The 451,505-nt window shown below is 62.1% G+C and carries 409 protein-coding genes, 2 tRNA genes, 1 other RNA gene and 21 pseudogenes (2 of these 433 cut by a window edge); 280 read left to right on the top strand and 153 right to left on the bottom strand.

The window, feature by feature from the left end:
• The 6 genes from ACVIGB_RS27325 to ACVIGB_RS27300 all read left to right on the top strand — a co-directional run.
• Window positions 1-216, top strand: the 3' portion of a protein-coding gene (locus tag ACVIGB_RS27325) for a hypothetical protein (protein ID WP_092118943.1). Its footprint begins 6 nt before the window's first position; the window shows 216 of its 222 coding nt (coding positions 7-222); the start codon falls outside the window, past its left edge; it ends in the stop codon at window positions 214-216.
• Window positions 217-286: 70 nt separating this feature from the next.
• Entirely contained in the window at window positions 287-967 is a 681-nt protein-coding gene (locus ACVIGB_RS27320; protein WP_456720291.1) for a transglutaminase-like domain-containing protein, read from the top strand.
• A 77-nt stretch (window positions 968-1,044) separates the two neighbouring features.
• Window positions 1,045-1,971, top strand: a complete 927-nt coding sequence (locus ACVIGB_RS27315) for a DMT family transporter (protein ID WP_456720292.1) — start codon at window positions 1,045-1,047, stop codon at window positions 1,969-1,971.
• Window positions 1,972-2,053: 82 nt separating this feature from the next.
• The gene (locus ACVIGB_RS27310; RefSeq protein ID WP_092118934.1) at window positions 2,054-2,233 is read left to right on the top strand and encodes a hypothetical protein; all 180 of its coding nucleotides are present in this window, start codon (window positions 2,054-2,056) and stop codon (window positions 2,231-2,233) included.
• 115 nt (window positions 2,234-2,348) lie between these two features.
• Window positions 2,349-2,522 (top strand): hypothetical protein, encoded by a 174-nt coding sequence (locus ACVIGB_RS27305; protein ID WP_176528905.1) that lies wholly within the window; start codon window positions 2,349-2,351, stop codon window positions 2,520-2,522.
• Between the two features lie 342 nt (window positions 2,523-2,864).
• Window positions 2,865-3,257: a hypothetical protein gene (locus ACVIGB_RS27300; protein WP_456720293.1), complete on the top strand. Its 393-nt coding sequence runs from the start codon at window positions 2,865-2,867 to the stop codon at window positions 3,255-3,257.
• Window positions 3,258-3,396: 139 nt separating this feature from the next.
• Here ACVIGB_RS27300 and ACVIGB_RS27295 read toward each other — a convergent pair whose 3' ends face one another.
• From ACVIGB_RS27295 to ACVIGB_RS27285, 3 genes are all read right to left on the bottom strand, one after another.
• On the bottom strand, window positions 3,397-3,849 hold the full coding sequence (locus ACVIGB_RS27295) for a hypothetical protein (protein WP_456725067.1): 453 nt from the start codon (window positions 3,847-3,849) through the stop codon (window positions 3,397-3,399).
• 141 nt (window positions 3,850-3,990) lie between these two features.
• Window positions 3,991-4,362 (bottom strand): DUF883 family protein, encoded by a 372-nt coding sequence (locus tag ACVIGB_RS27290; protein WP_456720294.1) that lies wholly within the window; start codon window positions 4,360-4,362, stop codon window positions 3,991-3,993.
• 77 nt (window positions 4,363-4,439) lie between these two features.
• On the bottom strand, window positions 4,440-5,552 hold the full coding sequence (locus tag ACVIGB_RS27285) for an AI-2E family transporter (protein ID WP_456720295.1): 1,113 nt from the start codon (window positions 5,550-5,552) through the stop codon (window positions 4,440-4,442).
• Window positions 5,553-5,761: 209 nt separating this feature from the next.
• Between ACVIGB_RS27285 and ACVIGB_RS27280 the strand changes: the two genes are divergently transcribed.
• The 3 genes from ACVIGB_RS27280 (at window position 5,762) to ACVIGB_RS27270 (ending at window position 7,606) form a co-directional block, all read left to right on the top strand.
• A complete protein-coding gene (locus ACVIGB_RS27280) occupies window positions 5,762-6,583 on the top strand; it encodes a L,D-transpeptidase (RefSeq protein WP_456720296.1) in 822 nt (273 codons plus the stop codon).
• A gap of 124 nt (window positions 6,584-6,707) precedes the next feature.
• Complete coding sequence (locus ACVIGB_RS27275; RefSeq protein ID WP_173643746.1) at window positions 6,708-7,337, top strand: DUF2865 domain-containing protein; 630 nt, start codon at window positions 6,708-6,710, stop codon at window positions 7,335-7,337.
• A gap of 113 nt (window positions 7,338-7,450) precedes the next feature.
• A complete protein-coding gene (locus ACVIGB_RS27270; protein WP_061880958.1) occupies window positions 7,451-7,606 on the top strand; it encodes a Thivi_2564 family membrane protein in 156 nt (51 codons plus the stop codon).
• A gap of 504 nt (window positions 7,607-8,110) precedes the next feature.
• On the opposite strand, the gene ACVIGB_RS27265 is transcribed toward ACVIGB_RS27270, so the two are convergent.
• Together ACVIGB_RS27265 and ACVIGB_RS27260 are read right to left on the bottom strand one after the other, a co-directional pair.
• On the bottom strand, window positions 8,111-10,273 hold the full coding sequence (locus ACVIGB_RS27265; RefSeq protein WP_456720297.1) for a malate synthase G: 2,163 nt from the start codon (window positions 10,271-10,273) through the stop codon (window positions 8,111-8,113).
• A gap of 193 nt (window positions 10,274-10,466) precedes the next feature.
• Window positions 10,467-11,702: an MFS transporter gene (locus ACVIGB_RS27260; protein ID WP_456720298.1), complete on the bottom strand. Its 1,236-nt coding sequence runs from the start codon at window positions 11,700-11,702 to the stop codon at window positions 10,467-10,469.
• Between the two features lie 92 nt (window positions 11,703-11,794).
• Here ACVIGB_RS27260 and ACVIGB_RS27255 point away from each other — a divergent pair, with 92 nt between their 5' ends.
• Window positions 11,795-12,799, top strand: a complete 1,005-nt coding sequence (locus ACVIGB_RS27255; RefSeq protein WP_456720299.1) for an AraC family transcriptional regulator — start codon at window positions 11,795-11,797, stop codon at window positions 12,797-12,799.
• Between the two features lie 148 nt (window positions 12,800-12,947).
• Here the strand turns inward: ACVIGB_RS27255 and cysC are convergent, their stop codons facing one another.
• Entirely contained in the window at window positions 12,948-14,867 is a 1,920-nt protein-coding gene (gene cysC / locus ACVIGB_RS27250; RefSeq protein WP_456720300.1) for an adenylyl-sulfate kinase, read from the bottom strand.
• Window positions 14,868-14,891: 24 nt separating this feature from the next.
• Entirely contained in the window at window positions 14,892-15,686 is a 795-nt protein-coding gene (cysD, locus tag ACVIGB_RS27245; protein WP_456720301.1) for a sulfate adenylyltransferase subunit CysD, read from the bottom strand.
• 247 nt (window positions 15,687-15,933) lie between these two features.
• Here cysD and cysG point away from each other — a divergent pair, with 247 nt between their 5' ends.
• The 12 genes from cysG to ACVIGB_RS27185 all read left to right on the top strand — a co-directional run bounded on the left by cysG (window position 15,934) and on the right by ACVIGB_RS27185 (window position 27,512).
• A complete protein-coding gene (gene cysG, locus ACVIGB_RS27240) occupies window positions 15,934-17,385 on the top strand; it encodes a siroheme synthase CysG (protein WP_456720302.1) in 1,452 nt (483 codons plus the stop codon).
• The gene (locus ACVIGB_RS27235; protein WP_176528914.1) at window positions 17,382-17,699 is read left to right on the top strand and encodes a DUF2849 domain-containing protein; all 318 of its coding nucleotides are present in this window, start codon (window positions 17,382-17,384) and stop codon (window positions 17,697-17,699) included. The genes cysG and ACVIGB_RS27235 overlap by 4 nt, the downstream gene beginning before the upstream one ends.
• Window positions 17,700-17,726: 27 nt before the next feature.
• Window positions 17,727-19,382, top strand: coding sequence for a nitrite/sulfite reductase (locus ACVIGB_RS27230; RefSeq protein WP_456720303.1), 1,656 nt, complete (start codon window positions 17,727-17,729; stop codon window positions 19,380-19,382).
• Window positions 19,369-19,884, top strand: coding sequence for a DUF934 domain-containing protein (locus tag ACVIGB_RS27225; protein WP_229172086.1), 516 nt, complete (start codon window positions 19,369-19,371; stop codon window positions 19,882-19,884). The genes ACVIGB_RS27230 and ACVIGB_RS27225 overlap by 14 nt, the downstream gene beginning before the upstream one ends.
• Window positions 19,881-20,609, top strand: a complete 729-nt coding sequence (locus tag ACVIGB_RS27220; protein ID WP_456720304.1) for a phosphoadenylyl-sulfate reductase — start codon at window positions 19,881-19,883, stop codon at window positions 20,607-20,609. The genes ACVIGB_RS27225 and ACVIGB_RS27220 overlap by 4 nt, the downstream gene beginning before the upstream one ends.
• 195 nt (window positions 20,610-20,804) lie before the next feature.
• Window positions 20,805-21,794 (top strand): sulfate ABC transporter substrate-binding protein, encoded by a 990-nt coding sequence (locus ACVIGB_RS27215; RefSeq protein WP_171947846.1) that lies wholly within the window; start codon window positions 20,805-20,807, stop codon window positions 21,792-21,794.
• 50 nt (window positions 21,795-21,844) lie between these two features.
• Window positions 21,845-22,651 carry a sulfate ABC transporter permease subunit CysT gene (gene cysT, locus ACVIGB_RS27210; protein WP_456725068.1) on the top strand — a complete coding sequence of 269 codons (807 nt, stop codon included), beginning with the start codon at window positions 21,845-21,847 and terminating at the stop codon, window positions 22,649-22,651.
• 8 nt (window positions 22,652-22,659) lie between these two features.
• On the top strand, window positions 22,660-23,622 hold the full coding sequence (gene cysW / locus ACVIGB_RS27205) for a sulfate ABC transporter permease subunit CysW (protein WP_092118884.1): 963 nt from the start codon (window positions 22,660-22,662) through the stop codon (window positions 23,620-23,622).
• Window positions 23,612-24,661 carry a sulfate/molybdate ABC transporter ATP-binding protein gene (locus ACVIGB_RS27200; RefSeq protein ID WP_456720305.1) on the top strand — a complete coding sequence of 350 codons (1,050 nt, stop codon included), beginning with the start codon at window positions 23,612-23,614 and terminating at the stop codon, window positions 24,659-24,661. Before cysW ends, ACVIGB_RS27200 begins: the two co-directional genes overlap by 11 nt.
• Window positions 24,662-24,921: 260 nt before the next feature.
• Window positions 24,922-25,419: a CAP domain-containing protein gene (locus ACVIGB_RS27195; protein WP_244066267.1), complete on the top strand. Its 498-nt coding sequence runs from the start codon at window positions 24,922-24,924 to the stop codon at window positions 25,417-25,419.
• A gap of 107 nt (window positions 25,420-25,526) precedes the next feature.
• Window positions 25,527-26,711, top strand: coding sequence for a DUF3734 domain-containing protein (locus ACVIGB_RS27190; protein ID WP_092118878.1), 1,185 nt, complete (start codon window positions 25,527-25,529; stop codon window positions 26,709-26,711).
• 12 nt (window positions 26,712-26,723) lie between these two features.
• Window positions 26,724-27,512: a 3-hydroxybutyrate dehydrogenase gene (locus tag ACVIGB_RS27185; RefSeq protein ID WP_092118875.1), complete on the top strand. Its 789-nt coding sequence runs from the start codon at window positions 26,724-26,726 to the stop codon at window positions 27,510-27,512.
• A 108-nt stretch (window positions 27,513-27,620) separates the two neighbouring features.
• On the opposite strand, the gene ACVIGB_RS27180 is transcribed toward ACVIGB_RS27185, so the two are convergent.
• Both ACVIGB_RS27180 and ACVIGB_RS27175 read right to left on the bottom strand, forming a co-directional pair.
• Window positions 27,621-29,012 (bottom strand): oligosaccharide flippase family protein, encoded by a 1,392-nt coding sequence (locus ACVIGB_RS27180; RefSeq protein ID WP_456720306.1) that lies wholly within the window; start codon window positions 29,010-29,012, stop codon window positions 27,621-27,623.
• Window positions 29,013-29,242: 230 nt separating this feature from the next.
• The gene (locus ACVIGB_RS27175; RefSeq protein ID WP_456720307.1) at window positions 29,243-30,079 is read right to left on the bottom strand and encodes a protein-disulfide reductase DsbD domain-containing protein; all 837 of its coding nucleotides are present in this window, start codon (window positions 30,077-30,079) and stop codon (window positions 29,243-29,245) included.
• Between the two features lie 136 nt (window positions 30,080-30,215).
• On the opposite strand from ACVIGB_RS27175, the gene ACVIGB_RS27170 reads away from it, so the two are divergent.
• Window positions 30,216-30,875, top strand: a complete 660-nt coding sequence (locus tag ACVIGB_RS27170) for a YqgE/AlgH family protein (protein ID WP_456720308.1) — start codon at window positions 30,216-30,218, stop codon at window positions 30,873-30,875.
• A gap of 374 nt (window positions 30,876-31,249) precedes the next feature.
• Here the strand turns inward: ACVIGB_RS27170 and ACVIGB_RS27165 are convergent, their stop codons facing one another.
• Together ACVIGB_RS27165 and ACVIGB_RS27160 are read right to left on the bottom strand one after the other, a co-directional pair.
• Window positions 31,250-32,137 carry a TauD/TfdA dioxygenase family protein gene (locus tag ACVIGB_RS27165; protein WP_456720309.1) on the bottom strand — a complete coding sequence of 296 codons (888 nt, stop codon included), beginning with the start codon at window positions 32,135-32,137 and terminating at the stop codon, window positions 31,250-31,252.
• Window positions 32,138-32,238: 101 nt separating this feature from the next.
• Window positions 32,239-33,018, bottom strand: coding sequence for an SDR family NAD(P)-dependent oxidoreductase (locus ACVIGB_RS27160; RefSeq protein WP_456720310.1), 780 nt, complete (start codon window positions 33,016-33,018; stop codon window positions 32,239-32,241).
• A gap of 194 nt (window positions 33,019-33,212) precedes the next feature.
• On the opposite strand from ACVIGB_RS27160, the gene ACVIGB_RS27155 reads away from it, so the two are divergent.
• Both ACVIGB_RS27155 and ACVIGB_RS27150 read left to right on the top strand, forming a co-directional pair.
• On the top strand, window positions 33,213-33,947 hold the full coding sequence (locus tag ACVIGB_RS27155; protein WP_456720311.1) for an SDR family NAD(P)-dependent oxidoreductase: 735 nt from the start codon (window positions 33,213-33,215) through the stop codon (window positions 33,945-33,947).
• 60 nt (window positions 33,948-34,007) lie between these two features.
• Window positions 34,008-34,376 (top strand): CsbD family protein, encoded by a 369-nt coding sequence (locus ACVIGB_RS27150; RefSeq protein WP_456720312.1) that lies wholly within the window; start codon window positions 34,008-34,010, stop codon window positions 34,374-34,376.
• A 183-nt stretch (window positions 34,377-34,559) separates the two neighbouring features.
• On the opposite strand, the gene ACVIGB_RS27145 is transcribed toward ACVIGB_RS27150, so the two are convergent.
• From ACVIGB_RS27145 to ACVIGB_RS27135, 3 genes are all read right to left on the bottom strand, one after another.
• Complete coding sequence (locus tag ACVIGB_RS27145; protein ID WP_456725069.1) at window positions 34,560-36,299, bottom strand: SGNH/GDSL hydrolase family protein; 1,740 nt, start codon at window positions 36,297-36,299, stop codon at window positions 34,560-34,562.
• Between the two features lie 328 nt (window positions 36,300-36,627).
• Window positions 36,628-38,007: a lytic murein transglycosylase gene (locus tag ACVIGB_RS27140; RefSeq protein ID WP_456720313.1), complete on the bottom strand. Its 1,380-nt coding sequence runs from the start codon at window positions 38,005-38,007 to the stop codon at window positions 36,628-36,630.
• 134 nt (window positions 38,008-38,141) lie between these two features.
• The gene (locus ACVIGB_RS27135) at window positions 38,142-38,561 is read right to left on the bottom strand and encodes a MerR family transcriptional regulator (protein WP_456720314.1); all 420 of its coding nucleotides are present in this window, start codon (window positions 38,559-38,561) and stop codon (window positions 38,142-38,144) included.
• Between the two features lie 92 nt (window positions 38,562-38,653).
• On the opposite strand from ACVIGB_RS27135, the gene ACVIGB_RS27130 reads away from it, so the two are divergent.
• Together ACVIGB_RS27130 and galU are read left to right on the top strand one after the other, a co-directional pair.
• A complete protein-coding gene (locus ACVIGB_RS27130) occupies window positions 38,654-39,955 on the top strand; it encodes an NADH:flavin oxidoreductase/NADH oxidase family protein (protein ID WP_456720315.1) in 1,302 nt (433 codons plus the stop codon).
• A 135-nt stretch (window positions 39,956-40,090) separates the two neighbouring features.
• Window positions 40,091-40,966 (top strand): UTP--glucose-1-phosphate uridylyltransferase GalU, encoded by an 876-nt coding sequence (gene galU, locus ACVIGB_RS27125; RefSeq protein WP_092118845.1) that lies wholly within the window; start codon window positions 40,091-40,093, stop codon window positions 40,964-40,966.
• A gap of 261 nt (window positions 40,967-41,227) precedes the next feature.
• On the opposite strand, the gene ACVIGB_RS27120 is transcribed toward galU, so the two are convergent.
• The gene (locus tag ACVIGB_RS27120) at window positions 41,228-42,184 is read right to left on the bottom strand and encodes a hydrogen peroxide-inducible genes activator (protein ID WP_212314152.1); all 957 of its coding nucleotides are present in this window, start codon (window positions 42,182-42,184) and stop codon (window positions 41,228-41,230) included.
• 118 nt (window positions 42,185-42,302) lie between these two features.
• Here ACVIGB_RS27120 and katG point away from each other — a divergent pair, with 118 nt between their 5' ends.
• Window positions 42,303-44,468 (top strand): catalase/peroxidase HPI, encoded by a 2,166-nt coding sequence (gene katG, locus ACVIGB_RS27115; protein ID WP_456720316.1) that lies wholly within the window; start codon window positions 42,303-42,305, stop codon window positions 44,466-44,468.
• 113 nt (window positions 44,469-44,581) lie between these two features.
• Here katG and ACVIGB_RS27110 read toward each other — a convergent pair whose 3' ends face one another.
• The 3 genes from ACVIGB_RS27110 to ACVIGB_RS27100 form a co-directional block, all read right to left on the bottom strand.
• Window positions 44,582-44,782: a hypothetical protein gene (locus ACVIGB_RS27110; RefSeq protein WP_173643771.1), complete on the bottom strand. Its 201-nt coding sequence runs from the start codon at window positions 44,780-44,782 to the stop codon at window positions 44,582-44,584.
• Window positions 44,783-44,901: 119 nt separating this feature from the next.
• Complete coding sequence (locus tag ACVIGB_RS27105; RefSeq protein ID WP_456720317.1) at window positions 44,902-45,912, bottom strand: aldo/keto reductase; 1,011 nt, start codon at window positions 45,910-45,912, stop codon at window positions 44,902-44,904.
• Window positions 45,913-46,035: 123 nt separating this feature from the next.
• Entirely contained in the window at window positions 46,036-46,461 is a 426-nt protein-coding gene (locus tag ACVIGB_RS27100; RefSeq protein ID WP_456720318.1) for a PaaI family thioesterase, read from the bottom strand.
• A gap of 92 nt (window positions 46,462-46,553) precedes the next feature.
• Between ACVIGB_RS27100 and ACVIGB_RS27095 the strand changes: the two genes are divergently transcribed.
• The gene (locus ACVIGB_RS27095; protein WP_456720319.1) at window positions 46,554-47,183 is read left to right on the top strand and encodes an NUDIX hydrolase; all 630 of its coding nucleotides are present in this window, start codon (window positions 46,554-46,556) and stop codon (window positions 47,181-47,183) included.
• 15 nt (window positions 47,184-47,198) lie between these two features.
• Here ACVIGB_RS27095 and ACVIGB_RS27090 read toward each other — a convergent pair whose 3' ends face one another.
• The gene (locus ACVIGB_RS27090) at window positions 47,199-47,414 is read right to left on the bottom strand and encodes a hypothetical protein (RefSeq protein ID WP_456720320.1); all 216 of its coding nucleotides are present in this window, start codon (window positions 47,412-47,414) and stop codon (window positions 47,199-47,201) included.
• A 133-nt stretch (window positions 47,415-47,547) separates the two neighbouring features.
• Here ACVIGB_RS27090 and ACVIGB_RS27085 point away from each other — a divergent pair, with 133 nt between their 5' ends.
• Entirely contained in the window at window positions 47,548-48,744 is a 1,197-nt protein-coding gene (locus tag ACVIGB_RS27085) for a hypothetical protein (RefSeq protein ID WP_456720321.1), read from the top strand.
• Window positions 48,745-48,862: 118 nt separating this feature from the next.
• Here the strand turns inward: ACVIGB_RS27085 and ACVIGB_RS27080 are convergent, their stop codons facing one another.
• Complete coding sequence (locus tag ACVIGB_RS27080; RefSeq protein WP_456720322.1) at window positions 48,863-49,162, bottom strand: hypothetical protein; 300 nt, start codon at window positions 49,160-49,162, stop codon at window positions 48,863-48,865.
• 206 nt (window positions 49,163-49,368) lie between these two features.
• On the opposite strand from ACVIGB_RS27080, the gene ACVIGB_RS27075 reads away from it, so the two are divergent.
• Both ACVIGB_RS27075 and ACVIGB_RS27070 read left to right on the top strand, forming a co-directional pair.
• A complete protein-coding gene (locus ACVIGB_RS27075; protein WP_456720323.1) occupies window positions 49,369-49,848 on the top strand; it encodes a hypothetical protein in 480 nt (159 codons plus the stop codon).
• A 19-nt stretch (window positions 49,849-49,867) separates the two neighbouring features.
• Window positions 49,868-50,770, top strand: coding sequence for an HpcH/HpaI aldolase/citrate lyase family protein (locus ACVIGB_RS27070; RefSeq protein ID WP_456720324.1), 903 nt, complete (start codon window positions 49,868-49,870; stop codon window positions 50,768-50,770).
• Between the two features lie 14 nt (window positions 50,771-50,784).
• Here the strand turns inward: ACVIGB_RS27070 and ACVIGB_RS27065 are convergent, their stop codons facing one another.
• Window positions 50,785-51,999 (bottom strand): EAL domain-containing response regulator, encoded by a 1,215-nt coding sequence (locus ACVIGB_RS27065; RefSeq protein ID WP_212314141.1) that lies wholly within the window; start codon window positions 51,997-51,999, stop codon window positions 50,785-50,787.
• A 350-nt stretch (window positions 52,000-52,349) separates the two neighbouring features.
• Window positions 52,350-53,636 carry an MFS transporter gene (locus ACVIGB_RS27060; RefSeq protein ID WP_456720325.1) on the bottom strand — a complete coding sequence of 429 codons (1,287 nt, stop codon included), beginning with the start codon at window positions 53,634-53,636 and terminating at the stop codon, window positions 52,350-52,352.
• Window positions 53,637-53,784: 148 nt separating this feature from the next.
• On the opposite strand from ACVIGB_RS27060, the gene ACVIGB_RS27055 reads away from it, so the two are divergent.
• The 4 genes from ACVIGB_RS27055 (at window position 53,785) to ACVIGB_RS27040 (ending at window position 58,274) form a co-directional block, all read left to right on the top strand.
• Complete coding sequence (locus ACVIGB_RS27055; RefSeq protein ID WP_456720326.1) at window positions 53,785-54,732, top strand: TAXI family TRAP transporter solute-binding subunit; 948 nt, start codon at window positions 53,785-53,787, stop codon at window positions 54,730-54,732.
• Window positions 54,733-54,887: 155 nt separating this feature from the next.
• Complete coding sequence (locus tag ACVIGB_RS27050) at window positions 54,888-56,996, top strand: TRAP transporter permease (RefSeq protein ID WP_456720327.1); 2,109 nt, start codon at window positions 54,888-54,890, stop codon at window positions 56,994-56,996.
• Window positions 56,957-57,370 (top strand): DUF1850 domain-containing protein, encoded by a 414-nt coding sequence (locus ACVIGB_RS27045; protein WP_456720328.1) that lies wholly within the window; start codon window positions 56,957-56,959, stop codon window positions 57,368-57,370. The genes ACVIGB_RS27050 and ACVIGB_RS27045 overlap by 40 nt, the downstream gene beginning before the upstream one ends.
• A 97-nt stretch (window positions 57,371-57,467) precedes the next feature.
• Window positions 57,468-58,274 (top strand): SDR family NAD(P)-dependent oxidoreductase, encoded by an 807-nt coding sequence (locus ACVIGB_RS27040; protein ID WP_456720329.1) that lies wholly within the window; start codon window positions 57,468-57,470, stop codon window positions 58,272-58,274.
• 13 nt (window positions 58,275-58,287) lie between these two features.
• On the opposite strand, the gene ACVIGB_RS27035 is transcribed toward ACVIGB_RS27040, so the two are convergent.
• Window positions 58,288-59,832 (bottom strand): cation:proton antiporter, encoded by a 1,545-nt coding sequence (locus ACVIGB_RS27035; RefSeq protein WP_456720330.1) that lies wholly within the window; start codon window positions 59,830-59,832, stop codon window positions 58,288-58,290.
• A gap of 151 nt (window positions 59,833-59,983) precedes the next feature.
• On the opposite strand from ACVIGB_RS27035, the gene ACVIGB_RS27030 reads away from it, so the two are divergent.
• The 4 genes from ACVIGB_RS27030 to ACVIGB_RS27015 all read left to right on the top strand — a co-directional run bounded on the left by ACVIGB_RS27030 (window position 59,984) and on the right by ACVIGB_RS27015 (window position 64,701).
• Window positions 59,984-60,766, top strand: a complete 783-nt coding sequence (locus ACVIGB_RS27030; protein WP_456720331.1) for a hypothetical protein — start codon at window positions 59,984-59,986, stop codon at window positions 60,764-60,766.
• Between the two features lie 111 nt (window positions 60,767-60,877).
• Complete coding sequence (locus tag ACVIGB_RS27025) at window positions 60,878-62,785, top strand: propionyl-CoA synthetase (RefSeq protein WP_456720332.1); 1,908 nt, start codon at window positions 60,878-60,880, stop codon at window positions 62,783-62,785.
• A 325-nt stretch (window positions 62,786-63,110) separates the two neighbouring features.
• Window positions 63,111-63,383, top strand: a complete 273-nt coding sequence (locus ACVIGB_RS27020) for a hypothetical protein (RefSeq protein ID WP_194458312.1) — start codon at window positions 63,111-63,113, stop codon at window positions 63,381-63,383.
• Window positions 63,384-63,585: 202 nt separating this feature from the next.
• Window positions 63,586-64,701: an acyltransferase family protein gene (locus ACVIGB_RS27015; protein WP_456720333.1), complete on the top strand. Its 1,116-nt coding sequence runs from the start codon at window positions 63,586-63,588 to the stop codon at window positions 64,699-64,701.
• Window positions 64,702-64,820: 119 nt separating this feature from the next.
• Here the strand turns inward: ACVIGB_RS27015 and ACVIGB_RS27010 are convergent, their stop codons facing one another.
• Window positions 64,821-65,516, bottom strand: a complete 696-nt coding sequence (locus ACVIGB_RS27010) for a DUF1013 domain-containing protein (RefSeq protein WP_050405544.1) — start codon at window positions 65,514-65,516, stop codon at window positions 64,821-64,823.
• Window positions 65,517-65,745: 229 nt separating this feature from the next.
• Between ACVIGB_RS27010 and ispH the strand changes: the two genes are divergently transcribed.
• Genes ispH through rnhA form a run of 3 tightly spaced genes read left to right on the top strand, consistent with a single transcriptional unit; the run spans window position 65,746 to window position 68,212 of the window.
• On the top strand, window positions 65,746-66,777 hold the full coding sequence (ispH, locus tag ACVIGB_RS27005) for a 4-hydroxy-3-methylbut-2-enyl diphosphate reductase (RefSeq protein ID WP_456749240.1): 1,032 nt from the start codon (window positions 65,746-65,748) through the stop codon (window positions 66,775-66,777).
• Between the two features lie 5 nt (window positions 66,778-66,782).
• On the top strand, window positions 66,783-67,763 hold the full coding sequence (locus ACVIGB_RS27000) for a homoserine kinase (RefSeq protein ID WP_456720335.1): 981 nt from the start codon (window positions 66,783-66,785) through the stop codon (window positions 67,761-67,763).
• Window positions 67,751-68,212: a ribonuclease HI gene (gene rnhA, locus ACVIGB_RS26995; protein ID WP_171947839.1), complete on the top strand. Its 462-nt coding sequence runs from the start codon at window positions 67,751-67,753 to the stop codon at window positions 68,210-68,212. Before ACVIGB_RS27000 ends, rnhA begins: the two co-directional genes overlap by 13 nt.
• 341 nt (window positions 68,213-68,553) lie before the next feature.
• Here rnhA and ACVIGB_RS26990 read toward each other — a convergent pair.
• From ACVIGB_RS26990 to ACVIGB_RS26965, 6 genes and pseudogenes are all read right to left on the bottom strand, one after another.
• Window positions 68,554-69,040: pseudogene (locus tag ACVIGB_RS26990) on the bottom strand (redoxin family protein).
• A 108-nt stretch (window positions 69,041-69,148) separates the two neighbouring features.
• On the bottom strand, window positions 69,149-69,712 hold the full coding sequence (locus tag ACVIGB_RS26985) for a DUF924 family protein (RefSeq protein ID WP_456720337.1): 564 nt from the start codon (window positions 69,710-69,712) through the stop codon (window positions 69,149-69,151).
• A gap of 19 nt (window positions 69,713-69,731) precedes the next feature.
• Window positions 69,732-71,414 (bottom strand): long-chain-fatty-acid--CoA ligase, encoded by a 1,683-nt coding sequence (locus ACVIGB_RS26980; protein ID WP_456720338.1) that lies wholly within the window; start codon window positions 71,412-71,414, stop codon window positions 69,732-69,734.
• 175 nt (window positions 71,415-71,589) lie between these two features.
• Window positions 71,590-73,035: a D-alanyl-D-alanine carboxypeptidase family protein gene (locus ACVIGB_RS26975; protein WP_456720339.1), complete on the bottom strand. Its 1,446-nt coding sequence runs from the start codon at window positions 73,033-73,035 to the stop codon at window positions 71,590-71,592.
• A gap of 197 nt (window positions 73,036-73,232) precedes the next feature.
• On the bottom strand, window positions 73,233-75,011 hold the full coding sequence (locus tag ACVIGB_RS26970) for a glucan ABC transporter ATP-binding protein/ permease (RefSeq protein ID WP_456720340.1): 1,779 nt from the start codon (window positions 75,009-75,011) through the stop codon (window positions 73,233-73,235).
• Window positions 75,012-75,150: 139 nt separating this feature from the next.
• Entirely contained in the window at window positions 75,151-76,206 is a 1,056-nt protein-coding gene (locus ACVIGB_RS26965) for an ABC transporter substrate-binding protein (RefSeq protein ID WP_456720341.1), read from the bottom strand.
• Window positions 76,207-76,467: 261 nt separating this feature from the next.
• On the opposite strand from ACVIGB_RS26965, the gene ACVIGB_RS26960 reads away from it, so the two are divergent.
• From ACVIGB_RS26960 to ACVIGB_RS26930, 7 genes are all read left to right on the top strand, one after another.
• Window positions 76,468-76,908, top strand: coding sequence for a hypothetical protein (locus ACVIGB_RS26960; protein ID WP_092118764.1), 441 nt, complete (start codon window positions 76,468-76,470; stop codon window positions 76,906-76,908).
• A gap of 123 nt (window positions 76,909-77,031) precedes the next feature.
• The gene (hisE, locus tag ACVIGB_RS26955; RefSeq protein ID WP_092118761.1) at window positions 77,032-77,445 is read left to right on the top strand and encodes a phosphoribosyl-ATP diphosphatase; all 414 of its coding nucleotides are present in this window, start codon (window positions 77,032-77,034) and stop codon (window positions 77,443-77,445) included.
• Between the two features lie 63 nt (window positions 77,446-77,508).
• Window positions 77,509-78,090 (top strand): YqaA family protein, encoded by a 582-nt coding sequence (locus ACVIGB_RS26950; protein ID WP_092118758.1) that lies wholly within the window; start codon window positions 77,509-77,511, stop codon window positions 78,088-78,090.
• Window positions 78,091-78,214: 124 nt separating this feature from the next.
• Window positions 78,215-78,715, top strand: coding sequence for a hypothetical protein (locus ACVIGB_RS26945; protein ID WP_456725070.1), 501 nt, complete (start codon window positions 78,215-78,217; stop codon window positions 78,713-78,715).
• Between the two features lie 170 nt (window positions 78,716-78,885).
• Window positions 78,886-79,857 (top strand): NAD(P)H-dependent flavin oxidoreductase, encoded by a 972-nt coding sequence (locus tag ACVIGB_RS26940; RefSeq protein ID WP_456720342.1) that lies wholly within the window; start codon window positions 78,886-78,888, stop codon window positions 79,855-79,857.
• 119 nt (window positions 79,858-79,976) lie between these two features.
• Window positions 79,977-80,750 carry a thioesterase family protein gene (locus ACVIGB_RS26935; protein WP_456720343.1) on the top strand — a complete coding sequence of 258 codons (774 nt, stop codon included), beginning with the start codon at window positions 79,977-79,979 and terminating at the stop codon, window positions 80,748-80,750.
• 237 nt (window positions 80,751-80,987) lie between these two features.
• On the top strand, window positions 80,988-83,144 hold the full coding sequence (locus tag ACVIGB_RS26930) for an ATP-binding protein (protein ID WP_456720344.1): 2,157 nt from the start codon (window positions 80,988-80,990) through the stop codon (window positions 83,142-83,144).
• Window positions 83,145-83,294: 150 nt separating this feature from the next.
• Here ACVIGB_RS26930 and ACVIGB_RS26925 read toward each other — a convergent pair whose 3' ends face one another.
• Window positions 83,295-84,857: an AMP-binding protein gene (locus ACVIGB_RS26925; protein ID WP_092118743.1), complete on the bottom strand. Its 1,563-nt coding sequence runs from the start codon at window positions 84,855-84,857 to the stop codon at window positions 83,295-83,297.
• Window positions 84,858-84,921: 64 nt separating this feature from the next.
• Here ACVIGB_RS26925 and ACVIGB_RS26920 point away from each other — a divergent pair, with 64 nt between their 5' ends.
• The 3 genes from ACVIGB_RS26920 (at window position 84,922) to ACVIGB_RS26910 (ending at window position 87,139) form a co-directional block, all read left to right on the top strand.
• Window positions 84,922-85,920, top strand: coding sequence for an NAD(P)H-dependent flavin oxidoreductase (locus ACVIGB_RS26920; RefSeq protein WP_456720346.1), 999 nt, complete (start codon window positions 84,922-84,924; stop codon window positions 85,918-85,920).
• 115 nt (window positions 85,921-86,035) lie between these two features.
• Window positions 86,036-86,293, top strand: coding sequence for a hypothetical protein (locus ACVIGB_RS26915; protein WP_212314100.1), 258 nt, complete (start codon window positions 86,036-86,038; stop codon window positions 86,291-86,293).
• A gap of 108 nt (window positions 86,294-86,401) precedes the next feature.
• Window positions 86,402-87,139, top strand: coding sequence for a hypothetical protein (locus ACVIGB_RS26910; RefSeq protein ID WP_456720347.1), 738 nt, complete (start codon window positions 86,402-86,404; stop codon window positions 87,137-87,139).
• 40 nt (window positions 87,140-87,179) lie between these two features.
• Here ACVIGB_RS26910 and ACVIGB_RS26905 read toward each other — a convergent pair whose 3' ends face one another.
• A complete protein-coding gene (locus tag ACVIGB_RS26905; RefSeq protein WP_092118734.1) occupies window positions 87,180-88,604 on the bottom strand; it encodes a toll/interleukin-1 receptor domain-containing protein in 1,425 nt (474 codons plus the stop codon).
• A 399-nt stretch (window positions 88,605-89,003) separates the two neighbouring features.
• On the opposite strand from ACVIGB_RS26905, the gene ACVIGB_RS26900 reads away from it, so the two are divergent.
• From ACVIGB_RS26900 to ACVIGB_RS26890, 3 genes are all read left to right on the top strand, one after another.
• Window positions 89,004-90,143: a patatin-like phospholipase family protein gene (locus ACVIGB_RS26900; RefSeq protein WP_456720348.1), complete on the top strand. Its 1,140-nt coding sequence runs from the start codon at window positions 89,004-89,006 to the stop codon at window positions 90,141-90,143.
• 112 nt (window positions 90,144-90,255) lie between these two features.
• A complete protein-coding gene (locus ACVIGB_RS26895) occupies window positions 90,256-90,840 on the top strand; it encodes a hypothetical protein (protein WP_456720349.1) in 585 nt (194 codons plus the stop codon).
• Between the two features lie 12 nt (window positions 90,841-90,852).
• A complete protein-coding gene (locus ACVIGB_RS26890; RefSeq protein WP_143046767.1) occupies window positions 90,853-92,193 on the top strand; it encodes a TRAFs-binding domain-containing protein in 1,341 nt (446 codons plus the stop codon).
• Between the two features lie 23 nt (window positions 92,194-92,216).
• Here the strand turns inward: ACVIGB_RS26890 and ACVIGB_RS26885 are convergent, their stop codons facing one another.
• The gene (locus ACVIGB_RS26885; protein WP_456720350.1) at window positions 92,217-92,882 is read right to left on the bottom strand and encodes an O-methyltransferase; all 666 of its coding nucleotides are present in this window, start codon (window positions 92,880-92,882) and stop codon (window positions 92,217-92,219) included.
• 94 nt (window positions 92,883-92,976) lie between these two features.
• Here ACVIGB_RS26885 and ACVIGB_RS26880 point away from each other — a divergent pair, with 94 nt between their 5' ends.
• The gene (locus ACVIGB_RS26880) at window positions 92,977-93,609 is read left to right on the top strand and encodes a TetR family transcriptional regulator (RefSeq protein ID WP_456720351.1); all 633 of its coding nucleotides are present in this window, start codon (window positions 92,977-92,979) and stop codon (window positions 93,607-93,609) included.
• A 310-nt stretch (window positions 93,610-93,919) separates the two neighbouring features.
• Here the strand turns inward: ACVIGB_RS26880 and ACVIGB_RS26875 are convergent, their stop codons facing one another.
• Window positions 93,920-94,171: a hypothetical protein gene (locus ACVIGB_RS26875; protein WP_456720352.1), complete on the bottom strand. Its 252-nt coding sequence runs from the start codon at window positions 94,169-94,171 to the stop codon at window positions 93,920-93,922.
• A 538-nt stretch (window positions 94,172-94,709) separates the two neighbouring features.
• On the opposite strand from ACVIGB_RS26875, the gene ACVIGB_RS26870 reads away from it, so the two are divergent.
• The 15 genes from ACVIGB_RS26870 to dhaK all read left to right on the top strand — a co-directional run bounded on the left by ACVIGB_RS26870 (window position 94,710) and on the right by dhaK (window position 108,453).
• A complete protein-coding gene (locus tag ACVIGB_RS26870; protein ID WP_456720353.1) occupies window positions 94,710-95,174 on the top strand; it encodes a RidA family protein in 465 nt (154 codons plus the stop codon).
• Between the two features lie 167 nt (window positions 95,175-95,341).
• Window positions 95,342-97,309 (top strand): thiamine pyrophosphate-binding protein, encoded by a 1,968-nt coding sequence (locus tag ACVIGB_RS26865; protein WP_456720354.1) that lies wholly within the window; start codon window positions 95,342-95,344, stop codon window positions 97,307-97,309.
• Window positions 97,310-97,322: 13 nt separating this feature from the next.
• On the top strand, window positions 97,323-97,709 hold the full coding sequence (locus tag ACVIGB_RS26860; protein WP_456720355.1) for a c-type cytochrome: 387 nt from the start codon (window positions 97,323-97,325) through the stop codon (window positions 97,707-97,709).
• 624 nt (window positions 97,710-98,333) lie between these two features.
• Window positions 98,334-99,692 (top strand): ABC transporter substrate-binding protein, encoded by a 1,359-nt coding sequence (locus tag ACVIGB_RS26855; RefSeq protein WP_456720356.1) that lies wholly within the window; start codon window positions 98,334-98,336, stop codon window positions 99,690-99,692.
• 75 nt (window positions 99,693-99,767) lie between these two features.
• A complete protein-coding gene (locus ACVIGB_RS26850; protein ID WP_456720357.1) occupies window positions 99,768-100,742 on the top strand; it encodes a carbohydrate ABC transporter permease in 975 nt (324 codons plus the stop codon).
• Entirely contained in the window at window positions 100,739-101,716 is a 978-nt protein-coding gene (locus tag ACVIGB_RS26845; protein ID WP_456720358.1) for a carbohydrate ABC transporter permease, read from the top strand. Before ACVIGB_RS26850 ends, ACVIGB_RS26845 begins: the two co-directional genes overlap by 4 nt.
• Window positions 101,713-101,913: a hypothetical protein gene (locus ACVIGB_RS26840; protein ID WP_456720359.1), complete on the top strand. Its 201-nt coding sequence runs from the start codon at window positions 101,713-101,715 to the stop codon at window positions 101,911-101,913. Before ACVIGB_RS26845 ends, ACVIGB_RS26840 begins: the two co-directional genes overlap by 4 nt.
• A gap of 4 nt (window positions 101,914-101,917) precedes the next feature.
• Entirely contained in the window at window positions 101,918-103,015 is a 1,098-nt protein-coding gene (locus ACVIGB_RS26835; protein ID WP_456720360.1) for an ABC transporter ATP-binding protein, read from the top strand.
• Window positions 103,008-104,033 carry an ABC transporter ATP-binding protein gene (locus ACVIGB_RS26830; protein WP_456720361.1) on the top strand — a complete coding sequence of 342 codons (1,026 nt, stop codon included), beginning with the start codon at window positions 103,008-103,010 and terminating at the stop codon, window positions 104,031-104,033. The genes ACVIGB_RS26835 and ACVIGB_RS26830 overlap by 8 nt, the downstream gene beginning before the upstream one ends.
• 21 nt (window positions 104,034-104,054) lie before the next feature.
• A complete protein-coding gene (gene dhaL, locus ACVIGB_RS26825; protein ID WP_092118690.1) occupies window positions 104,055-104,678 on the top strand; it encodes a dihydroxyacetone kinase subunit DhaL in 624 nt (207 codons plus the stop codon).
• Window positions 104,675-105,067 carry a dihydroxyacetone kinase phosphoryl donor subunit DhaM gene (dhaM, locus tag ACVIGB_RS26820; protein ID WP_092118687.1) on the top strand — a complete coding sequence of 131 codons (393 nt, stop codon included), beginning with the start codon at window positions 104,675-104,677 and terminating at the stop codon, window positions 105,065-105,067. Before dhaL ends, dhaM begins: the two co-directional genes overlap by 4 nt.
• 31 nt (window positions 105,068-105,098) lie before the next feature.
• Window positions 105,099-105,401 carry an HPr family phosphocarrier protein gene (locus ACVIGB_RS26815; RefSeq protein ID WP_371821719.1) on the top strand — a complete coding sequence of 101 codons (303 nt, stop codon included), beginning with the start codon at window positions 105,099-105,101 and terminating at the stop codon, window positions 105,399-105,401.
• 1 nt (window position 105,402) lies between these two features.
• Window positions 105,403-107,022 carry a phosphoenolpyruvate--protein phosphotransferase gene (gene ptsP / locus ACVIGB_RS26810; RefSeq protein WP_456720362.1) on the top strand — a complete coding sequence of 540 codons (1,620 nt, stop codon included), beginning with the start codon at window positions 105,403-105,405 and terminating at the stop codon, window positions 107,020-107,022.
• Window positions 107,015-107,437: a hypothetical protein gene (locus ACVIGB_RS26805; protein ID WP_092118681.1), complete on the top strand. Its 423-nt coding sequence runs from the start codon at window positions 107,015-107,017 to the stop codon at window positions 107,435-107,437. Before ptsP ends, ACVIGB_RS26805 begins: the two co-directional genes overlap by 8 nt.
• A 32-nt stretch (window positions 107,438-107,469) precedes the next feature.
• Complete coding sequence (gene dhaK / locus ACVIGB_RS26800; RefSeq protein ID WP_456720364.1) at window positions 107,470-108,453, top strand: dihydroxyacetone kinase subunit DhaK; 984 nt, start codon at window positions 107,470-107,472, stop codon at window positions 108,451-108,453.
• A gap of 891 nt (window positions 108,454-109,344) precedes the next feature.
• Here the strand turns inward: dhaK and ACVIGB_RS26795 are convergent.
• The 3 genes from ACVIGB_RS26795 to ACVIGB_RS26785 form a co-directional block, all read right to left on the bottom strand.
• Window positions 109,345-109,593, bottom strand: coding sequence for a hypothetical protein (locus ACVIGB_RS26795; protein ID WP_456720365.1), 249 nt, complete (start codon window positions 109,591-109,593; stop codon window positions 109,345-109,347).
• 453 nt (window positions 109,594-110,046) lie between these two features.
• Window positions 110,047-113,859 (bottom strand): hypothetical protein, encoded by a 3,813-nt coding sequence (locus ACVIGB_RS26790; RefSeq protein WP_456720366.1) that lies wholly within the window; start codon window positions 113,857-113,859, stop codon window positions 110,047-110,049.
• A gap of 197 nt (window positions 113,860-114,056) precedes the next feature.
• Entirely contained in the window at window positions 114,057-114,185 is a 129-nt protein-coding gene (locus tag ACVIGB_RS26785; RefSeq protein WP_456720367.1) for a hypothetical protein, read from the bottom strand.
• A gap of 348 nt (window positions 114,186-114,533) precedes the next feature.
• Here ACVIGB_RS26785 and ACVIGB_RS26780 point away from each other — a divergent pair, with 348 nt between their 5' ends.
• Complete coding sequence (locus ACVIGB_RS26780) at window positions 114,534-115,208, top strand: hypothetical protein (RefSeq protein WP_456720368.1); 675 nt, start codon at window positions 114,534-114,536, stop codon at window positions 115,206-115,208.
• Window positions 115,209-115,238: 30 nt separating this feature from the next.
• Here ACVIGB_RS26780 and ACVIGB_RS26775 read toward each other — a convergent pair whose 3' ends face one another.
• Window positions 115,239-116,756: a hypothetical protein gene (locus ACVIGB_RS26775; RefSeq protein WP_456720369.1), complete on the bottom strand. Its 1,518-nt coding sequence runs from the start codon at window positions 116,754-116,756 to the stop codon at window positions 115,239-115,241.
• Window positions 116,757-116,773: 17 nt separating this feature from the next.
• Window positions 116,774-117,514 (bottom strand): DUF3223 domain-containing protein, encoded by a 741-nt coding sequence (locus ACVIGB_RS26770; RefSeq protein WP_456720370.1) that lies wholly within the window; start codon window positions 117,512-117,514, stop codon window positions 116,774-116,776.
• A 232-nt stretch (window positions 117,515-117,746) separates the two neighbouring features.
• On the opposite strand from ACVIGB_RS26770, the gene ACVIGB_RS26765 reads away from it, so the two are divergent.
• Window positions 117,747-118,601 (top strand): hypothetical protein, encoded by an 855-nt coding sequence (locus ACVIGB_RS26765; protein WP_456720371.1) that lies wholly within the window; start codon window positions 117,747-117,749, stop codon window positions 118,599-118,601.
• A 317-nt stretch (window positions 118,602-118,918) separates the two neighbouring features.
• Window positions 118,919-119,101: pseudogene (rpmD, locus tag ACVIGB_RS26760) on the top strand (50S ribosomal protein L30); the annotation flags it as partial.
• A 742-nt stretch (window positions 119,102-119,843) separates the two neighbouring features.
• Here the strand turns inward: rpmD and ACVIGB_RS26755 are convergent.
• Together ACVIGB_RS26755 and ACVIGB_RS26750 are read right to left on the bottom strand one after the other, a co-directional pair.
• Window positions 119,844-121,025 (bottom strand): ImmA/IrrE family metallo-endopeptidase, encoded by a 1,182-nt coding sequence (locus ACVIGB_RS26755; protein WP_456720372.1) that lies wholly within the window; start codon window positions 121,023-121,025, stop codon window positions 119,844-119,846.
• Window positions 121,022-121,327 carry a hypothetical protein gene (locus ACVIGB_RS26750; RefSeq protein ID WP_456720373.1) on the bottom strand — a complete coding sequence of 102 codons (306 nt, stop codon included), beginning with the start codon at window positions 121,325-121,327 and terminating at the stop codon, window positions 121,022-121,024. Before ACVIGB_RS26750 ends, ACVIGB_RS26755 begins: the two co-directional genes overlap by 4 nt.
• Window positions 121,328-121,452: 125 nt before the next feature.
• Between ACVIGB_RS26750 and ACVIGB_RS26745 the strand changes: the two genes are divergently transcribed.
• The 3 genes from ACVIGB_RS26745 to ACVIGB_RS26735 are packed head-to-tail and all read left to right on the top strand — an operon-like array spanning window position 121,453 to window position 124,222.
• Window positions 121,453-121,905, top strand: a complete 453-nt coding sequence (locus ACVIGB_RS26745; protein WP_456720374.1) for a hypothetical protein — start codon at window positions 121,453-121,455, stop codon at window positions 121,903-121,905.
• Window positions 121,902-122,552 carry an Nmad2 family putative nucleotide modification protein gene (locus ACVIGB_RS26740; RefSeq protein ID WP_456720375.1) on the top strand — a complete coding sequence of 217 codons (651 nt, stop codon included), beginning with the start codon at window positions 121,902-121,904 and terminating at the stop codon, window positions 122,550-122,552. Before ACVIGB_RS26745 ends, ACVIGB_RS26740 begins: the two co-directional genes overlap by 4 nt.
• Window positions 122,549-124,222 (top strand): hypothetical protein, encoded by a 1,674-nt coding sequence (locus tag ACVIGB_RS26735; protein ID WP_456720376.1) that lies wholly within the window; start codon window positions 122,549-122,551, stop codon window positions 124,220-124,222. Before ACVIGB_RS26740 ends, ACVIGB_RS26735 begins: the two co-directional genes overlap by 4 nt.
• Before the next feature lie 9 nt (window positions 124,223-124,231).
• On the opposite strand, the gene ACVIGB_RS26730 is transcribed toward ACVIGB_RS26735, so the two are convergent.
• From ACVIGB_RS26730 to ACVIGB_RS26710, 5 genes are all read right to left on the bottom strand, one after another.
• Window positions 124,232-125,341 carry a nucleotide kinase domain-containing protein gene (locus ACVIGB_RS26730; protein ID WP_456720377.1) on the bottom strand — a complete coding sequence of 370 codons (1,110 nt, stop codon included), beginning with the start codon at window positions 125,339-125,341 and terminating at the stop codon, window positions 124,232-124,234.
• 108 nt (window positions 125,342-125,449) lie between these two features.
• Window positions 125,450-125,986 carry a hypothetical protein gene (locus tag ACVIGB_RS26725; protein WP_456749239.1) on the bottom strand — a complete coding sequence of 179 codons (537 nt, stop codon included), beginning with the start codon at window positions 125,984-125,986 and terminating at the stop codon, window positions 125,450-125,452.
• 38 nt (window positions 125,987-126,024) lie between these two features.
• The gene (locus ACVIGB_RS26720) at window positions 126,025-127,311 is read right to left on the bottom strand and encodes a hypothetical protein (protein WP_456720379.1); all 1,287 of its coding nucleotides are present in this window, start codon (window positions 127,309-127,311) and stop codon (window positions 126,025-126,027) included.
• A 27-nt stretch (window positions 127,312-127,338) separates the two neighbouring features.
• A complete protein-coding gene (locus ACVIGB_RS26715) occupies window positions 127,339-128,757 on the bottom strand; it encodes an ATP-binding protein (RefSeq protein ID WP_456720380.1) in 1,419 nt (472 codons plus the stop codon).
• Between the two features lie 317 nt (window positions 128,758-129,074).
• On the bottom strand, window positions 129,075-130,388 hold the full coding sequence (locus ACVIGB_RS26710) for a DUF2130 domain-containing protein (RefSeq protein WP_456725071.1): 1,314 nt from the start codon (window positions 130,386-130,388) through the stop codon (window positions 129,075-129,077).
• Window positions 130,389-131,184: 796 nt separating this feature from the next.
• Here ACVIGB_RS26710 and ACVIGB_RS26705 point away from each other — a divergent pair.
• The 6 genes from ACVIGB_RS26705 (at window position 131,185) to ACVIGB_RS26680 (ending at window position 139,290) form a co-directional block, all read left to right on the top strand.
• A complete protein-coding gene (locus ACVIGB_RS26705) occupies window positions 131,185-133,137 on the top strand; it encodes a hypothetical protein (RefSeq protein ID WP_456720381.1) in 1,953 nt (650 codons plus the stop codon).
• A gap of 40 nt (window positions 133,138-133,177) precedes the next feature.
• A complete protein-coding gene (locus ACVIGB_RS26700) occupies window positions 133,178-133,834 on the top strand; it encodes a hypothetical protein (protein WP_456720382.1) in 657 nt (218 codons plus the stop codon).
• A 77-nt stretch (window positions 133,835-133,911) separates the two neighbouring features.
• Entirely contained in the window at window positions 133,912-134,235 is a 324-nt protein-coding gene (locus ACVIGB_RS26695) for a DNA cytosine methyltransferase (RefSeq protein WP_456720383.1), read from the top strand.
• Between the two features lie 175 nt (window positions 134,236-134,410).
• The gene (locus tag ACVIGB_RS26690; protein WP_456720384.1) at window positions 134,411-134,992 is read left to right on the top strand and encodes a hypothetical protein; all 582 of its coding nucleotides are present in this window, start codon (window positions 134,411-134,413) and stop codon (window positions 134,990-134,992) included.
• A gap of 262 nt (window positions 134,993-135,254) precedes the next feature.
• The gene (locus ACVIGB_RS26685) at window positions 135,255-136,046 is read left to right on the top strand and encodes a hypothetical protein (RefSeq protein WP_456720385.1); all 792 of its coding nucleotides are present in this window, start codon (window positions 135,255-135,257) and stop codon (window positions 136,044-136,046) included.
• Window positions 136,039-139,290, top strand: a complete 3,252-nt coding sequence (locus ACVIGB_RS26680) for a DEAD/DEAH box helicase (protein WP_456720386.1) — start codon at window positions 136,039-136,041, stop codon at window positions 139,288-139,290. The genes ACVIGB_RS26685 and ACVIGB_RS26680 overlap by 8 nt, the downstream gene beginning before the upstream one ends.
• Window positions 139,291-139,431: 141 nt before the next feature.
• Here the strand turns inward: ACVIGB_RS26680 and dinB are convergent, their stop codons facing one another.
• The 4 genes and pseudogenes from dinB to ACVIGB_RS26660 all read right to left on the bottom strand — a co-directional run bounded on the left by dinB (window position 139,432) and on the right by ACVIGB_RS26660 (window position 142,147).
• Window positions 139,432-140,571 carry a DNA polymerase IV gene (gene dinB, locus ACVIGB_RS26675; protein ID WP_456720387.1) on the bottom strand — a complete coding sequence of 380 codons (1,140 nt, stop codon included), beginning with the start codon at window positions 140,569-140,571 and terminating at the stop codon, window positions 139,432-139,434.
• The gene (locus tag ACVIGB_RS26670; RefSeq protein ID WP_456720388.1) at window positions 140,568-141,293 is read right to left on the bottom strand and encodes an SOS response-associated peptidase; all 726 of its coding nucleotides are present in this window, start codon (window positions 141,291-141,293) and stop codon (window positions 140,568-140,570) included. The genes dinB and ACVIGB_RS26670 overlap by 4 nt, the downstream gene beginning before the upstream one ends.
• Window positions 141,294-141,296: 3 nt before the next feature.
• Window positions 141,297-141,740, bottom strand: a pseudogene (locus ACVIGB_RS26665) (hypothetical protein).
• A 46-nt stretch (window positions 141,741-141,786) separates the two neighbouring features.
• Window positions 141,787-142,147: pseudogene (locus tag ACVIGB_RS26660) on the bottom strand (hypothetical protein).
• Between the two features lie 144 nt (window positions 142,148-142,291).
• Here ACVIGB_RS26660 and ku point away from each other — a divergent pair.
• From ku to ACVIGB_RS26645, 3 genes are read left to right on the top strand one after another with little or no spacing between them, the layout of a single operon-like run.
• The gene (gene ku, locus ACVIGB_RS26655; protein ID WP_456720389.1) at window positions 142,292-143,221 is read left to right on the top strand and encodes a non-homologous end joining protein Ku; all 930 of its coding nucleotides are present in this window, start codon (window positions 142,292-142,294) and stop codon (window positions 143,219-143,221) included.
• Between the two features lie 58 nt (window positions 143,222-143,279).
• The gene (locus ACVIGB_RS26650; RefSeq protein ID WP_456720390.1) at window positions 143,280-143,783 is read left to right on the top strand and encodes an NUDIX domain-containing protein; all 504 of its coding nucleotides are present in this window, start codon (window positions 143,280-143,282) and stop codon (window positions 143,781-143,783) included.
• A complete protein-coding gene (locus ACVIGB_RS26645; protein ID WP_456720391.1) occupies window positions 143,780-144,244 on the top strand; it encodes a metallophosphoesterase family protein in 465 nt (154 codons plus the stop codon). Before ACVIGB_RS26650 ends, ACVIGB_RS26645 begins: the two co-directional genes overlap by 4 nt.
• Window positions 144,245-144,324: 80 nt before the next feature.
• Here ACVIGB_RS26645 and ACVIGB_RS26640 read toward each other — a convergent pair.
• Window positions 144,325-144,819 (bottom strand): annotated as a pseudogene (locus ACVIGB_RS26640) (ATP dependent DNA ligase); the annotation flags it as partial.
• A gap of 669 nt (window positions 144,820-145,488) precedes the next feature.
• Entirely contained in the window at window positions 145,489-145,737 is a 249-nt protein-coding gene (locus ACVIGB_RS26635) for a hypothetical protein (protein ID WP_456720392.1), read from the bottom strand.
• A 667-nt stretch (window positions 145,738-146,404) separates the two neighbouring features.
• On the opposite strand from ACVIGB_RS26635, the gene ACVIGB_RS26630 reads away from it, so the two are divergent.
• The 6 genes from ACVIGB_RS26630 (at window position 146,405) to ACVIGB_RS26605 (ending at window position 157,369) form a co-directional block, all read left to right on the top strand.
• Complete coding sequence (locus tag ACVIGB_RS26630; protein WP_456720393.1) at window positions 146,405-147,601, top strand: DUF932 domain-containing protein; 1,197 nt, start codon at window positions 146,405-146,407, stop codon at window positions 147,599-147,601.
• A 171-nt stretch (window positions 147,602-147,772) separates the two neighbouring features.
• Window positions 147,773-149,920, top strand: a complete 2,148-nt coding sequence (locus ACVIGB_RS26625) for a ParB/RepB/Spo0J family partition protein (protein WP_456720394.1) — start codon at window positions 147,773-147,775, stop codon at window positions 149,918-149,920.
• A gap of 102 nt (window positions 149,921-150,022) precedes the next feature.
• Window positions 150,023-150,436 carry a hypothetical protein gene (locus ACVIGB_RS26620; protein ID WP_456720395.1) on the top strand — a complete coding sequence of 138 codons (414 nt, stop codon included), beginning with the start codon at window positions 150,023-150,025 and terminating at the stop codon, window positions 150,434-150,436.
• A 278-nt stretch (window positions 150,437-150,714) separates the two neighbouring features.
• Entirely contained in the window at window positions 150,715-155,046 is a 4,332-nt protein-coding gene (locus ACVIGB_RS26615) for a strawberry notch-like NTP hydrolase domain-containing protein (RefSeq protein WP_456720396.1), read from the top strand.
• Window positions 155,046-156,107, top strand: a complete 1,062-nt coding sequence (locus ACVIGB_RS26610) for a DUF7146 domain-containing protein (protein ID WP_456720397.1) — start codon at window positions 155,046-155,048, stop codon at window positions 156,105-156,107. Before ACVIGB_RS26615 ends, ACVIGB_RS26610 begins: the two co-directional genes overlap by 1 nt.
• A 326-nt stretch (window positions 156,108-156,433) precedes the next feature.
• Window positions 156,434-157,369 carry a DUF2493 domain-containing protein gene (locus ACVIGB_RS26605; RefSeq protein ID WP_456720398.1) on the top strand — a complete coding sequence of 312 codons (936 nt, stop codon included), beginning with the start codon at window positions 156,434-156,436 and terminating at the stop codon, window positions 157,367-157,369.
• Between the two features lie 45 nt (window positions 157,370-157,414).
• On the opposite strand, the gene ACVIGB_RS26600 is transcribed toward ACVIGB_RS26605, so the two are convergent.
• Window positions 157,415-158,119, bottom strand: a complete 705-nt coding sequence (locus ACVIGB_RS26600) for a hypothetical protein (RefSeq protein ID WP_456720399.1) — start codon at window positions 158,117-158,119, stop codon at window positions 157,415-157,417.
• Between the two features lie 567 nt (window positions 158,120-158,686).
• On the opposite strand from ACVIGB_RS26600, the gene ACVIGB_RS26595 reads away from it, so the two are divergent.
• Together ACVIGB_RS26595 and ACVIGB_RS26590 are read left to right on the top strand one after the other, a co-directional pair.
• Window positions 158,687-159,031, top strand: coding sequence for an integration host factor subunit beta (locus ACVIGB_RS26595; protein WP_456720400.1), 345 nt, complete (start codon window positions 158,687-158,689; stop codon window positions 159,029-159,031).
• 209 nt (window positions 159,032-159,240) lie between these two features.
• Window positions 159,241-159,381, top strand: coding sequence for a hypothetical protein (locus ACVIGB_RS26590; protein ID WP_456720401.1), 141 nt, complete (start codon window positions 159,241-159,243; stop codon window positions 159,379-159,381).
• Between the two features lie 216 nt (window positions 159,382-159,597).
• Here ACVIGB_RS26590 and ACVIGB_RS26585 read toward each other — a convergent pair whose 3' ends face one another.
• Window positions 159,598-160,017 (bottom strand): hypothetical protein, encoded by a 420-nt coding sequence (locus tag ACVIGB_RS26585; protein ID WP_456720402.1) that lies wholly within the window; start codon window positions 160,015-160,017, stop codon window positions 159,598-159,600.
• Between the two features lie 416 nt (window positions 160,018-160,433).
• Here ACVIGB_RS26585 and ACVIGB_RS26580 point away from each other — a divergent pair, with 416 nt between their 5' ends.
• Together ACVIGB_RS26580 and ACVIGB_RS26575 are read left to right on the top strand one after the other, a co-directional pair.
• On the top strand, window positions 160,434-160,856 hold the full coding sequence (locus tag ACVIGB_RS26580) for a hypothetical protein (RefSeq protein WP_456720403.1): 423 nt from the start codon (window positions 160,434-160,436) through the stop codon (window positions 160,854-160,856).
• 610 nt (window positions 160,857-161,466) lie between these two features.
• Complete coding sequence (locus ACVIGB_RS26575; RefSeq protein WP_456720404.1) at window positions 161,467-161,793, top strand: DUF736 domain-containing protein; 327 nt, start codon at window positions 161,467-161,469, stop codon at window positions 161,791-161,793.
• 95 nt (window positions 161,794-161,888) lie between these two features.
• Here ACVIGB_RS26575 and ACVIGB_RS26570 read toward each other — a convergent pair whose 3' ends face one another.
• Both ACVIGB_RS26570 and ACVIGB_RS26565 read right to left on the bottom strand, forming a co-directional pair.
• A complete protein-coding gene (locus ACVIGB_RS26570; RefSeq protein ID WP_456720405.1) occupies window positions 161,889-162,305 on the bottom strand; it encodes a hypothetical protein in 417 nt (138 codons plus the stop codon).
• Window positions 162,306-162,470: 165 nt separating this feature from the next.
• The gene (locus ACVIGB_RS26565) at window positions 162,471-162,704 is read right to left on the bottom strand and encodes a helix-turn-helix domain-containing protein (RefSeq protein WP_456720406.1); all 234 of its coding nucleotides are present in this window, start codon (window positions 162,702-162,704) and stop codon (window positions 162,471-162,473) included.
• A gap of 227 nt (window positions 162,705-162,931) precedes the next feature.
• Here ACVIGB_RS26565 and ACVIGB_RS26560 point away from each other — a divergent pair, with 227 nt between their 5' ends.
• The 14 genes from ACVIGB_RS26560 (at window position 162,932) to ACVIGB_RS26495 (ending at window position 173,450) form a co-directional block, all read left to right on the top strand.
• Complete coding sequence (locus ACVIGB_RS26560; protein WP_456720407.1) at window positions 162,932-163,195, top strand: DNA -binding domain-containing protein; 264 nt, start codon at window positions 162,932-162,934, stop codon at window positions 163,193-163,195.
• Between the two features lie 130 nt (window positions 163,196-163,325).
• Window positions 163,326-163,535 (top strand): transcriptional regulator domain-containing protein, encoded by a 210-nt coding sequence (locus ACVIGB_RS26555; protein WP_456720408.1) that lies wholly within the window; start codon window positions 163,326-163,328, stop codon window positions 163,533-163,535.
• Between the two features lie 7 nt (window positions 163,536-163,542).
• The gene (locus tag ACVIGB_RS26550) at window positions 163,543-164,142 is read left to right on the top strand and encodes a DUF2285 domain-containing protein (protein WP_456749238.1); all 600 of its coding nucleotides are present in this window, start codon (window positions 163,543-163,545) and stop codon (window positions 164,140-164,142) included.
• Between the two features lie 172 nt (window positions 164,143-164,314).
• Window positions 164,315-164,566, top strand: coding sequence for a helix-turn-helix transcriptional regulator (locus ACVIGB_RS26545; protein WP_456720410.1), 252 nt, complete (start codon window positions 164,315-164,317; stop codon window positions 164,564-164,566).
• Window positions 164,567-164,580: 14 nt separating this feature from the next.
• A complete protein-coding gene (locus ACVIGB_RS26540) occupies window positions 164,581-165,660 on the top strand; it encodes a replication initiator protein A (RefSeq protein WP_456720411.1) in 1,080 nt (359 codons plus the stop codon).
• The gene (gene parA / locus ACVIGB_RS26535) at window positions 165,657-166,295 is read left to right on the top strand and encodes a ParA family partition ATPase (RefSeq protein ID WP_456720412.1); all 639 of its coding nucleotides are present in this window, start codon (window positions 165,657-165,659) and stop codon (window positions 166,293-166,295) included. Before ACVIGB_RS26540 ends, parA begins: the two co-directional genes overlap by 4 nt.
• Window positions 166,292-166,546, top strand: coding sequence for a hypothetical protein (locus ACVIGB_RS26530; RefSeq protein WP_456720413.1), 255 nt, complete (start codon window positions 166,292-166,294; stop codon window positions 166,544-166,546). The genes parA and ACVIGB_RS26530 overlap by 4 nt, the downstream gene beginning before the upstream one ends.
• Window positions 166,543-167,061, top strand: coding sequence for a DUF2840 domain-containing protein (locus ACVIGB_RS26525; protein ID WP_456720414.1), 519 nt, complete (start codon window positions 166,543-166,545; stop codon window positions 167,059-167,061). The genes ACVIGB_RS26530 and ACVIGB_RS26525 overlap by 4 nt, the downstream gene beginning before the upstream one ends.
• Window positions 167,058-167,603 carry a S26 family signal peptidase gene (locus ACVIGB_RS26520; protein WP_456720415.1) on the top strand — a complete coding sequence of 182 codons (546 nt, stop codon included), beginning with the start codon at window positions 167,058-167,060 and terminating at the stop codon, window positions 167,601-167,603. The genes ACVIGB_RS26525 and ACVIGB_RS26520 overlap by 4 nt, the downstream gene beginning before the upstream one ends.
• A gap of 35 nt (window positions 167,604-167,638) precedes the next feature.
• Window positions 167,639-167,974 (top strand): DUF736 domain-containing protein, encoded by a 336-nt coding sequence (locus ACVIGB_RS26515; protein WP_456720416.1) that lies wholly within the window; start codon window positions 167,639-167,641, stop codon window positions 167,972-167,974.
• Window positions 167,975-168,134: 160 nt separating this feature from the next.
• Window positions 168,135-168,887 (top strand): lytic transglycosylase domain-containing protein, encoded by a 753-nt coding sequence (locus ACVIGB_RS26510; RefSeq protein ID WP_456725072.1) that lies wholly within the window; start codon window positions 168,135-168,137, stop codon window positions 168,885-168,887.
• Between the two features lie 354 nt (window positions 168,888-169,241).
• A complete protein-coding gene (locus ACVIGB_RS26505) occupies window positions 169,242-170,981 on the top strand; it encodes a relaxase/mobilization nuclease domain-containing protein (RefSeq protein ID WP_456720417.1) in 1,740 nt (579 codons plus the stop codon).
• A gap of 41 nt (window positions 170,982-171,022) precedes the next feature.
• Window positions 171,023-173,005 (top strand): conjugal transfer protein TraG, encoded by a 1,983-nt coding sequence (locus ACVIGB_RS26500; protein WP_456720418.1) that lies wholly within the window; start codon window positions 171,023-171,025, stop codon window positions 173,003-173,005.
• A gap of 7 nt (window positions 173,006-173,012) precedes the next feature.
• Window positions 173,013-173,450: a CopG family transcriptional regulator gene (locus ACVIGB_RS26495; protein WP_456720419.1), complete on the top strand. Its 438-nt coding sequence runs from the start codon at window positions 173,013-173,015 to the stop codon at window positions 173,448-173,450.
• 245 nt (window positions 173,451-173,695) lie between these two features.
• Here ACVIGB_RS26495 and ACVIGB_RS26490 read toward each other — a convergent pair whose 3' ends face one another.
• Both ACVIGB_RS26490 and ACVIGB_RS26485 read right to left on the bottom strand, forming a co-directional pair.
• Window positions 173,696-174,220, bottom strand: coding sequence for an SGNH/GDSL hydrolase family protein (locus ACVIGB_RS26490; protein WP_456720420.1), 525 nt, complete (start codon window positions 174,218-174,220; stop codon window positions 173,696-173,698).
• A 30-nt stretch (window positions 174,221-174,250) separates the two neighbouring features.
• The gene (locus ACVIGB_RS26485; protein WP_456720421.1) at window positions 174,251-175,159 is read right to left on the bottom strand and encodes a S1/P1 nuclease; all 909 of its coding nucleotides are present in this window, start codon (window positions 175,157-175,159) and stop codon (window positions 174,251-174,253) included.
• 127 nt (window positions 175,160-175,286) lie between these two features.
• On the opposite strand from ACVIGB_RS26485, the gene ACVIGB_RS26480 reads away from it, so the two are divergent.
• The 4 genes from ACVIGB_RS26480 to ACVIGB_RS26465 all read left to right on the top strand — a co-directional run bounded on the left by ACVIGB_RS26480 (window position 175,287) and on the right by ACVIGB_RS26465 (window position 178,160).
• On the top strand, window positions 175,287-175,460 hold the full coding sequence (locus ACVIGB_RS26480) for a hypothetical protein (protein ID WP_456720422.1): 174 nt from the start codon (window positions 175,287-175,289) through the stop codon (window positions 175,458-175,460).
• A 103-nt stretch (window positions 175,461-175,563) separates the two neighbouring features.
• Window positions 175,564-175,866 (top strand): CU044_2847 family protein, encoded by a 303-nt coding sequence (locus ACVIGB_RS26475; protein WP_456720423.1) that lies wholly within the window; start codon window positions 175,564-175,566, stop codon window positions 175,864-175,866.
• Between the two features lie 42 nt (window positions 175,867-175,908).
• Window positions 175,909-177,711: a S1 family peptidase gene (locus ACVIGB_RS26470; protein WP_456720424.1), complete on the top strand. Its 1,803-nt coding sequence runs from the start codon at window positions 175,909-175,911 to the stop codon at window positions 177,709-177,711.
• A gap of 95 nt (window positions 177,712-177,806) precedes the next feature.
• Window positions 177,807-178,160, top strand: coding sequence for a hypothetical protein (locus ACVIGB_RS26465; protein WP_456720425.1), 354 nt, complete (start codon window positions 177,807-177,809; stop codon window positions 178,158-178,160).
• Here the strand turns inward: ACVIGB_RS26465 and ACVIGB_RS26460 are convergent.
• Complete coding sequence (locus ACVIGB_RS26460; protein WP_456720426.1) at window positions 178,157-178,306, bottom strand: hypothetical protein; 150 nt, start codon at window positions 178,304-178,306, stop codon at window positions 178,157-178,159. The two genes, ACVIGB_RS26465 and ACVIGB_RS26460, sit on opposite strands and share 4 nt — an antisense overlap.
• A gap of 72 nt (window positions 178,307-178,378) precedes the next feature.
• Between ACVIGB_RS26460 and ACVIGB_RS26455 the strand changes: the two genes are divergently transcribed.
• From ACVIGB_RS26455 to ACVIGB_RS26400, 12 genes are all read left to right on the top strand, one after another.
• Window positions 178,379-178,567, top strand: a complete 189-nt coding sequence (locus ACVIGB_RS26455) for a hypothetical protein (protein ID WP_456720427.1) — start codon at window positions 178,379-178,381, stop codon at window positions 178,565-178,567.
• A 90-nt stretch (window positions 178,568-178,657) separates the two neighbouring features.
• On the top strand, window positions 178,658-179,656 hold the full coding sequence (trbB, locus tag ACVIGB_RS26450) for a P-type conjugative transfer ATPase TrbB (protein WP_456720428.1): 999 nt from the start codon (window positions 178,658-178,660) through the stop codon (window positions 179,654-179,656).
• Window positions 179,653-179,994, top strand: a complete 342-nt coding sequence (locus ACVIGB_RS26445; RefSeq protein ID WP_456720429.1) for a TrbC/VirB2 family protein — start codon at window positions 179,653-179,655, stop codon at window positions 179,992-179,994. The genes trbB and ACVIGB_RS26445 overlap by 4 nt, the downstream gene beginning before the upstream one ends.
• Window positions 179,994-180,269, top strand: coding sequence for a VirB3 family type IV secretion system protein (locus ACVIGB_RS26440; RefSeq protein ID WP_456720430.1), 276 nt, complete (start codon window positions 179,994-179,996; stop codon window positions 180,267-180,269). Before ACVIGB_RS26445 ends, ACVIGB_RS26440 begins: the two co-directional genes overlap by 1 nt.
• Before the next feature lie 7 nt (window positions 180,270-180,276).
• The gene (gene trbE, locus ACVIGB_RS26435) at window positions 180,277-182,709 is read left to right on the top strand and encodes a conjugal transfer protein TrbE (RefSeq protein ID WP_456720431.1); all 2,433 of its coding nucleotides are present in this window, start codon (window positions 180,277-180,279) and stop codon (window positions 182,707-182,709) included.
• 2 nt (window positions 182,710-182,711) lie between these two features.
• Window positions 182,712-183,470 carry a P-type conjugative transfer protein TrbJ gene (gene trbJ / locus ACVIGB_RS26430; protein ID WP_456720432.1) on the top strand — a complete coding sequence of 253 codons (759 nt, stop codon included), beginning with the start codon at window positions 182,712-182,714 and terminating at the stop codon, window positions 183,468-183,470.
• A gap of 12 nt (window positions 183,471-183,482) precedes the next feature.
• The gene (gene trbK-alt, locus ACVIGB_RS26425; RefSeq protein WP_456720433.1) at window positions 183,483-183,803 is read left to right on the top strand and encodes a putative entry exclusion protein TrbK-alt; all 321 of its coding nucleotides are present in this window, start codon (window positions 183,483-183,485) and stop codon (window positions 183,801-183,803) included.
• Window positions 183,800-185,161, top strand: a complete 1,362-nt coding sequence (gene trbL, locus ACVIGB_RS26420) for a P-type conjugative transfer protein TrbL (RefSeq protein WP_456720434.1) — start codon at window positions 183,800-183,802, stop codon at window positions 185,159-185,161. The genes trbK-alt and trbL overlap by 4 nt, the downstream gene beginning before the upstream one ends.
• Window positions 185,162-185,164: 3 nt before the next feature.
• Window positions 185,165-185,854, top strand: coding sequence for a conjugal transfer protein TrbF (trbF, locus tag ACVIGB_RS26415; RefSeq protein WP_456720435.1), 690 nt, complete (start codon window positions 185,165-185,167; stop codon window positions 185,852-185,854).
• Window positions 185,851-186,930 (top strand): P-type conjugative transfer protein TrbG, encoded by a 1,080-nt coding sequence (gene trbG / locus ACVIGB_RS26410; RefSeq protein WP_456720436.1) that lies wholly within the window; start codon window positions 185,851-185,853, stop codon window positions 186,928-186,930. Before trbF ends, trbG begins: the two co-directional genes overlap by 4 nt.
• Window positions 186,921-188,129, top strand: coding sequence for a TrbI/VirB10 family protein (locus ACVIGB_RS26405; RefSeq protein ID WP_456720437.1), 1,209 nt, complete (start codon window positions 186,921-186,923; stop codon window positions 188,127-188,129). Before trbG ends, ACVIGB_RS26405 begins: the two co-directional genes overlap by 10 nt.
• Window positions 188,126-188,380 carry a DUF2274 domain-containing protein gene (locus ACVIGB_RS26400; RefSeq protein WP_456720438.1) on the top strand — a complete coding sequence of 85 codons (255 nt, stop codon included), beginning with the start codon at window positions 188,126-188,128 and terminating at the stop codon, window positions 188,378-188,380. Before ACVIGB_RS26405 ends, ACVIGB_RS26400 begins: the two co-directional genes overlap by 4 nt.
• Before the next feature lie 493 nt (window positions 188,381-188,873).
• On the opposite strand, the gene ACVIGB_RS26395 is transcribed toward ACVIGB_RS26400, so the two are convergent.
• Window positions 188,874-189,239, bottom strand: coding sequence for a LysR family transcriptional regulator (locus ACVIGB_RS26395; protein WP_456720439.1), 366 nt, complete (start codon window positions 189,237-189,239; stop codon window positions 188,874-188,876).
• Between the two features lie 193 nt (window positions 189,240-189,432).
• Between ACVIGB_RS26395 and ACVIGB_RS26390 the strand changes: the two genes are divergently transcribed.
• The 5 genes from ACVIGB_RS26390 (at window position 189,433) to putA (ending at window position 197,958) form a co-directional block, all read left to right on the top strand.
• Window positions 189,433-190,203 (top strand): enoyl-CoA hydratase/isomerase family protein, encoded by a 771-nt coding sequence (locus ACVIGB_RS26390; RefSeq protein WP_456720440.1) that lies wholly within the window; start codon window positions 189,433-189,435, stop codon window positions 190,201-190,203.
• A 6-nt stretch (window positions 190,204-190,209) separates the two neighbouring features.
• Complete coding sequence (locus ACVIGB_RS26385; protein WP_456720441.1) at window positions 190,210-191,757, top strand: AMP-binding protein; 1,548 nt, start codon at window positions 190,210-190,212, stop codon at window positions 191,755-191,757.
• A 27-nt stretch (window positions 191,758-191,784) separates the two neighbouring features.
• Entirely contained in the window at window positions 191,785-192,618 is an 834-nt protein-coding gene (gene proC, locus ACVIGB_RS26380) for a pyrroline-5-carboxylate reductase (RefSeq protein ID WP_456720442.1), read from the top strand.
• A 181-nt stretch (window positions 192,619-192,799) separates the two neighbouring features.
• A complete protein-coding gene (locus ACVIGB_RS26375; protein ID WP_456720443.1) occupies window positions 192,800-194,239 on the top strand; it encodes a Glu/Leu/Phe/Val family dehydrogenase in 1,440 nt (479 codons plus the stop codon).
• Window positions 194,240-194,259: 20 nt separating this feature from the next.
• Window positions 194,260-197,958, top strand: coding sequence for a trifunctional transcriptional regulator/proline dehydrogenase/L-glutamate gamma-semialdehyde dehydrogenase (putA, locus tag ACVIGB_RS26370; protein WP_456720444.1), 3,699 nt, complete (start codon window positions 194,260-194,262; stop codon window positions 197,956-197,958).
• Between the two features lie 320 nt (window positions 197,959-198,278).
• On the opposite strand, the gene ACVIGB_RS26365 is transcribed toward putA, so the two are convergent.
• Entirely contained in the window at window positions 198,279-199,154 is an 876-nt protein-coding gene (locus tag ACVIGB_RS26365; RefSeq protein ID WP_456720445.1) for an IclR family transcriptional regulator, read from the bottom strand.
• Window positions 199,155-199,708: 554 nt separating this feature from the next.
• Here ACVIGB_RS26365 and ACVIGB_RS26360 point away from each other — a divergent pair.
• The 7 genes from ACVIGB_RS26360 (at window position 199,709) to ACVIGB_RS26330 (ending at window position 206,811) form a co-directional block, all read left to right on the top strand.
• Window positions 199,709-200,533 (top strand): ABC transporter permease, encoded by an 825-nt coding sequence (locus ACVIGB_RS26360; protein ID WP_456749237.1) that lies wholly within the window; start codon window positions 199,709-199,711, stop codon window positions 200,531-200,533.
• 9 nt (window positions 200,534-200,542) lie between these two features.
• Window positions 200,543-201,358, top strand: coding sequence for an ABC transporter permease (locus ACVIGB_RS26355; protein WP_456720446.1), 816 nt, complete (start codon window positions 200,543-200,545; stop codon window positions 201,356-201,358).
• A gap of 86 nt (window positions 201,359-201,444) precedes the next feature.
• The gene (locus tag ACVIGB_RS26350) at window positions 201,445-202,536 is read left to right on the top strand and encodes an ABC transporter ATP-binding protein (RefSeq protein ID WP_456720447.1); all 1,092 of its coding nucleotides are present in this window, start codon (window positions 201,445-201,447) and stop codon (window positions 202,534-202,536) included.
• Window positions 202,537-202,617: 81 nt separating this feature from the next.
• Window positions 202,618-203,670, top strand: a complete 1,053-nt coding sequence (locus ACVIGB_RS26345; protein WP_456720448.1) for an ABC transporter substrate-binding protein — start codon at window positions 202,618-202,620, stop codon at window positions 203,668-203,670.
• Between the two features lie 109 nt (window positions 203,671-203,779).
• Window positions 203,780-205,102 (top strand): MmgE/PrpD family protein, encoded by a 1,323-nt coding sequence (locus ACVIGB_RS26340; protein WP_456720449.1) that lies wholly within the window; start codon window positions 203,780-203,782, stop codon window positions 205,100-205,102.
• A 41-nt stretch (window positions 205,103-205,143) separates the two neighbouring features.
• Window positions 205,144-206,010, top strand: coding sequence for an SDR family NAD(P)-dependent oxidoreductase (locus tag ACVIGB_RS26335; RefSeq protein WP_456720450.1), 867 nt, complete (start codon window positions 205,144-205,146; stop codon window positions 206,008-206,010).
• 3 nt (window positions 206,011-206,013) lie between these two features.
• Entirely contained in the window at window positions 206,014-206,811 is a 798-nt protein-coding gene (locus ACVIGB_RS26330; protein ID WP_456720451.1) for an SDR family NAD(P)-dependent oxidoreductase, read from the top strand.
• A 237-nt stretch (window positions 206,812-207,048) separates the two neighbouring features.
• Here the strand turns inward: ACVIGB_RS26330 and ACVIGB_RS26325 are convergent, their stop codons facing one another.
• The gene (locus ACVIGB_RS26325; RefSeq protein WP_456720452.1) at window positions 207,049-207,390 is read right to left on the bottom strand and encodes a hypothetical protein; all 342 of its coding nucleotides are present in this window, start codon (window positions 207,388-207,390) and stop codon (window positions 207,049-207,051) included.
• 673 nt (window positions 207,391-208,063) lie between these two features.
• On the opposite strand from ACVIGB_RS26325, the gene tnpA reads away from it, so the two are divergent.
• From tnpA to tnpC, 3 genes and pseudogenes are all read left to right on the top strand, one after another.
• Window positions 208,064-208,459, top strand: a complete 396-nt coding sequence (gene tnpA, locus ACVIGB_RS26320) for an IS66-like element accessory protein TnpA (RefSeq protein WP_456720453.1) — start codon at window positions 208,064-208,066, stop codon at window positions 208,457-208,459.
• A complete protein-coding gene (gene tnpB / locus ACVIGB_RS26315) occupies window positions 208,456-208,803 on the top strand; it encodes an IS66 family insertion sequence element accessory protein TnpB (protein ID WP_050382259.1) in 348 nt (115 codons plus the stop codon). Before tnpA ends, tnpB begins: the two co-directional genes overlap by 4 nt.
• Before the next feature lie 43 nt (window positions 208,804-208,846).
• Window positions 208,847-210,212, top strand: a pseudogene (gene tnpC / locus ACVIGB_RS26310) (IS66 family transposase); the annotation flags it as partial.
• A 27-nt stretch (window positions 210,213-210,239) separates the two neighbouring features.
• Here the strand turns inward: tnpC and ACVIGB_RS26305 are convergent.
• Window positions 210,240-212,309: a recombinase family protein gene (locus ACVIGB_RS26305; protein ID WP_456749236.1), complete on the bottom strand. Its 2,070-nt coding sequence runs from the start codon at window positions 212,307-212,309 to the stop codon at window positions 210,240-210,242.
• On the bottom strand, window positions 212,296-212,475 hold the full coding sequence (locus tag ACVIGB_RS26300; RefSeq protein WP_176540802.1) for a hypothetical protein: 180 nt from the start codon (window positions 212,473-212,475) through the stop codon (window positions 212,296-212,298). The genes ACVIGB_RS26305 and ACVIGB_RS26300 overlap by 14 nt, the downstream gene beginning before the upstream one ends.
• A gap of 312 nt (window positions 212,476-212,787) precedes the next feature.
• Between ACVIGB_RS26300 and ACVIGB_RS26295 the strand changes: the two are divergent.
• A pseudogene (locus ACVIGB_RS26295) lies at window positions 212,788-213,012 on the top strand (transposase domain-containing protein); the annotation flags it as partial.
• Between the two features lie 608 nt (window positions 213,013-213,620).
• Here ACVIGB_RS26295 and ACVIGB_RS26290 read toward each other — a convergent pair.
• Together ACVIGB_RS26290 and ACVIGB_RS26285 are read right to left on the bottom strand one after the other, a co-directional pair.
• Window positions 213,621-214,532: a transketolase family protein gene (locus ACVIGB_RS26290; protein ID WP_456720455.1), complete on the bottom strand. Its 912-nt coding sequence runs from the start codon at window positions 214,530-214,532 to the stop codon at window positions 213,621-213,623.
• 19 nt (window positions 214,533-214,551) lie between these two features.
• Window positions 214,552-215,382 (bottom strand): transketolase, encoded by an 831-nt coding sequence (locus ACVIGB_RS26285; RefSeq protein ID WP_456720456.1) that lies wholly within the window; start codon window positions 215,380-215,382, stop codon window positions 214,552-214,554.
• A 209-nt stretch (window positions 215,383-215,591) separates the two neighbouring features.
• Between ACVIGB_RS26285 and ACVIGB_RS26280 the strand changes: the two are divergent.
• Window positions 215,592-216,677, top strand: a pseudogene (locus ACVIGB_RS26280) (IS630 family transposase).
• Window positions 216,678-217,234: 557 nt separating this feature from the next.
• Here the strand turns inward: ACVIGB_RS26280 and ACVIGB_RS26275 are convergent.
• Entirely contained in the window at window positions 217,235-218,047 is an 813-nt protein-coding gene (locus ACVIGB_RS26275) for an aldo/keto reductase (RefSeq protein WP_456720457.1), read from the bottom strand.
• A gap of 691 nt (window positions 218,048-218,738) precedes the next feature.
• Between ACVIGB_RS26275 and ACVIGB_RS26270 the strand changes: the two genes are divergently transcribed.
• The 3 genes and pseudogenes from ACVIGB_RS26270 to ACVIGB_RS26260 all read left to right on the top strand — a co-directional run bounded on the left by ACVIGB_RS26270 (window position 218,739) and on the right by ACVIGB_RS26260 (window position 220,499).
• Window positions 218,739-219,557: an IclR family transcriptional regulator gene (locus tag ACVIGB_RS26270; RefSeq protein WP_456720458.1), complete on the top strand. Its 819-nt coding sequence runs from the start codon at window positions 218,739-218,741 to the stop codon at window positions 219,555-219,557.
• A 93-nt stretch (window positions 219,558-219,650) separates the two neighbouring features.
• A pseudogene (locus ACVIGB_RS26265) lies at window positions 219,651-220,123 on the top strand (IS5/IS1182 family transposase); the annotation flags it as partial.
• Window positions 220,124-220,259: 136 nt separating this feature from the next.
• Complete coding sequence (locus ACVIGB_RS26260) at window positions 220,260-220,499, top strand: hypothetical protein (RefSeq protein ID WP_456725074.1); 240 nt, start codon at window positions 220,260-220,262, stop codon at window positions 220,497-220,499.
• Between the two features lie 201 nt (window positions 220,500-220,700).
• Here ACVIGB_RS26260 and ACVIGB_RS26255 read toward each other — a convergent pair.
• Window positions 220,701-221,484 (bottom strand): annotated as a pseudogene (locus tag ACVIGB_RS26255) (transposase); the annotation flags it as partial.
• Between the two features lie 560 nt (window positions 221,485-222,044).
• On the opposite strand from ACVIGB_RS26255, the gene ACVIGB_RS26250 reads away from it, so the two are divergent.
• Together ACVIGB_RS26250 and ACVIGB_RS26245 are read left to right on the top strand one after the other, a co-directional pair.
• Complete coding sequence (locus ACVIGB_RS26250) at window positions 222,045-223,178, top strand: KamA family radical SAM protein (protein WP_456720459.1); 1,134 nt, start codon at window positions 222,045-222,047, stop codon at window positions 223,176-223,178.
• A gap of 599 nt (window positions 223,179-223,777) precedes the next feature.
• Entirely contained in the window at window positions 223,778-225,004 is a 1,227-nt protein-coding gene (locus ACVIGB_RS26245) for a D-amino acid dehydrogenase (protein ID WP_456720460.1), read from the top strand.
• A 581-nt stretch (window positions 225,005-225,585) separates the two neighbouring features.
• On the opposite strand, the gene ACVIGB_RS26240 is transcribed toward ACVIGB_RS26245, so the two are convergent.
• Together ACVIGB_RS26240 and ACVIGB_RS26235 are read right to left on the bottom strand one after the other, a co-directional pair.
• On the bottom strand, window positions 225,586-226,497 hold the full coding sequence (locus tag ACVIGB_RS26240; RefSeq protein WP_456720461.1) for a LysR family transcriptional regulator: 912 nt from the start codon (window positions 226,495-226,497) through the stop codon (window positions 225,586-225,588).
• 291 nt (window positions 226,498-226,788) lie between these two features.
• Window positions 226,789-227,055, bottom strand: a complete 267-nt coding sequence (locus tag ACVIGB_RS26235; RefSeq protein WP_456720462.1) for a methyl-accepting chemotaxis protein — start codon at window positions 227,053-227,055, stop codon at window positions 226,789-226,791.
• Window positions 227,056-228,177: 1,122 nt separating this feature from the next.
• Here ACVIGB_RS26235 and ACVIGB_RS26230 point away from each other — a divergent pair.
• Window positions 228,178-228,473 (top strand): annotated as a pseudogene (locus ACVIGB_RS26230) (helix-turn-helix domain-containing protein).
• Between the two features lie 433 nt (window positions 228,474-228,906).
• Here ACVIGB_RS26230 and ACVIGB_RS26225 read toward each other — a convergent pair.
• From ACVIGB_RS26225 to ACVIGB_RS26210, 4 genes are all read right to left on the bottom strand, one after another.
• Complete coding sequence (locus ACVIGB_RS26225) at window positions 228,907-232,536, bottom strand: LodA/GoxA family CTQ-dependent oxidase (RefSeq protein WP_456720463.1); 3,630 nt, start codon at window positions 232,534-232,536, stop codon at window positions 228,907-228,909.
• Between the two features lie 21 nt (window positions 232,537-232,557).
• The gene (locus tag ACVIGB_RS26220; protein WP_456720464.1) at window positions 232,558-234,210 is read right to left on the bottom strand and encodes a thiamine pyrophosphate-binding protein; all 1,653 of its coding nucleotides are present in this window, start codon (window positions 234,208-234,210) and stop codon (window positions 232,558-232,560) included.
• Entirely contained in the window at window positions 234,207-235,448 is a 1,242-nt protein-coding gene (locus ACVIGB_RS26215) for an aldehyde dehydrogenase family protein (protein WP_456720465.1), read from the bottom strand. The genes ACVIGB_RS26220 and ACVIGB_RS26215 overlap by 4 nt, the downstream gene beginning before the upstream one ends.
• Window positions 235,449-236,118: 670 nt before the next feature.
• Entirely contained in the window at window positions 236,119-237,609 is a 1,491-nt protein-coding gene (locus tag ACVIGB_RS26210; RefSeq protein ID WP_456720466.1) for an MFS transporter, read from the bottom strand.
• A 277-nt stretch (window positions 237,610-237,886) separates the two neighbouring features.
• On the opposite strand from ACVIGB_RS26210, the gene ACVIGB_RS26205 reads away from it, so the two are divergent.
• A complete protein-coding gene (locus tag ACVIGB_RS26205) occupies window positions 237,887-238,858 on the top strand; it encodes a helix-turn-helix domain-containing protein (protein WP_456720467.1) in 972 nt (323 codons plus the stop codon).
• 167 nt (window positions 238,859-239,025) lie between these two features.
• Window positions 239,026-239,595: a TetR/AcrR family transcriptional regulator gene (locus ACVIGB_RS26200; RefSeq protein ID WP_456720468.1), complete on the top strand. Its 570-nt coding sequence runs from the start codon at window positions 239,026-239,028 to the stop codon at window positions 239,593-239,595.
• Between the two features lie 75 nt (window positions 239,596-239,670).
• Here ACVIGB_RS26200 and ACVIGB_RS26195 read toward each other — a convergent pair whose 3' ends face one another.
• On the bottom strand, window positions 239,671-240,570 hold the full coding sequence (locus ACVIGB_RS26195) for an MBL fold metallo-hydrolase (RefSeq protein ID WP_456720469.1): 900 nt from the start codon (window positions 240,568-240,570) through the stop codon (window positions 239,671-239,673).
• Window positions 240,571-240,911: 341 nt separating this feature from the next.
• Between ACVIGB_RS26195 and ACVIGB_RS26190 the strand changes: the two genes are divergently transcribed.
• The 11 genes from ACVIGB_RS26190 to ACVIGB_RS26140 all read left to right on the top strand — a co-directional run bounded on the left by ACVIGB_RS26190 (window position 240,912) and on the right by ACVIGB_RS26140 (window position 253,587).
• Complete coding sequence (locus ACVIGB_RS26190) at window positions 240,912-242,132, top strand: ABC transporter ATP-binding protein (RefSeq protein WP_456720470.1); 1,221 nt, start codon at window positions 240,912-240,914, stop codon at window positions 242,130-242,132.
• Complete coding sequence (locus ACVIGB_RS26185) at window positions 242,129-243,019, top strand: ABC transporter permease (protein ID WP_456720471.1); 891 nt, start codon at window positions 242,129-242,131, stop codon at window positions 243,017-243,019. Before ACVIGB_RS26190 ends, ACVIGB_RS26185 begins: the two co-directional genes overlap by 4 nt.
• Window positions 243,016-243,846 carry an ABC transporter permease gene (locus ACVIGB_RS26180; protein ID WP_456720472.1) on the top strand — a complete coding sequence of 277 codons (831 nt, stop codon included), beginning with the start codon at window positions 243,016-243,018 and terminating at the stop codon, window positions 243,844-243,846. Before ACVIGB_RS26185 ends, ACVIGB_RS26180 begins: the two co-directional genes overlap by 4 nt.
• Before the next feature lie 11 nt (window positions 243,847-243,857).
• Window positions 243,858-244,985: an ABC transporter substrate-binding protein gene (locus tag ACVIGB_RS26175; RefSeq protein ID WP_456749235.1), complete on the top strand. Its 1,128-nt coding sequence runs from the start codon at window positions 243,858-243,860 to the stop codon at window positions 244,983-244,985.
• Window positions 244,925-245,920, top strand: coding sequence for an arginase family protein (locus ACVIGB_RS26170; protein ID WP_456749234.1), 996 nt, complete (start codon window positions 244,925-244,927; stop codon window positions 245,918-245,920). Before ACVIGB_RS26175 ends, ACVIGB_RS26170 begins: the two co-directional genes overlap by 61 nt.
• A gap of 8 nt (window positions 245,921-245,928) precedes the next feature.
• Window positions 245,929-247,158 carry an SfnB family sulfur acquisition oxidoreductase gene (locus ACVIGB_RS26165; protein WP_456720474.1) on the top strand — a complete coding sequence of 410 codons (1,230 nt, stop codon included), beginning with the start codon at window positions 245,929-245,931 and terminating at the stop codon, window positions 247,156-247,158.
• A 345-nt stretch (window positions 247,159-247,503) separates the two neighbouring features.
• Entirely contained in the window at window positions 247,504-248,658 is a 1,155-nt protein-coding gene (locus ACVIGB_RS26160) for a M24 family metallopeptidase (protein ID WP_456720475.1), read from the top strand.
• Window positions 248,659-248,667: 9 nt separating this feature from the next.
• Window positions 248,668-249,753, top strand: a complete 1,086-nt coding sequence (locus ACVIGB_RS26155; RefSeq protein ID WP_456720476.1) for an ABC transporter ATP-binding protein — start codon at window positions 248,668-248,670, stop codon at window positions 249,751-249,753.
• Window positions 249,743-250,852 (top strand): polyamine ABC transporter substrate-binding protein, encoded by a 1,110-nt coding sequence (locus ACVIGB_RS26150; RefSeq protein ID WP_456720477.1) that lies wholly within the window; start codon window positions 249,743-249,745, stop codon window positions 250,850-250,852. The genes ACVIGB_RS26155 and ACVIGB_RS26150 overlap by 11 nt, the downstream gene beginning before the upstream one ends.
• The gene (locus ACVIGB_RS26145) at window positions 250,839-252,599 is read left to right on the top strand and encodes an ABC transporter permease subunit (RefSeq protein ID WP_456720478.1); all 1,761 of its coding nucleotides are present in this window, start codon (window positions 250,839-250,841) and stop codon (window positions 252,597-252,599) included. Before ACVIGB_RS26150 ends, ACVIGB_RS26145 begins: the two co-directional genes overlap by 14 nt.
• Before the next feature lie 328 nt (window positions 252,600-252,927).
• Window positions 252,928-253,587, top strand: a complete 660-nt coding sequence (locus ACVIGB_RS26140) for a nitroreductase (RefSeq protein ID WP_456720479.1) — start codon at window positions 252,928-252,930, stop codon at window positions 253,585-253,587.
• A gap of 1,296 nt (window positions 253,588-254,883) precedes the next feature.
• Here the strand turns inward: ACVIGB_RS26140 and ACVIGB_RS26135 are convergent.
• From ACVIGB_RS26135 to ACVIGB_RS26125, 3 genes and pseudogenes are all read right to left on the bottom strand, one after another.
• Window positions 254,884-255,390: an avidin/streptavidin family protein gene (locus tag ACVIGB_RS26135; protein WP_456720480.1), complete on the bottom strand. Its 507-nt coding sequence runs from the start codon at window positions 255,388-255,390 to the stop codon at window positions 254,884-254,886.
• Window positions 255,391-255,613: 223 nt separating this feature from the next.
• Window positions 255,614-255,700, bottom strand: a pseudogene (locus ACVIGB_RS26130) (MarR family transcriptional regulator); the annotation flags it as partial.
• 951 nt (window positions 255,701-256,651) lie between these two features.
• Complete coding sequence (locus ACVIGB_RS26125) at window positions 256,652-257,140, bottom strand: hypothetical protein (protein WP_456720481.1); 489 nt, start codon at window positions 257,138-257,140, stop codon at window positions 256,652-256,654.
• 363 nt (window positions 257,141-257,503) lie between these two features.
• Between ACVIGB_RS26125 and ACVIGB_RS26120 the strand changes: the two genes are divergently transcribed.
• From ACVIGB_RS26120 to ACVIGB_RS26100, 5 genes are all read left to right on the top strand, one after another.
• Entirely contained in the window at window positions 257,504-257,899 is a 396-nt protein-coding gene (locus ACVIGB_RS26120; RefSeq protein ID WP_094194089.1) for a helix-turn-helix domain-containing protein, read from the top strand.
• A gap of 701 nt (window positions 257,900-258,600) precedes the next feature.
• Window positions 258,601-259,386, top strand: coding sequence for a 4'-phosphopantetheinyl transferase family protein (locus tag ACVIGB_RS26115; RefSeq protein ID WP_456725076.1), 786 nt, complete (start codon window positions 258,601-258,603; stop codon window positions 259,384-259,386).
• Between the two features lie 789 nt (window positions 259,387-260,175).
• A complete protein-coding gene (locus tag ACVIGB_RS26110; RefSeq protein WP_456749233.1) occupies window positions 260,176-261,138 on the top strand; it encodes a LysR substrate-binding domain-containing protein in 963 nt (320 codons plus the stop codon).
• A 442-nt stretch (window positions 261,139-261,580) separates the two neighbouring features.
• Window positions 261,581-262,546: a DMT family transporter gene (locus tag ACVIGB_RS26105; RefSeq protein ID WP_456720483.1), complete on the top strand. Its 966-nt coding sequence runs from the start codon at window positions 261,581-261,583 to the stop codon at window positions 262,544-262,546.
• Window positions 262,547-262,644: 98 nt separating this feature from the next.
• Complete coding sequence (locus ACVIGB_RS26100; RefSeq protein WP_456720484.1) at window positions 262,645-263,892, top strand: aspartate aminotransferase family protein; 1,248 nt, start codon at window positions 262,645-262,647, stop codon at window positions 263,890-263,892.
• 25 nt (window positions 263,893-263,917) lie between these two features.
• Here ACVIGB_RS26100 and ACVIGB_RS26095 read toward each other — a convergent pair whose 3' ends face one another.
• Window positions 263,918-263,980 (bottom strand): hypothetical protein, encoded by a 63-nt coding sequence (locus ACVIGB_RS26095; RefSeq protein ID WP_456749386.1) that lies wholly within the window; start codon window positions 263,978-263,980, stop codon window positions 263,918-263,920.
• Between ACVIGB_RS26095 and ACVIGB_RS26090 the strand changes: the two are divergent.
• The 8 genes and pseudogenes from ACVIGB_RS26090 to ACVIGB_RS26055 form a co-directional block, all read left to right on the top strand.
• A pseudogene (locus ACVIGB_RS26090) lies at window positions 263,960-264,958 on the top strand (AMP-binding protein); the annotation flags it as partial. The gene ACVIGB_RS26095 and the pseudogene ACVIGB_RS26090 overlap by 21 nt on opposite strands.
• Before the next feature lie 66 nt (window positions 264,959-265,024).
• A complete protein-coding gene (locus ACVIGB_RS26085; protein WP_456749385.1) occupies window positions 265,025-266,857 on the top strand; it encodes a condensation domain-containing protein in 1,833 nt (610 codons plus the stop codon).
• Between the two features lie 86 nt (window positions 266,858-266,943).
• Complete coding sequence (locus tag ACVIGB_RS26080; protein ID WP_456720485.1) at window positions 266,944-267,438, top strand: GNAT family N-acetyltransferase; 495 nt, start codon at window positions 266,944-266,946, stop codon at window positions 267,436-267,438.
• Entirely contained in the window at window positions 267,429-268,649 is a 1,221-nt protein-coding gene (locus tag ACVIGB_RS26075; RefSeq protein ID WP_456720486.1) for a Coenzyme F420 hydrogenase/dehydrogenase, beta subunit C-terminal domain, read from the top strand. The genes ACVIGB_RS26080 and ACVIGB_RS26075 overlap by 10 nt, the downstream gene beginning before the upstream one ends.
• Complete coding sequence (locus tag ACVIGB_RS26070; RefSeq protein ID WP_456720487.1) at window positions 268,646-269,992, top strand: 3-phosphoshikimate 1-carboxyvinyltransferase; 1,347 nt, start codon at window positions 268,646-268,648, stop codon at window positions 269,990-269,992. The genes ACVIGB_RS26075 and ACVIGB_RS26070 overlap by 4 nt, the downstream gene beginning before the upstream one ends.
• Window positions 269,989-271,002 carry a hypothetical protein gene (locus ACVIGB_RS26065; RefSeq protein ID WP_456720488.1) on the top strand — a complete coding sequence of 338 codons (1,014 nt, stop codon included), beginning with the start codon at window positions 269,989-269,991 and terminating at the stop codon, window positions 271,000-271,002. Before ACVIGB_RS26070 ends, ACVIGB_RS26065 begins: the two co-directional genes overlap by 4 nt.
• A gap of 205 nt (window positions 271,003-271,207) precedes the next feature.
• Window positions 271,208-271,750: a hypothetical protein gene (locus ACVIGB_RS26060; protein ID WP_456720489.1), complete on the top strand. Its 543-nt coding sequence runs from the start codon at window positions 271,208-271,210 to the stop codon at window positions 271,748-271,750.
• 138 nt (window positions 271,751-271,888) lie between these two features.
• Entirely contained in the window at window positions 271,889-272,512 is a 624-nt protein-coding gene (locus ACVIGB_RS26055) for a hypothetical protein (protein ID WP_456720490.1), read from the top strand.
• A 195-nt stretch (window positions 272,513-272,707) separates the two neighbouring features.
• Here ACVIGB_RS26055 and ACVIGB_RS26050 read toward each other — a convergent pair.
• The 3 genes and pseudogenes from ACVIGB_RS26050 to ACVIGB_RS26040 all read right to left on the bottom strand — a co-directional run bounded on the left by ACVIGB_RS26050 (window position 272,708) and on the right by ACVIGB_RS26040 (window position 274,427).
• Window positions 272,708-273,540, bottom strand: a pseudogene (locus ACVIGB_RS26050) (glycine betaine ABC transporter substrate-binding protein).
• Window positions 273,537-274,034: a GNAT family N-acetyltransferase gene (locus ACVIGB_RS26045; protein ID WP_456720491.1), complete on the bottom strand. Its 498-nt coding sequence runs from the start codon at window positions 274,032-274,034 to the stop codon at window positions 273,537-273,539. Before ACVIGB_RS26045 ends, ACVIGB_RS26050 begins: the two are co-directional and overlap by 4 nt.
• A gap of 3 nt (window positions 274,035-274,037) precedes the next feature.
• Entirely contained in the window at window positions 274,038-274,427 is a 390-nt protein-coding gene (locus ACVIGB_RS26040) for a hypothetical protein (RefSeq protein WP_456720492.1), read from the bottom strand.
• Between the two features lie 372 nt (window positions 274,428-274,799).
• On the opposite strand from ACVIGB_RS26040, the gene ACVIGB_RS26035 reads away from it, so the two are divergent.
• A complete protein-coding gene (locus ACVIGB_RS26035) occupies window positions 274,800-275,096 on the top strand; it encodes a bestrophin-like domain (protein WP_456720493.1) in 297 nt (98 codons plus the stop codon).
• Window positions 275,097-275,680: 584 nt separating this feature from the next.
• Here ACVIGB_RS26035 and ACVIGB_RS26030 read toward each other — a convergent pair.
• On the bottom strand, window positions 275,681-276,022 hold the full coding sequence (locus tag ACVIGB_RS26030; protein WP_456720494.1) for an integration host factor subunit beta: 342 nt from the start codon (window positions 276,020-276,022) through the stop codon (window positions 275,681-275,683).
• 263 nt (window positions 276,023-276,285) lie between these two features.
• Between ACVIGB_RS26030 and ACVIGB_RS26025 the strand changes: the two genes are divergently transcribed.
• From ACVIGB_RS26025 to ACVIGB_RS26015, 3 genes are all read left to right on the top strand, one after another.
• Entirely contained in the window at window positions 276,286-276,606 is a 321-nt protein-coding gene (locus ACVIGB_RS26025) for a hypothetical protein (protein WP_456720495.1), read from the top strand.
• A 53-nt stretch (window positions 276,607-276,659) separates the two neighbouring features.
• Window positions 276,660-276,902, top strand: a complete 243-nt coding sequence (locus ACVIGB_RS26020) for a hypothetical protein (RefSeq protein ID WP_456720496.1) — start codon at window positions 276,660-276,662, stop codon at window positions 276,900-276,902.
• 154 nt (window positions 276,903-277,056) lie between these two features.
• Window positions 277,057-277,329, top strand: a complete 273-nt coding sequence (locus ACVIGB_RS26015; protein WP_456720497.1) for a hypothetical protein — start codon at window positions 277,057-277,059, stop codon at window positions 277,327-277,329.
• On the opposite strand, the gene ACVIGB_RS26010 is transcribed toward ACVIGB_RS26015, so the two are convergent.
• From ACVIGB_RS26010 to ACVIGB_RS25995, 4 genes are all read right to left on the bottom strand, one after another.
• Window positions 277,277-277,429 carry a MerR family DNA-binding transcriptional regulator gene (locus tag ACVIGB_RS26010; protein WP_456749384.1) on the bottom strand — a complete coding sequence of 51 codons (153 nt, stop codon included), beginning with the start codon at window positions 277,427-277,429 and terminating at the stop codon, window positions 277,277-277,279. The genes ACVIGB_RS26015 and ACVIGB_RS26010 overlap by 53 nt on opposite strands.
• Before the next feature lie 152 nt (window positions 277,430-277,581).
• Entirely contained in the window at window positions 277,582-278,931 is a 1,350-nt protein-coding gene (locus ACVIGB_RS26005) for an FAD/NAD(P)-binding protein (protein WP_456720499.1), read from the bottom strand.
• A 354-nt stretch (window positions 278,932-279,285) separates the two neighbouring features.
• Window positions 279,286-280,653, bottom strand: a complete 1,368-nt coding sequence (locus tag ACVIGB_RS26000; protein WP_456720500.1) for a styrene monooxygenase/indole monooxygenase family protein — start codon at window positions 280,651-280,653, stop codon at window positions 279,286-279,288.
• A 264-nt stretch (window positions 280,654-280,917) separates the two neighbouring features.
• Entirely contained in the window at window positions 280,918-281,976 is a 1,059-nt protein-coding gene (locus ACVIGB_RS25995; RefSeq protein ID WP_456720501.1) for an acyl-CoA dehydrogenase family protein, read from the bottom strand.
• Window positions 281,977-282,512: 536 nt separating this feature from the next.
• Here ACVIGB_RS25995 and ACVIGB_RS25990 point away from each other — a divergent pair.
• The 7 genes from ACVIGB_RS25990 to sfnG all read left to right on the top strand — a co-directional run bounded on the left by ACVIGB_RS25990 (window position 282,513) and on the right by sfnG (window position 290,012).
• Window positions 282,513-283,934, top strand: a complete 1,422-nt coding sequence (locus ACVIGB_RS25990) for an LLM class flavin-dependent oxidoreductase (RefSeq protein WP_456720502.1) — start codon at window positions 282,513-282,515, stop codon at window positions 283,932-283,934.
• 6 nt (window positions 283,935-283,940) lie between these two features.
• The gene (locus ACVIGB_RS25985) at window positions 283,941-284,711 is read left to right on the top strand and encodes an ABC transporter ATP-binding protein (protein ID WP_456720503.1); all 771 of its coding nucleotides are present in this window, start codon (window positions 283,941-283,943) and stop codon (window positions 284,709-284,711) included.
• A 7-nt stretch (window positions 284,712-284,718) separates the two neighbouring features.
• A complete protein-coding gene (locus ACVIGB_RS25980; RefSeq protein ID WP_456720504.1) occupies window positions 284,719-285,600 on the top strand; it encodes a branched-chain amino acid ABC transporter permease in 882 nt (293 codons plus the stop codon).
• A gap of 3 nt (window positions 285,601-285,603) precedes the next feature.
• A complete protein-coding gene (locus ACVIGB_RS25975; protein ID WP_456720505.1) occupies window positions 285,604-286,671 on the top strand; it encodes a branched-chain amino acid ABC transporter permease in 1,068 nt (355 codons plus the stop codon).
• Between the two features lie 109 nt (window positions 286,672-286,780).
• On the top strand, window positions 286,781-288,097 hold the full coding sequence (locus tag ACVIGB_RS25970) for an ABC transporter substrate-binding protein (protein ID WP_456720506.1): 1,317 nt from the start codon (window positions 286,781-286,783) through the stop codon (window positions 288,095-288,097).
• Between the two features lie 21 nt (window positions 288,098-288,118).
• Window positions 288,119-288,910, top strand: a complete 792-nt coding sequence (locus ACVIGB_RS25965; protein WP_456720507.1) for an ABC transporter ATP-binding protein — start codon at window positions 288,119-288,121, stop codon at window positions 288,908-288,910.
• A 16-nt stretch (window positions 288,911-288,926) separates the two neighbouring features.
• Window positions 288,927-290,012: a dimethylsulfone monooxygenase SfnG gene (gene sfnG / locus ACVIGB_RS25960; protein WP_456720508.1), complete on the top strand. Its 1,086-nt coding sequence runs from the start codon at window positions 288,927-288,929 to the stop codon at window positions 290,010-290,012.
• Window positions 290,013-290,016: 4 nt separating this feature from the next.
• Here the strand turns inward: sfnG and ACVIGB_RS25955 are convergent.
• Window positions 290,017-290,190 (bottom strand): annotated as a pseudogene (locus ACVIGB_RS25955) (IS5/IS1182 family transposase); the annotation flags it as partial.
• Window positions 290,191-290,947: 757 nt separating this feature from the next.
• Here ACVIGB_RS25955 and ACVIGB_RS25950 point away from each other — a divergent pair.
• From ACVIGB_RS25950 to ACVIGB_RS25935, 4 genes are all read left to right on the top strand, one after another.
• A complete protein-coding gene (locus ACVIGB_RS25950; protein ID WP_456720509.1) occupies window positions 290,948-291,139 on the top strand; it encodes a hypothetical protein in 192 nt (63 codons plus the stop codon).
• 83 nt (window positions 291,140-291,222) lie between these two features.
• Window positions 291,223-292,215 (top strand): amino acid ABC transporter substrate-binding protein, encoded by a 993-nt coding sequence (locus tag ACVIGB_RS25945; RefSeq protein WP_456725079.1) that lies wholly within the window; start codon window positions 291,223-291,225, stop codon window positions 292,213-292,215.
• A gap of 97 nt (window positions 292,216-292,312) precedes the next feature.
• Window positions 292,313-293,422 carry an amino acid ABC transporter permease gene (locus ACVIGB_RS25940; RefSeq protein ID WP_456720510.1) on the top strand — a complete coding sequence of 370 codons (1,110 nt, stop codon included), beginning with the start codon at window positions 292,313-292,315 and terminating at the stop codon, window positions 293,420-293,422.
• A complete protein-coding gene (locus ACVIGB_RS25935) occupies window positions 293,419-294,501 on the top strand; it encodes an amino acid ABC transporter permease (RefSeq protein WP_456720511.1) in 1,083 nt (360 codons plus the stop codon). Before ACVIGB_RS25940 ends, ACVIGB_RS25935 begins: the two co-directional genes overlap by 4 nt.
• Before the next feature lie 489 nt (window positions 294,502-294,990).
• Here ACVIGB_RS25935 and ACVIGB_RS25930 read toward each other — a convergent pair.
• Window positions 294,991-295,185: pseudogene (locus ACVIGB_RS25930) on the bottom strand (IS630 family transposase); the annotation flags it as partial.
• A 485-nt stretch (window positions 295,186-295,670) separates the two neighbouring features.
• Here ACVIGB_RS25930 and ACVIGB_RS25925 point away from each other — a divergent pair.
• Window positions 295,671-295,943 carry a hypothetical protein gene (locus ACVIGB_RS25925; protein ID WP_456720512.1) on the top strand — a complete coding sequence of 91 codons (273 nt, stop codon included), beginning with the start codon at window positions 295,671-295,673 and terminating at the stop codon, window positions 295,941-295,943.
• A 219-nt stretch (window positions 295,944-296,162) separates the two neighbouring features.
• Here the strand turns inward: ACVIGB_RS25925 and ACVIGB_RS25920 are convergent, their stop codons facing one another.
• From ACVIGB_RS25920 to ACVIGB_RS25905, 4 genes are all read right to left on the bottom strand, one after another.
• Window positions 296,163-296,546: a hypothetical protein gene (locus tag ACVIGB_RS25920; RefSeq protein WP_456749232.1), complete on the bottom strand. Its 384-nt coding sequence runs from the start codon at window positions 296,544-296,546 to the stop codon at window positions 296,163-296,165.
• Window positions 296,547-296,750: 204 nt separating this feature from the next.
• Window positions 296,751-297,479, bottom strand: a complete 729-nt coding sequence (locus ACVIGB_RS25915) for a hypothetical protein (protein ID WP_456720514.1) — start codon at window positions 297,477-297,479, stop codon at window positions 296,751-296,753.
• A 27-nt stretch (window positions 297,480-297,506) separates the two neighbouring features.
• Window positions 297,507-298,238 carry a DUF3800 domain-containing protein gene (locus tag ACVIGB_RS25910; protein WP_456720515.1) on the bottom strand — a complete coding sequence of 244 codons (732 nt, stop codon included), beginning with the start codon at window positions 298,236-298,238 and terminating at the stop codon, window positions 297,507-297,509.
• A gap of 57 nt (window positions 298,239-298,295) precedes the next feature.
• Window positions 298,296-299,105 (bottom strand): DUF3800 domain-containing protein, encoded by an 810-nt coding sequence (locus ACVIGB_RS25905; RefSeq protein ID WP_456725315.1) that lies wholly within the window; start codon window positions 299,103-299,105, stop codon window positions 298,296-298,298.
• A 20-nt stretch (window positions 299,106-299,125) separates the two neighbouring features.
• On the opposite strand from ACVIGB_RS25905, the pseudogene ACVIGB_RS25900 reads away from it, so the two are divergent.
• The 5 genes and pseudogenes from ACVIGB_RS25900 to ACVIGB_RS25880 all read left to right on the top strand — a co-directional run.
• Window positions 299,126-299,332, top strand: a pseudogene (locus ACVIGB_RS25900) (IS256 family transposase); the annotation flags it as partial.
• Between the two features lie 1,275 nt (window positions 299,333-300,607).
• Window positions 300,608-302,734, top strand: a complete 2,127-nt coding sequence (locus ACVIGB_RS25895) for a type I secretion system permease/ATPase (protein ID WP_456720516.1) — start codon at window positions 300,608-300,610, stop codon at window positions 302,732-302,734.
• Window positions 302,721-304,172 (top strand): HlyD family type I secretion periplasmic adaptor subunit, encoded by a 1,452-nt coding sequence (locus ACVIGB_RS25890; protein ID WP_456720517.1) that lies wholly within the window; start codon window positions 302,721-302,723, stop codon window positions 304,170-304,172. The genes ACVIGB_RS25895 and ACVIGB_RS25890 overlap by 14 nt, the downstream gene beginning before the upstream one ends.
• 186 nt (window positions 304,173-304,358) lie before the next feature.
• Complete coding sequence (locus ACVIGB_RS25885) at window positions 304,359-305,345, top strand: UDP-glucuronic acid decarboxylase family protein (protein WP_456720518.1); 987 nt, start codon at window positions 304,359-304,361, stop codon at window positions 305,343-305,345.
• A gap of 140 nt (window positions 305,346-305,485) precedes the next feature.
• Window positions 305,486-307,000: a hypothetical protein gene (locus ACVIGB_RS25880; RefSeq protein ID WP_456720519.1), complete on the top strand. Its 1,515-nt coding sequence runs from the start codon at window positions 305,486-305,488 to the stop codon at window positions 306,998-307,000.
• Between the two features lie 65 nt (window positions 307,001-307,065).
• Here ACVIGB_RS25880 and ACVIGB_RS25875 read toward each other — a convergent pair whose 3' ends face one another.
• From ACVIGB_RS25875 to ACVIGB_RS25865, 3 genes are all read right to left on the bottom strand, one after another.
• Window positions 307,066-308,481 (bottom strand): tetratricopeptide repeat protein, encoded by a 1,416-nt coding sequence (locus tag ACVIGB_RS25875; RefSeq protein WP_456720520.1) that lies wholly within the window; start codon window positions 308,479-308,481, stop codon window positions 307,066-307,068.
• 1 nt (window position 308,482) lies between these two features.
• Window positions 308,483-309,412: a hypothetical protein gene (locus ACVIGB_RS25870; RefSeq protein ID WP_456720521.1), complete on the bottom strand. Its 930-nt coding sequence runs from the start codon at window positions 309,410-309,412 to the stop codon at window positions 308,483-308,485.
• A gap of 108 nt (window positions 309,413-309,520) precedes the next feature.
• Window positions 309,521-310,132 (bottom strand): hypothetical protein, encoded by a 612-nt coding sequence (locus ACVIGB_RS25865; protein WP_456720522.1) that lies wholly within the window; start codon window positions 310,130-310,132, stop codon window positions 309,521-309,523.
• 412 nt (window positions 310,133-310,544) lie between these two features.
• Between ACVIGB_RS25865 and ACVIGB_RS25860 the strand changes: the two genes are divergently transcribed.
• From ACVIGB_RS25860 to ACVIGB_RS25850, 3 genes are all read left to right on the top strand, one after another.
• The gene (locus ACVIGB_RS25860; protein ID WP_456749231.1) at window positions 310,545-320,798 is read left to right on the top strand and encodes a hypothetical protein; all 10,254 of its coding nucleotides are present in this window, start codon (window positions 310,545-310,547) and stop codon (window positions 320,796-320,798) included.
• A 1,000-nt stretch (window positions 320,799-321,798) separates the two neighbouring features.
• Entirely contained in the window at window positions 321,799-326,397 is a 4,599-nt protein-coding gene (locus tag ACVIGB_RS25855; RefSeq protein ID WP_456749383.1) for a beta strand repeat-containing protein, read from the top strand.
• 36 nt (window positions 326,398-326,433) lie between these two features.
• Window positions 326,434-327,816, top strand: coding sequence for a tetratricopeptide repeat protein (locus ACVIGB_RS25850; RefSeq protein WP_456720524.1), 1,383 nt, complete (start codon window positions 326,434-326,436; stop codon window positions 327,814-327,816).
• Window positions 327,817-328,129: 313 nt separating this feature from the next.
• Here the strand turns inward: ACVIGB_RS25850 and ACVIGB_RS25845 are convergent.
• The 4 genes and pseudogenes from ACVIGB_RS25845 to ACVIGB_RS25830 all read right to left on the bottom strand — a co-directional run bounded on the left by ACVIGB_RS25845 (window position 328,130) and on the right by ACVIGB_RS25830 (window position 335,861).
• Window positions 328,130-329,478, bottom strand: a pseudogene (locus ACVIGB_RS25845) (IS5 family transposase).
• A 250-nt stretch (window positions 329,479-329,728) separates the two neighbouring features.
• A complete protein-coding gene (locus ACVIGB_RS25840; RefSeq protein ID WP_456720525.1) occupies window positions 329,729-332,842 on the bottom strand; it encodes a helicase in 3,114 nt (1,037 codons plus the stop codon).
• A complete protein-coding gene (locus tag ACVIGB_RS25835) occupies window positions 332,842-334,674 on the bottom strand; it encodes a hypothetical protein (RefSeq protein ID WP_456720526.1) in 1,833 nt (610 codons plus the stop codon). Before ACVIGB_RS25835 ends, ACVIGB_RS25840 begins: the two co-directional genes overlap by 1 nt.
• On the bottom strand, window positions 334,671-335,861 hold the full coding sequence (locus tag ACVIGB_RS25830; RefSeq protein WP_456720527.1) for a DUF6361 family protein: 1,191 nt from the start codon (window positions 335,859-335,861) through the stop codon (window positions 334,671-334,673). Before ACVIGB_RS25830 ends, ACVIGB_RS25835 begins: the two co-directional genes overlap by 4 nt.
• A gap of 458 nt (window positions 335,862-336,319) precedes the next feature.
• On the opposite strand from ACVIGB_RS25830, the pseudogene ACVIGB_RS25825 reads away from it, so the two are divergent.
• The 12 genes and pseudogenes from ACVIGB_RS25825 to ACVIGB_RS25770 all read left to right on the top strand — a co-directional run.
• Window positions 336,320-336,508: pseudogene (locus ACVIGB_RS25825) on the top strand (DUF6538 domain-containing protein); the annotation flags it as partial.
• Between the two features lie 385 nt (window positions 336,509-336,893).
• Window positions 336,894-337,634 (top strand): hypothetical protein, encoded by a 741-nt coding sequence (locus ACVIGB_RS25820; protein WP_456725316.1) that lies wholly within the window; start codon window positions 336,894-336,896, stop codon window positions 337,632-337,634.
• Between the two features lie 11 nt (window positions 337,635-337,645).
• Window positions 337,646-338,071 carry a hypothetical protein gene (locus ACVIGB_RS25815; RefSeq protein WP_456725317.1) on the top strand — a complete coding sequence of 142 codons (426 nt, stop codon included), beginning with the start codon at window positions 337,646-337,648 and terminating at the stop codon, window positions 338,069-338,071.
• Between the two features lie 12 nt (window positions 338,072-338,083).
• Window positions 338,084-338,431, top strand: a complete 348-nt coding sequence (locus ACVIGB_RS25810; protein WP_456720528.1) for a hypothetical protein — start codon at window positions 338,084-338,086, stop codon at window positions 338,429-338,431.
• Window positions 338,432-338,511: 80 nt separating this feature from the next.
• Window positions 338,512-338,841, top strand: coding sequence for a hypothetical protein (locus tag ACVIGB_RS25805; RefSeq protein WP_456720529.1), 330 nt, complete (start codon window positions 338,512-338,514; stop codon window positions 338,839-338,841).
• A gap of 12 nt (window positions 338,842-338,853) precedes the next feature.
• Window positions 338,854-339,621 (top strand): hypothetical protein, encoded by a 768-nt coding sequence (locus ACVIGB_RS25800; protein ID WP_456720530.1) that lies wholly within the window; start codon window positions 338,854-338,856, stop codon window positions 339,619-339,621.
• A 249-nt stretch (window positions 339,622-339,870) separates the two neighbouring features.
• Window positions 339,871-340,359, top strand: coding sequence for a hypothetical protein (locus tag ACVIGB_RS25795; RefSeq protein ID WP_456720531.1), 489 nt, complete (start codon window positions 339,871-339,873; stop codon window positions 340,357-340,359).
• Window positions 340,316-340,471 (top strand): hypothetical protein, encoded by a 156-nt coding sequence (locus ACVIGB_RS25790; protein WP_456720532.1) that lies wholly within the window; start codon window positions 340,316-340,318, stop codon window positions 340,469-340,471. The genes ACVIGB_RS25795 and ACVIGB_RS25790 overlap by 44 nt, the downstream gene beginning before the upstream one ends.
• Window positions 340,472-340,484: 13 nt before the next feature.
• Window positions 340,485-341,246: a hypothetical protein gene (locus ACVIGB_RS25785; RefSeq protein ID WP_456720533.1), complete on the top strand. Its 762-nt coding sequence runs from the start codon at window positions 340,485-340,487 to the stop codon at window positions 341,244-341,246.
• Window positions 341,243-341,623: a hypothetical protein gene (locus ACVIGB_RS25780; protein ID WP_456749230.1), complete on the top strand. Its 381-nt coding sequence runs from the start codon at window positions 341,243-341,245 to the stop codon at window positions 341,621-341,623. Before ACVIGB_RS25785 ends, ACVIGB_RS25780 begins: the two co-directional genes overlap by 4 nt.
• 46 nt (window positions 341,624-341,669) lie before the next feature.
• A complete protein-coding gene (locus tag ACVIGB_RS25775; protein WP_456749229.1) occupies window positions 341,670-342,026 on the top strand; it encodes a hypothetical protein in 357 nt (118 codons plus the stop codon).
• A complete protein-coding gene (locus tag ACVIGB_RS25770) occupies window positions 342,023-342,163 on the top strand; it encodes a hypothetical protein (protein ID WP_456720535.1) in 141 nt (46 codons plus the stop codon). Before ACVIGB_RS25775 ends, ACVIGB_RS25770 begins: the two co-directional genes overlap by 4 nt.
• A 242-nt stretch (window positions 342,164-342,405) precedes the next feature.
• Here ACVIGB_RS25770 and ACVIGB_RS25765 read toward each other — a convergent pair whose 3' ends face one another.
• Window positions 342,406-343,830, bottom strand: a complete 1,425-nt coding sequence (locus tag ACVIGB_RS25765) for a deoxyribonuclease II family protein (RefSeq protein WP_456720536.1) — start codon at window positions 343,828-343,830, stop codon at window positions 342,406-342,408.
• Between the two features lie 213 nt (window positions 343,831-344,043).
• Here ACVIGB_RS25765 and ACVIGB_RS25760 point away from each other — a divergent pair.
• Window positions 344,044-344,118, top strand: a tRNA-Asn gene (locus ACVIGB_RS25760).
• Here ACVIGB_RS25760 and ACVIGB_RS25755 read toward each other — a convergent pair.
• The 6 genes from ACVIGB_RS25755 to ACVIGB_RS25730 form a co-directional block, all read right to left on the bottom strand.
• Window positions 344,097-346,007, bottom strand: a complete 1,911-nt coding sequence (locus ACVIGB_RS25755) for an SIR2 family protein (protein WP_456720537.1) — start codon at window positions 346,005-346,007, stop codon at window positions 344,097-344,099. The two genes, ACVIGB_RS25760 and ACVIGB_RS25755, sit on opposite strands and share 22 nt — an antisense overlap.
• A gap of 277 nt (window positions 346,008-346,284) precedes the next feature.
• Complete coding sequence (locus ACVIGB_RS25750) at window positions 346,285-346,851, bottom strand: hypothetical protein (RefSeq protein WP_456720538.1); 567 nt, start codon at window positions 346,849-346,851, stop codon at window positions 346,285-346,287.
• 52 nt (window positions 346,852-346,903) lie between these two features.
• The gene (locus ACVIGB_RS25745) at window positions 346,904-347,683 is read right to left on the bottom strand and encodes a glycoside hydrolase domain-containing protein (protein WP_456720539.1); all 780 of its coding nucleotides are present in this window, start codon (window positions 347,681-347,683) and stop codon (window positions 346,904-346,906) included.
• A 219-nt stretch (window positions 347,684-347,902) separates the two neighbouring features.
• Window positions 347,903-348,763, bottom strand: coding sequence for a hypothetical protein (locus ACVIGB_RS25740; protein WP_456720540.1), 861 nt, complete (start codon window positions 348,761-348,763; stop codon window positions 347,903-347,905).
• A gap of 6 nt (window positions 348,764-348,769) precedes the next feature.
• On the bottom strand, window positions 348,770-350,434 hold the full coding sequence (locus tag ACVIGB_RS25735; RefSeq protein WP_456720541.1) for a M23 family metallopeptidase: 1,665 nt from the start codon (window positions 350,432-350,434) through the stop codon (window positions 348,770-348,772).
• Window positions 350,435-350,574: 140 nt separating this feature from the next.
• Entirely contained in the window at window positions 350,575-351,657 is a 1,083-nt protein-coding gene (locus ACVIGB_RS25730; protein ID WP_456749228.1) for a DUF3616 domain-containing protein, read from the bottom strand.
• 272 nt (window positions 351,658-351,929) lie between these two features.
• On the opposite strand from ACVIGB_RS25730, the gene ACVIGB_RS25725 reads away from it, so the two are divergent.
• Window positions 351,930-352,307, top strand: a complete 378-nt coding sequence (locus tag ACVIGB_RS25725) for a hypothetical protein (protein ID WP_456720543.1) — start codon at window positions 351,930-351,932, stop codon at window positions 352,305-352,307.
• 84 nt (window positions 352,308-352,391) lie between these two features.
• Here the strand turns inward: ACVIGB_RS25725 and ACVIGB_RS25720 are convergent, their stop codons facing one another.
• The 4 genes from ACVIGB_RS25720 to ACVIGB_RS25705 all read right to left on the bottom strand — a co-directional run bounded on the left by ACVIGB_RS25720 (window position 352,392) and on the right by ACVIGB_RS25705 (window position 358,073).
• Complete coding sequence (locus ACVIGB_RS25720) at window positions 352,392-353,354, bottom strand: hypothetical protein (RefSeq protein ID WP_456720544.1); 963 nt, start codon at window positions 353,352-353,354, stop codon at window positions 352,392-352,394.
• 86 nt (window positions 353,355-353,440) lie between these two features.
• Window positions 353,441-355,558 (bottom strand): helix-turn-helix domain-containing protein, encoded by a 2,118-nt coding sequence (locus ACVIGB_RS25715; protein ID WP_456720545.1) that lies wholly within the window; start codon window positions 355,556-355,558, stop codon window positions 353,441-353,443.
• 828 nt (window positions 355,559-356,386) lie between these two features.
• Window positions 356,387-357,811, bottom strand: coding sequence for a tyrosine-type recombinase/integrase (locus ACVIGB_RS25710; RefSeq protein ID WP_456720546.1), 1,425 nt, complete (start codon window positions 357,809-357,811; stop codon window positions 356,387-356,389).
• 177 nt (window positions 357,812-357,988) lie between these two features.
• Window positions 357,989-358,073, bottom strand: a tRNA-Leu gene (locus ACVIGB_RS25705).
• Window positions 358,074-358,233: 160 nt separating this feature from the next.
• On the opposite strand from ACVIGB_RS25705, the gene ACVIGB_RS25700 reads away from it, so the two are divergent.
• The gene (locus ACVIGB_RS25700) at window positions 358,234-358,806 is read left to right on the top strand and encodes a disulfide bond formation protein B (RefSeq protein ID WP_456720547.1); all 573 of its coding nucleotides are present in this window, start codon (window positions 358,234-358,236) and stop codon (window positions 358,804-358,806) included.
• 37 nt (window positions 358,807-358,843) lie between these two features.
• On the opposite strand, the gene ACVIGB_RS25695 is transcribed toward ACVIGB_RS25700, so the two are convergent.
• Window positions 358,844-358,972: a hypothetical protein gene (locus tag ACVIGB_RS25695; RefSeq protein WP_276327649.1), complete on the bottom strand. Its 129-nt coding sequence runs from the start codon at window positions 358,970-358,972 to the stop codon at window positions 358,844-358,846.
• A gap of 332 nt (window positions 358,973-359,304) precedes the next feature.
• Between ACVIGB_RS25695 and ACVIGB_RS25690 the strand changes: the two genes are divergently transcribed.
• The 4 genes from ACVIGB_RS25690 to ACVIGB_RS25675 all read left to right on the top strand — a co-directional run bounded on the left by ACVIGB_RS25690 (window position 359,305) and on the right by ACVIGB_RS25675 (window position 360,679).
• Window positions 359,305-359,589, top strand: coding sequence for a hypothetical protein (locus tag ACVIGB_RS25690; RefSeq protein ID WP_456720548.1), 285 nt, complete (start codon window positions 359,305-359,307; stop codon window positions 359,587-359,589).
• Entirely contained in the window at window positions 359,582-359,878 is a 297-nt protein-coding gene (locus tag ACVIGB_RS25685) for a hypothetical protein (RefSeq protein WP_092123562.1), read from the top strand. The genes ACVIGB_RS25690 and ACVIGB_RS25685 overlap by 8 nt, the downstream gene beginning before the upstream one ends.
• 37 nt (window positions 359,879-359,915) lie before the next feature.
• Window positions 359,916-360,200 (top strand): DUF1488 family protein, encoded by a 285-nt coding sequence (locus tag ACVIGB_RS25680; RefSeq protein WP_342724603.1) that lies wholly within the window; start codon window positions 359,916-359,918, stop codon window positions 360,198-360,200.
• Window positions 360,201-360,298: 98 nt separating this feature from the next.
• Window positions 360,299-360,679: a hypothetical protein gene (locus ACVIGB_RS25675; RefSeq protein ID WP_456720549.1), complete on the top strand. Its 381-nt coding sequence runs from the start codon at window positions 360,299-360,301 to the stop codon at window positions 360,677-360,679.
• Between the two features lie 21 nt (window positions 360,680-360,700).
• On the opposite strand, the gene ACVIGB_RS25670 is transcribed toward ACVIGB_RS25675, so the two are convergent.
• Window positions 360,701-361,786: an AbrB family transcriptional regulator gene (locus ACVIGB_RS25670; protein ID WP_092123569.1), complete on the bottom strand. Its 1,086-nt coding sequence runs from the start codon at window positions 361,784-361,786 to the stop codon at window positions 360,701-360,703.
• 134 nt (window positions 361,787-361,920) lie between these two features.
• Window positions 361,921-362,193, bottom strand: coding sequence for a PsiF family protein (locus ACVIGB_RS25665; RefSeq protein WP_456720550.1), 273 nt, complete (start codon window positions 362,191-362,193; stop codon window positions 361,921-361,923).
• Between the two features lie 207 nt (window positions 362,194-362,400).
• Between ACVIGB_RS25665 and ACVIGB_RS25660 the strand changes: the two genes are divergently transcribed.
• Entirely contained in the window at window positions 362,401-362,892 is a 492-nt protein-coding gene (locus ACVIGB_RS25660) for a hypothetical protein (protein ID WP_456720551.1), read from the top strand.
• A gap of 64 nt (window positions 362,893-362,956) precedes the next feature.
• On the opposite strand, the gene ACVIGB_RS25655 is transcribed toward ACVIGB_RS25660, so the two are convergent.
• The gene (locus ACVIGB_RS25655; RefSeq protein ID WP_456720552.1) at window positions 362,957-363,514 is read right to left on the bottom strand and encodes a TetR/AcrR family transcriptional regulator; all 558 of its coding nucleotides are present in this window, start codon (window positions 363,512-363,514) and stop codon (window positions 362,957-362,959) included.
• Window positions 363,515-363,607: 93 nt separating this feature from the next.
• Between ACVIGB_RS25655 and ACVIGB_RS25650 the strand changes: the two genes are divergently transcribed.
• The 6 genes from ACVIGB_RS25650 to ACVIGB_RS25625 all read left to right on the top strand — a co-directional run bounded on the left by ACVIGB_RS25650 (window position 363,608) and on the right by ACVIGB_RS25625 (window position 367,431).
• A complete protein-coding gene (locus ACVIGB_RS25650) occupies window positions 363,608-364,042 on the top strand; it encodes an acyl-CoA thioesterase (protein WP_092123577.1) in 435 nt (144 codons plus the stop codon).
• A 5-nt stretch (window positions 364,043-364,047) separates the two neighbouring features.
• The gene (locus tag ACVIGB_RS25645) at window positions 364,048-364,494 is read left to right on the top strand and encodes a PaaI family thioesterase (protein WP_092126669.1); all 447 of its coding nucleotides are present in this window, start codon (window positions 364,048-364,050) and stop codon (window positions 364,492-364,494) included.
• A 244-nt stretch (window positions 364,495-364,738) separates the two neighbouring features.
• Window positions 364,739-365,125 (top strand): CidA/LrgA family protein, encoded by a 387-nt coding sequence (locus ACVIGB_RS25640; protein ID WP_456720553.1) that lies wholly within the window; start codon window positions 364,739-364,741, stop codon window positions 365,123-365,125.
• Entirely contained in the window at window positions 365,122-365,844 is a 723-nt protein-coding gene (locus ACVIGB_RS25635; RefSeq protein ID WP_173638805.1) for an LrgB family protein, read from the top strand. The genes ACVIGB_RS25640 and ACVIGB_RS25635 overlap by 4 nt, the downstream gene beginning before the upstream one ends.
• 135 nt (window positions 365,845-365,979) lie before the next feature.
• Window positions 365,980-366,717: a sulfite exporter TauE/SafE family protein gene (locus ACVIGB_RS25630; protein ID WP_456725080.1), complete on the top strand. Its 738-nt coding sequence runs from the start codon at window positions 365,980-365,982 to the stop codon at window positions 366,715-366,717.
• 36 nt (window positions 366,718-366,753) lie between these two features.
• Entirely contained in the window at window positions 366,754-367,431 is a 678-nt protein-coding gene (locus tag ACVIGB_RS25625) for a DsbA family protein (RefSeq protein ID WP_456720554.1), read from the top strand.
• Here the strand turns inward: ACVIGB_RS25625 and ACVIGB_RS25620 are convergent.
• Window positions 367,428-367,652, bottom strand: a pseudogene (locus ACVIGB_RS25620) (IS5/IS1182 family transposase); the annotation flags it as partial. The gene ACVIGB_RS25625 and the pseudogene ACVIGB_RS25620 sit on opposite strands and share 4 nt — an antisense overlap.
• Before the next feature lie 213 nt (window positions 367,653-367,865).
• Between ACVIGB_RS25620 and ACVIGB_RS25615 the strand changes: the two are divergent.
• The 3 genes from ACVIGB_RS25615 to ACVIGB_RS25605 are packed head-to-tail and all read left to right on the top strand — an operon-like array spanning window position 367,866 to window position 371,253.
• Window positions 367,866-368,843, top strand: a complete 978-nt coding sequence (locus ACVIGB_RS25615) for a Bug family tripartite tricarboxylate transporter substrate binding protein (protein WP_456720555.1) — start codon at window positions 367,866-367,868, stop codon at window positions 368,841-368,843.
• 35 nt (window positions 368,844-368,878) lie between these two features.
• Entirely contained in the window at window positions 368,879-370,099 is a 1,221-nt protein-coding gene (locus ACVIGB_RS25610) for an FAD binding domain-containing protein (RefSeq protein ID WP_456720556.1), read from the top strand.
• Window positions 370,081-371,253: an alpha/beta fold hydrolase gene (locus ACVIGB_RS25605; RefSeq protein WP_456720557.1), complete on the top strand. Its 1,173-nt coding sequence runs from the start codon at window positions 370,081-370,083 to the stop codon at window positions 371,251-371,253. Before ACVIGB_RS25610 ends, ACVIGB_RS25605 begins: the two co-directional genes overlap by 19 nt.
• Before the next feature lie 191 nt (window positions 371,254-371,444).
• Here the strand turns inward: ACVIGB_RS25605 and ACVIGB_RS25600 are convergent, their stop codons facing one another.
• Complete coding sequence (locus tag ACVIGB_RS25600; protein WP_456720558.1) at window positions 371,445-372,047, bottom strand: CGNR zinc finger domain-containing protein; 603 nt, start codon at window positions 372,045-372,047, stop codon at window positions 371,445-371,447.
• A 74-nt stretch (window positions 372,048-372,121) separates the two neighbouring features.
• Between ACVIGB_RS25600 and ACVIGB_RS25595 the strand changes: the two genes are divergently transcribed.
• Window positions 372,122-372,799 (top strand): AzlC family ABC transporter permease, encoded by a 678-nt coding sequence (locus ACVIGB_RS25595; RefSeq protein WP_456720559.1) that lies wholly within the window; start codon window positions 372,122-372,124, stop codon window positions 372,797-372,799.
• The gene (locus ACVIGB_RS25590) at window positions 372,792-373,106 is read left to right on the top strand and encodes an AzlD domain-containing protein (protein ID WP_456720560.1); all 315 of its coding nucleotides are present in this window, start codon (window positions 372,792-372,794) and stop codon (window positions 373,104-373,106) included. Before ACVIGB_RS25595 ends, ACVIGB_RS25590 begins: the two co-directional genes overlap by 8 nt.
• A gap of 9 nt (window positions 373,107-373,115) precedes the next feature.
• On the opposite strand, the gene ACVIGB_RS25585 is transcribed toward ACVIGB_RS25590, so the two are convergent.
• Both ACVIGB_RS25585 and ACVIGB_RS25580 read right to left on the bottom strand, forming a co-directional pair.
• Window positions 373,116-373,322, bottom strand: coding sequence for a hypothetical protein (locus tag ACVIGB_RS25585; RefSeq protein WP_092123594.1), 207 nt, complete (start codon window positions 373,320-373,322; stop codon window positions 373,116-373,118).
• 63 nt (window positions 373,323-373,385) lie between these two features.
• Complete coding sequence (locus ACVIGB_RS25580; protein ID WP_456720561.1) at window positions 373,386-374,273, bottom strand: LysR family transcriptional regulator; 888 nt, start codon at window positions 374,271-374,273, stop codon at window positions 373,386-373,388.
• 119 nt (window positions 374,274-374,392) lie between these two features.
• On the opposite strand from ACVIGB_RS25580, the gene ACVIGB_RS25575 reads away from it, so the two are divergent.
• Window positions 374,393-375,133, top strand: coding sequence for an SDR family oxidoreductase (locus tag ACVIGB_RS25575; protein ID WP_456720562.1), 741 nt, complete (start codon window positions 374,393-374,395; stop codon window positions 375,131-375,133).
• 57 nt (window positions 375,134-375,190) lie between these two features.
• Window positions 375,191-376,090, top strand: coding sequence for an SDR family oxidoreductase (locus ACVIGB_RS25570; protein WP_456720563.1), 900 nt, complete (start codon window positions 375,191-375,193; stop codon window positions 376,088-376,090).
• A gap of 211 nt (window positions 376,091-376,301) precedes the next feature.
• Here the strand turns inward: ACVIGB_RS25570 and ACVIGB_RS25565 are convergent, their stop codons facing one another.
• From ACVIGB_RS25565 to ACVIGB_RS25555, 3 genes are all read right to left on the bottom strand, one after another.
• The gene (locus tag ACVIGB_RS25565; RefSeq protein ID WP_456720564.1) at window positions 376,302-377,384 is read right to left on the bottom strand and encodes a carboxylesterase family protein; all 1,083 of its coding nucleotides are present in this window, start codon (window positions 377,382-377,384) and stop codon (window positions 376,302-376,304) included.
• A gap of 23 nt (window positions 377,385-377,407) precedes the next feature.
• Window positions 377,408-378,379, bottom strand: a complete 972-nt coding sequence (locus ACVIGB_RS25560) for a S1C family serine protease (RefSeq protein ID WP_092123604.1) — start codon at window positions 378,377-378,379, stop codon at window positions 377,408-377,410.
• 144 nt (window positions 378,380-378,523) lie between these two features.
• Window positions 378,524-380,041, bottom strand: a complete 1,518-nt coding sequence (locus ACVIGB_RS25555; protein ID WP_456720565.1) for an AMP-binding protein — start codon at window positions 380,039-380,041, stop codon at window positions 378,524-378,526.
• A gap of 324 nt (window positions 380,042-380,365) precedes the next feature.
• On the opposite strand from ACVIGB_RS25555, the gene ACVIGB_RS25550 reads away from it, so the two are divergent.
• Window positions 380,366-380,686, top strand: a complete 321-nt coding sequence (locus ACVIGB_RS25550) for a PilZ domain-containing protein (protein ID WP_456720566.1) — start codon at window positions 380,366-380,368, stop codon at window positions 380,684-380,686.
• Between the two features lie 9 nt (window positions 380,687-380,695).
• Here the strand turns inward: ACVIGB_RS25550 and ACVIGB_RS25545 are convergent, their stop codons facing one another.
• Both ACVIGB_RS25545 and ACVIGB_RS25540 read right to left on the bottom strand, forming a co-directional pair.
• Window positions 380,696-380,965, bottom strand: a complete 270-nt coding sequence (locus ACVIGB_RS25545) for a hypothetical protein (protein WP_143046821.1) — start codon at window positions 380,963-380,965, stop codon at window positions 380,696-380,698.
• A gap of 241 nt (window positions 380,966-381,206) precedes the next feature.
• Complete coding sequence (locus tag ACVIGB_RS25540; RefSeq protein ID WP_456720567.1) at window positions 381,207-382,100, bottom strand: LysR family transcriptional regulator; 894 nt, start codon at window positions 382,098-382,100, stop codon at window positions 381,207-381,209.
• Between the two features lie 109 nt (window positions 382,101-382,209).
• Between ACVIGB_RS25540 and ACVIGB_RS25535 the strand changes: the two genes are divergently transcribed.
• Entirely contained in the window at window positions 382,210-383,202 is a 993-nt protein-coding gene (locus ACVIGB_RS25535) for an aldo/keto reductase (RefSeq protein WP_456720568.1), read from the top strand.
• A gap of 682 nt (window positions 383,203-383,884) precedes the next feature.
• On the opposite strand, the gene ACVIGB_RS25530 is transcribed toward ACVIGB_RS25535, so the two are convergent.
• The 3 genes from ACVIGB_RS25530 to ACVIGB_RS25520 are packed head-to-tail and all read right to left on the bottom strand — an operon-like array spanning window position 383,885 to window position 386,323.
• Window positions 383,885-384,913, bottom strand: a complete 1,029-nt coding sequence (locus tag ACVIGB_RS25530; RefSeq protein ID WP_212314026.1) for a peptidoglycan -binding protein — start codon at window positions 384,911-384,913, stop codon at window positions 383,885-383,887.
• Between the two features lie 24 nt (window positions 384,914-384,937).
• Window positions 384,938-385,309 (bottom strand): VOC family protein, encoded by a 372-nt coding sequence (locus ACVIGB_RS25525; protein WP_092123618.1) that lies wholly within the window; start codon window positions 385,307-385,309, stop codon window positions 384,938-384,940.
• Window positions 385,310-385,324: 15 nt separating this feature from the next.
• The gene (locus tag ACVIGB_RS25520) at window positions 385,325-386,323 is read right to left on the bottom strand and encodes a flagellar motor protein MotA (protein WP_092123620.1); all 999 of its coding nucleotides are present in this window, start codon (window positions 386,321-386,323) and stop codon (window positions 385,325-385,327) included.
• Between the two features lie 544 nt (window positions 386,324-386,867).
• On the opposite strand from ACVIGB_RS25520, the gene ACVIGB_RS25515 reads away from it, so the two are divergent.
• From ACVIGB_RS25515 to ACVIGB_RS25505, 3 genes are all read left to right on the top strand, one after another.
• Entirely contained in the window at window positions 386,868-388,070 is a 1,203-nt protein-coding gene (locus tag ACVIGB_RS25515; protein WP_092123622.1) for an efflux RND transporter periplasmic adaptor subunit, read from the top strand.
• Window positions 388,071-388,076: 6 nt separating this feature from the next.
• Window positions 388,077-391,235, top strand: a complete 3,159-nt coding sequence (locus ACVIGB_RS25510) for a multidrug efflux RND transporter permease subunit (RefSeq protein ID WP_456720569.1) — start codon at window positions 388,077-388,079, stop codon at window positions 391,233-391,235.
• A 116-nt stretch (window positions 391,236-391,351) separates the two neighbouring features.
• Complete coding sequence (locus ACVIGB_RS25505) at window positions 391,352-392,491, top strand: AAA family ATPase (RefSeq protein ID WP_456720570.1); 1,140 nt, start codon at window positions 391,352-391,354, stop codon at window positions 392,489-392,491.
• A 14-nt stretch (window positions 392,492-392,505) separates the two neighbouring features.
• Here the strand turns inward: ACVIGB_RS25505 and ACVIGB_RS25500 are convergent, their stop codons facing one another.
• The 8 genes from ACVIGB_RS25500 to tkt all read right to left on the bottom strand — a co-directional run bounded on the left by ACVIGB_RS25500 (window position 392,506) and on the right by tkt (window position 402,205).
• A complete protein-coding gene (locus ACVIGB_RS25500; RefSeq protein ID WP_092123628.1) occupies window positions 392,506-393,300 on the bottom strand; it encodes an inositol monophosphatase family protein in 795 nt (264 codons plus the stop codon).
• Window positions 393,301-393,519: 219 nt separating this feature from the next.
• A complete protein-coding gene (locus ACVIGB_RS25495) occupies window positions 393,520-394,593 on the bottom strand; it encodes a tetratricopeptide repeat protein (RefSeq protein ID WP_456720571.1) in 1,074 nt (357 codons plus the stop codon).
• Window positions 394,594-394,600: 7 nt separating this feature from the next.
• Window positions 394,601-395,278 (bottom strand): thiamine phosphate synthase, encoded by a 678-nt coding sequence (locus ACVIGB_RS25490; protein WP_456720572.1) that lies wholly within the window; start codon window positions 395,276-395,278, stop codon window positions 394,601-394,603.
• Entirely contained in the window at window positions 395,279-396,304 is a 1,026-nt protein-coding gene (locus ACVIGB_RS25485) for a class I fructose-bisphosphate aldolase (RefSeq protein WP_456720573.1), read from the bottom strand.
• Window positions 396,305-396,506: 202 nt separating this feature from the next.
• Window positions 396,507-397,574, bottom strand: a complete 1,068-nt coding sequence (fba, locus tag ACVIGB_RS25480) for a class II fructose-bisphosphate aldolase (RefSeq protein ID WP_456720574.1) — start codon at window positions 397,572-397,574, stop codon at window positions 396,507-396,509.
• 138 nt (window positions 397,575-397,712) lie between these two features.
• Complete coding sequence (locus ACVIGB_RS25475) at window positions 397,713-398,909, bottom strand: phosphoglycerate kinase (RefSeq protein ID WP_456720575.1); 1,197 nt, start codon at window positions 398,907-398,909, stop codon at window positions 397,713-397,715.
• A 142-nt stretch (window positions 398,910-399,051) separates the two neighbouring features.
• Window positions 399,052-400,059, bottom strand: a complete 1,008-nt coding sequence (gene gap, locus ACVIGB_RS25470; protein ID WP_456720576.1) for a type I glyceraldehyde-3-phosphate dehydrogenase — start codon at window positions 400,057-400,059, stop codon at window positions 399,052-399,054.
• A 163-nt stretch (window positions 400,060-400,222) separates the two neighbouring features.
• A complete protein-coding gene (tkt, locus tag ACVIGB_RS25465; RefSeq protein ID WP_207833087.1) occupies window positions 400,223-402,205 on the bottom strand; it encodes a transketolase in 1,983 nt (660 codons plus the stop codon).
• A gap of 337 nt (window positions 402,206-402,542) precedes the next feature.
• Between tkt and ACVIGB_RS25460 the strand changes: the two genes are divergently transcribed.
• Window positions 402,543-402,863, top strand: coding sequence for a DUF4164 domain-containing protein (locus ACVIGB_RS25460; protein ID WP_092123643.1), 321 nt, complete (start codon window positions 402,543-402,545; stop codon window positions 402,861-402,863).
• Window positions 402,860-403,243: a cell division protein ZapA gene (locus tag ACVIGB_RS25455; RefSeq protein ID WP_092123645.1), complete on the top strand. Its 384-nt coding sequence runs from the start codon at window positions 402,860-402,862 to the stop codon at window positions 403,241-403,243. The genes ACVIGB_RS25460 and ACVIGB_RS25455 overlap by 4 nt, the downstream gene beginning before the upstream one ends.
• Window positions 403,244-403,473: 230 nt before the next feature.
• Here ACVIGB_RS25455 and ACVIGB_RS25450 read toward each other — a convergent pair whose 3' ends face one another.
• The gene (locus tag ACVIGB_RS25450) at window positions 403,474-403,950 is read right to left on the bottom strand and encodes a PaaI family thioesterase (protein ID WP_456720577.1); all 477 of its coding nucleotides are present in this window, start codon (window positions 403,948-403,950) and stop codon (window positions 403,474-403,476) included.
• Between the two features lie 135 nt (window positions 403,951-404,085).
• On the opposite strand from ACVIGB_RS25450, the gene ACVIGB_RS25445 reads away from it, so the two are divergent.
• From ACVIGB_RS25445 to ACVIGB_RS25425, 5 genes are all read left to right on the top strand, one after another.
• Window positions 404,086-404,715: a TetR/AcrR family transcriptional regulator gene (locus tag ACVIGB_RS25445; RefSeq protein ID WP_456720578.1), complete on the top strand. Its 630-nt coding sequence runs from the start codon at window positions 404,086-404,088 to the stop codon at window positions 404,713-404,715.
• Window positions 404,716-404,924: 209 nt separating this feature from the next.
• Window positions 404,925-405,085, top strand: a non-coding RNA gene (gene ssrS / locus ACVIGB_RS25440) — 6S RNA.
• Between the two features lie 203 nt (window positions 405,086-405,288).
• Entirely contained in the window at window positions 405,289-405,867 is a 579-nt protein-coding gene (locus tag ACVIGB_RS25435) for a 5-formyltetrahydrofolate cyclo-ligase (RefSeq protein WP_456720579.1), read from the top strand.
• A gap of 2 nt (window positions 405,868-405,869) precedes the next feature.
• On the top strand, window positions 405,870-406,694 hold the full coding sequence (locus ACVIGB_RS25430; RefSeq protein ID WP_092123653.1) for a TIGR00282 family metallophosphoesterase: 825 nt from the start codon (window positions 405,870-405,872) through the stop codon (window positions 406,692-406,694).
• Window positions 406,695-406,876: 182 nt separating this feature from the next.
• On the top strand, window positions 406,877-407,242 hold the full coding sequence (locus tag ACVIGB_RS25425) for a hypothetical protein (RefSeq protein ID WP_456720580.1): 366 nt from the start codon (window positions 406,877-406,879) through the stop codon (window positions 407,240-407,242).
• Window positions 407,243-407,658: 416 nt separating this feature from the next.
• Here the strand turns inward: ACVIGB_RS25425 and ACVIGB_RS25420 are convergent.
• Window positions 407,659-409,085, bottom strand: a pseudogene (locus ACVIGB_RS25420) (methyl-accepting chemotaxis protein).
• A gap of 198 nt (window positions 409,086-409,283) precedes the next feature.
• Window positions 409,284-411,038 carry a methyl-accepting chemotaxis protein gene (locus ACVIGB_RS25415; protein WP_456720582.1) on the bottom strand — a complete coding sequence of 585 codons (1,755 nt, stop codon included), beginning with the start codon at window positions 411,036-411,038 and terminating at the stop codon, window positions 409,284-409,286.
• 224 nt (window positions 411,039-411,262) lie between these two features.
• Here ACVIGB_RS25415 and ACVIGB_RS25410 point away from each other — a divergent pair, with 224 nt between their 5' ends.
• The 6 genes from ACVIGB_RS25410 to ybgC all read left to right on the top strand — a co-directional run bounded on the left by ACVIGB_RS25410 (window position 411,263) and on the right by ybgC (window position 416,097).
• A complete protein-coding gene (locus ACVIGB_RS25410) occupies window positions 411,263-412,009 on the top strand; it encodes a YebC/PmpR family DNA-binding transcriptional regulator (protein WP_456720583.1) in 747 nt (248 codons plus the stop codon).
• A gap of 291 nt (window positions 412,010-412,300) precedes the next feature.
• A complete protein-coding gene (gene ruvC / locus ACVIGB_RS25405) occupies window positions 412,301-412,828 on the top strand; it encodes a crossover junction endodeoxyribonuclease RuvC (protein WP_456720584.1) in 528 nt (175 codons plus the stop codon).
• Window positions 412,825-413,442 (top strand): Holliday junction branch migration protein RuvA, encoded by a 618-nt coding sequence (gene ruvA / locus ACVIGB_RS25400; protein WP_229170503.1) that lies wholly within the window; start codon window positions 412,825-412,827, stop codon window positions 413,440-413,442. The genes ruvC and ruvA overlap by 4 nt, the downstream gene beginning before the upstream one ends.
• Complete coding sequence (gene ruvB / locus ACVIGB_RS25395) at window positions 413,439-414,488, top strand: Holliday junction branch migration DNA helicase RuvB (RefSeq protein ID WP_092123667.1); 1,050 nt, start codon at window positions 413,439-413,441, stop codon at window positions 414,486-414,488. The genes ruvA and ruvB overlap by 4 nt, the downstream gene beginning before the upstream one ends.
• A 173-nt stretch (window positions 414,489-414,661) precedes the next feature.
• Complete coding sequence (locus tag ACVIGB_RS25390; protein ID WP_456720585.1) at window positions 414,662-415,579, top strand: metallophosphoesterase; 918 nt, start codon at window positions 414,662-414,664, stop codon at window positions 415,577-415,579.
• A 68-nt stretch (window positions 415,580-415,647) separates the two neighbouring features.
• Window positions 415,648-416,097 carry a tol-pal system-associated acyl-CoA thioesterase gene (ybgC, locus tag ACVIGB_RS25385; RefSeq protein ID WP_092126673.1) on the top strand — a complete coding sequence of 150 codons (450 nt, stop codon included), beginning with the start codon at window positions 415,648-415,650 and terminating at the stop codon, window positions 416,095-416,097.
• Between the two features lie 209 nt (window positions 416,098-416,306).
• On the opposite strand, the gene ACVIGB_RS25380 is transcribed toward ybgC, so the two are convergent.
• Both ACVIGB_RS25380 and ACVIGB_RS25375 read right to left on the bottom strand, forming a co-directional pair.
• Window positions 416,307-416,831, bottom strand: coding sequence for an MAE_28990/MAE_18760 family HEPN-like nuclease (locus ACVIGB_RS25380; protein ID WP_456720586.1), 525 nt, complete (start codon window positions 416,829-416,831; stop codon window positions 416,307-416,309).
• Window positions 416,813-417,010: a hypothetical protein gene (locus tag ACVIGB_RS25375; RefSeq protein WP_456720587.1), complete on the bottom strand. Its 198-nt coding sequence runs from the start codon at window positions 417,008-417,010 to the stop codon at window positions 416,813-416,815. Before ACVIGB_RS25375 ends, ACVIGB_RS25380 begins: the two co-directional genes overlap by 19 nt.
• A gap of 418 nt (window positions 417,011-417,428) precedes the next feature.
• On the opposite strand from ACVIGB_RS25375, the gene ACVIGB_RS25370 reads away from it, so the two are divergent.
• Window positions 417,429-417,896: a nuclear transport factor 2 family protein gene (locus tag ACVIGB_RS25370; RefSeq protein WP_456720588.1), complete on the top strand. Its 468-nt coding sequence runs from the start codon at window positions 417,429-417,431 to the stop codon at window positions 417,894-417,896.
• A gap of 160 nt (window positions 417,897-418,056) precedes the next feature.
• Here the strand turns inward: ACVIGB_RS25370 and ACVIGB_RS25365 are convergent, their stop codons facing one another.
• Window positions 418,057-418,701, bottom strand: a complete 645-nt coding sequence (locus ACVIGB_RS25365; protein WP_456720589.1) for a glutathione binding-like protein — start codon at window positions 418,699-418,701, stop codon at window positions 418,057-418,059.
• Window positions 418,702-418,800: 99 nt separating this feature from the next.
• Between ACVIGB_RS25365 and ACVIGB_RS25360 the strand changes: the two genes are divergently transcribed.
• The 4 genes from ACVIGB_RS25360 to ACVIGB_RS25345 all read left to right on the top strand — a co-directional run bounded on the left by ACVIGB_RS25360 (window position 418,801) and on the right by ACVIGB_RS25345 (window position 421,172).
• Window positions 418,801-419,460 carry a TetR/AcrR family transcriptional regulator gene (locus ACVIGB_RS25360; protein WP_456720590.1) on the top strand — a complete coding sequence of 220 codons (660 nt, stop codon included), beginning with the start codon at window positions 418,801-418,803 and terminating at the stop codon, window positions 419,458-419,460.
• A gap of 91 nt (window positions 419,461-419,551) precedes the next feature.
• The gene (locus ACVIGB_RS25355; RefSeq protein ID WP_456720591.1) at window positions 419,552-420,199 is read left to right on the top strand and encodes a dihydrofolate reductase family protein; all 648 of its coding nucleotides are present in this window, start codon (window positions 419,552-419,554) and stop codon (window positions 420,197-420,199) included.
• Window positions 420,200-420,298: 99 nt separating this feature from the next.
• Window positions 420,299-420,700 carry an ArsR/SmtB family transcription factor gene (locus ACVIGB_RS25350; RefSeq protein WP_456720592.1) on the top strand — a complete coding sequence of 134 codons (402 nt, stop codon included), beginning with the start codon at window positions 420,299-420,301 and terminating at the stop codon, window positions 420,698-420,700.
• Window positions 420,681-421,172, top strand: coding sequence for an SRPBCC family protein (locus ACVIGB_RS25345; protein WP_456720593.1), 492 nt, complete (start codon window positions 420,681-420,683; stop codon window positions 421,170-421,172). The genes ACVIGB_RS25350 and ACVIGB_RS25345 overlap by 20 nt, the downstream gene beginning before the upstream one ends.
• Window positions 421,173-421,360: 188 nt before the next feature.
• Here ACVIGB_RS25345 and ACVIGB_RS25340 read toward each other — a convergent pair whose 3' ends face one another.
• Window positions 421,361-422,326 (bottom strand): 2-hydroxyacid dehydrogenase, encoded by a 966-nt coding sequence (locus ACVIGB_RS25340; RefSeq protein ID WP_456720594.1) that lies wholly within the window; start codon window positions 422,324-422,326, stop codon window positions 421,361-421,363.
• 89 nt (window positions 422,327-422,415) lie between these two features.
• On the opposite strand from ACVIGB_RS25340, the gene ACVIGB_RS25335 reads away from it, so the two are divergent.
• From ACVIGB_RS25335 to ACVIGB_RS25310, 6 genes are all read left to right on the top strand, one after another.
• The gene (locus ACVIGB_RS25335) at window positions 422,416-422,703 is read left to right on the top strand and encodes a hypothetical protein (RefSeq protein ID WP_092123683.1); all 288 of its coding nucleotides are present in this window, start codon (window positions 422,416-422,418) and stop codon (window positions 422,701-422,703) included.
• Between the two features lie 186 nt (window positions 422,704-422,889).
• Entirely contained in the window at window positions 422,890-423,258 is a 369-nt protein-coding gene (locus ACVIGB_RS25330; protein ID WP_092126677.1) for a YciI family protein, read from the top strand.
• Window positions 423,255-424,532, top strand: coding sequence for an RNA polymerase sigma factor (locus tag ACVIGB_RS25325; RefSeq protein WP_456720595.1), 1,278 nt, complete (start codon window positions 423,255-423,257; stop codon window positions 424,530-424,532). The genes ACVIGB_RS25330 and ACVIGB_RS25325 overlap by 4 nt, the downstream gene beginning before the upstream one ends.
• A 291-nt stretch (window positions 424,533-424,823) precedes the next feature.
• Window positions 424,824-425,234, top strand: a complete 411-nt coding sequence (locus tag ACVIGB_RS25320) for a DoxX family protein (RefSeq protein WP_176533584.1) — start codon at window positions 424,824-424,826, stop codon at window positions 425,232-425,234.
• A 34-nt stretch (window positions 425,235-425,268) separates the two neighbouring features.
• Window positions 425,269-425,805 carry an SRPBCC family protein gene (locus ACVIGB_RS25315; RefSeq protein WP_456720596.1) on the top strand — a complete coding sequence of 179 codons (537 nt, stop codon included), beginning with the start codon at window positions 425,269-425,271 and terminating at the stop codon, window positions 425,803-425,805.
• 117 nt (window positions 425,806-425,922) lie between these two features.
• On the top strand, window positions 425,923-426,333 hold the full coding sequence (locus ACVIGB_RS25310; RefSeq protein WP_456720597.1) for a VOC family protein: 411 nt from the start codon (window positions 425,923-425,925) through the stop codon (window positions 426,331-426,333).
• A 229-nt stretch (window positions 426,334-426,562) separates the two neighbouring features.
• Here the strand turns inward: ACVIGB_RS25310 and ACVIGB_RS25305 are convergent, their stop codons facing one another.
• The 3 genes from ACVIGB_RS25305 to cobT form a co-directional block, all read right to left on the bottom strand.
• Complete coding sequence (locus ACVIGB_RS25305; RefSeq protein WP_456720598.1) at window positions 426,563-426,985, bottom strand: hypothetical protein; 423 nt, start codon at window positions 426,983-426,985, stop codon at window positions 426,563-426,565.
• 114 nt (window positions 426,986-427,099) lie between these two features.
• Window positions 427,100-427,390: a hypothetical protein gene (locus tag ACVIGB_RS25300; RefSeq protein WP_097676695.1), complete on the bottom strand. Its 291-nt coding sequence runs from the start codon at window positions 427,388-427,390 to the stop codon at window positions 427,100-427,102.
• Between the two features lie 173 nt (window positions 427,391-427,563).
• Complete coding sequence (cobT, locus tag ACVIGB_RS25295; protein ID WP_456720599.1) at window positions 427,564-428,577, bottom strand: nicotinate-nucleotide--dimethylbenzimidazole phosphoribosyltransferase; 1,014 nt, start codon at window positions 428,575-428,577, stop codon at window positions 427,564-427,566.
• 53 nt (window positions 428,578-428,630) lie between these two features.
• Between cobT and cobS the strand changes: the two genes are divergently transcribed.
• Window positions 428,631-429,383 (top strand): adenosylcobinamide-GDP ribazoletransferase, encoded by a 753-nt coding sequence (cobS, locus tag ACVIGB_RS25290; protein WP_456720600.1) that lies wholly within the window; start codon window positions 428,631-428,633, stop codon window positions 429,381-429,383.
• 152 nt (window positions 429,384-429,535) lie between these two features.
• On the opposite strand, the gene ACVIGB_RS25285 is transcribed toward cobS, so the two are convergent.
• Window positions 429,536-430,387 (bottom strand): hypothetical protein, encoded by an 852-nt coding sequence (locus tag ACVIGB_RS25285; protein WP_456720601.1) that lies wholly within the window; start codon window positions 430,385-430,387, stop codon window positions 429,536-429,538.
• 252 nt (window positions 430,388-430,639) lie between these two features.
• On the opposite strand from ACVIGB_RS25285, the gene ACVIGB_RS25280 reads away from it, so the two are divergent.
• Window positions 430,640-431,209 carry a histidine phosphatase family protein gene (locus ACVIGB_RS25280; RefSeq protein WP_456720602.1) on the top strand — a complete coding sequence of 190 codons (570 nt, stop codon included), beginning with the start codon at window positions 430,640-430,642 and terminating at the stop codon, window positions 431,207-431,209.
• Window positions 431,210-431,388: 179 nt separating this feature from the next.
• Here ACVIGB_RS25280 and ACVIGB_RS25275 read toward each other — a convergent pair whose 3' ends face one another.
• Window positions 431,389-432,177 carry an SDR family NAD(P)-dependent oxidoreductase gene (locus ACVIGB_RS25275; protein ID WP_092126679.1) on the bottom strand — a complete coding sequence of 263 codons (789 nt, stop codon included), beginning with the start codon at window positions 432,175-432,177 and terminating at the stop codon, window positions 431,389-431,391.
• Between the two features lie 279 nt (window positions 432,178-432,456).
• Window positions 432,457-434,127 (bottom strand): methyl-accepting chemotaxis protein, encoded by a 1,671-nt coding sequence (locus tag ACVIGB_RS25270; protein WP_456720603.1) that lies wholly within the window; start codon window positions 434,125-434,127, stop codon window positions 432,457-432,459.
• 486 nt (window positions 434,128-434,613) lie between these two features.
• Here ACVIGB_RS25270 and ACVIGB_RS25265 point away from each other — a divergent pair, with 486 nt between their 5' ends.
• The 10 genes from ACVIGB_RS25265 to ACVIGB_RS25220 all read left to right on the top strand — a co-directional run bounded on the left by ACVIGB_RS25265 (window position 434,614) and on the right by ACVIGB_RS25220 (window position 441,783).
• Window positions 434,614-435,267, top strand: coding sequence for a glutathione S-transferase family protein (locus ACVIGB_RS25265; RefSeq protein ID WP_456720604.1), 654 nt, complete (start codon window positions 434,614-434,616; stop codon window positions 435,265-435,267).
• A gap of 162 nt (window positions 435,268-435,429) precedes the next feature.
• On the top strand, window positions 435,430-435,801 hold the full coding sequence (locus ACVIGB_RS25260; protein ID WP_456720605.1) for a nuclear transport factor 2 family protein: 372 nt from the start codon (window positions 435,430-435,432) through the stop codon (window positions 435,799-435,801).
• Window positions 435,802-435,871: 70 nt separating this feature from the next.
• Complete coding sequence (locus ACVIGB_RS25255) at window positions 435,872-437,077, top strand: serine hydrolase domain-containing protein (protein WP_456720606.1); 1,206 nt, start codon at window positions 435,872-435,874, stop codon at window positions 437,075-437,077.
• 123 nt (window positions 437,078-437,200) lie between these two features.
• A complete protein-coding gene (locus tag ACVIGB_RS25250) occupies window positions 437,201-437,617 on the top strand; it encodes a YciI family protein (protein WP_456720607.1) in 417 nt (138 codons plus the stop codon).
• 158 nt (window positions 437,618-437,775) lie between these two features.
• Window positions 437,776-438,201: a YciI family protein gene (locus tag ACVIGB_RS25245; protein WP_207833036.1), complete on the top strand. Its 426-nt coding sequence runs from the start codon at window positions 437,776-437,778 to the stop codon at window positions 438,199-438,201.
• 81 nt (window positions 438,202-438,282) lie between these two features.
• A complete protein-coding gene (locus tag ACVIGB_RS25240) occupies window positions 438,283-438,648 on the top strand; it encodes a YciI family protein (RefSeq protein ID WP_092123713.1) in 366 nt (121 codons plus the stop codon).
• 223 nt (window positions 438,649-438,871) lie between these two features.
• Window positions 438,872-439,399, top strand: a complete 528-nt coding sequence (locus ACVIGB_RS25235; RefSeq protein ID WP_456720608.1) for a dihydrofolate reductase family protein — start codon at window positions 438,872-438,874, stop codon at window positions 439,397-439,399.
• 131 nt (window positions 439,400-439,530) lie between these two features.
• On the top strand, window positions 439,531-440,244 hold the full coding sequence (locus tag ACVIGB_RS25230; RefSeq protein ID WP_092123717.1) for a TetR/AcrR family transcriptional regulator: 714 nt from the start codon (window positions 439,531-439,533) through the stop codon (window positions 440,242-440,244).
• Between the two features lie 131 nt (window positions 440,245-440,375).
• A complete protein-coding gene (locus tag ACVIGB_RS25225) occupies window positions 440,376-440,867 on the top strand; it encodes a DUF2852 domain-containing protein (protein ID WP_092126683.1) in 492 nt (163 codons plus the stop codon).
• A gap of 148 nt (window positions 440,868-441,015) precedes the next feature.
• Window positions 441,016-441,783, top strand: a complete 768-nt coding sequence (locus ACVIGB_RS25220) for a serine O-acetyltransferase (protein WP_456720609.1) — start codon at window positions 441,016-441,018, stop codon at window positions 441,781-441,783.
• A 24-nt stretch (window positions 441,784-441,807) separates the two neighbouring features.
• Here ACVIGB_RS25220 and ACVIGB_RS25215 read toward each other — a convergent pair whose 3' ends face one another.
• From ACVIGB_RS25215 to ACVIGB_RS25205, 3 genes are all read right to left on the bottom strand, one after another.
• Entirely contained in the window at window positions 441,808-442,566 is a 759-nt protein-coding gene (locus tag ACVIGB_RS25215) for a haloacid dehalogenase type II (RefSeq protein ID WP_456720610.1), read from the bottom strand.
• A gap of 348 nt (window positions 442,567-442,914) precedes the next feature.
• The gene (locus ACVIGB_RS25210) at window positions 442,915-443,988 is read right to left on the bottom strand and encodes a tartrate dehydrogenase (protein WP_456720611.1); all 1,074 of its coding nucleotides are present in this window, start codon (window positions 443,986-443,988) and stop codon (window positions 442,915-442,917) included.
• Between the two features lie 20 nt (window positions 443,989-444,008).
• Window positions 444,009-445,322: an MFS transporter gene (locus ACVIGB_RS25205; protein WP_456720612.1), complete on the bottom strand. Its 1,314-nt coding sequence runs from the start codon at window positions 445,320-445,322 to the stop codon at window positions 444,009-444,011.
• A gap of 280 nt (window positions 445,323-445,602) precedes the next feature.
• On the opposite strand from ACVIGB_RS25205, the gene ACVIGB_RS25200 reads away from it, so the two are divergent.
• The gene (locus ACVIGB_RS25200) at window positions 445,603-446,520 is read left to right on the top strand and encodes a LysR family transcriptional regulator (RefSeq protein ID WP_456720613.1); all 918 of its coding nucleotides are present in this window, start codon (window positions 445,603-445,605) and stop codon (window positions 446,518-446,520) included.
• 129 nt (window positions 446,521-446,649) lie between these two features.
• Here ACVIGB_RS25200 and ACVIGB_RS25195 read toward each other — a convergent pair whose 3' ends face one another.
• Entirely contained in the window at window positions 446,650-448,053 is a 1,404-nt protein-coding gene (locus ACVIGB_RS25195; RefSeq protein WP_456720614.1) for an MFS transporter, read from the bottom strand.
• Between the two features lie 238 nt (window positions 448,054-448,291).
• Between ACVIGB_RS25195 and ACVIGB_RS25190 the strand changes: the two genes are divergently transcribed.
• Window positions 448,292-448,600, top strand: a complete 309-nt coding sequence (locus ACVIGB_RS25190; protein ID WP_456657794.1) for a hypothetical protein — start codon at window positions 448,292-448,294, stop codon at window positions 448,598-448,600.
• Between the two features lie 196 nt (window positions 448,601-448,796).
• On the opposite strand, the gene ACVIGB_RS25185 is transcribed toward ACVIGB_RS25190, so the two are convergent.
• Window positions 448,797-449,099 carry a hypothetical protein gene (locus ACVIGB_RS25185; RefSeq protein WP_456720615.1) on the bottom strand — a complete coding sequence of 101 codons (303 nt, stop codon included), beginning with the start codon at window positions 449,097-449,099 and terminating at the stop codon, window positions 448,797-448,799.
• A 50-nt stretch (window positions 449,100-449,149) separates the two neighbouring features.
• Here ACVIGB_RS25185 and ACVIGB_RS25180 point away from each other — a divergent pair, with 50 nt between their 5' ends.
• The 4 genes in view from ACVIGB_RS25180 to ACVIGB_RS25165 are tightly spaced (at most 5 nt apart) and all read left to right on the top strand, a layout consistent with a single transcriptional unit that may run on beyond the window.
• Complete coding sequence (locus ACVIGB_RS25180) at window positions 449,150-449,344, top strand: hypothetical protein (protein WP_092123727.1); 195 nt, start codon at window positions 449,150-449,152, stop codon at window positions 449,342-449,344.
• A gap of 2 nt (window positions 449,345-449,346) precedes the next feature.
• A complete protein-coding gene (locus ACVIGB_RS25175; protein ID WP_456720616.1) occupies window positions 449,347-450,102 on the top strand; it encodes a metal ABC transporter ATP-binding protein in 756 nt (251 codons plus the stop codon).
• Between the two features lie 5 nt (window positions 450,103-450,107).
• Window positions 450,108-450,977, top strand: coding sequence for a metal ABC transporter permease (locus ACVIGB_RS25170; RefSeq protein ID WP_092123731.1), 870 nt, complete (start codon window positions 450,108-450,110; stop codon window positions 450,975-450,977).
• A 5-nt stretch (window positions 450,978-450,982) separates the two neighbouring features.
• Window positions 450,983-451,505 carry the 5' portion of a metal ABC transporter substrate-binding protein gene (locus ACVIGB_RS25165; protein WP_456720617.1) on the top strand. The gene runs 350 nt beyond the window's last position, so the window shows 523 of its 873 coding nt (coding positions 1-523); it begins with the start codon at window positions 450,983-450,985; its stop codon lies beyond the right edge, outside the window.

The raw sequence follows: 451,505 nt of genomic DNA, 5'->3' as shown, positions 1-451,505 counted from the left end.
CATGTCGACGTCGCGGTGATTGCTGCCACGCTGTGGCTGCTGGCGTCGATGGTGCTGGACATCCTGACGCCGAAGTCGATCACCGCGCTGATGATCGCCGCCGCGCTCGCGCCGCCGTTCCTGATCGGGATCGGCATCCATTTCGCACGCGAATATTTCAAGGCAAAGCGGCGCAGCTACCGGCCGCCGCAGTGGGACGAACGCTTCAGGAACTAAGCGGGGCAGGGCTGCAAGAAGGCTGCATCGGTTGCATTGAACTGCGCACATGGCTTGCTAAGCTTGCGCCATGACCGAGCACCTCCCCGATACGATCAGCCGCCTCTACACCGACCCAGGCGAATATGTCGACAGCGACCATCCCGCCGTCGAGGCGTTCGCCCGCGCCGCCGTGGCGACCGACGCCGGCGCGCGCGACAAGGCCAGCCGGCTCTACACCGCGGTGCGCGACGGCATCCGCTACAACCCCTATGTCAGCATGCGCTCGCCCGAGAGCTACCGGGCCTCCAGCGTGCTCGCCGCCGGCAATGGCTACTGCGTCGGCAAGGCGGCGCTCTATGCCGCCGCCTGCCGGGTCCACGGCATCCCGGCGCGGGTCGGCTTCGCCGACGTCCGCAACCATCTCACCACCGAGAAGCTGCGCCAGAGCATGGGCTCGGACCTGTTCACCTGGCACGGCTTCACCGAAGTGTTCGTCGACGGCGCCTGGCGCAAGGCGACCCCGACCTTCAACGACACGCTGTGCGCCAAGCTCGGCGTCAAGCCGCTCGATTTCGACGGCCATTCGGATGCGCTGCTGCATCCGTTCGACGGCGCGGGGCGCGCCTACATGCAATATGTCAACGACCACGGCACCTATCACGACGTCCCCGCCAAATTCCTGATGCGCGAGATGGCGCGCGAATACGCCAACATGCAGGGCGAGGATATGTCTGGCCGCGACATGGAGCGCGAGGCGGCGGAGCAATAGCGCAGGCGTGCCGCGGCAAGCGGTGCGCTGACGGAAGCCGTCCTGGGTGAACGTGCGCCGGCTGAGGGGGCGGTGTCATGGATGCGGAGCTGCCGAAAGGTCAGGTCGACCGCCCGGCCACGGGCTGGGAGGACGCGGTCGCGCTGACCGGGTTCATCCTGGTCGCGGTCGGGCAGGCCTCCAACCAGGTGCTGGCGCGCGGCTTGGCCGGCTCGGTGCCGCCGTTCTCGCTGGCCTTCTTCCGCTGGAGCATCATCGCCATCGGCCTTGCGCCGTTTGCGATCGCGGCCGTGAGGGATGGCAAGATCCCGCTGGCGCAGAATTTCTGGCCGATCCTCGCCGCGGGCTTCCTCGGCATGTTCCTGTGCGGCGGCCCGGTCTACATCGCCGGCATCACCACGACCGCGATCCATATCGCACTGATCTTCGCGCTGTCGCCGATCATGGTGCTGTTGATTTCAGCCGCGCTCGGCATCGAGCATATCGGTCCGCTGCAATGGCTGGGCACGGCGCTGGCGCTCGCCGGTGCGCTTTTGATCGTCTCGGGCGGCCATCTGGAAACGCTGACGCAATCGAGCGCGGCCTGGGGCGATCTCCTGGTGGTGTGCGCGATGCTCGGCTGGTCCGGCTATACGCTGGTGCAATCGCGCGTCGCGCCGCGCGCCTCGCTGCTGGCGCGGGTCAGCCTGTTCTCGGCGGCCGGCGCGCTGTGCTCGCTGCCGCCGGCGCTCCAGGAAATGTGGGCCACGCCGGCTGCGGTTTTCAACGTCCGGGCGCTCGAGGCCTATGTCTTCGCCGGCCTCGTGCCGGGCCTGATCGCCTATGCCGGCTTCGCCTGGCTCGGCGCAAGGTTCGGCTCGGTGCGGACGTCGCTCGTGCTCTATGTCGCGCCGATCGCAAGTGCGCTGCTGTCCTGGGTCATCCTCGGCGAGCCGCCGAAGCTGATCCACCTGATTGGCGGCTTGCTGATCCTCGGCGGCGTCTGGGCGAGCCTGCGCAAATAGGTCCAACTCCTTCCCGGGTGCAACCTTTTCCGGCCTCGTGCGTTGAATCCAGCGTTGATTCAAGAACTTAGTTGGAGGTCGTATGAATCTTACTCCCCAGCAGCGCAAGGTTCGTAACGAGCAGCGTCAGCAAGACGCATCGCAGGCGATGAAGGAGCACCTCGCCCACGAGAAGGCGTTCTACAACAACTTCCACCGCCTCAAGGCCGAGCGGCAGGCGCGTGAAGCCGCGGAATCACGGAAGCCATCCGCTGCAAAATAAGCGCCGGGAGCCACATCCATCGTCCGGATTGCACGGATCTGACAGACCGAGAAGGAGCGCAAGCGAGTTCGCCCGAATGACGCGATGAAATCTCCAGGCTTATGGAGGACCTCAGATGTATTTTGCCGATAAGAAAACGGTCACTTGCAAATGCGGCGAGCCCTTGAGCGAACTGATGCTCGTCGACGACCAGACGACTGGAATCAAGTTTCATGTCGGTCGTTGCCTGTCCTGCCGTGAAGTGACGGTCGTTCGATCCCAGGACATGCCATCAAACGATAATGCCTGAAGGAGACAGTCCTCTCGCTCGGCGGAAGGACCGTTCCTTCAGCGCCGGGCTTCAATTGCGACGGCTGAGTGACAGGCCGGCTGACGCATCGTTTGCGGCACGGCCGAAAAAAGAGCAGGGCGCGACCGGCATCACCACGGTCGCGCCCTACGTCGCCGGTCAATGGGGCAGGGGGAATAACCGGCTCCTCCAATGACTCGCAGACCCCCAGACTCGTTCCGCGCGAATCAAAATATTTTCGTACACGGTTAAGTGATGGCTGGACGCGAGAACCCCACAGGTTTCCCTCGCGTTGTGTCCGTGATCGCCAACGGGAATTTCCATGGGGCGAGGGACATCACCATGTCAAAGATTCAAAAGGGAATTTTCGCTGCGTTGGCGGCTGGACTGACGCTTGGCGCGGTCCAGCTGGCGTCCGGCCACGATCTCATTGGCGGGCAGCAGGTCACCACCCAATTGGCACCGGAGAGCGCGGTCAATCGCGCCGCCAAGACCGACCGTGCCGAGGTTCCGATGGCCGCCCTGCCGAGCCGGACCGTCGCGCTGAAGGTTGATCGGCTTCCCGATACGTCGGTCCTGGTTCGTGTTCCCGTGGCGCGGGAAGAGGCCCGCAATCACCCCGCAGCGCCCGCCCGGGCGCGGCCCGGCGACACCCGCAAGGTCGCTTGCGAGCCCGTGGTCAGCGTCCTGACCGAAGTGGCCAAGCTGCTGCAACCCGGCCGCTGCGTGACCTGAGCCCCCCTTGAACAGTGTCATCGCCCGGCTTGTCCGGGCGATCCAGTATTCCAGAGACAGTCATTGTTGAGCCGATGGGCCGCGGCGTACTGGATCGCCCGGTCGAAGCCGGGCCGATGACAGCAGTGCTTGTTGGTGGCTATTCCTCTTCTTCCGGCTCGCTGTTGCTGCCGGCGGCGCTGCGGCTTGCCATCAGGCCGAGCGCGAGGCCGCCGACCGCCAGGATCGGGATCAGCCGCTTCACGCCGATGGCCCGGACGATCTGCAGGCCGGTAGCGATCAACGCGGGGTCGGCGAACATTGTTGCCGCGGCAGATTTCGCGGCCTTCGCCGCCTTCTCGGCGCGCCGGCGCGCTTCTCGCTTGCGCGCCACGTAGACGGCAACGGCGATCAACGCGACGACAAGAAACACCGCGGCGCCAGAGAGGCACGCTTCCACCGGCCCGTAATGCTGCAGGACGTAGACGAACGCGGCCGCGCACAGGAAGGCGATGGTGATGAACAGCGCGATCGCAGCGGCAGCGGCCAGCGACGTCAGCCGCAGCGCGCTGCCGGTGGATTCCTTGACGTCATCGATCAGCCGCTGAAGCATTGCCAAACCTTGTCCTGAGTCTTGCCTTGAAGAGCGCATCGACAAACGAGGTGGCGGCGCGCCAGCGCTGCCATCTCGTCCAGAACGGTGGTTTGCGCATGACCGTCATCGCGGGCCGCCTCCGCCGGAGCTGGACGGCACCTAGCGTCGCCAGGTGACGCCGATCAAAAAGCCGAGGCCGAGCGCCAGGCCGACGGTCGCCAGCGGCCGCTGCGTGATCACCTCTTCGAGCGATTCCTCGATCGAGGATGCCGCCTCCTGCGCCGCGCCCATCATCGCGCTGCCGCGCTCCGACATGTCATCGAGGGTCGATTCCGCGTTGGCACGCGCGTCCTTGTAGTGGCGGCGCGCCTGCTTGCCTGCGTTGTTGGCAAACGTGTTGAGCGCCTCGGTGATCTGCTCGGTGAGGGCTGCGATATCGTTTTTCACGGCGGTGACATCCTTTTCGAGGCGTTCGTAGGTCGCTTTGTCCGTCATGTTCTTGATCCCAAACGTGCTGTCCGTGTTCGACATCGAAAGCTCCCGGAGAACGTGCGTGTCCGGAGAAAAACGCTTCGCACCAAGCAAAGGTTCCAGATGCGAAACCGAGGTTAGTCCTCCGGCAGCTGCGGCGAATTGACCGGCATCAAATGCTCCTTGACGATCAACGCCACAATCAGCAGCGGCGACGACAGGAAGGCGCCCATCGGGCCCCACAGCCAGGTCCAGAATGCGAGCGCGAGAAAGACTGCGAGCGCATTCAGCGACAGCCGGCGGCCGACGATCGTCGGCGTCACGAAATGCCCTTCCATGAAAGTGACAGCCGCAAAACATGCCGGCGCGAGCAGCCCGGCGCCGATGGTCGGCGCGGAGATGATGCCGACCACGACCAGCACCACGAACATCGCGACCGGCCCGATGATCGGAATGAAGTTCAGCGTCGCGGCGAGCGCGCCGAGCCCCGCCGGGTTCGGCATCCCCGTCGCCGCGCAGATCGCGCCGGTGACGATACCGATGCCGACATTGATCATCGTCACCGTCAGCAGATAATTGCCGAGATGGGTCTCGACCTCGTTGAGGATACGCAGCGTGCGCAATCGTGCCGCGCGGTCACTGAAGGTCATCACCAGCCCGCGGCGCAGATCCTTCCAGCTCGCGATGAACAGGATCAGGGTTGCGATGAACAGCAGGAATTCGGCGAAGGTCGGCGACACGAATTCCAGCGTTGGCTGCACCCATTCGAATTTCGGCAGCTGGAGGCTGGCGAGCGTGTCGGGCCCGCCGACCATGCTCTGCAACTCCTGCCACAGCATAAGCAGCCGGTCGAACACGTGCAGCTTCTCCTTCAGGATCGCCCCGAGTTCGGGCAGCCGCGAGCTCCATTCCATCACAGGCGAGGCGATCAGCCCGACCATGAAGCTGACGGCGGCGCCGACCGCGACCACGATCAGCACCGCGCCTAGCGCGCGCGGAATCCGGTAGCGCTCGAGCAGGCTCGCCGCCGGCGACAGCATGGTGCCGACGATGAAGGCCATGGTGATCGGAAGGAAGAAGGCCCGTGCCAGATAGAGCACCCCGACGATGACGATCACCAGCAGTGCGACCAGCGCGAAGGCGACGGCCTCGGCGCGGCTGATCATCGGCGGTGTTTCGGCTGTGCTGTCGGGGAGGGGCGTGCCTTCGGGCGCGTTGCCAAGCATACGTTCACCCGGAAAGGCGCGCACCAGACTCCTCCCGAATGGGACAAATGAATTTCGCGTCAAATTACGCCTGACAACGGCGTTGCCCCGGCAAAGGTTCCATCGCGCGCTCGTGAGACCGGACGGGTTGACAATCGCGGCTTCGCGACGATTCGCAGCGGAACTGTCTCACGGTTACGCGCGTTGGTTGGGCATCGCATCACCATGATGCGCATCCCGTCCAGGGGCAGCACATGACACAGCAGTCTCTCTCCAGCCGCCGGCTTGCGTCGCGCGCCGCGCGCACCCTCGTCCGCACCTTTGCCTTTGCCAGCGTCCTGCTCGCGACGCCATTCATTGTCGCCAATTCGGCGAGCGCTCAAGTCCGCTCCTCCGCGCTCGGCTATGCGTCGACGCAGCCCGGCGGATTCCTCTCCGACGAGGTGATGAACGATCCCTCGACCGAGGACGGCGCGCTGCCGGAGCGGCTGCGTCGCACCACCGTCGCGCTCAACACATCAGAGGCGCCCGGCACCGTCATCATCGATACCGGCAACACCGCGCTCTATTACGTACTCGGCGGTGGCCGGGCGATCCGCTACGGCGTCGGCGTGGGCCGCGAGGGGTTCACCTGGGCGGGCACCCAGACGATCAGCCGCAAGGCCGAGTGGCCGGACTGGCATCCGCCGGCCGAGATGATCAAGCGCCAGCCCTATCTGCCGCGGTTCATGGCCGGCGGCCCGGGCAATCCGCTCGGTGCCCGTGCGATGTATCTCGGCTCCAGCGAGTACCGCATCCACGGCACCAACGATCCGTCGACGATCGGCAAGTTCGTGTCGTCGGGCTGTATCCGCCTGACCAACGAAGACGTCTCCGACCTGTTCAGCCGGGTCGATGTCGGGACCAAGGTCGTGGTGTTGCCGAAGAACGCACAGCATCTTGCCGCGCGCGAGCTCGGCCCGACCACGACGCAGATCTCGGTCCGGCCGGCGACGATGCAGCCGCGCCCCGCGGTGATGACGCTGCCTTCCGGCCGGCAAGCATTGAACATCCCGGCGACTTCGTCGTTGTACTAGAGCGTTTCGGGCGAAGTGGATACCGGTTCGCGTGAAGAGAACGCGTCAGAGCAAGAATCCAGAGCCGCGTTCCGATTCAATCGGAACGGGGCTCTCGGGATCGGCGTTGGACTGAGGGTCGGTGATGGCAAGGCGGCACGTTAGGCGGTGGGCGTTCGGGACGGCGGCATTGCTCGGCCTGTCCCTTGCGCCCGCGGCGCAAGCCCAGGATTTCTTCTCGCAACTGTTCGGCGGCTTCATGCAGGGCCGTCCGCCGGTGATCCGGATGCCGTTCGATGACGGCCCGGCGCCTGTGCCGCGGGCCGAGCGGCGCGCGCGCTATGATGTCGGCCAGGCCTATTGCGTGCGCACCTGCGACGGCCGCTATTTCCCGCTGGCTGCGACCGGCAATCAGAGCAAGGCGGAGAGCTGCAACAGCTTCTGCCCGGCGAGCGCGACCGAAGTGGTCTATGGCGGCAACATCGACAACGCCGCGACCGACGACGGCAAGCCGTATTCCGAGCTGCCGAACGCATTCCGCTATCGCGACGAGATCGTCTCGGGCTGCACCTGCAACGGCAAGGACCCCGTCGGGCTCGCCGCGGTGAAGATCGAGGACGATCCGACCCTGCGCAAGGGCGACATCGTCGCCGGCAAGGATGGGCTGATGTCGGTCGGCCGCCCAGACCGGCGCGGGGCATCTCTCAACTTCACGCCGGCGCCGGATCGCATCCGCGCCAAGTATGAGCGCGCGCCGGTGCTGGCGCGCGAGTAGCGCCGATCAAGCGAGACCGGCCACTTTCGGTTCCGTTGTCCGGAACCGGCTTCCCTCTCGTACGTTAGCAACGGGCGAACAGCACATTCACCGATGCCATCAGGGGGCTCCGCATGCTCGTCGGCGTACTCGTCACTTTCCTTGTCGTTATTCTGGTTCTCTATCTCATCAACATGCTGCCGCTCGACGGCCGCGCCAAGCAGATCGCGCGCGTCGTCGTCATCATCATCGGCATCGTCTCGCTGCTGAAATATCTGGCGGTGTTCTAGCTTCGTCATTGCGAGTGAAGCGAAGCAATCCATCTCACCGCGCGAGTGGAGCAATGGATTGCTTCGTCGCTTCACTCCTCGCAACGACGTCGATGCAGCACCATGAGGGTCTACAGTTCAGCCGCGAAACAAGGCGCATATCCTCGTCCACCGCTGTCATCGCCCGGCTCGATCGGGCGATCCAGTACGCTGCGGCTCCTCGATTCAAGTACAGACGTCTCTGGAATACTGGATCACCCGCATGCGCGGGTGATGACGCTGCGAGGGGCGTCCGCAGGATTTCTGAATAATAGAAGAATATCACTGATTTGCCCGACGAGTCAAGTTGTCGTATCCGCCAGCCGCCGCCGGCTACTTTGCATGGGGTTGTTTTCGATATTTTGGCAGTGCGCCCCCGCGACGGCAGGCTATCGCATCCGGCTCCTCTAGCGCCGCCTGCGGCGCCAACAAAAAAGCCCCGGCTCATTGCCGGGACTTTTGCTCGTCGTTGCGATCGCTCGCGGATCAGCCCGCGGCCTTGGCCTCGCGGCGGCGCGCGGTGAGGATGTATTCGGTGTAGCCGTTCGGCTGCGTACGTCCCTCGAAGATGAGGTCGCAGGCCGCCTTGAAGGCGACGCCATCGAACGAAGGCGCCATCGGCTTGTACAGGGCATCGCCGGCGTTCTGCTTGTCGACGACGACGGCCATGCGCTTCAGCGACTCCATCACCTGATCCCTGGTGATGACGCCCTGATGCAGCCAATTCGCCAGATGCTGGCTCGAGATGCGCAGCGTCGCGCGGTCTTCCATCAGGCCGACATCGTGGATGTCGGGCACCTTGGAGCAGCCGACGCCCTGGTCGATCCAGCGCACGACGTAACCCAGGATGCCCTGGCAGTTGTTGTCGATCTCCTGCTTCACGTCATCGGGCGCCCAGTTCGACTGCGACACCGGAATGGTGAGGATGTCGGAGAGTTTTGCACGCGGCCCGCCCTTGGCGAGCTCCTGCTGGCGGGCGATCACGTTGACCTGGTGATAGTGCAGGGCGTGCAGCGTAGCCGCGGTCGGCGACGGCACCCAGGCGGTGGTGGCGCCGGCCTGCGGATGGCCGATCTTCTGTGTCAGCATGTCGGCCATCTTGTCGGGCGCGGCCCACATGCCCTTGCCGATCTGGGCATGGCCGGGCAGGCCGTCGATCAGGCCGTTGTCGACGTTCCAGTCCTCATACGCCTTGATCCACGGCTGCGCCTTCATGTCGTTCTTGCGGATCATCGGACCCGCTTCCATCGAGGTGTGGATCTCGTCGCCGGTGCGGTCGAGGAAGCCGGTGTTGATGAACATGATGCGCTTGGAGGCGCGCTGGATGCAGGCCTTGAGGTTGACCGTGGTGCGGCGCTCCTCGTCCATGATGCCGACCTTCAGCGTGTTCTCGGGCAGGCCGAGCATCTTCTCGACCTCGGCGAACAGGTCGCAGGTCAGCGTCACCTCGTCGGGGCCGTGCATCTTCGGCTTGACGATATAGGCCGAGCCGGTGCGGCTGTTCTTGACCTTCGAATTGCCCTTGAGGTCGTGGATCGCAAGCAGGCCGGCGACCGCGGCGTCGAGCAGGCCTTCGGGAATCTCCTCGCCCTTGGCGTCGAGCACCGCGTCGGTGAACATGTGGTGGCCGACATTGCGCATCAAGAGCAGGCTGCGGCCGTGCAGCTTCAACTCGCTGCCGTCGGGCTTCTTGTAGACGCGGTCGGCATTGAGCGAACGGGTCAGCGTCTTGCCGCCCTTGTCGAAATCGGCCGACAGCGTGCCGTTCATCAGGCCGAGCGTGTTGCGATAGACCAGCACCTTGTCCTCGGCGTCGACGGCGGCGACCGAGTCTTCCATGTCGAGAATGGTCGAGACCGCCGACTCCAGGATCATGTCGGCGACGCCGGCCGGATCGTCCTTGCCGATGACGTTGCTGCGGTCGATCTTGACCTCGACATGCATGCCGTTGTTGACGAGCAGGATCGCGGTGGGCTGGGCGGCGTCGCCCAGATAGCCGGCGAACTGGGCGGCGTTCTTCAGCGCGGTCGAATTGCCGCTCTTCAGCTTGACCGAGAGCTGGCCCGCGATCACGCTGTAGGAGGTCACGTCGGTGTGGCTTCCGGTCGCGAGCGGCACGGCGGCGTCGAGGAACGCCTTCGCCTTCGCGATCACCTTGTCGCCGCGGGCCTTGTTGTAACCCTTGCCACTCTCGCTCGGATCATGCGGGATCGCATCGGTGCCGTAGAAGGCGTCGTACAGCGAGCCCCAGCGCGCGTTGGCGGCGTTCAGCGCGTAGCGGGCGTTGGTCAGCGGCACCACGAGCTGCGGGCCGCAGATCTTGCCGATTTCCTCGTCGACATTTGATGTCTCGACCTTGTGGGTCGCGGGCTCGGGCAGCAGATAGCCGATGTCCTTGAGGAACGCGGTGTAGGCGTTGATGTCGAACGCCTTGCCCTTGTTGGCGCGATGCCAGTCGTCGATCTTGGTCTGCAGCGCGTCGCGGACCGCGAGCAGCTCGCGGTTCTTCGGGCCGAGCTTCTGGATGATGGCGGCGAGTCCTGCCCAGAACGCGTCAGGCGCGATCCCGGTTTTCGGCGTCGCCTCCTTGGCGATGAAATCGAACAGGACAGGGGCGATCTTCAATCCATGGGCATCGACACGAGTCATGATGGGCTTTCTCAAAGAAATGGGGCGTTTAGGGGCTGTTTTCGAAAGAAATCAGCAAAAAACGCGCCAAAGGCGGCGTTCACGCCCTTTTTGCCCTAAAGCCACGGCTCTGAGAAGGCCCCCTTTCCCCGAGGCGCTGCACCGGCAGCCGCCGTGAATTTCTAAAGCCTGATCCAGTCTCGTAAGGACGCCGTTACGGCGCCCTGGTCCGTACCTTGGTGGCGATCAGCAATGCGGCGAGCAACAAGGGAATTGCGCCCGCCACGAACACGGCTGCCGCGCCCATCAAATCGAGCACCAGCCCGCCGCCCGCCGCGCCCATGGTGATGCCGAGGAAGATCGAGGCCACCGTCAGTCCGGTGCCGCTTTCGGTCTCATCGGGCACCATGCGGGTGATCCAGGTCGTCGTCGCCACCGGCACGCCGCTGAAGGCAAATCCCCAGAGTGCGATCAGCACCAGCGCGGGAATGACGTCCTTGCCGTAGAGCGAGAGCAACAGACCGAGCACGCTGATCGCCAGCGGCATCGCGATCAGCGTGAGCTTGAGATTGCGCTCGGCCATCAGCCCGCTCGCGAAGGAGCCGAGGTAGTTGGCGACGCCGAAAGCAAGCAACGTCGCCGCGACGCCGGCAGCGCCAAGCCCGGTCACGCTTTCAAGGAAGGGACGGATATAGCCGAAATAGCCGAAGTGTCCGGTGAAGACCAACGTTGCCGCGAAGATGCCGGCACCGATCCCCGGCCGCGTCAGGATGTCGACGAGGGTGCCGAGCCCGGCTTCTCCCCTCGGCGCCAAACGCGGCAAGGCCAGCGCCTGGACGACGAACACCGCCGCGCCCAATGCCGTCGCGAGCAGGAACACGGAGCGCCAGCTCGCCACCTCGCCGAGATAGCTGCCAAGCGGAACGGCGATGATCATCGCGGCGGGAATGCCGCTCATCACGATCGACAAGGCCCGTGCAACCAGCGACGACGGCACCAGCCTGATCGTCGTGGCTGCCGCCATCGCCCAAAAGCCGCCAATGGCGAGGCCAAGCACGATGCGCGCCGCCAAGAGGAACGTGATGCTCGGCGCCAGCGCCACCAGCAGGTTGGAGATGACCAGCAGAATCGAGAAGCTGAGCAGCACCGGCTTTCGATTGAAGCTGCGCGTCAGTCTCGGCGTGAACAACGCCCCGACCAGGCCGGCCAGCGAGGTCGCCGTCACCGCCTGACCGGCAAGGCCCGGGCTCACACCGAGGTCCTTCGCCATCGGCGTCAACAGGCCGGACGGCAGGAACTCCGCTGTCAGAAGTGCGGTGACACCCAGCATCATGGCGACGACGGCGCCCCAGGCGGGCTTTTCCGATGCGGCGGGCTTGTCACCAACCTTGAGTGCGACTTCGCCCGGCATCAGCGCAACGGCATCGGCCTGCGCCAAATCGGGGTTCACTTCTTGATCCATTGACCGAAACTTCCATCTTATGCTGCGCTGCCGCAGACATAGATTGGACGGTCTGGACAATCTATGCCATAAACACCCGAATGTTTGATCGCTCGTCCAGATCGTTTACCGCCGATACGACCGATGTCGCCGTCGATCTGGTGAGCGAATTGTTGCTCGGCATGCGGCTTGAGGGCGTTCACTACCGTCGGGTCGAGACGCGGGCGCCGTTCGGCTTTCGCTTCGAGACGCCGTATGGACGCGCGCAATTCCACTTCGTCGCGCATGGCGCGGCGCTGCTGCGCTACGCCGATGCGGCGCTGCTTCCCCTCGGGTGCGGTGACGCAATCTTCCTGCCGCGCGGCGGCGCGCATGACCTCGTCTCGGCCCCGGACGAGCCGAGTTGCGACGTCGAGCGTTTCGAGACCGAGACGCTGTGCGGCAATGTCGATGTGACATCGGCCTGCCCTGACGGATGCCCGCAGGACGAGTCGGTCCTGGTCTTCAGCGCCTGCATGAATTTCGATCTCGGCGGCATGCGCCCGCTCATCGCCCTGATGCCGGAAGTGATGCGGGCCGACACGTTGCTTGTGCGCCAGCCGGAAATCGAACCGATGCTGAAGGCGATGGAGCGGGAGACCTGCACGCCGCGGGCCGGTTCCGTCGGCGTGATGGCACGGCTCGCCGATGTTCTCGCCGCGTCAATCGTGCGCGGCTGGGTCGAATGCGGCGGCGCCAACGCCATGGGCTGGTTCGAGGCCTTGCGCGATCCGCGTCTCGGCCGCGCGATCGGCGCGCTGCATCGCGCTCCCGGCCGCAACTGGACCGTTGCTGAACTGGCGGCGGAGGCGGGTTGCTCGCGGTCGCTGTTCGCCGAGCGCTTCCAGTCAATGACCGGGCAATCGCCGCTGCGCTACCTTGCCGAGCTGCGCATGCGCCTCGCGACACAGTGGATCGAGCATGAGCGCCAGCCGATCGATTTGATCGCCCAACGGCTGGGCTATGCGTCGCAGGCAGCCTTCAGCCGCGCGTTCAAACGTATCACGGGGCAATCGCCGGGGATGGTGCGGCAACCGGCTGGAAGCCGCCGCGCGGCCGCCGAATAGGCCTCAACCGAACCGGTTTTTGACACCGCCGTCATGCCCCGCTTCAAGCGGGGCATCCAGTGTGCCGCAGCCTCTCCGCTTAAGCACCGACGTCTCTGGAATACCGGGTCGTCCGGTCGAGCCGGACGACGACAGATCGAGTTTAGCTTCAGATGTTCGCCGCGAGGTCGGTCAGTTCGTCGAACAGGATGCCGGTCGTGGCCAGCATCCGCTCGATCGCGTCGGTGGCATCGCTGACCGAGCGGTTCGAGGTGTCGATGGTCAGTTCGTTGCCGGTCGGCGGCTGGTAGTCATTGGTGATGCCGGTAAAGGACGGCAATCCACCCGAGCGCGCCTTGGCGTAGTGGCCTTTGGGATCGCGGGTCTCGCAGACCTCGGCAGGTGTGGCGACATAGACCTCGCGGAATGCGCTGTCGGCGATGCGGCGGGCTGCCGCGCGGTCGGCGGTCGACGGCGAGACCGCGGCGACGATTGCGATATGGCCGTTGCGCGCCAGATGGGTCGCGACCTCGGCGAGGCGGCGAATGTTCTCAGTGCGATCCTGCGGCGAGAAGCCGAGGTCGCTGTTCAGCCCGGCGCGGAAGGTGTCGCCGTCGAGCAGGATCGGCGAGCCGCCATTGCTGAACAGCCGCCGCTCCAGCGCGCGCGCCAGCGTTGACTTGCCGGAGCCGGGCAGGCCGGTCAGCCAGATCACCGCGCCATTGTGATGGTAGCGCGCAGAGCGCTCGTCCGGCCGCAGCGCGGATTCCACCGGCACGATGTCGATCGGCACCGCGGGCCGGCCGGCATCGACCGACAGCACGAGGCCGCCGCCGGCGATGCGCCCGTTGACCTCGATCACGAGGCGGCCGGTGCGCGGATTGTCGGTGTAGGGATCGGTCGCAACCGGCTGCGCCAGCGAGATGTCGATCTCGCCGACATGGTTGCGCGCGATCGCGGTGTTCTCTTCGTTGGACAGCGCGCCGGGATCGATCGCCTTTTCGATGGCGACCACGGTGGCGCGGCTTTCCTTGGTGCCGAGCCGGATCAGGATCTGCTCGCCTGTGGTCAGCGGCTTGTCGTGCAGCCAGAATATCCGCGCGCGGATGCGGCGGGTGTCGCGCGGGCTCTGCCCGCTATGTCCGATGATGTCGCCGCGCTCGAGGAACAGCTCGCGGTCGAGCGTGATGCCGACCGAGCGCCCGGCGCCCTGCAGACCGTTGACCGGCGTCACCGGCCAGCTCTCGACCGTCTTGATCTTCGCGATCTTGCCCGTGGGCATGATGACGATCTCGTCGCCGGACTTCAGGCTGCCGGACTCGATGCGGCCCGCCACGATGCGGCGGTCGTCGAACTTGTAGATCGCCTGCACCGGCAGCCGCAGCGGCAGCTCCGCCAGCGGCGGTGCCGGCTCGAGCGCATCGAGCGCCGCGACCACGGTCGGTCCCTTGTACCATCCGATCCGCGGCGTGTGTTCGGCAACGCCGTCGCCGTCGCGCGCGGAGATCGGGACCACAGCGGTCGGCGTCACGCCGAGACCGATCAGATGCGCGGAAATCTCGTCGCTGATCTCCTTGAAGCGATCGGCACTGAAATCGACCCGGTCCATCTTGTTGACGACGACCGCGACCTGCTTCACGCCGAGCAGATGGAGGAGATAGCCGTGCCGCCGCGTCTGCGAGCGGACGCCTTCGAGCGCGTCGATGATCAGCACCGCGCCGTCGGCCTGCGAGGCGCCGGTGATCATGTTGCGGAGAAATTCGGCGTGGCCGGGCGCGTCGATCAGCACGACATCGCGCGAGCGGGTGCGGAAGCGGATCTGGGTGGTGTCGATGGTGATGCCCTGGTCGCGCTCGGTCTGCAGCGCGTCGAGCAGGAACGACCATTCGAACGGCATGCCGCGCCGCGCGCTGACCGCCTTCAGCATCTCCAGCTTGCCGTCCGGCAGGCTGCCGGTCTCATGCAGCAGGCGGCCCACCAGGGTGGACTTGCCGTGGTCGACATGGCCGACGATGACGATGCGCACCTGGGGACGTGTGGTGCCGTTGGGGGTCGCCGAGATCGAGGCGGTGGGAAGAATCATGTTCATCAGAGCACTCACGCCAAACTGGGATCAGAGATAGCCGGCGACACGCAGTCGCTCGAACGCATCCTCGGTTTCGTGATCGAGTGCGCGGCCGGCGCGCTCCGGGATCTTGGTGTTCTCGAGTTCATCCAGGATTTCATCGATGCTGGATGCGGTCGAAGCCACCGGGTTGGTGATGTCCTGATCCCCCAGCGAGCGATAGCGCTTGCCGTCCTTGGCGAGATAGAGCGGGATGATCGGAATGCCTTCGCGCTTGGTGTAGGCCCAGATGTCGGCTTCGGTCCAATGCAGGATCGGATGGATGCGCAAATGCGCGCCTTGCGGCGGCGAGGCGTTGAAGTGATCCCAGAACTCCGGCGGCTGGTCGCGCACGTCCCATTCGCCTTCGACGCCGCGCGGCGAGAACACGCGCTCCTTGGCGCGCGTCGCCTCTTCGTCGCGGCGGATGCCGGCGATCAATCCGTCAAAGCCGAATTTATTGAGCGCGAGCTTCAGGCCCTCGGTCTTGCGTGCGGCGGAGCGCGCGGCCGGCGGCAGGGTCGGGTCGACGCTGTCGATCGGCGGGCAGGGCTCGACGCGCAGATCGAGATCCCATTCCTTGCCGAAGCGGTCGCGGAACGCATACATCTCCGGAAACTTCTTGCCGGTGTCGACATGCAGCGCCGGGAACGGGACCCGGCCGAAGAACGCCTTGCGCGCCAGCCAGATCATCACATTGGAGTCTTTGCCGAGCGACCACAGCAGCGCGAGCTTTTTCAGCCGGGCGAACGCCTCGCGCAAAATATAGATGCTCTGGGCTTCCAGCTCATCGAGATGATCCATGGACGGCGGGGGCTGATTGGCAGGAATCCCCGGCACGGAAGATGCACTGCGAAGGGCTGCGGACCGCGTTCCGGCAGCGGCGGATTCGTTGTCGAGAAGATGCATCTCTTGGCCTTGGCCTGTGGAGTTGAAAATTCTAAAGTTGCGCTGCAATAGAGAAGAAATAATTTTCTCTTTGCTGGGCTTGATCGAGAGATAAATAGAAAATAATTTCAGTCAACCCCCAAATTGGGGAAGCGAGTGTCTGATGCGATATCTGCCGGTGTTTCTGGATCTGCAAAGCGGCAAGGTGCTGCTCGTTGGAGCGGGCGAGCTCGTGCGCGCCAAGTTGCGGCTGCTCGCAGCTGCCGGCGCCGCAGTTCGCTGGTACGCGACCGATGGCGATCATGAGCTCGCCGGCATCGCGGCGGAGGACGCCGCCCGCATCGAGCGCGCCGAGGGCGATGCGCTCGCGGCCGATCTCTCCGACGTCATCGCCATTCTCTGTGCCGGTGCAGGCGAGGTCGGTGTTGCGATGTCGGTGCGCGCCAAGGCGATTGGCCTGCCGGTCAACGTGATGGACGACCTCGTGCACTCCACCTTCATCATGCCTGCGATCGTCGATCGCGGCGACGTCGTGGTCGCGGTCGGAACCGGCGGCACGTCGCCGGTCGTGGCGCGTCGCATCCGCGAGAAGATCGAGGCGGTGCTGCCGGCGCGGATCGGCGATCTCGCCGGTTTCATCGGCCGCTTCCGCAAACCGATGCATGCGCGGATTGAAGAATTTCCGCTGCGCCGCCGCTTCTGGGAGCGCATCGTCGACGGCCCGATCGGCGCGCTGGTGCTGGCCGGCCGCAACGACGAAGCCGAGCACGCGCTGAACGCGATCGGCGATCCCGCCGCGTTCGCCGGCGCTGATACGGAAGGCAAGGCTGTTGGTCATGTGACACTGGTCGGCGCGGGTCCGGGCGATCCGGATCTGCTCACCGTGAAGGCGCTGCGCGCACTGCAGGACGCCGACGTCGTGTTCTATGACGAATTGGTGTCACCTGAAATTCTCGACCGCATCCGGCGCGATGCCACGCGGATTCCGGTCGGCCGCCGCATCGGCAAGCCCGGCATCGGCCAGGACGCCATCAACCGCCTGATGATCGAGGCCGCGCAGTCCGGCCAGCGCGCGGTGCGGCTGAAGGGCGGCGATCCCTTTGTGTTCGGCCGCGGCGGCGAGGAAATCGAGGCGCTGCGCGACGCCGGCGTCGCCTACTCCATTATTCCTGGCATCTCCGCCGGTCTTGGCGCGGCCGCGCAATTCGAGGTGCCGCTGACCTTCCGGCACGAGGCGCTGCGCATCACCTTCCTCACCGCGCACAAGGCGCGCGATGCCGAAGTCGTCGACTGGTCGGTGCTGACCGACACCAGGATGACCGTCGTCATCTACATGGGCATGACCGCGGCGCCCGCGATCCGCGAAGGTATGCTAGCCGCGGGCCGCTCGCCGGAGACACCGGTCGGCGTGTTCGCGCGGGTGACGCGGCCGGACGCCAAGGCCGCGGTCGGCACGCTGGCGCGGCTGCCCGAGCTGGTCAAACAGGTCGATGGCGGTCCGGCCATTCTCATCATCGGCGACGTGGTCGCGCATTCCGCACCGTGGAGCCGATCCAACGTCACCCAATTGTTCTCCAACCAAATGTTCTCCGAACTGCTGAAAGCTGCCGAATGACCTCTCCGCTCGAACAGAAGAAAATCAGGATCACCGGCCCCTCGGTGGTGACCGCCAACCGCACCTGGGATGGCGCCGTCGTGTACCGAACCGCCAAACAGGGCTGGTCCACCGAACTTTCCGATTCCGCCGTCGTCAGCACCTCCGACGATGCCCGCGCGCTGCTGGCCGAAGCCACCGCCGACGATGTCGGTGCGGTCGGGCCTTATATCGCGCCGGTCGAGCTCAAGGACGGCGGCAAGGTCAAGCCGGGCAATCTCCGCGAACATATCCGCGCCAAGGGCGTCACCATCGATCTCCAGGTCCCCGCGTAAGGCGCCCCGGCGTAAGGCTCATCGAACATGTATGCTTATGACGAACTCGACCGCACGCTGATCAACGAGCGTGTTTCGGAATTCCGCGATCAGGTGAAGCGCCGCCTCTCCGGCGAGCTCACCGAGGACGAATTCAAGATCCTGCGTCTGCAGAACGGCGTGTACCTGCAGCTGCACGCCTACATGTTCCGCGTCGCGATCCCCTACGGCACGCTGTCGTCGAAGCAGCTGCGCCGGCTCGCCCATGTCGCGCGCCGCTACGACCGCGGCTATGGCCACTTCACCACGCGGCAGAACATCCAGTTCAACTGGATCAAGCTCGCAGAGCTGCCCGACGCGCTGGCCGATCTCGCCGAGGTCGGCATCCATGCGATGCAGACCTCCGGCAACAACATGCGTAACGTCACCTCGGACCAATGGGCCGGTGTTGCGCCCGGTGAGATCGAGGATCCGCGCATCTGGTCGGAGCTGATCCGCCAGCACACCACGCTGCATCCGGAATTCTCGTTCCTGCCGCGCAAGTTCAAGATCGCGATCACTGCCGCCGAGCACGATCGCGCCGCGATCAAGATCCACGACATCGGGCTGCGCCTGCACAAGAACGCCGACGGCGAGACCGGCTTCGAGGTGCTGGTCGGCGGCGGCCTCGGCCGCACCCCGTTCATCGCCAAGACCATCAAGCCGTTCGTCCCCGGCCGCGATATCCTCAGCTACATCGAGGCGATCCTGCGCGTCTACAACCAGTACGGCCGTCGCGACAACATCTACAAGGCGCGTATCAAGATCCTGGTGCACGAGCTCGGCATCGAGAAGTTCGCCAAGGAAGTCGACGAGGAGTGGAAGGCGATGGGCGATGTCGGGCTGACGCTCGATCACACCGCCATCGAGGAGGTACGCTCGCGCTTCTCCTATCCGGCCTACGAAAAGCTGCCGCACATGCCGGACGAGCTGAAGCAGGCCGCGCATGACAAGCTGTTCGAGCGCTGGCGCAAGAACTCGGTGTCGGCACACAAGGTGCAGGGCTATTCGATCGTGACGCTGTCGCTGAAGCCGGTCGGTGGCCCGCCCGGCGATGCCACCGCCGAGCAGATGGACGCGGTCGCCGACCTCGCCGACAAATATTCGTTCGGCGAAATCCGCGTCGGCCACGAGCAGAACCTGGCGCTGCCGCATGTCGCCAAGCGCGACCTTCCGGCGCTGTTCAAGGCGCTCGATCGGCTCGGCCTCGCGACGCCGAACGTCAATTTGGTGACCGACATCATCGCCTGCCCGGGGCTGGATTACTGCTCGCTGGCCAATGCGCGCTCGATCCCGATCGCGCAGGAGCTGACGCGGCGTTTCGCCAACCACGACACCGCCGACCTGATCGGCCGGCTGCACATCAACATCTCTGGCTGCATCAATGCCTGCGGCCATCACCATGTCGGCCACATCGGCATTCTCGGCGTCGAGAAGAACGGTGAGGAGTTCTACCAGATCACGATCGGCGGCCGCGCCGACGAGAACGCGCAGATGGGCACCCTGATCGGCCCGGCCGTTCCCTATGCGGAAGTCGCCGACGTGATCGAAGACATTGTCGAAGCCTATCTCGCGCTGCGCGACCGTCCCGAGGAATTGTTCGTCGATACGGTGAAGCGTCTGGGCGTCGAGCCTTTCAGGGAGCGCGTCTATGCCACTCGTTAAGCAGGGAAGACTGACCACCGATCTGTTCGTGCATGTCGCCGACGGCGCCGAGCTGCCGGGCGACGGCGCGGTGCTGGTGACAGCCGAGCGCTTTCTCGCCGATCCGGAGGCGCTGCTGCGCCGCCCCGGCAAGCTGGGGGTGATCTGGCCGAACAACCGCAACCTCGACGAACTCGTGCCGCATCTCGATCGGCTGGCCTCGGTCGCGCTGGTGTTCCCGACGTTCCGTGACGGCCGTGCCTACAGCCAGGCCCGCCTGCTGCGCGAGCGCTACGGCTATGACGGCGAGCTGCGCGCCACCGGGCAGATCCTGCGCGACCAGTTCGTGTTCATGACGCGCGCTGGCTTCGACGCCTTCGAGGTGAAGAAGGATGCCGACGCCGACGCGTTCGCCCAGACCATGAAGCGCTATTCGGTGTTCTACCAGCCGACCGGCGACGGCCGCGTCACCGCACTCAACCGCCGCATGCAGCTGCGTCACTCGGAGAGCGCCGGCCAGTGAGCACGCTTGCACCAGAGCTTGCAGTGGCATCAGTCGCATTGCCCGCGGCCGATACGCTCGATCGCGCGCTGCGCAAAGCGTCGCCCGCCGAGGTGATCGCGGCCGCATTGCAGACGGTCGGCCGCGAGAGGCTGGCGCTGGTGTCGTCGTTCGGCACCGAGTCCGCCGCGCTGCTCAAGGTGATGGCTGACGTCGATCCGTCGATCCCGGTGGTCTTCCTCGACACCGGCTGGCTGTTCGAGGAGACGCTGGCCTATCGTGATACGCTGATCAAGACGCTCGGCCTCACCGATGTGCGCTCGATCAAGCCCGATGAGCAGGCGCTGTCGCGCCAGGACCCGGACCGCGAATTGTGGTTTACCGATCCCGACGCCTGCTGCCGCATCCGCAAGGTGGAGCCTTTGGCGCGCGCACTGAAGCCGTTCGCCGGCTGGATCAACGGCCGCAAGCGTTTCCAGGGCGGTGCCCGCGCCGACATCCCGGTCGTCGAGGACGACGGCGTCAGGCTGAAATTCAATCCGTTCGCCAACGTCTCGCGCGAGGAGATCGAGGCGATCTACACGCTCGGCAAGCTGCCGCCGCATCCACTTGTCGCATCGGGATATCAGTCGGTCGGGTGTATGCCTTGCTCGAGCCGGGCTGCAGCCGGCGAGGATGCACGCGACGGCCGCTGGCGTGGCCGGGCGAAGACGGAATGCGGCATCCACACAACGAAGATGTCGTAGGGCACTACGCTAGTCGCGATGACGCTCCATCGCGATTGGCGACGTGACAAAGCCTTCGCAGTGCGGCGGGTTCGTAGCACAAGCGCGCTGCGCCGCTGGAAACAAAGAAAACCGGTTTCGTTGACTCAGGGCCACTTCACCGTGAGTTATGTCTTGCGTGTTCCCTGACATTCTCAGGTTGAATGGAGACCAGAAATGATCCGTCGTATGCTGCCGCTGGTCGCGGGATTGTTGTGGGCGAGCTCGGCCTTCGCGGCCGACTATTCGCTGCTCAACGTGTCCTACGATCCGACCCGCGAGCTCTATGTGGATTTCAACAAGGCGTTCGCCGCGGCCTATCAAAAGGAGACCGGCAAGAGCGTCGAGATCAAGCAGTCGCATGGTGGCTCCGGCTCGCAGGCGCGCTCGGTGATCGACGGATTGCAGGCCGATATCGTCACCCTGGCGCTGGCCTATGACATCGATGCGATCGCGGGCAAGGGCCTCCTCGCAGCGGACTGGCAGAAGCGGCTGCCGCTCAACGCCTCGCCCTACACCTCGACCATCGTGTTCCTGGTCCGCAAGGGCAATCCCAAGGGCATCAAGGATTGGGACGATTTGATCAAGCCCGGTGTCGCCGTGATCACGCCGAACCCGAAGACCTCGGGCGGCGCGCGCTGGAACTACCTCGCCGCCTGGGGCTATGCCCAGAAGAAGTTCGGCTCGGCCGACAAGGCGAAGAAATTCGTCGCCGATCTCTATCAGAACGTGCCGGTGCTCGACACCGGTGCGCGCGGTTCGACCGTGACCTTCGTCGAGCGCGGTGTCGGCGACGTGCTGCTGGCGTGGGAGAACGAGGCGTTTCTGGCGCTGCGTGAATTCGGGCCGGACAAGTTCGAGATCGTGGCCCCGGCGCAATCGATTCTGGCCGAGCCGCCGGTCGCCGTCGTCGATGCCGTCGCCGACAAGAAGGGCACCCGCGCCGTCGCCGAAGCCTATCTGAAATACTGGTATACCAAGGAAGGCCAGGAGATCGCCGCGCGCAACTCCTACCGGCCGCGCGATCCCGAGATCGCCAAGGAGTACGAAAAATCCTTCGCCAAGGTTGAACTTTTCACCATCGACGACGTTTTCGGTGGTTGGACCAAGGCGCAGAAGGAGCACTTCGCCGAGGGTGGCATCTTCGATCAGATCTACAAGAACTGATCGAGATATCAGGGGGATATGTGAGCACAGCGGTTGCAAGGCGCAGTAGCCTGCCGGGGTTCGGTCTCACCATGGGACTGACCCTGACATGGCTCTCCGTTATCATCCTGATTCCGCTGGCGGCGCTGTTCCTCAAGACGTTCGAGCTCAGCCTCGATCAGTTCTGGGGCATCGTCACCAGCCGCCGCACCCTGAACGCCCTGAAGATTTCGTTCGGGCTTTCGTTTGCGGCCGCCTGCGTCAATCTGGTGATGGGCACCATCATCGTCTGGGCGCTGGTGCGCTACCGCTTTCCGGGCCGGCGGCTGTTCGACGCCATCGTCGATATTCCGTTTGCCTTGCCGACCGCGGTCGCGGGTGTGGCGCTGACGCAGCTGTTCGCCCAGAAGGGCTGGCTCGGCGCGCCGCTCGCCGAGCTCGGCATCAAGGTCGCGTTCACGCCGATCGGCATCTTCATCGCGATGATTTTCATCGGCATTCCTTTCGTGGTCCGCACGGTGCAGCCGGTGCTGATCGATCTCGATCCCGAGATCGAGGAGGCGGCCGCGAGCCTCGGTGCCAATCGCTGGCACACCGTGTTTCGCGTCATCCTGCCGAGTTTGATTCCGGCGCTGCTCACCGGCTTTGCGCTCGCCTTTGCCCGCGCCATCGGTGAATACGGCTCGGTGATCTTCATCGCCGGCAATCTGCCCAACGTCTCCGAGATCGCGCCGCTGTTGATCGTGATCCGGCTGTCCGAATACCGCTATGCCGATGCCACCGCGATCGCGGTCGTGATGCTGGTGGCCTCGTTCCTGATCATCTTCCTGATCAACCGGCTGCAGCGCTGGGCGCAAGCCCGCATTCCCGTGCATTGAGGTTCGAGATGTCGATGCAGACGGGATTGGCGACCTCGACCACGCAGCTGCGGACCTACGCGCCCGCGACCGATGTCAGCGTTGCGGCCCCAGCGCCGCGGCTCGAGATCACGCGGGCGGAGCCGGTCGCGGCGCGGCGCAACCCGCGCACCGAGCCGGGTCCGATCCGTCTCATCATCATCGCGCTGGCGATCGCCTTCCTCAGCATCTTCGTCGTGCTGCCGCTGGTCGTCGTGTTCGCGTCGGCCTTCTCGAAAGGCATCGTCGCCTATTTCGCGGCGCTGGCCGAGCCTGAGGCGCTCGCCGCGATCAAGCTGACGCTGCTGATCGCGGCGATCTCGGTCACGCTCAACCTCGTGTTCGGCGTGGTCGCGGCCTGGGCGATCTCGAAATTCGAATTCACCGGCAAGACCTTCCTGATCACGCTGATCGACCTGCCGTTCTCGGTCTCGCCCGTGATCTCAGGCCTTGTCTTCGTGCTGCTGTTCGGGGCGCAGGGCTATTTCGGAACATGGCTGCAGGCCCACAACGTCCACATCCTGTTCGCGGTGCCCGGCATCGCGCTGGCGACGATCTTCGTCACCTTTCCTTTCGTGGCGCGCGCGCTGATCCCGTTGATGCAGGAGCAGGGCACCCAGGAAGAGGAGGCGGCGGTCTCGCTCGGTGCCTCCGGCCTGCAGACCTTCTTCCGCGTCACGCTGCCCAACATCAAATGGGGCCTGCTCTACGGCGTCCTGCTCTGCAACGCGCGCGCGATGGGCGAGTTCGGCGCGGTGTCCGTCGTCTCCGGCCACATCAGGGGCGAGACCAACACGATGCCGCTCCTGGTCGAAATTCTCTACAACGAATATCAGTTCGTCGCGTCGTTCGCGATCGCATCGCTGCTGGCGATGCTGGCGTTGATCACGCTGGTGGCGAAAACCGTTCTCGAGCGGCGGCTCGACGAGGCTGAGGTGCCCGATGGCGATTGAAGTCAAGAATATCGTAAAGAAGTTCGGCAGCTTTGCCGCGCTCGACAATGTCGATCTCAAGGTCGCCGACGGCGAGCTCTTGGCGTTGCTCGGCCCGTCCGGCTCCGGCAAGACCACGCTGCTGCGGATCATCGCAGGGCTCGATTGGCCTGACTCGGGCGAGGTCGCGATCGACGGCGAGAACGCGCTCTCGCGCGGCGCCAGCGAGCGTCAGGTCGGCTTCGTGTTCCAGCACTACGCGCTGTTCCGCCACATGACGGTGTTCGAGAACGTCGCGTTCGGCCTGCGCGTGCAGCCGCGCGCGATCCGCAAGGACGAGGCGACGATCCGCGCCCGCGTTAAGAACCTGCTCGATCTGGTGCAGCTCGACTGGCTCGCCAATCGCTATCCGAGCCAGTTGTCCGGCGGTCAGCGTCAGCGCATTGCGCTGGCGCGTGCGCTTGCGATCGAGCCGCGGATCCTGCTGCTCGACGAGCCGTTCGGCGCGCTCGATGCCAAGGTGCGCAAGGAGCTCAGGCAATGGCTGCGCTCGCTGCACAACGAGATCCACGTCACCTCGATCTTCGTCACCCACGACCAGGAGGAGGCGCTCGAAGTCGCCAACCGCGTGGTGGTGATGGACAAGGGCAAGATCGAGCAGATCGGGTCGCCCGGCGAGGTCTATGACAATCCGGCGACTGCCTTCGTGCACGGCTTCATCGGTGAATCCATCGTGCTGCCGGTCGATGTGGCGGGCGATGCCGTCCGGCTCGACGGCCGCCCCCTGAACATTCCGGCGCTGGGTGCGGCGTCCGGCGCGGCAAAGCTGTTCGTCCGCCGCCACGACATGGCGGTCGGCCCGGCGGGAACCGGGGCGCTGGAGGGCGCCATCCGGCATGTCCGTTCGTTCGGTCCGATCCAGCGCGCCGAGGTGGCTCTCGCGGGGAGCGAGGGCAAGACCGTGATCGAGATCGACGCCCCCCGCGACCGCGAGCTGCAGGCGGGCGAAATCGTCTCGCTGCAGCCCCGCCGCTACCGGATCTTTGCCGCCCAAGAGTAGGGCCGCTCCATCCAAACCTCCCCTTGAAAAGGGGAGGTTGCTTTGCTCGTCAGAGCAAAGCGGGTGGGGATCTGCTCTCTCCACATCCAGCGTCGCCTGCGGCCGACCCCCATCCCGACCTTCCCCCTTTCAGGGGGAAGGGGAAGGGCGGCCCCCCCCCGGACATCGGTGGCTATTGATGGCCAAAAGTTAGCCCCTGTTCACCATTCAGCCACGGTTGGTATGCAACAACGGCGGGCCAACCTTGGGGGTTTTCAGTAGTGAAACGGACGACGGTCGCCCTGTTCGGGCTTCTGGTGCTTGCCGGCTGCGGCACAGACACCAAAATCCCGGAAGAACCGGCCATGTATCTCAACATGGCGCAGCCCGGTGCCGTGCTGGACAGCCAGGCCGCCGCGATCATGTTTTCGCAGTACCGCCAGAACAATGGTCTCGGCACCGTCGTGGTCGATCCCGACCTGACCAAGCTCGCCGAGCAGCAGTCGCAGGCGATGGCCGCCCGCAACAAGATGGACCATGACGTGAAGGCCCCGCTCGGCAAGCGGCTGGAGGCCGGCGGCTACCCGGCGACCGTGGCGGTCGAGAACATCTCGGCCGGCTATCACACGCTCGCGGAGGCCTTTTCGGGCTGGCGTGATTCACCGCCGCACAAGGCCAACATGCTCAAAAGCGGTGTCACAAAAATGGGCATCGCGGCCGTCTATGCTCCGAATACCAAATACAAGGTGTTCTGGACGCTCATTTTGGCGGCAACCTGATCTCGATAAATTCCGCGTGAACTCCCCTCCGTATCTGGTTGATTGACGCGGCTGCGAACAGCCGCCACGGTGCGCCCTTAAAGTCATTTCGAACCGAACGGTTACGAATGGATACCTCGGATTCCGCGCCCGGCTCGACGCCGGCGCAAGGGCAGCGTGTGCTGGTTCTTCAGGGCGGCGGTGCGCTCGGCTCCTATCAGGCCGGCGCCTTTCAGGCGCTCTGTCATGCAGGCTTCGAGCCGGAATGGATCGCCGGCATCTCGATCGGCGCCATCAATGCCGCGATCATCGCCGGCAACGAGCCGGACAAGCGTGTGCCACGGCTCAAGGAATTCTGGGAGATGGTGTCGGCGCCGGTGCCGTGGAATCCGGTCTCCAAGCATGAGCGCGCCCGTTCGCTGTTCAACGAGACCAGCGCCGCCATCATCGCGACCTTCGGCGTGCCGGGCTTCTTCACGCCGCGGATTCCGCCGGCGCCGCTGTGGCCGCCCGGCAGCTCGCAATCGCTGAGCTACTACGACACCGCGCCGCTGAAGAAGACGCTGGAGCGCCTGGTCGACTTCGATCGCATCAACGATCTGAAGACGCGGCTGTCGGTCGGCGCGGTCGGCGTCACCTCGGGCAATTTCCGCTATTTCGACAATTACGAGTTCAAGAAGCTCGGCAAGAAGATCGGCCCCGAGCACATCATGGCCTCGGGCGCCCTGCCGCCGGGCTTTCCCGCCGTCGTGATCGAAGGCGAGCATTACTGGGACGGCGGCATCGCCTCCAACACCCCGCTCGACTTCGTGCTCGATGAGGAGACCAGCCGCGATCTCCTGATCTTCCAGGTCGACCTGTTCAGTGCGCGCGGGCCGGTGCCGGAGACGCTGCTGGAAGCCGCCGAGCGCGAAAAGGACATCCGCTTTTCCAGCCGGACGCGGATGAACACCGACAAGAACAGGCAGATTCACAATGCGCGCATGGCGGTGCGCGACCTGATCAGCAAGCTGCCCGATTATTTGAAGAACGATCCGTCAGTCGAACTGCTGCGCAAGGCGTCCAAGGAGAACACCGTCACGGTGGTTCACCTGATCTACAAGAGCAAGAACTACGAGAGCTCGTCGAAGGACTACGACTTCTCCCATGTTGCGATGGTCGAGCACTGGGGCGCGGGCGTCCGCGACGTGCATTTGTCGATGCGTCACAAAGAATGGCTAGAACGGCCACAGTCCGGCGAAACCATGGTGACTTACGACCTCACGGGGGACGAACCCACGCCCCCTGAAACGAAGTCCCCTGCAAGCAAATAGGAGCGAAGAACAATGGGTACGTTGACAGGCAAGACCGCCGTTGTGACCGGCTCGACCAGCGGCATCGGATTGGCTTATGCGCGCGCCTTCGCCGGCGCCGGCGCCAATATCGTGCTCAACGGCATGGGTGTGCCGGCCGACATCGAGAAGGAGCGTTCCGGCATCGAGACCGACTTCAAGGTCAAGGCGGCTTATTCGCCGGCCGACATGACCAAGCCGGCCGAGATCGCCGACATGATCGCGCTCGGTGAGAAGACCTTCGGTTCGGTCGACATCCTCGTCAACAATGCCGGCATCCAGTTCGTCTCGCCGATCGAGGAATTCCCGCCGGAGAAGTGGGAAGCGATCATCGCAATCAACCTGTCGTCGGCGTTCTACGGCATCCGCGCCGCGGTGCCCGGCATGAAGAAGCGCGGCTGGGGCCGCATCATCAACACCGCCTCGGCGCACTCGCTGGTCGCATCGCCGTTCAAGTCGGCCTATGTCTCGGCCAAGCACGGCATTGCCGGCCTCACCAAGACCGCGGCGCTCGAGCTCGCGCAGTTCAAGATCACCTGCAACTGCATCAGCCCGGGCTATGTCTGGACGCCGCTGGTCGAGCACCAGATTCCGGAGACCATGAAGGCGCGCAACATGACCAAGGAGCAGGTCATCAAGGACGTTCTGCTCGCCGCCCAGCCGACCAAGGAGTTCGTCACCTCGGAGCAGGTCGCAGCACTCGCGCTGTTCCTGTGCGGCGACGACGCCGCGCAAATCACCGGCGCCAATCTCTCAATCGACGGCGGCTGGACCGCGGAGTAGTTTTCCGGCGGGATATATCGCTGGACCGCCAGCAACAATGAGCCGGCCCTGATTGAATCAGGGCCGGCTTTTGCTTTTGGAGATGCGACTGAACTTTGCTGGCCGGCGCTACGGCGCCGACCGCCGTTTCCCGAACGCCAGCACGTGCAACCCGAGCCGCGAGCGCACCACGTAGAACAGCAGGACGGTCTCGAAGATCAGCGACAGCGAGGTCGAGGCCGCCGCGCCCATGCCGCCATAGCGCGGCACCAGCGTCATGCAGAGCCCGACATTCATGAAGAACGACACCGCATAGGCGGTGGCGCAGATGCTCTGGTGTCCCAGCATGTTCAACAGCCGCTCCACCGGCCCGATCGCCGAGCGCACCACGAGCCCGATCGCGGCGACGAACATGATGCTGTAGCCGTCGACGAATTTCGGGCCGAACAGCCACAGCAGCGGCTTGCCGAAGGCGAGCAGGGCGATGGTCGCGAGCAGCGACGGCCAGAACGTCCAGCTGATGGCGTGTGCGACATAGGCCGACAGCCGCTCCTTGTCGCCGAGCGCGTTGTATTCGGCGAAGCGATGCGCCGTCGTTGCCGACATCGCGTAGTGGACGAACGACACCAGCGCCAGCGTCTTCACCACGGCGAAATAGATGCCGACCTCCTCGGAGGAGCGGAATTGCTGCAGCATCAGCACGTCGGTGTAGCCGAGCAGCAGATAGAAGCTCTCGACCAGCATGATCGGCAGAGAGATCGCGAACCAGCCCCTGACGTCGTAGGTCTTCTCGCCCTCGCCGACATGGGCGGCGAGGCGGCGGTTCAGCACGATCATCTGGCCGATCGCCGCGATGTACACGGCCGCGGCGCTCGCGATCATCGCGGCCGTCGCGCCGAGATTGAGGCCGAGCGCCAGCGCGCCGGCGGTCAGCGCGATGATCAATCCCTGCCGCACGATGAACTGCGGCATCAGGCCGAGCTGCATCCAGTCATGCGCGCGCGAGACGCCGTCCTGGGTGTTGGCGACCACGAAGGGCGGCAATGTCAGGCAGCCGATATAGAGCGGCACCACCGCATTGGGGTCGATCCAGGGCGAGGCGAGGTGGATCACGCCGGCGAGCAGCAGCGCCACCGTGCTCGACGCGGCAAGCACCACCCAGCGGCCGCCGGTCAGGAAGCCGCGCAGCGCGGCGAGGTCGCCGCGCGCGCGATATTCCGGGATGATCTTCTGGGAGGACGGCGCGATGCCGAAATCCATCGTGCTGCCGAGCAGCAGCACCCAGGTCCAGACATAGACATAGATGCCGTAGTCCGAGCCGCTCATCCAGCGCGCCAGCAGGATCTGCGCGAGATAGGCGATGGCGGCGCTGATGACGCGGATGACGAAGATCATGCCGGCGAGGCGCTTGGTGACCGACGCTTCCTTGGTGCCGCCGAGCAGGCGCGCGGCGAGGCCGCGCAGGCGTGCGGCCAGCCCCGATGGCGCGGAGGTTGCGGATTGTGTCTCCATCACAGCCAAGGCGGAAAATTCCTAAAGCGCCGCAAGCCGGCAATGGCCCCCGATCTATCAACGAAACGTTAAGATTGGGTTGGGTGACGGATGCTCTCACCCCAGGCGTCGTCCCGGCGAAAGCCGGGACCCATAACCACAGGGAACAATTGGTGCGCGCACCTTGAACCCCAGCGTGCTTCACACGGCAGCCGCGGAGTATGGGGCCCGGGACGACGCTATTGGAACGACGCTCGGCGTCAGTTCAAATTGATATTGAATTCGTAGCTTTTGTCGCCGCCGACCAGCGTCAGCTTCAGCGCGGCGCCGTCCGCTTTGGCACCCGGCGGCAAGCCGTCGAGCTCGAACGAGAAGCGCTTCACGCCCGGCGGCGCGTGCTCGACGAGCTTGGGCACGGGGAGCGCCCAGTCGGGTGTCGGCCCCTCGACGAACAGGCTGAGGTCCTTGGTTTCGGGCGCCGCGACATCGACCAGCACGTTGTTGCCGTCGCGCTTGACGTCGCGGATCGTGAACGGGGTGGCGTCGCCAATACTGGCGGGCTTCGGCACCGCGTTGAGCGCTTCGGACAGCGCGGCGTCCTCGGTCGAGGCGACGCTGGCGAATGCGAGCTCGGCCTTCGCCTCCACCGGCACGCACAGTTTCTCGCACACGGCGTAGTTGATGTCGGCGCGCAGCACCAGCGGCTTGTCGGGATTCTTCGCCACGATGCGCAGCGGCAGCACCACCTGGTGCTTGTAGCCGAGCGAGGTGCCCCCGGCGCCGTCGTCGAACTGGCGCGGCGCCGGCCACATCACGGTGACCGCATCGACATTGTCCGACCTGGAGAAATCGAACCGCGGCGGCACGCCGGAATCGCCTGGCGTGCGCCAGTAGGTTTTCCAGCCGTCCTGCAACTGGAAGGCGATGCCGCCGAGCAGCACCACGCCGCTGCGCGATCCCGCCAGCAGCCTGACGGCCGAATGCGTGTCCTGCTGCCACGGCGAGGCGTCGTCGGCGCGAACCTCCGTTGCCACGGAAGCGACGGAAAGCAAGGCGGCAACGGCAAATGCGGCACGCATGGGAACTGTGACGATCATGAGACGTCTTTACCTGCAACTTTCGTTGCAAACCATTGAATTGCTTGTGATGCATCGCCGCACTGCGGCCGAAGGTTGATTGACAGAACGGCGACCCAATATCAGGATGCCAAATCAGCAGGAGAGGCCTTTGCGGATGCGCCCTGAAGGCAAAACAGGCAAGACTCGCAAGACCGCCGCCGGCAGAAGCCCGGCCGTCGGTCCCCATGCCACCGAAGATGGCTATCTCGATGGCCAGATGCTGATCGCGATGCCTGTGATGAACGACCCGCGCTTCGAACGCTCCGTGATCTACATGTGCGCGCATTCGTCCGAGGGGGCGATGGGGATCATCGTCAACCGCCCGGCCGGCAGCATCGATTTCCCGGGGCTGCTGGTGCAGCTCGACATCATCGAGAAGTCGGATCAGATCACGCTGCCCGAAAATGCCGAGATGATGAAGGTGATGAAGGGCGGCCCGGTCGACACCGGCCGCGGCTTCGTGCTGCATTCCAGCGACTTCTACATTCAGGATGCGACGCTGAACATCGACGACGGCGTCTCGCTGACCGCGACCGTCGACATCCTCAAGGCGATTGCCAAGGGCTCCGGTCCCAAGCACGCGATCCTCGCGCTCGGCTATGCCGGCTGGGCGCCGGGCCAGCTCGAGAACGAGATCCAGCACAATGGCTGGCTGCATTGCGACGCCGATCCGGAGCTGATCTTCGGCACCGATGTCGACGAGAAATACGCGCGCGCCCTGCGCAAGATCGGCATCGAGGCCGGCATGCTGTCGAACGACGCGGGCCACGCGTAGGCTGCGCAAGCGTAGCCACGATCTCTCCACGTTCACGGTGTCGTCCCTGCGAAAGCAGGGACCCATGACCACAGGACGTTGTGACGACGCCGCGCTGGGGCCACAGCATCGCGCCACAACGGCGCCCTGTGGTTATGGGTCCCGGGTCGCGCTTCGCTTGCCCGGGACGACGGCTGTGGGATTGCCTACAACCGCGCCTCCATCTCGGTGTCGTCCCTGCGAAAGCAGGGACCCATAACCCCAACATGCAGTTGTGACGCTGCGCTGGGGCCGCAGCGTCACGCAACAACGGCGCCCTGTGGTTATGGGTCCCGGGTCGCGCTGACGCCTGCCCGGGACGACGGCAGTGATTTTGGCTACGATGGCGGCGCCCGCTACTCCGCCGCCTCCTGCGCCACCGTCGGCTGGGTGCCGGCGACCGTGGCGCGGCGCATGTCGCGGGGCTGCGACTGGTCGTAGCGGCGCACGCGGTGCACGGTCTGGCGGTTGTCCCACATCACGAGGTCATGCACCGTCCATTTGTGCACATAGACGAATTCCGGCTGTGTGGCGTGCTCGGTGAGATCGCGCAGCAGCAGCCGCGCCTCCGGCATGCTCATGCCCCTGATGGCGCCGGCATGCGAGGACAGATACAGCGACTTGCGGCCGTGCACCGGGTGGGTGCGCACCAGGCGCTGCAGCACCGGCTTGAACATCTCCTTCTCCTCGTCGGTGTAGTCGAGGAAGCCGAGCGAGCCGCGCGAATACATCAGCGAGTGCTCGCAGATCATGTCGTCGATCTCGGTCTTGGTCTCGTCGTCGAGCGCGTCATAGGCGGCGCGCATGTCGGCGAACTCGGTGTTGCCGCCCTTCGGGTTGACGATGCGCGCCGACAGCAGCGAGAATTTCGCCGGGATCGGCCGGAACGAGCTGTCAGAGTGCCACAGGCAGTTGCCGAGATTGAACAGGTGGGTGCGGTGATCCTTCGGCAGCGGCTTGCCGTCCTTGCCGAGATTGGAGACATCGTTGAGCCCGGAGGAGAGGCGGTAGTCTTCCTTCTTCGTCACCGTGCCGCCGCGCGCGTTCTCGCGCTCGCCGAAGTTCAGCGCGAACGCCATCTGCTGTTCGTCTGATATGTCCTGGCCGTGGAAGACGAGCACGGCGTATTTGTCCATGCCGGCCTCGATGTCGATCGCTTCCTGCTTCGTCAGCGGCTTGCGCAGATCGACGCCGGAGACCTCGCCGACGAAATGCTTGTGAAGCTGCCGGATCAGGACCGTCATTGGCGTTTCTCCCCGTATCCCGCGGGCGGTTGTCCCGCTTCGTTTGACGAGAAGGCTACTCCCGGCGCGCGCGCTGTCAACGCTTCGCGACCAGACGCGGATCAGGCATTCCGCGCCATCAACCCGCCGTCGACGGGAATCACCGCGCCGGTCAGGAAAGATGCGGCGGGCAGGCACAGGCTCAGCGTCATGTGCGCGACCTCTTCCGGATCGCCGTAACGGCCGAGCGCGGTGCGGCGCTTGGCGTAGATCGTCTTGTGCTCCTCGGAGATGCGGTCGGTGATGGCGGTGCGGATCGGGCCCGGGCAGATGCAGTTTACGGTGATGCCTTCGCGTCCCAGTTCCACCGCGAGCGAGCGGGTCAGGCTGGTGACGCCGCCCTTTGCCGCGGAGTAGGGGCTGTGCATCCCGGTCGCGCCGAGCGCCTCGGTCGAGGCGATGTTGACGATGCGCGGCGATCGCGACTTGCGCAGGTATGGCAGTGCGGCGCGAATGATGCGCGGATGCGCCGTCAACATCACCGCGATGCCCTTCGCCCAGGCGTCCTCGTACCCGGGATCGTCGATCGCCACGCGCACCGAGATGCCGGCATTGTTGACGATGATGTCGAGCCCGCCGAAATGCGCGGCGACATCGTTGACGACCTTTGTAATCGCGTCACGATCACTGACGTCGAGCGTCCAGGCCTTGGCCGAGCCGCCGCTTGCGGCGATCTCCTTCGCCACCGCCTGCGTGCCATCTTCGGTCAGGTCGGTGACCGCGACATAGGCGCCTTCATCGGCGAACACGCGCGCGGTGGCGCGGCCCATGCCGCTGGCGGCACCGGTGACGAGAACGGTGAGGCCCTTCACCGAGCGGCTGAGCTGTTTGAATTCGGACATGACAGATTCTCGCGAGATGAAATTTGGCGCGTTGTGCGACCGGCAACGCTGGCACCGATCCGCAAAGACGTCAAACCGGTGATCCGATATCGCCGCGCGCGCAGCGCGTTAACGCAAGTTCTGCGTAGGCTTTTGCGTTGGCTTTTCGAAAAGGATCATGCTCAATCCAGAAAACAGCACGGGAGAGGAACGCGATGAACGAGCTCGATTTCGGCGGCAAGCAGGTACTGGTGGTCGGTGGCTCCAGCGGCATCGGCAACGGCATCGCGCAGGCCTTCCGCGCCAAGGGCGCGCGCGTTGCCGTGTACGGTACCCGCGCGCAGGCGACCGACTATTCCGCAGAGGAAGGCTCGCATCTCGAGGGCCTGGCCTATGCGCAGCTCGATGTCAGCAATCCGCAGGCGATCGAAGATCTCACACCGTCGTTCGATCGGCTCGACGTGCTGGTGCTGGCGCAGGGCGCGGTGATTTACCGCCGCGGGGAATTCCAGATGGAAGGATTCCGCAAGGTGATGGAAGTCAATTTGATGAGCCTGATGGCCTGCGCCACCAAATTCCACGCGATGCTGAGCGCGAGCAAAGGGTCGCTGATCATCGTGAGCTCGACCGCGGCCTACCATTCCACCATGGGCAATCCGGCCTACAACGCCTCGAAGACCGGCGCCGTCGGGCTGACGCGCACGCTCGGCGAGGCTTGGGCCGAGAACGGCATCCGCGTCAACGGTATCGCGCCGGGTCTCGTCGACACCAAGATGACCAAGGCGACGACGGCAAATCCAAAGCGGCTCGAAGGCGCCCTCGAGCGCATTCCGCTGAAGCGTCTCGGCACGCCTGCCGACATGGCCGGCGCCGCGCTGTTTCTGGCGTCGCCGCTCGCCTCCTACATCGTCGGCCAGACCATCATCGTCGATGGCGGGCTCATTCTTTAGCTCTAGGAACTTGCGCGAGGTTCGGCGGTTGGCTCCCTGACAGTTCAAGGAGCAATCGTGATGGACAAGGATCGGATTTTCGGAACGGCGAAGGAATTCGCGGGCAAGGCCGAAGGCGCCGTCGGCGATGCGACCGGCGATGCGCAGACGCAGGCGTCGGGCCGCGCGCGCGAGGCCGCAGGCGCGGTGCAGGATCTCTACGGCCAGGCCAAGGATGTCGCGCGCGACGCCGCCGACACCGCGGTCAACTACGCCAAGGATGCTTATGAGAACCGCGGCGAGACCGTTCGCAGCGGACAGAGGGCGATGGCGCAAACGGTGCAGGACAATCCGCTCGGTTCGCTCCTGATTGCCGGCGGCATCGGCTTTGCGCTGGCGCTGTTGATGACGCGCCAGCCGCGCCGCCCGCCGTCACGCTGGCGTTATTAATTGCGGTCGACACCAGCTCGCTCGCGGTCATTGCGAGGAGCGAAGCGACGAAGCAATCCATCCGTCCGCGCGTGCGGATCGATGGATTGCTTCGCGGAGCTTGTCGCCCGGCGGCGCTTCGCGCCGACCGGATGGCTCGCAATGACGTGGATCTAGCTTCAATTCGATGAGAGCGCGCGCCGCCTACTGCCAGGGATTCCCCGGCACCGCGGCACGCTGTCCGACATTGCGCGGCGGGCGCGGCGGCGGGGCGACCAGCGGGCGCTGCTGCTGCGGCGCGCCGAATCCGAAGATGTCGCGCAGCCAAGGCTGCGTCTGTGGCTGCTGTTGCGGCTGGGCCTGGGCCGGACGGAACACGCGCCTTGGCGGCTTCGGAGCGGTGATGATCGAGCCGTCGGGCGCGATCGCCGTGGTCGAGGGCGGCGGATTCGCAGGGCCTCCCGCCGGAGCGGCCGGCGTGGTCGCGGCAACCGGCACGTCGCCTTTGGCCTGCTCGCGCCCCATTTCGCGGCGTGGCCATGCGAAATCATCGGCGCGGCCGGCCGGCGGCGCCAGTGCCTCGCCCTTCACCAGCGTGCGTGCGGCGAGCGCATCCACGGCGGCGGGCCGCGAGCCGGGGCCGCCGAGCAACTGATCGGTACCGACGGTGGAGGCGACCAGCGGCAGCACGGGGCCTGCCAGCGGCCGCGGCGCGGGCTTGCCGGGCTCGGTGCTGGTCTCGGGCGTTGCCGGTTCGCTCGGCAGCGCGATCGGGCCGGTGCGCACCGCGAGCAGGCGGGTCACCTCGCGCTCGACATAGTGCGCGAGCTTCCGCGCGCCGGCCTTGGTGAAGAATACGCCGTCATCGGAGCGCAGCTTGCGCGGCTGGCCTTCGAAGTCCGGGCCCTTCGGCATGAAGCGGCCGGCCTCGTCGACAAAGCCGTCCCAGACGTCGACATAGGTGATGCCGGCCTTGCCGGCGCCGTCGCGATAGAGCGCGTCGAGGAACAGCATGTCCGACGTGCCCTTCTGGCCGCGGATCGCGGGCAGGCCGACCCACAGCACCGGCACGCCCTTGCTCTTCAGCACGTTGATCAACTCCTCGATCTTCTTGCCGTAGAGCTCGACCCAGCGGTCGTCGCGGAAGTCATAGAGGCCATTGGGCGAGCGCGCGGTCTTTTCCGGCGCGGCCTGTGAGTCCGTGTCGGCGTCGTCGGCTGGCAGCTCGGCATCGGCCGGCTTGCTGTCCGCCTTGCTATCGGTCTTGCCGTCAGTCTTGCCATCGGTCTTGGCGGCGGCATCGGGCTTGTCGCCGGGCTTGGCGTCCGGCTTGGCGCGCGCGTCCTTTTTCTCGTCCTTCTTGTCGACCTTCTTCTCCACGACCGGTTCGCGGATCGAGGTGCGGTCGTTGAGGCCGAGCATCACGACGATGGCGTCGGGGTTCTCGGTGGCGAGAATGCCCTTGGCGGCCGCAGCCCAATCCGCCGGGTCGCCCTTGGGCTGATAGCGGATCAGGCCGGAGACCGTCTTGTGCTTGCGGATCACGCCCATGTCGGGTTGGTCGGAATAGGCGTCTTCCAGGCCGTAGGCGAGCCAGTCGGCCATGGCGTCGCCGATCACCAGCACGTTGCGCTCGGCGGCGGCTTCGCGCTTGGCTGGCGGCGGAGCGCGCGAGAAATCCTCGCGTGGCCGCTGCGGCTGTGATGATTGCGGCTGCTGCTGGAATGGTGCGAAGAAATCGCCCCCGAACCAGCCGCCACCGCCACCGTGCTGCGGTGGAGCGCGGCGCTGCGGTTGCGGCGGTCCGCCACCGAAGCCGGGGAAGCCGAAGAACTGCGCCGAGGCGGGCTCGGCAATGCCGATCAACAGCGCAAGCGCCACCGTCAGCGCGATCAGCGGACCGGCTTCGGTGAATAGGCGCAGGAAGGATTTCGGCTTCGCCATCGAGTTCGTCGCAATGATCAGGAAGTACGTGAGCATATTAGCGGAATCGGGCCGCAAGCGGGCAGCTTTTCCACCATAAATCGGGTGCCTCCGGCCGCCGTCAAGGCGCCGGGCAAATATCGGATTTCACGGTTAGTTTTGGGGGGCTCTTCGGTCGCCACTCCGGAACTGCACTCCCTCTCCCGCTTGCGGGGGAGGGGTGGGGTGGGGGTGTCGCCGCGATGGGGCCAGTCATTGTGTGGAGAGAGCCCCCACCCGGATTGCATCTCCGATGCAATCCGACCTCCCCCGCAAGCGGGAGAGGTGCAGGGAGGTCGTGGCCGCCGCCCTACCGCCCCCGCAGCCGCTCCAGCACCTCGGCGGTGGCAAAACCGTCGGCCGGCGTCCCGATCGAGACCTGGAAGCCGCGCAGCGCCTCGCGGGTCTGGCCGCCGAACTGGCCGTCGGGCGTGCCCTTGTAGAAGCCGCGCTGGGCCAGCAGCTGCTGCAGTTCCAGCCGTTCGGCGCGTGACAGCACCCGCTCCTGGCGCGGCCAGGGCTGCACGAAGGGCTGGCCGCCGCGCAGGCGGTCGGCGAAATGGCCGATCGCGAGTGCATAGGCCTCGGCCGGGTTGTACTTCATGATCACCCGGAAATTCTGCAGCATCAGGAAGCCCGGACCTTCGGCACCGGCGGGCGCCAGCAGATAGGCCTTGTCGGAGGGCCGCGGGAACGCCTGGCCGTTGGGCCGCTTGACGCCGAGTTGCTCCCATTGCGACAGCGGCATCGCCTTGGCGCGGTCTGCCAGCATGTAGTTCAGGCCCTGCGGCAGCACGACCTCGTAGCCCCAGCTCGCGCCGGTCTGCCAGCCGTCCTTCTTCAGATTGTTGGCGGTCGAGGCGATCAGGTCGCTCGGATCGTCGACGACGTCTCGGCGGCCGTCGCCATCGCCGTCGACCGCGTACCGCTTGAACGCGGTCGGCATGAACTGGGTCGGGCCGAACGCGCCGGCCCAGGAGCCGCGCATCTGCTCGGGTTTGAGATCGCCGCGGTTGAGAATTTCGAGCGCCGACAGGAATTCGTCCTTGAAATAGGCCTGACGGCGGCCGATGCAGGCGAGCGTCGCGGTCGACTGCACCACGCTGCGATCGCCCATCTGAGTCGAGTAGTTCGACTCGATGCCCCAGATCGCCGCGATGATGTAGCGATCGACGCCATAGGCCTTCTCGGTCGCGTCGAACTGCGCCTTGTATTTCGCAAGGATATCGCGGCCCTTTGCGAGCCTGGTGTCGCTGACGAGAATGTCGAGATAGTCCCAGATCGCCTTGGTGAATTCCGGCTGCGAATCCAGGAGATCCATGATGCGCAGGTCGGGCTGCAGGCCCGCGGTGAAGCGCTCGAAATTTTGCTGGGTGATGTTGCGCCGCGCGGCATCCGGCCACATCGCTGCGACGCAGTTCGGGAAGTCGGACGCGGCCTGGCGGATCGCTGCGGCCGTCATCAGCGGATGGCCGGAGGCGCCGTCTTCTCCGCTCCAGGGCGGCGCTGCGCCATCCTGTCCGGTTGCGGCCTGCGGCGGCGTCGCGGCGTTCGGGGAGAAGATGCTGTCGATCAGGTTGGTCAGGCCGTTGCCGGCCGATTGAGCTTGCGTCGCGCCCGGCAGTAGCAGGGCCAGTGCGATCAGGCTCGCGCTGCAAAGCCTGGTCCTTGATGTTCCGGTCGCGCGCATGTGTCGTGTGCCTGTCAAAATCGTGCCGCCTCAGAAGGCCCCGTCACGGTTTCCAATAGCTTAACAAAGCGCAGCATTTGGGGCGTGACGAAATCGCGCGCGATGGTTTGACCGGGACAAATTGTCCGGCGTCGTCAACCCGCTTTTGGCTGTTCCCTGAGACCGGCCAGGACAGCTTCGGCATTCTCAAAGCAGTCACCGCCCGGCGGCGTGGCTTCGATTCGCGCGATCACGGCCTCGAGCCCGGCCTGGGTTTCGGACAAGCGGCGCTGCAGGGCTGCGACCTCGACCACCCTGGCCTTGAGCGCGGCCACCAGCGTGTCGCGGCTCCAGTCTCCGTTGCCGTGCGGCGGCAGCAGGTTCCGGATCTCGTCGAGCGAAAACCCGGCCTGCTGGGCCATCACGATGATCTCAAGGACCTGCCTGGTTCCGCGCGAATACTGCCGATAGCCATTCAGGCCGCGATCGATCGACCCGATCAGGCCCTCGCGCTCGTAGAAGCGGATGCGCGACGGCGCCAGGCCCGACTCCCGAGCCAGTTCCCCGATCTTCACTGCGGTGCTCCCTTGGCTGCTTGACCTTAAAGTTCACTTTAAGGTTAGGGTGGGCGCAGATCAACAAGGAACTCGATAAGGAAGCTTGGCACATGTCGCCGTTCGATTCCCTCACTTTGCCCAACGGGACCAGCGTTCCCAACCGCATCGCCAAGGCGGCGATGGAGGAGAACATGGCTGACGCCGGGCATTTCCCGTCGGCCGAACTGCTGCGCCTCTATCAGGCCTGGGCCGACGGCGGCGCCGGCCTCATCATCACCGGCAACGTCATGATCGATCGCCGCGCCATGACCGGACCGGGTGGCGTCGTGCTGGAGGACGGCACGCCGCTTGAAGCCTTTCGGAACTGGGCGCGGATTGGCCGCTCCAGGGGCGCGCAAATCTGGTTGCAGCTCAATCATCCGGGCCGGCAGATGATGAAAAACATGGGCCAGCAGACGCTGGCGCCATCGGCAGTGCCGCTCGATCTCGGCAAGCATTCGAACTTGTTTGCGATGCCCAAAGCGATGACCGAGCACGACATCGACGAGGTGATCGCGCGCTTCGTCACGGCCGCGAAACTCGCAGAGCAAGCCGGCTTCTCCGGCGTGCAGATCCATGCGGCGCACGGCTATCTGATCAGCCAGTTCCTGTCGCCCTTGAGCAACCGGCGCACCGACCGCTGGGGCGGCTCGCTGCAAAACCGGGCGTGTCTGTTGATCGAAACCGTCAAGGCGGTCCGTGCGGCGGTGGCGCCGGGCTTCTCGGTCGCGGTCAAATTGAACTCGGCCGATTTCCAGCGCGGCGGATTCGATGCAGCCGATGCGAAGACCGTCGTCGAGATGCTGAATGAATTGCCCGTGGATCTGGTGGAACTGTCGGGCGGCAGCTACGAGGCGCCGGCGATGCAGGGCGATGCACGCGATGGCCGCAAGCTGGCGCGCGAGGCCTATTTCCTCGACTTCGCACGCGATATCGCCGGGGTCGCCAGGATGCCGGTCATGGTCACCGGCGGCATTCGCCGCATCGGCATCGTGCAGCAGGTGCTCGACAGCGGCGTCGCCATCGCGGGTATCGCCACTGCGCTCGCCATCAGGCCGGATCTGCCGAATGCGTGGCGCCGCGGCGAGGATCTGCGGCCAGAAGTCGCGCCCATCAGCTGGAAGAGCAAGCCGCTGGCCTCGCTTGCTGCCATGGCGGTCGTGAAATTCCAGCTGCGGCGGTTGAGCCGGGGCGGCACGGCCAATCCAAACGTTTCGCCGCTGAAGGCGTTGGTTCTCGCCCAGTTGCGCACGGCGTCGCTCACCCGCAAATATCGCCGCTGGATCGCGTCATCTGCCAACGCGACGGCTGCGTCTCACGGTACGTCAGCGCCGTCGCGCGCCAATGTGCGGGCCGTCGGGATGCCTCGGTAAGCCAAACGCATGGGTGGAAAAAGGGGATCCGTGCGCATCACACATCCGCCTTTGTTCTCGGCTGCAAAACGGGTACGAAGAAGCGATTAAATTTCGCGCCGCCGTCCCACCCGTTTCAAGGCTCCCGATAATCCCATGAAGATCCGCAAAGCCGTATTTCCCGTCGCCGGTCTCGGCACCCGCGTGCTGCCTGCCACCAAGGCAATGCCGAAGGAGATGCTGACGATCGTCGACAAGCCCCTGATCCAGTACGTCGTGGATGAGGCCCGTGAGGCCGGCATCGAGCACTTCGTGTTCGTCACCGGCCGCAACAAGGGCGTCATCGAGGATCACTTCGACCGCATGTTCGAGCTCGACACCACGCTCGCGCAACGCGGCAAGAAGACCGAACAGGACATCCTGGCGCAGAACCAGCCGGAAGCCGGCGCGATGAGCTTCACCCGGCAGCAATCGCCGCTCGGGCTCGGCCACGCGGTGTGGTGCGCGCGCGACATCGTCGGCAACGAGCCGTTCGCGGTGGTGCTGCCGGATGAGCTGGTGCTGAACACGCCGGGCTGCCTGAAGCAGATGATCGACGCCGCCAACAAGCTCGGCGACAAGTCGAACGTGATCGCGGTCGAGGCGGTGCCCGACGAGCTTACCCATCAATACGGCATCTGCGGCGTGGGAAAACGCACCGGCAACATCTTCGAGGTCGACGGCATGGTCGAGAAGCCGCCGAAGGGCACCGCGCCGTCCAATCTCTCGATCACCGGCCGCTACATTCTGCAGCCGGAAATCTTCAACATCCTGGCCACGCAGGAGCGCGGCGCCGGCGGCGAGATCCAGCTCACCGACGCGATGATCGGTCTCGCCAAGACGCAGAAGTTCTACGGCGTCGAGTTCGAGGGCGAGCGCCACGATTGCGGCTCCAAGCCCGGCTTCCTCCGCGCCAACATCGCCTTCGGCCTCAAGCGCCCCGAGCTGCGCGACGGCCTGATCGCTGAGATGAAGAAATATCTGGAGAAGTAGGGGCGCTGCCTCATCTCGTCATTCGCCGCGAGACCGCGGACGTATGATTCACAGACCGTGCAACATATTCGATGTCGTCCCTGCGAAGCAGGGACCCACACTCCGCAGCAGACGTAGTGAATGGGATTCGTCGTCCAGAATTGCTCAACAATGAACATTCGTGGTTATGGGTCCCTGCTTTCGCAGGGACGACAGCCGTAAGTATGGCGCGACGTGTGCGTCAAACACGGACGGCATCGTCTCCGCCGCACCCCGACCCAATCACGCCACCTTCCTTCGCCCCGCCCGTTTCATTGGCTCTTTCGCGCCATCACCCTTCGGCGCACGCAATTCCCGGGCAGCGAGGCTGACCACTTCGGCGATCTGCTGGAGTTGCGCGGCGAGCGGGCTGGTCTTGCGCCAGACCATGCCGATGGTGCGCGAGGGCTGCGGGTTCTTGAAGCGCGAGACCGTCACCGGCGCGGAGCGCGTCTCGACCGTTACGGCCATCTCGGGGATCAGGGTGACGCCGATGCCGGCGCCGACCATCTGCACCAGCGTCGACAGCGAGCTCGCATCCAGCACCTCGCGCGGCGGCGAGGATTGCATGTTGCAGAACGACAGCGCCTGGTCGCGGAAGCAGTGGCCTTCCTCGAGCAGCAGCAGCCGCATCTCGCGCAGCATCTCGGCGCTCGGCACCGGCGTCTTGGCGTCCTCGCCCGGCCGCACCAGCAGGAAATTCTCGGAGAACAGCGCGACCTCGGTCAGCGACGGTTCATGCACCGGCAGTGCCACGATCGCGGTGTCGAGCCGGCCCTCGGCGACTTCCTTGATCAGCTTCGGCGTCAGCGTCTCGCGGACATGGATGTCGAGCTCGGGATGCAGCCGCGCCAGCGTCTCGATCACCCGCGGCAGCAGATATGGCGCAATGGTCGGGATCATGCCGACGCGCAGCCGCCCGGCGAGCTTGTCGCGCGAGGCGCGCGCGAAGTCGCCGAGCTCGTCGACCGAGCGCAGGATGTCGCGCACGCGATGCAGCAGGTCCTCGCCGAAGGTCGTCAGGGTGACCTGCCGGGCATTGCGTTCGATCAGCACGCCGCCGACCGCCCGTTCCAACTCGCGGATCTGCATCGACAGCGCCGGCTGCGACACCGCGCAGGCATCCGCGGCGCGCCCGAAATGCCCGTGCTGGGCCAGCGCATCGAAATACCTCAGTTGCCGGAGTGTGACATTTATCATCAGATTATCTTATCGACGCGATCACTAAAGTCAATTTCACCTGATGGATTGGGGCGCGTAGAATCGTTCTTGGAAGAGCTCCAGCGCATTCCAGAATCCATCACCTCGGAGAAGAAACATGGACGCAAAAACCGACGACGGCGCGGGCAAATGCCCATTCACGGGCGGGCCCCGCGGGCACGCGAATCGCGACTGGTGGCCGGAGACGCTCGACGTTCAGGTGCTGCATCACAATTCCAACCTGTCCGATCCGATGGGCAAGGGCTTCGACTACGCCAAGGAATTCAAGTCCCTCGATCTCAACGCCGTGATCAAGGACCTCACGGCCCTGATGACGACGTCGCAGGAATGGTGGCCGGCCGACTTCGGCCATTACGGTGGCCTGATGATCCGCATGGCCTGGCACTCGGCGGGTACCTATCGCATCACCGACGGCCGCGGTGGCGCCGGTGCCGGTCAGCAGCGTTTCGCCCCGCTCAACAGCTGGCCTGACAACGCCAACCTCGACAAGGCGCGGCGGCTGCTGTGGCCGATCAAGCAGAAATACGGCCGCAAGATCTCCTGGGCCGACCTGATGGTCCTCGCCGGCAACGTGGCGCTGGAATCGATGGGCTTCAAGACGTTCGGTTTTGCCGGTGGCCGAGCCGACGTATGGGAGCCGGAAGAGCTGTACTGGGGTCCGGAAGGCACCTGGCTCGGCGACGAGCGCTACAGCGGCGAGCGTCAGCTCTCCGAGCCGCTCGGGGCGGTGCAGATGGGCCTGATCTACGTCAACCCGGAAGGCCCGAACGGCAATCCGGACCCGGTTGCCGCCGCGAAAGATATCCGCGAGACGTTCTTCCGCATGGCGATGAACGACGAGGAGACGGTTGCGCTGATCGCCGGTGGCCACACCTTCGGCAAGACCCACGGTGCGGGCGATCCGTCGTTGATCGGTCCGGAGCCGGAAGGTGGCGCGATCGAGGATCAGGGCTTGGGGTGGAAGAGCAAGTTCGGCACCGGCGTCGGCGCTGACGCGATCACCGGCGGTCCCGAAGTCACCTGGACCCAGACCCCGACCAAGTGGAGCAACCACTTCTTCGAGAACCTGTTCAAGTACGAATGGGAGCTGACGAAGAGCCCGGCGGGTGCGAAGCAGTGGAAGGCAAAGGGCGCCGACGCCGTCATTCCGGACGCGTTCGATTCTTCGAAGAAGCATGTCCCGACCATGCTGACCACCGACCTCTCGCTGCGCTACGACCCGGCCTATGAGAAGATCTCGCGCCGGTTCTACGAGCATCCGGATCAGTTCGCGGACGCCTTCGCCCGCGCCTGGTTCAAGCTCACGCACCGCGACATGGGTCCGATCGTGCGCTACCTCGGCCCGCTGGTGCCGAAGGAGACGCTGATCTGGCAGGATCCGGTGCCGGCGCTCGATCACGCCGTGATCGACGACAAGGATATCGAGGCGCTCAAGGCCAAGATCCTCGCCTCGGGTCTTTCGGTGTCCGAACTGGTGTCGACCGCATGGGCCTCGGCCTCCACGTTCCGCGGCTCCGACAAGCGCGGCGGCGCCAACGGCGCGCGCATCCGCCTTGCTCCGCAGAAGGACTGGGATGTCAACGAGCCGGCCCAGCTCAAGGGTGTGCTGGCCAAGCTCGAAGCCATTCAGAAGGAGTTCGGCAAGAAGGTCTCGCTCGCCGATCTCATCGTGCTCGGCGGCGCGGCGGCGATCGAGAAGGCGGCGAAGGACGGCGGCACCCATGTGAAGGTCCCCTTCACGCCGGGCCGCACCGATGCGACGCAGGACCAGACCGACGTCGAATCGTTCGCTCCGCTCGAGCCGCGGGCTGACGGCTTCCGCAACTATATCAGCGGCAAGCATCAGTTCCTGCAGCCCGAGGAGGCATTGGTCGATCGTGCGCAGCTCCTGCGGCTGACCGGACCGGAATTGACGGTCCTCGTCGGCGGCCTGCGCGTGCTCGGCGCCAACGCCAAGAAGTCGAAGCACGGCGTCTTCACCGGCAAGCCGGGGACGCTGACCAACGACTTCTTCCTCAACCTGCTCGACATGGGCACGGTGTGGAGCGATGCCGGCCAGGGCGTCTATGAGGGCCGCGACCGCACGACCAAGGCGGTGAAGTGGACCGGTACCCGCGTCGACCTGATCTTCGGTTCGCACTCGCAGCTGCGCGCGTTCGCCGAGGTCTACGGCTCGTCGGATGCCAAGGAGCAGTTCGTGAACGACTTCGTCGCGGCCTGGGCCAAGGTGATGAACGCCGATCGCTTCGATCTCGCCAAGTAAATTGGACGAGTAAGCGGCCGGTAACGGCAATCAGGGACAGGGCGGCGCTGCGGCGCCGCCCTGTTTCATTTCGGGGATGCAATTGGGAGACGAAAGGCTTTCCGCAGCTTTGCTCAGTCGTGCAGCTTCATGTCCCGGATCATCTCCTCGAACTCCGCCTGCGTCGGAATCGCCGGCGGCGATTGCGCCGCGCTGCTCGTCACGATGGGAGCATCGCACTGCGAGGCCCCGCGCGAAGGCTCGAAGATCGCGGTCAGGCTCGCCCAGCACACCAGGAGAGCCACGATCCAGTCCAGTACATTGGATGCCGTCATTGCAGCACCAGCATCAGCATTTCCATGCGCCGATGGTGCAGCCTGTGTGGCGCTTGCGCAATTCGGAAGCTACGAAACGTGACTTCGGCGTAGCCGAGGGGAGTGCCGAAGGCTGGACGCTATCCGGTCCGCGCGCGGCGTCCCTCGATCGGATAGGCGGGATCGTTGAAGCCCGGCGTCGAGGGATGGCCGGCGACGACGAGGCGGTCGATCAGGGCTTCGTCCTCGGCGGTGAAGCGATAATCGAGCGCGCGGATGTAGTCGTCCCATTGCGCTTCGGTGCGCGGGCCTGCAATGACCGCGCTGACGAACGACGAGTTCAGCACCCAGGACACCGCGAACTGCCCGGCGGTGATGCCACGGCTCTCGGCATGGCGCTTGATCTCCTGCGCGAGCTGCAGCGATTCCGGCCGCCACTCGGTCTGCATCATGCGCTTGTCGTTGCGGCCGGCGCGGGTGTCGGCAGGCGGCGCGGCGTCGGGTGCGTATTTGCCGGTCAGCACGCCGCGCGCCAGCGGGCTATAGGGCACGATGCCGAGGCCGTAATAGGCGCAGGCCGGGAAATGCTCGACCTCCGGCATCCGGTTCATCGCATTGTAATAGGGCTGGCTCGCGACGGGACGGTCGATGCCGAGCCGGTCGCAGATGTTGCAGATCTCGGCGACGCGCCAGGCACGGTAGTTGGAGACACCGAAATAGCGCGCCTTGCCAGCGCGGATCAGGTCGCCCATCGCGCGCACCGTCTCGTCGAGCGGCGTCGTGTGGTCTTCCTTGTGCAGGTAGTAGACGTCGATGTAGTCGGTGCCGAGCCGCTTCAGGCTTTCGTCTGCGGCCTGGAACACCCACCGCCGCGACAGCCCGCCATGGTTCGGATCGTCGCCGATCGGATTGGCGAGCTTGGTCGCGAGCACCCAGTTCGAACGGCTGTTCGAGATCGCGCGTCCCACGACCTCCTCGGACTTGCCGCCATTATAGGCGTCGGCGCTGTCGATGAAATTGATGCCGGCCTCGCGCGCCTTCGCCGCGATCCGCGACGAGGTCGCCTCATCGGTCGGTCCGCCGAACATCATGGTGCCGAGGCAGATCGGCGAGACCTTCAGGCCGCTGCGGCCAAGCTGGCGATAATGCATCGGGCACTCCCTCCGGTGTCGTTCCGGCATGGTCCGAAGGACCAGACCCGGAATCTCGAGGTTCCACAATACGCAATTGCGTATTGGGGTTCGATGCTCCGCATCGCCCCGGAACGACGATGGTCAACTCTCGTTCTTCAGAACCTTGAACACGCCATTGGCCATCGCGATGCAGCGCTTGTCGGCGGTCACCTCGGCCGTGATGAAGATCAGGCTGCGGGTCGAGCGCACCACGCGCGGACGCGTCGTCAGGATCTCGCCGATCTTGCCAGCCTCGACGAAATGAGTGTCGAGCTGCACCGTCGCAAGCGTCGGCTTCCCCGAGACGAAGCGCGCGGCCATGCCGCAGGCGCGGTCGGCAAAGGTCATGATCACGCCGCCCTGCACCAGGCCGCGGCGATTGTGGTGCTTGTCCTCGGTAATCAGCGCGAGCTCGAGCGCGCCGTCCTTCAATCGCTCCCACAACGGGCCGATCAGCGTCAGGAAACCCGTGGTGTCGGCGATCTTCCAGCCGTCGGATTTGAGTTTGTCCGCGGCCTTGGCCGTCATGAGGAGGGATCCCTTGCTTGCAAATGATTGATCGCAGGAGGCATGTCGTTCCGCTCATTTCATCAAACGCTGTTGTGTTGTAGTCAAGCTCCATGGCCCGCACATTTGACGATGCCACCCGGCGGAATATCGCAGAGCTCTGCGCCGCGTTCGCGCGGCTCGCGCCGGCCGATGCCGCGCCGACGCTGAAGCGGGCGGCGGTCGCGATCGCGCTGACTGAAGGTGATGACGGCAGCAGCACGGCCTTCCTGCTGACCCGCCGCAGCGCGCGGCTGCGCGCCCACAGCGCGCAATGGGCGCTGCCGGGTGGACGCTGCGATGCCGGCGAGACACAGCCCCAGGCCGCGCTGCGCGAGCTGCACGAGGAGCTTGGGCTGGCGCTTGGCCCGCGCGACGTGCTCGGCATGCTCGACGACTATCCGACGCGGTCCGGCTATCTGATCACACCTGTCGTGGTCTGGGCCGGTGCGCATGCGGCGATCACGCCGAACCCGGACGAGGTCGCTTCCGTTCATCGCATTGGCCTTGATGCGATCGAGCTCGACGAAGCGTTCACCTTCGTCACGATCCCCGAGAGCGCGCGGCGCGTGATCCGCTTCCGGCTCGGTGGTCAGCAGATCCATGCGCCGACCGCCGCGCTGATCTATCAGTTCCGTGAGGTGCTCGCCGGCCGCAACACCCGCGTCGCCGATCTCGAGCAGCCGGTGTTTGCATGGAAGTAGGCCACAACGATGCGGCTATTTGTGACGCCGCTTGCGGGCGTTCATCTTCATTGCCTTGCCTTGCGCAACAGGCGAATGCGCTGCGGTCGCGGGTTCCGGCGGCGCCCGCGACACATTCTCGTAACAAGAGAACCGTGAGCGCGTATCCGGAAACGACCCGCAATCCGGACGCTCGGCGTGCGCAGGTGTGGCGAGCGTCAGCGCGGCGGCGAGCCAGAGTGCCATTCTCATCGCAATCTCCACAGCGTTTCACCGGAGAACACCGCATTGTGGCGAAAATTCTGGACCTGATCGCGGCATCCGGCCGCTTGCGCTTCGGACATTTCCGGGCTGACTTCGCGGTGGCGCTTGCTACAACGAGGCCATGCGCCCGCAATTGATTCGCCTGTGTCCTGGACTTGTCGTGCTCGCGCTCGCCGCCAGCGCGCCGTCCGTACTGGCCGGCGAGGCCGATGCGTTGCCGCCGTCCGTCGCCAATGCGATGGCGCAGGCCTCGCCGCAGGCGATCATGGAATATCGCCGCAAGCTGGAGGAATATCAGGCGGCGCGCGATGCCTTCGAGCAGGACGCCAGCGCCTATTGGAGCGCGATCGCGGACAAGCGGCGCGGCCGCAACGCCAAGCGCCGCGACCGCGTACAGATTTCGCTGGACGATTACGTGCTGCAACAGCCGCCGGTCTATGAGGGCCCGAAGCGGCCGGTCAACCCGGCGCCGGAAGAAGAGGGCGGCAAGCCGCCGCGTCCGCCCAAAACCATTCCCGTGGTCTCGGATCTCGTCAGGGCGGCGGCCGAACAATTCCAGTTCACGCCGCAGCGCCCGACGAGCGAGGTGGAGTTCAAGCGCGCCTATGCCCGCTACGCGCGCGCGGCGGGACTGACGCCGGAGCAGGCGGTGCGGGTCTATTCGTTCGAAACCGGGGGCACCGGCAATTACGACGTGCAGGCGGGCATCGAGCATGGCGGCAAGCGCGCCATCTCCACCGCGATGGGCTACAACCAGCTGCTCACCACCAACACCGTCGAGCTCTTGGCCGAGCAGGGCCATGAATTCGTGCGGGATCTGACCGCGCGGGTGGCGGCGACGCAGGGCCCGGCGCGCAAGGCCATGGAGCACAAGCTCGCGGTGCTGAAGAAGATGGTTGCGTTCACGCGGACCGTGCCCGACGACTGGTCGGCGCATCAGCGCCTGGCCGATACACCGCAGGGCTGGGCGTGTCACGCCATGGTGCTCGATATCGATATCGGCCCGATGCTGCAGACCCACAAGCTGCTGACCTCGGTGATCTTCGCGCGCAACAAGGGCTACACAAGACCGCTGTCCGCGGCCGAGCTCGAGATGATGAACCTGACCGGCGACGGCACCGGGCTCGACATGGTGACCATGCCGCAGGCGATGCGCGAGCAGGTGCCGACCACGAATTTCTTCCAGCGCTCCGGCTACGAACGCAATCCGGTCGCGATCCGTCACAACACCGTGGCCAAGCTGCTCGCCATCACCAACGAACGGATGGATTCCAACAGCAACAAGCCCGGCGCGAGGGAATTGGCCGCGGCGTTCTGAGGTCTGCCGAAGACGTCAGAGCATTGTCGGTTCTGATTGAATCAGAACCGAATCTCTAGACCCTTCTCTCGACGCGTTTTCTTTACGCGAACCGGCGTCCACTTCGCTCGAAAACGCTCTAATTCGAGCCGAACATGAACTTGCCGTTGCCCTCGAGATAGGGCCCGGAGCGCATGTAGAGTTGGCCGTTGTGGCCGATGAAGAACAGCGTCCCCTTCGGCACTTTCTTGGCTCCCTTCAGCAGTGTATTGGCATTGCTGGTCCCCATCTTGTAGGCCCAGGTCTTGCCGTCCTTGTCATAGGCATAGCCCATGTCGGTCTTCAGCTCCCAGGGCGCAGCCTCCTGCGCGAATGCGCATGTCGTCAGCGCGGCAAGCGCCGCAGTCGCAATAAAGGTCTTGGTCAGAAAAAGCGTCATGATCCACCTCCGGCCGAGAATAACGGCGTCGTCCCCACGTTTTTGAACAAATCACGAACGGCATTTGCGCGTCAATACGACAATCGGCGCGACCGCTATCGTCCATCAGCGACTTTGTGATTTCCCGCATCAAGCTTGGCGACTATCTTCGCGTTACCGTTTACAAACGCTTCGATTGCCGGAAACACTACCTGGGGATGATCGGGATGAACCACGTCATGAAGATCGGTATCGGTGTCGCTCTGTCGTTCATGGCGCTGGCGTCAGTCGCGCAGGCGGACGAGTTCAAGCTCTCCAACAACCAGCGGATCTCCTGCAGCCGCGGCCTGTCGGCCGGCAAGCTCAACACGTCGACCTGCAAGTCCTACGCCTATCTGTTCAACGCCAAGACCTCCGAATACTTCCGTTGCCAGGTCTCGCTGGCGCTGACGCGGGACAACAAGGAGGTCATCAACGTGCAGGCCGACGGCGGCTGCACCAAGAAGCCGCGCATCTTCGAGACCGACGGCAATTACACGTTCGACGCCACCGAGACCGAGCCGCCGAACACCAATTCGTTCTTCGGTCCGGGCGGCTATGCGATCTGGGCGAGCGACGCCAACACCCAGAAGATCCGCGGCTGCATCACCATCTCGTCCGGCCTCGGCTCCGACATCTCGAAATGCCTCGACATGACGTTTCAGTGACGGCTGTGCGGGCCGCGTGATGCGCAAGCCGCGCCCGGCCCCGCTGTGCCGCTCCTGGCTGTTTCTAGAAGGCGCCAATGAGGCGGTCCTGCAAGGCGCGGCCGCCAGCGGCGCCGACGTGCTGATCCACGAGCTCGAGGACTTCACCCCGCCGCCGCTGCGCCCGAAGGCGCGGGCGCTGGCCGCTGAGCTCTACGCGGCCTGGCGCGACCAGGGCGCGGTGGTCGCGGTCCGCGTCAATCCGTTGGACCAGGACGGCATGGACGATCTTGCCGCCGTGATGCGCGGCCATCCTGACATCGTCGCGCTGCCGAAGGTCGCCGAGCCGCAGCATGTCGCGAGACTCGACGAGGCGGTGACACGGTTCGAGCGCGACTATGGCATCGCCGAAGGATCAACGTCGCTGTTGCCGAACATCGAGTTCGCGCGCGGCCTGGTGCAGACCGGCGCGATCGCGGCGGCGAGCCGGCGCACCATCGGTTGTCTGATGGCCGCCGAAGACCTCGCCGCCGATCTTGGCGCCGAGCGCGGCAGCGACGGTCTGGAGCTCGCTTACGCGCGGCAACGCTTCATCGTCGAATGTCGCGCCGCCAATGTCGTCGCGGTCGATTGTCCCTATACCTGGAGCGCCGCTGCGGGCGTCGAACGCGACACGATCTGGGCGCGACGGCTGGGTTACAGCGCAAAGAGCCTGGTCGATCGAGCACACGCCGCCATCGTCAACGGCGTGCTCACGCCGAGCGAGGATGAGTTGCGCCAGGCGGCCAGGATCGTGGCTGCCTTCGAAGCGGCGCGGGCACAGGGCCTTGGGCGCGTCGAACTTGACGGCTCGCTGCTGGAAGTCCCGACCTATTCCAACGCAAAGCGCCTGATCGCGCGCGGCGAGGCGCTGCGCGCGATCGATCGCAACGCTCAAGCCTGACCGGAGGCCATGCCTCAGGACGCCGGCTGTTTCTCCGAGAAGTGCATGCGCGAGCGGGCGAACTTCTTGACGCCCATCGGCTTGCCGAAAAGGTAGCCCTGGACCTGATCGAAATCCATCTCGTGCGCGGCAAGAAAGTCCGCGCGCGTCTCGACCCCCTGCGCAATAACCTGCGCGCCGGCGTCGTGTGCGAGCTCGACGATACGCCGGCACACCGTCTGCTTCAGGCGCTGATCTGCGCAACCGGTGACGTATTGATGGTCGACCTTCAGCTGGACGAACGGAAAGTTAGGCAATCCCAGCAGGGATGGCCAGTTCGCGCCGACATTGTCGATCGAGATGCCGATATTGTGCAGGCGAACGCGCCGGGCGACATCGATCGCCAAATCGAGATTGTCGACCACCTCGGCGCTGTCGATCTCGATCAGCAGGCCGGCGAAGGCGGCATGATCCGGAATCCGGTAACAAAGCTCGCGCACCGCAGCATCGTCGGCGAGAAACGAGATTGGCAGGTTGATCGAGAGATCGACCGGTCCGATCTGTTCGAGCAGATAGCGCCAGTCTTCGATGGCGCGCGCGATCACGAACTCGGACAGCGCATGAAAATGAGGATCGCTTTCATCGGGGATGAAGTAGGCAGGCGGCACGACGCCCCATGCGGGATGGCGCATCCGGATCAGCGCCTCGGCGCCGCTCGGAACCAATGTCCGGAGATGAATTTTCTGCTGATACCACAGCTCGAGCCAGCCGGCCTTCAGCGCTTCGGGCACATCCACTGCCGGGCTCGGTGCGGGCTCGAGCGGCATCAATGACGCAAGACTGTCACGAAGGGTTCCGGCGCTGAACGGGGTGGAGAGGGCCGGCAGCATGGCGATGCCGTACTCATCGCCGATCTGCCGAACCGCTTTCACGATGATGGAGTCCGGCTGGCCGATGACGAGGACCTTGCCGCCGTAGTCCTTTCTCACCAAAGTCTCGAGAATTTTACTGACTTCGATGCCGTCCACGGACACGCCGAGCACCAGAAGATCGGGCCGTTCCGCGTCCAGCACGGTGTCGAGTTCCAAAGCCTGGCCGCATTCACTGGTGATGAAGCCGAGGTCTTCCAGCGCCTCTGCGAGGAAGGTCCGAAGGTGTTTTTTGCTGTCCGCAATGCATGCGCGTGGGGTCAGCTTGCGATGTCCGAACCAGCCGGCTCGCGTTTGTCCGATGTGACTGATGTGGTTCATGCCCCGCCTTATCCGTAATTACCCCGGCCTGACTCGTACATCCATGAGCGGTGGCAATCATGGAAATTTCTGGTTCATACATTGATTGGCTCGCTAACCTTAAAGGACTCAATTCGACTCAAATGATCGCGGAATCGCCGCGTCTTGCCGCGGTTACAGGCGCAACAAATGCGTCATCTGGCGTTCATGAGAGCAATTGTGTCTGACTTTGCACCGCACCGGAAATATTGCGCGCGTGTGTCATCGCGAGACGACGTTAATGACTGTGGTGTCCGGTCGATGCAGAAGCGGAATTGCACCATTGTCGGACATCAAATCGAGTTGCCGCCGAGCACCAACGGCGAATCAGATCATCCGTTCTGCGATGCCAATGCAGTCCTGCGTGCTGTCGTCGTTGCCGTTCGCAACGTCTCCGGCATCAACGCGCAGTAGCCGATCAGCCCAGAACAGGCGACGGCCGCAAGGAACAGGAAGGCGGCGCTGTAGCCGGCGTGGACGATGATGAGCCCGGCGACCGCCGTGCTCAGCGCGCCGCCGATGCCGGTCGCAGTGGCGATCGCGCCCTGGCTGATGTTGAAATGTCCGGTACCGTGCGTGAGATCGGCGACGACGAGCGGGAACAGCGCGCCGAAGATCCCGGCGCCGATGCCGTCGAGCAATTGCACCGACACCAGCCAGTACGGGTTGTCCGACAACGGATAGAGCGCGCCGCGAACAGCCAGCACTGCGAGCGCCACGGCAAAGATCGGCTTGCGGCCCCAGACGTCGGCCTTGCGTCCGACCAGCATCGCGACCGGCACCATCACCAGCTGCGCCGCGATGATGCAGACCGACATCAGCGATGTTCCGAGGTTGCGGTTGACCAGTGCGAGCTTCTGTCCGACCAGCGGCAGCATCGCGGCATTGGCAAAATGAAAGATCACGGTCGCGGCCGCGAAGATCAGCAGCGGCTTGCAGGTCAGCAGCACGCGAAAGCCGGATGGCCGGTCATGCAGCGTGCCGTGCTCCTCCGCGATATCGTCGAGCCCGCGCGCGACCTGGTGATCGATGGCGGCGGCTGGGATCGAGAGCGTCGCGGCGATGCTGGCGAGCGCCATTGCCGCGAGCAGCCAGAATACGACGACGGGACCGAACCAGTAGGCGGTGCCGCCGGCGATCGCCGCAGCCACCGCGTTGCCGGCATGATTGAAGGCCTCGTTGCGGCCGGTCCGCGCCGCGAATGCCCTGGGGCCGACAATGCCGAGCGTCACCGCGGCGATCGCCGGCGCGAACACCGAGCCCGATGCGGCCGCAAGCGCCTGCGTCGCGGCGACCAGCGCGAACCGGTCGAGCAGCGGCAGCAGCAGGCAGGCGGCGGTCACGGCGAGCGCGGCTGCGATCATCAACGCGCGCTTGGCGCGGCTGCGGTCGATCAGGGCGCCGGCCGGTGTCTGGGCGACGATCCCGGCGATCGCCGCGATCGACATCACCGACCCGATCGAGGCCTCGTCCCACCTCCGTTCGGTCAGAAGGTAGATCGCCAGATAAGGGCCGAGCCCGTCCCGCACGTCGGCGAGGAAGAAGTTCAACGCGTCAAGCGCGCGCTCAACGGGGGTCCCGGACGGCTGCAAGTGATACCTCGCGGCGAGATTGCGCATCTCAACCCGGCGGGGCGCGCAGAGTTCCCGTGCAGGTAAAGTGGTGCTGCTATCAGGGATTTTCGGCCCTGCATGCGTCATTTGGATGGGTTGACCCGGCAGGGGCGTGCGGCCAATTTCCGGCCCGGCTTAGGGGAGAATAATACTCATGTATTCAAGGTTGATGGCTGCCGCGATCGTGGCCGCCAGTGTTTTGTCCGCGCCTGTCGCACAGGCCCAGCAGTTCATTAACGTGCTCACCGGCGGCACCTCGGGCGTCTACTATCCGCTCGGCGTCGCGATCGGGAAGATCTACGGCGACAAGATCCCCGATGTGAAGACCCAGGTGCAAGCGACCAAGGCCTCAGTCGAGAACCTGGTGCTGCTGCAGCAGGGCAGAGGCGAGATCGCCTTCACGCTCGGCGATTCGCTGAAGGCCGCCTGGGAAGGCGACACCGAGGCCGGCTTCAAGACCAAGCTCGACAAGCTCCGCACCATTGGCGCGATCTATCCGAACTACATCCAGATCGTCGCCACCGCCGAAAGCGGGATCAAGACGCTCGCCGATCTCAAGGGCAAGAGCCTGTCGGTCGGCGCGCCGAAGTCCGGCACCGAGCTCAACTCGCGCGCGATCCTCGCGGCCGCCGGCATGAGCTACAAGGATCTCGGCAAGGTCGAGTATCTGCCGTTCGCCGAATCGGTCGACCTGATGAAGAACCGCCAGCTCAACGCCACGCTGCAGTCCGCCGGCCTCGGCGTCGCCTCGCTGAAGGACCTCTCGACCTCGAGCGACATCACCGTGGTGGCCGTGCCGAAGGAGACCGTCGAAAAGATCGGCCCGCCTTTCGTTTCCGTGATCATTCCGGCCAACACCTATACCGGCCAGGACAAGGACGTGCCGACCGCGGCGGTCGTGAACTACCTCGTCACCTCGAGCGCGGTGTCGGACGATCTCGCCTATCAGATGACCAAGCTGGTCTACGAATCGCTGCCGGAACTCGCCAATGCCCACGCCGCGGGCAAGGAGATCAAGCTGGCGGCCGCTGCGATCGGCAGCCCGGTGCCGCTGCATCCCGGCGCGATCCGCTATTACAAGGAAAAGGGTCTTATCAAGTAGGGCCAGCTACGTTTCGAGGTGTCATGGCCGGGCTCGACCCGGCCATCCATCTTTCCAAAGACGTTGATTTTTCGATGGATGCGCGGGTCAGGCCCGCGCATGACGATTTGGCCAAGGTGCTATAAGCGTCGCGGGCACGGCGGGGGACTAATCATATGCAGCAGCAGGTTGCGGGCGAGCAGCCCATAAAGGTTGAATTCGACAATTTCGAGCACGGCTTTCCGGAAGGCTTCGGTCCGGGCGCCTGGGGGCATCTGGCCTACGCCATCGGTCTCGCGTTTGCGGTGTTCCAGCTCTATGTCGCGGCCTTCAATTATCTGCCGAGCCAGGTGGTGCGCGGCGTCCATGTCGGTTTTCTGATCCTGCTGACCTTCGGCTTGATCGGCAATTTCACCGCCAAAACTGACTTCGGCCGCGCGGTGAGCTGGATCGTCGGCGCCGCCGGTTTCCTCTGCGGGCTCTATCAGTGGATCTTCTATGCCGACCTGATCGCCCGCGACGGCGATCCGACCAACATGGACCTTGCAGTCGGCACGCTGCTCGCGATCCTGATCTTCGAGGGCACGCGGCGGCTGATGGGAGCGGCGCTGCCGCTGATGTGCGGCGCCTGTCTGCTCTACTGGTTCTTCGGACAATATCTGCCGTCGCCGTTCAATCATCGCGGCTATGACTTCGACCAGATCGTCACTCATCTCTCGTTCGGCACCGAAGGCTTCTACGGCGTGCCGATCTATGTTTCGGCGACCTACATCTTCCTGTTCATCCTGTTCGGCTCGTTCCTGGAACGCGCGGGGATGATCCAGCTGTTCACCGACGTCTCGCTCGGCCTGTTCGGCCGCACCCGCGGCGGGCCGGCCAAGGTCGCGGTGTTCGCCTCGGGCATGATGGGCACGATCTCAGGCTCCGGCGTCGCCAACGTCGTCACCGTCGGCCAGTTCACGATTCCTTTGATGATCAAGTTCGGCTACCGCCGCGCGTTCGCCGCCGGTGTCGAGGCCACCGCCTCGATGGGCGGCCAGATCATGCCACCGGTGATGGGCGCGGTCGCCTTCATCATGGCCGAGACGCTCGGCGTTCCCTATTCGGAGATCGTCAAGGCCGCCGTGATTCCGGCGATCCTTTACTTCGCCTCGGCGTTCTGGATGGTGCATCTGGAAGCCGGCAAGCATGGCCTTGTCGGCATGAAGCGCTCGGAGATCCCGAGCGCCTGGAAGGCGCTAGTGGCGCGCTGGTATCTCGTCTTGCCGCTCGCGGCGCTGGTCTACATGCTGTTCGAGGGTTTTACGCCGCTCTATGCCGGCAGCATGGGGCTCGCGTTGACGGTCGCGCTGATCCTCGGCGCCAGCATCACGCTCGGCTTCTCCAATACCGTCGTGCGCTACATCTTCTGGATCGGCCTTGCGCTGGTGGTTGCCGCGGTGTCGCGCCACGGGCTCGAGATCGTTCCGGTGGCCAGCGTCGTCGCAGGATTGATCGTGATTGCGGCGATCACCCGCGGTGGCCGCGCCACGCTCCGAGCCTGCCGTGACTCGCTTGCCGACAGCGCCAAATCGGCGCTGACCGTCGGCATGGCCTGCGCCATCGTCGGCACCATCATCGGCATGATGACACAGACCGGCGTCGGCACCATCTTCGGCAGCTGGATCATCGGGCTCGGCGCCAAGAGCCTGTTCCTGGCGCTGATCATGACCATGCTGCTGTCGATCCTGCTCGGCACCGGCATCCCGACGATCCCGACTTACATCATCACCGCGGCGCTTGCCGCGCCCGCGCTCGCCAAGCTCGGCGTGCCGCTGATCGCAAGCCACATGTTCGCGTTCTACTACGGCATCATGGCCGACCTCTCGCCGCCGGTGGCGCTCGCGGCACTGGCGGCGGCGCCGATCGCCAAGGAGAACCCGGACAAGATCGGCTGGGAGGCGATGCGGATCGCGCTTGCCGGCTACGTCATTCCCTTCATCTTCGTCTATTCGCCGGCGCTGATGCTGCAGGCCGGCGATCCGATGGCCGCCCAGCTCGGCTTCTACGGCGCGGTGGCGCTGGCGACTTTCAAGGCGCTGGTGGCGATCGCCCTGTTCGGCATCGTCGCGATCGGCTTCCTGTTTACGCGGCTGACCTTGATCGAGATCGTGGTCGCCTTCGGCGCCGCGCTCTGCCTGCTCGGCGATTTCCAGTTCTCGGATACGGCGGGCTTCACGCTCGCCGCCGCGGTCGTGCTGTGGCAATGGCGGCAGCGTCCGCGCGACGCGGTGGCGGCGGCTTGAGCCTCTGCCTTGCATCCGCCGGTGTCGTGAAGACGCTGTCGATCGCAGCCTTCACGCTGGCCTGGACGCATTCGATCGAGAAGACCGCCTGGCAGGAAGACTGGCAAGTCACGCCGGCCGGGCTCACGCTGCAGCAGGCGCGCATCAAAGGCACTGGCGCAGGCATGGAGCCGCCGCCGGAAGCGCGCCTCGTCGATGGCTGGTTTCAATGGTCGCCAGCGCCGGTGCCCAGGCCCGAGGTCGTGCTCGGCAATTCCGGCGCGGCGGGCGAATGGCACCTGTGCCATGCGGGAAGCTGCCAGACGCTATCGGAGATTTTCGGACATCCGATCGGTGCTAATGTCACGATGATGAGTGTTTGCCGAGATCCGTAGCTCGCATGAGCGCAGCGATATGCGGGGACACCGCCCCCGGATATCGCTGCGCTCATCCGGGCTACGATCGTCACAACAACAAACGGGAGAACAAACGATGGATCGGCTCAAGGGCAAGGTTGCGATGGTGGTCGGGGCGGGCTCGATCGGACCCGGCTGGGGCAATGGCAAGGCGACCGCCGTCACCTTCGCGCGCGAGGGCGCCAGCCTGTTTTGCGTCGATCGCAACGGCGCCGCGGCCGAGGAGACGGTCAAGATCATCACCAGCGAGGGCGGCAAGGCGACCGCATTCACCGCCGATGTCTCGCGCGCCAGCGAGGTCGAGGCGATGGTCGCGGCCTGCCTGAAGGCCTATGGTCGCATCGACGTGCTCGACAACAATGTCGGCATCGCCGAGGTCGGCAGCGTGGTGGAAGTGGCGGAAGCCGAGTGGGACCGCGTCTTCGCGGTCAACCTCAAGAGCGCCTATTTCTCGATGAAGCACGTCATTCCCGTCATGATCAAGCAGGGCGGCGGCTCGATCATCAACATCTCCTCGATCGCCTCGATCCGCCATGTCGGCATTTCCTATGTCAGCTACAACGCGAGCAAGGCGGCGATGAACCAGATGACGCGCTCGACCGCGGTCGAGTTTGCCTCCAAGCATGTGCGGGTCAACGCGATCTTGCCCGGATTGATGAAGACGCCGATGGTCGAACATTCCGCGGGGCTGGCGCAGAGTTACGCCAAGGGCGATGTGGAGGCGATGTGGCGCGCGCGCGACGCGCAGGTGCCGATGGGGCACATGGGCGACGCCTGGGACGTCGCCAATGCCGCGCTGTTCCTTGCGTCGGACGAATCGAAATATGTCACCGGCATCGAGCTGGTGGTCGACGGCGGCATCACCTCGAAATCGGGCGCCTGAGGAGCTAGGGGTATCACGCCTCGACGCTGAGCTCGGCCCGGTCGAGCTCCTCCTCGACGAGGTGGAACGCGTCGTCGCCGATGGTCTCGGTGCGCCGCAGATTGAGCAGCGCCTGACGCGCGGCCGCGATGGCGCGGCGGCGTATCGGATCCGACGGCAGCTCGCGCGAGGTCAGGCCGCCGTCCGGGTCATTTTCGGCGCGCAGCAGCACGGCGCGGTATTCCAGCCGGAGGATCTCGGCTTCTTCCGACGGGTCGGCGTCGATCTCCTCGAGCGCTGCGCGAAAGACCACGCCGCGGGCATGGGCCGCCTCGCGCCCGACCGGATCGTCGTCATCGAAATTGAGCGCCAGGATCAGCGGCCGCAAGGTCAGGCCCTGGATCACGAGCGAGCCCAGCACCACGGCAAACGCCGTCAGCAGGATCAGGTCGCGATATGGAAAATACTCGGGCAGCGCAAACGCGGCCGCCAGCGTGACGATGCCGCGCATGCCGCACCACGATACGATGAAGCCGCGCTTCAGGGTCGGAACGGCCTCCACCACATGGACGGGCAGCCAATTGCGCGCTTTCAGCAGGCGCAGCAGGGCGCCGTAGGGCATCACCCAGAGGATGCGGGCGAGGATCACGACGGCGAGGATCGCGGCGGCAAAGCTGCAATATTTCCACCGCACCTCGTCGTCGAGCTCGGACCAGATCGGGCGCAATTGCAGGCCGATCAGCATGAAGGCGAGCACGTTGAGCACGAAGACGACGGTTTCCCACACCGTATAGGACGACACGCGCAGCCGCGCCGAGGTGCGGGCCGGCGCGGTGCGGGCGATGGTGATCGCATAGGCGATGATGGTGAGGATACCGGACAGGCCGAGGTGCTCGGCGACGATCCACACCATGAAGGTGCCGCCGAATTGCGTGATGATCGCGCTCGGCGCCTCGGTGATGCGGCGGGTGATCATCATCCAGACCCGCGCGAACAGGTAGCCAGCGGCGAGGCTGCCGACCAGCGCGACCGTAATCGATGGTACGAACTCGCGGATCTTCATGTGCTCGGCGGCGACCAGGCCGACCGCGACGCGATAGATCAACAGCGAAGTGGCATCGTTGAGCAGGCTTTCGCCCTCGAGGATTTTCTGGATCCGGTAGGGTAGGTTGACCTGGCGCAGGATCGCGGTAGCCGCGGCCGCGTCCGGTGGCGCCACGATGGCACCGAGCGCGATTGCGACCGGCCAGGGCATGTCCGGGCGCAACCAGTGCGCGACCACCGCGACCGCGGCCGTCGTGACGCCGACCGCGACCACCACCAGCGTCGAGACCGGCAGCCAGTTGTTGCGGAGATCGCGCAGCGAGGTGTCGTAGGCGGCATCGAGCAGCACTGGTGCTACGAACAGCGCCAGCGCCAGTTTCGGTTCCAGGGCCCAGGTCGGCGCCCATGGCAGCAGGGTCAGCAGCACGCCGCCGAGCGCAAGAAAGGTCGGGTAAGGCACCTTGATCCGCCGCGCCAGCGCCGACAGCGCCACCGCCGCAAGCAGCAGGCCGATGATCCATTCGAATGTCAGCACGCGAACCCCCAACCAAGTACGGCTCCAAGTGCAGCCGATCGTCGCAATTGACGTATAATCCAGCGTGTGGTTTTGCGGCAAATGGCGCGCTGCCGGACATCGGAGGTCGGTGGTGCGGGCGCGGGAGAGGGATGCCTTGTCGGCGATCGGGATGCGACGCAACTCTGCAAATCGGGCCATCAATCTGGTTCTGGCGCTGCTGTGCGTTGGCCTGTCGGGCGCGCTGACATCGGGCGTTGCGCGCGCGGCCGGCAGCGAGCCCGGCAAGGATGTGCAGGCCGATGCCGGACCCTGCATCGCTGCCGCTGCGGCAACGGATGACGACAAGACCATCGATGCCTGCGGCGCGCTGATCGACAATGAGAAGGCGGTCAAGCCGGATCGAATCAAGGCGCTGCTGGCGCGCGCGAGCGCCTATGACCGCAAGCAGATGATCGATCGCGCGATCGCAGATTACGATACCGTGCTCCGGCTCGATCCATCGCTTGCCGACGCTCACAATGCGCGCGGCGAGCTGTGGCGCCGCAAGGGCGACCGGCCGAAGGCGATCATGGATTTCGGCGCCGCCGTCAAGCTCAACCCCGATCACGCCGCCGCCAAGGCCAACTACAAATCGTTGTCGCTGGAGCTCGAGCGGATCGGCGCCATGATGGCGGTCGCGGGCAAGCCGAGCTTCGATTGCCGCAAGGCGCGCCGGCCGGTGGAGAAGGCGATCTGCGCCAGTCCCGCGCTTGCCGATCTCGATCGCGAGATCGTCGCATCGACCTTCCGCACGGTGCGTGAGGCGCAGGATCCGCGCCAGGCGCGCGAGCTGCAGCGCGAGCAGGACCAGTTCATCGCCCGCCGCAACGCGGAATTCGGCAAGCCGGACTATGACCTGCAAAAGGCGATGCGCGAGCGGCTGCAGCGGATCAACGGGGTCGACGGCTATTAGCCGAGCTTCGCCTCAACCGGCCGAAGGTCGCGGTCGTTTCGGCTTGAAACCGCGCCGCTTCCCGTGACAATGGTCGGCAAATGACGCGCGACGGCGCGAGGGAGAAACGCGATGAACATCCAGCAGAGCCGGTATCACGAGGTGTATGCCCGCTCGCTTCGAGACCCTGAGGGCTTTTGGGCGGAAGCGGCGCGCGAGATCGACTGGATCGAGCCGGCCAAGAAGGTCTACGATCCATCGATGGGCGCCTATGGACGCTGGTTCGCCGGCGCCGTGGTCAACACCTGCTACAACGCGCTGGATCGCCACGTCGCCGGCGGCCGCGCCGGCCAGGTCGCGCTGATCCACGATTCCCCGCTCACCAACACCATCACCAAATTCACCTATTCCGAGCTTCTGGCGGAGGTGCAGACGCTGGCCGCGGTCATGCAGGATTTCGGCGTGGCCAAGGGCGATCGCGTCATCCTCTATATGCCGATGGTGCCGGAGGCCGTCGTCGCGATGCTCGCCTGCGCGCGGATCGGCGCGGTGCACAGCGTGGTGTTCGGCGGCTTCGCGGCCAAGGAGCTTGCGACCCGCATCGACGACGCCAAGCCGAAGTTGATCTTCTCGGCGAGCTGCGGCATCGAGCCCGGGCGCATCGTGCAGTACAAGCCGCTGCTCGACGAAGCGATCCGCCTCGCCGGCACCAAGCCCGACACCTGCATCATCCTGCAACGGCCACAGCAGGCCTGCGAGCTCATCGCGGGCCGCGACCATGACTGGGCGACATTGCGCCGCGCGGCGTTCGACGCCGGCAAGGCCGCGCCCTGCGTGCCGGTCGCCGCGACCGATCCGCTCTACATCCTCTACACCTCGGGCACGACCGGAATCCCGAAGGGCGTGGTGCGCGACAATGGCGGGCATCTGGTGGCGCTGAAATGGTCGATGCACAATCTCTACGGCGTGAAGCCCGGCGAGATCTGGTGGTGCGGCTCCGACATCGGCTGGGTGGTCGGCCACTCCTACATCGTCTATGGCCCACTGATCCACGGCGCGACCACGATCATGTATGAGGGCAAGCCGGTCGGCACGCCGGATGCCGGTGCGTTCTGGCGCGTGATCAGCGAGCACAAGGCGGTTGCCTTCTTCACCGCGCCGACCGCATTCCGTGCGATCAAGAAGGAAGACCCCGAGGGCAAGCTGCTGAGGAGCTACGACCTCTCGCGCTTCCGCACGCTGTTTCTCGCCGGCGAGCGCGCCGATCCGCCGACGGTGGAATGGGCGGAGCAGCAGTTGAAGGTGCCGGTCATCGATCACTGGTGGCAGACCGAGACCGGCTGGTGCATTGCCGGCAATCCGGTGGGGCTCGGCCAACTGCCGGTCAAGCACGGCTCGCCGACCGTGCCGATGCCGGGCTATCAGGTCGACATCGTCGACGAGGCGGCGAAGCCGGTCCCCGCGGGCACCATGGGCTCGATCGTGATCAAGCTGCCGATGCCGCCGGCCTGCCTGCCGACGCTGTGGCAGCAGGACGATCGCTTCAGGGACGCCTATCTCACGGAATTCCCCGGCTACTACAAGACCTCGGATGCCGGCTACAAGGATGCGGACGGCTATGTCTGGGTGATGGGCCGCACCGACGACATCATCAATGTCGCCGGCCACCGGCTCTCCACCGGCGGCATGGAGGAGATCCTCGCCTCGCATCCCGACGTCGCCGAATGCGCCGTGCTCGGCGTCAAGGATGCGATCAAGGGCGAGGTGCCCTGCGGCTTCCTGGTGCTGAAGGCGGGCGTCACCAAGGCGCCGGATCAGGTCGAGAAGGAGGTCGTGGCGCTCGTGCGCGAGAAGCTCGGGCCGGTCGCGGCGTTCAAGCTCGCGATCACGGTGGCGCGGCTGCCGAAGACCCGCTCCGGCAAGATCCTGCGCGGCACCATCAAGAAGATCGCCGACGGCGAACCCTGGACCATGCCGGCGACGATCGAGGACCCCAAGGTGCTCGACGAAATCGGCGAGGCGCTGAAGGGCAAGGCGTAAGACCGTCGTCAGAGCTTTGCATGCACTTGAGAGAGCGCGCCCTGTGGCGCCCTCTCCCCAACCCTCCCCCACAAAAGGGGGGAGGGAGCCTGACCATTGTGCTCACCTGACGTGCAGCAGCCACCAGCAGAAGGGTTCCCTCTCCCCTTGCGGGAGAGGGCTAGGGAGAGGGGTGGCCCCGGGCGAGATCCATCAATGCGCGCATCATCGCGCAATCGGGCCTTGTCTGATCGAAACCCATCGGAAGCAAAATGGCCTTGATTTTGATGGATTGCCGGGTCATCCCGGCCTTCCCTGTCATGTGCCACGAGATACGGACCACCGGATGCGATCCATTTCCGCGCGCGCGCCTCTCGCTCTGCTGCTCGCACTGCCGCTGCTGGCAGGCTGTCTCGAGCGCGGCCGGTCGCCGATTGCGGAGAGCATGGGCGACGACGATCAGTACTGCCAGGCTGGCGGCAAGGTGGCGGTCGGCTCGCCCGAATATGTCGCATGCCGCAAGGATCGCGACGTCCAGCGCCAGAACGCCGAGGCCCGCACCGATCGGCGGCAGCGCGATCTCGGCGAATACATGATGAACAATCCGGACCGTCACTAGGGCCCCGGTCCGATGAATCGGAACGGGGCCCTAGATTCTTGCTTTGACGCGTTTTCTTCACGCGAACCGGTATCCACTTCGCTCGAAAACGCTCTAGGCGCCATGGTTACCGCCCGTCCGGTGAGGTATGCGTGGACGGCCGCCGGGCCGAATTCCGGCAAGATATCGGCGCGCCGCGTGCGATCACGAGCGGCTGTTTTGGATGAGACCAGGCCCTGTGCTTGTGGAAGGCGAGCCCGCGTTGCAGCGTGACAGGATCGGAGAGCTCGACGGGCTGCGCGCGATCGCACTGCTGATCGTCGTCATCTGGCACTATTTCGGCGCGCCGGACGGTCCGCAGGGCTTGCCGTGGAAGCTGCTGCATGTCGGCCGCTTCGGCGTCGACCTGTTCTTCATTCTGTCCGGCTATCTCATCACGGATATTCTGCTGCGCCACCGCGCGGCCGAACGATATTACTCGGCCTTCTACGGCAGGCGTGCGTTTCGCATCTGGCCGCTCTACTACCTGATGTGCGGTTGCGCAGCGATCGGTTGGTATTTTTCGTTAAGCCCTGATCTGTTCGACACCAGGGGCGTGCCCGGCTGGTTGTACCTGTTCGGCTTGCAGAACTTCGGCATGGCCAAGGCGCAGACCGACGGCGCGTTCTGGCTGGCCGTAACCTGGTCGCTCGCGATCGAGGAGCAGTTTTATCTGCTGTTTCCGTTGCTGGTCCGGAACATTCCGTCCGAGCGGCTGTTCGCGATCCTGCTCGTGCCGATCCTGATCTGCCCGATCGGGCGCCTGATCGATAGCGCGCTGCCGGACGCTTACGGCTGGTACGTGCTGCCGCAATTCAGGATCGATTCGCTTGCGATCGGCGCGCTGATCGCCTGGTGGCGCCTCTATCGCAAGCCGGATGCCGAGGTCTCCAGACGCGTCGCCGCCATCCTCAAATGGTCGAGTATTTCGCTTCCCCTGCTGTGGCTGTTCGGGTGGAAGCGCTGGTCGGTGGCGTTCTCGCACACGCAGGTCGAGATCTTCTTCGGTTCTCTGCTGTTCGTCGTTCTGGAAAATCGCGGCTCGCCAAAACTCGCGCTGCTGCGCAGTTCGGTCGCGACCTTCTTCGCCAGGACGTCCTACGCGGCGTATCTCACCCACCACGTCATCGTGTACCTGCTGTTCGCCGTGCTGCATCAACCGAGGACAGTCGAGAGCCTCGCCGGCCTCTCGCTGACCTTCGGCGCGCTCGCGCTGACGTTCGGGCTGTGTGCCCTGAGTTATCGCTATTTCGAACGTCCGCTGCTCGATTTCGCCCACCGGCGCTTCTCGTTCGGGTAAGCGAAAGCGGGCCACCGGCGCGCCGCTTGCAGGATCAAGGCTACGCGTGCCCCAAACAAAAACGCGGCGGGTTGCCCGCCGCGCTTTGTATTCCGGTCTTCGCGAAACGCAGCCGGCGCTTACTCTTCGTCGTCGGCCTTCTTGCCGCCGATCGTCTTCAGCTTGGCGAACACGGCATCGACATTGAGATCGTCGTGCCGCTCGATCGGCTGATCGTCCAGCTCGTCCTTGCGCGTGGTCTCGGAGGCCGGCAGCAGCGTGGCGCCGCCGTAAACGGTCGTGGTCGGCTTTTCCTTAGCGGCGCGCTGCACCTCGAAATCGAGCTCGATCTGCGAGCACAGGCCGAGCGTCACCGGGTCCATCGGGGTCAGGGTCGAGGCGTTCCAGTGGGTGCGGTCGCGCACGCTGGCGATCGTAGTCTTCGTGGTGCCGACCAGCCGCATGATCTGGGCGTCCTTCAGCTCGGGGTGGTTGCGCACCAGCCAGAGGATCGCGCTCGGCCGCTCGTGGCGGCGCGACACCGGGGTGTAGCGCGGGCCCTTCTTCTTGGCGGCGGTCGGCAGCACCACCTTGCTCTCCTGGAGCCTGAGACGGTAATTCTGGTCCCGCTCGCCGCGCTCGATCTCCTCGCGGGTCAGCTGGCCGTTGGAAATCGGGTCCATGCCCTTGATGCCCTGGGCGGCGTCGCCGTCGGCGATGGCGCGCACCTCCAGGGGGTGCATTTTGGTGAAATCGGCCACCTGATCGAACGTCAGGGCGGTATTATCGACCAACCACACGGCAGTCGCCTTCGGCATCAGCGGTGCGTTGCTCATGGCAAATCTCCTTTGTGCTTCGCCCACCTCTGTAGAGGCGAAGCTGGTAGTCATCGGCGATGACGGGAATTATAGGGCCTATATAAGCCCTCCGGGGGGAATGGCGCAATGGGCCAGCAAAATCGCCTTGACAGCGCCCGAAAGCAGTCCCAAGTCCTTATCCTAACTGGCCGTTCCCCGCCCGCCGGCGAGGGGTGATTCGGTCCCGAGATTGCCCCGAGACAGCCTGATGTCAGCGAAAAAACCCGATCTTAGAATCGTGCTTTGTTCCCCCCGCGGCTTTTGCGCCGGGGTGGTCCGCGCCATCGATACGGTCGAACGCGCGCTCACCATTTATGGTGCGCCGGTCTATGTCCGGCACGAAATCGTCCATAACAAGTACGTGGTCGACAGCCTGAAGACCAAAGGCGCCATTTTCGTCGAGGAATTGGCCGAAATCCCCGACGATACCAATGCGCCGGTGGTATTTTCGGCCCACGGTGTTCCCAAGTCGGTTCCGGCCGATACCAATGCGCCGGTGGTATTTTCGGCCCACGGTGTTCCCAAGTCGGTTCCGGCCGAGGCCAAATCCCGCAATTTCTTCTCGCTGGACGCGACCTGCCCGCTGGTGACCAAGGTCCACCGCGAGGCGGCGATCCATTTCAAGCGCGGCCGCGAGATCCTGCTGATCGGGCATTCCCATCACCCCGAGGTGGTCGGCACCCTGGGCCAGCTCCCGGTCGGCGCCGTGACCCTGATCGAGACCGCCGAGGACGCAAAGACCTTCGTCCCGAAGGACCCCAACAATCTCGCCTTCGTGACCCAGACCACGCTGTCGATCGACGACACCGCGGAGATCGTGGCGCTGCTCAAGCAGCGCTTCCCGAACGTCAACGGTCCGCACAAGGAAGACATCTGCTACGCCACCACCAACCGCCAGCTGGCGGTCAAGAAGGTGGCGCCGGTGGTCGATGCCCTGATCGTGGTCGGCGCGCCGAACTCGTCGAACTCGCAGCGCCTGCGCGAGGTTGCCGAGCGTGAGGGCTGTCCCATTGCCGTGCTCGCCCAGCGCGCCAGCGATCTCGACTGGAGCCGCTTCGAAGGCATCACGAGCCTCGGCATCACCGCGGGCGCCTCGGCGCCGGAGGTGATCGTCGAGGAGATCATGGGCGCCTTCGCTGAGCGTTACGAACTGCACGTGGAGACGGTCTCGGCCGCGGAAGAGAACGAGTTCTTCCCGCTGCCGCGCTCGCTGCGGCCCGACGCTGCCGCCGCGGAATAGACCATATGGCGGTTTACACCGACGTTGCCGCCGAAGACCTCGCGGAATTCCTCAAGAGCTACGACATCGGCGAATTGCTCTCCTACAAGGGCATCGCCGAGGGCGTCGAGAATTCGAACTTCCTGCTGCACACCAGCCAGGGCGCCTACATCCTCACGCTCTATGAGAAGCGCGTGGCGGAGGACGACCTGCCGTATTTCCTGTCGCTGATGGCGCATCTCGCCGAGCGCGGGGTGTCGTGCCCGCAGCCGGCGCGCAACCGCAAGGGCGAGGTCTACAGCCGGCTCGCCGGCCGGCCGGCGGCGATCATCAACTTCCTCGAAGGCATGTGGCCGCGGCGGCCGAGCGTGGCGCATTGCTCCGGCGTCGGCGCGGCGCTGGCGAAAATGCATCTGGCCGGCCGCGACTTTCCGCTGGTCCGCAACAATCCGCTGTCGGTCTCCGGCTGGCGGCCGCTGTTCGATCTCGCCGCGGCGCGGGCCGACAGCGTGCAGCCCGGATTGCACGACTTCATCGCGCGCGAGCTCGATCATCTCGAGGCCGCGTGGCCGGCGGACCTTCCGGTCGGCGTGATCCATGCCGACCTGTTTCCCGACAACGTCTTCTTCCTCGGCGACAAGGTCTCGGGCCTGATCGACTTTCCGTTCGCCTGCAACGACATCCTGGCCTACGACGTCGCGATCTGCCTCAACGCCTGGTGCTTCGAGCCGGATCATTCCTTCAACGTCACCAAGGCGCGCGCGCTGCTCAATGCCTATAACCGCGAGCGGCAATTGTCGGCGGCAGAAGAGGCCGCGCTGCCGCTGCTCGCGCGCGGCGCCGCGCTCCGTTTCCTGCTGACGCGCCTGGTCGATTTCCTCAACGTGCCCGCGGGTGCGCTGGTGCAGCCGAAGGACCCGCTGGAATACGTCCGCAAGCTGCGCTTCCACCAGAACGTCGCTGCGATCAACGACTACGGCATCACGCCGGCAGGATGCGTGGCGTGAGCGACAAGCCGCATGTGATTGTCTTTACCGATGGTGCCTGCTCCGGAAACCCCGGACCGGGCGGTTGGGGCGCGATCCTCAGGTTCGGCGACGTCGAGAAGGAATTGAAGGGCGGCGAGGCGCACACCACCAACAACCGCATGGAGCTGATGGCGGCGATCTCGGCGCTGGAAGCCCTGAAGAAGCCCTGCGTGGTCGACCTCACCACCGACAGCCAGTATGTCCGTCAGGGCATCACCGGATGGATTCACGGCTGGAAGCGCAATGGCTGGCGCACGGCCGACAAGAAGCCGGTGAAGAATGTCGAGCTGTGGCAGCGTCTCGACGCCGCGCTGAAGCCGCACGAGGTGCGCTGGCACTGGATCAAGGGCCATGCCGGCCACGCCGAGAACGAACGCGCCGACGAGCTGGCGCGCGAAGGCGTGGCGATGGCAAGGTTGAAGGGGTAGGCGCACGGTCGCGCCGCATACCGGCTGCGTAGGATGGGTAGAGCGAAGCGAAGCCCATCATCTCAATACATGGCACGAAGGCGATGGGTTTCGCTGCGCTCTACCCATCCTACGGATCAGCCTTCCGGCTATAGCCATTCCCAAAACTGTCATCGCCCGCGAAAGCGGGCGATCCAGTATTCCAGAGACGGTAGCCATTGAAACGAGAGGCCGCGGCGTACTGGATCGCCCGGTCCCGTCTCCGCCAAGGCTCCGACGAGGCCATGCATCTTTGGCGCGCCGAAGCTTTGGCGAAGGTGGCGAGCCGGGCGATGACAGCCAGTTGCGGCGAGAGCGTCAGCTCAGAGCTGCCCGAGCAGCGTGTCGCCGCCGGAGACCTCGACCTTGCCCGGAGCCGGCGTCCTTGTTGAGCTTCTTCACCACGCCGTCATCGACCAGCATCGAGTAGCGGTGGGAGCGGATGCCGAGGCCGTTGCCGGAGGCATCGAGCTCCATGCCGATCGCCTTGGCGAAATCGGCATTGCCGTCGGCCAGGAAGACGGCTTCGTCGCGCTGGTCCGTGTCGCGCTTCCAGGCGTTCATCACGAAGGCGTCGTTGACCGAGACGATCGCGATGGTGTCGACGCCCTTGTTCTTCATGGCATAGGCGTTGAGGAAGATGCTCGGCAGATGCATCTTGTGGCAGGTGCCGGTGTAGGCGCCGGGCACCGCGAACAGGGCGACCTTCTTGCCCTTGAAAATGTCGTCGGTGGTTTTGACCTGCGGACCTTCGGCGGTCATTACGCGAAACTTGGCTTCCGGCAGCTTGTCGCCAACATTGATCGTCATCGTTGCTCTCCCTCGGTGAAGCGGAATTGTCTTAAACCCGGCGGTCGGACCGCACAATACGACCTGCTGCGGGAACGGCAATGCCGAAGCGCAGTCACCGTTCCGTCATCAGCCGGAAAACCCGCCGGCGTCGAGAAAGGCCTGCTCGTCCGCGGTGGTTTCCCGGCCCAGCACCCGGTTACGGTGCGGGAAGCGGCCGAACCGGCGGATGATGTCGGCGTGATCCTCGGCATATTTCAGGTTGTCGGGATGGCAGTCATATTGCCGGAACAGCGCCACGCAGCGCCGCTGGTCGTCGAGGTCCTCCGAATGCTCGAAAGGCAGATAGAGGAATTCGCGCAATACCGGGTCGGTCCGCGCATCGACGCCGCGGTCGATGGCGCGCCTTGCCACTGCACGCGCCAGCGCATCGCTTGAAAAAGTCTTGGCGTCATCGCGAAACAGGTTTCGCGGAAACTGGTCGAGCACGATGGTCAGCGCCAGCGCGCCCTCGTCGCTTGCCTCCCATGACGACAATTCCCCGGCGGCCGCCCTTTGCCAGGTGGCAAGGAAGCGGCTGCGGATTTCGGCATCGAAGGTGTCGTCGTGCCTGTACCAGCGGTCGCGGCCGGCTTCTCGCCAGAACGCGATGACGTCGGCAGGCGTCGCGAAGCGCACGTCAGTCGTATCCAACGTCAGCCTCACCCACGCTCTACGCCGCGGCCTTCTTCTCGTCGCGCAGCTCGCGACGCAGGATCTTGCCGACATTGGTCTTCGGCAGGTCGGCCCTGAACTCGATCTGCTTCGGCACCTTGTAGGCGGTGAGCTGGGTGGCGCTGAACTTGATGATGTCCTCCGCCGTGATGTTCGGGTCCTTCTTGACCACGAAGGCCTTCACCGCCTCGCCGGACTTCGCATCGGGCACGCCGATCACGGCGCATTCGAGCACGCCCGGATGGCTCGCCAGCACTTCCTCGATCTCGTTCGGATAGACGTTGAAGCCCGAGACCAGGATCATGTCCTTCTTGCGGTCGACGATCTTGGTGAAGCCGCGCTCGTCCATCACGCCGATGTCGCCGGTGCGGAAATAGCCGTCCGCGGTCATTACGCGCGCGGTCTCGTCCGGCCTGTTCCAGTAGCCCGCCATCACCTGCGGACCCTTGGCGCAGATCTCGCCGGCCTCGCCGAGCGGCAGCTCGTTGCCGTCGTCGTCGCGGATCGACAGATGGGTCGAGGGCACGGGGATGCCGATCGAGCCGGAGAACTCGTCGGCGTCGGCAGGATTGCAGGTCAGCGTTGGCGACGTCTCCGACAGGCCGTAACCCTCCGACAGCGCGCAGCCGGTGACCTTCAGCCATTTCTCGGCGACCGGCTTCTGCGTCGCCATGCCGCCGCCGAACGAGGTCTTCAGCTTGGAGAAGTCGAGCTTGTCGAAGCCGGGTGTATTCAACAGGCCGTTGTAGAGCGTGTTGACCGCCGGGAAGCTGTTGACCTGGTACTTCGACAGCTCCTTGATGAAGCCCGCCATGTCGCGCGGGTTCGGGATCAACAGATTGACGCCGCCGGCGCGCACCGCGAGCAGGTAGCACGCGGTCAGCGCGAAGATATGATAGAGCGGCAGCGCGCAGACGATGAAGAGCTGCTCGACATGCGGCGGCTTCTTCAGCGCCGGCTGCAGCCAGGCGTCATTCTGCAGTACGTTGGCGAGCACGTTCTGGTGGATCAGCGTGGCGCCCTTGGAAACGCCCGTGGTGCCGCCGGTGTATTGCAGGAAGGCGACGTCCTGGCGCGTCAGCACCGGCTTGTTGAGCTTCATGCCGCGGCCGGCCGACAGCGCCTCGTTGAAGCTGACCGCACCAGGGATCGACCAGGCCGGCACCATCTTCTTCACCCGGCGCACCACCAGGTTGACGATCACGCCCTTGAAGCCGAGCAGGTCGCCCATGCTGCCGACGATCACCTGCTTCACCGCGGTGTTAGGCAGCACCTTCTGCACGGTGGTGGCGAAGTTCTCCAGCACGATGATCGCTTCCGCGCCGGAATCCTTGAGCTGATGCTCGAGCTCGCGCGGGGTGTAGAGCGGATTGACGTTGACCACGGCATAGCCGGCGCGCAGCACGGCGGCAGTCGCGACCGGATATTGCAGCACGTTCGGCATCATCAGCGCGACCCGGACGCCCTTCTGCAGGCCCTTGCTCTGCAGGTAGGCGCCGAGCGCCGTCGACATCTCGTTGAGCTCGCGATAGGTGATCGCCTTGTCCATGCAGATGAACGCCTTGCGATCGGCGAACTTCTTGAAGCTCTCTTCCAGCAATTCGACCAGCGACGAATATTGCGTGACGTCGATATCGGCGGGCACGCCGGCCGGATAATGCTTGAGCCAGATGCGCTCCATAATGGCTATTCCCTCTCATATAAATTTGGCTGATGTCCCGGATTGCTTCCGGGTTTTCCGACCCTTGACCGCGTCTTGGCCGCTTTATTTCAGGCAGTATTGAGCGATGCCGCGGCCAATGGCAAGCCGCTGCGCGCTATCGACGCATTGGGAGATCGGAGGGGGTGGCGCTCTGCTAGCCTGCCGGCTTGGCGTCGGCCTTCGGCTTCTCAGCCTTGGGCTTCTCGGTCTTGGGCTTCGCAGCAGGCTTTGCCGCCGCCGCCGGCTTGCCGGCAGGCTTTGCAGCGGCGGGCTTGTCCGCGGCGGGCTTCGCAGCTGCGGCATCCGGCTTGGCGTTGGCGTGACGTACGGGCTTGGCCGCCGGCTTGCTGTCCGACTTGGAGGCGCTCTTGCTGTCACCCTTGGCGTCATCAGCCGCATCGGACTTCTTGCCGGCGACACGGGTGTGCTTGCCCTTGGCGCGCTTGGCCGGCTGCAGTTTCTCGGTGTCGGCGTCGACCGCGGCGATCAACGCAGCGCCGGTCTTGGTCGGTCCCGTATAAACCACGACCGGTTCGGACGCCGCCGCCGGCTGCGCCAGGAGGTCGGCCGGTTTTGTCGGCATCGCGGCCTGCAGGCCCGAGGCGAAGAAGCTCACGCCGCTGTCGCCGTTGGTGCTCGCGCCGGCGCTGGCGACGGTGTCTTCTCCGTCCTCGTCGCTGGCGGGCCGCTTGTGCTTGGCGCCGCACATCTCCTCGCGCAGGTTCGGCGGGGTGGAATCGATCGGCACCAGATTGTCGACGGTGCCGAGCGAGGGCCGCAGCCACGCCAGACCGTTATTGGCAAAGCCGCGATCCAAAAGCTGCGCGGCGCGGATCGCGCGCATGCGGCCCGAGGAGGCGCCGAGCACCACGGCGATCAACCGCTTGCCGTCGCGCGTCGCCGACGCCACGAGATTGTAGCCGGAGGCGCAGATGAAGCCGGTCTTGAAGCCGTCGGCGCCGGGATAGCGGCCGATCAGCTTGTTGAAGTTCTGGGTGATGCGGCGGCCGAAGCGGATCGACGGGATATGGACGAAATACTCGTATTCCGGCAGGTCGCGGATGATGGCGCGGGCGAGGATCGCCATGTCGCGCGCCGAGGTGATCTGGCCGTCGGCGGGCAGGCCGTTCGGGTTGACGTAGCTCGTTTGCGTCATGCCGAGCTTCTGCGCGGTCTGGTTCATTTCGCCGGCAAAGCCGTCGATCGAGCCGCCGATGCCTTCGGCCAGCACCACGGCCATGTCGTTGGCCGACTTCACCAGCATCATCTTGAGTGCGTTGTCGACGGTGACCTGGGTGCCGGGCCGAAGGCCCATCTTCGAGGGCGACTGCGATGACGCGGTCGGCGACACCGTGAGCAGCGTGTCGAGCGACACCCGGCCATCCTTGACCGCCTTCAGCGTCACATAGGCGGTCATCAGCTTGCTGAGCGAGGCCGGATACCACGGCATCGTGGCATTGTCGGCCTGCAGCACCTTCCCGGTATCGGCCTCGACGACCAGCAGCGCCTCGGCCTGCGCGATCTGCGGCGTTGCGATGGCGAGCATCGCGACGGCCAGAATCCATTTCAACGACAGGCGCAGCGGGCGAGGAAAATACACGACGGTTCCGGTCCTTTGAGACCCGCCTTCGAGAAGGAGGTCTTGCGATGTGACGTACGGGTTTCAAGCGTGTCCGGCGCCGCATTGCGGCGATGCAAACCTATACCGGCTTGCCATCTGAGAACAGAGGCCGGCCAATTATATCGTGGACGAAATCGGCTGAATTTCGGCAGCCGCCTCAATCGGAAAGGGGAGGATTATGGTGCCTCGATGCCGGCGCGCGCCTGTTCCTGGACCATGAACTGGGCCCGCGCAAGTTCGGCAAAACGCCCGCCTTTCGCCACCAGTTCATCGAAAGTTCCGCTTTCGATCACCCGTCCCTGGTCGAACAACAGGATGCGGGTGGCATAGCGGATGGTCGAGAGACGGTGCGCGATCACGAAGGTGGTGCGGCCCTTCATCACTTCGTCGAGAGCAGCATTCACCTTGGCCTCGGTGACGGCGTCGAGCGCGCTGGTTGCCTCGTCGAGGATCAGGATCGGCGGATCCTTGAGCAGCGCACGCGCAATCGACAGCCGCTGCCGTTCGCCGCCGGACAGCATGCGGCCGCGCTCGCCGGCATGGGTGTCGAACTTCTTTTCGCTGCGCTCGATGAAATCCAGCGCCTGCGCGCGCGCCGCGGCGGTACGCAGCTCCTCATCGGTCGCATCGGGCTTGCCGACGCGCAGATTGTCGGCGAGCGAGCGGTTGAACAGCAGCGCTTCCTGAAACACCACGCCGATGTTTCGCCGCAGCGCGGTCAGCTTCAGCGCGCGTATGTCCATACCGTCGATCTCGATGATGCCGGATTGCGGATCGAACGCGCGATGCAGCAGCGCGATCGCGGTGGATTTGCCGGCGCCGGTCGCGCCGACCAGCGCGATGGTCTGGCCGGGCAATGCGGTGAAGGTGAGGTCCTCGATCGCCGGCCTCTTGCCGTCATAGGAGAACGAGACGTCGTTGAATTCGACCAGCCCGGACAGCCGGCCGGGATCGACCGCGCCGGGCCGGTCGCGTACCGCCGGCACCGCATCGAGCACGTCGAAGAATTCCTGCAGGCGCGGCGCTTCCATGAACACATTGTTGATGAAGCTCACCACCTGCTCGAGCTTCTGGATCAGCATGGTGGCGAACGAGACAAACATCACGATCTCGCCGACCGTGGTGAGGCCTTCGTTGTGGAGCGCGATGCCGACGGTGAAGATCGCGAGCACCGTGATCGTGGTCGAGGCGCGCGTGATCACGGTGACCAGCGCCCACCATGACAGCACCGGCATCTGCACCGCGAGCAGCTTGTCGGCGACGTAGCGCAGGCCCTGCACCTCGGAATCGATCCGCACGAAGCTCTGCACCAGCGCGACATTGCCGAGCGCGTCGGAGGCGCGCGCCGAGAGGTCGCTGTAATAGGCCTCGACCTCGCTCTGCATGCCGTAGGTCTTGCGCACCACCAGCGTGGTCAGCACGGTGAACACGACGCAGAGCGCGAACAGCAGGATCGCCAGCCGCCAGTTGATGTAGAGCGCGAGCGGCAGCAGCACGATCAGCGACATGATCGCGGCGAAGTGTTCGCGGAAGAAGCCGAGCCAGAGCCGCCACAGCGCATCGGTGCCGTTCAGCATCACCTTCATCAGCCGCCCGGAATGGGTGCCGGAGTGAAAGGTCAGCGGCAGCTGCAGGATGTGCTCGAAATAATCCGTCAGCACCGCCTGGCGCTGGCGGTGCGCGAGCCGGTCGGCCTGCAACGCGACGATCGCGCTGCAGCCGATCGTGAACAGGCCGAACGCCGCCCAGGCCGCGAGCAGCGGCCAAGCCGAGGAGGTCGCGAACAGCCCGGTGACCGGCCGGCCCGACAGCACGTCGACGATCTTGCCGAACAGCACCGGCTCGGCGAATTGCGCAGCGGCGAGCAGCATGTTGGCGGCGGCCAGGATCCAGCCGAGCCGCGCCTCCTTGCCGAGCAGTTCGAGGACGCGGGTATAGAGGCGAAGCATGGACATGCCGGCGGGACTCGTCAGCGGTGGGCGCCCGGTCAGGCGGGACGCAATTTAATCAGGGTTCGGGATGCAGGGCTAGCGGGCGATGACGCATCGCGCTCCGCGCTTTGCCGGGCATGACGACTGCTCAGAGGGGCGACTTTCAATTCACCAGCCGGCCATCGATCGGCGGCAGGAATTGGTCGTCGAAGATGTCGGCAGCGTGCGGCCGCTTCTGGAATTTGAAGTCCTCCGCGAGCTGGTCGAGCGATCGCTCGAAGCGCTCCGCCTCGATGCCGCCGAGGCCGTTGCGCTTCACCTCGCCTGTCAGGATGTTGTCGCGGATGATGGCGCCCAGCCGCTCGAGCTCCAGGTCGCGCGAACCGCCATCCATCCGGCTCACCACCTCGCTCGCCGCGCGGGCCGGGTCCTTGACCGCGAGGTTGGTGCCGCCGATCACCGCGCGCACGAACCCCTTCACCGCGTCCGGCTTCGCCGCCGCAAGGCGCGGGCTGACGATCACGGCAAAGCCATAGGCTTCGCAGCCATAGTCGGCGAAGCGCAGCACCGCGAGGTCATCGGCGGGCACGCCGCGATCGCGCAGATTGATCGCCGAGAGATAGGAGAAGCCGGTCACGGCATCGATTTGGCCTGCGGAAAGCATCGGCTCGCGCACCGCGGCGCTGATCGTGCTCTGCTTCACGCTCGCGAGCTTGATGCCGTTCTGCTTGGCGACCGCGGGCCACAGCCGGATCGAAAGATCGCCCTCGGCGACGCCGAGGTTCTTGCCCTGGATGTCGGTCAGCGCCTTGATGCCCCGGCTCTTGCGGGCGATGATCGCATAAGGCGCCTGGTTGAACAGCACGAACACCGCCTTGACGGCGGCAGCACCTGGCTTGTCGCGAAAGCGGATCAGCGAGTTGATGTCGACGAGGGCGAAATCGCTCGAGCCGTCGGCGACGCGCGCGATGGCGTCCGCCGAGCTGGTGGCGACGTTGGTGCCGACCGCAAGGCCCTCGGCGCTGAACAGGCCGCCAGCCGACGCCATCACGAATGGGGCCGCGGCAGCATCAAGCGGACGATCGAGCGTGAACTGGATGGTGAGCGGCTGCGGCGCATCGCCGGCGCGCAGCGGTGTGACGGCCGGCCACACGCCGCCCGAAAGGCCGATCATGCCGGCCAGTATCCAGCGGAGAACGGTGGTCCGACTTACCTGCATCATGACATCCGGGAGGCGAGACAAAGTGCCGCGCCGGCTGCGCCTGCTTCATGACATCGAATGCGCCAGGGCAGGGCGCAATTCAAGCATCAATTTCAAGCGTTATTTGCGGGCATCCTGCCCCAGGCAAGGTGAACGGCCGATGACTGCCATGATTTAACCCAAGGTTGTTCAGCTTGCATTCGGTTTGGGGAACCTAATCTAGAGACAGTGGTTAGCTCACCAGGGCCCGTCGGGCCGGCTTCCACAAGGATGACTACAATGTTTGCGCGAAAGGGTGTTTTTTCGTCCATTGGCCGCGCAGCCACATTGGCAACGGTTGCCGCGGTGGCGTTGACGGCCGTTGAGCCGACGATGGCGTTCGCAGGCTCTGCTCCGGCGGGTAAGGCCGCCGCTGTGACCACATCGCACGGCACGAGCAGCGCGACCGATATCAGCGCGCGCCGTCGCTACTATCGTGGCGGAGGCGGTGGTGCGGCCGCTGCGGCTGTGTTCGCCGGGATCGTCGGCACGGGTCTGGCGATCGCCGCAACCCAGAACCGTCGCGACTATTACGACTCCTATGGCTACGACAGCGGCCCGGGCTACTACGGTGGTCCCGCCTATTATGGTGGTGGCCCGGCCTATTACGGCGGCGGACCGTATTATGGTTATCACGGCTATTACGGGCGCCGCTCGGCACTGCCCTATACGCCGTACTGACACCGTCGTCGGTTCGCAGAACTGTCACAAAAGATCGAATCCACCGGCTGCGAGGCCGGTGGATTTTTCGTTGTCGGCTCGCCCGTTAACACGCTGGCGACGCGTTTCGATTAGGCTCCTAGGATGAGTGATTCGATCGAGCGGCTTTACCAGGCGGTGATCGCGGCCAAGGATCTTGATCCGGCAGTTTCGCGCACGGCACGGCTGTTCCAGCGCGGGCCGGCCAAGATGGCCAAGAAGCTCGCCGAGGAAGCGGTCGAGGTCGTGATCGACGCCGTCAGCGGCAAGCCGGACGCCGTCGTCCGCGAGAGCGCGGACCTGCTCTACAATCTCACCGTTCTCTGGGCATCGGCCGGCGTGAAGCCGGGGGATGTCTGGCGCGAGATGGAGCGGCGCGAGCGGCTGCTCGGGATCGCCGAGAAGCTCCCGAAGTCGCCGGTCAAGGTCTCCAAGTCCCTGCCCAAGACCGCGCCCGTTCCGGTGGTTCGGCGTCGAATTGTCGCGCTGGAGAACCGGCTGCGCAAACGGCAGTCGTAAATCAACCAAATTCGATCCATTCCCGGCATGGACAAATCCGCTCCATGATGGTTCATCGCGCCCATGTTGAAACGGATTTACGACTGGTGCGTCGCGGCGGCCGACAAGCCCTACGCACTCTGGATTCTCGCGGCCGTCGCCTTCGCCGAGAGCTCCTTCTTCCCGATCCCTCCTGACATCATGCTGCTGCCGATGTCGCTGGCGCGGCCGAAGCGGGCCTGGTGGTTCGCGGCCGTCTGCACCGTCGCGTCCGTCGCCGGCGGCGTGCTCGGCTACGCGATCGGCGCGCTGCTCTACGACTCGCTCGGGCAGTGGCTGATCCATCTCTATGGCCTCTCCGACAAGGTCGACGCGTTCCGCGCCTCCTATGCCGACTGGGGTGCCGTGATCATCCTCGTGAAGGGGCTGACGCCGATCCCCTACAAGCTCGTGACGATCACGTCGGGCTTTGCCGGTTACAACATCTGGCTGTTCATCCTGTGCTCGATCGTCGCACGCGGCGGCCGCTTCTTCTTCGTCGCGGTGCTGCTCAACCGCTATGGCGATGTCATCCGCGCCGAGCTCGAGAAGCGGCTCGGCCTGTGGGTCGCGATCGGCGCGATCGTGCTGGTGCTGGGCTTCGTTGTCGCATTCAAGCTGATCTGACCAAAGTTCTAGCTGTTCGCGTCTTTGCTCGCGGACAGCTTCGGACTACGGTCGCTGCGTTGGCTGATGGAATCGACGACCGGTGAATCTCACGAGACTCAATCCCGCCAAGGCGCGCGTTGCGATGGCGGGCCTTGCGCTGTCGATGGCGCTGCCTGCGACCGACAGCGCACGGGCGCAGACTGCGCCGCCCGCGCTCGGCGTGCAGTCGCCGGCGCAGCAGCCTGCTGAATCTCCGCAGCAACAACAGATCGAGCTGCCGCCGGCGCCGGCCGAGCGCGAGAATCCCGGACTGATCAACGAGATCGGAAAGCTGTTCGAGAAGTCGAAGTCGGCGCTGCCACAGCTGAAGAGCCCCGGCGAGACCATCAACGATCTGTCGAACATCGCGCGCCCCTCGACGATGGTGACCGGGCGCGCAGCCTGCGTGGTGGCCTCGAACGGCGCGCCAGACTGCAAGATCGGCGCCGACCGGCTGTGCCAGAGCAAGGGATTCAAGGAAGGCAAGAGCATCGATACCGACGCCTCCGAGAAATGCTCGCCGCTGGTCTATCTGCCGGGCCACAAGCGCGGGCCGAATGACTGCAAGACGGAAAATTTCGTGACACGGGCGGTCTGCCAATAAAGGTGTCGATACCGCGTCTGGGATGCCAGATGCGCCCGAAAACACGGCATCTGGATGAGGTTTTGTCATCCTTTTTGCAGCGCCGTAACGCAATACTTGACACTGGAAAGATTGCCTTGTTGGTATGACGGTCAGCATTCGAGACCAACCAACTTGAGGATCCGCCGCCAATGTCCATGCCTGCTCTGTTCAAGGGCCGCCTGTCTCTTCCCGTGATCGGGGCGCCGCTGTTCATCATCTCGGTGCCCGACCTCGTCATCGCCCAGTGCAAGGCCGGAGTGGTCGGCTCGTTTCCGTCGCTGAACGCGCGGCCGCCGGAACTGCTCGACGAATGGCTGTACCGGATCAAGGAGGAGCTCGCCGCCTACGACAAGGCGCATCCGGAGCGGCCGTCAGCGCCGTTCGCGGTGAACCAGATCGTGCACAAGTCGAACAACCGGCTCGATCACGACATGGCGCTTTGCGAGAAGCACAAGGTGCCGATGATCATCTCCTCGCTCGGCGCGCGCGAGGAGCTCAACCAGGCCGTCCACGGCTGGGGCGGCATCGTGTTCCACGACGTGATCAACCAGAAGTTCGCGCACAAGGCGATCGAGAAGGGCGCCGACGGCCTGATCCTGGTCGCGGCCGGCGCCGGCGGTCATGCCGGTACGCTGTCGCCGTTCCCGTTCGTGTCGGAGACGCGGCAGTGGTTCGACGGGCCGATCGCGCTGTCAGGCACCATCGCCAATGGCCGCGCCATTCGCGCGGCGCGCATCATCGGCGCCGACTTCGCCTATATCGGCTCCGCCTTCATCGCGACCAAAGAGGCGAACGCGGTCGAGGGCTACAAGAGCATGATCACCAATTCGTCCGCCGAGGACATCATCTACTCCAATCTGTTCACCGGCGTGCACGGCAATTACCTGAAGCCGTCGATCGTCGCCGCCGGCATGGATCCGGAAAACCTGCCGACCTCCGATCCCTCGAAGATGAGCTTCGGCACTGACTCGTCGGGCGAGCGCGCCAAGCCGAAGGCCTGGAAGGAGATCTGGGGCTCCGGCCAGGGCGTCGGCAGCATCTCAAAGGTGGTGCCCGCGGCCGAGCTGATCGCCCGCTTCAGGAAAGAGTATGACGAAGCAGTCGATCCGGCGCTTGCCTAAAGCACGGTGACCAAGATGGATCACCGCGCTTTAGCTTTCTGTTTGAGCATGATCTACGCGCTAACGCTTCGCGTTTGTCGCGGGGAAAACCGCTCCACACTTTTCCGGATCATGCTCTGATGGAGCCGATCTTTCGCGTTGACGGCGACCGCGTCGTCACCGGTCCCGATGCCGCGGGTCCATGGGACCCGCGGATGCAGCACGGGTCCGCGCCGGCGGCGCTGGTGGTGTGGGCTGCAGAAGCCATCCCCACGCCGGTGCCGATGCGGATCGCGCGGGTCACGATCGACCTGATGCGTCCGGTGCCGGTGGCGCCGCTGACGGTGTCGAGCGAGATCCTGCGCGACGGCCGCAAGATCCAGCTCTGCGGCGTCAGGCTGCTCGCCGATGGCGTCCTCGTCGTCTCCGCCACCGTGCTGAAGATCAAGCAGCAAGCGGCCGAGCTGCCGCCGGATGTCGCAGCCCTTCCGGTCGATCTGCCGGCCCCCGACGAAAGCATCGTCGAGCCGGGCAATCTCGCGAACAGTCCGTTCGTGAAAAACATCTCGATGCGCGCCGCGCGCGGTCGCTTCGGCGTGCTGGGCCCGGGCGCGATCTGGTTCCGCGTCAACCAGCCGCTGATCGCAGGCGTCGCCGTTTCGCAGGCGATGCGCGCGGTGGTCGCCTCGGATTTTTCCAACGGCGTTTCGCCGGCGCTCGATTTCAGCCAGTGGACCTTCATCAACGCCGATCTCACCGTGAGCTTGGCGCGCGAGCCGGTCGGCGACTGGGTCCTGCTCGACAGCGAGTCCTGGATCGGGCCTGACGGCGCAGGGCTTGCGATGTCGCGGCTCGCCGACCAACGCGGCTATTTCGGCCGTACCGTCCAGAGCCTCGTGATCGAGCGGCGCTAGCGCCGGGCCGGTTTCAGCCGCCACGATCGAGAGAAGGGCGGCCCGCGGCGGCCGCCCTTGTGCAAAAATACCCCTGCGCGTCCGGAACGGTTGGCGGCACCAACGAGTTTTGGTCTCGTTAGGGGGTGTCATGACGCGCATCGATCTCGCCGCCGGTTTCCTGGCCAAGGCCGTCCGGCGGCCCCGTGCGTTGCGGGTGGATGGTATCGGCGCTCCGGAGCGGCCCGGAGCCTCGCGGTGAAGCCCGGCCCGTCCTCGGAACGCGCGGTCATCCTCGCCGCGAGCGAGCGGGACGCCGTCAAGACTGCCCACCTGATCAAGGAAGCCGGCCACTACGCCAACATCTGCGGCGACCTCGCCGAGCTCGAGCACCAGGTCGCGAGCGGGGCGGGCCTTGCCATCATTGCCGATGAGGCGATCAGGACCGCCGACCTTGCCGGCCTGACGCGCTGGCTGAACGAGCAGCCGTCATGGTCGGATTTTCCCATCGTGCTGATGAGCGAGAAGGGCGGGCCCGAGCGCAATCCCGAAGCGGCGCGGCTCGGCCGCGCGCTCGGCAATGTCACCTTCATCGAGCGTCCGTTCCATCCGACCACGCTGGTGAGCCTGGTCGCCGCGGCGGTGCGCGGCCGCCGCCGCCAGTACCAGACCCGCCAGATACTGGAAGACCTGACCGAGAGCGAAGACCTGTTGCAGACCGCGCTCGATGCCGGTCATCTCGGCGCGCTCGAACTTCATCTGCCGGATTTCGAGCTCGAGGCGTCGCCGACCTGCAAGACATTCTTCGGGCGCAAGCCTCGCGGCCCCTTCACCTATCAGGATCTGCTCGACGCGGTGCATCCCGATGACCGCGCCCGCCGCAGCGAAATTGTCGAGCAAACGCTGCGCACCGGCGCGGATTACCGGATCGAGTATCGCAACATCTGGCCCGACGGCACCCAGCACTGGGTCGATGTCCGCGCCCGCGCGGTGCGCCGGCCCGACGGCAGCATCCGATCGCTGGTCGGGGTCTGCTCCGACATCACCGCGCGCAAGACCGCGGAGATCGAGCGCGAGGCGCTGCTGGCGCAGCTCGCCGCGGAACGCACCGCGCTTGCCGAGCTCACCGCGACGCTGGAGCAGCGGGTCGAACAGCGCACCGCCGACCTGATGAAGGAGGTCGCCGCGCGCGAGCGGGCGCAGGAACAGCTCCGCCATGCGCAGAAGATGGAGGCGATCGGCCAGCTCACCGGCGGCGTCGCGCACGACTTCAACAATCTGCTGATGGCCGTGATGGGCAATCTCGATCTGCTGCGCAAGCGGATGCCGGAGGACCCGCGCCTGCGCCGGCTGGTCGATGGCGCGTTGCAGGGCGCCGAGCGCGGTGCCTCGCTGACGCAACGGCTGTTGGCCTTCGCGCGGCAGCAGGATCTGCGCGCGGTGCCGGTCGATCTCGGCGCGCTGGTGCGCGACATGAGCGAATTGCTCGAGCGCTCGCTCGGGCCGCGCATCACGCTGCGGCTCGACATCCCGGACGGACTGCCGGCGGCCTGCGTCGATACCAATCAGCTCGAGCTTGCGGTGCTCAACCTTGCGATCAACGCGCGCGATGCGATGCCGGACGGCGGCGTGATCGAAATCCGCCTCGCGGCCTGGCAGGCCAAAAACGATCAGGCCAAAAACGATCAGGTCAAGGGCGATCCCGCGCTGCAGCCGGGCAATTACCTGAAGCTGTCAGTGGTCGACAGCGGCAGCGGCATGTCGCCGGACGTGCTGAAGCGGGCGATCGAGCCGTTCTTCTCGTCAAAGCCGGTGGGCAAGGGGACCGGGCTCGGCCTGTCGATGGTGCATGGGCTGGCGGTGCAGCTCGGCGGCGCGCTGCAGCTGTCGAGCGCGGTCGGCGAGGGCACCACGGCCGTGCTGGTGCTGCCGGTCGCGACAACAGCGCCGGCGGTCGAGACCCCGGCGCCTGCGGCACAGAAGGTCAAGCGCTCGGCGGTGATCCTGCTGGTCGACGACGATCCGCTGATCGCGATGTCGACCATGGAGATGCTGGAGGACCTCGGCCATCGCGTGATCGGCGCCAGTTCCGGACCGCACGCGCTCGATATCCTCAGGAGTAATCAGAAGATCGACCTGATGATGACCGATCACGTGATGCCCGGCATGACCGGCCTCGAGCTCGCCGCGGCCTCGCGCGAGTTGCGCCCGCATCTCGTCGTCCTGCTCGCCACCGGCTATGCCGAACTGCCCGACGGCACCCAGGTCGACCTGCCGCGGCTGGCCAAGCCCTACCACCAGGATCAGCTGCGCGAGCGGCTCGATCAGCTGCTGGGGCAGGGGGGCGGTCAGCTCGCGGCCGCAGCGAGCAGCGACAGTCTTGCCGCGCCTTCCACGCTCTCTCCGTCACCCTGAGGAGCCGCGAAGCGGCGTCTCGAAGGGCGACGGCCCAGCTCTTGCCGCGAGGACAGGTTGCTTGCAGCACACGGCGGCACCGAGGCCGTGCATCCTTCGAGACGCGCGCAAGAGCGCGCTCTTCAGGATGACGGTTGGGAACTTGCGCAGCTACCCCACCATGCGGTCGCGGCCGGACCAGAAGCGCGCCTTCAGCACCTTCTTGTCGACCTTGCCGACACCGGTCATCGGCAGCTCCTTGACGAACTGGATCTGCTTCGGCGCGTGCGCCGAGCCCTTCTTCGCCTTCACGAGGCTGATCAGCTCGTCGGCGTCGGGCACAGCGCCTTCGCGTGCCACCACGACGGCGGTGACGGCCTCACCCCATTTGTCGTCGGGCACGCCGACCACGGCGACCATCGCGACGTCGGCGTGCTGCGACAAGACATCCTCGACTTCGCGTGGAAAGATGTTGAAGCCGCCGGAGACGATCATGTCCTTCTTGCGGTCGAGGATGAACATGTAGCCGCGCTCGTCCTTGCGGGCGATGTCGCCGGTGTGCAGCCAGCCGCTCTTCAGCGTCTCGGCCGTGATGTCGGGCCGCTTCCAGTACTCGGCCATTACATGCGTGGCACGCACGCAGATCTCGCCGGCCTCGCCGGTCGCGACCTCCTGATCGTCCTGATCGAGGATCTTCACCTGGCAGGCGGTGATCGGGAAGCCGCAGGACAGGAACAGCTCCGGCGTCTTCGGGTCATGGTCCGCCTTGCGCAGCACCGAGACTGGATAGCATTCGGTCTGCCCGTAGAGCTGCGAGAACACCGGGCCGATCCGCTCGATGCCCTCGACCAGCCGGCTCGGCGACATCGCGGAGGCGCCGTAGAGCAACAGCTCGAGCGAGGAGAGGTCGGTTTTGGGCAGCGCCGGATGATCCAGCATCACATAGATCATGGTCGGCACGAACAGCGTGAAGTTGATCTTCTCGCTCTCGATGGTCTTGAACACGGCCTCTGGATCGAACCCCTTCAGCATATGCACGGTGCCGCCGCGCATCAGCGTCGGCAGCACCTTGGTGCCGGCGACATGGCTGATCGGCGCCACCGTCAGGTAACGCGGCGTCTCCGGAATCTCGAAGTCGGCAAGGATGGCGGCGGCGAAGCCGCCATATTCGCGGTGATAGCGCAGCGCGCCCTTGGATTTGCCGGTCGTGCCGCCGGTGTAGTTCAAGGTCGAGATGTCGTCCTCGCGGGCGAAGTTCTTCGCGGTCGCGCTGCCGGCATCCTCGACCACCTGCAACAGGTCGGCGCCGTAATCTGCCGGGCCGAGCGTGAACACGGTCTTCAGGCCGGCGGCCTTGGCGGCGAGCTCGCCGCCACGATCGCGAAACGTGATGCCGTCGACGATCAGCATCTCGGCCTCGGAGTCCTCGATCTGGAACAGCTGGTCGTCGAGCGAGCCGAGCGGGTGCAGCCAGGTGATCGCGAGCCGCGACAATTGCGCGGCGACGCCGGCGCACCAGCTGTCGGCACGGTTGGCAGTGAGCAGCGCGACGCGGGTGCCCGGCGCAAAGCCGAGCCGCATGAACACGCTCTGCATCCGTCCAATCAAATCGGTGGCGCCCTGGTAGCTGAGCGAGCCGCCCGGCCACGCGAAGGCCGTGCGCGACGGATAGCGCGCCAGCGCCCGCAAGGTCTGCTCGCACACCGCCGGAAATGCATAGAGCGGATTGCTCATCTCGTTGTCCCTCCCGCTTTGCCTTTGGCTTCTCTCGTGCCAATGTTGGCGCAACGCTAACACAATGATGCAGGGAAGAAACAACTTGTCCGCTGATCCTCTCGCGCGTTTTCGCGATCGCCTCCGGTTGCCGCTGATTGCCGCGCCGATGTTTCTGGTGTCGGGCGTCGAGCTGGTGGTAGCGGCCTGCCGCAACGGCGTGATCGGATCGTTTCCGACGGTGAATTGCCGTGAGACGGAACAGCTTGATGCATGGCTCGGCGACATCGCGCGGCGCCTGCAGACGCATGCCGACGCGAGCGGCAAAGCCGCAGCGCCGATTTGTCCGAACCTGATCGTGCACCGCTCCAACGCGCGGCTGGCGCAGGATCTCGCGGTGCTGTTGCGGCACAAGCCCGAGGTCGTGATCACCTCGGTCGGCTCGCCGGCGCCGGTGCTCGCCCCCTTGCACGATGCCGGCGCGCTGGTGTTCGCCGACGTCGCCTCGATCCGTCATGCCGAGCGCGCGGCAGCGGCCGGCGCCGACGGGCTCGTGCTGCTCACCGCGGGCGCTGGCGGACAGACCGGCTGGCTCAATCCGTTCGTGTTCGTCCGCGCCGTGCGCGCATTCTTCGACGGCCCGATCGTGCTGGCCGGCGGCATCAGCGACGGCCACGCGCTGCGCGCCGCGGAGGCGCTCGGCTGCGATCTCGCCTACATGGGCACCAAGTTCATCGCGACGCGCGAGAGCATGGCGGAGGCGAGATACAAGCAGATGCTGGTCGAGGCGACCGCCGACGACATCCTGCTCACGACGGCCTTCACGGGCCTGCAGACCAACATGCTGCGGCCCTCGATCGAGGCCGCCGGGCTCGATCCCGACAATCTGCCGGCGCGCGGCGCGATCGACATCGGCAAGGACATCGACATCGGCGCCCGCGAAAGCCGCCCCAAACGCTGGTGCGACATCTGGAGCGGCGGTCATTCCGCCTCGGGGGTGACCGGGGTGCTCGCGGTCGATGATCTCCTGGCCCAGACGATGGCAGAGTACGAGGCGGCGAGCGCGCGGGTGCGGCTCGTCTGACCCTTCAAGTCCCGCCTGTCCGCTTAACGCGGCATTAACCATGCCAGTCCCAACAATAGCGTCAGGGGATGGTCCGCCGCCGCGGCTGGCCGCCCGGCAGTTGTGGGAATGCGACATGGCTTTTGAGGCGCTCTTCGCCAGGGATTCGGCCAAGACCCCGGCATCGCTCGACGATCTCCGGACCCGCGTGTTCTACGCCTTGCAGCGGCATCCGCTGTGCCGCCAGGTCGAATTCGACATCGTCAGCACGCCGCGCACCCGCCGCACCAACTGGACGGTCAGTCTGCACTCGGTCCAGCCCGGTGCCCTCTGGACGGCGCACGAGATCGTGGCCGACATCCAGGAAGCCTATGAGCTTGACGCCGCAGCCTGATTTTCGGGCCGTTTCGGGACGATTTCACCTATTTGGCGCTGTCACGGCACGGTAACGCCGCATTTCTCGCGCAGTTTGCGGCAACACCGGCCGGGAATGGAGTAGTTTTTGACCAGAGCCATCACCCTCGCCGCGCTGACCTGCTTCCTCCTCGCCGGCGCCGCGATAACAGCCATTTTGGGCCGCGACAGCCTGCCCGCGGCGCAGGCCGACATTGGTCCGGTCGCCAATCGCGCCAGCAAGCAGGACAAGCTTGCGGTCACGACGCTCGCGACGGCCGCCCTCGAGGCGCCGCGGCCGGCCGAGCCTCCCGCCAGTCCGTCGCCGCTCCTGCTGCGGGCGCAAGCCGCGATCCCGGGCGCGACCGATACCGTGCGCCAGGCTTATGCCTCCGCCGAGCCTGCCGATATCGGCCTGCCGAAGATCAATGACCCCGTCGATGCGGCCCAGCCGCAGATCGCCGAGCCCGCCGCACCGGCGCCGGCCGCCCCCGCCGCGCTGCCGAAGCCCAAGGCGGCCGCCAAGCCGGCGCCGCAGAAGACCTACGCCCTGCTCAGCGACGCGCAGATCGCCGGCATCAAGGACCGGCTGAAGCTGTCGTCATCGCAGGAGTATTACTGGCCGGCGGTCGAGACTGCGCTGCGCGCCGTCGCGCGCAAGATCCACGCCAAGCGCCAGGGCGATCCCGCATCGGGAACCATGCCGATCGATCCCGACTCCGAGGAAGTCCAGCAGCTGAAGTCGGCGGCGATGCCGCTGCTGTTCCAGCTCCGCGAGGATCAGAAGAACGAGGTCCGCTCGCTGGCGCGCCTGATCGGCCTCGAACGCGTCGCTTCGATGATCTGAGCGCAAGGGTCGGCCGAGTCGAACCTGCGGCCGACGAGTTCTAGTGGGCTTCCAGCGGACGCAGCTTGTCCACCTTGCCCTGGGTTTCGATGAGCAGTTGCTTCATGAAGTCCTTGTTGCGCTTGAGCCATGGCTCCAGCGTCTGCCGCACATCGCCCGGCGACTTCTTCTCGATGGCCTGCGCAAGCCGGGTCTGAAACGTCCCCCAATCCTTGAACATCTCCTTCAAGAGCGCATCGTCGGAGATGTTGATAGTCGACTTGATGTCGCCGACGGTCTCGAGCTCGCGCATGTTGCCCTGTCGCAGGATCGAATCGAGGTTTTCCAGGCATTCGTGGTAGCGCTGCAGCAGATCGTCCCATCGCTTGGCGCTGAAGTCATCGTCCAGGTTCTCGACCGCGTTGTACAGCGGCTCGAGAAACGACCATCGGAAGCGCCGCGCCAGTCGCAGCAGGATTGAGAGGAAGACGATGTCCTTCGGCATGTTCTGCGCGACCATCAGTCTTGGATCTTCGCTGAATGGCGGCATCGGCACGAAGATGATGACGACCGAGAACGGCGTGTTGTCGAGATATTCGAGCCGGGCGATGACCGGTTGATACAGCTTCAAATCGCGGAAGATCGGACTGAGGACCTGCTCGCGGCTTCGCCGGCTGGCAATGTCCACGTCGGAAAACGAGTTCGCGACGTAGCTCGTCAACTCGTCGAGCCAGGCGCCACTGTCATACCGATTCTGTGCGCTGAGCAGGTCCTCCCAGTCGAGATCAGCCGCATCGGGGCCGGACAGCAGCGTGGTGGTGGCGGGATCCGCCTCCAGCTTGGCATCCGTCAGGAATCCCCGCGCACGGTCTGACGGCGGCAGTGTCTTCAGCGCATCGGCCTTCTGCCGGAACGACAATTCGTCGCTGAACACGATGCGAAGCCGCAGGCGAAACAGCTCTTCCGGGCGGGTGATCTGCATGAACTGCGCGTGCAGGTCCTTCACCGCCTCGTTGAAGTCGCGGGCGTGATTGGCGTTCAGTTTCGGCCGCAGCGGCACGGCACCGAAGGTCGGCCGCACGAACAGATCTTCGAGAAACCGCCGGACCTCGTCCTCGCCGATCCCGTAAAACTCGTTCTCTGCCAGCATCGGAAACGACGGCGAACTGTCGACCGAGAACCACAGCACCTTCGACATGAGCTTCAACGCGCGCTTGTAGCCGTCGAACTGGGAAATCTCGGACGCGCACCAGGTCCAATTATGTTCGGCATTGGTGTGGATGAAGATCAGGCAGTCGGCCTTCGCCGTGTTGTCGATCATCCATTGCCGCCATTCCGCGCCGCCGGGAATTTCCTCGCACACGAAGCATTCCACCGAACGCTGACCGTCCAGGCTGCTGAGATATTCGAGCCGCGCCTTCAACAGGCGCGCGAGAAATCTGTCTTCGGCGCGATGGCTGATAAAGACCGAGAAATCATTTGGCATGGCAAAATCCGGTCTGCATGAATTTGATGCGACGGCTGGCCGTGTCTGTTCGGCCGAATGCCGCGGCTGCACGTCCTGCCGCGGACAGAATGATAGCTCGTCTCTGAAATGTGCGATCGCCGGGCGCGAAAAAAGAAAAACCGTCTGCCAGTGATGTATCTCACTATACCTTAGGGTGTGCCATGTGCAAGATACCTAGGGAACCGGCGCGCGATGCTTGTCGCGCTCCGGTGCGGACTGGTTAAAATTTTTCGAAACTCAGCTGATGTGTCGATTTGAACGCATCGCGTCATTTCACGGCCCGGCGCCGTTCGCGCCTGGACGCACGATCAATTGAGCCTTCGGCCGTGATCGGTCGGCCGTATCGAGATCAGCAAAAGTCATAGTCGGGGAGCAGTCATGCCGAAGACCAAGCAGCAGCATCTTGATCGTGAAGCAGGACCGAAGCGGATTTTGGCGCTCGACGGTGGCGGCATTCGCGGCATTCTGACGCTCGAATACCTGGCCGCGATTGAGACGCTGTTACGCGAGCGGTACAAGAACAACGACCTGTTGCTGTGCGACTATTTCGATCTGATCGGCGGTACCTCGACCGGATCGATCATCGCGGCCGGACTGGCTTGCGGCATGACCGTGGACGCCTTGAAGAAGCTGTATCGCTCGATCGGCACCGACATCTTCCAGGAATCGTTCTGGCGGCGGGGGCTCTTAGCACCGAAATTCAATTCCGACGCCTTGCAGCGCGCGCTCGATGCGCAGCTCGGCGCCGACACCGTGATCGGCGGCGATCGCATCCGCACCGGCTTGATGATCATGACCAAGCGGCTCGATACCGGCAGTCCATGGCCGCTGCATAACAATCCGGACGCGGTCTTTGCCAAGCAGGACGGCGCGTTGCGGCTGACCCAAGTGGTGCGCGCCAGCACCGCGGCGCCAACCTATTTCAAACCGGAGGAGATCACGATCTCGGCGCGCGACGGTCACACGGTCAACGGCGCCTTCGTCGACGGCGGCGTCAGCCCGTTCAACGATCCGGCCCTGCAACTCCTGATGCTCGCGGCACTCCATGGCCACGGCTTTCGGTGGCACACGGGCAAGGACAAGCTCCTGCTGATCTCGGCGGGTACCGGCGTATTCAGGTCGACCTACCCGACGGAGCAGATCCTTCACATGCCGGCGGCGGAGCAGGGTGTGCGCTCACTGCAATCGCTCATGGATGATTGTAGCCGGCACAATCACGGCATGCTGCAGTGGCTGACCAATTGCCTGACGCCGTGGCCGATCGATCGCGCAGTGACGGACATGATCGCGGACAGCCAGAACGGGCCGCAACTCGCGACCTATGCGCGCTACAACGTGCTGCTGGAAACGGCTTGGCTGAAGGAGAAGCTCCGCATCGATCGGACGCCGGACGCGCTTGCGAAGGTCGCAGCGATGGACGACCCGAAGAACATGGACGAACTCGCCGGGATCGGACAGCTCGCCGCGAAGGAGCAGGTCAGGCCGGAACATTTCCCACAGGCCTTCGATCTCACGTAGTGCCGCGCGGAGCGGCGTCACAACACGCGGATCCCGGCTTCGACAAGGAATTTGGCTTCAGTTAAGTTCGTCACCTGGACACAATGATCCAATCATGAGTCGAGGTGTCGCGATGGCCACGGAACAAGACGCCAAATCACCGAACACGGTGGTTCTCTTCAGCGGTCACATGATCGATGCGCCAGATCGAAAAACGCCACGCTTTCCCCCGGACAAGGAGCCCGCTGCGGCCGCCGCGATTGCCGCCGCGCTTGTGCGGATCGGGGTCCGCGAAGGCGATCTTGCAATCTGCGGCGGGGCCTGCGGTGGCGATCTCCTGTTTGCGGAAGCCGCCCTCGCGCAGGGCATGCGGCTTGAGATCTACATTCCGTTCGATGAGCCGACCTTCCTCGCCGGTTCGGTGGATTTCGCCGGTGGCAATTGGCGTGCGCGCTATTTCGCGGCGAAATCGAAAGCGACGCTCCACGTCATGCCCGGCGAACTCGGGCCGCTGCCGGCCGGCGAAAACGCCTACGAGCGCGACAATCAATGGATGCTCGCGCGCGCCGCCCGGTTCGGCGACGAGAAGATCGCCTTCATCTGCCTGTGGAACGGCGAGGGCGGCGATGGCCCTGGCGGTGCGAAGCACCTGATGGAAGAGGCGGGACGCAAGACGACCTGGATTTACTGGCTGGATACGAGAAAATTATGGGACTGAAGGAATTGCAAGATGCCGTCTTGTTTCATGATCATGCCTTACGGTCGCAAGCCGACCCAAGCCGACCCCAAGTTTGGTCCAGCCGAGATCGATTTTAACGCGCTCTGGGATCGGGCTTACGTTCCGGCCATCAAGGCACTGGGCTATCAGCCGGTGCGTGCCGACCAGGACACCAGCGCGTTGATCGTCAGCGAAATGCTGGAGCGGATCTACTTCGCCGACCTCGTGCTGGCCGACATGACGATCCCGAACGGCAACGTCTATTATGAGGTCGGCATTCGCCACGCATCACAGAAGACGGGATGCGTCCTGCTTGCGGCCGACTGGTCCAAGCAATTGTTCGACGTCGTGCAGATGCGGACCGTCCGCTACCCGCTGCCCGAAGGTGAGATCACCGAGGCGACCGCCGCCGCGATGCAGGCTGCCATCAAGGATCCTATCAAGACGCTCGCCGCCGGGATTTCGCCGATGCATCAGTCGATCCCGGGCTATCCCGACAAGGTCGATCCACGCAAGGCGACCGTGATGCGAGGCCAGCTCGCCGAGCAAGCCGCGTTTCAGACCAAGATACGCGCGGTGCGCGCGGCGGCCCCGGATCAGCGCATGGCGCGGGCCCAAGCGCTGATCGCGACCGAGGGAAGTCCGCCCGCCACTTATGCAAAGGCGCTAGCTTTGTTGCTGATGCTGCGCGACTGCGTCAACGATGCTGCCGACTGGAACATCGTGCTGGACTTTATTAGCAAGCTTCCCGACCGCTTCGCCAACGAGCCTGAAGTGCAGGAAAATCGTGCATTTGCCGCGGCCCAGGCCGGCGACGACATCCAGGCCATTGCCGAGATCCAGACGTTGATCGATTTCGCGGGGCCGACGCCGGAACGGCTCGGCTTGATGGGGGGCCGCCACAAACGCCTCGCCAGAGCCGCACCGGCCGACTCTCCTCGCCGCAAGGAGGAGCTCGAGAAGGCGATCGACTGTTATCAGCAGGGTATGGAGCTCGATCTCAACGCCTATTATTGCTCCAGCAACTTGCCCCGTCTCTATCGTGCTCGGGGGAACCCGGGCGACGAGGATCTTGCGCAGGCCACCGTGCGGGTCGCGATTGCCGCCTGCGAGCGGGCCAGACGATTGCAGCTTGCCGACGAATGGCTGCGCCCGACGCAGCTTGCCGCGGCCTTTGATCTCGGTGATCCCGACAAGGCCGAGGAACTGGCAATGCAGGTGGTTGCCGATGGGCAAGCGAAATGGAAAGTGGGCAGCGTCCTTCGCGACCTCGAAGCCAGTCTCCAATACGTCACCGACCCAGCAAAGCGCGCGCGATTGTCCGCCGTCATCGACAGGATCAAAACGGTCTGATCGCGCGCTCTGCCCGCATCTGCTCAGCCCAGCCGCATCGATAGCTCGACGTCTTCGCCGAACGGCACCGACAAATAGCCGCTCGCCGGCGCGCGCACCCGTGCCAGATAGTCGGGGCTGTGATCGGCATTGTCGGCGACAACGAAGGCGCCCGGCTTCAGGCGGCGCTCCACGAGATCGAGGATGTCGGGGTAGAGCGCCTTGGCGCCGTCGAGCAGCACGAGGTCGATCGTATCGGGCAGATCGGCGCGCAGCGTCTTCAGCGCGTCGCCCTCGCGGATCTCGACCAGGTCATAGAGACCGCCGGCGACGAGATTGTCCCGGGCACGCGCCACCTTGGACGGCTCGAACTCGGATGTGATCAGCCGGCCGCCGCCATTGTCGCGCAGCGCGGCGGCGAGGTGTAGCGTCGAGATGCCGAACGAGGTGCCGAACTCGATGATGTTCCGCGCCCGTGTGCCGCGCGCCAGCATGTAGAGCAGCGCGCCGGTCTCGCGCGAGACCGCGAGCGGCACATTGCTTAGGCGGCCATAGAGCGCGCGGTAGTCGGTCTTGCTCCGCATCAGGCGCGCCTGTTCCGCATCGGAAAGGTCGGCCACCGCGAGCTGGGTCTCCCGGTCAGCGGCGGAAGCTTGCTTGAACAGGCGGTCGAGCAGGCCCGCGAGCTCAGGTGAAACGAGGGTGGTCATGTGGGGTCTCCGGTCAAAAAGCGGCGCATCCTTGCGCCCTGCCAGAAATACGAATAATTAGTCGCATTCGCTAATCGCATTCCCCAGGGCGTTCATGACCGAACGGCGAAGCTCTTCAATTTCCTCGCGAAAGCAGCCGCAACAGGCCCGCTCGGCCGAACTCGTCGCGGCGATTCTCGATGCTGCTATTCAGGTTTTGACCAAGGAAGGCGCGCAGCGTTTCACCACGGCGCGGGTGGCCGAGCGGGCCGGCGTCAGCGTCGGCTCGCTATACCAGTATTTTCCGAACAAGGCGTCGATCCTGTTCCGGCTGCAGAGCGATGAGTGGCGACAGAACTCCAGCCTGCTGCGCAACATTCTCGCAGACCGCACGCGGCCGCCATTGCAGCGGTTGCGTTCGCTGGTGCACGCCTTCATCCGTTCCGAATGTGAGGAGGCCGCGGTGCGCGTCGCACTCAATGACGCCGCGCCGCTCTATCGCGACGCGCCCGAAGCCCGCGAGGCGCGTGCATCGGGCGAGCGCATCGTCGAGGTCTTCATGCGCGAGGCATTGCCGAAAGCTTCCGACGCGGTCCGCGCGACGGCCGGCGATCTGATCACGACCACGATGAGCACGGTGGGCAAGGATTTTTCAGAGAGCCCGCGAAGTCAGGCCGAGATCGAGACCCATGCGGACGCAATGGCCGACATGTTCTGCGCGTATCTGAAGAGTGTCGCAAAGCGCTGAAGCGCGCGCAGTAAATCCGGCCGTCGTTCACAGGTAGTGCTTGGCGACCAGCAGAAACCCGAGCACGCCGCCGGTCACAGTGAAAACGGCCACGCCATTGCAGAAACTGATGTAAGCGGCGGACCAATACGAAACGGTCTGGGAGGCCGTCGCAACTTTCTTCGGTTTCCGAGGCAAGCCATGCATTCCTGAAAAAGGCGCCGCCACCTGGTCAACGCAGGTGACGGCGCCCGTCTGAGGGCTTCAGGGCGAAACCCCGCCTCAGCGTAAGTCGCGATGATGAACGGTTCGTATATCGCGTCGAGGTTCCCTAAAACGAAGCGTAAGCGTTTCGGAACGCGATGGCGCCAGCCAATGAGCGTGGCCGCGTGCGCACGGCATGCCCGTCGTTGCCGCTCTGGACGATCCACTGGCCGTTCTCGTGGCCCACGATCTTGCCGACGTGGTGACGCCAGACCACGATCGCGCCGACCGAAGGGCCGCCTGCATTACTGCCGTATTGCGCCCAGGATCGCGCCAGATTGTATTGCGGACCGGGATCGCCGCCGACCTGCGTGCGCATGAACCACCCGCACCACGCAGCCGGGCGACCGGAATGTGCATGGTGTCGATGATGGTGATGACGGCCGCGAGCTTCAGCAGCAGATGAAGCGAAGGCCAAAAGCACGGCGACAGCCGCGAGAGTTTTACGCATTACAAAGTCCTCTTGTTGTTGGCAGACCATCCTGATTGTGGGAGGGGCGCAGCGATGATCTGCGATTTGGTTGCGAAGCGACCGCACCGGCCAAGCGACGCAAAACAGAGGCGGGACATGGCCCGCTCGGGCCTTTAAGAAACGGGCTATGGCCAAAATATGGCCGATAGATCCCGTCTGGCGGCTGAGACATGGCCCGACATGCTCCGCGCATAACTGGAAGAGCCGCGCACAGCGCTGATAGCGGCAGAATTGCTCCGAGAGCATGTTCCCGGGTACCGCGTCACGCAGAACCGGGTTAACAGAAGCGCCCGGCGACAGACGGAGCTCCGCTTCGCTCAGACAATTGTTGCTTCAGAGGCCACGCCGCAATCCGACAGGAGGGCCAGTTCGCTGGCAAGCAATCGTGAACCTCGAGCAGCGGCTGAACGAACTCAACATCGAGTTGCCGATGTCGGCAGCGGCCGGCGGCGCCTACGCGCCGGTCGTGGTCCATGGCGACACGATCTATGTCAGCGGTCAGCTTCCGCGCGACGGCGACAAGGTGCATGTCGTCGGCCAGGTTGGCCGCGATGTCACACTGGAGGAAGCCAAGCGGGGTGCACGGCTGGCGCTGATCCGCGGATTGTCCGCGATCAAGGCGCATCTGGGGTCGCTCGACAATGTCACGCAGATCTTGAAGCTCACCGTGTTCGTGCACAGCGCCGCGGATTTTAGCGGTCAGACCGCGGTCGCTGACGGCGCATCGGAACTCATCATGGAACTGTTCGGTCCGGCACGGGGGCTGCACACCAGGACGAGCGTTGGCGTCGTGCAGCTTCCGCGTAACGCATCGATCGAAGTCGAGTTGATCGCAGCACTGGCGCGCTAGGCCGGAGCCGCGCCTCCTTCCTTCCGTGCCAATTTCGCGGAGCACCTCAGCCAAAAGCTGCACGCTTACGCGTCTGTGTATTGACGGCTCCCGAGCTTCGGGACGACACTCATGCCAACAAGCAATGAGCTCGTAGGCATCTGGTCTAAGTTCCCGGAGAGGACACCATGTCGAAACGCAGCGACTCGCGCCGCGCAGGCGCGCTCGATCCCGGCCGCCGAAATTTCCTGAAGGGTGCAACCGTCGCCGGTGCGGCGGCGCTGGCTGCCCCTGCCGCCGCCAACACCGCGATGTCAGGCATTTCCGAACAGCGCTCCAAGGAAGCGCTCAAGGCAGCTCTCCCTGGGCCGAGGCTCGCGGCTGCGGATGCGATGCCGCCGCCGGCCGATCCGGTCAATCAGACCTCGAGCGGCGGCGACTTCATGGTCGACGTGCTCAAGACGCTCGACATCGATTACCTCGCGATGAACTGCGCCTCGAGCTTCCGCGGCCTGCACGAGGCCATCATCAATCATGGCGGCAACAAGAAGCCCGAGATCATCACCTGTCCGCATGAAGAGATCGCGGTGCATATGGGCCAGGGCTACGCCAAGATCGAAGGCAAGCCGCTCGCCATGATCTGCCACGGCGTGGTCGGGCTGCAGCATGCATCGATGGCGATGTACAACGCCTGGTGCGACCGCGTCCCCGTCATCGTGATGGGCGGCAACATCATGGAGGCCGACAAGCGCGCGCCGGGCGCCGAATGGCCGCATTCGGCGATCGACCCCGCGGCGCTGACGCGCGACTTCGTCAAGTGGGACGACCAGCCGGCGTCGCTGCAGCATTTCGCTGAATCGGCGCTGCGCGCCTACAAGATATCAACCACGCCGCCGATGGCGCCGGTGATGCTGTCGCTCGACCAGGAGCTGCAGGAAAACCCGATTCCGAACCGCGACCGCCTGCGCATCCCGAAATTCACCCCGGCGCTGGCGCCGCAGGGCGATGATGCAGCGCTGGCCGAGCTCGCCAGGATGCTGGTCGCAGCGGAGAATCCGGTGATCCTGTGCGACCGGATGGCGCGCACGCCCGCCGGCATGCCGCGCCTGGTGGAGCTTGCGGAAACCCTGCAATGCGCCGTGATCGACAATTACGGGCGGATGAATTTCCCCTCGCGCCATCCGCTCAACCAGTCGTTCCGCCGTTCCATTCTGTCGCAGGCCGATCTGATCCTGGCGATGGAGGTCAACGACATCTGGGGCTCGCTCAGCGATTTCCATGATCGCATCGTGCGGACGTCTGAGCCGCGCTACAAGAAGACGGCCAAGATCGTCACGCTCGGCACCCGCGGCCTTTACATGAAGGCCAACTACCAGGATCTCGGCCGCTATCAGGAGGTCGATCTCGACATCGCCGGTGACGCCGAGGCGAGCCTGCCGGCCCTGACCGAGCAGGTCAAACGACGGATCGACGAGGGACGCAAGGCCGCGTTCGACGCACGTGGCAAGAAGCTTGCGGCAACCAAGCTCGCCACCGTCGAGCAGGCGAAGCTTGACGCCACGATCGGCTGGGACGCGAGCCCGATCACCACGGCACGGCTGTGCGCCGAGCTCTACAGCCAGATCAAGGATGAGGACTGGTCGCTGGTCGGCACCTCGATCGGCCTGTCATGGCCGCATCGCTTGTGGAATTTCACCAAGCCATATCAATGGAACGGCGTCGCCGGCGGCGGCGGTGTCGGCTACACCCTGCCGGCTTCGCTCGGGGCTGCGCTCGCCAACAAGCGGCATGGACGATTGACGGTTGCGATCGGCGGCGACGGCGACTTCATGTTCGTGCCGTCGACGCTCTGGACCGCTGCGCACCATCAGATCCCGATGCTCTACATCGTGCACAACAACCGCGCCTATCATCAGGAATACATGTATCTGCAGGCGATGACCGCGCGCCATGGCCGCGGCATCACGAACGCCGATATCGGCACCACGATCAAGGATCCCCTCGTCGACTATGCGACGGTTGCCAAGGGATTCGGCGTTTATGGCGAGGGACCGATCAGCGATCCGAATGCGCTGGCGCCGGCGCTGAAGCGCGCCATCGCCATGGTCAAGAGCGGCCAACCGGCGCTGCTCGACGTCGTGATGGATCAGCGGTGAAGCGGAGATGGCGATGATGAGGATTTCCGTGAAGCGTCTTACCGCCGTCGCCGCGATCACGGGGGCTTTCGCTACTGGCGGCGTCGTTGCATCGCGCGCCGAGGACGCGTCGGCCGGCGATGCGGTCAACGGCAAGCGGCTTTATCTTGCCGACGGCTGCTTCGAATGCCACGGCCGCGCCGGGCAGGGCGGCCGTTTCAATTATCTGACGCCGGCGCTGGCGCAGATCGCACTACCGGTGGAATCCTTCGTCGCCTTCCTCCGCGAGGCGCCGAACGACATGCCGTCATTCTCCGCCGACGTGCTGTCGGACAAGGATGCCGCCGACATCCACGCCTATCTCAGCTCGCTGCCGGGACCGAAGGCGGCCAAGGACATTCCGCCGATCCTGAACCAGTGAGGCAGTTCGCGGGGCGCCAGACCGTTCCGTCGTCGCTCCCGTCTCCTTGGCTTCGCCGGACGTGCTTCGCCCTTGTAGCCCATGCGTGGCGGCGCCACGCGACGCAATACACGCTTGTTGATCAGGCTCCGCGATTGGCTGTGTTCGATTCCGTTCGTCTCGCTTTGACGAGGTGATGCGAAACGGGCAGGGGCGTCGGCCATCGCCCGTTTCAGATGGCGTAAGGCGACGCGGGCAATGCGTTCGTCATTGCGCTGAACGTTCAGTAAAATGATACACTAAACACCGGGCCGAGCCCAGCGCGGGATGTTTTCCGCTATCCGCATTGGTGCACTGCAGCGATTTGTCCGCACCAGAAGATGCATCTAGCTCCTCCTCGAGGCTCGCAAGAAATCGGCTTGACGGGTTCCTGAATTTAGTAATACGTTTAGTATTACAAAAACGATAAACATCGCGCATCGAGCTGATGTGTGGGAGGAGCCCCGCCATCCGGACCCCAACGTCCGGACGCGTTCAGTCTCGCTCTCCATCATCGCTCATCAACTCGGTTTCGAAGTCTCGGCGTCAATCCAGCAGGGATGCGCCGGGCGAGTTAGGTGCTTCAACGATAGGGAGGAAATGGACATGCGAAGATTGGGATGGTTACGCAGTACGGTGGCGTCCGCGGTCGTTGCGGCCGCAGCACTTGGGGTTCTGGGCGGCGGGGAAGCCGCAGCACAAGGCAAGCAGCTCACGCTGTGCTGGGCGGCATGGGACCCGGCCAACGCACTGGTCGAGCTGGGCAAGGACTTCACCAAGCAATCCGGCATCGAGATGAAATACGAGTTCGTCCCCTGGACGAGCTACGCCGATCGCTTCCTCAACGAGCTCAACTCGCACGGAAAGCTGTGCGACCTGATCATCGGCGACAGCCAATGGATCGGCGGCGCCGCCGAGAACAAGTGGTACGTCAAGCTCAACGACTTCTTCGACAAAGAGAAGATCTCGATGGACGATTTCGTCCCGGCGACCGTCGTCGGCTACTCGCAATGGCCGAAGAACACGCCGAACTACTGGGCGCTGCCGGCAATGGCCGATGCGGTGGGCTGGACCTACCGCAAGGACTGGTTCTCCCGGCCCGAGATTCAATCCGCGTTCAAGGCCAAGTACGGCCGCGATCTGGCGCCGCCGAAGACCTATGATGAGCTGAAGCAGATCGCCGAGTTCTTCCAGGGCCGCGAGATCGACGGCAAGAAGGTCTATGGCGCCTACATCTTCACCGAGCGCGGCTCGGAAGGCATCACGATGGGCGTGACCAACGTGCTCTACAATTACGGCTTCGCCTACGACAATCCGAAGAAGGCGTACCAGATGCAGGGCATCGTCAATTCCGCCGACGCGGCCAAGGGGCTCGAGTTCTACAAGGAGCTCTACAAGTGCTGCACGGCGCCGGGCATGACCAACGCCTACATGCAGGAAGGACTTGATGCCTTCAAGTCGGGCCAGGTCGCGATGCAGATGAACTGGTTCGCCTTCTTCCCCGGCCTCTACAAGGATCCGAATGTCGGCGGCGACAAGATCGGCTTCTTCGTCAACCCGGCGGGTCCCAAGGGGCACTTCACTCAGCTCGGCGGACAGGGCATCTCGGTGGTGGCAACCTCCGACCACAAGGACGACGCGCTCGCCTACATCAAATGGTTCGCGCAGCCCGCCGTGCAGCAGAAATGGTGGCAGATCGGCGGCTACTCGGCGCTCAAGGCGGTGGTCGATGCGCCCGACTTCCCGAAGAGCGCGGCGTTCGCGCCGCAATTCCTGGAGTCGATGGGTATCGTCAAGGACTTCTGGGCCGAGCCGTCCTACGCGCAGCTGCTGCTCGACATGCAGAAGCGGGTGCACGACTACGTCGTGGCCGACAAGGGCACGTCACAGCAGGCGCTCGATCTCCTGGTCAAGGACTGGACCAAGGTGTTCAAGGAGCAAGGCAAGGAAGTCGCCTCGCAATAGCGTCCGCCCGCACATCACCTGAACTGGATTCCCCGAGGGCTGCCTCGGGGAATCCGAACCGGCCCAGCCCCGCTGATGGACACGATGACGACGATCCTCCAACCCGATCATGCTACGATCCCAGGCGTGAGCAAGCCTGTAAAATCCCGCGCCAGGCGGCGCGTCAACGGCCTGTCGGACCGGACCATCGCCTGGCTGTTCGTCGCGCCGACGATCGCGCTGCTGCTCGCGATCAACATCTTTCCGCTGATCTGGATGATCCGGCTGTCCTTCACCAACCTCAACCTCAGCATGTCTTATCTGCCGCTGCGGTTCGTTGGCCTCGACAATTTCAGGGACATCCTCACCGACGAGGACGTCTGGTTCCGGCTGCAGACCACGGCGGAGTTCGTGATCTCGTCGGTGGCGTTGCAGGTGGTCATAGGCTTCGGCCTGGCGCTTCTGATCAACCGTCAGTTTCGCGGCCACAGCTTCTGGACCACGATCATCCTGCTGCCGATGATGCTGTCGCCGGCGGTGGTCGGCAATTTCTGGACGCTGCTGCTGCAGCCGCAGATCGGGCCGTTCAACTATCTGATCAGCCTGTTCACCGGCGTGCCGCCGAGCTCGTTCAGTATGACCGGGCAGGTGTCGCTGGCACCGTGGACCATCGTGCTGGTCGATACCTGGATGTGGGCGCCCTACGTGATGCTGATCTGCCTCGCCGGGCTGCGCTCGATCCCCGACTACATCTATGAGGCCGCGGAAGTCGATCGCGCCTCGCCCTGGCGGCAGTTCTGGTCGATCACGCTGCCGATGACGGTCCCGTTCCTGATGCTCGCGGTGCTGTTCCGTGCGATCGAGAACTTCAAGATGTTCGACATGGTCAATTTGCTGACCTCGGGCGGGCCGGGCTCTACCACCGAGCTGGTGTCGATCTCGCTGAAGCGCGCGGCGTTCGAGAAGTGGCGCACCGGCTATTCCTCGGCGCTTGCCATCATCCTGTTCGTGACCGTATTCGGCGCCGCCAACATCTACGTCAAGACGCTCAACAAGGTGAAGCAACGATGACCGCTGTCGCCACCAAATCTGTCCTGACCAGGTCCACGGCGCATTCGATCGTCGAGGCCTCGCCGCGCACCAAGGCGTTCGCCAGCGGCCTCGTCATCCTCTATGCCGTGATCACGATCCTGCCGCTGCTGTGGATCGTCGCCACCGCCTTCAAGTCGCAGAGCGACGCCATCGCCTATCCGCCCAAGGTGATCTTCGAGCCGACCCTCGAAGGCTATGTGAACCTGTTCACGGTGCGGACCCGCCAGACGCCGGATTTCATCGCCAAGCTGCCGCCGCCGGAAACCTGGTACGACAAGCTGGTGCGCAAGCGGGACATGGTGATCGCCGGACCGTCCAAGGTCGTGCCGCGCTTCGTCAACTCGCTGATCATCGGCTTCGGCTCGACCTTCCTCGCGGTCTTCCTCGGTACGCTCGCGGCCTATGCGTTCTCGCGCTTCCGCATCCCGCTGGCGGACGATCTGCTGTTCTTCATCCTGTCGACGCGCATGATGCCGCCGGTCGCGGTGGCGATCCCAATCTATCTGATGTACCGGCAGCTTAATCTGACCGACACGCGGCTCGGCATGATCCTGCTCTACACCGCGGTGAACGTCTCGCTCGCGGTCTGGCTGCTCAAGGGCTTTATCGACGAGATTCCGCGCGAGTATGAGGAGGCGGCGCTGGTCGACGGCTATACGCGGCTGCAGGCGCTGCGCAAGGTGGTGTTGCCGCAGGCCGTCACCGGGATCGCGGCGACCGCGATCTTCTGCCTGATCTTCTCCTGGAACGAATACGCCTTCGCGGTGCTGCTGACCAGCGGCGAGGCGCAAACCATGCCGCCTTTCATCCCCTTCATCATCGGCGAGGGCGGGCAAGATTGGCCGGCGGTTGCCGCCGCGACCACGCTGTTCGTCGTCCCGATCGTCATGTTCACCGTGCTGTTGCGCAAGCATCTGCTGCGCGGCATCACTTTCGGAGCGGTGCGCAAATGAACGGCTCTGCGGTTGCTAAAGCTAGCGTAGCTCGCTGGTTCCGTCGCGGGCCATGGGAGGCCATCGCGATGACCCTGATCGGAGGTGGCATCGTCATGCTGGTGCAGCCCTGGTCGATCGATCTCTACAGCTACTCCTTCGTGACGATCCTGGCCGGCACGGTCGGCTTCGTCATCGTCAGCCATTTTCCGGAATAGCGCCATGGCACAGATCCGCATCGAAAACCTGCGCAAGTCGTTCGATCAGTTCACCGCGGTGGAAGGCTCGACCTTCACGATCGACGACGGCACGTTCTTCGCGATGCTCGGGCCCTCCGGCTGCGGCAAGACCACCACCTTGCGCATGATCGCCGGCCTCGAGCTGCCGACCGAAGGCAAGATCCTGCTCGATGGTGAGGACGTCACCTTCCACCGCGCGGCCGCCCGCGATATCGCCTTCGTGTTCCAGCTGTTCGCGCTCTATCCGCACATGAATGTCGGGGAGAACATCGGCTTCCCCCTGAAGTGCCAGGGCATGGGCCGCCGCGAGATCCGCCAGCGGGTGCAGGAGACCGCGCGGATGTTGCAGATCGAGCATCTGCTGTCGAGCAAGACCTCGAAACTCTCGGGCGGCGACCGGCAGCGCGTCGCGCTCGGGCGCGCCATGGTGCGGCGGCCGAAGGCGTTCCTGATGGACGAGCCGCTGGGCGCGCTCGACGCCGAGTTTCGTCATTTGATGTGCGGCGAGCTGCGCGACCTGCACGATCGCATCAAGGCGACCACGGTCTATGTCACCCACGACCAGCTCGAGGCGATGTCGATGGCCGACCAGATCGCCGTCATGAACAAGGGACGTGTCGAGCAGATCGGCACGCCGCGGGAGGTCTATGACCGGCCCGCGAGCATGTTCGTGGCTGACTTCATCGGCTCGCCGCCGATGAACTTCCTGAGCTTCGAGGGCGGCCTGCGATCCGGCGACCGCGCGGTCAGCTTCCATGACACCAGCCTTGCGGTGCCGGAGATCCGCGAGGACCGCGCCAGCGCGCCGCTGGCGCTCGGCGTCCGTCCGGAGCATATCCGCTTCGCCGACGCGGGCGCCGTTCGCGGCGAGGTGTTCGGCGCGGAATATCTCGGCACCACCCAAATCGTCACCGTCGACACGGCCTATGGGCGGGTCGCGGCGCGGCTGCCGTCCAGCGCTTCGGTGCGGATCGGTGAAACCATCGGTCTCGAATTCAATGCCGCGCGGCTGGCGCTGTTCGACATCGGCAGCGGCCTTGCGATCAGGACCGCGAGCGCGGAGGGCGTGCGCCATGGCTGACGTCACCCTGCGCAACGTCAACAAGCGCTTCGGCGCGGTCGAAGCCGTCCGCGACTTGTCGCTGACGGTGAACGATGGCGAGTTCCTGGTCCTGCTCGGGCCGAGCGGCGCCGGCAAGACCACGACGCTGCGGCTGATCACCGGACTGGAGAGCCCCGATACGGGCTCCGTCATGATCGACGGGCGCGACGTGACGCATGATGCGCCCGGCTCGCGGGACATCGCCTTCGTGTTCCAGCAATATTCGCTGTATCCGCATCTCACGGTCTACGACAATCTGGCGTTTCCGCTGCGCTCTCCGGCGCGGCGGGTGGCCGAGCCGATCATCCGCAAGCGCGTCGAACAGACCGCGGAGCTGCTGCACATCGCGAGCAAGCTGAACAACCGCGCCACCCGTCTCTCCGGCGGCGAGATGCAGCGCGTGGCGATCGGCCGGGCCCTGGTCCGCGATCCCTCGATCTATCTGATGGACGAGCCGCTGTCCTCGCTCGACGCAAAACTCCGTGCCGAGCTTCGCCTCGAACTCAAGCGGATCCAGATCGAGCTGGGCGCGACCATCCTTTACGTCACCCACGATCAGGTCGAGGCGATGACGATGGCCTCGCGTATAGGCGTGATCAGGGACGGCCAGTTGCTTCAGCTCGGCACGCCCCGGGAGATCTACGAAAGCCCGTCCAGCAGCTACGTCGCCTCGCGGCTCGGCACGCCGCAGATCAATTTCCTGCCGGCTCGTCTGCTCTCCGATGTCGCGATGCCGCTGGGAACCGAGACGGTCGGCATTCGCACCGAGCATCTTCAGCTTGCTGCGCGCAATGGCGGCCAGATGGTCGGCCGTGTGCATCGGGTCGAGCACCTCGGCGAGCAGAATCATATTCATCTGGACTATAAGGGCGAGGCGCTGGTGACGCTGGCGGATCCGCATCAGCCGCTGCAGGCCGGCCAGGAGGTCGACTTGCATCTGGTGCATCCGTTGTGTTTCGACCGCGCGGGGCAGCGCATTGCCGCGGCGGGTCATTAGAGGGGCAAGAGGATCGAGGAGATGTCGGTGCCATCGGAGACATTCAAGTCGTTGGTCAAGGCGGCCGCAGAGCAGGTCATCGCCAGCGCGCCGGAGCTGACGAGCCTGGATCAGGCGATCGGCGACGGCGACCACGGGACCAACATGAAGCGCGGTTGCGAAGCCGTGCTCGGCAAGCTCGATGCGATCTCGGCGCAGCCGCTCGACGAAGCGCTGAAGATGATCGGCAAGACCCTGGTGATGACGGTCGGCGGCGCTTCCGGGCCGCTCTATGGCAGCTTCTTTCTTGCCGCGGGCGAGGCGCTGTCGCACGACAAGCACCTGCCCGAGGATCTCGCCGACGTGTTCGGCAGCGCGGTGAACGCAGTGAGCGCGCGTGGCCGCTCGCAGGTCGGCGAGAAGACGATGCTGGATGTGCTGGTTCCCGTGCTCGAGACGTTGAAGACGGCGGCCGGCCAGCCGGATCTGATCGCGCGGGTGCGCACCACCGCGACTGAGGCGGTCGAACGGACGGCGCCGATGCAGGCCACCAAGGGACGCGCCTCGTTCCTCGGCGCGCGTAGCGTCGGGCATGTCGATCCCGGCGCACGGTCGAGCTGCGTGCTGGTGCAGGCGGTGTGCGCGGGCCTGGAGGCACGGGCATGACCGACACCGTGGGAATCGTGATCGTCTCGCATTCCAGCGACATCGCCAAGGGAACCGCCGACATGGTGCGGCAGATGGTCGGCAGCGAAGTCAAGGTGGCGTTCTGCGGCGGCAATCCCGACGGCGGATTGGGCACCAGCGTGCCGCTGATCATCGACGCCATCAATGACGCCTGGTCACCGAAGGGTGTCGCGGTGCTGGTCGATCTCGGCGGCGCCGAGACCAACAGCGAAATGGCGGTCGAGATGCTTGAGCCTGCGCGGCGCGATCTCGTTGTCGTCTGCAACGCGCCGATCGTCGAGGGCGCCGTGATGGCGGCGACCGAGGCGGCGGGCGGCAGCTCGCTGGCCCAGGTCAAGGCCGTGGCCGAGGAACTCTCTGCCGATTGAGATGTCGGCGAAGCGATGATGGATGATGAGCATGCTTGATAAAGCGGACGGACAGATCTTCACCGGCAATGTGCGGCTGGTGCATGCGGTGGGCATGCACGCGCGCCCGGCGGTCAAGCTGACCAAGCTCGCCAAGAAGTTCCAGGCTCAAATCTCGGTGCGGGTCGCGGGTGCGCCCGAGTGGATCAATGCCAAGAGCGTGGCCAAGATCATGGCGATGCGCGCCGCGCACGGCAGCACGATCGAGATCAAGGCATCCGGCAGCGACGCCGAGGCCGCCGTCGCGGCCCTGGTCGACCTGGTTGCCAGCGATTTTCCGGATGGAGCGGGCTAGCATGCAGGGCGGCGCTGCAGGATCGGCTTACCGCGGCAGGACCGCCTCGATCGGCTTTGCCCACGGTCCGCTGGTCCGCGTCGATGCGGGCGCGGGCGGCGAGCGGGTGGCCGGCACGCTGGTCGAGGAGGCGCTCGCCTTGCGCAAGGCGATCGATCTCGCAAGCGGGCAGATCGCCGATCTTGCCGCCAGCGCCGGCGGCGAAGCCGCGCAGATACTCGAATTCCAGGTCGCATTGCTGGAGGATGAGGATCTGATCGAGGCGATCTTCGCGTCGATCGGCGAGGGGCGTCCGGCCGACGTCGCATGGCGCTCGACGCTCGACGAGCAGATCGCGGAGTACAATTCGGCGGCGGATGAGTATCTGCAGGCGCGTTCGTCGGATCTTGCGGACCTGCGCGACCGCGTGGTCCACATCCTGCGCGGCGACGAAGGCGAGCCGCTGAAGATCCCGAGCGGAGGCGTCGTCTGTGCCGACGACCTGCCGCCGTCACGCTTCCTGGAGATCGACTGGTCCGGCGGCGGCGGCCTGGCGCTGCTACACGGCAGTCCGACCAGCCACGTCGCGATGCTGGCGCGCGCGCGCGGCATCCCGATGGTCGTGCAACTCGGCGCCATCCCAAATGCCGGCGCCACGGCGCTGCTCGACGGCGAAGGCGCGACGCTGGAGCTCGATCCCAGCGCCGAGCAGGTGCGCATCTTCGAGAAGCGGCGCGAGAGCCACCGCAAGAGCAGGGCATCCGCGCGCGCGATCCTGCGGCGGCCGACGGCCTCGTGGCGCGGCGAACACATCAAGCTCTTGATCAATATCCAGCGGGTCGACGACCTCGATGACGCGGACGCGCAATATGCCGACGGCATCGGCCTGATGCGGACGGAATTCCTGCTCGCCGGGCGGAGCGACCTGCCGGATGAGGAGACCCAATTCCAGGCTTATGACGCGGTGTTGCGCTGGGCTGGAGCGCGGCCGGTCACGATCCGCACGTTCGATGCCGGCGGCGACAAGCCGGTGCCCGGCTTTACATTCGACGGCGAAGCCAACCCGTTCCTCGGCGTGCGCGGCTTGCGGCTGTGCCTGGCCCGGCCAGAGGTTTTTGCCGTCCAGCTCCGCGCGCTGGCCCGTGCCGCGGTGCGAGGCAATCTCAAGGTCATGTTCCCGATGGTGACGTCGGCGGACGAGCTCGAGGCGGGACGGAAGCTGTTCGCCGGCATCGTGCAGCGCTTGCAGGCGGACGGCATTGCCGCGATGCTCCCGGAGCTCGGAATCATGGTCGAGGTTCCGGCGGCGGCCCTGGCGGTCTCGAGCTTCAAGGCGTCGTTTTTCTCGATCGGCTCGAACGATCTCGCACAATATGTCCTGGCCTGCGATCGTTCCAACGGAGCCCTCGCCCCCCTGATGGATCCCCTGCATCCCGCAGTGCTCGAACTGATCGCGCGGACCGCGGAGCACGGCCGCCGCGCCGGCATCGGCGTCAGCCTGTGCGGCGACATGGCGGGTGATCCGCGCTGTCTTCCCGCGCTGCTGAATTGCGGCCTGCGTGAATTGTCGGTCAATGCCTCCGCGCTGGCGCAGATCAAGCAGACCATCGACCGGCTGAGCAGCGGAGGCGGTGTTGGCTGACGCGGCGGCCGATGAAGCGCCCGAAGCCGGCGCGGTTGCGGTCTACAAGCGCATCTTCAAGGAAGTGCTGGAGAGCCGCCCGTCCGGCATGCGGCTGCGCCTGGCCCATGCCATGGGCAAGAACCGCAGCTTCGTCAGCCAGATCAGCAATCCGGCCTATCCGGTGCCGATCCCGGTGCAGCATCTCAACACGATCTTCGATGTCTGCCACTTTCCGCCGCAGGCGAAGACCGCCTTCTTGCGCGCCTATGCGCGAGCACATCCGCGCCGCGTCGGCCGGCTGAGCGAAGGCTCGCACGAGCGGACGTTGACGCTACATCTCCCGGATCTCGGCAGCGCCAAGCGCAATGCCGAGCTCGACGCGCTGCTGCAGGAATTCACGCGGCGCCTGATCGGCATCATGCGGGAAAAATAGGCGAAAACGCCGAACGAAGCGGGGAGGACACTATGAAGAAGTTCATCAATGCGGTCGACAATGTGCTCGGCGAAAGCCTCGACGGCTTCGCGGCCGCGCATGCCGATCTGGTCGTGCTGGGCGCCGAGCGCAAATTCGTGCGTCGCCGCGAGCTGAACGGCAGGAAGGTTGCGCTAGTCTCGGGCGGCGGCAGCGGGCATGAGCCGCTGCATGCCGGCTTCGTCGGCCACGGCATGCTGGATGCGGCCTGTCCCGGACAGGTGTTCACCTCGCCGACGCCGGACCAGATCGTCGAGGCCGCGCAGGCGGTCGCGGGGGATGCCGGCGTGCTGTTCATCGTCAAGAACTATGCGGGCGACCGCATGAACTTCGAGATGGCGGCCGAGATCGCCGAAGGCCGCACCGCCACCATTGTGACCGACGACGATGTCGCGGTCGAGAAGTCGACCTACAGCATTGGGCGCCGCGGCGTCGCCGGCACATTGATCGTCGAGAAGATCGTCGGCGCTGCCGCCGAGAAGGGCGCCGATCTCGAGACCTGCGTGGCGCTCGGCGAGCGTGTCAACGCGCGGACGCGTTCGATGGGCGTGGCGCTGACCAGCTGCACGGTCCCGGCCGCGGGCACCCCGACCTTCACGCTCGGCGCGGACGAGATGGAGATGGGTGTCGGCATCCACGGCGAGCCGGGTCGTCGCCGCGTCAAGCTCGCGGAGGCCGACGCGATCGCATCGGAAATGACGACCGCCATTGCGGACGATCTCGCCGCGCCCGCAGGCTCCGAGGCCCTGCTGCTGGTCAACGGCTTCGGCGGCACGCCGACGATCGAGCTCTATCTGATGTACAACGCCGCGCGCCGCATGCTGGAGCAGCGCGGCCTGCGCATCGCGCGCTCGCTGGTCGGCAGCTACGTCACCTCGCTGGATATGGCCGGCTGCTCGCTCACCGTGAGCCTGCTCGATGCCGAGACGTCGGCGTTGTGGGACGCCCCGGTGCGCACGGCCGCATTGAAATGGTGATCGCCGCCGCTGTCGGCCGCATGGATGTCGGCGCAGCTTAAAAGGACTGATATTGGAATCTGCGGCCCATACCCGAAATGAGGCCGTCCGTCTTCGCTCTCGCGTCGCTCGAGCTTCGCCGGACACGCTTCGCCCTTGCAGTCTTGGCGCGGCTGCGCCACGCGAAGCCCGCAAGGGCGAAGCGTGGTGCCCCTGGCCGGCAATCGCCTAGTACCATAACCATCTGAATTTGAAGTCACTTTTATCGCCGATTGTTGCCGATACCAGCACAAATACCAGCAGGATGACGCGCGGTATTCGCCGACAAAAATAAAACAGCAGGCGTCCCGCAGCGGGCGCGGCCCTGCCGTCCGATCTCCACAATCGGCCCCGAGCGGAATCGAACACGCCCTCGACTCGAAATCCTGGTGGAGGAGACCTAACGTAATATCGCGAGGTCAAGGGGCTCTTGTCATCGCGGCCCGACGATGCCGAGCGAAACACCTGCCTCGTGCTCGACGACTTAGGAGGTCGACTCGGTTGCGTTTCGCGGGAGACCGACGCCGAAAGCGCTTATCGGGCGTGATGCTGATCCGTGATCTGATGGACGTCCAATGACGATGCGCCGACAACCCACTGAACAAGGGCCGCGATACTGGCCGTGGCGGCGACCCACTGCACGCACGCCCTTTGCCTGCTCAATGAGGAGGCACACTCGGCGGCAATGGAGCGGAAGCCCAACTCGCCGCAACACCGAGCAAGAACAGCCGGCGGCGCTAGAGGTCGTGCGGGGCTAGCTTGGCAACCGTGGGCCTATCCGGCCGAACGGGTACGTTTATCGCAGCGCTGGCCCTATTGCCTCGATAGCCTGCCCGACGATGCGCCCGCTATCTCGCTCCGCAGATCGGAGCCCTAGCTTGCTCTCGCTTCGACCCTCGGCAGTGAAGCATGATATTCATCCACGCTGTCGAGGTCGATCAGCGTCTTGCCTCCCATCTTGTAGGCCCTGATCCTGTCGTGGGCGATCAACTCATAGGCCTTAGTCTTTCCGAATTTGCCATAGCGGCAACCGTCCTTGAACTCGACGAGTCGGCGACGCTTATTGTTATCATTGTCAACCATGGTTCCTGTATGTGCTTCGAAGATCTCCGCGACAATCAAACAAGGTTCCTCTAAGCGAGATGAGCATTTCCACGGCACGACCTTGATATCGACGCGGGCTTACCAGGAATGCGCTGCGTTTGTGGTAGCTGGCGACGTTCCTGCTGACCTGTTTCGACGCCATCTGCGCGTACCCAATTCCCCGGGATGCGCTGATCTATATCGCCTGCGGCGCCAAACAAAGGCCTTCTGATGCCGCCGCTAACTCCCGCGCGCTGTAGCGTACAAATCGGACGGACCGGGAGCGCCATAGGCAAGCACTCGTAGCCTGCCGTCTCCGACTCATCTGGCCCTGTTAGGTAACTTCCGGTGCCAGCCACCATCCAAGCTCATCATAGGAGCAAGAAACGCTGAACTCCGCGAGGCAAGCGGCCAAATGTCGTCCAACACCTCAACGGATCGTCACCGACCGGCCGGCACGGCTTGATTCCGTTCCGAGAGCCGCGCGCCCGTCTATTCGAAGCGTGCGTTCCGCTCCTTGTCTTCTGCGGTCTCCCTGACCTGGGCCTCCTCGATCTGAGACCTCAGGCGATCCAGCGCGTCCTTTCTTGCCGCTTTTAAGTCGGCGTTCTCCCTAACATCAAGCTGCTCCAAAAGCCTGACGCGGCCTTCCATCTCCGTTGCCCAGGAACCTCCCCAGCTATTGGGGTACAGCCGCTTAACGAAAGCGGAAAGCACGGTTGTTGGGTCTGGTGCGCTTTGCAACAACAAGGGAGCAAGCGCCGTCCACTGCAAAGGAGCGCCGTTGTTATCTTTCTTGAAGAGCGATCCGGTGGTGGCCGCGATTAAATAGCGGCTCTCCGGATCAGTGTTGCACCAGGCAATCAGAGTAGGCGGCGGTACGCCGTCGAGCGGACTTGCCCGTCGCCGTGTGAGCGTTTCGACGAAGCGAACGCCGATCTTTACCGATGCATCGTCGCCGGTAAACATTTCGTCGAGCGCAGCGGCGGGCTGGACAGCAAACAAGCCCTTGACCAAATCGTCATAGTCATGGGCGCTCAGCCTATAGTCGGCGGATGCCTCCTTGAGCATGCGAACCAGCCTTCGAGCAACCGGCTCGCCTTCGCCGCCAACAAGGCAAACCTGGGCGACCGAGCCGAGTTCGTGATCTTCGCGCTGGATTTGGCGCTTTAAGGTTCCAAGTTCGAAGGCGGCCAGCACGCTGCGGCCTGCCTCCAGTGTTTCAGGCAGTGGCGCGCGCTTCTGCGCCTTGTCAGAGACGAGGCGCATCGAAACCAGATGCAAAGCTGCATCGATGCCACCTTTCGCACAGATGGCCATGACCAGATCGCGAAATGGGGGGCCCGGAATGAGGTCGGATACTCGGCCCCATGCGAGATGCGAATATCGTTCGATCGGCGAGAGACCGAGTTCGAGGGAGCGATGAATGCGCGCAAGTCCCTTATCGTCAATCGCTACCGACGCTTGAAAATAGGGAAACCAAGTAGTGAGGGCCGGATTCGTCACCGCATCGTCCAGCATCGCGTCAACTTCGGCAGGATTAGCTGTCTGCAAGCCGCTCAGGAATCCGCCCATGATGACCGGATTGTTGTCTGGACTGGTGGCAAGCTGCCCCAAGAGCGCATCCCAGATGGCGCGAGGTTGCTCCCCTCCCTTTGCAAGCGCTGACCCGAAGGGAAAGAGGCGACCGCCGCCGCTGCTCAGCAGCTCAGGCAACATCTCCTTAAAAGAGTCGGTGTCGGCAGCCATATCCCCGCCAAGCTGCTCAATCGACGCGGCCGTCCGCTTTTCGGCGGCCTCGAAATCGTAAGTGTCGAGGTCTGCCGCGTCATCCATCTCGTCGTAGCCGAGACCGCCGCCCTTGGCTTCCAGCACGATGCCGCGCACTTTGGCAACAAGGTCCTTGGGGCGCAGAAACTCCTCAACGGCCCTGAGCTTTGCGAGGGAGTCGGGCGACAGCGTCTTCGCCTCGAAGGCTCGCGTTTGGCGGGCAGCGATCCAGCCATCGCGCCAAAAGCCATTGCCCGCGAAAGCGCGAGCCATCCTATCGAGCTCCTCGCTCAGTTGCGCGTTGGACCATAACCCGCGAAATCCACGTGCAATGGCATTCTTTACCTGCTCCGCGACAGGCAAGCTGGTAGCGGCGATGGCTTCCGAGAGCTTCAGGGCGGATCCAAACCAATCGACGACATCTGCATCGGTCTTTGGGTAGTAGCCGTGGTCGCGAGACCGTGCGCCAAATTCAAAAAGATAACTCGACGTAAAATGATCTGTCTCGAACATTGCCTCTATAGCTTGCGCCCCAAGACCTTGCTGCTTTGGCTCCGGCGAGCGCAGAAGCTTTTCGACCAGAGCCAAGCGTTGCTGAGTAGTGGCGTGAGTGCCAGACAGATAGATATGGCAAAACGATACGATAACCCTCCCTGCCTCGTCATCTACATCGCGATCCGTGTCGATTGCGTGGAAGCGAAGCAGGAGCGCGGTGGCGCGCTCAAAAAATTTCGGATCGAAGGCGAGCGAGCGGATCAGGCTGATGAAATGCTGACAACGCTCTAGCGTTGAATCATCCGCCTGTGCGATTGTGCGTTCAAGAGCCGCGAGTACAGCCTCCGGCATCACGGGTGCGACATTGTGGAAGATAGCGTTGCCGAGGGCGGAAAGGTTCAGAACATCGTGTAGAAGGCCTCCTGGCGCGAGCCAAGCCGCCACAAGGGCACGTGCTTCCTTGCTAGTGTCGAGATAACCGAGCCGCCGCGAAAAGGAGCGCAGCAACCGGTCGGACTTGCCGTTGATGATCGCTGTATCGATCTTTTGAGGTGGGATATTCTGGAGCGCCATCGGCGCCAGCCGATTGGCGATGGCATGCGGCAGCACAGCCCGCCACAGGCCGCGTTGTTGGAGGAGATCCCGGCGACGCAACTCAGCGACGCCCATATACATCTGGTCGGCCGTCTTACCGATGAGCCCGCCCAGGATCGGCAACTCCGCGTTCTCGCCTTCCAGGTCATGGCCCTGAAAGGAATAGACCAACGAGCATGCTTGAGCGATGAGAAGCAGGGATTCATCCGGCTGGTGACGCTGTTGAATCAGCCGGACCAATAGATTCGCATCACTGAGCCCGGCTATCGTCTCGTCTTTTTCGACGGTACCGGCCAGTGCGATGGCGATTCGTGCGTTGCCGCCAGAGAATTCCGCGATCGATTGGCGGTCGACCCGCGACAGTTGGGGGAAGCGGCGGGCTACAAGCTTTTCGATAAGTTCATCGGACGAGGCCTCCAGCGAGAAAACATCGGTCCCTTCGGGCTGGTCCTCGCGAATATCGTATTCGACCGTGATGACGCTTAACGTACTGCCGGAAACGCGAACGATCTCGGACAGCTTCCGGTGCAGATCGGCCGGGCAGTTGTCGATAACGAGAATCATCCGTCGGCGTTCGGCCAGCAGGTCGGCCGCAAGGCCCGACGGTTGCGGGTCAGGCGTATCGGCGACGTCGGTGTAGGCGGCTAGCGCCGGATCAAGTGCATTCGCTCCAATCTTCTCGTCGAACAGCGCTTCCAGCAGTCGGGTCTTACCAACGCCCGACAGGCCAACAAGGCGAACGACTTGGCCGGGGGGTCGAAGAGCGTCCCGAATGCGATTGATGCCGTCAATGGCCGAGAACCCGTCGCCTTCGTCCTGGGTTCCGGTTCTTATCCTTGCCGCATCGTCCGCGAGATAATCCGGGTTGTTGGCATCCGGCGCGTGCGACCAGGCACCATAAGGGTGCCATCCCGGAATGGCCTTTCCTATCTTCTTGCGAACCCATGGGATGATTCCTGCATGATCGCGCACCCATGTTGCGACACGCCCCCGGTCCAGAAAGTCCAAGGTAAGCTTGTCCGCATGAGGTACGCCCTGCATGGCGTCGGCCATCGCCTCGCGTCGGTCCTTCAAGGCTGTGTCTGTGGTTGAACCATCGGCGCTCACCATGACGTAGGCACCGGACTCTTCGGCCAACGCTGCGATGGACGACCGTATCACCCCCTTGGGCCTCATCTCCTCGATGACGGCCCCTCTCGGCATGTCGGACTTCTTGACCTGGAATCCCATTGACGGTTTTGGGATAAATCCGTCGATCACGGTGGTGACAGGAAGCGCCACGCGAACATCAAGCCCACCATCCTTGGCGTTCTGATCGCCGCCCCACGTGACCGCAGAGACAGGAAGGCCCCGGCGGCGCATTTCGGCCTCGCACAGCATACCGATGAGGCCGCGCAGGTCTTCGTCGCCTAGTTCCGCAATGTGGTCGCCTGTGATTTCGAACATGCCATCAAGGAATCAGTTCCGCTTAGCCTAAAGCATATAGGAAATCATGATATTTGGACTGTTGTCGTTGAGATGAGGCCCCGGTCCGTCGCTGCCGGTCTTTGTTCGAAGGGCGCGACCCGCATGATACCCGGGGCAGGTTTGCCCGGTGCGGAGTGTCTATCCGCGCGTTTCGAAGTCGCCGAACGGATCGAAGATCACGGCTTGGCTTCACGCAAATAGGCAGCCTGAAGCAGGATCATTTCCGGGCGTGTAACCCGCTCCGCGCGCACCAGACCAATGAGCAGCTGCTCAATCTCATCGAGCTCGACCGTATCTCCGGCCAAACGCGAGATATGATGAGCCAGGCGGTCGTTTGGACCCTTCCGAATAGGACACGTGGAACGTCCGGGCGAGGGTCCGGATGTGCTCTGCGGTCGAGGAGGTGGTTACCTTGTCCTTATCAATAATATAGCATTCTTTGACTGAGATTCCATTAACGAATAGGCTCGTGAAATCAGTAAGTTGCAGGACCCTTTTTTGGGTAGTTTTATGGTCACATCCAACCAGCGGTGATCCCGTGGAGTTCTGCATCGTTCTGATAAGCCAACCGACTAGGCCGACCAAAGATGCCGCTCTAGTCTCGGAACCACCAACTCACCGATAAGGCTTGAGCGCATACAGCGAGTGATCAAGTGGCATCCATTGATCGATACATAGTTGAACGAAACGCTACCCAGGTTCGCACAGCCTTCGCTGGTATCGTGAAGCTCGCCAAGGAAAAGGGCATCACACGCGTCACCTTGATTGTACCGAAAAAGGGGGGCTGGGAGCATAGCATCGTTGGTGAATTTCTCGGGGCAGGCGTAGCCAAGGCGCTTACGAAGGGGCAGTCAGTTACTCTCGTCGAGGGCATTACCATGGTGTTGGAAAGCCCCCAGACCTTTCGGCCTACTGCTGCCCAAGGGCTTCTTGTCGGCGTCCATATCTCTACAAAGGACATGGCTAAGCTGGACGATGCGTGGGGCGCGCAGGCCATACTCTTTCTGCCTTGGTCGGATAACGAATCCCAGGAGTGGAAAGCCACCTGGCATCCGACAACCTTCGGCCAGAAGGGGCCTGAAGCTCTGGCAAGTACGCTCTCGGAGCCCGTTCAAGAAGCGCTTGTCCGCTTAACGGAGTCTATCAATTTAGGTACAGGCCTCAGCCACCCCTCTGACAAAAAGCATGCTGAACGGACGTTCGATAAGCTTCGTTCCGAGGGGCACTCATTTGACCCGATCGAGGTACGGCGGTGGGCACAGCGTAACAACTGGAGTTCCAACGCTGCGGCCGATTTGGAATCGGTTGCGCGAAGAAGAGCAAACTAGAAGTGAATGTCTAGAACTGACGAATCATGCCTAGAGACATATGCGATCCATTTGCATGTGGCGTTCCGCCTCGTCCAGAAGCCAATCGATCTGCGCATCGCCTTCGTCAAGATCGATGTCATTCGCCTTCGCGTGCTCGTAGCCGAGCAGGTCTCGCGCCTTCTGCTTCGAGTATCCCATTTCCATCAACTCTTTCATCTCTCGGAAGATGTCGTGAGCGTGCGTTCGGTGTTCGAAATAGTCGTCGATAGCATCGACGAGTGACCGGTTGCCGAGCGCAAGTGTGATTGCGTTTTCCCAATCTACGTCATGAGGCACATGAGGCGTCGCGATGCCGACAAGAAGGCGCACATTGTCTATTGTGAGGTTATTTTCAGTTAGCCCGGGCTTGCGCCGCTTGACCTCGGCGACGATGTTTCTGCAGTCCTGACAAACAAGCTTGTTGGTGTGGGAACCGATAACGATCTGGCTCGTAGCGCGAGTCCTGCGACGCCAGAGGCTATTGCTATCGTCTTCCGGTTCGAACTCGCAGACGCGATGAATGTGGGCGGTCCATAGTCCCCGGTTTGACTTCCGGCAAATTTCACGTTTCGAGCGATCACAACACGGACAAGACCATTCATTGCCCGCCAAAACCCACGCCCTGTGCTCCTGCTTTTGACGATCGATCTCGGCAAACTCTGCATCGCTCGGAACATGCCCGCGCGGCTTGCCCTTGGGCTTGGGCGAATTGCCGGCACTGTCATTGGAAGTTGATCGCGCTTCTATCGTGTGCGCCAGACCAGCACGGCCTTTGTCGGGTGAAGCGCGCAGAAAAAGATCGTAGATGATGTCACGATCCTGCATGTATGAGATAAGCCGTTCGCCGGCCGCCACCTGCCGACGATGGCGGCCCGAAGCAATTCGTTGTGCCATGCGCCTGGTGAAATCGAGCCGATCTGCAACATCGTCTTTGGCGAGAAGCCATGCGGTCTTAGCCTTGTCGAGATCGATCTCATGCAGGCGATTTGGCGCGACGGTAATGAATGATGCGATCTCGGCCGGTGTAAAGGTAAAGTCGCCTTCAATCGTTCTCGCCAGTTCCAGCTTGGCGCGGCCTTCGGCCAGATTGCAGTCGATGCAGATCAGCGTCTGTTCGAAACGCTCAACGAGGAGCATGAGCGCATTCTCAGCTCGACCAACCTGGATGATGGTCTCCCGATCCTTGTCACGAGGCCTGTACTCCTGGAAGATTCGCTTGGCACGATCCACCAGGTGGTCGTGGTGGTACTCAAGGCGACAGAGCAGGACACCGCCGCTGCTCACACGCGCAATATGTGCCTTTCCGCGTTGGCAGCAGGGACAAGTCCAGTGTTCCCGCGTCGATGCCCAGCCGCGATTGAGATCTAGCTTGGTTGCTGAGAATTGTGCGAGGAGAGCTTTTGTTTGGGCGCTCCAGCGCCCGTCACGGAACGGCGCAAATGCCGCTAGCTCCTCGTCCGCCAACCGGGTGATATCCGGAATCGCGAGTGTGACGACGTAACCATCGTCCTTCTCCGATGGGTCCATCGTCCTAATGCCTCATTCTAAATCTGTACTGGCAACTTCACCTTCGGTCGCCGCTGACCTGCTGACATCGCGAGATTTCGGTGGCGTGCAATGATCCGGAGCGTAGCTGCGCTGTGATGAAACAGCCGGAAAGCCTCAGCAACGGCGGTATCGGCGAAGGTTGTGGTCGTCTGCGCGTCGGCCGGCAAGGTCAGTGTTCCGTCGGGCGCACCATGCTGCCAACCACGGGCGGCGCGGAAATTTATGACCAACTGTCCAAAAGTTGGATAGGCATGATCCAAATGGGCTTCTGGGAAAGCGAGCAACTCGCCGGAGAGGTCGCACGGGACACGGCCCCCATCATCCGCAAAGGTGGCGAAATGGCGTTTCTTCGCCGCCAGGAGATCAGCTGCCACAGCGGCACGACAGGCGTCATAGAACTCTTGCGCGTTCGACTTCGGTTGACCCTTTACGGCCTGGATGTAACTGAAATCGGTTTCGCTGCCGTCAATCCGACGTGTCCAAAAACCCGGCGTCGAGAAGCCCTCACCAACGTTCTGACGCCGAAAAAAATAGTCTGTTCCCGGCCCAATCTTCGCCGGGCCGTCGACGATGACTGCATCGTAGCGCTCCAGAAGAGCGGCAAGATCATCGTGATCCAGGTAGTCTTCGACGATTTGCTCGTCGGCATGGCGCCTAAGCATGTCCTTGAAGTGATCGAGAGCGGCGGTTTGCGCCTTCCAGAATCGGCCGTTCGGAAGGGAAACAGATTTAGCCATTGTATCGGAGCCCATTCTCAACGCGCGTCGTTAAATGCAGAAATGGACGCGGACGCTCGTGACATCCCTGTCCAATATTGCCCGAAAAGCGTTAATACCGCCGAGTCGTCAGCCCAGGTTCTGCACTCAGGGGGATCCCCAACCCTTAAGAGCCGGTAGATTTGATCATGGTATAAGCCAGCGATGATTCGAGGGAAGCGCTTCGCTGAAACTTTTCTAGGAATCTGGAACCGTGCAGGTCATCGATATTCCCGAAACGGCCCTGACGGTGAAGCCGAACTACGCTGAGCGGCCGGACCTTGCCGTCGTTGCGGAGATCAAGGCCCATATCAAGCAAACCGGCGCGCCGCATCTTTGGCCTGGGCACACGCATACAAAGCCACCACGAGGTGCCATCGTTCGCTATCTCGGAGAATTCGACCTGCCACCATCCCATGCGGGCGCACGTAACAGGGAGAGATGGGCGCCCTGCCCATGCTGCAAGCCCTATACACCCTGGTATTACAAGGACGGTCGAATTGCTTGGTTCCCTGAAGAGCGAGTGATTCGCAACATGGGAGGCGATTGCTTCAAGTCGATCAACGCCTCAGGGCATGCGGAAGCCGAACGGCTCTTCCGGGAGGAGGAAGCGGAGCGCAGGAACGAGGCCTATCTGTTGAGGTGCTTGCCACAGGTGCCAGAAGCGCTTGCTGCGATCGAGCAGAATGCGCCAATTATCAACGAGATCGATCGGGTACGTTTTATTCTTTCCGATCGAATGACACGCACCATCGGTTTTGATCTCTGGGCGCATTTACGATCTGACGGAGTACTGCGTTACGAAGTGACGAGAACTGAACGACGGGTTGATCGCTCGGGCAACGAGAGTACCGCGACAGTTTACGACCTCGAGCGTTACGGGCCGCTCGCAGGATTCGAAATGCTCAAGCCGAACGTTGTGCCAATAGCGGAACGGGTCGAAAGGTTTGCTTCTAGGCTTCGGACGTTAAATTTTGGAGAAAGTAACCGGCGACGCCGTTGCGCGGATGGACCGACAGGAGCGGACGAGAGCAGCCAAGAACATTGGGACCATCCCCGACATCAATGAGCTGATCTCAGAGGCCGAAACCGTGCGACAGATGCTGTCGCCGCTCGCTCTCGGGAGCCTCAATGGGTGGAGCCGGACGCCTGGTGCTCCTGCCCAAATCTACATTTCTCTTTCGGATAACAGGACACAGCTTTTCCTCGGCAACACGAAAGAAGATGCGCGAGCTGTAAGGATAAACATCGCCTTGTTCAACAACATGCGGCGCCTGCCGGCAATAAGCAGATTAACGCGGCAATTTAAGTAATAACGGCGCCACGTGCGCGCGATGCGGCAATTGCACACCGCAGTATGGGACGGATAACAAAGGAGGGCGCGTCGTGGCGGGATATTTCCGAATACGGCAAATTCGAAGCGCGATCCGGCGGCATCATTCGCAAAGGAAAGCGCTGCAGGGTCTTGGGCTCAACAAAATTGGCCGCATCGCGACGGTGCCCTTCAATGGCTCAATCTGGGGAATGGTTCAGAAAGTAAGACATCTGATCGATTTTCCTGACCAACAGCTGCTCGAAGCGCACCGCTTGATACTGCCGCAGCCCATTGATGAGGCGGCGGATGAAGCGCTCATGCGCCAGCTTCTCCTTAAGGGGCTGGGGCTTGAACTCGTTCGCCTGCCCGAGGGTAACGCAAAAAGCCCCGACTTCAAGATTCTCAGGAATGGTGAACTACTGGGCTACTGTGAGCTTAAGTCCCCGCGCGATGATCGCGTTTTCGCGTTTCCCAACGATCTGAAGCCAGGTGAAATCCGGCAGGACGTCCGTGAAAACCCGACTGCACATGCGCTTGCGCGCGTGATTGAAAAAGCCGCCGCCCAGTTCGATGCCGTAAATCCGGATCATGCACAGCCCAACATCCTGGTGATTGTCAGCCACGCGCGTCTCCGCGGCCCAGTCGACCTGCACCTCGCGATCGCGGGCATGCCCACTCCGGAGGGAGGCCGCGGCTTCCTGTTAGTCGACCCGAATGAGAAGGATTTCACCAAGGCTTGGGCCAAACAAAGAGAGCTGTGGCAAGACGCACGACGGATTGATCTGTTCTTCTGGATCGATGCGCACACCCGCACGGTTCGCTATATCGTCAACAATGACGGCGCCCAACGCAAGGAAGCTTGCGATCTTATGAATATTCGCAACTAGGGTACGAAGATTGTCTCCAACTAGGTGGCAAGAGACTGGCCGCGTTCGGCATGTGGCACTTGGCGTGACACAAGATCGAAAGGCGCGTTCGACTTTTGATGGTGGTTCTTTAAGAGCCATCTGCGGCCTTGCCGGGTAACAGCAGAGCGCGAACCGAGCTACGGTCAATCAACCTGGAAAATTTCTTGTAATTCTGGTGATCCCGCTGCCAACGGCCGGCCACCACGGCTACAGGAACTAGCGCTCGCGCCGATACCGTCGTGATATCATCGACGCTCGAATCCGGGCTCCAGACGACTTGCTCCAGGATCGAAGAAGGAATCAGAGACTCTTGGGCTAGTGCGTCCGCTTGCTGCTCTCGTACATCGTCACTGATAATCTCCATGTCGTCCACGAAGGTCGTATGTCCATCAACCAAGACTTCGTAGTGGAGACAGATATGGGAGAGCTCATGGAGGAGTGTGAACCAAAAATTATCTGTCCGATCATAGCGTAGCGTAAGACCGACGACCGGTGCATTCGTCGATGTGACCATCGCCGCGCCATCGAGGAACGTGCCGGGGAGCGAGGGCATCACGATCACGGCAATGCCTAGATTCAAAAGGCTGTCGAGTGCACGCTTTATTCCATCTATCTTGGAGCTTAGCTTCGCGAGTCTCCGCAAGGTTGCTCGGCTGAATTCAGATCGATCGAATATGTTGGTGAGCGTCAAGGCTTCCGCGCGTTGCAAGACAGCAGCCTGCCAAAGTAAGAGCGCGCCTTGATCAGTCTTTGAGGACGCTCGTTGCGTACGGGTCTTGCGAAGCAGGGCTGATGGTACGGTTTGCTGAAGCGAGGCCGGGATGAAGTGGGATATTTCCCCTCTGTCGAGCGAGAAACCAAGCGTATTTAAATGCCGGATCGCGCTGCCGGAGATCTCGTCGACGCTTTCAGTTTTTCTCGTCCGTGCAATTAGCGAGGCGTACGGAATTCCTAACCCCTCGTGAAGCGAACGAATCATGTCGATCGACAAGCTCCGTTTGCCAGTGAGAACTTCGGATACTCGCGCCCTTGATCCGATAAACGGTTCCAGCTGACGGGAAGTGAGCCCTTTTTCTTCCATTCGAAATTTGATCGCTGCAATTGGGTCCGGTGCATCAACCCGCGCGAACTTTTCTTCATACTGCTCGATCAAGGTCGTCAGGACCTCGATCTCGTCATCGAACTCGCCCGAATTCTTTGCCAGCAAGCTAGCGAGGCGAGTCTTCGTCGCCGACAGATCGGAAGCATTGCGGATCGGCTTGATGGTCACGATGCTCTATTCCAGGGTTGCGGTTGGATCCGGTGCCGGGCGGCGGATAAATCGATTGCCAACAGCATGACAACGCCGATGCGGAAATCGATCAAGGTGCGGATGCGGAGCGCCGAAGGCAGCAGGTAGAAGGCCACCCACGGCAATGCCGACACGTCGACGTGTTGGAAATCGGCAGCAAGCGCCGGCGCCGAGTCCCATTGCCCCGACTTCATCTCCGCGACCCAGGCTTTGACGGTATTATCGTAAGCAGGCGAGCCGGCCAGAAACGCCGCCACCTCGGTTTGCCCCACGAATCTCATAACAATCTCCTAGCTCCCATTTTGGGAGCTTTTTTGTTGACCGCAAGATCAAAATAATCCACGCTCCCAATACGGGATCATTTATATCTTGCCGGGTCGCAACCCAAGAGTTTATGGAGACGATTATGCGTCGTATCACGATACTTGGCCGGAACCTAACGGACCAAGAGATCGAGCAGATCAAGCGTCTTGCCGAAGACGCGGGTATGGCTGGTGATGAGATCGAGGTGGTCGATGCCGTCGACGAGCCCGATTCCGACTGCGAAGACGAGATCGTGGTGATCCTGGCCTCGGCCGACACCTGCACCGATCCGGCTCTTGAGACAGACCTCGCGACGACGCAGCGGGGCGGGCGCCGCGCCGTTTGCGTGTGGCCCGAAGACGCAGCGCCTGACGCCCAGCCGTCGGACGCCATGAACAAATACGCTTACTCGATCATCGGCCCCGATGCCGAGAAATTCCGCGTCGTTGTTACGGAAGAAGACCAGCACTGTTTTGAAGGACCCAACGGTCAGCCCCTGCCCAAGCCTAAGACGGAGCGCAACCTGTGCGTCGACGAAAAAGCGAAAGCGTCATGACCCTTTTCTCCTACGTCATCGAGCACGATCTCGGCTTTGCACCCAATCCCTTTCACGGCGTCTGCACACTTGCGTGCTGCAAGCCGCAGATCCGCAAGATCGCCAAGGTGGGCGATTATATCCTCGGCACCGGCGCCGTCGATCCGAAGCTAACCGGCCATCTCTGCTACTGGATGCGGGTTGACGAGGTCATAGGCTTCGATGATTACTGGCAAGATCGCCGCTTCCGCCGCAAGAAGGCGGTGATGAGTGGCTCGACCGTTCTGCGCTACGGCGACAACATCTATCACCGTGACGGCGGCGAGGAGTTCGTCCAGGAGGACTCCTTTCATAGTCTTGAAGACGGAAGCCTTTCTCTCGGCGATCTCCACCGCGATACCGGCACCACCGACCGGGTGCTGGTCAGCCGCGAATTCGCCTATTGGGGTCGGCTCGGCATCAAGATTCCCGATCATCTCTCTTTTGTGCTCAAAAAAGGGCCGGGACACCGCTGCATCTTCACCGACGAGCAGATCGCGCAGGTGATGGCATGGCTCCAGACCTTGCCGCAGCGCGGCTACATCGGCGAGCCCGCCCATTGGCAATTTATCGGCGCGAAAAAGCCCCGCGCGAAGAAGGCCGCCAAAGCTAAGGCGGTCAGTGCATGAAGCCGCTCGATTACGCCGCCTTCGTCGAGAAGACCAAGCAATTTGCGGGCAAGCCCGTCGATGAACAGCGATCGATCGCACTCTACGGTTTGGTGAGCGAGATCGGCTCGCTGGTCGCGGCGGTCAAGAAGAAGATCTTGTCTGAAGGGGGCGAGGGGCCGCATTGGGACCAGCCCAACGACGAGATCACGGAGGAGCTGGGCGACTCGTTCTGGTATTGCTACTCGGCCGCGCAGGTGATCGGCGGCGGCTATGTCGATATTCTTTCCCACAACATTACGGCGATGCGCGCCGAGATCGGCGGCAGCGACGACCGCGCCCACATGATCGAGCGTTCGCTTGATCCCGCCAACAGGCAAGCTTTTCTTGACGGCGCCGCTGCATTTCCGCCCGCGCAGGGCTATACCTTCGATGACTACCAGCGGCTTGCCTACAAGACCGCACGAACGGATGGCCGCGTCTTACTCGAAGTGTGCCTTGCGCTTCTCTGGCAGCACGGCGCCGAACTAATGCGGGCCGTGCTGCCTGCTTCCGAAGCTGCACTGCATACGAACGTGGCAAATAGGGAGTCGACGATTATTCTTGGCGGTGTCGCCTGGCATCTTTCGGCAATCGCGAGCCTTTATCACCTTTCGCTCGATGAAGTTATTGCATCGAACTGCCGGAAGGTACAGTTCCGGTCGGAGCGCGGCGCGCCGACGCCGCTGCATGATGCGGATCGCGACGCAAAGGAACAGTTCCCGCGCCAGCTCGATGTTGCCTTTGTGCGCATCGGCCCACAGAAATCCCGGATGTATTTTGAGGGCAAGCCGCTCGGCGATGATCTGACGGATAACTATTACGAGGACGACGGATATCGGTTTCACGACGCCATCCATCTGGCGTTCATCGGACACCTTGGCTGGTCTCCGGTCGTCCGTGGGTTAATGAAGCGCAAGCGCAAAAGCCGCGATGACAAGGTTGATGAAGTGGAAGATGGTGGCCGCGCCAAGGTCGTCGAGGAGTTGGTGATCAAGGCCATTCACTCGGAGGGCGATCGCCAGGCCAAAGCCGCCGGCCGGTGTGTCGTCGGCACGCCGACGCGCTTGTTCCCCGAACGTACTCTGATCAATTTCAAGCTGTTAAAGACGCTCCGCGCCTATGTCGATGGACTCGAGGTCGCCAAAAATACGTTCTGGGAATGGGAAGACGCGATCTACGACGGCTGCGATATGTTCTTCCAGCTTTCCAATGAAAAGCAAGGCACGGTGCATATCGATCTCGACCGCCGGACCCTTTCCTTTTCTCCAACCGTTTGCCCCGGCGTTCAGGGCATCAGCGTCGGCCTCGGCATGGGTTCGGCGGAATTGAGCATGCACGCGAGCGATCCGGTGGTCGGAGCTGCCGAACGAGAGTGGGCGATGCGGGATAACCGGTATGCCGAAACCGCAGCCGCCAAGCGCGCCGTTCTCGATGCGCTGGGATTGGACCAGAAATCTACCGAGCTCTGGTCTGAAATCGAGGTGCGGCTCGGCGCCGGCAACCTCGTCTACGTCAAGGCGACAAGATCTGTTCAGCAGCGCGCATGGAAGCTGAAGGCCGTCGATTACAAAATCGCCTTCAGCCGGGATACAAACAGGGTCACCTGCACCGCAACGGCCATTGCCGATATACGTGACATGGTCACGTGATACGGCGCCCTATCGAGCAGCGATCTTCCACTTCGGCGGATAGAACGGCTCGGGCAGCGGGCCGGTGGGCTGGTATTTCTGCTTGATGCGCGTCCTGCCCGCTACGCCCGCATAGTCGGGGAATGCCACACGCGCGTATTTTGAAATCTCGCAAAAAAGGTTTTGACAGTCGATAAGCTGAAGGCGGCGGCTCCAAAGCTTCGGAAAATCGATGTCGAGCCTCTCAAAATGCTCCTCTTGATGATCGAACATGTAGCGAATGACGTCGGAGGATTTCACCGTGTCCGCACCTAGGAAGCATTTCGAAATGCCATCCAGTGCACCCGGCCCTGCCATAACGAACTCGTCTTCTCCGAAATTGGTCAGCTCGCTGTAGTTAAAGTCGGTCACGTACTGATAGGCGAGGAACGGTCCCATGTAGGGCACCGTCCGCAAAAGGGCGAAGGCATCAGTCATTGTTTTGCAGTCAGACAGCCTTTCCGGATACCGCTCGCCGAAAAGATGCTCGATCATCCGAAGGTGATTGCGATGCTTGAGCTTGTGACCGAAGACGCCGCCGCCGGAGGGCATGATGTACGCGGCCGAGTAAATGGTCTTTCCCGACGTCATCCGGTTCGTCAACAGCTTGTCGTAACGCGCGAAGTCAAACTCTTCCCACGTGATCTTGCCGACGGCCGCCTCCAAATGCTGCCACGTCTCGATCTTGTTGAAGAGTTTGAAGAGGATCGTGCGAAAGAAGACGTTGCACGCATCAGACGGCAGGTCGGGTCGGTAGATGACATTGCGCAGGAGGTACTGGCTCACGCGGTCAGAGGCCCGATAGGCGTTGGTGAATTTGAACAGCTTCAGGACCGGATCGGTCGTGAGCGCACCGGACATCCCTTCGAGCCGGCGGAAGAAGATCCGCTGCCGCTCGGCCGCGAACTCCCAATAGGCGTCAAAGACCGGCGTCGTCCGCAATTGGTTATTGCCGATCGCGACGACGATACCGCGGTGGCGCTTCGCTGCCGGCGGATCAAGCGGAAGCCGTGGGGCGAATTCAGTTGGCATCGTATCTCGATTCTGTGCTTCTTGGCATTCTTGTCTTGCATAACCGCGCTTGCGCTGCCAGAGCTTCAACGCAGCCCGTGTCTTTTTTCCGTACGGCGTTGTTTTGATGCCGCTGCTCGAGTTCTTTAAAATCACTCCTGGTGGCCGCAAAATGAGGACCTGTGCAAAGCGCGAGAGTTAAGCTTGGCGCGCGTGGAGTGAATGCACGCGCTCGATGAGCGCCTCAGTTTTGTCAAGCCACTGGCTTGCCTCTTGCGATGTGTCGGCGGTGCGAAGTCCCGATGCCAGACGTTCAAGCGCGGGCAGTAGGCGGATGAGAATTTCCTGAAGGTCGACCTCGCTGTCGTCGTCAAGCGCCAAGTTCTCGGTAAGATGGGCAACGCCCTTGTTGACGTTCTCGTGCTCGTTCCTGGTCAGAAACGTCTCGGCCACACCGGCCAGCACACCCGGAACGTCGATGCCAAAGTCGCCCGCAACCAAGTCATCTGGTTTTGACTTGGCCCCTCGAAGGAAATCATCGAGCTTTCGCAAGGCCACAAAGCTCATCAGGCGTGTTGCCTCGGCCATCAGTTCGGCGCCTCTGTCCAGAACCCCAACGATGTCTTCTTCATCGAAGAATTTGACGAGGTCTTCACACCATATCGTGAATGCAAAGCGGTGGTCGATGCATTCGCAGATCGTCGCAATCTGGGCGGATCGTTTGTCCATCGCCACTCGAGTCCCCGAAGCAGAAAAGAAAATCGCCGCGCCGGTTAGCGGCTGTGGAGTGTCGCATAGAACCGCTTTTGAACTCCAGGCGTTGGCTCATACTTGAAGCAATCCTGATAGCTTTCGATCGCCTGCATCACGCCGAGCGGAGCGGGCGCGGAGAACGCCGTCGTTTGCCCCGTTGCCCAATGGGATACGAAGTTGCCGATGATAGTGGCTGAGCGCATTTGCAAGGCCTGCTTCTGGGCCGGTTCAAGGATAAGGCTGTCGGCCCGATCCTCAAGCTCCACCGCGGCCTTGATGGCGTTCAGGTATTCGCCCGGTGTGCGCTTATCGTCGCCAAACGCGAGATCCGGCGGAGCGGGAATGCGGCACTTGTCGATAACCGTTTGTAGGACATATTCGAGATATTGCCGCAGCCGGGGCGCGGCATCGTCCACGCGTCCTTGGTTCAGCAGGGTGTTCGTTGCATCGCGCACCTTGTTGACCGCGCCCGACTGCAGTAGCACGGCCGTGTGCGCCGTTCCTTCGAGCCTTTGGTGCGACCAGTCCGGCGAGCCGGAGTGCTTGTTGAACAGCTTCTCCAGCAACGTATCGTGGCTCAGCAAGATCACTTGTGGCCCATTCGCCTGAAGCGGCCGCGCAAAGCGTGTTCGGATGACTTCAACAAGGTGATGCTGGTGCCCGGCATCGAAGCTCGATGTGACATCGTCCAGCACTATGAAACGCGGCGCGCCGCCGTAGAGGGAGGCTGCCGCCAGGTAAACGGAAACGGCAAATGCGTTCCGGTAGCTCTCCGACAGCAGTGCTTGCGCCGAGACGTCGTGAAGGGTCCAGAAGGTTGCCAGGCCGATCGTTAGATCTTCCGTTCCCGGCGGTTTTCGAAGGATCGGCGTTACGGGGCTGAACATGATTTGATGGAACAGGTCCTGACACAGCGGTTCAACCCTTGCGAGGCGGGTCGCGGCCATTCCGGACTCGGCCTGCGCGAACACCGCGCTTGACTGGTCGAGAAAGGATTTCAGCCGTGCCGTGCGTTGGCCGCGCGCGGCGAGCTCGGTCGCCTCCCTTCCGGCTGACTCGAGAGTGGCCCAGTTTGTCTGCAGGCGCTGCGCTGCTTCAATGGCCCGTGTAACTGTCACCAGCGAGGGCGGCATCCTTCTAGAAAGGGTGGCACTTTCGGATGCGAGCCTTTTTATCTCCTCTTCCGCCTTGGCCCGCATCGTCGCGATGTGTGAGGCAAGCGCGGTGATTTCCGCGCTCGCGATGGTCCCTTCCTCGCCGGAACGTTTCAGACGCGCGAGAAGGAGGGCCTCGTCCTCCCCGAGCACGAGCTTTTCGAGCTCATCCAGGTCTGACTAGCCTTTGGCCGACCATTCCGTATCCACGGCTGCGGTTGCCGTTTCGACAGCATCATATTGGCCGAGCTTCTCACGCACGTGGTCGAGCACCGAGGTGTCGTGTTGCACACCGCAGGTCGGGCAGAGGGTCGGCGACGCCCATTCGGCCCCAGACATAACTTCGTCGCTGACCTTGTAGAGCCGCTGCAGCGGTTCTCCCGCAGTCCCGGCAAGGGCATCCTCGCGCGTACGTGCAAGGCCGTGCAGTATCTCGGCGTCACCGTTGGTGGGCGTGGCTTTATTCGCCGTCTTCCATCGCTCTTCGGTTTGTATGAGGGAGGCGAGGCGCGCTTTATCGGGACCGCCTTCAGCGGCGTTCACGGCCGCGTGGCAATCGGCGCCGCTGATCTGCATGAAGGTTTTGCCGTCGCAGTGCGGCGACAACGTGGGTATGGCCGCCAAGGCCGCGTGGCATCGCGCTTGCGAATCGGCGGCAGGGGCCTGCGGCGCGATTTTTTCAAGGACGAGGGCTTCGTAGTCCGTCTCAATGGCTTTTCGCGCCGCGACGATGGACCGGTCGGCGGCGACCTTCTTGGCAGCTTGCGCGCTTGTATCGAAGTGCGAGTTGAAGGATCGCGTGTGGCTTAGTTGCTGCAGCTGCTGGCGAAGGGTGGAATAGCGGGCAAGACCCAGCAGACCCGAAAAGGAGCGGCCCCGGTTCAACGCCGTCTCATCCATGAAGCTCTGAAACGTTTGTCCATCGAGAAGGACGGATTCGCGGTTGAGCTCGGCGAGAAGGGCTCCGGCATCTGGGTGCCCGGACACACTCCTTTGGCCTGCTGCGTTGCGGGTGACCGTTATCGTGACCGCGGCTCCGCCATTGTCGGGCCGCAGGGTCAACTTGACTGTGCCGCGGCCGGCCGGGTGAAACCGGTTCAGGTAATAGTCTTGCGGCCGTTCGGCCTGAAGCAGCCGGTCCAACTTGTCGATCTTGCCCCGGAAGGCAAAGCTCAATGCATCGTAGATCGAGCTCTTGCCGACGCCGTTTGGCGCGGTAATGGAGCTGACGCAATCGGGCTTGAATTTCAGCGCGAGCGGCGCGCCTTCGTTGTTGATGCCGCGAAAGCCTTCGATCTCCAGCCCCTCGAGGAACCATTGGATTGGCGCAGCAACTATTGTTGCCGGGCTCGGCGGCGGCGAAGCGGGCTGGCTGGGGGCGGCGCTGGGTGTCGCAGTGGCGGGCGGGCTCGAGAGAGCTGCCTCAAGGGTGTCGAGCAAGTCGCCTTTGTCTTGTTCGCCGTTGGACAAGGCGGGGAGCGCGCCCGCCAGAATGGGACCGGCGACGGCATCTAGCTTTGCGAGCTCGGCTGAGAAATCCGTGACGTTTTGATCGAAGGTAGACGTGTCGCTAAAAGCGAATGGAACGGTTGTCGGCATCGTTTCCTCCCCGTGCCAAAGGTATCACGGGACAGCGCAAATCTCACCAGATTTGCTCGGTGAGCGTGCAATAAAAGTTTGGACAACCGGAGCAGTCGATATTGCATCTTGCTTATGCGGTCTTCGACGTGGAGCGCGTATCCTCAATCCTGATCGCCGCCTTAAGATTCCGACTTCGGACAACGGCGTTGTTGGAGAGCCGCCTTTCGCGTTGCTGGCGCTGCTGCGCAGCACGACGTCAGGATGCTACGACTGCCATTCCGAAAATTCCCGCGCGTTCGAAGGCAGGGTAGAAAGGTTCGCGGCTTCCCAGGCCATCATCCAGCCCTTCGTTCCGTCTCAGCCGAGCTCTCCAGTAGCGGCATATCGAGGCTTGGAATCTCCGGCATGGCTTTGCCGGCAATTGCCTGCAGGTCGCCGACCATGCCCACTGTAGACTCGATCACCGACAGGATTTGCGTCTCGCGCTTGGCCCACTGCCTGCCCATAAACTTGCGCTCCTTGTCGAGATCCTCGCGCATGTCGTGGAATTTCTCAACAACAGCTTCCACCCTCTGCCGGAACTTGATGCCGGTTAGATATTGATAGACCTGTTCCATCTTGGTCTGTTGTCCTTGCTGCGCTAGGCGCGACCCGCCGACCTCGATAAGGGTCTGACGAAGAGCGACAGCAACCGGGAGAGCATAGCGCGGATGAGCGACCCATACCCCGTCGACTAGATCAAAATGCTCGATGTGCTTCGGAAGAGCCTGGGAAATGATAAGGGCAACGTCGGCCCCACAACGCCGCTGGTCGTCGCGCAACTTCGCCAACCACCCATCGCTCCACGCTTTGGTGCGTTTGGACTCCCAAAGGATGATGCCGGCGGCTTGACCGATCGAACCATTGACTTGCTGGACAACATCGGCACCCAGCTCGCCTTTGCCGACAGCTTCGACCAAGTCGGTCGGAAAACGCCCACGCAGCAGTACCTCGAGCTCAAGCTCAAGCACTTCGCCCTGTGACTGCTGAGAGCCTTGCTCAGCTTTGCGCTTCAGTTCCTCGATCGTGCGAGCCATCGACTCGATCGTCTGATCTTTTTCCGCGACGCGCAGCCGAGCGGCTTCATCAGCTTCCTGGCGGGCTTTGGTCTGAATCTGATCGATCGACGCCTGAACGCGTTTTTCGACAGTTAGATCGAGTTCGCGCTTTTCTTCATCCAGGGCGCGCTGCCGACGCATCACCTCCGCCTGTTGTTGCTGTGCCTCGGCAAGCTTGGCATTGTTGACCTCCAAGGTCCTCCGGAGCTCGATCGCCTCGGCTTCCTTTGCGAGGAGGTCAGCGGCCGCCGCCTCGCGGGCCTTCTTGGCTTCCGCGGCGACCAGTTGGCCGCGCTCGGCGGCCAGGCGGTTCGAAACCTGTTCCTCAACATGCTCACGGTCCCTGGCGAGCTGCTCACGCTCCAGCCGCAGCGCCTCGGTCTTGCGCGACACCTCAGCATCCTTGTTGGCCAGCTGTTCCTGGAAGCGTTGCCGGGTCTCAGCCAAAAGCGGAGCCGCAAGAGATTCGGTTAGCGGAATTTCGTGGTTGCAGTTGGGGCATCGAAGGATGGGCTCATGACCGGCACCGGCCGCGTTTGCTCTGAAACTCATGAGTCGTCTCCTTCGTCGCTCCCCCAGGCTTGCCGGCACCAAAGGTGATCCGGCGAGCCGACACGCATGCGGCTGTACCGCGATTTCCACATCCCGGTCGAAGGTTGTGAGCACCAGCATCGGCTTTTCCACCGAAACCAGCTTCAAATGCAGCGGCGATTTTCCGCGCGGACATCAACCGCCTCATGTGCGGCCTAAGGCTGGTGCTGGTTGGCGTTTGGAAGCCGAGCTCGTATCGCCGTCAACAACAAACGGACTTTTGCGGCGACGAGGCGGGAGATCACGAGCGCAGCTGTCGATCTCGCGCTTTTTCACAGGATTCCTCCGCCGCTCCAGCGCGGATAATCGGGAAAGACTTGCGGTTGCCGAGCGCGCTTCAACTTACGGATCTCGTGTTGCCGCCAGCCGAAGGACGGTTTCCACGCTTTATTAGAACAAAACAAGAACAAGATGTCAAGCCCCTGACATCGGAACGACGGCGAAAACGAAAGCCGTGACCACGGCAACGCATCCATCGGAAGAGCGACCGAACAGAGTGGTCGGCAGGCGCCTTCGGAGCGCGCGGACGGTCAAGGCCAGCGGCTCTTGTGTTTCAACAGAATTCTTCATGAGGTGCGGGAAAATGCCATTGTCCGTTGGCGCAATGTCATAAAGATAGTTCAACTATAGATGGTACCGCCGACCGTCCATTTTTGGTCATTGATGTATTTCGAAAGCTCATTGAGGAGACGTGCCAGTGTTGTCATTCATATTGAGTGCTTGTTGCGATAACCTTTCGCGGTCCAAGCGCGAACGAATGTCGCAGCGCGCGGCACTGATCGTGGCAATCACTTCTATGATGTTGGGTGCCATGATCGACAGCGCTCGCTGCGGCCCGCTCGAAGACCTCGTAAACACCAAATATCCTGCCGTCACCGCGGATCAACAGAGCCAGCGCGCGATCAAGACCGCTCTCGATACGCTTCGCTCGACTGCCGATGTCAACGTCGGTATCGGTGTCGCGTTTGACGACCTTCGGGCTTTGGTGCTCGCGCGTTCCGAAGTCCAAGCCGCTGGCATCACCGAAATCAAGCTGTCTGGAGACAATGATGTCCTCGACATCTCCATGACCCTCGATCGCATTGTCGATGGCAAGATCATCCCGGACAGCCGCCCCACGCTGAAAGCTCTGTTCGACAAGCTGCATCCTCATGTGGTTGGACGTATCTCGTTCGGTATCGCCGTCGAAAGCGCGACCGAAGGCGCGACAAAGGATCAGGTTACCGCGATCGTCTTCCGGCTTCTGCCTGTCTTCCGCAATATCAAGGTCGACAAAATCACCGTGGATACTGGTGAACTCGGTCAACTTCTCGGAAAAGATACGGCCGATATGACCGGTGCGGCCGACTCCATCGTCAGCTGGCTGAATGGTTATGCGGATCGGGTCTCTGGAGGATTGAGCCATCTCGAATTTACGCGGATCTCCGTCCCGATCAGTCCTCTCCCGGCGGAGTCGGCAAATCACTCCTTCCAGGCCTCAACCTCAGGCCAAACGAAAATCGAAGTGAAAGTCACCGGCAACCCCATTTCCTCTCCCGCGCGCGTCGCAGCCATCGCATGGTTGATTGATCGCAACCGGATCATCGGGGTTGTCAAACTGGCGTTCCCCACCGATCCCAAGCCTTCGTCAGGTCCTCAAACTGGCGGAGCCGGGTTCAAGGATCTGAAAGAACTCGTGGACCAGCGAGTAAAGGATAGTCTCGGCATCGCCGACTGGCCCAAGCACACTACGGTGGCTGTGTCCAAATCCCTCATCGCCATCATTCTAAATTCTGCATTCCTGCAATCCCATCTTTGTCTGACAGCTTCTACCGACATCCCGAAGCAGGAGTTCGAGAAAAAAGTCAATCTCCCGGCGGCGAGCCTCATCGATTGCACTCCCTCGAAGCGTTGCGATCAGCCTCACGACGAGCGTAGCTGCGGCGGATGTATTAGTCGCCCCTTCGTCGGTGGCTGTTGGATCCACACCAACGATCCCGTATGCGAGGCCGCAAAAGCTACTCAGAACTCAATTTATGCTGCTAACAAGGCGGCTTGCGAGACGGAGAAAACGGCCCTGAAGCTCGCGTGTGAAAGCGGCAAGGGTGTTGTCGATGCCATCGCGCATACTGGAAACTTCGCAAATATCGATGGCAGCTTCGGCACCGGTTCGGCCTCGCTCACGGCTTGTGTCCAAAGTGCGGTATTCACTCCAAAGCTCGATAGCGCCAAGTTGTCACTTTTGCTCGGAGGGCAGGGAAGTGCTGATACTCATATTCACTTCACGCCCCTAGACATCGTAGGACACCTTGCCTGTCAGGCTCCATGGGGCCAAAGCAAACGTGTCTCCGTCACTCTGCCGAACCAGAACCTTGACGTGACCGCGGAGGCTCATCACACCAAAGCCGAGGAGGGCAGTTTGGGGTATGATTTGAAGCTGCGAACGTCTGGTCTCGTCGCGCAAATACGTCCAGCTCCGCGTGATATTATTTTGTCGAGCTATAACATGGATATCGCTTGCGCTCCGATTGCCCCCTTGGTGAACACAATCGCTTTCAGCGCCGCACCCTTTATTCCGGAACTTCGCGGCGAGGTCCGCGTTCCCGATCAGGAGCTGTCCTTGCACTACGATGTGCGCCCGGTCCTCGTGAAGGCGGGGCAAACACCCGTAACTTTGCGCTTTTCCGATAATGGGACCGCCCTTACCGGAACAGCCGAAATCTCTCACTAGAAGTCTAACGGCAGTCCGCTCTCATGTCGGCGGGGATCATGTGACCCAGGCTCAAATCGCAAAAATATGGTTCGTCGTGAGCGCGGTGCTGCTTTACCTCGCGCTCAATACGTGGATCGTGGTCCAGGGCGGCAATGAGATTTTCGGAGCAAAACTTGTCGTCTCCAACAAGACGCCTGCCGCCATGATCGCGATTCCGATCTGCACAATACTGTTGTTCGCCGCGTCGTGCATCGGGCGCTTTTTTGCGTTGCGCGGTGGCCCTCTCTGGCATCGACGCATTCCAATTGTCGGTTTCGAAGACATCGATACCGGTTCGCGCGAAGGCAGGATTTACCAAGGCGCCATGCTTTCGATATTCTCAATCATCCCGGCGATCGCGCTGATCTTCTTTTGGCACGCATTTGTCACGGCAACAGTGATGTTGAACGACGGCAGTAAAAAACCCGTTGGACTCTTCGATTGGACCGTGCTCGCCAAGACAATTAACGACCCGGCCCGCATTTGCACCGATTTCATGAAAGACCTTCCGGATCCTTGTGTTGCAAACGGCACCGTACTTCCCGGACTAGAGCCGACCGTGTTCGCTGTTCTAACGTTGATGGCCATAGCTGCGCTCGTTGCACATTGGACTGCAGTGCTCGGATCGAGCCAATCGGTTGAGGTGCAAGGGGCACCAACCCCTAATGCCGAGTAGCGAGAAACCAGATAGCCGCCGCGAGCCGTCGTAAACTGTCACCCAAGAGCGCGGAGTGGCGATCCCTTCGCGATTCGATGGTGCCGCCGTACGACCCGAGCAAATTTCCGAACCGGTGGTGGAAATTGCGGGCGAACGGTCCCGTTCGGTCGCTTACGGCGCACATCGGAAAGGATACCTATACGCACATTCACTACGACAGCGACCAGGCGCGGGTAATCACGGTTCGCGAGGCCGCGCGACTTCAATCGTTTCCGGACGGTTTTGTCTTTGCCGGAACGATGAATCTCGCATTTCGGCAGATAGGAAATGCTGTCCCACCTGTCATGGCGCGCGAACTAGCCTTTGAGATCATTTCAAGCCTGCGAAGCGCGCTCATTCCCGCTGCAGCTGCGGAATAGAAATACAAGGTAAGCCTTCGCAAGTATCGCGAGGGCCGTGGACTAAAGACCCGTCAAAGGGATAAAGGTCAAAATCCGAATAGTCCGGCCATGAAACGCCTCGAGGATGGGACATTTTAGTCTCTCGCGTTCTGGTGTAGGGTTCCGCGGCTTTCACGCTTTCCGGGATCAGACAATGCGCTGGCTGTGGCGTGTCTTTTGGTGGCTCATCAGGGACGAGGACGATATGAAGGACGTGTATGCCCACTTCGGGCTGACGTTCTCGCATGGCTGCAATGTCGAGGGCGTCCTGGCCAACCTGATCCTCACGGCGGATTTCGTGAAGCGGATGTACGAGGAATCGAAGAAAGCCGGGAAGCCGATCTACGACCAGTACACGATGGCTCACAAACTCGAGGAATATCTCGCCGAACAGCACGCTAAGACATTCGGCCAGCTCATCAGCCGAAAAGGCGGTATCAAGGAGTTCCTTCAGCTCGATGCGGCGCTTGAAAAGCGCGTCGACGAGGCGAAGCGGCGGCGGGATTACCTCGCGCACAACTTCTGGCGGGAGCGCGGGCAAGAGGCGATCTCGGTTAGGCGGCGCGACGCAGTAATCGCCGACCTGCAAGCGGATCAGGCATTCTTCGAAGAGCTGGCGAAGGATCTTGAGGCGGTCGCTATGGATGAGGTGCGCAAGATCGGGCTCGATGCGGACAAACTCAAGATGAACCTGGATGCAAGCGTGAAGAGAGTGCAGCAGGAGCTCGCGCGATGACAATGCAGCCGACGAGCGCGCTTCGGAGCCGCTCATGAAACCGCCGATCTTCCCACCATTCAAAGCCCCTCTTCCGGCCTTGGATTGGCATGCGCGGGCAACGATCTCCGTAAGGAGCCAAATCGACCGTAAGGCACCCGATGATCTCAACGGTGCCATTAACCAGCCAAAGTCCAGATCCTAGTGACTATCGTTGGGTAATACACATCTCTGGTTGAAGGGCGTCCCCGCAAGACCTATTAGTATCCTGGGGGATTCGGGGATGCCTATTACTTTTAGCGTTATTGGCAGCAAAGACGATTGGGCTGGTAGTAGTTGGACCATTACCAACGACGATGAATTGGCAGGGCTGATCGCAAGGGTTGCTCTTGGTCAAAGCCGATATGTGCGTCGTGTGCTCAAGGAAACAGGTTTCGCCACTCCGGACGCAAAGGAGACGGAACTTGCTGGGGCGCTCAAACTGCTAACGGCCACAGACCCCAAAAATCCATGGCACCGTGACGGTTGGCTGTTTCAGGTCATCTCATGGATCGCAGCAAACCTTCAGGACCCGAACGGCCTAATCGCTCCGCCGCACATGATCCACGCGCACAAGGGTTTTGACGGCGTTCACGTAAAGGTTGATCCCAAAACTAACCTAGTGACCTCCGTTGTGATCTGCGAAGAGAAGGCGACAGATAACGCTCGAAAGATGGTGCGCGATCGTATCTGGAAAGAGTTCGAAGGAATGCAGAGTGGCGAGCGCGACAACGAGTTGGCGGCGGAAGTCACGAGGCTTTTGGAGACGGCGAAGGGTGTGGATGTTGACTCAGCCGTAGAAACAATCGTGTGGAAGAATGCGCGTTACTATCGAATAGCGATCACCATCGGTGATGAACACAACGACGCGAGCGGTTATCAGAAGCTCTTTGACGGATACGACGCCGTGGTGAACGGAGAGGTCATCCGACGTCGCGGTGAGGTGCTGTACTTAAAGAATTTGCGAGCATGGATGGCAGTGCTCGCCAATCGCGCCACCAAGAAGGCGACGGCGATGGTGGCCGTGCATGTATGATGCCGACACCGCTGAACTGATACGTTCTGCTCCATCGCTCGAGGGGATGGACCGAAGTCGGCTTCCCGAAGAGCTCTCGAAAGCATTCGCACGCATTGCGGCAGCTCGCGTCCGCCTGCGGGAAGGTGGGGTCGATGACGATCAAGCCGTTATTGCCCTCGTTTCAGAGATGCAACGGCTGGCATTCACGAATGAAATCTTGGTAGCGGTCTCCCCGGATCGTGACGACCGCGCGGCGGCCGCATTCGTTGCTGGCTCTGCGCATCAACTCTGCTTCAACGCCCGGCGGATCGGCGCAGAGGATGAAGCGAGCGGCACATATGTCGATGCTAATGGTATCTCGTCTGACATCGCGGCCATGTTGCTCTTCCTCGTTGCAGAAGCAACGGCAGATGCCAGCGAGATCGCTAGCCGATTTAATCTGGAAGCTGCTTCACGCGTTGAACGTACGCTGATCGAATCGTTAGGATCGTTGGCCCGAGGGGAACTCGTAGGGATCACATCAGCTACCCTGCCACCGAAGGATGCCGTTTCCGGCGACTCCGCCGCTGAGGCCGCCGCACTGGCGCTATACCACAGACTATTGGTCGGTGTGCGCGCGTTGGCGGACCAGCTTCTGCGCGGAGATGACGATGACACAGGTCAAGCAAGGGAGATTTTCCGCTCGGTCTTGCGCTTGAGCTCGGCAGCCCGACCGGATGGAAAGGATTGGCTAGGTGATGAGGTTGGATCGTTCTCCGGTCCGCACCACTTGGCCTCCCTGCTACTTGCTGTTTCAGGCGATTTGTCGGGTAGTGCTGTCACGGGCGTTGCGCCTCCATCTGGCATCGGGGGTGAGAAGTGGCTCAACGCGATGCGACGCATCGCACGCAAGCGACCTTACCTTTGGAGAAATCATCGCGAAGCCGTCGCGCAGGGCTATTTGGAGTCAGAAAACTCCGCTGCTGTCAGCTTCCCTACAGGTGCGGGAAAGTCGACGCTCTCGGAGTTAAAGATATATGCCACACTGCTCCGTGATAAAAAGGTCATCTTCCTCGCGCCGACTAATGCTCTCGTGGGGCAAACGACGATAGGCCTTCGAAAGACGTTTAGACGGGCCAAGGTCGAGCAGGAACGCTTCGATGAAATCGGCTTTTTGAGTGAGGAAGATAACTTACCTGAAATCTTTGTGATGACACCGGAGTCCTGCCTGGCACAAATGAGCATCGAGCCCACCGTGTTTGCAGATGTGGGCCTGCTTATTTTTGACGAATGTCATCTGCTGCATCCCGAAGAAGGTCGAGGGAGGCGAGCGCTCGACGCAATGCTGTGTTTGCTCAATTTTGGGGGCCTGGTGCCAACCGCTAGCTTCCTCCTCCTATCCGCAATGATGAAGAATACAGACGAGATCGCGGGTTGGATTCAAGAGATGACGGGGCGTACTTGCCTTTCGCTCTCGCTTCCGTGGAAACCTACACGGCAATTGCGCGGAAGCGTTGTGTATCCGCAGAGCGACGTGAACCAATTAAGCGACGGCCTAGTGAAGGCTGCCCGCGCCCGAAAAACCAAAGCGCCGGCGACTAAAGACAGAGAGAAGCTGAAAAGCGTGCCTATGGGCCTGTTCAGCCTCAAGCAGACATGGGCAACTCGTAATATCGAGGACTACACCCTACTTGGTCTCCTCGGAGAGGCCATCAGCCTTGCAGCCAGCAAGTGGTGGAAGTTAACCCCGAATTCCGGATTAGTCTCATCTGAGATTGCGTCAGCGGCGGCTGGCGCAGGCGTTAAGACACTAGTCTTCTTCCAAACGATCCAGAACGCGGTAAGCGCTAAGAACAAGATAACAAAGCGCCTTGGCGCGGTTCAGATCGAGCTCACTGAAGATGAACGAGGGTGGTTTGCGACAAGCGAGCTGGAGATCGGCGGCGCAGACCATCTGTTTCTTGACGTCAGCAAAGGGAATTTAGTATCTCCGTGCGTCGTTCATCACGGCCTGCTGCTGCCCGAAGAAAGGCAGCTATGTGAGTCCCTCTACCAGCGCGCAAACGGCGCAATGATAATGGCGGCGACGTCCACGGTGTCGCAGGGGATGAATTTTCCAAGCGAACTGGTGATCATCGCAGAGGACAGCCGCTTTGATCAAGCCAAAGATCGCCGCGAGGTCTTGCAGGCCCAGGAGCTTCTTAACGCAGCGGGGAGAGCCGGCCGCGCCGGCCAGAATGCGAACGGCATCGTGTTAGTTATCCCCGGCAAGGTGGTCGGCATTGATGTAGAGGATGCCACGATCGGTGCGCATTGGACCGAGTTGCAAAAGGTCTTCGGCCAGTCCGATCAGTGCTTGGAAATAGACGACCCGTTGACGGCCATTCTCGACCGCGTGCATGCGGCAGTGGGCGCCAACGGGGAGGTCGACCGTTACGCGATTGCTCGATTGGCATCAGTGGGGCTTGAGGATGCAGTCAAGAAATCGCTGTCCGGCTTTAAGGCGCGTAAGCGTGGTGATCAGAGGTGGATCGAAACACGACTCGCGGCGGCGGTAGCTTTCCAGCACAAGGAAAAACCAGAATCTGACGACGATTTGGTGGACCACCAAGTTGCCTCGACCTTAGGGATCGCGCTGCCTGTGATGGAGCGCCTCTCCAAGGACCTTGACGATGCGACAGACTACGAGACGGTCACTGATTGGCGGAAGTGGTTCTTCAACTGGATGAAGGCCAATGGCGATCTGTTCGCTCAAATTTTCCGACCGGAGACCATTGACGACTTGTTTGGCAAAGATGTCACATCACTTGAAGCCAGCGAGGATAGGTGCGCGTTTGCCTTGCCCTACCTGGAGAAGCTTACGAAGTTATGGGTACGAGGACATCCTTTGACCGACCTCGAGAAAGCGCTCGGTACGCCTCCCGATAAACTGAAAGCCTGTCTTGGCGCGCGGAAGTTCGTGCTCCGCGTTGTGCCAGAGTTGGGCTATTTGTTCGGTGTACCCGCATTGCTGAAACAGCGTCAGAGCGCGGCGGAGGGCAAGGAGGCCACCTTAGGGCCGGCGCTGACGAAGTTGGGCGCGTGCGTCCGATATGGCTATCAGACCTACGAGCATGCCGCGCTCGGATTCTATCTCAGAGGAAGCAAGCTATCGCGCAGGCAGCTTCATGACCGCTTTGCTGCCCTTAAGCCGCATCTACCGCCCCCGAAAAAAGGCGAGTCTTGGGATGATGCGGTAAACAGAATCGAGGCGGCGGTGCTCCTCGAAGAGTTGGAAGGTTGAAGTATTTAGCGGCGGCTAGGGCGTGTACTCATGAAGGTCCGCTTCTGACGTCACAGCCGCTGGCAAAAACTTGCGAGATCGGGCATCATTCCATTCGTTGCGGCGAGAGGTGCTCGCTGATCCTATCGGGAAAGATCGAGCTCATCGATTGACTTGAAAAGGAAATGACGGGTCACAATCATTCGGCAGCGCTAGCTGCGGTTCCGCGTCGTCGACATGCTGCAACGCCGATAGCGAGACTCCCAGAAGCCGGACCGGCTTGGGGACCGGCATCTCGTTCTGCAGCAAAGCTACCGATAGGCGTTCCAGCTCGCCGCGGCTCGAAACCGCGACGGGCACAGATCTACTGCGCGTGATGATCTCGAAGTCGTTGAACTTCATTTTAAGCGTCACCGTGCGTCCCCGGTTGCCGGCGCCTTCGCAGTATCGCCAGACCTTGTCGATGAGAGCCTCGAGTTCGACGACCAGGGCGTCGAAGTCGGTGAGGTCGGTGGAGAACGTGTTTTCGGCGCCGACGGATTTGCGGATCCGATCGGCGCGGACCTCACGGTTATCGACACCCCGCGAGATCCAGTAGTAGTAGCTTCCGGCCTTCCTGAAGTTGGCCTGCATGAAGTCGAGCGACTGGTTGCGCATGTCGAGGCCCGTGTAGAGGCCGAGAGCGTTCATCTTAGTGCTGGTTGTCGGCCCGATTCCGTGGAATTTGCCGACCGGCAGGTTTTCTACGAATGCCGGCCCCATCTCGGGCGTGATGACGTACTGGCCGTTCGGCTTGCGGTGGTCGGAGGCGAGCTTCGCCAGAAACTTGTTGTAGGAGATTCCGGCGGATGCATTGAGGCCGGTCACGTCCTTGATCTTCGAACGGATCGCCAACGCGACGTCTCGTGCCAGCGAAATCCCCTGCAGGTTTTCTGTGACGTCCAGATAGGCCTCGTCCAGCGACAGCGGCTCGATGATAAGGGTGTGCTCGGCGAAGATTTCCTGGATCTGCTGGGAAACCGCCTTGTAGACCTCGAAGCGAGGCTTCACGAAGATTAGATCTGGACACTGCCGCTTGGCCGTCACCGAGGGCATGGCCGACCGGACGCCGAACTTGCGGGCTTCGTAGCTGGCTGCCGCCACGACGCCCCGCTCGAGGGACCCGCCGACTGCAACCGGCTTGCCGCGGAGATCCGGATTGTCTCGTTGCTCGACGGATGCGTAAAAGGCATCCATGTCGACATGGATGATCTTACGCTGACGGGGCGATGGCCTCGTTTGGTCGTCGGTTTCGTCGGTCACGCCGGCGGCCCGGGCGGGTCTTCCTTGACGCCGCGGGCGACAATCCGGAGCGTGTCGTCCGGAAGCGGCCGCTGCAGCGTGAGGGCCTTGTCCAGAGGAGCCGTCATCCAGGCTTCGACTTCGTCCGGCGTCGTTAGGATCACCGGCATCGCCTTGGGGTGGATGGCACCAACCTCGGCATTCGGCTCTGTCGTGAGGAACGCGTAGAGGTCGTTGGTCGTCTCACCTTCCTTGACCTTCCGGACAGACGTCCAGTTGGTCCATATGCCGGCGAAACAGGCGAGGGGACGGGTCTCATCGAGCGCGAACCAGATGTCGCCGCCTTCGGTCTTGTTGAACTCGCTAAACGAGTTGAATGGCACCACGCAGCGGTTTTCGGCTCCCAGCCATCGCGTCCAGTGCTTGCTCTTCACGTTGCGGATGTTGGTTGTGCCGCCGTCCGGCTCCATTCGCAGCAGTTCCTTGAAATCGACGGTCTTGCCCTTGGCCCGCAGCTTTTCGGCCCGTTTCTTCGTGGCATCCATCAGCGCCTTTGATGACGACGGCATTCCCCACCGCGCAGTAGTGAGTTCGCGGCCCTCCGCCCCGTTTCGTACGATCGGTGCCTTGTAATCGGGAAATACCCCCGGCATCGGCGCCAGATTGCCGACGTACCGGTTCACGACGCGAAACAGCGCGATGATGGCGGCCTGGTTGGTCGTGATCGAGTAGAGATTGCACATCGGTCAGGCTTCGGTTCGAGGATGGCGTGGCTGCCAGGCCAATTGTAGCAGAGTCGCGGATGGACGCCGGCCCGCCTTGGCGCATTTGCGGCAGCGCAACCGAGAGATCGTGCACGAAGGTGGTCGGCGGGTGCTTCATTGCCGCGAGGTAGACGTCGCTCGGTGTCTTGCAGCGCGCGCACCTGATCTCGAGCCAAGGGAAGCTTCCATTCACGGCCTGGTCGATAGTGGGCGATGGATCGATCGGCTCGCCGTCGCTCCACATCCGCTCGTTCCAGCTTTCGCAAAGCAGCCTGTCAGCTTGCTGGATCATCGCCTCGCCCTTGGCTCGCATCTCCGCCGATTGGGCGGACAGGTGTTGGCCATCGCGCGTGCCTTGCCGAGTTCTTTCGCCAGAGCCTTTCGATCGCCGCCCGACAGGGGCGTAGGGTGATACTTCGGGGCCATCCGGACATCCAGTCGCAAGAGATCGGATCGGCGATATGGAAGCGGGTTACGGCGTCTCGAATGCCGGCCAGCATGGTGTTGTCGAGCAGCCGCTGCGCGACGTCCTTCCAGACCGCGTTGCCGCGATATAGTCGGACTGCATCGACGGTCTGGATTTCCACGGTTCGTTCGCAGCGGCGGCAGGAGACGCGCAGGACGTGGCGCTGGATTTCCGACAGATGTCGCTGCCGCATCTGGCCTCCAGTTGCGCCGGCGCGAGGGTCTTTGAGGACCGATTCCCAATATTCCGCCGGAAGGGGCGCATCTGGAGCCGCGGCGGGGGCAGCCGGCCTGCGAGCGGCTTCAGCGGCCAGTTTTTCCATCTGCTTGGGGGTCGGCATGCGCCAGCTCGCGGGTCGATCAGTCATTCCGAATTAGAACATAACAAGAACAAATGTCGAGTCCGCCCGGGCCCTCATCGTGAAAAAATCATCCCGTTGGGAGGGGCGCGGTGTCGGAACCAAGCCGGCCCGTTCGTCTTGAATCCGGCACTAGTATGGAGTTCCCCCACGATGGCCCCCCGCGCTAACTGGAAAGGCTTCCTGCGTCTTTCCCTCGTCACCTGTCCGGTAGCGCTCTATCCGGCCACGTCGGAATCCGAAAAGGTCTCGTTCAACCAGCTCAATCGAAGGACCGGCCACCGCATCAAGTACGCCAAGGTTGATGCCGATACCGGCGAGGAGGTCGACAACGAGGACATCGTCAAGGGGTACAAGGTCGACACGGACACCTTCATCGAGATGACCAAGGAGGAGCTCGAGAACGTCGCGCTGGAATCGACGCGAACCATTGAGATCGATGAGTTCGTCGACCGCAGCGAGATCGATCCGAGATATCTCATTCGTCCCTATTATCTGCGCCCTGACGGCAAGGTGGGACACGACGCCTTCGCCGTCATTCGCGAAACGATCCGGGAAATGAACAAGGTCGCGATCGGTCGGGTGGTTCTGACCAATCGCGAGCACATCATCGCGCTGGAGCCGCTCGACAAGGGGCTGATGGGGACACTGCTGCGCTATCCCTACGAAGTCCGTTCCGCGGATGAGTATTTCGACGATATCCAGGACGTCAAAGTCACCAAGGACATGCTTGATCTCGCCAAACACATCGTCAACCAGAAGGCGGGCCATTTCGAGCCGGATAAATTCGAAGACCAATACGAAACCGCCCTCATCGATCTCATCAACCAGAAGCGCGCCGGCAAACCCATCACCGCGAAAGCGCGTCCCCGCGGTGAGAACGTGGTCGATCTGATGGACGCACTGCGCAAGAGCATTGGAGCAGACGCGGCGGCAGCGACAGAATCGCAGAAGAAGCCAGCCAGGAAGGCGCGGAAGGCGTCGGCCGGGCAGAAGGAAATGCTGATGCCGATCGCTGGCAAGAAACCGGCCACGGAAGCCGCAAAGAAATCAGCGGCCAGACCGCAGCGGAAGTCAGCCTAGCGTGTCGTGAAGCATCCAGTGGCGCCCGGCGGGCGTTACTTCGTTGCCAGGGAGCGATATGGCTGCGCTGAAAAAGACTTCCAGGAGATCGATGTTGAGCGCGGGCATTCTCGCCTACCGCAAGGGCGCTCGCGGGCTCGAGGTTCTGCTCGTTCATCCCGGCGGTCCGTTCTGGCGCACGAAAGATAATGGCGCCTGGTCGATTCCGAAGGGCGAAATCGATGCCGCGGATGCTCCGGAGCAGGTCGCGCTGCGCGAGTTTGCCGAGGAGCTCGGCCCGAGCGCTTCGATTGGTCCACTCCGGACGCTGGGGGAGATTCGACAGCGAGGAGGCAAGCGCGTGATCGCATTCGCCGGCGAGGGCCATTTTGAACCGGCGGCGCTGACCAGCAATACCTTCGATATCGAATGGCCACCCCGAAGCGGCCACCGGCAGAGCTTTCCCGAAGTCGACCGCGCGGAATGGTTCGATATCGAGTTCGCGCGGACGAAGATGCTGTCCGGGCAGGTAGAGCTTCTCGATCGTCTTTTGGCGATCGCGGGTGAGAGCGACGGTAAATGATGTTCAGGATTGGAATCATTTCGGACACGCACGGCCTGCTGCGGCCCGAGGCGCAACGCGGCCTGACGGACGTCGATCACATCATTCATGCCGGCGACATCGGGCGCCCTGAGATCGTCGACGCGCTTCGCCGGATCGCGCCTGTCACCGCCATCCGTGGAAACGTTGACAGCGGCGAGTGGGCCCGCGAATACCCCGATACGAAACTCGTGCGCCTGGCGGGAAAGTCGATCTACGTTCTGCACGACCTGAAGACGCTGCAGGCCGATCCCGGCGTCGGCATCGACGTCATCGTCTCCGGGCATTCCCACGTGCCGAAGATCGACACGCTTGGTGGCGTTCTCTACCTGAATCCCGGCAGCGCGGGACCGCGACGCTTCAAGCTGCCGATCACGCTTGCGACGCTCGAAGTCACACGTGAGGGCATGCGACCGGAAATCCACGACCTTGAAGGCAACTGAGCGCACCACTGCGCAGGGAATTCACAGCGGAGGAGGCGAATGCGTGTTTCGTTCCGTTTGCTGGCTACGCCGGAAGGAAGCTATTTGCTCGGACGTTCTCGCTCGCGCACGACATCCTTCGTCCGCTTGTCGGACCGGAGCCCAAGGTAGACGGGCTGGCGCAGCTCGCCCTTGCTCGTCCACTCTGCGAATTTGACCTCGGCAACCAACGATGGCTTGACCCACGTTGTGGCGGCCTCGTCCTTCACTTTGGCAGGGAAGGGCGATTTGGGGGTCGTGAGCTTCGCGAGCTTCGCATGGAGGTCTTCCAGGACCTTGTGGCTGAAGCCAGTGCCGACCTGTCCGATGTAGCGCCATGCGTCGTCTTCCCGCACGGCGAGGACCAGGGAGCCGAAGAACGGTCTGCTGCGCCTTGGCGCCGTGAAGCCCGCGATCACCACTTCCTGTCGCTTTGCCGTCTTGATCTTCAGCCAATCCGCCGTTCGGCTGCCGGACGCATACGCGCTGTCGGCGCGCTTCGCCATGACGCCTTCCAGACCCTTTCGCTCGGCCTCGGAGAAGAATTTCGTGCCGTTCCCGACATGCTCTGGTCCCGTTCCTCTTTCGAGGTCTCAGTCGTTTCCGACACCGGTAAGTCGGGCACGTAAGAGCCAAACCAGTAGGCTCCATTCTTTCGAACACTCCCTTCTTCTTCACGCCACAACGGCGCACGCCATCCGGCTTCGATCCCTCGCGCAACCCTGCAGAACTCCTCGCCGGGGGCACTCGGGAAAGGGGCTCGCCTTCGGCGATCGCTATCACTGCCCCTGTCCCGGGTGCCGCTGTTAACCGGTCTCGTCGCTGCACTCGGACCCGCGTGCCCCTTCGGGTCGCTATGCTCACGCTCTCCGGGTGCCATTTCAGTGGGGCGATGCGCTATTGGCGCACGCTTGATCAGGCTTGTGGTGCGAGGATGATCGATCTTGAGCTTATAAGCTTTCAGCGCTCCCGCCGGCGCCATTTAGCGACGGTAGTGTCGCATCCCAGATTTGAATGGCATCGGTCAGATACGCAATCCACCCTGAGGGCCGCCTCTAACGCCACGATCAGAACCACGCGCGCGACGCCGCAGGCCAGGAACGCGAACCGCCAAGCAAATCAATGCCCAGACAGCAGCCGTCCCACGAGAATCCGAAGGCGACGCAACTTGCTATTAGAACGCCCGCCTCCACGGTACGGCGCCGTTGCGCTGCGTAGATGGCGGCCTAGCTTGCCCTCGTCTCAACTCGCGGCAGCGAAGCGTGATATTCATCTACGCTGTCGAGGTCGATCATGGTCTTGCCTCCCATCTTGTAGGCTCGGATACTCTCGTGGGCGATAAGTTCATAGGCTTTGGTCCTTCCGAATTTCCCATAGCGGCAACCGTCCTTGAAATCCACAAGCCGACGCCGCTTGTTGTTGTCGTTGTCAACCATGGTCCCTGCATATGTTTCGATGATCTTAGCGACAGTCATGCAAAACCTCGCTCACGAGATGGGCATTTCTACAATACGGCTTAGACCCGGACCTACCAGAAAAGGCACGTTCGTAGTTGCCTCCAGATTGCGGTTGCCTTGGTTTCGATGCCATCCGTGTGTAGTCCAATTCAGCGAATGTGTTGGTTTATATCGCCTACGATGTAGAACAAAAAGTCTCGCTGACGCCGCGGCCAATTCGTGCGCGCTGTAGCGTAAAAATAGGACGGGTCGGATGCGCTACATAGCCTGTCTCCTCGATTGGTCCATTGAGCAGTCTCCGGAGTACGATCGTCATCTGCCTGGAAGTGTCGTTGGTGGAAGCGGCAGGTAGTAAGTCTTCCGTCGATACGATTATTAGTCGTGCGATATAGGTGGTGCTGCCCCTGCGATCGAGCGTCATTTTCATTTCAATCGCTGACGTGGTGATCACTGAAAGGAGCGTTCTGACGGTGTGCCGGACAATTGCTCCGATCACATCCTGAATGCCGATGGTAGGTCTTTGAGGGGAAAGCCTTCCCCTGCGTCCGAGCCCACTGGTCTCGGCCGACCCCATCTGCGGGGAGAACCCCGCAACCCCCCATTAGAGTGAGAGGGCGAACGGGCATTGCCGTGACGGGTTGAAGGCTGGAGGAAAGGCCTCCGGCGCCTGTCGTGGAGATGCCCCATGACCCAAGTCGAAGTTCTGAGCTCTGCCCGCGACCACGTCGGCGGCTACAAGGTGGACGTGACCCGCGGCGAGCGCGTCGGGCGAGTATCGTCGGAATGGTTCTCGAGGCCAGCAGACGAGCGCCATCTATCCCTGTCGGACCTCTATGCCGCGGTGCGTGGACGGACCGAGCGAAGCCGGACCCGGACGGTCGAGAGCGCTGCTATCCGGGTTGAGGCCAGTCGCGACGATGTCGAACGCCTGGCTTTGGTGCTGCCCGGTTCTGACGCGCCCGTCGCACCGACCCACTGGAGTTTCGGTCAACTCGCCGGTTTGGTCGGAGCGCCGGCGGCCTATCTGCGCCAGCTTCCGGCGTCGCTCGCTGGCATCAACCTTCAATTTGGCCTCAGCGCTCATCGCGGTGAGCAAGTCAAGACGCTCGAGATCCAAGATGATCGCCTTGAGCTTCGTGCGGTTACGGGCCCCGAATACGGGCGTATATTTGACCATGAACTCGTGGCGGCCGTTCAGCGCATCGCCGGCAATGGCACGGGCGATACTCGCTGGAAGGTCCCGGGCGTGCTCGACTGGTCGACTGGCATCTATAATCCGCATGTCGACGTCAGCCAGGATACGACCACGCTCTACGCATCCGACCGCGACGTCTTCCTGTTCCTGGTTGACGACCTTAACCCGATCGAGGCAGGCCGGTTGCGTGATGGCTCGCCGGACCTCTACTTCCGTGGCTTCTATTGCTGGAATTCCGAGGTAGGTGCCAAGACACTCGGGATGGCGAGCTTCTATCTCCGCGCCGTCTGCCAGAACCGCAATCTCTGGGGTGTCGAGGATTTCGAGGAGATCACCATCCGCCACTCCAAATACGCCGCCTCACGCTTCGCGCACGAGGCGGTGCCGGCGCTGACGAGCTTTGCCAATTCCTCATCGATGCCCTTCGTTAACGGCATCAGGGCCGCACGGGAAAAGATCGTCGCCCGCACCGACGAAGATCGCTGCGAGTTCCTACGCAAGCGCGGCTTCTCGAAGGCAGAGACAGCGAAGATCATCGAAAGGGTGTTATCCGAGGAAGGACGCAAGCCCGAAAGCGTGTTCGATTTCGTGCAAGGCATCACAGCGGTTGCGCGGGGCAAGGCCCATCAGGATGCACGACTCGATCTGGAGGCGCGCGCGAAAAAGCTGCTCGACCGGGCAGCCTGATACCCGGAAAGCCGGAGATGCGGAACGGCGTGTCTCCGGCCTCGTGCCTTTCCGTTTTTCCTGATCGTCGGTTTGTGGCGCTGCCCTCAGAGGAAGAGGACAGCGCTGCGCTTCGTGACGGGTCGGAGGCTCAGAGAGAGTCTTTGGGCCGCCCGTCGCGGAGTATCACCCATGGCTACTGCCGTTCAGAAGATCACCCTCTCGCCCTCGCGCGACATCCCCTTCAACAAGCTGGTGCTCAGCCAGTCAAATGTCCGGCGCGTAAAGGCCGGCGTCTCGATTGAGGAGCTGGCCGAGGACATTGCCCGGCGTACCTTGCTCCAAAGCCTCAACGTCCGGCCGGTCCTCGACGCCGAAGGCGGCGAGACCGGCATGTTCGAGATCCCGGCCGGCGGGCGCCGCTATCGGGCGCTGGAGATGCTGGTGAAGCAGAAGCGACTGGCCAAGACCGCGCCGGTGCCTTGCGTCGTGCGCGATCCGGCGACCGGCATTCTCTGCGAGGACGACTCGCTCGCCGAGAACATCCAGCGCGCACCGCTGCACCCGCTCGACCAGTTCCGCGCCTTCCAGGCTCTGCGCGAAAAGGGCCGGACCGAGGAGGACATCGCCGCTGCCTTCTTCACCTCGGTCAACGTGGTGAAGCAGCGCCTGCGCCTCGCCTCGGTCTCGCCCGCACTGCTCGACGTCTATGCCGAGGACGGCATGTCGCTCGAACAGTTGATGGCCTTCACCGTCACCGCGGAGCATGCTCGCCAGGAGCAAGTCTGGCAGGCTATCTCCGGCTCTTGGCAGAAGGAGCCCTATCAGATTCGCCGCATGCTGACAGAGAAGACGGTGCGCGCCTCCGACCGGCGAGCCGTGTTTGTCGGCCTCGACGTCTACGAGGCGGCCGGGGGCGGGGTGCTGCGCGACCTGTTCGAGTCCGACGACGGCGGCTGGCTCGAAGACGTCGCTCTGCTCGACAGCCTGGTCGCCGAGAAGCTGAGGGCAGAGGCGGAAACGATCGCCGCCGAAGGCTGGAAGTGGATCGAGGTCGCTATCGACTTCCCATACGGCCATACTCGAGGCTTGCGCGAGCTGGACGGTGTGCCCGCTGATCTCACGGCCGAAGAGCAGGTGACCATCGTGGCTCTCAGCGCAGAATATGCGAGCCTCGAAGCCGAGCATGACAGCGTGGACGAGCTGCCCGACGAGGTCGACCAGCGGCTCGGCGAGATCGAGACGGCTCTCGCCGCTTTCGACGATCGACCCGTCATCTATCAGCCGGCCGACATCGCCCGCGCGGGCGTGTTCGTCGGCATCGACGCCGAAGGCACGCTCTTGGTCGACCGCGGCTATGTCCGGCCCGAGGACGAGGTGCCCGTGGCCGAGTCGGGGCAGGACAGCGATGGCGAACCGACTTCTGCGCTCATGGACGGCGCCGAACTATCGGCCCCGGTCACACAGCACGCCGTCATCACCATCGGCGGTCAGATTGCGGAGCCCGAGGACGAGGACGATGATGCGGTGAAGCCGTTGCCGGACCGCCTGCTGACCGAGCTCACGGCGGAGCGGACGCTGGCGCTGCGCGACAAGCTGGCGATCACGCCTTCGGTCGCCTTCCAGGCGGTGCTGCACAAATTCTGCCTCGACGTCTTCTCCCGCTATTCCTCGTACGGGACGGCGATGGAGGTCTTCGTGCGCAGCGCCAGCTTTCCGGTGCAGGCGCAGGGGCTGAAGGACACGCCGGCAGCCAAGGCAATCGATGCGCGCCACAAGGCCTGGGAGGAGCGCCTGCCGAAGGACAAGGCCGACCTCTGGGATTGGCTCACCGGCATCACTGGCGACGAGCAGGCGGCGCTCTTTGCGCACTGCGCCGCGTTCGGCGTCAACGCACTCTACGAGAAGGGCGACCGCTACGGCGGCGGCACCACGCCGCACACCGTCGAGCAGCGCATCACTGATGCCGATCGCATCGCAAGCGCCATCGATCTCGACATGGTTCAAGCCGGCTGGCGTCCCACGGTTGAGAACTATCTCGGCCGCGTCCCGAAGCGCCGCATCCTCGAGGCCGTGCGCGAGGGCGTGGGCGAGCGGGCGGCCCAGCTCATCGATCATCTCAAGAAAGGCGACATGGCCAAGGAGGCTGAACGCCTCCTGGCCGAGACCGGCTGGCTGCCCGAGCCCCTGAGAATAGCCGACCCGGACCAGGCCGCGGCCGTCGACGGCGCGGAGCCCAAAGGGGATGGCAAGGCGCTGCCTGAATTCCTCAGTGATGACGACGAGGAGCAAGCTCCAACCGATGAGGCGGACGAGCCGCACATGATCGCGGCCGAATAGCCTCAACCACGCGGGCCGGCTTCGACCGTCCCGCGTCCCTTCACCGCCAATCCACCCTCAAGCCCCGGCTCGCGCCGGGCTTTTTGCATTCTGGAGATTCTCGTGCCCCTCTTCACCATTGAGACGACCTATCGTCTGCCGATCCACCGGCAGCGAAATTACGAAGCCGAAACGCTCGACCAAGCCTGCGATCTCGCGATCGCCGACGAGGACTGGGACGACAAGAAGTCGGACGTCGAAACATCCGGCGAGACCTATGTCACCGGCATCTGGGAAGGCCGCGACGCCGCCTATATCGGCCAAGCCTTGCCGATCCCCACACGTTTCGACGAGCAGATCCAGCGCAAGGCCCATCACTTCGAGTTGTTGCTCGGTCTGCTCAAGATCCTCGCCAACGTTCCGGAAGGCGGCTCAGCGGATGTCGAGCTTTGGCGCCGACGAGCGGACGTCGCCATTGCGAAGGCCGAGGCCATCCTCGCGGGCGAAAACGATCCGATCGAGGGAGCTGCGTCTTGACGCAATACATCGTCACCGTCGTTGAAGGCGATGCGAGCAACTTCGCGGATGCGGTCGCGTCAATTGACGACGGCCAGGCCCAGTCATCCTGGTAGTTCGGATACTGACCAACGCTCTGTGTGCGGCGCTCCGCCACCCCCGGCGGTGGAGCGCCGTTTCTCATGTCGGGCACGGCCCCGATGCTGAGAGGCAGAGGACGGCCGAAACGGGTTTGAGCCGGTGCGGTCAGAGAGAGCGCCCGCCGCTCGCCCGTTCCCGCTCTCCTTAAGGCTTCCTTCATGACCGACCTTTCTCCGATCGCGGCTGACCAGGCCGCGCCGATCTCGCCTGCCTGCACTCCTCAGCGCACCAGCATCATCATCGCTGCGGCGCAGCAACTCCTCCCGCATCTCGAGCGCGGCCGACCCATCGACGCCGCAATCCTGCGCGCCGTCATGGAAGCGGCCTTCGGCGCTTCCGATGCGGCGGGCGCCTGGGATTGGAAGATGGCCTACGACGCCTGTGAGGCGGCCGCCGTCCTGTTGCTGCGCAAATACGGAAAGCCGCTGTTCCGCAAAGCCGATTCTCCGGCTTCACGACTTTTCGCTTTGAACAAGATCGCGGCGCTTTTACCAACTCACACACGCCGCTCTGTTGAGAGCGAGACCTTCCAGCAATTCTCGACGCCAGTTCCGCTTGGCCTCGCCGCTTTGACCGCGGCCGCCATCACGCCGGCGGACCGCGTGCTGGAGCCGTCCGCGGGCACTGGGCTGCTCGCCATCTTCACCGAGATCGCCGGCGGCGCCCTCGTGCTGAACGAGCTGGCCGAGACCCGGGCTGTGTTGCTCGCTTCCCTCTTTCCGGCCATCTCCATCACGCGCTTCGACGCGGCCCAGATCGACGATCACCTCGATCCCGCTGTGGTCCCGAGTGTCGTGCTGATGAACCCGCCGTTTTCGGCGATGGCGAACGTTTCCGGCCGCATGGCCGACACCGCGTACCGTCACATCGCCTCTGCGCTCGCGCGTCTCGCCGATGGCGGCCGGTTGGTGGCGATCACCGGCGCAAACTTCTCACCCGAAGCCTCCCCTTGGCGCGAGGCCTTCGCCCGGCTGCAGAAACGCGGACGGGTTGTGTTCACCGCCGCGATCGCCGGCGCGGTTTATGCCAAGCACGGCACCACGATCGAGACGCGTCTGACGATCATCGACAAGGCGCCGGCCGATGACGCGCACACGTTCCCGGAATCGCCGGGACTGGCATCGGACGTCGCGACGCTGCTCCGCTGGGTCGGCGAACACGTTCCATCTCGCCTGACCGTCGCATCGACCGCCGCGCTTCCCATGTCAGCCGCGCCGGCGCCGCGCACCGTGCGCGGCTATCTCGCACGCGCCGCCGCACAGCCGGCCAAGCCGTCGCTCGCCGATCCCGAAGCCGTCGACCTCGCTTATGAGACCATCGACTGGACCCCGCCCGAGGGCGCGCGTCTCAACGATGCCATCTACGAGGAATACCGGCTTCAGTCGATCCGGATTGCCGGCGCGCAGGCGCATCCGACCAAGCTGGTGCAGTCGGCCGCGATGGCCTCGGTCGCGCCGCCGAAGCCGAGCTATCGGCCGCGCCTGCCGGCGAACCTCGTCAGCGATGGCATCCTCTCCGACGCCCAGCTCGAGACGCTGATCTATGCCGGCGAGGCGCATGGCAACTACCTCGCCGGCGCATGGACGGTCGACGAGACATTCGACCTCGTCACCGCCGCCCGCGACGACGCGCGTGACGCCGTTCGCTTCCGTCGCGGCTTCATGCTCGGGGACGGCACGGGAGCCGGCAAGGGTCGCCAGTCCGCCGGCATCATCCTCGATAACTGGCTGCAGGGCCGGCGCAAGGCGGTCTGGATCTCCAAGTCCGACAAGCTGCTCGAGGACGCCCAGCGCGACTGGTCGGCGCTCGGCATGGAGCGGCTTCTGGTCACGCCGCTATCGCGCTTCCCTCAGGGGCGCGAGATCCTATTGGCCGAAGGCGTCCTATTTTTAACCTACGCTACGCTGCGGTCCGACGACCGCGGCGAGAAGCTTTCGCGCGTCCGGCAGATCGTCCAATGGTTGGGCTCCGACTTCGACGGCGTCATCATTTTCGACGAGAGCCATGCCATGCAGAATGCCGGTGGCGGCAAGGGCGAGCGAGGCGATGTCGCCCCGTCGCAGCAGGGCCGTGCCGGCTTGCGCCTACAGCATGCCCTTCCGAACGCCCGCGTCGTCTATGTCTCGGCGACGGGCGCAACCACGGTCCACAATCTTGCCTATGCCCAGCGCCTCGGGCTCTGGGGTGGCGAGGATTTTCCGTTCGCCACCCGCGCCGAGTTCGTCGAGGCGATCGAGGAGGGCGGCGTCGCGGCAATGGAGGTCCTGGCCCGCGACCTGCGCGCGCTCGGTCTCTATACCGCCCGCTCACTCTCCTATGACGGTGTCGAGTATGAACTGGTCGAGCATCAGCTCACCGACGAGCAGCGGCGCATCTACGACGCTTATGCTGGCGCGTTCGCGGTCATCCACAATCACCTCGACGCAGCGATGCAGGCCGCCAACATCACGGGCGAGACCGGCACGCTGAACCGCCAGGCCAAGTCAGCCGCCCGCTCGGCCTTCGAGAGCGCAAAACAGCGCTTCTTCGGCCATCTGCTGACCAGCATGAAAACGCCGACCTTGGTCCGCTCGATCGAGCGCGACCTGGCCGACGGCCATGCCGCGGTCATCCAGATCGTCTCGACAGGTGAGGCGCTGATGGAGCGCCGGCTCGCCGAGATCCCACCTGAAGAATGGAACGATGTCCGCGTCGACATCACGCCGCGCGAATACGTGCTTGACTACCTCGCCCATTCCTTCCCGGTGCAGCTCCACGAGCCTTTCACCGATAGCGACGGCAATCTCTCGTCCCGGCCCGTCTTTCGGGACGGCCAGCCGGTCGAGAGCAGCGAAGCCGTTGCCCGCCGGGGCGAACTGATCGAGCGGCTCGCTTCGCTTCCGCCTGTTCCCGGGGCGCTCGACCAGATCGTGCAGCGTTTTGGCACGGACCTCGTGGCGGAAGTGACGGGCCGTTCGCGGCGGGTGGTGCGCAAGTCAGACCGCCTTGCCGTGGAGAACCGTGCAGTCTCCGCTAACCTCGCCGAGACCGCTGCCTTCATGGATGACGCAAAGCGCATCCTGGTCTTCTCGGACGCCGGCGGCACCGGGCGCAGCTATCACGCCGAGCTGTCAGCGCGGAACCGGCGACTGCGCGTCCACTATCTGCTCGAACCCGGCTGGAAGGCCGACGCCGCGATCCAGGGTCTCGGTCGGACGAACCGCACCAATCAGGCGCAGCCACCGCTCTTCCGGCCGATCGCGACCGACGTGAAAGCCGAGAAGCGCTTCCTCTCGACCATCGCGCGCCGCCTCGACACGCTCGGCGCCATCACGCGCGGCCAGCGCCAGACCGGCGGCCAGGGTCTGTTCCGGCCGGAGGACAATCTGGAGAGCCACTACGCGAAAGATGCGCTGCGCCAGCTCTATCTGCTGCTCGTGCGCGGCAAGGTCGAAGGCTGCTCGCTCCAGATGTTCGAGGCCTCCACGGGCTTGAGGCTCATGGACGCGAACGGCATCAGGGACGACCTGCCGCCAATCACGACGTTCCTGAACCGGCTGCTCGCGCTCACCATCGACCTGCAAGGTGTGCTGTTCACGGCCTTCGAGCAATTGCTCAACGCCAAGGTCGAGGGCGCCATCGCCAGCGGCGTCTACGATGTTGGCCTTGAGACGCTGCAGGCCGAGAGCTTCGTCGTCACCGACCGGCGCTCGATCTACACGCATCCTGCGACCGGCGCGGAAACCCGACTGCTCACGATCAACGAACGCCGGCGCAATCGTCCGATGATGCTAGATCAAGTGCTGGATTATCTCGCCGATTCTCGCGCGGTGCTGCTGATCAACGAGCGCTCGTCGCGCGCCGCGATGCAGATTCCGGCGCCGAGCCTCATGCTCGATGACGGCGAGATCGAACGCCGCGTGCGGCTGGTCCGGCCGATGGAGCACCATCATGCTTCGTTGAAGATGATGGACGAGAGCCATTGGCAGCCGGCGGACCACGATGCCTTCGCGGCAGCATGGAACGGCGAAGTCGCCGACGTGCCGGAGTTCGCCGAGAGCACGCTCCACATTGTTGCCGGCCTGCTGCTGCCGATCTGGAAACGGCTCCCGAATGACTCGACCCGGGTTTATCGGCTTCAGACCGACGATGGCGAGCACATCATCGGTCGCAGAGTCTCGGCGGCCTGGGCAGCGAACGCTTCCGTGACCGGGACCATCAGCCTAGGCCCGGACGAGGCTTTTTCGGCGCTGATGGAGGGCCGAACCGTCCTTGACCTTGCCGAGGGCCTGCAGCTCCGCCGCGCGCGTGTGATGGGCGCCCATCGCATCGAACTCTCCGGCTTCACCGACACGATACGTGACCGGCTGCGCTCCTACGGCCTCTTCAGCGAGATTATCTCGTGGAAGCTGCGCATGTTCGTGCCATCAGATGCGACGGGTGCCGCCGTGTTGGCGAAGGTGCTCGACCGCTATCCGATCGAGCGCATTGGCGAGCGGGAGGCCGCCTGATGGCCCACCACGACGCTGCCGAACTGGCCCGCCGTCTCGCGCGTGACGCCGAGGCGGTGTGCCGCCACTATCTATCCGCAGGACGGCGACAAGGCGGCTACTGGCTTGTCGGCGATGTTCGCAACAGCCCCGGCCGCTCGATGTTTGTGCGGCTCAAGGAGTCTGCAAAGGGACCAGCCGGCAAGTTTACTGACGCGGCGACCGGCGAGCATGGTGATCTGCTCGACGTGATCCGAGAAAGCTGCGGTTTCATCGACTTTCGCGATGTCGCCGATGAGGCACGACGCTTTATGAGTCTGCCGCGTCCAGAATTGGACCCCGAGCCAAATCGCCGGTCGAGAAAATCGCCCGCGCCCGTCGGATCACCAGAGGCGGCGCGGCGACTGTTTGGCATGTCGCAGTCGATCGTGGGGACACTCGTAGAAGCGTATCTCCGCAATCGCGGCATTACGGCTTTGCACGACACGGCAAGCCTGCGCTTTCACCCGCGTTGCTACTACCGGCCCGATGACCACAGCCTAACCGAGATCTGGCCGGCGATGATCGCCGCCGTCACCGATCTTTCCGGCCGTCTGACCGGCGCGCATCGGACCTGGCTCGATCCGGGCGGCTTCAGCGAGGCGACGCTTGGCAAGGCGCCGGTCGACACGCCGAGACGGGCGATGGGCGATCTCCTCGGTCACGCCGTTCGATTTGGCGTAGCAGGCGAAGTCATGGCGGCCGGCGAAGGCATCGAGACGATGCTGTCGCTCCGTAGCGTCCTGCCGACCATGCCGATGGTCGCAGCCCTTTCGGCTGCGCATCTCTCCGCCATCCTCCTCCCGGATATGCTCCGCCGCCTCTACATCGCCCGTGATAACGATCCCGCTGGCGACGTCGCTATGGCGACGTTGATTGAACGCGCGCAGGAAGCGAGAATCGAGGCGATCGTGATCTCGCCACGGCTCGGCGACTTCAACGAGGATCTTCGACTGCTCGGAATCGATGCGCTTCGGGCCGCGAGCCGGGTGCAGATCGCAGCGCAGGACGTCGCCCGCTTCATGATGACGCTGGCGGCATAGCCGGAACGGGATGAGGGGGCGGCGCGGCCGCTTCGTCACCGCCAGGCCGGTGGTTAAGCTTCCGGCGCCGGAGAGGACCGCACCCACGGCCTTCTGAGAGGGCGATCGGGCGGCAAGCGGCCCGGACCGGCAACCTCGTGGGCCGACTATTTTCCGTCGGCGGCAGAGCCGCCTTTACATCGCGAGGCAAAATAGTCGGCCACCTTCGGTCCTCCGCTCCGCTTCGGCCCTTCGCTTCGCTGCGGGTGCAAGTCCGTTCCGCCCGCCGCCTTTCGTCGCCATGAAGGCCGCGATGGGCGCGCCCAATCCGACGAAGGAAAGCCGCAATGACCACCGACCATGACGACGATTTCGAGCCGCAGCAACACTCATCCCCAACCGACCAGGTTCTCCAGGAACTCCAACTCCATGGCTACCGGCCTTTCCAGGACGAGCCCGATCCCCGGCCGCTTCCCGAAGCACAAATCCTCGTCGGCAGCATCTCCGATATCTTCGACGCCCTCGTGGTGGCGCTGTCCGACACCCGCCTCGAACCCGACCTCGAGGACCTGCTCTGGTCGACGGTCAACGTCTTCCACCGCGCCATCGACCGGATCGAGCGCGAACTCGACGACAATGAGTTGGCGCAACGGCGATCACAGCGTGAGCAGGACGGCAGCGAAATCAAATCCGTCGAGCTGGAGCGACTGACGGCGGAAGGGCAGACGCTGATCGAGCGACGCAACGCCTTCGAGCTGATGCGCGATCAGGCCGCCGACGAGTTCGAACGCCACACCCATTCCGTATGGCGGCCGCGCATCGGGTCGAAGGTCAACCACCGCAATCTGACCTCCGCGATGATCGACAGCCGCGATTTTTTGGCCACGAAGAAGCGCGCCGACAACCAGGTGCTTCTGCCTGCAGGACCGAAAGTGGCATTGACCGGTGGGCTCGACTTCAATGATCACGGGTTGATCTGGGCCAAGCTAGACCGGGTGCATACCAAGCATCCCGATATGGTCCTGCTGCACGGTGGATCGCCCAAAGGCGCCGAGCTGATCGCCGCCAAGTGGGCCGACAACCGCAAGGTCCCGCAGATCGCCTTCAGGCCCGACTGGACGAAGCACGCCAAGGCCGCGCCGTTCAAGCGCAACGATGCGATGCTCAACGAGCTACCAATTGGGGTGATGCACTTCCCGGGTACAGGCATTCAGGACAATCTCGCCGACAAGGCGAATAAGCTCGGCATCCCGGTCTGGCGGTTTGGAACAGGCGGCGCTTAGGCGCCGCCATCTTCCGCCTTCAATCCTCCCGATAGGCGGAAGAATTCAAGGTTGCTGGCGCCAGAACTGAGTGCTGTAATTGTTCAGGTCGCGAGTGTGGGAATCGACCGTTGCCTGGAATGTTTTTGGGATCGTGTCTCCGTTACCACCTTCCCCGAAATAGTCCCTCACCGAGTAGAGCGCTCCTCTCATCAGGTGCTCCCACGTTTGATACAGCTTGGTCTGTCGATCCTGCTCCCGTTTGGCAGCGCTCGGCTTCCGCTTGGGGACGGGGATCTTATAGTCGGGACGTAGATCCACGTCATGGACGAAGGTTATGCTGCCGAGCGTCCACTCGTCATCAACAGTCCGGCGCCACCGATAGCTCACTCTTACACTCAGGCGGTTGTCGAAATGGTGAGGCGGCATGATTTGGTCATCAATATAGAAGAGCTGGCCTTCCTTTTGTTCCGTTTCCGTTCTGCGCTTCATAGCGTCAACCGCGAAGGATAGCTCACTGCCCGCGCGTCGGAGCGCGTCTGCTGTTTTTGCGCGCTTTCCTGGCGCCTTGGCCTGGCGGTGCTCCGCCCATGCCTGTTCGAAGTAATGGAGCTTTCTTACAATGTAGGGTCCGCAACTCGCGAGAGGGAGACAGTGCAGATCACCCAATCGTTCCCCGCTGAGCGCACGGTCGATAACCGTGTTCAGTTCGTCGGTGTCAATCGTCGCGAGGGCATCTTGTTGATCGCGGGGGATATTGATCTCTCCCATGCCGGTGTCTCGTTTCGCCTGTTGGGCTCAAGCAATCATGATGACCTCGACGCCACGGATGTAGTCGCGAAATCAGCTGCCGCAAGATTCGCAACTGCTCTACAGAACATATCAGAACAGGCCACATAAGTCGCAAGGGCGACCGCCGTCGAGTGCGTCATACTCCTGCATTTCCCTGCGGGCCGCGCTTTCGGCTGCGCCGGAACCACGACGTTGTCGTGTTTCCGCCCTTCGGCTTCAATCGCTAACGCGGCAAGGCGGCGGACGGCCTGAAATCGGCGATTGGCCCCATTTAGTCCTGCGCGCCGGCGACGACGATGCGTGCAGAGCGCGCATAGAAGGCCAGGTCGATATCGCTCTCGATTAAGCCCTTCGAGTTCAAGCGGTTGCAGGCGACCGGCAGGTGCGAATGCTAGCGCTACCGAACGATGACAAACGTCAAATGCTCGACATCTTCAGCAAACTTGCGCTTGGCCAAGTCTGAGTGTCGCGACGTCTGCTGCTGCTTGACAGGCGCTAGCGCTTTCGAGAAATGGTCACCCGCAAGTTCTGTGGACGCCAGTGCCAATGATCAGGTCCGAACTCGTTGCGCGTATCGCCGGGCGAAATCCGCGCCTTTATCAGCGTGACGTCGAGAACATTGTAAATACAATCCTGGGCGAGATCGTCGCTGCGCTCGCGCGCGGCGATCGGGTTGAGCTTCGTGGTTTCGGAGTGTTCTCTGCCAAGCAACGGCGGGCTCGCATCAGCAAGAATCCGCGCACAGGCGCACTCGTGCGGGTCGACGAGAAGCGCTTTCCACTCTTCAAGGCCAGCAAGGAAATGCACAAACGACTAAACAGCGAATCCGCACCGAAGGACGGCAACTTTGCCGTCCGAGACAGTCTAAGAGCGTCCGGGCAGTCTAAGTAGCGAGGCTGAGCCGTGTGGTGAACAGGCAACGTTAATACTGCTTTAGCAAACGCAAGCGCCATTGACGCTCCACAGACCTCAATGAACGAGGCACTCTAAGGTCGGCGCCGGGGCTGGACTACATTGCGTCCCATTGAGCTATTTCCCGGGGAGCCGCGATCTCATCTGCGTCTCCATTTTATTTCGTGAATGTCTTTGAGGAGATGTCGATGGCCATCCAGGATTTAAGTGACACGAGCGTCCTTAAGCTCTACGAAAATATTCGACAGCAAGTTGCGGCCGATGTGCGCCTAGGCAGCAAACATCGTCTGCTGGGCGAAACCGCGAAACGAGAAGCTGTTGCGCCTTGAGGAAGAACTAAATCGCCGTCGAATTCCGTATACCCCCATAAGTTGGCGGTGACGCTCGATCCAAATGAAGCCGGCGCGAGCCGCCATGACGTGTGATCAATCTGATGAGGATTGAGGCCGTCCTACTTGGTCCTCTGTGGTAGGAATATCCGTCACTCGGCCAGGTACCAAAAGCAGCCCAGATTCTCTTTCACTTAGCGCTCGCGCGCCTGGATTTCATCGCCTACGCCGCGCAATCTCGTCAGCGACTGCGCTTGTGGCGCGCACCAGCCGCTCATACAGAGTCTCAAACATGTCGAGAATCTCATCATTAGGTTCATTCCTGCCTTCTTCGATAGCCTCGGCAACGAGTTCGTCGAGAGGCCTCTCCTTCAATTGACCTTTCTCGAGCAGGTGTTCAAACAACCCGTCGCTATCGGGCTGCGGCTGGATGCGGCCGTCGGAGTTGCACCAAACCACGAATGTCTGATGCCTCATAACGGCTTGCTCGACCATCTCCGCCTCCAGTGGGATCAGCGTGCCCCACGCCTCATCCTCCTCATCGACGAATCCCGCCACGTACATCTGTTGCTCATCAGCGTCTTCATCGCGAGGGCGGAAGAACGGCGTGAGGGCGATTTGAGGCGGTTTTGCCATAGCAATCTCTCCAAAGAGCAAATACTAGTTGCATCGATAGATGGCAGCATCAGGGCCTGCGCCGACACGCCGAATCATCCAAAGCGGAAACTGTAGGAGCGGCTGTCGGCGACCCATCAACAATTTGTTCTCTCATTCTTCGCCCTGGCAGATGAATTATTCTGGCGCGCAACCAGATTGATCGATCCACTTCTGTCATATCCCCGGCTGATCTTGCCGCGCGTGGTTATGCCGACCTGCGCATAAGCGCGAACTCGATCCTTTCGAGCGATGAAGCCACGCATCGCGTCGATCGGGCGGTAACTCCACGGGATTTCCGCTCCCGATCACGGTCGCTTCCCGCTATACTCGTACACGCGCCGTGGTGGTGGTGGAAGGCGCGACCGTTAGACCTCTATCTCGCGGAGCCCACCGCCATGATCATCTTCGGACCGCTGCTCGTCATCACCGGCATTGGCTTTTTTTGCTGGCTGCTGTTCACCCTTGCTGTCTTTGCGTTCCCGTTTTTCGTCGGCATCACGACCAGCATCTGGGCCTTCCATACCGGCGCAGGTGCACTCGGCTGCGCTGCCTTGGGCCTCGTCGCGGGCGGCGGGACCTTCGGCATCGGCCGGCTTGCGCTCGCTTATGCGCCGTGGACCTGGTTTCGAATGCTGATCGTCTTCCTCTATGTCGCACCTGCCACCGTCGCCGGTTACAGTGTCACGCATGGAATCGCGCTGATGGCAATGCCTTCACCGATCTGGCAGACGATCTTTGCGGTCGCGGGCGCCATCGCTGGCAGCATCGCGATATTCGTCCGCATCACCGGAATGACTGCACCCGGACCTGCCGGGTAGTGGTAACGGTCCCTCAGCGCGCTACATTGACGAGCGGTGACCGGATCAGATATCCGCAATGCTAGCGGTCCTCATCGTCGAAGTTTGAATGAGAGCGGCCTGACCGTCGAAGCTCGCCCCATCATCGCAAAGGCCAGCTTCGTCACCGTCCCCATGGAGGCATAGACCAAGCGGCCACGTCTCAAGGATCTGACCGATACCGGATGTGAACGTGGCATCCGGCCGAGGCGCGATTACGTACGCCAAATCCGTCCGTTGCTGAAGGAGAGGGGCGCCTGTCACCATCGAACTTACTCGGCGGCTTCTCGGTGCGGTCGAAAATCCCCGCGTTCTCCTTGATGTAAGCTCCGTTCGGATCGAGCGCACCAAACGGCCTCTTCGATGGATGGATCTGGCCGAACGACGGCTAAAGCCTCGACCGCCTATGGCGCAACAGCGGCGTCACAACTTTCTTCCCCTGCCGGCTGCGCCGTCATTCCTCGCGAAACAAGAAAGTTCCTCCTTTGCTGTCCAGCCCCTTCGGGGTGCGCCGTCGATCGCCTCCGGCCTGTCGATCACCATCGAGGCCGCACGGTGCGGGCTCGAAGAACAGAGATCAAGGAGAACTACCATGGCGACCATCGGCACCTTCAAGAAGACCGGCAACAACGAGTTCAACGGCGAAATCGTCACCCTCTCGCTCCAGGCCAAGAACGTCCGCATCGTCCCCGAAACCAGCCGCTCGGGCGACAACGCGCCCAGCCACCGGATCTATGTCGGCCGTGTGGAGATCGGAGCCGCCTGGTCCAAACGGTCCAACGAGGGGCGCGATTATCTCGGCCTCAAGCTTGACGATCCGAGCTTCACGGCTCCGATCTTCGCGAACCTCTTCGCCGATGAAGAAGGTGAAGGCTTCAGCCTGATCTGGTCTCGTCCCAGCCGTCGGAACGGCGACTGAGCCGGCCCGCAACGCCTCGCCCGGCTCGCCCGGGCGGGGCATCTTTCAGATCAAAAGTTGGCCGTGCAGACGTCGCGCATGGCGGATCGTTCCGATCAGCGGCGGCGGACCTGTCCCGCCTTGATCGGCCGTCTTTGAATAGCCTCCAAAATGGTTTCGACGATGTCGCCCCAGTCGGGGCAAATCGCGACCAAACGATCGAGCACGGTGGGATCCCGTTCGATCTGACCGAGCGACTGAGCGCGCCATTGGTCGTTGACGCTGACGCTCATCAACCCCAGGCATTCGACGACCGAACTGTCAGGCGGCAAGTGTTCCAAGATCGCCGTCACTATGCCGGTCCATTGTTGGAGCAGACGCCAGTGCTCAGCGGCGGGCCCGATCTCCAATTTCTCTTGAAGGAGATCAATCAGCAAGAGAAAGCGAACTCGCCAAGGTTGGGACCTGAGGTCCGCCACATAAGCGTCCACGACTTCGCGGATGTCGGCTGGCAAGTGCTCGTATAACGTCATATTGGCTACTCCATTCTCCAACCATGCCGCTAGTCCTTTGGGTGGGCAAGCGTCATTGGGAACAGAGCAGATTTGGCGGGAGCTGCCTATCTACCTACGTGTGACGCAGCGCGGAGTTGGTTCCTAATCTGCCCAGGGCGACGACGCAGCACCAAATATGCTCTGTCAGCGGGCCCGATGAGGATGAGCCACCGTTCGTTTAATCAAATCGGTTGCTTCGACGCCTAGTGCCTTCGCGATTCGGCCGAGCACCGTCACGCTGGCCGAGACATCGGCGCGTTCGATCGCGCCGACATAACGGACACTTAGTCCGGCGCTATCGGCCAGCTCTTCCTGCGTCATCTCCTTCATATGGCGTATCCGACGCAAATTGATCGCCATGACCTCCTTGAGATCCATGGCGGGGAGGGAACTAACATCGGCACGATCGTTCCAGGAACGATCGTTCCGATTCGTAAATCGACGTGCTATTTATGAACCCTGACGGGACGTCGTTTGCCCATTGCAGGTACGTCGTGATGCAGCCTACGCATCAGTTGTAGATCCTGTGGCATTTGGCGGCTTGCAAAGTTCCTGCCGTCCAATGAACGTGTGGAATTGCTTGGTGCTGAGGGGAGCCGATCGCAATGAACAAACTACCATTCCAGGATCAGCCGCCACAAACCGATCGTGTGAACGCTTACGACGAGAATCATCTTGCAATCTACGTGCGGTTGTTAATGGCCGAAGAAGAGGGCGCCGACTGGCGTGAAGTTGTTGAAGTGCTCTTCGGTCTTGATCCCGTGCGCGAACCCGATCGCGCCAAAATCGTCCATGACAGCCATTTGGCCCGCGCGCGATGGCTGGTGGACGGCGGATATCGGCATTTGTTGCAACCGCGGATGCAGTGATCAGGCTCCGTCAGGTAGGTTGCGATCGTGCGTGATGCAACTTCAGGGTCTAGTCTAGCGACCCCTCTTTTCCCATCCTGCCGTGGCCTTCGCTGGGGAGCGCGGAAAGTGAGAAGCAAGAGGACACACCATGCCCACGCAGTATTGGCGCGCGCCGGAGACGATTGAGCGGTTGAATAGCCTGGAACGTCCGGGCTTCGCCCTCGAGTTCCTTCGTCGCAATGCCGATTACCGTCGTGACTTTGCCCATACACAGCGCCAGATCGCGCGCGGCGGCATTGATCCTGAGGGCGTCCGTGCCACGTTCGCACGTCGATGGGGATTGAGGTTTCGCCCATGACCCAGGTTTGCCGGTTGGGCCTGACCCATCCCTATGGTTGCCTCAGGTATCACCGTCAACGCTGATCATCGAGCCGGCGCCTTCCGGCTTCGACATCGATACGCCCGTTGATCGTAACGTCCTTGGGCGATCGCTCGTCGAGCGGATCGATGCCGATGGCCGTGAGCTGGTGATCGCCGACGGATTGGGCGAAATTCACGTCCGCTTGCCCGACGAGCAGGCCGCGCGACGTCCCGCTGTGCTTGTGCCGATTGACGGTATGGCCGAGCTGCGGCTCGACGTCGCGCTGCGGTTCGTTCGCCGCCTTCGCGGCCAGCCTATGGACCTTCTGCCAGCGTCCCTGCGGCTGACACGATTGCAGAAGCGGCGATTGATTCAGCTCCTTCACACCTTCGACGTCCTCGACCTTGGTGGCGGCCCACGAGAGGTAGCGGCGAAGGTGCTCGCGTCCGATCACGCACAACGTCGGTCGGTCGAGTGGAAGGATTCGCATGCCCGCCGCAAGGCAAACCGCCTGATTCATGAATCGATCGGCTTGGTCGAGCGGGGCTATCTGAGGCTCCTGCGCGGCCTTTGGCTGGTCGATCCTCCCAGCATCCCGCCCTAATGGCTTTCATCTGCACCCCGTTGGGGGCGCCTCCGTTCGCCTGATTGCGAACGCGGGGGGACACGCAGCTGCAAATGTTTTCGTCCACCCCCAACGCCTGAACTCTCCGCCACCATGGCCCCGACATGCCGCGACTTGGCCGCGGCGCTTCGAGGCAAGACGGAGATCTCCCATGCTCGACAGGCCCGCGCAACTCGCTACCCGCTACGTGCGCACCCCCGAGGCCGCGCGCCTCCTCGGTCTCTCGCCGCGCACGCTGGAGAAATACCGCTGCCATGGCAACGGCCCGACCTTCCGCAAGCTCGGCGGCCGCGTCGTCTACGCGATCGGCGATCTCGAAGCCTGGGCCGATCAGGCCGCTTGCACGTCAACATCGGATCCTCGCTACGTCGAGGCCCGCGCCGCGGGCAATGCGCATCGCTAAGGCAGCGCTCGCCCATGTCGTCGCGTCGCCTCATTGTGCCCAGCGAGCGAAGCAAGCTCGACCCGTTCATTGTCGCCACCGGCGATGCCAGTCCGCGCGATCAGCGCGATCTGATGGAGCGGCCCTTCTTCTCGCTCGCCAAAGCCAAGCGCACGAAGCCCATTCTCTACCAGGCCGGCGACGTCAGCGTCGAAGTCTATGCGGTTCCCGAGCACGGTATGGCGACGATCTGGGACGCCGACGTTCTGATTTGGGCGGCCAGCCAGATTGTCGAGGCTGAGAACCTCGGCCTGAAGACCTCGCGCTTCCTGCGCTTCACGCCCTACCAGCTTCTGATCGCAGTCGGGCGACAGACGGGGGCGCGCGACTACAGGCTCTTGAAAGGGGCGCTGGCCCGCCTCCAGGCCACCGTCATCCAAACCAGCATCCGGCACGGCGAGCATTGGCGGCGCCACCAATTCTCCTGGATCAACGAGTGGGAGGAATGCGCGAGGGCCGACGGTCGCGTCGAAGGCATGGAATTCGTCCTTCCCGACTGGTTCTACCGCGGCGTCATCGATCGCTCCCTCGTTCTCACGATCGATCCGGCGTACTTCAGCCTGACCGGCGGCATCGAGCGCTGGCTTTACCGCGTCGCGCGCAAGCATGCCGGCCGCCAGCCGAGAGGATGGCTGTTCGAGATCGCGCACCTCCACAAGAAATCCGGAAGCCTGGTGCGAGTCTCCGATTTCGCTTTGCAGATCCGGCTTATCGCTGCACGCCAACCACTCCCCGGCTACAGCTTGCACATCGAACGAGAGGGCCGCCGCGAGCTGCTGCGAATTCTGCCGAAGTTGTCCACTGCCCCTGTGGATGAAGCTGTGGAAGCGGTCGGGACTCCGCACGCAAACGGCATCGGGACTCCGCACGCAGCTCCATCGGGACTTCGCACGCACGTAGTAGAATCTAACTTAGAGTCTAACCTAGAGTCTAACTGTTGTAGTGGGCCGGTGCGTGTTGCGAATAACGCTGACGCGCGCGTTGAGCTGCCAACCAAAGCGTCAAGCCAACAATCTTTCCCGCCTCTCCACCACAAGACGGGAGGCAAGCGATGATTGTCTCACTGCTCAACCAGAAGGGCGGGGTCGGCAAGACGACGCTCGCCTTGCATCTCGCCGGAGAATGGGCGCTACGCGGGAAGCGTGTGACACTGATCGATGCCGACCCTCAGGGCTCGGCACTAGACTGGTCACAGCAACGGGTGCGGGAGAACGTCGCGGGGTTGTTCGGTGTCGTTGGCCTGGCTCGCGACACGCTACATCGCGAGGCGCCGGAGATCGCGCGCAGCGCCGATCACGTCGTCATTGACGGACCGCCGCGCTTCGCGGGATTAATGCGATCGGCGCTGCTGGCCGCTGACCTGGTGCTGATACCCGTGCAACCATCGCCGTTCGACGGCTGGGCCTCGGCGGAGATGTTGGCCCTGCTGCGCGAGGCCCGCATCTATCGTCCGCAGCTCGCAGCTCGCTTTGTGCTCAATCGCTGCGCCGCGCGCTCGATCATCGCTCGCCAGACAGCCGAGGCGCTTGCCGATCACGATCCGCCGGTGCTCGTCAGCACTATCGGCCAACGTGTCGTCTTCGCTGATGCCGCGCAATCCGGCCGGCTCGTCTTCGAGTTCGCTGACCAGAATCCCGCCGCCCGCGAGGTCGCCGCGCTCGCCGCCGAAGTCGCGAGGCTCGCGCCATGAGCGAACGCTCCACGAAACGCGAATTCGCGTTACGGCCGGGCGATGCCGAACGCTGGATCAAGGCCAGCGAAGTGCCGTCACGTCGCATGGTTGACGCATCGGAGTTCACCGCGCGTTTGACCATCGACGTCACGCCGGCGTTGCGCGGCCGCATCAAGGTCGCGGCCTTCCAACGCGGCGTCACCGTTGCCGACATGCTGCGCGAGTTGCTGGCCAGAGAGTTCCCCGCGGACACTGGAGAGCCGTCATGAACGACAATGAGGCTCTGCCGCCGCGTGCCGTGCCGCCGTCGCATCGACGCGCCGTTGCGCTCACCCATGTGGAACTGACCTGGATCGAGAAGAGGATTGAGCACTGGCTGCGCTTCGGCCGTCGCACTGAAGAGAAGATCCTCGACCGCCGCCGCAGCATTTCGAGCTTTCAGCCTGGGAGCATTTTCGGCTTCGTTCGCTGGGCATCGAATGACTACGGCACCGTGGTGTCGCGTATGGACATCGTGCGCGCCGTGGAGGCGGGTCAGCGCTATCAGACGCTTCCATTCGTCCGGCCCGGCGGCGAGATCCTGCTGCGCGTCGATAGCTGGCCGATGGTCGAGCGGGTGTTGCAAGCGGTCGACGCCATCGAGGCGCTCGTCATCGATCCGGCTGACGCCGCGCCCGAATATTGGCGACATCTCCACAACCGCCTCACCGCCGGTCATGAGCCGCGCGCCTACACGCGCGAGCAACATGTCGCCTGGCTCAAGCGCCGGAGCGTCACGCCATGACCCGCTTCGGCTATCTCATGTTGACGTACATTGCGGCGCTGGTCGCCAGTGCCCTGGCGTTCCTTCATCCCACGCCGCGGCTGATCTGGAACACCACTGCAAGCACGCCCGTAGGGCTCTACGTGCTGCATCCGGTTGGAGAGCTGCGCATCTTGGAACTGGTCGCGGTGCGGCTCCCGGAACCGGTCGCGAGCTTCTTCGCCGATGGCGGCTTTCTTCCCAAAAGTGTGCCGCTGCTCAAGCACGTGATGGCGCTGCCCGGGCAGACGGTGTGCCGGTCCGGCGACATCGTCACCGTCGATGATGTCGACGTTGGTGCTGCACATGATCGCGACCATCTTGGCCGTCTCCTGCCGCATTGGAGCGGTTGCACCACTCTCCAACGAGGCGAGGTCTTCCTCATGAACCCGACCGTCCCGGACAGCCTGGACGGACGCTATTTCGGCTCACTGCCCGCCACCTCGATCGTCGCGCGCGCGGTCCCGCTTTGGACCGACGAGGCCGGCGACGGCAGCTTCGTCTGGCGCGCCGCCACTCATTGACCCGCTTCCCAACCCGCCAACCCAGGAGGTTTCCCATGGCGCAAATCGGCGAATTCACCCGCGACAAGTCCGGCTTTACTGGGCGCGTTGAAACGCTGTTCTTCGAGCGGATTCTCACCCTCATCCCGGCCGAATCCTCGGATGCCGAGAACGCGCCGGACTACCGCATTCGCCTTGGGGATGCCGACGGCCCGGAGATCGGGGCCGGCTGGAAGCGCACCGGCGAAAAGGCCGGCGATTACGTTTCGCTCATCATCGACGATCCCGCGCTGCCGCGGCCGATCCGCGCCAACCTCTTCCAGTCGGGCGACGACAAATCGGCCTGGACGCTGAATTGGAATCGTCAGCCTCAGCGCGCCGAGCGGGACTGATCGCATGCGAGGTCCTGTCACGCGTGCCGGCGATAAGGCGTATCGAAACTCCATGCCTTTGTTGGCTGCAAAGCCGTCTCATCCCTACGTTCGGCGCAGCCGTCCGCGGGCTGCGGCGCACAGCAATGGTCAAACCAGCGCTCCACGCGCACCATTGGTGATGAGCACAACGCTCCGCCGTGATGGCGGAGCCACGGCGGGCTTTGCAGTTCTCCTCCTTACCGGCCTACTGGTGATTGGCGGCCCGCTTCCGGCAGCGTCGGCAGAGAAAGCGCCGGCGCGCGGTCAACCGACGAGCGACCGCTTTGCCACTTACGTGGCGGAAGCCGCGCAGCGCTTTGGCATTCCGACTGCATGGATTGGCGCCGTTATGCGGGCCGAGAGCAATGGCGATCGGCATGCCGTCTCACCCAAAGGCGCACTTGGCCTGATGCAACTCATGCCCAAGACCTGGGCGGACATGCGCGCTCGTTATGGTCTCGGACGCGATCCCTTCGATCCCCGTGACAACATTCTCGCCGGCGCCGCCTTCCTTCGCGAGTTGCACGATCGCTACGGCTCCCCGGGCTTTCTCGCAGCCTACAATGCGGGTCCTGGGCGATATGAGGAGTTTCGCGATAGGCATCGTCCACTGCCCGCCGAGACTGTCGCCTATGTCGGGGCCATCGTCCCTTTTGTCGATGCGGAGAGGGCACCAGGACCTCTTCTCCTAGCGGCCTCTTCTCATTCATCCTGGATGCGGGCGCCGCTGTTTTTCGGGCGCGCTGACGGACCATCATCCGCCGCCCGAGTGACACTCGATCGACCCGCGCATGACAGGCCGGCTGCAGTTCCCGTGCACGATCTGTCCGCCATTGCGCCGCAGTCGGAAGGCTTGTTCGTCGCACTCTCGATACCGGGACGATCGCAATGACTGCAGCGCGTTGCCGATATGAGAATCCAGATCGGTGCTCCTCGGCGAGCAGCAAGGCCGCCGACAATCGCATAGTTGCCGTGCAATGCCGGCTTTCCACTGCGATCCGGCTCAAAGTCGCGCACAGGCGTGTCGTAGCGCAGGCCTGCGGCGACGAAAAAGCAGGGGAGGGAGACGCGCAAGCAACGACCGAACGATGGCGAGATAAAAGGCCGCAATGTGCGGCTCGGTCGGTCGGTTGTTATTGCTTTGGTATTTTGCTGATCCGGCAATGTACGGCTTCGGCACGCAATGTGCGCCTCACCATCAACTCATTGCAGGGACTTTGCCTTTCGCACATTGCCGAGGCTGGCCATGGCTGAGGAGAAGGAATTTCAGCCCCGGCCTGGCCGCATCCGCTCCTCACGGAGTCAACGGGCAAAGCCCTTCATCGCCCAGGCGCTCGCGGCCGCTCAGCGCGCTGGCGGCGGCGTTGCGCGCGCCGGCCGCCTCGCCAACCATCGCCATTCACACTTCGGCCGTGGGCGGGTTGCCAGCGTACGGGCGAGCCGTCTGCTCACCAGCCGCTCGCGTCTGGTCACGATCAAGACCCGGGTGGTCCGTCATAAGGCGCGCTCGGCGCCGCTCGCGGCGCACCTCGGCTATCTCCGGCGGGAGGGCGTGACCCGGGACGGGGAGAAGGCTCACCTGTTCGGCCCTGAGACCGATGATACCGATCCCAAGGTCTTTGCCGAGCGCTGCGAGCGCGATAGGCACCATTTCCGCTTCATTGTGTCGCCCGAAGACGCAGCCGAGATGGCCGACCTCAAGGGTTTTGCCCGCGAGCTGGTCGGGCAGATTGAGAAGGACCTCGGCACCAAGCTCGATTGGGTTGCCGTGGATCACTGGAATACCCAGCATCCGCACGTCCACATCCTCGTGCGCGGCGTCGCTGAGGATGGCCGGGACCTCGTCATTTCCCGCGCCTACATCAAGGAGGGGATGCGTGCCCGCGCACAGGACTTGGTCACCCAAGAACTGGGACTGCGCTCCGATCTCGACATTCGCCGCTCGCTCGAGCACCAGGTCGATGCTGAACGCTGGACACAGCTCGATCGCCAGCTTGTTCGCGACGCAGGTCGTCACGGTGTCATCGATCTTGCGCCCGATCCGACGCAGCAGCCGGATCAGTTCCATACGTTGAAGGTCGGCCGGCTGCGGCGTCTGGAGAGCCTCAGCCTTGCCCATCAACTCGGGCCAGGCCAATGGGTCATGGACGAGGCCGCTGAGACGACGCTGCGCGAGCTCGGTGATCGTGGCGACATCATCAAACGCATCCACCACAGTCTCACTGAGCGTGGCATCGAGCGCGGAACCGCGAGTTACGTGCTATCAAGCGAAAGCCTCGACGTGCCTGTCATAGGACGCCTCGTCGATCGCGGTCTCGACGATGAGCTCAAGGCAACCACCTATGCCGTGGTCGATGGTGTCGACGGCCGCACCCACCACATTAGGCTACCTGACCTTGACGCTGCCGGCGACAGCGCGCCGGGCTCGATTGTCGAGCTCCGCAAATTCGATGACGCGCAAGGCCGGCGCCGCGTGGCGCTGGCCGTCCGCTCTGATCTGTCGATCGAAGCGCAGGTGGCGGCAAGCGGCGCGACATGGCTTGACCGGCAAGCGGTGGCGCGCGATCCGGTGGCACTTGGCCAGGCCGGCTTCGGCGCCGAGGTCCGGCAAGCCATGGAACGGCGGGCCGAGCAACTCATCGAGCAGGGTCTTGCCGAGCGCCAGGCGCGTGGATTGGTGTTTGCGAAGAACCTGATCGGGACGCTGCGCCGCCGGGAGTTAGAGACTCTCGGTGCGCAGCTCGCCGCCGAGACAGGCCAGCCGTTCAATCCGTCGGCCACCGGCGAATATGTTGCCGGCACCTATCGACGGCGCTTCGCGCTCGCCTCTGGCCGCTTCGCCATGATCGACGACGGTCTCGGTTTCCAGCTCGTGCCCTGGACGCCTTCGCTCGAAAAGCAGCTCGGTCGCCGCGTCTCCGGCGTCGCCCGCGATGACGGTGGTGTCGATTGGGGTTTTGGACGCAGCCGGGGGCTTGGCCGGTGAGCCATCTCTTACTCACCGAATTCAAGGAAAGGGCTGCTGCCATGTCCGCGACCAAGATTCTTTGGGGACAGGTCATCACGATCTTGGCGATCGTCCTGCTGACGATCTGGATCGCGACGGAATGGACGGCCTGGCGGCTCGGCTTCCAACCTCAACTTGGGCAACCTTGGTTCGAACTGCTCGGTTTTCCGCTCTACCTGCCGCCCGCTTTCTTCTGGTGGTGGTTTGCGTACGATGCCTATGCGCCACATATCTTCCTCGAAGGCGCCTATATCGCAGCTTCTGGCGGCCTTGTCGCCGCGCTGGTCGCGATTGGCATGTCGGTCTGGCGCGCCCGTGAAGTTAATAATGCAGAGACCTATGGCTCCGCGCGGTGGGCCGAGGTCAAGGAGATCGCGCAGGCTGGCCTGCTGGGGCCCGACGGCGTGGTTCTCGGCCGGTTCGGGCGCGCCTATCTCCGCCATGATGGACCGGAGCATGTCCTGTGCTTCGCGCCGACCCGGAGCGGCAAGGGCGTCGGGCTCGTCATCCCCTCGCTGCTGACCTGGCCAGGATCTGCGATCGTCCACGATATCAAAGGCGAGAACTGGCAGCTCACCGCGGGCTTCCGCGCCCAGCATGGCCGGGTCCTTCTGTTCGATCCCACGAACGCGAAGTCATCGGCCTACAACCCGCTGCTGGAAGTCCGGCATGGCGAGTGGGAGGTCCGTGACGTCCAGAACATCGCCGACATTCTGGTCGACCCTGAGGGCAGCCTCGAGAAGCGGAACCACTGGGAGAAAACCAGCCACGCACTTCTGGTTGGCGCGATTCTGCACGTCCTTTATGCCGAGGAGGACAAGACGCTCGCCGGCGTCGCCGCCTTCCTGTCTGATCCCAAGCGGCCGATCGAATCGACGCTTGCTGCGATGATGCGTACGGCGCATCTCGGCGAGGCAGGCGTCCATCCCGTCGTCGCCTCCGCCGCGCGCGAGCTCTTGAACAAGTCCGGCAACGAGCGCTCCGGTGTCCTGAGCACTGCAATGTCCTTCCTGGGCCTCTACCGAGACCCCGTGGTGGCGGAGGTGACGCGGCGCTGCGACTGGCGGATCACCGACATCGTTGGCGGAAAGCGAGCGACCACGCTTTACCTCGTCGTGCCGCCGTCGGACATCAACCGCACGAAGCCGCTGATCCGGCTGATCCTCAACCAGATCGGCCGCCGTCTCACCGAGGATCTTCAGGCCAAGGCCCGCCGGCGCCGGCTCCTCCTGATGCTCGACGAATTTCCCGCGCTCGGCCGGCTCGACTTCTTCGAGTCGGCGCTCGCCTTCATGGCCGGCTACGGCATCAAGAACTTCCTGATCGCCCAGTCGCTGAACCAAATCGAGAAGGCCTACGGGCCAAACAATTCTATCCTCGACAACTGCCACGTCCGGGTCAGCTTCGCGACCAACGACGAACGGACGGCGAAGCGGGTGTCGGACGCATTGGGCATGGCGACTGAGATGAAGGCGATGAAGAACTATGCTGGCAGCCGGCTGGCACCCTGGCTCGGCCACCTCATGGTGTCACGGTCGGAGACCGCACGCCCGCTGCTCACACCCGGCGAGATGATGCAGCTACCGCCATCTGACGAGATTGTCATGATGTCGGGCCTCCACCCGATCCGAGCCAAGAAGGCGCGCTATTACGAGGATCGACGCTTCCAAGAGCGCATCCTGGCGCCGCCGCCACTAACCAAGTCGAACGACAGCCGCCCGGACGACTGGAGTTCGCGGCCACTGCCGCCGCGCCCGGCAGCGGTACCGGCTTCGGCGGACGATGAATCCGACGCAGAGGACCCAAAGACGGCTGACCGCCGGCAGCAGCCGGAACTTGCTCGTGACGCCGTGGATAGCAGAGGGCCCCTCGATAACGAGCTCGCCTCGGAATTTGCGGACGAACTCGAGGAAGATACCCCGCGGATCGGGCGCCTAAACGACATGATGCAGAGCGTCGCGCGCCAGGCATCGCTCGATCCGGGCGACGATCTCGGACTGTAAGGCAGACATGACCGCGCCAAAGAAGAAAGCCCAGATGTCTGTGTATCTCGATCCTGACGTCATGAAGGCGCTGTCGGCCTACGCGGCTCGTCGTGAGCAATCGATGTCGCTTATCGCCGAAGCCGCGATCGCGTCCTTCCTGTCACCGGACGCTGACGAGCGGCGGGAAGCAGCGATTGCCAAGCGCCTCGATCAAGTCGATCGCCGCATCGCACGGCTTGAGCGCGACGTGGGGATCTCGGTCGAGACGTTGGCATTATTCGTCCGGTTCTGGCTCACGACGACACCGCCACTCCCCGAGCCCGCCGTTAAGGCGGCGAGAGCGCAGGGGGGTGCGCGGTGGGACAATTTCGTTGCAGCGCTCGGGCGACGGCTCAGTCAAGGACCGAAGCTCCGACAGGAGATCCCGGAGGACATTGAGAAGACTGGGCCGCTCGGAGGGTAGCCGGCTAATCGCCCAACGATCGCACGCCGCGTTGACGAAAATCCAGCGGCGGTGGCGACGCTTTGGCTTAGTCCGGGGCAGTCGCTTCCGCCAAGCCGGCGCAAAGGGCTTGAGCTATGCAATTGTAGCTCCAATCGTTCTGATAAAGCCACTTGCCGTCGAAATTGCTGATCATCTCGTCCATCCGGATACCGCGTTCGACGTGCCAATATCGCATGATCTCGAAACGGCGGAATAGCGCTACATCATGCTCCGCCGCTATCATCTCCACGATGCGAAGCATCTCTTGCGTAGCTGGTTGTCGGCGTCTCGTCTTGTTGGAGCAACGCAGGGGCGTACTGGAGATTCATTAGGACGAGATCGGTCTTGGCCTGTGCCAGATGATCGAAGCCCCGGAGAATGGCCGCTCCGACGTCGTCCAGAAAATAGTCCTTCCAAGCCGCATTGGTGCCGACCTGCCAAATCACCAAGGTTGGACTCAACGACATAACATCCTTCTTGAACCGGGCGGCTTCATTTGGCGCTTCGTCGCCGTTCACGCCGGCGTTGTGCATATTGATCTTGCGACCCGGAAAACGGCCGGCGAGTGCTGTCCCGAGCTTGTTCACGTACCCGTTGCCGGGGCTTGCTCCCTTCCCGAAGGTCGAGGACGAGCCAACGGCGACGATACTAGTGTCACCTGTCCCTCGGAGCGCTTCCGGGAGCCGCGGTAATGGCTGTCCCAGCGAAGTCAGTTCCAGTGGCGTATCGCAGCTAGGGACCTCCGACATCTTGATCTCCCGATCGCCAATAGCGCGGCATCACTGACGCCTTGTGTAAGGGCACTGCGAAGAGCTGAAGACATCGTTCAGATATCGCGCAAGCCGAATGCCGGCGAAGCCGAGTTGTTGGTTGATAAGCGGCGTGACTCGATCATAGTAGGCCTGATCGAGGGTAGCACCGGCATCTACCCAGACGTTGAAGGCGATCGCCGCATTGTGGGCGTCTTCGGCCCATGCGACCGGGTCATCTTTGATATCGTTCTTGGCTGCATCGGTTGTCAACCAACCCGATTCTAAATCGTCGACGAAGGTTGGCCAATTATACTCCATCGCACGGATCAGGGTTGTATCCCACATCTTGTGGAGATTGTCGGGCGGCGTCGAGCATTTGTCGGCCGAGCACGTCTTTCCCTTGAACTGCAGTTTGTCGGTCGCGAACGTGATCCCGTTGCCTCCTATATTCTCCCAGATCGTGTGGAAGGGCTGGTGGATGTCGCCTACGAAGTGGACGGCGAATTTGAGAGCGCGAAGCTGCTGATCGCGGGCGGTGCAACGCAGCTCGTTCCTCAAGCGTGACAATTCGTTGATGACGCAATCGCCTTGCTCGGGCTTTTCCTTCGGGCACTCCGCCGCGGGATCGTAATGCGTATCCTGCCTTGGAATGTCGACGAAGTGCCAGTTGTAGGTGCCGTTCGGCTTCCCTCCGTCGTAGCGAACCTCATCGGCCCACGTTGAAATCGATGCCAGCGAGGGAGTCGAATATGGCGTCGCGTTAGGACTGGCTCGAAGGATTTGGGTTATGGCCTGGGCAGCGTTCTGAGAGAGCCGTCGTTGAGCGATCTCGGCGACGATCGAATGGCCCTCCTCACCCCATGCCCAAGCGTCGAAAGCAAAAATAGTGAAAACCAGTGTCATCCAACTTTTCAAGAAAGGAAATCGAACGCTCATCACTGGCTCTCCATTCAGGCGATTATTATTTTCGATCAAAGTCTCGACTTTAGCTAGAACGTCATTATTGCAATCCATCGTTCAAAATGATTATTCTCGGCACGTTCATTTTTGAAGGCCGACATCGATGGCTGGCGAACTGCCCGACTACGGAAAGCCCGACCGGCTGTATGATATTGGCGATCTATTGCAGGGGTATGATCCAAGCGACAAGTTGGCCTTCGTCAAGTCGTGGGATTTCGGGCCTATCGCCGCTAGCGTGCTTGTCGCGGCAAATTCAGTTCGCGGCGCAGCTCGTTGACATGGGAAATCTAATTTCCTGAACGAAGTCCGCTCGTCGGTCGGCTTGTCCGCATCGGAAACCAAAATTATGCTGGACGATACTTTTTGACAGGAGCAGAGCCTTGGACACCGACCTCCCGACTGAGATCTTGAAGATCAAGCTTCCTAACGGCGCCATAATCTATGCCGAAGTGCAACTCCTCGACCGCGAAGAAGACATTGCGGGCAAGGAAATCAACCTTTCTGATTTGAAAGAGAAGATCGCTGGCATCGCTGAAGTGGTGAGGGACGCGATTGTGGACCTCAAGCCGAAATCAGCCAGCATGGAATTCGGGCTTGAGATTGGCTTGGAAACTGGTTCGCTGACCGCGCTTCTGGCCAAGGGCACTGGCAAGGCAAATCTAAAAGTGAAGCTCGATTGGTAACGAGCGATGCGCGGCCGTCTCTTTAACCTTGTAATGCCTCGAATGTTCGAGGTCACAGTTAAGACCGAGGCTAAGGGGGGATCGGTAAACGGAACTGGCTTCTTTGTGGGCCCCGGTCTTGTTCTCACCTGCAAGCACAACGTTGTCGACGAAAAGGGTGCACTTCTCGACGTTGTGATTAAGAAGATTTCTTCTGACGGCACATTTGCCCAGCAAAAGCCAGTCAAGATCGAGGTGTCCGAGCGGGCAGATCTGGCGCTGCTGAGGATGGAGGATCTTTCCAATCGGTATGTCGTGCTGGATGACGCTTTGCTGTACGAGCAGAGCCTCCTCGGCTATGGTTTTCAGACGTCGACCTCGCAAGTCACGCTTGAACCGATTCCCTTGATCTACAAAGGCACTCGCGTCGCCCTTGGGCAATCCACTTCCAAGGGGCTTTGCCTGGCAGCGGAGGCACGCCTTGCCCATGAGCTAAGTGGATCGCCGCTCGTCAATCGTCAAACGCTCGCGGTATGTGGGATGCTCTACAGGCGGCTCAACACCGGACCGGGCGGCATCGGCTGTCCGTTAGAAGTTGTTTTTACTGAGTTTCCCGAACTCCAGCAGTCTTCCAGAGGAAGAAGGGACTGGTATTGGCAGCTACTGGTGTGGTTGGCGCGAATCTTCAGTCTAAATTTCCGACCGCGGACCGCTTTTCGAATTGTATATCTCGGCGGTCTTGGCTTTGCGGCTCTCTTTCTGCTCTCGATAATTTTGAGCACGTATCAGGCGAATCGCCTCCTGTTCTCGCGCGAGGGACCTCTGGGCTCCCAACCTCTTTTTGATCTAGTGAACTTTTCGCCAGTGTCCTACCTGAGGGCGCGAGGCTTTGAAAAGGCTCAAGCCGGGTCCGAATTCTCGAATCTGATCTTCGTCATGCGGCGCGACGGCGATTTCGTTCAAATAGCAGCTACCCCGATTAGAAGGTCCTTACGAAGTTTTCGCGAGGGTACTCCGGCGCTTGCCATTTCGGAGAGGGACGTCTCCTACGCAACCCCGAACGCCGTGCAGAATGAATGCCGGCAGGAATCGGCAAAGCGCGAACTCGAAATTGCTGCTCCGCCTTTTAGCTCGATTGGTGTATTGGATCCTCCTGAGATCTGCCGGCTTTTTGTTGCCTCTCCGCCCAAGGATATTGCGGAGGCTACCGCTCGCCTTAAGGCTTGGCGACGATGGAAGAGGACCACATTCTATAAGGCTAAACACGCATTCTACTATGTTCAAGCCGCAGCGGGCACCTGGTATTCCAACAACAACAATTTCCTCGAACCGCTCGTCAGCACCTCTGTCCTCACCGGGTTGAGCATTCCCCTGGAAGATTGCCAAAAATCTCTCCGCTGTGTAGCCACCGATCTCAACAAGCTCGAACTTGTGCCGAATGGGTCGCAAATCAGCGCTACGCTTCCGCGGGGCGAACCCGATGTCGGCTCCGAATTGGGAGACAGCCCATACCTCGACGCACAATTTTCGGTTGGCGGTAGCCTAAAAGCTCTTCGATTGGCCATCGCTCTTCGCGAAACATCACTCGATATGGGAACGGCCTTGCAAGAGGTCCAGCTTGACGATTTGCTTGAATATTCCAGCGTTATCGGGCCACTGGCGACCCTGAATCGAGAGGCTTTGCGAACCGAGAACCTCCGTAGTCTGTTAGTGACCAATCTCACGAGCGCAACTCTGTTTGGACTTGTAACTGTCTGGCAGGCTTTCGTGGTGTTTGCGCTCTTTGCCGTCGGCGATCGGGTGTGGAATGTCCGCATCGCTCGCCGAAGAGCTGCAGGTGATGCAAACAAGCCTACTCACACTTAAACTGTTCCGAACTGGGCGAATTAGAGTCAGGAGAACTCATGCTAAAGAAATGTCTAGTTGTGATCCTTATCGCTTCGGCGTGTTCGCGCGTTTGCATGGCTCAGGCCAGCAGCGGTCTCGAAGCAAGGCGCTCACTCGCAAAAGCGACTTTGGAGCAGATCAATACCGCGGCGGATAATTTTAAGAAGAAGTGTGGCGTTACTGTTTTTCAGGACATTGTGCCGGGTGAAGTTGATTGCGGCAACGGAAGACAGACGATCGGAGAAGCGTGGGGCCGAACTTTAGAACAAGCCGGCTACCCTGCCACTCCTCAGGCCCGAAGGCTTGCAGCGCAAAATTTGGGACTCGATAGCCGTACCAGCCTCGTTCTCTTTTTGGCTCCTGCTGATAACGAAAAACTCGACTATCTGATAAAGGCGCTCAAACAGATCCAAAGCGACGGCAACTAGTCGGCAAGCAGCTGCGTGCGAATATCCTGACCATTCTCCGGATCGGGTCCGGCGACGACGCCCACCCCATCCGCCGCACGAGCGGCAATGCGGCCCGGAATCGCAAAGCCGAGTTCAGCGTCGTCCCAAATCAGCCGGCGGGCCACGTTGCGCCGTCCTAGCTGCTTGTCCACATAGCCGTGTACGGTATCCGCATGCGGATGCCCAAGGAGTGCGCGATGGATCGCTCCGGCAACGAACGCAGACGCGTGCTTTTCAACATCGGCTTTCCGACTAAGGTGAGACTGCGCAGCTACAGCCTGATTGACGCAACCTGTCGCAGAATGTTCAGTCGCGGTCCGATCGGCAAGCTTTCGATACAGAAAGTATTTTTTCTCTGCTCTACGCCGGGTCCCTACGACGGCTGAATACTTGTTGAACTAACCCATTTCCTGCCTTTTCTATCCATCCCCGTCGCCGATCGCATTTCTGCGATTGGCGCTCGACGGGGGACGATCGTGGCGGGCACTTCAATCCATTCGGAAGCCTTCTCGCGTGGCGCGCGCATGCTGCGCACCGCGCTCGGCCCGGCGATTGCGGCGTTCCTCGAGGATTCCTCGATTGTCGAGGTGATGCTTAACCCCGATGGCCGGCTCTGGATCGACCGGCTGTCAGGTGGCCTGGAAGATAGCGGACGCACGATGTCCGCCGCCGACGGCGAGCGGATCGTGCGACTGGTCGCACACCATGTCGGCGCTGAGGTGCATGCCGAAAGGCCGCGGGTCTCGGCCGAGCTTCCTGAGACGGGAGAGAGGTTCGAAGGACTTCTCCCGCCTGTGGTTGCGGCGCCGGCCTTTGCGATCCGCAAGCCCGCTGTCGCGGTGTTCACCCTCGAGGATTACGTCGCTGGCGGTACCATGACCGCGGGTCAAGCAACGGTGCTGCGGGCTGCGGTTGCTTCGCGCAAGAACATCCTGGTCGCTGGCGGCACCTCGACCGGCAAGACCACCCTCACAAACGCCCTGCTCGCCGAAATCGCCGGCACCACCGATCGCGTGGTGCTGATCGAGGACACGCGCGAGTTGCAGTGTCGAGCGCCCAATCTAGTTGCGCTGCGCACCAAGGATGGCGTTGCGTCGCTTTCCGATTTGGTTCGGTCCTCTCTGCGTTTGCGCCCCGATCGCATTCCGGTCGGCGAGGTGCGGGGTAGCGAGGCCTTGGAGCTCCTCAAGGCCTGGGGCACGGGCCATCCAGGCGGGATCGGGACGATTCACGCAGGCTCCGCGCTGGGCGCGCTTCGCCGTCTCGAGCAACTCATCCAGGAAGCCGTCCTCACCGTTCCCAAGGCGCTGATCGCCGAGACGATCGATCTGGTCGCAGTGCTGCGCGGCCGCGGCAACGAACGCCGCCTTGCCGAACTTGCTCTCGTCGCCGGCCTCGATCCCGCCACCGGCGATTACCGTGTCCAGTCCGCCGGGGCGGGCGGCGAACCCTCGCTTCCCGGAGATCCATCATGATCCAGTTTTCCTCTGCGATCGGTCACGTTCGTCGCCGTCTCAGTGACCTCGCGGGCATCGCTCTCCTTTCCATCGCGTCCGCGCCTGCCGCCTATGCCTCCGGGTCCTCGATGCCTTGGGAGACGCCGCTCAATCAGATCCTGGAGTCGGTGCAAGGTCCGGTCGCCAAGATCATCTCCGTCATCATCATTACCGTAACGGGCCTGACGCTTGCGTTCGGTGACACCGCTGGCGGCTTTCGCCGGCTGATCCAGATCGTCTTCGGCCTGTCGATCGCCTTCGCTGCCTCGAGCTTCTTCCTGACCTTCTTCAGCTTCTCGGGTGGGGCGCTGGTCTGATGGCTGCAATGGTCGATCCAGAGGTGCCGGGCTTCTTCGCGCCGGTTCATCGGGCGCTTACCGAGCCAATCCTGATGGGCGGGGCGCCGCGGGCTGTCGCGATCGCCAACGGTACGTTGGCGGCGGCCATCGCACTCGGCCTGCGTCTCTGGATTCCCGGCGCACTGATCTGGGCCCTGGGCCACGTCGGTGCAGTGTGGGCCGCCAAGCGCGACCCGCAGTTCGTGGACGTCGTTCGATGCCACCTTCGCTATCCACCCTACCTCGCCGCATGAGGCTCCCATGCTGAACCTCGCCGAATATCGCAATCGGCCGGCTGGCCTTCCCGACTTCCTGCCCTGGGCAGCGCTGGTCGAACGCGGTGTGGTCCTCAACAAGGACGGATCGTTCCAGCGAACGGCGCGATTCCGTGGCCCGGATCTCGACAGCGCCACATCTGCGGAACTGGTCGGCGTGACGTCACGCCTCAACAACGCGTTGCGCCGCCTCGGCTCAGGCTGGGCGATCTTCGTCGAAGCCCAGCGCAGCGCCGCCCAGACTTATCCGTACAGCGCCTTTCCCGATGCGGCATCAGCGCTGGTTGATCTCGAGCGACGAGACGCTTTCGAAGAGGCCGGCGCGCATTTCGAGAGCCGCTATTTCCTCACCTTCGTCTGGCTTCCGCCGGCCGAGGATGCCTCGCGCATCGAAGCCTGGCTCTATGAGGGCCGCGCGCAGAGCGGCGTCGATCCCTACGAGCTGTTGCGTGGGTTCGTCGACCGGACCAACCGCGTCCTGCAACTGGTCGAAGGCTTCATGCCCGAGGTGGCGTGGCTCGATGACGGCGACACGCTCACCTACCTGCACTCGACCATCTCGACCCGGCAACAGCGCGTCCGCGTCCCGGAGACGCCGATGCACCTCGACGCGTTGCTCGCGGACGAGCCGCTCACCGGCGGCCTCGAGCCGCGCCTTGGCAGCCACCATCTCCGCACGCTCACCGTGGTCGGCTTCCCGACCGCGACCCATCCTGGAATCCTCGATGAGCTGAACCGGCTTGCCTTCCCTTACCGCTGGTCGACGCGCGCAATCCTCCTCGACAAGACCGAGGCGGTGAAACTGCTGACCAGGATCCGCCGACAGTGGTTCGCCAAGCGGAAGTCGATCGCCGCCATCGTCAAGGAGGTGATGACCAACGAAGCCTCGACTCTCGTCGATAGCGACGCAGCCAACAAGGCCACTGACGCCGATCTCGCCTTGCAGGAACTGGGCACCGATGATGTTGGACAGGCCTATGTCACCGCGACCGTCACCGTCTGGGACGAGGACCCTGGCCGCGCCACGGAGAAGCTGCGTCTCGTCGAAAAGGTGATCCAGGGACGCGACTTCACCTGCATGCCGGAAGGGGTGAATGCGCTCGAAGCCTGGCTTGGCTCGCTGCCCGGACACGCCTACGCCAACGTTCGCCAGCCTCCGCTTTCCACATTGAACCTGGCCCACATGATTCCGCTTTCGGCGGTCTGGGCAGGGCCATCGCGCGACGAGCATTTCAAGGCGCCGCCGCTTTTCTTCGGCAAGACGGAGGGTTCAACGCCGTTCCGCTTCTCCCTGCATGTCGGCGATGTCGGCCATACCTTGATCGTTGGCCCGACCGGCGCCGGCAAGTCTGTGCTGCTGGCGCTAATGGCGATCCAGTTCCGCCGCTACCGCAACAGCCAGATCTTTGCCTTCGACTTCGGCGGCTCGATCCGCACCGCGGCGCTCGCCATGGGCGGTGACTGGCACGACCTCGGCGGCAGCCTGTCGAACAGTGCGGAAGATTCCGTCTCGCTTCAACCGCTCGCCCGCATTGGTGATGCGGCAGAGCGCGCGTGGGCCGCCGAATGGGTGACCTCGATCCTCGCCAAGGAAGGCGTCACTATTGACCCGACGGCGAAGGAGCACGTCTGGTCGGCCTTGACGTCACTCGCATCCTCGCCCCTCGAGGAGCGCACGATCACCGGCCTGACCGTCCTCCTTCAATCGACCGCCCTTAAGCAGGCGCTGCAACCCTATTGCGTCGGAGGCGCCTCCGGTCGGCTGCTCGACGCCGAGGTCGAGCACCTAGGTTTCGCGTCCGTCCAGGCCTTCGAAACCGAAGGCCTGATCGGTGCAGGCGCAGCACCCGCCGTCCTGACCTACCTCTTCCATCGTATCGAAGGGCGACTCGATGGCCGGCCGACCCTCCTCATCATCGACGAAGGCTGGCTCGTGCTCGACGATCCCGCCTTCGCGCAGCAGCTCCGGGAATGGCTGAAGACGTTGCGCAAGAAAAACGCCTCCGTCGTCTTCGCCACGCAATCGCTCTCCGATATCGACGGCAGCAACATCGCACCCGCGATCGTCGAAAGCTGTCCAACGCGGATCTTTCTGCCGAACGAGCGCGCCATCGAGCCCCAGCTCACGGCGATCTATCGGCGCTTTGGTCTCAATGATCGCCAGATCGAGATCATCGCGCGGGCGACGCCCAAGCGGGACTACTACTGCCAATCGCGGCGCGGCAATCGGCTGTTCGAGCTGGGGCTCGGCCCCGTCGCGCTCGCCTTCTGCGCCGCATCCTCAAAGGTCGACCATGCTGCCATCGAGCGTCTTCTCGCCGAGCACGGCCGCGAGAATTTTACGCCGGCCTGGCTCGCGGATCACGAGCTGCTATGGGCCGCCGACCTCATCCCTGATCTGACAAACTTGGAGGTGTAATCATGACCGCGCGTAAAATGCGACGTGCAGGCATGATGGCCGCGACCGCCCTCTCACTCGTCCTGTCGCTTCCGGTGCTTGTGACGACGCCTGCCTCGGCGCAGTGGATCGTCTACGACCCCTCCAACTTCAGTCAGAACGTGCTGACGGCGGCACGGGAGCTGCAGCAGATCAACAATCAGATCCAGATGCTGACCAACCAGGCCCAGAGCCTGGTGAATCAAGCGAAGAACCTCGCGAGCCTGCCGATGTCGACGCTGGCCCAGCTGCAGTCGACGATCGCGCGAACCCAATCGCTGCTGAGCCAAGCGCAGAATATTTCTTTCAACGTCCAGCAAATTCAGACCGCATATTCCAGCAGCTACGGTGCGGCGCCGACCACCGGGTCCAACGCGACGCTGTTTGCCGCAGCTCAAACCCGTTGGCAGAACTCGGTCGGCGCGTTCGAGGACTCGCTGAAGGTGCAGGCCGGCGTCGTCGGCAATATCCCGACCAACTCCAGCGCGATGACCTCGCTGGTCTCGGCCAGCCAGTCCGCAAGTGGCGCGCTGCAGGCCGCCCAGGCCGGGAATCAGCTGCTTGCCCTGCAGTCCCAGCAGTTGTCCGATCTTGTCGCGGTTCTCGCCGCGAAGGGACGCGCGGACGCGCTGGAGCAGGCACGCGTGACCGCGACGGAGTCGCAGGGGCAGCAGCAGTACAAGATCTTTTCGACGCGCGCCGGCTACCAGCCCGGCAACGTCACCATGTTCAGCACCAACTAAGGGCGCGGGACTATGGAGCGCTCGGATATCTTACGCGCCGTTGCGATGGTCGTTCTGATGGCTGTCTTCATGGCCACGCTGTCCTTTATCCATCGGCGTCCGTCGTTAGAGCGAATGCCCGAGGCTCCCGCCGTCTCCACATCAGACGATCTGTCGGCCGAGCTGCGCCGCTGCCGCGCACTTGGACCTCAGGATGCCGAAGATCCGCACTGTCAGGCGGTCTGGGAGGAGCACCGCGCGCGCTTCTTCGGCAGGCCGGCGCGGCCTCTGCTGCCGCAGGTCGCGCCGGCCACGCCCTCGAGGACGAACGCCAAGGAGGGGGACACGCCATGAACAACGTCGGCGTCATCGACACCTTCCTCAATACGTACACCACTTACATCGATTCAGGCTTCGGCCTGGTGAAAGGCGAGGTCACCTATCTCGCCTCGACGCTGATCGTCATTGACATCGCTTTGGCCGGTGTATTCTGGGCGTGGGGTGCCGACGAGGACATTCTCCAGCGGCTGGTGAAGAAGACGCTCTATATTGGCTTCTTTGCCTTCATCATCACCAACTTCAACAATCTCTCGGGCGTCATCTTCAACAGCTTCGCCGGCCTCGGCCTGAAGGCCGGCGGCTCGTCGATCTCGACCTCGGACTTCCTGCGGCCTGGCCGGCTCGCGCAGGTCGGCCTGGACGCCGGGCAACCGCTGTTAGATGCCGCAAGCCAGATGATGGGTTTTACCAGCTTCTTCGCCAATTTCGTCCAGATCGCCGTGCTGATGGTGTCCTGGCTTCTGGTGCTGATCGCCTTCTTCATTCTGGCAGTGCAACTGTTCGTCACCCTGATCGAGTTCAAGCTGACGACGCTGGCTGGCTTCATCCTCATTCCCTTCGCGCTCTTCAACAAGACCGCCTTCCTCGCGGAGAAGGTGTTGGGCAACGTCGTCGCCTCCGGCGTGAAGGTCATGGTGCTCGCCGTCATCGTCGGCATCGGCACCGGGCTGTTCTCCCAGTTCACCACCGCCTATGCCGGCGGCCAGCCGACGATCGAGCAGGCGCTCTCCGTCGTGCTTGCAGCGCTCGCCATGCTGGGTCTCGGCATTTTTGGGCCCGGCATCGCAACCGGACTTGTCTCTGGAGCGCCGCAGCTTGGTGCGGGCGCTGCCGTCGGCACCGGCCTTGCCGTCGCCGGCACGGCGATGGCGGCGGGCGCGGGGCTTGGTCTGGCGGGGCGGGGAGCGATGGCCGCGACGTCTGGTGCTGCGGCGGCGGCACGTGGTGGTGCGGCGATGGCAGGCGGCATGTCCTCCGCCTATAGCGTCGCCTCAGCCGGTCAATCCGGCGCTGGCGGCGTCGTGTCCGGTCTTGCCGGTGCGGGCCGCGCTGCGGCAAGTCACGCGGCAGCTCCCGCCAGACGCGCCGCTGCGCAAGCCGCCAGTGCAATGAGTGAGAGCTTCACCTCTGGCGCCCGATCCGGCATCGCAAACACCGGCGGCTCCTCGACCATGGGGAGCATTGAGCGAGGCGGGGCTGCAAACGATGCAGCCGCATCTCGAGCGGCAAGCGAGAGCAGTCCGCCCGCCTGGGCCCAGCGCGTCAAGCGCAATCAGGCGGTTGTTCACGGCGCGCAGACCGCAGCCCAAGCCTTCAAATCCGGCGACAGCCATGGCGGCGGGCATTCCGTCGAGCTATCGGGAGGAGAATAATCAATGTCAGTCTTTCGGCGATCATCGGTCCGCTACGGCCGTACGCCTGAACCCGAAACTCCCTATCAGCGGGCCGCGCAAGTGTGGGACGATCGCATTGGGTCCGCCCGTGTGCAGGCCAAGAACTGGCGACTGATGGCCTTCGGTTCGCTGATCCTTTCTTGCGGCCTGGCCGCCGGGCTCGTCTGGCAATCCACCCACGGCACCGTCGTTCCCTGGGTGGTGCAGGTCGACAAGCTCGGCGAGGCACAGGCAGTAGCGCCGGCCGTGGCCGACTACAGGCCGAGCGATCCACAGATCGCCTGGTATCTCGCCCATTTTATCGAGATGGTGCGTTCGCTTCCGGCCGATCCGATCATCGTGCGGGAGAACTGGCTGAAAGCGTACGATTTCACGACGACGGCGGGCGCGATGGCGCTGAACGATTACGCGCGCGCGAACGACCCCTTTGCCAGTCTCGGCAAGCAGCAGGTCGCAATCGACGTCTCCAGCGTCATTCGTGCCTCGCCGGACAGTTTCCGCGTGGCCTGGGTGGAGCACCGCTACCAGGACGGCGCGCTCGCAGGCACCACACGCTGGACCGCCATTCTCACCATCGCAATTCAGCCGCCAACCGATGCCGATCGGCTGCGCAAGAATCCACTCGGCATCTACGTCAACGCCATCAACTGGTCGAAGGAGCTGGGACAATGACCCCGCCGATTTTCTCGAAAGCCGGCGGTCCGGCTTGGCGCTTTTCCATCGTTCACCAAAGCGGGAAAGACGGCGATACGTGTTTCCGTAAACCCGCCGTTGCGGCTTTGCTGATGGTCGTCTCGACGCTTGGCGGCTGCGCACACAATTTCATCCCGCCCGACATCAACTATGACACTGCGGAGCCGGCAGCGCTCACCACTGATCCGCCGCCTCCCGTCAAGATCGTGGAACTACCAAAACCGCTGCCGCTGCCCGGTCAGCTGAAACCGCTCGCCGCGGGCAAACGCATCCCGGAAGCCGCTGATCCGAAGGTCCGCGTCAAACAGGCCAATGCCGCGGCACGCGTGCAGCCGGTCCGCAACGGTTTTATCAATGCTGTCCAGGTCTATCCGTTCTCTGGCGGCGCCCTCTACCAGGTCTATACGGCACCCGGCCAGATCACCGATGTCGCCCTTCAGGATGGCGAGCAACTCACGGGCTCAGGTCCGGTCGCCGCTGGCGATACCGTGCGCTGGATCATCGGCGATACCGAAAGTGGCGCCGGCGCGACCAAGAAGATCCACATTCTGGTCAAGCCGACGCGGCCTGAGTTGGTCACAAATCTCGTCATCAACACCGATCGGCGGACCTACCTGCTCGAGCTGCGCTCGACGGAAAAGACCTATATGGCCTCGGTCTCCTGGCAGTATCCCGAGGACCAACTCATCGCGCTTCGGCAGCAGAATGCTACGGCCGAGGCCGCAGCGCCTATCGCGGCCGGTGTCGATCTCGCCTCGATCAATTTCCGCTACGCGATCGAAGGCGATGATCCGGCCTGGCGACCGCTGCGCGCCTTCGATGACGGCAACAAGGTCTACATCGAATTTCCGAGCGGGATCGTCCAGGGCGAGATGCCCCCGCTGTTCGTGATCGGTCCGGCCGGCGGGTCCGAGCTGGTGAACTACCGCGCGAACCGCAACTACTACATCGTCGATCGACTGTTCGCAGCCGCCGAATTGCGTCTCGGCGACAAGGATAGCGAGCGGCGCGTGCGCATCGTCCGCACCGACGGAAGGCCACGCTCATGGCGGTAGGCAGCGAAGACGAACGTCAAATCGACATCCCACCCGTCGCGCCACCGGATCTTCGGCTCCGCGGCGAGCGGCCAGCTGTCACTCGCCTCTCGCGCAAGATGCTGATCGGCCTCGGCGCGGTGTCTGCGCTGGCGGTCGCGGGGGCGCTCGGCTACGCGCTGCAGACCCGCAACAAGCAGCAGTCTGGCCAGGAGTTGTTCAGCACCCAGAATAGCCCTTCGGCCGAGGGCCTCGCCGCCTTGCCGAAGGATTATACCGGCCTTCCGCGCCAGGCGCCGCCGCTTGGGCCGCCACTGCCCGGCGATCTCGGCAAGCCGATCCTCAACGCAGGCACTGCAACGAATACCGTGGTCCCGGGAATGACGTCCGATCCGGAGGCGCAGCACAGAGCCCAGGAGATCGAAGCGGCGCGGGTCAGTCGCCTCTTCGCGCAGACTGTTCAACAACCGCAGAGCGTCGGACAACTCGTGCCGAACACCTCGCCCGCAACCGCGACAACCCCGGCCACGACACCGCCCGTTGATGCCGGATCCGCGCAGAACATGCAGGATCGCAAGACGGCCTTTATTACCGCGTCGACGGACAAGCGCACGGTCAGTCCGGACCGGCTCGAAGCCAAGGTCTCTCCCTACGTCGTGCAGGCGGGCACCGTGATCCCGGCTGCGCTTATCACGGGCATCAGGTCCGATCTGCCCGGCCAGATCACCGCCCAAGTCACCGAGGCGGTCTATGATAGTCCGTCCGGCAAATATCTTTTGGTGCCCCAAGGCGCGAAATTGATCGGCCAGTACGACAGCTCGGTCGCGTTCGGCCAGAGTCGCATCCTTCTGGTCTGGACTCGCATCATCATGCCGGACGGCACTTCGATTGTGCTGGAGCGCCAGCCCGGCGCCGACACCGGCGGTTATGCCGGACTCGAGGACGAGGTCGACAACCATTGGGGCATGCTGTTCAAGGCCGCCGTCCTCTCGACCATGCTCAGCGTTGGAGCCGAGGCGGGCACCAGCCAGAACGAGAACAATCTCGTTCAAGCGATCCGCAGCGGTGCATCCAACAGCATCAGCCAGACCGGCCAGCAAATCGTGCAGCGCCAGCTCAACATCCAGCCGACGCTGACGATCCGGCCAGGCTTTCCGGTCCGTGTAATTGTGACGCGAGACTTAGTCCTCGCCCCCTATAGGAAGGGAGGAACACCATGACGAAGCTCAAGCTTGGACCGCTTGCAGACGACAAGCCGGTAAAGCTCACGATCGAGCTGTCGGCGGCGGTATTCAGGGACCTGAAAAGCTATGCTGAAATTCTGACGCGGAACGGCAGCGCGACGCCAATCGAGCCCGCCAAACTGATCGCGCCGATGATCGACCGCTTCATGGCAACCGACCGAGCCTTTGCAAAGGCGCGGCGAAATAATGCTCAGTCCGCACCCGGAGCGGCCGAAAGATCGGGATAACGCTCGCGAAGTAGGTCGAGAAATGGACGTAGAGAGGGATTGCTGTTGCCCTGTCGTCGCCAGTAAGCGCGAAAGCTCAACCGCGTCGGACCATCGGCATCATGTACCTCGCGGAAGGTGACACCCGAATTAGGTGGCGCCGGTCGAACCTTCCAAGGCCAGCAGCATCCCGCCAGCCGGCGCCGACCAAGGTGAGAAGCCGGTCGAGCGCCACGTTATGGCGAAGCACCGGGCATGAATCAAAAGCAGCCATCTTGCTGATGAGAAGCTTGTGGAATTCCGGTCCCGGGCCCCGCTGTGACATCAAAAGCGGTTAGCGCCTCAATTCGCACTAGTGAACCACGGCGAGGCCAGTCAGCGGATGGCCCACGGGAAGAGCGGCGACAATACGTTCGCTCCAGAGCAACAATGACCTGTCGCTCCACCTTGGATTCGGTTAGCCACAAAGTGACTTCAATGGCGGAACTAGCTAGGTCCGAGGTTAGATGATCGCTCAATCCATCGACCAGAAGCGTTTCGACATCGGGGAAGCGGTACTGGTGCCCGCTGGGAAAGGGGTCCTTAGGTTGCCTGCTGAGAGCAAGGTGTGAATGCCAATGACCAATCGACCGCTCTCGCCATGCGAGCGGCTCTTGATACGAGCCGCCATTGCCTCACTTTCAGCTATGATGCGCCGGGCGTCATCGAGGAATTCCTGATCTTGGATCGTCGGTCGTGTGCCGCCGTTGGTGCGCTCGAATAGCGTGCTGCCAAGCTTGTGTTCGAGATTGCGCAGGCAGCAGGTTAGCGTCGACTGCTTGACCCGGAGCGGCTTTGCCGCCTGGCGGAGGCTTCGGTGCTGGGATGCGTCGATCGCCAAGGGTGGTCGCGAAAATTCCATTGGCGGCGAGTTACAGTGACGGGGGCATCTCTACATTCAGAGGCATCCGTCGCCTGCGCGCTCGCGCTGACCGGCTGCGACGACAGATTGGCGAAAAATTCCTTGACTTAAGCGCAATGGCGCATCACAATATGCGATATTATATATTGCATTCCAATACAAGGGCCGAGCCGTGGATCACTACATTCTCGTCGAGAAACAAGATGAGGTTGGTGTCATCACCCTGAACCGACCGGAAATCCTCAATGCTTGGCACGCTCCAATGCGCAGTCAGCTCGTTGATGCCTTGCTGGAGTTCGAGGGCGACAAGGCAATCGGTGCGATTGTCCTGACTGGGGCGGGTGACCGAGCATTCTGCGCCGGGCAGGATTTCAACGAAGCGAAGACGTTCGACGGCGACAGCGGATCCAAGTGGATTGAGGAGTGGGACCGCCTGTACGGTGTTATTCGCTCGCTTCCCAAGCCGCTCATCGCTGCCTTGAACGGTGTTGCCGCCGGCTCCGCATTTCAAGTTGCGCTCCTCTGCGACTTCCGGATTGGCCACGCGGGTGTTCGGATGGGGCAGCCCGAGATCAATTCTGGGATCGCAAGCGTCACGGGACCCTGGATTATGCGGGAAATCTTGGGGGTGGCGCGCACCACGGATCTAACGCTGAGCGGCCGAATGATGGATGCGGCGGAGTGTCACTCGATCGGAATCATCAACAAAATCGTTCCAGAAGAGAGTGTGCTTGAGGCGTCTCTCTCTCTTGCGCGCGAGCTCGCAGCAAAGCCGCGCCTCGCGATGCGTTTGGATAAGCAGTGGCTTCGTGAGATGACCGAAGTCAGGTTTCGCGAGTGCATCGACGCCGCGGTGAGGATCCATCGAGAGGCTTATGCGTCGGGCGAAACATCTCGAATGATGGAGAACTTCCTGGCCGAACGCGCAGCCAGGAAGGCGTGACATTCCATGGTCGACTCTCTCAAAGGCTTTGTTGCAGACTTCGTAAAAAAAGCCGACCAGAAACCGGACCGAATCTTTGCTCAGTTCAACGGCGAGGCGATCACTTTCGCCGCGTTGAAGAAGCAGTCGGCGACATTTGCAACCGAGCTTCGTCTCAGGGGCCTGCAGACCGGTGATCGTGTCGCGGTGATGATGCGGAACTCGCAGCTGTCCCTAGCTGTACTTTTCGGGATCGCCCGCGCAGGCGCCATCTGGGTTCCGGTAAATGCTCAGCAGAAAGGCGAGGGGCTACGCTACATCCTCGACCACAGTAAGCCGAGACTGGTCGTCTGCGATCGGGAGTTTCTTCCGACCATTGTGGATTGCCGCGCTGGGATTCCATCCGATGCGATGGTCACGATTGGCGAGCCGCGTGATGAACGTTCACTCGAGACAATTCTGCAGAAGGAATTAAATTTCGCTGACGCTCGGATCGAGGCCGATGACCTATTCGCAATAATGTATACGTCCGGCACTACCGGACGACCGAAGGGCGTTCTCGTCACGCACGGCATGTTGCGGCTTGCCGGGGAGGCCGCTCGGATCCTAACCGCGATGAAGCCGGAAGATGTATTCTTCGTCTGGGAGCCGCTCTTCCACATCGGTGGAGCTCAATTGATCACTTTGCCGATCATTGAAGATGTCACATTGGCCATGATCGATCGTTTCAGCGCGAGCACGTTCTGGAGTCAGGTGCGAAGCGCTGGCGCGACGCACATTCACTATCTTGGCGGAATTTTGCAAATTCTGCTCAAGCAGCCGGAAAGCGATCTCGACCGTCAACACGCCGTCCGTATCGCTTGGGGCGGCGGCTGCCCCAGGGATGTTTGGCCGAAGTTCAGGGACCGCTTCGGCGTGGAAATCCGAGAATGCTACGGCATGACCGAAGCGTCGAGCATTACCACCTGCAATACCGAAGGCGTAGTCGGTTCGGTCGGAAAACCGATGCCTTGGTACACAGTCGATATCGTGGACGAAAACGGCAACTCCGTTGCCCGTGGCAGCAGGGGAGAGATTGTCGTTCGCTCCTCCTTGGAGGGAGCTCTTTTCAAAGGGTACCTGGACAATCAAGAAGCAACCGACAAGGCTATTGTGAATCGTGCGCTGCACACCGGAGACTCCGGCATCTTAGATGCTGAAGGAAATCTCTGGTTTCATGGGCGCATGACCGACAGCGTTCGATGCAAGGGCGAGAACGTATCGGCTTGGGAGGTCGAGCACGTCGCGGCCGCATATCCAGCCGTGGAGGATTGCGCAATCATTGGAGTGGCTGCCGACGTCGGCGAACAGGATATCAAGCTCTTTGTGAAGGCCAAGAAGGGAAAGTCGATCGATCCGGAGCATCTATCTCGCTGGCTCTCCGAACGCCTCACTTCCTATCAGAACCCTCGCTACATCCAGGTGGTCGACGAATTCGAGCGCACGCCAAGTCAAAGAATCATGAAGCACGTGCTTCCGAAGGGTTTGGAGGCTTGCTGGGATCGGTTGTCAGCACGACAGCCAGTTCGGATATGAACGCGCGATTGGGGAGGGAAGAGCCATATGGCTGGCCTTGCATCAGCGACAATAGCCGATTGTTTGGTACTGGTCGGTTGCGGCAATATGGGTTACGCGCTGCTAAGGAGCTGGTTGGCTTCAAAAGCCGTTGATCCGAAGCATGTACATGTGGTTGAGCCGGTTACCGAACTTCGCGAGCGGGCGGCGCAACTAGGGATCACGGTACATGAGGGACCGGAGACACTGCCGTTGCAGGCGGATCTCGTCGTCCTCGCGCTAAAGCCGCAGGTCTTGACCACAGAGATTCCAGTCTATCGTCGTTTCTCCGAACTGGCCGTTTTTATCAGCATTGCAGCGGGAGTACCGACTGGCAAACTCGTAGACCTGCTGGGAGGGGCTCGCGTGATCCGGGCCCTCCCCAACACGCCCACCGCAATCGGCAAGGGCTCGACCGTTATCTTTTCCGGCGACCATGTTCCGAGACTAAAGCTAGACGAGGTGATCTCGTTGTTTGCCGCTGGCGGCTCGGTACACGAAGTAGACAATGAGCTTTTTCTGGATGCTGCAACCGCCATCAGCGGTTCCGGACCAGCCTATATTTTCTATCTTATGGAGTGCCTTAGCACTGCCGCTCACGAACTGGGCCTCCCGCAAGAACTCGCCAGAAAGCTCGTTAAGGAGACGGTTCACGGCGCAGGCGCCCTGGCCATGCAAACCGAAGACGACCCGGCCGAACTCCGGCGACAGGTGACAAGTGCCAAGGGCACGACAGAAGCGGGACTCTCGTTCCTGACCGCCGAGGACGAGCTCTTGTCCCTCATCCGGCGCACAACGAAAGCAGCCTTCGATAGATCAGAAGCGCTTTCCGCGAGTGCGTGACCAGAGAGTGACGATTGATAGGCGAGGTAAGCCAACGCGAGCACCGCACGATCAGCCTCCCCGGCAACTTGGCTGTCGTCGGAATATTCCGACGACAGCCGCTTTCTTTCCGAGCAGCAGGTGTTCGGTTCGAAATTTGCGAAAAGCTACGAAGGAGCGCCGCCGGCAAGGGAGACGAGCAATGAATACCGCGGTACGAGTTCAATCGCCGATAGCAGGGAATGCTTCCTTCTTGGATAGTGTCGAAGCATACATGGATCGAGCGCTTGCTCAGCTTTCGCTGCCCGAAGGACTGGCCGAGCGCATTAGGGCCTGTAACTCCACTTACACCGTGAGATTTGGTGTCAGACTACGGGGCAGAATGTATAGCTTTACGGGATGGCGCTCGGTTCACAGTGAGCATGTCGAACCCGCGAAGGGCGGTATTCGCTACGATATTAACTCCAACGAACAGGAGGTCGAAGCACTGGCCGCTCTTATGAGCCTGAAATGTGCTCTCGTCGACATTCCGTTCGGTGGGTCAAAGGGTGCTCTCAAGATCAACCCGAAAGAGTGGGAGATCCACGAGCTCGAAAGGATCACCCGCAGGTTCACACAGGAGTTGGCAAAGCGCGATCTCATTTCGCCCGGACGCAATGTTCCCGCTCCGGACATGGGCACGGGGGAGCGAGAGATGGCGTGGATGGCCGACGAATACAAGCGTACCGGCCCATCGGACATCGTCAATGCAAACGCTTGCGTCACAGGCAAGCCGTTGTCTCGTGGTGGGATTGAAGGCCGGACTGAAGCCACCGGCCGCGGCGTTCAGGATGCCATCCATTGTTTCCTGCGCGATCCCTATCAGAATGGGATCGAGGGTCGTCGTGATCTGTCAAAGATGACCGTCGCGGTTCAGGGATTTGGCAACGTTGGCTACCACGCAGCCAAGTTCCTCAGCGAAGACGATGGAGCCAAGGTCGTTTGCATTACCGAGCACGACGGCTACCTATGGAACGACAAAGGTCTGGATGTTGCTGCGGTAAAGCGTCATCAGCTCGCGGCCGGCAGTATTCTGGGCTTCGAAGGCACAGAGAGCCATCTCCAGAGCGCGCAGGGTCTGGAAGTGGAGTGCGATATCCTGATCCCGGCGGCGATGGAGAATGCCATCACGCCGGAGAATGCCAGCCGGATTCGTGCCAAGTTGATCGCCGAGGGCGCCAACGGACCCACCGCGTTTGCGGCGGAGAAGATCCTTCTCGACAAGGGGATCACCATCCTTCCCGATCTCTTCGTGAACGCAGGAGGCGTCATCGTCTCGTACTTCGAATGGGTGAAGAATCTGACACATATCCCGTTCGGCCTGATGGAGCGCCGACGCCGTGAACGGAGAAATCTCCACATCACCCAGGCGCTTGAAACGATGACGGGCCAAGGCTTCCCCGAGCATCTTCGAGACGAATTTTTGGAAGGTGGTAGCGAGATCGATCTGGTTCGTTCGGGTCTCGATGACGTTATGCGCAGTGCCTACGAGAATATGTCTCGCACGTTGAGGTCCCATCCCGAGATCAAAGATCTGCGCACTGCAGCCTACCACATCGCACTGGGCCGCATTGCGGAAGCCTATAAGGCAATCGGAATCTGACAGTTTCAAGGGATTCATTCGTGCAAACCTCAAGACAGCGAAGCAGCGACGCGGAATCGCGACAAGTATTCGCCGAGTTCGCTCCGCCAATTCGTCCTCAGTCGTTCCTCCGCAAGGCGATAACGGCGGCCTATCGGCGGCCTGAACCGGAGTGTCTGCCGCCACTGGTGGAATCTGCCAAGCTGGCGCCGAACCTGAAGGCCGAGGTCGAAAAAACCGCGCGCAGGCTGATCGGCGCGCTCCGCGCCAAGCACAAGGGCAGTGGCGTTGAAGGCCTGGTGCACGAATACTCGCTCTCCAGTCAGGAAGGCGTGGCGCTGATGTGCCTTGCTGAGGCGTTGCTGCGCATCCCTGACGTCGAGACGCGGGATGCGCTGATCCGCGACAAGATTGCCGAAGGCGACTGGCGCTCGCACCTGGGGGGAAGCAAATCTCTCTTCGTCAATGCGGCGACCTGGGGCCTCGTCGTGACCGGCAAACTCACTTCGACCGTCAACGACCGCAACTTGGCGGCTGCGCTGACGCGCCTGATCGCACGCGCCGGTGAACCCGTGATCCGTCGCGGCGTCGACATGGCAATGCGCATGATGGGCGAGCAGTTCGTCACTGGCGAGACGATTGAGGAAGCCTTGAAGCGGTCTCGTCCATTCGAGGACCGAGGCTTCCGATATTCCTATGATATGCTCGGCGAGGCAGCAACGACTGCGGCCGACGCAGAGCGGTACTACCGCGACTACGAAGCGGCGATCCATGCCATCGGCAGGGCGTCAGCGGGCAGGGGTATTTACGAGGGGCCCGGCATCTCCATCAAGCTGTCGGCGCTGCACCCCCGCTATTCTCGCGCACAGTCCGGCCGCGTCATGAACGAACTGCTGCCGCGCGTGAAGCAGTTGGCGCTGTTGGCAAAGCGATACGATATTGGACTCAACATCGATGCGGAGGAAGCGGATCGTCTCGAACTGTCGCTCGATTTGCTGGAGGACCTCAGTCTCGACAAGGACCTCAGCGGTTGGAATGGCCTCGGCTTCGTCGCCCAGGCCTATGGCAAGCGTTGCCCCTTCGTACTCGACTGTGTCATCGATCTCGCTCGCCGAGCCGGCCGCCGCATGATGGTACGGTTGGTCAAAGGGGCCTACTGGGATGCCGAGATCAAGCGCGCCCAGATCGATGGTCTCGAAGGCTTTCCGGTCTATACACGCAAGGTGCATACGGACGTCGCCTACATCGCCTGCGCCCGAAGGCTGCTCGCGGCTGAGGATGCCGTCTTCCCGCAGTTCGCTACCCATAACGCTCAAACGCTGGCGACGATCTATCAACTGGCCGGCCCGGATTTCCAGGTCGGAAAGTACGAGTTCCAGTGTCTGCATGGCATGGGAGAGCCGCTCTATGATGAGGTGGTGGGCAAGGGGAATCTCGATCGACCCTGCCGCATCTACGCTCCGGTTGGCACGCATGAAACGCTGCTCGCCTATCTCGTGCGCCGCCTGCTTGAGAACGGAGCCAATTCGTCGTTTGTGAATCGTATCTCCGATCCGGCGGTGTCGGTGGACGACCTCGTGGCCGATCCAGTTGATATCGTGGAGGCAATGCCGGTGGTGGGCATGCCGCATGACGAGATTTCCTTGCCCCGCGCGCTCTACGCCAAGGATCGTACGAATTCGAGCGGCATCGATCTATCCAACGAAGCCGCGCTTGCGGACCTGTCGGAGAAGCTCGTCGACACCGTTGCGCGGAGATGGCATGCTGTACCCGAGCTGGCCGACAGATCGGGCGCTGGCGCAACACGCTCGATCACCAATCCGGCGGATAACACCGACTTCGTCGGTGCCGTGACCGAGCTTGATGCCAGCGACGCATTTCGTGTCGTCCACATGGCCGCCGAAGCCGCGACAGCGTGGGCGGCGGTTCCGCCGGCACAGCGCGCCGCCTGCCTCGAATGCGCTGCCGACCTAATGCAAGGTCGCATTGAAGCCCTCATGGCTACAGTCATGCGCGAGGCCGGCAAGTCCGCGGCGAACGCCATCGGCGAGGTCCGTGAAGCGATTGATTTCCTGCGCTACTATGCCGACCAGGCGCGGCGGACAATCGGCCCGTCGCATGTTCCGCTCGGCACCGTCGTCTGCATCAGCCCGTGGAATTTCCCGCTGGCGATCTTTATCGGCCAGGTAGCGGCAGCGTTGGTCGCAGGCAACGTGGTGGTTGCCAAGCCTGCGGAAGAGACCCCGATCATCGCACATGAAGGCGTGAAGATCCTTTACGAGGCCGGGATTCCGCGCGGTGCACTACAATATGCCCCTGGCGGTGGGCACCTTGGTGCCGCGCTGGTTGCTGCATCCGACACGGCAGGCGTGATGTTCACTGGGTCAACCGAAGTGGCGCGCCTGATCCAGACCCAGCTAAGCGAGCGACTTTCGGCGGCTGGCAAGCCGATCCCGCTGATCGCCGAGACAGGTGGGCAGAACGCGATGATTGTCGATTCCTCCGCCCTTGCGGAGCAAGTCGTGAGCGACGTCATCGCGTCGGCCTTCGACAGCGCTGGCCAGCGCTGCTCGGCCCTGCGTTTGCTTTGCCTGCAAGAGGGCATAGCCGACCGCACACTCACCATGCTCAAAGGCGCGCTCCAGGAACTGTCGATCGGCCGTACCGATCGCCTCAACGTTGATATCGGGCCGGTGATCACGGCTGAAGCCAAACAAACAATCGAGAATCATATTCAGCGCATGCGCGCACTGGGATGCAAGGTCGAGCAGTTGAGATTGCCGCAAGCGACCGCGCGCGGCACCTTCGTTCCTCCGACCATCGTTGAGCTTAAGCAGCTGTCGGACCTCCAACGTGAAGTCTTCGGCCCCGTGCTTCATGTCATCCGCTACCAGCGCGAGGATATCGATCGCCTCATCGACGACATAAACAATTCGGGCTATGGCTTGACATTCGGGCTGCATACGCGTCTCGACGAAACGATCGCGCATGTGACAAGCCGCATCAGGGCCGGCAATCTTTACATCAACCGCAACATCGTCGGTGCAGTTGTGGGCGTGCAGCCCTTCGGCGGCCGTGGCCTCTCGGGTACCGGTCCGAAGGCGGGCGGGCCTCTCTATATCGGGCGGTTGGTGCAGCGCGCTCCCGTGCCGCCGCAGCACAGCTCGATACATACCGATCCTGCGTTGCGGGACTTCGCTGGCTGGCTTGGAAGAAAAGGCCACAATGACGAGGCCGAAGCTGCACGCGAATTCGCCGCCACCTCAGCTTTGGGTCTCGAGAAGGACCTGACCGGACCGGTCGGCGAGCGAAATCTTTACGCGCTCCATCCGCGCGGCCGTATCCTGCTCGTGCCGAAGACCACCAATGGTCTGTTCCGGCAGCTGTCTGCCGCACTCGCGACCGGAAATGAAGCCGTGATCGACAGGGCGTCGAACCTCGAAGGCGCGCTTGCGTCACTTCCTGCATCGGTCGCGGGGCGGATATCTTGGAGCTCAGATTGGAACGCCGATGGTCCCTTCGGAGGAGCGCTGATCGAGGGCGACATGGAGACTGTGCGCGAGACCAACGAGAAGGTCGCTGCCCTCAAGGGGCCGCTTGTCCTGGTGCAGTCGGCAACTACTGACCAGTTGGCCAACGACCGTGACGCCTATTGCCTGAACTGGCTGCTGGAAGAGGTCTCGACGTCGATCAACACGGCAGCGGCGGGCGGTAACGCTAGTCTGATGACGATAGGGTAACCGAAGTTGACGGCCGATTTTGATCCGCGAGTACGTTTTGCGCAATCGTGTCGATCCAAGGATTGCGTGCTGTGACATAGTGGAGGCCGCAGTCTGTTGGGCATGCGGCCGCGCCCCGCGCGTCGAAATCCAAACCAATCGTTTCTTGTTCTTTGTGTCGAAACAATCTGTCCTCATACCAGTCGAACAGCAGCTGGCAATGTAGATCCAGGCCCCAAGAAAATTGAGAACTCAGTGAGGGCCTAGCTGATACTGATCCGCTTGACGAAGTTGCAGTTGTTCTTCGCAAAAATGGAGCGTCGGATGAGTGACAAAGCAGCCTATGTACGCCTGTGCTGGGAAACGACTTTGGACATCTGCCGAGCGATCTCAACTGTGATTGGGCTAAGTTCTGCTTCCACTCTCTCGGGAGTCCAACTGGCGGTCGAAGCTGCGATGTTCACAGCAGCTACAACTTTGTTGTCGTAGCCAAACACCGGCGCAGCCGTCGAGATGTCCCCAAGCATCGCCTCCTGATCGGCGATGGCGAAGCCTTTTTGGCGCACCTTTTCCAATTCCTTGAGAAGTTTTTGCCGACTGGTCGTGGTGTGGGGGGTAATCGCGGGGAGGCTCGCGCTCTTCAAAATTGCATTGGCGACGTCGGTATCGAGGTTCGCCAGGATCGCGCGTCCTGGCGCCGTAGCGAAAGCGGGGAGGCGAGCCCCGATTGTCACGTACGAGCTCATCACGTTCCTGCTGGGAACACGAGAGATAAATATGATGTCGGAGCCGTCGAGCTCGGTCAGGTTGACGGTCTCCTGAGATCGTTTGTTCGCCTCGAGCAAGTACGGAAAAGTTGCTTCGACAATCGGATTGCTCCGCAGATATGCGTTTCCGATATCCATAGCCCGCGCCGAAAGCGAATATTGCCGGGTTGTCTCGCTGTGCGTCAGGTATCTCAGCGCCCGCAATGTGTAGAGCACTCGTTGAGTTGCGCTTTTGTTTAAGCCGGATGCCTCTGCAACTTCCGCAAGAGTCATTGGTCGAGGGTTGGCACAAAAGGTATCAAGGATAAGCATCCCTTTCTCGATCGTTCCGAGATAGAGCCGCGCGTCAATGTCCGTCTTCGCGAACGGAGCAGGTGAATTGAGACCTGTCCGGCTCTTGCTCCTCTTCTCGAGCATCGTCTCATCCTTTTCCCAATCGCGGTTCTGCATATTGCTATTCAATGCGCCTGTAAAGGCCATCGCGGAGGCAGCTAAAGTCTTGGTACGACGAGTTGTTTGGATGGCAGTTCAGGCGTTTTTCCTCTTGACTGCCAGAAAACAATATGCAGTATTGGATAACAATACAACAGAAACTGGTTAGTTCAGGAGGGAGAATTAGAAGAACGCGTGCGGTTCACTGAGCGAGAGATCTTGCTCGTAAGACCGAAAGCGGCCGAGCTCGCTGCAGCTCATTGCAACATCTGACTAGAGCGCGGAGTCCGGGAGCCTTCATTTGCAGGTCGTCCCCTGACTCATCGTTGCACGAGAAGGGGTGAGTGGCGTCAATCTGCATGGCCGTTTCCATCGAGGCGCCTCTGAGATCTGAAGGTCAGGAACATGAAAACGCCAGTTGATCGAATGTGTCGTTCAGGAATTCAGCGTCCCTCGACTGTGCTCCTGAACGAGGTGCGGGAGGCGATGACCCGCGCAACAAGTCTTTCTTGCGCAGTGTGCAACCCAATAGCGAGAAACCACGTCCCTCAAGAACTTTCGCCTGTGCTCAAATGAACCGTTCAATCGACTTCAAAGTGCAGTCACTGTTCATGTCGCCAGCGGTCCTAGTCGCAGTGGGAATAGTGCTGCCGCCACTCTGCTATGTTCTTCTGACAAGTCTTCGGGACGAAGCCGGTGCGTTCGCTGCGTACAAAGCAATCGTCGAAAGCAGTCTGTTCAGGCAAACACTAACAACGACCCTCGTAGTCGCATCTATTTCATCAGTCTCGAGTCTCATACTCGGATACATCGTCGCCCTGCATTTGGCGAGGCAGAGCCCTGATCGTCGAACCGTGCTGATGTTTCTCATTCTCTTACCGTTCTGGACGAGCATTTTGGTCAAGTGCTTCGCCTTCACTATTATCCTCGGTCGACACGGCATCATTAACAACCTTCTGAGCTGGGTCTCAGGTTTAGACGTGCAACTGCCGCTTGTCCTGAACCGTATTGGGTTGCTCGTCGGCATGACCAATCTTCTGGTTCCTCTTATCGTCCTGCCAGTGCTCGCAAGTCTACTAGCAATCGACAATGCTCTCTACAAAGCGGCGTCGGTTATGGGTGCGAAGCCAGCGAGAATGTTTTGGACGGTAACCCTCCCTCTAAGCTTCCCGGGGGTCATTGCAGGTCTGCTGAGTGTTTTTGTTATGTCGTTGGGCGCGTTTATCATTCCCGCGCTCCTCGGCGGTCCTCAAGATCAAATGCTCTCCAACCTAGTCGACTTTTACAATCGTCAGGTGCTCGACTGGCCGAAGGCATCCGCAATAAGCGTGATCCTGCTCGCATTGGCTTCGCTCTTTATCGTTCCGATGGCGCTTTGGCGTCGACGTAAGATCTAGGAGTTTGTCATGGCGAACTCAGTGCTCGATCCCCTGTCGCAGCGCTATCGCTTCGTTGGCTCAAGCCTCGCGGTAGTGGTTTACATTTTCTTGCTCGCGCCGGTCGTTGTTACAATTCCTATGGCATTTGGGCCAACGAACGCGCTCGAATTTCCGCCCTCAACATACTCGCTTGATCTGTTCAGGATCTTCTTCAGCTCCGATAGCTGGTTGTTGCCGCTATATACGAGTCTCAAGGTCGCTGTTCTCTCGACCATTGCTGGTCTCTTTGTCGGTGTGCCTTCGGCATATTGGATCGCGCGCCATGAATTTCTAGGAAAGCTTTTGATTTCTGGAGTGTTGATTAGCCCTTTGGTCATTCCCACGATCGTCTCGGGGTTGGGTATCTACTTGTACTTCTCGTACGTCCGCATTGGCGGGACCACACTGTCGCTGGTTCTAGGCCACGTGATGGTAACGTTGCCGTATGTGATCGTAATGATCATCGCGGGTGTGCAGAAGTTGGATCGCAACTTGGAGTTTGGCGCGGAGCTGATGGGGGCGTCTCCTATCCGCATGTTTTTCACAGTTGTGATCCCTCAGCTCGTCCCGTCGCTAATAAGCGCCGCCTTCTTTGCGTTTCTGCTCTCGTTTGATGAGGTGATTATCTCTTGGTTCCTCACTGGCAGCAACACGGTGACGCTGCCAGTTAAGATGTATAGCGCGCTCGAATGGGAAGTCTCCCCGGTCATTGCAGCCGTATCGGCCTTGCTGACTGCATTGTCCGTGCTGGTATGCATCGTGACGATCAGCCTGAGGAAGCCCACAGGCGAGGAGGTCTCTTGAGCAACGAACACGCGATCGTAGTTCGCTGTGCGACTAATTTAAGCTCAGACGTTCACCTGGGCAGCATGGATTCCAGGAGTAGACGAATGCACGAAGGCAATGCTTCCACCGGTGAAGCCATAGCTTTGAGAGGGATTTCGAAAACCTTTGGGTCAGTGACGGTCCTTAAGGCAACCGAATTGGCGGTAAACAAGTCCGAGTTTCTTACTCTGCTCGGGCCCTCTGGCTCCGGAAAGACGACCCTCTTGAACCTGATTTCGGGAGCGATCACACCTAGCTCCGGTGAAATACTCCTCGCCGGTAGGGATATCACTCGGATGCCGCCGCGGGATCGAGGTATCGGCATGGTGTTTCAGAACTATGCCCTTATGCCTCATATGACGGTCTTCGAAAACGTTGCCTATCCACTTCGAGTGAGGCGTGAACCTTCAGAATCCATTCGGAGGAAGGTCTTGGATGCGTTGGATCGAGTTGATCTCAAGGGGTTCGATGACCGAAAGCCTCGGCAACTTTCAGGTGGCCAGCAGCAACGCGTCGGCATTGCTCGATGCATCGTGTATTCGCCCGCCATTATCATGATGGACGAGCCACTCGGAGCGCTCGACAAGAATCTTCGGGAGCAGATGCAGACTGAAATCAAACGTCTTCATCGTGAGTTGGGCACGACGATCATTTACGTAACGCATGATCAGGAAGAGGCGCTCAATATGTCTGACCGCATCTGCCTCATGAAGACCGGCGAGATCGCTCAACTGGGCGCTCCAGATGATTTGTATTTCAGGCCCAATAGCCGCTTTGTGGCAGAGTTCATCGGAGAGTCTAACTTGCTCAAGGGTAAGAGCGTTGCTGCAAATAGCGTGGCGATCGAGGGGGCTGGAGTTGTTCATGTGCCACGCTCAGAGCGAAGCTTTGGCCCGGACGTTCTGGTAATGGTTCGGCCAGAAAAAATGCAGATATCCGGTGCTGATGTCGATGCTCCCACTGGTCACAACGTGCTGCACGGCGTGGTCGAGGCGATATCCTTCGTCGGAGGTATGACCCGGATTACCGTGAAAACAGTCCAGGGCGCTTTGGTCACGGCAAAAATCATCTCCGGTCCAGCTTCCACTCGGCCCGAGCTTGGATCTGCGGCCAAGCTCTCGTGGTCACCTGCTGAGTCCGTCGTGTTGAGCGCCTAAGTCTATAGTCCCGGGTTTGAAAATTTGAGCCGACTCGACCGCGGCACCGTCATCATCAACGCAACAGTAAAGGAGTGGACTATGTCAATTTCGAAGGAGCTGTCACGGCGTACATTTCTTGCAGGAGCCTCCGCCGCGGTCCTGGCGCCGGCAGTGATCACCCGCGCGCAAGCGCAGACCAAGGCGATCACGATCACCAGTTACGGAGGCACTTATCAGGAAGTCCTTGTTAAAACGGTAACCACGCCTTTCACCGAGGAAACCGGAATCAAGGTCAACATCATCCCGATTCCGGACCTTGCAAAGCTGAAAGCCCAAGCTATGACCGGACGCGTGGATATCGATGTAGTGATGACCGTCGACGAAAATGCGGCGTTCGGATCCAAGCAAGGACTTTGGGATAAGTTGGACTTGGGGATGCTGGATACGGCCGACATGGCCGTCGCGCCCAAAGACGAGTATGTAACGGCAAATTCTTTCGCTGGCGGCATCGCGTGGGACCCCCAAAAGTACGGGCCAGAGGCACACCCCAGGAACTTCGCCGAGTATTTTGACGTCAAGAAGTTTCCAGGACGCCGTACCTTCCGCAATCGACCGAACGAAACGCTTGAAGCCGCTCTGCTCGCAGATGGGGTTTTGCCGAAAGATATGTACCCTCTAGACGTAGACCGCGCTTTCAAAGTGCTGGATCGCGTGAAGTCTAGCGTTGCATCCTGGGTGACAGCGACCCCTCAGACTATCTCGCTTTTGCAGACTCAGGAGGTCGACTTTAGTTACAGCTATGCCAACCGCGTTAAAGCCACGAATGAGCCAGGAGGCGGTAAGCCCCTCGCGTTCTCGTTCGAGCAGAATCTTCTTGGCACGGACAGGTTGGCCATTCCAAAGGGGGCGCCGAACAAAGAAGGTGCGATGAAGTACATGGCTTACTTCTTAAGACCGGACGTCACAGCACGCCTCTGCAATGCAGCCTTTATTATTCCGAACTCGAAGAAGGCAATTTCCTTGCTAGATCCCGAAGTTCGCAAATGGACTCCCGACATCACCAACCCAAACAATGTGGTTATCGACGGTGCCTATTGGACTGACAATCTTGAGCCGGTATCGCGCCGGTTTAAGGAATGGGTGATTACTTGATCGTGATGTAAGCCTGGGCAACGTCATCGTAGCCCAAGCTCACTACGTTTCGTAGCGGCGCTAATGCCTCAAGCAAGCGTCAGTAAATGAAAATCATGTGAGACCGACTATGGGCACGACGATCGACATTACCAGGTTTGTTCAAAGCACGACATTTGATCAGTTTGATGCAAGGCTCGTTCGGCATGTGAAGAACGTGCTTCTCAGCGGGGTAGGAATGACGTTAGCTGGCGTCAACAGCGAAACCAGTAAGGCCGTTCTGAGCTACGTCAAGGAATGCGGGGCTCCACAGGAAGTCGGTGTGATCGGCGCAAGCCTCCGCACTTCCGTAGAATACGCGGCGCTGGCGAACGGGACGACATCCCATACAACAGAGCTCGAAGACGATACTCGAGCTGAGAACATGTACAGCGTTGGCGTTTTTCCCGCGATGCTCGCATTGGGTGAGAAGCTAAAAATCTCGGGCAAAGAGCTCATAGAAGCGTTCGTAGTAGCCTGGGACGTTGCGTCGAAACTGGCGATCGTTTCGCAGGATATGATGGCCCGGGGCCTCGCGCCTTGGTCTGCAGGTTCCACTATAGGTGTAGCCGCTGGCGCGGCGAAGTTGCTCAAGCTTGATGATCAGCAGATCAGCATGGCCGTTAGTATAGCTGCCTCGCACGCGGCGGGCCTGTTCAAACAGGTGGGATCGGGGGCTCACCTGTACGAGTCCGGTATGGCTGGGCGGAATGGCCTAGCTTCGGCTCTCCTGGCGAAGCACGGCCTAACCGGACAACCCGCCGTGCTGGAGTGCCCGATGGGATATCTTCATGCGGTCGCAGGAATCGTAAATCCGGACCTAAAGCTCGGGTCGCCATTTAGGGCGCAGGATATCGAAATCAAAAAGTATCCATGCTGCCTATCCCAAATGCATCCTATCGAGGCATTTGTTAGACTAATCGAAGAGCGCGGCCTTTCCGCGCACCAAGTGAAGGCTGTTCGCCTGGAAGCGCCACCTTCGTTTCAACTCGCGGCCGCGCTTTATCATCATCCAAAGAATGCGGACGAGGCGAAGTTCAGCTTGGCCCACAGCATTGCATGCAGCTTCTTGGACAAAAAGCCGTGGCTGGATAGATACACCACCGAAGGGGCGAATGGACCGGATGTGGCTGCCTTTCGCGATAAGATTGAGATCGTTTATCGAGCGGACCTAGCCGGCCAAGCACTGCCTATTACCGTCACTTTGAATGATGGTTCGCAGCTCAATTCGATGACTCGGAAGATTACTGAGCACATCGACGTCAGTGATGATGAGATCCTCGATAAATATCGCAAATGTATCTCAGGAATTATCTCCGTCAGTCGCGGAGATCAAATCTCCGAAAGCCTTCTTTCCTTGGAGCAAATTCCTGACATCTCCGAGTTAATGACGAATCTAACTTACATCAATTGAACACTGCAATGCCCACCCTGTAGCGTAGGAAGGATTCGGCAATGGGACGTTTGGACGGCAAAACTGCTGTGATCACTGGTGGCAGCCAAGGCATCGGGTTGGCCACTGTAGAAGTGTTCGTCGCGGAAGGCGCGAAAGTCGTTGTTGCCGATCTTCTTGCCCCGGAGGGTGAGGCCTTATGCGAGCGCCTCGGCCCTGCCTGCGCATTTAATAAGACTGATGTTACGGACGAGGATCAGTTTAAGAGCTTGATCGAATTCGCTGTAAAGCGATTTGGTCGTATCGATTGCCTTTTCAACAATGCTGGAATGCTTGGCCAAACCGGCGGCATTGAGTCGATGCAAGTGAATCGATTTGATCGCGTAATGGCCTCACACGTGCGGAGCGTTATGCTCGGGATGAAACACATTGCTCCCCACATGAAAAAGCAGGGCTCTGGCAGCATTATCAACACTGGGAGCATTTCAGGCATCCAGGCCGTGTCAGCGTACATGGATTACAGCGCCGCCAAAGCAGCGGTCATTCATCTCACTAAGTGCGTGGCAATGGAGCTTGGCGAATTCAGTATCCGCGTGAACTCGGTCTCTCCCGGCCAGATCGCGACTGGAATGGGGAAGACGGGTCCGGAAGCCCTGCAGAAAGCAGCTCTCCTTCGTGAGCTCAACAAGACTCGTCAGCCGATACCACGCTCTGGCCTGCCGGAAGATATCGCTTTCGCAGCCTTGTATCTTGCAAGCGACGAATCCAGCTTTGTGAACGGCCACGACCTTGTTGTGGATGGCGGTATGATTGGTGGAATGGGCTGGACCGAACGTCAGCGAATGAGCGCTGAGTTCCAGAACGCACTCAATTCGGTTGGTCCCCAGCCAAATTCTTCCAATCGACCTCCGGTCACAGTCGCAGGGTGAAGCATGCAGAATCGTTTGAAGGGTAAAGTCGCAATCGTTGCGGGAGCCGGATCAACCGGAGGCGACGGGCTCGGGAATGGGAAGGCATCGGCGGTTGTTTATGCCCGTGAGGGCGCCTCAGTGATGCTTGTTGACCTTAATCTGGAGGCTGCAGAGAAGACCCGCGAGATGATCGAGCAGGAAGGGGGCACCTGCTTTGCGTTTCAGGCGGACGTCAGCCAGCGCTCGGATTGCAAGGCGATGGTCGAAAAGTGTCTGGAGAAATATGGGCAAATCGACATCCTTCATAACAACGTCGGTGTCGAGCCAAAGACATTTGGCGGAGTGCTAAACACCGACGATACTGAATGGGATCGCGTGATCAACATCAATCTGAAGAGCATGTTCATCACCTCCAGCGCGGTGCTACCGTCGATGCTGGAGCGTGGGAGCGGATCAATTTTAAACATCTCGTCAGTGTCGGCGGAGAGACTCTCTTTGGGAGCGTTCCTCTATTGCATTTCAAAGGCCGGGGTGAACACGCTTACTAAAGCGATGGCAATCGACTACGCGGATCAAGGTATTCGCGTTAATGCAATAATGCCGGGGTTAATGGATACGCCCATGGTCGAAAGGCACAAAGAGTTTTACGGCGGCGATCGCGAAAAAATGCGCCAGCTTCGAAATGAACGCGCGCCAATGAAGCGCATGGGAGAAGCTTGGGATGTCGCAAATGCCGCGCTTTTCTTGGTTTCGGACGAAGCCAAGTATATCACCGGTCAGGTCCTTGCCGTCGATGGCGGCTACCTATGCAAACCGTAAACCCAGACTTGGGTGAACGAGAGTACATTCGTTGTATTCTCCAGGTGGCGGGGTCGCGGCAGGACGGGATAGCCGTTTTGCGCCATCCGGTTGGCAGTGTTTGCCGATTGCGCACGATGCGCCATGTGAAGCATATCAAAAACGAAGAGCTCGCTGTAGTTTCTAGAAGGAAGGCCGGCAGACCGGTTAGTGTCTTGAACAAAGGTTCGCAATATCGCGTCGTGTTGGCCGGAGCATTTATGACCAGAAGCGCTCGCTAGGAGCAAGGACGTCATCGGCGGATTTGGTGTATCGGAGCGGTCTGGGATCGGCGTTGCGTTTGTCGATGACCAAGAGGATGTCAGCTCTGAGGGCGGCTACGGTGCGAGAGATGCCGGTCTGAAATTCTTGTTCGGTGAGCAGCGCGAAGAAGCACTCCCTCTGATTGAGTCCCGATGAACCGGTCGACATCAGGTGCGCGTGCCCAACGCAACCTTTGCCGTCCAACTGCGGGTCTAGCGGAGTCTTGTGCGTGGCGTATTTGTTCATGATGAGATGAACTTCGAGTTCGCGCGTCACAGCGGCCTCGATCTCGTCCAAGAACTTGCGGAACTCAGCGACACGGTGCCGTTCATGACTCTTCCGATCACCCGTCCGGACATCCTGCCATGCGTTGGGCCCCGACCGCTTGCGAATGAAGGGCGGACGTTCCAAACGTATGGGAAATAGGCAGCCCCCTGGGTCGTCACCTCTGCGAGCGCGGAAACGGAATAAATGGCGGCCCAGTGCGTCTGTGACAATCACTTCCTGAACCTGGAGCGGTAAGGATGGAATCATCTGCTCATATGCGTGTCGCGGCGCGGCTACAGGATGCAAGTGCGTATTGCCGCATGTCGCGATGTCTGTTCTCGATAGACCTATTGTTGCCTCGTCCATTTGCTCCCTAGCCAGTGGAGCGAGGGACGCCGGGCGCACAACGGTTGGGCATTTCGAGCGCGCCGTTGTCGCGGTCGGTCTTCGTCCGAGCGACCGATGATCGGGCGGGGTCAAGGCCGCCAGCCGCCGAGAGCGGTGGCGCAACGCGCCTCCCTTGAGCACGGTCCATCACCGCCCTACTTGACACCGCCGTTCCTTCATTCAGCAGCGGTGCGCTTTCCGGTGATGTGTCGATCACTAGGGTTTGTGCGTACGCATCCGACGGGCGCCGCCTTGTCTGACACGTCGTAATTCGCCAAGCGTGTGACTTTAAGTCTAGCTTTAAGGTCATCAGGCGATGCGGGTCGAGGTTTTGGGCGGGCTGGAGCGGCGGCGGCGCTGGTCGCAGGATGACAAGGCGCGGATTGTCGAGGAGACGTTGGCGCCGGGCGCAAAGGTGACAGCGGTTGCACGTCGCAACGGAGTAGCGGCCAGCCTAGTGTTCACCTGGCGTCGACAAGCGCGTACATCCGAGCCGGTTGTACCATCTTTTGCGCCGGTGCAGATCGCTGCCACAGAAGCGGAGGAAGCTGCGAAGCTCTTACCTGCGGGTGATAGCCGAGGGCGGTCTGTGGTAGCCGCGCGTACTGGATTGATCGAGATCGACCTCGGTAACCGGCGACGGATCCGAGTGGACGCTCACGTCGATCCAGAAGCGCTGGCGCGGGTCCTCGAGGTGCTTGAGCGCCGATGATTGCCATACCGGGTAATGTGCGGGTGTGGCTTGCGACCGGCCACACCGATATGCGCCGCGGCTTCCCGAGCCTCGCGCGTCTGGTCCAGGAGAGTTTGAAGCGTGATCCGCATGCCGGTGATCTCTATGTTTTTAGAGGCCGCCGCGGCGACCTGATCAAGATCATCTGGCATGATGGCCAAGGCGCGTGTCTGTTCACGAAGCGGCTGGAGCGAGGCCGCTTTTTGTGGCCATCAATGGCGGACGGCGTTGTGACGATCAGCGTTGCGCAGCTATCCTATCTCCTCTCCGGAATTGATTGGCGGATGCCGCAGGCAACCTGGCGTCCACAGGCTTCCGGTTAAATCGAGCGGGATTTTTTGCGACGAATATGGTTGATTCGTCCTCGTGACGACGCCCGCCGATCCGCTTCCCACCGACCTTGCCGCAGCACACGCGATGATCATTGCGCAGCGCGAGCAGCTGACGCTGGCGAAGAGCGAGGTGACCGTCGGCCGGCTGGAGATCGAGCGGCTGAAGCTGATGCTGGCCAAGGCACGGCGAGAACAGTTCGGGCAATCTTCTGAGCGCGGCAAGCTGCTGGTCGAGCAGCTCGAACTCGCCATCGAGGATCTTGAAGAGACCCAGGCGGAGCAGGAAACCAAGGCCGAGCTCGCAGCGCCGGAAGCCGCCAAACAGCAGCGCGTGCAAAATCCACGGCCGCCGCGACGTCCGTTGCCGGACAATCTGCCGATCGAACGCATCGTCGAACCCGCTCCTTGCGTATGTGGCAAGTGCGGCAGCGAGCGACTGCACAAGCTCGGCGAGGTGGTATCGAAGACCCTGGAATGTGAGCCGCGGCGCTGGAAGATTATCGAGCATGTCCGCGAAAAGTTCTCCTGCCGAGATTGTGAGGCGATCACAGAGGCTCCGGCGCCCTTCCATCCGATCCCGCGAGGCTTTGCCGGGCCGAGCCTGCTGGCGATGGTGCTGGTCAACAAGTTCCTGCTGCATCAGCCGTTGAACCGGCAGAGCAAGACCTATGCCCGCGAAGGGATCGAGATCGACGTCTCGACCCTGGCGGATCGGGTCGGCGCCTGCGTGGTCGCACTCGATCCCATTATTGAGGCCATCCGGATCCACGTCATGAGCGCGCAGCGCATCCACGCCGACGATACGACGGTGCCGGTACTGGCCAAGCTTAAGACGGTTACCGGCCGGATCTGGACCTATGTTCGCGATGACCGGCCGTTTGGCGGCACGGATCCGCCGGCGGCCCTGTTCTACTACTCACGCAACCGGGCTGGAGAGCATCCGCAAAGCCATCTCGCCGGCTATGTGGGCCTGATGCAGGCCGATGCCTTCGATGGATATAACCAGCTCTACAAAGCCCAAAGGAAGCCGGCTCCGATCCTTGAAGCGGCCTGTTGGAGCCACGGTCGCAGAAAGTTCTTCGACCTGGCGAAATCTGGAGAGGCGCCCATTGCCAGCGAGGCCGTGCGACGCATCGATATCCTGTTCGAGATCGAGCGCACCATCAACGGCAAAACGCCAGAACAGCGGCTTGCCGTACGTCGAGAGAAGTCCGCACCAATCGTTGCTGATCTCGAGATCTGGATGCGCCAGCAGCGGACCTTGCTCTCCTCAGGCAATGATACCGCAAAGGCGATTAAACTACCTGCTCAACCGCTGGGCGGGGTTCACTCGCTTCCTGGACGACGGCCGCATCTGCCTCTCGAACAACGCTGCCGAACGCGCGTTACGCGGTGTGGCAAGCCTTGAGTCATTGTGCGCCCCTTCTTTAAGTGCTTGTAAACATTGGAAGCGTGTCCGCGTCAATTTCGCGAGACGGGCGACCCTTTCGGGCAATCGCTGTTTTGACCGTCTCGGACGCCAAATCGGCAGCTCGAATCTGACAAGGCGCTCGCGGAACAACCTGCACAGCAGGAAGAACGCCGCTGGAGACAAGGCGGCGGATCATATGACTTGAGACACCGAGCGCTTTTGCGGCCTCGATCTGCGTAAGCCATTCGCCGTTTTTTTCCGCTGAACGGTAGGCATGGATGCCACGCACACGGCGAATAGCGCTGACCCGATGTGCTGTCCAGGTCTTACCCATGCCGGTAGGCAAGCCCATCCGATTGAGCGTGGCGGCGATGTGCTCGTCAGACCAGCGCCCGGCCATGCTGCGGATAACAGCCAAGGCATCTTCCGCCGTGGAGGAACCGTGTTCACCGGAGCGCGGCTTGCGGATCCGAAGCTCGGAGTGCTGCCCACCCTGCCAATGGATCGTGAGCACAACGTCGCGTACCGCATCGTCGACGTCCGCGATGATGTCGACAATCAAGGCTCGTAGCAGCTGCTGGCGCGCGCGCATCGTCACATCAGGGGATTTCCAGGCTACGGACAGGTTATCCGCCAGATCGGCAAAGGTGCCGGGATCGACCGCGTGGCCGGATGACTGATGGTCATTCTGGCGATTTTCCAGCTCGCGCACACGGCGCAAAGCGTACTCCCAGTTCTTCTCCAACTGCGCAGCGATCAGGCGATTATCGGGGTCACAGGCGGCGTAGCGACGCTCAGCAAGCGTGGCATCGTACCGGGCTTGCTGGAGTTCCAGATCAAAGATCCGGCGCTTGTCGTCTTGGCGTTCCCGTTGCATGCGCTGTGCCTCGAACGCGGCCTCGATCGCCATGGGTTCTACCGCTCGTAACAGTTCTCGTGCAACTGCCGCGTCGATTTTTGAAGCTCCGAATATCATACAGCGAAGCCGACCCGCTAGACTACCCTTGTCACAGCGGTAGACCGGGTAGCTGATTCGACCGCCCCTATAGCTGACGCTCAGGCGCTGACCACAACGAGCGCACGTCAGAATGCCCGACAAGAGCGCCTGGCCGCCCCGGCCTGATTTTGCACCATCTGGGCGACCGTAGGCGTTAAGCGCCAATTGCTTCTGGTTGCGCTCGTAGTCATCCCAGGTGATGTACCCTTCGTGATGATCCTTTATCATTACATCCCAGGTGCCCGCCGGTTTGTAGTGCCCGTAGGTCCGCCGCGCTCTGCCTTCGATAATCGCGGTTCGCTTCTCGCTTTTGCCGTATACGTAAACACCCGCATAAAACGGATTCTTTAGCACGCTGATCACATTGCGGTAGCGGATGGGCTGCCAAACGAAGTTTGTCATGCGACCTTCGTCAGCAGGTCGGGGGAAATGGATTTGCTCCGCCTTCATCGACAACAACACCTGGCGAGCGCTACCAAGTTCGCGAAAGCGAGTGAAGATAAGTCGAATCACCTCTTGCAGACGCAGGTCAGCATCCAGGCCCAGACCGGCTTCGCGATGCCAGACATAACCAAACGGCACTGATAAGCGTAGCTCACCACGTTGGGCCTTCGCCCTGGCTGCCTCTAGCATCCGTGCCCGGATTATGCCCAACTCAAACTCGCTTATGCTTCCCTTCATGCCGAGCAAGAGCCGATCGTTCGGAAGGCAAGGATTATAAACGCCGTCGTGATCAATCACCCTCGCTTCGACAAGCCCGCATAACTCAAGCAGATGATGCCAATCGCGGCCGTTGCGCGCGAGTCGCGATGCATCGAAGCAAATCACGGCACCAACGGCTCCTGCGCACAACCATGCGACCAGCCGATCAAAGCCGGGCCGGGCCACCGTTCCACTCGCCGAACGGCCGAGGTCATCATCAATGACTTCCACGTCGGAGAAGCCGTGCCGGCGCGCAATATCCACAAGATCGTACTGTCGCCGTTGGCTCTCCAGATTGGCCATCACCTGGGATTGCGTTGACTGCCGCACATAGACGACAGCTTTGCGCTTCAAGAGCGCTTCCGGGATCTCGTCAGTGTCGGGCATCACCGAGCTCCTCGACTACCAGGCCGGCGGCCTGCATGAGGATTTGGGCGAGCGTCAGTAACGCCTTCACCCGCGCCGCCTCGTTCATCCTGTCCAGCCTGTCTGGCTCGAATATCAGGCTGAGTTGCCCGTCTGAAATCCGTACAGCTACGCGCTCCTGCTTCATCGGCGTTCTCCCATGCGACTCGATCGCTCGGGGAGTTTGTGGAAATGGCGAGCGCTGTGACCAGTCTCTTCAGCTCTGACAATGCGGCAAGATCAACTTGTGGTGGCCCGGAGGTCATCTCCGCGCATGCGATTGGATCTACCATCCAGCCGGGAATCGTGATGACCGTGCCCAATGGGGTTCGGATCCGCAAAAACTGACCTGTCGCGCGTTGCTCCACCCGACGCACGTTCACCGTCCGGCCAAAATAGGGATGCCAACGATAGTGGACCTCGAAATCCTCCCCGACATGGGCAGAATGAACGGTAAACGGCCGTCGGAAGACGAAATTGGACATTCGCCGGTTCAGACGCTGGCGGACATCGCGCCGCCGCCATCTATACTTTGATCGAAACCTGCAAGATGAACGACGTTGATCCGCAAGCCTGGCTCGCCGACGTGCTGGCCAGGCTTCCAGATTACCCCGTCAACAGAGTCGTCGATCTACTCCCGTGGAATTGGAAGGCGACCCGACAGTCCAAAGCGGCTGCCGCCTGAGCGCCACCGCAGACCCGCAGACCGGCGCGCCTGCCCGGGGTGCTGGTCGGATGCGTACGTTTGTGCTGCGTTTTTGCCGGGAGAAAAACAACGATACGCTTGCTTGCTTGTGGCGCCAGGATTTCAGACGGCCTTGGAGAGTTTGGAGTTGCCCTGGTAGACGCAGAGCGTGCTGCCCGAACATTCTTGCAAAGTAGTTCGCTGCCGGTTCGCCACCGCTCGTCCTAAACCATTCAGGAGCGGATCAGGGCGCTTGGGCTTCGCAATTGGCACCCGGCTCGGCGGTTATCTCGCCCGCGCCAGCGATCCGTAGCCGGCAATACCGCCATATGGCGCGGCCTTTCACGCCTCGGCGACATCGCGCTGGGCGCCATGTCGGAGAAGAATTTGTGGGTAATTTGAAAGCTTCACCGGGCTTCACCGGCTTCACCGGAGGCTTGCAGCTCTCCTCTGCGATCCTGACCTTCTCCGCACTCGTCCAGTGTCGCCGCCGACCTGTCTCCACCACCTCTATGCAGGCTCAGCACCGCACGCCCTTATGCACATCCATAAGCACAGTCAGATGGGCAGCTAACCTTTTCACAAGTTGGCCCATGTTCAGCCGCGATTTAAGTGCAAGCGGCCAAAATTGCCTTGGCTAGATTGGGCCCACGAAGGCCAAAGTTTACCGTGGCTTCATAATAAGTGCCGTAGTTTAACCTCGGTTCAAAGTCGGTTCCGAGCCTCGTCGTGGGTCGTAGTATTCTCGCATCAGCAAGGGTCTCAATGACCAAGCTCCCCAGTCCACCATTGCGATTATGCTCCTCCACGATGACGACATAGCCGACGCGCTTTGCTGCCTCGCAAAGTGCCTCGGAGTCAAATGGGGTGAGGGTTGCAAAATGTAGTACCTCTGGATCAAGTCCACCATCGGTCAACATTTCCACGATCTCAATTATCGCCGAACTTTCAAGGCCCGTCGATACGATCAAAGCATCTTGCCCGGCACGCAGACGACACGCATTGCCAAACTCCTCTAATGGACCGTCGTCACCCTCGGCTGTGACTTTACCTAGGCGAATGTATATTGGTCCATCCCAATAGATCGTCGACGACAGGAGATGCCTCAACTCGTGGTTAGATCGTGGTACGCATATTGCCATGTTTGGGACCTGACGTAAGAGCGCGAGATCCTCAAGTGCTGTGTGGGTAGGGCCAAACTCAGTGCAGCTTAAGCCACCTCCGGTTCCGACGAGCCGCACTGGGAGTCGCTGGAGACCTATGTCGACGAAGAGCTGTTCGAATGCTCGTCGCGTACCGAACGCCGCAACAGTCTCAACGTATGGAATCAGACCGCCTCCGGCCAGCCCGGCGGCCATACCAGTCACATATTGCTCGGAGATACCCTCCATAAAAAAGCGATCGGGAAAAGCGGCCCTGAAGTCGCTCATGCTACTGAAGGTAAGATCGCATCCGACGGCGACAATTCGCTTGTTGCTGGTTGCCAACTGTTGGAGTGTCTTTCGGAACGTTTCACGCATTGTCTTCTCGAGGATGAACTCACAACAGAGACGGCACGTCGCTGATCGATGGTACGTGTCTATAGTGCCATTCGGGACTTCCTTCGAACTCTCCCAGGCCCTTTCCTTTCGTCGTCTCGCAGATGACCACTCTTGGACGCAGATCAGAGATTGGAGACGCAAGCGCCTCTCGAATGGCACGATGGTCATGCCCTGAGACATGATGAACGTTAAAACCTATTTCACGCCAGAGTGCCGGCATGTATTCCATTGGAAGCACATGCTTCGTTGACCCATTGCATTGTTGGCCGTTCCGATCAACCAATACGGTAAGATTGGACAGCTGATGCTTTACAGCATGGAACGCTGCCTCCCAGTTTGCACCTTCATTTAGCTCTCCATCGCCGACCAGAACGTAGACGTGAAAGTGCTTCTCCGTGATCCTAGCCGCCAGCGCCATACCGACCGCTATCGGCAGCCCATGACCCAGAGCTCCTGTGGTAGCCTCGAGTCCGCAAAGGATATTTTGCTCCGGAAGAAGACCAAGTTCGCAGCCGACAAAACAAAACTGATCAAGCTGTTGCCGTGAGACTAGGCCTTTCTGCTCGAGCACCGCGTAAAGTGCGAGGCAGCCGTGCCCTTTGCTTAGAACGAAGCGGTCGCGATCATCAAGTTCTGCTGCGCTTCGCGGAACTCGGATAAACTCGTCATACAAAACAACAAGAATTTCAACTATTGAGAATGACGGACCGACATGCCCGGCAACTTGCCTCGCGACGAGCACTTCCAGTATCCTCCGGCGAATAGCTTTCGATCGGTTATCGAGCTCGATCGCTCTCGCTGTGTCCGCGACAGCTGCGCTTCGTTTCATATCGGCTCCTATTAGCTATCGTGTATTGTGGTTCCTTTGCCTTCGCCTCGCACCTACGTGTTCTGAGAGGCTGGTGTTTGCAATCAAGGCTCGCATCGGATGGCGTTTGTCTCACAGTGCGGGGCGGTAGACAAAAGTAGGTAAAGCTCTGCTAGTGTCCTGATCGACAAATCAGTTACATTTCTGCCGACTTCGATCGGGAGGCGGGAATGGCCAAGGGACGAGCTGTTGCGATCGTACTCAATGACGTGGAGAAGCGCGAGCTGACGGCGTTGACGCGCAAGCACGGAGCGCCGCAGGCCGTGGCGGAGCGTGCACGGATTGTGTTGGCTGCGGCTGGCGGTCTCAAGAACAAAGAGATCGCGTCGAAGCTTGCGATCTGCACACACCCGGTCGGCACTTGGCGCAACCGCCTTGCCGAGCAACGTATGGACGGTCTCTACGACGAACCGCTGCCCGGCGCGCCGCGCGAGATTGGCGACAACGAAATCGCGAGCACGATCCGTGAAACGTTGGAGATGCGACCAAAGGGGGGCGCCCACTGGAGCCTCAGGAGCATCGCTAAAGAGATCGGTCATGCGCCTTCGACGGCGCATCGCATCTGGCGCGCTTTCGGTCTGCAACCGCATCGGGTCGAGAGTTTCAAGCTGTCCACCGATCCGCTGTTCGTAGAGAAAGTGCGCGATATCGTCGGGCTCTATATGTCGCCGCCCGAACGCGCTATCGTGTTGTGTGTCGATGAGAAAAGCCAAGTGCAGGCGCTCGACCGCACGCAGCCCCTGTTGCCGATGCGGCCCGGACAGACCGAGCGGCGCACGCACGATTATAAGCGGCACGGAACGACATCGTTGTTCGCCGCACTCGATGTGAAAGCGGGCACCATCGTCGGCAAGCGCATGGCGCGCCACCGCGCGAGCGAGTTCCGCAAATTCCTGGATGAGATCGAGCGCAACTTGCCGATCAACCTCGACGTTCACATCGTCATGGACAACTATGCAACCCACAAAACCAGGGCCGATCCGTAACTGGTTCGCCAAACGCCCGCGCTGGCACGTGCACTTCACGCAAACTTCAGCGTCGTGGATCAATCAGGTCAAACGCTTCTTCGCCGTGCTGACCGAGCGCGCCTTGAAACGAGGCGTGTTCCGCTCGGTCGCCGAACTCGAAAATCGATCAAGGCTTACATCGACGCCACCAATACCGACCCCAAACCGTTCCGCTGGACCAAGACCGCCGATGACATCTTGGCCAGCATCCAACGCTTTTGCCTTCGCACACTCGCCGCAAACGCCTAGAATGAAGCCAACTTCAGAATCGGGACACTAGTTGGCTGTTCAATCGCGAGCGCCTACGACTGCTTTCCTTGCCTCCCTCCTCGCTTGCGCACCGCATGCCTTGGAATGATCCCATCGTCCCGTACGGGCTCAAAGCGGATGTCTAGGATCAGTTAGCGAAGCGCTCAGGCCTGGAGACAAACACTCCCAGCGACTTGTTTACGCACGGATCGTCAGATCGAGAACGCACGCCGCATTGACACACACCTTGCATGTGAACCTCGACAGGTGCCGCTATCAGCGTCGTCTCCGCGCCCAACGTTGTCGTCTTCTGTCGGTGTTGAGGAGCTCCCTGCACACCTAGATCACAGGATCGAGAAACTCCTTATTCATCCAACAACTCTGTCCTTATCTTGACCGGTCTAAGTGCCTCTGCGAACAATGTTCTTCGAGCCATTTGGCCCGCTACGGCTGCATCAGCCGCGCATCTTTGCAGAATCGTTCTGACACACACCAACTATCTTTCAAACGATTGATTCCAGCGAAGGACCATTAGGTCTGTGCATAATAGCAATAATTCAATCCCAAGCGAGCGCCCCGATGTGAATGCGGCCCTTCGGGCTGCCGAGCTGGTAGATCCGGTCCATCTCAGCGTCGGTGAGCTGGAAATCCAGAATATCAATGTTCTCCGATAGCCGTTCGGGACGAGAGGTGCGCGGGATTACAACGACCCCCTGTTGCACTAACCAGCGCAGAGAGACCTGAGCCGGGGTCTTGCGATAGATGCGTCCGATCTGCACCAATGTTTCGTCACAATTGATCTTGCCCATGGCAATGGGGCTGTAGGCCACAACCGCAAGGCCTGCTTGGTTACAAGCCGTTTTGATTTTCGGCTGATCCAGATATGGGTGATATTCAATCTGATTGCAAACCAGTGGCTCGGAACAGGTGGCGACCGCCTCTTCGACCAAGCCGACGTTAAAATTTGAAACTCCGATGTGTCGGGTCAATCCGAGGCGGCGGGCATGGACGAGCGCGCCCAGTGTTTCCGCGAGTGGAACGCCCGGATTGGGGCGGTGCAACAGCAACAGGTCGACATAGGATTGCTGCAGTCGCATTAAGCTTTCTTTGGTCGAGCGTTCCAAATCGCCAGCTGCGAAATGAATGCTGTTGACCTTTGTAGTCAGGAACACGTCCTCACGCCTTACGCCGGAAACGCGCAGGCCCTCGCCGACCTCAGACTCGTTCTCGTACGATTGTGCGGTGTCGATATGGCGATATCCGACTTTGAGTGCTTGCTCGACAATGCGCGCGCAGGACGCCCCCACCAATTTCCAAGTGCCGAACCCGATGCCGGGAATGCAAGCGCCGTTCGCACTGACAACGTACATACCGTTCTCTCAATCCTATAACTTAGCACCGCATCGACGGCTGAAGTCGTGCGTGATCGGCTGGCTACGTGTGATGATCGGATCTAGCGTGCCCGACTACTACGGACGGCAGCCGACTCGCTTCTCCTATAACAAGAGCATACGTGCGGCCTCCAAGCCATTTACCAGTCATGGTAGTTGACTGTCGGTCGTCGGCTGTCCCTCGGGCGGCCTTCCTAATTGTCGAGCTACACTGATGCATGTGGGGCAAGGCTGTGGCCGGTGTCTGACTATGGATGAACTGCTCGAGGTCGATTCCCCGAAATGGGCCCGAAAAAGCCGCTTCGGTCAGGTGACCTAGGAATGCTTGGATATTCGAAGCCCCACCGTCAGAGAATCGTCAAAAGCGTCGGCTAAGCCTCGATACCGCATCGAGATATGTGCTCGCATCGTTGGCGAAAAGTTGCAGACCTTGATCGGTGCGCCGGCATAGAGGCCGAAACTAAGCGGTGCATTGGATCCCGATTGAGAGCCCAAGTATCCTGCAGGGTAGGCGCTCATTATCTGAAATCAATGTACTTAACTAGACCGCCTCGAACTTGGTTTGCCAGCTGGAGTGCTCCCGGTGCGAGACCTACCTCGATTGATAGCTAGGTTTCTGCTGCATTGGATAGCAATGTGTATAACAGCATTCTGGTCAGGATTGATAGTGGTGATCCCCAACAGTCGGAAGAAGAGCAGGAACGGGCTCAATTCGCCTCCTTCATTCGCGGACGCCGACATTGATGAGCGGCTTTATCTGAGAACCATTGAAAAGGGATTACTTATCCTTGCGACGTTCTGTGCCAATCCTCGGCCGTTGACTCTGGCTGAAATCTCCGAGGCATCTGGATTGAACAAGAGTGCAACTCAGCGGGTGCTCTATACGTTGCGGCTGCTCGGATATTTAATGCAGAGCAAAACAACGCGGCAGTATTCACTCTCAGCCAGGTCTTTAGACATTGGAAATGCCTATTTGCGCAGTAATCCGATAGTGCAAGCAACCTTCCCGTACCTGCTGGAGGCCAGTAGACGTTCGCGGGAGACGGTCAACCTGACAGTGCTTGATGGCGCCGACATCATATTTATCGCTCGCGTTCCGAGCAGAAATGCGATGAGCTCTTGCGTACCGATCGGGACGCGTCTCCCGGCATTCGCCACGGCGCCGGGACACGCGATGATAGCGAATCTTGAACCTGCTTCAACTATTCAGATTCTGCACACGATGACCGGCGACCGACGAAAGCTCTTTAAACAATTAGAAGTAGTTCGTCGAAAGGGCTTCGCTATCACCGATCAGGAGGCAGTGCCTGGCGACATCTCGACGGCCGCGCCGGTGTTTGGATACGACAATGAGGTTGTGGCTGCTGTTAACATCGCTGCATCTGCTACCAATTGGACTCCCGACAGAGTGGAGGCGGAGCTCAGTCCGATCGCAGTCGCGATCGCACTTCAGATGTCCAAGGCGGTCTGCCATTATAGGCAAAAATGAACTGTGTCGCGTTCGACAATAGCAGGCTGAAAAAGGGGGCACGCCGGCCAACGACAGTGATTCATTGGGGCCGAAGAGAATCGGAGATGATGCGTGCGCGGCGGCGACAATGGAACGGAGAGCTGCTCGGCTACCTTGATTTGGAGGCATGGGTGCGGCGTGACCGTCGGCCGCGAGCGATCCGAGCGATTGTGAACCAAGCACTGCCGATGCTTGAGCCGGAGTGTGCCGCGCTGTATTCGTCGTTTCGGCGGCGTGATCCCGCCGGAGAAGCTGCTGGGGCGCGTACTGTCGCGGGCGTATTATTCGATGCTCTCCGAGCGGCTTCTGATGGAACGGCTGGAAAGCGACCTGCTGTTCCGCCGATTCGTCGCCTGCGACCGTTCGGCGTTCCCGAAGAACTTCAACCGGCTGCCGCAAGGCGACATCCCGGCCAAGTTCTCGCAGAGATGCTGGGGCAGCCCAGGGTAAAGAAGCTTCTGTCGTGCGATCACTTCTCCGTCGATGGCCCGCTGATCGAGGGCTGGGCCTCGATGAAGAGTGTCGAGCCAAGGGACGGATCTGGCTAGCTGAAGCCTGGGCTTTTACCTTCGCCGCTGCTGCGTATAACCTGGTGCGGCTGCCCAAGCTCGTGGCAGGGCTGCGAATGAGCCAAAGGTGCCTGGCTTCGCCACCGTCGCTGGCCGCTGGCGCATCATCGGAATGCATAACTGGGACAGCACGTCCTCGACCTCGTTGAGGAGACCATCTCATCTTCAGCGCAAGTGCGATGGCGAAATCGCCTTTGGGGCTCTCAAAGACTTCCTGGACGTGCGCTACGGCACCCGCGATGGATCGGCCTGCGCAGAGTTCTCATGCGAACGGCACGACGAGAATGATCCGTCCTGCGGTCGCGGATGGGCTATCATTGGCACCGCGGGCAGGCTTGTCGGCAACTTTTAGATCCACAATGGCGACGAGCTCAGCGTTCGTTTGCGAGCGCGGCTGAGTTCTTTAGCCGTCCGTGAAGAACGCGGACGAGCGGTGATTCAGGCGATCTTTTGAGCCGGGACAGTTTCGGCGAGCGCCCGGATGATGGTACGCAAGAGTGCTGCGAGCCATCGCAGGAGCAGACCGAAGTTGTAGCCGGCTGCTGCGAGGACGGCGCTGATGCTGATCCTCGAGGCGTATCCGCTGCGCAAGATCGAGCAGCGGGCCGAAGCGAGCTTCCAGCACCGCATCGCCATCAATCTTGCGGGGGGGACGTCGCGGATGATCCGGCCGAGCCGCGTCCGCAGGAACTTGAGCTGGCGCGGGGCGCGCTTGAACTGGCGAGCGTTGGTATAGCGGCCGACCATGATGGCGGCGCGCTTCGCCGGGCGCAGATAGCTCTGGCGCAGCGGCACACGATTGCGCTTGGCGAGCCCGTCGAGCTTGGTGATGGCCCGACGCATCAGCCGCGCGTCCGTCGGATGCGCAACGGCCTTTGGCTGCGCCGTGGTATCGACCACCACTCGCTCAAGATCCTTGGGACCGATGGCGCCAGTCTTGTGCGCCACCGACAGACTTTCCCGGATCAGCGCCACGAGCTGCTCCTCGCCGAGCCGCTGGCGCCAGCGCGTCATCGACGATCGATCGAACGGCAGCCGGTGGCAGAAGCTCAACTCGCCGCAGAAGTATTGGCAAATAGGGGTTCTCGATCCGCGCGGGCGCACAGCACCTCATCCGAGAGATTGTGCATGTGCTTCAGAATAAACAGGCCGGCGACAAGCCGCGTCGGCAGGCCAGGCTGCCCCGGACCGGTTTGGCACACCGAACCAAAGCGATCATCCAGAAACTTCCAGTCGATCAGCGCCGCCAATCGCACCAGCGGGTGGCCCATGTCGATGATTTGATCAAGCGCCGGAAGCAACAGGTCTTTCTGGCGATCATCCCGCGGTTTGCTCATCGCCTTCCCCAAATGCCGATGAACCCGCCGTCAGGGAATCACGAATCGCTCGAAAGCAAAATCCCAAAACGCAAGAAAGCGTAGCCCAACACCCAGCTTTCCTGCAAAATCCAATACTTTATCCTGACAACTTCTGCTTATCTCTCAGACTGATCTGCATTCTTCACGGACGACTCTTTAGCCGCCTGCAAGACGCAGACCGAACCGTGGCATCAGATCGATGGGTCTCGCACTTCGCTCTTCCTGCGACGTACCGGCTGACGCCCCTGTTTAGTCCGTCGCCCTTCGTCAGGAGCACAAACAATCAACAATGCTGTATGCCTTCCGACACGTCTTGTCGGATGTGTCTGTGCGTCACAAATGTACGCCTACCCAAGCTGTCGTTTCCGTTTCGGAAGCTGCGCTGTTTACTCGAGGTGGTTCGCAATCTTTGATCGACAAGTTGGCATGACTCTTGAGTCTGACGAAGTAGACGCTGTGGTGGAGGGCGAACAAGTTCGCTCCCCGTAGCAATTGAATAGTGGCGCGCCACGGGCTCGCCACCCGAATAGGAAGGTCGCATGCAGGTTACTACTAAGCAGTTGAACAATGGCTCCTGGGAGGATTGGCGTTGGCAGCTCGCGAATAGCATTACCACGCGCGATGGCCTAAGAGATTACCTCGTCCTATCGCCGCAAGAGGAAGACGCGTTCGACAAAGTCGGCGAACGATACGTTTTCAAGGTTACTCCATACTATTTATCGCTAATGGACCGAAACAATCCAGATGATCCGATCCGTCAGCAGGCCCTCCCAAACGCCAAGGAGCTTACCGACGTCTATCATATCGACCAACTCCCGTCGTTTCACCAATCAGATGTGGAGTCGGAGAATCCGCTTTGGAAGGAGGGGAAAACCGATGTGAGCTGCATCGTACACAGGTATCCCGATCGCGTGCTTTTCCATCTAACTAACCTGTGTCCCACGTACTGCAGACACTGTTCGCGTAAAGTCCACGCCGGGCATGACTCAATTGTCAGTAATCGATCCTTAGTCGACAGCGGACTTGCGTACATCGAAGCCCGGCCACAAATTCGGGACGTGTTGTTGAGCGGCGGTGATCCTCTCACGCTTGGCGACAACAAGATTGAGTACGTGGTGTCGCGTCTGAGACAGATTCCACATGTGCAGATTATTCGTATAGGGACTCGGACGCCCGTGACACTCCCTCAGCGGATCACACCAGAGTTCTGCCAGATGATTCGGAAGTATCATCCGATCTGGGTAAATACTCAATTCAATCACCCAAATGAGGTGACCCCTGAGGCCAAACTCGCAGTTGAACGGTTGCTCGAAGCAGGGATTCCGGTGGGAAATCAATCCGTACTATTGAAAGGGATCAATGACTCGATCGACGTCATGAAACGGTTAGTCCATGCACTCGTTATGGCGCGCGTGCGACCGTACTACTTGTATCACGCTGACTTAGTGCGGGGAGCTGAGCACTTTAGAACATCGATCGCTGAGGGAATTCATATAATCGAGAACCTCCGTGGACATACTTCCGGATTTGCTGTGCCGCAGTATGTAATCTGCACACCCCTTGGTAAGACGCCGCTCAATCCGAACTACCTGATTGGCTCGGGACCAGGGCACGTCGTCCTGCGCAACTACGAGTGGAGGACTTGGACGGATCCCGACGGTGTTAGGCCTTAAGGTGTGCTGCGCAGGAGAAAGTCCGCAAAAATAGGAGTCCGGAATGTTCCTTAAAGCGGATGGAACTGAAGTCTGGCTGCAGAGCTCGCAAAGGTTACCGTATCTATCGCTCGCTGGAATGATCGAGACATCGGAGGACTATCTAGTAGTTCGATCACGGCTGCTGAAAGTATACAAACGGTATGACGGCATGGCGTCGGATGATGCGTACATGGTTTGGGGTGAGGATGGTAGTGCCCTGATTTTCTGCGCGAGGCCCGACAAGAATTGTGCTTTGTTGTTGCTTGGGGAATTTGGCCGAAGCAGGAAAAAAGAAAAGCCGGGCTCCATTCTTGAGGACCTGGTCGATATTATGCATAGAAGTCTAAGTGGAATTTCGCGCCACAGTGGCGCGATCATTCGGCTTCAGTGTGTGAGGTCAGAACTCGCCATCTTAGCGAGCTAAGCTTGCTGCAAAAAGCTAGACGTGATTGGCGATAAAAAGTTGGTCCGTGGCCTGACAATCGATCCTCCCAGCGCAGACTGCAACCAACCTCGTGCATCACCGCCGACGATCCATCGACATTCTTATTCTACGGAAATTCGAAGGTAGTGGTGAGATGAAAGTGGCTATTCTGGGTGCTGGCGTTGTGGGTTGCGCGACAGCCTACATGCTTGCGAGGAACGGACACGAGGTCACTGTCGTTGACCGTCGCGACAGGCCAGGAATGGAAACAAGTTTCGCAAACGGCGGGTTAATGACACCAAGCGACGCTAGCCCGTGGAGCTCGCCAAAAACGGTGAGGCAACTCGGCAGGATGTTATCCGACCGCAACTCGATCATAAAGATAAACCCAAGCGCAATACCGTCGACCATAGGCTGGGGACTCAGATTTCTAGCGCACTCGACTTACGAGCGGCACAAGGCAAACATGATTGCAAACATCAAGATCGCGAGATTGAGCTTGGAGGTCTTGCGCAGTATCCGCCAGACCGTGCCTCTGAACTACGATCAAACGACGGTTGGCACAATGCGGGTTTTTCCCCGCGGCGGGCGGATGTCTGAGTTCGTGCAAATGTGCCGCGAGATGCAGGAGTGGGGAATCCAGTTTGAGGTTCTTAATCAGGACCAGATCCTTGAGAAGGAGCCATGCCTCGGTGCCGTCATCGATCGCTACGTGGGCGCCGTATTCTTTCCTGATGACGAAAGTGGCGATGCATACAAATTCACGACTGAGATCGCGAGGCTGGCAATTGAACTAGGCACTAAGTTCTTGATGAACACGAATATTATCGAGATAGTTAAGGGAACTTCCTCGGAGATCTCACATGTATCTACCTCACGAGGTGATATATCTGCAGATGTGTACGTTCTTTCGCTCGGCAGTTATAGCCCCATAATGGCGCGCCCTTTACACATCTCGTTGCCAATCATCCCGCTTAAAGGATATTCGGTCACGGTGGCGCTAAACGGATGGAAGGAAGGCCCTACACGACCTGTTATGGATGATGGATACCATGCAATGATGGTGCCCATGGGCGACCGACTGCGCATGGGCGGTCGAGCCGAATTTGCCAGATACGACACCCGTGTTGACGAAAAGGAGGGGCAGCGTGTTCTGAACGACATTCTGAAACTCGTACCGGCTCTGAGGTCTCACATCGACGCAAACGCTGCGCTAAATTGGTCTGGTTTGCGCCCGATGACGCCTGGTGGGCCCCCTCTGGTTGGGCCTACACGCTATGCGAATCTCTTTCTTAACACCGGTCATGGCCCACTGGGATGGACCATGGCATGCGGATCTGCAAAGCTGATCTCCGATCTTATTGAGCAAGGGCGCGTTTGAGTTGTCTCTGCGATCCGAAGTTGTCTGAAGAAGTTTATAGTGGCTTGACTGAATGGCGATGGAAGCGGTGAGTGCGATCTCGAACGCGAGACTAGGCTCTGCTCATGAGGGGATCAAGGCCGCGGTAGGAAAGGTTCTCAACGCCACTGGGCAACGCTGCGGCGTGGGGGTCTTGAAAAAGTGGCCCTCAGATCCGCGCTATGCAGCAATCAGCCCCCATTGTGCCTCACATCGAAACCAGAACTTGTCGCGACGCGGGATCGCTTGAGGTTGACGGCGGCGGCCCTCAGGTAAGCTTGGATCTTCATGTTCCGGAGACCGCGCCGTACGGCGGCGCGGGAGTTTGAGCAATGCAAAGCTATGTCGCGCTCGCCATCTATGTTGTACCAGTCTCGATGACGACGTGGCTAGCAACGGCCGCGCCACGATCCAAATTGAGTGCTTGACAATCTTCGGGGGCGCCAGCTCGAACAACTGCCAGCGAAACCTGCCTTCTGCTGAACAGTTTTGGCAAGATTTCAAAGTTCTTCGACGCGTCTTTATCGCTTGCTTCGTCTGCCTGCTCCAATCCGCCATGCGGCTCAGCCCGCACCTGAATCCGCCGAGAAATCCGGATAGCGCTCGCGAAGCAGGTCGAGAAGCGGACGCAGCGATGGATTGTTGTTGTCCTGCCTCCAGTACGCGCGAAAGCTCAGCCGCGTCGGCCCCTCGGCATCATGTACCTCGCGGAACGTGACACCCGGATAGCTAGCCCCGGTTGCACTTTCGAGAACTAGCAAGATTCCCCAGCCAACGCCGACCAAGGTGAGAAGCCGGTCGAGCCCCACATCGTGGCGGAGCATCGGGCATGGATCGGAAGCTCCTATTTTGCCGATTAAAAGCCTGTGGAATTCCGGTCCCGGGCCGCGCCCGGAGGTCAAAAGTGGCTCACGGTTTAGTTCTCCCCAATGCACAACGTGACAGCCCGCCAGCGGATGGTTCTCGGGAAGGGCGGCGACGATACGTTCACTCCAGAGCAACAATGACCTGTCACTCCACTTTCGATTGGGCTCGGCCACGAACGCGACGTCAATGGCGGAACTGGCGAGGTCCGAGGTCAGTCGGTCGCTCATTCCGTCGCTCAGATGAGTTTCGACATCAGGGAAGCGGTGCCGGTGCTCGAGGAGGGTGGCCCGTAGATTGCCGGCCGAAAGGGAGGTATGGATGCCGATGATCAACCGACCACTTTCGCCGCGTGAGCGGGTTTTGAGGCGAGCGGTCATGGCTTCAGCTTCGCCTACCACGCGCCGCGCATTCTCGAGGAATTCCTGTCCCTCGACGGTCGGTCGCGTGCCGCCGTTTGTGCGCTCGAAGAGAATGACGCCCAACTTGTATTCGAGGCTGCGTAGGCAACGGCTAAGGGTCGGCTGCTTGATTCTGAGCGACTCTGCCGCTCGGCGGAGGCTTCGATGCTGGGACGCGGCGATCGCCCAGCGCAGATCTCGAAATTCCACTGGCACGCTCCGACAAGCCTTAAGATTGTACCTGGCGCTATAAACTATTTATGCGTGAGGCAAAAACGTGGCGGCTTCCGCGCAACATTTTGGTCCGTTTAATAACAATGTTTCATATTGAGACCGACGGTCTCAGGCGCTCCGCATGACATGGCTCGCGCGTTACAAGGTCCGATAGCGGACATCAAGCTGACTAAAGAGCGGTTTGGCGCATCTCGCTAACTAGTGTCGCACTCGCTTGGCCGAGAGCACCGTTGCGGTCGATCAGGTTTTGCAACTCGATTGGAAACGTCAACCATCTGCCGGATAACGCCCCCGGCGACGTCGGCTTCGGTCTAAATCGCTACGATTTCTGTGGCGATCTCGTGTGTGGCGTTCTCGGTCCGACTTGCCAGTGCCTTTGACCTTGCCGGCGACCGCAAAACCCTTACCTGCTTCTCCCGCCTTGGCAGGCTCGATAGTTGCACTCAAGCCTAGTAGGTTAGTTTTGGACGTAATCGCCTTGATCAATTGAACAAACTCGCCGATGCGTCTGACGCCGCCAGCAAATCCGTTCATGATGGATGGCCTCTACCCGCTCCGCCTCCTCTGCCGCCTGGTAGGAGATCTCGGATGAAAGGGCCACTTGCCGTCCGATCTCAGAACCCGAGGCGAACAACTCTGTGATCGATGCAGCCACAGAATTTACGTGTGCCGTGGTGTGCTCGGCGGCGCTCGTCACGGTGCTGGAACGCTCTGCTGTACGATCGGCGACTGCACTCATTGTGATACGAAGTTGTTCAGAGCCGAGCTGAGGGCGGTCAGCATGAGTCCAGTAATTCGTCCGTCCAGTTGTGTCCGCGGTGCCCCGCATTATGCTAGCACGCTCGAAAGAAGCACGTTGTTTCAGTGCCTCCTGCTCCTGCTGGAGACGACGGTCCTCGATCGCGCCGGCCCGGAAGATCTCCATACCTCGCGAAGTCGACAGACTTCTTCTTCTTTACACCCTGTGCAGTTCATAATCGTAGTCAAATCGGCGGCCGCCGCATCTGCGGTAGCAGCAGTCAAAGCGACAATGGGACTGCTCGATTCCGTTGAGCCAGCCTGCGACCGCAAAGGCGCTAAGCAGGGGCGGTTGTGGTGGCCCCCATGCGATGGCGCTCATTCGGCCTGCCATTTGCTCCTTGCGCAATTGAGCTGTGGCGATTTCTTCCTGGGGACCTTTAATTGTTGCGGCTAAATCCTGGTGTGCGAGCTCTTTGGCCGCCAGAGTTGCAGTTTAAAGGGCAAGGGCCAACAGATCGATCTCTGACTTTTCGCGCCAGGCCTTGGTGCTGTCTAACAGCGATCCTATTGCGCCGTCGTTGTTTAGGCGGAGATGGCAGAGGCGAGGGCCTTATGAAAAGAGGCGAGCGAGGCGACGCGTACTGAACGCATAGCAGACCTCGATCCCCGAAGCCGGCAGCTTTCGACCCATTGCATTGGAGGAAGCTCAGCAGCCAAAAGGATCTGGTCCTTCTCGGCCCACCTTGCACAGTAGCATGTCGACGCGATGGACCTGCGCACTCGTCCGGATGCGATTGCAATCGCCGCTAAGAAGTCGCCCGTGGACGAACAAGTTGCAAGCTGCCTTCACCAGAAACTAATAGTAGAGTTATAACCAGTGGTTTGGCATCTCGGTTGAACGGTATGCTTTGGCGCATGAAAAGTCGTGCGCTCGTGGTTTACAATGTGCGTCGGATCCGCCGAAATCGCGGTTTTTCGCAAGAGAAACTGGCTTACGCGGTCGGCATTGACCGCTCCTATATGGCTCGTCTTGAGCGACAATTGAAAACCCAACAATTGATCTTCTCGACCGCATCGCTGAAACGCTTGGCGCTCATGTGTCAGAGTTCTTTGTTCGGCCCACCAAAGGTACGAGGGCTCCCAAGACTGTACCTAAGGGACGCCAGCCAGCACGTCGACTTCGCAGGAAGAGCGAAGTGCGAGACCAATAAATCTGACGCCACGGCTCGGTCTGCTTCATGCGCGCGATTTGTCGCTATGTGTCGCGCGCCAGGGAAAACTGCCGCCCGCATACCTCATCCAGAATGTTACTGGACAACTTCTCGCTGATGATTGGGGCAGTGCCATCGAATTGATTCGGTGGCGTCTATGGCGGGAAAGATCAGCATTGGCGCGCGGCGGGAGGTGGTGTCGGCCGTAACGGAGCGTTACCGGTCGCCCTTTGCCAGGATCTCGCGGCGATAGGGCGGTTCCAGGGCTAACTGGCGTTGCCGCTGAAACAATTGAGGAAGACCGCCCGCCAACCGCCGACGTCGGCCGAGATGATGCAGTCCGCCTACCAACGAAATCGTCACGATGTCGGGTCTCCATCCGATCCGCGCCAATAAGGCCCGCTACTATGAGGAGGCGCCTCGTCCTTTTGCCCTAATGAACTGCACCATATCCGAGAGCGATACCTGTTGGATGAAACTCCTCCTCCTCGACGGTCGCTTCGAGCCGCAGCGCTTTTGGGTTTTTGTCGGCGACATTCGGCAGTGGCATGCCTTGTCCGATCCAGGCGGACAACAAGGTGCGAATGCTGTTGCCATCGCAGCCCGGGGGAATTGCGTCGAATAGTTGACCGAACGGACTGGCTTCCAGCTCGGACAGCACTTCGCCATTCACCGAATTAGCGAGCTTCTCTTTGAGAGAGTGTAAAAAACGTCCCGCCGCCTCCGAAAAGTCGGATGCGTTCCGAATGTCTAGTAGGCGCCTTACGAGATCGTCCTGCCCGGACTGTCGATCAGTGACGCGAAGTTGGGTCATCATGTGATAGACGGAGCGCACCATCGCCCAGGCAAGCCAATTATCGTATTTCGTGATTACTGCGCGGGCCTGGTCCACCTCCTTGTGAGGTGAGGTCCCGTTTCCTGCGCGATGCGCCTTGTCGATCGCGTCAAGCCAGAGAAATACCCGCCGCGGAGACGCGGTCTGCCGCAGGTTTCCAAACCGCTCCCCGGCGATCTGCTGCACGAATTTGAATTTGGTTCGGCACGCCTCATCGAGGCGGCGTTCATCCAAGGATTGGGGCCTCTGCCGGTCTCGCTGCTTGAACGATGGTGCTTCATCCTGCACCCAGTCGCGCCACAGCTTGATCTCCGCCTCGGTGAAAACGCGGAACATGGCGCCGTCGAACTCAAGCAGTTTGAAGAAGCGGCTTCCGTCCGGATCACCAGGCACGATGTAGCCATGTTCGATCAGGCCATCGAGGAACGCTTTCGGATCGTTGAAGAACTGGTTGATCGGCACGCCACCGAGTTTCTTGGTGCCGTGGTTATATTGTCCGTACAGCTTCTTCGTGCTGATCAACTGGAGCAACTGATCCTCGACAGTCCGCGGCTCTCTCAGAATATGGATGATCTGCTGCATGAGGATGGCGAAGGTGAGAGCGTAAGCAACGTAGCCATCCCAGATACGGGACCATTGCGCTTGCACCGCCTCCTCTCCGCCATGCAGCATGACGTTGTGGAGATAGATCTTCACCGCTCGCAGGATCTGTCCCGCATGTCCGTCCTCGGCATTGTCGATGGCGATATGGAGACGGTGGAATTTGGCGCTGAGGCCGACATTCTCGAGGATCGAAGCAGCTCGGTGCAATTCCAAGGCCGTCCACTCCAGCCAGAGCGTCATGCCAATGATCTCGGGATAGTACAGGCTCGGAAACTCCGAGATTCCAAGTTGAAATGTAGCGCTCTCAAAGGCGGCATCAAGGAATTGCGGATCAAAGGCGAACGCGGTACTCGCCACGGGCGACGGATAGAAGCCGAAGGAATGGCAGAGGTCGCGGTAGACGTTCGCGTGATTCTGCGAGACTTGGCCGTCGCCAAGCTCCTCGTTGAAGATGGAGAACAGTGTCGAATTCACCTCATCCATCGGCCCCATGCGATGCACGTTGCGCAGCCAGGCGCCATCGAGGAAATTGAACGGTGTAAGCTGCTTGACTCGCTCAATGACGTTCTCCCGGGTGGAGAAGTAGGGGTTGTGCTCCTCGTTTGCAGCATTGTAGGGCCTGCCGTTCTCGGTCAGGCCGAACTCCATGCAGTCGTCATAGATGTCCTTCATGCGTGCTTCGAACACGTCCTCCGAGTACCGGAAAGGCCGGACGTTGTTCATGAAATTGAACGCGCTCGGCAATTTCTGCACGTCGCGCGCCGCTTGCAGGACACTCTCCACATACTCTTGCGCCTTGCCGAGGCAACCGCGGTGATGCTCCAGATTGAGCAGCGTGTGGAAAAGATAGCGGATGTCCATGCCCGCGTATGGCAGGCGCTCGGTCTCGACATGGACGTCCTCGCCGCTGGCGGCGCGGATCCGCCGTACGAAGCCGAGTTCGTGCCAATAGCGTACCATGTCGTCGGCGCCGCGCCGCGCCGAGTCTCGCGGATCATCGCGAGTCGCCGCGGGATTCTGCCAGGGCCGACGCAACAGCGTGCTGACACCCAGGCCACGGTCCCACTTCACACGTCCTTCGAGGCCTTCGCGGACGCTTTTGCCTCCCGGCGACCACAATGCATTGACCTCGTCGAATACGTCCTGGGGAATGACGTCGTCGGGCCGCGCCGACGGCCACCAGTTTCCGCGCCGCAGATAGAGCCCGGCCTGCCAGGGCACGCTCAGGCTCGACGTCAAATCACCAGCTTTGATCGAACCGCGGTTGATCCGAAAGGCATCGACATAGGTGGCCGGGTCCTTCGCCCGCTGGCCGACCTCAACCCCCGGTGCGAAAGGGCCGCCCACTGCCTGGTTCAGTACGACGCGCTGTAACTCACTCACACGCTCGTCCGACGTCCGGCTTGCCGGTGCTTGTAGCGGTTGATCCACTGCTTCCGCAGTAGCGGCCGTCGCCTGCTTCCATTTTTCAAGCAGGCGATACTGCCGCGGCAGCAAGGAGAACCAGCTAGCGGGAACGCCGGGCTGGCCAGGCCCTCGGTCGCCGTAGAGCGGCGGCATATAGCGCGCGGTGGCCTGTTTGATGGCGGCGCTGCCTTCTGCCGTCGGATTGCGCAGCATCGCGAAAATGCGCGCGCGCTCGGCGGCGGACTGACAATGCGCGAACGTGAATTTATGACCCCTCCGGGCGTCATTGTTCACCCAGGCGATATTGTCCATGCGGGACAGCAGGGACTGAAGACGCCCATTGTCGACCTCGGTGCTCTCCGTCAGCCATCCGGCGTCGATGGCGATCTCCTCTGCGACATCGTAGAGCGTAACCAGCGCATCGATGGACGGCGCATAGTTCGGTGGCCCCACCACCACCCATGCCGCATCCTTGGGATCTGATACGTCGATCCGGCGTCCGTCGGGGAGGGTGACGGCCGCCGACACCGGGCCATCCGAGACGTCGTCGTACCAGTAATCGTTGTTAGCCCAGTAGTCGGTGCTTCGCGTGTCGGCGCCGATCGGATTATCGGGGGTCGTCGATTCGGCCCGCCCGAGGCCGCCAAGCACGAGCAAATGTCCAGCTTCGTCCACCTGGAGTTCGCCAAGGTAAACGGGCACGCCGAGAAAGGCACCGGTATCGAACCGTCGATCGTCGGAAGCACCCGAGGACGCGATCGTCCGCACACCGGGGTCGATGATCAGCTCGGTGCGATCGTCGGGGGTGCGCGTGTCGGGATACTGATAGGAAGCGCCGTTGCTGTTGCGCAGTCGCGGCGGCGCGTTGCTGGTAAGGCCGTCCTGAAACCGATGCGAGGCGCCCTTCTTGTTGACGAGATGAGCGCTCCATTCGACTTCGACGGCGGGTTCGTCGCCAGCGGGCTTCAGGGGCAGTTCGCCGAGATTGTTGCCATCCTTGTCGTAGCCATAGAGCCGGAAAAGAGCAGCCTGCCGCCGGACGCGCCCGCTCGAATCCTTATAGCCGCCGGCCGGCGCATTCTTGGCGCCCTCCGGCGTGTCCGCGGCTACATAGAAGCTGTCCGGGCTGTTGCCGACCCGCGCGATTCCGATGCCCGGATGAATCCGACAGCTATAGACCTCGGAGAACGGGTAGCCGGTGCTCGCTGTCCTTGCCATATCGTTGCTCCTCGGTTTGCGCTAGGTGCTTTCAAAATCCTCGACGCCCGGCGCGGGCTGGAGGCTGGTCACGCGCACGTCTACGATCGCGGTTTGCCCCTGGCTGTTGCGCTCGAGTGCCGCGGCGAATTGACCGCGAAAGTTCCCGATATTCTCGACGGGCAGATGCGCAACGCCCCTCACGATCGTGGCAAAGCTGCTCTCGAGAGCGAACCGCGTGCTCTCGAAGCCATGCTTGCGCCATTGATACTCAAGCCAGCCGAAGCCCTGGTTGTTGAGCACGACGTAGGTGACCGGCAGGCCGTAATCGATCGACGTGAACAGGTCGGCGCGGGCGATATTGAAGGCCCCGTCCCCCACCAGCGCAACGACCGGCCGATCGGGCCTGGCGGCCTTTGCGCCGATCGCCGCGGCGACGCCGAAGCCCAGGCTGGTCTGTTCGCTCGGGACAATGGATCGCTGGTCGGCGCCGAGCGTGAAGGAGGGATAGAAATACGACCACATGTCGAGGAGGCCGTTCTCTTGCACCAGAATGCTGTCGCGCGGCAGCGCGGCTTCGAGTTGCTCCATCAGCGCCGGCAGCGAGATAGCGTCGGTTTGCCTGGCCCCGTCGAGGGAGGCAGTTCGTGTCTCGAAGCTGATGGCTTTGCTGCGCCGAATTTGGTCCAACCACGCCGGCCGGCTGCTCAAATCGTCATCGTGCGACAGCCGATCGGTGATGCCGTCGCATGAGGCGACAATCTTCGGCCCGGAGTACGCTGTCGACATCTCCTCACTGCTAATGTTGATCTGTAGGACGCGCCCATGAAGGCGCTTGGAATCCAAAAGCAGCGTGGCTGTCTCCTCCAGGCGGCTGCCGAAGCTCACCAGGCCGTCGCACTGCTCCCACAACTCGCGCAGGGGTTTTGCCGTATAGAGGCCGGCCAGGCCGCAGAACAACGGATGGCCCTCGTTGGCCGCGCCGCGGCCAGATGCGGTGGTGAACACCGCAGCGCCAACTCTGGCCGCCAATTCTTCGTAACCGACCGTCCTGCTTCCATCGAGCGCGCCGCCACCCAGCAGGAAGATCGGCCGCGCCAGTCGCCTGATGAACTTCTGGACCTCCGCGGCAGCCGAGGCGGACAGATAGGGATGATGTCGGACCGGTGGATCGTAAGCGATACCCGTTGCCGTGACGTCGGCGAGGTCTTCCGGGATTTCGATATAGGTCGGCCCCGGGCTATCATTTGTGGCAAGGAAGGCCGCGCGCTGGATAGCCCACGGCAACTGGCTCGGATGCTCGACCCGGTACGCCCACTTCACCAGCGGTCGGATCACTGCGGTCTGGTCGAATTCCTGGAACGCGCGCGCGCCGAGGCGATGGCGCGCCGTGCCGACGGCGATCAGCACCACGGGCGCGCACGAGGCGCGGCTTTCCAGCACGCCGGTCATCGTATTGGTGACCGCCGGTCCTTTGCCCACGATGCAGATACCCAGCTTGCGTGTAGCTAGCGCATAGCCGGTTGTCATAAACATCGCGTTGCGCTGGTCCTTGGCGACAACAAAGGTGATGTTGCGCCCCTCCAGTGCCTTCAGAATGCTCAGGTCGTCGCCCGGGATTCCGAACACCGCTTTGGTGCCGGAGGCTTCGATGAACCGGGCGACCTCCGTCCACGCCGACAGCGCTTGACTCATGGCCGTTGTCCCACCATGCGGGCGATGGTCCGCGACAGCAGAATCGGCTCGATACGGAGGTCACCGTTGCGCCACGCGTAATTCGCCATTCGGCCATAGCCGCCGAACGGCGTGTTACCGTCTTCAATGTCGAAAAGTGTGCAGTTGACGGACACCATGTGCCGCTTGCGCAGGAAGTCCTCTATCTCCGGCACGGCGTAGACGCTCGCGCCCAGCGCGCGTTCAGTATAGATGTCGAGCGACAACTCGCGGACGAGGTCCTCGGGAGTGTCGTAGGCGATGACATTGAAGATCGGCCCGAAAAACTCGACGATATCGGCGCGATTGTGCAGCGAACTAAAGATAACCGTGGGTTCCACGTGCCGTGTGGAGTATCTCACTGCGCCGCCATGCACGATCCGCTGCTCGTTTTCCAAAAGATATTTGGAGATTTCGTCCAGCGCCGAACCGTAGAACAGCGGCCCGTAATCGGCATCGGCATGTTTGCGCGATCCGAATTTCAGCTTCTCCAGGGCTAATCGAAGTCTTTCAAGAAAGAGGGCGCTGTGGGTTCTCGGCACGAAAATCGCGTCAGGACCCATGCAGTCCTGCCCCGAGTTGAAGAGCCGGACTTGGATGAGGTCACTGATCGCCTTGTCGAAATCCGCCAAGGGGCCAACGATGAATGGGTTCACTCCTTGCCCGAAGAAGACAAAGAGCTGCTCGCGCGGCAGCGATTTTCGCAGCTTCTCCGAATTGCCGAAGGTTCCGGTAAACACCACGACATCCGCGTCCCGCGCGACCTGTTCGACGAAGACCTTCTGCTCGTAGCTCGCAACCTCGATCGGCAATCGGTGCTGCGGCGCGAGCAGGCGATGCAGCCGCTCCATCGGCTCTTTCACATAGCTCGACGGCCGCAGCGAGATCTTGCGAATATAGAGTGATGGAACGACGGCATACAGGACGTAGGAGTAGAGCAGAACATTGGACGGCATGAAGGCGGCGAGATGATTCAGCGTCTTTGGGCGATTGTTGATTACTTCATCGGCCGCGCCCGACAACGCACGTTCGGACGCCTGGATCTCGGCTTCAGCCGCCTGGAACGTTGCCGTCTCGGTGAGGATGTCCAGGACCGCGGCGCGTTCGGAACGCAGATAGTCCCGAAGCCTGTCAATCGCATCCAGCCGGTCTGCCTCGAGAATCGGAGGCGCGGTCGCGACATTGTCGATCGTAGGGAAGGCGTCATTGAGACGATTCATGGATAGTCCCTTTCGCTGTTTCCGGGGGAGTCAAACGTGGTTCTCGCAAGATTTCCGGTTCTAGTGCGCGACGTGGCGCGTAGATTTCATCGATCATCTGTGGTGATGGATGCTGCGAGCCTAACCGACCGGCGTTGCGCGTTGCGCGCCGCGTGTGTGGCTTGGATCGTTCGAGCCAACCAATTTGCATCGGCACCCTATCGTTACATGGCGCATCGGGCGGCGGCCAAAGCACGACGCCGTCGGCTCATCCGTTTTCGGAACGGGCTTGCTTCGATTCGTTGATAAGAAATCTGGTTGCGATCCGGTTCTGCTGTTTGGAGTGATCTATATCGACCGGTCAGTCTACTTTTATGGCGGCGATGCCCGGAGTCAAGGCGCGATACTCAATCAACGAGAGAATGCAATGACCTTTCAATCGTACCGTGCTTCGCGACGCATCTAATGCTGCAACACCATGCCGCTACAGCATGAATGTTCTTGTCGCTTGTAGGCTTGGGCGGCGAGGAGATCCCAATCGGGCGGAACACGTTGCTGCTTGGTCGTGCCGCAGGGCGCGCGATAAGAGCGAGTGGCACAACTTCATCCGCTGATTGTCACATTCATAACGCGCACCTCACATCGCGCGTTATGAATAGAACCTCTCCTGCGCGCGTGCCCTGGTCCGCGCTCAGGCCTTCTTTGTGCGGGTGAGATAGAAAAAGCAAAGCGCGCTCAGCGCTGTTGCGAGCAAGTTGAAATAAGTCGCGGTACCCAGCGCGTGTCCGTAGTGATAGCTCCTGGTCTCCACCGTGAGCGCGAGCGGTTCTGGCAAATTGGCGAAGAAGGCTACGCCGACGATCGCTACGCCAAATGCTGCTCCCAATGTCTGCATTGTGCCGACCATACCGGAGGCCATGCCGGCCTGCGCTTCGGGAACTGTGGAAAGATTGGCGTTGAGGGCAAGCGGGATAGTCAGGCCCTGGCCGAAGCCATTGAAGACCAATGAAGCCACCATTAGCGGCGCGCTAGCCGGAACGATGAAGGCGACGAGTACGGACAGAGTGAGACCGATGAAGAAGGCGCCGACGCCGAGCAGCAGGGATCGGCCCCCCAGACGCCGCACGATAGCGGGACTTAGACGCGCGGCGGTGATGAACGCGAGCGCGGTGGGAGTGAAGATGAGGCCGGCGACAAGCGGAGTGTAGCCGAGGCCCGCTTGCAGGAGCAGTGTCAGCGACAGGAAAAACGAGCTGATGGAGGCGAAGAACAAGAATACGCCGATCACGCCGGCGAGCAGGCGGTGATTGGACAGCATGGTGATATCGAAGATTGGAACCTGGCCCCGACGCACGAGTGCGGCCTCGAAGCGTGCAAACAGATAGAAGACGGCCACCGAACTGAGGGGGAGAACGATCGACCACCACGGCCAGCCGTGATCCTGGCCTTCGAGGAACGGCACGAACAGGATCAGCAGACCCGAGGCAAGGATGATCGCTCCCTTGACGTCCAATCGAGCGGGAACCGGGGCCCGGGTTTCGATGATCCACATTGAGCCGAGCAGGAGCATCACCAGGCCGACCGGCACGTTGATCAAGAAGACGAGGCGCCAACCAAGGCCGAACAGGTCGTAGGTAACGAGCAGGCCTCCGCCAATCTGCGCGATCGGAGAAGCCAGGCCTTGGACGATGCCCATGATGCTAAACGCCTTTGGCCGCGCGTCGCCTTCGAACAACACGCGGATGGTCGCCAGGATCTGGGGCATCAGCAGCGCTGCGCCGATGCCTTGCAGGACTCTCGCCGCGACGAGGAATGCTGCTGATGGTGCCAGGCCGCACAGGGCCGATGCGACCGTGAAGACGCCTGTTCCGATCAGAAACAACCGCTTTCGGCCATACAGATCGCCGAGGCGTGCGCAGTTCATCAGAAACACGCCGTAGGCGGCGCTGTAGGCGACCATCACCAATTGCAGATCGGCGGGACTCGCATTCAGATTCTGCCGGATGCGCTCCAGAGCGATGTTGACGATGAACAGGTCGAGGGTCGTCATGAATATCCCCGACACCAGCACCGCCAGCGCGTACCAGCGATCTCGTGCAGGCTCGCTGGGGGCCTGGACAAGTCCAACACCGACGAGCTGTCCGTGGATTGCAGTCTGGTCGGCCGACGACGCGAGTTTCATTGCAAGCTCTCCTGGATACGGTTTCGTCAGATTGCGGCTCGTATGACGTTTAAAAGTACCTTCGATTGCGCTCGACGCGCGATGCGCAGTGGCGTCATGCGGCGCGCCGAGCGTTGGTCGCGCGCGAATGTGCATCGCATCGCCGCACGGGTGCACACGACGGCCGTTCAACGTCGAACAGAATTTTGCGGATGATCCTGACGCGGTGTTGCTGGATTGACCACTGGCAGAAATGCCTATTATGATGCATATCGTGTCAACCGCGCAGCGATCTCGCATGAACGCCCCGAAGATTGCCATTCTGACCTATGACGGGGTCAACACCTTCGAGCTGGGAATCGCCATGGAGGTGTTCGGCCTGCCCAACATGGGACCCGGCTGGTACGACGTGGCGGTCTGCGGCGATCAAAAGCGCGGAGCGACATCGAGTTCGTGCCGCGTTCAAATCAAAGCCAGCAGAGGGCTGGATGCGCTGAACGACGCTGAGACCGTGATCGTGCCGGGATGGCAGGATATCGACGCGCTGCCGCCGCGCAACATTCTTCAGCGCCTGAGAGCGGCGCATGCCCGCGGTACCAGGATTGCGACGATCTGTGCAGGTGTGTTCGTGCTGGCGGCGACCGGCCTGTTGTCGGGGCGTCGTGCAGCGGTGCATTGGGCGCAGGCCGAGGCGCTCAAGCGGAAGTATCCGGATATTGAAGTCGATTCCCGCGTACTGTACGTCGACGATGGCGACATCTTAAGTTCCGCGGGCCGCGCTGCCGGATTGGATCTTTGTATCCACATCGTCGAGCGTGATTACGGCACCCGCGTCGCCAACGATGTGGCGCGCCGATTGGTCGTTCCGGCGCATCGGGAGGGAGGCCAGGCCCAGTACATTCCACGCCGCGTGCAGCCTGTGCACAATGCGATGGGAGATCTGTTGGGCTGGATCAAGCAGAACCTCGAAAAAGACCTGGCGATCGAGAAGCTTGCGGAGCGGGCGCGCATGTCGCGCCGGACTTTCATTCGGCGGTTCATGGATGCGACGGGCACTATGCCGGGGGAGTGGATCACGCTCGAGCGGATGAACCACGCCAAGATGCTGCTCGAGGATACCCGCGCCTCTGTCGAACAGGTTGCCGAAATGTCGGGATTCGGCTCGGTCGATACGCTGCGTCACCATTTTCGCACGCATCTGGCGACGAGCCCAAGCCGCTATCGGGCCTGCTTTCAGAAGACCTTTCCGGAAAAGCGCCGCAGCTACTGACGGCGAAAGCGGCATGAGGGGAGGCTGTCTCGTTGGAGCGCCCCGCCATCTTGCGGAGCCATGCCCATGCCCTGACAAGGGCGCTAAGAGCCGCACCGGGCCTACTATGGTGTCTGGCGCATTCTTACTCTAGTCTTGAGCTAGCGAAACCAATCCGTTCTTGTCCGATGCAGTCAAAGAGACAAAAACTCCTGGAGACGGCGATCCGCCTGTTTGAGCTCGAAGGCATTCAAGCCATCGGTATCGAGCGCATCATCGCGGAGTCCGGCGTCACGAAGATGACGATGTACAATCAGTTTGGATCCAAGGAGTCGCTGATCGTCGAGGCACTCGAGGAGTGCGCACGGCGCTCCATGCAGTCCCTGAAGGCGTTTGTCGACAAGAGCCGCTCCCCGCGCGGCAAGGTGAGGGCGATATTCCTTTGGCACGATCAATGGTTTCGTCGTGCCAATTTTGAAGGTTGCGTGTTCAACAACGTTGCGGGCGAGATTCACAACGCAGATTCCGCGGTCCGGCGCGTGGTGCTACGTTACAAGCGTGACATGGAACGATATTTCGCGTCTGTCCTGGCCGCCCAGGGGATTGCGCCATCCAAGCGGTTGGCAACGCGGATCATGCTTCTTGTCGAAGGAGCTACCGCAATGGCCTATGTGTGCGGTAAGCGCGACGCGGCCATCGAGGCATGGGAAGCATTTGAGCCCTCGCTCAAGGCGCACAAGCTTCTCGAAGCGATTTGAAGCACGGCGGCCTGCCTGCAAGAGCGACGCCCGCCGGACGCTTGCGAAATTGTCGGCGCGAATGCCAGCTCTTGGTTACCTCGCTGCGGCATGCTGGGCCGCGATGGCGGGACCGAACTCCAGGGTCTGTCCATCGTCGGGGATACGGAGCTGCGCGGCAGGTATTCCGCGATCGAGCGCATGCTTCCGCAAATCGGCGCGACCGACCGTTGCATGGTCCAGCGAATCGAGATGAGTCGCGACGACAATGGCTTCAGGCGCGGCGTTACACACCGCAACAGCCTGCTCGGCGTCCATGGCGATCTGCTCGCCCTCCCACAGAGCGCCACAGGGATGGATGACAATGATGTCGGGACGGGTGTCACGTATCGTCGTTTCGACGGGCGGATACAAAACTGTGTCGCCCGACCAGTAGAGCGTCGGTTCGTGCGGAGCTTCGATGCTGAAGCCGATCACGGGGCCCATCTTCTCGACAACGGCGCCGAAACCGTGCCGTCCGTCGCGCCGCGTTAGTTTGATGCCCTGCCAATCGATGGTGTCGGTCAGTGGCGTCACGTTCTCGAAGCCGAAGGAGCGAATCTTGTCGTCGTCGCCCGGCTGGCTGATCAGCGGCAGTTGCTTTGGCACCAGCGACTGAGCAACGGAATCGAAATGATCCGAGTGTAGATGGGAGACGATGACAAGCTCAACGCCGTCGAGAATCTCGTCGGTGCTGGCGGGAAGGTCGACCAGCGGATTGGGCGAGCGCCCTGCAATGGCTGGCCGACTGTGTTTCGGCGCAAAGAAGGGATCGATCAAGATCGTACGGCCGGCTGCCTCCAGTTTTAGAGTGGCATTGCGCAAAAGCCTCAGTTTCATCGATGAACTCCTTTTGAGATCGATTTCGAGGATGCTGCTCGGGCGGTGCCTGGATCGACTGGAACGACCTTGGGCGCGCCTGCACTTATTGACGATCGTTAACGCGCGCACGCTCATTGGCCAGTGGCAAGGATGACATTTATCGTGAATATCATGCCATTCCGGTTTGGACGATCACAATGCGACGTCACCACAGTGGGCGGCACGTAACGACCGGAGTCGTGAGCGTAGTTCTGCGGGCGCAGCACGCGCCGGCGGGAGCAACTTTCCTTCGACAGAAGAGTCGCGTCAGCCCGGCTCAGCCCGGCATGCGTTACGGACATCGAAGCGCAACGGCATTTCTAAGAACGGATCGAACGCGAAACAGAACGCATGTCGGCGCCGTTTGCATGGTGGGTTTATCGCTTTTTCCCGGCAGCACTCGACATTGCGCATCGTCGACAACATCATCGCGCCTCTTGGACCAGCTTTTGAATTTCTTTCGAGACAACCAGAATGTCGCCTGGGTCATCTTTTCGGCCGAACCAACGCACGAAAGCCACCACACCGTGATGTCATCGACTTTTCTGAAGCTCGATGGCATCTGCAAGCGCTACGGCGAGCTGAACGCGTTGGAGTCTGTTTCTCTCGCGGTCGCTCGCGGAGAATTCTTGACATTGCTGGGACCATCCGGGTCCGGCAAGTCGACGCTGCTTGCGGTTCTCGCTGGTTTTACCGCGCCGGACCGCGGCTGCGTCTTCCTGGACGGGAATGACATCACGCATCTCGCGCCGGAGACGCGCCGGTTTGGCGTTGTGCCACAAGGTTACGGCCTTTTTCCTCATTTGACGGCCTATGAAAACATCGCCTTCCCATTGCGTGTGCGCCGTACCCTCAGAACACGCGTCGACAATCGTGTTCAGAAGGTGATGGAGCTCCTGCAAATTGAGGGCTTGGGCAACCGTCTTCCAATGCAACTTTCCGGCGGGCAGCAGCAGCGCGTCGCGTTGGCACGGGCGCTTTCCTTCGAGCCGGATCTGTTGTTGCTGGACGAGCCAATGAGCGCGCTCGACGCGTCCTTGCGGCGCGACTTGCAGGCTGAACTTGTTCGGCTTCATCGGCAAGTTGGCACAACTTTCATCCATGTCACGCACGACCAGCAGGAAGCGCTCGCCCTGTCTGACCGCATCGTGGTGTTGAATCGAGGCCGGGCCGAACAGGTTGGTTCACCCCGCGCGATCTACGACCGCCCAGCCAGCCGCTTCGTCGCGAGCTTTCTCGGCAAGAATAATCTGCTGAAGGCGATCACGCTCGGCGGGGCCGATGGCTGGCTCCAGCTTCGCTGGCAGGGCTATAGGATTGCGGCGAGGCCTGGAGCTGTTCCGCTGACTGCCGGTCCCTGCGTCCTTGCAGTTCGTCCCGAAAACATCACCCTAGATGCGGTTCGAGGCGGACCATCGCATTCCGACGATCGGATTCGTGGCAAGGTCATCAGCCGAAGCTTTCTGGGCGCCTCGACCGATATTGTCGTTGCTGTAGGCGACGACACCTTGACGGTCACGTTGCCTGCTGCCGCACGGCCGATAGCGCCCGGCGAAGAGGTCTGGCTAACCTTCGACAGCGAACGGCTTTGGTGTCTGCCGAACAGCGATACGACTTCGTCCCAGCTCTCCGCGGTTGCGTCGGAGCTGGCGGCATGAGCCCTGCGCTGACGGTACAAAGAGGGCTGCCACGCTCCCGCCTTCCGGTCGCACCGGTTCGCGCTCGATCCGTGCAAGATCGGATGCTGGCCGGCTCCGCCTTTGTGCTCCTGGCCTCTTACTTCGTTCCGTTGGCGGGAGTGGTTGGCCTGAGCTTTCTGGTGCCGAAGCCGGGATTTGGCAATTACCTGGCCGTCCTTTTGAACCCAACGATTCGCTCGGTCGTCGGAAACACGCTTTGGATCAGTTGCCTGACTGTGGGCGTTACGCTGTGCCTCGCATATGTGACCGCTTACGGGTTGGTACAGGCCAGTCCGGCAGCTCGAAAACTGATGCTCGCCTGTGTGCTGCTGCCCTTATGGATTTCCGTGCTTGTCCGAAACTACGCATGGATAGCCTTGCTTGCGCCCGGCGGAATCGCGAACAGCATCCTGCAGCACTGGGGCTGGCTGGAGCACCCCTTGTCGCTGGTGCGCAATACGTTCGGCGTCGTTCTGGGCATGGTGCACTACATGTTGCCTTACGCCATCCTTCCGATCTACGCCCAGATGGTGCAGATCGAAGGGATTCTGCCGCAGGTGGCACGGTCGCTGGGTGCAAATCGCCTCCAGACTTTCGTCCGCGTCTTCTTGCCACTATCGCGACCCGGCCTGGCAGCCGCGGCGTTCATTATCTCGATCATGTCGCTGGGCTTCTATTTGACGCCCGCCATTTTGGGAGGTGGCAAGACCGTCATGGTGGCGGAATTCATATCCGTCCAGGTGACGGAAACACTGCGCTGGGACATCGCGACGACTCTGAGCACATTGCTCCTCCTCGTCACAGGCGGGCTGGTATGGCGGTTTAGCTACCTGCTCGACCTGGCCACGGCCAAGCCGAAGACATGAGCACACGATCACCCCTGATCGCGGTTCCCTTCGGGCCTGCGCGCTACGTGTCCCTTCTGGTGGTGGCATTCCTCGTGCTGCCATTGATTGCGATCGTACCGATGTCGTTCAGCGACACCCGCTTCCTGTCGATGCCGCACAATGGCTTGTCCACGCTGCATTATCAGCGCCTGTTCGGCGACCCGACCTGGCGTGATAGCCTGCTGCATAGCGTCGGCATCGCGTTTCCGGCTGCAAGTCTTGCCGTCCTGCTCGCTCTCGCATTCTGCCTCGGTGCATGGCAGCGACAGGGCCGCGCGGTTCGCCTCCTGAAGATATTGATGCTCGGACCGTTAATCGTGCCCGGGATTGTTCATGCCGTTGCCTACCATCGCGCCTTGTCGATCCTGGGGCTGTTCGACAGCTTCACGGGAACCATACTCGTTCACGCGATCAAGGGACTACCGTTTGCCATACTCTCGATTTCCGCCGCGTTGTCCTCGGTTCATCCGGAGACGTTGCAACTCGCCCGTAGCTTTGGGGCCTCGCCGGTACAAGCCCTGCTGAAGGCGCTGGTACCGCAGATTCGCTACGGCATTCCGGCGGGCTTTGTGCTCGCGCTGGTTACCTCCTGGGACGAGATCGTTGTGACGCTATTCATCACGAGCCGCAACGTGAACACTTTGCCAAAGCAAATCTGGCAGAGCCTCTTCCTGAATCTCGATCCCATCGTTGCGGCGCTAGGCACTCTGGCGTTGGTCGCAACATTGCTGGTGCTTTCAGCCCTGTCGTTACGCGGTGCCCGCCCTCTTGCTGTTGCCGGCTTTCAAGCCGATCGCTTGAATTGAAAGTAGATGTCATGCCTGATTTTTCGCAAGATGCCGATTATATGCAGTCCCTCGAGTGGTCGCTCCGGGCGGCGACGCAAGGCAAGACCGTCCATCGCCGCCACTTCCTTCAGCTCTTGTCAGCGTTGGGCGTCGGTACAGGCTCGCTGGCTTTCTCATCTTCCGCAAATGCGCAGCAGAACGAGCTCGTGGTTGCCAATTGGGGCGGCGACGCGCTACCCGCGCAGCGCGACGTCCTCGCGGCGGAGTTCGTCAAACGTTATCCGGGCAGCCGTGTCGCATTCGACACGACGGGTCCCACGCCCGGAAAGATCAAGGCAATGGTCGAGTCGAGCAATGTTGCATGGGACGTGGCCGACCGAAATCTGCTGTCCGCGCTGGAACTCGGCCGGCAAGGCCTGCTGGAAAAAGTCGATGAATCAATTGTCGACCTTAACGCGGTGCCAAGCCAGTTCCGCACCGAATGGGGTGTCGGCTCATACTTCTTCTCTTTCGTCATCACTTACGATAGCGCGCGCTTTGGTGCGACGCCGCCGCAAACGTGGAAAGATTTCTGGGACACGCAGAATTTCAAGGGAAAGCGCGCGTTGCGCAACAATGTAGAGGGTGTTCTGGAGTCGGCGCTGCTGGCGGACGGCGTTGAACGGCACAAGCTGTACCCGCTCGATGTCGATCGCGGCCTGGAGAAGGTGCGTGCCATCAAGAAGGACACGATCTTCTACAGCAATACGTCGGAAGCCCAGCAGTTGCTCCGATCGGGAGAGGTATCGGTCGGTAGCCTCTGGAATACGCGTGCGCAAGGCGTGAAGGAGGATACGAAGGGACGGGTCAATTATCACTTCAATGAGGGCATTCTCCTGATCGCCGCCTGGAACGTTCTGAAGGGAACGAAGAACGCCAAGGACGCCTGGAGATGGGTGGCGCTATCGCAAGATCCGACGCTTCAGGTGGCGCTGCTCACCCGGCTGGGTTGGGGGCCGATCAATCCGGCTGCGAACAAGCTCATTCCAGCCGAATTGCAGCAGCAAAACCCCGGCTCACCTGAAAACCTCGCGCGTCAGGTGGCGGTCGAGGCCGAATGGTACGCTCGACACTATTTCGAGGTTCAGAACCGATACCTCGACGTGCTTGCGTCATGAGCATGGCTGACGACGCCCCAATTGACGCTGCGGCTCCGCTTACCTTCATGGGCGCGCCCTTTGTGGCTCGCGTACCGCCGCAATCCCGAGCCGTCATCGGCGGACTTCCGTTTGATGCCGGCCAACACGCCTCGCGCCTGGGCTCGCGGCTTGGACCGCGAAGCGTGCGTGAACAGTCGATCCAGTTGCGCGCGGTGGATCCCGACAGCGATTGCGACGTCCTGGCGGCGCTCGGACTGGTCGACGTCGGGGACGCGCGCGTGCAGCACGGCGATCTCGACGCCTCTCAGCGCGCCATTGCCGATTTCGCCGGCACCCTCGTCAGCACGAATGCGGTTCCCCTGATGATCGGAGGGGACGGCAGCGTCACGCTGCCTCTGCTCCGCGCGGTGTCACGACGCTACCGGGAGCTCGCGGTCGTGCATTTGGATGCACACACGGATGCCTATCCGCTGACTGGCAATATCGGACCGGCAGCTTTCCATCGAGCCGTCGAGGCACGGCTGCTGGACCCCACGGCATCGTTCCATATCGGGTTGCGCGGTCCAGTCTCCTCAAGGGGGCTCTATGCGCACGCTCGCCAACTTGGCTATCAGCTAGTAACACTCGCCCAGCTCCTGGATCGCGGCATTGCGGCGGTATTCGACGAAGTGAGCCTCCGGCTTGCCGATCGTCCCGTCTATGTTTGCTGGGACATGGATTTCTTCGATCCGTCGGTGGCGCCCGGCGTCATCACCCCGAGCTGGGAGGGCGTCACGGCACGGGAGGGCTTGCTGGTCGCGCGATCGCTGCGCCGGCTCAATATCGTTGCGATCGACATCAACTGCGTCAGCCCGCCCCACGATGCCGCGGGTCTCGCCGGATTTCTCTGCGCTCGGATCATCTTCGAGTTTCTCGTCGGCCTGGCCACGTCGTCCAGGGCGTCCGAAAGGTAGCAACCGCGATGAATGTAGCGCCCCCCATCACGCACTTGGATCGAGCGTCCTCGCACGCTGCCACACGTGTGATTCGCACGTCCGAGGAAGCGCTTGCGGTCGCGCGAGAGCTTGCCCCGGCGTTGGCCTCCGGTGCGTCGGAGCGCGACAGTCAGCGTCGCCTGCCGCACGGGGAAGTCAGGCAATTTGTCCAAAGCGGATTGTGGGGTATCGGCATCCGACCCGAGTTCGGCGGCGCTGGCGCTTCGTACGAGACCATCATCGAGGTCGTGGCGACGATCTCGGAGGCCGATCCGTCGATTGGGCAGCTTCCGCAGAACAACTACCTGTTGCTCGAGAACCTGCATCGCATCGGCACTGAGGAGCAGAAGCGTTTCTTCTTTGCTGAAGTGCTGAGCGGTAAAGTGATCGGCAATGCGTTCGCCGAAGCCGGCGGAAGGGATGTGCAGGACATCCGCGGCCGCATCAGCCGAACGGCCACGGGCCTGAGACTGAAGGCCCACAAGGTCTATTGCACCAACGCGTTGTTCGCGGACTGGATACCCATCTCCGGCGTCGACGATGATGGCAACGTCGTTTATGTGTATGTGGAGCGCGATGCTGCCGGCTTATCGGTCGTCGACGACTGGAACGGATTCGGGCAACGAACGTCGGCAAGTGGCACGGTGATTGCGGATAACGTTGAGGTCAATCCCGCGCATGTCATCGAGCGCCACAAATCATTTTCAAGGCCGAGCCTGAGCGGTCCCTTCGCCCAGCTCTTGCACGCTGCGATTGACCTCGGAATTGCGCGGGCTTCCTTTGCGGAGGCGGTGCGGCTTGCGCGGGCGGCGTCGCGTCCCTGGATCGATAGTGGCGTGGAACGTCCGCAGGATGATCCCCATACGATCGCCTCGCTCGGTGATCTCCAAATCCGGGTGCACGCCGCCGGCGCGATGGTTGAACGGGCCGCTCGCATCATGGATGCGGTGCGGGACCATCATGACGAAGCGGATGTTGCGCGCGCCTCTGTCGCGGTCGCCGAGGCAAAAGTACTGGCAAACGATACGGCGCTGTTCGCCTCATCCAAGCTGTTCGAGTTTGGCGGCGCGAGCAGTGCTCGCACAAGCCTCAACCTCGATCGGCACTGGCGCAATGCCCGCACGCATACGCTGCATGACCCCGTGCGGTGGAAGTATCACTTGATCGGCAACTATGTGCTGAACGAACGAAATCCGCCCCTTCACAACTGGGCTTGAGAATGCGGGGACATGATGCTTGAGCAGCCTGAGGACGATGAACTGCCGTTCGCCAATTTTGTGAGAACCCCGATGCCGCGAGCCAAGCAGCCGGCTGGAGGCGTCGAAGAGGACGGGGAGCATTTGAGGGATATGACCGACTAACGGGAATAACGAGACGGCCACGCGTGGCACGATTTTCACGACAATTGTCATTCGTGCTCCTCGTCAATTTCGATCCGGCCCAAATACCATCGATATCATGAGCTTCTGAGCGGTATTTGTATTCGGACGCCTGGAATCAGGTGGGCAACGATCGAACCATTGAGGGGAGTTCACGATGGCGGGCATGATGCGGGGGATCAAATGGCGCTTCACTTCACGCGCTCCGAATTCGAGGGACGGCAGCAGCGGCTGCAAGATGAATTGATCCGGCTTGGCCTGTCGGGACTTTTGATATTTCGACAGGAAAGCATGTATTGGCTCACCGGCTATGACACATCCGGATACTCGCAGTTTCAGTGCCTTTGGTTCGGCGTTAGCGGTGATATGGTGTTGCTGACGCGTTCTGCGGACATTCGGCAGGCACGGCTGACTTCGACAGTCGACGATGTCCGCCTCTGGGTCGATCAGCACGGCGCGAACCCCGCCGAGACGTTATTTGGCGCGATCCGCGATCGCTTCAAATTCGGCAGCCGGATCGGCGTCGAATATGGCGCCACAACGCTCAATGCGCAGCGCGGCAAGCTGGTGGACGCGGCATTTGCCAAGGATGCAAAATTGGAGGATGCGTCCGAGCTGATCTCGGCTCTGCGCCTCATCAAGTCCCCCGCCGAGCTTGTCTATGTTCGGAAGGCCGGCCGCATTGCCGACCAGGCATGGCGCAACGGAGTGACCAGGTGCGTGCCCGGAAATTCCGAGTCCGACATCCTGGCCGAACTCTACGGCACGGTCCTCGAGGCGGGAGGCGATCCGGCGGCTGGACGTTTCGTCTGCGGGGCCGGCGATAACGCTCTGCAATGCCGATATTTCACCGGCAAAGGAACGATCGGTGGGATTGACCAGGTGACGATAGAGTTCGCGGCAGCCTATCGCCACTACCATGTGGTCCTCATGCGAACGGCGCTGGTCGGGCAGGCGAGCGCCACGCAACATCGCATGCATGCTGCGGCGGTCGAGGCTCTCGCCGCCTGCCAGCAGCGGTTGAAGCCGGGATTTACCTTTGGTGACTTGTTCGATGCTCACGCCGAGGTGCTCGATCGCCGCGGGTTTCAGCATGCGAGACTCAACGCCTGCGGCTATAGCCTCGGAACGTCCTATCCACCAACCTGGATGGAGTGGCCGATGGCCTATACAGGCAATCCAGTGTCCATCGCGCCCGGAATGGTGATCTTCCTGCACATGATCCTCCTCGACAGCGAAGCTCGTCTTGCGATGAGCCTGGGGGAGACCTTCATTGTGACCAATGAAGCACCCGAGCGTCTTTCGGCGCTCGATCACTCCCTTCCGCTCGTCAGGTGAGAGACCGATATGAGCACGGTCAAGGGGCAAAGCGTCGAGGTTCGGTCGCTGAGTAAAGCCTATGGCCCGACGGTCGCGCTCGATGATCTGTCCCTCACAGTACAGGCAGGCGAGTTTCTCGCCATTCTTGGTCCGAGCGGATCGGGGAAGTCGACCGCCCTCATGACGATCGCCGGCTTCGAATATGCAGACCGGGGCCAGATCCTGATTGGCGGACAGGCCATCGACCGTGTGCCAGCTCACCGACGCGGTATCGGTATGGTGTTTCAACGCTATGCTCTGTTCCCCCACCTTACCGTCGCGGAGAATCTTGCCTATTCGTTGCGGCGGCGGGGTTGTTCGGACCGGGAGATCCGGCAGCGGGTCGCGACGGCGCTCGATCTTGTCAAGCTGACCGGGCTTGGTGCGCGATCGATTGGCGAACTGTCCGGCGGCCAGCAGCAGCGCGTCGCGATCGCGCGGGCGACGATCTCCAATCCGACGGTGCTCCTGATGGATGAGCCGATGAGTGCGCTGGACAGGAAGCTGCGGCAGCATATGCAACTTGAGCTCAAGCTGCTTCAGAAAGAGCTCGGCACCACCGTTATTCTCGTTACCCATGATCAGGAAGAGGCGATGTCGATGGCAGATCGGATCGCGCTGCTGGATCAAGGCCGACTTCGTCAGGTGGGTACGCCGGCAGCTCTCTATCACCGCCCGGCCGATGCATTTGTCGCTGACTTCATCGGCCGCACGAACTTCCTGCCGCTCTACAACAGCAGTCTGCGCGTCGTCGGATTTGCGACGGGGCTCGCACTTGCACTTGCGGCAGATAGTCCGAGAACAGGTGCAAGGGCCGGGGTTCGCCCGGAAGACGTCGTGCTCTGCCCCGAACATGAGGGGGGCGAGGCCTGCCGCGTCATCGAGACAGCTTTCAGCGGATCGACCCAAACGGTGCTGGTGGAGGCGGCCGGACACCGGCTGATCGCCGAACAGCCAGCGCGCGAGCGCGCCTGGCGGCCGGGCGACGTGGCCGTCCTGCGCTTCCGTTCGGGTAGCGTTCGTCTATTCGACCAATCCCCCGTCATAAATCAGGAGAACTCCCATGCCGCTTGAACTCACCCGACGGACATTGCTTGGCGGCGCGGTGCTGGTGGGCGGTGCGGGGTTCACCTTTCCGGCGCCAGCCATTGCTGGGTCAATGCTGAAAGGCAGCGGCTCCGTGGTCGTCCATGACGGCGGCGGGTCCATGGGGGCAGCTCAACTGAACGCCTACTCCGAACCCTTTGAAGCGGAAACCGGAATTAAGGTCATTCATCAGCCAGGCGTGGCGTCCGGCGTGCAGTTGGCGGCAGTCCTGGCAGGAGCTCCCAAGCACGACGTCTCTCTGCTCTCCGGAGGCGCGATCGCCAACTTCGAGAAGGACAAATTGCTGCTTCCCATCGACTACGATCTCTGGGCGAACAAGGACCGGGAGGGCTATGACGTCATTGCTGCCGAGAACAACTACGCGCCGGCGATGATCTACTCGATGCTGATTGCATATGAAGCCGCGAAGTACGGAAGCAAGGCCCCCTCAAGCTGGGCCGATCTATGGAATTCTCGAGATTTTCCCGGAAGGCGGACACTTGCCGCCGGGACCAATGCCGCAGATGGCGCGACCTATGAGATCGCGCTGCTGGCCGATGGTGTTCCACCCGAAAAGCTCTATCCGCTGGACTGGAAGCGTGCGTTTCGGAGCCTCGATAATCTGCGAAGCAATGTCGTCAAATGGTGGGCCAGCGGAGCCGAATCGGTGCAGCTCCAGGTCGACCAACAGGCAACGGTTGGAAGCGCCTGGAATGGACGCATCGACGGCGCGAATGATCAAGGAGCAAAGATCGGCAAGAGCTGGAATCAGGGCATTTTACAATGGGCAGCCTGGGCCGTTCCAAAGGGAGCCTTGAATGTTGAGAATGCGCAGAAATACATCGCCTATATGAGCCGTCCGGAGCCTCAGGCGAGATTCTCTGAGCTTATCACCTATGGACCCACCAACGCTCGAGCGTTCCAACACCTCTCCAAAGAGCGGGCAGAGTTAATGCCTACGGCGCCCGAGCTCAAGGAGCGACAGATTGTCCAAGACTACGCCTTCTGGAATGCGGTGGACACCACGGGAGAAACTGGCTTGCGACGCGCCATCGTTGAGTGGGAGCGCTGGATTGCCGGAGGCTAAGATCACCAATTTCTCTGATGGGCGATCCGGGCGGGCGGGACGGATAGCTCTCTATTTTCCCGGAGTTGCGCTTCTGATTGTCGGCTACGCCGCGCCGATGGCCATCGTCGTCTGGATCAGCCTGCGGCATCAGGGGCATTGGAGCATTCAGGCCTACACCGAGATCATTCGCACGCCCGTCTTGTTGGGAATTTTCCTCAAGACCCTATGGATGGCGTTTTCCGTCACCGGGCTCTGCGCGTTGCTGGGATATCCCTATGCCTATTTCGTAGCGACCCGGATCCGCCGCTATGCCGTTCCGATCATGATGCTCGTGGCGATTCCCTATCTGACCAGCATCCTGATCCGTTCCTATAGCTGGATCGCGATCCTTGGCAGCTCCGGCATTGCGAACCGGTTGCTCATTGCCGTCGGCCTGACAAGCGAGCCGTTGCCGCTGGTCTTCAGCAGTTTTGGCAGCTATGTCGGCATGGTCCACATCCTTCTGCCGATGATGATCCTGCCGCTCTACGGCGCCTTGCGGAGATTTGATCCGGCGCTGATCAAGGCCGCGCAGAGCCTTGGCAGCGGCCCAGCGACCGTCTTCTGGACGGTCGTTTTTCCGCTTTCGCTTCCGGGACTGGCGGCCGGGTGCGCGCTGGTCTTTCTATGCGCCCTTGGCTTTTACATCACGCCAGCCATGCTTGGAGCCCCTGGCGACTACATGGTGGCCCAGGCTATTGAAGTCCGCGTCTCGACATTAGCGGATTTCGATTTCGCAGCCGCCCTGGCTTGCATGCTGTTTTTCGGGGTGACCGCGTTCCTCGTCCTGTTTCGCCGGAACATTGTCGCTCCGGGAGCTGACGGAAACGATCGATGGCGGTCCGGACGAGGCGGCCTGCGCAGTGGTGCCTGGTATCGGCGATTGGGTATCGGCCAGGCGGCCGTAGCGCTTCTTACTTTGTGCGACGCAATGGCTTTTGTCGCCAGTCCTTGTCTCTACATCCTCTTCATCTCGGTCCTGCTGTTCCTGCTGGCGCCGATGATCGTCGTCGTCATGATCGCGTTCAGTAATGCACCCTATCTCATGTTCCCACCTCCGGGCCTTTCTACACGCTGGTTTAAGTCGCTGCTCGCCGATCAACGCTGGCGCGACGCAGCCCTCTTCAGCTTCAGCATGGCCGCACTTTCCGCTTCCACGGCATCGCTGGTGGGGACAGCTTATAGTGTCTTTCTAACCAGAGGTGCCTTCCGCGCACGCGGGGTCATGTGGCTGGCCGCGATTGTCCCGATGATCCTGCCCCAAATCGTGCTTGGAATCGGGTTGTTCTTTCTCACTGTTGCATTGAAGCTCAACGGTACAATCGCTGGTTTCTGGCTGGGCTTTACGGTTCTCGGATTTCCCTATGTGGTCATTATCATGACGGCCGCCTTGCAAAACAGCGACATGGATGTCGAGCGAGCAGCGGTCGGTTTGGGGGCCGCGCCGATGACGGCCTTCTTGACCGTTACGCTGCCACTTCTCGTTTCCGCCCTGTCCAGCGCCTTCCTCTTCGCCTTCCTCGCCGGGTTCGATGATCTCGTCTTGAGTATGTTCTTGAGCTCGCCAACCAAAACGCCACTCGCAATGTTGATGTGGCAGGATATTCACCTGGAAATCAGCCCCAAGACAGCCGTAGTCGGCGCTCTCCAATTGGCCGTGTTATTTGCGGTATCGATGCTCGCGGTCTTCCTGCAGACATCCAAAGCTGCAATAAAAAAGTTCTGAATGATCCTATCGCGCATGCATGTGCCGACGCTGTGCGCACTCTGCCACGTCGAGGAAGGACTGAGCTAACGGTGGATATCTCAGCCCGGCAGTGATGGCGAGTTAACTGTGGCAGGCCCTTCGTAGGGTCGATCTCCCGGTGGTTTGCATCGACGCCCGGCATTCGCACGCGGCCTTGTCTGCACGCTTGATTGTGAATTGACCTGCAATCCGTTCACTTGCCTGCCTCGACCAGGAGCCTTGCCAAAGAGTCTTGGCACAATTTTCATGGTAATTGTCACTCACGCTCCTGGTCAATTTCAATCCACCCCAAATATTAGTTAGTCGTATGAATGTCTCCGAAGCCATCGAGCGGCGCATTTCGGTCCGTTCCTTTAAGCCCGATCCGGTGTCCGAAAAACGCGTGCTCACGCTGTTGGAGAAAGCCCGCCGCTCACCTTCGGGAGGGAATCTTCAGCCATGGCGTGTCTACGCGCTCACGGGTGGTCCGCTCGACGAACTAAAGAGGCGCGCTAGCGCAAATCCCATTGGGGAGCCTCCAGAATACCAGATTTACCCAAACTCGCTGTGGGATCCCTATCGGCGCCGGCGCTGGGAGTACGGAGAGGATCTCTATGCGGTGATGGGCATTCCGAGGGAAGATCGGGCTGGTCGCATGCGACAACTGACTCGAAACGGGCAGCTGTTCGGCGCACCAGTCGGCCTGTTTTTCTGTCTCGACCGAAGGCTGGGCTCGCCGCAGTGGGCGGACCTCGGTATCTTCATCCAGACGGTGATGCTACTTGCCGTCGAAGAAGGACTCTCGACCTGTGCGCAGGAATACTGGTCGCGCTACCCAAAGACTCTGATGGAATTGCTCGGATTGTCCACTGAGGAATTGGTCTTCTGCGGGATGGCCTTGGGCTTTGCAGATGAAGATCCGATCAACACACTTAGAACCAGGCGAGATCCGATTTCCGATTGGACCGTCCTGCGCGGCTTTAGTTGATTTGAGCCCAATCGTGATGTCGATCAAGTGTCCTCATGAGCGATGAAAATCCGTCGCGTCGGGTGAGCGTCGGGCGCTGATAGGGGCCAATATCGCAAGCCGAACGCAGTCGAGACAATCCCGATGACGGCCACCATGAGGCGCGAACGCCGGCCGAGAGGACGGCGATCGCGACATCGCCGGCGCGATTGGCTCGCGATACCGGGATTGACCGCTCCTATGTGGGCGGTCTTGAGCGGAATCAAAAAACGCGACAATTGAACTTCTCGAGCGGATCTGCCGAATCGCTAGGTATTGATATATTTGAACTCTTTGTTGAGCCCCCCAAAGGTGCGACGACACCCTGGACCTTGCCTAATGCCCGTAAGCCGGCGCCCCCACGTCGCAAGACGAAATAGCACTGCTCGGATGAGCGCGCTCCCCCCTGCGGCAGGCAACAGTGCGGGGCAACAGATCGACAGCTTGCGCCCGGCTTGGTCGCGCAGACGGAAAGACAGATTTGGGGCGCCCTTGCTCCGACGATCACGGTAGCAACAACGAACAATCTCGTCGCTCTTCGTGTCTCAGCTTCAGATTGGTTCTTTTCGTACAAAGTGCGGACGTCGATTTGAATCTACGCTCTGTTGCAACGCCACCGGAACGTCTTTTTAACGAGGATCGATATTCCAACGCCCGAACCCGATTTCCCCATTATGGCGCTCCACCAAAGCCTCCAGCAACTCGCCGCGACTGGTTTCAATCATCAAGTTCTCTGCCATGCAGCAATCATCAGAGACGCAACAATAAGCAACAGAACAACGTAAAGCAGGAGTTGAGAGATCAAGTTGCCATCACGGTCGAACATTATATCTCCCATCTGCATTGCCCCCTGTTCGGACGAGGCCGACGCGCTGACTTTGCCAGCGCTTTGGGCGCCTTTGCTCCGACAAACACTGTACATAACGAACGAACAATCTCGCCTCGGATTCACATTTGCGTCGTTTCAGCTTCACATTGGGGCTTTGCATACAATCGCAACGGCCGCCTGTTCGCTGGGCAGAGAGGCAGGTCCAGGATGACCATGACGATCCGTTCAGGGCATGCCACGAACACCGGACGCAATCCGAGGTGTTTCGCGTGTCGACGTACTACGGCGATGCGACGTCTTCGGGATGTGTGTCAGCAGCCGACGAAATGGAGAGCCGGGTGTTTCGGAGGCGCCGCAAGGTGGCGCACTGCATTCGGCCTCTTTGCCATGCAATGAAGGCGGACAGTGTGACGACGTTGTTCGAAACGTCGTCACACTGGCTAGTTATGTCATTTGCGATTCTTCGTGTTCGAGAGCTTCTCGCCTGCGCCGCCCAGAGCCGCCTCGCCACCAGCTGACGTCAATTTCGACTTGTCGCCGTTAGCGAAAGTGAAGGTGTCGGCCCCGGCACTGATGCCATTCCAAACCACCGGCTCGGCGAGCGAAAGCAGCCAAAGGCCCTGAAAGCCCGACGCAGCATTGAGCTGTCCGGTCCACACGGTAGTCGAGCCGCAACCTACGAAGTTGACTGAAAAGCTGATCGCCGTGCCGTTATTGGTCTGGGCGAGCCAACCTGTCATGGCCTGAGGCGCGCCTTCATCGCAGCTATTGCTCGCGTTGTTGGTATAGGTGCCGGAAATCGCGCCTGTGCTCTGGTTGTAGCTGTTGACCGCTAGGGTCGAGCCGTATTGGTTGCTCCAGGTCCAGAGGGGTTGCGCCTTTGCCGGTCCCGCCAGCAGCAGCCCGAGGCAAGCCGCGCCCATCCATTTCGCCAATTTCCAGTTTGCTTGAGACATTGCCGACTCCATATCGCTCCATAAGCGGAGCTGGCTGCTTATAAACGTAACCGCAAACAATTTAAACGAGTAACATATTTTGATTGCGCTAATAGGTAGAATGGTGGGGCGACCGCTCTCTTAGACTTCAGTTCGATGAGGGAAGGGGCCCGCGGTAATCGGAACTGCGCGTGACCGCATCGCCGCTGGTGATGCCGTGCTGTTGCAGCTGCCGTGCACATCAATTGACTGGGACGCCATCGCCTTTGTCGAGATCCTCCAAGGCCGCGAGGATCATCCATTGTGGTCCGGTGATGCCGAGCTCTCCGGCCATGCCAGGGAGGCTCGCAGAGATGCGCGTTAATGAATCGTCCTATCCAAAGAGCTAGACGGACTACTCACTTCAGTGGTCGAAACGGTGACCTATAGCAGGATCAGGATTGCACGACATCTGCCCGCGAGCCTGATGTCGAATTCTCGAGCACACACCGGCGCAGCTAAAGCCACCCGATATGATTTCGCCTCATCTCGTCGATTCTATCAGGCGTCGATTTCGTGTGATCTTGCGTCCAGCCGATATCGTTCCGCAACCAATCAGATACGGGAAATCCCTCAATTCTGCGGCGCTTGCCCATCCTTACACGGCTTAGCCAAGCAACGATCAGTGCGGCGAGCGGCCAGCGATTTCTTTCGGGCGGTTCATCGAGGTAAACGCCGCTGCTCGCGGCTCCTATTACAGGCCGGCGTTGCTTTGCCAAATGAATTTCCTTCGTCTCGTTGCCGATGACGGACCTTCCTGCGCTCCAATCTAGCCGTTCGAGGTCGCTGCTTTCCCGCGCCAAACGCTACATTGCGCGCAAGATCTGCACGGCAAACGCAAAAACGCTCGATACGAACACAATCAGGTTGCGCCTCACCCCGACGGAGGGCATACGTTGTGGTGCGCAATCGTACGAGGCGTACTGTTTGGAGGCAGTTGAAGTACGGCTGCATGGCGCGTGCGCGGGGGTAGAGAGAATTCGCCAGCGAGGAGCTCAGGTCGTATATGTCACGGGCTCCGAGTTAAGGCTGATGACCATCGGCTTTCTTGCCGGCGATACTCTGATTGATCGTGCCAATCTGCTGTTGCGGTCTGAGAAGGTGGGCGTGAATGTCGCTTGCGTCCCCCTTCACATCAACGAATTCCTCCGTCGAGCTCTTCCGCCGGTCCGCGCTCGGGTTCGGTGGCAAGATCAGCTACGCCTCATTGCTCTTTGAAGGGGCGGTTCGACGCCATTCGATTTCATCGCGCCGTTGTGCTTTCCACAATCAGCCTTGATCCGGCTCGGCACAGGGCAGCGGCCGCATCCTGCTCATTGTATTCGCATCTAAATGCTCCGGGTTCGCAGTTCCATGTACTCGATCTCGACAGACTCGCCGCTGAGACCATGAGCGAAAGAGCCTCCGCCCAGACTTCGAGAGCCATGCTTTGGGTAAAGCCTTCGGCATTGATCGTTGCTTCGAGCCATATTGACCCGCTGTGGCCAACGCGGGCCTGGGCAATTCCAATCTCGAGCAGCCGCCCACCAAGTCCAAGCCCGACGAGTTCAGGCGATATGAACAATAGGGTTACGTCGCCCGGCTCAGCGTTGGCCACAATGCCATCGTGCAGACACACGGTCATTCGTCCCTTGGCGATAAGATCCTCGTAGTATGCCGCTGCATTGCTCAGTGTGGTAGTGCGCGGGCTTGTTTCCGATGATCCACAGCTTTCGACATTGTCCAGCAGCAATGCGAACGCTCCTCCCGCACCACTGTTAAACGAAGCCCGGTAGGAATGCGGGAACGAGGTCGTGCCGCCCGGTAAGCATGACGATCAAGATCCGTGATGATTAAAACTCGCGGTAGTTGTGTTTCTGTCAATATTCTGTCAAATGAGAAGGCGGGAGTGTCGATAGACAACCTGCCGCGATCAACTTTGGTTAATCGGCAAAGTCGGTTCAGGTGCCCTTGGGTCAGGATACCATCCTGCGATTTTCCGGGATTGCCATGACACCTACGACCAACTGACGATCCAAGGAACCTTACGCGGTACATCATGCACGGTTTCCCGACCTAGAAGACTAGGATTCGATTGGAAGGATAGGTGACCAGAATGAACAGATCAGCAGCAAAGAAGATGAAGCAGCGCAGCGCCGGCAAGCCGGACATTGAGTTGGGCAAGCGGATTCGTCTGCGCCGTGTCGAGCAGAAGATCTCGCAGGCGGAACTCGGCGACAAGCTGGGCGTCAGCTTCCAGCAGGTTCAGAAGTACGAAAAGGGCGTCAACCGCGTCGGCGCCGCCCGCCTTCAGCAGATCGCGAGCGCGCTGGACGTGCCGGTGACCTTCTTCTACGACGGCGACAACAAGGCCCGCGAAGTCGAGAGCCTGCTGTTCCTCGACAGCGCGTTCAGCCTCCGGTTGTTGCGCGCCTACAGCAAGATCAAGGATCAGACCGTGCAGCGCCAACTGGTCTCGCTGATGGAATCGATCGCCGCCAACGAGGACTGAGCGGCACTCGCGGTCAGATCGCGGCCGCGATCTCCGCTCGACCAGATCAAGCGGATCGACCGGCAGGCCCGTCGGACACATGATCCGCTGGTTCGTTGCTTCATCGACGGCGAATAGCTGTTCGGCGCTCAACCTATGCGCGGCACTTCGCGACGTCGGCGGGATTGATCCCGGCCCCGCGATGCCGGCCGATGCCATTTCTCCTCTGCTCCCATTCTGCTGGGGGGCCAGTCCGGTCCAAGCTGCAAAGTCGCGGCTCGACTTGAAGGCACTGGCATTGACGACGGTCGTCGCCAGAAGTCTCTTTGAAGACCGACTTTTCGAAGGTGCATACTCGCAGCCAAGCCGATCTGGCACGGGTATTGATGCCGGGTGGCGTTTTTCGTGTCGCATACAAGCCGGCGGACGATCGCGCCCGAGGTGTCCGCGGTCACACATCAACAGAGGTTGTTGCCTGGTGGCTGAAACGAGCGCGGTCCGCGCTCCTTGGATTTTTGACGAACGCGAGCAGTCTTGATCTCATCATCGGCTTATCAGTGTGGTATGCCAAACCCGAGGTCGTGAAACAAAACTGTCATCGTAGAAGCATGCCCAGGATGCATCAAATACGAGCCCAGGTGGAAAACAAGCAATCCCAATAGCTCTGCTGAGCGAGGAACTGCTGTCCGCTGACATCGGATTCGGCGCGGCGGTTGACTGTGATGATGATTGGTTCTTCCCTGATCGGCCTCTCGCGAGACGAGATTCACTTGTGGCTTGCGAGCGACCAGATCGATCCTGCGAAAGCGGCGACTTACCGATTGCTTCTGAGCCTGGATGAAAGGCAACAAGAGCGAAGGTTTCGCTTTGATCGTGATCGAGCGCGATATCTTCAAACGCGCGCACTCGTTCGTACGGTGCTATCTCGATATGAGCCAATTGATCCGAAAGATTGGGCTTTCTCAGTCAATCCCTACGGACGCCCAGAGATCGACGAGACGAAGACAGAAGTGGCTGGTCTCTGTTTCAACGTGTCGCATACAGCCGGGTTGATCGCGCTCGCCGTCGCGAGAAGTCGCGCGATAGGAATTGACGTCGAAAACATTTTCGTTCGCGAAAGCCCGCTTGATGTGGCGAGACAAGTGTTCACGGCGGCTGAACTTGCAGAGTGCGGCCGACTGCCGCCGGAGCAGCAGCTTGATCGCTTCTTCCAACATTGGACCTTCAAAGAATCCTATCTCAAAGCTCGCGGAATGGGCGTGTCTCTACCCCTGCAGAAGGTCGACGTTCGGCTCGAACGGGACGGCCTGGTTGAACTGCAAATCGCTCCAGACTTGTCCGATGACCCGGCAAGATGGCAGTTTTGGCAACTTCGTCCGGCACAAGAATATCTGCTGGCGATCTGCGCGGAGAAGGTGGGGCAACGATCACCCGATGTTCTGGTGAAGAGGACGACGATCGGCAGCGAACAAGATGTTACAGTGCAGTTTGATCGCGTCTCGGCTTAGCATGAAAGCTGCACGTTTTCTCACGCCTTCGTCGTCACACGCAATTTGTCGCGCAGTCTTGCCCAAATCGCGGATTTCGCCCACCGTGCAGCCTTGCTCTCGCGGGAGCGAGGCCGTCGCGCGCTTTTCCTCGCTCACGCAGTTGGAGCATGCTTCAACTACTCGCTAGCTTGGCCGGGACAATCGCGCGGTTGGAGCGGAAGGCAATCAATTTATGATTAAATGCACTGTGCATCGGGATATCTCGAAGAGCGAGTCCAATGGTAGTTAAGCGTGATCTCCGTCACACGTACTAAATGCGCTCTGACCTCAAGCAACTACCGCAAGCGAGAGATTTCACGCCTTCGCGTTCGTTCGGTTGCTGACAGGATTTGGTAAGATCCTGCTGGCCCGACGGCGTTCGAGAACGCTAGCTGAAAGAGCAGTGTGTTTTCCTGCAAAGTTGCGAAGCGAGCGACCAAATCGCGCAGAAAACCAGTGATCGTCGACGCAATTGCGCGAGATTCCGAACGGATGATGCTGGCAAGATCGCCACGGCCACCTTCCACGGGCTTAGCACGACGCGCGGGTAAGCCATGCAAATCCGAGATTACAAGGTCTGCGGACTTGAGGAATCGTATCGCCGTCTTTGAGAATGCATAGCGATTTAAATAATCGCCAGATGAATCCGTGCGCTCTGAAGCAAAATGAAAACGAGATCATGTTGCGTTGCGGGCTGCGACGCGGGGTAGCATAAATAGAAGAATACAAGCTAAGGTATTGTGTTGACGTAGCGGGCTGACGTTCGGAATGACGCGGAAGAATCTCCCATCGTGCCAGTCAATGCAGGCCTTCGAAGCCGCCGCACGCCACTTGAGCTTCACGAGAGCTGCTGACGAGCTGCACCTTACGCAAGCGGCAATAAGCCATCAGGTGAGGGTGCTGGAGAGGCGGCTCCGCGTGCAGCTCTTCTCTCGAAGCGCTCGTACTGTAGCGCTGACGGCTACGGGTCACATTCTCTACCAACCGATCCGAAGTGTATTGTTCCAGATGGAGCACATGATCGATTCCGTTCACGGATTGGCGGACGATGAATTAGTAGTCTACGCGCCTCCGTGCATAGGCGCGAAATGGCTCATGCCACGCATTAAGGAGTTTAGCCGGCGACACTCGAACATCCATCTGCGTTTGAACATAGGCGCTGGTCCGCCGGAAATGACGGGTAAAGTAAGAAGCGTATCGATCGCAATTGGTGCCGACAAACGGGATAATAACACGCGGCAGGAATTTCTGCAGAACGATTCCATATTTCCGGTATGCAGTCCGAATCTGCTCCCGGCAGAAGGTCTGCGGCGTGTGAGCGATTTGAAGAGATTTGAACTATTGGAGGTGTCGGCCAGCGGCCACGGCCAAGCAAGCCGGTCCGATTGGCTATCTTGGCTTTCAACGTGTGGGGAAGAGGCGCGGCTTCGGAAGCCAACACTTTGTTTCGGAGATAGTCTGTTGGCAATTCAGGCCGCCGTTGCAGGATCAGGCATCGCTCTCGCACGAGGCTGGGTTGCGGAGCCGGATCTGCTTTCGGGCTCCTTGGTGAAGGCTCTCAACATGGAAGTTAGCGCGGACGAGGCATACTATCTGGTCTGTCCCAGAGACTTGGATAACTGCGAGCAAGTTGCTCGCTTTCGTGAATGGCTCTTTGAGGCTGTTGGCGCTCCAATCTGCGCTCGGAATTCTTCTCGTCCCGAGCCGACCGCAGAACGCTCGTTGTCATAGCGCGATACTTTGGCGCAAGCGCTGCCAACATCGGATAATGTGAGAAGCCTCAGTACACCTGGTGCACAGAGCAATCGATTGCGGATGCACGCATTCCGCTCCGCTTGCGGAGCCTCGCGTGAGCGTTTCGCCGGGCGGACCACTGCGGCGAACACATCAAACGATGTCTTCTCTCTTTTGCCGAGGAGGCTGCGTTTGGCCTTGTTCGCTGGAACTCTGCTTCAATCATTCTGCGGACGTTCCGGGATAGTGATCCCGAGAAAATTGCCGTCACCTCAAACTGAGCGGGCGCAGCGCGCTTCGACCCGCATAAGTTTTTTTGTTGGGTTGAACGAAAACATTTTGGGCAAGTAGAGAAGAGTTAGGCGTGCAATTACAGGTTTTGCGTGCTAGGGCTCAATCCTCCTCGTAGCGTCAGACGTGCGCTGCAGAGAGTAATAATATGCGTGATGCTCTTCAGTTGAGAATGATGATCAGCCTCTCTTTGAAACACTGGCTCGCACCAGACCTCCCCACTCGTCGAAATCTTGTCGGTGCAGCTCTCGGCGTTGTCGGGATCGCCTGCATTTCAGTTCGGCCGGTGCTCGTGAAGCTCGCTTACGTAGAGCTTCAAGATCCGATCACGATTCTCGCAATGCGTATGGCCTATTGTTGGCCGATTGCTTCAATACTTCTGCTTGTTTCAGACCGGCAGATGCCGCGATCGGACCGTGCTGCTCTGACGATAAAGGAGAAATCACTCCTGCTCTTGATGGGCTTCTCCGGATTTTATGTGTCGAGCTACCTGGATTTCTGGAGTCTGGAGTTTCTGTCGGCAGGAACCAGCCGGCTGATAACCTACAGCTATCCAAGTTTTGTGATGGTATTTTCAATTCTGATCCTGAAGCGATGGCCAACGGTCTCGGAGGTTGGGGCGCTTGTCATCACTTATGCCGGCCTCTTGGCGCTTCTGATCGGCGGTGCATCGATTTCCGGATCGGAGATGCTTCGAGGCGCAGGCTTGGCCTGGTTTAGCGCGGCTACCTATGCGCTCTATCTCGTGCTGAACAGCAGTGTCGGGCATCGTGTCGGCTCGCTTCGGACAGCGTCGTTTGTGATTTTGGTTGGCTCGACCGCATGCATTCTTCAATTTGCGCTCACGAGGGACGTTGCGGCCCTGCTCGTGTCCTGGCGCGTCTACGCGCTGACCGCAGGGATGGCCCTGATCACGACGATTATACCGGTGTATCTCGTGACTGCGGCAATGACGCGGATCGGCGCCAATCGAATGGCCTTGATTGGGGCCCTGGGGCCGGTCCTTTCGGTAGGTATGGGCGTGGCTTTCCTAGGTGACCGGCTCGGCCTCGCGCAGGGGATCGGCACGCTGATGATTCTAGCGGGAGTCGGTTGGGTCACGGCGCTCCGGTGATGCGGGAGCGTACGCAATCGGCCGTCTCGCAATGCTGCTGGTAAGCCCGGATGGCCAAATCGATCTCCGACCTCTCCTATCCTTAAAGCGGTGACAGTATGTACTGTGAAGCAAGATCGATCTCTGTCAGGCGGCAGAATAGCAGGTCGCCGTCTGTTGTTCGTGGCAGTGGCTGTTACCTGTATGATACCGAAGGCAAGGCTTACCTGGATATGTCGGGCGGCAGCGGCGCCGCAAATCTTGGGTATGGGCGCCAGGAAATCATTCAGGCGATCCAGCGGCAATCTGAACTTCTCATCCATACGGGTTGGAACATCGACAACCCCCATCGCCACTCCTTGGTCGAAAGGCTGGCTCGCCTGGTTCCTTTCGAGCGCGCTTCTGTTATGGGCGCCGTGACTGGTGCCGAAGGTATCGAGGTTGCGCTGAAGATCGCGCGCGCTAAGACGGGCCGCAGTTCCGTTCTCTATTTCAGCAACGCGTTCCACGGTAAAACGCAAGGCGCGCTGGCCGTATCGTCGAACAAGCTCTTTCGAAAGCATGTTCCTGCAGGTGCGGTGGACTATCCCAGTGTTTCCCTTGAGAGTTGCTACGCCGACCTCGATGAGGACTCGTCGGGTTGGTCGAGCTCATTCCGTACATACCTGGACGCGCTGAAGACGCGGCGCCAACTGCCTGCGGCGATGATCGTCGAACCTATCCAGGCGGCCGAAGGCATTCATCCGTTGCCTTTCTGGACCCTTGAAACGATCCTCCAAGTCGGAATTGAGTACGGCGTTATAACGATCTTCGATGAGATCTACACAGGATTTGGCCGCACCGGCAGTCCGTTTGTTAGCCGCCTAGGAATGCTGCCGGATCTGTTGGTCGTCGGTAAGGCGCTTGGAAACGGCTTGCCAATTTCAGCAATCATCGGCGATCCGCAACTCGTAGATCTACTGACTTACTCTGAGCATTCATCGACATTTACATTCATGCCATTGGCGTGCGCCGTGGCGTGTACGGTGGCTGACGTCCATCTTTCAGAGCGCCCGTGGGAGAACGCCGACAAAATGGGCGGTTATCTTTGCAGCCGCCTCAAGCAGTTGGCGCAAGAAGATCCTCGTATCACGTTGGTCCGCGGTCGTGGCCTTATGCTCGCGTGTGACGTGAATGACCAGGAAGGTGCTCAACAGTCTGTCCCGATTAGCGTGCGTCTTCGCGAGAAGCTGGAAGAACTTGGGGTGATCGTCAGAACGGGCGGGCAACGCGTCTCCACCGTCAAAATGACTCCTCCCCTCACAATCACGAAGGCCGAGATCGACAAGTTTGTCTCGTCCTTCAGCCACGCATTGTCTTCCGTTTAACCTACGCGGGTCTGGCAGGGGAGAGTTAGCCTTGTTCGAATATTTTAACGCTCGCGCCCGAGACAACGAGGCCGTCGCGGTTATCGATGCTCGAGGCATGTATAGCTTCAAACAAGTGCGCGGCTACGTAGCGGCTACGGCTGAGAGAATGAACGCCGCCGGTCGAGGCGACGACGTCGTCGTTGTGTATGGTTCGCACGGACTACATATTTATGTCGGCGTTCTGGCTGCGCTCTCCAGCGGGTCGCGGGTTCTGTTTGTAGACCAGGCCACGCCGGTCGGCGCCGTTGACCACATCATAAGAGCTTTGGACGCATCACTCCTCGTTAACTGCAGTGGCTCCGCACAGCCATCGGCAGTAGCCGGAGTTGCTGTCATCGATATTGCGCAGGACGTGTTTCACCGCGACATAGCGCGAGATGAAAGGCAGTACCCTCCTCTAAAGTTGAGTTGCTCGGATTACGCAATTCTTACCAGCGGAACAACAGGAGAGCCTAAAGTCATTCTGCAGACAATCGCATCGCTCGATGCGCACATCACGAACTACGCTCGTTACCTGGGCGTACAGCCAGGCGACCGCGTCCTCCAGCTCGCGTCCGCCGGGTGGGATGCCGGTTTAATGGATATCTTCGTGAGTCTCCAGCGGGGCGGTACCTTGTGTACGATCAGCCCCAGGCAACATGAATTCGACGAGGTTAGGCAATTTATCGAGACGCACGGTATCGACACGCTCCACATGACGGTGCCGTACTTCAGGCGTTTGTACGCTGACAAGGATAGCGGCTACGCCAGCGCCAAGAAGCTGGTTTTGGGAGGTGAGTTAATCTATGCAAGCGACATTGCGCGTTTCAATGCCGCATTTGCCCCATCATCCATGTTGTACAACGCGTATGGGCCGACCGAATGCACAACCGCTTTGTATGCGCGGCATCAGCATGGCACATTCGCAATGGAGGACAGCTGGCCGCTCGCACATTCCGTTGAGCGGGTCTCGGTATCTCTCCTGAAGGGTGACCAGCAAGTAACAGCGCCGCGTGTGGTCGGAGAACTGGTTGTCCAGTCGGACTTGATAGCAAGGCGGTTTGACCCCTCGTCGAGAACTACCATCGAGATCACCACGACGAATCCCGCCATGGACGGGGAATACTATTCGACCGGTGATTTGGCCTATTATGATGACGACGGGCACATCGTAATCACCGGCCGAAGGGACTCGGTGATTAAAGTTAGTGGTCAGAAAGTGAGCTTGCACGAAGTTGAAGCTTCACTACGTGCCCTGGACGGCGTTAAGGATGCGTGCGTGATCGCCCTTGATGAGGGTGAAGAGAAGCAGGTGCTCGCGGCGGTCGTGCCTGTGTCCGGGCTCACGAACGGCGTTGAGTTGCGCCGGCAGCTTTCTGGGCAACTGCCTGGACATAAAGTGCCAAAGCATTTCCTGATGCTACCGGCGTTGCCATTGAATAAGAACAACAAGTTAGACCGCGCTGCGATCTTGGAAGCCTTTAGTCAAGAGCGGCCTCTGCCGTCATCGGCCGAAATTTCGACCCCATTGGAACAGGAGACCGCGCGGGTTCTTGGCGGTGCGGTGGTCGAGCCCGGCCTTAGCTTCCTGGAGAATGGCGGCGACTCTTTGCGAGCGTTGCAGCTGATCACCGCGTTGAGACGCCGGGGCCTCCAACTTGGCCTCGAACAGCTGCTCTCGGACATCCCAATCCGCGAGCTGACATTGTCGAGAAGCGTCGACCCAGGCGTTGCTGGGGCGAGAAAAGAAACGGGCAACTGGATCCTTCCCACTCGCCGATTTCTCGCAACGCGTGGGATTCCCGATCTCGATCAGTGGTGCCAGACCTGTGTCCTCGATTGCTCGGCGTCCGTTGGCGTCGAAAAGATCGTGGCTGTCGTTCGGGCCGTACTCGTCAGACATATAAATGAATGGGCCGGGCCTCATTGGCAAATTGACGTCGCGGCTGGAACCCCGATCGTCGAAGCCGCTGTCGCGGCTAACGAAGCGCGAATCTCGCTGGCGAACGGAAGAGCCATTTCAGTCACTGTGGTGCAACGGGGGCTCTCGTCACAAATCATCATCTCCTGTCATCAATTCTATGTCGACCGCTATTCATGGATCCTGCTGCTGTCGGAATTGGCGGACGGAACGCATGGCGACGTAGAGGATATACAGAGCTGGTCGACTGCGCCGCAGTATTCGGCCTGGGTTGCACACTATCAGGATGCACTCGAGCGTACCCGCGCATCTGAATTTTGGCGGTCCCTTCCCTGGGACCGCTGCGAGAAAAGCTTGGTGGGACCGAATAGCCCGTTTCCGCCAAAGGAAAGATTCAAACGAAAGACGATCCAGCTTGGCTCTCTCAAGTCGCCTTCGCGGCAGGGAGCGTCGCGGCTCGCGCGCACCAGCAACTTGCTGCTGGCCGCCATTTTGACAGCCTTCGCAACGCTCAGCGGCAACGAGTACCAAAAACTTCACATTCTCGGCGCCGGCAGAGAAGTGGACGGGGCAACGGTCGAGACACACGGCACATTTGGCTGGTTCACGATCATCTTCCCATTGGTAATGCGCGTACATCGCGACGAGTTGCCTGGAACGGTCGAGGAGGTCTCAGACTATTTGGCGCGCGCAAAGCCAATAGCGCATACCTTCGGCAATGAGTTCTTTGGACAGGAGACGACGCGGCGGGCGGCCGGCATCTATGATTGCGACGTAAGTTACAACTTTCTGGGCGACATCGAGATGTCGGCCAGCGGTGACTGGACCGTAAACGAATTCTCGATGAAGACACTGCATGGCGCCCCCAGCCATCACCTGGAGCTTACGAGTTATTTGTCTCACGACAATCTGGTCGTGAGCATTGACTACGACGACGCCATCTATGGCGATGAGTTTGTCGAATCGCTGCAAGCGGCAATTTCGCGAGCGCTAGAGTCAACGAAGCAACCGGTCGAGTCGTAGACGCACGCGAATGTAGTTTCGCAATTTCCTAAAGGTCTTCACATGCGCGACGTCAGGGCCGATCAACCAGACTGCAGGAGGACGACATGACCGTACCAGCTATACGGATCAGACCCGCAACCGAATCGGACGTCGATTCTATATTCCGGGTACACCGGAATTCCGTGGAGACCCTGTGTCGCCAGGAATACTCGGCGGCGCAGCTTGCGATGTGGCTCCATGGCCGGGACCCAAGCATCTACCTCGATGCTGTTCAAAAAGAATCGATCTGGGTCGCTGAGGGCGATCTCATCGTCGGCTTCGTGGAAATTGATGGTGTTGAAGTGACCAAACTCTTCGTGGCTGAAGACGGATCCTTTCGTGGCGTCGGAAAGCAACTCTTGCAAACGGCTCTAAATCGGATCGCAGCATCCGGGGCGACGAAAGCGTATCTCGAAGCCACTCTTACGGCGGTGAAGTTCTACGAGAAATACGGCTTCCAAGCCGTAGGGCAAGGCGTGTTTACAAGAGGCAACAGCGCCGTACAGCTCGAAATCGTAAAGATGGAGCTCGATCTCGAAGGGAGAGGTTCGTGTCAGTAGCAAAGCTCCTTGAAGAGGTATTGGCTGTCGAGCTGTGCACCGGTTGCGGTGCGTGTGGGTTGGTATGCCCTCACAATCTCATTCAATTCGATCAGGATAGTGTCCGGCCGAAACTCGACTTCGACACCGCCATATGCGCCGACTGCAATCACTGTCATGCGGTGTGTCCTGGGCTCGATCCCGAAACGGATACATCCGAAATACACCTCTATGGCCGCCATCGTACGGCGGATGAACGCTGGTTGGGCATTTTCACCGCTTTCTTTGGAGCGCATTCGACGTCGGAGGAGATTCGACGCGTCTCGTCGAGCGGCGGAGCCGTCACGACTCTTCTGCTGGCGTCCAAGATACGGCTTGACGTGCGGCACATTTTGACAATGGGCCGGGATCCGGCGGAGGGATGGCGTGCCAGTCCGGTTGTGTCGGATGCGGAAGACGCAGTTATCGCGAATTCGCAATCGACGTATCAGCTGGCGCCGTATCTCAATGCGCTTCGCGAAACATATGACCGTGTTCCAAATGAAAACATCGCCGTGGTTGGCCTCGCCTGCCACGTGCAGGCTATTCGCAAACTGCAACGACAAGAGACCGCGATCGGCCGTTGGGCGAAGCAACGTGTTGTGCTGATCATCGAAACGGCATGCTCGTCAAATACGTTGCCCGCCGGCACATCCAGCATCATCTCCGATGTTCTTCTTGGAGATCCACAGCGGACCGTAAACGTGAAATATCGTGAGGGAGCCTATCCAGGGAAATTCCAGGCGACGGACGTCGATCAAGAAAAACGCTCGGTGGAGTTTTGGCAGATCCTTAACAAGCTCAAGGAGAACAAGACTCATCGCTGTCTTACCTGCGGAGATTGGATGAGCGGCCTGGCCGACATCAGCGTTTGCGACGGAGATCCCAACATATTCGGCGCAAGCCTTAATGGTGAAACTGTCGCCAAGCACGCCCGAGTCCTCGTGCGGACAGAGAGAGGCTCCGAGATCTTCGAATACGCGGCAGATGCTGCACTACTCGATCGATGGCCGATCGATCTGGCGGGTTTCAACCTTGGGCTTGAGCGCAAGAAAAATCGCAGACGTCACTATGAACAGACGGATCGTCCGATCCCGTTTGGCCCAAGTGCTGGCGAAAGGTATCAGCTTGCGGAGTTGCGTACCGACGAAGAGCTGATCAACCCCGACATGTATAGGAGCTCAATGTCGTGATCAGCTATCCGGATGTGGAGGTTGGTGGAACTATTAGCAATAGCCGAGCCTCTTGGCCACGCGTTGACGCTTATCTTCCCTCAGATAAATCAATCAGTCACCGGTTGTTGCTGTTTGCCGCTCTGTCCGACAAACCTGTCGAGATTGACGATCTAAATACGGGAGTGGCCGTGCGGCTGCTTTTGGAGGCGTTGGCCCATCTGGGTATTGAGATCGAGCACAACCAAGACGGCCGGAAGACTATCCTTCGTGGCAGCTTGCGCGATCTTCCTAAGGTGGGTGTTCCCACTGTCCAACTCGGGCCGTCCAGCGCGGCAGCCCGATTGTTGATTGGTGCGCTGGTGGGTTTGGGTAGGAATTGCATTGTCGATGGAGATGAGACGCTCCGAAAGAGGCCATTCGATTGGATCGTGGATCCATTGACTCAAATGGGAGGTCAGTTGGAGTACCTCGGCGAGGGCGGTTCGCTGCCGATACGCATCTTTGCTGGTGATTTCAAAGGCGGCGAGGTGCGGACACGTATTGGAAGCGCACAGGCCGTATCCGCACTGATGTTCGCCGGCATTGCTGGGCGCCGCCGCGTCGTAATCGAATACCCGGTACTCGCTAGAAATCATACCCAGATCATGGCTGCCAGTTTCGGAGACTCAGTTAATGAGGCAGACAATCGTGTGATTTATATGCCCCGACATTTCCGGATGCCGGGGCAAGCCAAGGTACCTAAAGATCCGTCCGCCATCGCTTACATCGCTGCGCTTTTCTGGCTGATCAATCGGAATAATCCGGAGGCGGTGTTCGAGGTAAGGGACGTCTGTCTCAATCGTACCCGGCTGGGTTTCTTCGAATGGATGGCCAGGTGCGGCTTCGACCTCGAAATTCAAGAGGCGGGCACTGCATGCGGAGAGCCAATTGGGACCCTGCAGCTGCGCGGCGGAGGTATCTTGCGGGCAGTTGATCTCAATAACAAAGAGACCTTCCACGCCATGATCGACGAGATTCCTCTGGCGTCCGCCATATGCTGCCTGCTTCCTGGCGAGGCGACTTTTCGTGATCTTTTCGAGCTTACATTCAAGGAGACCGACCGCATTGCGGCGACACGCGAAATGTTGTCACAGCTCGGACTCCGGGTGGAGGTCAATGGCTTTCATATTCACATGCGGGGACAACAAACTGTTAAGCCTCAACCCAACGTTCCATCGTTCGGCGATCATCGGCTATCCATGACTGCGCAGGTGATACTCCTGGCGCACCAGCTAAGTGCGCGCGTGGTCGGCGGGGCCTGCGTTCGGACCTCGTTTCCGGACTTTGGCAAGTGCATGGACAGTCTGGTAGCCGCGACATGAGCGTGTTGAAGCGATACACGATTGTTGCTGAAGGGGCGTCTGGAGTCGGCCTTCATTGGGACGACGTGCCGGAAATCTGCGATACCGAAGTGCTGGTCCGGGTCACGCATTCCTTGGTTAGTCCGGGAACTGAACGTCACTACATTTCAGAGCTACGTAAGATTGACGACCGCCTGGCGCTTGGCTACTGCGCTGTTGGTGTCGTTATTGCGACCGGCAGCCTTGTCGAGCACGTTCGCTGTGACGATGACGTCCTTGCCATGGGTTGGAATATCGCGACCCACTCGAACTACATCAGGGTTCCGAGGAAACTCGTATCCAAAATGGATCGAAGCACCAAGCCGGAACACGCCATTCTTGCGACGATTGGAGCAACCGCTGTCCACGCGTGCGATCGAGCTGGCCTGGCAGAAGATGATCGGGCGTTGATCGTAGGAATGGGACTGGTTGGCACAATGATCGCGCTCGTCGCCCATGCGGCGGGCTGTCAGGTTTGGGCATCAGACCGCGACCCAGCGCTTGTCGAGCCGGCCCTGTGCTGGACACCCTTCGGGTTGGATCGTCCTAACGAAATCAAGCTTCGCTTCAGCAAAATATTCCTTTGCATTGACTCGGATGTCGGCGAGATCTTCCCGCGGCTTGTGCAATTGCTTGATGTCAATGGCAATGGCAGGTCTCGGTCCCGGGTCGTCAACGTTGGCAGGATCACCGGCGGACTTGCCCTGTCTCCGGCTCTTGGAAATTTCGACATTATCAACGCTTCCCGATGTGGGGCGGGATACCGCGACGATCTTTACCATCATGGATTAAGGGATGTTTCGACCGTGGATGGCGAGGCCCGCGTAGACGAAAATCTTCGACGTTGCCTCAAGATTGTATCCAACTCTCAGGGGCTACTGCAGCGTCTGGATTACCGATCCTATCAACTTGACGAGGCGATCGAGCGATACAACAGCCGCGGGTTCTTTCCGGCCGGGATCAATCTAATCAGCCATGCAAGTGTTGGGTAGCCCAGCACGGCCAATTGCCTGTTCGCCTGGTCACGTTGCCACTTGGGTCTCTTGGAAGCGCGAACAAAATGACTGGACGCCAAGAAGACGAGAATGCTGCGGACGAGGTGTTATGAGAGTCGTCTTTCTTCCGGATTTTGTCGCCTATCCAATATGCTACTTTCGCATGTTGAGAGAACTAGGCTCGCGCGTGAGAAGTGAGAGCGTGAATTATAACGATCACTGGCCGTACGGGTCCGTCGCAGCACTTGGAGCTGCAATTGCTAGCAGTCGCGGCTGTGATGAGATCGATGCGATCGTTGGGTACTCGTTTGGCGCCTTCGTTGCCATTGAAGTGGCGGAAGTTCTCTTTCGAAGAGGGGCCATGGCACGGCTGCATCTGATCGATCCACCCGACAGGAGAAGGCTTGGCTCAACCAATCCGATCGATATTGAGACCAGATTGAGGGCCAATCCAGCCTACCAGTACTTGTTCGATTTGATTGAGTGCGGCTTGACCAGTCCGGACTGCGTGCTCAGCAACATTAGCCTTTTGACTGATGTTGCTACGCCTCTTCAAATCAACCTTCCTTGTACCGTTTTTGTCGCCGGCGATCACACCAGTTCGATGGCTCAATTGGAGCAATTCCACTTTTTGCATCAAGATACGAAGATCGTGTACTGCCCCGGATTCAACCACAATAGTATTGTAGATTGTAGGGAGATCGTAGACGCGCTTTCCTCCTGTGAACATAGTTCGAACTTGTGACGGAACCCCGAGGCTATGCCGGCCGCTACGGCTTGGGACCCGCGCGGGTTCAGCTGCTAGTGATCTCGTGGATCCGATACTTTCCGTGAAATGCTAGAGCCCGGCGGTGACTGCATCCCTGTAAACGAGGACCGAGAAATGAGCATAGGAGTGGATCCCTTCGCTGGACCAGATATCGTGTTATCAGAGATAACAGTGTGCGATTTGGAGCAGGCAGATATCGAAAGGATTCTGAATTATTGGTTTGGGCCATCGTCGGAGGACCTGCGCACGACATTGGGGATTGATCCGAAGAAGATGCCAAGCCGGCGATTGATGCGGGAGGGTCTTGCGCTTAAGGCAAGTCAGAAGAGCGTCCCCTCAACGATCTTGATAGTGAGGGTAAGGGATATCGGCATCGGCATGCATGAATTGACTCACATTGAACCGAATGTGAGCGCGACCATGCACGCTCATATCTGGAATGCAGAACATCGTGGACGTGGAATCGGCGCCATTTCTTACATTCGGGCAATGGAACGCTTTTTTGCCGCCCATAAGTTGCAACGGATTATGTTCGATACACCACGCAAGCATCTGGCATCGAACAGACTTAAGCATGCCTGGGGTATATTGCCGGCGAGCACAGGAACGTTTTCTATCTCCACGATGGCAGAACCGATCGAGACAGCGCGCTACCAAGTCGAACGCTCGGACATGGCTGGAATTGTCGATCGCGTGGAACGAAATTGGAAATACAGAGCGCAACGCGTGCAGGAATGAGCGTTTATGATTGCGGAACTCACGATTGTTGAATCGTTCGATCGTATTCATCTCCAGTCCGATGTTAGCGTTATCATCTAGGAGCGTCTGATCATCCTTGGGCAGCAGGTCGGCGACGTTGTTGGCGGGATAGATTTCATTCATGAGCCGCGTCCACTGTGTGCGTGGACTATTTTGACACTCTGGGCCCTGCGGCTACGGCCCGCTGATCCTCTGCCACAGCCAACGGGCCACCGGGGCGGGCGAGGAGTTCGCATTGCTGCCACTGGCGCGCAAATTGGCTTCGCGCATCGTCGCAATGTCGATCCGCTCAAGGAGCGGCTTCAGCGCCTCCTGCAACGCCGCATCATGCGCGCGCCGCGGTGCCAGCAGCAGGACCGCATCATAGGGCGGGATCGCGTGCTTGGGATCCGTCAGCGTCTCCAGGTCGTATTCCTTGATCCGCCCCTCGCTGGTATAGCCAGCGATGACGTCGACGTCGCCGCTAGCCACTGCCGCATACATGAAATCCGGCTGCATCTGTCGTTGCGTGCGGAATGAGAGGCCGTAAGCCTTTTGCAGGGCGGTCCATTCGGGGCGCGAGAAGAACTCGTAGTCGCCCGCAATCGACAGCGTCGGCGCTTGTGCGGCCAGGTCAGTGATTGAATGAATAGCGAGTGCATCGGCGCGCTGCCGCGGCATCACCATCGCATAAGCGCGCCGAGCAGGGTGATGTCCTGCTTCGCCAGGGTCTCCTTCAAATCGCCAAGCAATGTTTCGCGCGGCGGCATGTCGGTGCGGTGAAACTGGGTGACCCACAGCGTGCCGGAATAATCCACATAGACGTCGATGTTGTTGGCCGCGAGCGCCTGGAAAATCACGCTGGAGCCGAGGCCTTCGCGCGTCGAGGCCTGCAATCCCGCCGCCTGCAGCCGCTGCTCGATCAGCGCGGAAAGCACATATTGCTCGGCAAACGTTTTGGCGCCGACGACGTAGGTCGACGGCGCCCACGTACGCGTCGCGAAAGCCCATCCGGTCTGAGAACTCATCCCAGCTGTAGCGGATATCCTCGGGAAACACCGTTTCCAGCGATTACATCATCTCGAATCAAGGTAGGGGTAGTCACCGTGAAGCATTCGATCCGCAATTGCGGAACATTGGCGTTGAGCCGTGCTTCGAGACGCGCGAGGATTGCGTCGATGCCTGGCTGATTCTCTGGCCCAAATAACGACATCGAGCGGCGGAACAGCCTGCCGCTGTCCGGATAATCCGCTTCCGCCCGGAACTGCAGTCGTTCGTAGAACCTCATAAGAGGTGATCCCGCGGGATCGAACCGGGTCAGCAGACAAGCTTGCGGAATTCCACGAACAGACGCAGTGCGCAGAGCCAGCTCCACGAGTGCAGAGCCAAGCCCCTTTTGCCGCTGGTCTGCGCGTACCGCAAGCTCATCAATATAGACGGCGTCATTGGGCAGTAAGCTACTGCGGAAGGTCAGCGCCATCCCCACCATTGCGCCGCCGCTGCGAACGACAATCAGCGTCACATCTCATTGGCGCATTCGTTCGGCGTAGTATTGCTCATCGACGGAGGCATATTCCGGAAAAGCCTGCCGATGCAGCGCCAGCAGTTCGGCACAGGTCGCATTACCGATCGCGCGATGGATCTCAAAATGAGCATCAGGAAGCGCTGGCCTGAGCGAGACTTCCGTCTGCTTCAGCCTTTCTTCGGACCGACGCGTGAGTTCGGCTTCCCGGTCCCCCGGCCGGTCCAAGAAGGCCACCTCGGATCCCTCAATAGCTGTCTTCTCTTTGTTGGGAATCGAGTTCAACAGATGGCGCGCTCCCAGAAAGCTGAGCCCGGCCACGGTTTTCATAGCGATCACGTGTCGCGTCTGTCCGCTGAAATCCTGCGCAATGGCATCAAGAATCGCTGACATCCTGCGCCACTAGTTAGGTGTCTTAGCGAGGTGATCTGGCGGCGCCCGGAGTTTGCCCATGCAAAAGCCATGGAAAAATTCTGAGAGAACAATGATCCTTAAGCGAACGAACCATCCCTGAACCATTCTGTTGTGGCCCTTGGTTGTGCTTCACTAGCAATATATTATTGGGCGGCTCGCTGCTCATATGTTTGTGATCGAAGTCGTCGCCTTGCAATTCAGGATCGCCTAACCCAATGATCAGAGCCTGGTTGGACTTTCCAGCATTTGAATTGTTCGCGGTCCTCATCGCCCTTTACGCAACGACTGGCGCTGTCATTGTGATCGCGAGTTGCAGCCCTGCAACGGTTGTGCTGGTGCGCCGTAGATGGCGTGGTCGCTCCGTTTTTCGGCACGGTCGGAGTGTTGTTTGCGTTCCTGACCGGTTTTTTGGCCAATGATATAACCGGTCGCAACCGTCAAGCGGCCCGCGCGGTGAACTCAGAGGCGGCAACCTCAGTTCGTGTCCCTGATGGAATCGATTGCCGCCACCGAAGACTGAGCGCTGGCGGCAGTCAGATCGTGCCGTCGCGCACGCGATCGACCAACCCCGAGATACCCGATGGCTTGACGGCGAGGGCCAAGTCAGTAACCTCGTTAGCGGGACGACTGAGGTGTCAAACTAGCTAGCTAGGTTCGTCACGATCCCAAATGAAAGAGTGGCTGCGAGTCGGATTAACTAGAGGACTGCCCTTGTGATTGAAGCGCAGACCGTCTCTGTTTGGACAGATGAGGAGACAGATGGTAGTGTGTCACCTCTGCAGCTCGTCGAGGCACTTTCAACCTTCGAGAAGTCCGTAGCGACGCGCCGACTGATCCGTAAGAGCGAGGAACGCAATGTTAAGTGCGATCTTCGTGTTCCGCTCCTCCCGGATTGTCAAGTGCATTCGGGCGAGCTGGGCCGGGCCTTACGAAAGGTTTGGCGCGCGGCGATGGAGGCGGGCAGCCCTGGAGACCAGTTCATCCTTGACCTATCCATCGACCCGAATTCTCGGCTGGTGGTGCAAGCGCAGCGTAGAGATCAATGAGGCGGAGCGACGCTTGGCAGATCCTTGGCGCCAGAGGGTTCCGAAGTAGACGCGGTCGCAGATCGACGCGATGCCTAATATATAAGTTGTCGAACTACTCGTGCTCGATCTGCGTATCTCCCCGAGAACCCGGTCGCATCGGCTGATCGCGACATTCGGACGAGGTTGGCCCCCAAGGCACGGGTATCACCACCCCCGCTGGGGTACGAGTTGCCTTGTGACATCAAAAGTTGCGGTCTCCCGCCGTGCGTCGCGGTTCAAGCGCTTGTGCATTTCCTTGCTCGCTCTGAAAAGCGGAAGGCGTTTTTTGTCGACTTGTACGAACTCGCCTGTTCGCGGATTTCTCCCCGTGCGAGCCTGCCGTTGCTTGGTGGAAAAGACGCCGAAACCACGAAGCTCAACCCGATCTCCACGCGCGAGCGCAGCAGCGATCTCAGCGAGGATTGCGCTTACGACGCTATCGACATCGCGCTGATAGAGGTGCGGATTCCGGCCAGCGATACGCTCAACGAGTTCGGACCTAATCATCGACGCTCGCGTCCATAGATTTTGCGAACGAGCATTTCCTCGAAAGCACCAGCGCCTGTCAAGCCGCAACAGACGCCCTGACGATGGTCGACGGGCGGCGCGAAGCAATTTATTGCAAGCCCAACCGATCCAGGCCGGCTTAAATGATCGGCACTGACGGAGCAGCGCGAGCATGCAGCCCATTCAGATTGAACTGATTGAGAACTCCCCCACGCTAGCGCTGACCTTGGCCCGATTGCGGGGCCTGTCGGCTCGAGGCGGAAGTGTTGCGGCGCGCCGGCCGCGCCGCAACCCAAGTCCGGCGCCAGATCGACAGTGTCGAGCGGACTGTATGTCGCGGGGTGGAGCCGATCGGTAATTACAGCTTGCGCATGTCGTTCTCCGACGGTTATGACCGGAAGACGATCAATCGGACGCGCGTTCCCCTCGAGAAGGAGGAGAGCATTCGGTGGCTGGACAATGTCCGGCAATTGGCGGAGCTGCTGGGCGGTCCGGGACGATGCGTTCATGTCGGTGATCGCGAGAGCGACATCTATGAGCTGTTTCTGCGCGGCTCGAGAAGCTGGAACGCATTTCGTGATTAGGGACTTGTGTTAATCGTTTGGCTGCGGATGGCGATCACACGATCGCCGACGAAATGGACGAGGTCGTCGTCAAAGGCCTGCATCGCATTGACGTCAGAAACAATAACGGCGATCCCGATGAAGCCGTTCTCGAGATCAGATATCGCAAGATTCGCGCCCTGCCGCCGATCGGACAGCAGAAGTGCTACCCCGCGCTGACCTTGACGGTGATCCACGCCGAAGAGCGCGTGACGCCAAAGAACAGAAAGAAAATCGAGTGGAAGATCTGCCTGCTAGCTCCCGCACCGACGCCATAGAGAAGCTCGAACGGTATACTTTGAGATGGACGATCGAGGTGTTCCATAAGATACTCAAATCAGGCCACAAAGCTGAGGAGTCGAAGCTTAGGACCGCCCAGCGTCTGACCAATCTGATCTCGCTCGTTGTATCCTGAGTTGGTAGGTCTTCTGGATGGCGATGCTCAACCGTTCCGCTCCAGACGCGCCGCTAACCCTCGCGTTGTCTGCAACTGAAATCGGTGTGCTTGATCACCTCGTCAACGACAAACCAAGAGCAAGACAGAAAACGCTCTCGCACTATCTGATCAAGATCGCCCGGCTCGACAGGTATCTCGCCCGCGCCAGCGATTCGCCCGCCGGCAATACGGTTATGTGGCGCGGGCTGTCGCGCCTCACTGACATCGCGCTGGGCGCCATGGTTGGAGGAGAACTTGTGGGTAATTGAAACTCGGTGTGCGGCGCGGTTCGATCAGACCTTCGGCTTCGTAGTGCCGGAGTACACGGGCACTAACGTTCAGATGACGAGCTGCCTCCTGAATTCTCATCGCAATCTCCTGTCGACGGTCGCCCAACCCCTTCTCTCTAACGTCAATGTCAAGTGCGGTCTCCATGGCTTCGATCAGGGGCTTGCGGGGCATTTCACGGTGTCCGACCCAGAGTTTCGGTATCGCAGATCTGTTCAACTGGCGCCCGTCGCCTAATCGCGAGCGACCAGATGCGCGGCAAGCTCCGCGCACTGGTTGCGGATGTCGGGTATCGCGTTGACTTCCCAAAAGGCCGCCCGCGTGAGCGGGCCGACGGCGAACAATCGTCGAGAGGGAACTCCGCTACGATTGACGATTGCGCACTCCGCAGCAACCTCAATGCCGATACGCAAGGGATCAACCCGCGCAAGCCCGTGATCCAGCAGGCAGCGCACGGCCGGGTTGCTGGTGACGCCGGGATCTCTGACGATACCAGTGCAATCAACGATCGCTCCGACCTGTAGTTCGGACGGGCGCCTGTCACCGCGCCGACGATAGCGAACCAGCGCGCCCCCTTCGTTCGGTTCGACTGCGGCCAATTTTCCCGCGATCAGGATGAGACGCTGGGCAGCCAGCGCCTGCGCGATGCGGGTCTCAACCTCGGGGGCCATCCGGTGGCGATGCACGTCCCACCAGGCGCGGGCATGCTCGAGAAAGCGGCGCTTGGAAAGCTCCGGAAGCTGATGCCAGAGGCGTTGGGTGAAAGGTCTGATGGCGTCGACCACGCTGCGCCACTCGCCGCCCTTGGCGACGTGCGCTTCGATGAGCTGCCGAAACCAGTGCAACAGAGCGCTCATGCTCGCTCCAAAGGGAATCTCGTGTTCCTCGATCCGCATGGGATCAACAGGACGATGGGCTTTCGCCAGCAGGCCGCGACGCGACATTGCAACAATCGGTCCCTGATGTCCTTTGCGCATCAGGGACAGCACGTAATCTACCATGGTCAGCCCGGTGCCAAGGATCAGCACTGTTGCCTGCTTGTCGACGGCATCAGACGGTGGAACCCAGGGATCGGCACTGCAAGAAAGGTTGGCGGCTGCGGCGTCATGCCCGGTCGCGAATATCGCGACGTCGCCGCTGTAACTCCGGCGATCGCCCAAGGTGATCGCAACGTCCGCGGGGTTTTCCCGGACGTCGACGCATTCGCCCTGCACGATGGCGAGGCGCCCCGTTCCGTCGCTCGCCATGAGAGGTTCGACAAGGCTGGCGAGATAGTCGCCGTAGATGCGGCGGGGAACGAAGCAGTAGGGATCCGGGCACAATGGGCCGTCGGGGCGTGTGCAGAGCCAATGCCAGAAGTGCTCCGGCTCGTCGGGCAGCGCGCTCATATTCGCAACGCGCACGTTGAGCAGGTGTTCCGGATTACCCGTGTGATAGGCAAGACCGCGTCCAATCTCGGGTCGTTTTTCGATCAATGTTACGCGAAAATTGAAGGCAGGATTTTTCAGAAGCTGATAGGCCAGCAGAACCCCGCTGGCACCGCCGCCGATGATGATCGCATGTCGCCCAGCCTGATCGTTCATACGCGGCCCCGAAGTTGCTGGTTGATTGATTTCAACGACGCTATCGGATCACGCTAGCGCGGAAATGCGTTGATACTCGGAATGAGAAGATTATTGTGCCAGTAGGCCTCGCCTGGCGCCCGAGTAAGGCGCGGCATCGAGCCTCATCTCCGCGAGGTTTGGCTGGCACCTATGTCTGGCCGAATTATCCGATCATCAGTATGCAACATCAGTGCCGATGTGATCCGACATCGCCAGCCGCAAATGGCTTCTCGGCTGCGAGTCGAACAGCTGTCAGCATCTGCTGCCTCCTCCGGACCGGGGGGCGATTGAGTTTCAAATTATGGCCCTTTCTGCTCGCTTTGGGTTCAATGGTTACGGGACAACTCCGCGATCGCCCGCTTGTGCGCGCGAAAACTGCTGTGGGCGCGTAAACCTTGCCAAGACATTCTCCGCCGGCTCGCCCGCCAGATCCGAAATGAACTTGGCTATCTGCTCTCGAGTCTGGACGCCAAGCAGTGGCCGCGGTTCTGAGAGAAAGTCGAAGAACGCGCTTCCAACCCGTGCGTTGACTGCGGCGGCCGGGAACAGAAGTTCGGCATGCGCCGCGTATTTCGCTTCACCGAGAAACAGCCGGGTGACTTCCGTTGCCGCCTCGGCGCGATAAGCCCAATGCTTGCTGAACTGCTCCTGCAGCCACTCTTGCGTGATCTTGCCCTTGTGCTCCTTCAGCGCTCTAATCAGCAGTGCGGATTGAACGACAGCATTTTGCGCTCCCTGACCACCAATTGGATCAAAGGAGACCGCTGCATCGCCGATCGCGGCAACAGAGTGCCCATTTCTGGTGCTGGCAACGGCACGACGAACCGTCGGCGTGACTGCGCCGAGGAACCAGGAGTGGGGGTCGTCATGCAGAGGTTCGAGCTGTTCGATCAGCGCGACATCTTCCGGAAAATACGTCGCAAACAAGTCCACGACAGCGTCGCGGGCGGTCTGGGTATCCACCACAGAATTGAACAAGTCGATCCACGGGCTGCCGGGCTTTGCAAAACCGATGAACGCCCGTGTGGCGCCGAGATCCTTGTGCAAATATGGGCCAAAGAACGTCTCGCCAAACTCGGCATGAATGTTGAACCAATTGTGCCTGCCACCGTCAGAGCTGCGATAGACGAACTGATGATCGGCACGATCGAACTCCTTGAACGTCGCGAGCAGCAGGTGCCGCTGCGGTTCGGCGTAAATGGTGCGATCCGGGTCAACTGGAAACAGCGACGACAAGCCACCTTTGCCGGTCGCGACGAGGGTGAGATCAGCTGTCGCGGCAATTGCGTCCAGATCCTCCAGTGTGACAGCACGCACGATGAATTTGCCACCGCGCGCCAGGAAGCGACCAAGGCGGTCGTCGGCACGGAGGCGGGTATCAACCGCCTGTGCTCTATAGTTGAAAGGCCGATCGAACTCGATAACCGGGGCTCGGGCGTCGCCGGCACCGGAGAAGATGCGGACGCTCATCCCGGTGCTGTTTCCAACGTTGTAGAGATTCTCGATGATCTCAGCGTCGTATTCGAGTGACTTGCCGAAATAGACGGCCGTGCCTGTGGGGGGCACAGCGTTGCGCAATGACGCGCGATCTCGATCACTGTAAATCGTGACGTCAAAATCTGCGTTCACGAGCCCCAGCCCCGCCGTTGTTCCAGCAAGACCGGCTCCGACGATCACGACTTTCCGTTTGGTGTTGGACACTCGTCTCTCCCGGAAAAGCGATAACTTGAACTAGGAATAAGGAACCCGGGGTGTGACGGCATCTCGTGCGCTGCACGACGTTGCCGACAACACGGCGTGCTAGGGGCTATGTTGTGGTGCCGCACGAACGCCAGCGCTCCATGCATATGGAAGACCTTCGCCATTCAATTCATACGCACCGATTGCGCGAAGCTTGAAGATCGCGGGGTTATGCGACGCAATGGTCCGGGCATTGCGCCAATGCCGGTCGATCGCGAGCTTCTCCTAGCTGAGAGAGGCGCCGCCCACCTCGAAGAGTTCGGTCGTTGCGTCGAGAACGAGCTTGATGACGACTACCTGTGCGTGTGCTGCCGCGAGCTCGGAAGCATCTAGCTGCTGAGGGTCTTGATGGCGGCCGTCGAGCGTTCTGGCGAGCTCGTCGGCGGCGGCGAGGACAGTTGCGCGCGCGCTAAAAGCAGCGCTCAAAAGCCTTCCGATAACCTGCTGGACCAGGGGATCGTTCCGCGGCAAGTCGGCAACAGCATGAGTGAAGGTGCGGTTTCGTGCCTTGATCCAGGCGGCAGTGTCGGTCGCGGCCCGCTGCGCAATTCCAGCGAGGGTCGCGAGCAGGATCAGCTGAACGTGAGCCGTTCCAAAAACCCGGCCCTCCGTTCCATAGCCGGGACCGATAATTCGGTCCGGGGTGACGGTCACATTCTTGAACTCTGCCGTGCCGCTCGCGGTGAGTTTTTGGCCAAAGCCATCCCAGTCGTCCTTGACGCTGACGCCAGGCTGGTCGCTGTCGGTAACGACCGTAACGCGTTTGCCATCCTGGTCAGCCGCTACGATCACGTGATCGGCGTAAAGGGCGCCCGTTGTGTAATACTTTATACCGTTCAACCGCAGTTCGCCTCCTGCCTGCGTCACGGCGGTTCGGTAGCGATCGACCGCTCCAACACCCAATTCAGTGACAGCGACACCGAACAGCGCTCCTTTTGCGATCGCTTTGAGCCAACGCGCCTTGACCGCCTCGTCGTTGTTAAGTCGCAAGTCTTCGACCAGGTTGAAGTGCGCCCTCAATGCTTGTGGCAGATTAGAGTCCGCGGTCGCGAGCCGGATAAGCAGATCGAACGTCTGATGGAGCGTTGCGCCGAAGCCACCGAACTCGGCCGGCACACGCAGAGCCCCGAAACCCGCTCTCTTCAGCAGCAGAATCTCTTTATGTGGGAGTTCGCGGTTTCGTTCACGTGCGACCGCACCTGCCGCGATAGTGTCAAAGACCGGAGCGAAGCGCTTGTGGAGCTCATCGTCGCTGATGATGGGTCTGCTGCGGGGAATTGTCATAGTCCTGCTTCTGCTCGTCTGAGGATCGGTCGATCGATAGGTTTCGTCGCCTCGAAGAATAATTCGCCGTCGCCCAAGAGCCAGACTGTATTTGGGGAAGATCGAGCGCGATTCGTTCGGTGTCGCACGCCGCTCGAAGAAAAAACTGCTGCGCGAGATCGCGTTCGAATGCTTCCGCGGTAGCGTCAGCGAGTCGTGAGACCGCTTTCGAGGGCGGCCGAGATGATCGTGACGACATTCAGTCCGAAATGAGTATTCCCCGTAGCGCCGACCGGCGCGCCGAATCGTATTGAAATACGATGAGTTCAAAGTGATTTATTGTCGGGGGCTGCATCGACGGTGCTGCATAACATCTCCGAACGACGGACACCGAGAGCAACCCGACAGCAACTTTCTCATCTCCACAGGGAGCACGGCGAAACACGCGCATCGAAAACCGCCGATAAACGCGATGGACCATCGATCGCTTGTTGTGGCGGGATAGCTGCGAGAAAGCAGCACGAGCGTCGCTGGTGAGCGGTGCAACGGAGATCCGCATGGCACGACAAATCCGGTTCAACGCGTTCGACATGAATTGTGTCGGCCATCAATCTCCCGGTGTCTGGGCGCACCCCCGGGATCGCTCCTACAAGTACAAGGACCTCGACTATTGGCAGGATCTTGGACGAACGCTGGAACGCGGAATTTTCGACGGCATCTTCATCGCCGATGTCATCGGCTATTATGACGTTTACAAGAACTCCCTGTTCCATGCGCTCGAGCAGGCGGCGCAAGTCCCGGTCAACGATCCCCTGCAGCTGGTGGCGCCGATTGCACTCGCAACCGAGCATCTCGGCATCGGCATCACCGCGTCGACGTCATTCGAGCATCCCTACACGTTCGCCCGCAGGCTCTCCACCGCGGATCACCACAGCAAGGGGCGCGTCGGCTGGAACATCGTGACATCGTATCTGGAGAGTGGAGCGAAGAATATCGGCCAGGGCGGATTACGCCGTCATGACAACCGGTATGAAGTGGCGACCGAGTATGTCGAGGTACTCTACAAGCTGCTCGAGGGAAGCTGGGAGGAGGGCGCCGTCTTGCGCGATGCCGGGAAGCGGATATTCACTGATCCGTCGAAGGTTCACGAGATCGGCCACAAAGGAAAATACTTCGACGTGCCTGGCTATCATCTCTGCGAGCCGTCGCCGCAGCGGACGCCGGTACTCTACCAGGCGGGCGCGTCCGGGCCGGGCAAGGCGTTTGCGGCCCAGCATGCCGAATGCGTCTTCGTCGCCGCGCCGATCAAGCAGGTTCTGAAATCCTATGTAGCCGAGGTGCGGCGGCAGGCGGCCGAAGCCGGCCGCGATCCAAGCAAGATCCTGACCTACAATCTGGTCACGGTGATTGTCGACGAAACCGACGCCAAGGCAGAGGCGAAGTTCAGGGAGTATCAGCAATACGCCTCCTATGACGGCGCGCTGGTGTTCATGTCCGGCTGGAGCGGCATCGATTTCGGGCAGTATGCGCCGACCGATCTGGTCAGGAAGGTTGAGACCAACGCGATCGTGTCTGTCGTCGATCATCTTGCCAGCGGCAGCAAGTCCTGGACCATTGAGGAGCTGGCGCGCTGGGGCGGCATTGGCGGCCTCGGTCCGGTGTTCGTCGGCTCGCCGTCGACAATTGCCGACATCCTGCAGGAATGGGTCGAGGAGACCGACGTCGACGGCTTCAACCTCGCCTATGCGGTGACGCCTGAGACCTTCGAGGACGTGGTCAATCTGCTGGTGCCGGAGCTACAGAAGCGCAGCGTCTATCCGACAGGCTATCGTCCGGGGACGCTGCGCGAGAAGCTGTTCGGCGAGGGGCCATATCTGCCGTCGAGCCATCCTGCCGCGGCCTATCGTGATATCGAGGCGGTCAAGCGGAGCGCCGCCCAGGCGGCCGGTGTGGCCGGGCGACAGCCGGTCGAGGCCTGAGGCGCGATGTCCGGACCGATCCTGCAACTCCGCGACGTGTCCCTGTCGTTTCAGGGCATCAAGGCGCTCAACGCGCTGAGCTTCGAGGTCGCGCGTGGCGAGATCTGCGCGCTGATCGGTCCGAACGGGGCCGGCAAGAGCTCGCTGCTCAACATCATCAACGGGGTGTATCGGGCCGACAGCGGCAGCGTCACGTTCAATGGCGAGCAGTTCATCCGGATCTGCCCGGCGCATGCGGCGCATCTGGGCGTGGGCCGGACTTTCCAGCATAACGCGCTGTTCCGGCATCTCAGCGTTCTCGACAATGTGCTGGCCGGACTGATCAGGCATTCCCGAACGACGCTCCTCGAGCACGCCTTTGGCGTTGGCCGGGATCGGCGCGAGACCCGCGAGTTCAAGCGCCAGGCGGACGAGATCATCGCGTTCCTAGACCTGACCAGGCATCGCGACACAGTGGTGGCAACGCTTCCCTATGGCGTTCAGAAACGGGTCGATCTCGCGCGCGCTCTGGTCGGCCGCCCGAGCCTGCTGCTGCTCGACGAGCCGATGGCTGGGATGAACCAGGATGAGAAGCACGTGATGAGCCGCCTGATCCTGGAGACCAATGCAAGCCTCGGCGCCACCATCGTGCTTATCGAGCACGACATGAGTGTCGTGATGGGGCTCTCGCATCACGTGGTCGTGCTCGACTACGGCCGGAAGGTTGCGGACGGCTCTCCGGAAGAGGTGCGCAAGAATCCGGACGTGATCTCGGCCTATCTGGGCACGGCGCATTGAGGTCGAGATGAGCTTCTTCATCGAAACGCTGGTCGGCGGCCTGCTCGCGGGCGTCATGTACTCGCTGGTCGCAATCGGCTTCGTGCTGGTCTTCAAGGCCTCCGGCGTTTTCAACTTCGCGCAGGGGTCGATGGTATTGTGCGCGGCACTCACTTTTGTGACGCTGCGCGACAAGGGAATTGACTTCTGGCTGGCGGCGCTGATCACGCTGGCGGTGATGGTTCTGATCGCGATCGCCGTCGAGCGCGTCGTGTTGCGGCCGCTGGTCAATCGCCCGCAGATCACCCTGTTCATGGCCACGCTCGGAGTGTCTTTCGTGATAGAGGGCCTCGCGCAGATCGCGATGGGTGCGAGCGTGCACGAGCTCGATCTCGGCATCGTTGATACACCGATCGAGATCGGCGGGGTTCAGGTCAGCCAGTTCGACCTCATCGCAGCAGGCACCGCCGGGATTCTCGTGGTCGCGCTCTCGATCTTCTTCAACAAGACCCGTGTCGGGATCGCGCTGCGAGCGATCGCCGATGATCCGCAGGCTGCACTCTCGATCGGGATCCGGTTGCAAGCGCTGTGGCAGATCGTTTGGGGTGTTGCCGGCTTCGTGTCGCTGGTTGCGGGTCTGCTGTGGGGCGCACGCCAGGGCGTGCAGTTCGCGCTGACTCTCGTGGTGCTGAAGGCGCTACCGGTGCTCATCATCGGTGGATTTACCTCGATCACGGGCGCGATCGTCGGCGGCCTGGTCGTGGGCGCCGGCGACAGCCTGGCGGAAATCTATCTCGGAAGCCTGTTGGGAGGCAGTGTCTCGACCTGGTTTTCCTATGTGTTGGCGGTCGCCTTTCTCCTGATCCGGCCGGCTGGTCTGTTCGGCGAAGCGCCGATCGAAAGGATTTGACGCATGTCGACGATCGGCACGGAAGCCATCGAAGGGTTCAACCCGTCGCACGAGACTGCGCAGAGCGCGCGCGACCGGCTGCGCGCAGGCTCGGTTGTGGTGTTGCTCGCCGCACTCGCGGGCATTCCGCTGGTGGCGAACGATTACTGGCTCAACGCCGTCCTGATCCCGTTCCTGATCATGTCGCTCACGGCGCTGGGGTTGAACCTGCTGATGGGCTATGCGGGACAGGCCTCGCTCGGCAGTGGCGGGTTCATGTCGGTCGGCGCGTATGCGACCTACAATCTGCTGCTGCGACTGCCGGAGCTGCCGCTGGCGGTCAGCCTGCTGGTCGGGGGTATCATTTCCGGGCTTGTGGGGGTCGTCGCGGGGCTTCCGAGCCTGCGGATCAAGGGCTTCTACCTCGTCGCATCGACGCTGGCGACCCAGTTCCTGCTCGAATGGCTGTTCAATCAATATGGCTGGTTCTCGAACTACTCGACCTCGAGCTCGATCTCGGCGCCGCGGCTCGCGTTCCTCGGCCATGATCTCTCGAGCCCGACCGGTCGCTATCTCCTGACACTCACCACCGTTGTGGTCGTGACGGCCGTTGCGGCGCGGCTGGTTCGGAGCCAGACGGGTCGGACCTGGATGGCGATCCGCGACATGGACACCGCAGCCTCGGTGATTGGCGTGCCCGTATCCGCCGGGAAGCTGAAGGCGTTCTTCGTGAGCTCGCTGGTGATCGGGATTGCCGGCGCGCTCTGGGCCTTCGCCTATCTTGGCACCGTCGATGCACGCAGCTTCAACCTGGACCGTTCTTTCCAGATCATGTTCGCGATCATCATCGGTGGCATGGGCAGCATCCGTGGCAATTTTCTCGGTGCCGCCTTCATGATCTTCGTGCCGATCCTGCTCGATCGTTTCGGGGGCGGGGTGTTCGGCGGCGCGGTCGATCCCGGACAACTCGAAAACTTTCAGAAGGCGCTGTTCGGTGCGCTGATCGTCTGGTTCCTGATCAAGGAGCCGCGCGGCCTTGCAGCATTGCTGTCGCAAGCGTGGACGCGGCTCGCATCGCGGATCAACCGTTAGCGCACGACAAACCCGTCGCATGTGGGCGTGAACCGCGTGCGCGATCGAACATGAATTCTACAGTCAAATGGAGGGTAAGCAGATGTCTTTGTGGAAGCAGAAGCGGATCATGAGCAAGGCGATTGGGCTGGCCGCGCTCGTTCTGGCGGCGGCCGCCAGCGCCTCGGCGGAGGAAGCAAAAACGCAATACTTCCCACTCGCGACCTTCCGGGTCGGGGCCTATGCGTCGAGCGGCATTCCGGTCTGGGCGGGCGAGATCGACTATTTCCGCTACATCAACGAGGTCGAAGGCGGCATCAACGGCATCAAGCTCGTCTGGGATGAGTGCGAGACCAATTGGGAAGTCGAGAAGGGCGTCGAATGCTATGAACGCGTCAAAGCGGGCAAGAACGGATCACCGGTTCCGATCTTCCTGCCGCACGGTGATCCGATTTCGAAGGCGTTGACCGAGAAATCGGCGGCCGACCAGATTCCGCTGGTCACGATCGCGTATGGCCGCACCGAGGCAATCGACGGGCGCGTCTTCCCCTACAGCTTCCCCGTCGTCTTCAGCTTCTGGAGCGAAGCCTCGTCGGCGGTCAATTTCATCGCGGAGAAGGTCGGCGGCAAGGACAAGCTGAAGGGCCTCAAGATCGCGACCGTTTATCACGATTCACCTTACGGCAAGGAAACTCAGGTCCCGCTCGCCCATCTTGCCAAGACCTACGGTTTCGAAGACATCCAGATTCCGGTGCCGCATCCCGGCAACGAACAGTCGGCGCAATGGGCCAAGATCCGCCAGCTCAAGCCCGACTGGGTGTTCTTGCGCGGCTGGGGTGTGATGACGCCAGTCGCAATCAAGACCGCTGCCAAGGTCGGCTTCCCGGTCGATCATATCATCGGTGGCATCTGGTCAGGCTCCGAGGAGGACGTCCGTCCCGCTGGCGCGGTCGGCAAGGGCTATCTGGCGATTACGCCGTTCCCCGCCGGCGCCAATTTCGAGATCCATCAGAAGCTCAAGAAGTACATCCTCGACAAGGGGCTGAGCGATCTCAAGGATCCCAAAAGCTTCGGCTCGGTCTACTACAATTCCGGCGTCGACGAGGCGATCGTCGCGGTCGAGGCGATCCGGACGGCGCAGGCGCATTTTGGCGTGCGGCCGATCAATGGCGAGGAGGCGCAGTGGGGCCTCGAGCATCTCGACCTATCCGAGAAGCGTCTTTCGGAAATCGGCGCCACGGGCCTGCAGCAGCCGCTGAAGCTCTCGGCCAAGGACCACGAGGGTGGCGGTGCCGGCAAGGTGCTGCAGTGGGATGGCGAGAAGTGGAACGTGGTGTCGAACGGCTGGGTGAAGTCCGACCGGGACCTGTTGCTGCCGCTGATCTATGAGCGCGCCGCTGCCTACGCCAGGGAAAAGGGCATCACGCCGCGCGACGCGACCAACTGATCTGCCACCCGAGGGATCGCCATGACCACCTCTCAATTTCTCGACGTCGATAACATCGAGGTCCTCTACGGTCAGGCGATCCTGGCCCTGCGCGGCGTGTCGCTCAGGGTCGAACAGGGATCAATCGTTGCTCTTCTCGGCGCCAATGGCGCCGGGAAAACCACGACCCTCAAGGCAATCTCTAATCTGCTTGGATCTGAGCGCGGCCATTTGAGCCGTGGCGCGATTACGTGGCGCGGCGAGGTGACCAGCCGGCTTGACCCGGCCGATCTCGTTGGCAGGGGCGTGGTCCAGGTTCTCGAAGGCCGCCACGTCTTTCCCCAGCTCACGGTCGAGGAGAATCTGCTCAGCGGCGGGTTCGTGCGTCGGCCAAGCCGTCGCGCGCTCGCCGACGATCTCGATCGCGTCTACAGCTGGTTTCCGCGGCTCAAGCAGCGCCGCAGCGCGCGTTGCGGCCTGACCTCGGGCGGCGAGCAGCAGATGGTCGCGATCGGGCGGGCGTTGATGACGCACCCGACTCTCGTTCTGCTGGACGAGCCCTCAATGGGTCTCGCACCTATCATTGTGGAAGAGATCTTCCACATCATCCGCGATCTCAACAGGAACGAGGGTGTCAGCTTTCTGCTGGCCGAGCAGAATGCTCATCTCGTCCTTGAGTTTGCCGACCACGGTTTCGTCCTTGAGAACGGCAGAGTCGCCGCGTCAGGTACGGCGGCCGAGCTGGCCGAACGTGATGATGTTGCCAAATTCTACCTTGGCACCGCAACGCCCGGAACAACGGCGGCGTCGTCTCTTCAAACCTTGGTCGTCTGAGCAGGAGCAGCGCGTCATGGCCATTCGCTTCGGATATTGGATGCCGCTCGGCAGCGGCGGCTTCGTCATCAGCAACGTTCCGCAGCGGACCGATTGGACGCTCGACTACAACGCCTCCCTGGCGCGCGAGGCCGAAGAGCTTGGCTTCGAATACGGCTTGGCGCCGGCGCGCTTCATCGCGAGCCACGGCTGGGAGCTGCAGCAGGAGGCCATCACCTGCACCGCGGTGCTCTCGGCTCAAACTAAGCGGCTGAAGCTCATCAGTGCGATCCACACCGGCTTCTGGCATCCGGCCATGATCGCGAAGGTGGGCGCCACCATCGACGTCTATTCCAAGGGGCGGTTTGCCATCAACATCCTCACCGGCTGGTTCAAGGACGAGTTCCGCGCCTTCGGCGAGCCCTGGCTGGAGCACGACGAACGCTACCGCCGCTCGGAAGAGTTCATCCAGGTGCTCAAGGGTCTCTGGACGCAGGACCGCTTCACCTTCAAAGGCGACTTCTACAGCATCAACGATGCCTGGTTGAAGCCGAGGCCGGTCTCGCAGCCCTATCCGGAGATCTTCCAGGGCGGCAATTCCATGGCCGCGCGCCGGATGGCCGCGAAATACTCAGATTGGTATTTCCTTAATGGGACCACGGTGGAACGCGCCAAGCAGCAGATCGACGAGGTCCGTGCGCTCGCGAAGGCAGAAGGCCGCACGGTTAAATTCGGACTCAACGGGTTCGTCATCCAGCGGCCGACCGAGCAGGAAGCACTCGAGCAGCTCGAAGCAATCATCGCGGGCGCCGACCCAAAGATCGTGCAGGCCTTTGCCGAACAGGTGAAGCAGGCAGGCGCATCGACCGCCGAGAAGATCGGGATGTGGGCGGATTCGACCCATGCCAACCTGGTCCAGCCCAATGACGGCTTCAAGACCCGTCTGTTCGGTCCTCCCGAGCTGATTGCCGAGCGCATCCGCGCCTATGAAGCCATCGGCGTGGACATGATCCTATGCGCCTTCCTGAACTTCACCGATGAATTGCCGGCCTTCGGCCGCGAGGTCATCCCGCTTCTAAAGCCGGCCAAGGCCGACCGGGCCTACGAGCCGGAACCTGCTTGAATGGGAAGCAGATCGGATCGCTGCGTTCACTTGTCCGCCGGGGTGGCAAGCTCTCTGATCCAGTCGGCGTCGTAGCCTCGATCAGCGAGGTAGCATTGCCCCAGTTTTCAGGCGAGAGAGGTAGTTCCCCGGAAAGCCGAACGTCATGAGCCCCCGCCGGGCTCGACGCTAACCGTACCGATACCATTGGAAGGATATTCACTTGGAATTCAGCCCGAAGACGCCGTAGTCGGCGCTCTCCGATTGGCCTTGTTGTTGATCGTACCGATGCTCGCGGTCTTACTGAGGAGATCCAACGGCCTCGATAGATAAGCTCTAACTGGTCCTCTAACGCGTGTTTTGTGTCGACGCTGTGCGCCACCGCATCGATCTCGGTAACGTGCGCTTCCACATCGCACCTAACCGCTCGACCGTCGGCAGGCCAAAACATGCCGACCTGGCTGGCATCGTAGGCATGAACTACCTAGTCTTGCCTAGACAAACGACGATATCGAGGCCACGCGGACTTCCACTGATGCTACGAGCGCCTCGGGCCCTGCCGTGCTTTGTGCTCCCCAATGCAAATTTTGATCGGCGTCGAGTCTTGCGTTTGTGTTGGCCGAGAACTCATTGCCCTTCCGGCGGCTTGTGATCTGACGTGGTTAGAACTTTGCTCGCTTCCGCTCCATTGCGAAAGACTGTAGCTGCCGACGCTCCCACTATGGATACCCATTTCATTGACTATCGCGCCGTTCCGCCGGATATTCACGCAAGTTGTGCCGCTCAGGGTCACCGCGATGAGAACGTACGATCGAGGCGTGATGTTCAACATGCGGAGCCGCATGTTGCATCGCAGCGTTTCGGCGGCGACTGGCGTCTGTTGTTGATTCGTATCGACAAAATCCCAGCCAATCAACAACCAGACAGGAGCGCCGGAGTCCGGCGGTTGAGCGTTCATGTTCCAAGCCTATGTCATCGAAGTATCGGATCGAGCCGCGGGCATCGTTGTCAGCGAAGAGCGCGGTGTTCGCTTCTTCTCATCCGAACGTGCCTTTGACAGCCTTGACGGCGGCCATTTTGGCTCTGCTCGTGCCGCAGAGCGTGCGGTGAGGGCACTTGTCGAGCGGCGACGGGCGGTCCCGCACTAAGTCAATTGGAACCCTTAAGCCATCGTTGTTGCAGTATCAATGAGGAGAGCCGAATGACCGCCCGCGCCCGCTGGTATAGATGGATGGCCGCGTCGTTGGTCGGCGCTGTCAGTTTGATCTCAACAGCTGCCTCTGCCGGTCCAACGCTCGAACGGGTCAAGTCGCGCGGCCTCGTCAAGGTCGGCGTCGGCACCACGCCCGGGTTTTTCGCGCCGGACAACGATGGCCGGTGGCAAGGCTTCTTCATTGATTACGGACGTGCCTTGGCGATTGCGGTCTTCGGTGACGCCAACAAGGTCGAATTCACGAGTTCGTCGCCGCAGCAACGCCTGCCGGCTCTCCAGGCCGGCGAATTCGATGTTTTGCTGTCCGGCGTGACCGTCACGACCACACGCGCGTTCAAGCTCGGATTCCATTTCGGGCCGACCATCTTCTATGACGGGCAGGGGATTCTCGTCCGCAAGGACATCGGCGTAACTTCGGCATCTCAGCTCGACGGCGCCACGATCGGCGTTCAGAGCGGCACGACCGGCGAATTGAACATCGCGGATTTCGTCCGCAAGAGCCGGCATAAATTCACCCCGGTCACGATCGAAGATACCAGCGAATTTGTCGCGGCCCTTCAGTCCGGCCGCGTAGATGCGATCACGCAGGACTCGTCGGATCTGGTCGGAAAACTCACCCAACTGAAGAATCCGAACGACTATATCCTGCTACCGGAGCGGCTGTCGAAGGAGCCGCTGGCGCCGGCGATCGCCGGTGGCGACGACCGCTGGCTCGAGATCGTCAATTGGACGGTGAACGCGACGATCCAGGCGGAGGAATGGGGTATCACTTCGCAGAATATCGATGGCTTCCAAAAGTCAGACGATCCGGCCATCAAGCGTTTCCTCGGTGTCGATCCGTCACTTGCGGAATCGATCGGGCTCGATCCGAAATGGGCTTACAACATCATCAAGATGGTCGGCAATTATGGCGAAATCTTCGATCGCCATCTCAAGCCGCTCGGTTGGGAGCGCGGCTATAACCGGCTGTGGACCAACGGTGGCCTATTGTATTCGCCACCGTTCCGCTGACATTTTGCCACTTATGACAACTGCGGCCGAAACATCGCGCGCGCCCGAGAAACGAGCTATGCGGCGCCGGGTCGCGGCCTGGTTCGGTCCGAGGCCGATGTTGCAGCTCCTGATCGTGGCCAGCGTCGTCGCTATCGTCGGCGCGCTCGGATCCAACATCGCGACCACCATGGCGCGGATCGGGGTGACAGCGGGCTTCGGCTTTCTGGAACGCGCAGCCGATTTTGAGATCGGTGAAGGCATGATTGCCTTCCGTGCTGGCGATAGCTATGCACGGGCGATAGCCGTCGGTCTCCTTAACACGGCGAAAATCTCGTTGCTGGGATGTTGTCTGGCGACAATCCTTGGTGTGGCGCTCGGCATGACGCGGCTGTCGGGCAACCTGATGCTGTCTGGTTTGGCGCGCTGGTATGTCGAGATCGTTCGCAACACCCCGCTGTTGTTGCAGTTGTTCTTCTGGATCGCTCTCGCCCATGCCCTGCCGCCGCCGCGTCGCGCCATCACCTTGCTCGATGCCATCTTCCTCACCAACCGCGGCATGTACGTGCCCGCGATCATCATATGCGATCTCTCAATCGGAGCGATGCTGGGTATGGCCGCTGTGTTTGCGGGCTGGATCTGGCTGGTGCGGCGCGGCTGGCGTCAGAAAAGGACAGGGCTATGGGCTCCGCTGCCCGCGTCGCTCTTGAGCATTGTTGCGTTCGGCGCGGTGCTCGCAGTAAGCGCCACAAGGATTAGCATCGAAGTGCCGGCGATCAGCGGTTTCAACATTCGAGGCGGCTTGAGCCTCACGCCCGAATTCGCGGCGCTCCTGGTCGGATTGACTGTGAAGTTTTCTGCGATCATTGCGGAGATCGTGCGCGCTGGCATCCTGTCGGTGCGCCGAGAACAATGGGACGCAGCACGGGCGCTGGGACTGCATCGCGGTAAGGTCATTCGGCTCGTCGTCCTACCGCAAGCTTTGCGCGTCATTACGCCATTGACGACCTCGAACTACCTCGATCTCGTCAAGGACTCCAGCCTCGCCGTCGCGATCGGCTATCCGGATCTCATGAATATCATCAACACCACCGCCAATACGACCGGGCAGGCATTCGAAGCGCTGCTGATCGTGGTGTTGCTCTATCTCGCCCTGAACCTCGCCGTCTCGGCATTGATGAATCTTTACAACAGCAGGGTCGCGCTGCGCGAGGAGCGCCCGGCATGACGACGACCGAGGCTCGAACGATGCGTCCGAGAGGTCAGGACCGGCTTTGGACACGACTGCAGATGGGTCTGTTCGGAAATTGGCTGAATTCGGCCATTACGGTCATTGTGGGTCTGCTCGTCTTATGGCTTCTGCCGCCGCTATTGCGTTGGCTGGTCTTTGACGCGACTTGGCACGGAACTTCGGCGGATTGTCTGGCACATGAGGGCGCGTGCTGGGCATTCGTCGCAGCAAAGCTGCGCTTCATCGTCTTCGCGTTTTATCCGGTCCAACTCGAATGGCGCCCGGCGCTCGTATGTCTCCTGCTCGCTACCTTGCTGGCTATTACGGCCATGCCGCGTTTCTGGCAACGTGAGCTTATTGTCGGCTGGCCAATCGTTATTCTCTTGTGCTGGCTGTTGATGGCCGGCGTCCCTGGGCAGTCGCGAGTTTCGACGAATCAGTGGGGCGGGCTACCTGTGACCCTGCTGGTTTGGGCGGTCTGCTTTGCCGTTTCGGTGCCGTTCGCAATCCTGCTGTCGCTCGCACGGCGATCCAGGATGCGCGCGATCCGGCTGCTCGCGATTGGCTACATCGAGTTCATGCGAGCCATACCGATGGTCGCGATACTCTATTTCGCGACGTTAGTCTTGCCTATGGCGCTGCCGGCTGGGCTCCTAGCCGACAAAATGCCGCGCGCGATGATCATGATTTCCTTGTTTTGGACTGCTTATATCGCCGAGGTCGTGCGTGGCGGTCTCCAGGCCGTTCCGCTTGGCCAGGAGGAGGCCGCAATCTCGCTTGGATTGGGCTATTGGCGGGGGATGCGGCTGATCATTCTGCCACAAGCGCTCCGCATGGTGATCCCGGGTCTGGTCAATCAAGCCATCGGCTTCCTGCTCGCGACATCCCTACTTGCCGTCATCGGCATCGTCGACATTCTCAATGCCGCGAAGGCGGCGGCGACTGATCCCAACTGGATTGGGTTTTACAAGGAGGCATTTCTGATCGTGGCAGTGACTTGTTTCGCGATCGGCTATGGTGGTTCGCGTTACAGTCGCTGGCTCGAGCGGCGCCTAGGTCGCTTCGATCCACATTAACGATGATGGGTCATTGTGTCAGACTATCGCGTGTCGCCCGTTTACGCGCCGCGCGACGCGGCCCACCTGGTAGGTGCCCTGCGATAAAGAACTAAACTGAATATCTGCCCGAATTGCCATACGGCTAGTCTCGCACGCCTTAACTCCTTCAAAGGCAGCTTCCAATAGCGTTTCCGGCCGCGGCAGGGCATCGTGTCGCGCCGGCCGGCGCGCAATATCGCACGCGAGTGGACTGATAAAGTTGTACGTATCATAACATACTACACACATCATCGAATGCCTCGCGAATTCGGCAATTCCGCGCAACGCCTCGATTTAAAGTGCGCCCCGACGGCATTGCAATCTGCCAGAACGGAAAACTACTTCGCGAATTCCAGAAAGCCATCTGAATTGCCCGAGCAGAAAACGGCGCGGATAAGCAGCACTTCGGAATCAGAGCATGATGCGCTTCGAGTCCCGGGGGCGTATATGACCGCGCTTGATGGAGCATTCATTGACCTTGACCTTGCGCCAGGGACGGTGCACGTCGAGGAGAACGAAGAGATTGACCGTGCCATTGCGACGATAGTCATAATCGTAACGTTCGAGCTGGCCGGGCTTGGCCGGAATGGGCTGACGCACCTCGTCGATTAGTTGCACCGGGGCTTTCGTCAAAGTACCGACCACTGGTCGTCTGACGCGTGGCCGACGCGGGTCAACTGTTGATCGCGTGGCGTTTTGGTGGCGCATGCATTCAGAGGCCGAGCTCAGCGACGCAGCGCGCAGTCGTTCGTGTTCCGACCTTCGCGTCCAGGCTAAGTGGAGCGCAGCGAGGGTTCCGAGTGTGATCCAATTGCGGGGTGCCGTATGGCCGGTTTCGACGTGCTGTACACCAACGCGTTTGACGCATTCGGATTAGCACCAGACCGAATTCGCCGATCGCGTGCGCAACGCCCAGCACGGCGAGAAAGCCCGGCCGCGCCAGGGGCAAGTCCCACGGCTAGCGCATTGCTGACAGCATCCTTGCTTTGGTCGCGGCCCTCCGCGCCGGTGTCATGGTCTTCGCCGCCTTGCTAGGGCGAGACAATGACCGGGGTCTATTCTTTCAAATAGTATCATTTCGTTTAAACGGGAATTAGCGCCTCACGTGATTAAGAAGCGCGCTGACCTTTGACCCCGCAGGTGACAGAATGCGCGACTTCCATAGGGAACTCGAAAGCACGAACACCAAGGATAAGCCGAAATTCATCGATCTCGACCACGACGGCAACATCAAGGTCCATCTTGTTGACAGCGACGGCAACGTTACGTTTCATGTTTGGTGGTTGATCCCTGCCGCCTTCGTTCTTCTCGGACTGATCATGAACCCGGTTGCCCTTGTCGTCGTCATTGCGGGCAGTTGGGTGCTTTGGAAACTATACGGCTTGTGGCTACGGTTCTGCGATTGGTGCGCTCCAGACTGATCCTCGTGAGCGACTTTCTCGACTAGCTTGCACTCGCTTTCACCGAGCTGCTACAACCGGCGGATGCAGAGCAAGAGCCACAGGTCTGTCGCGACTGGCCGCAGGTCCGGAGGGCCTGCGGGGCAACGGGCTGTATTGAGTCGCCTTCGTCGCATTGAGGAGTGGCGTAAGCCGCGGCTCCAACGCCTGCCGCGTCCTATCGACAAAGGACGATTGTCCTCAAATGCTACCTGCAGAGGTTCGATGGAAGCTTCGATTCCCAGCCTTGTTCGGCTCGACGAGCTGACTTTTCCCAACGACTCTCCCGTCCGAGCGAGCTTCCGGTCGTGTGTCGATCTCGACCTCTTCTTCGACAATAAGCCATTGAAACTGCGCGATGCGCTTCGTCTCTAAAGGTTTGCCCCGGAAGTTGCGCGCCAACTTCGGCGCATCAAACATCGGCTCCTTGGCACTGAAGGCGCCGACGCGGGCAGGCCCAAACCTCAGAGGAAGCAACTCATCCGCTAGGTCCAGCGGGCACATATGCCGCCGGAGAGTGGTCTTCGGCGCGAATGCCTGATCGAGCAGCCGTCGCTGCGCTCTGAGGTTCGGCCGCTTGCCCAATCAGTTCGACCGGCAACATGTAAGGCAGTCCCAAGGACCGCAATGCGGTACTCAACGCGAACCTCGCCTTGCCACCCCCGTATCGAGCTTCACATGCGTCAACCAGCGCCACGAACGGGGGCGTTGACAACAAGTTCTCGGGGCCCGGAGGCGGCATCCGCCATAGAGACTCGAGTGCGCTTATCAGCTCTGCATCCGCCAACTTCAGCCGCCCTTCATAGCCGCCTGTGGCACCCAATTACGCTCTTGCCGCTCGCGAACGAGGCGCGCTTCGAGACCCGGGTGCTTGCGCTCGATGCTCTCATTGTAGATGTACTCAGCGTCCAACCAGAAAGCTGCGATCGAATCGACAAAACGGCGAATCCGATTGAGGGGAATATCCATCGCTGCAAGCGGCTGCGGGTTCGATGGCGGCGGTCCGAACTCCGGCGGCAGCGGCGTGACCGGTGGCCACAGATCGGGGTACCGCAGCGAAAGTTCGACGGTAGACTTACCGTCGCCGTGCCGGCAAGCGTTACCAAGATGGTGGAGAATATCCAGCGCATCAAAACTTGGGAAAGACTCGATCGCGATGCCTCGCAAGTCATGGAACAGCCTTCGTAGGTCCTTCCAGTTCGCATTCTCGACTTTGCTCACCATAGACGTACGCGGCCGCAACTCGTTGGCGCACCCGCGCAGATAGCCTCTTATTTGTCGCTCCCAGATCGATTGGATCGAGAGAGCGAACGCCATCTTCGTTTCGCGCAGCACAGCCTGCATGTCAGCCTGAGCAAATTCATGTCCAGGTGAGGTGCTTCGCCCCAACTCGTCTATCCGTCTGTCGAGCGTCGCCAGCGCCGGAATAATCACGTCATCAAGATAGGATCGTATAGTGATGTCGTGCTTCGAAGCTTGTATATCGGCGAAGCAGTTCTTCCAGCGAAACGGCGTCATGGCTGTCAATTCCGTAGCATCCTCAGATCAGGCGTTCAGCAAGCCAAGGCGCGCCAAGTCCTGGCTCGAGACGACGAAATTGAACCCGGTTCCGCGTTCTGGCTCCGCCAATTCCAGTAGCGAGCGGAACGTCCCGATTGACTCCGGAGATGGGAGTTTGGCGTGGGCAACGATACTTTGAACGTAGCGCATCACGCACCCTGCTAGGACATCAGCGGCTTGGATCCCCGCAAAAGCGTCCGACGACGAGAAGACAAGCTCTCCGCGTTGCACGAAGCTGTAGTGGGCGTGCCGCAAGGGCCACGTTAGACCCAGCTCAGCGAAGTCTTCACTCGCCCGTTTGCCCTCGTCAAGAATATGATCATACTGCAGTTGTTCGTCGTGAATGATCCGAACGCCCCTCATCTCTCTAGCACGGAAGAGGTTAATGCGTGCATAGAGGTTGGTGAACGACGACAGGTTCGGTAGAATCCAATATGGCTTCGCCGCCTTGCTCAAATCAGGTATAGGTAGGAAGCCCTGGATATTTGGTTGCGAACCTGCGGCACCGCCTTCGAAATCAGCGAAGCTATCGACCGCAAACTGAAGCACGAAACCTGCATTCCCGTCGCGGGGGATGCGGTTCTCTAACCATCCGATCAGCGCTTCGAATGCGAGCCGCGTCGAAGCCACAGAAGGCTCCGTGCAGGCATCAATATAGGATCGCATGACGGTTGCGGGCATGAAGGCGTGAAGAAAATCGGCTACGTCGCTCTTCATCCGAATCACGTCCGGCCGACGGTCAAATTCCCCCGAACCGGTGGGATGACAAAATGATTAACCATCGTGGCGCAAACAAAGAAGCGCTTGTCGACCACCTCCACAAAAATCGGGCAACCATGCTCTCGAAGATGCGCAATCAAGGTCAGTGACGAAACCTGGCTTGTTCTTCAAGGCAGAGGATTTGACCTCGCGACTCCTGATGCGATGGCGCGCGCGAAGTCGGTCAAACTCGACTGCAAGAGCATCATCATCATCAATGCCAACGAGGGCGAACACCGGTTGCTGTCCGAAATCAAATGCGCGATCTGCATTTGCAAGATCGCCCGAATTTCCGCTCTCGTCGACGTAGAAATTGCGTGCCGAACTTGCTGGCCAAGACTCTGGCAAGTGCGGCTTGCGCATCATTCGGCCGTACACTGCAATGCATCGTTCAATGCCGGTGCTAACGAGTTGACTCAGCACCCGCTCGGCCCAAGGTCGCCGCACGTCGTCCACAAGTTTCGCCGTCTCGCGTAAAGCAATGTCGAGCCTGGCAAGCAGTGCCAAAAAAGCGCCTTCGACGGCAGTTCGGATCCACCCTTCGAGCTCCGGCCCCTCTTCGCTGACGCGTCTAAACAGCGAGAACGTGATCGGTTCGACGATGCCTGCCCTGTTGCAGACAACCTCGCCATATCCAGCAATCTGATGGGTAAAGATGCCTCTAGCTTCGAATCCCACGTCGGGACGCCGCAGTGCATGCGGGCAACCGCCAACCTCTGAAAGGAGTGCTAGATCGATTCTCTCCATATCGCTTCCCCGGACGATACCTATCCGTTGACCGCAGAGATGCGACAAAATCAACCAGGCGTGGGAATGGCCGATCATTTCACCGGCTCCCTCGCTATGGTCGCTGGGCGATGAACCTGACGCTGATGAATGTGTCGACGCGCCGGTTCGGCCGTGCTGTCCGACTGCCCGAGGGTGACGTGCCGGCACCGCCCGGATCGGGGATTTCGAAATCGGCGGCCTCGCGGAGGTTCGTAGCGCTGTCGGCGGCGCGGCTGGCCGACTTCATGGCTGCCGATCTGTCCGCGCTCGACCTTCTGGTGGTCCCTCGAACCCCGGAGCGCGTCCAAATGCCCATCAGCGAGATGCCAACTTGGCGCTGCTGGCGCGGTTAGTCGCCTCACCGATGTACAAAAGATACTCGCGCGAGCGGGAGTATCTGGCCAGATCTTATCAAGTTTGAGATGGGAGATCAGGACAGGCCGTCTTGTCAGCCATGCATCACCCCGGCGACCTCGTCCTCTGCTGCAGCGAGGACGCGATCGGGGCTGGTCGATCAGCAAGTCCTGTGGCCGCTTCCCGCCAAGAAAGCCGTTGACCGACGCGAACCAGTAGGCGAGGCCCCAGTTGTCCTTCCGCCCGCGAAACACGTCCAGCACCCCCGCCAAGCCCTTGGCTGGTCGATGGTCGGTCGATGCATCCAAGGCGTAGCCGGGGAAGTAGTCCACGCCCCGCGACCGCACCGCGAAGATCTGCCCCGCCTTCTTCCACTTGTTCGGCCGACCGCTGGGATTGCTGGTGCTGAATCCCGTCATCTTGGTGACCTGTGCCGAGGTCAGCCAGTCACCGCTCTCAAGGACGTCCTTGTGGGCTTCTGCTGTCATGCGCGCCTCGACCAGCTTGCGCAGGGGAGGCGGGACCTCTGGGACGAGAGCATCGATGATCGAACGGAACGCTTCATGCTGGCAACCCTCAACGATGCTAAGGACGATCGGTGCAAGATTGGCGATTATGTCCGCCTCGGACCGAGGCTTCGCTCGCTTGCTCAAAAGTCAATGCAATGACCTGTTTCGCGCGCGAGCGGCTAAGTCCCTTCCGGACTTGTTCGGGGGTCCCAGTGAGCATTCCAACGCCCGATAGGTCTTTATCACCGGAGGCCATGGGTTTCCAACTCCCAACAATGGGATTCCAGACCAGTCTACGACAAGCTCCAAGGTGTGGGCACCCCCGCGACTGATGCGCCGACCATCAGCTAGTCCATACTGATCAGCAACTTAGACATCATGGCACTTCGTCGCTATAGTCCGAATAGCTCAATTTTGCTTGGCGAGTCTGTTGCCGTTCGCAATTTGAAGTTCGCGCGCGCTATGGCGGTTCAATCTGATCGATCGCTTGGAGCACTCCGGTGCGTTTCCGGGAGTAAGCCGCAGCATCGCACTTCATCGAAGTCGGGATCCTTGGCCTTCCCAACGAAAGGCTCATCCGTTCTCCACACCTTGAACGAGTCCTGGCCCACAACGCACGTCTCGCTGCATTTCTAGGTTGCAAATGACAAAAGGGGTGCGATAAGTTGTCGCGCGACTTTAGGTGGCATTTGAAACATGGAAACGTTAAGTCCGGATTCGGGCCTGCAATGTCTTGCGCTTCTTCTCCGGTTCCATCAGGTCTCGGTCGATCCCGCACAGATCGCACATCAGTTCGCCGGCCACGCCATCGGCGTGACCGAGATGCTGCGTTGTGCCAAGGACCTGAAGCTGAGAGCTCGCGCGGTCAAGGAGACCTGGACGGGGCTGACCCGGCTGCCGCTGCCGGCCATTGTTCAGCGGCGGGACGAGAGTTTCGTCATCATCGGCAAGGTCACCAAGAACGAAATTCTTATCCAGGACCCGCTGGAGCGGCGGCCGCAGGCGATCAAGCGCGCCGACTTCGAGGCCAGCTGGACCGGGGCCGTCATCCTGATGACGCGGCGTGCTTCACTCGCCGATCTCGGGCGCCGCTTCGACATCACCTGGTTCCTCCAGGCGATGCACAAATACCGGCGGCTATTGGCTGAAGTCCTTGTCGCGTCGTTCTTTCTGCAGCTGTTTGCGCTCGTCACGCCGCTGTTCTTCCAGGTCGTCACCGACAAGGTGCTGACCCATCGAGGCTTCACGACGCTCGACGTGCTGGTCGTCGGCCTCATTACCGTTTCCATCTTCGAGACGGTTCTCGGGGCATTGCGAACATACGTATTCTCCCACACCACCAACCGGATCGATGTCGAGCTCGGCGCGCGCCTGTTCCGGCACCTGATCGCATTGCCGATCGGCTATTTCGAGGCCCGGAGGGCAGGCGATTCGGTGGCGCGCGTCCGGGAACTGGAAAACATCCGCAACTTCCTCACCAGTTCGGCGCTCACTTTGGTGATCGATCTTGCCTTCACCTTCGTGTTCCTCGCGGTGATGTTCTACTACTCGCCGCTATTGGCCTGGATCGTCGTCGGCTCGTTTCCGTTCTATGTCGCGCTCTCGGCCGGCGTTACCCCGATATTCCGGCAGCGGCTCGAGCGGAAGTTCGACCGCGGCGCCGAAAACCAGGCGTTCCTGGTCGAGAGCGTCAGCGGGATCCAGACCTTGAAGGCGATGGCGATCGAACCGCAGATGCAGCGGCGCTGGGAAGAGCAGCTCGCCGGCTATGTCGGCTCCAGCTTCGACGTCTTGTCGCTCGGCAACTGGACCAGCCAGTGCGTTCAGCTCATCAGCAAGATCGTCACGGCATTGACGCTCTACTTCGGAGCCCATTTGGTCATCGAGGGCCAGCTCACCGTCGGCGAGCTGATTGCCTTCAACATGCTCGCCGGGCGGGTCGCCCAGCCGGTCCTGCGGCTGGCGCAGCTGTGGCAGGATTTCCATCAGGCGCGCGTCTCGATCGCGCGGCTTGGCGACATTCTCAATACAACGCCCGAGCCGACATTCGACGCCGCTCGCGCCGCGCTCCCGCCGATCCAGGGCAATGTCACATTCGAGCACATCAATTTCCGGTATCGCATCGATGCGCCGCTTGCCCTGCACGACGTCTCGCTCAAGGTCTCGGCCGGCCAGGTGATCGGCATTGTCGGGCCATCCGGCTCGGGAAAGTCGACCCTCACCAAGCTGTTGCAGCGCCTTTATGTGCCGGAAGCCGGCCGGGTCCTGATCGACGGCATCGACCTGACGGTCGCCGACGTCGCCTGGCTGCGGAGGCAGGTTGGCTCTGTCTTGCAGGAGAACGTGCTCTTCAACCGCTCGATCCGGGACAACATCGCTCTGGCCGATCTCGGCATGCCGATGGAGCGGATCATTGCCGCGGCCGAACTGGCCGGTGCCCATGAGTTCATCCTTGGGCTGCCCGACGGTTACAACACGGTGGTGGGCGAGCGCGGCGCGAGCCTGTCGGGCGGGCAGCGTCAGCGGATCGCCATCGCGCGGGCGCTTGTCACCAATCCAAGAATCCTGATTCTCGACGAGGCGACCAGCGCGCTCGACTATGAGAGCGAAAGCATCATCCAGCGCAACATGCGCCGGATTTCCGCGGGACGTACCGTCTTCATCATCGCGCACCGGCTGTCGGCCGTCCGCCAGGCCGACCGGATCATCACCATCGAGGGCGGGCGGCTGGTCGAGGATGGCACCCACGACGAGCTGATCAAGCAAGCTGGCCGTTACGCAACGCTTCACCAGATACAGGCGGGGCTCCATGTCGTCGGCTGATGCCTCGAAGAACGAGACAGCAGACGTCGTCCCATTCCGCCGGTCGAGAACTGACACGGCGCGCCAGTTCCTACCCGCGGCGCTCGAGATCATCGAGACGCCAGCGTCGCCGGCGGGGAGGGCTATTGGCGGCACGATAATCCTGTTTTTCGCCATCGCGATCGCTTGGGCGACCTTCGGGCATGTCGACATCATCGCGACGGCTCAAGGCAAGATCGTGCCGACCGGGCGGTCGAAGACGATCCAGCCGCTCGAGACGGGGACCGTGTCGGCCATTCATGTCCGTGATGGCGATCAGGTTGCGGTTGGGCAAATCCTGATCGAGCTCGATCGTACCGTGACCCAGGCTGAGCAGCGGCGGGTATCACAGGACCTGATTCTGGCGCAGCTCGATGTCGCGCGGCTGGGCGCGCTTCGTGACAACTTTGACCGATTGGACGGCGCGCGAGGCATCGTTCCACCAGCCGGAGCTTCGGAGCATGGCGTGGCGCGGACCAGCGCGGCGATGCAGGCGCAGGCGACCGAGCAGCTCGCGAAGATGGCTTCGATCAGCCGTCAGATCGAGCAGAAGCGCGCGGAAGCAGACTCCATTGCGGCGACGATTGCCAAGATCGATGCCTCGCTGCCGCTGGTTGAGCAGACCGCAAAGATCCGCCGGGACGCGATGCAGATCCAGTATGGCAATCAGATCGCTTACCTCGACGCTCAAGCTCGGATGCTTGACCAGCAGAACGAGCGGGTGGTTCAGAGCCGCAAGCTGGTGGAAATTGAAGCCGCCAGGCAGGCCCTGGAGCAGCAGCTCGGGCAGACCAAATCCGGGTTCGAGCGGCAAGTCCTGAGTGATCTCTCCGACGCCCAGAAGAGGGTCGAAGAGCTCGGGCAGGACCTGGTCAAGGCCGAGCGGAAGATGAACGAGCAGGTTCTGCGTTCGCCGATCGACGGGACCGTCCAGCAACTAGCGCTGCATACAATCGGTGGCGTAGTGACGCCGGCGCAGCAGCTGATGATCATCGTGCCGGCCGACAGCCGCCTAGAAGCCGAAGCAATGATCCCGAACCGGGATATCGGCTTCGTGACCGCGGGGCAATCCGCGGAGGTGAAGATAGATACCTTCAACTTCACCCGATACGGCTTGCTGCAAGGAAGGGTCGTGAGCGTATCCCAGGACGCCATCGTCAAGGACAAGCCGGCCGATGCGGCCGGCGCGACCAAGAACGGCGGGGCGCTCTCGGAGTCGAGCGAGCCGGACGGACAGCTACTGGTCTACGCGGCGCGGATCGCGCTCGACGGCACAAAGATGCAGATCGATGATCGGCTCGTCAGCCTCACACCGGGCATGGCGGTCACCGTCGAGATCAAGACCGGGACGCGGCGTATCATTGAATATCTGATGTCGCCGGTACTGCGCTACAAGCAGGAGAGCTTGAGGGAGAGATGAATTAGCGAGGCCTTCGGCTATGAAAGTTCAATCTTGTTCTAGTTTTCGACAAATACCCGCCTCACACAATTCAGCAGAAGAACCGTGGCTGTCGTCGAACGGTGCGCGTTGGCCGACATGCGCTCAAATGAATCGCTTTGCGGCTGAAATATACGATGTTGGACTGGACCCGAAGGTGACAATTCTATGCATCTTGCAAAACGCGTCTTGGTGACCGGCGGAGCAGGCTTTGTTGGATCTCATCTATGCGAGCGATTATTGGAACGCGGCGATGAGGTCCTGTGCGTTGACAACTACTTCACAGGGACGAGACGCAATATCGAACATCTACTTGATAACAAACGATTCGAATTGATGCGGCACGATGTGACGTTTCCGCTTTATGTGGAAGTTGATGAGATCTACAACCTCGCTTGTCCTGCGTCGCCTGTACACTATCAGCAAGACCCGGTCCAAACGACCAAGACCAGTGTGCACGGTGCGATAAATATGCTCGGTTTGGCGAAGCGCTTACGCGCGAAGATCCTTCAGGCCTCTACATCGGAGGTTTACGGTGATCCAAGTGTGCATCCGCAGCCAGAGACGTATTGGGGAGACGTAAACCCGATAGGCGTTCGCTCGTGCTACGACGAAGGCAAGCGCTGTGCGGAGACATTATTCTTCGACTACCGGCGTCAACATCGCTTGGAAATCAAGATCGCTCGTATCTTCAACACGTATGGCCCGCGAATGCATCCAAACGACGGGAGAGTCGTATCGAATTTTATTGTCCAGGCTCTGCTCGGTCGCGACATCACGATCTACGGCGACGGTATGCAAACGCGCTCGTTCTGTCACGTGGACGACCTAATCGAAGCGCTCGTTCGTCTGATGGCAACCAACGCGGAGGTAACCGGTCCGGTCAATGTTGGAAATCCGAGCGAGTTCTCGATGCTTGAGTTGGCCAATTTGGTGATTGAAATCACAGGATCACGGTCGCGCATCATTTACCTGCCGCTACCAGAGGATGATCCACGGCAGCGGCGACCCGATATTTCGCTGGCGAATGAGCTGCTGTCGTGGCGGCCGTGCATCAACTTGCGGGAAGGCCTTGTCAGAACAATCAGCTATTTCGAAGAGTCCTTGGTTGCGATGGACTCGCCTAAATTGTTAGCGAAAAGCGGAGTTGCGTGATTGCCAACAAGAGGAGCGATGTTGGCCGTATGGTTTCCGATCTGTGACTAGATGCGGTTGCCTCATCAGTTTGCGCTTTGGTGTTTATTCAACGTTTTGCGTCACGACGTGCCGATGCGAAGGAGCTAAGCGGAGGTGGAATGCGAGCCGTAATCCTAGCCGCGACCTTGGCTTTGCCTGCCGTGCTGTGGGGTTCATTTGCACTCGGGCAGACACCGGGCGCTAATGCTGCACCTGAGCAGCGTGCCGCCTGTACTCTTGAGCCCGTCCAGACGCAGGATGAGCTCGTTGTTGCGTTCGTTCCGGGCGGGGAGACGCTCGCGAATGTCCTGCTTTCTGAAACGAACCCTAGTTCTATTTTGTATGTGGAGGTCGCCCCCGGTCAAAAGCCGATCGACGTGTTTCTCATTACGACCTCTCCAGCGATATATGACTTTACCGGGGACGTTGAGCGCGTTCGACGCGTCGTAGTCGGCCCCAATACCGCAGCTGTACGCGGCATCGCAGCGGCCCGCGTCGAATTTCCCAATCTTCGTGATTGCCATCTCCCGTATTCGCGAGGGCACTACGGCGGCGAGACGCGTGAGGAGCGCTGGTCTGCGCTCGCCGTCATGTTCGGCCGGGCTCCCGATCGTGAAATCGAGGTCACAAGCGCTGATCGGTTGGGGTTACCGGATGGAATAATCACGTCAAGAAGAGACGAAGCAAATCAGGCCCGCCGGCGTCGCTCTGGGGAGGAGCGCGCATTGTACGACCAATTCCCAGCAGGATTTCGCGAGCTCGATCCCGCGAGCCTTGTTTCACCTGTCAAGGTTCTACATCCCACGACATTCCCGGCCCAAGCAGGCCTCATCCAGCTCCTGCAGCGAGGTGATATTCGACCAGCTACGATGGAGGAAACCACACGCTGGATCGATGGCGCCAGCCAAGCCTATCGGAACAAGTTCTCGCCTAACTTCCGTCTCACAATCAGTTTTGATTACTCAGTTCTTCGTCCGGTCGAGCTGCCGGCTGGAATCGGCAAGAACTATCTAGTTCTCGCCGGAGTGACAAACCCGGCTGGCAATGCCAAGCCACCTCAAGGCTGCATTGCTTACATGGATGGCTTTCGCATTAGCGACGATCAGTTTTGTTTTCGCGAAGACTCGGATATTCGCGAGTTGCGCAAACTCATGACGGTTGACGATCGAGGAGCGTGCCGCGTTCTTTCGGCTCCGACTGACGCCGCCATTGAAGCAGTCTCGATACACAACGCGACCGGCGGACAAATTCTTGGCGGCCAGGACCCCGCGGAGTTGCCCGTCGTTGTGCGCGTCCACAGGTCCGGTGATGTGGTGCTCGTGTTGCACACATATGACTCTGTGGTTTGGCGTGTTTCCCTAGGGCCAAGGACGCGGGTTGCTGGCGTTCTTTTGATCGGGTGGGATGAGGGAAGCAAAGTGGAAGGTCTGCCAACAGACACGCCGATCGTCGCTATCGGGAGCAGCTCACGTCCCAAGCTACGAGATTGTGAGCCATTTACTGCCGTCGTTGGTGAAGCTTATCGTGGTGGTCCGGCAGCGATGGCGCTCGATCGCGAGGTGCGAGCCTGGACTGGTCGCGGTCTCGATGACATTCGCGGGGCGCCGAGATTGAGCGAAATTGATATCCCCTGAGACGGATCGCAACCTCAATGGGCCAGTATCAGATAGATGACCGTCTTGGCGTTAACTGACTGTGCTCAGCCGGCTCTTCTTGCGTTGACCCACTTCAGCAGCTCCGCCGATGCGCTATCGAAAACACCTGTCCAATCGCCCCATGCCCGTTGACGAAATAGACGCAGCGATGGATACCAAGGACTGTCGGTCCTGTTGAGCAGCCAAAGCCAATGCGGAACGAAATTGCTTAGCACCCAAACGGGTTTGCCCATCGCGCCCGCTAGGTGAGCCAAGGCGCTATCCGTCATCAATACCAGGTCGAGTTGAGCTATCGCCGCGGCTGTATCAGCGAAGTCCTCGAGCTGCGGTGCTAGGTCGATGATCAGCGGTCCTTCCGGCAGCGCTTCCAGTTCCGACCGCGGAGGTCCCTTCTGCAAGCTATAGAGTTGAACTCCCGGTAGCCCAAACCATTGCAGCATCGGGCGCAGTGAAACGGCGCGATCGTGATTCGCGCCGAACGTTGTGCTGCCTGACCACACAATACCGACACGGAGCTTTCCTCTTCCGCGTTCTATCAATTCGGTGAATTTTCCAAACCGTCGATGCTCAGCCTGAAGGTAGGGCGTTGCGGGAATGGAGGAAATGTTTTGTGTGTAGAGACCGGGAAGACTACATTGATAGAGATGAAAGTCTGCGGCCGGTAGCGGGTCAGCCCTTGGTACCAGGCGATCGACAACATTCATTGATGCAATGAGTGGGATAAGTTCAGGCCGACACTCCATCACGACCTCGCCGCCCAAGGCCTTCACCTGAGGGAGATAGCGTGCGATCCAGATAGCATCGCCAAAGCCCTGCTCGCTCACAATAAGAAGACGTTTGCCTTCGTATCGCTTCCCGGCCCACCTCCGGCCAGGCAGCTTGCGGTCCGGCAGTTGCCCAGTTAGCAGCCTGGACTCGTATTCCGGCCAACCGCGCGCATAATCTCCAATATGAAGATAGCTGCGCGCACGGTCCCATCGCATCTTCGGCTCTTTCGGCTGAAGTGCGACGGCGCGGTCGAAGGCGGCCAGCGCCTCGCCGTGCCGATCGGCCGTTATCAACGCTAAGCCGAGATTGTGGAATGCCCCAGCATCGTCGGGTCTGAGTTCGATGGCGCGCCGGTGACAGATGATGGCCGATTCCGTATGCTTCAGCTCGTTGAGCGCTCCCCCGAGGTTTGACCAGACCGCCGGTCGATCTGCGGCAATCGACAGCGCCTCCCGGAAGCACCAGACGGCATCCTCGAACCGTCTCATAGACTTGAAGTTCACGCCGCGTACGTTCCAGAACTCTACATTCCGCGGGATCTTACCCGCGAGAGGCTTGAGGACCTCTTCGGCCTCGGCAAACCGTTCTTTCCGATAAAGGACGATAGCCCGCTGTAGGGCGGCATGCGGCCGCGGTTCCTTGACTGCCTCGATCTCAGCCGCGTTAGTCCCGTCGTCGATCGCCCCGCCCATTTTATGCGCCCGTCCAGGTCAGGTGCGGTGACAACGCTCCATCGCGAGGCACGAGGCGTGTCAGCTGCGTGGCGCTCGCGACCCATCGCGGTGAAGTGTGCAGTACTTCAAGAAACCAGGCTTGATCTAACGCCGCTTTGTAGATGCGGAACGTCTTCATGACTGACAGGGTAACGGCCGAATCGAGGGGGCTTAAGTAGGACACATCGCCATCACAAAAAGCTGGCGAATCGACCCAACGGGCTAGTTGCTCTGAGTTGAGAAAGAAGCAGCCGGCGGACGGGTAACTGGTTCGCTGAAACACGATGGTCTCCTCCAGGAAGAGCATGTTCAGCTCCGGTTCGCGCGCGACGTCCTGATAAGTTGACGTTAGCCCGGGCGCGAGATGGTAATCGACATAGAGTTTCTTCACCGGGCCGTCTGGCCTGATCTCGTAACGGTTGGGTTGTAGCAGTACGTCCGGTCCGAATTGTCGGTCGAACAGAGTACGCTTGCGGAAGAACAATGGATCGCTGACGACGATGTCATCCTCGACGTAGCAGAAGAAGTCATAACGACCACGGGCGTTGGCTAAGAGCCGATGGCACTCGAAGCCAAGCAATAATGGATCAACTTCTGCGGCGTGGTGACGGCACGAAGTCCGCAAATACGGATTCTCATCGAGGAGATGGGCGTTTCCGGTCGTGCAGACGACAATGTCGAGAACGTGCGGTATATGTGGCGCGGCTTGCCATGCCGAGCGTTGAAAGTGATCCAGGCCATAGGTGCTGCTGCCGAACGTTTGGTGGAGCGAGGAGATAGTTGCGGACAGAGCGTGAAGCCGCTCGCGCCGCGCTTGCGGCTGAGTGGACCGATTAGTTGCGTTTGGATCGGTTCCCCTGAAGAAGTGTGGGATGACGACCAGAATCCGCACAGCAGAGCTATTGTTCATGTCAACTTCAGCTGTTGGCCCAATGGTAGTATCGCGACTAGCTATGTCTTAATGCTGGTCGCAGTTAACGCTTGCAGGCTCGAAACGGAAGATCAAGCTGGCGCTCTGCTATCGCAGGGCCACACTGTTGTCGTAGTGGTCCCTGTCGAACGACAGAGCGTTGCATTCCCTCCGGATCCGCTGGAGTCTGCTCTCAAAGTAGTGAAAGTCGTCAGGACCCGAAGCAGGGCCAATATCATAGTTATCGGCGCAATTGCCTGCGGTCACTCCTGGATTGGCGTAATTCTGACCGCTCTTCACGCAAAGCGTCGCTCCAGGTAATGAGAGCACGGTGATTGTATTACCGAATATGTTTCGGATCTCCGCCGTCCGGACCATGTCGAACCGCGCTTGCGAGAAATCGACCCGAAAGGTGCCGTCGACAGCGGCGCCCCGGCTGTCAATGTCGAATACGCAGGCCCCGATGCGGTTGACCGTGGTTGAGGTCTTATACGAGCGGAACAGTATTTCGGAACGAAGGAAAACATCATTCTGTGTTGTGACGATGTGTGTGTCCTTGGTCTCGAACTCTTCTCCTCCCAGAGCGACAATTAGAACCGATTCCAGAAGGCTCTCAGCCCTCGCGGCTGATGCGTTCGTCAGCAGTAGGAGCGCAATAGACACAAATGGAAATAAAATGGAAACAATTGTTCGCAAAGTCACAAAGCTCCAATTGCGCATTGAACTCTCCGATGAGCGTGTCGCAGGTTGAGGTTGTGATACGCATGAATGCAATTACATTCAAGAAGGCGGATTTTGTTTTGCGCTTGTCGTTGACAGAGATCGATATGTAGTTAAAGGTTGTAATCGTCCGACAGATCGCATTTGGCGAGTATGGGGCGACTGATGATGTCGACTGCTTGGCGTTGCTCGCTTCTACTGGCGGCCTTGTCTTCCGGTGCCGGGGCCATCTCGGCACAAAATGCTCAACCCCCGCCGACCTAAGTTACCAAGAATCTAAAAATGTAAATTCGACGGAGCGAGATCGCTCCGCAAGGATCCTTGCGCGAACAGCAAGACGGTTGGCCGAGCGTGGTTCAAACCAGTTGAAATGCGCTCGAGGTCACTCCGGGCGAGGGAGGCGAGTTTCAGCATGAGCTCCAGCACCGATCTGGTCTACTATCTCGGCCAAACTCCGCAGAAGCCCGAAGCGCCGCCGGCTTGGCTCACGGGCACTGTTGATGCTCTTCTCGAAGCCCTTAAGAAGCAAGCAGGACTTAAATCAGTCGCGCTAGCGGTGGTACTGAAGATCGGTCCAGTGGGTACGTTGTCCGACACGATCGAGCTTAGTCACAACGTTCATGACGGAAAGGATACTTGGACGGTCGGCGGTACCGTGCTGGTTTCCAAGGGGATAACTCAAGTCGTCCTTGGACAGGCGACGGACGCGCTTTGGGAGGCATTTCTAAGCTTCTTAGAACGCAAGGCGGCACAAGGGGTTATCGTCGTAGCCGCAAAGCTGGTGGTACCGCCGGTTGCCAGCGTGGCAATTTCGGTTGCCACAGACTTCCTCTATAGTAACCTTGCGGGACAATACGCCTACGAGGCAGCTCGTTGGATATTCAACGAGGTTAGTCTCGGCTTCCAGGTCGTGAGGGGCGAGACGACTCTGGGGGGCGCTTTCTATAATGGACCTACGGGTCAGGTGGACGAATTGGCCGCCGTCAAGGCCGTCGTCCAGCACACCGTGGCTGCCGGAATCCCGGTCTCCGCAACAGCCGACGATCGATTCCGCGTTGACGTCTTCAACTCCACTAACTTCCAGTATTCCTATCTGTCCCAACGTGGTCCGTTGGACCAGACCGTCACCGCGGCGACGGGATTCGTAAACCAGCGTCAGTTCGATCAGATCGGGTTTGATTGGAAGAACGAGTTCTTCATTTACAAGGCTGGTTCGCAAGTCAACATCTCGATCACCAATCCCTACTACAGCACGAAAGAGACCGTTGCTGTCGATAACATCGTCACCAACGGGCAGTTTCCCAGCTATGCCGACCATGTCACTGGCGCATCGCTGGTGATTGGTAGTGCAGGCAGTGACACGCTGAAGCCATTGGGCGATGACCGTGGCGGATCAGTGCTGATTGGGCTCGGCGGGAACGATGTCATCGTCGGCGGCAGCGGCAACGATGTCATCTATGGCGGTAACCCGGTGGACGCGTCGGTGGCCGCCAACGATACGCTGGTTGCAGGAGGCGGTCAGCACGTCGTGATGGTGGGCAACTCAGGCACAGGCAAGGATACACTTCAAGCGGGAACCGGCAGCGACACACTATTCGGTGCCGGCGGGAAACACACCGTCGATATTCTGACCGGCGGTCGCGGCGCCGACTTTCTCCAGGGTGGACTCGGCGATGACACGCTGATCGCGGGAGACGGAAGGAATACGCTTTCAGCGAGCTACGGCAACGACACGCTGATCGCCGGATCAGGTCAGGACTGGCTCGATGGAGGTCAGGACAACGACACGCTGTTTGCGAGCAGCGGTGCGTCGAAATTTCTCGATGGTGGCGCCGGCAACGATACAGCCGTCTATGCCGGCTCGCAGACGCTGCAATTGCAATCAGGCGGCGCGCCGCCGTCATATGCGTTCCCGGACGGAGACGGTTCCTACTTCACGATCAAGAGGGGCAATGACTCCGACGTCTTGCATTCGATCGAGACCCTTACCTTTTCCGGCGGCTCGACCACACTCCAGGTTATCGGAAGCAGTTATTCAGGTCAGCTCGAGATCGACGGCGCCGGCACCGGCAACGTCATTGACTTCACCACGTTCGGGGGTCCGATCAATGCCGACACGTTCAAGGATCTGCATGTCACCGACTTTGAGACACTGATCGGATCCAAGTTCAACGACAAGATCGACCCCGGTGGATTGTTCAAGGAAATCGATCTCGGGCCCCTGACTGACACGCTGCTCAATATCGGAGCCGGCAGCGTGCTCAAGGCTGGTCAATACCTGATGAATGTGACCAGCGATGCCCTCCAGATCGGCTCACAAGTGATCGAGCTCATCCCGGGCTTCGTGCAAAGCCCCGGCACCGACAATCAATCGCCGGATGCCAGCGTGATGTCGCTGTTGGTGGTCGATAGCGACGGACAGTCCGCCGGCGGCGGCCAGGACAAGGCCGTCGTGGTGGCCGCGGCGGACAACGACATGCTCTCAGGATCGCGGTCGCAACAGACTTTGGTTGCGCTGGGCTCCGGCGACACGTTGACGGGCGTCGGCGGCGAAGTGTTGATTGCCGCGAACGGCTCCAGCAATACGACGATCGTCGCGGCAAGTGCGGGTGACCCAAATGCTGCGCCGGATGTGATCGAAGCCTCCGGTAGCGGCACCATCCTCGTTGGTACCGGCGCAAACGTCGATCGCTCCCTGATGCCCGATCCATTGGGCGAGCTTAATCCCGGAGACGCGATTAATCAGAACGTCTACGATCACATAGACCGCATCGTTGATAATGGCAGTTCTGCTCACATCATCTACGAGAACAGTACGTACGGTGATGGCCGCGATCTGAGCCCGATTGAGGGGCCGGTGCCGCTCGCCGGAAACTACGCCGAGCAACAAGGGGTTATCGGCGAGCTGATTACGAATTTCGGCGAGTTCTTTTATGATCTAAATGGGGTTTTCGAGACCTATACCGATCCGCTTACGGGGCTGACTTCACAGACGCTCGTTTTCTATGAAGGCGGAGCTGACTCGATCTGGGGCCGCGACGGGCTGCACGGAGCCCGCGCCATCGTCGCCATCGAAAATTTCCACAACGGCGACTTCGGCATCAATATCACCCAGGGAGGTTTTATTCCCATCAACTATCTGGATTCCGATGGACTTAACGCCGACGATGCGAGCGGAGCCGGTGGCATTGCGAATTCAGCAGGAGCGAGCAGTGCTGGCGGAAGTGGCGGCTCGGGCACTGGATCTGGCTCCGGGTCTGATCCGACGACGACCACGGCCGGTACAGGTCAAACGTTGATTGGCGGCAGCGGCATAGACACGCTGATATCGACCGGCAGCCTGAACACCCTGATCGGCGGTAGCGGCAACGAGGCGCTATTCTCGAGCGGTTCGAACGACAAATTGATCGCGGGCGATGGCCCGGACGTCCTGGTATCGACGGGCTTCTCCAACACGCTGATCGGCGGCGCCGGCGTAGATACGCTATCGTCGACCTCTTCAGGCGGCTCGATTGGAATCGGTGTCGTTAGCGCGCTGTTGTCGGCGCAGGATCCCGGCTCGAATACCCTGATCGGGGGCAGCGGAACGGAGACGTTGCTTTCGAGCAACTCGAACGATGTGTTGGTCGCGGGCAGCGGCACGGACGTGCTGATCACGACCGGATATTCCGACACGCTGATCGGTGGCGAGGGCAACGATACGCTTTGGTCCACGGGCGGGTCCGGAGGGAACACGCTGATCGGTGGCAGCGGCAACGAGACGCTGATTTCGGACAATTCGGGCGACGTTCTGATTGCGGGCAGCGGTTCGAACGTGCTGGAATCAACCGGCTCCTCCAACACGCTGATCGGCAGTGACGGCCATGATACGCTGTCGTCCAGCGGCTCTTCGGACACGCTGATTGCCGGCAGCGGAACGACCACGCTGACCTCCAGCGGCTTTGCCAACACGCTGATCGCCGGTACCGGGAGCGACCTGCTGACGTCGAGCGGCACCGGCGACACCCTGATCGGGGCGGCAGACGGCGACACGCTGGACGGGACGTCCGGGTCCGGAACGATTGCGGGGTACGCGCTCGACAACGTGACCGTCAACCTGGCGGATGGAACCGGACGGCTTAACGGATCGACCCAGGCCGCCGACACGCTGCTCGGCATCTCCCTGGCGGCGGCGTTCGGCACCGGTGACACGCTGATCGGCGGCGCCGCAGGCGCAACGCTGTTCAGCAATGGCGGCGGCAATACCCTGATCGCTGGCAGCGGTCCCACGGTGGCCGGCTATGCGGTCGGCGATGTGACGGTCGATCTCGCGGCCGGTACCGCGACCGCGAACGGAGCGACCCAGAGCGATACGCTCGTCGGGATCAATGTGGTCGAGGTCTCCGGAAACCTTGATACGGTGATCGGAGCGACCGCCGCCGATACGCTGATATCCTCGGGAGGCTTCTCCAACACGCTGATCGCGGGCGCCGGGCCGGAGATGCTGGTGTCGCGCGGCTCCCAGGACGTGCTGATCGGCAACGGCAGCGGTAGCACCCTGGATGCGACGAACGCCTATTCCGCGGCGGCGGTCTACGGCCTCGAAAATGTGACCGCGGATCTGTCGACGGGTTCGGCTGGCGTGAACGGATCCGGCGTCAACGACACGCTGCTGGGAATTTCCACCCTGGTTGCCCTTGCGAGCGGCGACACGCTGATCGGCGGAGATGGCAGCACAACGCTGATTGGTGAGGCTAGCGGCGATACGCTGATCGGCGGAGATGGCGAGACGTCGCTGATCAGCAACGCCAGTGGCAACGTGCTGGAAGCCGGTGCAGGTCAGGCGACCGTGGCGTATAGCGTCGATGACTTGACGATCGACCTGTCGGCCGGCACCGCGAAGGTGGCCGGGTCGAGCGCGGGTGATACCTTGATTGGCATCAGTGCCGCGGAAAGCTTCGGTAACAACAGCGTCCTAGTCGGAGACAGCGGGGCCGACTTCCTGTTGATGGGCGGCCAGAACGGCACGATCATTGCCGGAACGGGCACCGACACGCTGGTATCCGGCGGTAGCAACGATACGGTTTTCGGGAACGCCGCCGGAAGCACGCTTTATGGCTATGGCTCCGGAACGGTCGCGATCTATGCCCAGAGCAACCTGACGGTCAATCTTCCCTCGGGAACGGCGAGCATCAACGGCTCGGGCCTGAGCGACAGGCTTGTCTCCGTCTCGACAATCGATGTAATCGGTAACAACGATACGTTGATCGGTAGCTATGGTAGCACGCTGATCAGCAGTGCGGGAGCCAACAACACGCTGGTTGCGGGATACAACGACACGCTGATCAGCGATGCCGGCGGCAACACGTTGATCGGCCTGTCCGGTCCGGCCATCGTCGCCTATACCCTCGCCAACGTTACAGTGGATCTCGGAGCTGGGACCGCAAGCGTGAATGGGTCGGGTGAAAGCGACACGCTGATCGGGATCAGCAGCGCGGCGGCCCTGGGTCAGAATGAAACGCTGATCGGCGGGTCCGGAAGCACGACTCTGTTCGGCAATGCAGGCGGCAATACGCTCGCGGCCGGCACTGGCCAAACCACGGTCGATTATGCGATCGGCGACGTAACGGTCGATCTCACGGCGGGCACCGCGAGGATCAACGGCTCAAGTCTGAGCGACACGCTCGTCGGCGTCAGGATCGCGACGGTCTCCGGCAGCAATGATACAGCCACCAGCAATGGCAGCGGCGACACCCTGATCGCAGCCGGCAGCTCGGAGACACTCGTGTCGGGTGGTGCCGGCAATGTGCTGACCTCGAGCTTCGGCGATTCCTTGGCGTCCAGCGGCACCGGCGATACGCTGGTTACAACTGGCTACCAGGCCGTGCTGTCGTCGAGCGGACACAACAACACGCTCTTCGGGAATGGATTCGCGGACACCCTGTCGTCGACGGGTACCGGTGACACCCTGGTGAGCAACGGGGAGAGCAACACGCTGGATGGCACCGGCGGGGTCGGCGTGCTGGCCAAATACTCCTATCTCAACAATGAGACGATCGACCTTGCGACCGGCACGGCAGGTCCGGCGGGTGCCAGCTACGGTGACACCCTGATCGGCATCCACGCCGTGGAGGACGTCGAAGGAAACGGCGATACGCTGATCGCCGGCGCCGGCGCCGACACGCTGATCGAGACCGGGTTCAGCAGCACGTTGATTGCCGGTACCGGCGCCGCCACATTGATGTCGCTCGGCGGCGACGACACGCTCGTGGGCAATGCTGCTGGCAGCACGCTCGACGGCAGAGACGAGTTCGGGTCGAGCTACGAGACCGTCGCCGCCTATGGGCTCGATAACGTGGCGGTCGACCTCGTGGCCGGGACGGCGCACGTCAACGGTTCCAGCGTGAACGACGCGCTGATCGGAATCGTCACGCTTGCCGCGTTCGGGGCCAACGACACGCTGATCGCCGGAAATGTTCTGACGACCATGATCGCCGCCGGCACCGCCGACACGCTGATCGGCGGAAGCGCCTCGAGCATCCTGAAGGCTGCCGCGACAGACGATACCTTGGTCGGCGGCAGCGGCTCGACAACGCTGGTCGGCAATGCCGGCGGCAACACACTGGTGGGAGGAAGCGGCCAGACGATTGCTCTCTATTCGGCCGAGGATGTCACCGTCGATCTTGAGGCGGGGACGGCCAGGCTGAACGGCTCGAGCGCCGGTGACACCCTCTTGGGGGTTGATATCGCCGAGGTCAACGGCGTCTACGATACCATGTTCGGTGGCGCGGGAGCCCAGACGTTGCTGGCGCTTGGCTCCTACGACACCCTGATTGCGGGGAGCGGGTCCAACACCCTTGTTGCAGAGGCGTTCAACGATACGCTGTTCGGTCAAGGTACCGGCAGCACCCTAAACGGTCAGTCGGGCTTCGGCACCGCGGTCGCCGCATATGCTCTCAACGATTTGACGGTGAATCTGACGACAGGGACTGCCGGCGTAAACGGCTCCGGCACGAGCGACACGCTGGTGGGCATCAGCATCGCCAGCGCATTCGGCACCAACGATACGCTGATCGGAGGGACCGGGACCACCACGCTGATCGGAACGGCCGGTGGAAATACGCTGGTGTCGGGCGCGGCCTTGACCGTGGCGGCGTACGATCTCGACGCGCTTACGGTCAACCTGTCGGCCGGCACCGCTGGCATCAACGGCGCGGGCACGAGCGATACGCTGGTCGGAATCGATGACGTGCTGGTGTCCGGCGCTCACGATACGGTCATCGGCAACAGCGGTACCGACGTGCTCTCGTCGAACGGGGATGGCAACACGCTCATCGCCGGGTCGGGGACCGGGACGTTGATCTCGAGCGGCCAGTTCGACACACTGTTCAGCACGGCGGCCGGCTATACCCTGGAAGGACAGGGCGGCGCCGGAGCGATTGCGGCATACGCGCTCGACAACGTGACGGTGGATCTCGGCGCCGGCACGGCCAGCGTGAACGGTTCGAGCGTATCCGACGCGCTCACGGGAATTGAAGTCGCCGCAGCCTATGGCAGCCAGGAAACGTTAATCGGCGGCAGCATCTACCAAGACACGTTCCTCAGCGATGCGAGCATGAATACCCTGATTGCAGGGAGTGCGGGCGCCAGTGCTGTCTATATCGCCGATGACGTCACGGTGAACATTCCAGCCGGCACGGCCATCGTCAACGGTGCGAGCGCCGGCGACACCTTGACCGGGATCAAAGTGGTCACCGGTGCCGGCAACGACGATACGCTTGTCAGTGATGGCAGCGGCAATACGCTGATCGCCGGTGCGACCTCGACGGTCGCCTTCTACGCCGTGAATGATGTCTCGGTGGATCTCGGTTTGGGGACGGCTGGAGTTGTCGGCTCGGGCGTAAGCGACCGGTTGGAGGAGATCGGTGTCGTTATCGTGTCGGGCGACGATGACACCGTGACGGCGGGTTTGGGCCTGGATACCCTGATCGCAGCCGGCAACGCGGACACGCTGGTCGGCGGCATCGGCGGCAACCTGTTGCAGGCGACGCAGGCCGCCACAGGTGCCGTCGCCTACTACGGGCAGGATGATGTCGTCGTCGACCTGACGGCCGGAACCGCGACCAGCATCGGCTTCAATGCGAGCGATACGCTGAGCGGAATTGCCGCCGTAACTGTTTCCGGCAGTTATGACACGGTCATTGGTGGGATGGGGGTCAATACGCTGGTGTCGTCCGGCTCCTACAATTCGCTGATCGCCGGCAGCGGCAGCGACACGCTGTCGTCGGGTGGAACCGGCAATGTCCTCACTGGCGGCGCCGGGGCCGATGTCCTTCTCTCGAGCGGTGTCGCCAACACCCTGGTTGCAGGTAGCGAGGCGGATACGTTGGTGTCCACCGGTGCCGAAGACCTGCTCGTTGGCAATGCCGCGGGCAGCGTGCTCGACGGCAGCTCCGGCTTGCGTGCCGTGGCCAGCTACGCGATCGACAATGTGACGGTTGATCTTGCTTCGGGTTCCGCCGCCGTGAATCTGTCGAGCGTAAGCGACACGCTCATTGGATTTACGGAAGCGAGCGCGTTGGGCAGCCACGACACGCTGATCGCTGCGACAGGTCCGAGTGTTCTATCCTCGACGGGGTCCGATAATACGTTGCTGGCCGGCGACGGCGGCGACACGCTATCGTCGAGCGGCACGAACGACCTTCTGCTGGCAGGAAGCGGCGCAGATGTCCTGACATCGAGCGGCTTCTCCAATACGCTGATCGCCGGCTCGGGCTCGCAGACATTGTCGTCGAGCGGATCCGGCGACCTGCTGGTGGCAGGAACCGGCTCGGACCAGCTGTCGTCCAGCGGTTCGAGCAACATCTTGATCGGCGGAAGCGGCGCGGCCACGCTGTCATCGAGCGGAATGGACGACACACTGATCGCCGGAAGCGGCGCGGCCACGCTGTCGTCGAGCGGCCAATTCAACACCCTGGTTGCCGCTGGCGGCGGCGAAACGCTCACATCGAGCGGTACCGGCGACATGCTCATCGCGGGCAGCGGCCCTGATCTGCTGTTGGCGAGCGGCGTCGGCGATATACTGCGCGGCAATGCGGCCGGCAGCACGCTCGACGGGACCGCCGGTGTCGGAACGACCGCGGCCTATAGCCTCGATGACGTCGTGGTCGATCTCGCCACGGGCACCGCCCAAGTCAACGGATCGAGCGCACAAGACACCCTGATTGCAATCAGCGCGGCCACAGCTTTCGGCACCAACGATACCATCATTGGTGGAAGCGGCGCGGATGTCCTGTCCTCGTTCGGCAACGACAATACGCTGATCGCGGGCAGCGGAACCGAGACGCTGTCATCGGAAGGTGTCGGCGACACGCTGCTTGCCGGAACCGGTTCCGACACATTGTCGTCGAGTGGCAGATGGAACGTGCTGATCGGTTCGAGTGGATCCGATACGCTGTCGTCGCGCGGCATCGGCGACACGCTGCTCGCCGGAAGCGGCTCGGACGTCCTGTCGTCGAGCGGCTCGTCGAACCTGCTCGTAGCGTCAGGCGGGTCGGCCACGCTGTCATCCAGCGGAACGAACGACACCTTGTTCGGCAATGCGGGCGGCAGCACGCTGATTGGCAGCGCCGGGTTGGACGCGGTGGCGGCCTATTCCGCTGACGATGTCGTCGTCAATCTGGCAAGCGGCACCGCGGGTATCAATGGCTCCGGCACGGTCGACACGCTTATCGGGCTCACGATTGCGGCAGCCTTCGGCCGCAACGATACACTGATCGGTGGAAACGCAAACTCCACGCTCGTCAGTGATGCCGGCGGTAATACGCTGGTGGCCGGCGCGGGCCAGACCACGGCGGACTATACGATCGACGATGTGACGGTCGATCTCGCCACCGGCACGGCGGCGGTCAATGGCGCGAGCGTGAGCGACACCCTCGTCGGTATCGGTACCGCGACCGTCTCCGGAATGGCCGACACGTTGATCGGCGGTGCCGGCACAGAGGTTCTCACGGCCACGGGCGCGCTCGACGTGCTGATTGCCGGCGGTGCGGCAAATACCCTAGTTGGGTCCGGGACCGGCGATACGCTGTTTGGCACGGGAAATGGCGATGTGCTGGACGGGACGGCCGGCTTCCGGACGGTTGCCGCGTACGGCATCGAGAATCTGGTCGTCGATCTCGCAACCGGAACGGCCGCACTGAATGGGCAAAGTCAGGGCGACAGTCTAAACGGAATCAACGTCGTCGAGCTCCTTGGCAGCAACCAGACATTGATCGGCAGTGCCGGCAGCACCTTGATGAGCAACGCCAGCGGCAACACGCTGGTGGCCGGCGCGGGGCAGGGTACGGTGGCGTACGCCCTCGATCACGTAACCGTCGATCTTGCGACCGGCACAGCTGCGGTGCAGGGAGCAAGCGTTGGCGACACCCTGATCGGGGTCCACGACGTAGGCCTGCAGGGCAGCAATGGCACCGCCATTGCAGGAAGTGGCGGCGACACCCCTGTCGTCGAGCGGCACGGCCAATACGTTGGTCGGCGGCAGTGGTGCCGACCAATTGAGCACCAGCGGTGCCGGCGACACCCTGCTCGCAGGCAGCGGCTCCGCCATTTTGTCGTCGAGCGGAGAAGGCAACAGTCTGGTTGCCGGGACCGGAGCGGATACGCTGGTATCCACCGGTTACGGTGATCTGCTGTATGGCAACGGCGACGGGAGCACGCTGGACGGAACAGGCGGGCTCGGAACGATCGCGGTCTATACCCTCAATGGTGCCACGATCGACGTCGCCTCGGGCACGGCCGACGTGAACGGGGCGGGCGTCCACGACACGCTGCTGGGCATCACTTCGGTCGCCGCACTTGGTACCGGCGACACCCTGATTGGCGGACCCGGCAGCAGCACGCTCGTCAGCAACGCCGGCGGCAACACCCTGGTGGCCGGCGCGGGCACAACCGAGGGCGACTACTTCCTCGACGACGTCACGGTCGATCTCGCGTCGGGCGTCGCTGCCGTGAACGGGACGAGCACGGCAGATACGCTGATTGGTCTGCACGACGTTGCGGTTTCTGGCCACAGCGATACGCTGATCGGCGGCGCGGTCGCCGACGTCCTATCGTCGAGCGGCGTCTCCAATACGTTGATTGCCGGCACCGGCACAGAAACGCTGGTTTCGAGCGGATCGAACGACACCCTGCTGGCTGCAAGCGGTTCCGATATCCTGTCCTCGAGCGGGAACGGCAACACCCTGATCGCCGGAAGCGGCCTTGCCACCCTGTCTTCGAGCGGCACGGGCGACACCTTGATCGGAGGCAGCTCGGGACTGCTGACATCGAGTGGCCACGGCAATACATTGATCGCCGGTAGTGGAGCGGTCACGCTGTCTTCCAGCGGCCATGATGACTTGCTGGTCGGTAACGCGACGGGCAGCGTACTGGATGGAACATCCGGCGTTGGCACCATCGCGGTCTATACCCTCGACGACGTGACCGTCGATCTCGCGACCGGGACGGCCAGCGTGAACGGTTCCAGCCAGGCCGATACGCTGGTTGGAATTGATGCGGTCGCAGCGCTGGGCAGCGGCGATACGATCATAGGCGGCCCTGGTTTCACGACCCTGTTGGGCAACGGCAGCGGCAACACGCTTGTGGCCGGAAGCGGCGACACGCAGGCGATCTATACCTTGGACGGGATGGCGATCAACCTTGCCGCGGGTACCGCCACGGTCGAAGGAGCGACCGTCAACGATGTCCTGATCGGCATCAACGATGCGATGGTCACCGGGACCAGCGATACCTTGATTGGAGGAGCGGGGCCCGAGGCACTCTCCGCGGCCGGCTCCGATGACACGATCATCGCAGGCACCGGCGTGCAAACCCTGTCGAGCAGCGGCAGCGACAATACGCTTGTCGGCAACGGTGCCGGCAGCATCCTCGACGGAACCGGCGGCACGGGAACCATTGCGGCCTATGCGCTGGACAACGTCACGGTCGATCTTGCAGCCGGCACGGCAACGGTCAATGGCTCCAGCGTATCGGACACGCTGCGCGGGATCACGTCCGTCATGTTGTCCGGTCACAACGACACCGCGATCGGCGGAACGATCGCGACGACGCTCTACAGTGACGGCGCCGGCAACACCCTCGTCGCGGGCGCCGGGCAGACAACGGCCGCGTATGCTCTGGACAACGTCACGATCGATCTTGCGACCTCGAGCGCCACAGTGCTCGGCTCAAGCACGAGCGACACGCTGGTCGGAATCGCCATCGCGCTGGTTTCCGGCAACGATGACATCGCGATCGGGAGCGGTGGGGGTGACATTCTTTCCTCGAGCGGAACCTCCAACACGCTGGTCGCGGGCTCCGGAGTCGAGACGCTATCGTCGAGCGGTTTTGGCGACACGCTGCTGGCGGGCAACGGACACGACACGCTGTCATCGAGTGGTCAAGGCAACGTTTTGATCGCTGGCGCCGTGACTGACGTCCTGTCCTCGAGCGGTGTCGCTGATACCTTGATCGGAAATGCCGCTGGCAGCACGCTGATCGGAACCGGTGGGACTGGCGCGGTCGCGGCTTACACGCTGAACGCCGTCACTGTCGATCTCTCGGCGGGCATTGCGACCGTCAACGGCTCCGGTGTTTCGGATACGCTTGTCGGCATCTCGAGCGCCGCTGCGCTGGGGACCGGGGATACTCTGATCGGTGGTGCCGGTGCCGGGACTCTCATCGGAGATGCCGCGAATGGCACCCTGATCGCGGGCTCCGGCCAAACGGTGGCGCGCTATGACCTTGACGACATCGTCGTCAATCTCGTTGCCGGTACGGCCACGGTCGTCGGCTCGAGCACCAGCGATACGCTCGTGGGATTCCGGGCTGCGGCGGTGTCCGGAGCCAACGACACACTGATCGGAAACGTTGCTGGCAATCTGCAAACGGCTGACGGTCAGAATGACGTCGTACTGGGTGGCAGTGGAGCCGAAACACTGCTGTCGAGCGGCTTATCGAACACCCTCTACGCTGGAGGCGGAAGCAGCACGCTTGCATCGAGCGGCTTTGGCGATACGCTCGTGGCCGGCGGTGGTTCGGATATTCTGCTGTCGAGCGGCGAGGGCAACGTCCTGATCGCAGGGAGCGGGGCGGACACGCTCATATCGAGCGGTTCGGACGATACGCTGTACGGCAATGCGGGTGGCAGCACGTTGGATGGAAGCGGCGGCATTGACGCCGTAGCGGCGTATGCGCTGGCCGATGCCGTCGTCGACCTGGCCGGCGGGACGGCCACCGGCGGTGGTTCGAGCCTCAGCGACAGGCTGATCGGAATCGACGCTGCGACAGTCTCCGGCTCGAACGACACGCTGCTCGGCAATTCCGGCAGCGACATCCTGGGTGCTAGCGGCAGCGACGATCTCGTGGTCGCCGGCTCGGGGACCGATACGCTGATCATGAACAGCGGGACGAACACGTTCCTTGCCGGCGCCGGCGTCGATACGTTTATCGTGCAATCGGCTGTGGTCGTGAGCGGCCTTGATCAACCGCAGAACCTGATCGGGAATTTCGACACGACCCGGGATGTGGTCGACCTGACGAACATCAGCGGGGTCGGTTCGTTCGCAGATCTCAGCTTCGCAACCGTGACCTTTAATGGTCAGTCCTATCTTCAGGTCACGCTCGGCACCACGGGTGAGGCCATCACCTTCTCCGGCCTCACCGCACAAGATCTCAGTGCAGATAACTTTGTCTTCGCTCAAGCGTCGACAACCCCGTCGGCGCCGACGATCACGAGCGAAGTTCTCGCCGACGACACCGGCGCGTCGCAAATCGATTTCGTGACCAGCGATGGCGAGGTTACGCTGACCGGCGCCACCGCCAGCGGGTCGACCGTCGCGATCTATGACGGCAGCCAGGACATCGGCAGCGCCACGGTTTCGGGCACCAGCTGGTCGTTCTCGACCGACCTCGGCGCCGGAACGCATCAACTGATGGCCGTCGCGACCAACTCCGGCGGCACGACGGCCTCGAGCGCGCCGGCTGCGACGATCGTCGTCGACGACACCACGCCGCAGCCGATTATCAGTGGCGTGAGCCAGGGCCAAGGCGCGAGTCTGGTTCTCAACGGGACCTCAGAAGCGAACAGCAGCGTACAGGTCCTCGATGGAACGACCGTGCTCGGGGTTGCAACTGCCAGCTCATCGGGAGCGTGGAGCTTCACCACCGGAACTCTCGCCGACACGCTTCACACCTTCACGGTCACCGCAAGCGACCTGGCCGGCAATGTCGGATCCGGATCAACCGTGGTGCAATCTGGCGGTTCGGGGATCGATACGGTCAACGTGAGCCAGACGCTGCAGGCATCCAACTTCGCGTATGATGCTGCCGACAGTGTTTGGCAGATTGCGGCTACCGGTGTGTCCGAGACGCTTTCGGGCGTCGAGCAATTCGTCGATGGCGCCGGCCACAAATTCCTGCTCGTCGGCGCGGGCAGCCAGTACGCGACGATCCAGGCCGCGGTCGACGCGGCCTCGGATGGCGATACGATCCTGATCGCGTCGGGCAGCTATACGGAGAATGTCGATATTGCCGGCAAGGCCATCAGCCTTGAAGGCTTTGGCAGCGTGACGCTTCATGGCAGCATCACGGAGCACGGCACGCTGAATGGCGCGCTCAGCATCGACGGCATGTCCATCGATGCAACGGGCCAGCAGTATGGTGTCCTGGTCTCGGCAAGTTCCACAGACTTCGCTGGGTCCGTGACGCTCGATCATTCGTCGGTTGCGAATGCCGAGCTGAATGGTTTTGCCTATATCGAAAGTGGAAACGGCTCGACGCCGACATTGACGGATACGATCGGGTCGATCTCGATCCTAAATTCCGGCTTCTCCGGAAACGCCACCCAGACCAGCGGTGCCAACGGCCGTGGTGACATTCTGCTCTACGGTTACAATGGCAACCTGACCCTCGATGGCGTGACGATCGGCGACCCCGGAGCCGGCGCCCAGAAGGCGATCCAGTGGCGCGGCGTCCAGACGAGTGCGAATACCACCAATGTCGGCCCCTATCAAACCGGCGGTAACGTCTCCCTGGCGAACCTGAACATTTCGGGCCATTACGCCCAGGATCTGGTGGCCTTTTATCGGATCGCCGCCTTCAATTCGTTCAGCGCGAGCGGTGTAACCCTGAACGCTTCGGCGCCATGGGGCCTGCTCAACTTTGACGAAGTTGGCGGCGCGATCGATCTGTCCAGTGGCATCACGGCGACCAATCTGGCGTCGAGGGCTCCGGTCGCAGTGGAGCAGGGGCTCAGCACCAACAGTGTCTTCATCGGCACGAGCGGAAACGACGCATTCGTCGGAAATGGCGGCAACGATACGCTGATAGGCGGAACCGGTGCCAACACTTATCTGTATTCCTCTTCGGACGGAAACGACGTGGTCGAAGACGGCAGCAATCAGTCGGAGCTGGTTTTCACCGACATTGCGTCCACCGGTGTGACGTTGTCGCGGCCGTCCGGCACCAATGATCTGCTGATCACGGTCGCCGCTACCGGCAAGACCGTCAGGGTGGGGAACGAGTTCGGCGCAAGCGGCCCGGGTGCCCTGCAGACGATCAGCTTCGACGATGGAGTCAGTTGGAGCCAGTCCCAAGTCGAACAGTATGATGTGCCGCCGACGATGACGATTGCCGACGCTCCTGAGCCTGCAATTAGCTCCGCGCAGACATTCTCGGGTAGCGTGGTCTCGGGCGGCACGGCATCAGTAGCCGGGCGAGTCGTGACCCTGAGCGACAACGGTACCGCCATTGGTACAGCCCCCGTTCAGTCGAACGGCAGCTTCTCGACCTCGGTGACCTTGCCGAGCGCGACCAACAGCGAGATAGTTGCGAGTGTATCCGACAGCTATGGCAACACAAACCAAACCTATCTCGCCGGGCCGGGCAGCGGGCAGTTTGCGATCACGCCGCAAGATGTACCTGGTTCGACCAACGCGCTCGATTTCACCGGAAGCATGACCGATCAAAACCTCTGGTTCCAGCAATCGGGCGACAACTTGGTTGTCGATATCTTGGGAACCACGACCAGCGTGACCGTCAACAACTGGTTTGCTGGTAGTGGCAACAGGCTGGACGAAATATCAGCGGGAAGCCTCCACATCGACAGTCAAGTGTCGCAGTTGGTCCAGGCTATGGCCGTCTATTCGGTGAACAATCCGGGCTTTGATCCGACCTCGCAGAGTGTGGCCGCCGTTCCGAACGATCCCACTTTGCAAAGTGCGGTCGTCTCGGCGTGGCATTCCTGAAACAGATGAGACGATTTAGTTGCGCAGTGATTTGCGATGAATGTCTTGACCAAAATGGCCGATCCGGCCACCGCTTCCGAAGAGGCCTTTAACCAGGCATCAAGGTTGCATGACGCAGGAAAATTCGCGGAGGCGGAGGCGTTGTTGCGCGGTGCCATTGCGGCTGATCCTCGCAACGTGAACCTTCGCAACGCTCGTGGTGTCATGTTCTCGGCGATGAACAGGCATTTGGATGCAGTCTGGTGCTACCGCGACGCACTTGCTCAGGATGCTCGGGCGATCGGCGTTTGGACAAATCTTGGCAATGCTCTGACGCAACTCAACCATCTGAGGTCGGCGATTTCTTGTCATCGCCAGGCGATCGCATTATCAGGCGGTGGAGATCCGCTGCTTCATCAAAATTTGGGCGCTTCGCTCGCAGAGGCCGGACTGCATGGCGAAGCGGTGATTTCATTCAGCAATGCACTCAAGCTAAATCCATCCTACCACTCCGCGCGATGGGATCGTGGGCTTAGCTACTTGTATCTGGGAAACTACGCTCAGGGCTGGCCAGACTACGAGATTCGAAGAAGCACAGGCCAATTGCCGGCCCGCGAATTACCTGGGGAGACGTGGGATGGATTGCCCTATCATGGCAAGCGTCTCGTGCTCGTCGCCGAGCAGGGTTTTGGCGATATGTTGTGGGTCGCTCGATATTTTGCACGGGTCAAAGCACTGGGCGGTGAGTTGATAATCGAATGCAAGCCGGAACTCCTGTCGTTGATCGAGAGTATGGGTGTTGCAGACCAGCTGATCCCGTTCGGCGCGCCTTTGCCGCCAGCCGACCTGCACCGCTACATCTGCAGCCTGCCTGGGCTATTTACTCAAAGCTTGGCTTCAATTCCGGCTATGCAGTATCTTGCAGCGCCCGCCAACCGTATGGGCAAGTTCGCGTCTCTGATGCCCAAGGTGAGTGGCCTGCTCAAGGTCGGGATCGTTTGGTCTGGAAGCGTGACTTTCGGAAAGAATCATAGACGGGCCCAACGACTGTTGAGCTTCTTTCAAGCTTGTGCGTTGCCCGGCGTTCAGCTTTATAGTTTGCAGAAGGGGGCGCCGGTACGGGAATTGACGTCTCTGCCAAGAGGCGGGCCCGTTATTGATCTCGAGCCCTATCTCGACGACTTTGCTGACACGGCAGCTGCGGTGTCGCAGCTCGATCTTGTTATCATGACGGATAGCGCGGTGGCGCATCTCGCTGGGGCGCTGGGCAAGCCGGTTTGGGTATTGCTCGGTCACAATGCTCATTGGCTTTGGCTGCTCGACCGCACAGACTGCCCATGGTATCCGTCGATGCGACTGTTCCGGCCTCGGGCTGAAGGCGAATGGGATCACGTATTTGATTCAGTCTCAGCCGAGCTTATGTCACTGGTCAAGCTTTAGGCGCGGACATTCCGACCGTCTGAGACAGTTTGATTCAAGCAGTCAAACGCTAAGGTCGGTTTCTTCATAGACAGAGAATTTGGTCTCTGCCTTGCTAATGGAGCTACTCCTCTCTGGCGGCGATCTAAATTGCACTCAGTGCGAATGTGACGGCTAGCGCCCAAAGCTTGGGTGGACAGACAGCGCAGGCCACGTTCACGGTGACTACTGCGCAAATGCAGCATGCCTGTGAATAGGCGCCCAACATTGACCCTGTCATCATGAGGTCGATCAGGTACTTAGTCCTCCGTGAAGAACGCGGACGGCCGCTGATTTAAGCGATGTTTTGAGCCGGGACAGTTTCAGCGAGCGCCCGGATGATGGCACGCAACAGTTCTGCGAGCCATCGCAGGAGCAGGCCGAAGTTGTGGCCGGCCGCGGCGAGGACGGCATTGATGCGGTCGCCAACGCGGCCTTTGAGATAGTTGCGGTCCATGCGGTGCTCGGCCTTGACGTGGCCGATGACGGGCTCGACAGCCGCACGACGCTTCATCTCGCGCCGGATGGAAGCCGTGACGCGGCGGACCTGCCCCGAGATCCAGACCCTGAACCGATGCTGGTGGTTGTGGCCGCGGTACCCTTTGTCGACATGGATGCGGCGAGCCTCCACGCCGGTGAGCTTCTCCATGTCGGCGACCACCGGGCCGAGCGTGTGCCCGTCGAAGGGATTGCCGTGCAGTGGCTTGGCATGGAGCACGAACTGTCCGCCCTTCGGTGACGTTACGGGGGTGGCGATACTGACCTTGCAGCCGAACTCGTACGGCGCGCGGGCTTTTCCCTTGCCGATGCACTCGACCTCCGGCGCATGTAACGCATAGACCTTGGGGCCGCGCTGATGCTGGTCCTGGCTGCGCACCCGCTGCGCCAGATCGAGCAGCGGGCCGAAGCGAGCTTCCAGCACCACATCGCCATCAATCTTGCGGCGGATGTCGCGGATGATCCGGCCAAGCCGCGTCCGCAGGAACTTGAGTTGGCGCCGGGCGCGCTTGAACTGGTGAGCGTGGGTATAGCGGCCGACCATGATGGCGGCGCGCTTCGCCAGGCGCAGATAGCTCTGGCGCAACCGCACACGGTTGCGCTTGGCGAGCCCGACGAGTTTGGTGATGGCCCGATGCATCAGCCGTGCGTCGGTCGGATGCGCAACGGCCTTTGGCTGCACCGTGGTATCGACCGCCACTCGCTCCAGGTCCTTGGGACCGATGGCGCCAGTCTTGTGCGCCACCGACAGACTTTCCTGGATCAGCGCGCCTGGATCAGCGCGACGAGCTGCTCCTCGCCGAGCCGCTGGCGCCAGCGCGTCATCGACGATCGATCGAACGGCAGCCGGTGGCAGAAGCTCAACTCGCCGCAGAAGTATTGGTAATAGGGGTTCTCGATCCAGCGGGCGCACAGCACCTCATCCGAGAGATTGTGCATGTGCTTCAGAATGAACAGGCCGGCGACAAGCCGCGTCGGCAGGCCAGGCTGCCCCGGACCGGTTTGGCACACCGAACCAAAGCGGTCATCCAGAAACTTCCAGTCGATCAGCGTTGCCAGCCGCACCAGCGGGTGGCCCATGTCGATGATTTGATCGAGCGCAGGAAGCAACAGGTCTTTCTGGCGATCATCTCGCGGTTTGCTCATCGCCTTCCCCAATGCAGACGACCCGCCGTCAGGGAATCACGAATCGCTCGAAAGCAAAATCCCAAAACGCAAGAAAGCGCAGCCCAACACCTGGCTTTCCTGCAAAATCGAATACTTTATCGAGACAACTTCTGCCTATCTCTCAGGCCGATCTGCATTCTTCACGGACGACTACTTAGAATGCCGATCGGCGCTCGGACCCCACGCCGAGTGACAGGTAGCTCTGGTCGATGACTTTGCGCCTGATCGTTCAGGCCGATTTTGCGAGAGAAATGGGAAGCTGGAGCGCGTCCCCAGTTGGTTGTGTGGCAGGTCCGTCCGGCTGTTTGGCCGTTAAAACAGGCCGATCGTCAGCGCTCTCAGCTTGCGTCCGTGCGAACGACGATAAGTCGAGAGCCAGCGGGCGCAAAATTTCGGTGAGCTCGGAACCGTGCTTTGAGAGAAAGTCCACAAGGTCTTCCTGGTTCGGCTGCCCAAGGGCAAGCCGGTAAATCAGTCGCTGTTCTCGGAGCAACGCGAACTTCTCCAGATCGCGGCTTTGCGGAAGATCGAAGACGAAGCGGTTCACAGCAGCCCCGTCCAACACCCACCACGGAGAGAGGCCGGAAGGGTTGAGGTACTTCTCATTCGCGATTTCCTCGACGCACCGCCAAAGTGAGCTGTGCATGGCCGGCCTCGCTTGGGCAGGAAGATCGCCGCCGCCCAGGTGCTGGAGACGCCGACGCACGGCGAGTCCCGCAAAGCGCTGTATACGTCCTTCGCGTTGTTCAAGCTCGATGGGGCTTGGGCAAAGATCCCAGTGCAATATCCGGCTGCACCATGTGTGAAAATCGAGCCCCTCCTGTCCCACCGACGTGGTCGCCAATACATGCGGCCAGAACGGAGAATTGAATGCCTTCCGAATTTCATCGGAACGCGGCGGCGGATCATCCGTCGTGCTCACCGTGGCGCGGTCTTCTTCATCAGTCGAGCCAAACGGGACCGCCGCGTGACACCGAACGTGAATCCTCGGTAGCCGTTCCTTATTCACACTGTGAAGATGGAAGCCGCCCGCGGTAACGCCAAGGGCTTCGCGAAGATCATTGGCAAGGCCGCGCTCACGTGTCGGAAGGCTCGGGCGGCGCATCCAGAAATGCTCATCCAGAACCGCTTCGAGATTTCCATCCAGGCACGCCTGCTGCAGGACGCGCACGGGTTTGCCCTTTGGCAACCGGGCCCAGAAGACAGGCTTATCAAGGTAGGAACGTAAGCCGTGCCAGGCCAGAGCCACCGTCTCGGCATAAGACTGAGGCGCAAGGGCGTCTGGAAAATGACGCCGCAACGCGCGGCCAACAACGACGCCCGGTGATGATATCGCAGCGTTTACAAGGTCGTCGAATTCTCTTCGGCTAATCCACTCCAGGCGCCGATCCTGATGCCAATCGTCCACGAGCCTGGACAGGCGGGCATCCCTTACGGCGGCGGCTGTCCATGCCGCTTTCGTAAGGCCCGCGTATCCAGCCGTTCGCTCCAGCGCGGACAGGAGAGCCCAAAGAGGCTTGTGCCGGGCGCTTTTCTTACCGGGACCTCTTACGACTTCGACCTTCAGGGTCTTGAGGGCTTTGGCCAGTTGCTTACGGACGGTGTCTCGTACTGACGCGGGATCGAGCTTTAAGGATACGAGCGGGTCGGTCGCGTTGATCAGGAACGGCGAAGGATGGAACAATGCCACGATCGGGTGGCGGTTGGGTGCCGCCTGCAGCCTTCGCGGCTTCCACGCCTTTGGGTATCGCCCGCGCGAAAGATAGCGCGCTTCCACACGCAAACTGGTCAGGGCCGCGATACTTTGCGGTGTCGATTTGAAGCGACTGAAGAGGAGAAGCTTAGATTCATGCTCGGCGTTGGCCCACGCGTTGCGGAGCGGCCACCAGGGGATAGAGGGCGCAACCCAAGGCAATGCAAGGCTTTCGGCGGAGGTAATGCTTTCCAGCGCGCGCAATTTTGGGCTGGGCCAGCTCCGCGGCAGGGCGTATTCATTTCGTGCGTTTTCGGTCAATTTGACCAGAGAAGCATCGCGGCGAATATTCGCTTCGCGCCAGGCCATGTAGCGCGGCCCGAGGGTCTGCGCCGGCAGCGGCACCGACAGCCAGAAGGGCAGGGCAAACCACGCGTGCTTTTCAAATGAGGACGCGAGGTGACGAAACGCGCGAACGTCGCCCGGCTCAAGGGAGGCGCTGAGCTTGAAGGTGCGGGCCGATTCATCGGAGGAGGCCTCCCGTTCCATGCGGGATATGTAGGGGGCCAGCATGGCCTGGAGGTCCGCGCGTGCCCGCTTGGCCTCGGCAACAAGCGGCTCCGTTTCCTCGCCGTTTCCAAAATTCTTGGCGATCGAGAGAAGGGTCGTGCCGAATGTTGCGAATGCGGCCTGCGCGTCTGTCTTTAGTCGGAGGCCGCGCTTGCCGCCAAGGAATTCCAGAAGATCGAAGAGCTCGCGGTTGGCTTCCGCGCCCCGGTTCTCTTCAAGCCGCGTTGCATACAGCTTGTATGGCGTTGCCGACAACAACAAGACGGCGGGCGCACGATTGGCGCTCGGCTCAAAAAGCGCGCGTATGAGCGGGTCATTTCGGTTTTCTTTGGAGAGAAGGTCTCGGTACCGCTGGAATTCATCGAGGATGACGAGGTCAGGCGGCCGATCGATGAGCACCGTGTGGGCCAGGGCGCGCCGCAGATAGCCGACAAAGCGGCCGGGCTTCTCGCACTTGGCTCTCTCCGGGAGTTTCACTTTGATCGGCGCACCAAATTGCTCAACCAAGGCTGCCTTGAAAGCCCGGACAAAGGAGCGCGGAAGAGCCCTAACGGCCGGGCGGTATCTGTTGACAAGACCCTCCCAATCGCTCGTTACCGTGCGGCGCATCGTATTCTCAGGGAAGCGCCGGACGAGGCGAGGGTAGGCGCGGCCAAGGAGTGCGGTCAGGAAAGCCCGCTCCTCCTTTTTCCCGGCATGCAGCCGCGTCGTCTTTCCCGGAAACGATGTCCCGGGCGTGAGCGAATAGACCGCGACTGGCGTTTTCGGAACAGGGGACAACGGGATTACGTTCAAGCGATCGGCCTTCGAAATCGCGGCCTTCTGCATAGCGGGGTCGGCAAAGTCGACGAGCCGTTCGCGGTTCTGGTGCGCAACACGTTGCCCATTCGTGATGTAGTAAACGATGAAAGGCGTTCGCCGGTTTGGGCCCGCGAGCCGCTCGACGATCTGCTGGGCAACGACTGTTTTGCCAAGGCCGACTTCGTCAGCAACCAGAAAACGCTTCGATCCGTTCGCCGTTTGGAAGCTCGAACACGCTGCCGCGATCGCGGCGCTCTGAAAGGGTTTTGGCTGAGGCATCAGTGATCTTTCAGAAGTTCAACACTCACGGTTTTCCAAACCGTCTGAAAGTCATCAAGGCGTTTGCGCTCTTCTTCGGATAAAGCCGTTGCTTGGGCGATGACCGGTTCGAGGTAGCTCTCCATACGGTCGGCGATACGCTTGAACTGGACGTGATCCCGGGCCCAGCAGCCGAGCATGGCATCAAGTGTCAACAGGTTGGTGATAGGCATCCCGTTGGGACTGCCGTTGCCGCGAATGAGTGCCTTGTCCCAGGAGTCATCCGAGCCGCCATGATTGTCACCGGTCATGAGCGCCGCGATCCAGGTAAGAAAATCCGCGGTCCCGAGGTGGTGCGCGATGGCCTGCCGGTCGCGATCATCATCGAGCGCGGGCGTGACATCGACGCATTGCAGCCACGTGCATTGGAGGCCATCGATTGAAAGCCGAAACTGCAAAAGCTGGGTATGAAGCGCGGGTGGGTATTCGCCGAGCGGAAGAGCCGAACTGCCGCGGGGCCAATCGATCAACGATCCCGTTGCAAGTCCAACTTCCAGCCTGACGCTCGGATCGGAAGGTTGAGGTGGCGTCTCGCATTCAACAGTGAACACGTTGCCCTCGCGGGTCAGTCTTCCTTTCCAGTCGGCAACCACGGCTTTTCGGGCTTCATCGAGCCGGTCCGTCGCGGTGCCTTCTTCGGGAACGGGAATCGCTTTGAGTTGAGAAAGGGACAGCGGTCGCGCTTTGTTCAAGAGTACCGCGAGGCCTTCCTGCACGCGGAGGGTGGCCGCTATCTCGGCCATGACTTCCACATTCTTGCCCTGCCACGCGCGTTGCGTGGCGTTGGCGCTGCCAACCCAGAGCCGAAGCTTTTTTCCTTTTCGGGCGGCGAAGATCTTGGCGTGAAGGCCGACAAGCATCTGCTCATCCTCGCCTTCTTCATCCGATGCCTGATCAGGTGAGATCGATGCTGTAGGCTCGACGGCTTCTGGCGTCGGCGTATCCAGCACAAAGAGATTGTCATTGAATCCGGAGAGCGGCTCGGCGGTCTGTTTCGCAAGCTTGACCAATTCCATCTGGGTGGACAGAAGCCTGCGTTTTGTTTTTGGACCACCCCAGGCACCGATCGCTTTGACGACCGTTCCGTCAAGGAACGGGCTGACGGCGATCACCTCGTCAACGTCGCCATCCGGTTGAGGTCCCGTATCGGTACCTTTTCCGCCTGTCAGCACGATGCGCTCAATGGTTATGGAATCCGGCTGTGTCCACCGGAGGTCTTTGAAGACGCTTTTCAACTTTATGGGACGAAAGACATCGAGAGCTGCTTCGCTCGCCAATCGTGCGGCGAGTTCTGCCGCACCCGGAAGGGGTGCTGCGTCCTTGGCGTTCAGATCGTTCGTGCTCGTGAGAGACAACCCGAATTCGTGATTGGTAGAGGCGGTGAGGTTCCGGCTTCCGAGCCACAAGCGCCAATCCGATTGACCCTCGCCGTTCGTGAATTGGAGCAAAGCGATCTTCGGATGCCAGCTTTGCTTGCGCTCATCGAAATCGATCTGGCGGATGAATTGATCGAGAATGCCCGCCATGGTCGGTATGCGCTTTGGTCGCGCAAGACCGCCCCGCTGAATGAGGATTTTGACCTTGCCGTGAAGCTGTTCGACGGCTTCGGCAAGATCGGTCTTTCGGCCGCCGCCGTCGTCCCGATGGAAGCCTGCCAAGGCAAGAAGTGCGGCGACGATCGAGGCAAGATCAGCCGAATAACTGGTAAGGATCGCGCCATTCAGCGTGTAGCCGGGTTCCGGGCGCAGGATTTCAAGATAGGCCTGGCTTGGCCACGGCGTGGCGTCGGTCATATCGCCGCCCAGAGATCGCCAAGCAAATCCGAGACCTGGCCCCAACGGTAGTGTAGGGGGCTTGCGAGGGCATGTTCTTCATTCTTCCATTCAAGGCGACGGCTCGCGCCGGAGACGCGCGACAATCGTGCCCGCTGGTGCTTCCGATTGCACTCCGCATATTCATACACATCGCGCAGGGCCATGAGGTTGTTTGCGCCGGTACCGAGCCAGGCAATCGTCTTCTCCAGAACGTCGGTTACCGCGGCCGGAAGTGTACCGGTATCCGCCATCAGTTCAGTGACTTTCGCGCGGCTGGCGGCGACGCCGTGTTCTTCGATAATGCGGGGAAGATTGGCGCGGTGGATACCGGAGTTGGGAAGGTGGTCCTCTTCCTCCTGCAATGTTTCCACCAGCGCCGCATAGACCGCACGTCCGACAGCAGCCAAGGACGCAGCTTGTCCCGCCCGGCGCAGCTTGGGGCCGTCTTCCTTCGCAAGCTCGACAATCCCCGGAGCCCAGCAATGGTCGGCCTCGACGGCTCCGCTAACCGTCAGCTTCGCCAGAAGGCTCAATTGTGTGGGTGAGCGGATTGGGCGCAAGTCAGAAAATTGGGTGTAGAGGAATTCTCCCTCGCGCGGCAGCAAATCAAACTTCATGGGATCGTCGGCCGACCAGTCTTTCGGGCGTGGCGGCAGGGCAGCGAACGGAAGATCGCTAACGAACAGTGCCTGGCCGTCGTCGTCGTTCGCCGTTCGGTTCCGGGATTGCAGAAGGCTATGGACGCGAGCACGCGAGGGAAGGCGGCCATCCTCTTGTTTTAGAATGCCCCAGGCTCCGAGCGCCGCCCAATAGCTCACGGATGGCGGCTGACTGGTGGGTTTCGGGTGGTTATGGCCGCCGATGACCCCGCGTTCCTTGCTGCATTTGAGGCGGCCGGCGAGCTTGATTTCCGCCTTTTGGAGAGTGTCGGCAACGCGGGCCACCGGCCCTAGTTCGTAAAGCGCCTGGTAGATCCATGGCACGAACAAAGCGTAGCGCAGGCGGGTATGCAGCACGGATGTGCCGGGGAAGAAATAATCGGCATAGCGCTGGTGAATGGTCAGAAAGCCGATTTCATCTCGGACGCCATCACCGTCGCCCGAGAGTTGGCGCTCAGCCCGCCGCAGCGCATCGCGCGATAGATAGGTCCATCCGTAGCCCGACACTCGAAAATCCCCAGTCCCCACGAAAATATAACGCGAAAACTAAGGTACATCCACCGGTTAAGTGAATATCTGCCCGCAACGGTCGGCTGTTGGCAATCGGACTAGCGGGGGGCGGGAACAGCTGGACCTTAAAGCCTTAGCTGCTGGCAGCTGGCGCGGCAGAGCCCCGGTAACCCTTTCGGCATCTCGACGGCTAACCAGTGCCGAATCGGGTAGTTTTTTCGGTTACGGTAGTCCACATTGTAGTCATCGATGTATCCGTAACCCGCCGACTCGCGTTGTTTTGCCGAGAAAATGGCGGACGGGCTTTTAATGACCGGAGAGTCCCTCCCTCTCCGCCAGCAGCTTTGAAAACCCCCGTAGAACAGCGACCCTTTTGATCTAAAAGGGTTTTTTGCGTCTCTTCCGGACGACCATCGGTACACAACCTCGGTACACAAAGGTCGATCGGCAAGAACATGGTTAACGCACCCTCAACGCCCAAGCGGGATCGGGACAGCGGAATCTATCAGTTCCGCAAGCGCGTGCCGGAGCGGCTGAAGCCGATCGTCGGCAAGAGCGAGATCAAGTTCTCGCTGCAGACGCGCGACCCTGTTTCGGCCCGCATTCTCAATCTCGAAGCGACGGCATGGCTCGAGCGCGAGTGGGCTCACCTCAAGGGCGTGGCCCTCGACCGTCCGGTCGCCGTCCGCGTGTTGCCCGACCTCCGGCCGGCGAGCACGTCGGACTCCTTGCTCGCGCTCGAGGCGCCGCATGTGACGACGTATACGACGACGTCATCGGGCGTCGTGCCGTCGGCTCGGTCCACGGACGCCGCCAGCCGGGATGGCGATGCGAAGGCCGGCGTCCCGGCGCTGGGTCCGGTGCCGCTGCGGCGGACTTTCGAGTCCTACGGAAAGGAGGCCGAGCTCGCGCCTTCGACGGTAAAGCGGTGGACCCCGGTGGTCGATCGTCTGATCGGCTTCCTCGGCCACGACTGCGATTTCGCGCGCGGACATCGCCGCCTGGAAGGATTCGCTGATCGACGCGGGAATGAAGACGGTGACGGTCCGCGACGTCTACATGGCGGGCACGCGCGCGATCCTCCAGTACGGCGTCGATCAGGGAGATCTCGTCGAAAATCCCGCCGCCGGCGTCAAGGTCCGGGTCCGCAAGGCCCCCCAGCAGCGCGACAAGGGTTTCGACGGCAACGAGGCCGAGACCATCCTGTCGGCCAGCAAGCTCAAGTTCTCCGACAAGATCAGCGTCGAGATGGCGGCGGCGCGTCGCTGGGTACCCTGGTTATGCGCGTATTCGGGCGCCCGGGTCAACGAGATCACGTCGCAGACCGGCCGCGACATCGTCGTGCGCGACGGCATCGTCATGATGCGGATCCGCGCCGAGAACAACAAGACGCGCGAATTCCGCGAGGTGCCGCTGCACAGCCACATCCTCGAGCAGGGCTTCCTCGACTACGTCAAGTCGCGCGGCGTTCGGCCGCTGTTCTACGACCCGGCGCGAAGCCGCGGCGGCAAGGATTCCAATCCGCATCACAAGAAGGTCGGCGAGCGCCTAGCCGAGTGGGTCCGCTCGCTCGGGATCGACGAGCGCGTCGCGCCCAACCACGGCTGGCGCCATCGCTTTTCGACGGTATCCCGCTTCGTCGGGATGCCGGAGGACGTCCGCAACATCATCCAGGGGCACGTCGGGACGAAGGTCGCCGACAGCTACGGCGATACTTGGCCGCTGGTGGCGCTGCGCGAGATCGAGAAATTGCCGCGCTACGCGGTTTGAGGAGCAACACCATGTCCGATGTCATCTACGCCGATTTTGCAGGCGCCAAGTCCACCTGCACCAAGTCCAACTACACCAAGTCTACGTACACGATGACCGTCGCCAACGATGCCGGCGAAGAAGAGGTTGTCGCCCGTGGCGTCGCGCTGAGCCAAGCGCTGACGATCGCGATCGAGCACGACTGCGCCGGCAAGGCGATGGTGATCGGGCAGAACGTCGGACGAGGCCGTTGTTTCTCGATCGGACGGCGGCTGCTCGGTGACGGCGGCTTCGAATGCCTGCGCTTCGTCTTCGTGCCGTCGCCACCCTTCTCCGAGCTCGACGAGGAGCGCGCGATGCGCATCTTCGAGCGGAAGCTGCTCGACAACACGGGCGTGTTCTGGCGCGGGCGCGTGGAGACCGACGCCGAGTACGCACGTCGGCGCTCGTACGGCTAGAGGAGGAGAGCGATGAAGAAGACCAATACGCTGCTGCTCGACCGCGGCAACCACGAGGAAATCGTCGCGCGCGGCGTCAATATCCTTCGCGCCTTCACGCTCGCGCTGGAGCACGACGGATCCCGAACCACCATCGTTCCCTGGACGCTCGAAAGCGATCGTGTCGCCGAAATCGTCCGTTGCCGGCCGGACGGCGAGTTCGAGCGCATCGTCGCCGCACGTGTGGCCCGCACGGACGACTGGAAGGCCGATTTCGGCGAGGCATTCGATTTGTTCGAGCGGAGCTTTCTGACCGACACCCGCCTGTACTGGAACGGGCGCGTCGTCTCCGACGAGCAGTACCTGGGGGAGGCGAACTGAATGCCTCTCGGAACGGATAGTCAAAAGAACGAACGGCCCGCCGGGGTGCGAAGCCGCGTCGCGAAGGAAAAGACTACACGATGTCGCTCGAGCCTGGCGGCGAAGTCGTCGCCCAAGGCGTGACTCTCTGCCGCGCGCTCTTGACGGCGCTCGAACACGGCGGATCGCGGGCGGCTATCGTCGACAGCGTCTCGGGCTCGCTGCGTCTTTTCGATATCGGTCGCCGATCGGTCGACGGGACGTTCCAGAAGGTCTTTTCCGTGACGGTGCCGCGCACGGACGATCCGGGCATCGACGTGGCACGCGCCATCGAAGCGTTCGAGCAGGCATTGCTGCGCGACACCGAGATGTTCTGGAACGGCCACATCGAAACCGACGACGCGTACGCGCGCCGGCGTCGCGACGGCTAGGGGGATACGCGATTGTCCAAGACGAACACCAAGAGCAACAAGGCGATCAAGAAGGTCGCCAAGGCCGAGACTATCGGTTCGACGGAGGCAATCCGGCGCGAGACCTTCCTGCCCTGTTTCGGAGGGTTCTACTGCACGCAGTGGGAAGACATGCTGATCTCGACCGAGGAGATCTACGCCGACATGTACGCGGCCGATCTGGAAGGCGAGGACGGGCCGGACGTCATGGAGCTCCGCGACATGCTTTCCGAGTTCGGGGACGTCTCGAAGCATTGCACCGCGCTCGCGCGGTCGTGGTGCGAGCTTTACGAAAAAAAGATGGCGAGAAGCCTGGGATTTCCGCTCGGCCTGGAGTTCGAAAAGCTCCATAGCCCGAGCGAGTACAACTTCACGACGGATCGCATCTGCGCGACGATGCCGTTCGACACCGCGAAGGCGCTGTTCGAGATCAGCAGGAACGAGCGCCACAAGCGGCTGATCAAGGCGATCCGTGCCTGGTTCACTCCCTACGACGGTTTTCTTCCGTACTACAGCAACGTCATCGACGACTGGATCGGCAAGCCGCTCGCGAGCTGGGACAAGAACGAACTCTGCGTCCTGCTGGACGTCTTCACCGATCGCGGCATCGACGATGAGATCGCTTCGCATATCGATCCCAGCGGGCCGTACGAGGACTCGGTCAATTGGAAGAAGTTCGAAGCGATGCTCCACCGCCGCCGCAAGCCGCGGCGGAAGGGGCCGAAGCGGCCGCGGAGGCGCGCGGCGCGGCGAAAATCGTGATGGTCGTACCGGGCGCACCCCCGCCATTACTCTCGGTGGAGAACGGAAATGCATGACGTGATCGAGGATCGATCGTTCGAGGCCTATCTGCCCGGCTTTCCGGGCTTCTCGGCCGCCCCTTGGAACTTGTTGTCGGGACCGCACGAGGCGACCGCGAAGGGGTTCGCCGATCAGGCGACGCGGGGAGGCGAAATCTGTCTCGATGAGGAGGAATGTGCAGGCCTACTGAAGACAGCCGGCGATCCAGAGATGCCGCGCGCGACCATCGCCCGCTCGTTCACCCGGATATTTTCCATTCGGCTGGCGCTCTGGTTGGGCTTTCCTCATCGCCTGACGTTCGCAGGGCTGCATCGCGAAAACGTCGACGGGGCCGAAATCGATCGGATCCTCGTCACGGTGCCGCGTTCGACCTTCGAAAAGATCCATGACGACGTCGTGGCGAGACAGTACGTCGCTCGACCCGCCGTCAAGCCGTTCGCGCGGGAGCCCAAAGTAAACCCGTGGATCGCGCTCTTCGAGATCGAAATTTCGGCCATTCGAGCGGTCGAAGCGGAGCGGCTCCCGAAGCTTCTGGCGCTGCTGCCGCTCGCCTTCGAGCGATACCGCGAATCGCCCGCTCTGCCGCAGCCGCTCCGTGCTGCCGGGGGACGGAAGCAGGATCGCCATCTGCACGGCTCGATACTGGAGGCGCTGGTTGAATCCCGACATCGAGAACATCGCGTTCGCCAACATCTGTGATCACGAGGCTGCGCTGTCTTATTCCGGCTCGATTGATTGGGAGAAGTTCAAGGAGATGGCTCGGGCGCGCCGCCAGGACAAGCGGCAGCGCATGATTGGAAAGGGGTTTTGAGGTGGAGCACGACATGAACGATGAAAGTACGAGCATGGCCGTAGATCCGTTCGCAGGGTCATTCGATGGCAAGCCCGACGAAGTCCGTGTCGAGGTACTGCTGCCGATTTATTTCGACGAGAGCCACTATCCGGAATTGGATGACCTGATGCGGCAGGAGAACCGCATCGCGGCTGAGACTTTCGCGAGTGCGGGCGAAGGGGATCCCGGTTGGCCCACGACGGAGGAGTTCCGGAAACTGCTGCTCGAGGTCACGGATCTGGCGAAACAGCGGCGGATGTTGGCGTCGAATTACTGCTCCAGATTCGGCAATCTCGCTTCCCAAGCCATCGGGTTCGACCTTGAGCTGCGGTTCGAAAAGCTGCTCGACTATCGATCGTGGGAGGGCGGCGAACGCATCCTCGCTACGATGCCCAACCGGACCGTTGCACGCCTTCATGACCTGAGCGCGTCCGACGGGCATCGGAAGCTGAAGGCGCTCAAGCCTTACGGGTACGGCGGTTCGTCGCGTAAGTTTGCCGCCGACGTCGAAGCGTGGCTCGAAAACTCGCCCTTTCTCTGGGACGAGATGAAGCTGTCCTTCCTGCCGGCATCGCTGCTGGTCGACGGCTCGGTCATAGACGCCGCGGTCATCGATCGATGCATGCACCTCGACGCCGAGCAGGCCTTCGAGGACGCTGTCGATTGGGAGTGGTTTGACCGTAAGGACGCTCAGCTTATCGCATGGAAGAAGGCCGACCTCGCCCGCAACGAAACGCCGAAGGTGACCATATGACCGATAACTACACCGCCTATATCCCCGTCGACGACATCGAGCGCGACGACCTCGTGATCGCCCGCGGGCTGACCGCGGTGGAAGCCATGAAGATCGCCTTCGGATACGAGGACGCCTGGAAGACGCGCCTCGCCGAAGAAGACTTCGGCTCCTTCGTCCACTATGCGTGGCAGGCGCATTCCAACAAGTCGCAGCCTCTCGCGCTTCCCTACTGGACGCTGCACGCGACCGTGCTGAAGACGCAGCAGCCGGACGCGGACAGGGTGCTTGGCATGGATATGATAGCCGCCCAGTTTCGGCGCTTCTCCCGCCGCTTCTGGAGCGGCCGGGTCGAAAGCGATGAAGCCTTTGACAACAGACTGAAGCGCGGCGGCTGAGCGGCGCGAGGTACGTCGCATCGATCGCGAGATCGCGACCAAGCTCGTGGATGCATTGTTGGCGGATGGTTACGCCACCACCTGCGACATTCAGGACATCGAACCCGAGTTCGTGCGTTCCGACGATCGGAACGGGATCCTGGAGTACCTGTGGCAGATCGAGATCGCAGAGATGCACTTGCACAAGGGCAAGGAGCGCCGTTGGTTGCGCCTCATCTTCGACGAGAGCGGCTGGGACCTCATCCAGGACTATTCGGTCGAACTCGAACGGATCATCGATCCCATCTGCGATCCCTACCTGCCCTGGAACCAGCCCGACGCTGCTGACCGCGACGACGGGATCCGTGTTCTGGTTTTGAAGGAGCCTGAGGACGTCCTTAAGATCGAGGAAATGCTGAAATGACGTCGCACGACAGCACGGCGCTCGAGAAGTTCTTTTTGGACGAGATGCTCGAGGGGCTATCTCGACGGACGCAAACCACACAATCCCGCGCCTTCCGACAACCGATCGGCGAGCTACAGGCATGGCTTCGCGAATAGCCGGGACGATCTTGCCCATTCGCCGCGTGCGTTGGCGGCGACACTTCGGCTTCTCGCCGACCAGGCGATTAGGGAGGACGTCGTCAAGGCGATGGGTAAGTCGTTCGCCACGACGGGCGAAGTCGCGAAACCCGATCGCACCCGTCTCAACTGAGGTGTGGGCGAGCCAGTCCACGCCGATTCGGTTACGAAATGGCTCGAAAGGATTGCGGCGGCACCAGCCGCCGATCGCCCGGACGGCTCTACCGTCGTCGCCTTCGCACCTTCTTGTGCCGCGCGGCCACGGGTTTGAGATCTTTGTGTTTGCTCTCGATTTGCGAGGTTGGTTGGACGAGCGACTGGACCGGGGAAAAGCGGGCGGCGGACACGAATGCCAGCTTGAGCGCTTCATCGACGCTCATCATGCTGCCGAGAGAGGCCGAGAGAGTCTTGTTTTCGACCACGAAGAACATGCCTCCCCGCGTATTTTGTGAAACGTCGCAAGGTTCGGTGAGCGCTCCCTCCTGATTCAAGTCTCCGAAGATCGCGTATTTGGCCGGCGTGGACACTCCGATCTTCGCATGATTCCGGTCGGGGCTCGGCCCTCCCGTCAATCCAAAGATTTTCTTCAGCCACGTTCCGGTATCGGCGTTCGTGACTGCGCCGGAGGCTCCTAACGTCGAGTCCCAACACTTCGGGCGCCCACCTTTGTAGTCGTCTATTTTGCCGTTTCCAATCAACCAAGTCGCCACGGTCAAGGGTGCGCCGCCGAGGGTTGCGGAAACCATTTGCCACGGGGGCACATGCAAGTTCGGAGGCTTGGCGATGATTTGGACGCCGGTGGACAGCTTTTCAGTCAGCAATGCATCGTCATGCGACAGCTTTCCCAGCTCGGATACCAGCTTTTGGATGTCGTCGGGACCGCCGCTCCTGATGATTTGGGATCGACTGCCCGGGTGGGCGCCGGCTTGCGTGACGACGCTTGCCCTTTGTAGAGCGCGCAGCACGGTCGCGACGTCGGCCTTGTTCAAGCGGAGAGCGAAGAAGTGCTGGCTGACCCACACGTTGTTCTGCGGCTTGCCGGTGTTATCGGTGATGCACCCGAGAGTGTTGCCGTTCTTCCTCGGAAAGTCGGAGGAGCCCGAACCAGGCCAGTTCGGCGTCGAAACCTGCATGACCAGCCCCTCGCCTTGGTCGTTCCACGCCAACACTCCTTTCGAATGGCCCCACGGAGCGTTGCACGAAGTCTTTCCCTTGCAAGCCGGCAGGTCTGGATCGTCGTAGAATTGGTCGTTCCAAATGACGTAGCTGTAGTCGCCGTTGTAGATCTCATCGAAAGTGGCGCCGATCGGATCGTTCGTCGACTCGCCGAGACAGCCGTTATCGTTGTGCAGGGTCGGATTTGCGCTACTGGCCGAAATCGACTGGAGACCGAATCCTTTCGGATAGTCCTGGACGTCTCCGCCGAATATGCACGCGCGCTTCGTGGTCGTGAGGCATCCAGGGAAGAGCTTCGTATTGAATTTGAAGACGAACCACCAATCGACGGGCGAGGCTCCCTTCTGCAGGAGGGGTGCAGGGAGCGCTTGAGCGTGTCCAGGTCGCGCCGAAGCCGCGAGCGAGATGGCCAGGACGACGAGCGACGAAAGGAAGCAAAGGAAATAGGCTCGATCAAAACGCTTTTTCACGGCGTGCCCCATTGATAGGAAATCCAAACGGTCGAGGTTCGCAGTACACACGCAAAGCGTGTTGGAAGCAACCGTCTCGCGCGTCGAACGGAGCGACGGACCAGGGCCCGGCGCCGCGCGAGCCATGTCGCCTCTTCGCCGCACAGGCTGATCTTCAAACGACGGCCTTCGCTTCTTGAACGGTGGGAACGTTGCTTATATGCTCGCGTGCATGCGCCTGTAGCTCGGTGGTAGAGCGGTCCCTGGTTAAGGGAACGGTCGGAAGTTCAAATCTTCTCGGGCGCGCCAGTCGACTCTAGACCGGCTTTTTCCCAGGCGATGAAACCACTCAAGCCTTTGTCGGGCGCGCCATGGGATATTACTTGCGCGAGCGCCCCGATCAGAATTGCATCTTCGTGGCTTTGAGAAACCGCCTGATTGACCGTTGGCGAGAGGTCCCAGTCGGGCGATCTTACGCCGGCATCTATTAGCGCGCGCATGGATTTGAGATATGGCGTGCGGTTTTCCTTCTTGTCGTTGCAGAAGAGATAAAACGCTGCTTCCAGCCTGACTGCGTCGCTGGGTGCGCTCTTCAAGGCGGTGATTGCATAGTCGCGTGCTCGACCTTTGGCGTCCGTAAGAAACAACAACTGCGAGTAGTTCGCCAACGTCCTGAAGCTGGCGGGGTTCATGGCGTACGACCGCTCGTAGTATTCGAGAGCCTCTTCAAAGCGAGCCGCTCCTTCGCTCCGCCAAAGGAAGTTCGCGTAACTCGCCAATGTCTCCGAATTGCTGGGGTCCGCCTGCAGAGCTCGTTGAAAATAGTCTTCGGCAACGTTCGCATTCTTGTCACGCGTCCAGGAAAAGCTCGCGTACGACCCCAGGGCCAAGGCGTTGTAGGGCTCGCTTGCGCATGCGCGCCTCAAGAGCGATCTGGAAAAGGCCAGCGGGTCGGCAAATTCCTTGGTGTTCGAACTGGTATCTAGAACAAAGCTTGCATAATGGCACAAGCACTGCACGTGGTCAGGATCGACCGACAAGGCCGCCTCGTATAGGGATCGGGCGCCTTGGTTGTCCTTCAGGCGCCGCTTCTGTTGGGCACAGAAGCTCAATAACGTCGCATTTTTCGGGTTCAGCGACACGGCATCGTCCAGTGCTCCTATGATTGCCGCACGATCCGAGCTCTTCATTGCCCGGATACGACTGATGAAATCGTCCATGTTGAAACGTTTCGAAGTGGGTTTGATCTGTGCTTTGCGTTCGAGTTGCTCTCGGGACTCGTCATAGTCTTCCATGAGATGCCTGAAGCGCTTGTCGCTGGGACGGGGCGCGCCGAAGTGCTGGCTCACGGCCAGCATCGTCAGATCGAAATCCTTATGCTGGACCCATACCGCCCCGCATTTCTTCAGCCATCCGGCAAGACCTGCATCCGAGGGGGGGGCCGTATTGACCCAGAAGATGCCGTAGGGGAGGGCTTCGGGCGGGAGTGATTGGAGCAAGGAAGAAATGCTCTGGTCGCCGCCGCTGTAGCCCATGAAAACCAGGCCCCGGTTCATCAAAAGGCTTGTGGCGGCGGAAGACATTCCCGCCGGCAGGACACTCGTTTCCCTCTCGGTGTGGCGAGGCTCCAGAAATGCGTCGCCATGCAATTTTAGGATGATGGCACGCTTTAGCTCGGGCAGGGCGAACTTGAATAGGTCCTCATGAGAAATCGTGAGCGGTCTCGCGCCGTAGAACAGGTGAAGGGCATCGTAGAGCAGGTCGTCGAAGTTGGTCGTTATGGCGACATTCGTGCGCGGGCCGAACACTATGTCGGACATGAGGCCGGCAAGGGTGACATACCCGAAACCCGGATCCTTGTTCGAAACGAAGCGCTGAGCTTCCATTCGCCGGGACGCCAGATTTGGAAATCTCTCCTGAATGACGCGCCCGTAGAAGCGGGCCGCCGCTTTGGCGTCGAAGTCTGGATGGAGCGCGGAATACCATTTTTCGGCGTCGAGCGAAGTGCCTGTCTTGTGACGTTTGAGCTCTCGAATCCATTGAAGCGTTAGGGTGCTTGCCGGGAGTACCCCGGAGCTCACCGAGCAGCCCGCGCCTAGAAAGAACGCGAACGACTGCCCTCGCTTAATCAGATCCGCCAACATAAAAGCGAACGATTGCAGATCCTTCTTCTGAATGTCTGCAAACTGCTGAGTCATCACCGATGGCCTCCTCTCGGGATCAGAAAGCGAGCGTACTACTAGTCCGGAGGTTTTCTAAGTGCGGAGCGTAGAACAGAGGATTTCTCAGGTCTCCGGGGTCAGCGCGTCCGGAGCCCGAAGGTTTGGCGACGCATGGCGACCGGCTCGCCGCTCTTGACAGCGTGGCGGCTCGCGTTTCGTGGACGACCGTGGCCGCGAGAGACGGATTGCCACAAAATCGACGTTCCGCCGCGTCTTGCGGCGGACCATTCGCAAGCCCAGAGAGTTCAAAGAATTACTGCTTGCGTTCTCCGCTATCTTCGAACGGTTCGCGGAGACCGTTCGTGTCTTCGTCGCCTTGTGGGTAGGCGTCCGCGTCGGGCGGGACGGCCTGAAGCTGCATCTCCGGATAGGACGTCGGCGCGGTGGCGCCATCGGCCCGCAGGAAGTAGGCCACGGGGCTGTGATCGAGTTTGGGATCTCCGCTCGCCTTGCGGCGATGGGGTGCCGGCGCTTGATTGTCGGCGGTGATCATGACGTCGTGATCTACGGCCTGCACTACGAGAAAGATATGCACGTCGTTGACCGCAACGGCGACGTCACCAGCGCGCTGGTTACCGACCGTGACCGGATTCCATCCGCGCGCTTTGATGCGCCGTGCGAGATTCCCGGCGCCCAACGTGACCGGCACGTCGATGGCGGACATGTTCATGAATTCGCTCAAGGTCGCGGCGCAGGCGTTGTGCAAGGTCGAGCCATATCCGTTGTCCTGCATGTCCTTCTTCGCTCGCGTTTGAGCCTGTTGGACGCCCTGGGCGGTGCCGCCCAGCTGAACCAAGTGCTGAATATGATCCTTATCCATCGGTAACTCCTCTAATGAACGTTCTCGAAGTATGCTTGTGTGATTTCTTTTCCTAAAGATGCGAAGGGTCCGCGACCGTCCAGCGATCGTAGTCCAATTCCAGATCCAGCTCGGCGGCCCGGCAATAGAAGCGGCCTTGCGTTCCGATCGCGCCGCCGTCGACGGGATCGGTCGGTAGCGGAGGCGTCAAATAGCTCCATGTGATGACGCCCGTGTGCCGATCTTTCGTCCCGGTGTTTTTGTTGAGATGCACCGTCCAGAGCGGAATTCCGTGGGTGGCGCACCAGGTCAACTGCGCCGGGAAACAATACAGGGCGGTCCGATAGCCGCTTGCCTGCACCCGCTCGAACCATTTGAGAACGTAGGACTCGTACGGACTACCCGCGGGAAAGGCCTTCTCGACGTCGAGAAAGATCGTGCGACCCGGCTGCAAGCCGGCACGTCGGGCCAGGGCTACGGCTTCAGCTGCGTCGGTCTGCGCGTCGGCCAACGGATCTCCTGGCGGCGGGACCTTCGAGCTTCCCTCGGGTTCGGCTCCGACATAGATGGGAGCGATTCCCCAACCGTTTTTTGCGAGGTGAGTGGCCGCCCCGATCCAACCTTCGTCGACCTTGCGCGGCACCGATCGCGCGGGTGCGTGGGTAAGATACAGACCCGTGACCGAAAATCCGATCTGGCGGTAGGCGTCCATCGCCCTGTCGCCCGGATACGAACCTGCATCGAGCCCGGCGAACGTCGGCTGTGGCGTGATTGTCGCTCTGCTGGGCACTTCGGCCGCCATTTCGGCGAACGCGGCCTCTTCCATTTTGCTCGCGCGGATCTCACTGGTCATGGCGATTCTCCACCTAGCGACTCGGTCGACGGCGACCGCCTTGGCAGGCCATTGCGCGCTCTGGAAAAGGTTATCCCAGGGCTCCTCTCGGAATCGGTGCTCGCGAGCTCCGCCGTTGATGCCTGTGCGATGCCCTCGTCTCGCCGCGGACGAAACGAGCGCGCAACGTTCATGGTCGTCTGACGGTCTGGGGCGACCATGGGTGGGCTTCTGGACATGCTAGTCCTCGTAGCCAGGGAGAGCGCTCTTCGGGACGTCGCCGCCCTTGAAGCCACGCGGCGCCTCATCCTCATCCGGCGGAAGAGCGAGACGCTGGTCGGGCGGTCGGATGACGACGGGACGCGGGCCGGTCATGGGTGGCAAAGCGGGAAACAGTTGACGTAGCGCAGGCTCGCCACCCCAGGCGGCGAACGCGGCCGCCGCCTTCGCCTGGATCGCCGCGACATCCCAAGGTGGCGGAACGACGTCCGTCGGGAATACGAGATGGAAGATCCGCTTTTCCGCGGTGCCGCCGCCGACCTTGGGAAAGTATCTCCTGCTGAAGGGATTGATGCCCACCATGAGCGCCAGGGCCAGGGACGCCTCGCCGACCGCACGACCGACGTCCGCGTAGATGGCTCCCGAGTAGATTCCGGTACGGACGTCCGCGACGAACGCGAGGCATCCCTTCGATAGGGCGAGCCCCGCGGGTACCGGAAAGTCGGACCCCGTCAGAACGACGTACGGTATCGTGCTGGCATCGACGTAGCGGCGCGCATCGTTCTCCGGAAATCGCCTGTCCATCAGCGCCGTTCCGGATATGACGAAACCGGGTGCAGGTCCCACCGCTCCGCCTTGTCCCTGCGTACCGTGAACGTCGGCTGGGTTCAGGTTGTTCATCCAGTCGAAGCAGTCGTGGAGATTCGACGGTTTGTACTCGCCGGGGAAGTAACCCTTCGGGGCTCCGTCCGCATCGATCGCCATCTTTGTGGTGAAATGGCACGATGACGTCCCCTGCTTGTGGAACACCGGCACTTGGGATGCACATCGTCCGGCTTGGTAGTCCCACTCGTCGCATACGTCGCCGATCTGCTCGATCATGTGCCCTCACTCGACATTCGAGGAAATCACGTTCGGTCGTTGCCGCTTTGTGGGCAGGACCTCGTGATCGGTGAGTACCGGAAGCAGGGGAAGCCCGGTCTCCTTGTCGAGCTTGCCGAGATCCGTCTGTCGGCCGTACCGCTCGCGCAGATACGCCACGATCAGCGAAGGGAAAGGCGGGGCCTTCTCTCTGGCCATGCAGAAGCGTATCGAGACGCCGCTCTTGGCGTCCTTGCGGGTGCAAGGAGGGCCGAAGAGAACGGCCTTCGGTACCGGCGCTTCGATCTCGAAATGCAGATGCTTGGTCGTTCCGGCCGGCCCGTCCATGAAGTCGCCCATCACGCCTATGGGCTGGCCCGCCTTGATGTTGTCTCCCAACTTCAGCCGATCCGGTGCGCCGGCCCGGAACGGCGAGAGGTCGGGATTCATGTGGCGGTAGACGAAGATGAGGTGCTTGCTCCTTATCTTCACCACGAAGCCCTGGTAGGGAGGAAGTCCGCCACCGCGCTGTTGCGAGTCCACTTCGACCACCACCCCGTCGGACACCGAAACCACGTCGACGTGATCGTGCATCGATTGGGACCAAGCGCGGATATCCGTTCCATAGTGGGGCCCCTTCATCGCCGGCTTGCCTTCGGGCGCGCAGAACGGCTGGGTGAAGTCGTTGCCTCGCCATTCGCAGAACGTGTCGGACCAAGGCATCGCGAAATTCCGTGCGTCGCCGTAGTTGACCGGTCCCATCTCTCCTAGCGTGCCGTCAGTCTTCGGCACCTTCTTGCACTTTTTCAGGAAATAGTCGTCGCTACGTCCGTCCCCGTCCTGCGTCACGAAGAAAGTCCCGCCCGGCCCGAAGATTTGGGAATTGGGAAACGCCTGTCGGTTTGCCGCGAGGATCAAAGGAAAGCGCAGCATCAGATCCGGCCCCCCAAAGACGAGGCGCGAATACGGCGTGCGTCTGTCGACGTTGAAGTCGGCGGCATCTGCGATCTTATTGCAGTCTGTGGGCGCCAGGTACTGACGCACGCGATGCAGGCCCGGTGGCATGTATCTGAATTCGGACTCGCTTCCGGCCGGACGAGGATAGGGCTGCAGCACCTCTCGACCGTTCGTCGCCGCCAGGCTTCGCTGCAGATCCGCGTCTGGCAGCTTCAGCGACTTTGTCCGAACCAGGGAAGTTCGAAACGCGTCACCGATGATTTTCTTGGCGTCGACGCAGTCGCGATAGGAGGCGCTGGAGGCGCATTCGACAACGAGCCGGTAGGGGACGCAGTCTTCGACGAACAGCACCTCCTTGTTGGGACCCTCCTCCTGATCTGCTACCGATGCTCCCGATTTGTAGGCCGTACCGAGGTATTCGTACCGATCACCCTTGCTGGCACAGCCTTGGGCGCTGACCAGAAGACGATCATCCCCTTCGATCGTCAAAGTGTAGGCTGGCTTCGAGTCGACATAGCGATACCAGGAGCCGCCGTCGGGATCGATGACGATGCTCCTGCTCTCACCGGCCACGAATTCGTCTCCCGCCAAGGCGTCCCGCGGCAACAGAATCGTGATGGCGGTGTTCCGGCTGATGGGGCGGCCGGACTGACCGAATTCGAGCCTGGTCGTCGGAGCGCGGCCGATACTGTTTACGCGAGAGACTGCATTCGGTCGTCCGTCGAGCGGCTTCACCGGCGATTGCGCGGTGGCAGATGGAAAGTTGCCACAAGCGAAGAGAATGAAAGCGAGAAAAGTCAGACATGAAGGCTGGAGGCGCACGCGATTCCCTCGATTCAAGATGAAGTCGTAGTTTCACCCCAGGAAAGGGCAGCTCACTTCAGATCGATCGAATATCTTCGAGGCTCACCGCTCTTGGCCCCGTCGAACATGATTAGAAGATCCAGTTCCTCCGGCCCTTGACGCAGGATCTGCAGCGCTTCTGCTTTCCAGCCGGTAGGAATCTCGTCGAACTCCGCGAGTGGGCTGGCCGAGCCGCTCTTCGGGTCGACCGCGTGAAGGGCGAACGAGAGGTTCTGGGCTTGGGCGGGTCCGCTCAGGACGAGCAATCGGCCATCGGCGAGAACGGCAAGATCCCGTATACCGCGCCCGCCCAGATCCAAATCGACTTCGCGGACGTCCTTGGCTCCGATGGATCTGGCGGCATCGAACAGCGCACCGACGTCGACGGCGATCATGTAGGATCTGGTGGCCACGATCGGAGCGCGGAGTCCCGCGTATAGCGTGCCTTCCAGGACGACCAAGCCCTCGATGTTCGCGCCATTGTCCGTCATCAGGTCTTTGGCGAAGGAGGCCTTTACGGTGGGAGCCGCCAGCAGCGCCTCGGACAGGCGGTAACTCGTCTCGGCGGAGGTCTCGTCCTCCGGGGCGCTAGAATCCGCGGTAGCTCCTTTAATGACCGCTTCGTCCGGAATTCTGGCGAGAATGAACGATGAGGCTCTGAACTTGTTGCTGTTGCGCGAGCAGCCGTGCGAACCCGCCACGTAGAAGGATTTGCCGTCGTGCGCGACGGCTTCGCCGTCGAGATCCATGAACTTGTCTTTCCCCTTGGAACAAGCGAAGGACGTTGGTTCATTGCCGACGATGTTCGCCGGCGCCGAACCCTTTTTCAGCAATCTGATCTTCCCTGCACCCGTCAGCTTCGATCCGTCGAGCGTTGCCGCCTGCGCAAGCCGTCCCTGATCGTCGATGACGAGACAGGCGAGCCTGCTTGCGGACGCGATGCAGTTCACGCCGCTGATGTTCGTCGCGGTCTCACCGTCGTCGTCGGTCAAAGGTGAGGCGATATCGATTTCGGACCACTTGACGGTGGCCGCGCCTGCAAGGCGCGGAAGCGCCGTCAGATAAAGAGCTGCGAACGCGAGCGTCGCGACCGCCGTCAAAATCGGCTTAGACACAATGATTTTCCAAATAAGCAAAAGAACAGCGGAAGTATGTACTCAATCTTGGAGCGAGTAAATCGTTCATTTCGCTCAACGCCGACCCGGCCTGCGTCGCTGTATGCGAATCGCGCAATCGGCGACGCACGGGGATGCCAAGCCCGAGCCAGAGTAGGGTTATCGATTGGGCAAAAGCGCAGCGGAGCGGATCGTAACGTACGGCGATCCGGGCGCTCCTAGCGGCCAGGGGCCTCGAGCCTTATATCCGGGCTTTAACCGGGAGATTCCCCTTGGCGGACTTTCTACTGACTTATGATTTCGACGTCGGAGCCACCGATCAATGGAGGGAGTTCGTCGAGAGTGCGGAGGCTGAGGGCCTCCTGTACGTGTTCCACGGCACGTCCAAGCTATTTCGCCTGACCAACACCACCCTCTGGGGGGTGTTTGCGGACAGCGACGCGGCGGTCGCGGCATTCGATAGGGCTCTTTCGGCGGCGGAGCGCGCCGTGAACCGCAAGATAGTTCTCGAGAAGCGTTTTGTCTGCAAAATTGCCATTTGGGCGATCAGGTCGAACGAGAACAAACTTCCTGAGCCGCAATGGACCCGGTCGACGAAGTTCGAGACCTGTAAGGCGCATCAGAAGAATGATCCGTTTTTCGCTTATTGACCGCTTCTGCAATTGGGAACGACGTCGTCGTTTTCCTTTCACGGACGCGAGAGCGTCAAGTCTCGTTCGACGAGGGCGAACTTTTCAGAAAAGGTTGAAATCGGCTCCCTCTTTTAACGCCGCCCGTCCTTCGTAGGCATCAAGTATTTGTCGTTCCTTCTCTTCGGCCATGCCCGCGTGGAAAGTCGGCGCGAGAACGAAATTCTCGACGCGTTCGATGATCAGCCTCGAAAGCTCTCGCTTTTTGTCGGCCGGCTCGCTCGCGGCGAACAGCGCCGACAGATGCTGCTCGACCTTGGATTTCTGCTTCTTCGGAAAGGAGAGGATGGCTACCGTCTTCTCTCCGTCGACGGGGATCACGGTCAGTGCTGGGCCGATGATGTCTCCCTTTCCGATGATTTCGACCGAAAAGAGTGAAGCTGCGGCCAGCGTGGCTCCTTGCTCCCTCAGCTCGATGATGCGGTGGACCAGCGGCGGGTCCTTTCCCGCCGCCATCGGCTTGTCGAAATGGGCGCCTCTGTAACGGATGACGCGCCACCCCCGATCCCACATGAATCCGGAGGGGCTCGGCGCGTCCTTGTCCACCGATCCTTCGCGGATCTGTTGTTGATGGAGAATGTCGAGCCGGTAAGCGCCCTCCACGCAGACGTGTAGTTCGCGCATCACGGCGCGGTACGCAAGCTGCGCGAGCTGCTTGGCGTTGGTCGTATCCAATGGCTCGGTGTCGGCCAGGCGGAAGAGTTCCTTGTCGTGGTTCGCGCACAGGCCGGTGAACGTCGAGGCCTCGTTGCGACCGACCGACTTGAATTTCACCCGCGGTCCTGACGCCGGATTCACGTACAGAAGGGGTGCGATGACGTGATTGTCCCGCTGAAGCAGGTCGAGAACCTTCGCGTTCTGGATCGAGTCTGCGCGGATCGGCTTCTCTTCACAGTCGAAACCGACATGGAGGCATCTTTCGAACTTCTTTCTCTGTAGATCGAAGAAGCTGGCAATGCTGCTGCCCTCGGTTTTCGATGTCTGATCCGGTGATTTCGATGTGGCCATGCTATCGGCTATGTTGGCGGGCGCGCGAGCCGATTGTGCGTCGGGTCTCGAGTCTGTCATGGCCTCGCTCGATCTCGTTGTGGCGACTAGTTTGCAGGCATCAGTTCGTTCACGCTTGCGATCATCTTGGACCATTCCTCGGAGACGAGCGACAGAACCCGCTCGTCCGCGCTCTTTCCGACATCGGCCTCGAACCAATCGGCGTTCCGGCGGTTTACCCGGTCGCGATAGCCATCGCCCGATTCCCGCGCGCAGGTTTGCCAAAAGTCGGCGTCCGTAGCGAGATCGTCCGAATAGACGCCCTGTCCGACCAACTGGACCTTTCGCACGAGGGCGTCGAACCCATCCTCCATCGCCCGTATCGATTGGCGCACGAAGTGATGTCCCTGCGCGAGTTCGTCCTGCTGGAGAACGTTGCTCGCGATTTCGCGGAATCCATTGAGCTTGGGCTCCACGAGCTGAGCCGCCATTTTACGCGCGCCGTAGCTCAGATGATGTCCGTAGCTAAGTCGGTGCCAACTTCCCGTACGCGCCACCGACGCGCGGATAGTTGCCGGGTGAGCGGTCTTGGTGGAATCGATCAGGCTGTCCTGGATGTGGGAAGCCGGAGTTTCACTTAGCTTCAAATTGTGAGTCAGCCAGACGGCCAGCGGACGGGAAGCCTGGCGCAGAGCCTCGTCGGCCTGTTCACGTTGGAAGTTGTCGAGGAGCGCGTTGGCGCCGGCAATGATCTCCCGGAGCAGTTGGCGGTGGCTCTCGCGAAGGTCCGCAACGCGATTGCGCAGAAAGGCGCGCAAGATCTCTGGGTCCTCCTCCGCGGAGTTGAAGAAGATAAGAGACCGGTCCGTAAGGTCGAGCCAGGACAACTTGAGGCGGATCTGGTCCGCCTTGAGGTTGTAGCCGTCCTGCACGGTCTCGACCGGAACGCCGCTCTCGGTCATCTGGATCGCTTCATCGGGACGTGGCAGCACGAGCACGGCGGCTTGCCTGTCGAGAGACCGGACGCCGGCATCGCGCGCCCGTTCGAGCAGGTTGCGGACGTGGATGGACGGGGCCTCGTCGAACCTGGTGCAGAGCACGACTATGGTGTGCGGATCGTCGAAATGCTGCTCGAGGTCTGCCCGGCCTGCCACGTCGTCGATTCCTTGCGTGTCGATCAACGTCACGGAGTAGGCGTCATCGCCCAAGGGGGCGTGGGGTACGACGACCTCGATGCGCTTGGGCAGCGAGAATTCGGGGTTGAGACCGTTGTTGATCTGTCGGTAGGTGTTCTGCAGCCAGACGAGCGGGTGCTTTTCTTCGTCCGGCCGATGCCACATGTCGCGACGATCGCGCTTGTGAAGTTGCATCAAGTCTAGCACTTCGACGGTGAACGACCGCGGGTCCCCGCTTTTTTCGGCGAGCACGCGTGCATGGTCGATGCTGGGACGACGCGATCCGTCGGGTTGTCTCGGGAAGTGCTGACGCGGCAGCTTGGCCATATTGCGCAGCGCACGGTCTATTTCGCGGGACACGCCCGACGGGACGTCGCCGTCGCCAGCCTTGTCGCCGCCGCCTTCGATCAGCCCGCGGGCGAAATCCGACACGTGCTGACGGACTTCTTCGTCGGTGCATGGTTCGATGAGAATGCCGTAGCCTGGTCCGCGCCGCACGTGCACCTCGCAGAGGGTCACGCCGCCGCGGCCTGCTTCCAGCACCGGAGAGGGAAGTCCTTTGGGATTCGGTACTTCGAGACCCTCGGCGCGGCACGTGGCGGTCGATTTTCCCGCGGCGATGGATCCGGCCATAGCCACCCGATAACGCCGATCGAGGAGGTTGAGAGCAGACGTCTTAAGCTCTTCCTCGTACCTGAGGAGGCGCTTTTCGAAGAATGGTTTGATGTCGGGCTTCGACGTGAGTTTGCGGACGGCCTGCGCGGCGACTTCCGCCTCCCAGACGAGTTCGAAGTCGGGTTCGCCGAAAGCTGGTTCTTCAAGCACGGACCATTGCCGCGAAAGGCGGTCGATGAACGTCCTGACGTCGTCCGTCCCTATCGCCGCTGCGATCGATGCGAGTTCGTCTTCGTCGAGTGACCGATCGCCCGCCTCGACCCGCGACATCATCGCGGTGCTCCAACCCAACCGCTTGGCCAGTTCGTGCTGCCGGATGTCGGCCCTTTCTCGAAGGGTCGCTAAGTGGCTCCCGATTGCGATTGTTCTGCTCATCGATACATCTCATATCAATGATTGAAACGTTGCATAAACATCTCGCGGTCGTCAACTCGCTTGGGTGGCTCTCCAACGGCGGTCCTAGTCCCCTCATAAAATGAGAGCGATTTCATATAGATCGATAATAGAAACCCTTTACTGACCGTCGTTGCTTACATTGTGCCGGCTAGAAGGAGACGATGCAGTGTCGAAACGAGGGCCGATCTTTCGCGATGGCGTGTACCAGTATCGGCGTCGGATATCGCAGGGACGCAGGCCGGAACCATGATCTTATATACCTACTCACGTGAGGGTGAACCGAACGAAACCGCTGGAAAGACAAAGGAATAGCCGAGCTTCTTTTTTACAGAACTGGAGGAGGTGCGACAGGTCGTTCTCGAGCTCCGCGAGGAAGTCGCCTCAGATGAGGACAGGGACCCTTCATGGAGTCCGGTTCGCATCGAGCGGATTGAACTCCTCGCTCCGACGGCGCAGAACGTCCTGACCCTGCTCAACGAGGGGATTGACCGCTGATCCGGCGCTATGAAATGGTGGAAACGCTTGCTTGAGCCGAGAGCTAATCCGGCCAGTCCATACCCGCGCAGTTTGCAGCCTTCCTTTTTTGCAGTCGCCTTGCAACGAAGCAGGTCGAGCAACGGACGCGCGATGGATTACAGTTTAAATCAACAGCTTAGAAGCTTTTGGAACGCAGAGCCGCCAGCTCTGATCAATTATGCAGCGAGCCTGGGAATTTCCTGTTCTACCAATCGCAACAATCGGGTGTTGCGTGTCCCCGCAACCTCCGGTTCTTGCGATATCGGCGCAGGTGAACCGGAAGAGTCGCTTTTAAGTGACTGAGGCCTGCGCGCCTCCCTTGATCGGCGTTACCTTCTTGGGATCGAGCCAGTGGTCGATCCGATCAGCCCAATGCTGCATCAGCTTCGTGCGCGAGCCGATCAGCGCGAGCGGTCCGTGCCTCTTGTACAAACCTTCCACAGTCGAGTTGTCTAGATGCGCAAGCTGCAACTCAACGACATCGCCATCCCACGCCTTGGCGTCCTTGATCTCTTCATGGTGAGACAGGGTCGAGAAGGTGGTCCGGAATCCGTGGGCACAATGATCAGTCTTGGTGTCAATGCCAAGCAGACGCAAGCGCTTGTTGAGCGTGTTGTTTGATAGCGGCGTGTCCTTCGAACAGGAAAACGTGTACCGACGACGGCCGGTAAGCTTCTGAACGCTTCGGAGGATCGCGAGTGCTTGCCGTGACAAAGGCACGACATGATCCCAACCGGTCTTCATTTTGGCGGCTGGGATGGTCCAGCGTTCGGTATCCCAATTGACCTCGCTCCATTCCATTTCATTGACCATGCCGGGGCGGGGAATGGTCAGCGCATCGAAGCGCAAGGCAAGGCCAACAACGTCGCCAAATCTCGCTCTCGTCCACGGTGCGCTGATGAGCTTGAAAACGCGCGTCACATCGCGTGGTTCGGTGACGCCAGGACGTGGCGTCGAAATGTTGGCAATCATCTGCCCACTCAGGTTGCGGAATGGATTGTGCCCGTCGCCTTCGACATCGGCATAGTCGCAGATTTGCTCACCTATGCTGCGCACGCGGTCGCGCGTTTCCAGCTTTCCCTCCACTTCATATGAGCGCATGAAAGCGAGCACGTCCGGACGCTTTATGTCCTGCCTGCACAGTTTGCCGAAGCGATCCTTGACGTAGCCAACGCGCAGCTCAAGCACCTCGATGGTCTTGGGGTCGCGCACCGCGACGATCCTGCCGCGTTTGACTTTTTCGACCTTCTTCTTTGCGAGCCACTCGTCGGCCCATTGCCCGAAAGGCCGGGCGGCGGCCTGCCTGTGCTTGTCGAGCTGCTTCTCGATGCTTGGGTCTTTGCCTTCCTTGAGCAGGTCTTTGGCTTTGTCGCGCTCGCGCCGCGCGTCTGCGAGCGTGAACGTCCCATCCTTGCCGTTGCCGTAGGGGCCGATGGAGTAGGTTTTCTGGCGGCCATGGAAGCGGTAGTCCATCCGCCAGAGCTTCGAGGCAGCGTTGCCAGGCCTGCTCACGTCCGGCGTGACGAAGAGATAGAGCCAGCCGCCGGTCACGTCGGAAATCTTGGCGGGACTCCACGCGCCCTTGACGAAGTTCGGTCGGGCGGCGCGGCAGTCGACGTCGGTCTTGATCTGCTTGGGATTGGCGCACGCGCCGCCGTTCTTGCCGGCCATCTGCTCAATTCCTTTATTCGGAAAAGCGAAAGTCGTTGTGAACATTTGTTCTCCCGATACCAGCAGGATACCAGCAAAAATACCAGCAAATCGGGCGGCTGGGATCGGAGGAGAACAAACGGTGACGAACAAGAATGTACGCGGAAGTGCCTATTTTTCAAGGGTTTCTGAGCGCTGAGCGGACGGTTGCGGACGCTTTAGAACGGGCTTGAACAGCCTAGTTGGTGCCCCTGGCCGGAATCGAACCAGCACTCCTTGCGGAACTCGATTTTGAGTCGAGCGCGTCTACCAGTTCCGCCACAGGGGCATTCGCGGTGGTCCAGGCCGAGACGGGGCCGGGGGTCGCGAAGCGCGGCGGACTATAGCGGGCGGCCCGTCACGGTCAACCCGCGCGGATGTGATTGTCCCGCGCCTCGACAGCGGTATTTTCACGCGATACGACCCGGGCTGAGCATGGAGCAGGGGCCATGACCCTGCCGGACGATGCTCGCAGGAGGACTGCCGTGACGCTCGCCACCGCCCATCCGTCGGATGCTTCCGCCACCGGCAATCCGGCGCTGACCTCGGCCCTGGCGATTGCCGTGATCGCGGCGGCGACTCTGGCCGGCGCCTGGTTCTTCCAGCTGGTGCTGGAGATCATGCCCTGTCCGCTCTGCCTCGAGCAGCGCTATGCCTATTACCTCGCGGTCCCGCTCGGCGCCGTGGTGGCGCTCGCGGCCGCCCGTGGCGCGGCGCGTCCGGTGCTGATCGCGGGCCTTGTGATCCTCGGCCTCGCCGCGCTGGCCAATGCCGGGCTCGGCGCCTATCACGCAGGGGTCGAATGGGGGTTTTGGCAGGGACCGACCGACTGCACCGGCCCGATGGTGGATTTCGGCAAGGCCGGCTCGCTGCTGGATCAGCTCGACAAGGTCAAGGTGGTCCGCTGCGACGAAGTGCAGTGGCGCTTCCTCGGCATCTCGCTTGCCGGCTACAACGTGCTGATCTCGCTCTTGATGGCCGCGATCGCTGGCTGGGGCGTGGCGAAGGCGGCCAAGGTCTGACTGAGTGGCCTGATTTACAGGCCTTGTCTCAATCGATCTATTTCTTCTTCCCCGGCGTGAAGCTCGGCTGTCCGCCCTTCAGGCTGGGAGCCGCGGCGATCACCTTGATCTTCTCCTTCTTGGGCTTCTTGACCTCGCGGTTGCCGTGTCGCTCGCCTTTGGCCATGTCGGTCTCCCTCTAGTTTATCGAGATCATCGACTCGGTCAGAGCCTGCCTTCGGAGCAGTCCCGAACGTCGACGTGGATTTGCTTTGCCGGAAGTGATGGTAATCGACCGTAGGCCGATCGCACCCGAATAGCGAGCGCCAAAGCGGTTTGCGGCGCGCTGCGGCAACAACGCGCAGGATGCTGTGAGGAGCGGTCTTTGCCCCTCGTTCGGCGAGAAAGCCAGGAACGCCAGGAAAACCAACAAGAAAGCATTGGCTATTGCCGCCGAAGCGGCGCATGCTGCCAATGGGGCCGCGCACCGGCGCAAGGCGTTTCACAAAAGGCTGGCCCATGACCATGCGCTCCCGACGTGAAGTCGTCACCTTCCAGCATCCATTCCGGATCAGAGGCATCGATCGTGAATTGCCCGCAGGCGCCTATGACGTCATTACGGATGAAGAGGCGATCGAAGGGCTCTCGTTCGCGGTGTTCCGCCGTGTCGCCACGATGATCATCGTCCCGGCACAAGGCTCGCGCGGATTGACGACGGAGATGGTGTCGATCGGCTCGGTCGATCTGGCGGACGCCCAGCGTATCGACGCGAGCGCATCCAACGCGAGCGCATCCAATGACTGACGAACCGCTCGAGCTCGATCGCCGCCGCGGCATGGCAGCCCAGAAAGCCACCGATATTCGCCGTGCGCTGGCGGAAATCGAGACCCATGCGAGGGATCTGCGCGAACGGCAAGCCTCGCTCGAAACCGGACTGCTGGCGGTACCTGCGACGTCGTGGCCGGAGGTGGCCGCCAAGGCGCGCTACGTTCTGAATCTGTACGCCGCGAGCCTGCCGCCGGAGGATACAAGGCATCGCGATCTGGTCACGGCAATTCTCGAGGATTTTGTCCGGCTGACCGAGCCGCGATGAACCAGAACCACTTCGCGGCTTTGAAGGAGCTGGTCACATGACGCTTACCCAGGGTCGCTTCATCAGCTACGAATACGACCGGATGGTCGTGCTGTTTTCGATGCATGACGACGAGAAGGAGATCCATTGCGCGATCTCGACCTCCGCCATGGATGAATTGGAAGGCGGGGCGCTCGGGCGCGCCGGCCATCGCGAGACTCAATTCATGCGGCTGCGCGAGCGCATCGAGGCCTGCGCCGATGACAAGTACCAGGCGAAGGAATTCGAGGGGGCGCCGCCCCGGATCATCCTGCGCAGCATCGATTTCCGGAAGCCAAGGTAGAGGATTCCCTGTGCGAAGGCCCTGACGCGCGTGTCAGGTGTTTCAAGGTGGAGGCTATCCCGCCGTCACCGTTCCGATCATGCGCGACAGACGAGCCCATGCTGATCATCGTGCATCGCGTCCCCGTCGAGTTGTTGCTGTTGGCCAATGAGACGTTGTTGCGCCTCAAGAGCCGACGCAATCTCGTCGCCACGCTGATGAGCGAGCAGCGCCCGAGATATACGATCTCCGAAATCCATGGTGCGAGCAGCCGGCTGACTGCGCTTTGGCGTGCAGTCGCCAGGGAGCGGCTCGAGGAATGGAGCGAAGCACAGCCCGATTCGGTCTATGCCCAGATCACGGGGCCGTTGTGGCACGCTGCAGCCGTCGCGAAACTGCAAATGGACCGGGACGAGGAGCTATGGTTCGATCCCGGCGAACTGACAGCGTTGGCGCGATCGTTTCGCGATCAGCCGGAGCAGTCAGCGTCCGAAGTGTGAGCCGGAAAGCGATCTGATCGCCTAATCGTCGACGTCGTCCTGCGGCCGTCCGAACAGATGGATGATGCCCGGCGTCGAGATGGTGACGAACAGGAAGCGCGACAGGTGATGCGCGCCGACGAAGATCGGGTCGATGTGCAGCGTCAGCGCCAGCGCCAGCATCGCGTCCATCGCGCCGGGCGCGAAGGCGACCACGACGTCGGCGAGCCGCACATGGGTGGTGAAGCCGATCACCGCGACGAACACCGCCGAGATTGCGATCGCGATCGCGAATGAGCCGAGCCCGGCATTGACGTGGCTCAGCAGGGTCGAGGTCTTCATCCGCGCAAACCGGGTGCCGATCAGCGCGCCGATGCCGACCAGCGCGATGTTGCGCAGCCAGGGCGGCAGGCCGCCATCGACCAGGCCTGAGCCATGCAGCAGGCTGGAGGCGAGCATCGCGCCGAACATCCAGCTGGCGGGAAACTTGATCCAGCGCAGCAGCAGCGAGACGCCGATCGACCCGGCGACCAGGGCGAAAAGGCCGAACGGCGAGGCCACCGTCGTCGGCAGTGGCGGCGGCGCCGCGTGCGTCACCCCGGTCAGCGCCAGCACCAGCGGCAGGGCCGCGGTCAGGATGATGACGCGCATGGTCTGCACCACGGCGATCGCCGCGACGTCGGCGCCTTTTTCCGCGGCGAGGATCGTGATCTGCGAGAGCGCGCCGGGGCTGCCGGCGAGGAAAGCCGAGGTCTGGTCCCAGCCATGCATGCGCTGCAGATAGACGCTCGAGCCGAAGGTCGAGCAGAACGTCGCCAGTGCCAGCAGGGCGATGGTGAGCGGATAGGAACTCATGTGCTGCAGCAATTGCTGCGACATCAGCGAGCCCAGCGAGATGCCGAGCAGCAGCAGCACCGATTGCGTCAGCACCGGCGGCACCGCGAGCGGCCGTCCGGCCAATGCTGCGATCGCGACCGCGCACATCGCACCCGAGATCAGCCCGCCCGGCAATCCCGCCCATAAAAACAGCAAGCCGCCGGCGGCGCCGATGACGAGTGTCTCGAGCCCGTTCAGAACTTTGCTGCGGTCGGGAATGGCGGTCGCCATCGAAGCGCGGATCAGGGTCACGCCGCCTTATGGCAAATTCGCAACCACGCGACAATTGCATCTCGCGATTGCAGCATTGCGCCCCGGCTCGCTCGGCGCACAGGTTTTCACCCTCCCCGGCGGGGAGGGTGAAGGATGTCAGATTTGTCTAAGCGTTACTTCGCGGCCGGCGCGGCGGCAGCACCGCCCGCCTTCTTGCACTCGGAGCGGAATTTCTTGCGCTCCTTGCCGTGCAGGCCCTTGGCATCGGCTTCCTTCGAGCATTCCAGCGACTCGGCGGTGCGCGGCTTGGCTTCCTTGGCCATCTTGCCATCGGCCTTCGGAGCGGCCTCCTTGGCGGCAGGCGCGGCGGTTTGCGCGAAGGCTCCGCCCACCAGCAGCAGGGAGGCAAGGGCGGTTGCGGTCGCGAGCTTGGAAATCTTCATCATGGGGCACCTCGTGAGGGAAAGAGCCGAAACGTTGCGCGGCGATGATGAACCGTGGATGAATATGCGGTGGTCCCGCCGCCACAATATTTTAACGGCCAAGGGCGTCCGCACGTTGTCGCAAGTCGGGGTTGCGCTAGGATAATGGTCTTACGCCAATGCCCCCCAGGGGAAACCCCACGGGAAACCAGGGATGACGGGAGACCAGGGATGACCATTCAGACCAGATTGTTGTGTGTGATTGCGGTGTCGGGCTTTGCAGCCTTTGCGGCGAGCGCGCCGGCGCAGGCCCTGACCGCGCAGGAATGCAGCGCCAAGTACCAGGCGGCCAAGACGGCCGGCACCCTCAACGGCCAGAAGTGGAATGATTTCCGCAAGGCGCAATGCGGCGCAGACGCAACCCCGGCCGCGGCGCCCGCCGCTCCGCCGCCCGCTGCCGCAGCGCCTGCTCCGGCCGCGCCGAAGGAAGCTAAGCGGGAAGCCGCTCCCGCCGCGGCACCCGCCGCACCGGCAGGGCCCGCCGTGTTTCCGAACGCCATCGATCCCAAATACGCCAAGGAGTCCGAAGGCAAGGGGCGCATGCACACCTGCGTGGACCAGTACAATGCCAACAAGACCACGGGCGGCAATGGTGGCCTGAAGTGGATCCAGAAGGGCGGCGGCTATTACAGCGAGTGCAACAAGCGCCTGAAGGGCGCCTGAGTCGGCTGAAGCGAGTTTGACGGGCGGCCGGCCGCAAGCCGGCCGCTTTTCCTTGGCGCGAGCGCTATTGGCCTTCCGTCAGCAGCTTGTCCGCCGATTGCGCCAGCAGTTGCGCGCGCTTGCGCGGGCCGCGTTCGAGAAACAAGAGGCTCTGGCCGAAGATGAAGCAGTAGAACAGGAACGCCTGCGCATCGGCTTCCTCGGCCGGTAGCCCGGTGGCGCGATAGAGCTGGCCGACATTCTTCAGCCGCGCGGCATCGACGCTCGCGGCGGCGGTGGCCGCGGCTTCGTCGGTGCGCGCCCATTGCCGAATCGCGAGCTCCACTGCCATCGCCTCGGTGTTCATGCGCTCCGAATAGAGCGTGATGATCGTCTTCAGCCGCTCGCGCGCGCTGGCGCCGTCGAGCGCGGTCTGCTTCTCGATCGCGGCGATGCGGCCGTCGCGCCAGCGCGTCAGCATGGCCTCGAGCAGCGCGGCGCGGTCCCTGAAGCGGCGGTAGAAGCCGCCCTTAGTGACGCCCAGATTCTTCGCCAGCACCTCGACCCGCACGCCGTCGACGCCGGTATGCGCGAGTTCGGCAAAGCCGGCCGCGACCCAGACGTCGCCCTTGCTTTCAGTCATGTGATCTCCGCGGAGCGGTCCCGATACGGTGCCGTATTGCTAGCCTGCTTGGTCCCTGATACGCTACCGTATCAGAACGCAAAGGAGGGAAGCATGGAGGGTGAGGCGACCTATCGCGGCACGGTCTATCCCTGGCATTGCGACCACATCGGCCACATGAACGTCATGTGGTATGTCGGCAAGTTCGACGAGGCGAGCTGGAACATGTTCGCGCGGCTCGGGCTGACGCCGAGCTATCTGCGCGAGTCCGGCCGCGGCATGGCCGCCGTGCAGCAGAACATCTCCTACCAGCGCGAACTGCTCGCCGGCGACCTCGTCGAGGTCAAGAGCCGGCTGGTCGAGTTCCGCGACAGGTCGGTCCGCATCCTGCATGAGATGCGCAACGCGGAGACCGGCGACATCGCCGCGACCTGCGAGATCGCGGCCGTGCACATCGATCGTGCCGCGCGCAAATCGGCGCCCTTCGCGCCGGCGATCCGCTACGCCGCGATGCCGCACCTCGTGCCGTCAGAATCCGTGACTGCGTGACCGCCATGCCCCGCTTTGAGCCGAAGAATCCCGACTTCCGCGCGGTGGCCACCGCCACATTCGCGCGCCAGCGCGCAATGCAGACGCTTGGTATCTCGATCGCACGCATGGAGCCGGGCGAGGTCGATCTCGCGATGCCCTACGCGCCGGAGTTCTGCCAGCAGAACGGATTCGTGCATGCCGGAATCATCACCGCGGGGCTCGACAATGCCTGCGGGATCGCCGCCTTCACGCTGATGCCCGAAGGCTCCGACATCCTCACGGTGGAGTTCAAGACCAATCTCCTGGCGCCGGCCCGCGGCGAGCGATTCGTGTTCCGCGGCGTCGTGGTCAAGCCCGGCCGCACGCTGACCGTCTGCGATGGCCGCGCTTATGCCGTGCAGGACGGCGCCGAAACGCTGGTCGCGACCATGAGCGGCACGCTGATGGCGCTGCAGCGGCGGGAAGGGTAGCCGCGCTAATCTATCCCCGTCATGCTGAGGAGGCCGCGCAGCGGCGTCTCGAAGCATGCACGGCCCGGCCGGTGGCCGTCGATCCTTCGAGACGCGCTTCGCGCTCCTCAGGATGACGGGACTCAGAGACCAGGCTGCTTAGGAAAGGCGTGCCCAGCATTTGCGCACACGCTTGAGTCCCGCGCATTGACAAGCCTCCCCCACACCGACCTGATACGCGGATGCTTCGCGTGAGCGCCTTGTCATGATCGCCAGCCTCAGTCTGATCCTGCTCTGTCAGTTGGCCGGCGAGGTTGCCGTGCGGGCGCTGGCCGTGCCGGTGCCGGGACCTGTGGTCGGGCTGGTGCTGCTGCTGCTGCTGCTGTTGGCGCGCGACCGCTTTCCGGTGCTCGCGCGCGGGCCGCTCGGCAATGACGGGGTCGAGAGCGCGAGCCGAGGCATGCTCGCGAATCTCTCGCTGCTGTTCATTCCGGCCGGCGTCGGCGTGGTGCAGAAGCTCGATCTGCTCGCCGAGCACGGCATCGCGATCCTGGTGATCCTCGCGGTTTCGGTCGTCGTCACGCTGCTGGCGACGGTCGCGACCTTCGTCGCCGCGAGCAGCCTGCTTTCGCGCGAGGAGGAGAACCCGTGAGCGACAATCCGTTCTCGCTCTGGGTCTATCTCTCGCAGTCGCCGCTGCTCTGGCTGACGGTGACGCTGCTGACCTATGCGGCGACCGATGCGGTGTCGTTGAAGACCCGCCGGCATCCGCTCGCCAATCCCGTGCTGCATTCGCTGTGGATCATCGGTGCGTTCCTGCTGCTGACCGGGACCTCCTACACCACCTATTTTGCCGGCGCGCAGTTCGTGCACTTCCTGCTTGGGCCGGCGACGGTGGCACTCGCAGTGCCGCTCTACGAGAACCGCAGGCGGGTTGCGGCCGCGGTCCTGCCGATGCTGGTCGCGCTCGCGGTCGGCTCGCTCACCGCGATCGTCTCGGTGGTGCTATTGGCGCGGGCCTTCGGTCTGCCGCGTGAGATCATCCTGTCGCTGGCGCCGAAATCGGTGACGGCCGGCGTTGCCATGGGCATCAGCGAATCCCTGCATGCCGATCCCTCGCTGACGGCGGTCTCCGTGATCCTCACCGGCATCATGGGGGCGATCATCGTCACGCCCTTGATGAACTTCACCGGCGTCACCGACTTTCGTGGCCGCGGCTTTGCCGCCGGCATCGCCGCCCATGGCATCGGCACCGCGCGCGCCTTCCAGGTCGACGAGGTCGCAGGCGTTTTTGCCGGGATCGCGATGAGCCTGAACGCGCTGGTCACCTCGCTGCTGGTGCCGCTGGCCGTGACATATCTGCTGCGCTGACACTGGTTGCAGGGCGGTTTTGTGCTATTGGTATGGCGTTGTGCAGCAAATCCTTCTAGGGTTGCGGCCTCAAACGCGAGTCTGTTCCCCTTGGTCTTCTCCGCAACTCAGAGCGTGCTTGGGCTGGCATCGGGCATGCTGGTCGGCTTTTCGCTGGGCCTGGTCGGCGGCGGCGGGTCGATCCTTGCCGTGCCGCTGATGGTCTATGTGGTCGGGGTGCCCCAGCCGCATGTCGCGATCGGCACCTCGGCGATCGCGGTCGCCGCCAATGCCGCGATCAACCTCTCCAACCACGCCCGCGGCGGCACCGTGATCTGGTCCTGCGCACTGCTGTTCGCGCTGTCAGGCATGTTCGGCGCTTTCGGCGGCTCGATCCTCGGCAAGATGCTGGACGGGCAGAAGCTGCTGGCGCTGTTCTCGATCGTGATGCTGGTGATCGCGGGGTTGATGCTGAAGACCCGCGCGCGGGTCGGGCTGACCGACGTCAAGATCTCGATGGCCAACACGCCCGCGATCGTAGGTCTCGGGCTTGTGACGGGAACCATGTCCGGCTTCTTCGGCATCGGCGGCGGCTTCCTGATCGTGCCGGCCTTGATGCTGGCGACCGGGATGCCGATCATGAACGCGGTCAGTTCGTCGCTGGTGGCGGTTACCGCCTTCGGCGTGACCACGGCCTTGAGCTATGCGTGGTCCGGGCTGGTGTCGTGGGGCCTGGCGGGGCTATTCGTCGCCGGCGGCATCGCGGGCGGCCTCTTGGGCACACGGAGCGCCCGGCACCTGTCGGAACGCCGCGGCGCGCTCAATATCGTGTTTGCGACTGTGATTATCGTGGTGGCGATCTATATGCTGCTGCGTAACATCAATGTGTCCTGAACGTAGAAGGGCGAGGAGCCCTTCCGGAAGCGAGCTATGAACCATCTGACGAAATCCCCCCTCGACAACGCCGGCGCCACCCGCCGCGGCGCGCTCGGCCTCATCGGTGCCGGCATTGCGCTCCTTGCCGCCGGAGGCGCGCGCGCCGAGGACGACAATGTCCTGACCGAGGAACAGGTGCTGCGCGATCCGGATATTCCGGTGATCGGCAATCCCAAGGGCGACATCACGATCGTCGAATGGTTCGACTACAACTGCCCGTATTGCCGCAAGCTCGCGCCGGAGCTCCGCCAGGTGGTGCAGGACGACGGCAAGGTTCGCCTGGTGCTGAAGGATTGGCCGATCCTCGGGCCGGTCTCCAAGGTCGCGGCGCGGATGGCGCTGGCGGCGAAGTACCAGGACAAGTTCGAAGCTGCGCATGAGGCGATGATCTCGGTCAATTCGCGCATCACCGAGCCGCGCATTGCCGAGCTGCTGTCGGGCGCCGGCCTCGACATGGACTGCCTCAAAAAGGATCTCGACGCCAACGCCAAGGCGATCGACGCAGTTTTGGCACGCAACAACGAGCAGGCGCAGGCATTCGGCTTCAACGGGACGCCGTCATTCATCGTCGGCAAGTATCGCGTGCCGGGCGTGCTCAGCATCGATCAGTTCGAGCAGGTCATCGCCGACGCGCGCAAGGCCAACATGGGCCGCAAGACCGAGCAGAATTAGGGCGTGGACTCATTTGTGCGGAGCCACAGCCTGATCGACGCAAGCTGGACCAGTGCAAGGTAAGGGCTGAAGCAAATCGGATCAGTGCGGCTGCTCTTCGGCGTGATGTTCGCCCAGCCGCCTTTCGTGGTTACAAGTTCTCTGATCCAGTCGGCATCGTAGCCGCGATCGGCCAGAAGCATCGATCCCGCCTTCAGCCGAGACAAGAGCGTTCCGGCAAGCCCATTGCGCGTGCGCTCGGCTGCACGGGCTTCCGGGGCAAAATGTTCTCTTTTGCCTGAAGCTGATTGCTCTTCTCGGTCCCGCTATTCGGGACAGCAGGGTCCGCTTTGTCTGACTGCCCTGGGACATTGGCCTCATGACAGGAACCTGAACGCTCGCCACAATCCTCCGACGGTGTGTCGCGGTCTTGGACTGACCGGAGGAGACGACCTATGATTAGTCGTTCTGCAATTGCGCGTTGCCTTGTTGTGTCCATCCTGGTCGGCACAAGTCCGGCAAGAGGATTGGCGGCCGATGAGTTTCCCAAACACACGATAAAGATCGTCGTACCGGTACCCCCAGGCCCGCTCCTGGACGTTATACCCCGTTTGATTGCGCAAAAGCTGTCGGCAAAATGGGGTGTAGCCGTAATCATCGAGAATCGGGCTGGCGCAGCCGGAGACCTTGGAGCGGAGCTCGTGGCCAAGGCAGACCCGGACGGTTACACCTTGTTGGCCTCGCCGCCGGCGCCTCTCGTTGTGAGCGAACATCTTCACAGCAGCCTGAACTTTGTTCCCCGCGCACTCGTTCCGGTGAGCGTGATGGTCAAGCTTCCGACGGTGCTGGTCGCCAACCCCAAAGTGCCTGCATCGAATCTTCAGGAACTCCTTGCCTATGCTAGAGCGAATCCGGACAAGCTCACCTTTGGATCGCCGGGCGTAGGCAGTACGCCGCACCTGGGCATGGAGCGTTTGATGAAAGCGGCAGGCATCCGCCTTGTCCATGTGCCCTATCAGGGCATGGCGCCTGCCATGAATGATTTGCTCGGCGGGCACATTGACCTGATGCTCGATCTCTACGGCAACGCCTCACCTGGGATCCAGGCGCGCAAGCTCAAGCTTCTCGGTGTCGCGACACCAGCGCGGCTACCGCAAGAGCCGGACGTGCCAGCGATTTCCGAAGCCTTGCCAGGGTTCGATCACGTGGAGTGGTTTGCGATCGTTGCGCCCCCGAGAACGCCCACCCCTATCGTGCTGATGCTGTCAACGGCGATTGCCGAGGTGCTGGCGCTCCCGGATGTTGCCGCGCGCCTCGCCGACTTCGCGGCTGTCCCAGTGGGCTCCAATCCGGACGACGCCGCAGCGTTCATTCAGCTCGAAAGCGCTCGCTGGCACGACTTGATCAACGCGAACGGCCTCAAGATCAACTGACTCGAGACACATCGCGGCCAGTCGGATTTTTTCCAATGAGCGCACTCCGTGCCATAGTGATCGGTGGGTCGTTAAGCGGACTCTTCGTCGCAAACCTTTTGCGTATCATCGGTTGGGACGTCGATGTATTTGAACGCACAAGCGGCGACCTGACCGGGCGAGGCGCCGTGCTCGGCGCTCAGGCCGATCTCTTTGCCGTTCTGCGCCGAATTGGCATTCCGATCGACAAATCGATTTGGACGCAGGTGCACTCGCACATTTGCCTCGACCAGAGCGGCGAGGTGACCTGCGAAGTGCCGGTTCGCGAGGCTACCACCGCCTGGGACCGCGTGTACCGCGCCCTGAAGCGAGCCTTCCCGACAGAGCGCTACCATGGGGGTATGACGCTGTTGAGATGTCGACAGAATGAAAATGGGGTGCTCGCGACGTTTGCGAACGGCATGTGCGCTACAGCTGACTTACTGATCGGTGCCGATGGTATGCGCTCCACTGTGCGCCGCGAGTTGATGCCTGACATCGCGCCGCGCTATGCCGGTTATGCGGCTTGGCGCGGGGTGGTGGCAGAAGGCCAAATCCCGTCGGATTGGCGGAGCAAGGCGCTCAGCGAAATGGTATTCTGCCTTCCCGACGGTGAGCTCGCATTCTCGATCCCGATGGCAGCTCAGGATGATACAGGAGACGTTCGGCGCTGCGCGTTTGTGTGGTTCCGTCCGGCCGAATACAATTCCACCTTGCGGCGCTGGTGTACCGACGCGACCGGTGCATGCCACGGCGACTCAATACCGCCTCCGCTCATTCGGCAGGAGGTGATCGCCGAGATCAGGCTGGCGGCGCGTCAACTACTCGCCCCCCAGTTATCCGAGCTGGTCGCGTGCGCGCATGAACCGATCCTGTCGGCCATCTTCGATTTCGAAACGCCGCGCATGACGTTCGGTCGCATCGTGCTGGTCGGCGACGCGGCTTTCGTGGCTCGCCCCCATGTCGGTACCGGCGTCACTAAAGCAGCGCTCGATGCCCAAAGGCTTGTCGACGCGCTCGCTGGCTTCGACGGAAATCTCTTCGCTGCGCTTGCTGGTTACGAATGCAGCCGAATGCAGGCCGGTAGCCAATTGGTGGCGCGCGGGCGTCGGTTGGGAGCGCATTTGGAGCCAGGGCGGTCGGAATGTGCGGGGCACGCGCTTGCCCGCCCCCCAACGGAGAGGTTGCTGCGCGAATATGGTCAAGGAAACATCGCGAATTGGCCTTCGGAGGCGTAGCTTTTCACACCTTCACTTCATACCGCTCGACCCGCTATGATGCTGCCTATCGTGGTGAGCGGCCGTGGTCCATGTTGCCTTCAACACAGCAGGTTCGCTTTTGTACCAGTCGTGACGGTACGCGCATCGCCTATGCGATCAGCGGCGCTGGTCCGGCGCTGCTGCGAGCACCGCACTGGATGTCCAGCATCAATCTGGAGTCGGATAGTCAGGTCTGGAGTCACTGGAATGCGCTGCTGGAACGGCATCGTACGGTGATCCGATTTGATCAGCGCGGGTGCGGTTTGTCGGATCGCGACGGGCTCGAATTCTCCTTTGAACGGTTTGTCGAGGACTTTGAGGCTGTCATTGAGGCGGCCGGTCTCGATCGATTCGATCTCTTTGGTTTCTCGGGCGGCGCAATGACTGGGGTCACATATGCTGCGCGCTTTCCCCATCGAGTCGATCGTTTCATCATCCACAGCAGCACTGCCTATGGTCCACTCTCGGCGCCCGCGAGTGACAGATTTCGGCAGACGGCGGCAACTCAGCTCGAAGCGATTGAACTGGGCTGGCCCAACGAGAATCCGGCGTTTCGTCAGCTCTTTACGTCGATGCTTATCCCGGACGGTACGGCCGAACAGTTCCGATTATTCAATGAACAAATCCGCGTGACGACCCCTCCAGCCAACGGGAGGAGAATCATCGAGGCTTTCTGGAATGCAGATATCAGAGCAGAGGCGAGCAACCTGCGCTGCCCGACGCTTGTTCTTCACTCCCGCCAGGACGGAAGAATTCCCTTCGAGCAGGGCCGCGAACTTGCCGGCCTAATTCCAACAGCGCGATTTGTGCCGCTTGAAAGCCGAAATCATCTAATCTTCGAGACAGAATCGGCCTGGAAACAGGTGACCGAGGCGATCAGTGGTTTCTTGGCCGTCACCTCCGGCCGCAGCACCGCTTTGATCGCCGATGAATTGACCTCGCGCGAACGCGAGGTTCTGGAGCTGGTTGCCCGCGGCCTAACCAATGTCGAGCTCTCGACGCGGTTGAAGATTTCCGAGAAGACCGTCCGTAATCACGTTTCAATCATCTTGGGCAAGCTCGGGGCAGTTAGCCGCGCCCAAGCTGTTGCGATTGCGCGCGACGCGGGCTTCGGCCGGAGAACGGCGCCGTAAACGGATTTCCGAGCCGAGACCGCCGGGTTTGTCGGATTCTGGCCCAAGGGCGAAGTCCGGCAACGTCCGCTTTTGCGCCGCTGTTGGAGGACAAGTGGACATCGATCGGTCCAGTCGATTTATGAGTACACGCTTGGCGCACGATCGCACGAGCTTGACGTGGCCTCCCTGGCGACGGACGGGGAGCGGGTTTACCTAGAGCCTTTCCGCTTAGCATAGGCGCGCCGCGCGCGCTCGCGGTTGCCGCACACTTCGCTCGAGCACCATCTGCGGGTCCGGTTCGGGCTCTCGTCGACGAAGAACCAGCCGCAGCCGTCAGCCTCGCAGCATCCGATGCGGCTCGCGTCATCGGACGCCAGCAGGGCCGTCAGCGACCACAGCACCGGCCACAATGGCTCCGTCACGTCGGTCCCCGCCAGCGCATGGCGATAGCCGCGATCCTGCCGCACAAGGTCGGGCTGCCGGGGAGCCGCCGATAGCATCTGATTGACGAGACGGAGGTCCACGCTGCGGCCACTGCGGAGCGCGTCGGAAATCGCCCAGATGTCGCGACGCAAATCATGCGCCTTCTGCATCGCGGCCACGGCAGCGCTGCTCGCCGAATGCGCTTTCAGCTTCCTGATCGCCGCGAGCGGCAAGGTCCCGCGGCGTTCGCTCCAGGACAATAGCGCAGCGTAATCCGGGATCAACTCGTGCGGATCGTTCGACGTCCGCCAGTCGAGTGTGTTCGCGAAATCGAGGCAGACCCGTCCACCGAAGAACTGTGTCGCCGCCCGCGCGGGATCCCTTGACATCACGGCCTCTCACCAAGTTTAATATAACGGTCATGACCATTACAAGCGCCCAGTCGCCTCGACGCGTCCCAACGATGACGGCCGCCGGATTCAGGCGGGGCCTGGTCGCGGCCTTGCCGTTCCTGCTCAGCAATGGCGCCGCTGGCCTGGTGATGGGACTGACCTACAAGGGGCTTGGGCTGGGGGCGCCGCACGCGATTCTGTTCAGCCTGCTCGTCTACTCCGCCACCGCCCAGGCGATCACGCTGAGCATGTGGGCAAGCCCACTGCCGGTTGCCGCCATGGTCGTTGCCTGCATCGCCACCAATTCTCGATACTTACTGATGGGCGCCCATCTGCGCCAGCTGTTTGGTGGACTAGCCCCCCGGAAGATCCTGCTCAGCCTGTTTCTGCTCGCCGATGCGTCGTGGCTGATGACGAGTTCGGACGCCGACCGCAACGGACCCGACGCCGGCTATCTGCTCGGATCGAGCATCCCCATGGCGATCGGCTGGGTCGGCGGCACCGCACTTGCCTATGCCGCCCCGCTCGCAACGAACGGACCACTGAGGCTCGCCGCCGCACTGCTACCGACGATGTTCATCGCGACCCTGCTTCCCAGCCAGTGGAAGAACGCGACGTCCTGGTGGCCGTGGCTGGTCTCGGCGGTCGTCGCGCTCCTTGTCAGCCGATTTGTCGATCCCAGCTGGTCCATGCTGATCGGTGGCGGATGCGGCACGCTCGTCAGCATGATGGAGCGGACCGATGCGTGACCTGATGAAGAACTTGGACATTCTCGGCGTGATCTTCATCCTCGGGTTGACATGCTATGCCATGCGCGCCGGTGGATACGTCCTCGCCGCGTCGATGCGCGACGACGGCATCGCCGCCCGGTTTCTCCGGCTCGCGCCCGGCAATCTGTTCATCGCATTCATTGTTGGCGGTTGCCTGTCCGGCGGGCTGGCAGGTCTCGTCGGAACGCTGGTCGCACTCGTGACGATGGCCGTCACGGCCCGGGAGTGGGCCGCGTTGAGCGCGGGGTTCGGTGCCGCGATCGCGACATCCGCGATCGCGCCGTGACGCCGGCAGTTACTTCGCGGCGACCCTCGTCCATTCCTGGTGCGCCCGCGCCTTCAGCAGATTCCAGTCGCGGGCGGCGACGTCCCAATTCACGATCGTGCGGGTGTCCTGCGCAACCTGCCCATTGGCCACGCTCGACGTCTGCATCGAGTCGTAGACATAGACGCCGCAAACCAGCAGTAGCGCGCCCAAAATCATGCCGAAAAACGTCCGCATCGCTCAATCCCTCCGGTGTCGGCGGGATAACGTCGTGGGGTTCACTGTGGTTCCGGATGTCGATCAACTGCGCGCGAACACCCGCATCACATAATCGATGAACACGCGAACCCGCGGCGACAGCTGTCGGTTGCGCGGATAGAGCAGCGATACCGGCACCGACGGCGGCGGGCATTGCTGCAGCACCGGGACCAGTGTGCCGTTGGCGAGATCGGTTTCGGCATGGAAGCGCGGCACCTGCACGAGGCCGAGGCCGAGCCTGGCGCTCGCCAGATAACTCTCGGGGCCGGTCACCGACATCGGTGCGGGCAGCGGAAACCGCTTCAGCGCGCCGTCGATTACGAACTCCATTGGGCGCAAGCGGCCGGTCGTCAGCGAGCGAATGCCGATCATGCGATGGCCGTCGAGCGCGAGCGGGTCGGTCGGCATGCCGAAGTGCGCAAGGTAGTCCGGCGTGGCGCAGGTCAATCGCTCCAGCATCGTGACCTGCCGCGCGATCATGTCGCTGTCGGGCAATTGGCCGAAGCGCAGCACGCAGTCGACGCCTTCGCGGATCAGGTCGACCCAGCGGTCGCTCTCGCTCATGTTGATTTCGATGTCGGGATACTCAGTGAGGAAGCCCGGCAGATTCGGTAGCAGGAAATGCCGCGCCAAAGTGCCCTGCACCTCGAGCCGCAGCAGGCCCTTCGGCCGTGCGCCGCCGAACGCGCCCTCGGCGTCTTCGAGGTCCGCAATCAGCGACAGGCAGCGGCGGTAATGCGCCTCGCCGTCGAGCGTCGGCCGCACCGTGCGCGTGGTGCGTTCGAGCAGCCGCACGCCGAGCCGCGCCTCCAGCCCCTTCACCGCGTCGGTCACCGTCGAGCGTGGCAAAGCGAGATCGTCGGCGGCGAGCGAGAAGCTGCGCCGCTCGACCACCCGGGCGAACACGCGCATCGCGTCGAAGCGGTCCATCTATTATCCGAAAATTGCGAATAGTGATGCCAGAAGATGCCTGATTATCCGGGCCATGCCAAGACGTAGGGTCTCTCCATCGAACGCCGCTCGGCCGCATTATCCGATGGAGACTGAAAATGACCAACCAAGCCAACAAGGTAGCTCTGGTGACGGGTGCCTCGCGCGGGATCGGCGCGGCGGTTGCCGAACGCCTCGCCAAAGACGGCTTCACCGTCGTCATCAACTACTCCGGCGACGCCAGGCCCGCCCAAGCGGTCGCCGACCGGATCGAGGCCGCCGGCGGCCGGGCGCTGACGGCGAAGGCCGATGTCAGCGATGCCAGTGCGGTGCGCGGCCTGTTCGACGCGGCGGAAGCGGCGTTCGGCGGCGTTGACGTGCTGATCAACAATGCCGGCATCATGAAGCTCGGCAAGATTGCCGACAGCGACGATGCCGCCTTCGACCAGCAGGTCGCGGTCAACCTGAAAGGCAGCTTCAACACCATGCGCGAGGCGGCACGCCGGCTGCGCGATGGCGGACGCATAGTCAACTTCTCGACCAGCGTCGTCGGCACCAGGCTCGAGACCTACGGCATCTATGTCGCGACCAAGGCCGCGGTCGAGTCGCTGACCGCGATCCTGTCGAAGGAATTGCGCGGCCGCGGCATCACGGTGAATGCGGTCGCGCCCGGCCCGACCGCGACCGATCTGTTTCTCAACGGCAAGTCGGACGAATTGGTCGATCGCTTCGCCAGGATGGTCCCGCTGGAGCGCCTCGGCACGCCCGACGACATCGCGAACACCGTGTCGTTCCTCGCCGGTCCCGACGGCTCCTGGATCAACGGCCAGACCCTGCGCGCCAATGGCGGCCTGGTCTGACGTCCCCACGCCTTCATCCCAACTCTCGTTCAACCCGACATCACAAGGATACGTGTCATGAAACAGGTCATCGTCATCACCGGCGCTTCGAGCGGCTTCGGCCGCCTCACCGCCAACGCGCTCGCCAAGGCCGGCCACACCGTCTACGCCTCGATGCGCCACACCACGGGCCGCAACGCCGCTGCGGTCGCCGATATCGAGGAGTTCGCCTGGGACAACAAGGTCGATCTGCGCTCGCTCGAGCTCGATGTCGGCTCGCAGGCGTCGGTCGATGCGGCGATTGCGCAGATCGTCACTGAAGAGGGCCGCCTCGACGTCGTCATGCACAACGCCGGCCACATGGTGTTCGGACCGGCGGAGGCCTTCACGCCCGAGCAGCTCGCCGAGCTCTACGATGTCAACGTGCTCTCGACCCAGCGCGTCAATCGTGCGGCGCTGCCGCAGCTGCGCAAGCAGGGCAAGGGGCTTGTGGTCTGGGTGTCGAGCAGCAGCTCGGCCGGCGGCACGCCGCCCTATCTCGCGCCGTACTTCGCGGCGAAGGCCGGCATGGATGCGATGGCGGTGATCTATGCTCGTGAGCTCACGCGCTGGGGCATCGAGACCTCGATCATCGTGCCGGGTGCGTTCACCGGCGGCACCAACCACTTCGCGCATTCCGGCCGTCCCGCCGACCAGGCGCGCGTCGCCGAATATGAGGCGGGTCCCTATGCCGGCTTCGGCGATGAGATCATGAAGGCGTTTTCGGCGATCGTGCCCGAGGATGCCGACGCTGGCTCGGTTGCCGACGCGATCGTCAAAGTCGTCGACACGCCGTTCGGCAAGCGGCCGTTCCGCGTCCACATCGATCCGACCCAGGACGGCGCCGAGGTTGCATTCGGCGTGATCGACCGCGTCCGCAATGAGATGCTGCACCGGGTCGGCTTCTCCGACCTGCTCAAGCCGCGGGTGAAGAAGTAGCCCTTTCCATCCACGGCAGGGATGAGGATAGTGCCACGCGCACTATCCATCACCGTCATCCCCGCGCAAGGGCTTCGCCTTTGTCGCTGGAGGTGCGAGCGGAGCGAGCCTCGAAGGGTGGACGGCGCCGATGGAGCCGCGCGGCCGCAGCCGGGCCGTCGACCCTTCGCGACGCGCTTCGCGCTCCTCAGGGTGACGGGGAGAGAATCCCTCAGACGCCGTCGGCTTGCTTACCGTTCAGCCACTGCATGATCTCCGCATTGATCTCGCGCGGATAGGTGTGGCTGAGATCGTCGATCTCGCGATAGATCACCCTGGCGCCGGCGGCCGACAGCAAGCCCTGGGTCTGCCGCGCGGTCTGCACCGGGAACATCCAGTCGAGCCGGCCGTGGGTGATGAAGATCGGCAAACTGCGCAGCCGCCCGGCATCGGCCATTTCGGCCATCAGCGGATGGAAGGTCGCGGCAACCGGCGCCAGATGCGTGAAGCGCGAGGCGCCGTCGAGCCCGCTCACATAGCTGAACGTGCCGCCGTCGCTCATGCCGGTCAGCAGCATGCGGGTTTCGTCGATGCGCCAGCGCACCCGCACCTGGTCGATGATGCGGTTGAGGTTCGGCGTGTCGGTGTCGTCGCCCATCAGCGCCCAGGTCTGGCCGGTTGTGGTCGGCGCCACCAGGATGGCGCCGCGGCTGCGCGCGTCGCGCAGCCAGCTCCACAGGAAACCGCGGCCGTTGCCGCTGCCGCCGTGTAGCGCCATCACCAGCGGCCAGGTGCGATCAGGCGTGTAATATTCCGGCACGTACATCGAGAAGCCGCCGCGGCTGCCCGGTTCGTTGCGCTCGTGGAAGATGCCGGTGTCGGAGTTCGGCGTGGCCGCGAGCTTCGCCTGCAGCGCGGCGTCCTCGCGCAAGTCGGGCGCGATGAAGAAGCCGCTGACCGGCGGCAGCTCGGTTAGCGGATAGAGCGCCTCCTGTGCGCGCGGCAGATAGCGCAGCGCGCGGAATACGCTGACCAGATCGCCTTCGCCATTCTGCACCGTGCGCAGCCCCGCATAGCCGGCCAGTGCCGGTTCGATCGCAGCTTCCAGTGCGGTCTGGATATGCGCGAATTTCTCCGGCCAATCGGCAAGCCGCGGCCGCACCGCCTGCAGGGCCTTCTCGGGCTCGCCCGCGATCTGCATCACGCGATCGAAGTCCGGCGGGTTGAGGTTGCGCGCGACAAAGGCCAGCGATTCCAGTGTCTGCAACAGCGGCGGCAGCACGGCCACGATGTCGTCAACCACGGCCTCGCTCATCGTTGCTGCCTCTTTTCTTTCTCTTAATGCAGCCGCGGCGCCTTCAACAGCTTCATGCGGTCGATCGAGGTCAGCGTCACGTCGAAGGTGACGCCCTCATGGTAGATGGTCAGCGGCACGTCGACGCCGGCTGCGCCGAGCGACCAGAGCTTGCGGTAGAAGCCGGTCTGGCTCGTCACCTTGTCGCCGTCGACCGCGAGGATCACGTCGCCGGTCTTCAGCTCGGCGCGCGCCGCCGGTCCCTTGCTGGCGACGCCGACCACCACGAGTCGGTTGTCGATCTCGGTCGTGTACATGCCGAGCCACGGCCGCGCCGGCCTGTCGACGCGGCCGAATTTGCGCAGGTCGCCGAGCACCGGATTGAGCAGATCGATCGGCACGATCATGTTGACATGCTCGGCGCGGCCCGAGCGTTCGCGTTCGAGCTGCAGCGAGCCGATGCCGATCAGCTCGCCGGCATTGTTGATCAGTCCGGTGCCGCCCCAGTTCGGATGCGACGGATAGGTGAAGATCGCCTCGTCGAGCAGATATTCCCAGTAGCCGGCGAACTCCTGCTTCGCCGCGATCTGGCTCGCGACCGAGCGCGTGCGGCCGCCGGCGCCGCCGAGTACGACATTGTCGCCGACCTGCGTCGCCGCCGACGAGCCGATCGGCAGCGGCTTGATGTCGAGCTGTCCCAGCGCCTGCACCAGGCCGAAGCCGGATTCGAAATCGAAGCCGAGTGCGTGGCCCTCGACCGCGCGGCCGTCGCCGAGATGCAGCCACACCGTGGCGGCTTCGGTGATCAGATAACCGATCGTCAGCACCAGCCCGTCGTCGATCAAGACGCCGTTGCCGGCGCGCTCGGTGCCGAGCGTCTCGGCGCTGAAGGCGTCAGGCGGAATGATCGAATGCAGCCCGATCACGCTCGTCAGCGCACGATCGAGGTCGTAGCGGTAATCTTCGGGGCGGGGCTGAAAGGCCGCCGGCACTTTCCATTCGGTGGTGGAGGGCATCAAGGATCTCCTGGCGTGCAGGGCGCTGGAACCTCATGGTAGTCCGAGGTTCTGCCGGCAGGGAAGTTGGAATGATATACCTTGCGCGGCGGCCTGCACAGCTCATCTGGCGTGCAGAGCTGCCCCTCGCAAGATGAACTGAACCTAATCGCTCTTTGCTGCCGCACGCGCCGGCATGAAGCGGAAGGCGCGGTCCTCCTTGATCCAGGCGGCGCGCTCGTCGCGCAGCATGGTGCGGCGAACCTTTCCGGAATCATCACGCGGCGCGGTGCCGACGCGCTCGAAACTTTCCGGATGCTTGTAGCGGCTGAGCCGGTCCTTCAGGAAGTCGCCCATGCCGTCGGCGATCTTCTGCGCATCGGCGCTGTCGGCGAGTTCGAGGATCGCATGCACGCGCTGGCCGAATTCCGGATCGGGCAATCCGACCACGACGCAGGAGCGCACCTCGGGATGTTCGCTGACCGCGGCCTCGACCTCGGCCGGATAGATGTTGGCGCCGCCGCGCAGCACCATGTCGGCGAGCCGGTCGCCGAGATAGAGATAGCCTTCCTCGTCGAGCCGGCCGATATCGCCGAGCGATTCCCAACCGTCCGGCCGCCGCTTCGGCGATGCGCCGAGATAGTGATAGGTCGAGCCGGCGCCGTCATTGGGCAGGAAGTAGATCTCGCCGGTCTCGCCGGGCGCGACGTCGTTGCCATCCTCATCGATGATGCGTAAGCGCGCGGTCTCGCCGATCCTGCCGACCGAGCCCTTGTGCGCCATCCACTCGACGCCCGAGATCACGCAGGCGCCCTGCCGCTCGGTGCCGCCATAGAGCTCCCAGACCCGCTCCGGCCCGAGCCATTCGATCCACTTCTCCTTCAGCCAGGGCGGCATCGGAGCAGCCATATGAAACACGATTTGCAGGCTGGAGACGTCGTAGCGGTTGCGTACCTCCTCGGGCAGCGCCCAGATCCGGTGCATCATGGTCGGCACGAAGTTGACCCATTGCACGCGCTCGCGCGCGATCAGCCGCAGCGTCTCCTCGGCGTCGAACTTCACCATGCCGGTCAGCCGCCCGCCGCCGAACAGCGCGGAGTGCGACAGGATGAACGGCGCGTTGTGATAGAGCGGGCCCGGGTTGAGCACCGACGCCTCATGTGGCATGCCGAGCAGCAGCGGTGTCGTGGTTTCGATCACGGCGGGGTTGTGATCGAGGATCACCTTCGGCCGCCCGGTCGAGCCGCCGCTCGTCATCGCCTTCCAGTAGCGCGCGACCGGTGCATCGAGCGGCTCCCCGGAGAATCCCTCCGGCACGAAATCCACTGGCAGCGAATTCGGCGCATTCCAGTCGGCCTCGCCGCCGACCACCAGTGACGGTTTCAGGATCTCGAGCACCGCGGCGGCCTCGCCGCGCGGCAGCCGCCATGACAGCGAGGTCGGCGTCGCGCCGCATTTCCACACCGCAAACGAGGTCTCGAAGAATGCGTTGCTGTTGGGCAGCCCGATCGCGACGAAGTCGCCGGGCTTGACGCCCTTGGCGGCAAAGGCGCGCGCCCGTGCATTGGCGCGGCGCTCGAGCTCAAGCCAGGTCAGCGCATCCGCGCCATGACTGACGGCGATCGCGTCTGCGGGCTTGCGTTCGGCATACCAGCGCGGCACGTCGGCGAGGGGGATCAGCATGGGGCGTTTCCGGAAGACAGAGGCGGCTTGAAGCGCTCTTGTTGCAGGGATGTGGCCAAGACCACTGCCGCCACTTCACCAACTATGCGGTCCCCGTGTCAAGCCGACGACTGCCCATGCGGCCGGTATCCCGCTGATGGAGTTGCGGAATCCTCGTTTGCTAAAAGCCGGGGCAAGATTCCGGTAAAGTTCAAGCGATCGCGCTAAGCCGGACTTTACGGGGGGAACGGCATTGTGGCCCCTGCGGTTGTGTGCCGGGCGTGTCGATCGACGTGCGCGGCCTCCAATGTTTTTTCAAGGACCAATGTCTTCGAGGACGAGACGATGGCGAGCAATGGAGCACGGATCAAGGTCAGTCGCGAGCCGCGGCGCCAGCTCAACAACCGCGCGGCGTGGATCACGGTGGATAACGGCGTGACCGAGAATGCCTGCGCCGTGGTCGACATCTCGCCCGGCGGTGCCAAGATCACGACGGAGGTCGAGTTCGACGTGAAGGATCGCCTTGCGCTGACGTTGCTCGCCGATCACGCCAAGCGCTACCCTTGCGAAGTGGTCTGGCGTCGCGGCAAGACCTACGGGCTCAAATTCGTGACCGCCGACGCCGAGCCGGACGAACCGGCCGCGGAGCCGGCCGGCGCCATCTAGCACCGCGCCTCAGCGTCCCTGCGCGCTATTGACATTGCCGGTCGTGCTCACCGAACCGCCGGGAGCGGCCGGCGCCGCACTGAAGTTGCCGCCGGAGGACGGTGCATAGCGCTGGCCGCTCTGGGCTGGAAGCGCAGTGCCGCCAACGCCGTCCGACGAAGCGGCGCGATCTCCGGGCCTCGGCGGCAGTGGGGAGCCCCCCGTGCTCTGCGCGAGAAGCTGGGCTGGCGCGAGGGTGAGGCCGGCGGCGACGATGATGGCGAATGTGGTCTTGAGCATGTGCTGGTCCGAGGTGGCGCGGTGAGGCTGGAGCGGGATGCGCAGCCCCGGCGGAGACGAGACTTCCGCCAAGCCCGCGAGATTATATGTCCAATAACGTCAGTGGTGCCGGTCACGTTCCCAAGGTGCCATCGCACAATTGTGAAGCAAATATCCGTATGCCGGGCCTCGACGAAGGTGAGCCGCGCCGGGATCGCCTCAAGCGATCGGTCTCGGCATCACTGTGCGCTGCCATTCGCGATCAGCCGCGATAGCGCAGCGCATCGACCAGCAATGCGAAGGCCGGTGAAGACTGCCGGCGGCTCGGGTAGTAGAGGTGATAGCCGGGAAACGGCGCGCACCAGTCGTCGAGTACCTGGACCAGCTGGCTCTTGGCGATTTGCGCCTGCACCTGATCCTCGGCGACATAGGCAAGCCCGAGCCCGGCCGACGCCGCCTTGATCCGCAGCGCGGTGCTGTTGAAGACCAATTGTCCATCGACGCGGACCTTGATCGGGCGTCCGCGCTTCTCGAATTCCCAGGCATAGATGCCGCCATGGGTCGGCAGGCGGATGTTGATGCAGGCGTGCTGGGTCAGGTCCTGCGGCCGCTTCGGACGGTCTCGCCGTTTGAAGTAGGACGGCGCCCCGACCACGACCATGCGGAAATCCGGCGCGATCCGCACCGCGATCATGTCCTTTGCCAGTTGCTCGCCGAGGCGGACGCCGGCGTCAAAACGCTCCGCGACGATGTTAGCGAGCCCGTTGTCGACGGTCAGCTCCACCTTGATGTCGGGATAGCGCGGCAGGAACTTTTCCAGCGCCGGCCACAGGATGGTCTCGGCGGCGTGCTCGCCGGCGTTGATACGGATGGTGCCGGCCGGCTTCTCGCGCAGCGCGTTGAGGGCTGTGAGTTCGGCCTCGATCTCCTCGAAGCGCGGCCCGATGCCCTGCAGCAGCCGCTCGCCGGCCTCAGTCGGCGCGACGCTGCGGGTGGTGCGGGTCAGGAGCCGTACGCCCAGCCGCTCCTCCAGCGCGCGCATGGTGTGGCTGAGCGCCGATTGCGACACGCCGAGCTGTGCCGCGGCTCGGGTGAAGCTGCGCTCGCGCGCGACGGCGAGGAAGGCGATCAGGTCATTGACGTCATGCCGCGGCATTGATGAATCCAGCTCATAAGTCCATCCCGATTTTTACGTCTAATGGCGCGGGCGTGCACGCCCTAAATCCCGCAGCGGCAGGTTCCAGCCTTTGATGCGGAGAGACGTCATGCAGAAGCGTAAACTCGGTAACAGCAATCTGGAGGTATCGGCGATCGGCCTGGGCTGCATGGGTCTCAGCTTCGCCTATGGCCCAGCGGTCGAGAAAGCCGCAGGCATCGCGCTGCTGCGCGGCGCCGTCGAGCGCGGCGTCACCTTCTTCGATACCGCGGAAGTCTACGGTCCCTTCGTCAACGAGGAGCTGGTCGGCGAGGCGCTGGCGCCGGTCCGCAACGACGTCGTGATTGCCACCAAGTTCGGCTTCGATATCGGCACCATGGCCGAGCGGCACCGGTCGTTGAACAGCCGGCCCGAGCACATCAAGGCGGTCGCGGACGCCTCGCTGAAGCGGCTGAACATCGATGTGATCGATCTGTTCTATCAGCATCGGGTCGATCCCGCGCTGCCGATCGAGGATGTCGCCGGCGCCGTGAAGGACCTGATCGCCGCCGGCAAGGTCCGCCATTTCGGCCTGTCGGAGGCCGGCGTGCAGACCATCCGCCGGGCCCATGCGGTGCAGAAGGTCACGGCATTGCAGAGCGAATATTCGCTGTGGGAGCGCGGGCCGGAAGCGGAGATCCTGCCGGTGCTGCAGGAGCTCGGCATCGGCTTCGTGGCGTACAGCCCGCTCGGCCGCGGTTTTCTCACCGGTGCGATCAGCGCGTCGACGACGTTCGCCAGCGACGACTTCCGCAACCTCGTGCCGCGTTTTTCGCCGGAAGCCCGCCGCGCCAATCAGGCGCTGGTCGATCAGCTCGGCCGCATCGCGGCCGGCAAGGGCGCAACGCCGGCCCAGATCGCACTGGCCTGGCTGCTGGCGCAAAAGCCGTGGATCGTGCCGATCCCGGGCACCACGAAGCTCAATCGGCTCGAAGAAAACATCGGCGCCGCGCGGATCGAATTGAGCTCCGCTGATCTCGCCGACATCGGCAAGGCCGTCGCCGCCGTCGAGGTGCAGGGCGCGCGCTATCCGGAGCAATTGCTCGGGATGGTCGGACGCTGAGTCGAGCCACACACGCAGTGTCGTCCCGGGCTTGATTCGGGACCCATAACCACAAATGGCAATTGCTGCGCGACGCTGGGTCAACAGCCCTCTGCAACGACACACCCCTGTGGTTATGGGTCCCTACTTTCGCAGGGACGACGATTGTGGAAGTAGGCTGTGCCACACATTCGATGTCGTCCCGGGCTTGACCCGGGACCCATAACCACTAATGGCAATTGTTGCGCGACGCCGGGGCCACAGCCCTCCTCAACAACACAACCCTGTGGTTATGGGTCCCTGCTTCCGCAGGACGACGATTGTGGATGTAGGCCGTGCAACACATTCGATGTCGTCCTGGCGAAAGCCAGGACCCATTACCCCAAATGCGCGTTGTTGCGCGACGTGGGGGGCCACAGCCTCTTCAACAACCCGACCCTGTGGTTATGGGTCCCTGCTTCCGCAGGGACGACGATTGTGGATGCAGGCCGTGCCACACACTCAGTGTCGTCCCGGGCTTGACTCGGGACCCATAACCACAAATTGCAATTGCCGCGCGATGCCGGGGCCACAGCCCTCTGCAACAACACACAACCCTGTGGTTATGGGTCCCTGCTTTCGCAGGGACGACGACTGCGGATGCAGGCCGTGCCACACATTCAGTGTCGTCCCGGCGAAAGCGGAGCGCGAAGGCGTGTGCCAGCTAGCGTTCCGTCAGCTTCAGCTCGATGCGGCGGTTGCGCTTGTAGGCGTCTTCGGTCTGCGCGGTGTCGAGCGGCTGGAATTCGGCGAAGCCGGCCGCGACCAGGCGCTGCGCCGGCACGCCGAGCGAGACCAGATATTGCACCACCGAGATCGCGCGCGCGGAGGACAGCTCCCAGTTCGACTTGAACAGCGGGCTGTTGATCGGCCGCACGTCGGTGTGGCCGTCGACCCGCAGTACCCAGGCGATTTCGGGGGGGATCTGCTTGTCGAGATCGATCAGCGCGTTCGCCACGGTGTCGAGCTCGGTCTTGCCTTCTGGCAGCAGCGTCGCCTGACCGGTATCGAAGAACACTTCGGACTGGAACACGAAGCGGTCGCCGACGATGCGGATATCGGGACGGTTGCCGAGGATGGCGCGCAGCCGGCCGAAGAATTCCGAGCGGTATTTCGACAATTCCTGCACCCGCTGCGCCAGCGCGACGTTGAGGCGCGAGCCGAGATCGGCGATCCGGCTCTGCGATTCCTTGTCGCGCTTCTCAGAGGCGTCGAGCGCCTCCTCGAGCGCCGCGAGCTGGCGGCGCAGCGCGCTGATCTGCTGGTTCAGCACCTCGATCTGCGCCAGCGCGCGCGACGACACGCTCTTTTCCGACTCGAGCGCCTTGTTGAGTTCGTTGGCACGACCCTGCGCGTCGTTGCCGGAATTGGCGAGCCCCTCATAGAGCCCCTTCATGCGGTCCCGCTCGCCCTCGGCCGAAGCGAGCCCGGCGCGCAGCTGCGACACCTGGTCGTCGAGCGTCAGCTTGGAGAGCTTCTCCAGCGACAACAGGTCGTTGAGCTGGGCGATCTTGGCGTTGAGCTGCTCCAGCGCCTTGTCCTTGCCGGTGACCTCCTGCGACAGGAAGAACTGCACGACCAGGAACACCGACAGCAGGAACACGATCGACAACACCAGCGTCGACAGCGCGTCGACAAAGCCGGGCCAGTAGTTGAAGCCGGATTCGCTGCGGCGCGAGCGGGCGAGGGCCATTCGGTTTCCCTTTATCTGTTGCCGTCAGTCCTGCGGCGCGTGGCAGACGGCTTCGATATTGTGGCCGTCGGGATCGAGGACGAAAGCGCCGTAGTAGTTTGCATGATAGTGCGGCCGAATTCCGGGGCGCCCGTTGTCCCTGCCGCCGGCCTTGATCGCGTCGTCATAGAAGCGATCGACGGTGGCACGATCGTTTGCCGTGAAGGCAATGTGGGCGCCGGTCTGCGGTGTAGCGCGCCGGCCGATCCAGAAGAAGGCTTTTGGACGCACGCCATAGCCTGCAAACTCGGCACCCTCGGCATACAGGCGGGTGATGCCGAGAGGACGCAAGGCCGCATCGTAGAAGGTCTTGGACCGCTCGATATCGCTGATGCCGATGGTCACGTGGTCCAGCACGTTGGCCTCCGTGGCTCAGCTCTTCTCGGGCTGGCGGGCGAGGCGCTCGAGCAGCCGCTTGATCTCGCGGTTCTGCTCGCCCTGGCCGTCGGCCCATTCGCGGATCATCTGCTGCTCGGTGCGCATGTGCGCAACCAGCCCCTGGATCGCCTCGGCAAGATTGGCCATCGCCGCAGTGGTACTGCGGCCGCCGCCGCCGGCGCCACCTTCCTCGAAGGTCGCACGCAGCCGGTCGATCGCGCCCTGCAGGTCGGCACCGCCGGCGCCGACGCCCTCGCCGGAAATGCCGCGCACGGTGGTGGCGAGCCAGTCCTCGAGGTCGGTGTAGAAGCGGTTCTGGGCCTGGCTCGATTGCAGGTCGAGGAAGCCGAGGATCAGCGAGCCGGCGAGGCCGAACAGCGAAGACGAGAACGAAATGCCCATGCCGCCGAGCGGCGCGGCGAGGCCCTCCTTCAGCGTATCGAACAGCGCGCCGGCGTCGCCGCCGACCTTGAGCCCGTCGATCACCTTGCCGACCGAGCCGACCGTCTCGATCAGGCCCCAAAAGGTGCCGAGCAGGCCGAGGAACACCAGCAGGCCGGTCATGTAGCGCGAGATGTCGCGGGCTTCATCCAGGCGGGTTGCGATCGAATCGAGCAGATGCCGCATGGTCTGCTGCGAGATCGACATCCGCCCGGTGCGCTCGCCGCCGAGGATCGCGGCCATCGGGGCCAGCAGGGTCGGGCGGCGCTCGATCGCAAGGCCGGGATCGGCGATGCGGAAATTATTGACCCAGGCGACCTCGGGATAGAGCCGGATCACCTGGCGGAACGCCAGGATGATACCGATCAGCAGCACGGCGCCGATCAGGGCGTTCAGCCCGGGATTGGCGAAGAATGCGGTGACGATCTGCTTGTACAGCACGACCCCGACCAGGCCGCAGAGCACCAGGAACACCAGCATCCGCACCAGGAAGATCCTGGGCGAGGACAGCTTGCTCAGTTCGATCTCCATCTCGGAGCGGGAAGGGGGCATTGCCGGGTCATCCGTTCGCGAAGGCCGCATCTGCCAGCAATATGGCACAGCGGCGGAGTGAGGAAAGCCGAATCCAAAGGCGGATGGCAGAACCTTGGGTTGAGATTGGGCGGAGTGTTGCCGCTTTGCGCGGCTTCGTCGCCGGTCTCCCGATCAACGCTCGCGCAGGCCCCCGGTCCCACGCGCAGATCGCGAGACGAGGCCGGTTTGCACGTATCGTTGGACGAGGTACGCGCGATGCGCGGTGATTCGGCCGGATCGCCGCATGATGTTGCGAGGTGCGGCATTCCTGCGCAGGCAAATGACCTGTTCCCGCTCACGCAGTCCTTAACGCATTCCCACAGCCTGCGATGGAACCCGCTCACAATGCAGTGACCCGATAAAACATGCCGCGAAATCAGGGCGATAGCGTTCTGTGACAATGAGCCGCCAAGAAACGCATTGCGTCGCAGCAACGAGATTTTATTTTCACTGCAGCAACGCGAGCGCTGTCGCCGTGACACCGCCGTTCGTTTGTTCAAACCTCTCAGGGGCGATCATCTCAATGTCTGGACTTCGCGCGCAATCGGCATGCATTGCTCTGATGCTGGCCGTGACGGCGCCACTGCTTGCTGGCTGCGACGAGCCGAATTCTGCAACCGCCGCCGTACAAGCACCCGAACCGGACGTCAGTGTCGTCACCGTGAAGCAGCAGGCGCGCGCGATGGTGCGCGAGCTGCCGGGCCGCATCGCGCCGACCCGCGTCTCCGAGGTGCGCCCGCGTGTCTCAGGCATCGTCGTCAACCGCATGTTCCATCAGGGCAGCGAGGTGAAGACCGGCGATCCGCTGTACCAGATCGATCCGCGCCCGTTCGAGGTCGAAGTGCAGTCGACCGAGGCGGCGCTGTCACGCGCCAAGGCGGTGCTCGAGCAGACCTCGCTGCAGGCCCGCCGTATCGCCACCCTCACCAACCAGCGCGCGACCTCGGAGGCCGAGAACGAGAAGGCGATCGCCAACCTGAAGCAGGCCGAAGCCGACGTGCAGGGCCGCGAGGCCGACGTCGCGCGTGCCAAGCTCAATCTGGATTACGCCACCATTCGCGCGCCGATCGACGGCATCATCGGTGCTGCGGTCATCAGCGAAGGCGCGCTCGTCGTGCAGAACGACGCCGCGAGCCTTGCGACCATCCAGCAGCTCGATCCGATCTATGCCGACTTCCAGCAGTCGGTCACCGAGATGAACCAGCTGCGCCGCGCCTTCGAGAACGGCGATCTCGACCGCATCGAGGCCGACGCGATGAAGGTGCGTCTCGTGCTCGACGACGGCTCGATCTATCCGTTGCCGGGCAAGCTGTTGTTCTCCGACGCCAAGGTCGACGCCCATACCGGGCAGGTCACCCTGCGCGGCGAGTTCCCGAATCCGAAGCGCGTCCTGCTGCCGGGCATGTATGTCCGCGTGCAGATCGAGCAGGGCATCGACACCGATGCGATCGCCGTGCCGCAGCAGGCGATCCAGCGCAATGGCGGCGGCGGCAGCGAGGTGTTCGTCGTCAAGGACGACAATCACGTCGCGGTGCAGCCGGTGCGCACCGGCTCGCTGCAGGGCGGCGCCTGGTTCGTGACCGAAGGCCTCAAGGCCGGCGACAAGGTCGTCGTCGAGGGTTTCCAGAAATTCGCCGCCGGCGACAAGGTTCGGCCGCTGGCCTGGCGTGAGATCGACGCTGCTGCGGCATCGGATTCGCAGCAGACCGCGCACGCGGTGCGGTGATCCGACATGCCCGCCTTCTTCATCGACAGGCCGATCTTCGCCTGGGTCGTCGCGCTGTTCATCTGTCTGGTCGGCGCGATCTCGATTCCGCTGCTCGCGGTCGCGCAGTATCCGATCATCGCGCCGCCCTCGATCTCGATCTCGACGAGCTATCCCGGCGCGTCGCCTGAGAACCTCTACAACAGCGTGACGCGGCTGATCGAGGAGGAGCTCAACGGCGCCGCCAACATCCTGAACTTCGAATCGACGTCCGACTCGCTCGGCCAGGTCGAGATCATCGCCAACTTCAAGCCGGGCACCGACACGAGCCAGGCCTCGGTCGAGGTGCAGAACCGCCTCAAGCGCGTCGAGGCGCGGCTGCCGCGCGCCGTGATCCAGCAGGGCATCCTGGTCGAGGAAGCCTCCTCCGCCGTGCTGCAGATCATCACGCTGAACTCGACCGACGGCTCGCTCGATGAAGTGGGCCTCGGCGACTTCATGATCCGCAACGTGCTGGGCGAGGTGCGCCGCATTCCCGGCGTCGGCCGCGCCACGCTGTATTCGACCGAGCGTTCACTACGCATCTGGATCGATCCGGCCAAGCTGGTCGGCTACGGCCTGTCCGCCGACGACGTCAACAAGGCGATCACGGCGCAGAACGCCCAGGTCGCCTCCGGCAGCATTGGCGCCGAGCCCAGCACCGACACGCAGAAGATCTCCGCGCAGGTCCTGGTGAAGGGCCAGCTCTCCTCGCCCGACGAGTTCGGCGCGATCATCCTGCGCGCCAATCCCGACGGCTCGACGGTCCGCCTGCGCGACGTCGCGCGGATCGAGATCGGCGGCCTCAGCTACCAGTTCAACACCCGCCTCGACGGCAAGCCGACCGCCGGCCTCTCGGTGCTGCTGTCGCCGAAGGGCAATGCGCTGGCGACCGCGAGCGCGGTCGAAGCCAAGATGAAGGAGCTGTCGCGCTTCTTCCCGGCCAATGTCTCCTACGAAATCCCCTACAACATCACGCCCGTGGTCAAGGCCTCGATCGAGAAGGTCCTGATGACGCTGGTCGAGGCGGTGGTGCTGGTGTTCATCGTGATGTTCTTATTTCTGCAGAATATCCGCTACACCATCATTCCGACCATCGTGGTTCCGGTGGCGCTGCTCGGCGCCTGCGCCACGCTGATGATCGCGGGCTTCTCGATCAACATGCTGACCATGTTCGGCATGGTGCTGGCGGTCGGCATCCTGGTCGACGACGCCATCGTCGTGGTCGAGAACGTCGAACGCATCATGGCCGAAGAGGGCCTGCCGCCGAAGGAAGCCACCAAGAAGGCGATGTCGCAGATCACCGGCGCCATCATCGGCATCACGCTGGTGCTGATGGCGGTGTTCGTGCCGATGGCGTTTTTCCCCGGCTCGGTCGGCATCATCTATCGCCAGTTCTCGGTCACCATGGTGGCGGCGATCGCGTTCTCGGCGCTGCTCGCGCTGTCGCTGACGCCGGCGCTGTGCGCGACGCTGCTCAAGCCGGTCGAGAAGGGCCACGGCCATGCCCGCAAGGGCGTGTTCGGCGCCTTCAACCGCGTGCTCGACAATGGCCGTGCCGGCTATGTCCGAACGGTGCAGGCCGGGCTGAAGCGCACCGGCCGGCTGATGCTGATCTATCTCGTGCTGTTCGCGGGCGTCGCCTACGGCTTCGTGCGGCTGCCCGGCGGCTTCCTGCCGGTCGACGACCAGGGCTTCATCACGACCGACGTGCAGACGCCGTCGGAGTCGTCCTATGCACGCACCGAAGCTGCGGTCGAGCAGGTCGAGAAGTATCTGAAGGATCGCGCCGGCATCGAGAACGTCACGTTCCTCACCGGCTTCAGCTTCCTCGGCCAGGGCATGAACACCGCACAGGCCTTCATCACGCTGAAGGACTGGTCGGAGCGCGGCTCGAAAGATTCCGCCGCCGCCATCGTTGCCGACATCAACCGCGACCTGTCGTCGACGATCCGCGATGCCAGGATCTCGGCGCTGCAGCCGCCGCCGATCGACAACCTCGGCAACTCCTCGGGCTTCTCGTTCCGCCTGCAGGACCGTGGCCAGAAGGGCTATGCCGCGCTGATCGCAGCAAGCGACCGCCTGATCGCGGAGGCCAATGCCAGTCCCGTGTTGCAGAAGGTCTATGTCGAAGGCCTGCCGCCGGCGCCGCAGGTCAATCTGATGATCGACCGCGAAAAGGCCGGCGCGTTCGGCCTCACCTTCGAGGACATCAACAATACCATTTCGACCAATCTCGGCTCGAACTACATCAACGACTTCCCGAACCGCGGGCGCATGCAGCGCGTCATCGTGCAGGCCGACAAGACCAGCCGCATGAACGCGGACGACATCCTCAATTACAACGTCAAGAACAGCCGCGGCCAGCTGGTGCCGTTCTCGGCCTTCGCCACCATCGAATGGTCGAAGGGGCCCACTCAAATTGCGGGCTTCAACTACTATCCGGCGGTGCGCATCTCCGGCGAGGCGAAGCCGGGCTTCACTTCGGGTGATGCGATCGCGGAGATGGAGCGGCTCGCCGACAAGCTGCCGCGCGGATTCGGCTATGAGTGGACCGGCCAGTCGCTGCAGGAGAAGCTGTCGGGCTCGCAGGCGCCGTTCCTGCTCGCGCTCTCGGTCCTGGTGGTATTCCTCCTGCTCGCCGCGCTCTATGAAAGCTGGACCATTCCGCTCGCGGTGCTGCTCACGATTCCGCTCGGCATTCTCGGCGCCGTGGTGGCGGCGACGCTGCGTGGGCTGTCGAACGACGTCTATTTCACCGTCGGCCTCATCACCATCATCGGCCTCGCGGCGAAGGACGCGATCCTGATCATCGAGTTCGCCAAGGACCTGCGCGCGCAGGGCAAGCCGCTGGTCGAGGCGACCATCGAGGCGTGCAGCTTGCGCTTCCGCCCGATCCTGATGACCGGTCTCGCCTTCGTCTGCGGCGTGCTGCCGATGGCGATCGCCACCGGCGCCGGCGGTGCCAGCCAGCAGGCGCTCGGCACCTCGGTGATGGGCGGCATGATCGCCGTCGTGGTCCTCGCGCTGCTCTTGGTGCCGGTGTTCTTCGTCAGCGTGCAGCGCGTGCTGGCCGGTGATCGCGAGAAGGCGCCCGACAACGCCGAAGCCTACGGCCCGCCCGCGCCGGCAAGGATCGGTCACTGATGTCAGAGATCGGCGCCGATCGGATCGGCGGCTTGCCTTTGCGACCTGGCCAATCCAGATTGCATCTCTGGATTGAACGGGGAGCGTGCAGGCAACCCGGGGATTGAGGGCATGTGATGCGGCCGACCGATATTGCGATCTCGAATTATCGCTCCATTCGGCGGCTCCACATGCCCATTCAACCGCTGTCGGTCTTCGTCGGCGAGAACGGCGTCGGCAAATCCAATCTCTACAAGTCCCTGTCGTTGCTGCGCGACGCGGCGACCGGCCGGATCACGCGCACGATCGCCGACGAGGGTGGATTGAACTCGGTCTGCTGGTCCGGCATCCGCAGGCGGGGCGAGGATGGACGGCTGCGCTTGGAGGTCAGATTCGATCACGTCAACTACGCGATCGAGCTCGGACATCCGGGCCCGGTCGAGGCGGCATTTCCCGGCGAGCCGATGATCAAGTCCGAACGCATCGAGGCGATCCACGGCAAGCGGAAAGTCCTGATGATGGAGCGGACCAATTCGCACGTCAGTGTCCGCGGCGAGAGCGGCGCCTGGAGCGAGCACAAGGATGCGGTGCTGCCGTCGGAAACCGCGCTCGCGGATTTCCTCGACGGCAGGGCGTGCCCCGAAATCGACCTGATCCGAAACGCGCTGCAGAGCTGGCGCTTCTATCACGATTTCCGCACCGATCCGGCGTCGCCGATCCGAAAGCCCTGTCTCGCGATCACGACGCCGTCGCTGAGCGCCGATGGCAGCGATCTGGCTGCCGCCCTGGCAACGCTCAGCGCGATCAGGCAAGATGCGGCCGACCTGCAGGATGCGATCGAGGATGCGTTCCCGGGCGCCGAGCTCCGGGCATGGGCGGAAAACGGGCGGTGCGAATTCGAGCTGCAGCAGGCGGACGTGCCGCGTCCGTTCAAGGCGCACGAACTATCCGACGGCACGCTGAAATATATCTGCCTGCTCGCCGTGTTCATGGGCTACCGGCTGCCGCCGTTCATCGCGCTGAACGAACCCGAGACCAGCCTGCATCCATCGCTGCTGGCGCCATTGGCCAGGCTGATCGCCAGGGCGTCGCGCCGCGCCGACATCTGGATCGTCACCCATTCGGAACATCTGATGGAGGCGCTGCGCAGTGAGAGCTCGGTCCCGCTTCGCCGGGTGATCAAGGCGAAGGGCGCCACGACTATCGAGGGTCTGACCCTCGGCGGTGAATTTCGTGACGGACGAGACGACGACGAAGATGACAGCGACGACGATTAGATCGCGCCGTCGCGCTATTGCCCGAGCGGCTTCAGGATCTTGATCAGCTCGCCGTGCACGAACTCGTTGCCGCAGACGACGTGGCCGGTTTGCAGCGGGTCGTCACTGCCCTGGATGCCGGAGACGGTGCCGCCGGCTTCCCGGACCATCAGCAGGCCGGCTGCGACGTCCCAGGCCTGCAGATTGCGCTCCCAATAGCCGTCGAGCCGGCCGGCTGCGACGAAGGCGAGGTCGAGCGAGGCGGCGCCGAAACGGCGGAAGCCCGCGACCTTGCTCTGCAGCGCGGCCATCTCCTGCAGCGCCAGCTGGTGATTGCCGCGGCCGATATGCGGCAGGCCGCAGGCGACCACGCATTCGTTGAGCTGGCGGCGGCCGGCGACGCGCAGCCGCTGGTCGTTGAGGAACGCGCCCTTGCCGCGCTCGGCGATGTAGAGCTCGTCATTGGCGGGATTGTAGATCACGCCCGCGATGATCGTGTCTTCGCGCTGAAGCCCGATCGAGATCGCGAATTGCGGGATGCCGTGCAGGAAGTTGGTGGTGCCGTCCAAGGGATCGACGATCCAGGTGTGGCTCTTGTCGCCGCCTTCGCGCTTGCCGCCTTCCTCGCCGAGGAACCCGTAGCCGGGCCGGGCCTTTTCGAGGTCGGTGTAGAGCATCTCCTCGGCCCGCTTGTCGGCGAGCGAGACGAAGTTCGCCGGCCCCTTCAGCGACACCTGGAGGTGTTCGATCTCGCCGAGGTCGCGCTTGAGGCTGCGGCCGGCGCGGCGCGCGGCCTTGACCATGACATTGATGAGAGCGGAGTAGAGCATGATGAACGGTTTCTTTGCGATTGTGCTGGAGCGCCGGCCCAAACGTGGTCCCGTCATCCTGAGGAGCGCGGAACGCGCGTCTCGAAGGATGAACGGCCACCAGCCGGGCCGTTCATCCTTCGAGGCTCGCTCCGCTCGCACCTCAGGATGACGGGGCGGGAGGGGAACTGCCTAGGATTGCTGGACTGGGTGCCCTCTGGAAGTGGCGCCGTCAAGGCGTCATTTGACGTTGTTTCCGATCCATTTTCGCGCGGCTGCCTCGCCCTTGGCGCGGTCTTCCCGGCTCATATCGGCGAGGATGTCGTCGAGATCGGGGTCGCCCTTGCCGGCGGTCTTGGCGACGGTGTGCCATTTCAGCGCCTCGACCTTGTCCACCGGGGCGCCGGCGCCGGTCGCCAGCACATGGGCGAGGCGGTTTTGCGCGATCGCGCTGTTCTGCCGGGCCGCCTTGCGCAGCAACGCCACCGCCGCCGGCACGTTCCGCGGCGTGCCGGCGCCGTTGTAGAGTGCGATGGCATATTCGACCTCGGCATCGACATTGTCGGCCAGCGAGGCGGCCTGCAGCAGCCGGGCCGCCTTTTCGAGGTCCTTTGGCACGCCGGTGCCTTCCTTGTAGAAGGTCGCGAGCGCGTATTGCGCCTCGGGGCTGCCGGCGTCCGCGGCCATCCGCAACAGCTCGGCGGAGCGCTTGAGGTCCTGCGGCAGGGTCTGGCCGTCGAGATAGAGTAGCGCGAGGTTATAGGCCGCCTTCGGCTCGCCGAGCTTGGCCGACGAGGCCAGCAGCTTGACCGCGGAATCCTTGTCCACCGCGCCGCCACGGCCCGCGATTCGCATCATCGCGAGCGCGAACATCGCCTCACGGTCGCCGGCATCGGATGCGCGCTTGTACCAGTCGTCCGCCTTGACGTAGTCGCGCTTGACGCCGAGCCCGTTGGCATAGAGCTCGCCCAGCATCGTCATTGCCTTGGCATCGTTGCTGTTCTGGGCGCGCACCATCGCCAGCTCGAACGCGGTCTTGTACAGGCCGCGCTGATAGGCGCCGTAGACGAGATCGACATTGGGATCGTCCGGCGTCGGGGTCGGCGAGGGCGTCGGGGTGGCCGTTGGCATGGCGGCAGGCTTCGGCGCAGGCTTCTTCGCGGCGGGCGCGTGCACCTTCGGCTTCTCCTTCGGCGCCTCCTTCTTCGCGGGCGGCGGCGTCTGTGCCGGCGGCGTGATCGACAGCTGCGCCATCGCGCCGCTCGTCAGCATCATGCAGCCGAGCGCAACACCTATCGGACGCAGGCGGTTCATTCCGGCGTCATCCCTCGGCTTTGGCCTGGCCCAACGTGCCGGCATGCGCCTGCGCAATCGCTGCGCCGATCTCGGCGAGTGCGGCCTTGGCGCCGCGCGGATCGGACCAGATGAGGTCTCCGACCAGCACGAAATCCGCGCCGGCCGCGGCGAATGCCTCGGCTTCCTCGCGCGAGGTCGCAAAGCCGACGCAGGGCGGCTCGAACAATTCGTCCCACCATTCCAGCCGCTCGGCGATCGCCTCAAGCGAGGGCCGCTGTCCGTTGGTGTCGGGCTCACCGAACAGCACATAATCGGCACCCGCTTCGCCCGCGGCCATGGAATCGTGGCGCGTCGCGAGCCCGCCGACGCCTGCGATGCGGTCGGGTCTCAGCGAGGGCATCGCCTCTTCCATCGCGGCGAGGCCGGTCAGATGCGCGCCATCGGCGCCGGCGCGCGCCACGATATCGGGATGGCCGTCGATCAGCAGCGCCGCACCCGCGTTCTGGATCGCAGGTGCCAGCGCCTTGATGGTGGAGATCATGCTGCGCGGATCGGTCTGGCGCAGCCGCACCAAAACGGCCGCGACGTCGGCCGCGGCAAGCAGGTCGGCAAGCTCGGCCGCAAGCCGCGCGGGCTCGTCGACTGGCGGGGTTGCCAGATAGAGGCGCGGCGCCGGCCGCGGCGGAACGGGCTTGGTGGCCAACTATGCCGCCTGTTTCTCGAGGCCGGCTTCCCAATTGCCGGTGCTCGCCAACCCGTTCATCCGGGCGCGATGCGAGAAGGCGCGCTGGCCCGCCGGGACGTTGTCGGGCTTGCCGGACCACGCCTTCTGCGGCGCCGCCTGCAGCGCACGGCCATAGGAGAAGGTCAGCCGCCAGGGCAGGTGGCCGATCTTGTTCATCGCGTCGAGATGCGCGGTCGCCTCCTCGTCGCTCTGTCCGCCGGAGAGGAAGGCGATGCCGGGCACCGCGGCGGGCACGCAGCTCTTGAGCAGGCGGATGGTCTTCTCGGCGACTTCCTGCACAGACGCCTGCTTCGGGCATTTCTTGCCCGAGATCGCCATGTTGGGCTTCAGGATCATGCCTTCGAGCGCGACGCGCTGCACCCGCAATTCCTGGAAGGTGCGATTCAGCACGCGCTGCGTCACCTCATAGCAGCGGTCGATGTCGTGATCGCCGTCCATCAGCACCTCAGGCTCGACGATCGGGACGATCTGCGCCGCCTGGCACAGCGCCGCGTAGCGCGCCAGCGCGTGCGCGTTGACGCGGACCGCGGTCTGGGTCGGGATTCGCGGCCCGATATCGATCACGGCGCGCCACTTCGCAAAGCGCGCACCGCGCTCGTAATATTTCTTCAAGCGCTCGGCGAGCTTGTCGAGGCCGACGGTGACGAGTTCGCCGGGGCAGTTCGGCAACGCCTGCGTGCCTTCGTCGACCTTGATGCCGGGAATGCTGCCGGCCTGCTCGATCAGCTTGACCAGCGGCGTGCCGTCCTTGGCATTCTGCCAGATCGTCTCGTCGTACAGGATGACGCCGGAGATGTACTTGCTCATCGCCTCCTGCGAACGGAACAGCATCTCGCGATAGTCGCGGCGACTGTCTTCGGTCGAATCGACCTTGATGGCGTCGAAACGCTTCTTGATGGTGCCGGAAGATTCGTCGGCGGCGAGGATGCCCTTGCCCGGGGTGACCATGGCGAGCGCAATTTTGTTGAGGTCAGCGAGGTTCATCGGGGGCGTCCTCCGGAGCCATTGCCTTTGCAAACCAAAATAGGCGGTTCTCGGGCAAATGCCTAGAAAACGTTCGTCGCGGCCGATGTTTGTCGCAGCCGGCGATCAAGCCCCGGGACACCGTTTCCAACTGCGTCAGAACCGGTGTCCCGCCTTAATGATTCAGGCGAGAAGTTGTCAGGCGATCTCTCAGGCGACCTTGTCAGGCAACCTTGGGGTCGAGCGCGCCCGCAGCGTAGCGCTTGGCCATTTCCGCCGTGGTCAGCACCTTCTTGATCTTGCTGGCCTGGCCCGCGGTGTTGAATTCCTGCAGGCGCTGCTTGCACAGCTTGGTCATCGCCTCCATCGCGGGCTTCAGATACTTGCGCGGATCGAACTCTTCCGGATTGTCGTTCAGCACCTTGCGGATCTGGCCGGTCATCGCCATCCGGTTGTCGGTGTCGATGTTGATCTTGCGCACGCCGTTCTTGATGCCGCGCTGAATCTCGGCGACCGGCACGCCCCAGGTCGGCTTCATCCTGCCGCCATTGGCGTTGATGATCTCCTGCAGCTCCTGCGGCACCGACGAGGAGCCGTGCATGACGAGATGCGTGTTCGGCAGCTTGCGATGGATTTCCTCGATCACATTCATGGCGAGGATGTCGCCGTCGGGCTTGCGGGTGAACTTGTAGGCACCGTGCGAGGTGCCCATCGCGATCGCGAGCGCGTCGACCTTGGTTTCCTGGACGAACTTCACGGCCTCGTCCGGATTGGTCAGAAGCTGGTCGTGCGACAGCTTGCCTTCGGCGCCATGGCCGTCTTCCTTGTCGCCCATGCCGGTCTCGAGCGAGCCGAGCACGCCGAGCTCGCCTTCCACCGAGATGCCGCCGAGATGGGCCATGCCGGTCACGGTCCTGGTGACGCCGACATTGTAGTCCCAGTCGCCCGGCGTCTTGCCGTCGGCCTTCAGCGAGCCGTCCATCATGACCGAGGTGAAGCCGGCCTGGATCGCGGTCATGCAGGTGGCGGGCTCGTTGCCGTGGTCGAGATGCACGCAGACCGGGATCTGCGGGTAGATCTCGGTGACGGCATCCATCATGTGCTTGAGCATGACGTCGTTGGCGTAGGACCGCGCGCCGCGCGAGGCCTGGATGATGACGGGCGCGTCGACCTCGGAGGCCGCGGCCATGATCGCCAGCGCCTGCTCCATGTTGTTGATGTTGAAGGCAGGTACGCCGTAATCATGCTCGGCCGCGTGATCGAGCAGTTGCCGCAATGTTATGCGAGCCATTCCATTTCTCCCTGTAAAGCGCGTTCGCGGATTTGAGGCGCGATGAGATTAGGTTGAATCGTCATCGCGCTTTAGCTCTTTGTTTGAGCATGATCTTTTCGGAAAACCGCTTCACACTTTTCCGCATCATGCTCTGGATCAACCGTTTTTCAACACTTCGACGCCCGGCAGCGGCTTGCCTTCCATCCATTCAAGAAACGCGCCGCCCGCGGTCGAGACGTAGGAAAAATCGCCGGCGACGCCCGCCTGGTTGAGCGCAGCGACGGTATCGCCGCCGCCGGCAACCGAAATCAGCTTCCTGGCCCGGGTGCGCTCGGCGGCGTGCTTGGCCGACACCACGGTGCCGCGGTCGAACGGCGTCAATTCGAAGGCGCCGAGCGGCCCGTTCCAGACCAGCGTCGCGGCATCGTCGATCGCGGAATGGATCCGCGCGATCGATTGCGGGCCGACGTCGAGGATCATGCCGTCGGCCGGGATCGCGTCGAGGCCATAGGCGTGCGACGGCGCATTGGCGGCAAACTGGTTGGCGACGACGGCATCAACGGGCAGGATGATCGCGCAATTGGCCGCATTGGCCTTCTCCATGATCCGAAGCGCGGTCGCGGCGAGGTCCTTTTCGGCGAGCGACTTGCCGACGGCGATGCCCTGCGCGTGCAGGAAGGTGTTGGCCATGCCGCCGCCGATCACCAGCGCGTCGACCTTGTTCACGAGGTTTTCCAGCAGATCGATCTTGGTCGAGACCTTGGCGCCGCCGATGATCGCGATCACGGGCTTGGTCGGTGCTTCCAGCGCCTTGCCGAGCGCGTCGAGCTCGGCCTGCATGGTGCGGCCGGCATAGGCCGGCAGCTTGTGGCCGAGGCCTTCGGTCGAGGCGTGGGCGCGGTGCGCGGCGGAGAAGGCGTCGTTGACCCAGATGTCGCCGAGCTTGGCCAGCTCCGCGACGAAGCCGGCGTCGTTCTTTTCCTCTTCCTTGTGGAAGCGGGTGTTCTCGAGGCAGAGGATGTCGCCGTCGTTGAGGGCCGCAACCGCCTTGGCCGCCGCTTCGCCGATGCAATCCTCGGCGAACGCGACCGGGCGCTTGATCACTTTGGACAACGCTTCGGCGACCGGCTTCAGCGACTCCTTGGGATCGCGTCCCTTGGGCCGGCCGAAATGGGCGAGCAGGATCACCTTGCCGCCCTTGTCGGAGATCTCGGTGATGGTGGGCGCAACGCGCTCGAGCCGGGTGGCGTCGGTGACGCGGCCGCCTTCCATGGGAACGTTGAGGTCGACGCGCAGCAGCACGCGCTTGCCCTTCACGTTGACGTCGTCGAGGGTGCGGAACGATTTGGTCATGGGCGTTTCCTGTGCGGCCGGACACAGCCATCCAGTGGACGGCGTCGCTTTCGCTTGCCGATGTCGCGGCCGTTGAGGTCGCGAATGCGGGGGCAAACACGCAGATGCCCGGCGCTCGGCCGGGCATCACGAACAGTCGAATTTAGATCAGCTTGCCGATCGCAACGGCGGTGTCTGCCATGCGGTTCGAGAAGCCCCACTCATTGTCGTACCAGGCCATCACGCGCACCAGCGTGCCGTTCTGCACCTTGGTCTGGTCCATGTGGAAGGTGGCCGAGTGCGGATCGTGGTTGAAGTCGATCGAGACGTTCGGCGCGGTGGTAAAGCCCAGAATGCCCTTGAGCTGCTGCTCGGAGGCGCGCTTCATCGCCTCGTTGATTTCCTTGGCGTCGGTTGAGCGCTTGGCGACGATCTTCAGATCGATCACCGAGACGTTCGGGGTCGGCACGCGGATCGAGACGCCGTCGAGCTTGCCCTTCAGTTCCGGTAGCACCAGGCCGATGGCCTTCGCGGCACCGGTCGAGGTCGGGATCATCGACATCGCTGCGGCGCGACCGCGATAGAGATCCTTGTGCAGGGTGTCGAGCGTCGGCTGGTCGCCGGTATAGGCGTGGATCGTGGTCATGAAGCCGGTCTCGATGCCGACCGTCTCGTTCAACACCTTGGCAACCGGCGCGAGGCAGTTGGTGGTGCAGGAGCCGTTGGAGATGACGAGCTGATCCTTGTTCAGCGTGTCGTGGTTGACGCCGTAGACGATGGTGGCGTCAGCGCCATCGGCCGGGGCCGAGACCAGCACGCGCTTGGCGCCGGCGGCGAGGTGCGCAGAGGCCTTGTCCTTGGCGGTGAAGATGCCGGTGCATTCCAGCGCGATGTCGACGCCGAGGGCCTTCCACGGCAGCTTGGACGGATCGCGCTCGGCCGAGACCTTGATCTTGTTGTCGCCGACGCTGATCGAATCGCCGTCGACGGTCACGGTGCCCGGAAAGCGGCCATGCACGGAATCGAAGCGCAGCAGGTGCGCGTTGGTCTCGACCGGACCGAGGTCGTTGATGCCGACCACCTCGATGTCCTTGCGGCCGGACTCGGCGATGGCGCGCAACACATTGCGGCCGATACGCCCAAACCCGTTGATCGCGACGCGGATTGCCATGCTGTGTCTCCTCTAAAAGCTACTGCCGGCCCCGCGGGAGGTGTCCCACGAGGGTTTTACGGCGGAACGCCCGGTTCAGCCGGACGCGAGCGGAAAAGATGGAGCTTTGGTAATCCTTTTTCGCGGCAAGCTCAACCTTCGACCGGCGGGTGTCAGGCCAGCGTCAGACGCGCTTCAGGGCAGCGTTAACGACGGCCTCCGCAGTAATGCCGAAATGCGGGAAAAGGTCCTTCGCCGGGGCGCTGGCGCCGAATCCGTGCATGCCAACGAATTCGCCATCGCGGCCGATCACGGCATCCCAGCCCCAGCGCACCGCAGCCTCGATCGCGATCTTGACCGGGGCGTTGCCGATGACGGCATTTTGCCGCTCGGCGGGTTGCGCCAGCAGCAATTCCAGCGACGGGACCGAGACCACCCGCGTCGCGATGCCGCGCCCGGCGAGCTGCTTCTGCGCCTCGACTGCGATCTGGACCTCGGAACCGGAGGCGAACAATGACACTTTTGCGTCACCCTGCGCCGCGACCAGCTCGTAGGCGCCGTGGCTGCACGGGTTGTCGTTCGGCGCCGTGGTACGGAGCTGCGGCAGGTTCTGGCGGGTCAGCGCCAGCACGGTCGGCCCGTCGATCCGGTTGAGCGCCAGTTCCCAGCACTCGGCGGTCTCAACCGCGTCGCAGGGACGGAACACGCGCATGTTGGGCATCGCGCGCAGCGCGGAGAGATGCTCGACCGGCTGGTGCGTCGGGCCGTCCTCGCCGAGGCCGATCGAGTCATGGGTCATGACATAGACCACGCCGGTGCCCATCAGCGCCGACAGCCGCATCGCGCCGCGCGCATAGTCGGTGAACACCAGGAAGGTGGCGCCGTTCGGCGCGAAGCCGCCATGCAGGAAGATGCCGTTGAGGCACGCCGCCATGCCGTGCTCGCGGATGCCGTAATGGATGAAGCGGCCCTTCGGCGTCTTGGCGGCAAACGCTGTCGCCGACTTCGCCTTGTTGTTGTTGGAGCCGGTGAGGTCGGCGGAGCCGGCCACGAACTCCATCGGCATCGCGGCGGCGATCACTTCGATCGCGGCTTCCGACGATTTGCGGGTGGCGACGTTGAGCGGATTTTCCAACAGGCCCTTCTTGAAGGCGCGCAGGCCCTTGGCGAGCGACTGCGGCCGCTCGTGACGCAGCCGGCGCTCGAACTCGGCGCGCTTGCGGTTGCCGAGCTGCGCGAACTGCTCGTCCCATGCCTTGTGCTCGGCGGCGCCGCGGGCACCCGCCTCACGCCAGGCCTTCAGCACGTCGTCGGGCACCGAGAACGGCTCGAGCGAAATGCCGAGCTTCTCCTTGGCCCCCTTGAGCTCGGCGGCGCCGAGCGCCTCGCCATGCGCTTTCGCCGTGCCGGCCCTGGTCGGCGCGCCGAAGCCGATCGTGGTCTTGCAGGCGATCATCGACGGCTTGCTGGATTTCTGCGCGCGGGTGATCGCAGCGGCAATCGCCTGCGGATCATGGCCGTCGATCAATTCGGCGGCCCAGCCGGCGGACTTGAAGCGCTTCACCTGGTCGACGGAATCGGAGATCGAGGTCGGACCGTCGATCGAGATGCCGTTGTCGTCGTACAGCACGATCATCTTGTTGAGGCGCCAGTGGCCGGCCAGCGCGATCGCTTCCTGCGAGATGCCTTCCATCAGGTCGCCGTCTGAGGCGAGCACATAGGTGTGGTGGTTGACGATCTTCTTGCCGAACTCCGCGGCGAGCATCTTCTCGGCGAGCGCCATGCCGACCGCGGTGGCAATGCCCTGACCGAGCGGGCCGGTGGTGGTCTCGATGCCCTTGGTGTGGAAATTCTCCGGGTGTCCCGGCGTCAGCGATCCGAGCTGGCGAAAATGCTTGAGCTGGTCGAGCGTCATGTCCTTGTTGCCGGTGAGGTACAGCAACGCATAGAGCAGCATCGAGCCATGGCCGGCCGACAGCACGAAGCGGTCGCGATCGGGCCATGCGGTGTCGGCGGCATCGAATTTCAGGAATTTGGTGAACAGGACGGTCGCGATGTCGGCGGCGCCCATCGGCAGGCCGGGATGGCCGGAATTCGCCTTCTCGACGGCGTCCATGGCAAGGCCACGGATCGCATTGGCCATACGGGTGTGATCGACCTGCGTCATGTTGAAAAGTCCGCCTGGAATGAGGAGCTGATTGCTGGACGCATCGGGGCGGGCAGCCGCGATACGCGCGTGGATGGCCTTACGGGTTGGAGGGTGGATTAGCACCTCAATTCCGCAAGTCCAAGGCGCTGAAACGCCCCAAAACGGGGAAAAGTTGCTCAAAATGGCCCAATTTCATTGAACGGTGCATAGTTTGGCGCCGCCGTTGCGCTCGGCTCGCTTGCCACGTAAATTTCGTCCGCTAACCGCTTGCCGAACCGCCAGTTTTGCCGTGCGGCAGGCCTGTTTCCACCAGGCTACCCCAGCTAGCCAATTTGAAGGGTCCACACCGCGTGTCATGAGTGATCGTCTCGCCAACGGCTCTGGCAATACCGAGGCACCGCTCGCCGATATCGATGCTGCGACAAGGCGGCTGATGGCAGCGCTCGATGCGCTGGAGAGCTCGGTGGAGCGGCGCCGCGAGGCCGACCGCGACGAAAACGAATTGGCGAGCCGGATCCAGGCGCTCGGCGCCGATCGCTCCAGGCTTGCCGACGAACTCGACGGATCGCTGGTGAAGACGCGCAAGCTCGAGCGCGTCAATCGCGACATCGCGGAAAAGCTCGACGCGGCGATCGGCACCATTCGCGCCGTGCTCGAGGGCGGAGAAGGCAGATGAGCCACATCAACGTCACCATCAATGGCCGGCAATACCGGATGGCCTGCGAGGAGGGCCAGGAGGTGCGGCTCCTGAAGCTCGCGGAAAATCTCCAGCAGCGCGTCGAATCGCTGCGCGGCAAGTTCGGCGAGATCGGCGATGCGCGGCTCACCGTGATGGCGGCGCTCACCGCCTGCGACGAACTGGTCGATGCGGGCGCGCGCATCCGCAGCCTCGAGGAAGAGGTCGAGCAACTACGCAATGCCCGCACAGCCGCCACCGACCGCGCCCGCGCGACCCAGACCGCGGTCTCCAACGCGCTCAACGCCGCCGCCGAGCGGATCGAGCGCACCACGCAGGTGCTCAACCGCACCATCGGCGGCGGCATCGCGATCGGCTGAAGTTCGCGGCAGCCTTCACCCGCGGGGAGGACAGGCCGGACTGAAATGATCGGACGCCGCCGTATGCGATCTATTTGCCCGCATCTGCCAACGATCCTCCGCCGGACCGCATGAGTGGCGCATGGCGCGCCAAAGCATGATCCGGAAAAGTGTGAAGCGGTTTTCCGAAAAGATCATGCTCAAACAAGAAGCTAAAGCGCGATGACGATTCAACCTGATCTCATCGCGCTTTAGCGCTCCGGCCGCACCGCGACCCGATATGTCGACGTGATATGGGCGCAAGGGTCTGGTTCGCCGTCGGACGTCAGCCAGCATTCGAGATAATGCAGGCGGCGGCCGCGGCGCACGATGCGCGCCTCCGCGATTAGATCCGAAGCCCTGGCTGGCCGCAGGAAGGTGATGTTGAAGGCTGCCATCACCGGGATGACGTTGGCTCCGAGGGCCGCCAGGACGCAGCCGTACATCGTGGTGTCGGCAAGGCCCATCACCATCGGTCCCGAAAACACGCTGCCGCTGCCGTCTTGCCACAACTCGGCTCCCATGAACGCCTGCTGATACGGAAGCCGGACGCGGATCGCGTTCGGTCCGACGTTCTCGACGATCTCGCCGTGGTGGTCGATGCTCGGCAGGCTTCGGATGATCGCCCGCCGCACTTGCTCGGCATCAAGCAGGGGCTCATTGGAGCGTGCCGTCTTGTGTTCACGCATGGTGCTCTCCGGGAGAGATTCTGAACTGCGTCCGGCGTCGGAAGTCCTTGGGGCCGCGGCGCCAACCTGCGCTTGCCTAAGCCAAATAACAGCGTTATTCGTTGGGAACGATGTTACAAAGTTGGCAAGGAGTCAATGTCTGCCGCTGCGCAAACCTATCAGGCGACCCTCGACCTTCATCGACGTCGCGTGATCGTTGACGCCGCGCGTCGTGTATTTGAGGCCGGCGGCCTCGAAGGCGCGTCGATCAGGGCGATCGCGCAAATGGCCGGGTGCACGACAGGCGCGATCTACCCGCTGTTTCGATCGAAGGAGGAAGTATTCGCGGCGGTGCTGGGTGAATCGCTGTTGGCAGTCACTGAAGAAGTCAGGGCAGCGATGGACGGCATCGCTGTTCCGGCGAAGTCCCTTCGACGCGGGACCCTTGCAATATACAAATATTACGACGCGCATCCGTCCGAGCTGACGCTGTCGCTCGTATTGTTCAACGGGGAGCGCAAGAAGAAGCTTGGGTCCGGATTGGATGAGGCCCTCAATCGGCAACTGGACGCTCTGCTCGCTCTGCTCGCGGAGCAGGTCCGCAAGGCCACGGCGAAGCCGTTTCTGCCGATGGTCCGCATCGAGGCCACCGCGCTCATCACGCATCTGGTCGGGTTGCTCGTGCTCAAGCACGGGGGAAGGATCGACGTGCTTGGCAACAACGCGCCGGTTCTGCTGGCGCACTACACCAAGAACATGGTGGCGCGGCTGAGCGGCAGAGGCTGATTGAGGGGCCAGCTCGGGCGGCGATCCGGCGGCGGGGCGCCCACTTCGTCTGGCGCAGCGACGGAGCCCACGCCAGGCACCGGATGTTTTGCACTCCGCCGGAAGCCGAGCACGGCGCCGGCGCCTGATTTGCGGAAGTCCGCCCCTTGTTTGCGGAAGTCCGCCGCTTGCCGCTGGCGGAACCGCAACTTCGTCGCTACATTGGCCTTGCGAAGCTGCGTCGTGCGTCAGGAGCCATATATCCCCGGGGCCTTATCGATCCTTTAGGGAACTGTCCCTGGCCGGGTCCGTGGACCCGGACATATGGTGCCCACCTACTTTCGTAGGGAACTCCGGGATCGAGCGCTCCAACGGCCTCTGCGGCTTCGCACTGATTTTTGCTGTTGCCTTGTCGTCGCGCCGCGGCGGTTTGATTGTGGTGCAGTTTCCCCGCAATGGGTCTCGTCATCGGCTCGCCCGCTGGCAGGGTCCTTGCGGGGTGTCCAGTGCGCCGCGGCCCGGTCAAACGAATGCTAGCGTTTCTGAGTGCCGGCTCGTTCGCGTTTTGCGGACGATGACAGCGGAAGATGGATCATGCACGCAGCTCCATCGAAGGCCGAGCTTCGGGCGCTTGCTCTCGCCAAGCGCGACGCGCTGAGCGACGAGCAGCGCGCGGCCGCTGCCGAGGCGCTCGCCAAGCGCGGCGCGCCGTTCGAGATCACGCAAGGCATGATCATCTCGGGCTATGCGCCGATCCGCAGCGAGCTCGATCCGGCGCCGCTGATGAAGAAGCTTGCCGAAAAGGGGGCGCGGCTTGCGCTGCCCTGCATCAATGCGCGCGGCCAGTCGCTGACCTTCCGCAGCTGGTCGCCGCAGGACCGGCTGATGCTCGGGCCGCTCGGCATTCCCGAGCCGTCGCCGGCCGCGGCCGAGGTGCATCCCGACGTGATGCTGGTGCCGCTTGCGGCATTCGACCGGCTCGGCCACCGCATCGGCTACGGCGCCGGCTATTACGACTATACCTTTGCACACCTGCGCAAGGCCAAGCATGTGATCGGGGTGGGGATCGCCTTTGCTGCACAGGAAACCAAGGCCATTCCGGCGCTGTCGCACGACGTCCCGCTCGATTATGTGCTAACGGAGCGCAAGACGTTCGATTTCCGGAGTAGCTAGCCTTGCGTATTCTCTTCGTTGGTGACGTCGTCGGCAGGACCGGCCGCACCGCCATATCAGACCATCTTCCCGGCATGATCAAGGACTGGTCGCTCGATCTCGTCGTCGTCAACGGCGAGAACGCCGCCGGCGGCTTCGGTATCACCGAGGCGATCTATCAGGAGCTGCTCGATGCCGGCGCCGATGCGATCACGCTCGGCAACCACGCCTGGAATCAGAAGGAGGCGCTGGTCTTCATCGAGCGCGCGCCACGCCTGATCCGGCCGCTGAATTTCCCGCGCCATTCGCCGGGCCGCGGCGCCACGCTGGTCGACACCAAGAGCGGCAAGCGCGCGCTGATCATCAACGCGATCGGCCGCGTCTTCATGGAGCCGTCCTCGAACGATCCGTTCAGCGCGATCGAGCGCGAGCTCGAAGCCTGCCCGTTGCGCGAAGGCTGTGACGCCATCGTGCTCGATTTCCATGCCGAGGCCACCAGCGAGAAGCAGGGTGTCGGCTTCTTCTGCGACGGCCGCGTCAGCCTCGTGGTCGGGACCCATACCCATGTGCCGACCGCCGATCATCAGGTGCTGCCCGGCGGCACTGCCTATATGAGCGATGCCGGCATGACCGGCGATTATGATTCGGTGATCGGCATGCAGAAGGAGGAGCCGCTGCAGCGTTTCCTCACCGGCATTCCCTCCGGACGTTTCGAGCCGGCCGGCGGCGTTGCGACGCTGAGCGGCGTCGCGGTCGAGACCGACGATGCGACCGGGCTTGCGGTCAAGGTCGCGCCGGTGCGCGCCGGCGGGCGACTCGAGCCCGCCGTGCCGGGGTTTTGGACCTGAATTATATTGCGGATTGGTGATCACGATATGAGTGTCTCGGCGGAGTGGCTGAAGGGACTTATCGAGACCGAGCTTGCAACAATTGATCATGAGGCCACCGTGGCCTTCATCAGACAGCGTTTAGTCGAACCGCATGTTGTCATGAGGGACTGGGACTATGGCTCGTCCGCGCAGCAATATCCGTGCTGGACAACATCGAGGACCGCAGCTGGGACTTGGCGTTGGCCTATTGCAATGAAGGCCACGGTCCTCAAAGACCATGGGGAATGGTGTCGATAAGCGAAAGTGGGCCGCTCGCATCAATAGGAATGGACACGAGTTGGCATCCTGGCTTCGTTGCCGCGTTTCTCGACAGTGTGGTCGCATCAGAATTGCCGATATGGCGTGTCTATCGACAAAATGATGATCTGACCTTCACGCCCCTTACGTCGTCTGCTGAATGGAAGACGGTGTGGGAGAACCGGGATCATTTTGCAGAACATTCTAAGGAAAACCGATACTACGTGTTGGACGCCCTGCGAGATCCAAATCAGTGGTTGGCGCCCTAATTCGAAGGCTACCGAGGATCAAGAAGGGCTGAGACGGATAGCTCGCTGACCTTTGATTTCGGCCGGCGGACGGCTCGAGCCCGCAGTGCCGGGGTTCTGAGTGAAGTGAGTTTCAGTGCTCGCTAGTTGCAGATTTTTTCGTCATTGCGAGCGAAGCGAAGCAATCCATCTCACCACATGCGGCGGCATGGATTGCTTCGTCGCTGTCGCTCCTCGCAATGACGGGGATGGGGCCGCGGATTTCACGACTGCCCGGGACGAGGAGTGTTTGCACTATTTCGGAATAATGGAAAAATACTTCTGAGTTGCCCGACGTGTCAAGTGCAGTGTCGAGCGCCGAGAGCCGCCGGCTTCCTTTGCATGGGGTTGTTTTCCATTTTTTGGCAGTGCACCCCCCAGCCCGGCCAGGGGCTGGCCTAGCCTTGCCGGAAGCCCATCCGGAACGCGCCCCAGTGGCGGCCGTTCACGAAGATCGGCGACGACACGTCCTTCATCAGCACGAAATTGCCGCCGCCCATGTCGCGGCGATAGGTCTGCAGCAGGAACGGCTTGGTATTGGCCGCGACCTTGCTCACCGCGCGGTCGTTGAACAGCCGGCGGTTGCGGCAATTGGCGTTATTCCACACCGGGTCCGGTCCCTGCGGCAGCCGGTAGTTCGGATTGTGGGTCGGCAGATAGCCGCTCCGCGCCCAGGCGACGCAGAACACGATGCGCGGATCGGTCTTCTGGATCGGGTCCTGGATCGCAGGCAGCACGCGGTCGGTGAAGCTGACATAGTCGGTCAGATATTGCTTCGGATTGGTACCGGCGATCTCGCGATAATTCTCGTCCATCAATTGCGCGAGCGTGATCTCGCCGCGCGCGATCGCCTGCTCGAACAGTTCCGAGATCTGTTTCGCGGTGTCGATCACGACGCGGATCAGCGGCGCATCGCTGGTCTCGACGCCGCTGTCGGCGATGGTCACGATCAGGCTTTCGGACAGCTCGAGCAGCTTTGCGACGCGGCCGTCGGCGTGCTTGAGGTCGCGCGAGGAGAGATCGACGCCCTTGGCGAGTTCGTTCAGCTCCGCGATCACGGTGTCGCAATGACCGAGATTGGAGGTCGCGGCGCGCGCCACGCTGCCGATCTCGGCGCCGACGGATGAGAAGCCCTCCTGCACGCGCATGATGATGCCGGAGATCTGCCGGGCGCCTTCGCCGGCGCTCTTGGCCCGCAGCGAGGCGTCGCTGCTCTCGCCGATCAGGCTGCCGATCTGGCCGTCGAGGTCGCGCACGGTGTCGGAAATCTGATGGGTCGCCTGGCGGGTCGCCTCGGCAAGGTTCTTCACTTCGCTCGCGACCACGGCAAAGCCGCGGCCGGCGTTGCCGGCGCGCGCGCGGCCTCGATCGTGGCGTTGAGCGCCAGCAGATTGGTCTGCTTGGCGATCGCCTCGATCGAACCGGAGACCTTGGCGACCTGGCTCAGCGCGGAGCCGACCGCGGCGAGCCGCGCCTCGATCCGTCCGACCGCCGCGACGAGCTCTGCGATATGGCTGACCGCCGTCTCGACCGCGTTGCGCGATTCGGCGATCTGGCCGACCGCCGCGGATGCGGTCGTCTGCACCGCCTGCGATGCATTGGCGATGCCGTGATTGGCCGAGACCATGATCTCGGCGGTCTCCTGCAAATGATGGAACCGCTCCGACTGGTTGGTGACGCGGTTCGCGACCTCCTGAACGTTGCCGGCGATGTCGGCAAGCTCGACCCCGAGGCCGCCGATGCGGTCGGCGAGCTGGTCGACCAGCCGTTCGGCCAGCGTCCGGTTCGATGACGTATCCAGCACTGCAAGCTGCGCCGCCGACATATCAGCACTTCCTCCATCAGAGCGGTCCGCTGGCCCGCCGCAACATTCCCATTTCGAAAACTAAAACGTGATTCGCGCTGTCGGTCTTGCCTGAGCGTGCACTGCGTAGCCCGGATGCAGCGCAACGAAATCCGGGATTCCTGCCTGTGGGAATACCTGTCCCGGATTACGCTTCGCTGCGTCCGGGCTACGAAGTCATCAAAGCTTGTAGGCGGTGCGGAACGCGCCCCAGTGCCGGCCGCGCACGTGGATCGGCACGTCGATCTCGCGCATCATCACGGTGGTGCCGTTGCCCATGTCGCGCGCATAGCTTTGGACCAGATAGGCGCGCTCATTGTGCGCGGCGGCGAGGCCCGCGGGATCGTTGAAGATACGACGATTGCGGCAATTGGCGGTGTTGTAGGCCACGTCGCCCGGCCGCTGCGGCTGCGAGTAGATATTGTTATGGACCGGCAAATAGCCGTTCCGGTCGACCGTCGCGCAGAACGCCAGGCGCGTGTCCTTGGCGAGGAACGCCTCGAGCAGAGCAGGCAGCGAGCGATCCGCCCAATCCAGCATTTTGGTGCGATACTGCACCGGGTTGGTGCCTGATATCTCGACATAGTCGGTGTCGAACATGTCGGCGATCGTGATCGCGCCGCTTGCCAGTCCGTCCTCGAAGAGCTTGCTCAGCGTGCGACCCGCTTCCATCGCGCGGGTGACGAGTTCGGCGTTCTCCTCGTGAATCGCCCACATCCGGTCTTCGATCTTCTCGCGCAGCGCAGCGGTCGCCGCCTCGAAGCGCGCCTGGCTGCCTGCCTTGGAGCGCCCGCCGATCCTGATCCGGCAGACGCCGACGTCCTGCAAGGTCGCGGTCAGGGTCTCATGGGTCGGCAGCCTCTCGGCATCCGGCCCGCCGATCAGGATGCCGTCCATCGCGATCTCGTAGACCGGCGCGGTGATGTTGCCGCGCGCGGTCGTGATCTCGATCGTGAGGCTGCACGGCAGGCGCTCGTTCTTGCGCGGATCACCGCGCTCGTCCTGGCGCAGCAGCACCGCGCAGCGCGCCTTCAGCTTCTGGGCGAAGCCGGTCACCGCCTTGCCGGCCTTGGCGACATTGTCGCCATGCGCGGCGGCTTCGCGCGTTGCACTGTCGATCTCGCCGGCGCTGGTGCCGACCGAGACGATAAAGTGCGAGGCGGAGGCCGCGTTCTGGCCCATCTCGCCGGTGATCTGGTTCTGCTCGGCGACCGCGCCGTTGACGTTCTCGAACACCGGGCGGATCTTTTCGATCGCCTGCGAGATGCGGTGGACGGCGTCCGCCGATCCGGTGGCGTCCTTCTGCAGCGCCTCGATCTTGCGCGTGATCTCTTCGGTTGCGCTCTGGGTCTGCACTGCGAGCGCCTTGACCTCGGTGGCGACCACCGCAAAGCCCTTGCCGGCCGCGCCGGCGCGCGCCGCCTCGATGGTCGAGTTGAGCGCAAGCAGCGTGGTCTGCCGCGCGATCTGCGCGATCAGATTGACGACATTGCCGATCGCCGCCGAGGATTCGCGCAGGCGATCGACATTGGCGGTGGCTTCGCGCGCTGCCGCCGCGGCGTCGTCGGCGAGCTGGCTCGCGCTGCGCACCTGCGCGCCGATGCCTTCGGCGGAATGGGTGAAACGGTCGGCGGCTTCCGAGAACGTCGTCGCGGTGCTCTGCGCATCGCTGCTGCGGCCCGTCAGCGCGTCGGTGCGGGCGCGGATGGTCGCGAGCTTGGCGGCCGTCGCCTCGGCGCCGTCGGCCACCGAGCCCGCGGCGCGCTCGAGCTGGCGGATCATCGCGCCGAGCTCGAGTTCCAGCAGTTCCAGGATTTCCCTGGACGAATCCTTGGCCGAATCAGTCTCGGTCGAGGCTTCAGCCGCGGCAGCCGCGGTTGGAACCTGCGGCGCGGCCGGCTCCGGCACTTGCTTTCGAAACAAACCGAACGCCATGGGGGCTCTGTGGGGCTGTTGGAAGTTGCCTTGGAAAGTTGCGGCGGGACGGGGCGATCCTCGCATCCGGGCATGAAGTCATGGTTAACAAGTGCCTCATATTCCGGCATGCGGTAGTATTCCTCCGCCGGACGGCCCCTGCCGACCTTTGATTTTGACCGCCAGGGGCCTATAAGGCCGCGTTTTCCACCCCTGTTCAGACCCTACGCTCGAAGAGACGTCGCATGGCCGGCCATTCCCAATTCAAGAACATCATGCACCGCAAGGGCCGGCAGGATGCCCAGAAGTCGAAGCTTTTCGGCAAGCTCGCCCGCGAAATCACCGTGGCGGCCAAGCTCGGCGCCCCGGACCCGGCGATGAACCCGCGGCTGCGCGCCGCCGTGGTCGCCGCCCGCGCCGAGAACATGCCCAAGGACAATATCGACCGCGCCATCAAGAAGGCGATCGGCGGTGAGGGCGAGAACTATGACGAGATCCGCTACGAGGGCTATGGCCCCGGCGGCGTCGCCGTGATCGTCGAGGCGCTGACCGACAACCGCAACCGCGCCGCCTCCGACATCCGCTCCTTCTTTACCAAGTCGGGCGGCAATCTCGGCGAAACCGGTTCGGTCGCCTTCATGTTCGATCACACCGGCATCATCGAATACGACGCCAAGGTCGCCTCCGACGACGCCATGCTGGACGCCGCGATCGAGGCCGGCGCCGACGACGTGGTCTCCAGCGAAGCCGGTCACGAGGTCTACGCCTCGCAGGAGACGTTCCGCGAGGTCGCAAAAGCGCTGGAAGCGAAGTTCGGCGAGCCGCGCAAGGCGGCGCTGACCTGGAAGCCGCAGAACACCGTCGCAGTCGACGACGAGACCGGCGAAAAGCTGTTGAAGCTGATGGACCTGCTCAACGAGCACGACGACGTGCAGAACGTGTACGCCAATTTCGAGGTGTCCGACGCGCTGCTCGCGAAGATGGGCGGGTAAGCGCCCGGTTCATCGCCCCGAACTCGTGCCATCGCCCGGCTTGCCGCCTCCGCCGAAGCTTCGGCGTGCCTGAGACCATGAGCCTCGTCGAAGCCTCGGCGTAGACGGGACCGGGCGATCCAGTATTCCAGAGTCCTGCGATTGATCCGAGAGGCCACAGCGTACTGGATCCCCGCCTTCGCGGGGATGACGAGCAGGGCTGAATGACGAGCACGGTGCGATGCCACGCGGAGCAGGGGACGAACCTCCGTTTGTGTTTCGTTCTCCCGGCCCAGGCGGTATCACTACCCCATGACATCGCAGCCGATTCGCTCTCCCGTCCGCATCATCGGTATCGATCCGGGCCTCCGCCGCACCGGCTGGGGTGTGATCGAGACCGAAGGCAACCGTCTGGTCTATATCGGCTGCGGTTCGGTCGAGCCGCCGGACGATCTGCCGCTGGCGAGCCGGCTGCTCGCGATCCATGAGGGGCTTGCCGCCGTGCTCGGCGACTACCGACCGGCGGAAGCGGCCGTCGAGCAGACCTTCGTCAACAAGGACGGCGTTGCCACGCTGAAGCTCGGCCAGGCCCGCGGCGTCGCCATGCTGGCGCCCGCAATGTTCGGTATCTCGGTCGCCGAATACGCCCCGAACCAGGTCAAGAAGACCGTGGTCGGCGCCGGTCATGCAGAGAAGAACCAGATCCAGGTGATGCTGAAGATCCTGTTGCCGAAAGCCGAGCCGCCGTCCGCCGACGCCGCCGATGCGCTCGCGGTCGCGATCACCCACGCCCATCACCGCCAGAGCACCGCGCTGCGCCTCAGGGTGGCGAACCTATGATCGGCAAGCTCAAGGGCCTGATCGATTCCTACGGCGAGGATTACGTGATCCTCGATGTCGGCGGCGTCGGTTATCAGGTGCATTGCGCGAGCCGCACGCTGCAGGCGCTGCCACAGCCGGGCGGCGCCGCGGTGCTTTCGATCGAGACCTATGTCCGCGAGGACCAGATCAAGCTGTTCGGCTTCCGCAGCGATCTCGAGCGTGAATGGTTTCGTCTGTTGCAGACCGTGCAGGGCGTCGGCGCCAAGGTCGCGCTCGCGGTGCTCAGCACGTTGCCGCCGACCGATCTCGCCAATGCCATCGCACTGCGCGACAAGGCGGCCGTCGCGCGCACCCCGGGCGTCGGACCCAAAGTGGCCGAGCGCATCGTCAGCGAATTGAAGGACAAGGCGCCGGGCTTTGCCGATGTCGATCCCGCGGTGGTGCAGCTCTCGGGCGCGATCGACAACAACCGTGCGCCGCGCCCGGTCACCGACGCGATCTCCGCGCTGGTCAATCTCGGCTACGGCCAGCCGCAGGCCGCCGCCGCCATCGCCGCCGCCTCGCGCAGCGCCGGTGAGAAGGCCGAGACCGCGCAACTGATCCGGCTGGGCCTGAAGGAACTGTCGAAGTGAACACGCCCTCGCGCATCGTCACGCCCGAACGCCGCTCCGACGATGTCGGCGACACCGCGCTGCGTCCGCAGTCGCTGACGGAGTTCGTCGGCCAGGCCCAGGCGCGCAAGAATCTCTCGATCTTCATTGAGGCGGCGAAGAAGCGCGGCGAGGCGCTCGATCACGTGCTGTTCGTCGGTCCTCCGGGCCTCGGCAAGACCACGCTAGCGCAGATCGTCGCACGCGAGCTCGGTGTCGGCTTTCGTGCCACCTCCGGCCCCGTGATCGCGAAGGCCGGCGACCTTGCCGCACTGCTCACCAATCTGGAAGAGCGCGATGTGCTGTTCATCGACGAGATCCATCGCCTCAGCCCGGCGGTCGAGGAAGTGCTCTATCCCGCGATGGAGGATTTTCAGCTCGATTTGATCATCGGCGAGGGTCCTGCGGCGCGCTCGGTGAAGATCGAGCTGTCGAAATTCACCCTCGTCGGCGCGACGACGCGCGCAGGCCTGCTCACCAATCCGCTGCGCGACCGCTTCGGCATTCCGATCCGGCTCAACTTCTACACCGAGGAAGAGTTGGAGAAGATCGTGACCCGCGGCGCCCGCGTGCTGAACATCGGCATGAGCCCCGATGGCGCCAACGAGATCGCGCGCCGCGCCCGCGGCACGCCCCGCATCGCCGGCCGCCTCTTGCGCCGCGTGCGCGACTTCGCCTCCGCAGCGGATGCCGAGGCCATCGATCGCGGCATCGCCGACCGTGCGCTGAGCGCGCTCGAGGTCGACAGCGCAGGCCTCGATGCGATGGACCGGCGTTATCTCACCACCATCGCCTTGAACTATGGCGGCGGTCCGGTCGGCGTCGAGACCATGGCGGCGGCACTGTCGGAGCCGCGCGATGCGATCGAGGACATCATCGAGCCCTATCTGATCCAGTGTGGCTACTTGCAGCGCACCCCGCGCGGAAGACTGCTGACCTCGCATGCCTTCCGCCATCTCGGCCTCGCCGAGCCGAACCGCGATCCCTCGCAGTTCGGACTGTTCGGCGGCAATGGCGATGAAGACTGAGCCTCCTCGCTCTCGAAGACGTGAACAGACGTGTTGACGCAGCGCATCGCGCTGCACGGTAACCTTGCCCGCTAACCATTGCGACGTCTCTGCAGGCCGTCTGCACAAACGCGGCCCAATTTCGCTCCAATCAAGGGGCCTATCATGGACCAGGCATCACCGATCAAGCGTCCATGATTTCACGTCGACATTTTCTGCGCACCGCCGGCGGATTGACCGCCGCCACCGCCTCGACCGCGGCCTATGGCCTGAGCGAGCCGGTCGTCCGTCTCACGCTGACGCGCTACGATCTGTCGCCGCGGCAATGGCCTTCGGACTTTCCGCTCAAGATCGCCGCGCTCGCCGACATTCATGCCTGCGATCCCTGGATGTCGCTCGATCGCATCGCTGAGATCGTCGAGCGCACCAACGCGCTGAACCCCGACATCATCGTGCTGCTCGGCGACTATGTCGCCGGGCTGCGTCACGTCACCCGCTTCATTCCGGCCTCGGAATGGGCCGCGGTGCTGAAGGACCTGAAGGCGCCACTCGGCGTCCATGCCGTGCTCGGCAATCACGATTACTGGGAAGACAAGACGGTGCAGCGCCTGGGGCAGGGCACACCCGTCGCGCGCCGTGCGCTGGAGCGCGCCGGCATCCCGGTCTACGAGAACGATGCGGTGCGGCTCACCAAGGATAACCGCCCGTTCTGGCTCGCCGGTCTCGGCGACCAGCTCGCCTATCTGCCCGCGCGGCGCTATCGCGAGGTCCGGCGCATCGGGGTCGACGATCTCAACGCGACACTTGCAAAAGTCAGCGACGACGCGCCGGTGATCCTGCTTGCGCACGAGCCCGACGTCGCGCTCCGCGTGCCCGCGCGCGTCGCGCTGCAGCTGTCCGGCCATACCCATGGCGGCCAGATCCGGCTGCTCGGCTGGTCGCCGGCGGTGCCGGTGAAACACGGTATGCGGCTCGCCTATGGTCATTTCAAGCTGAAATGCGACGTCGTCGTCTCCGGCGGCCTCGGCTGCAGCATCATGCCGTTCCGCCTCGGCGTGCCGCCCGAGATCGTGCAGGTCACGCTCGGCGCAAAGGGACCGATGGTGTCCTGATCGCGCTTGCGTGATCGGGCATTTTGCGCAAAACGATTGTCTTTCCGAGAGCGATCGAGGGGCCACAATTGACCTTACCCCATATCGACGGCGCGATCCGCGATGGCCGACACCATATGCAGGTCCGTGTCTATTACGAGGACACCGATTTTTCCGGCATCGTCTACCACGCCAATTACCTGCGCTTCATGGAGCGCGGGCGCACCAATCATCTCCGATTGATGGGCGCCGAACAGAACGCGCTGTTCGAGGAGGCGCAGGAGGAGACCGGCGGTTTCGCCTTTGTCGTGCGCTCGATGACGCTGGATTTCCTGAAGCCCGCGCGGATGGACGACATGCTCGACGTCGTGACCTGGCCGATCGCGGTGAAGGGCGCCTCCATCCTGCTCGCGCAGGAGGTCCGGCGCGGCGATGACGTGCTTGTGAAGGCGCAGGTGCGCGTTGCCTTCGTCAGTCAGGGCCGGGCACAGCCGATTCCGAAGTCCATCCGTGCGCTGATGAAGGCCGATCTGGCCTAAAGCCTTTTCAAGCGAAGCCTGTCCGGCGCGTGATGCGGGATGGGTACCGGTTCGCGTGAAGAAAACGCGTCAAAACAAGAGGCTAGAGTCCCGTTCCGATGCAATCGGAACGGAATAGGCTCTAGCTATCGGGCGATAGTCGTCTCGGCGATAGATCGCAGCCGCAAGGGTCTGCTTTTGGCGACGGAAAACGCTCGTCATAACGACCGCTAAGCAGCCCTGTACTCTTTAAGGTAAATCCGATTTTCCAAGAGGTCGCCAAAGCTTCGCATTAGCGCGATTGTCTTGGTTGTGAGTTCATCCAAGTCGTTAATGGAGACGAGGGTGTCTTCACCGTGTGCTATTTCGTTTCTTCGCTTAAGAAGGACGATGTCCAGGAAAGTCTTGTGGTCAGCAAAAAGCTCAGTCGGGATGCCGCATACTAAGCAGATATCTATTAGCACATCATGGTTCAAATTTGCCTTAGTGTTGATTAGGTCTTCATTGACCTTACTGAACCGCCGGTTGGAGGCGTTGAGTATCTCATCGACAAGATTGCAACGTTCCGAAATGCTTGTGCGGGAGGTTGAGAGGGCTGCAAGCCGCGGCAAGAAGTAGTTGCGGAAAAATTGTCGATCGAGCTCGCCGTATTGGAATCTTCGGAGCGCGATGTGCTCCAAATATTTCCGCGCAGTGAGGCGCACGTATCCTTCCCAATGAGCGTAGCAAATCGCAACTAGCGCACGCAGCAACACGCGCCCGAGTTTTTCATCGGCGCGCCCAATAGCGTCCTTAAGGTCAGAAAGAGGCGTTGAAATTCTGGATCGACGATGATTTCCTTTTCGTCGTACATACTGACGATTTCGCCGATTGACATTTGATACGCGTCGGTTCTTACGAGCCGCTTCGTTTTGGTGATTTCCTCTTCAAGCATGGTCGTTTCTTTGTTAGACATCATCCATCACTGCATTCGTTCGCGGTCGCGAAGATTTATGGGGCGGTTACCAGAGTAACCAAAATGACAGATCGTACAATCTTTGATTATAATACAATAGAATTGCAAGCGGTGCGGTGAAAGCAGCCACTTGTTGAGTCAATACCTCCTTCGACACATGGCCTCTCCCTACGAAAGGACTAGTCTCCCACTTGCACGTGCTTGTGAAGGAAGGGCCTAGGTCCACGTCGCCTTCATCAGCGGCGGCCGCGCGCAGCCCTCGTCAAAACAAGAGTCGGAGCACCGCTTCGATGCAATCGGAGCGGAATAGGCTCTAGCTATCGGGCGATAAGAAACGCCCCATCGACTCTGCGCGGCGTGGCGATAGATTTGTGTGGCAAACACTGAGGGATCGCCGATGTCACGCCCGCCACTGCCGCCTTTCACCCGCGAGACCGCCGCGCAGAAGGCGCGCATGGCGGAAGATGCCTGGAATTCACGCGACCCGGTTCGGGTTGCCGGCGCCTATACCGAGGACAGCCGCTGGCGCAATCGGTCCGAGGTGTTCGAGGGCCGCGAGGCCATCGTGGCCTTCCTGACCCGCAAATGGGAAAAGGAGCGGGAGTATCGCCTGATCAAGGATCTCTGGGCATTCGACGGCAACCGCATCGCGGTGCGCTTCCAGTACGAATGGCACGACGCCGCCGGCAACTGGTTTCGCTCCTACGGCAACGAGCAGTGGGAGTTCGACGAGCACGGCCTGATGCGCCGGCGCGAGGCCTCGATCAACGACATCGCGATCGCAGAGAAGGATCGCCGCTTCCACTGGCCCGCGCCGGGCCCGCGTCCGGCCGACGTTCCGGGGCTGGGGGATAGTCCGTTCTAGTTGTCGTTCCGGCCTAGTGCGCAATTGCGCACGGGGCCCGGGACCCATAACCACCGTCGCTGATTGGTGCGCGAGCTATCGACTCCAACCGCCCAAAATCGAGGTGCCGCGGCGTATGGGTCCCGGCCTTCGCCGGGACGACGGATGGTAAGAGACCGGCTTACGCCGCCGCCTTGTGCCGCGCGATCTCGGCCTTGTAGAGCTCGAACTCCTCCGCGACCGCCTTGGCAACCGACGGCCGCGTCCTCAGCCGCTCGTAATAGGCCTTCAGCGCCGGCCATTTCGCCAGCTCGATCGGCGGCGTCGCCATGGTCCAGTTGATGACCGTGACGAGATAGGCGTCGGCGACGCTGAAATGATCGAGCAAATACTCGCGGCCCTTCAGGTGATCCTCGACATAGTCGAGCCGCGAGACGTATTTCTCCAGCGCGTAGGCCTTGGCGTCCGGCGGCGCCTTCTTGTCGAGCAGCGGCAGGAACAGCCCCTTGTGCAGCTCGGTGCCGATGAAGCACAGCCATTGATGCAGCTTTGACCGCTCGGCGTTCGACGCGGTGCCGAGGCCGGCCCGCGGGAACTGGTCGGCAACATATTGCAGGATCGCTGCGTTCTCGGTCAGCACGACGCCGTCGTCGGTGCGCAGCGTCGGTACCAGCCCGAGCGGGTTGACCTTGTTGAAGTCGGAGCCGTCATTGCGCACCTGCTTGGTCTTCGGATCGACCTCGAGATAGTTGGCCGGCTGGCCGGCTTCATAGAGCGCGACGCGGGTCGCCATCGAACAGGCGAGCGGCGAAAAATAAAGGTCCATTGGTGCCTCCTTGGGGTGGTCTGGCGCGGATGTCCCGGCCGTTGTTGATTTTTGTACTGTCTTGGATAATATTGAAGGCGTCAAGGAATTAAATGCGAAATGGTACAAAAAAGTAAGAAGCCGCCATCTGCTGCCAAAATCGAGGCTCCGGTCGCACCGAAGCGGCGCGGGCGGCCGCGCGCCTATGAGCCCGAGGTCGCACTCGGCAAGGCGCTCGATCTGTTCCGCCGCGACGGCTTCGCCGCGACCTCGCTCGATGATCTCAGCGCTGCAACCGGCATGAACCGGCCGAGCCTCTATGGCGCGTTCGGCGACAAGCGCGAGCTCTACATCAAGAGCTACCAGCGCTACCGCGACGACGCGCGCGCGGCGATGGTCGACATCTTCCGCGCCGATGCGCCGCTGCGCGAGCGGCTGGAGCGCATCTATCGCATTGCGCTCGACATCTATCTCTCCGGCGAGTCCGGGCCGCGCGGCTGCTTCACGGTGATGACCGCAGCATCCGAGGCGGTGTCGGATCCCGGTATCCGCACCATGGTGGTGGAGGGACTGACCGAGCTCGACAAGGCGTTCGGCATCTGCTTCCGCCATGCCAAGGAGCGCGGCGAACTGCCTGAGGGCGCCGATCCGGCATCACTGGCGCATCTCGCCTCCGCCACCATCCACACCATCGCGATCCGTGCCCGCGCCCGCGTGCCGCGCGGGGAACTCGAGGCGATCGTGAAGGGCGTCCTCGACGTGCTGTGCGCGGCCAAATAGCCGCGGCGAAATTTCTTCGGCATCAAATGTCGGGCGCTGTTTTTCCCGCCCGTCTTCCGTAAGGTCCCTCAACCTACGGAAGTGGAATGTCATGGGAAAAGTCAGGACTTCAGCATTCTCGGTCTCGATCGACGGATTTGGCGCCGCGCCACGGCAGAGCCTCGAAAATCCATTCGGCGAAGGTGGCATGGCGCTGCCTGCCTGGTTCCTCGGGACGCGGACGTTTCGCCAGACGTTCGGCCAGGATGGCGGCAGCACCGGTCTCGATGACGAGATCGCGCGCAAATCGTTGGAAAATATCGGCGCCTGGATTTTGGGCCGTAACATGTTCGGCCCGATCCGCGGGCCGTGGCCGGATCATGCCTGGAAAGGCTGGTGGGGCGACAATCCGCCGTATCACACGCCGGTGTTCGTGCTGACCCATCACGCGCGGCCTGACATCGAGATGGAAGGCGGCACGACGTTTCACTTCGTGACATCAGGTATTGCCGAAGCGCTCGAGCGCGCGCGCGCTGTTGCGGGGGACAAGGACATCCGGGTCGGTGGCGGCGTGTCGCTGGTGCGCCAGTTCCTTCAGGCACGCCTGCTCGACGAGGTGCAACTGGCGCTGTCACCGGTGCTGCTCGGCGCCGGCGAAAATCTGTTCGCAGGCATTGATCTGCCCGCACTCGGATATGCCGTCGTCTCGCATGTCGCGAGCCCGAACGCCACGCACGTCACCTTCGCGCGCAAATCCTAAATCGTTCACGCCTGCGTCTGCGGCCAAAAATTGGCCGTTGACGCGAGCGCCGTTCGGTCGTATTTAACCCATGGGTTATTTAACCGATGAGCTAAGTACATGCCGCTCGATCCCCTCAGTTCGACCTTCGCGGCGCTGGCCGATCCGACCCGGCGCGCGATCCTGGCGCGGCTTGCGCTTGGGGAGACCTCGGTGATGGAGCTGGCAAAGCCGTTCGACATGAGCCTGCCGGCGATCTCCAAACACCTGAAGGTGCTGGAGCATGCCGGGTTGATCTCGCGCGGGCGCGAGGCGCAGTGGCGGCCGTGCCGCATCGCGCCCGACTCGTTCAAGCAGGTCGACGGCTGGCTCGGGAATTTCCGCCGCTTCTGGGACGAGAGCTTCAACCGCCTCGACGGCCTGCTCGAGGAGATGAAGGCGGAGGAGGCCGCAAAGGCTCCGCCGCGCAGCAACCGCAAAGTCAGAGTAAAGGAGAAGCAACGTGGACGCACGCGTGGATAAGACGCTGAGGATCACGACCCCGTCGGATTTCGAGTTCGCCATGACGCGCCAGTTCGACGCGCCGCGGCGCTTCGTGTTCGACGCCATGACGAAGCCTGAATACGTTGTGCGTTGGCTCGGCTGCGAGCAGCTCGCAATGCCGGTGTGCGAGATCGACCTGCGCGTCGGCGGGGCCTATCGGTTCGTGTTCCGGTCGTCCGACGGCGTCGAGCACATCCTCACCGGCACCTATCGCGAAGTGGTGCGCCCGGAGCGGCTGGTATTCGGCGAGACTTTTGCGATGCCGGGCTTCACCAGCGACGAATATCTGGTCACCTCGACCTTCGTCGAGGAAGACGGAACGACCACGCTGATGACCACGATTCGCCATCCCACCAAGGAGGCGCGTGACGGCCATCTCAATTCCGGCATCGACAAGGGCGTCGAGCCCGCCTACGACCGGCTCGCGGAGATCGTTGCCGAGATGGGCTGAAGCAAAGGCTTTGGGCCGCTCTGCCGTGATGGACAGGCCCATCAATCCGGTCGTCCCTGCGAAAGCAGGGACCCATAACCACAGGATTGAGTCGTTGAAGCGCGCTGGGGCCACAGCGTAGCGCGAGCAACTGCCATTCGTGGTTATGGGTCCCGGGTCGCGCTTCGCTTGCCCGGGACGACACTGCCCTAGTATCCCCGTCCGCGATCGACCAGGTTCTCCAGCGCACCGCCTTGCTCGAAGCGCGTGATCTGCTGCGCGACGTATTTCGAGATCTCGTCGGCGTCGGTGTCGGCGGCGTTGTGCGGCGTCAGCACCACCTTCGGATGGCCCCAGAACGGGCTCGCCTCGGGCAGCGGCTCGGTCTCGTAGACGTCGAGCGAGGCGGCGCCCAGCGTGCCGTCGTCGAGCGCGCGCAGGATGTCTCCCTCGTTCTGCAAGCCGCCGCGGCCGGCATTGATGATCACGGGCGCGCCGAGCGGGCTCTCGCGGTTCAGCTTTGCGAACACGTCGCGGTTCAACACGTGCCGCGTGTCCGGTGTCAGCGGCAGCAGGCAGACCAGAATGTTGGTCTCGCGCAGGAACGCATCCAGCCCCTCGGTGCCGTGGTGGCAGGCGATGCCGTCGATCCGCTTCTCGCTGCGACTCCAGCCGACGACGCGGAAGCCGAGCGCGCGTAGCGCGTGTGCCGAGGCCGCGCCGAGCGTGCCGAGCCCCATGATGCCGACCGTGATCGCGCCCGCCGCCCACTGATATTTCGGCGCCCAGCGCCTCAATCGTTGCGACTCCCGCAGATAGAGCTCCTGGCGGTGATGCATCAGCACATGCAGCACGACATATTCGGTCATGCGATCCGTGAGGTCGCCGACCGCGACCCGCACCAACGGCACGTCGGGCAGCGAGCGGTCGGCCATCAGCGCGTCGACGCCGGCGCCGAGGTTGAAGATGACGCGCAGGTTCTTGAACGCCGCGAGCTCGCCCGGCTTCGGCTTCCACACCGCGGCATAGTGCACCTCGGCGGGATCGAGCGCGCCATCCGGCAGCAGCACCACGCGGCGGTCCGGGCAGACCGTGTCAAACCGCGCCTGCCAGCGCGCCGACGACCAGTTTTCCGAGCCGCCATTGATTAGCAGCGCCAGTGCGCCCTTACCCATCCGGATACCTCCAATTTCAATGTGATATACATCACAGAGCGGGCATGGTCCGCTCCCTAGTCTCCTGCCATCAACCGGGGAGAACTTCCATGCGCAAGCTGATCCTGACTGCGGCTTTCATCGTAGCCGCCGCCACTACCGCGCACGCTGGCCAGAGCCGCGGCCTCGTGCTCGCAAACGCCGATACACCCGCTCAGGCGCAACCGGCCGTTGCGCCCGCTCCGGCCGACGCCCAGCAGGCCCCGTCGCAGGCGCAGCCGGCGGAGCCTCCGAGGCAGCAAGCCTCCCGGCCAACGAACAGGAGCCACGCCAACCGCCGGGAGAGCGATGAGGCCAAGGCGCGCCGGATCGCAGCCCGCTACGGCGTCTATTGGTAGTCGCACATGAACGTCGTGGTGACGGCGTGACGCGCCATCGCCACGGCCCAAGACGCAGTCGGTCGAGGCGCGCCATGAAGCGTCGACCAATCCATCGCCGACATCCGGAACTCAAATTTCTTTCGCTCCGCCTGTCGGCAGCGGGCATAATCATTCGTTCTTGCAATGAACGGAGATGCCTTTTCGATGCTGTACGCCATCCTCTGCTATCATGACGAAGACATGGTCGGTTCCTGGAGCAAGGAACACGACGCCTCGGTCATGCAGAAATTGTCGGTCGTGCAGGACAAGCTCGCCAAGCAGGGCCGGCTCGGCCCGGTGGCGCGGCTGCTGCCGACCACCGCGGCGACCACGCTGCGCAAGGAAAACCCGCCGCTGGTGCTCGACGGTCCGTTCGCCGAAACCAAGGAGCAGCTGCTCGGCTTCTATCTGGTCGAAGGCAAGAACCTCGACGAGGTGCTCGACATCGCGCGCGACCTCGGCGAGGCCAATCCCGGCGGCACCTATGAGATCCGCCCGGTCGGCTACTTCACTCCGGGGAGCGCAAAGGCGTGAGCATGACCGACACCGCCTGGATCGATGCCGCGCTGACGTCGGCGCGTCCCCAGGCGGTTGGCGCCCTGCTGCGCTACTTCCGCAATCTCGATACCGCCGAGGAGGCCTTCCAGAATGCCTGCCTGCGGGCGCTGAAGAGCTGGCCGCAGAACGGCCCGCCGCGCGATCCCGCGGCGTGGCTGATCATGGTCGGCCGCAATGTCGCGATCGACGACATCAGGCGCAGCAAGAAGCAGGAGGCGTTGCCCGACGACGACCAGGCGATCTCCGACCTCGGCGACGCCGAGGAAGAGCTCGCCGAGCGGCTCGACGGCTCGCATTACCGCGACGATATCCTGCGGCTCTTGTTCATCTGCTGCCACAAGGATCTGCCCGCGACCCAGCAGATCGCGCTCGCGCTGCGCATCGTCTCCGGCCTGTCGGTGAAGCAGATCGCGCGTGCCTTCCTGGTCTCGGAAACCGCGATGGAGCAGCGCATCACGCGGGCCAAGACCCGCGTCGCCGACGCCGATGTGCCGTTCGAGACACCGGGCGCGGTCGAGCGCAGCGAGCGGCTCGTCTCGGTCGCCGCGATGATCTATTTGATCTTCAACGAGGGCTATTCCGCGAGCGGCGACACCGCTCAAATCCGCTCGCCGTTGTGCGAGGAGGCGATTCGCCTCGCCCGCCTGCTGCTGCGGCTGTTCCAGAGCGAGCCGGAGATCATGGGGCTGACCGCGCTGTTGCTGTTGCAGCACGCCCGCGCCGCCGCGCGGTTCGACGCCGACGGCCAGGTCATCCTGCTCGACGACCAGGACCGCAGCCTGTGGAACCAGAAGCTGATCGCCGAGGGGCTTGCGCTGATCGACAAGGCGATGCGCCATCACCGCAGCGGGCCCTATCAGGTGCAGGCCGCGATCGCCGCACTCCACGCCCGCGCGGAAAAGCCCGAGGACACCGACTGGACCCAGATCGACCTGCTTTATGGCGCGCTCGAGATCATGCAGCCGTCACCGGTGATCACGCTCAACCGCGCCGTTGCGGTCTCCAAGGTGAAGGGGCCGGAAGCCGCGCTCGAGATGATCGAGCCGTTAGCGCCGCGCCTCTCCAATTATTTCCATTACTTCGGCGTGCGCGGCGCCTTCCTGATGCAGCTCGGCCGCAACGAGGAGGCCCGCGTCACCTTCGACCGCGCCATCGCGCTCGCCAACACCACCGCCGAAGCCGCCCATATCCGCATGCATATCGACCGCCTGATGCGCGACAGCCAGCCGCGCAATGTGAAGGCGAAGTAGTTCTCGTTCAACTGTATCGCCGCGTACTTCGCTGCACCTCTCCTGCTTGCGGGGGAGGTCGGATCGCATCTTCAGATGCGATCCGGGTGGGGGCTCTTTCCGCAATGCGACTCGCGGTGAGACCCCCCACCCCAGCCCCCCCCGCAAGCGGGAGAGGGGGCGCAGTCCCGCTGCGGTCACGGTTTAGACCCATCGCATCAAGCTTCCGAAAAATCTTCACCGTCCTTGTCGGCCCGTCATCCTGTCGTTCGTCATGAAGGCAGAGCATCACCAAGCGTTACGGAGCCCGCCATGCCGACGATCGTCGACACCGAAGTCTCAAAGCCCGCCCGCATCACCGGCCGCGTCATGAGCGGCGTGGTAATCCTTTTCCTGCTGTTCGATGGCGCGATCAAGCTGTTGCCATTGCCTGTCGTCACCGAGACCATGGACAAGATGGGCTTTGGTGCGAGCGACACGCTGGCGCGCAGCCTCGGCATCATCACCATCGTCTGCACGCTGCTGTACTCGGTGCCGCCGACTTCGATCCTCGGCGCTATCCTGCTCACCGGCTATCTCGGCGGTGCGATCGCGTCCCATGTGCGGATCGGCAGCCCGCTGTTCAGCCACACGCTGTTCGGGCTCTATCTCGGCCTGATGGTGTGGGGCGGGCTCTATCTGCGCGACGGCAATCTGCGCGCGCTGCTTCCGTTCCGCCGCTGAGCTATCCTCTTCATTCATCTACCTGGAGCCCATCATGTTCGAGACCATTGCCATCATCGCTGTCATCCTCGCGGTCGCGATTGCCGTCGTCCTCGTCCTGGCGGCGACCAAGCCGAGCACATTCCGCGTCACGCGTGCGACCAGCATCAATGCGCCGGCGGAACGGATCTTTCCATTGATCGACGATTTCCGGCAGTGGACGGTCTGGTCGCCCTACGAGAACCGGGATCCGGCCATGAAGCGCACCTATGACGGCGCCGGGCGCGGGCAGGGGGCGGTCTATGCCTGGGACGGCAACAAGAATGTCGGCACCGGCCGCATGGAGATCCTGCAATCGTCCGCGCCGTCGAAGATCGTCATCAAGCTCGACTTCCTCAAGCCGTTCGAGGGCCACAACACCGCCGAGTTCACAATGCTGCCGCAGGGAGATGCGACCAGCGTCACATGGACCATGTATGGTCCGGCCGTCTTCATGTCGAAGGTGATGCAGGTGTTCATGAACCTGGATCACATGATCGGCAAGGATTTCGAGGTCGGTCTCGCCAATCTGAAGAAGCTGACTGAAAAATAGCGAGCTTTTTCGAGCGAAGTGGTTTCCGGTTCGCGTGAAGAAAGCGCGTTAAACAAGAATCTGGAGCCTTGTTCCGATTTGATCGGAACGAGGCTCCAGCTACCCAGGGAGCATGTGATGCAGGTCAACCCCTATCTCTCCTACGACGGCAATTGCGGCGCCGCGCTGAACTTCTACCAGAAGGTCCTCGGTGCGCGGATCGAGGAAACCTATCCCTACGGCGAGGGCAATCCGGAGATGCAGACGCCGCCCGGATGGAAGGACAAGATCATGCACGCCAGGGTCTCGATCGACGGCGAGATCATCATGGCCTCCGATGCCCCGCCCGGCCACTTCCAGAAGCCGCAGGGGTTTCACGTCTCGCTGCAGTTCGAGGATCCCACGGAGGCCGCGAGCCGCTTCAAGGCGCTGTCCGAAGGCGGCACGGTCACCATGCCGTTCGGCAAGACCTTCTTCTCCAACGGTTTCGGCATGTGCGTCGATCAGTTCGGCATCCCCTGGATGGTGAACTGCCCGCAAGGGATGTAGGCGTCATTGCGAGCGGAGCGAAGCAATCCATCGCGCCACAAGCGGCAATATGGATTGCTTCGTCGCTACCGCTCCTCGCAATGACGGCTGTGCAGATCGCCTCTACCGGCATCGCGAACAGGAGCCGTAGCCCGGATGGAGCGCAGCGAAATCCGGGGTCATCCAATCCGCACAGGAACCCCCGGATTGCGCTTCGCTTCATTTGGGCTGCGACACAGTCAGGCACGCTTCACCTGCACCGCGGATAGATCGCGGCGAGCTCGCGGCCGCGCAGCAGCAGCAGGCGTGAGGTCAGGCCGCCGCGGCGCACGATCCAGCCGCGCACCGGCGCCGGATAGGCCTCCAGCACCGCCTCGGATGCTTCCGGCTCCGCATAGGTCCGGCCGCGCCGGTCGATCGAGCGCGCGGCGTGGAAGCCGAGCACGGCGCGCCGCGTCACGCAGATGCGGTCGCCCGGCACCATCGAGAGCACCAGCGTGCAGGCCGACAGGCACGGCCCGTCGATCACCACGCGCTCGCCGGACTCCCGCACCTTGTCGAACAGTTCGATGAACGGACCGACCTGGCCGCCGGGGCTGGCGAGGATGCGGACGTCGGCTTGTGCGCCGCCAATCGTTGCGCAGAGGGCTGCCGCTGCGACAAACATTTTCATCAGCGCAATCCCTGCCGATGATGCGGTCGAGGTCCCGCCGCATCCGAAGCCGCAAGGCTCGCGCCGGAATGGGGCATCGTCAAGACCGATGCCCTTTCGCGATGACAGGCGGGCTCAGGCTGCCCGGTTCTTGAGCGCGCCCACGATCGCCGTGAGCACCGCGCCGGCAACGCCGCCGCCGGCGACCTGTCCGATGATGCTGCCGATGTCAGGCGTCGCGCCGGAATTGGCGAGCAGCGGAATCAGCATGCCCAGAAGCTGTCCGCCGGCGCCGCCGCCGATGGCGCCTGCGATGGTGTTTCCGAGCGTGCCGAGATCGATGTTCTTGGCCGCTCCGGCGGCGACATTGCCGCCGACTGCTCCGCTGATGATTTGAATGATCAGATTGATGAGGACTCCCGACATGACGCGATTTCTCCCCGGTCTCTGGTTCAGCTGGCCGAGGCGCCGGCGGCGCCTCACCGGGGGCAAAGGTTAGGCCTCCAACGCGCATAGGTCATGCTGCGCACGCGAAGATTGTCGACCTGGATGGACGATATGCACCGCCTTCTTGGGCGTTGTGCGGTCGTTCCGAGGCCTCAGCCCGCGCCGGAGACGCCGGCCTCGGCAAAGGTCGCCATGCCGCCATGACAGGCGAGCGCTGCGCGCAGCAGCAGGATCGCAACCCCTGCGCCGGAGGCTTCGCCGAGCCGCATCTCGAGATCGAGCAGGGGCGCGAGCTGCAGTTCGCGCAGCAGCTGGCGATGGCCGAGCTCGGCCGAGACATGCCCGGCGCGGCAATGCGCGAGGCTATCAGGCGCAAGCCGCGCCAGCGGCAGCACCGCCGACGTCGCGACGAAGCCGTCGAGCAGCACCGGGATCGATCTTGCCCGCGCTGCCAGCACGGCGCCCGCGATGGCCGCGAGCTCGCGGCCGCCGAGCGCGACGGCGACGGCGAGCGGATCGTCGAGCAGGCTGCGATGCAGCTTCAGCGCGGTATCGATCACGGTGCGCTTGCGCAGCAGGCCGGCATCGTCGACGCCGGTGCCGCGGCCGGCCCAGCGCGCGCCGCGTCCGCCCATCAGCGCCGCGCAAAGCGTCGCGGCCACGGTAGTGTTGGCGATGCCCATCTCGCCGACCACAAGCAAATCGCATTGCTCCGGCACCGTGCGCCAGCCGGTGTCAAAGGCGACGAGGAAATCGGCGCCATCCATCGCCGGCGCCATCGTGAAATCGCGGGTCGGACGTGCGAGCTCGATCGGCTCGACGCGCAGCTCGGCCCCGGCAAGCTTGGCGATCTGGTTGATCGCGGCACCGCCTGCGGCGAAATTCGCCACCATCTGCGCGGTGACTTCAGAGGGAAAGGCGGAGACGCCGCGCTCGGCGATGCCGTGATTGCCGGCGAACACGGCGATCGTGATCTTGTCGAGCCGGGGGATCTCGCGCCGCTGCCAGCGGGCGAGCCAGACCGCGACCTCTTCCAGCCGGCCGAGGCTGCCCGGCGGCTTGGTCAGGTTCTGCTGGCGCAGCGTGGCGGCCGCGGCGCTCGCCGCGTCGCCATCGGGCAGGTCGCGACAAAAGCTGCGGATGTCGTCTAGAGTACTGAACTGCATGCGATTCCCTCGTCGAGCGGGCCGCAAAATAGTTCAATTCGAAGGCCGCGACCATGAATCAATGGCTCGACGATCTCAGGACCGCCATCGCCTTTCTGACCCGGCTGCCGATGCCCCATCCGGACGGCGCGCGGCCGGAGGGCTTTGCCCGGGCGCAGCGGCTGTTCCCTCTGGTCGGGGCCGGCATCGGGGCCGCGATCGGCCTGTTCTGTCTGCTGCTGCGGACGATCGGCGTGCCGGACCTTGCCGCTGCGGCGCTGGCGCTCGGCGGCGGCGCGCTGTTGACCGGCGCACTGCATGAGGACGGGCTCGCCGATGTCGCCGACGGGTTCGGCGGCGGCCGCGATGTAGCGGCCAAGCTCGAGATCATGCGCGACAGCCGGCTCGGCACCTATGGCGCGCTGGCGCTGGTGGTGAGCTTTGCCACCAGGCTTGCGGCGCTGGCCGCACTTCCCAACGGCATGGTGGTGCAGTGCCTGATCGCCGCGCATACGCTCGGCCGCGGCGTGTTGCCGTGGATCGCGATCAGCCTGCCTTACGCGCGCAAGGATGGGCTCGCTGCCAATGCCGGCCGGCCCGATGGCACGATTGCGGTGGTCGCAGCCGGCATCGCGCTGGCGATCGCACTCCTCGCTCTGCCCTTCGGCAGCGCGCTGCTGGCGGCGATCGCGGCCGGCGCGAGCGCATTGATCATGGCGCTGCTGGCAAAGCGGCAGATCGGCGGCCAGACCGGCGACGTGCTTGGCGGGGCAGAGCAGGTTGCGGAGACCGCGATCCTGGTGTTGCTCGCAGCGCGATTCGGTTAGAGCGTTTCGAGCGAAGCGGATACTGGTTCGCGTGAAGATGATGCGATCCCATGCAACAGCCGGCGCGAAATTCAGCTATGGGCCAGAACTGGAAGCCGCGCCGATCGAGGCGTTGTTGCGGGACAAGACATCGATGAGCATTGCATCGACCATCACCATTCGTCGTAGAGCCACTCCCTGGGGATTGGAGGCCGCGCTCTTGCATACGGGGGCTGAGACGTCCGCTCGGGCTTGCGCACACCCGGAGCCGGCGGCGTCGGAAGCGGTAACGGCTTCGGCTCGGAGACCTTCGCTAGCGTCCGTTTCATTTCTTCCTGGCTCGCCTTGAGTTCCTCAATGGCTTTGGAGTTCGCGCGGGCCATCTGTTGCTGGTCCGCCTTGAGCTGCTCGATACTTCGCTCCACATTTTCGAGGTTGCGGGCGATCGTTTGCAGCAGCTGCGCCTGGTCGGGAAGAGCTGTATTGGCTGCCGGCGCGGCGTCCTGCGGCGGTGCGGTCTGTAGCGGGGGCGTCGCTTGGGGCGGAGCGGCGTCTGCCGCTGCGACCTGAACGGTGGGTGGAGCGGGCTGCGCCGCAAGCGGCGGATTATCCGAAGGCAATGACGGAGTTGAAACGAGCTGAGGTACCCAACGGGCGACAACCTGCTTGGCTCCTCTACCATACGACGACTGCAAAGCCAGTGCAGCAACAACGATACATGCTGCCAGCGACAAGCCGGCGAGAGCACGGAACCCCGGCATTCGGCGCGGCGATCGCGAGCGAGGTCCGGAAGAGGTCGGGCCAGGCTCGGAAGCGGCAGGGCTGGGTCCGACCGAAGGCGGGGCAGGTTGCGCCGGAGCTGGGGACGCGGCATCGCGCTCCATTCTTGCAAGCTGTTCACTCAAACGCGCGAGCTCTTCATTGGCGCGCGTGATCTGCTTGTGGGTTTCTGCGAGTCTTTCGTCGGCGCGCGTGGCCAGGCCATCGTTCGATTCGACTGGGTTCGGGGTGGGGGTGGAGTTCACTGGCGCTTCCCTTTCAATCCAATGTCACCCAAGCGTGCCGACTCGGTTATCCGTTAGGGTCGATCAGCCCCCAGCACTCCCGTCAGTCTTGTCCAAAAAATGGCCGGATGATAGCGGGCTTGAGGTCTCGTGATAATGGAGGGTGACCAGCTCGTGCCGAGCACGTTAACGCATTTCCGCCTTGCCCGATAAAGCAGGTATCGACTGTCCATGAGTACAAGCCCTGGTCAGAATGGAAGGGCTCCTGCAGCGATGGACCGCGAAACGCATCTCTGGCTGATCCGCCACGCGCCGGTCGACGGTCCGCGCGGCGTGATCCATGCGCCGGATGCGCCCGCGGATCTCGGCGATGCCGCCGCCTTCGCAGCGTTGCAGGCGATGCTGCCGGCTGACGCTTTCGCGGTCTGCAGTCCGGCGCGGCGCACCAGCGAGACCGCAGCAAAGCTCGGCCTCACGGCAACGGCGGATGATGCCTTTCGCGAGCAGGATTTTGGTGACTGGACCGGCCGTCGCCACAGCGAGATCGAGGCCGAGCTCGGCGCGGCGGCCTATCGCGCGTTCTGGAATTCGCCGGCGACCAACCGGCCGCCCGGCGGCGAAAGTTTTGCCGATCAGATCGCGCGGGCGCGGGCCGGGCTGGCGCGCCTGCCGGCCGGCGACGTCGTGCTGGTCGTGCACTCCGGCACCATCCGCGCGATCCTCGCAATCGCGCTCGAGCTGACGCCGGAGCACGCGCTGCGCTTCGTCATCGATCCGCTGTCGCTGACGCGGATCGATCGGCTGGCAGACGCCTGGCGCGTTGTCGCGGTGAATGGGCGGTAGGCCTTCTCGCCGCTTTCTACCCGTCACCCCCCCCGCGCAAACGCTTCGCCTTTGTCGCTGGAGGTGCGAGCGGAGCGAGGCTCGAAGGATGCACGGCCACCAGCCGGGCCGTCGACCCTTCGAGGGCCGCTGAAGAAGCGGCCACCTCGGGGTGACGGTGATGGAATTGGCGGGTGCTTCTACCCATTCCGCCGTTGGCCGCGCAGGGTCGGCAGGCCGATGCCGGCGGCATCGAAGCCGCCGTCGACGGCGAGGATCTGGCCTGTGATGTAGCTGGCGCGATCCGAGCACAGGAAGAAGATGGCTTCCGCCAGCTCCTCTTCCAGGCCGTAGCGGTTGAGCGGGATGGCGTCGTGGTAGTCGGCGCGGATCTCCGGCGTGTGCACGGCCTTGGCCATCGCGGTCTCGACCGGCCCGGGCGCGACGCCGTTGACGCGGATGCCGAGCGAGGCGAGCTCGACCGCGAGCTGCTTGGTGAGATGCGCGAGGCCGGCCTTGCTGGTGCCGTAGGCCGAGCGCAGCGTCGAGGCGCGCACCGCCGAGATCGAGGTGATGTTGACGATCGCGCCGCCGCCATGCTCGCGCATCACAGGCGCGGCCGCCTTGGTGCACAGGAACGGGCCGGTGAGATTGACCGCCATGATCCGGTTCCAGTCGGCGTCCGAAGTCTCCAGCACCGGCGTGAACACGGCAATGCCAGCGTTGTTGACCAGCGCGTCGAGCCGGCCGAAGCGGCCCGTGATCGCCGCGATCGCGGCTGCCACACCAGCGGCATCAGATACGTCGCAGGTCAGCGCCAGCGTCGTGTCGGGCTGCTTCAATGCCGCGACCGCGGCGCGCAGCAATTCGCCCTCGATGTCGAGCAGCGCGACGCGCCAGCCGTCGGCGAGAAAGCGCTTCGCTGCGGCAAGCCCGATGCCGCGCGCGGCGCCGGTCACGAGTGCGACTTTGGGGGAAGTGGAATTCATCGGATGGTCCATCGCTTCGGGCAGCAAGTCCCGACCGTCTGCGACCTTTGTCCGGTGATGTCAACCTGAGAGGCGCTAAGCTTGCTCTGTCGTCATTGCGAGGAGCGATAGCGACGAAGCAATCCATTCTCCCCGTGCAGTTCGGTCGATTGCTTCGCTTCGCTCGCAATGACGTGGGTGCGGCGGCTGCACTACATTCATTTGACCCGAGAAGGCGCGTCTCGAAGGATGCACGGCCCCCAGCCCGGGCTGTCCATCCTTCGAGGATCGCACCGCAACCTACGCCGCGAGCTCGGCGGAGGCGCGCTGCATATTGGTCGACATGTCCTGCGTCACGATGCTCTGCTCCTCGACCGCGGCGGCGGTGGAGGTGATGTATTCGTTGACGCCGGCGATCGCCGCCTTGATCTCGGACAGCGAGGTGACCACTTCGGCGGCGATCGAGTTCAGCGCATCGATCTCCGAGGAGATCGTGTCGGTCGCCTGCTTGGCCTGGTTGGCGAGGCTCTTCACCTCGGAGGCCACCACCGCGAAGCCGCGTCCGGCTTCGCCCGCACGCGCGGATTCGATCGTGGCGTTGAGCGCGAGCAGGTTGATCTGCCCGGTGATGCTCGAGATCATCTCGACGATGCCGCTCATCGCCTGAGCTGCTGCATTGAGCTTCTGCGCCTGCCCGTCGGCAGCCTCGACGCGGCCGGTGGCGACCGCGGCGTTCTGCTTCGACTTGGTCATGGTCTCGGAGATCTCGCGGATCGAGGCGCTCATCTCCTCGCTGCCGGCGGCGACCGCCTCGATCAGGCCGCGCGCGCTGTCGGCCTTCTTGCGGCCGATCGCCTGCGCGGTGATGTCGGTGGCGTATTTCACCACCTTGTAGGGCTTGCCGTTGAGATCGAGGATCGGGTTGTAGGAAGCCTGGATCCAGATCTCGCGGCCGCCCTTGGCGATGCGCTTGTATTCGGCGGCCTGGAACTCGCCGCGGTTCAGCGCTCCCCAGAACTCGCGGTAGCCCGCCGAGCTCGCCTCGACCGGCTCGACGAACATGCTGTGATGCTTGCCCTGAATCTCGGCGAGCAGATAGCCCATCGCGGCGAGGAAGTTCGGGTTCGCGCTGCGGATGGTGCCGTCCATGTTGAACTCGATCACGGCTTGCGACTTGCCGATCGCGTCGATCTGGCCGTCATTGTCGGCGGCCTTCAGCTTCTGCTGTGTGACGTCGGTCGCGAACTTGACGACCTTGAACGGCTTGCCGCGGTCGTCGAGGATCGGATTGTAGCTGGCGAGGATCCAGATCTCCTTGGCGCCCTTGGCGAGCCGCTTGAACTCGCCGGTCGCGAACTCGCCGCGGTTCAGCCGTGCCCAGAATTCGCGATAGGCCGGGCTGTCGCGGTCGGCTGGCGGCATGAACATGCTGTGGTGCTTGCCCCTGATCTCGTCGAGCGAGTAACCCATCGCGCCGAGGAAGTTCTCGTTGGCATTGACGATGGTGCCGTCCATGTTGAACTCGATCACCGCCTGCGCGCGGCCGATCGCGGCGATCTTGCCGGCGTCTTCCATGCTGTGGATCTTCTGCCCGGTGATGTCGGTGGCGAACTTGATGACGCCGACCGGCTTGCCGTTCTTGTCCAGGATCGGATTGTAGGAGGCCTGGATCCAGACCTCGCGGCCGCCCTTGGCAATGCGCTTGTACTGCGCGGCCTGGAATTCGCCGCGGTTGAGGCTCGCCCAGAACGCGCGATAGTCGTGGCTGTCGCGATACGCCGGCTCGACGAACATGCTGTGGTGCTTGCCCCTGATCTCGTCGAGCGAGTAGCCCATCGCGTTCAGGAAGTTCTCGTTGGCGGTGACGATGGTGCCGTCGAGCTTGAACTCGATCACCGCCTGCGATTTGCCGATCGCTGCGGCTTGCGCCAGCGCACTGTCGATGTTTGCCTTGTTGCTGAAATTGAACATCAGGGCTCCGTGAGGGGTCAAATGAAACGGGATGGAAAACCAGATCGCGGCAACTCACGGAAAGGTTGCAGCGAGCCGTTTAGCATCGGTAAAGCTTGCGGCTTGGCACGGACTGCATAATGCAATGCGGCGCGAGCGCATCTATCTCAATCTATGAAGTAATTTTCTGATCTGCACGTTATCATCCATAGTCGTGATGCGATGTTCACCGTAATCTTACGGGCGAAAATCGATGACAATTTTGGTCTGATGCGGATGATCGCAACGCGTGCTCTTCAGCAACGCTGATAGACCCATTACGAAGGCTGATATTGCTGACGGCTTCAACGATCGATCCTGCTCGTCGATTCGCTGCGCTCGAGGAATGCGCGTCGCGTCGATGCCTCCTCTGGACGCCCGGCGCCGATCAAAATAATTGCCGCACGAGATGTCGGCAGGGCGGTCTCCGGTTCGTCCTCCGGGTACTGGTCCCATGATGGAGTTCTGATGTCACTGACCCTGCATTACCACCCGCTGTCCTCGTTCTGCTGGAAGGCGCTGGTCGCGCTTTACGAGAACGGCGCGCCGTTCACGCTGAACATGGTCAATCTCGGCGATCCCGCCGAACGCGCGGCGCTGCTCGCGCTGTCGCCGATCGGCCGCTTTCCTGTCCTTCACGACGAAACGCGCGGCGAGGCGGTGCCTGAATCGAGCATCGTTATCGAATATCTCGACCGGCACTATCCCGGCACCGTCAAGTTGATTCCTGACGACCCGGAGCTTGCGTTGCAGACCCGGCTGCGCGATCGCTTCCTCGATCTCTACGTCCATCTGCCGTTGCAGAAGATCGTCGGCGACCGGCTGTGTCCGGCGGACAGCAAGGATCCGCGTGGCGTCGCCGAAGCGCGGGCGCAGCTCCGCACCTCCTATGCGATCCTCGACCAGCAGCTCGCGCAAGGCGGCTGGATGATGGGTGAGCAGGTCTCGCTGGCCGACTGCGCCGCCGCGCCGGCGCTGTTCTACGGCAACAAGGTCGAGCCGATCGGGGAGGGCCACCCGCATCTGGCGGCCTATCTCGAGCGGCTGATAGCGCGGCCGTCCTTCGCGCGCGTCCTCAAGGAAGCTGAGCCCTATTTCGGCATGTTCCCCAAGGAAGACTGAAAAGGAAACCTGAAAAAGGGAACCTGAGGTCCGATCAGGACTCCGAAAATAAATGCGGCGCGATGTCGTTTTCGCGTCGTCCCGTTCGTCATCTCCCTGAAGTCCGGGTTCTGGAGCGCCGGTCGCGCCGAGGGGCCCGGGCGACATCTGTGTGGAGACGACATGGCTGCAGCTGGCAACAGGGCCGAGATCATCCGCGGGATCTTCGCCGCCTATCTCGCCAATGACCGCGCGAGCGTCGAGGCCGCGTTCGCGGAGGATTTCCGCTTCTCGACGCCCTATGGCGAGAACATCGACAAGCCGCGCTATTTCGCCGAGTGCTGGCGCGACTCTGGCTGGATCGGCCGCCACGAGATCGAGCGCATCATGGTCGACGGCGTTGAGGCCTACGTCACCTATCGCTGCGTTGCCCGGGACGGCAAGAGCTTCCGCAACACCGAGTTCTTCGTGTTCGACGGCGACAAGGTGTCGCGCATTGACGTCTATTTCGGTGCGTCGCATCAGGACGGCGAACTGGTCAGGCAGGATCGATAAGGCAGCCTCGGTGATATCGCTCGCGCGATCGTCGCAGGCGAGCATGAATTCTGCGAAGGAAACCTGGAAAATGTCCATTGCAAGTGAAAGCAGCGGCCTGTCGCAGGCACGGCTCGGACGCCTGCGCGAGGTGCTGGCACGCCATGTCGATGGTGGCGACGTTCCAGGCCTCGTGGCGCTGGTCAGCCGCCGCGGCGAGATCCATGCCGATGTGCTTGGACGCATGGCGATGGACGGGCCGGCGATGCAGCGCGACACCATCTTCCGCATCGCCTCGATGACCAAGCCGGTGACGGCGGTCGCCGCGATGATCCTGGTCGAGGAATGCCGGCTCAAGCTCGACGATCCCATCGATCGCTGGCTGCCCGAGCTCGCCGATCGCCGTGTGTTGCGCACTATCGAATCCGAGATCCACGACACGGTGCCGGCCACGCGCGCGATCACGCTGCGCGACCTTCTGACCTTCCGTCTCGGGCTCGGCATGATCCCGGTGTTTCCGGCGCGCTATCCGATCCAGATGGCGATCGCGGATGCCGGCTTTGCGCCCGGGCCGGTGTTTCCGTCGTTTCCGCCGGACGAATTGCTGCGCCGCTACGGCACGCTGCCGCTGGCCTATCAGCCCGGCGAACGCTGGCTCTACGACGCGGGGAGCCTGATCCTCGGCGTCCTGATCGCGCGTGTTGCCGGAACCTCGTTCGCGGACTTCCTGCAGGAGCGGATCTTTGGACCGCTCGGCATGAGCGACACGGCGTTCCACGTGCCGCAGCACAAGCTGTCGCGGCTTGCGACGTGCTATGGCGGCGATCCTGCGACCGGCACGCTGAAAGTGTTCGACGAACCTGCGACCGGCAGATACGCGGCGCCGCCGGCGTTCGAGAACGGCGGTGCCGGTCTGGTGTCGACCGCGGATGATTTCAACGCCTTCGCGCAGATGCTGCTCAACGGCGGGCGGCTCGGCACCGAGCGCATCCTGTCGCGTCCCTCGGTGGAGCTGATGACGTCGAACCAGATCACGCCAGAGCAGAAACTTGGCTCCGAGTTCTTGCTCGGTTCGCGCGGCTGGGGTCTCGGGCTGTCGGTGTTCACTGTGCGCGACGATCTCTGTCATGTGCCGGGCCGCTACGGCTGGGACGGCGGCTATGGCACCTCCTGGTATTCCGACCCGCGCGAAACGATGACCGGAATCCTGTTGACCCAGCGCATGATGGATTCGCCGCAGCCGCCCGCGGTGTTCTCCGATTTCTGGACGCTCGCCTATCAGGCGATCGATGACTAGCCTGGAGCGTGCGTCAATGACCTCGAGAATAATTTCAAACGCCGTGTCGGAATCGCAAACTCTGCATCGTCGTTTAATCGAGCGCCGGTGCTGTAATCGGCTCAGAGACAACGGAGCAGGACGATGAAGTTCATGGTGATCGTGAAGGCGAACAAGGATACCGAGGCCGGTGTGATGCCGAGCACCGAGCTGCTTGCCGCGATGGGCAAGTTCAACGAGGAGATGGTCAAGGCCGGCGTGATGCAGGCCGGCGAGGGCCTGCATCCGACCAACAAGGGTGCGCGCGTCAAATATGCCGACGGGCAGAGCACCGTGAGCCACGGGCCGTTCAGCCCGACCGGCGATCTGGTCTGCGGCTTCTGGCTGATCGAGACCTCCTCGCTCGATGAAGCGATCGACTGGATGAAGCGCGCGCCGTTCGGCGGCGGCTCCGAGATCGAGATCCGCCAGGTGTTTGCCGCGGAGGATTTCGGCGAGGCGCTGACGCCCGAGCTGCGCGAGCAGGGAGAGCGCCTGCGTGCGCAGGCCGGAAGGAAGTAATGACTTCGTCATTCCGGGCTTGCGCGTCCAAGTCGGCTGTTGCCGACTTGGACAAATATTAAGCGCCGAATTCGGGTGAACTCCAATTCGGACGGCGCATTCCTGAAATGACGGGGATGAGAACTCCACGTGATTCAACTAGCAAGAAAGTCCGACCAATGCGTTTCATGATGCTGATGATCCCACTCGGCTACGAGTCCGCGCCGGCCAAGCTCGAGCTCGACCCGGAACGGGTCGCCGCGATGATGCGATACAATCAGGCGCTGAAGGACGCCGGCGTGTTGATCACGCTGGAAGGCCTGCATCCGCCGGCCTCAGGCGCGCGCGTCAAGTTCGACACCGGCCTGCCGGTGGTGATCGACGGTCCGTTCACCGAGGCCAAGGAAGTGATCGGCGGCTTCTGGATGATCGAGGTCGCCTCGCGCGCCGAAGCGATCGCATGGGCGAAGCAGTGCCCGGCCTCCGCCAACGAGATGATCGAGATCCGCCAGGTGCAGGAGATGGCGGATTTCTCCGAGGAAGTGCAGCAGGCGGCCGCGACCTTCGAACATCCGCAGGGCGGCTGGGGCAAGGCGCTGCGCTAGATCTCAAACGAGAAGCGATGCCGCTCCAAAGCGTCATCGTATCACCAACCGATCGTCAAACCACCACAACGGAGAAGCACGATGAGCAGCAACACCTTCCTTGCCGTCTATCTCGGCGGCGGCAAATCCGGTTCGCGCATGGCAGCCTGGAACGCGCTGCCGGAGGCCGAACGCCGTGCCAAGGAGCAGCAGGGCATGGCCGCATGGGGCGCCTGGGTCGAGAAGCACCACGACGTGATCGTCGAGATGGGCGGGCCGCTCGGCAAGACCAAGCATGTCGGAGCCGGCGGCACCGCCGACATCGCCAATCTGATGACCGGCTTCACCGTGGTGCGCGCGCCCTCGCATGAGGCGGCGGCAAAGCTGTTCGAGAACCACCCGCACTTTTCGATCTTCCCCGGTGAGGCCGTGGAGATCATGCCGGTGCTGCCGATCCCGGGCCGTTAGTGCCCCGGGACGCTAGTCCCCAGGGCGATAGTCCCCGGGGCGCTGGAGCGCCAAACCCACTGTACCTCTCCCGCTTCCCGCGGGAGAGGGCTCCCTTCCAGAGAACGAACGTCTGCTTGTTCGATCCACCGACAAGCTGCGTGCATTGATCCGCCCGACCGACGTCGCTCTCAGGTCATGCCGGCCCAAGCAAATCTGAAAAATTGGGTGGAGGTCTCGCGCCATGGCGAAGCTCGTCTTCGGATTGAACCAATCGCTCGACGGCTATGTCGATCATCAGGCCATGCTGCCGGACACCGGGCTGTTTCGTCATTTCATCGAGCAGGTGCGCGGCGTGACCGGCATGGTGTACGGCCGCCGCATGTACGAGGTGATGCGCTATTGGGACGAAGACCTTCCTGACTGGGATGCGGAGGAGCGCGACTATGCGGCAGCGTGGCGGAGCCGGCCAAAGTGGGTCGTGTCGCGCTCGCTGAAGTCGGTCGGACCCAACGCGACGCTCGTCGAGCGGGACCTCGCGGCGGCGGTGCGCGGGCTGAAGGCCCGGCTCGACGGCGAGATCGAAGTCGCTGGACCGGAGCTGGCGGGGAACCTGACCGGGCTCGGCCTGATTGACGAGTATCGAATCTACCTCCGCCCGATCGTGCTTGGTCGTGGCAAGCCGTTCTTTGCCGGCCGCGCGCCGCTCCGCCTCGTCGCAAGCGATCGGCTGGGCGAGAACACGATCAGGTTGACCTACGTCCCCGCCTAGTCACGCAATGCGCCTGACGGCTTGGCGAGGCAGTCCTCGACGGCGTTCGGCCAGCCGGTCCGTTAATCTTGATGAACCGCCGGCCTGGCCGCTAGTGACCTTTACCGCCGGCTCATGTAAAAGCCGTTCACATGAGCTGGCGCAAGGACCAAGGCCGCGCCGAGCGCGGCTATCATCACGGCAATCTCAAAGAGGCGTTGCTGCAGGCAGCGCTCGACCTGATCTCGAAGAAGGGGCCGGCCGGCTTCACCTTCGCGGATGCTGCGCGCATGGCCGGCGTCAGCCCCGCCGCGCCCTACCGCCACTTCCGCGACCGTGACGAACTGATCGCCAGCATCGCGCAGCGCGGCTTCGAGCAGTTCGAGGCGCTCTTGACGCAGGCCTGGGACGACGGTCGCCCCGACACCGTCTCGGCGTTCGAGCGGGTCGGCAAGGCCTATCTCGCCTTTGCGCGCGAGGAGCCCGCATTCTACTCCGCGATGTTCGAATCCGGCCTGCCGGTCGATTCCAATCCGACCTTGATGGCGGCAAGCGAACGGGCATTTGCGATCATCCGCGCCGCCGCCGAGCGACTCGCGGCGCTGGCGCCGCCCGGCACACCGCGCCCGCCGGCGATGATGATGGCGCTGCATATCTGGTCGATGTCGCACGGCGTCGCCTCGCTGTTCGGCCGCGGCGATGCCGCGCGGCGCAAGCTGCCGATGTCGCCGGAGGATCTGCTCGAGGCCGAGGTGCTGATCTATCTGCGCGGCCTTGGCTTCCTCACCGATCGCAGGCCGGGAACCGCGGCCGCCGACGAAGAGCCGGCCGGCGACAGATCCGGCCCGTGGGGCAAGCCGAAATAAGGTTCAACGGCGAAGTCAAAAATAATCCGAGGGGTGCGTCATCTGCTCTGCTTGACTTTCCCAAGGGGTCGGCTATCTATGTAAATGTTATTTACATTCACAACGGCGTGATTGCCGTCATGGAGAAGGAAATGGCCTACACCGCAGATGTCAATCGCTGGCGCGGCCCCGTCGAAGAGCCCTACCGTCCGCACTTCTACGCGACGCCGTGGCATCCCCTGAAGATCGCCGGGATCATCCTCGGCTTCATGATCTGGTGGCCGATCGGCCTCGCCCTTCTCTTTTTCACACTCGGGAGCAGAAAAATGGCCTGTTGGAGTCACTACGATCAGGATCGCTGGTCGAACAAGATGGAGCGCATGCAGGACAAGATGGAGCGGATGAAGAGCCGCATGGAGCGCCGCGGCTTCCCGTTCGGCGGCTTCGGCCCGCCCACCAGCGGCAACCGCGCCTTCGACGAGTACCGCCAGGACACGCTGCGCCGGCTCGAGGAAGAGCAGGTCGAGTTCAAGAACTTCCTCGATCGCCTGCGCCACGCCAAGGACAAGGAAGAGTTCGACGCCTTCATGGCGCAGCACAAGACCCGTCCGACCCCGCCGAACGATCAGCCGCCGCAGAGCTGATCCCGCGAGGCAAGCACTGAGCCTTCAGGCGATATGCCCCCATAGAACCTGATGGCCCGAGCCGCCCGTTTGCGACAAGCAAGCGGGCGGTTTGCATTGTGCGGTGGTCATGCCCACTCTATCGTCCTGAGCGGGCGATGAGGTGATCATGGCGGCATTTGCGACGGCGAGTCCCGACGATCTCTGGTTTGCGATCCGGCGCGAGGCGGAAGCTGCTGTTGTCGCCGATCGCTTTCTCGAGGCGTCGGCTGCGTTCATCCTCGATCAGGGCGATCTCGGCGGCGCGCTCGCCTTTCTGATCGGCCGGCGCGTCAGCCGCGCCGAGGCCGATCGCGCGCAGTTCATGCGGACCGCCCGCGAGGCGTTCGCGGCCGAGCCCGCGCTGGTCGATGCTGCGGCCACCGATCTGGTTGCCATCGTGCGCCGCGACCCGGCGATCACGGGCTTGCTGCCGCCGCTCCTCAACTTCAAGGGCTACGTCGCGCTGCAAGCCTGGCGCGTGGCGAACTGGCTGTGGCGCCACGATCGCCCCGATCTTGCGCTGTTGATGCAAAGTGCGGCGGCGGACCAGTTACAGATCAGCATTCACCCGTCGGCCCGGATCGGAACGGCGGTTTTCCTCGATCACGGCACCGGCATCATCATCGGCGCGTTGGCTTCCGTCGGCGACGAGGTCACGATCCTGCAGAACGTCACGATCGCGCGGCATCAGGATGACCCGCGCCACGCGCCGAGGATCGGCCGCGGCGTGTTGCTCAGCGCCGGCGCAACGCTGATTGGAGATCTCACTGTCGGCGACTTCGCCAAGGTCGGCGCCGGCGCGCTGGTGACGTCGGACGTGCCGGCCGGCTGCACCGCCGTCGGCGTCCCCGCGCGGCTGACCAATTGCGCGGAGGCGGGTGCGCCTGGAGCATGATCCGGAAAATGGCCCCTCGCGTCGTCACGCCGGCACGAGCATGTCGGCGAGTTGCGTAAGGCTGTCCGCGTGAAGGTCGATCCAGGATTCCGGCGCGACGTCGACCTTCGCCGCCGGCCCGAACTCCAGCGGACGGGCGACGAACGCAGTGCGCATGCCGAAGGCGCGGGCCGCCTTCAGGTCGTATTTGTGGCAGGCGACCATCAGGATCTTGTCGGCGGGAAAACCGAGGTAGTCGACGGCGAGCTGATACACCGCGGGTGACGGCTTGTAGCTGCGTGCAAGCTCCGCGGTCAGCACGGCGTCGAAGGGCAGCTTGGCGTGCTTGACCACCGCCACCACGGCAGCCATGCCGGCATTCGACAAGGTCGAGGTCACGAACCGGCTGCGCAGGCGTGCAAGGCCTTCGACGCTGTCGGGCCATGCATCGAGCTTGCTCCACACCGTGTTCAATTCGTCGCGCTCGTCGCTGGAAAAGGCCTCCGAGAGGCCGTGGCGATTGAGCAGCACATCCAGCGCCTCGCGATAGATGCGGTCGACCCGAATCCATGGGCGCTTGCCACCGATCACGTCGTCGAGCGCGGCACGATAGAGATCGCGCCACTCACTCGAGAGTTTGGCCCAGTCGAGCGCAAGCCCCTTCGCGGCGTTGACGGCCTGCCCCGCACGCAGGATCGGCTGATAGAAGTCGACGCACGTCCCCTGGACGTCGAACGCGACGGCGCGGATCTCGTCGCGCCATGTCGCGGCGCCTGCCGGCTGTATCCCCGTCATCGCGGCCATGATCGATAGTCCTCCAACGGTCATGAAGTGTCGTCTGGTCAGATCGGGTAGCACGGTTTGTTCCCCGGTTGCGGTATTGGAAGCAGGCGCGGCGATGCCTTCGTGAGGTGGGCACCTTGGTCAGGCTCCCTCTCCCCTTGCGGGAGAGGGAGGGGCGAGGGGTGGCCCCGGGAGCGATGCGAGAGGTAAGCGAAGTTCAGTCAACTTGCTCGCCGGATCGTATGCAGTCCTCGTCACTAATTATCAGCGGAGCAAGTGCGCCCCTCTCCCCAACCCTCCCCCGCAAGGGGGGAGGGAGCCCGACCAGCGTGCTCGCCTCACTGTGTGATGCGGCTCGCTAACGCCCCCTCACACATTCGATCCGTGGATCGCGTCGATCACGGCGTCGGTCACTTCCTTGGTCGTCGCCTTGCCGCCGACGTCGGGTGTCAGCACGCCGGCTGCGCACACCTTCTCGACCGCGGCCATCAGGCGCGCGGCGGCGTCCTTTTCGCCGAGATGCTCCAGCATCTGCGCGCCGGTCCAGAAGGTCGCGACCGGGTTGGCGATGCCCTTGCCGGTGATGTCGAAGGCCGAGCCGTGGATCGGCTCGAACATCGAGGGGAAGCGGCGCTGCGGGTCGATGTTGCCGGTCGGCGCCACGCCGAGGCTGCCGGCCAGGGCGCCTGCGAGATCCGACAGGATGTCGGCGTGCAGATTGGTCGCGACGATGGTGTCGAGGCTCTTCGGATTGAGCGTCATCCGCACAGTCATGGCGTCGACCAGCATCTTGTCCCAGGTCACATCAGGGAACTCCAGCGCCACCTCGGCGGCGATCTCGTCCCACATCACCATACCGTGGCGTTGCGCGTTCGACTTCGTCACCACGGTGAGGAATTTGCGCGGCCGCGACTGCGCGAGCTGGAACGCGTAGCGCATGATCCGCGTCACGCCGACCCGGGTGAAGACAGCTACTTCCGTGCCGACTTCTTCCGGCAGGCCCTTGTGCGCGCGGCCGCCCATGCCGGCATACTCGCCTTCGGAATTCTCGCGCACGATCACCCAGTCGAGATCGCCGACGCCGACATTGCGCAGCGGCGAGGCGACGCCGGGCAGGATCTTGGTCGGCCGCACATTGGCGTACTGATCAAAGCCCTGGCAGATCGGCAGCCGAAGGCCCCACAGCGTGATGTGATCGGGCACGTCGGGCGCGCCGACCGCGCCGAAATAGATCGCGTCGAAATTCCTCAGATCGGCGAGGCCGTCGGCGGGCATCATCACGCCGTGCTTCTTGTAGTAGTCCGAGCCCCAGTCGAAGGTCTTGACGTTGAAGCTGAGGTCGCCGCTGCGCTTGGCCAGCGCCTCCAGCACGCGGACACCCGCGGAGATCACTTCGGGGCCGATGCCGTCGGCGGGGATGGCGGCGATGGAATGGGTACGCATGGGTTCTCTCCGATATGTGGTTAGCGGGTTCGCACGGGATTGGGTTGAGGTCCGGTTTGCGCGGGCGCGCTCTGCGCGCGCGAAAGCAGCAGCGTGAGCACGGCCGAGAGCACCAGCAAGCCGGCGACGAAATAGAGGCCGCCTTCGAAACTGCCGGTGCGTTCCTTGATCCAGCCGATCATCGCCGGGCCGACGAAGCCGCCAAGATTGCCGATCGAGTTGATGGTGGCGATCCCTGCCGCGGCGGCCGAACCCGACAGGAACATGGTCGGCATGCTCCACAGCGGCGGCTTCGACGAGGAGATGCCGATATTGACCAAGGTCAGCGCCGCGATCACGGCGGCAAGGCCGGTCCATAGCCCGGCAAGCGCTAGTCCTGCCGCTGCGATCAGGCAGGCGATCACGACGTGCCAGGTGCGTTCGCCGGTGCGGTCGGAATGCCGCGCCCACAGGATCATCGCGATCACGGCGATGGTTGCCGGCACCGCGTTGAGGAAGCCGACCTGCAGAGACGACAGGCCGAACGCCTTGATGATCTGCGGCGCCCACACGCCCAGTGTATAAAGCCCGGCCGAGGTACCGAAATAAACCAGCGCCAGCGCCAGCACGCGCGGGTCGGCCAGGCCGCGCCAGATGCTGTGGCTCGCGGTCGCGGCCTTGCCGTCGTTCTCCGCCTTCATGGTCTTGACCAGCCAGGCGCGCTCGTCATCCGCAAGCCATCGGGCCTGCTCCGGCCGGTCGGTCAGGAAGCCGAGCACGACGAAGCCGAGCAGCACGGCGGGCACGGCCTCCAGCACGAACAGCCATTGCCAGCCCTTGAAGCCGAACAGGCCGTCCATCTCCAGCAACGCGCCCGACACCGGCGAGCCGAGCACGGTCGAGAGCGGCGCGGCAGCCATGAACAGCGCGGTGACGGCGGCGCGCTGCCGCGCCGGGAACCAGTAGGAGAGGTAGAGGATGATGCCGGGAAAGAAGCCGGCTTCCGCGGCGCCGAGCAGGAAACGCAGCACGTAGAAGCTGGTCGCGCCCTGCACCAGCGCCATCGCCGCCGAGACCAGGCCCCAGGTGATCATCACCCGCGCGATCCAGATCCGCGCGCCGATCTTGTGCAGGATGATGTTGGAGGGCACCTCGAACAGGAAGTAGCCCCAGAAGAAGATACCGGCGCCGAAGCCGTAGACCGTCGGCGACAGGCCGATGTCCTTGTTCATGGTCAGCGACGCGAAGCCGATATTGACGCGGTCGATGAAGGCCACGAAGTACAGCAGCATGATGAACGGCACGATGCGCAGTGAGATCTTGCGCAACACGCGCGTGCCAAGCTCGCTTTCCATGGGCTTCCTCAGGGGTTCGTCTTGTTTGTTGGGACGGCGCATTTTGCCGCGCCATTGGGAAGCCTAGAGGCGCGCGCCCTTCCGATTCAATCCGCACCGGTTTATACAAAAAAATGATATAATCGCTGCCGTCGCCCGTCATTGCGAGGAGCGAAGCGACGAAGCAATCCATCCTTCCGCATATGGGGTGGCAATGGATTGCTTCTCGGAGCCTGTCATCGGGCGTGCGTTCGCGCGACCCGGTGGCTCGCAATGACGCCGGCTAGCATTGGAGTACGTCTTGGAACTGCACCAGCTTCGCTGCTTCGTGGCCGCTGCCGAGGAACTGCATTTCGGCCGTGCCGCGCAGCGCCTGCAGATGATGCCGTCGGCGCTGGGCCGCCACATCAAGCTGCTGGAGGAGGATCTCGGGTTGCGGCTGTTCGCGCGCACCACGCGCGCGGTGTCGTTGACCGAGGACGGCTCTGTGCTGCTGCGCGAGGGACGCGCGCTGCTCGCCCGCGCCGAGGCAATCGAGAACGGCTTTCGCCGCCGGCTGCGCAAACCGCAGGCGCGGCGCTTCCGGATCGGGGCGATCGACAGCGCCGCGGCCGGCCTGCTGCCGCCGCTGCTGCGCGACCTCCGTGCCGCCCATCCGGAGGTTGCCGTGCAGCTGCTCGAGGAGAAGACCATCCGGCTGCTGCCGAAGCTGTTGTCGGGCGCGCTCGATCTTGCCTTCGTGCGCCCGCCGGAGCGGCCAGACCGGCGCATCGAATTTTTTCCGCTGCTGCAGGAGACCGCCGTGGTGGCGCTGTCGCACAAGCACGCGCTGGCGCGGCGCAAGCAGATCGTGCTGCCCGACATCGCCGATCAGCCCTTGATCGTGCCGGAACGCCGCTCGCGGCCGCACAGCCACGATCTCACGACAAAACTGTTCGACGAGGCCGGACTGACGCCGCGCATCCAGGAGATCGCCGACGAGAAGCAGACCATCGTCAACATGGTCGCAGCACGGCTCGGCGTTGCGATCGTGCCGCGCTGGACCGCGCGGATGGCGATCCCGGGCGTGCGTTTCGTTCCCTTAAGGCTCAAGCGCGGCAGCAGCACCGGCCGCCTGCCGCTCGCCGCCGCCTGGCTGAAAGGCTCCCGCGATCCGGTCCGCGACCAGGTGATCGCGGTGCTGGAGGCGAGATTGAAGAACTACGCGCGCGAGGCGTGAACATCTCTCCCTTCTCATTCCGGGGCGTGCGAAGCGCGAGCCCGGAATCCATCGGGCCGCATCATTTGTGGCGAAATGGATTCCGGGCTCAGCCCTTCGGGCTACCCCGGAATGACGAAAGACGGTGCCCTACCGCTGCTCCGTCCGGCTGACCGACGCTCCGCTCTCCGCTGCAGGAAACAGGACCGCCGCGGTAACCGCGCCGGCGATGGCCCCGAACGCTGCGAGGATGAACGGGGCCGCGAATGCCGGCGCCGTATCCGTTGTCCCGAGCGTCGCCCCCAGCGCGGCAATGCTGATGGCAAAGCCGGCCTGCCGGACGATCATGGTCATGGCGGAGGTCATACCGGCCTGCGCGGACGGAGCCAGCGCCAGGGCGACGCTTCCCAATTGCGGGTTGGCCAGCGCAGCGCCAATGCCGATCGTCAGCATGCCGGCGACCGTTGCGACGCCGCGCATCGCAGCGTCAGCGGACAGCGCCGCCACCACGAGCAACACATCTCCTGATGCGATGATGCCAAGCGCCACCATGAAGAACAGCCGCCAGCCCCATCGGGTGACGAAGCGACCGCCCAGCAAGGGCACCAGCAGCATCGGCAGCGTCGCCGCCAACAGTGCCACCCCCGCCACTTCCATGCTCACATGCAGGCCGGCGCTCAGGAACAGCGGCAGATAGACCAGGACCGCCCAGTAACCAAACTGGATGGATGTCAGCGATGTACCGACCCCGATCATCGGCGCCGTCGCGAACACGCGCGGGTCGAGCACCGGATGCGGACTGCGCCACTGCTGCCAGGCGAATGCGAAGGCTGCCGTCGCGCTCGCGATCAGGCCAGCCGCTCTCACGACCAGTGCGGCGTCGTGCCTTAACAGCGCGTCGATTGCGAGACCCAGCGACAACGTCAGCAGCACGATACCCGGAGGATCGAGCGGACGTCCGTCCGGCTCATGCGTCTCGGCAACGACCCGCGGCACTGCGAGGGCTAGCGTGAGGCAAACCGGGACGTTGGCATAAAAGATCCAGCGCCAGCCGAACCACGCGGCGAGCAGGCCACCCAGCGTGGGGCCCAACGCCATGGCAACGCCCGAGATCGTCCCGATGGTGCCGAAGGCCCGCGCCCGCTGACTCTGATGCGGGAATGCCCCGGCGACCAGTGCAATGGCGCCTGTGCTCAGGAAGGCCGCGCCGACACCTTGCAGCACGCGTGCGGCGAGCAGCAACGGACCGCTCGTCGCCGCGCCGCAGGCAATCGACGCGAGCAGAAACACGACGTTCCCGGCCAGCATTGCGCGCCGCCGCCCGAAGCGATCCGCCAGCGCGCCTGATGCCAATAGCGCGCCGGTGAGGGCGAGGCTGTAGGCGTCGATGACCCAGGCGGAGCCAGCAACGGCGAACCTGAGATCCCCGGCAATGCCCGGCATGGCGACCACGACCGCGGTCACATCGAACAGGATCAGGAATGCGCCAAGGCCAAGAACGAACGTGATCAGGGCCGATCGCTCTTGAGCGCCGTCAGATGAACGATCATGCATGCCGCGCTGCCTCCCAATCCCCGCCCGGGCCTGCACCCGCGCAAGGTGGCGTACGCCCGTCCTGCTGACAGCATGGTGTCAGCAGGGCCGGCTGCCTGAACCTGTTTGCGATCGGGGCGCACCAACTTGCAAAGCAAGTGTCATATGAGCCTGCTAGCGATTTCGTCGCGGCCGCCAGTGCGCTTCCCGCGCCGGAAGTCGCCCGACGCTTCGCCGGCATTCTTTGACAGGAGGGATCATGCTCCGCATCGCCACGTGTCTGACGCTCTTGATTTCCCTTCATGCGGCCGAGGCGCAAGACAGGGCGCCGGGCGGTTCATCGCAGCCCTATTTCGGGGGCTCCACAGCGCCGCCGACCGATCTGCCATCCGGGATCGGCAATTATTGCATCTACGAAAACCTCATCTTCTCGATTGGCTCGCCCATGTGCATTGGCAAGACGAGCTACGTATGTGCTCCCGCGATAAACGAAGCGGAGCTCAGTCAGCGGGCGTATTGGTCAGCAAGACCAGCTGACCCAAAACTGACCGCGCCGGTGTGCCAGTAGACTGGCTCCTGTCTCTCCCTTGAATCGAGAGCCATCCTCATCGTCTTCCCGGCGAAGGCCGGGACCCATTACCCCAACTGTCAATTGTTGCGCGACACTGGGGCCGCGAGCCCGTTCATCACTGAATGCGGTGGTTATGGGTCCTGGCTTTCGCCAGGACGACGCTGGAGAGAACTGCGCGCGAGCCCGCGTCCGCCTAACCCGCATAGACGAGGCTGTAGACATACGACTTCGTCCCCTTCCGGCTCACCCAGTCGCCTTCCGGCGGGTGATCGCCCTGGGCGCCCGGCAGCACGCTCCAGGGGCGGCCGGTGCAAGATTGGCTCGCCGGATCCCAAGCCACCCAGCCCCAGTCCGGCCGGTGCTCGATCCAAAGGTCCTCATCCTGGCGCTGGTAGCCGGCGGTTCCATCGGGGCGGGTTTTGCGGACAAAGCTGTAGACGAGGGCGTCACTCTGCCGGCGCAGCTCGAATCTCTCCCGATTTTGCGGATCGGCCATGAGTTCCTCGTTTGTAGACTCGCGTTATGTTATAATATAACAGTCTCGCCATGGCGCATACGCAGACCCAAGACCACCAGCATCACGGCCACGGCCATCCCCACGGGCACAGCCACGGCCCGCACGCGCATCCGGCCCAGGCGGCGCCATGGTCGATCCTGCGCATGCCCGTGCCCGCCCGGCTGGCCGCGGCGCTCGCGGTCTCTGCCTGCCTGTGGGGCGTCGTCTGGCTGGCGATGAGGTGACCATGAGCGCGCTTGTCACCTTCCGCGACGTCACGCTCGGCTATGACCGCCACCCGGCCGTGCATCATCTCAACGGCGCGGTCGAGGCGGGCGCGCTGCTCGCCGTGATCGGTCCGAACGGTGCCGGCAAGTCGACGCTGCTGCGCGGCATCGCCGGCGTGCTGAAGCCGCTGTCGGGCGTGATCGATCTCGACGGGCTCGACCACCGCGACATCGCCTATCTGCCGCAATCCGCCGACATCGACCGTACGTTTCCGATCTCGGTGTTCGATTTCGTCGGCACCGGGCTGTGGCGCTCGACCGGCTTCTTCGGCGGCATCGGCCAGGCCGCGCGCGACAAGATCCGGGCGGCCCTCGCGGCCGTCGGCCTCAACGGCTTCGAGAACCGCCCGATCGGCACGCTGTCCGGCGGCCAGATGCAGCGCATGCTGTTTGCGCGCGTGCTGTTGCAGGATGCCCGCCTGATCGTGCTCGACGAGCCGTTCAACGCCATCGATGCCAAGACCACCGCCGATCTCTTGGCGCTGGTGAAGCGCTGGAACGCCGAGGGGCGCACGGTGCTGGCGGCGCTGCACGACCTCGACATGGTGCGCAACAATTTCCCGGAAACGCTGCTCTTGGCGCGCGGCCCGGTCGAATGGGGCCCGACCGCGGAGACATTGACGCCGGACAATCTGACGGTCGCGATGCGAATGTGCGAGGCGTTCGACGACAGTGCCGCGGCCTGCGCCGCCGATCCGCGCTCACGGGCCGCCTGACGCCAATGCTGACTGACGCGCTGATCACGCCCTTCACCGAGTTCGAATTCATGCGCCGCGCGCTCGCGGCGGTGATCGCGCTGTCGCTCGGCGGTGCGCCGATCGGCGTATTCCTGATGCTGCGGCGGATGAGCCTGGTCGGCGACGCCATGGCGCATGCGATCCTGCCGGGCGCTGCGATCGGCTTCCTGCTGTCCGGGCTCAATCTGTTCGCGATGACGACCGGCGGCCTGATCGCGGGCTTCGCGGTGGCGCTGCTCGCGGGCCTCGTTGCCCGCACCACCGAGCTGAAGGAGGATGCTTCGCTCGCGACCTTCTACCTGGTCTCGCTCGCGCTCGGCGTCACCATCGTGTCCATCAAGGGTACCAATATCGACCTGCTGCACGTGCTGTTCGGCAACATCCTGGCGATGGACGACCAGACCCTGCTGGTGATCGCGTTCAACGCCACCATCACGCTGCTGGTGCTCGCAGTGATCTATCGCCCGCTGGTGATCGAATGCGTCGATCCGGTGTTCCTGCGCACCGTGAGCCGGGCCGGCGCGCCGGCGCATCTCGCTTTCCTCGCGCTGGTCGTGGTCAATCTGGTCAACGGATTCCATGCGCTCGGCACGCTGCTCGGGGTCGGGCTGATGATCCTGCCCGCCGGCATCGCGCGCTTCTGGTCGCGCGACATCACCACCATGATCTGCATCGCGGTCGCGAGCGCGATCGTTTCGGGTTATGCCGGGCTGGTGCTGTCGTACCAGACCCGGATTCCCTCCGGCCCCGCGATCATCCTGGTTGCGGCGGGGCTCTATATTGTGTCGCTGCTGTTCGGCAATGTCAGCGGCCTGGTTCGGCAGCTGTTCCCCGGCCGCCATCTCGAGGCGTGAGGACGATGCGGCGGTTGATTGGTCTGATCGGTCTGTTGCTGCTGCTGGCGAGCGGCGCGGCGCGCGCTGAGGAGCGCATCAATGTCGTTGCGAGTTTCTCGATCCTCGCCGACATGGTGCGCAATGTCGGCGGCAACAGCGTCGACGTGGTGGCGCTGGTCGGGCCCGACGGCGACGCACACGTTTACGCGCCGACGCCGGCGGACGCCAAGAAGGTCGCCGACGCCAGGCTGCTGGTCATCAACGGCCTCGGCTTCGAGGGCTGGCTGCCGCGGCTGCTGCAGGCCTCCGGCAGCAAGGCGCCGGTCGCGGTGGCAACCAAGGGGATCATGCCGCGCAAGATGGGCGGCCATGACGATCCGCATGCCTGGCAATCGGTGGCCAATGCGAAGATCTACGTCGTCAATATTCGCGACGGGCTGATTGCCGCAGCCCCTGACCATGCCGGCGTCTTCAAGGCCAATGCCGACGCCTATCTGGCGAGGCTGGAGGCGCTCGACCGCGAGGTGCACGAGGCGGTGGCGAAAA

It is taken from the genome of Bradyrhizobium sp. USDA 4341, assembly GCF_054063755.1.
The sequence above is the reverse complement of the archived record's forward strand: the minus strand, read 5'-3'. Positions and strand labels throughout refer to the sequence as shown.

What these genes read in the sequence shown, in the direction of transcription:
- ACVIGB_RS27320 (WP_456720291.1), top strand. Translation starts at nt 287, where the DNA reads ATGACCGAGCACCTCCCCGATACGATCAGCCGCCTCTACACCGACCCA.
- ACVIGB_RS27315 (WP_456720292.1), top strand. Translation starts at nt 1,045, where the DNA reads ATGGATGCGGAGCTGCCGAAAGGTCAGGTCGACCGCCCGGCCACGGGC.
- ACVIGB_RS27310 (WP_092118934.1), top strand. Translation starts at nt 2,054, where the DNA reads ATGAATCTTACTCCCCAGCAGCGCAAGGTTCGTAACGAGCAGCGTCAG.
- ACVIGB_RS27305 (WP_176528905.1), top strand. Translation starts at nt 2,349, where the DNA reads ATGTATTTTGCCGATAAGAAAACGGTCACTTGCAAATGCGGCGAGCCC.
- ACVIGB_RS27300 (WP_456720293.1), top strand. Translation starts at nt 2,865, where the DNA reads ATGTCAAAGATTCAAAAGGGAATTTTCGCTGCGTTGGCGGCTGGACTG.
- ACVIGB_RS27295 (WP_456725067.1), bottom strand. Translation starts at nt 3,849, where the DNA reads ATGCTTCAGCGGCTGATCGATGACGTCAAGGAATCCACCGGCAGCGCG.
- ACVIGB_RS27290 (WP_456720294.1), bottom strand. Translation starts at nt 4,362, where the DNA reads ATGTCGAACACGGACAGCACGTTTGGGATCAAGAACATGACGGACAAA.
- ACVIGB_RS27280 (WP_456720296.1), top strand. Translation starts at nt 5,762, where the DNA reads ATGACACAGCAGTCTCTCTCCAGCCGCCGGCTTGCGTCGCGCGCCGCG.
- ACVIGB_RS27275 (WP_173643746.1), top strand. Translation starts at nt 6,708, where the DNA reads ATGGCAAGGCGGCACGTTAGGCGGTGGGCGTTCGGGACGGCGGCATTG.
- ACVIGB_RS27270 (WP_061880958.1), top strand. Translation starts at nt 7,451, where the DNA reads ATGCTCGTCGGCGTACTCGTCACTTTCCTTGTCGTTATTCTGGTTCTC.
- ACVIGB_RS27265 (WP_456720297.1), bottom strand. Translation starts at nt 10,273, where the DNA reads ATGACTCGTGTCGATGCCCATGGATTGAAGATCGCCCCTGTCCTGTTC.
- ACVIGB_RS27255 (WP_456720299.1), top strand. Translation starts at nt 11,795, where the DNA reads ATGTTTGATCGCTCGTCCAGATCGTTTACCGCCGATACGACCGATGTC.
- cysC (WP_456720300.1), bottom strand. Translation starts at nt 14,867, where the DNA reads ATGAACATGATTCTTCCCACCGCCTCGATCTCGGCGACCCCCAACGGC.
- cysD (WP_456720301.1), bottom strand. Translation starts at nt 15,686, where the DNA reads ATGGATCATCTCGATGAGCTGGAAGCCCAGAGCATCTATATTTTGCGC.
- cysG (WP_456720302.1), top strand. Translation starts at nt 15,934, where the DNA reads ATGCGATATCTGCCGGTGTTTCTGGATCTGCAAAGCGGCAAGGTGCTG.
- ACVIGB_RS27235 (WP_176528914.1), top strand. Translation starts at nt 17,382, where the DNA reads ATGACCTCTCCGCTCGAACAGAAGAAAATCAGGATCACCGGCCCCTCG.
- ACVIGB_RS27230 (WP_456720303.1), top strand. Translation starts at nt 17,727, where the DNA reads ATGTATGCTTATGACGAACTCGACCGCACGCTGATCAACGAGCGTGTT.
- ACVIGB_RS27225 (WP_229172086.1), top strand. Translation starts at nt 19,369, where the DNA reads ATGCCACTCGTTAAGCAGGGAAGACTGACCACCGATCTGTTCGTGCAT.
- ACVIGB_RS27215 (WP_171947846.1), top strand. Translation starts at nt 20,805, where the DNA reads ATGATCCGTCGTATGCTGCCGCTGGTCGCGGGATTGTTGTGGGCGAGC.
- cysW (WP_092118884.1), top strand. Translation starts at nt 22,660, where the DNA reads ATGTCGATGCAGACGGGATTGGCGACCTCGACCACGCAGCTGCGGACC.
- ACVIGB_RS27200 (WP_456720305.1), top strand. Translation starts at nt 23,612, where the DNA reads ATGGCGATTGAAGTCAAGAATATCGTAAAGAAGTTCGGCAGCTTTGCC.
- ACVIGB_RS27190 (WP_092118878.1), top strand. Translation starts at nt 25,527, where the DNA reads ATGGATACCTCGGATTCCGCGCCCGGCTCGACGCCGGCGCAAGGGCAG.
- ACVIGB_RS27185 (WP_092118875.1), top strand. Translation starts at nt 26,724, where the DNA reads ATGGGTACGTTGACAGGCAAGACCGCCGTTGTGACCGGCTCGACCAGC.
- ACVIGB_RS27175 (WP_456720307.1), bottom strand. Translation starts at nt 30,079, where the DNA reads ATGATCGTCACAGTTCCCATGCGTGCCGCATTTGCCGTTGCCGCCTTG.
- ACVIGB_RS27170 (WP_456720308.1), top strand. Translation starts at nt 30,216, where the DNA reads ATGCGCCCTGAAGGCAAAACAGGCAAGACTCGCAAGACCGCCGCCGGC.
- ACVIGB_RS27165 (WP_456720309.1), bottom strand. Translation starts at nt 32,137, where the DNA reads ATGACGGTCCTGATCCGGCAGCTTCACAAGCATTTCGTCGGCGAGGTC.
- ACVIGB_RS27160 (WP_456720310.1), bottom strand. Translation starts at nt 33,018, where the DNA reads ATGTCCGAATTCAAACAGCTCAGCCGCTCGGTGAAGGGCCTCACCGTT.
- ACVIGB_RS27155 (WP_456720311.1), top strand. Translation starts at nt 33,213, where the DNA reads ATGAACGAGCTCGATTTCGGCGGCAAGCAGGTACTGGTGGTCGGTGGC.
- ACVIGB_RS27150 (WP_456720312.1), top strand. Translation starts at nt 34,008, where the DNA reads ATGGACAAGGATCGGATTTTCGGAACGGCGAAGGAATTCGCGGGCAAG.
- ACVIGB_RS27145 (WP_456725069.1), bottom strand. Translation starts at nt 36,299, where the DNA reads ATGGCGAAGCCGAAATCCTTCCTGCGCCTATTCACCGAAGCCGGTCCG.
- ACVIGB_RS27140 (WP_456720313.1), bottom strand. Translation starts at nt 38,007, where the DNA reads ATGCGCGCGACCGGAACATCAAGGACCAGGCTTTGCAGCGCGAGCCTG.
- ACVIGB_RS27130 (WP_456720315.1), top strand. Translation starts at nt 38,654, where the DNA reads ATGTCGCCGTTCGATTCCCTCACTTTGCCCAACGGGACCAGCGTTCCC.
- galU (WP_092118845.1), top strand. Translation starts at nt 40,091, where the DNA reads ATGAAGATCCGCAAAGCCGTATTTCCCGTCGCCGGTCTCGGCACCCGC.
- ACVIGB_RS27120 (WP_212314152.1), bottom strand. Translation starts at nt 42,184, where the DNA reads ATGATAAATGTCACACTCCGGCAACTGAGGTATTTCGATGCGCTGGCC.
- katG (WP_456720316.1), top strand. Translation starts at nt 42,303, where the DNA reads ATGGACGCAAAAACCGACGACGGCGCGGGCAAATGCCCATTCACGGGC.
- ACVIGB_RS27110 (WP_173643771.1), bottom strand. Translation starts at nt 44,782, where the DNA reads ATGACGGCATCCAATGTACTGGACTGGATCGTGGCTCTCCTGGTGTGC.
- ACVIGB_RS27105 (WP_456720317.1), bottom strand. Translation starts at nt 45,912, where the DNA reads ATGCATTATCGCCAGCTTGGCCGCAGCGGCCTGAAGGTCTCGCCGATC.
- ACVIGB_RS27100 (WP_456720318.1), bottom strand. Translation starts at nt 46,461, where the DNA reads ATGACGGCCAAGGCCGCGGACAAACTCAAATCCGACGGCTGGAAGATC.
- ACVIGB_RS27095 (WP_456720319.1), top strand. Translation starts at nt 46,554, where the DNA reads ATGGCCCGCACATTTGACGATGCCACCCGGCGGAATATCGCAGAGCTC.
- ACVIGB_RS27090 (WP_456720320.1), bottom strand. Translation starts at nt 47,414, where the DNA reads ATGAGAATGGCACTCTGGCTCGCCGCCGCGCTGACGCTCGCCACACCT.
- ACVIGB_RS27085 (WP_456720321.1), top strand. Translation starts at nt 47,548, where the DNA reads ATGCGCCCGCAATTGATTCGCCTGTGTCCTGGACTTGTCGTGCTCGCG.
- ACVIGB_RS27080 (WP_456720322.1), bottom strand. Translation starts at nt 49,162, where the DNA reads ATGACGCTTTTTCTGACCAAGACCTTTATTGCGACTGCGGCGCTTGCC.
- ACVIGB_RS27075 (WP_456720323.1), top strand. Translation starts at nt 49,369, where the DNA reads ATGAACCACGTCATGAAGATCGGTATCGGTGTCGCTCTGTCGTTCATG.
- ACVIGB_RS27070 (WP_456720324.1), top strand. Translation starts at nt 49,868, where the DNA reads ATGCGCAAGCCGCGCCCGGCCCCGCTGTGCCGCTCCTGGCTGTTTCTA.
- ACVIGB_RS27065 (WP_212314141.1), bottom strand. Translation starts at nt 51,999, where the DNA reads ATGAACCACATCAGTCACATCGGACAAACGCGAGCCGGCTGGTTCGGA.
- ACVIGB_RS27060 (WP_456720325.1), bottom strand. Translation starts at nt 53,636, where the DNA reads ATGCGCAATCTCGCCGCGAGGTATCACTTGCAGCCGTCCGGGACCCCC.
- ACVIGB_RS27055 (WP_456720326.1), top strand. Translation starts at nt 53,785, where the DNA reads ATGTATTCAAGGTTGATGGCTGCCGCGATCGTGGCCGCCAGTGTTTTG.
- ACVIGB_RS27050 (WP_456720327.1), top strand. Translation starts at nt 54,888, where the DNA reads ATGCAGCAGCAGGTTGCGGGCGAGCAGCCCATAAAGGTTGAATTCGAC.
- ACVIGB_RS27045 (WP_456720328.1), top strand. Translation starts at nt 56,957, where the DNA reads ATGGCGGCAGCGTCCGCGCGACGCGGTGGCGGCGGCTTGAGCCTCTGC.
- ACVIGB_RS27040 (WP_456720329.1), top strand. Translation starts at nt 57,468, where the DNA reads ATGGATCGGCTCAAGGGCAAGGTTGCGATGGTGGTCGGGGCGGGCTCG.
- ACVIGB_RS27030 (WP_456720331.1), top strand. Translation starts at nt 59,984, where the DNA reads ATGCGACGCAACTCTGCAAATCGGGCCATCAATCTGGTTCTGGCGCTG.
- ACVIGB_RS27025 (WP_456720332.1), top strand. Translation starts at nt 60,878, where the DNA reads ATGAACATCCAGCAGAGCCGGTATCACGAGGTGTATGCCCGCTCGCTT.
- ACVIGB_RS27020 (WP_194458312.1), top strand. Translation starts at nt 63,111, where the DNA reads ATGCGATCCATTTCCGCGCGCGCGCCTCTCGCTCTGCTGCTCGCACTG.
- ACVIGB_RS27015 (WP_456720333.1), top strand. Translation starts at nt 63,586, where the DNA reads ATGAGACCAGGCCCTGTGCTTGTGGAAGGCGAGCCCGCGTTGCAGCGT.
- ACVIGB_RS27010 (WP_050405544.1), bottom strand. Translation starts at nt 65,516, where the DNA reads ATGAGCAACGCACCGCTGATGCCGAAGGCGACTGCCGTGTGGTTGGTC.
- ispH (WP_456749240.1), top strand. Translation starts at nt 65,746, where the DNA reads ATGTCAGCGAAAAAACCCGATCTTAGAATCGTGCTTTGTTCCCCCCGC.
- ACVIGB_RS27000 (WP_456720335.1), top strand. Translation starts at nt 66,783, where the DNA reads ATGGCGGTTTACACCGACGTTGCCGCCGAAGACCTCGCGGAATTCCTC.
- rnhA (WP_171947839.1), top strand. Translation starts at nt 67,751, where the DNA reads ATGCGTGGCGTGAGCGACAAGCCGCATGTGATTGTCTTTACCGATGGT.
- ACVIGB_RS26980 (WP_456720338.1), bottom strand. Translation starts at nt 71,414, where the DNA reads ATGGAGCGCATCTGGCTCAAGCATTATCCGGCCGGCGTGCCCGCCGAT.
- ACVIGB_RS26970 (WP_456720340.1), bottom strand. Translation starts at nt 75,011, where the DNA reads ATGTCCATGCTTCGCCTCTATACCCGCGTCCTCGAACTGCTCGGCAAG.
- ACVIGB_RS26965 (WP_456720341.1), bottom strand. Translation starts at nt 76,206, where the DNA reads ATGCAGGTAAGTCGGACCACCGTTCTCCGCTGGATACTGGCCGGCATG.
- ACVIGB_RS26960 (WP_092118764.1), top strand. Translation starts at nt 76,468, where the DNA reads ATGTTTGCGCGAAAGGGTGTTTTTTCGTCCATTGGCCGCGCAGCCACA.
- hisE (WP_092118761.1), top strand. Translation starts at nt 77,032, where the DNA reads ATGAGTGATTCGATCGAGCGGCTTTACCAGGCGGTGATCGCGGCCAAG.
- ACVIGB_RS26950 (WP_092118758.1), top strand. Translation starts at nt 77,509, where the DNA reads ATGTTGAAACGGATTTACGACTGGTGCGTCGCGGCGGCCGACAAGCCC.
- ACVIGB_RS26945 (WP_456725070.1), top strand. Translation starts at nt 78,215, where the DNA reads ATGGCGGGCCTTGCGCTGTCGATGGCGCTGCCTGCGACCGACAGCGCA.
- ACVIGB_RS26940 (WP_456720342.1), top strand. Translation starts at nt 78,886, where the DNA reads ATGTCCATGCCTGCTCTGTTCAAGGGCCGCCTGTCTCTTCCCGTGATC.
- ACVIGB_RS26935 (WP_456720343.1), top strand. Translation starts at nt 79,977, where the DNA reads ATGGAGCCGATCTTTCGCGTTGACGGCGACCGCGTCGTCACCGGTCCC.
- ACVIGB_RS26925 (WP_092118743.1), bottom strand. Translation starts at nt 84,857, where the DNA reads ATGAGCAATCCGCTCTATGCATTTCCGGCGGTGTGCGAGCAGACCTTG.
- ACVIGB_RS26920 (WP_456720346.1), top strand. Translation starts at nt 84,922, where the DNA reads ATGATGCAGGGAAGAAACAACTTGTCCGCTGATCCTCTCGCGCGTTTT.
- ACVIGB_RS26915 (WP_212314100.1), top strand. Translation starts at nt 86,036, where the DNA reads ATGGCTTTTGAGGCGCTCTTCGCCAGGGATTCGGCCAAGACCCCGGCA.
- ACVIGB_RS26905 (WP_092118734.1), bottom strand. Translation starts at nt 88,604, where the DNA reads ATGCCAAATGATTTCTCGGTCTTTATCAGCCATCGCGCCGAAGACAGA.
- ACVIGB_RS26900 (WP_456720348.1), top strand. Translation starts at nt 89,004, where the DNA reads ATGCCGAAGACCAAGCAGCAGCATCTTGATCGTGAAGCAGGACCGAAG.
- ACVIGB_RS26895 (WP_456720349.1), top strand. Translation starts at nt 90,256, where the DNA reads ATGGCCACGGAACAAGACGCCAAATCACCGAACACGGTGGTTCTCTTC.
- ACVIGB_RS26890 (WP_143046767.1), top strand. Translation starts at nt 90,853, where the DNA reads ATGCCGTCTTGTTTCATGATCATGCCTTACGGTCGCAAGCCGACCCAA.
- ACVIGB_RS26885 (WP_456720350.1), bottom strand. Translation starts at nt 92,882, where the DNA reads ATGACCACCCTCGTTTCACCTGAGCTCGCGGGCCTGCTCGACCGCCTG.
- ACVIGB_RS26880 (WP_456720351.1), top strand. Translation starts at nt 92,977, where the DNA reads ATGACCGAACGGCGAAGCTCTTCAATTTCCTCGCGAAAGCAGCCGCAA.
- ACVIGB_RS26875 (WP_456720352.1), bottom strand. Translation starts at nt 94,171, where the DNA reads ATGCGCACGCAGGTCGGCGGCGATCCCGGTCCGCAATACAATCTGGCG.
- ACVIGB_RS26865 (WP_456720354.1), top strand. Translation starts at nt 95,342, where the DNA reads ATGTCGAAACGCAGCGACTCGCGCCGCGCAGGCGCGCTCGATCCCGGC.
- ACVIGB_RS26860 (WP_456720355.1), top strand. Translation starts at nt 97,323, where the DNA reads ATGATGAGGATTTCCGTGAAGCGTCTTACCGCCGTCGCCGCGATCACG.
- ACVIGB_RS26855 (WP_456720356.1), top strand. Translation starts at nt 98,334, where the DNA reads ATGCGAAGATTGGGATGGTTACGCAGTACGGTGGCGTCCGCGGTCGTT.
- ACVIGB_RS26850 (WP_456720357.1), top strand. Translation starts at nt 99,768, where the DNA reads ATGGACACGATGACGACGATCCTCCAACCCGATCATGCTACGATCCCA.
- ACVIGB_RS26845 (WP_456720358.1), top strand. Translation starts at nt 100,739, where the DNA reads ATGACCGCTGTCGCCACCAAATCTGTCCTGACCAGGTCCACGGCGCAT.
- ACVIGB_RS26840 (WP_456720359.1), top strand. Translation starts at nt 101,713, where the DNA reads ATGAACGGCTCTGCGGTTGCTAAAGCTAGCGTAGCTCGCTGGTTCCGT.
- ACVIGB_RS26835 (WP_456720360.1), top strand. Translation starts at nt 101,918, where the DNA reads ATGGCACAGATCCGCATCGAAAACCTGCGCAAGTCGTTCGATCAGTTC.
- ACVIGB_RS26830 (WP_456720361.1), top strand. Translation starts at nt 103,008, where the DNA reads ATGGCTGACGTCACCCTGCGCAACGTCAACAAGCGCTTCGGCGCGGTC.
- dhaL (WP_092118690.1), top strand. Translation starts at nt 104,055, where the DNA reads ATGTCGGTGCCATCGGAGACATTCAAGTCGTTGGTCAAGGCGGCCGCA.
- dhaM (WP_092118687.1), top strand. Translation starts at nt 104,675, where the DNA reads ATGACCGACACCGTGGGAATCGTGATCGTCTCGCATTCCAGCGACATC.
- ACVIGB_RS26815 (WP_371821719.1), top strand. Translation starts at nt 105,099, where the DNA reads ATGCTTGATAAAGCGGACGGACAGATCTTCACCGGCAATGTGCGGCTG.
- ptsP (WP_456720362.1), top strand. Translation starts at nt 105,403, where the DNA reads ATGCAGGGCGGCGCTGCAGGATCGGCTTACCGCGGCAGGACCGCCTCG.
- dhaK (WP_456720364.1), top strand. Translation starts at nt 107,470, where the DNA reads ATGAAGAAGTTCATCAATGCGGTCGACAATGTGCTCGGCGAAAGCCTC.
- ACVIGB_RS26790 (WP_456720366.1), bottom strand. Translation starts at nt 113,859, where the DNA reads ATGTTCGAAATCACAGGCGACCACATTGCGGAACTAGGCGACGAAGAC.
- ACVIGB_RS26775 (WP_456720369.1), bottom strand. Translation starts at nt 116,756, where the DNA reads ATGGACCCATCGGAGAAGGACGATGGTTACGTCGTCACACTCGCGATT.
- ACVIGB_RS26770 (WP_456720370.1), bottom strand. Translation starts at nt 117,514, where the DNA reads ATGGCTAAATCTGTTTCCCTTCCGAACGGCCGATTCTGGAAGGCGCAA.
- ACVIGB_RS26750 (WP_456720373.1), bottom strand. Translation starts at nt 121,327, where the DNA reads ATGAGATTCGTGGGGCAAACCGAGGTGGCGGCGTTTCTGGCCGGCTCG.
- ACVIGB_RS26745 (WP_456720374.1), top strand. Translation starts at nt 121,453, where the DNA reads ATGCGTCGTATCACGATACTTGGCCGGAACCTAACGGACCAAGAGATC.
- ACVIGB_RS26740 (WP_456720375.1), top strand. Translation starts at nt 121,902, where the DNA reads ATGACCCTTTTCTCCTACGTCATCGAGCACGATCTCGGCTTTGCACCC.
- ACVIGB_RS26735 (WP_456720376.1), top strand. Translation starts at nt 122,549, where the DNA reads ATGAAGCCGCTCGATTACGCCGCCTTCGTCGAGAAGACCAAGCAATTT.
- ACVIGB_RS26715 (WP_456720380.1), bottom strand. Translation starts at nt 128,757, where the DNA reads ATGCCGACAACCGTTCCATTCGCTTTTAGCGACACGTCTACCTTCGAT.
- ACVIGB_RS26710 (WP_456725071.1), bottom strand. Translation starts at nt 130,388, where the DNA reads ATGAGTTTCAGAGCAAACGCGGCCGGTGCCGGTCATGAGCCCATCCTT.
- ACVIGB_RS26705 (WP_456720381.1), top strand. Translation starts at nt 131,185, where the DNA reads ATGTCGCAGCGCGCGGCACTGATCGTGGCAATCACTTCTATGATGTTG.
- ACVIGB_RS26695 (WP_456720383.1), top strand. Translation starts at nt 133,912, where the DNA reads ATGGTGCCGCCGTACGACCCGAGCAAATTTCCGAACCGGTGGTGGAAA.
- ACVIGB_RS26690 (WP_456720384.1), top strand. Translation starts at nt 134,411, where the DNA reads ATGCGCTGGCTGTGGCGTGTCTTTTGGTGGCTCATCAGGGACGAGGAC.
- ACVIGB_RS26685 (WP_456720385.1), top strand. Translation starts at nt 135,255, where the DNA reads ATGCCTATTACTTTTAGCGTTATTGGCAGCAAAGACGATTGGGCTGGT.
- ACVIGB_RS26680 (WP_456720386.1), top strand. Translation starts at nt 136,039, where the DNA reads ATGTATGATGCCGACACCGCTGAACTGATACGTTCTGCTCCATCGCTC.
- ACVIGB_RS26670 (WP_456720388.1), bottom strand. Translation starts at nt 141,293, where the DNA reads ATGTGCAATCTCTACTCGATCACGACCAACCAGGCCGCCATCATCGCG.
- ku (WP_456720389.1), top strand. Translation starts at nt 142,292, where the DNA reads ATGGCCCCCCGCGCTAACTGGAAAGGCTTCCTGCGTCTTTCCCTCGTC.
- ACVIGB_RS26650 (WP_456720390.1), top strand. Translation starts at nt 143,280, where the DNA reads ATGGCTGCGCTGAAAAAGACTTCCAGGAGATCGATGTTGAGCGCGGGC.
- ACVIGB_RS26645 (WP_456720391.1), top strand. Translation starts at nt 143,780, where the DNA reads ATGATGTTCAGGATTGGAATCATTTCGGACACGCACGGCCTGCTGCGG.
- ACVIGB_RS26635 (WP_456720392.1), bottom strand. Translation starts at nt 145,737, where the DNA reads ATGACTGTCGCTAAGATCATCGAAACATATGCAGGGACCATGGTTGAC.
- ACVIGB_RS26630 (WP_456720393.1), top strand. Translation starts at nt 146,405, where the DNA reads ATGACCCAAGTCGAAGTTCTGAGCTCTGCCCGCGACCACGTCGGCGGC.
- ACVIGB_RS26625 (WP_456720394.1), top strand. Translation starts at nt 147,773, where the DNA reads ATGGCTACTGCCGTTCAGAAGATCACCCTCTCGCCCTCGCGCGACATC.
- ACVIGB_RS26615 (WP_456720396.1), top strand. Translation starts at nt 150,715, where the DNA reads ATGACCGACCTTTCTCCGATCGCGGCTGACCAGGCCGCGCCGATCTCG.
- ACVIGB_RS26610 (WP_456720397.1), top strand. Translation starts at nt 155,046, where the DNA reads ATGGCCCACCACGACGCTGCCGAACTGGCCCGCCGTCTCGCGCGTGAC.
- ACVIGB_RS26605 (WP_456720398.1), top strand. Translation starts at nt 156,434, where the DNA reads ATGACCACCGACCATGACGACGATTTCGAGCCGCAGCAACACTCATCC.
- ACVIGB_RS26600 (WP_456720399.1), bottom strand. Translation starts at nt 158,119, where the DNA reads ATGGGAGAGATCAATATCCCCCGCGATCAACAAGATGCCCTCGCGACG.
- ACVIGB_RS26595 (WP_456720400.1), top strand. Translation starts at nt 158,687, where the DNA reads ATGATCAGGTCCGAACTCGTTGCGCGTATCGCCGGGCGAAATCCGCGC.
- ACVIGB_RS26590 (WP_456720401.1), top strand. Translation starts at nt 159,241, where the DNA reads ATGGCCATCCAGGATTTAAGTGACACGAGCGTCCTTAAGCTCTACGAA.
- ACVIGB_RS26585 (WP_456720402.1), bottom strand. Translation starts at nt 160,017, where the DNA reads ATGGCAAAACCGCCTCAAATCGCCCTCACGCCGTTCTTCCGCCCTCGC.
- ACVIGB_RS26580 (WP_456720403.1), top strand. Translation starts at nt 160,434, where the DNA reads ATGATCATCTTCGGACCGCTGCTCGTCATCACCGGCATTGGCTTTTTT.
- ACVIGB_RS26575 (WP_456720404.1), top strand. Translation starts at nt 161,467, where the DNA reads ATGGCGACCATCGGCACCTTCAAGAAGACCGGCAACAACGAGTTCAAC.
- ACVIGB_RS26570 (WP_456720405.1), bottom strand. Translation starts at nt 162,305, where the DNA reads ATGACGTTATACGAGCACTTGCCAGCCGACATCCGCGAAGTCGTGGAC.
- ACVIGB_RS26565 (WP_456720406.1), bottom strand. Translation starts at nt 162,704, where the DNA reads ATGGATCTCAAGGAGGTCATGGCGATCAATTTGCGTCGGATACGCCAT.
- ACVIGB_RS26560 (WP_456720407.1), top strand. Translation starts at nt 162,932, where the DNA reads ATGAACAAACTACCATTCCAGGATCAGCCGCCACAAACCGATCGTGTG.
- ACVIGB_RS26555 (WP_456720408.1), top strand. Translation starts at nt 163,326, where the DNA reads ATGCCCACGCAGTATTGGCGCGCGCCGGAGACGATTGAGCGGTTGAAT.
- ACVIGB_RS26545 (WP_456720410.1), top strand. Translation starts at nt 164,315, where the DNA reads ATGCTCGACAGGCCCGCGCAACTCGCTACCCGCTACGTGCGCACCCCC.
- ACVIGB_RS26540 (WP_456720411.1), top strand. Translation starts at nt 164,581, where the DNA reads ATGTCGTCGCGTCGCCTCATTGTGCCCAGCGAGCGAAGCAAGCTCGAC.
- parA (WP_456720412.1), top strand. Translation starts at nt 165,657, where the DNA reads ATGATTGTCTCACTGCTCAACCAGAAGGGCGGGGTCGGCAAGACGACG.
- ACVIGB_RS26530 (WP_456720413.1), top strand. Translation starts at nt 166,292, where the DNA reads ATGAGCGAACGCTCCACGAAACGCGAATTCGCGTTACGGCCGGGCGAT.
- ACVIGB_RS26525 (WP_456720414.1), top strand. Translation starts at nt 166,543, where the DNA reads ATGAACGACAATGAGGCTCTGCCGCCGCGTGCCGTGCCGCCGTCGCAT.
- ACVIGB_RS26520 (WP_456720415.1), top strand. Translation starts at nt 167,058, where the DNA reads ATGACCCGCTTCGGCTATCTCATGTTGACGTACATTGCGGCGCTGGTC.
- ACVIGB_RS26515 (WP_456720416.1), top strand. Translation starts at nt 167,639, where the DNA reads ATGGCGCAAATCGGCGAATTCACCCGCGACAAGTCCGGCTTTACTGGG.
- ACVIGB_RS26510 (WP_456725072.1), top strand. Translation starts at nt 168,135, where the DNA reads ATGAGCACAACGCTCCGCCGTGATGGCGGAGCCACGGCGGGCTTTGCA.
- ACVIGB_RS26505 (WP_456720417.1), top strand. Translation starts at nt 169,242, where the DNA reads ATGGCTGAGGAGAAGGAATTTCAGCCCCGGCCTGGCCGCATCCGCTCC.
- ACVIGB_RS26500 (WP_456720418.1), top strand. Translation starts at nt 171,023, where the DNA reads ATGTCCGCGACCAAGATTCTTTGGGGACAGGTCATCACGATCTTGGCG.
- ACVIGB_RS26495 (WP_456720419.1), top strand. Translation starts at nt 173,013, where the DNA reads ATGACCGCGCCAAAGAAGAAAGCCCAGATGTCTGTGTATCTCGATCCT.
- ACVIGB_RS26490 (WP_456720420.1), bottom strand. Translation starts at nt 174,220, where the DNA reads ATGTCGGAGGTCCCTAGCTGCGATACGCCACTGGAACTGACTTCGCTG.
- ACVIGB_RS26485 (WP_456720421.1), bottom strand. Translation starts at nt 175,159, where the DNA reads ATGAGCGTTCGATTTCCTTTCTTGAAAAGTTGGATGACACTGGTTTTC.
- ACVIGB_RS26480 (WP_456720422.1), top strand. Translation starts at nt 175,287, where the DNA reads ATGGCTGGCGAACTGCCCGACTACGGAAAGCCCGACCGGCTGTATGAT.
- ACVIGB_RS26470 (WP_456720424.1), top strand. Translation starts at nt 175,909, where the DNA reads ATGTTCGAGGTCACAGTTAAGACCGAGGCTAAGGGGGGATCGGTAAAC.
- ACVIGB_RS26465 (WP_456720425.1), top strand. Translation starts at nt 177,807, where the DNA reads ATGGCTCAGGCCAGCAGCGGTCTCGAAGCAAGGCGCTCACTCGCAAAA.
- ACVIGB_RS26455 (WP_456720427.1), top strand. Translation starts at nt 178,379, where the DNA reads ATGGATCGCTCCGGCAACGAACGCAGACGCGTGCTTTTCAACATCGGC.
- ACVIGB_RS26445 (WP_456720429.1), top strand. Translation starts at nt 179,653, where the DNA reads ATGATCCAGTTTTCCTCTGCGATCGGTCACGTTCGTCGCCGTCTCAGT.
- ACVIGB_RS26440 (WP_456720430.1), top strand. Translation starts at nt 179,994, where the DNA reads ATGGCTGCAATGGTCGATCCAGAGGTGCCGGGCTTCTTCGCGCCGGTT.
- trbE (WP_456720431.1), top strand. Translation starts at nt 180,277, where the DNA reads ATGCTGAACCTCGCCGAATATCGCAATCGGCCGGCTGGCCTTCCCGAC.
- trbJ (WP_456720432.1), top strand. Translation starts at nt 182,712, where the DNA reads ATGACCGCGCGTAAAATGCGACGTGCAGGCATGATGGCCGCGACCGCC.
- trbK-alt (WP_456720433.1), top strand. Translation starts at nt 183,483, where the DNA reads ATGGAGCGCTCGGATATCTTACGCGCCGTTGCGATGGTCGTTCTGATG.
- trbL (WP_456720434.1), top strand. Translation starts at nt 183,800, where the DNA reads ATGAACAACGTCGGCGTCATCGACACCTTCCTCAATACGTACACCACT.
- trbF (WP_456720435.1), top strand. Translation starts at nt 185,165, where the DNA reads ATGTCAGTCTTTCGGCGATCATCGGTCCGCTACGGCCGTACGCCTGAA.
- trbG (WP_456720436.1), top strand. Translation starts at nt 185,851, where the DNA reads ATGACCCCGCCGATTTTCTCGAAAGCCGGCGGTCCGGCTTGGCGCTTT.
- ACVIGB_RS26405 (WP_456720437.1), top strand. Translation starts at nt 186,921, where the DNA reads ATGGCGGTAGGCAGCGAAGACGAACGTCAAATCGACATCCCACCCGTC.
- ACVIGB_RS26400 (WP_456720438.1), top strand. Translation starts at nt 188,126, where the DNA reads ATGACGAAGCTCAAGCTTGGACCGCTTGCAGACGACAAGCCGGTAAAG.
- ACVIGB_RS26385 (WP_456720441.1), top strand. Translation starts at nt 190,210, where the DNA reads ATGGTCGACTCTCTCAAAGGCTTTGTTGCAGACTTCGTAAAAAAAGCC.
- proC (WP_456720442.1), top strand. Translation starts at nt 191,785, where the DNA reads ATGGCTGGCCTTGCATCAGCGACAATAGCCGATTGTTTGGTACTGGTC.
- ACVIGB_RS26375 (WP_456720443.1), top strand. Translation starts at nt 192,800, where the DNA reads ATGAATACCGCGGTACGAGTTCAATCGCCGATAGCAGGGAATGCTTCC.
- ACVIGB_RS26365 (WP_456720445.1), bottom strand. Translation starts at nt 199,154, where the DNA reads ATGCAGAACCGCGATTGGGAAAAGGATGAGACGATGCTCGAGAAGAGG.
- ACVIGB_RS26360 (WP_456749237.1), top strand. Translation starts at nt 199,709, where the DNA reads ATGAACCGTTCAATCGACTTCAAAGTGCAGTCACTGTTCATGTCGCCA.
- ACVIGB_RS26355 (WP_456720446.1), top strand. Translation starts at nt 200,543, where the DNA reads ATGGCGAACTCAGTGCTCGATCCCCTGTCGCAGCGCTATCGCTTCGTT.
- ACVIGB_RS26350 (WP_456720447.1), top strand. Translation starts at nt 201,445, where the DNA reads ATGCACGAAGGCAATGCTTCCACCGGTGAAGCCATAGCTTTGAGAGGG.
- ACVIGB_RS26345 (WP_456720448.1), top strand. Translation starts at nt 202,618, where the DNA reads ATGTCAATTTCGAAGGAGCTGTCACGGCGTACATTTCTTGCAGGAGCC.
- ACVIGB_RS26340 (WP_456720449.1), top strand. Translation starts at nt 203,780, where the DNA reads ATGGGCACGACGATCGACATTACCAGGTTTGTTCAAAGCACGACATTT.
- ACVIGB_RS26335 (WP_456720450.1), top strand. Translation starts at nt 205,144, where the DNA reads ATGGGACGTTTGGACGGCAAAACTGCTGTGATCACTGGTGGCAGCCAA.
- ACVIGB_RS26330 (WP_456720451.1), top strand. Translation starts at nt 206,014, where the DNA reads ATGCAGAATCGTTTGAAGGGTAAAGTCGCAATCGTTGCGGGAGCCGGA.
- tnpA (WP_456720453.1), top strand. Translation starts at nt 208,064, where the DNA reads ATGCGGGTCGAGGTTTTGGGCGGGCTGGAGCGGCGGCGGCGCTGGTCG.
- tnpB (WP_050382259.1), top strand. Translation starts at nt 208,456, where the DNA reads ATGATTGCCATACCGGGTAATGTGCGGGTGTGGCTTGCGACCGGCCAC.
- ACVIGB_RS26305 (WP_456749236.1), bottom strand. Translation starts at nt 212,309, where the DNA reads ATGCCCGACACTGACGAGATCCCGGAAGCGCTCTTGAAGCGCAAAGCT.
- ACVIGB_RS26300 (WP_176540802.1), bottom strand. Translation starts at nt 212,475, where the DNA reads ATGAAGCAGGAGCGCGTAGCTGTACGGATTTCAGACGGGCAACTCAGC.
- ACVIGB_RS26290 (WP_456720455.1), bottom strand. Translation starts at nt 214,532, where the DNA reads ATGCGTGAAACGTTCCGAAAGACACTCCAACAGTTGGCAACCAGCAAC.
- ACVIGB_RS26285 (WP_456720456.1), bottom strand. Translation starts at nt 215,382, where the DNA reads ATGAAACGAAGCGCAGCTGTCGCGGACACAGCGAGAGCGATCGAGCTC.
- ACVIGB_RS26275 (WP_456720457.1), bottom strand. Translation starts at nt 218,047, where the DNA reads ATGTACGTTGTCAGTGCGAACGGCGCTTGCATTCCCGGCATCGGGTTC.
- ACVIGB_RS26260 (WP_456725074.1), top strand. Translation starts at nt 220,260, where the DNA reads ATGCATAACTGGGACAGCACGTCCTCGACCTCGTTGAGGAGACCATCT.
- ACVIGB_RS26250 (WP_456720459.1), top strand. Translation starts at nt 222,045, where the DNA reads ATGCAGGTTACTACTAAGCAGTTGAACAATGGCTCCTGGGAGGATTGG.
- ACVIGB_RS26245 (WP_456720460.1), top strand. Translation starts at nt 223,778, where the DNA reads ATGAAAGTGGCTATTCTGGGTGCTGGCGTTGTGGGTTGCGCGACAGCC.
- ACVIGB_RS26235 (WP_456720462.1), bottom strand. Translation starts at nt 227,055, where the DNA reads ATGAACGGATTTGCTGGCGGCGTCAGACGCATCGGCGAGTTTGTTCAA.
- ACVIGB_RS26225 (WP_456720463.1), bottom strand. Translation starts at nt 232,536, where the DNA reads ATGGCAAGGACAGCGAGCACCGGCTACCCGTTCTCCGAGGTCTATAGC.
- ACVIGB_RS26220 (WP_456720464.1), bottom strand. Translation starts at nt 234,210, where the DNA reads ATGAGTCAAGCGCTGTCGGCGTGGACGGAGGTCGCCCGGTTCATCGAA.
- ACVIGB_RS26215 (WP_456720465.1), bottom strand. Translation starts at nt 235,448, where the DNA reads ATGAATCGTCTCAATGACGCCTTCCCTACGATCGACAATGTCGCGACC.
- ACVIGB_RS26210 (WP_456720466.1), bottom strand. Translation starts at nt 237,609, where the DNA reads ATGAAACTCGCGTCGTCGGCCGACCAGACTGCAATCCACGGACAGCTC.
- ACVIGB_RS26205 (WP_456720467.1), top strand. Translation starts at nt 237,887, where the DNA reads ATGAACGCCCCGAAGATTGCCATTCTGACCTATGACGGGGTCAACACC.
- ACVIGB_RS26200 (WP_456720468.1), top strand. Translation starts at nt 239,026, where the DNA reads ATGCAGTCAAAGAGACAAAAACTCCTGGAGACGGCGATCCGCCTGTTT.
- ACVIGB_RS26195 (WP_456720469.1), bottom strand. Translation starts at nt 240,570, where the DNA reads ATGAGCGTGCGCGCGTTAACGATCGTCAATAAGTGCAGGCGCGCCCAA.
- ACVIGB_RS26185 (WP_456720471.1), top strand. Translation starts at nt 242,129, where the DNA reads ATGAGCCCTGCGCTGACGGTACAAAGAGGGCTGCCACGCTCCCGCCTT.
- ACVIGB_RS26180 (WP_456720472.1), top strand. Translation starts at nt 243,016, where the DNA reads ATGAGCACACGATCACCCCTGATCGCGGTTCCCTTCGGGCCTGCGCGC.
- ACVIGB_RS26175 (WP_456749235.1), top strand. Translation starts at nt 243,858, where the DNA reads ATGCCTGATTTTTCGCAAGATGCCGATTATATGCAGTCCCTCGAGTGG.
- ACVIGB_RS26170 (WP_456749234.1), top strand. Translation starts at nt 244,925, where the DNA reads ATGGTACGCTCGACACTATTTCGAGGTTCAGAACCGATACCTCGACGT.
- ACVIGB_RS26165 (WP_456720474.1), top strand. Translation starts at nt 245,929, where the DNA reads ATGAATGTAGCGCCCCCCATCACGCACTTGGATCGAGCGTCCTCGCAC.
- ACVIGB_RS26160 (WP_456720475.1), top strand. Translation starts at nt 247,504, where the DNA reads ATGGCGCTTCACTTCACGCGCTCCGAATTCGAGGGACGGCAGCAGCGG.
- ACVIGB_RS26155 (WP_456720476.1), top strand. Translation starts at nt 248,668, where the DNA reads ATGAGCACGGTCAAGGGGCAAAGCGTCGAGGTTCGGTCGCTGAGTAAA.
- ACVIGB_RS26150 (WP_456720477.1), top strand. Translation starts at nt 249,743, where the DNA reads ATGCCGCTTGAACTCACCCGACGGACATTGCTTGGCGGCGCGGTGCTG.
- ACVIGB_RS26140 (WP_456720479.1), top strand. Translation starts at nt 252,928, where the DNA reads ATGAATGTCTCCGAAGCCATCGAGCGGCGCATTTCGGTCCGTTCCTTT.
- ACVIGB_RS26135 (WP_456720480.1), bottom strand. Translation starts at nt 255,390, where the DNA reads ATGTCTCAAGCAAACTGGAAATTGGCGAAATGGATGGGCGCGGCTTGC.
- ACVIGB_RS26120 (WP_094194089.1), top strand. Translation starts at nt 257,504, where the DNA reads ATGAACAGATCAGCAGCAAAGAAGATGAAGCAGCGCAGCGCCGGCAAG.
- ACVIGB_RS26115 (WP_456725076.1), top strand. Translation starts at nt 258,601, where the DNA reads ATGATGATTGGTTCTTCCCTGATCGGCCTCTCGCGAGACGAGATTCAC.
- ACVIGB_RS26110 (WP_456749233.1), top strand. Translation starts at nt 260,176, where the DNA reads ATGACGCGGAAGAATCTCCCATCGTGCCAGTCAATGCAGGCCTTCGAA.
- ACVIGB_RS26105 (WP_456720483.1), top strand. Translation starts at nt 261,581, where the DNA reads ATGCGTGATGCTCTTCAGTTGAGAATGATGATCAGCCTCTCTTTGAAA.
- ACVIGB_RS26100 (WP_456720484.1), top strand. Translation starts at nt 262,645, where the DNA reads ATGTACTGTGAAGCAAGATCGATCTCTGTCAGGCGGCAGAATAGCAGG.
- ACVIGB_RS26085 (WP_456749385.1), top strand. Translation starts at nt 265,025, where the DNA reads ATGGACGGGGAATACTATTCGACCGGTGATTTGGCCTATTATGATGAC.
- ACVIGB_RS26080 (WP_456720485.1), top strand. Translation starts at nt 266,944, where the DNA reads ATGACCGTACCAGCTATACGGATCAGACCCGCAACCGAATCGGACGTC.
- ACVIGB_RS26065 (WP_456720488.1), top strand. Translation starts at nt 269,989, where the DNA reads ATGAGCGTGTTGAAGCGATACACGATTGTTGCTGAAGGGGCGTCTGGA.
- ACVIGB_RS26055 (WP_456720490.1), top strand. Translation starts at nt 271,889, where the DNA reads ATGAGCATAGGAGTGGATCCCTTCGCTGGACCAGATATCGTGTTATCA.
- ACVIGB_RS26040 (WP_456720492.1), bottom strand. Translation starts at nt 274,427, where the DNA reads ATGTCAGCGATTCTTGATGCCATTGCGCAGGATTTCAGCGGACAGACG.
- ACVIGB_RS26030 (WP_456720494.1), bottom strand. Translation starts at nt 276,022, where the DNA reads ATGATTAGGTCCGAACTCGTTGAGCGTATCGCTGGCCGGAATCCGCAC.
- ACVIGB_RS26020 (WP_456720496.1), top strand. Translation starts at nt 276,660, where the DNA reads ATGGACGAGGTCGTCGTCAAAGGCCTGCATCGCATTGACGTCAGAAAC.
- ACVIGB_RS26015 (WP_456720497.1), top strand. Translation starts at nt 277,057, where the DNA reads ATGGCGATGCTCAACCGTTCCGCTCCAGACGCGCCGCTAACCCTCGCG.
- ACVIGB_RS26010 (WP_456749384.1), bottom strand. Translation starts at nt 277,429, where the DNA reads ATGAGAATTCAGGAGGCAGCTCGTCATCTGAACGTTAGTGCCCGTGTA.
- ACVIGB_RS26005 (WP_456720499.1), bottom strand. Translation starts at nt 278,931, where the DNA reads ATGAACGATCAGGCTGGGCGACATGCGATCATCATCGGCGGCGGTGCC.
- ACVIGB_RS25995 (WP_456720501.1), bottom strand. Translation starts at nt 281,976, where the DNA reads ATGACAATTCCCCGCAGCAGACCCATCATCAGCGACGATGAGCTCCAC.
- ACVIGB_RS25990 (WP_456720502.1), top strand. Translation starts at nt 282,513, where the DNA reads ATGGCACGACAAATCCGGTTCAACGCGTTCGACATGAATTGTGTCGGC.
- ACVIGB_RS25985 (WP_456720503.1), top strand. Translation starts at nt 283,941, where the DNA reads ATGTCCGGACCGATCCTGCAACTCCGCGACGTGTCCCTGTCGTTTCAG.
- ACVIGB_RS25980 (WP_456720504.1), top strand. Translation starts at nt 284,719, where the DNA reads ATGAGCTTCTTCATCGAAACGCTGGTCGGCGGCCTGCTCGCGGGCGTC.
- ACVIGB_RS25975 (WP_456720505.1), top strand. Translation starts at nt 285,604, where the DNA reads ATGTCGACGATCGGCACGGAAGCCATCGAAGGGTTCAACCCGTCGCAC.
- ACVIGB_RS25970 (WP_456720506.1), top strand. Translation starts at nt 286,781, where the DNA reads ATGAGCAAGGCGATTGGGCTGGCCGCGCTCGTTCTGGCGGCGGCCGCC.
- ACVIGB_RS25965 (WP_456720507.1), top strand. Translation starts at nt 288,119, where the DNA reads ATGACCACCTCTCAATTTCTCGACGTCGATAACATCGAGGTCCTCTAC.
- sfnG (WP_456720508.1), top strand. Translation starts at nt 288,927, where the DNA reads ATGGCCATTCGCTTCGGATATTGGATGCCGCTCGGCAGCGGCGGCTTC.
- ACVIGB_RS25950 (WP_456720509.1), top strand. Translation starts at nt 290,948, where the DNA reads ATGTTCCAAGCCTATGTCATCGAAGTATCGGATCGAGCCGCGGGCATC.
- ACVIGB_RS25945 (WP_456725079.1), top strand. Translation starts at nt 291,223, where the DNA reads ATGGCCGCGTCGTTGGTCGGCGCTGTCAGTTTGATCTCAACAGCTGCC.
- ACVIGB_RS25940 (WP_456720510.1), top strand. Translation starts at nt 292,313, where the DNA reads ATGTTGCAGCTCCTGATCGTGGCCAGCGTCGTCGCTATCGTCGGCGCG.
- ACVIGB_RS25935 (WP_456720511.1), top strand. Translation starts at nt 293,419, where the DNA reads ATGACGACGACCGAGGCTCGAACGATGCGTCCGAGAGGTCAGGACCGG.
- ACVIGB_RS25925 (WP_456720512.1), top strand. Translation starts at nt 295,671, where the DNA reads ATGCGCGACTTCCATAGGGAACTCGAAAGCACGAACACCAAGGATAAG.
- ACVIGB_RS25915 (WP_456720514.1), bottom strand. Translation starts at nt 297,479, where the DNA reads ATGACGCCGTTTCGCTGGAAGAACTGCTTCGCCGATATACAAGCTTCG.
- ACVIGB_RS25910 (WP_456720515.1), bottom strand. Translation starts at nt 298,238, where the DNA reads ATGAAGAGCGACGTAGCCGATTTTCTTCACGCCTTCATGCCCGCAACC.
- ACVIGB_RS25905 (WP_456725315.1), bottom strand. Translation starts at nt 299,105, where the DNA reads ATGATCGGCCATTCCCACGCCTGGTTGATTTTGTCGCATCTCTGCGGT.
- ACVIGB_RS25895 (WP_456720516.1), top strand. Translation starts at nt 300,608, where the DNA reads ATGGAAACGTTAAGTCCGGATTCGGGCCTGCAATGTCTTGCGCTTCTT.
- ACVIGB_RS25890 (WP_456720517.1), top strand. Translation starts at nt 302,721, where the DNA reads ATGTCGTCGGCTGATGCCTCGAAGAACGAGACAGCAGACGTCGTCCCA.
- ACVIGB_RS25885 (WP_456720518.1), top strand. Translation starts at nt 304,359, where the DNA reads ATGCATCTTGCAAAACGCGTCTTGGTGACCGGCGGAGCAGGCTTTGTT.
- ACVIGB_RS25880 (WP_456720519.1), top strand. Translation starts at nt 305,486, where the DNA reads ATGCGAGCCGTAATCCTAGCCGCGACCTTGGCTTTGCCTGCCGTGCTG.
- ACVIGB_RS25875 (WP_456720520.1), bottom strand. Translation starts at nt 308,481, where the DNA reads ATGGGCGGGGCGATCGACGACGGGACTAACGCGGCTGAGATCGAGGCA.
- ACVIGB_RS25870 (WP_456720521.1), bottom strand. Translation starts at nt 309,412, where the DNA reads ATGAACAATAGCTCTGCTGTGCGGATTCTGGTCGTCATCCCACACTTC.
- ACVIGB_RS25865 (WP_456720522.1), bottom strand. Translation starts at nt 310,132, where the DNA reads ATGCGCAATTGGAGCTTTGTGACTTTGCGAACAATTGTTTCCATTTTA.
- ACVIGB_RS25860 (WP_456749231.1), top strand. Translation starts at nt 310,545, where the DNA reads ATGAGCTCCAGCACCGATCTGGTCTACTATCTCGGCCAAACTCCGCAG.
- ACVIGB_RS25855 (WP_456749383.1), top strand. Translation starts at nt 321,799, where the DNA reads ATGGCGATCAACCTTGCCGCGGGTACCGCCACGGTCGAAGGAGCGACC.
- ACVIGB_RS25850 (WP_456720524.1), top strand. Translation starts at nt 326,434, where the DNA reads ATGAATGTCTTGACCAAAATGGCCGATCCGGCCACCGCTTCCGAAGAG.
- ACVIGB_RS25840 (WP_456720525.1), bottom strand. Translation starts at nt 332,842, where the DNA reads ATGCCTCAGCCAAAACCCTTTCAGAGCGCCGCGATCGCGGCAGCGTGT.
- ACVIGB_RS25835 (WP_456720526.1), bottom strand. Translation starts at nt 334,674, where the DNA reads ATGACCGACGCCACGCCGTGGCCAAGCCAGGCCTATCTTGAAATCCTG.
- ACVIGB_RS25820 (WP_456725316.1), top strand. Translation starts at nt 336,894, where the DNA reads ATGAAGACGGTGACGGTCCGCGACGTCTACATGGCGGGCACGCGCGCG.
- ACVIGB_RS25815 (WP_456725317.1), top strand. Translation starts at nt 337,646, where the DNA reads ATGTCCGATGTCATCTACGCCGATTTTGCAGGCGCCAAGTCCACCTGC.
- ACVIGB_RS25810 (WP_456720528.1), top strand. Translation starts at nt 338,084, where the DNA reads ATGAAGAAGACCAATACGCTGCTGCTCGACCGCGGCAACCACGAGGAA.
- ACVIGB_RS25805 (WP_456720529.1), top strand. Translation starts at nt 338,512, where the DNA reads ATGTCGCTCGAGCCTGGCGGCGAAGTCGTCGCCCAAGGCGTGACTCTC.
- ACVIGB_RS25795 (WP_456720531.1), top strand. Translation starts at nt 339,871, where the DNA reads ATGCCGCGCGCGACCATCGCCCGCTCGTTCACCCGGATATTTTCCATT.
- ACVIGB_RS25785 (WP_456720533.1), top strand. Translation starts at nt 340,485, where the DNA reads ATGAACGATGAAAGTACGAGCATGGCCGTAGATCCGTTCGCAGGGTCA.
- ACVIGB_RS25780 (WP_456749230.1), top strand. Translation starts at nt 341,243, where the DNA reads ATGACCGATAACTACACCGCCTATATCCCCGTCGACGACATCGAGCGC.
- ACVIGB_RS25770 (WP_456720535.1), top strand. Translation starts at nt 342,023, where the DNA reads ATGACGTCGCACGACAGCACGGCGCTCGAGAAGTTCTTTTTGGACGAG.
- ACVIGB_RS25755 (WP_456720537.1), bottom strand. Translation starts at nt 346,007, where the DNA reads ATGACTCAGCAGTTTGCAGACATTCAGAAGAAGGATCTGCAATCGTTC.
- ACVIGB_RS25750 (WP_456720538.1), bottom strand. Translation starts at nt 346,851, where the DNA reads ATGGATAAGGATCATATTCAGCACTTGGTTCAGCTGGGCGGCACCGCC.
- ACVIGB_RS25745 (WP_456720539.1), bottom strand. Translation starts at nt 347,683, where the DNA reads ATGACCAGTGAGATCCGCGCGAGCAAAATGGAAGAGGCCGCGTTCGCC.
- ACVIGB_RS25740 (WP_456720540.1), bottom strand. Translation starts at nt 348,763, where the DNA reads ATGATCGAGCAGATCGGCGACGTATGCGACGAGTGGGACTACCAAGCC.
- ACVIGB_RS25720 (WP_456720544.1), bottom strand. Translation starts at nt 353,354, where the DNA reads ATGGCCACATCGAAATCACCGGATCAGACATCGAAAACCGAGGGCAGC.
- ACVIGB_RS25715 (WP_456720545.1), bottom strand. Translation starts at nt 355,558, where the DNA reads ATGAGCAGAACAATCGCAATCGGGAGCCACTTAGCGACCCTTCGAGAA.
- ACVIGB_RS25710 (WP_456720546.1), bottom strand. Translation starts at nt 357,811, where the DNA reads ATGTTCACAACGACTTTCGCTTTTCCGAATAAAGGAATTGAGCAGATG.
- ACVIGB_RS25700 (WP_456720547.1), top strand. Translation starts at nt 358,234, where the DNA reads ATGACCCTGCCGGACGATGCTCGCAGGAGGACTGCCGTGACGCTCGCC.
- ACVIGB_RS25695 (WP_276327649.1), bottom strand. Translation starts at nt 358,972, where the DNA reads ATGGCCAAAGGCGAGCGACACGGCAACCGCGAGGTCAAGAAGCCCAAG.
- ACVIGB_RS25690 (WP_456720548.1), top strand. Translation starts at nt 359,305, where the DNA reads ATGACCATGCGCTCCCGACGTGAAGTCGTCACCTTCCAGCATCCATTC.
- ACVIGB_RS25685 (WP_092123562.1), top strand. Translation starts at nt 359,582, where the DNA reads ATGACTGACGAACCGCTCGAGCTCGATCGCCGCCGCGGCATGGCAGCC.
- ACVIGB_RS25680 (WP_342724603.1), top strand. Translation starts at nt 359,916, where the DNA reads ATGACGCTTACCCAGGGTCGCTTCATCAGCTACGAATACGACCGGATG.
- ACVIGB_RS25675 (WP_456720549.1), top strand. Translation starts at nt 360,299, where the DNA reads ATGCTGATCATCGTGCATCGCGTCCCCGTCGAGTTGTTGCTGTTGGCC.
- ACVIGB_RS25665 (WP_456720550.1), bottom strand. Translation starts at nt 362,193, where the DNA reads ATGATGAAGATTTCCAAGCTCGCGACCGCAACCGCCCTTGCCTCCCTG.
- ACVIGB_RS25660 (WP_456720551.1), top strand. Translation starts at nt 362,401, where the DNA reads ATGACCATTCAGACCAGATTGTTGTGTGTGATTGCGGTGTCGGGCTTT.
- ACVIGB_RS25655 (WP_456720552.1), bottom strand. Translation starts at nt 363,514, where the DNA reads ATGACTGAAAGCAAGGGCGACGTCTGGGTCGCGGCCGGCTTTGCCGAA.
- ACVIGB_RS25650 (WP_092123577.1), top strand. Translation starts at nt 363,608, where the DNA reads ATGGAGGGTGAGGCGACCTATCGCGGCACGGTCTATCCCTGGCATTGC.
- ACVIGB_RS25645 (WP_092126669.1), top strand. Translation starts at nt 364,048, where the DNA reads ATGCCCCGCTTTGAGCCGAAGAATCCCGACTTCCGCGCGGTGGCCACC.
- ACVIGB_RS25640 (WP_456720553.1), top strand. Translation starts at nt 364,739, where the DNA reads ATGATCGCCAGCCTCAGTCTGATCCTGCTCTGTCAGTTGGCCGGCGAG.
- ACVIGB_RS25630 (WP_456725080.1), top strand. Translation starts at nt 365,980, where the DNA reads ATGCTGGTCGGCTTTTCGCTGGGCCTGGTCGGCGGCGGCGGGTCGATC.
- ACVIGB_RS25625 (WP_456720554.1), top strand. Translation starts at nt 366,754, where the DNA reads ATGAACCATCTGACGAAATCCCCCCTCGACAACGCCGGCGCCACCCGC.
- ACVIGB_RS25615 (WP_456720555.1), top strand. Translation starts at nt 367,866, where the DNA reads ATGATTAGTCGTTCTGCAATTGCGCGTTGCCTTGTTGTGTCCATCCTG.
- ACVIGB_RS25610 (WP_456720556.1), top strand. Translation starts at nt 368,879, where the DNA reads ATGAGCGCACTCCGTGCCATAGTGATCGGTGGGTCGTTAAGCGGACTC.
- ACVIGB_RS25600 (WP_456720558.1), bottom strand. Translation starts at nt 372,047, where the DNA reads ATGTCAAGGGATCCCGCGCGGGCGGCGACACAGTTCTTCGGTGGACGG.
- ACVIGB_RS25595 (WP_456720559.1), top strand. Translation starts at nt 372,122, where the DNA reads ATGACGGCCGCCGGATTCAGGCGGGGCCTGGTCGCGGCCTTGCCGTTC.
- ACVIGB_RS25590 (WP_456720560.1), top strand. Translation starts at nt 372,792, where the DNA reads ATGCGTGACCTGATGAAGAACTTGGACATTCTCGGCGTGATCTTCATC.
- ACVIGB_RS25585 (WP_092123594.1), bottom strand. Translation starts at nt 373,322, where the DNA reads ATGCGGACGTTTTTCGGCATGATTTTGGGCGCGCTACTGCTGGTTTGC.
- ACVIGB_RS25580 (WP_456720561.1), bottom strand. Translation starts at nt 374,273, where the DNA reads ATGGACCGCTTCGACGCGATGCGCGTGTTCGCCCGGGTGGTCGAGCGG.
- ACVIGB_RS25575 (WP_456720562.1), top strand. Translation starts at nt 374,393, where the DNA reads ATGACCAACCAAGCCAACAAGGTAGCTCTGGTGACGGGTGCCTCGCGC.
- ACVIGB_RS25570 (WP_456720563.1), top strand. Translation starts at nt 375,191, where the DNA reads ATGAAACAGGTCATCGTCATCACCGGCGCTTCGAGCGGCTTCGGCCGC.
- ACVIGB_RS25565 (WP_456720564.1), bottom strand. Translation starts at nt 377,384, where the DNA reads ATGAGCGAGGCCGTGGTTGACGACATCGTGGCCGTGCTGCCGCCGCTG.
- ACVIGB_RS25560 (WP_092123604.1), bottom strand. Translation starts at nt 378,379, where the DNA reads ATGCCCTCCACCACCGAATGGAAAGTGCCGGCGGCCTTTCAGCCCCGC.
- ACVIGB_RS25555 (WP_456720565.1), bottom strand. Translation starts at nt 380,041, where the DNA reads ATGCTGATCCCCCTCGCCGACGTGCCGCGCTGGTATGCCGAACGCAAG.
- ACVIGB_RS25550 (WP_456720566.1), top strand. Translation starts at nt 380,366, where the DNA reads ATGGCGAGCAATGGAGCACGGATCAAGGTCAGTCGCGAGCCGCGGCGC.
- ACVIGB_RS25545 (WP_143046821.1), bottom strand. Translation starts at nt 380,965, where the DNA reads ATGCTCAAGACCACATTCGCCATCATCGTCGCCGCCGGCCTCACCCTC.
- ACVIGB_RS25540 (WP_456720567.1), bottom strand. Translation starts at nt 382,100, where the DNA reads ATGCCGCGGCATGACGTCAATGACCTGATCGCCTTCCTCGCCGTCGCG.
- ACVIGB_RS25535 (WP_456720568.1), top strand. Translation starts at nt 382,210, where the DNA reads ATGCAGAAGCGTAAACTCGGTAACAGCAATCTGGAGGTATCGGCGATC.
- ACVIGB_RS25530 (WP_212314026.1), bottom strand. Translation starts at nt 384,913, where the DNA reads ATGGCCCTCGCCCGCTCGCGCCGCAGCGAATCCGGCTTCAACTACTGG.
- ACVIGB_RS25520 (WP_092123620.1), bottom strand. Translation starts at nt 386,323, where the DNA reads ATGCCCCCTTCCCGCTCCGAGATGGAGATCGAACTGAGCAAGCTGTCC.
- ACVIGB_RS25515 (WP_092123622.1), top strand. Translation starts at nt 386,868, where the DNA reads ATGTCTGGACTTCGCGCGCAATCGGCATGCATTGCTCTGATGCTGGCC.
- ACVIGB_RS25510 (WP_456720569.1), top strand. Translation starts at nt 388,077, where the DNA reads ATGCCCGCCTTCTTCATCGACAGGCCGATCTTCGCCTGGGTCGTCGCG.
- ACVIGB_RS25505 (WP_456720570.1), top strand. Translation starts at nt 391,352, where the DNA reads ATGCGGCCGACCGATATTGCGATCTCGAATTATCGCTCCATTCGGCGG.
- ACVIGB_RS25500 (WP_092123628.1), bottom strand. Translation starts at nt 393,300, where the DNA reads ATGCTCTACTCCGCTCTCATCAATGTCATGGTCAAGGCCGCGCGCCGC.
- ACVIGB_RS25495 (WP_456720571.1), bottom strand. Translation starts at nt 394,593, where the DNA reads ATGAACCGCCTGCGTCCGATAGGTGTTGCGCTCGGCTGCATGATGCTG.
- ACVIGB_RS25485 (WP_456720573.1), bottom strand. Translation starts at nt 396,304, where the DNA reads ATGAACCTCGCTGACCTCAACAAAATTGCGCTCGCCATGGTCACCCCG.
- fba (WP_456720574.1), bottom strand. Translation starts at nt 397,574, where the DNA reads ATGGCTCGCATAACATTGCGGCAACTGCTCGATCACGCGGCCGAGCAT.
- ACVIGB_RS25475 (WP_456720575.1), bottom strand. Translation starts at nt 398,909, where the DNA reads ATGACCAAATCGTTCCGCACCCTCGACGACGTCAACGTGAAGGGCAAG.
- gap (WP_456720576.1), bottom strand. Translation starts at nt 400,059, where the DNA reads ATGGCAATCCGCGTCGCGATCAACGGGTTTGGGCGTATCGGCCGCAAT.
- tkt (WP_207833087.1), bottom strand. Translation starts at nt 402,205, where the DNA reads ATGACGCAGGTCGATCACACCCGTATGGCCAATGCGATCCGTGGCCTT.
- ACVIGB_RS25460 (WP_092123643.1), top strand. Translation starts at nt 402,543, where the DNA reads ATGAGTGATCGTCTCGCCAACGGCTCTGGCAATACCGAGGCACCGCTC.
- ACVIGB_RS25455 (WP_092123645.1), top strand. Translation starts at nt 402,860, where the DNA reads ATGAGCCACATCAACGTCACCATCAATGGCCGGCAATACCGGATGGCC.
- ACVIGB_RS25450 (WP_456720577.1), bottom strand. Translation starts at nt 403,950, where the DNA reads ATGCGTGAACACAAGACGGCACGCTCCAATGAGCCCCTGCTTGATGCC.
- ACVIGB_RS25445 (WP_456720578.1), top strand. Translation starts at nt 404,086, where the DNA reads ATGTCTGCCGCTGCGCAAACCTATCAGGCGACCCTCGACCTTCATCGA.
- ACVIGB_RS25435 (WP_456720579.1), top strand. Translation starts at nt 405,289, where the DNA reads ATGCACGCAGCTCCATCGAAGGCCGAGCTTCGGGCGCTTGCTCTCGCC.
- ACVIGB_RS25415 (WP_456720582.1), bottom strand. Translation starts at nt 411,038, where the DNA reads ATGGCGTTCGGTTTGTTTCGAAAGCAAGTGCCGGAGCCGGCCGCGCCG.
- ACVIGB_RS25410 (WP_456720583.1), top strand. Translation starts at nt 411,263, where the DNA reads ATGGCCGGCCATTCCCAATTCAAGAACATCATGCACCGCAAGGGCCGG.
- ruvC (WP_456720584.1), top strand. Translation starts at nt 412,301, where the DNA reads ATGACATCGCAGCCGATTCGCTCTCCCGTCCGCATCATCGGTATCGAT.
- ruvA (WP_229170503.1), top strand. Translation starts at nt 412,825, where the DNA reads ATGATCGGCAAGCTCAAGGGCCTGATCGATTCCTACGGCGAGGATTAC.
- ACVIGB_RS25390 (WP_456720585.1), top strand. Translation starts at nt 414,662, where the DNA reads ATGATTTCACGTCGACATTTTCTGCGCACCGCCGGCGGATTGACCGCC.
- ACVIGB_RS25375 (WP_456720587.1), bottom strand. Translation starts at nt 417,010, where the DNA reads ATGCTTGAAGAGGAAATCACCAAAACGAAGCGGCTCGTAAGAACCGAC.
- ACVIGB_RS25370 (WP_456720588.1), top strand. Translation starts at nt 417,429, where the DNA reads ATGTCACGCCCGCCACTGCCGCCTTTCACCCGCGAGACCGCCGCGCAG.
- ACVIGB_RS25365 (WP_456720589.1), bottom strand. Translation starts at nt 418,701, where the DNA reads ATGGACCTTTATTTTTCGCCGCTCGCCTGTTCGATGGCGACCCGCGTC.
- ACVIGB_RS25360 (WP_456720590.1), top strand. Translation starts at nt 418,801, where the DNA reads ATGGTACAAAAAAGTAAGAAGCCGCCATCTGCTGCCAAAATCGAGGCT.
- ACVIGB_RS25355 (WP_456720591.1), top strand. Translation starts at nt 419,552, where the DNA reads ATGGGAAAAGTCAGGACTTCAGCATTCTCGGTCTCGATCGACGGATTT.
- ACVIGB_RS25350 (WP_456720592.1), top strand. Translation starts at nt 420,299, where the DNA reads ATGCCGCTCGATCCCCTCAGTTCGACCTTCGCGGCGCTGGCCGATCCG.
- ACVIGB_RS25340 (WP_456720594.1), bottom strand. Translation starts at nt 422,326, where the DNA reads ATGGGTAAGGGCGCACTGGCGCTGCTAATCAATGGCGGCTCGGAAAAC.
- ACVIGB_RS25335 (WP_092123683.1), top strand. Translation starts at nt 422,416, where the DNA reads ATGCGCAAGCTGATCCTGACTGCGGCTTTCATCGTAGCCGCCGCCACT.
- ACVIGB_RS25330 (WP_092126677.1), top strand. Translation starts at nt 422,890, where the DNA reads ATGCTGTACGCCATCCTCTGCTATCATGACGAAGACATGGTCGGTTCC.
- ACVIGB_RS25320 (WP_176533584.1), top strand. Translation starts at nt 424,824, where the DNA reads ATGCCGACGATCGTCGACACCGAAGTCTCAAAGCCCGCCCGCATCACC.
- ACVIGB_RS25315 (WP_456720596.1), top strand. Translation starts at nt 425,269, where the DNA reads ATGTTCGAGACCATTGCCATCATCGCTGTCATCCTCGCGGTCGCGATT.
- ACVIGB_RS25310 (WP_456720597.1), top strand. Translation starts at nt 425,923, where the DNA reads ATGCAGGTCAACCCCTATCTCTCCTACGACGGCAATTGCGGCGCCGCG.
- ACVIGB_RS25305 (WP_456720598.1), bottom strand. Translation starts at nt 426,985, where the DNA reads ATGAAAATGTTTGTCGCAGCGGCAGCCCTCTGCGCAACGATTGGCGGC.
- ACVIGB_RS25300 (WP_097676695.1), bottom strand. Translation starts at nt 427,390, where the DNA reads ATGTCGGGAGTCCTCATCAATCTGATCATTCAAATCATCAGCGGAGCA.
- cobT (WP_456720599.1), bottom strand. Translation starts at nt 428,577, where the DNA reads ATGCAGTTCAGTACTCTAGACGACATCCGCAGCTTTTGTCGCGACCTG.
- cobS (WP_456720600.1), top strand. Translation starts at nt 428,631, where the DNA reads ATGAATCAATGGCTCGACGATCTCAGGACCGCCATCGCCTTTCTGACC.
- ACVIGB_RS25280 (WP_456720602.1), top strand. Translation starts at nt 430,640, where the DNA reads ATGGACCGCGAAACGCATCTCTGGCTGATCCGCCACGCGCCGGTCGAC.
- ACVIGB_RS25275 (WP_092126679.1), bottom strand. Translation starts at nt 432,177, where the DNA reads ATGAATTCCACTTCCCCCAAAGTCGCACTCGTGACCGGCGCCGCGCGC.
- ACVIGB_RS25270 (WP_456720603.1), bottom strand. Translation starts at nt 434,127, where the DNA reads ATGTTCAATTTCAGCAACAAGGCAAACATCGACAGTGCGCTGGCGCAA.
- ACVIGB_RS25265 (WP_456720604.1), top strand. Translation starts at nt 434,614, where the DNA reads ATGTCACTGACCCTGCATTACCACCCGCTGTCCTCGTTCTGCTGGAAG.
- ACVIGB_RS25260 (WP_456720605.1), top strand. Translation starts at nt 435,430, where the DNA reads ATGGCTGCAGCTGGCAACAGGGCCGAGATCATCCGCGGGATCTTCGCC.
- ACVIGB_RS25255 (WP_456720606.1), top strand. Translation starts at nt 435,872, where the DNA reads ATGTCCATTGCAAGTGAAAGCAGCGGCCTGTCGCAGGCACGGCTCGGA.
- ACVIGB_RS25250 (WP_456720607.1), top strand. Translation starts at nt 437,201, where the DNA reads ATGAAGTTCATGGTGATCGTGAAGGCGAACAAGGATACCGAGGCCGGT.
- ACVIGB_RS25245 (WP_207833036.1), top strand. Translation starts at nt 437,776, where the DNA reads ATGCGTTTCATGATGCTGATGATCCCACTCGGCTACGAGTCCGCGCCG.
- ACVIGB_RS25240 (WP_092123713.1), top strand. Translation starts at nt 438,283, where the DNA reads ATGAGCAGCAACACCTTCCTTGCCGTCTATCTCGGCGGCGGCAAATCC.
- ACVIGB_RS25235 (WP_456720608.1), top strand. Translation starts at nt 438,872, where the DNA reads ATGGCGAAGCTCGTCTTCGGATTGAACCAATCGCTCGACGGCTATGTC.
- ACVIGB_RS25230 (WP_092123717.1), top strand. Translation starts at nt 439,531, where the DNA reads ATGAGCTGGCGCAAGGACCAAGGCCGCGCCGAGCGCGGCTATCATCAC.
- ACVIGB_RS25225 (WP_092126683.1), top strand. Translation starts at nt 440,376, where the DNA reads ATGGCCTACACCGCAGATGTCAATCGCTGGCGCGGCCCCGTCGAAGAG.
- ACVIGB_RS25220 (WP_456720609.1), top strand. Translation starts at nt 441,016, where the DNA reads ATGGCGGCATTTGCGACGGCGAGTCCCGACGATCTCTGGTTTGCGATC.
- ACVIGB_RS25215 (WP_456720610.1), bottom strand. Translation starts at nt 442,566, where the DNA reads ATGGCCGCGATGACGGGGATACAGCCGGCAGGCGCCGCGACATGGCGC.
- ACVIGB_RS25210 (WP_456720611.1), bottom strand. Translation starts at nt 443,988, where the DNA reads ATGCGTACCCATTCCATCGCCGCCATCCCCGCCGACGGCATCGGCCCC.
- ACVIGB_RS25205 (WP_456720612.1), bottom strand. Translation starts at nt 445,322, where the DNA reads ATGGAAAGCGAGCTTGGCACGCGCGTGTTGCGCAAGATCTCACTGCGC.
- ACVIGB_RS25195 (WP_456720614.1), bottom strand. Translation starts at nt 448,053, where the DNA reads ATGCATGATCGTTCATCTGACGGCGCTCAAGAGCGATCGGCCCTGATC.
- ACVIGB_RS25190 (WP_456657794.1), top strand. Translation starts at nt 448,292, where the DNA reads ATGCTCCGCATCGCCACGTGTCTGACGCTCTTGATTTCCCTTCATGCG.
- ACVIGB_RS25185 (WP_456720615.1), bottom strand. Translation starts at nt 449,099, where the DNA reads ATGGCCGATCCGCAAAATCGGGAGAGATTCGAGCTGCGCCGGCAGAGT.
- ACVIGB_RS25180 (WP_092123727.1), top strand. Translation starts at nt 449,150, where the DNA reads ATGGCGCATACGCAGACCCAAGACCACCAGCATCACGGCCACGGCCAT.
- ACVIGB_RS25175 (WP_456720616.1), top strand. Translation starts at nt 449,347, where the DNA reads ATGAGCGCGCTTGTCACCTTCCGCGACGTCACGCTCGGCTATGACCGC.
- ACVIGB_RS25170 (WP_092123731.1), top strand. Translation starts at nt 450,108, where the DNA reads ATGCTGACTGACGCGCTGATCACGCCCTTCACCGAGTTCGAATTCATG.